The 461,373-nt window shown below is 69.0% G+C and carries 395 protein-coding genes, 3 tRNA genes and 13 pseudogenes (2 of these 411 cut by a window edge); 163 read left to right on the forward strand and 248 right to left on the reverse strand.

The genetic code is table 11. The annotated features are described in order from the left end of the window. The 3 genes and pseudogenes from J4H86_RS06585 to J4H86_RS27590 form a co-directional block, all read right to left on the reverse strand. Positions 1-376 carry the 5' portion of a transposase gene (locus tag J4H86_RS06585; protein ID WP_236542617.1) on the reverse strand. It extends 236 nt beyond the left edge of the window, so the window shows 376 of its 612 coding nt (coding positions 1-376); its start codon is at positions 374-376; the stop codon falls past the left edge of the window. A 63-nt stretch (positions 377-439) separates the two neighbouring features. After that, complete coding sequence (locus tag J4H86_RS06590; protein ID WP_236542618.1) at positions 440-640, reverse strand: transposase; 201 nt, start codon at positions 638-640, stop codon at positions 440-442. Then, positions 589-792 (reverse strand): annotated as a pseudogene (locus J4H86_RS27590) (transposase); the annotation flags it as partial. The gene J4H86_RS06590 and the pseudogene J4H86_RS27590, both read right to left, overlap by 52 nt. Before the next feature lie 296 nt (positions 793-1,088). Here J4H86_RS27590 and J4H86_RS06595 point away from each other — a divergent pair. Continuing rightward, complete coding sequence (locus J4H86_RS06595) at positions 1,089-1,535, forward strand: hypothetical protein (RefSeq protein WP_236542619.1); 447 nt, start codon at positions 1,089-1,091, stop codon at positions 1,533-1,535. A gap of 3 nt (positions 1,536-1,538) precedes the next feature. Further along, positions 1,539-2,030 carry a hypothetical protein gene (locus J4H86_RS06600; protein WP_236542620.1) on the forward strand — a complete coding sequence of 164 codons (492 nt, stop codon included), beginning with the start codon at positions 1,539-1,541 and terminating at the stop codon, positions 2,028-2,030. Between the two features lie 36 nt (positions 2,031-2,066). Here J4H86_RS06600 and J4H86_RS06605 read toward each other — a convergent pair whose 3' ends face one another. From J4H86_RS06605 to J4H86_RS06615, 3 genes are all read right to left on the reverse strand, one after another. Beyond that, entirely contained in the window at positions 2,067-2,360 is a 294-nt protein-coding gene (locus tag J4H86_RS06605; RefSeq protein ID WP_236542621.1) for a contact-dependent growth inhibition system immunity protein, read from the reverse strand. 141 nt (positions 2,361-2,501) lie between these two features. Further along, a complete protein-coding gene (locus tag J4H86_RS06610; RefSeq protein ID WP_236542622.1) occupies positions 2,502-2,828 on the reverse strand; it encodes a hypothetical protein in 327 nt (108 codons plus the stop codon). 309 nt (positions 2,829-3,137) lie between these two features. Beyond that, a complete protein-coding gene (locus J4H86_RS06615; protein ID WP_236542623.1) occupies positions 3,138-3,608 on the reverse strand; it encodes an SMI1/KNR4 family protein in 471 nt (156 codons plus the stop codon). 329 nt (positions 3,609-3,937) lie between these two features. On the opposite strand from J4H86_RS06615, the gene J4H86_RS06620 reads away from it, so the two are divergent. Beyond that, complete coding sequence (locus tag J4H86_RS06620; RefSeq protein WP_236542624.1) at positions 3,938-4,504, forward strand: glycerol-3-phosphate responsive antiterminator; 567 nt, start codon at positions 3,938-3,940, stop codon at positions 4,502-4,504. Between the two features lie 287 nt (positions 4,505-4,791). Then, complete coding sequence (locus tag J4H86_RS06625; protein ID WP_236542625.1) at positions 4,792-5,922, forward strand: MFS transporter; 1,131 nt, start codon at positions 4,792-4,794, stop codon at positions 5,920-5,922. Here J4H86_RS06625 and J4H86_RS06630 read toward each other — a convergent pair. After that, positions 5,905-6,782 (reverse strand): IS5 family transposase gene (locus tag J4H86_RS06630; RefSeq protein WP_394356457.1). Its coding sequence is split into 2 segments (ribosomal slippage): positions 5,905-6,411 and positions 6,414-6,782, totalling 876 coding nucleotides; the frame shifts between segments, so codons are not numbered across the junction. The two genes, J4H86_RS06625 and J4H86_RS06630, sit on opposite strands and share 18 nt — an antisense overlap. Positions 6,783-6,839: 57 nt before the next feature. Next, positions 6,840-8,051 carry an MFS transporter gene (locus J4H86_RS06635; RefSeq protein WP_236542626.1) on the reverse strand — a complete coding sequence of 404 codons (1,212 nt, stop codon included), beginning with the start codon at positions 8,049-8,051 and terminating at the stop codon, positions 6,840-6,842. A gap of 372 nt (positions 8,052-8,423) precedes the next feature. On the opposite strand from J4H86_RS06635, the gene J4H86_RS06640 reads away from it, so the two are divergent. Beyond that, a complete protein-coding gene (locus tag J4H86_RS06640) occupies positions 8,424-9,200 on the forward strand; it encodes an IclR family transcriptional regulator (RefSeq protein ID WP_236542627.1) in 777 nt (258 codons plus the stop codon). Between the two features lie 393 nt (positions 9,201-9,593). On the opposite strand, the gene J4H86_RS06645 is transcribed toward J4H86_RS06640, so the two are convergent. Together J4H86_RS06645 and J4H86_RS06650 are read right to left on the reverse strand one after the other, a co-directional pair. Continuing rightward, entirely contained in the window at positions 9,594-10,403 is an 810-nt protein-coding gene (locus tag J4H86_RS06645; RefSeq protein WP_236542628.1) for a class I SAM-dependent methyltransferase, read from the reverse strand. Between the two features lie 208 nt (positions 10,404-10,611). Continuing rightward, a complete protein-coding gene (locus tag J4H86_RS06650; RefSeq protein WP_236542629.1) occupies positions 10,612-11,748 on the reverse strand; it encodes a hypothetical protein in 1,137 nt (378 codons plus the stop codon). Between the two features lie 495 nt (positions 11,749-12,243). On the opposite strand from J4H86_RS06650, the gene J4H86_RS06655 reads away from it, so the two are divergent. Together J4H86_RS06655 and J4H86_RS06660 are read left to right on the forward strand one after the other, a co-directional pair. Next, the gene (locus J4H86_RS06655) at positions 12,244-13,194 is read left to right on the forward strand and encodes an aldo/keto reductase (RefSeq protein WP_236542630.1); all 951 of its coding nucleotides are present in this window, start codon (positions 12,244-12,246) and stop codon (positions 13,192-13,194) included. Between the two features lie 99 nt (positions 13,195-13,293). Beyond that, the gene (locus J4H86_RS06660; protein WP_236542631.1) at positions 13,294-14,103 is read left to right on the forward strand and encodes an MBL fold metallo-hydrolase; all 810 of its coding nucleotides are present in this window, start codon (positions 13,294-13,296) and stop codon (positions 14,101-14,103) included. 65 nt (positions 14,104-14,168) lie between these two features. On the opposite strand, the gene J4H86_RS06665 is transcribed toward J4H86_RS06660, so the two are convergent. Further along, positions 14,169-16,118: a multicopper oxidase family protein gene (locus J4H86_RS06665; RefSeq protein ID WP_236542632.1), complete on the reverse strand. Its 1,950-nt coding sequence runs from the start codon at positions 16,116-16,118 to the stop codon at positions 14,169-14,171. Positions 16,119-16,255: 137 nt separating this feature from the next. After that, positions 16,256-17,407 carry an acyltransferase family protein gene (locus tag J4H86_RS06670; protein WP_236542633.1) on the reverse strand — a complete coding sequence of 384 codons (1,152 nt, stop codon included), beginning with the start codon at positions 17,405-17,407 and terminating at the stop codon, positions 16,256-16,258. Positions 17,408-17,632: 225 nt separating this feature from the next. Between J4H86_RS06670 and J4H86_RS06675 the strand changes: the two genes are divergently transcribed. After that, complete coding sequence (locus J4H86_RS06675; RefSeq protein ID WP_236542634.1) at positions 17,633-18,277, forward strand: TetR/AcrR family transcriptional regulator; 645 nt, start codon at positions 17,633-17,635, stop codon at positions 18,275-18,277. A 133-nt stretch (positions 18,278-18,410) separates the two neighbouring features. On the opposite strand, the gene J4H86_RS06680 is transcribed toward J4H86_RS06675, so the two are convergent. Next, complete coding sequence (locus J4H86_RS06680) at positions 18,411-19,253, reverse strand: SAM-dependent methyltransferase (RefSeq protein ID WP_269134539.1); 843 nt, start codon at positions 19,251-19,253, stop codon at positions 18,411-18,413. Between the two features lie 294 nt (positions 19,254-19,547). Between J4H86_RS06680 and J4H86_RS06685 the strand changes: the two genes are divergently transcribed. Then, positions 19,548-21,086 carry a peroxidase family protein gene (locus J4H86_RS06685; protein ID WP_236542636.1) on the forward strand — a complete coding sequence of 513 codons (1,539 nt, stop codon included), beginning with the start codon at positions 19,548-19,550 and terminating at the stop codon, positions 21,084-21,086. An 87-nt stretch (positions 21,087-21,173) separates the two neighbouring features. Here the strand turns inward: J4H86_RS06685 and J4H86_RS06690 are convergent, their stop codons facing one another. The 15 genes from J4H86_RS06690 to J4H86_RS06760 all read right to left on the reverse strand — a co-directional run bounded on the left by J4H86_RS06690 (position 21,174) and on the right by J4H86_RS06760 (position 35,011). Then, entirely contained in the window at positions 21,174-21,584 is a 411-nt protein-coding gene (locus J4H86_RS06690; protein ID WP_236542637.1) for a hypothetical protein, read from the reverse strand. Positions 21,585-21,627: 43 nt separating this feature from the next. Further along, positions 21,628-22,530 carry a hypothetical protein gene (locus tag J4H86_RS06695; protein ID WP_236542638.1) on the reverse strand — a complete coding sequence of 301 codons (903 nt, stop codon included), beginning with the start codon at positions 22,528-22,530 and terminating at the stop codon, positions 21,628-21,630. Between the two features lie 42 nt (positions 22,531-22,572). Beyond that, complete coding sequence (locus J4H86_RS06700) at positions 22,573-23,013, reverse strand: hypothetical protein (RefSeq protein ID WP_236542639.1); 441 nt, start codon at positions 23,011-23,013, stop codon at positions 22,573-22,575. Positions 23,014-23,025: 12 nt separating this feature from the next. Then, on the reverse strand, positions 23,026-24,042 hold the full coding sequence (locus J4H86_RS06705) for a hypothetical protein (RefSeq protein WP_236542640.1): 1,017 nt from the start codon (positions 24,040-24,042) through the stop codon (positions 23,026-23,028). A 118-nt stretch (positions 24,043-24,160) separates the two neighbouring features. Further along, positions 24,161-24,631, reverse strand: a complete 471-nt coding sequence (locus J4H86_RS06710; protein WP_236542641.1) for a DUF4913 domain-containing protein — start codon at positions 24,629-24,631, stop codon at positions 24,161-24,163. Between the two features lie 17 nt (positions 24,632-24,648). Further along, positions 24,649-25,647, reverse strand: coding sequence for a hypothetical protein (locus J4H86_RS06715; protein ID WP_236542642.1), 999 nt, complete (start codon positions 25,645-25,647; stop codon positions 24,649-24,651). Positions 25,648-25,702: 55 nt separating this feature from the next. Then, a complete protein-coding gene (locus J4H86_RS06720; RefSeq protein ID WP_236542643.1) occupies positions 25,703-26,920 on the reverse strand; it encodes a hypothetical protein in 1,218 nt (405 codons plus the stop codon). A gap of 46 nt (positions 26,921-26,966) precedes the next feature. Then, positions 26,967-28,811, reverse strand: a complete 1,845-nt coding sequence (locus J4H86_RS06725) for a type IV secretory system conjugative DNA transfer family protein (protein ID WP_236542644.1) — start codon at positions 28,809-28,811, stop codon at positions 26,967-26,969. A gap of 14 nt (positions 28,812-28,825) precedes the next feature. Beyond that, a complete protein-coding gene (locus J4H86_RS06730) occupies positions 28,826-30,310 on the reverse strand; it encodes a hypothetical protein (RefSeq protein WP_236542645.1) in 1,485 nt (494 codons plus the stop codon). Between the two features lie 11 nt (positions 30,311-30,321). Next, on the reverse strand, positions 30,322-31,794 hold the full coding sequence (locus J4H86_RS06735) for an SCO6880 family protein (protein ID WP_236542646.1): 1,473 nt from the start codon (positions 31,792-31,794) through the stop codon (positions 30,322-30,324). 15 nt (positions 31,795-31,809) lie between these two features. Further along, positions 31,810-32,754, reverse strand: a complete 945-nt coding sequence (locus J4H86_RS27370) for a hypothetical protein (RefSeq protein ID WP_330932495.1) — start codon at positions 32,752-32,754, stop codon at positions 31,810-31,812. Continuing rightward, positions 32,748-33,485: a hypothetical protein gene (locus J4H86_RS06745; RefSeq protein WP_236542647.1), complete on the reverse strand. Its 738-nt coding sequence runs from the start codon at positions 33,483-33,485 to the stop codon at positions 32,748-32,750. Before J4H86_RS06745 ends, J4H86_RS27370 begins: the two co-directional genes overlap by 7 nt. 131 nt (positions 33,486-33,616) lie before the next feature. Continuing rightward, positions 33,617-34,000, reverse strand: coding sequence for a hypothetical protein (locus J4H86_RS06750; protein WP_236542648.1), 384 nt, complete (start codon positions 33,998-34,000; stop codon positions 33,617-33,619). Between the two features lie 112 nt (positions 34,001-34,112). After that, the gene (locus J4H86_RS06755; protein ID WP_236542649.1) at positions 34,113-34,454 is read right to left on the reverse strand and encodes a hypothetical protein; all 342 of its coding nucleotides are present in this window, start codon (positions 34,452-34,454) and stop codon (positions 34,113-34,115) included. Between the two features lie 2 nt (positions 34,455-34,456). Beyond that, the gene (locus tag J4H86_RS06760) at positions 34,457-35,011 is read right to left on the reverse strand and encodes a hypothetical protein (RefSeq protein WP_236542650.1); all 555 of its coding nucleotides are present in this window, start codon (positions 35,009-35,011) and stop codon (positions 34,457-34,459) included. Between the two features lie 758 nt (positions 35,012-35,769). Between J4H86_RS06760 and J4H86_RS06765 the strand changes: the two genes are divergently transcribed. The 4 genes from J4H86_RS06765 (at position 35,770) to J4H86_RS06780 (ending at position 38,862) form a co-directional block, all read left to right on the forward strand. Then, positions 35,770-36,948 (forward strand): C40 family peptidase, encoded by a 1,179-nt coding sequence (locus tag J4H86_RS06765; protein WP_236542651.1) that lies wholly within the window; start codon positions 35,770-35,772, stop codon positions 36,946-36,948. 67 nt (positions 36,949-37,015) lie between these two features. After that, on the forward strand, positions 37,016-37,567 hold the full coding sequence (locus J4H86_RS06770; protein WP_236542652.1) for a hypothetical protein: 552 nt from the start codon (positions 37,016-37,018) through the stop codon (positions 37,565-37,567). Further along, a complete protein-coding gene (locus J4H86_RS06775) occupies positions 37,564-38,301 on the forward strand; it encodes a hypothetical protein (protein ID WP_236542653.1) in 738 nt (245 codons plus the stop codon). The genes J4H86_RS06770 and J4H86_RS06775 overlap by 4 nt, the downstream gene beginning before the upstream one ends. A gap of 42 nt (positions 38,302-38,343) precedes the next feature. After that, entirely contained in the window at positions 38,344-38,862 is a 519-nt protein-coding gene (locus tag J4H86_RS06780; RefSeq protein WP_236542654.1) for a hypothetical protein, read from the forward strand. Between the two features lie 21 nt (positions 38,863-38,883). Here J4H86_RS06780 and J4H86_RS06785 read toward each other — a convergent pair whose 3' ends face one another. The 11 genes from J4H86_RS06785 to J4H86_RS06835 all read right to left on the reverse strand — a co-directional run bounded on the left by J4H86_RS06785 (position 38,884) and on the right by J4H86_RS06835 (position 50,169). Next, entirely contained in the window at positions 38,884-40,491 is a 1,608-nt protein-coding gene (locus J4H86_RS06785; protein WP_394356458.1) for a polyamine aminopropyltransferase, read from the reverse strand. A gap of 10 nt (positions 40,492-40,501) precedes the next feature. Next, the gene (locus J4H86_RS06790) at positions 40,502-40,930 is read right to left on the reverse strand and encodes a DUF350 domain-containing protein (protein ID WP_236542655.1); all 429 of its coding nucleotides are present in this window, start codon (positions 40,928-40,930) and stop codon (positions 40,502-40,504) included. Between the two features lie 97 nt (positions 40,931-41,027). After that, the gene (locus J4H86_RS06795; protein WP_236542656.1) at positions 41,028-41,282 is read right to left on the reverse strand and encodes a hypothetical protein; all 255 of its coding nucleotides are present in this window, start codon (positions 41,280-41,282) and stop codon (positions 41,028-41,030) included. Continuing rightward, positions 41,279-41,824 carry a DUF2617 family protein gene (locus J4H86_RS06800; RefSeq protein WP_236542657.1) on the reverse strand — a complete coding sequence of 182 codons (546 nt, stop codon included), beginning with the start codon at positions 41,822-41,824 and terminating at the stop codon, positions 41,279-41,281. Before J4H86_RS06800 ends, J4H86_RS06795 begins: the two co-directional genes overlap by 4 nt. A 2-nt stretch (positions 41,825-41,826) precedes the next feature. Then, complete coding sequence (locus J4H86_RS06805; protein WP_394356503.1) at positions 41,827-42,513, reverse strand: DUF4178 domain-containing protein; 687 nt, start codon at positions 42,511-42,513, stop codon at positions 41,827-41,829. A 172-nt stretch (positions 42,514-42,685) separates the two neighbouring features. After that, positions 42,686-43,561: an ATP-binding cassette domain-containing protein gene (locus tag J4H86_RS06810; protein ID WP_236542659.1), complete on the reverse strand. Its 876-nt coding sequence runs from the start codon at positions 43,559-43,561 to the stop codon at positions 42,686-42,688. Continuing rightward, positions 43,558-44,568 carry an ABC transporter ATP-binding protein gene (locus J4H86_RS06815; protein WP_236542660.1) on the reverse strand — a complete coding sequence of 337 codons (1,011 nt, stop codon included), beginning with the start codon at positions 44,566-44,568 and terminating at the stop codon, positions 43,558-43,560. Before J4H86_RS06815 ends, J4H86_RS06810 begins: the two co-directional genes overlap by 4 nt. A gap of 794 nt (positions 44,569-45,362) precedes the next feature. Continuing rightward, complete coding sequence (locus J4H86_RS06820) at positions 45,363-46,262, reverse strand: ABC transporter permease (RefSeq protein ID WP_236542661.1); 900 nt, start codon at positions 46,260-46,262, stop codon at positions 45,363-45,365. Next, positions 46,259-47,209: an ABC transporter permease gene (locus tag J4H86_RS06825; RefSeq protein ID WP_236542662.1), complete on the reverse strand. Its 951-nt coding sequence runs from the start codon at positions 47,207-47,209 to the stop codon at positions 46,259-46,261. The genes J4H86_RS06820 and J4H86_RS06825 overlap by 4 nt, the downstream gene beginning before the upstream one ends. A gap of 7 nt (positions 47,210-47,216) precedes the next feature. Then, a complete protein-coding gene (locus J4H86_RS06830) occupies positions 47,217-48,707 on the reverse strand; it encodes an ABC transporter substrate-binding protein (RefSeq protein ID WP_236542663.1) in 1,491 nt (496 codons plus the stop codon). Positions 48,708-48,975: 268 nt separating this feature from the next. Continuing rightward, positions 48,976-50,169 carry a M20 metallopeptidase family protein gene (locus J4H86_RS06835; RefSeq protein ID WP_236542664.1) on the reverse strand — a complete coding sequence of 398 codons (1,194 nt, stop codon included), beginning with the start codon at positions 50,167-50,169 and terminating at the stop codon, positions 48,976-48,978. Positions 50,170-50,531: 362 nt separating this feature from the next. On the opposite strand from J4H86_RS06835, the gene J4H86_RS06840 reads away from it, so the two are divergent. Together J4H86_RS06840 and J4H86_RS06845 are read left to right on the forward strand one after the other, a co-directional pair. Continuing rightward, positions 50,532-51,542, forward strand: a complete 1,011-nt coding sequence (locus tag J4H86_RS06840) for a hypothetical protein (RefSeq protein ID WP_236542665.1) — start codon at positions 50,532-50,534, stop codon at positions 51,540-51,542. A 70-nt stretch (positions 51,543-51,612) separates the two neighbouring features. Beyond that, entirely contained in the window at positions 51,613-52,323 is a 711-nt protein-coding gene (locus J4H86_RS06845; protein ID WP_236542666.1) for a class I SAM-dependent methyltransferase, read from the forward strand. A 138-nt stretch (positions 52,324-52,461) separates the two neighbouring features. Here J4H86_RS06845 and J4H86_RS06850 read toward each other — a convergent pair whose 3' ends face one another. Then, positions 52,462-53,463, reverse strand: coding sequence for a proline racemase family protein (locus tag J4H86_RS06850; protein WP_236542667.1), 1,002 nt, complete (start codon positions 53,461-53,463; stop codon positions 52,462-52,464). Position 53,464: 1 nt separating this feature from the next. Beyond that, positions 53,465-54,388, reverse strand: coding sequence for a dihydrodipicolinate synthase family protein (locus J4H86_RS06855; RefSeq protein WP_236542668.1), 924 nt, complete (start codon positions 54,386-54,388; stop codon positions 53,465-53,467). A gap of 476 nt (positions 54,389-54,864) precedes the next feature. Between J4H86_RS06855 and J4H86_RS06860 the strand changes: the two genes are divergently transcribed. Next, positions 54,865-55,593 (forward strand): aspartate/glutamate racemase family protein, encoded by a 729-nt coding sequence (locus tag J4H86_RS06860; protein WP_236542669.1) that lies wholly within the window; start codon positions 54,865-54,867, stop codon positions 55,591-55,593. A 28-nt stretch (positions 55,594-55,621) separates the two neighbouring features. Here J4H86_RS06860 and J4H86_RS06865 read toward each other — a convergent pair whose 3' ends face one another. Continuing rightward, positions 55,622-56,239, reverse strand: a complete 618-nt coding sequence (locus J4H86_RS06865; RefSeq protein ID WP_236542670.1) for a helix-turn-helix domain-containing protein — start codon at positions 56,237-56,239, stop codon at positions 55,622-55,624. 156 nt (positions 56,240-56,395) lie between these two features. Here J4H86_RS06865 and J4H86_RS06870 point away from each other — a divergent pair, with 156 nt between their 5' ends. Together J4H86_RS06870 and J4H86_RS06875 are read left to right on the forward strand one after the other, a co-directional pair. Further along, positions 56,396-56,755 carry a UBP-type zinc finger domain-containing protein gene (locus J4H86_RS06870; protein WP_236542671.1) on the forward strand — a complete coding sequence of 120 codons (360 nt, stop codon included), beginning with the start codon at positions 56,396-56,398 and terminating at the stop codon, positions 56,753-56,755. A 910-nt stretch (positions 56,756-57,665) separates the two neighbouring features. Continuing rightward, a complete protein-coding gene (locus J4H86_RS06875) occupies positions 57,666-58,682 on the forward strand; it encodes a saccharopine dehydrogenase family protein (RefSeq protein WP_236542672.1) in 1,017 nt (338 codons plus the stop codon). A 33-nt stretch (positions 58,683-58,715) separates the two neighbouring features. Here J4H86_RS06875 and J4H86_RS06880 read toward each other — a convergent pair whose 3' ends face one another. Next, entirely contained in the window at positions 58,716-60,614 is a 1,899-nt protein-coding gene (locus J4H86_RS06880) for a PhoX family protein (RefSeq protein WP_236542673.1), read from the reverse strand. A 229-nt stretch (positions 60,615-60,843) separates the two neighbouring features. Continuing rightward, positions 60,844-61,617: a sulfite exporter TauE/SafE family protein gene (locus tag J4H86_RS06885; protein ID WP_236542674.1), complete on the reverse strand. Its 774-nt coding sequence runs from the start codon at positions 61,615-61,617 to the stop codon at positions 60,844-60,846. A 169-nt stretch (positions 61,618-61,786) separates the two neighbouring features. On the opposite strand from J4H86_RS06885, the gene J4H86_RS06890 reads away from it, so the two are divergent. Beyond that, complete coding sequence (locus J4H86_RS06890) at positions 61,787-62,221, forward strand: VOC family protein (RefSeq protein WP_236542675.1); 435 nt, start codon at positions 61,787-61,789, stop codon at positions 62,219-62,221. A 36-nt stretch (positions 62,222-62,257) separates the two neighbouring features. On the opposite strand, the gene J4H86_RS06895 is transcribed toward J4H86_RS06890, so the two are convergent. Further along, positions 62,258-63,592: an MFS transporter gene (locus J4H86_RS06895; protein WP_236542676.1), complete on the reverse strand. Its 1,335-nt coding sequence runs from the start codon at positions 63,590-63,592 to the stop codon at positions 62,258-62,260. Positions 63,593-63,752: 160 nt separating this feature from the next. Here J4H86_RS06895 and J4H86_RS06900 point away from each other — a divergent pair, with 160 nt between their 5' ends. Next, the gene (locus J4H86_RS06900; RefSeq protein WP_236542677.1) at positions 63,753-64,634 is read left to right on the forward strand and encodes a LysR family transcriptional regulator; all 882 of its coding nucleotides are present in this window, start codon (positions 63,753-63,755) and stop codon (positions 64,632-64,634) included. Between the two features lie 60 nt (positions 64,635-64,694). On the opposite strand, the gene J4H86_RS06905 is transcribed toward J4H86_RS06900, so the two are convergent. Beyond that, a complete protein-coding gene (locus J4H86_RS06905; RefSeq protein ID WP_394356504.1) occupies positions 64,695-65,852 on the reverse strand; it encodes an MFS transporter in 1,158 nt (385 codons plus the stop codon). 260 nt (positions 65,853-66,112) lie between these two features. Here J4H86_RS06905 and J4H86_RS06910 point away from each other — a divergent pair, with 260 nt between their 5' ends. The 12 genes from J4H86_RS06910 (at position 66,113) to J4H86_RS06970 (ending at position 78,468) form a co-directional block, all read left to right on the forward strand. Continuing rightward, entirely contained in the window at positions 66,113-66,688 is a 576-nt protein-coding gene (locus J4H86_RS06910; RefSeq protein ID WP_236542679.1) for a CGNR zinc finger domain-containing protein, read from the forward strand. An 89-nt stretch (positions 66,689-66,777) separates the two neighbouring features. Continuing rightward, positions 66,778-67,176 carry a hypothetical protein gene (locus tag J4H86_RS06915; protein WP_236542680.1) on the forward strand — a complete coding sequence of 133 codons (399 nt, stop codon included), beginning with the start codon at positions 66,778-66,780 and terminating at the stop codon, positions 67,174-67,176. Positions 67,177-67,280: 104 nt separating this feature from the next. Then, entirely contained in the window at positions 67,281-67,928 is a 648-nt protein-coding gene (locus tag J4H86_RS06920; RefSeq protein ID WP_236542681.1) for a DUF305 domain-containing protein, read from the forward strand. Positions 67,929-68,184: 256 nt separating this feature from the next. Then, entirely contained in the window at positions 68,185-69,030 is an 846-nt protein-coding gene (locus J4H86_RS06925) for an SAM-dependent methyltransferase (protein WP_236542682.1), read from the forward strand. A 229-nt stretch (positions 69,031-69,259) separates the two neighbouring features. Next, positions 69,260-70,270: an Acg family FMN-binding oxidoreductase gene (locus J4H86_RS06930; RefSeq protein ID WP_236542683.1), complete on the forward strand. Its 1,011-nt coding sequence runs from the start codon at positions 69,260-69,262 to the stop codon at positions 70,268-70,270. Positions 70,271-70,324: 54 nt separating this feature from the next. Next, on the forward strand, positions 70,325-72,853 hold the full coding sequence (locus J4H86_RS06940; RefSeq protein WP_269134540.1) for an MMPL family transporter: 2,529 nt from the start codon (positions 70,325-70,327) through the stop codon (positions 72,851-72,853). A gap of 45 nt (positions 72,854-72,898) precedes the next feature. Further along, positions 72,899-73,153 (forward strand): DivIVA domain-containing protein, encoded by a 255-nt coding sequence (locus tag J4H86_RS06945; RefSeq protein ID WP_236542684.1) that lies wholly within the window; start codon positions 72,899-72,901, stop codon positions 73,151-73,153. A gap of 441 nt (positions 73,154-73,594) precedes the next feature. Next, complete coding sequence (locus tag J4H86_RS06950) at positions 73,595-73,972, forward strand: NIPSNAP family protein (protein ID WP_236542685.1); 378 nt, start codon at positions 73,595-73,597, stop codon at positions 73,970-73,972. Between the two features lie 85 nt (positions 73,973-74,057). Beyond that, positions 74,058-75,392 carry an NAD(P)H-dependent oxidoreductase gene (locus J4H86_RS06955; RefSeq protein WP_236542686.1) on the forward strand — a complete coding sequence of 445 codons (1,335 nt, stop codon included), beginning with the start codon at positions 74,058-74,060 and terminating at the stop codon, positions 75,390-75,392. A 273-nt stretch (positions 75,393-75,665) separates the two neighbouring features. Beyond that, entirely contained in the window at positions 75,666-76,772 is a 1,107-nt protein-coding gene (locus tag J4H86_RS06960; protein WP_236542687.1) for a 2-keto-3-deoxygluconate permease, read from the forward strand. After that, positions 76,769-77,548 carry an HpcH/HpaI aldolase family protein gene (locus J4H86_RS06965; protein WP_236542688.1) on the forward strand — a complete coding sequence of 260 codons (780 nt, stop codon included), beginning with the start codon at positions 76,769-76,771 and terminating at the stop codon, positions 77,546-77,548. Before J4H86_RS06960 ends, J4H86_RS06965 begins: the two co-directional genes overlap by 4 nt. A gap of 152 nt (positions 77,549-77,700) precedes the next feature. Further along, positions 77,701-78,468 (forward strand): FadR/GntR family transcriptional regulator, encoded by a 768-nt coding sequence (locus J4H86_RS06970; protein WP_236542689.1) that lies wholly within the window; start codon positions 77,701-77,703, stop codon positions 78,466-78,468. A gap of 5 nt (positions 78,469-78,473) precedes the next feature. On the opposite strand, the gene J4H86_RS06975 is transcribed toward J4H86_RS06970, so the two are convergent. From J4H86_RS06975 to J4H86_RS07005, 7 genes are all read right to left on the reverse strand, one after another. Continuing rightward, the gene (locus tag J4H86_RS06975) at positions 78,474-79,229 is read right to left on the reverse strand and encodes a GntR family transcriptional regulator (RefSeq protein WP_330932496.1); all 756 of its coding nucleotides are present in this window, start codon (positions 79,227-79,229) and stop codon (positions 78,474-78,476) included. Positions 79,230-79,445: 216 nt separating this feature from the next. Further along, on the reverse strand, positions 79,446-80,723 hold the full coding sequence (locus J4H86_RS06980; RefSeq protein ID WP_236542690.1) for a glycerophosphodiester phosphodiesterase family protein: 1,278 nt from the start codon (positions 80,721-80,723) through the stop codon (positions 79,446-79,448). A gap of 194 nt (positions 80,724-80,917) precedes the next feature. Further along, positions 80,918-81,748 carry an inositol monophosphatase family protein gene (locus tag J4H86_RS06985; RefSeq protein WP_236542691.1) on the reverse strand — a complete coding sequence of 277 codons (831 nt, stop codon included), beginning with the start codon at positions 81,746-81,748 and terminating at the stop codon, positions 80,918-80,920. A 12-nt stretch (positions 81,749-81,760) separates the two neighbouring features. Then, on the reverse strand, positions 81,761-83,452 hold the full coding sequence (locus J4H86_RS06990; protein ID WP_236542692.1) for an ABC transporter permease: 1,692 nt from the start codon (positions 83,450-83,452) through the stop codon (positions 81,761-81,763). Next, positions 83,449-84,702, reverse strand: coding sequence for an ABC transporter ATP-binding protein (locus tag J4H86_RS06995; RefSeq protein ID WP_236542693.1), 1,254 nt, complete (start codon positions 84,700-84,702; stop codon positions 83,449-83,451). The genes J4H86_RS06990 and J4H86_RS06995 overlap by 4 nt, the downstream gene beginning before the upstream one ends. 181 nt (positions 84,703-84,883) lie before the next feature. Beyond that, complete coding sequence (locus tag J4H86_RS07000) at positions 84,884-85,879, reverse strand: ABC transporter substrate-binding protein (protein WP_236542694.1); 996 nt, start codon at positions 85,877-85,879, stop codon at positions 84,884-84,886. A 620-nt stretch (positions 85,880-86,499) separates the two neighbouring features. Further along, positions 86,500-88,044, reverse strand: a complete 1,545-nt coding sequence (locus J4H86_RS07005) for a BCCT family transporter (protein WP_236542695.1) — start codon at positions 88,042-88,044, stop codon at positions 86,500-86,502. 253 nt (positions 88,045-88,297) lie between these two features. On the opposite strand from J4H86_RS07005, the gene J4H86_RS07010 reads away from it, so the two are divergent. Next, positions 88,298-89,182 carry a TetR/AcrR family transcriptional regulator gene (locus J4H86_RS07010; protein WP_236542696.1) on the forward strand — a complete coding sequence of 295 codons (885 nt, stop codon included), beginning with the start codon at positions 88,298-88,300 and terminating at the stop codon, positions 89,180-89,182. A gap of 187 nt (positions 89,183-89,369) precedes the next feature. Next, entirely contained in the window at positions 89,370-90,368 is a 999-nt protein-coding gene (locus J4H86_RS07015; RefSeq protein ID WP_236542697.1) for a 3-hydroxyacyl-CoA dehydrogenase NAD-binding domain-containing protein, read from the forward strand. Positions 90,369-90,713: 345 nt separating this feature from the next. Here the strand turns inward: J4H86_RS07015 and J4H86_RS07020 are convergent, their stop codons facing one another. The 5 genes from J4H86_RS07020 to J4H86_RS07040 all read right to left on the reverse strand — a co-directional run bounded on the left by J4H86_RS07020 (position 90,714) and on the right by J4H86_RS07040 (position 95,333). Continuing rightward, positions 90,714-91,949: an amidohydrolase gene (locus J4H86_RS07020; protein ID WP_236542698.1), complete on the reverse strand. Its 1,236-nt coding sequence runs from the start codon at positions 91,947-91,949 to the stop codon at positions 90,714-90,716. 82 nt (positions 91,950-92,031) lie between these two features. After that, a complete protein-coding gene (locus J4H86_RS07025) occupies positions 92,032-92,769 on the reverse strand; it encodes a hypothetical protein (RefSeq protein WP_236542699.1) in 738 nt (245 codons plus the stop codon). A gap of 10 nt (positions 92,770-92,779) precedes the next feature. After that, on the reverse strand, positions 92,780-93,481 hold the full coding sequence (locus J4H86_RS07030) for a DUF5058 family protein (protein WP_236542700.1): 702 nt from the start codon (positions 93,479-93,481) through the stop codon (positions 92,780-92,782). A 391-nt stretch (positions 93,482-93,872) separates the two neighbouring features. Further along, positions 93,873-94,706, reverse strand: a complete 834-nt coding sequence (locus J4H86_RS07035) for an alpha/beta fold hydrolase (RefSeq protein ID WP_236542701.1) — start codon at positions 94,704-94,706, stop codon at positions 93,873-93,875. Between the two features lie 30 nt (positions 94,707-94,736). After that, entirely contained in the window at positions 94,737-95,333 is a 597-nt protein-coding gene (locus J4H86_RS07040; protein ID WP_236542702.1) for a TetR/AcrR family transcriptional regulator, read from the reverse strand. Positions 95,334-95,421: 88 nt separating this feature from the next. Between J4H86_RS07040 and J4H86_RS07045 the strand changes: the two genes are divergently transcribed. Beyond that, on the forward strand, positions 95,422-97,053 hold the full coding sequence (locus J4H86_RS07045; protein ID WP_236542703.1) for an MFS transporter: 1,632 nt from the start codon (positions 95,422-95,424) through the stop codon (positions 97,051-97,053). A gap of 35 nt (positions 97,054-97,088) precedes the next feature. Here J4H86_RS07045 and J4H86_RS07050 read toward each other — a convergent pair whose 3' ends face one another. After that, entirely contained in the window at positions 97,089-97,970 is an 882-nt protein-coding gene (locus J4H86_RS07050) for a GDSL-type esterase/lipase family protein (RefSeq protein WP_236542704.1), read from the reverse strand. Positions 97,971-98,187: 217 nt separating this feature from the next. Here J4H86_RS07050 and J4H86_RS07055 point away from each other — a divergent pair, with 217 nt between their 5' ends. Both J4H86_RS07055 and J4H86_RS07060 read left to right on the forward strand, forming a co-directional pair. Continuing rightward, entirely contained in the window at positions 98,188-99,597 is a 1,410-nt protein-coding gene (locus J4H86_RS07055) for a polysaccharide pyruvyl transferase family protein (RefSeq protein ID WP_236542705.1), read from the forward strand. 317 nt (positions 99,598-99,914) lie between these two features. Then, positions 99,915-103,421: a bifunctional glycosyltransferase/CDP-glycerol:glycerophosphate glycerophosphotransferase gene (locus J4H86_RS07060; protein ID WP_236542706.1), complete on the forward strand. Its 3,507-nt coding sequence runs from the start codon at positions 99,915-99,917 to the stop codon at positions 103,419-103,421. A gap of 40 nt (positions 103,422-103,461) precedes the next feature. On the opposite strand, the gene J4H86_RS07065 is transcribed toward J4H86_RS07060, so the two are convergent. Continuing rightward, the gene (locus J4H86_RS07065; RefSeq protein WP_236542707.1) at positions 103,462-104,361 is read right to left on the reverse strand and encodes a LysR family transcriptional regulator; all 900 of its coding nucleotides are present in this window, start codon (positions 104,359-104,361) and stop codon (positions 103,462-103,464) included. 254 nt (positions 104,362-104,615) lie between these two features. On the opposite strand from J4H86_RS07065, the gene J4H86_RS07070 reads away from it, so the two are divergent. Further along, entirely contained in the window at positions 104,616-105,854 is a 1,239-nt protein-coding gene (locus tag J4H86_RS07070) for a histidine kinase (protein WP_236542708.1), read from the forward strand. Here the strand turns inward: J4H86_RS07070 and J4H86_RS07075 are convergent. The 3 genes from J4H86_RS07075 to J4H86_RS07085 form a co-directional block, all read right to left on the reverse strand. After that, positions 105,842-107,323, reverse strand: coding sequence for a serine hydrolase domain-containing protein (locus J4H86_RS07075; protein ID WP_236542709.1), 1,482 nt, complete (start codon positions 107,321-107,323; stop codon positions 105,842-105,844). The two genes, J4H86_RS07070 and J4H86_RS07075, sit on opposite strands and share 13 nt — an antisense overlap. Positions 107,324-107,435: 112 nt before the next feature. After that, positions 107,436-108,098 carry a response regulator gene (locus J4H86_RS07080; protein ID WP_236543932.1) on the reverse strand — a complete coding sequence of 221 codons (663 nt, stop codon included), beginning with the start codon at positions 108,096-108,098 and terminating at the stop codon, positions 107,436-107,438. A gap of 228 nt (positions 108,099-108,326) precedes the next feature. Further along, complete coding sequence (locus tag J4H86_RS07085; RefSeq protein ID WP_236542710.1) at positions 108,327-109,331, reverse strand: Lrp/AsnC family transcriptional regulator; 1,005 nt, start codon at positions 109,329-109,331, stop codon at positions 108,327-108,329. A gap of 98 nt (positions 109,332-109,429) precedes the next feature. Between J4H86_RS07085 and J4H86_RS07090 the strand changes: the two genes are divergently transcribed. Both J4H86_RS07090 and J4H86_RS07095 read left to right on the forward strand, forming a co-directional pair. After that, positions 109,430-110,653 carry a metal-dependent hydrolase family protein gene (locus J4H86_RS07090; protein ID WP_236542711.1) on the forward strand — a complete coding sequence of 408 codons (1,224 nt, stop codon included), beginning with the start codon at positions 109,430-109,432 and terminating at the stop codon, positions 110,651-110,653. A gap of 31 nt (positions 110,654-110,684) precedes the next feature. Beyond that, on the forward strand, positions 110,685-112,106 hold the full coding sequence (locus J4H86_RS07095; RefSeq protein WP_236542712.1) for a sodium:solute symporter family protein: 1,422 nt from the start codon (positions 110,685-110,687) through the stop codon (positions 112,104-112,106). Between the two features lie 71 nt (positions 112,107-112,177). Here the strand turns inward: J4H86_RS07095 and J4H86_RS07100 are convergent, their stop codons facing one another. The 11 genes and pseudogenes from J4H86_RS07100 to J4H86_RS07145 all read right to left on the reverse strand — a co-directional run bounded on the left by J4H86_RS07100 (position 112,178) and on the right by J4H86_RS07145 (position 122,616). Next, entirely contained in the window at positions 112,178-113,470 is a 1,293-nt protein-coding gene (locus tag J4H86_RS07100; protein ID WP_236542713.1) for a TRAP transporter large permease, read from the reverse strand. Position 113,471: 1 nt separating this feature from the next. After that, positions 113,472-114,293 (reverse strand): creatininase family protein, encoded by an 822-nt coding sequence (locus tag J4H86_RS07105; RefSeq protein ID WP_236542714.1) that lies wholly within the window; start codon positions 114,291-114,293, stop codon positions 113,472-113,474. After that, on the reverse strand, positions 114,290-114,838 hold the full coding sequence (locus J4H86_RS07110) for a TRAP transporter small permease (protein ID WP_236542715.1): 549 nt from the start codon (positions 114,836-114,838) through the stop codon (positions 114,290-114,292). The genes J4H86_RS07105 and J4H86_RS07110 overlap by 4 nt, the downstream gene beginning before the upstream one ends. Next, positions 114,838-115,893 (reverse strand): TRAP transporter substrate-binding protein, encoded by a 1,056-nt coding sequence (locus J4H86_RS07115; protein WP_236542716.1) that lies wholly within the window; start codon positions 115,891-115,893, stop codon positions 114,838-114,840. The genes J4H86_RS07110 and J4H86_RS07115 overlap by 1 nt, the downstream gene beginning before the upstream one ends. 26 nt (positions 115,894-115,919) lie before the next feature. Beyond that, positions 115,920-116,402 carry a RidA family protein gene (locus J4H86_RS07120; RefSeq protein WP_236542717.1) on the reverse strand — a complete coding sequence of 161 codons (483 nt, stop codon included), beginning with the start codon at positions 116,400-116,402 and terminating at the stop codon, positions 115,920-115,922. Beyond that, positions 116,399-117,337, reverse strand: a complete 939-nt coding sequence (locus J4H86_RS07125; protein ID WP_236542718.1) for an NAD-dependent epimerase/dehydratase family protein — start codon at positions 117,335-117,337, stop codon at positions 116,399-116,401. The genes J4H86_RS07120 and J4H86_RS07125 overlap by 4 nt, the downstream gene beginning before the upstream one ends. After that, the gene (locus J4H86_RS07130; RefSeq protein ID WP_236542719.1) at positions 117,334-118,464 is read right to left on the reverse strand and encodes a mandelate racemase/muconate lactonizing enzyme family protein; all 1,131 of its coding nucleotides are present in this window, start codon (positions 118,462-118,464) and stop codon (positions 117,334-117,336) included. Before J4H86_RS07130 ends, J4H86_RS07125 begins: the two co-directional genes overlap by 4 nt. After that, positions 118,461-119,237 carry a thiamine pyrophosphate-dependent enzyme gene (locus J4H86_RS27375; protein WP_330932497.1) on the reverse strand — a complete coding sequence of 259 codons (777 nt, stop codon included), beginning with the start codon at positions 119,235-119,237 and terminating at the stop codon, positions 118,461-118,463. The genes J4H86_RS07130 and J4H86_RS27375 overlap by 4 nt, the downstream gene beginning before the upstream one ends. A gap of 83 nt (positions 119,238-119,320) precedes the next feature. Further along, positions 119,321-120,106, reverse strand: a pseudogene (locus J4H86_RS27380) (thiamine pyrophosphate-binding protein); the annotation flags it as partial. Beyond that, the gene (locus tag J4H86_RS07140; RefSeq protein ID WP_236542720.1) at positions 120,103-120,801 is read right to left on the reverse strand and encodes a GntR family transcriptional regulator; all 699 of its coding nucleotides are present in this window, start codon (positions 120,799-120,801) and stop codon (positions 120,103-120,105) included. The gene J4H86_RS07140 and the pseudogene J4H86_RS27380, both read right to left, overlap by 4 nt. 246 nt (positions 120,802-121,047) lie before the next feature. After that, positions 121,048-122,616, reverse strand: coding sequence for an SLC13 family permease (locus J4H86_RS07145; RefSeq protein ID WP_236542721.1), 1,569 nt, complete (start codon positions 122,614-122,616; stop codon positions 121,048-121,050). A gap of 319 nt (positions 122,617-122,935) precedes the next feature. Between J4H86_RS07145 and J4H86_RS07150 the strand changes: the two genes are divergently transcribed. Further along, positions 122,936-123,877: a TAXI family TRAP transporter solute-binding subunit gene (locus J4H86_RS07150; protein ID WP_236542722.1), complete on the forward strand. Its 942-nt coding sequence runs from the start codon at positions 122,936-122,938 to the stop codon at positions 123,875-123,877. A gap of 9 nt (positions 123,878-123,886) precedes the next feature. Here the strand turns inward: J4H86_RS07150 and J4H86_RS07155 are convergent, their stop codons facing one another. Together J4H86_RS07155 and J4H86_RS07160 are read right to left on the reverse strand one after the other, a co-directional pair. Continuing rightward, positions 123,887-125,260, reverse strand: coding sequence for a sensor histidine kinase (locus J4H86_RS07155; RefSeq protein WP_236542723.1), 1,374 nt, complete (start codon positions 125,258-125,260; stop codon positions 123,887-123,889). Positions 125,261-125,263: 3 nt separating this feature from the next. Then, a complete protein-coding gene (locus J4H86_RS07160) occupies positions 125,264-125,932 on the reverse strand; it encodes a response regulator transcription factor (protein ID WP_236542724.1) in 669 nt (222 codons plus the stop codon). A 145-nt stretch (positions 125,933-126,077) separates the two neighbouring features. Between J4H86_RS07160 and J4H86_RS07165 the strand changes: the two genes are divergently transcribed. Beyond that, the gene (locus J4H86_RS07165; RefSeq protein WP_236542725.1) at positions 126,078-126,554 is read left to right on the forward strand and encodes an HIT family protein; all 477 of its coding nucleotides are present in this window, start codon (positions 126,078-126,080) and stop codon (positions 126,552-126,554) included. Between the two features lie 11 nt (positions 126,555-126,565). On the opposite strand, the gene J4H86_RS07170 is transcribed toward J4H86_RS07165, so the two are convergent. Together J4H86_RS07170 and phnA are read right to left on the reverse strand one after the other, a co-directional pair. Then, complete coding sequence (locus tag J4H86_RS07170; protein ID WP_236542726.1) at positions 126,566-128,044, reverse strand: aldehyde dehydrogenase family protein; 1,479 nt, start codon at positions 128,042-128,044, stop codon at positions 126,566-126,568. Between the two features lie 43 nt (positions 128,045-128,087). Beyond that, positions 128,088-129,335, reverse strand: coding sequence for a phosphonoacetate hydrolase (phnA, locus tag J4H86_RS07175; protein ID WP_236542727.1), 1,248 nt, complete (start codon positions 129,333-129,335; stop codon positions 128,088-128,090). Positions 129,336-129,796: 461 nt separating this feature from the next. On the opposite strand from phnA, the gene J4H86_RS07180 reads away from it, so the two are divergent. Then, positions 129,797-130,879: a zinc-binding dehydrogenase gene (locus J4H86_RS07180; RefSeq protein WP_236542728.1), complete on the forward strand. Its 1,083-nt coding sequence runs from the start codon at positions 129,797-129,799 to the stop codon at positions 130,877-130,879. Between the two features lie 95 nt (positions 130,880-130,974). After that, positions 130,975-131,700 carry a creatininase family protein gene (locus J4H86_RS07185; protein WP_236542729.1) on the forward strand — a complete coding sequence of 242 codons (726 nt, stop codon included), beginning with the start codon at positions 130,975-130,977 and terminating at the stop codon, positions 131,698-131,700. Between the two features lie 69 nt (positions 131,701-131,769). Here J4H86_RS07185 and J4H86_RS07190 read toward each other — a convergent pair. The 7 genes and pseudogenes from J4H86_RS07190 to J4H86_RS07220 all read right to left on the reverse strand — a co-directional run. After that, a pseudogene (locus tag J4H86_RS07190) lies at positions 131,770-132,603 on the reverse strand (lysylphosphatidylglycerol synthase transmembrane domain-containing protein); the annotation flags it as partial. Between the two features lie 1,293 nt (positions 132,604-133,896). Continuing rightward, entirely contained in the window at positions 133,897-134,739 is an 843-nt protein-coding gene (locus tag J4H86_RS07195) for a class I SAM-dependent methyltransferase (protein WP_236542730.1), read from the reverse strand. Then, positions 134,736-135,779 (reverse strand): glycosyltransferase family 4 protein, encoded by a 1,044-nt coding sequence (locus J4H86_RS07200; protein WP_236542731.1) that lies wholly within the window; start codon positions 135,777-135,779, stop codon positions 134,736-134,738. Before J4H86_RS07200 ends, J4H86_RS07195 begins: the two co-directional genes overlap by 4 nt. A gap of 36 nt (positions 135,780-135,815) precedes the next feature. Then, positions 135,816-136,214, reverse strand: coding sequence for a 6-pyruvoyl trahydropterin synthase family protein (locus tag J4H86_RS07205; RefSeq protein WP_236542732.1), 399 nt, complete (start codon positions 136,212-136,214; stop codon positions 135,816-135,818). A 15-nt stretch (positions 136,215-136,229) separates the two neighbouring features. Next, entirely contained in the window at positions 136,230-137,252 is a 1,023-nt protein-coding gene (locus J4H86_RS07210; protein ID WP_236542733.1) for a zinc-dependent alcohol dehydrogenase, read from the reverse strand. Between the two features lie 163 nt (positions 137,253-137,415). Further along, positions 137,416-138,063, reverse strand: a pseudogene (locus tag J4H86_RS27385) (CDP-alcohol phosphatidyltransferase family protein); the annotation flags it as partial. Then, entirely contained in the window at positions 138,056-138,736 is a 681-nt protein-coding gene (locus J4H86_RS07220) for a GTP cyclohydrolase II (protein WP_236542734.1), read from the reverse strand. The pseudogene J4H86_RS27385 and the gene J4H86_RS07220, both read right to left, overlap by 8 nt. Positions 138,737-138,985: 249 nt before the next feature. Between J4H86_RS07220 and J4H86_RS07225 the strand changes: the two genes are divergently transcribed. After that, the gene (locus tag J4H86_RS07225; RefSeq protein WP_236542735.1) at positions 138,986-139,849 is read left to right on the forward strand and encodes a TetR/AcrR family transcriptional regulator; all 864 of its coding nucleotides are present in this window, start codon (positions 138,986-138,988) and stop codon (positions 139,847-139,849) included. Between the two features lie 44 nt (positions 139,850-139,893). Here J4H86_RS07225 and J4H86_RS07230 read toward each other — a convergent pair whose 3' ends face one another. Next, positions 139,894-141,243 (reverse strand): short-chain fatty acid transporter, encoded by a 1,350-nt coding sequence (locus J4H86_RS07230; RefSeq protein WP_236542736.1) that lies wholly within the window; start codon positions 141,241-141,243, stop codon positions 139,894-139,896. Positions 141,244-141,359: 116 nt separating this feature from the next. Between J4H86_RS07230 and J4H86_RS07235 the strand changes: the two genes are divergently transcribed. Beyond that, positions 141,360-141,815, forward strand: a complete 456-nt coding sequence (locus J4H86_RS07235) for a GNAT family N-acetyltransferase (RefSeq protein ID WP_236542737.1) — start codon at positions 141,360-141,362, stop codon at positions 141,813-141,815. A 49-nt stretch (positions 141,816-141,864) separates the two neighbouring features. Here the strand turns inward: J4H86_RS07235 and J4H86_RS27390 are convergent, their stop codons facing one another. Further along, positions 141,865-142,755: an O-acetyl-ADP-ribose deacetylase gene (locus tag J4H86_RS27390; protein ID WP_330932498.1), complete on the reverse strand. Its 891-nt coding sequence runs from the start codon at positions 142,753-142,755 to the stop codon at positions 141,865-141,867. Between the two features lie 109 nt (positions 142,756-142,864). On the opposite strand from J4H86_RS27390, the gene J4H86_RS07250 reads away from it, so the two are divergent. From J4H86_RS07250 to J4H86_RS07260, 3 genes are all read left to right on the forward strand, one after another. Then, positions 142,865-143,404 (forward strand): YbhB/YbcL family Raf kinase inhibitor-like protein, encoded by a 540-nt coding sequence (locus J4H86_RS07250; RefSeq protein WP_236542738.1) that lies wholly within the window; start codon positions 142,865-142,867, stop codon positions 143,402-143,404. Positions 143,405-143,427: 23 nt separating this feature from the next. Beyond that, positions 143,428-144,114 carry an HAD family hydrolase gene (locus J4H86_RS07255; RefSeq protein WP_330932499.1) on the forward strand — a complete coding sequence of 229 codons (687 nt, stop codon included), beginning with the start codon at positions 143,428-143,430 and terminating at the stop codon, positions 144,112-144,114. Positions 144,115-144,286: 172 nt separating this feature from the next. Next, positions 144,287-144,805 (forward strand): DUF1707 SHOCT-like domain-containing protein, encoded by a 519-nt coding sequence (locus J4H86_RS07260; protein WP_236542740.1) that lies wholly within the window; start codon positions 144,287-144,289, stop codon positions 144,803-144,805. A 527-nt stretch (positions 144,806-145,332) separates the two neighbouring features. Here the strand turns inward: J4H86_RS07260 and J4H86_RS07265 are convergent. Beyond that, a complete protein-coding gene (locus tag J4H86_RS07265; protein WP_236542741.1) occupies positions 145,333-145,824 on the reverse strand; it encodes a DUF3145 domain-containing protein in 492 nt (163 codons plus the stop codon). 227 nt (positions 145,825-146,051) lie between these two features. On the opposite strand from J4H86_RS07265, the gene J4H86_RS07270 reads away from it, so the two are divergent. The 4 genes from J4H86_RS07270 (at position 146,052) to J4H86_RS07285 (ending at position 149,562) form a co-directional block, all read left to right on the forward strand. Next, the gene (locus tag J4H86_RS07270; RefSeq protein WP_236542742.1) at positions 146,052-146,621 is read left to right on the forward strand and encodes an RNA polymerase sigma factor; all 570 of its coding nucleotides are present in this window, start codon (positions 146,052-146,054) and stop codon (positions 146,619-146,621) included. Further along, positions 146,618-147,082: a hypothetical protein gene (locus J4H86_RS07275; RefSeq protein WP_236542743.1), complete on the forward strand. Its 465-nt coding sequence runs from the start codon at positions 146,618-146,620 to the stop codon at positions 147,080-147,082. Before J4H86_RS07270 ends, J4H86_RS07275 begins: the two co-directional genes overlap by 4 nt. Then, positions 147,079-149,094, forward strand: coding sequence for a CHAT domain-containing protein (locus J4H86_RS07280; protein ID WP_236542744.1), 2,016 nt, complete (start codon positions 147,079-147,081; stop codon positions 149,092-149,094). The genes J4H86_RS07275 and J4H86_RS07280 overlap by 4 nt, the downstream gene beginning before the upstream one ends. Positions 149,095-149,214: 120 nt before the next feature. Next, positions 149,215-149,562, forward strand: a complete 348-nt coding sequence (locus tag J4H86_RS07285) for a hypothetical protein (RefSeq protein ID WP_236542745.1) — start codon at positions 149,215-149,217, stop codon at positions 149,560-149,562. A 56-nt stretch (positions 149,563-149,618) separates the two neighbouring features. Here J4H86_RS07285 and J4H86_RS07290 read toward each other — a convergent pair whose 3' ends face one another. From J4H86_RS07290 to J4H86_RS07365, 16 genes are all read right to left on the reverse strand, one after another. After that, the gene (locus J4H86_RS07290) at positions 149,619-150,272 is read right to left on the reverse strand and encodes an MBL fold metallo-hydrolase (protein ID WP_236542746.1); all 654 of its coding nucleotides are present in this window, start codon (positions 150,270-150,272) and stop codon (positions 149,619-149,621) included. Between the two features lie 46 nt (positions 150,273-150,318). Then, positions 150,319-151,092, reverse strand: coding sequence for an enoyl-CoA hydratase-related protein (locus J4H86_RS07295; RefSeq protein ID WP_236542747.1), 774 nt, complete (start codon positions 151,090-151,092; stop codon positions 150,319-150,321). A 38-nt stretch (positions 151,093-151,130) separates the two neighbouring features. Then, positions 151,131-151,595, reverse strand: a complete 465-nt coding sequence (locus J4H86_RS07300; protein ID WP_236542748.1) for a peroxiredoxin — start codon at positions 151,593-151,595, stop codon at positions 151,131-151,133. Further along, positions 151,592-152,704, reverse strand: a complete 1,113-nt coding sequence (locus J4H86_RS07305; protein WP_330932500.1) for an alkaline phosphatase family protein — start codon at positions 152,702-152,704, stop codon at positions 151,592-151,594. The genes J4H86_RS07300 and J4H86_RS07305 overlap by 4 nt, the downstream gene beginning before the upstream one ends. A gap of 41 nt (positions 152,705-152,745) precedes the next feature. Beyond that, the gene (locus J4H86_RS07310; protein WP_236542750.1) at positions 152,746-153,336 is read right to left on the reverse strand and encodes a DUF5998 family protein; all 591 of its coding nucleotides are present in this window, start codon (positions 153,334-153,336) and stop codon (positions 152,746-152,748) included. Between the two features lie 169 nt (positions 153,337-153,505). Then, the gene (locus tag J4H86_RS07315) at positions 153,506-156,223 is read right to left on the reverse strand and encodes a bifunctional acetate--CoA ligase family protein/GNAT family N-acetyltransferase (RefSeq protein ID WP_236542751.1); all 2,718 of its coding nucleotides are present in this window, start codon (positions 156,221-156,223) and stop codon (positions 153,506-153,508) included. Positions 156,224-156,349: 126 nt separating this feature from the next. Then, complete coding sequence (mnhG, locus tag J4H86_RS07320) at positions 156,350-156,694, reverse strand: monovalent cation/H(+) antiporter subunit G (protein WP_236542752.1); 345 nt, start codon at positions 156,692-156,694, stop codon at positions 156,350-156,352. After that, positions 156,691-156,990: a monovalent cation/H+ antiporter complex subunit F gene (locus J4H86_RS07325; RefSeq protein ID WP_236542753.1), complete on the reverse strand. Its 300-nt coding sequence runs from the start codon at positions 156,988-156,990 to the stop codon at positions 156,691-156,693. The genes mnhG and J4H86_RS07325 overlap by 4 nt, the downstream gene beginning before the upstream one ends. Next, a complete protein-coding gene (locus J4H86_RS07330; protein WP_236542754.1) occupies positions 156,987-157,484 on the reverse strand; it encodes a Na+/H+ antiporter subunit E in 498 nt (165 codons plus the stop codon). The genes J4H86_RS07325 and J4H86_RS07330 overlap by 4 nt, the downstream gene beginning before the upstream one ends. Continuing rightward, complete coding sequence (locus J4H86_RS07335; RefSeq protein WP_236542755.1) at positions 157,481-159,049, reverse strand: Na+/H+ antiporter subunit D; 1,569 nt, start codon at positions 159,047-159,049, stop codon at positions 157,481-157,483. Before J4H86_RS07335 ends, J4H86_RS07330 begins: the two co-directional genes overlap by 4 nt. Then, a complete protein-coding gene (locus tag J4H86_RS07340; RefSeq protein WP_236542756.1) occupies positions 159,046-159,465 on the reverse strand; it encodes a Na(+)/H(+) antiporter subunit C in 420 nt (139 codons plus the stop codon). Before J4H86_RS07340 ends, J4H86_RS07335 begins: the two co-directional genes overlap by 4 nt. Continuing rightward, the gene (locus tag J4H86_RS07345; protein WP_236542757.1) at positions 159,462-162,287 is read right to left on the reverse strand and encodes a Na+/H+ antiporter subunit A; all 2,826 of its coding nucleotides are present in this window, start codon (positions 162,285-162,287) and stop codon (positions 159,462-159,464) included. Before J4H86_RS07345 ends, J4H86_RS07340 begins: the two co-directional genes overlap by 4 nt. A 146-nt stretch (positions 162,288-162,433) precedes the next feature. After that, positions 162,434-162,510, reverse strand: a tRNA-Ile gene (locus J4H86_RS07350). 78 nt (positions 162,511-162,588) lie between these two features. Beyond that, a complete protein-coding gene (locus J4H86_RS07355) occupies positions 162,589-163,047 on the reverse strand; it encodes a deaminase (protein ID WP_236542758.1) in 459 nt (152 codons plus the stop codon). Then, entirely contained in the window at positions 163,044-163,745 is a 702-nt protein-coding gene (locus J4H86_RS07360) for a RibD family protein (RefSeq protein WP_236542759.1), read from the reverse strand. The genes J4H86_RS07355 and J4H86_RS07360 overlap by 4 nt, the downstream gene beginning before the upstream one ends. Positions 163,746-164,126: 381 nt before the next feature. After that, a complete protein-coding gene (locus J4H86_RS07365; protein WP_236542760.1) occupies positions 164,127-165,158 on the reverse strand; it encodes a P1 family peptidase in 1,032 nt (343 codons plus the stop codon). A 303-nt stretch (positions 165,159-165,461) separates the two neighbouring features. On the opposite strand from J4H86_RS07365, the gene J4H86_RS07370 reads away from it, so the two are divergent. Then, positions 165,462-166,490 (forward strand): sugar phosphate isomerase/epimerase family protein, encoded by a 1,029-nt coding sequence (locus J4H86_RS07370; RefSeq protein ID WP_236542761.1) that lies wholly within the window; start codon positions 165,462-165,464, stop codon positions 166,488-166,490. A gap of 51 nt (positions 166,491-166,541) precedes the next feature. After that, positions 166,542-169,328, forward strand: coding sequence for a PQQ-dependent sugar dehydrogenase (locus J4H86_RS27230; protein WP_330932501.1), 2,787 nt, complete (start codon positions 166,542-166,544; stop codon positions 169,326-169,328). Between the two features lie 64 nt (positions 169,329-169,392). On the opposite strand, the gene J4H86_RS07385 is transcribed toward J4H86_RS27230, so the two are convergent. The 5 genes from J4H86_RS07385 to J4H86_RS07405 form a co-directional block, all read right to left on the reverse strand. Next, positions 169,393-171,015 carry a PH domain-containing protein gene (locus tag J4H86_RS07385; protein ID WP_236542762.1) on the reverse strand — a complete coding sequence of 541 codons (1,623 nt, stop codon included), beginning with the start codon at positions 171,013-171,015 and terminating at the stop codon, positions 169,393-169,395. Next, positions 171,012-171,572 (reverse strand): PH domain-containing protein, encoded by a 561-nt coding sequence (locus J4H86_RS07390; protein ID WP_236542763.1) that lies wholly within the window; start codon positions 171,570-171,572, stop codon positions 171,012-171,014. Before J4H86_RS07390 ends, J4H86_RS07385 begins: the two co-directional genes overlap by 4 nt. 154 nt (positions 171,573-171,726) lie before the next feature. Then, positions 171,727-172,824 (reverse strand): baeRF2 domain-containing protein, encoded by a 1,098-nt coding sequence (locus tag J4H86_RS07395; RefSeq protein WP_236542764.1) that lies wholly within the window; start codon positions 172,822-172,824, stop codon positions 171,727-171,729. Between the two features lie 295 nt (positions 172,825-173,119). Beyond that, complete coding sequence (locus J4H86_RS07400) at positions 173,120-173,311, reverse strand: DUF397 domain-containing protein (protein ID WP_236542765.1); 192 nt, start codon at positions 173,309-173,311, stop codon at positions 173,120-173,122. Next, positions 173,308-174,099: a helix-turn-helix domain-containing protein gene (locus tag J4H86_RS07405; RefSeq protein WP_236542766.1), complete on the reverse strand. Its 792-nt coding sequence runs from the start codon at positions 174,097-174,099 to the stop codon at positions 173,308-173,310. The genes J4H86_RS07400 and J4H86_RS07405 overlap by 4 nt, the downstream gene beginning before the upstream one ends. Positions 174,100-174,551: 452 nt before the next feature. Between J4H86_RS07405 and J4H86_RS07410 the strand changes: the two genes are divergently transcribed. Both J4H86_RS07410 and J4H86_RS07415 read left to right on the forward strand, forming a co-directional pair. Further along, a complete protein-coding gene (locus tag J4H86_RS07410) occupies positions 174,552-174,959 on the forward strand; it encodes an ATP-binding protein (protein WP_236542767.1) in 408 nt (135 codons plus the stop codon). Further along, entirely contained in the window at positions 174,959-175,297 is a 339-nt protein-coding gene (locus tag J4H86_RS07415; protein ID WP_236542768.1) for a hypothetical protein, read from the forward strand. Before J4H86_RS07410 ends, J4H86_RS07415 begins: the two co-directional genes overlap by 1 nt. Positions 175,298-175,475: 178 nt before the next feature. Here J4H86_RS07415 and J4H86_RS07420 read toward each other — a convergent pair whose 3' ends face one another. The 9 genes from J4H86_RS07420 to J4H86_RS07460 form a co-directional block, all read right to left on the reverse strand. Then, complete coding sequence (locus J4H86_RS07420) at positions 175,476-176,222, reverse strand: GntR family transcriptional regulator (protein WP_236542769.1); 747 nt, start codon at positions 176,220-176,222, stop codon at positions 175,476-175,478. Positions 176,223-176,356: 134 nt separating this feature from the next. Next, positions 176,357-177,481 carry a 5-methyltetrahydropteroyltriglutamate--homocysteine S-methyltransferase gene (locus J4H86_RS07425; RefSeq protein ID WP_236542770.1) on the reverse strand — a complete coding sequence of 375 codons (1,125 nt, stop codon included), beginning with the start codon at positions 177,479-177,481 and terminating at the stop codon, positions 176,357-176,359. 184 nt (positions 177,482-177,665) lie between these two features. After that, positions 177,666-179,123: a benzaldehyde dehydrogenase gene (locus J4H86_RS07430; RefSeq protein WP_236542771.1), complete on the reverse strand. Its 1,458-nt coding sequence runs from the start codon at positions 179,121-179,123 to the stop codon at positions 177,666-177,668. A gap of 105 nt (positions 179,124-179,228) precedes the next feature. Next, positions 179,229-180,863 carry a thiamine pyrophosphate-dependent enzyme gene (locus J4H86_RS07435; protein ID WP_236542772.1) on the reverse strand — a complete coding sequence of 545 codons (1,635 nt, stop codon included), beginning with the start codon at positions 180,861-180,863 and terminating at the stop codon, positions 179,229-179,231. Positions 180,864-180,897: 34 nt separating this feature from the next. Then, entirely contained in the window at positions 180,898-181,695 is a 798-nt protein-coding gene (locus tag J4H86_RS07440) for an ABC transporter ATP-binding protein (RefSeq protein WP_236542773.1), read from the reverse strand. 57 nt (positions 181,696-181,752) lie between these two features. Beyond that, positions 181,753-182,589, reverse strand: a complete 837-nt coding sequence (locus J4H86_RS07445; RefSeq protein ID WP_236542774.1) for an ABC transporter permease — start codon at positions 182,587-182,589, stop codon at positions 181,753-181,755. Next, entirely contained in the window at positions 182,586-183,443 is an 858-nt protein-coding gene (locus tag J4H86_RS07450) for an ABC transporter permease (protein ID WP_236542775.1), read from the reverse strand. The genes J4H86_RS07445 and J4H86_RS07450 overlap by 4 nt, the downstream gene beginning before the upstream one ends. After that, entirely contained in the window at positions 183,440-183,931 is a 492-nt protein-coding gene (locus tag J4H86_RS07455; protein WP_236542776.1) for an ABC transporter substrate-binding protein, read from the reverse strand. Before J4H86_RS07455 ends, J4H86_RS07450 begins: the two co-directional genes overlap by 4 nt. 43 nt (positions 183,932-183,974) lie before the next feature. Continuing rightward, entirely contained in the window at positions 183,975-184,922 is a 948-nt protein-coding gene (locus J4H86_RS07460; RefSeq protein WP_236542777.1) for an ABC transporter substrate-binding protein, read from the reverse strand. Between the two features lie 361 nt (positions 184,923-185,283). On the opposite strand from J4H86_RS07460, the gene J4H86_RS07465 reads away from it, so the two are divergent. From J4H86_RS07465 to J4H86_RS07515, 11 genes and pseudogenes are all read left to right on the forward strand, one after another. After that, positions 185,284-186,078, forward strand: coding sequence for an IclR family transcriptional regulator domain-containing protein (locus J4H86_RS07465; RefSeq protein WP_236542778.1), 795 nt, complete (start codon positions 185,284-185,286; stop codon positions 186,076-186,078). 361 nt (positions 186,079-186,439) lie between these two features. Further along, on the forward strand, positions 186,440-187,267 hold the full coding sequence (locus tag J4H86_RS07470; RefSeq protein ID WP_236542779.1) for a CoA transferase subunit A: 828 nt from the start codon (positions 186,440-186,442) through the stop codon (positions 187,265-187,267). Then, positions 187,264-188,019, forward strand: a complete 756-nt coding sequence (locus tag J4H86_RS07475; RefSeq protein WP_236542780.1) for a CoA-transferase subunit beta — start codon at positions 187,264-187,266, stop codon at positions 188,017-188,019. Before J4H86_RS07470 ends, J4H86_RS07475 begins: the two co-directional genes overlap by 4 nt. A 10-nt stretch (positions 188,020-188,029) precedes the next feature. Next, on the forward strand, positions 188,030-189,205 hold the full coding sequence (locus J4H86_RS07480) for a thiolase family protein (protein ID WP_236542781.1): 1,176 nt from the start codon (positions 188,030-188,032) through the stop codon (positions 189,203-189,205). A 17-nt stretch (positions 189,206-189,222) separates the two neighbouring features. Then, on the forward strand, positions 189,223-190,002 hold the full coding sequence (pcaH, locus tag J4H86_RS07485) for a protocatechuate 3,4-dioxygenase subunit beta (protein WP_236542782.1): 780 nt from the start codon (positions 189,223-189,225) through the stop codon (positions 190,000-190,002). Continuing rightward, the gene (gene pcaG, locus J4H86_RS07490; protein ID WP_236542783.1) at positions 189,999-190,574 is read left to right on the forward strand and encodes a protocatechuate 3,4-dioxygenase subunit alpha; all 576 of its coding nucleotides are present in this window, start codon (positions 189,999-190,001) and stop codon (positions 190,572-190,574) included. The genes pcaH and pcaG overlap by 4 nt, the downstream gene beginning before the upstream one ends. 93 nt (positions 190,575-190,667) lie before the next feature. Continuing rightward, on the forward strand, positions 190,668-192,017 hold the full coding sequence (gene pcaB, locus J4H86_RS07495; protein WP_236542784.1) for a 3-carboxy-cis,cis-muconate cycloisomerase: 1,350 nt from the start codon (positions 190,668-190,670) through the stop codon (positions 192,015-192,017). Positions 192,018-192,019: 2 nt separating this feature from the next. Then, positions 192,020-192,799, forward strand: a complete 780-nt coding sequence (pcaD, locus tag J4H86_RS07500) for a 3-oxoadipate enol-lactonase (protein WP_236542785.1) — start codon at positions 192,020-192,022, stop codon at positions 192,797-192,799. Positions 192,800-192,961: 162 nt separating this feature from the next. Then, a pseudogene (gene pcaC, locus J4H86_RS07505) lies at positions 192,962-193,330 on the forward strand (4-carboxymuconolactone decarboxylase); the annotation flags it as partial. A 44-nt stretch (positions 193,331-193,374) separates the two neighbouring features. Continuing rightward, positions 193,375-194,550, forward strand: a complete 1,176-nt coding sequence (locus J4H86_RS07510; RefSeq protein WP_236542786.1) for a 4-hydroxybenzoate 3-monooxygenase — start codon at positions 193,375-193,377, stop codon at positions 194,548-194,550. A 102-nt stretch (positions 194,551-194,652) separates the two neighbouring features. Continuing rightward, complete coding sequence (locus J4H86_RS07515; protein WP_236542787.1) at positions 194,653-195,357, forward strand: hypothetical protein; 705 nt, start codon at positions 194,653-194,655, stop codon at positions 195,355-195,357. A gap of 120 nt (positions 195,358-195,477) precedes the next feature. On the opposite strand, the gene J4H86_RS07520 is transcribed toward J4H86_RS07515, so the two are convergent. Beyond that, a tRNA-Asn gene (locus J4H86_RS07520) sits at positions 195,478-195,553 on the reverse strand. Positions 195,554-195,712: 159 nt separating this feature from the next. Here J4H86_RS07520 and J4H86_RS07525 point away from each other — a divergent pair. Both J4H86_RS07525 and J4H86_RS07530 read left to right on the forward strand, forming a co-directional pair. Then, positions 195,713-196,024, forward strand: a complete 312-nt coding sequence (locus J4H86_RS07525; RefSeq protein ID WP_236542788.1) for a hypothetical protein — start codon at positions 195,713-195,715, stop codon at positions 196,022-196,024. Positions 196,025-196,044: 20 nt separating this feature from the next. Next, positions 196,045-196,533 carry a hypothetical protein gene (locus tag J4H86_RS07530; protein ID WP_236542789.1) on the forward strand — a complete coding sequence of 163 codons (489 nt, stop codon included), beginning with the start codon at positions 196,045-196,047 and terminating at the stop codon, positions 196,531-196,533. 37 nt (positions 196,534-196,570) lie between these two features. Here the strand turns inward: J4H86_RS07530 and J4H86_RS07535 are convergent, their stop codons facing one another. The 3 genes from J4H86_RS07535 to dnaG all read right to left on the reverse strand — a co-directional run bounded on the left by J4H86_RS07535 (position 196,571) and on the right by dnaG (position 201,183). After that, positions 196,571-197,920, reverse strand: a complete 1,350-nt coding sequence (locus J4H86_RS07535) for a glycoside hydrolase family 18 protein (protein WP_236542790.1) — start codon at positions 197,918-197,920, stop codon at positions 196,571-196,573. Positions 197,921-198,097: 177 nt separating this feature from the next. Beyond that, complete coding sequence (rpoD, locus tag J4H86_RS07540) at positions 198,098-199,255, reverse strand: RNA polymerase sigma factor RpoD (RefSeq protein WP_236542791.1); 1,158 nt, start codon at positions 199,253-199,255, stop codon at positions 198,098-198,100. 59 nt (positions 199,256-199,314) lie between these two features. After that, entirely contained in the window at positions 199,315-201,183 is a 1,869-nt protein-coding gene (dnaG, locus tag J4H86_RS07545) for a DNA primase (RefSeq protein WP_236542792.1), read from the reverse strand. Positions 201,184-201,294: 111 nt separating this feature from the next. Between dnaG and J4H86_RS07550 the strand changes: the two genes are divergently transcribed. Then, positions 201,295-201,981, forward strand: a complete 687-nt coding sequence (locus J4H86_RS07550; protein WP_236542793.1) for an RICIN domain-containing protein — start codon at positions 201,295-201,297, stop codon at positions 201,979-201,981. A 25-nt stretch (positions 201,982-202,006) separates the two neighbouring features. Here the strand turns inward: J4H86_RS07550 and arfA are convergent, their stop codons facing one another. From arfA to J4H86_RS07630, 16 genes are all read right to left on the reverse strand, one after another. After that, positions 202,007-203,542: an arabinosylfuranosidase ArfA gene (arfA, locus tag J4H86_RS07555; protein ID WP_236542794.1), complete on the reverse strand. Its 1,536-nt coding sequence runs from the start codon at positions 203,540-203,542 to the stop codon at positions 202,007-202,009. Positions 203,543-203,657: 115 nt separating this feature from the next. Then, positions 203,658-204,566 carry a carbohydrate ABC transporter permease gene (locus J4H86_RS07560; RefSeq protein WP_394356461.1) on the reverse strand — a complete coding sequence of 303 codons (909 nt, stop codon included), beginning with the start codon at positions 204,564-204,566 and terminating at the stop codon, positions 203,658-203,660. Positions 204,567-204,568: 2 nt separating this feature from the next. Next, on the reverse strand, positions 204,569-205,507 hold the full coding sequence (locus J4H86_RS07565) for a carbohydrate ABC transporter permease (RefSeq protein ID WP_236542795.1): 939 nt from the start codon (positions 205,505-205,507) through the stop codon (positions 204,569-204,571). Positions 205,508-205,521: 14 nt separating this feature from the next. Further along, positions 205,522-206,850 (reverse strand): extracellular solute-binding protein, encoded by a 1,329-nt coding sequence (locus J4H86_RS07570; RefSeq protein WP_236542796.1) that lies wholly within the window; start codon positions 206,848-206,850, stop codon positions 205,522-205,524. Positions 206,851-207,013: 163 nt separating this feature from the next. Continuing rightward, positions 207,014-208,339, reverse strand: a complete 1,326-nt coding sequence (gene mmsB, locus J4H86_RS07575; protein WP_236542797.1) for a multiple monosaccharide ABC transporter permease — start codon at positions 208,337-208,339, stop codon at positions 207,014-207,016. Beyond that, the gene (locus J4H86_RS07580; RefSeq protein WP_236543936.1) at positions 208,339-209,856 is read right to left on the reverse strand and encodes a sugar ABC transporter ATP-binding protein; all 1,518 of its coding nucleotides are present in this window, start codon (positions 209,854-209,856) and stop codon (positions 208,339-208,341) included. The genes mmsB and J4H86_RS07580 overlap by 1 nt, the downstream gene beginning before the upstream one ends. Positions 209,857-209,908: 52 nt before the next feature. Further along, complete coding sequence (gene chvE / locus J4H86_RS07585; protein WP_236542798.1) at positions 209,909-210,982, reverse strand: multiple monosaccharide ABC transporter substrate-binding protein; 1,074 nt, start codon at positions 210,980-210,982, stop codon at positions 209,909-209,911. A gap of 37 nt (positions 210,983-211,019) precedes the next feature. Beyond that, entirely contained in the window at positions 211,020-212,378 is a 1,359-nt protein-coding gene (locus J4H86_RS07590; protein ID WP_236543937.1) for an L-fucose/L-arabinose isomerase family protein, read from the reverse strand. A 41-nt stretch (positions 212,379-212,419) separates the two neighbouring features. Beyond that, positions 212,420-213,118, reverse strand: coding sequence for an L-ribulose-5-phosphate 4-epimerase (locus J4H86_RS07595; RefSeq protein ID WP_236542799.1), 699 nt, complete (start codon positions 213,116-213,118; stop codon positions 212,420-212,422). Beyond that, positions 213,115-214,794 (reverse strand): ribulokinase, encoded by a 1,680-nt coding sequence (gene araB / locus J4H86_RS07600; protein WP_236542800.1) that lies wholly within the window; start codon positions 214,792-214,794, stop codon positions 213,115-213,117. Before araB ends, J4H86_RS07595 begins: the two co-directional genes overlap by 4 nt. Positions 214,795-214,854: 60 nt before the next feature. Beyond that, positions 214,855-215,892 (reverse strand): LacI family DNA-binding transcriptional regulator, encoded by a 1,038-nt coding sequence (locus tag J4H86_RS07605; RefSeq protein ID WP_236542801.1) that lies wholly within the window; start codon positions 215,890-215,892, stop codon positions 214,855-214,857. Positions 215,893-216,126: 234 nt separating this feature from the next. After that, the gene (locus tag J4H86_RS07610; protein ID WP_236543938.1) at positions 216,127-217,392 is read right to left on the reverse strand and encodes a deoxyguanosinetriphosphate triphosphohydrolase; all 1,266 of its coding nucleotides are present in this window, start codon (positions 217,390-217,392) and stop codon (positions 216,127-216,129) included. Then, the gene (locus J4H86_RS27395) at positions 217,385-217,960 is read right to left on the reverse strand and encodes a YdcF family protein (RefSeq protein WP_330932502.1); all 576 of its coding nucleotides are present in this window, start codon (positions 217,958-217,960) and stop codon (positions 217,385-217,387) included. The genes J4H86_RS07610 and J4H86_RS27395 overlap by 8 nt, the downstream gene beginning before the upstream one ends. A gap of 530 nt (positions 217,961-218,490) precedes the next feature. Continuing rightward, complete coding sequence (gene ppdK, locus J4H86_RS07620; RefSeq protein WP_236542803.1) at positions 218,491-221,178, reverse strand: pyruvate, phosphate dikinase; 2,688 nt, start codon at positions 221,176-221,178, stop codon at positions 218,491-218,493. Between the two features lie 598 nt (positions 221,179-221,776). Beyond that, a complete protein-coding gene (locus J4H86_RS07625) occupies positions 221,777-223,165 on the reverse strand; it encodes a glycine--tRNA ligase (RefSeq protein WP_236542804.1) in 1,389 nt (462 codons plus the stop codon). A 221-nt stretch (positions 223,166-223,386) separates the two neighbouring features. Beyond that, positions 223,387-227,100, reverse strand: a complete 3,714-nt coding sequence (locus J4H86_RS07630; protein ID WP_236542805.1) for a bifunctional glycosyltransferase/CDP-glycerol:glycerophosphate glycerophosphotransferase — start codon at positions 227,098-227,100, stop codon at positions 223,387-223,389. 155 nt (positions 227,101-227,255) lie between these two features. On the opposite strand from J4H86_RS07630, the gene J4H86_RS07635 reads away from it, so the two are divergent. The 4 genes from J4H86_RS07635 to J4H86_RS07650 are packed head-to-tail and all read left to right on the forward strand — an operon-like array spanning position 227,256 to position 229,743. Further along, entirely contained in the window at positions 227,256-227,576 is a 321-nt protein-coding gene (locus J4H86_RS07635) for a DUF6703 family protein (RefSeq protein ID WP_330932503.1), read from the forward strand. 31 nt (positions 227,577-227,607) lie between these two features. Continuing rightward, a complete protein-coding gene (locus J4H86_RS07640; protein ID WP_236542807.1) occupies positions 227,608-228,438 on the forward strand; it encodes a metal ABC transporter ATP-binding protein in 831 nt (276 codons plus the stop codon). Then, entirely contained in the window at positions 228,431-229,315 is an 885-nt protein-coding gene (locus J4H86_RS07645) for a metal ABC transporter permease (RefSeq protein ID WP_236542808.1), read from the forward strand. The genes J4H86_RS07640 and J4H86_RS07645 overlap by 8 nt, the downstream gene beginning before the upstream one ends. Beyond that, positions 229,312-229,743, forward strand: coding sequence for a Fur family transcriptional regulator (locus tag J4H86_RS07650; protein WP_236542809.1), 432 nt, complete (start codon positions 229,312-229,314; stop codon positions 229,741-229,743). Before J4H86_RS07645 ends, J4H86_RS07650 begins: the two co-directional genes overlap by 4 nt. A gap of 8 nt (positions 229,744-229,751) precedes the next feature. Here the strand turns inward: J4H86_RS07650 and J4H86_RS07655 are convergent, their stop codons facing one another. The 3 genes from J4H86_RS07655 to recO all read right to left on the reverse strand — a co-directional run bounded on the left by J4H86_RS07655 (position 229,752) and on the right by recO (position 232,225). After that, positions 229,752-230,540 (reverse strand): SGNH/GDSL hydrolase family protein, encoded by a 789-nt coding sequence (locus tag J4H86_RS07655; protein ID WP_236542810.1) that lies wholly within the window; start codon positions 230,538-230,540, stop codon positions 229,752-229,754. 129 nt (positions 230,541-230,669) lie between these two features. Further along, positions 230,670-231,497, reverse strand: a complete 828-nt coding sequence (locus J4H86_RS07660; RefSeq protein WP_236542811.1) for an isoprenyl transferase — start codon at positions 231,495-231,497, stop codon at positions 230,670-230,672. Further along, positions 231,494-232,225 (reverse strand): DNA repair protein RecO, encoded by a 732-nt coding sequence (recO, locus tag J4H86_RS07665; RefSeq protein ID WP_236542812.1) that lies wholly within the window; start codon positions 232,223-232,225, stop codon positions 231,494-231,496. Before recO ends, J4H86_RS07660 begins: the two co-directional genes overlap by 4 nt. Positions 232,226-232,561: 336 nt before the next feature. Between recO and J4H86_RS07670 the strand changes: the two genes are divergently transcribed. Beyond that, positions 232,562-233,233, forward strand: coding sequence for a CAP domain-containing protein (locus J4H86_RS07670; protein ID WP_236542813.1), 672 nt, complete (start codon positions 232,562-232,564; stop codon positions 233,231-233,233). A gap of 192 nt (positions 233,234-233,425) precedes the next feature. Here the strand turns inward: J4H86_RS07670 and leuA are convergent, their stop codons facing one another. Beyond that, entirely contained in the window at positions 233,426-235,120 is a 1,695-nt protein-coding gene (leuA, locus tag J4H86_RS07675) for a 2-isopropylmalate synthase (RefSeq protein ID WP_236542814.1), read from the reverse strand. 384 nt (positions 235,121-235,504) lie between these two features. Between leuA and J4H86_RS07680 the strand changes: the two genes are divergently transcribed. From J4H86_RS07680 to J4H86_RS07690, 3 genes are all read left to right on the forward strand, one after another. Continuing rightward, on the forward strand, positions 235,505-236,383 hold the full coding sequence (locus J4H86_RS07680) for an oxygenase MpaB family protein (RefSeq protein WP_236542815.1): 879 nt from the start codon (positions 235,505-235,507) through the stop codon (positions 236,381-236,383). 187 nt (positions 236,384-236,570) lie between these two features. Next, on the forward strand, positions 236,571-237,554 hold the full coding sequence (locus J4H86_RS07685) for a CDP-alcohol phosphatidyltransferase family protein (RefSeq protein ID WP_236542816.1): 984 nt from the start codon (positions 236,571-236,573) through the stop codon (positions 237,552-237,554). 338 nt (positions 237,555-237,892) lie between these two features. Then, complete coding sequence (locus tag J4H86_RS07690) at positions 237,893-238,693, forward strand: IclR family transcriptional regulator (protein WP_269134542.1); 801 nt, start codon at positions 237,893-237,895, stop codon at positions 238,691-238,693. Here J4H86_RS07690 and era read toward each other — a convergent pair. The 6 genes from era to J4H86_RS07720 all read right to left on the reverse strand — a co-directional run bounded on the left by era (position 238,690) and on the right by J4H86_RS07720 (position 243,297). After that, positions 238,690-239,625 carry a GTPase Era gene (gene era / locus J4H86_RS07695; protein WP_236542817.1) on the reverse strand — a complete coding sequence of 312 codons (936 nt, stop codon included), beginning with the start codon at positions 239,623-239,625 and terminating at the stop codon, positions 238,690-238,692. The genes J4H86_RS07690 and era overlap by 4 nt on opposite strands. Then, positions 239,622-239,993, reverse strand: a complete 372-nt coding sequence (locus tag J4H86_RS07700; protein WP_236542818.1) for a cytidine deaminase — start codon at positions 239,991-239,993, stop codon at positions 239,622-239,624. The genes era and J4H86_RS07700 overlap by 4 nt, the downstream gene beginning before the upstream one ends. Continuing rightward, complete coding sequence (locus tag J4H86_RS07705; protein ID WP_236542819.1) at positions 239,971-241,296, reverse strand: hemolysin family protein; 1,326 nt, start codon at positions 241,294-241,296, stop codon at positions 239,971-239,973. Before J4H86_RS07705 ends, J4H86_RS07700 begins: the two co-directional genes overlap by 23 nt. After that, on the reverse strand, positions 241,268-241,759 hold the full coding sequence (gene ybeY / locus J4H86_RS07710; protein ID WP_236542820.1) for an rRNA maturation RNase YbeY: 492 nt from the start codon (positions 241,757-241,759) through the stop codon (positions 241,268-241,270). Before ybeY ends, J4H86_RS07705 begins: the two co-directional genes overlap by 29 nt. A 35-nt stretch (positions 241,760-241,794) precedes the next feature. Beyond that, positions 241,795-242,838 (reverse strand): PhoH family protein, encoded by a 1,044-nt coding sequence (locus J4H86_RS07715; RefSeq protein ID WP_236542821.1) that lies wholly within the window; start codon positions 242,836-242,838, stop codon positions 241,795-241,797. Positions 242,839-242,940: 102 nt separating this feature from the next. Beyond that, the gene (locus tag J4H86_RS07720; protein ID WP_236542822.1) at positions 242,941-243,297 is read right to left on the reverse strand and encodes a histidine triad nucleotide-binding protein; all 357 of its coding nucleotides are present in this window, start codon (positions 243,295-243,297) and stop codon (positions 242,941-242,943) included. Positions 243,298-243,547: 250 nt separating this feature from the next. On the opposite strand from J4H86_RS07720, the gene J4H86_RS07725 reads away from it, so the two are divergent. Both J4H86_RS07725 and J4H86_RS07730 read left to right on the forward strand, forming a co-directional pair. Further along, positions 243,548-244,087, forward strand: coding sequence for a SigE family RNA polymerase sigma factor (locus J4H86_RS07725; RefSeq protein WP_394356505.1), 540 nt, complete (start codon positions 243,548-243,550; stop codon positions 244,085-244,087). Next, the gene (locus tag J4H86_RS07730; RefSeq protein WP_236542823.1) at positions 244,087-244,695 is read left to right on the forward strand and encodes a hypothetical protein; all 609 of its coding nucleotides are present in this window, start codon (positions 244,087-244,089) and stop codon (positions 244,693-244,695) included. The genes J4H86_RS07725 and J4H86_RS07730 overlap by 1 nt, the downstream gene beginning before the upstream one ends. Positions 244,696-244,972: 277 nt before the next feature. On the opposite strand, the gene J4H86_RS07735 is transcribed toward J4H86_RS07730, so the two are convergent. The 3 genes from J4H86_RS07735 to hrcA are packed head-to-tail and all read right to left on the reverse strand — an operon-like array spanning position 244,973 to position 247,909. Beyond that, on the reverse strand, positions 244,973-245,704 hold the full coding sequence (locus J4H86_RS07735) for a 16S rRNA (uracil(1498)-N(3))-methyltransferase (RefSeq protein ID WP_236542824.1): 732 nt from the start codon (positions 245,702-245,704) through the stop codon (positions 244,973-244,975). Positions 245,705-245,710: 6 nt separating this feature from the next. After that, on the reverse strand, positions 245,711-246,841 hold the full coding sequence (gene dnaJ / locus J4H86_RS07740; RefSeq protein WP_236542825.1) for a molecular chaperone DnaJ: 1,131 nt from the start codon (positions 246,839-246,841) through the stop codon (positions 245,711-245,713). Positions 246,842-246,895: 54 nt separating this feature from the next. Continuing rightward, entirely contained in the window at positions 246,896-247,909 is a 1,014-nt protein-coding gene (hrcA, locus tag J4H86_RS07745; protein ID WP_236542826.1) for a heat-inducible transcriptional repressor HrcA, read from the reverse strand. Between the two features lie 130 nt (positions 247,910-248,039). Between hrcA and J4H86_RS07750 the strand changes: the two genes are divergently transcribed. From J4H86_RS07750 to J4H86_RS07760, 3 genes are all read left to right on the forward strand, one after another. Then, a complete protein-coding gene (locus tag J4H86_RS07750; protein ID WP_236543941.1) occupies positions 248,040-248,867 on the forward strand; it encodes a DUF3097 domain-containing protein in 828 nt (275 codons plus the stop codon). 320 nt (positions 248,868-249,187) lie between these two features. Then, positions 249,188-250,864 carry a DUF4870 domain-containing protein gene (locus tag J4H86_RS07755; protein ID WP_236542827.1) on the forward strand — a complete coding sequence of 559 codons (1,677 nt, stop codon included), beginning with the start codon at positions 249,188-249,190 and terminating at the stop codon, positions 250,862-250,864. A 28-nt stretch (positions 250,865-250,892) separates the two neighbouring features. Next, positions 250,893-251,393: a DUF4870 domain-containing protein gene (locus J4H86_RS07760; protein WP_236542828.1), complete on the forward strand. Its 501-nt coding sequence runs from the start codon at positions 250,893-250,895 to the stop codon at positions 251,391-251,393. Here the strand turns inward: J4H86_RS07760 and hemW are convergent. Then, positions 251,386-252,624, reverse strand: a complete 1,239-nt coding sequence (gene hemW / locus J4H86_RS07765) for a radical SAM family heme chaperone HemW (protein WP_236542829.1) — start codon at positions 252,622-252,624, stop codon at positions 251,386-251,388. The two genes, J4H86_RS07760 and hemW, sit on opposite strands and share 8 nt — an antisense overlap. Positions 252,625-252,627: 3 nt before the next feature. Then, a complete protein-coding gene (gene lepA, locus J4H86_RS07770; RefSeq protein ID WP_236542830.1) occupies positions 252,628-254,472 on the reverse strand; it encodes a translation elongation factor 4 in 1,845 nt (614 codons plus the stop codon). A gap of 252 nt (positions 254,473-254,724) precedes the next feature. Here lepA and rpsT point away from each other — a divergent pair, with 252 nt between their 5' ends. From rpsT to J4H86_RS07805, 8 genes and pseudogenes are all read left to right on the forward strand, one after another. Then, positions 254,725-254,997: a 30S ribosomal protein S20 gene (rpsT, locus tag J4H86_RS07775; protein WP_236542831.1), complete on the forward strand. Its 273-nt coding sequence runs from the start codon at positions 254,725-254,727 to the stop codon at positions 254,995-254,997. A gap of 134 nt (positions 254,998-255,131) precedes the next feature. After that, complete coding sequence (locus J4H86_RS07780; RefSeq protein ID WP_236542832.1) at positions 255,132-255,689, forward strand: GrpB family protein; 558 nt, start codon at positions 255,132-255,134, stop codon at positions 255,687-255,689. Positions 255,690-255,725: 36 nt separating this feature from the next. Further along, the gene (locus J4H86_RS07785) at positions 255,726-256,382 is read left to right on the forward strand and encodes a maleylpyruvate isomerase N-terminal domain-containing protein (protein ID WP_236542833.1); all 657 of its coding nucleotides are present in this window, start codon (positions 255,726-255,728) and stop codon (positions 256,380-256,382) included. A 94-nt stretch (positions 256,383-256,476) separates the two neighbouring features. Continuing rightward, entirely contained in the window at positions 256,477-257,286 is an 810-nt protein-coding gene (locus tag J4H86_RS07790; RefSeq protein WP_236542834.1) for a ComEA family DNA-binding protein, read from the forward strand. A 423-nt stretch (positions 257,287-257,709) separates the two neighbouring features. Beyond that, positions 257,710-260,130 carry a ComEC/Rec2 family competence protein gene (locus J4H86_RS07795; RefSeq protein ID WP_236543942.1) on the forward strand — a complete coding sequence of 807 codons (2,421 nt, stop codon included), beginning with the start codon at positions 257,710-257,712 and terminating at the stop codon, positions 260,128-260,130. 118 nt (positions 260,131-260,248) lie between these two features. After that, positions 260,249-260,440, forward strand: a pseudogene (locus tag J4H86_RS27595) (RidA family protein); the annotation flags it as partial. A gap of 141 nt (positions 260,441-260,581) precedes the next feature. Continuing rightward, a complete protein-coding gene (gene holA / locus J4H86_RS07800) occupies positions 260,582-261,559 on the forward strand; it encodes a DNA polymerase III subunit delta (RefSeq protein ID WP_236542835.1) in 978 nt (325 codons plus the stop codon). Between the two features lie 29 nt (positions 261,560-261,588). Further along, on the forward strand, positions 261,589-261,987 hold the full coding sequence (locus J4H86_RS07805) for an NUDIX hydrolase (RefSeq protein WP_236542836.1): 399 nt from the start codon (positions 261,589-261,591) through the stop codon (positions 261,985-261,987). Between the two features lie 7 nt (positions 261,988-261,994). Here J4H86_RS07805 and J4H86_RS07810 read toward each other — a convergent pair whose 3' ends face one another. Together J4H86_RS07810 and hflX are read right to left on the reverse strand one after the other, a co-directional pair. Beyond that, positions 261,995-263,203: an amidohydrolase family protein gene (locus tag J4H86_RS07810; RefSeq protein ID WP_236542837.1), complete on the reverse strand. Its 1,209-nt coding sequence runs from the start codon at positions 263,201-263,203 to the stop codon at positions 261,995-261,997. A 464-nt stretch (positions 263,204-263,667) separates the two neighbouring features. Next, positions 263,668-265,101: a GTPase HflX gene (hflX, locus tag J4H86_RS07815; protein ID WP_236543943.1), complete on the reverse strand. Its 1,434-nt coding sequence runs from the start codon at positions 265,099-265,101 to the stop codon at positions 263,668-263,670. A 228-nt stretch (positions 265,102-265,329) separates the two neighbouring features. Here hflX and aceB point away from each other — a divergent pair, with 228 nt between their 5' ends. From aceB to J4H86_RS07835, 4 genes are all read left to right on the forward strand, one after another. After that, the gene (gene aceB, locus J4H86_RS07820; RefSeq protein WP_236542838.1) at positions 265,330-266,931 is read left to right on the forward strand and encodes a malate synthase A; all 1,602 of its coding nucleotides are present in this window, start codon (positions 265,330-265,332) and stop codon (positions 266,929-266,931) included. Positions 266,932-266,993: 62 nt separating this feature from the next. Then, entirely contained in the window at positions 266,994-268,457 is a 1,464-nt protein-coding gene (locus J4H86_RS07825) for an FAD-binding oxidoreductase (RefSeq protein WP_236542839.1), read from the forward strand. A gap of 373 nt (positions 268,458-268,830) precedes the next feature. Continuing rightward, positions 268,831-269,823 carry an FAD-binding oxidoreductase gene (locus J4H86_RS07830; protein ID WP_236542840.1) on the forward strand — a complete coding sequence of 331 codons (993 nt, stop codon included), beginning with the start codon at positions 268,831-268,833 and terminating at the stop codon, positions 269,821-269,823. Between the two features lie 40 nt (positions 269,824-269,863). Further along, the gene (locus J4H86_RS07835) at positions 269,864-271,198 is read left to right on the forward strand and encodes a (Fe-S)-binding protein (protein WP_236542841.1); all 1,335 of its coding nucleotides are present in this window, start codon (positions 269,864-269,866) and stop codon (positions 271,196-271,198) included. Positions 271,199-271,241: 43 nt separating this feature from the next. Here the strand turns inward: J4H86_RS07835 and J4H86_RS07840 are convergent, their stop codons facing one another. The 3 genes from J4H86_RS07840 to dapF all read right to left on the reverse strand — a co-directional run bounded on the left by J4H86_RS07840 (position 271,242) and on the right by dapF (position 275,121). Then, positions 271,242-272,885 carry an ABC transporter family substrate-binding protein gene (locus J4H86_RS07840; RefSeq protein WP_236542842.1) on the reverse strand — a complete coding sequence of 548 codons (1,644 nt, stop codon included), beginning with the start codon at positions 272,883-272,885 and terminating at the stop codon, positions 271,242-271,244. A gap of 150 nt (positions 272,886-273,035) precedes the next feature. Next, positions 273,036-274,013: an ABC transporter permease gene (locus tag J4H86_RS07845; protein WP_236542843.1), complete on the reverse strand. Its 978-nt coding sequence runs from the start codon at positions 274,011-274,013 to the stop codon at positions 273,036-273,038. A 304-nt stretch (positions 274,014-274,317) separates the two neighbouring features. Beyond that, positions 274,318-275,121 (reverse strand): diaminopimelate epimerase, encoded by an 804-nt coding sequence (dapF, locus tag J4H86_RS07850; RefSeq protein WP_236542844.1) that lies wholly within the window; start codon positions 275,119-275,121, stop codon positions 274,318-274,320. Positions 275,122-275,224: 103 nt separating this feature from the next. Between dapF and miaA the strand changes: the two genes are divergently transcribed. After that, complete coding sequence (gene miaA / locus J4H86_RS07855; protein WP_236542845.1) at positions 275,225-276,151, forward strand: tRNA (adenosine(37)-N6)-dimethylallyltransferase MiaA; 927 nt, start codon at positions 275,225-275,227, stop codon at positions 276,149-276,151. Positions 276,152-276,192: 41 nt separating this feature from the next. On the opposite strand, the gene J4H86_RS07860 is transcribed toward miaA, so the two are convergent. Both J4H86_RS07860 and J4H86_RS07865 read right to left on the reverse strand, forming a co-directional pair. After that, positions 276,193-277,047 carry an alpha/beta fold hydrolase gene (locus tag J4H86_RS07860; RefSeq protein ID WP_236542846.1) on the reverse strand — a complete coding sequence of 285 codons (855 nt, stop codon included), beginning with the start codon at positions 277,045-277,047 and terminating at the stop codon, positions 276,193-276,195. A gap of 94 nt (positions 277,048-277,141) precedes the next feature. Beyond that, positions 277,142-277,684 carry a GbsR/MarR family transcriptional regulator gene (locus J4H86_RS07865; protein WP_236542847.1) on the reverse strand — a complete coding sequence of 181 codons (543 nt, stop codon included), beginning with the start codon at positions 277,682-277,684 and terminating at the stop codon, positions 277,142-277,144. Positions 277,685-277,865: 181 nt separating this feature from the next. On the opposite strand from J4H86_RS07865, the gene J4H86_RS07870 reads away from it, so the two are divergent. Continuing rightward, on the forward strand, positions 277,866-278,222 hold the full coding sequence (locus J4H86_RS07870; protein ID WP_236542848.1) for a hypothetical protein: 357 nt from the start codon (positions 277,866-277,868) through the stop codon (positions 278,220-278,222). A gap of 21 nt (positions 278,223-278,243) precedes the next feature. Here the strand turns inward: J4H86_RS07870 and J4H86_RS07875 are convergent, their stop codons facing one another. Both J4H86_RS07875 and miaB read right to left on the reverse strand, forming a co-directional pair. Further along, positions 278,244-278,870 (reverse strand): class III extradiol ring-cleavage dioxygenase family protein, encoded by a 627-nt coding sequence (locus J4H86_RS07875; RefSeq protein ID WP_236542849.1) that lies wholly within the window; start codon positions 278,868-278,870, stop codon positions 278,244-278,246. Positions 278,871-278,890: 20 nt separating this feature from the next. Continuing rightward, positions 278,891-280,345: a tRNA (N6-isopentenyl adenosine(37)-C2)-methylthiotransferase MiaB gene (gene miaB, locus J4H86_RS07880; protein WP_269134577.1), complete on the reverse strand. Its 1,455-nt coding sequence runs from the start codon at positions 280,343-280,345 to the stop codon at positions 278,891-278,893. Between the two features lie 328 nt (positions 280,346-280,673). Between miaB and J4H86_RS07885 the strand changes: the two genes are divergently transcribed. From J4H86_RS07885 to J4H86_RS07895, 3 genes are all read left to right on the forward strand, one after another. Then, on the forward strand, positions 280,674-281,678 hold the full coding sequence (locus tag J4H86_RS07885; RefSeq protein ID WP_236542850.1) for a TAXI family TRAP transporter solute-binding subunit: 1,005 nt from the start codon (positions 280,674-280,676) through the stop codon (positions 281,676-281,678). A gap of 126 nt (positions 281,679-281,804) precedes the next feature. After that, positions 281,805-284,750, forward strand: a complete 2,946-nt coding sequence (locus J4H86_RS07890; protein WP_236542851.1) for a TRAP transporter permease — start codon at positions 281,805-281,807, stop codon at positions 284,748-284,750. A 237-nt stretch (positions 284,751-284,987) separates the two neighbouring features. Then, positions 284,988-287,066, forward strand: coding sequence for a S9 family peptidase (locus J4H86_RS07895; protein WP_394356462.1), 2,079 nt, complete (start codon positions 284,988-284,990; stop codon positions 287,064-287,066). Positions 287,067-287,122: 56 nt separating this feature from the next. Here the strand turns inward: J4H86_RS07895 and rny are convergent. The 5 genes and pseudogenes from rny to J4H86_RS07915 form a co-directional block, all read right to left on the reverse strand. Continuing rightward, a pseudogene (gene rny / locus J4H86_RS07900) lies at positions 287,123-288,436 on the reverse strand (ribonuclease Y); the annotation flags it as partial. 281 nt (positions 288,437-288,717) lie between these two features. Then, on the reverse strand, positions 288,718-289,230 hold the full coding sequence (locus J4H86_RS07905) for a regulatory protein RecX (RefSeq protein WP_236542852.1): 513 nt from the start codon (positions 289,228-289,230) through the stop codon (positions 288,718-288,720). 3 nt (positions 289,231-289,233) lie between these two features. Continuing rightward, a complete protein-coding gene (locus J4H86_RS07910; RefSeq protein WP_330932532.1) occupies positions 289,234-292,521 on the reverse strand; it encodes an LAGLIDADG family homing endonuclease in 3,288 nt (1,095 codons plus the stop codon). Continuing rightward, a pseudogene (locus tag J4H86_RS27400) lies at positions 292,516-292,743 on the reverse strand (recombinase RecA); the annotation flags it as partial. The gene J4H86_RS07910 and the pseudogene J4H86_RS27400, both read right to left, overlap by 6 nt. Positions 292,744-292,980: 237 nt before the next feature. Further along, positions 292,981-293,175 (reverse strand): DUF3046 domain-containing protein, encoded by a 195-nt coding sequence (locus J4H86_RS07915; protein WP_236542854.1) that lies wholly within the window; start codon positions 293,173-293,175, stop codon positions 292,981-292,983. An 89-nt stretch (positions 293,176-293,264) separates the two neighbouring features. Between J4H86_RS07915 and J4H86_RS07920 the strand changes: the two genes are divergently transcribed. Continuing rightward, the gene (locus J4H86_RS07920; protein WP_236542855.1) at positions 293,265-297,773 is read left to right on the forward strand and encodes a DEAD/DEAH box helicase; all 4,509 of its coding nucleotides are present in this window, start codon (positions 293,265-293,267) and stop codon (positions 297,771-297,773) included. 425 nt (positions 297,774-298,198) lie between these two features. On the opposite strand, the pseudogene thiD reads toward J4H86_RS07920, so the two are convergent. Next, positions 298,199-298,600 (reverse strand): annotated as a pseudogene (gene thiD / locus J4H86_RS07925) (bifunctional hydroxymethylpyrimidine kinase/phosphomethylpyrimidine kinase); the annotation flags it as partial. A gap of 201 nt (positions 298,601-298,801) precedes the next feature. Further along, the gene (locus J4H86_RS07930; protein ID WP_236542856.1) at positions 298,802-300,031 is read right to left on the reverse strand and encodes an ROK family transcriptional regulator; all 1,230 of its coding nucleotides are present in this window, start codon (positions 300,029-300,031) and stop codon (positions 298,802-298,804) included. Positions 300,032-300,255: 224 nt separating this feature from the next. Between J4H86_RS07930 and J4H86_RS07935 the strand changes: the two genes are divergently transcribed. The 5 genes from J4H86_RS07935 (at position 300,256) to J4H86_RS07955 (ending at position 305,575) form a co-directional block, all read left to right on the forward strand. After that, entirely contained in the window at positions 300,256-301,542 is a 1,287-nt protein-coding gene (locus J4H86_RS07935) for an extracellular solute-binding protein (protein ID WP_236542857.1), read from the forward strand. A 58-nt stretch (positions 301,543-301,600) separates the two neighbouring features. Then, positions 301,601-302,614, forward strand: a complete 1,014-nt coding sequence (locus J4H86_RS07940; RefSeq protein ID WP_394356506.1) for a carbohydrate ABC transporter permease — start codon at positions 301,601-301,603, stop codon at positions 302,612-302,614. Further along, positions 302,611-303,489, forward strand: a complete 879-nt coding sequence (locus tag J4H86_RS07945; RefSeq protein ID WP_236542859.1) for a carbohydrate ABC transporter permease — start codon at positions 302,611-302,613, stop codon at positions 303,487-303,489. The genes J4H86_RS07940 and J4H86_RS07945 overlap by 4 nt, the downstream gene beginning before the upstream one ends. 73 nt (positions 303,490-303,562) lie before the next feature. Continuing rightward, entirely contained in the window at positions 303,563-305,014 is a 1,452-nt protein-coding gene (locus J4H86_RS07950; protein ID WP_236542860.1) for a glycoside hydrolase family 3 N-terminal domain-containing protein, read from the forward strand. Positions 305,015-305,122: 108 nt separating this feature from the next. Next, positions 305,123-305,575 carry an RrF2 family transcriptional regulator gene (locus J4H86_RS07955; RefSeq protein ID WP_236542861.1) on the forward strand — a complete coding sequence of 151 codons (453 nt, stop codon included), beginning with the start codon at positions 305,123-305,125 and terminating at the stop codon, positions 305,573-305,575. Positions 305,576-306,191: 616 nt separating this feature from the next. Here J4H86_RS07955 and J4H86_RS07960 read toward each other — a convergent pair. From J4H86_RS07960 to J4H86_RS08000, 9 genes are all read right to left on the reverse strand, one after another. Beyond that, positions 306,192-306,554 carry a helix-turn-helix domain-containing protein gene (locus tag J4H86_RS07960; RefSeq protein WP_236542862.1) on the reverse strand — a complete coding sequence of 121 codons (363 nt, stop codon included), beginning with the start codon at positions 306,552-306,554 and terminating at the stop codon, positions 306,192-306,194. Positions 306,555-306,671: 117 nt separating this feature from the next. After that, on the reverse strand, positions 306,672-307,214 hold the full coding sequence (locus tag J4H86_RS07965) for a CinA family protein (protein ID WP_236542863.1): 543 nt from the start codon (positions 307,212-307,214) through the stop codon (positions 306,672-306,674). A gap of 19 nt (positions 307,215-307,233) precedes the next feature. Continuing rightward, positions 307,234-307,875, reverse strand: coding sequence for a CDP-diacylglycerol--glycerol-3-phosphate 3-phosphatidyltransferase (gene pgsA, locus J4H86_RS07970; RefSeq protein ID WP_236542864.1), 642 nt, complete (start codon positions 307,873-307,875; stop codon positions 307,234-307,236). After that, the gene (gene rimO / locus J4H86_RS07975; RefSeq protein WP_236542865.1) at positions 307,872-309,338 is read right to left on the reverse strand and encodes a 30S ribosomal protein S12 methylthiotransferase RimO; all 1,467 of its coding nucleotides are present in this window, start codon (positions 309,336-309,338) and stop codon (positions 307,872-307,874) included. Before rimO ends, pgsA begins: the two co-directional genes overlap by 4 nt. 58 nt (positions 309,339-309,396) lie before the next feature. Further along, positions 309,397-310,212: a helix-turn-helix domain-containing protein gene (locus J4H86_RS07980; RefSeq protein WP_236542866.1), complete on the reverse strand. Its 816-nt coding sequence runs from the start codon at positions 310,210-310,212 to the stop codon at positions 309,397-309,399. A gap of 212 nt (positions 310,213-310,424) precedes the next feature. After that, a complete protein-coding gene (locus J4H86_RS07985; RefSeq protein WP_236542867.1) occupies positions 310,425-312,857 on the reverse strand; it encodes a DNA translocase FtsK in 2,433 nt (810 codons plus the stop codon). A gap of 129 nt (positions 312,858-312,986) precedes the next feature. After that, positions 312,987-314,672 carry a ribonuclease J gene (locus tag J4H86_RS07990; RefSeq protein WP_236542868.1) on the reverse strand — a complete coding sequence of 562 codons (1,686 nt, stop codon included), beginning with the start codon at positions 314,670-314,672 and terminating at the stop codon, positions 312,987-312,989. After that, complete coding sequence (dapA, locus tag J4H86_RS07995; protein WP_236542869.1) at positions 314,669-315,646, reverse strand: 4-hydroxy-tetrahydrodipicolinate synthase; 978 nt, start codon at positions 315,644-315,646, stop codon at positions 314,669-314,671. Before dapA ends, J4H86_RS07990 begins: the two co-directional genes overlap by 4 nt. A gap of 84 nt (positions 315,647-315,730) precedes the next feature. Continuing rightward, positions 315,731-316,111 carry a phage holin family protein gene (locus J4H86_RS08000; protein ID WP_236542870.1) on the reverse strand — a complete coding sequence of 127 codons (381 nt, stop codon included), beginning with the start codon at positions 316,109-316,111 and terminating at the stop codon, positions 315,731-315,733. Between the two features lie 31 nt (positions 316,112-316,142). Between J4H86_RS08000 and J4H86_RS08005 the strand changes: the two genes are divergently transcribed. From J4H86_RS08005 to J4H86_RS08020, 4 genes are all read left to right on the forward strand, one after another. Further along, on the forward strand, positions 316,143-316,685 hold the full coding sequence (locus tag J4H86_RS08005) for a GNAT family N-acetyltransferase (RefSeq protein ID WP_236542871.1): 543 nt from the start codon (positions 316,143-316,145) through the stop codon (positions 316,683-316,685). 46 nt (positions 316,686-316,731) lie between these two features. Continuing rightward, a complete protein-coding gene (locus tag J4H86_RS08010) occupies positions 316,732-317,607 on the forward strand; it encodes a 1,4-dihydroxy-2-naphthoate polyprenyltransferase (RefSeq protein WP_236542872.1) in 876 nt (291 codons plus the stop codon). A gap of 77 nt (positions 317,608-317,684) precedes the next feature. After that, positions 317,685-318,125: an OmpA family protein gene (locus tag J4H86_RS08015; protein WP_236542873.1), complete on the forward strand. Its 441-nt coding sequence runs from the start codon at positions 317,685-317,687 to the stop codon at positions 318,123-318,125. A gap of 15 nt (positions 318,126-318,140) precedes the next feature. Further along, a complete protein-coding gene (locus J4H86_RS08020; protein WP_394356463.1) occupies positions 318,141-318,524 on the forward strand; it encodes a FitA-like ribbon-helix-helix domain-containing protein in 384 nt (127 codons plus the stop codon). A 48-nt stretch (positions 318,525-318,572) separates the two neighbouring features. On the opposite strand, the gene dapB is transcribed toward J4H86_RS08020, so the two are convergent. From dapB to rimP, 14 genes are all read right to left on the reverse strand, one after another. Next, positions 318,573-319,313 carry a 4-hydroxy-tetrahydrodipicolinate reductase gene (dapB, locus tag J4H86_RS08025; RefSeq protein ID WP_269134543.1) on the reverse strand — a complete coding sequence of 247 codons (741 nt, stop codon included), beginning with the start codon at positions 319,311-319,313 and terminating at the stop codon, positions 318,573-318,575. A gap of 48 nt (positions 319,314-319,361) precedes the next feature. Further along, a complete protein-coding gene (locus J4H86_RS08030) occupies positions 319,362-320,057 on the reverse strand; it encodes a hypothetical protein (protein ID WP_236542875.1) in 696 nt (231 codons plus the stop codon). A 278-nt stretch (positions 320,058-320,335) separates the two neighbouring features. Then, positions 320,336-321,394, reverse strand: coding sequence for a TRM11 family SAM-dependent methyltransferase (locus J4H86_RS08035; protein ID WP_236542876.1), 1,059 nt, complete (start codon positions 321,392-321,394; stop codon positions 320,336-320,338). Between the two features lie 2 nt (positions 321,395-321,396). Further along, positions 321,397-322,734 (reverse strand): M16 family metallopeptidase, encoded by a 1,338-nt coding sequence (locus J4H86_RS08040; RefSeq protein ID WP_236542877.1) that lies wholly within the window; start codon positions 322,732-322,734, stop codon positions 321,397-321,399. An 81-nt stretch (positions 322,735-322,815) separates the two neighbouring features. Then, positions 322,816-325,146: a polyribonucleotide nucleotidyltransferase gene (locus J4H86_RS08045; protein ID WP_236542878.1), complete on the reverse strand. Its 2,331-nt coding sequence runs from the start codon at positions 325,144-325,146 to the stop codon at positions 322,816-322,818. A gap of 321 nt (positions 325,147-325,467) precedes the next feature. Beyond that, positions 325,468-325,737, reverse strand: a complete 270-nt coding sequence (gene rpsO, locus J4H86_RS08050) for a 30S ribosomal protein S15 (protein ID WP_236542879.1) — start codon at positions 325,735-325,737, stop codon at positions 325,468-325,470. A gap of 184 nt (positions 325,738-325,921) precedes the next feature. Continuing rightward, the gene (locus tag J4H86_RS08055) at positions 325,922-326,869 is read right to left on the reverse strand and encodes a bifunctional riboflavin kinase/FAD synthetase (protein WP_236542880.1); all 948 of its coding nucleotides are present in this window, start codon (positions 326,867-326,869) and stop codon (positions 325,922-325,924) included. Positions 326,870-326,914: 45 nt separating this feature from the next. Then, positions 326,915-327,838: a tRNA pseudouridine(55) synthase TruB gene (gene truB, locus J4H86_RS08060; RefSeq protein ID WP_269134544.1), complete on the reverse strand. Its 924-nt coding sequence runs from the start codon at positions 327,836-327,838 to the stop codon at positions 326,915-326,917. A gap of 345 nt (positions 327,839-328,183) precedes the next feature. Then, a complete protein-coding gene (gene rbfA / locus J4H86_RS08065) occupies positions 328,184-328,630 on the reverse strand; it encodes a 30S ribosome-binding factor RbfA (RefSeq protein ID WP_236542881.1) in 447 nt (148 codons plus the stop codon). Between the two features lie 10 nt (positions 328,631-328,640). Next, entirely contained in the window at positions 328,641-328,937 is a 297-nt protein-coding gene (locus J4H86_RS08070) for a DUF503 domain-containing protein (protein WP_236542882.1), read from the reverse strand. A gap of 196 nt (positions 328,938-329,133) precedes the next feature. Next, positions 329,134-332,040: a translation initiation factor IF-2 gene (gene infB, locus J4H86_RS08075; RefSeq protein ID WP_236542883.1), complete on the reverse strand. Its 2,907-nt coding sequence runs from the start codon at positions 332,038-332,040 to the stop codon at positions 329,134-329,136. A 279-nt stretch (positions 332,041-332,319) separates the two neighbouring features. Then, positions 332,320-332,601, reverse strand: a complete 282-nt coding sequence (locus J4H86_RS08080; protein WP_236542884.1) for a YlxR family protein — start codon at positions 332,599-332,601, stop codon at positions 332,320-332,322. After that, the gene (gene nusA / locus J4H86_RS08085) at positions 332,585-333,601 is read right to left on the reverse strand and encodes a transcription termination factor NusA (RefSeq protein WP_236542885.1); all 1,017 of its coding nucleotides are present in this window, start codon (positions 333,599-333,601) and stop codon (positions 332,585-332,587) included. Before nusA ends, J4H86_RS08080 begins: the two co-directional genes overlap by 17 nt. A gap of 26 nt (positions 333,602-333,627) precedes the next feature. Beyond that, positions 333,628-334,155, reverse strand: a complete 528-nt coding sequence (rimP, locus tag J4H86_RS08090; protein WP_236542886.1) for a ribosome maturation factor RimP — start codon at positions 334,153-334,155, stop codon at positions 333,628-333,630. Between the two features lie 197 nt (positions 334,156-334,352). On the opposite strand from rimP, the gene J4H86_RS08095 reads away from it, so the two are divergent. Both J4H86_RS08095 and J4H86_RS08100 read left to right on the forward strand, forming a co-directional pair. After that, entirely contained in the window at positions 334,353-334,862 is a 510-nt protein-coding gene (locus J4H86_RS08095; protein ID WP_236542887.1) for a ferritin-like domain-containing protein, read from the forward strand. Between the two features lie 3 nt (positions 334,863-334,865). Further along, a complete protein-coding gene (locus J4H86_RS08100) occupies positions 334,866-335,306 on the forward strand; it encodes a ferritin-like domain-containing protein (RefSeq protein WP_236542888.1) in 441 nt (146 codons plus the stop codon). A gap of 127 nt (positions 335,307-335,433) precedes the next feature. On the opposite strand, the gene J4H86_RS08105 is transcribed toward J4H86_RS08100, so the two are convergent. The 3 genes from J4H86_RS08105 to J4H86_RS08115 all read right to left on the reverse strand — a co-directional run bounded on the left by J4H86_RS08105 (position 335,434) and on the right by J4H86_RS08115 (position 338,754). Beyond that, complete coding sequence (locus tag J4H86_RS08105) at positions 335,434-337,173, reverse strand: proline--tRNA ligase (RefSeq protein WP_236543948.1); 1,740 nt, start codon at positions 337,171-337,173, stop codon at positions 335,434-335,436. A gap of 94 nt (positions 337,174-337,267) precedes the next feature. Continuing rightward, positions 337,268-338,119 (reverse strand): spermidine synthase, encoded by an 852-nt coding sequence (locus tag J4H86_RS08110; protein WP_236542889.1) that lies wholly within the window; start codon positions 338,117-338,119, stop codon positions 337,268-337,270. Then, complete coding sequence (locus J4H86_RS08115) at positions 338,026-338,754, reverse strand: hypothetical protein (RefSeq protein WP_236542890.1); 729 nt, start codon at positions 338,752-338,754, stop codon at positions 338,026-338,028. Before J4H86_RS08115 ends, J4H86_RS08110 begins: the two co-directional genes overlap by 94 nt. Positions 338,755-339,350: 596 nt before the next feature. Here J4H86_RS08115 and J4H86_RS08120 point away from each other — a divergent pair. From J4H86_RS08120 to J4H86_RS08145, 6 genes are all read left to right on the forward strand, one after another. Continuing rightward, complete coding sequence (locus tag J4H86_RS08120; protein ID WP_236542891.1) at positions 339,351-340,220, forward strand: DMT family transporter; 870 nt, start codon at positions 339,351-339,353, stop codon at positions 340,218-340,220. A 303-nt stretch (positions 340,221-340,523) separates the two neighbouring features. After that, positions 340,524-341,765, forward strand: coding sequence for a cytochrome ubiquinol oxidase subunit I (locus J4H86_RS08125; protein WP_236543949.1), 1,242 nt, complete (start codon positions 340,524-340,526; stop codon positions 341,763-341,765). A 14-nt stretch (positions 341,766-341,779) separates the two neighbouring features. Continuing rightward, on the forward strand, positions 341,780-342,715 hold the full coding sequence (locus J4H86_RS08130) for a cytochrome d ubiquinol oxidase subunit II (protein ID WP_236542892.1): 936 nt from the start codon (positions 341,780-341,782) through the stop codon (positions 342,713-342,715). Then, positions 342,712-344,352, forward strand: a complete 1,641-nt coding sequence (cydD, locus tag J4H86_RS08135) for a thiol reductant ABC exporter subunit CydD (RefSeq protein ID WP_236542893.1) — start codon at positions 342,712-342,714, stop codon at positions 344,350-344,352. The genes J4H86_RS08130 and cydD overlap by 4 nt, the downstream gene beginning before the upstream one ends. A 245-nt stretch (positions 344,353-344,597) precedes the next feature. Next, entirely contained in the window at positions 344,598-346,349 is a 1,752-nt protein-coding gene (gene cydC, locus J4H86_RS08140) for a thiol reductant ABC exporter subunit CydC (RefSeq protein ID WP_236542894.1), read from the forward strand. 103 nt (positions 346,350-346,452) lie between these two features. After that, complete coding sequence (locus tag J4H86_RS08145) at positions 346,453-346,812, forward strand: hypothetical protein (RefSeq protein WP_236542895.1); 360 nt, start codon at positions 346,453-346,455, stop codon at positions 346,810-346,812. 390 nt (positions 346,813-347,202) lie between these two features. Here J4H86_RS08145 and J4H86_RS08150 read toward each other — a convergent pair whose 3' ends face one another. Then, positions 347,203-349,032: a bifunctional homocysteine S-methyltransferase/methylenetetrahydrofolate reductase gene (locus J4H86_RS08150; RefSeq protein WP_236542896.1), complete on the reverse strand. Its 1,830-nt coding sequence runs from the start codon at positions 349,030-349,032 to the stop codon at positions 347,203-347,205. Then, positions 349,029-350,366 (reverse strand): helix-turn-helix domain-containing protein, encoded by a 1,338-nt coding sequence (locus J4H86_RS08155; protein WP_236542897.1) that lies wholly within the window; start codon positions 350,364-350,366, stop codon positions 349,029-349,031. Before J4H86_RS08155 ends, J4H86_RS08150 begins: the two co-directional genes overlap by 4 nt. Before the next feature lie 391 nt (positions 350,367-350,757). Here J4H86_RS08155 and J4H86_RS08160 point away from each other — a divergent pair, with 391 nt between their 5' ends. Next, on the forward strand, positions 350,758-351,009 hold the full coding sequence (locus J4H86_RS08160) for a hypothetical protein (RefSeq protein ID WP_236542898.1): 252 nt from the start codon (positions 350,758-350,760) through the stop codon (positions 351,007-351,009). A gap of 403 nt (positions 351,010-351,412) precedes the next feature. Then, positions 351,413-351,901 carry a GNAT family N-acetyltransferase gene (locus J4H86_RS08165; protein WP_236542899.1) on the forward strand — a complete coding sequence of 163 codons (489 nt, stop codon included), beginning with the start codon at positions 351,413-351,415 and terminating at the stop codon, positions 351,899-351,901. A gap of 82 nt (positions 351,902-351,983) precedes the next feature. On the opposite strand, the gene J4H86_RS08170 is transcribed toward J4H86_RS08165, so the two are convergent. From J4H86_RS08170 to J4H86_RS08240, 15 genes are all read right to left on the reverse strand, one after another. Continuing rightward, entirely contained in the window at positions 351,984-353,096 is a 1,113-nt protein-coding gene (locus J4H86_RS08170) for a barbiturase (protein ID WP_236542900.1), read from the reverse strand. Positions 353,097-353,112: 16 nt separating this feature from the next. After that, a complete protein-coding gene (locus J4H86_RS08175) occupies positions 353,113-354,063 on the reverse strand; it encodes a carbamate kinase (RefSeq protein WP_236542901.1) in 951 nt (316 codons plus the stop codon). Positions 354,064-355,121: 1,058 nt separating this feature from the next. Next, entirely contained in the window at positions 355,122-355,988 is an 867-nt protein-coding gene (locus J4H86_RS08180; RefSeq protein ID WP_236542902.1) for an SDR family oxidoreductase, read from the reverse strand. Then, a complete protein-coding gene (locus J4H86_RS08185; RefSeq protein WP_236542903.1) occupies positions 355,985-357,847 on the reverse strand; it encodes a hydantoinase B/oxoprolinase family protein in 1,863 nt (620 codons plus the stop codon). The genes J4H86_RS08180 and J4H86_RS08185 overlap by 4 nt, the downstream gene beginning before the upstream one ends. Further along, positions 357,844-359,910: a hydantoinase/oxoprolinase family protein gene (locus tag J4H86_RS08190; protein WP_236542904.1), complete on the reverse strand. Its 2,067-nt coding sequence runs from the start codon at positions 359,908-359,910 to the stop codon at positions 357,844-357,846. The genes J4H86_RS08185 and J4H86_RS08190 overlap by 4 nt, the downstream gene beginning before the upstream one ends. Before the next feature lie 167 nt (positions 359,911-360,077). Further along, positions 360,078-360,404: a helix-turn-helix domain-containing protein gene (locus J4H86_RS08195; protein WP_236542905.1), complete on the reverse strand. Its 327-nt coding sequence runs from the start codon at positions 360,402-360,404 to the stop codon at positions 360,078-360,080. 89 nt (positions 360,405-360,493) lie between these two features. Beyond that, complete coding sequence (locus J4H86_RS08200) at positions 360,494-361,150, reverse strand: response regulator transcription factor (protein ID WP_236542906.1); 657 nt, start codon at positions 361,148-361,150, stop codon at positions 360,494-360,496. Continuing rightward, positions 361,129-362,244 carry a sensor histidine kinase gene (locus tag J4H86_RS08205; RefSeq protein ID WP_236542907.1) on the reverse strand — a complete coding sequence of 372 codons (1,116 nt, stop codon included), beginning with the start codon at positions 362,242-362,244 and terminating at the stop codon, positions 361,129-361,131. The genes J4H86_RS08200 and J4H86_RS08205 overlap by 22 nt, the downstream gene beginning before the upstream one ends. A 431-nt stretch (positions 362,245-362,675) precedes the next feature. Continuing rightward, positions 362,676-364,982 carry an accessory Sec system translocase SecA2 gene (secA2, locus tag J4H86_RS08210; RefSeq protein WP_236543950.1) on the reverse strand — a complete coding sequence of 769 codons (2,307 nt, stop codon included), beginning with the start codon at positions 364,980-364,982 and terminating at the stop codon, positions 362,676-362,678. A gap of 104 nt (positions 364,983-365,086) precedes the next feature. Further along, on the reverse strand, positions 365,087-365,671 hold the full coding sequence (locus tag J4H86_RS08215) for a GTP-binding protein (RefSeq protein ID WP_236542908.1): 585 nt from the start codon (positions 365,669-365,671) through the stop codon (positions 365,087-365,089). A 119-nt stretch (positions 365,672-365,790) separates the two neighbouring features. Beyond that, positions 365,791-366,471 (reverse strand): SRPBCC family protein, encoded by a 681-nt coding sequence (locus J4H86_RS08220; protein WP_236542909.1) that lies wholly within the window; start codon positions 366,469-366,471, stop codon positions 365,791-365,793. A 4-nt stretch (positions 366,472-366,475) separates the two neighbouring features. Further along, positions 366,476-368,911 carry an aerobic carbon-monoxide dehydrogenase large subunit gene (gene cutA, locus J4H86_RS08225; RefSeq protein ID WP_236542910.1) on the reverse strand — a complete coding sequence of 812 codons (2,436 nt, stop codon included), beginning with the start codon at positions 368,909-368,911 and terminating at the stop codon, positions 366,476-366,478. Beyond that, complete coding sequence (locus J4H86_RS08230) at positions 368,908-369,417, reverse strand: (2Fe-2S)-binding protein (protein ID WP_236542911.1); 510 nt, start codon at positions 369,415-369,417, stop codon at positions 368,908-368,910. The genes cutA and J4H86_RS08230 overlap by 4 nt, the downstream gene beginning before the upstream one ends. Beyond that, complete coding sequence (locus tag J4H86_RS08235; RefSeq protein ID WP_236542912.1) at positions 369,417-370,283, reverse strand: FAD binding domain-containing protein; 867 nt, start codon at positions 370,281-370,283, stop codon at positions 369,417-369,419. Before J4H86_RS08235 ends, J4H86_RS08230 begins: the two co-directional genes overlap by 1 nt. Before the next feature lie 89 nt (positions 370,284-370,372). Next, positions 370,373-371,845 (reverse strand): uracil-xanthine permease family protein, encoded by a 1,473-nt coding sequence (locus J4H86_RS08240; RefSeq protein ID WP_236542913.1) that lies wholly within the window; start codon positions 371,843-371,845, stop codon positions 370,373-370,375. A gap of 852 nt (positions 371,846-372,697) precedes the next feature. Here J4H86_RS08240 and J4H86_RS08245 point away from each other — a divergent pair. Together J4H86_RS08245 and J4H86_RS08250 are read left to right on the forward strand one after the other, a co-directional pair. Next, positions 372,698-373,090 (forward strand): annotated as a pseudogene (locus J4H86_RS08245) (VWA domain-containing protein); the annotation flags it as partial. Positions 373,091-373,309: 219 nt separating this feature from the next. Continuing rightward, the gene (locus tag J4H86_RS08250; RefSeq protein ID WP_236542914.1) at positions 373,310-375,184 is read left to right on the forward strand and encodes a hypothetical protein; all 1,875 of its coding nucleotides are present in this window, start codon (positions 373,310-373,312) and stop codon (positions 375,182-375,184) included. A gap of 19 nt (positions 375,185-375,203) precedes the next feature. Here J4H86_RS08250 and J4H86_RS08255 read toward each other — a convergent pair whose 3' ends face one another. After that, positions 375,204-375,614 carry a DUF2000 domain-containing protein gene (locus J4H86_RS08255; protein ID WP_236542915.1) on the reverse strand — a complete coding sequence of 137 codons (411 nt, stop codon included), beginning with the start codon at positions 375,612-375,614 and terminating at the stop codon, positions 375,204-375,206. Between the two features lie 64 nt (positions 375,615-375,678). Here J4H86_RS08255 and J4H86_RS08260 point away from each other — a divergent pair, with 64 nt between their 5' ends. Beyond that, a complete protein-coding gene (locus J4H86_RS08260) occupies positions 375,679-376,518 on the forward strand; it encodes an AraC family transcriptional regulator (protein WP_236542916.1) in 840 nt (279 codons plus the stop codon). A gap of 12 nt (positions 376,519-376,530) precedes the next feature. On the opposite strand, the gene J4H86_RS08265 is transcribed toward J4H86_RS08260, so the two are convergent. Beyond that, positions 376,531-376,851 carry a type II toxin-antitoxin system PemK/MazF family toxin gene (locus J4H86_RS08265; RefSeq protein WP_236542917.1) on the reverse strand — a complete coding sequence of 107 codons (321 nt, stop codon included), beginning with the start codon at positions 376,849-376,851 and terminating at the stop codon, positions 376,531-376,533. Beyond that, a complete protein-coding gene (locus J4H86_RS08270; RefSeq protein WP_236542918.1) occupies positions 376,841-377,071 on the reverse strand; it encodes a hypothetical protein in 231 nt (76 codons plus the stop codon). The genes J4H86_RS08265 and J4H86_RS08270 overlap by 11 nt, the downstream gene beginning before the upstream one ends. 612 nt (positions 377,072-377,683) lie before the next feature. Here J4H86_RS08270 and J4H86_RS08275 point away from each other — a divergent pair. The 6 genes and pseudogenes from J4H86_RS08275 to J4H86_RS08300 all read left to right on the forward strand — a co-directional run bounded on the left by J4H86_RS08275 (position 377,684) and on the right by J4H86_RS08300 (position 384,560). Continuing rightward, positions 377,684-378,510, forward strand: a pseudogene (locus J4H86_RS08275) (fatty acid desaturase family protein). A 57-nt stretch (positions 378,511-378,567) separates the two neighbouring features. Further along, positions 378,568-379,020 (forward strand): VOC family protein, encoded by a 453-nt coding sequence (locus tag J4H86_RS08280; protein WP_236542919.1) that lies wholly within the window; start codon positions 378,568-378,570, stop codon positions 379,018-379,020. 250 nt (positions 379,021-379,270) lie between these two features. Continuing rightward, positions 379,271-380,224 carry a hypothetical protein gene (locus tag J4H86_RS08285; protein WP_236542920.1) on the forward strand — a complete coding sequence of 318 codons (954 nt, stop codon included), beginning with the start codon at positions 379,271-379,273 and terminating at the stop codon, positions 380,222-380,224. Positions 380,225-380,275: 51 nt separating this feature from the next. Next, positions 380,276-381,013 carry a class I SAM-dependent methyltransferase gene (locus J4H86_RS08290; RefSeq protein ID WP_236542921.1) on the forward strand — a complete coding sequence of 246 codons (738 nt, stop codon included), beginning with the start codon at positions 380,276-380,278 and terminating at the stop codon, positions 381,011-381,013. Positions 381,014-381,168: 155 nt separating this feature from the next. Next, complete coding sequence (locus J4H86_RS08295) at positions 381,169-382,809, forward strand: DUF2207 domain-containing protein (RefSeq protein WP_236542922.1); 1,641 nt, start codon at positions 381,169-381,171, stop codon at positions 382,807-382,809. Between the two features lie 59 nt (positions 382,810-382,868). Next, positions 382,869-384,560 (forward strand): DUF2207 domain-containing protein, encoded by a 1,692-nt coding sequence (locus J4H86_RS08300; protein ID WP_236542923.1) that lies wholly within the window; start codon positions 382,869-382,871, stop codon positions 384,558-384,560. Positions 384,561-384,917: 357 nt separating this feature from the next. On the opposite strand, the gene J4H86_RS08305 is transcribed toward J4H86_RS08300, so the two are convergent. Beyond that, positions 384,918-386,663 carry a PucR family transcriptional regulator gene (locus J4H86_RS08305; RefSeq protein WP_236542924.1) on the reverse strand — a complete coding sequence of 582 codons (1,746 nt, stop codon included), beginning with the start codon at positions 386,661-386,663 and terminating at the stop codon, positions 384,918-384,920. A gap of 78 nt (positions 386,664-386,741) precedes the next feature. Between J4H86_RS08305 and J4H86_RS08310 the strand changes: the two genes are divergently transcribed. From J4H86_RS08310 to J4H86_RS08325, 4 genes are all read left to right on the forward strand, one after another. Beyond that, complete coding sequence (locus tag J4H86_RS08310; RefSeq protein ID WP_236542925.1) at positions 386,742-388,229, forward strand: FdrA family protein; 1,488 nt, start codon at positions 386,742-386,744, stop codon at positions 388,227-388,229. A 2-nt stretch (positions 388,230-388,231) separates the two neighbouring features. Further along, the gene (locus J4H86_RS08315) at positions 388,232-389,650 is read left to right on the forward strand and encodes a YlbE family protein (RefSeq protein ID WP_236542926.1); all 1,419 of its coding nucleotides are present in this window, start codon (positions 388,232-388,234) and stop codon (positions 389,648-389,650) included. A gap of 248 nt (positions 389,651-389,898) precedes the next feature. Continuing rightward, positions 389,899-390,453 carry a Dps family protein gene (locus J4H86_RS08320; RefSeq protein WP_236543951.1) on the forward strand — a complete coding sequence of 185 codons (555 nt, stop codon included), beginning with the start codon at positions 389,899-389,901 and terminating at the stop codon, positions 390,451-390,453. A gap of 164 nt (positions 390,454-390,617) precedes the next feature. Beyond that, on the forward strand, positions 390,618-391,592 hold the full coding sequence (locus J4H86_RS08325; RefSeq protein ID WP_236542927.1) for an ATP-binding protein: 975 nt from the start codon (positions 390,618-390,620) through the stop codon (positions 391,590-391,592). Between the two features lie 75 nt (positions 391,593-391,667). On the opposite strand, the gene J4H86_RS08330 is transcribed toward J4H86_RS08325, so the two are convergent. From J4H86_RS08330 to dxr, 4 genes are all read right to left on the reverse strand, one after another. Further along, positions 391,668-392,519 (reverse strand): GNAT family N-acetyltransferase, encoded by an 852-nt coding sequence (locus J4H86_RS08330; RefSeq protein ID WP_236542928.1) that lies wholly within the window; start codon positions 392,517-392,519, stop codon positions 391,668-391,670. 144 nt (positions 392,520-392,663) lie between these two features. Next, positions 392,664-393,812, reverse strand: a complete 1,149-nt coding sequence (gene ispG / locus J4H86_RS08335) for a flavodoxin-dependent (E)-4-hydroxy-3-methylbut-2-enyl-diphosphate synthase (RefSeq protein WP_236542929.1) — start codon at positions 393,810-393,812, stop codon at positions 392,664-392,666. A 119-nt stretch (positions 393,813-393,931) separates the two neighbouring features. Beyond that, the gene (locus J4H86_RS08340; protein ID WP_236542930.1) at positions 393,932-395,290 is read right to left on the reverse strand and encodes a M50 family metallopeptidase; all 1,359 of its coding nucleotides are present in this window, start codon (positions 395,288-395,290) and stop codon (positions 393,932-393,934) included. A 10-nt stretch (positions 395,291-395,300) separates the two neighbouring features. Then, positions 395,301-396,491: a 1-deoxy-D-xylulose-5-phosphate reductoisomerase gene (gene dxr / locus J4H86_RS08345; protein WP_236543952.1), complete on the reverse strand. Its 1,191-nt coding sequence runs from the start codon at positions 396,489-396,491 to the stop codon at positions 395,301-395,303. 238 nt (positions 396,492-396,729) lie between these two features. Between dxr and J4H86_RS08350 the strand changes: the two genes are divergently transcribed. Then, positions 396,730-397,734: a trypsin-like serine peptidase gene (locus tag J4H86_RS08350; RefSeq protein WP_236542931.1), complete on the forward strand. Its 1,005-nt coding sequence runs from the start codon at positions 396,730-396,732 to the stop codon at positions 397,732-397,734. Positions 397,735-398,646: 912 nt separating this feature from the next. Here the strand turns inward: J4H86_RS08350 and J4H86_RS08355 are convergent. The 4 genes from J4H86_RS08355 to J4H86_RS08370 form a co-directional block, all read right to left on the reverse strand. After that, complete coding sequence (locus J4H86_RS08355) at positions 398,647-399,546, reverse strand: hypothetical protein (protein WP_236542932.1); 900 nt, start codon at positions 399,544-399,546, stop codon at positions 398,647-398,649. Positions 399,547-400,086: 540 nt separating this feature from the next. Next, a complete protein-coding gene (locus J4H86_RS08360) occupies positions 400,087-401,079 on the reverse strand; it encodes an aldo/keto reductase (protein ID WP_236542933.1) in 993 nt (330 codons plus the stop codon). A 107-nt stretch (positions 401,080-401,186) separates the two neighbouring features. Next, the gene (locus J4H86_RS08365; RefSeq protein WP_236542934.1) at positions 401,187-402,146 is read right to left on the reverse strand and encodes a D-2-hydroxyacid dehydrogenase family protein; all 960 of its coding nucleotides are present in this window, start codon (positions 402,144-402,146) and stop codon (positions 401,187-401,189) included. 58 nt (positions 402,147-402,204) lie between these two features. Further along, entirely contained in the window at positions 402,205-402,972 is a 768-nt protein-coding gene (locus J4H86_RS08370) for a GntR family transcriptional regulator (RefSeq protein WP_236542935.1), read from the reverse strand. A 745-nt stretch (positions 402,973-403,717) separates the two neighbouring features. Between J4H86_RS08370 and J4H86_RS08375 the strand changes: the two genes are divergently transcribed. From J4H86_RS08375 to J4H86_RS08385, 3 genes are all read left to right on the forward strand, one after another. Then, complete coding sequence (locus J4H86_RS08375; protein ID WP_236542936.1) at positions 403,718-405,328, forward strand: BCCT family transporter; 1,611 nt, start codon at positions 403,718-403,720, stop codon at positions 405,326-405,328. Between the two features lie 40 nt (positions 405,329-405,368). Continuing rightward, positions 405,369-405,839 (forward strand): Hsp20/alpha crystallin family protein, encoded by a 471-nt coding sequence (locus J4H86_RS08380; protein ID WP_330932504.1) that lies wholly within the window; start codon positions 405,369-405,371, stop codon positions 405,837-405,839. A gap of 566 nt (positions 405,840-406,405) precedes the next feature. Next, positions 406,406-408,319 carry an acyl-CoA dehydrogenase family protein gene (locus tag J4H86_RS08385; RefSeq protein ID WP_236542938.1) on the forward strand — a complete coding sequence of 638 codons (1,914 nt, stop codon included), beginning with the start codon at positions 406,406-406,408 and terminating at the stop codon, positions 408,317-408,319. Positions 408,320-408,392: 73 nt separating this feature from the next. Here the strand turns inward: J4H86_RS08385 and J4H86_RS08390 are convergent, their stop codons facing one another. Next, positions 408,393-408,866 (reverse strand): hypothetical protein, encoded by a 474-nt coding sequence (locus J4H86_RS08390; RefSeq protein WP_236542939.1) that lies wholly within the window; start codon positions 408,864-408,866, stop codon positions 408,393-408,395. Between the two features lie 455 nt (positions 408,867-409,321). Between J4H86_RS08390 and J4H86_RS08395 the strand changes: the two genes are divergently transcribed. From J4H86_RS08395 to J4H86_RS08420, 6 genes and pseudogenes are all read left to right on the forward strand, one after another. After that, complete coding sequence (locus J4H86_RS08395) at positions 409,322-410,398, forward strand: BMP family lipoprotein (RefSeq protein WP_394356464.1); 1,077 nt, start codon at positions 409,322-409,324, stop codon at positions 410,396-410,398. 34 nt (positions 410,399-410,432) lie between these two features. Next, positions 410,433-412,055, forward strand: coding sequence for an ABC transporter ATP-binding protein (locus J4H86_RS08400; RefSeq protein ID WP_236542940.1), 1,623 nt, complete (start codon positions 410,433-410,435; stop codon positions 412,053-412,055). 20 nt (positions 412,056-412,075) lie between these two features. After that, positions 412,076-413,155, forward strand: a pseudogene (locus J4H86_RS08405) (ABC transporter permease); the annotation flags it as partial. Further along, the gene (locus tag J4H86_RS08410) at positions 413,152-414,417 is read left to right on the forward strand and encodes an ABC transporter permease (protein ID WP_236542941.1); all 1,266 of its coding nucleotides are present in this window, start codon (positions 413,152-413,154) and stop codon (positions 414,415-414,417) included. The pseudogene J4H86_RS08405 and the gene J4H86_RS08410, both read left to right, overlap by 4 nt. Continuing rightward, a complete protein-coding gene (locus tag J4H86_RS08415) occupies positions 414,414-414,848 on the forward strand; it encodes a cytidine deaminase (protein WP_269134545.1) in 435 nt (144 codons plus the stop codon). The genes J4H86_RS08410 and J4H86_RS08415 overlap by 4 nt, the downstream gene beginning before the upstream one ends. Before the next feature lie 33 nt (positions 414,849-414,881). Then, positions 414,882-416,153: a thymidine phosphorylase gene (locus J4H86_RS08420; protein WP_236542942.1), complete on the forward strand. Its 1,272-nt coding sequence runs from the start codon at positions 414,882-414,884 to the stop codon at positions 416,151-416,153. 479 nt (positions 416,154-416,632) lie between these two features. On the opposite strand, the gene J4H86_RS08425 is transcribed toward J4H86_RS08420, so the two are convergent. The 3 genes and pseudogenes from J4H86_RS08425 to J4H86_RS08435 form a co-directional block, all read right to left on the reverse strand. Then, the gene (locus J4H86_RS08425) at positions 416,633-416,830 is read right to left on the reverse strand and encodes a helix-turn-helix domain-containing protein (protein WP_236542943.1); all 198 of its coding nucleotides are present in this window, start codon (positions 416,828-416,830) and stop codon (positions 416,633-416,635) included. An 8-nt stretch (positions 416,831-416,838) separates the two neighbouring features. Then, a pseudogene (locus J4H86_RS08430) lies at positions 416,839-418,505 on the reverse strand (phospho-sugar mutase). A gap of 52 nt (positions 418,506-418,557) precedes the next feature. Next, positions 418,558-419,355: a purine-nucleoside phosphorylase gene (locus J4H86_RS08435; RefSeq protein ID WP_236542944.1), complete on the reverse strand. Its 798-nt coding sequence runs from the start codon at positions 419,353-419,355 to the stop codon at positions 418,558-418,560. Positions 419,356-419,516: 161 nt separating this feature from the next. On the opposite strand from J4H86_RS08435, the gene J4H86_RS08440 reads away from it, so the two are divergent. Together J4H86_RS08440 and J4H86_RS08445 are read left to right on the forward strand one after the other, a co-directional pair. Beyond that, entirely contained in the window at positions 419,517-420,203 is a 687-nt protein-coding gene (locus tag J4H86_RS08440; RefSeq protein ID WP_236542945.1) for a hypothetical protein, read from the forward strand. Between the two features lie 325 nt (positions 420,204-420,528). Further along, positions 420,529-421,506, forward strand: a complete 978-nt coding sequence (locus J4H86_RS08445) for a glutathione S-transferase family protein (RefSeq protein WP_236542946.1) — start codon at positions 420,529-420,531, stop codon at positions 421,504-421,506. A gap of 40 nt (positions 421,507-421,546) precedes the next feature. Here the strand turns inward: J4H86_RS08445 and J4H86_RS08450 are convergent, their stop codons facing one another. Genes J4H86_RS08450 through J4H86_RS08460 form a run of 3 tightly spaced genes read right to left on the reverse strand, consistent with a single transcriptional unit; the run spans position 421,547 to position 424,756 of the window. Then, positions 421,547-423,061, reverse strand: a complete 1,515-nt coding sequence (locus J4H86_RS08450) for a tripartite tricarboxylate transporter permease (RefSeq protein ID WP_236542947.1) — start codon at positions 423,059-423,061, stop codon at positions 421,547-421,549. Positions 423,062-423,066: 5 nt separating this feature from the next. Continuing rightward, positions 423,067-423,774 carry a tripartite tricarboxylate transporter TctB family protein gene (locus tag J4H86_RS08455; protein WP_236542948.1) on the reverse strand — a complete coding sequence of 236 codons (708 nt, stop codon included), beginning with the start codon at positions 423,772-423,774 and terminating at the stop codon, positions 423,067-423,069. Then, positions 423,764-424,756, reverse strand: coding sequence for a tripartite tricarboxylate transporter substrate-binding protein (locus tag J4H86_RS08460; protein WP_236542949.1), 993 nt, complete (start codon positions 424,754-424,756; stop codon positions 423,764-423,766). Before J4H86_RS08460 ends, J4H86_RS08455 begins: the two co-directional genes overlap by 11 nt. A 443-nt stretch (positions 424,757-425,199) precedes the next feature. Between J4H86_RS08460 and J4H86_RS08465 the strand changes: the two genes are divergently transcribed. Further along, positions 425,200-426,069, forward strand: coding sequence for an isocitrate lyase/PEP mutase family protein (locus J4H86_RS08465; RefSeq protein WP_236542950.1), 870 nt, complete (start codon positions 425,200-425,202; stop codon positions 426,067-426,069). 73 nt (positions 426,070-426,142) lie between these two features. Here the strand turns inward: J4H86_RS08465 and J4H86_RS08470 are convergent, their stop codons facing one another. Both J4H86_RS08470 and J4H86_RS08475 read right to left on the reverse strand, forming a co-directional pair. Next, positions 426,143-426,829 (reverse strand): GntR family transcriptional regulator, encoded by a 687-nt coding sequence (locus J4H86_RS08470; protein WP_236542951.1) that lies wholly within the window; start codon positions 426,827-426,829, stop codon positions 426,143-426,145. Between the two features lie 307 nt (positions 426,830-427,136). Then, positions 427,137-428,210 carry an SRPBCC family protein gene (locus J4H86_RS08475; RefSeq protein WP_236542952.1) on the reverse strand — a complete coding sequence of 358 codons (1,074 nt, stop codon included), beginning with the start codon at positions 428,208-428,210 and terminating at the stop codon, positions 427,137-427,139. 1,085 nt (positions 428,211-429,295) lie between these two features. On the opposite strand from J4H86_RS08475, the gene J4H86_RS08480 reads away from it, so the two are divergent. Together J4H86_RS08480 and J4H86_RS08485 are read left to right on the forward strand one after the other, a co-directional pair. After that, positions 429,296-429,691: an STAS domain-containing protein gene (locus J4H86_RS08480; RefSeq protein ID WP_236542953.1), complete on the forward strand. Its 396-nt coding sequence runs from the start codon at positions 429,296-429,298 to the stop codon at positions 429,689-429,691. Positions 429,692-429,852: 161 nt separating this feature from the next. Then, complete coding sequence (locus J4H86_RS08485; protein WP_236542954.1) at positions 429,853-431,682, forward strand: gamma-glutamyltransferase family protein; 1,830 nt, start codon at positions 429,853-429,855, stop codon at positions 431,680-431,682. Positions 431,683-432,229: 547 nt separating this feature from the next. Here J4H86_RS08485 and J4H86_RS08490 read toward each other — a convergent pair. Genes J4H86_RS08490 through J4H86_RS08505 form a run of 4 tightly spaced genes read right to left on the reverse strand, consistent with a single transcriptional unit; the run spans position 432,230 to position 437,062 of the window. Beyond that, positions 432,230-432,973 carry an ABC transporter ATP-binding protein gene (locus J4H86_RS08490; protein ID WP_236542955.1) on the reverse strand — a complete coding sequence of 248 codons (744 nt, stop codon included), beginning with the start codon at positions 432,971-432,973 and terminating at the stop codon, positions 432,230-432,232. Continuing rightward, entirely contained in the window at positions 432,957-434,975 is a 2,019-nt protein-coding gene (locus J4H86_RS08495; protein WP_236542956.1) for a branched-chain amino acid ABC transporter ATP-binding protein/permease, read from the reverse strand. Before J4H86_RS08495 ends, J4H86_RS08490 begins: the two co-directional genes overlap by 17 nt. Then, a complete protein-coding gene (locus J4H86_RS08500; RefSeq protein WP_236542957.1) occupies positions 434,972-435,841 on the reverse strand; it encodes a branched-chain amino acid ABC transporter permease in 870 nt (289 codons plus the stop codon). Before J4H86_RS08500 ends, J4H86_RS08495 begins: the two co-directional genes overlap by 4 nt. Positions 435,842-435,880: 39 nt before the next feature. Next, positions 435,881-437,062: an ABC transporter substrate-binding protein gene (locus J4H86_RS08505; RefSeq protein WP_236542958.1), complete on the reverse strand. Its 1,182-nt coding sequence runs from the start codon at positions 437,060-437,062 to the stop codon at positions 435,881-435,883. Between the two features lie 243 nt (positions 437,063-437,305). Here J4H86_RS08505 and J4H86_RS08510 point away from each other — a divergent pair, with 243 nt between their 5' ends. Then, entirely contained in the window at positions 437,306-437,998 is a 693-nt protein-coding gene (locus tag J4H86_RS08510; RefSeq protein ID WP_269134546.1) for an IclR family transcriptional regulator, read from the forward strand. A 457-nt stretch (positions 437,999-438,455) separates the two neighbouring features. On the opposite strand, the gene J4H86_RS08515 is transcribed toward J4H86_RS08510, so the two are convergent. Beyond that, entirely contained in the window at positions 438,456-439,022 is a 567-nt protein-coding gene (locus J4H86_RS08515) for a TetR/AcrR family transcriptional regulator (protein WP_236542960.1), read from the reverse strand. 132 nt (positions 439,023-439,154) lie between these two features. Here J4H86_RS08515 and J4H86_RS08520 point away from each other — a divergent pair, with 132 nt between their 5' ends. Continuing rightward, entirely contained in the window at positions 439,155-440,336 is a 1,182-nt protein-coding gene (locus J4H86_RS08520; RefSeq protein ID WP_236542961.1) for an MFS transporter, read from the forward strand. Positions 440,337-440,563: 227 nt separating this feature from the next. On the opposite strand, the gene J4H86_RS08525 is transcribed toward J4H86_RS08520, so the two are convergent. The 3 genes from J4H86_RS08525 to J4H86_RS08535 form a co-directional block, all read right to left on the reverse strand. Further along, positions 440,564-441,748, reverse strand: coding sequence for a C40 family peptidase (locus J4H86_RS08525; RefSeq protein WP_236542962.1), 1,185 nt, complete (start codon positions 441,746-441,748; stop codon positions 440,564-440,566). Between the two features lie 159 nt (positions 441,749-441,907). After that, positions 441,908-442,810, reverse strand: a complete 903-nt coding sequence (locus J4H86_RS08530; RefSeq protein ID WP_236542963.1) for a 2-hydroxyacid dehydrogenase — start codon at positions 442,808-442,810, stop codon at positions 441,908-441,910. A 220-nt stretch (positions 442,811-443,030) separates the two neighbouring features. Then, positions 443,031-443,486 (reverse strand): hypothetical protein, encoded by a 456-nt coding sequence (locus J4H86_RS08535; protein ID WP_236542964.1) that lies wholly within the window; start codon positions 443,484-443,486, stop codon positions 443,031-443,033. Between the two features lie 336 nt (positions 443,487-443,822). Between J4H86_RS08535 and J4H86_RS08540 the strand changes: the two genes are divergently transcribed. From J4H86_RS08540 to J4H86_RS08565, 6 genes are all read left to right on the forward strand, one after another. Continuing rightward, on the forward strand, positions 443,823-445,523 hold the full coding sequence (locus J4H86_RS08540; protein WP_330932505.1) for a substrate-binding and VWA domain-containing protein: 1,701 nt from the start codon (positions 443,823-443,825) through the stop codon (positions 445,521-445,523). Positions 445,524-445,828: 305 nt separating this feature from the next. Next, positions 445,829-447,625 (forward strand): substrate-binding and VWA domain-containing protein, encoded by a 1,797-nt coding sequence (locus J4H86_RS08545; protein ID WP_236542965.1) that lies wholly within the window; start codon positions 445,829-445,831, stop codon positions 447,623-447,625. Between the two features lie 678 nt (positions 447,626-448,303). Continuing rightward, positions 448,304-448,693 carry a hypothetical protein gene (locus J4H86_RS08550; protein WP_236542966.1) on the forward strand — a complete coding sequence of 130 codons (390 nt, stop codon included), beginning with the start codon at positions 448,304-448,306 and terminating at the stop codon, positions 448,691-448,693. A 524-nt stretch (positions 448,694-449,217) separates the two neighbouring features. Further along, on the forward strand, positions 449,218-451,209 hold the full coding sequence (locus tag J4H86_RS08555) for a DUF2510 domain-containing protein (protein ID WP_236542967.1): 1,992 nt from the start codon (positions 449,218-449,220) through the stop codon (positions 451,207-451,209). A gap of 426 nt (positions 451,210-451,635) precedes the next feature. Further along, a complete protein-coding gene (gene orn / locus J4H86_RS08560) occupies positions 451,636-452,250 on the forward strand; it encodes an oligoribonuclease (protein ID WP_236542968.1) in 615 nt (204 codons plus the stop codon). Between the two features lie 68 nt (positions 452,251-452,318). Beyond that, a tRNA-His gene (locus J4H86_RS08565) sits at positions 452,319-452,394 on the forward strand. A gap of 118 nt (positions 452,395-452,512) precedes the next feature. On the opposite strand, the gene J4H86_RS08570 is transcribed toward J4H86_RS08565, so the two are convergent. Beyond that, on the reverse strand, positions 452,513-453,034 hold the full coding sequence (locus tag J4H86_RS08570) for a MarR family winged helix-turn-helix transcriptional regulator (RefSeq protein WP_236542969.1): 522 nt from the start codon (positions 453,032-453,034) through the stop codon (positions 452,513-452,515). A gap of 72 nt (positions 453,035-453,106) precedes the next feature. Between J4H86_RS08570 and J4H86_RS08575 the strand changes: the two genes are divergently transcribed. Then, complete coding sequence (locus J4H86_RS08575) at positions 453,107-454,084, forward strand: quinone oxidoreductase family protein (RefSeq protein ID WP_236542970.1); 978 nt, start codon at positions 453,107-453,109, stop codon at positions 454,082-454,084. A gap of 134 nt (positions 454,085-454,218) precedes the next feature. On the opposite strand, the gene J4H86_RS08580 is transcribed toward J4H86_RS08575, so the two are convergent. Continuing rightward, positions 454,219-454,833 carry a TetR/AcrR family transcriptional regulator gene (locus tag J4H86_RS08580; protein WP_236542971.1) on the reverse strand — a complete coding sequence of 205 codons (615 nt, stop codon included), beginning with the start codon at positions 454,831-454,833 and terminating at the stop codon, positions 454,219-454,221. 129 nt (positions 454,834-454,962) lie between these two features. Between J4H86_RS08580 and J4H86_RS08585 the strand changes: the two genes are divergently transcribed. Further along, a complete protein-coding gene (locus tag J4H86_RS08585) occupies positions 454,963-455,538 on the forward strand; it encodes a hypothetical protein (RefSeq protein WP_236542972.1) in 576 nt (191 codons plus the stop codon). Between the two features lie 100 nt (positions 455,539-455,638). Beyond that, positions 455,639-456,064, forward strand: coding sequence for an SgcJ/EcaC family oxidoreductase (locus J4H86_RS08590; protein WP_236542973.1), 426 nt, complete (start codon positions 455,639-455,641; stop codon positions 456,062-456,064). 49 nt (positions 456,065-456,113) lie between these two features. On the opposite strand, the gene J4H86_RS08595 is transcribed toward J4H86_RS08590, so the two are convergent. After that, positions 456,114-457,100, reverse strand: a complete 987-nt coding sequence (locus J4H86_RS08595; RefSeq protein WP_236542974.1) for a pirin family protein — start codon at positions 457,098-457,100, stop codon at positions 456,114-456,116. Between the two features lie 165 nt (positions 457,101-457,265). On the opposite strand from J4H86_RS08595, the gene J4H86_RS08600 reads away from it, so the two are divergent. Continuing rightward, a complete protein-coding gene (locus J4H86_RS08600; RefSeq protein ID WP_236542975.1) occupies positions 457,266-457,853 on the forward strand; it encodes a glutaredoxin domain-containing protein in 588 nt (195 codons plus the stop codon). Between the two features lie 78 nt (positions 457,854-457,931). Here the strand turns inward: J4H86_RS08600 and J4H86_RS08605 are convergent, their stop codons facing one another. Continuing rightward, positions 457,932-458,399: a GNAT family N-acetyltransferase gene (locus J4H86_RS08605; RefSeq protein ID WP_236542976.1), complete on the reverse strand. Its 468-nt coding sequence runs from the start codon at positions 458,397-458,399 to the stop codon at positions 457,932-457,934. A 105-nt stretch (positions 458,400-458,504) separates the two neighbouring features. On the opposite strand from J4H86_RS08605, the gene J4H86_RS08610 reads away from it, so the two are divergent. Further along, a complete protein-coding gene (locus J4H86_RS08610) occupies positions 458,505-459,104 on the forward strand; it encodes a hypothetical protein (protein ID WP_236542977.1) in 600 nt (199 codons plus the stop codon). 15 nt (positions 459,105-459,119) lie between these two features. On the opposite strand, the gene J4H86_RS08615 is transcribed toward J4H86_RS08610, so the two are convergent. Both J4H86_RS08615 and J4H86_RS08620 read right to left on the reverse strand, forming a co-directional pair. Further along, positions 459,120-459,584: a GNAT family N-acetyltransferase gene (locus J4H86_RS08615; protein ID WP_236542978.1), complete on the reverse strand. Its 465-nt coding sequence runs from the start codon at positions 459,582-459,584 to the stop codon at positions 459,120-459,122. A gap of 49 nt (positions 459,585-459,633) precedes the next feature. Next, positions 459,634-460,068 (reverse strand): SAM-dependent methyltransferase, encoded by a 435-nt coding sequence (locus J4H86_RS08620; protein ID WP_236542979.1) that lies wholly within the window; start codon positions 460,066-460,068, stop codon positions 459,634-459,636. Between the two features lie 187 nt (positions 460,069-460,255). On the opposite strand from J4H86_RS08620, the gene J4H86_RS08625 reads away from it, so the two are divergent. Further along, entirely contained in the window at positions 460,256-461,158 is a 903-nt protein-coding gene (locus J4H86_RS08625; RefSeq protein ID WP_236542980.1) for an NAD(P)-dependent oxidoreductase, read from the forward strand. Here J4H86_RS08625 and J4H86_RS08630 read toward each other — a convergent pair. Next, positions 461,115-461,373: the final stretch of a TetR/AcrR family transcriptional regulator gene (locus J4H86_RS08630; RefSeq protein ID WP_236542981.1), read on the reverse strand. The gene runs 344 nt beyond the window's last position; only the last 259 of its 603 coding nucleotides appear in the window; the start codon falls outside the window, past its right edge; its stop codon occupies positions 461,115-461,117. The two genes, J4H86_RS08625 and J4H86_RS08630, sit on opposite strands and share 44 nt — an antisense overlap.

The following is a 461,373-nucleotide window of genomic DNA, read 5'->3' on the forward strand; positions in this document are numbered from 1 at the left end:
GCGAACGGCGGTGGGCGGCCTGGTCCGCGGGCTCGGCGATCGTGGCCTGGATCCCGCGCCGACGTAGCCGCTCCCGGTTGGCGCGGCTGCTGTAGGCCTTGTCGGCCAGCACCGGATCTGGGCGGTGACGGGCCCGTCCCGGCCCCGCCCGGCCGATGCGGATCTGCTCCAGCACCGCGCTGAACCGCGGTGAGTCTCCCCGCTTCCCGCCGGTGAGCAGCACTGACAGGACCTTCTGCCCCTGCTCGCCGGCCAAGTGCAGCGTGGTGGTCCATCCGCCACGGGAGCGGCCCAGGCCGTGATCGCCCGGCTCGCCCCGAGTGGCCCCGGGCGCGCCGGCGGCGTGCTGGTGGGCCCGCACGATAGTGGAGTCCACCGACACCTGCCAGCAGATCCGACCGGCGGTATGGGCCCGGGCCTGCACCAAGGCCAGGACGCGCTACCACACGCCCTTGCGCTCGAAGCAGCGGAACAGCCCGTAGGCGCTCTGCCAAGCCCCGTAGGCGGCGGGGATGTCGCGCCAGAGTGTGCGCCGACGCGGATCCGCCAGCGGATGGCGTTGACCAGGGTGCGGCGGCAGCGGTGTCGAGGGCGGCCCTTGCGGGCGGGTCCCGGAAGGAGCGGTCTCAGCGCCTTCCATTGCGTATCGGTCAGGTCATGGCGGTGCAAGGCCGATAGAGTCAACGCTGAAGCCTCCGCTGACTGGTCAACTTGGTCGTTGACCCCGTCCACCGGAGGTTTCGCTCGTCGCGCGCCATGGTCACCCAATCGATACCAACACCAGCCCACCACACACTCCCAAAACAGGCCCTAGACGTGGAACGGCACCGTCGAGACGATCGACACCCTTCTCCTCGCCACCGGTTACCGACCCGCCCCGGAGAAGCGGCGAGTCGTCCATAGGCAGATGGAATTCATCGAAGGGAAGAGATCCGGTTGGAACGCGATACACGATTGGTCCAGACGGCGGTCCTCGGAACCACGGACGCACATGATCCGGTGAGCATGCCCGTGACGAGCCTCGAAGCGAAGCGCTTCCTCGACGATCGTCCTGGGGCGTCCTTCAGGTGCGGTACCTGGCGGGGCGGGTGCGGAAGGCAGCTCATGACTCGTGTGGGCATGGAGCCGATTCTGCGAGCAAGCCATCGCCTGGCCGCCCAGGGGCTTGGCTCCGACGAGCCGGCTACTTTCCCATCACCGCCGGCTGGGAGGCGTTCGGCTACACCGACGAGCAGAACCGGGGCGGGGGCGCGAGTGGCTATGTCCGCGATGATCCGGGCTGGGTCCGCGCGATCGGTAGTCTCAGCTACGACTTGGAGGGCGAGGAGACGGTCCACCCGCCGGACGATCCGGACGGAGAGGGGACCTACGAGGTGGGCTTCGACGTGAACGTGCAGAGGCACTACTCCTGGGATCAGGAGGCGGCGGATCCGTTCGTCGGCGACCGATGGTTCTCCGGCGTGTTGGATCTCAGCGAAAGCGATCTGGCGGAGTCGCACGGTGACACGACTCAGCGGCGCGAAGGGGCGATCTGAAGCATGCGCGCGATTCTGGGTTTGCCCACACTGATGGGGGCCGCGCTGCTGGTGGCCGGCTGCGGTTCGTTCGCCCCGCCCGAGCCCTCACCACCGACCCCCGAGGAGCCGGTGGAGCTGCCGTCGGAGGACGCGGACATCCGCGCGGGGTTCGAGGAGCTCAGCGAGCTCACGATTCCCGACGACGCGGAGGATGTGGACATCACGGTGGAGCACAGCGGAGCAGGTACGCCGCTGTACCGGGTCGGTTTCATCACCGACGCCGAAGGGCTGGAAGAGTTCTGCAACGCGGACAACTTCAGCCCCTACACGCTGATTAGCGAGCCGGACGAGGAGGAACGGGAACGGTTCGAGATCACCGAGGAGACCGTCGACGGGATGGTGCACTGCCGGGGCAGCGGTGTGGAGAACCACACCGACCGCGAGGTGATCGCGGTCTGGCCCGAGGAGGACGTCGCCGCGGTGCACGGCATCGTCTGGGAACTTCCGGGCTGACAACGCCGCTGTAGGAGTCCCATGTCGTGTGGGTTACTAGGTCACGGCGTCCGCCAGGTGGTCGCGAACCGTACGCAACCAGGTGTGCCAACGGTCGGGGCCGTTCGGTGGGACGATGTTGGCGCCGGAGTCGCGGGTGATGTACCCGCGCAGACGTTTATCCGAGACGTCGACCGCGAGCAACTCGTCCAGCTCGGCGAGCACCGCCACACACCGCGACCGGGACATGGTAGCCACGAAGTGCCGCACGCTCGCCCGTTCGTCGGGAAAATCGTCCTTCCAGTCCTGGTGGAAGGAGACCCTCAGGAACTCGGACAACTGGTCATACATACAGCCACTGCTGATTTCTCGGGATCGGCTTGTGCCTGTCTCCGCCGTCTAGGTGGTGTGGCCAGCCACGACCCTGCGGATCTCGTCGTCGGAGCGCAAGCCCTCCAGCCACGCGCGGACCTCGTGGAGCTGTTTGGCCAGTCAGGAGATAGTCACCGCTCGCAGCTCACGACTGTCGAAATAGATCACCGACCACACTCCACCGACCTCGTTGGCCACCCGTTGGGCGAGTTCACGCCCGCGACGTGCGAAATCGTCCTCGGCCTCAGGCGTGGGGAACCCCGATTCCTTCGGATCCGCACGATTCAGCGTCGCGTCATACTCCTCAGCCCACCGATCCAGCTCCACAGCCAGCCCAGAACTCAGCCCCAATGCAGAAGCGTACGGCGAAAGATTGTCATAGAAACCCGGACCAACACCCCACAACGGGTAGCAATCGTAATCCGCCATGACCTTGATGGACTCCACGCCCTTCACCCTCCCGCAGAACCGCCAGAGAATAACCTCGTGATCTCGATACCAGCGTAGCCAGCAACCATTCTTGAACGTTCATTGGCCCATACCCCAGAAACCTTCGCCGCTCATCGACGTCCGTTCATGAAAGACCCAGGGAGATTCGGTGCGGCCAAGTGCGGATCCAGCGGCTGCCGCCCGCCGTGAAGGAGCCTCTGGGTCAGACCTCCCCCTGGGCGATGTCGATGCCCCGGGTAACGAACTTCAGCCGGATACGCCGACCCGACGCCGTCGGGTCGGCCACAGCAATCCTTCCACCGCCGGTCACACTCCGCGCCTGTTGCCTTTCTCGTCGTCTCGGAAGATGCGCCAGTAGCGTTCCGGGATGCCGATGTGCTGGGCGACGTGTTCCTGGAACGAGGACGCGGTCACCTGCTCCGGAGGGTCGTTCTCGATGTAGAGCCAGACGCGCTCGTCGTCGGGTTTGAAGAAGTACAGCACGTATCCCTGGTGGTGGCCGAAGAAGAATCGCCCCTCGATCGCGGGGATGCCCGGATCCTCGTGACGCCGCTCGAACACGACGTGATCCCGCATGCTCAGGCAGTCGGCGTACCCGTAGTTACTTCCCCGGAACAGGTTCCCCGCGTTCCGGCCGAGTTCGCGCATGAACACCAGATATGCCTCCGGCGGACGCACCTCGGGAAACTCGGCCAGGATATGGTCCAGCTCATCCGGACCGCACCCCACCATTTCCTCCGGACGCGCCGCGTCCAGACGCACCAATTCCGTCTTCACCCCGGCGATCCACGATTCAAGATCCCCCGTCAACGCAACCTCACTCCTCGTGGTTCACCGCGCTACATTCCACTACATCGCGGCGAGTGAAGGACGCCGCCGCGGGCTCGAACATCCCACTCTCCCGCGTCGAGTGGGATGGCCTCATCCAAGCGGCCGGCGACCGCGTGCCCTGAGCAGCTCCGGGTTGCTCCAATCCCACCGGGGCGAGCTGTGGAGCGAGGCGCTCCGCCTCCCCTGGCTGGGGCGGGCCGTGTGTGAACGCTTACGCTGGTCCGATGATCGGTGGCTGTGGTGGCCGCCCGTTCGTACCCGGATGAGGAGGCCCCGTGGCTGAACCGCTCGCTGACATTCTCGCCGACGAGCCCGTCGTGGCCAGTGTCAAGAACGCCGAGGACCTCGACGTGGTGCTGCGGTCCGAGTGCCGGGTGGTGTTCCTGCTGTACGGCACGCTGCTGGACCTGCCCGACCTGGTGCGGACGCTGAAGGATGCGGGGCGGATCGTATTGGTCAACGTGGACCTGCTGGACGGATTCGCGGCCAAGGACGTGACCGTCCGCTTCATCGCCGAGCGTACGGCGGCCGACGGCATCCTCAGCTCCAAGGCGTCCCTGGTCCGGGCCGCCCGTGAGTGTGGGCTCCTCTCCGTGCATCGGTTCTTCCTGATCGACTCAATCTCCTACCGCAACCTCGTCCCCCAACTGCGCTCCTCACAGGCCGAGTGCGTGGAGATCCTGCCGGGCTGCGTGCCGCGCGTCATCTCGTGGGTGGTGGACGACATCGACGTCCCACTCATCGCCGGCGGGCTGGTGTGCGACCGGGATGACGTCTACGCGGCGTTGAAGGCGGGAGCGGCCGCGGTGGCCTCCTCCAACCACGACATCTGGTCGATGTGACCGCGACCCTCGCGCCCCCCTTCACCTGGGACGCCATACGGAAGTCCTGGTTGACAGGGTGGTGGAGAGGGCTTAAAGTCCCTCCGACAACTCCATACCGGCCCCGCCTGTCACGGCGGCGGCAGTTACTAGAGACCAGAGAACAGTAACTCCTTGATTCATCGGGGAGGACTGTTCTTTTTTTATTGCATATTGAGGTGGCCATGAGCACGACTCGGAAGTGGACAGAATTCCTGATCCTAGCGATGTCGTGTGGCATCATTTTTCAAGTCGGCTATATCCGCTTCGTGTTCCTCGCGCCGACCGTGGCCGCTCTCGAAATCACGGCGCAGCAGTACGGCAACATCATTTCGATTTTCGGCGCGACGGCCATCGTGATGTATTTCCTCGGGGGCTGGTTCGCCGACCGGTTCTCGCCGAAGGTGCTCATCGCGGTGGGGCTCGCCGGTGTGGGCGTACTCGACCTCTACATCGCCCAGGCGCCCGGCTACGTAGGCACACTCGTCGCACACGTGCTCATGGCCGTACTCGGGATGGGCCTGTACTGGCCCGCGTTGATCAAGGCCATCAGTCTGTTGGGAGACTCCACCGAACAGGGGCGGCTCTTCGGGTTCCTCGAGGGCACCCGCGGCGTGACCTCGACGATCGTGGGCCTGATCGGCGCGGGACTCGTGGCCGTCGCGGTGACCGACGCCCTGGGCGTGCTCTGGCTGATCCGGATCTACGGGATCCTCAGCTTCGTCTTCGCCGCCCTGGTCCTGTTCTCCGTGAGCGTCGGCTCGCGTCGCCCGTCGGACGGCGAGTCGAGCGCCGTCTCCATTCGCCAGCTCTGGTTGGCGGCACGCAACAAGTACACGTTGTTGATCGGTATCACCGCGATGCTGATGTACACCTTCTACACCCTGCTCGGCTACTTCTCGCCCCTCCTGGAGACCCACTTCGGCGTCGCCGCGGGACTGATCGGTGTCATCGGCGTCATGCGCACCTACTTCTTCCAGCTCGCCGCACCGGTGGGTGGCCTCGTGGTGGACAAGGTGACTCGTTCCTCGCCCCGGTTCCTGCGGTGGATGTTCGCGGGTTGCCTGGCCGTCAGCGTGGCCTTCCTGGTCCTGCCGCGTTCGATGTCGTTCGCGTGGCTCGCGGTGGTCCTCATGTTCGTGCTCTCCTTGTTCGTCTTCGCGTCCCGGGGCGTGTACTTCGCGACCGTGGGCGAGGTGCGGATCCCGGTGAACGAACGTGGCGGGGTCATCGGCCTGGTGTCGGGCATCGCGTTCATCCCCGACGCCTTCCTGCCATCGGTGGCCGCGTGGTGGATCGGTGACCCCAACGCCAGCCCTCCCGTGGCCGAGGCCGGTGGCGGCTACACGACCATGTTCGCGGTGTTGATCGGGGCGTCACTGCTAGGTCGTGTTTTTTGAACGGGTGAGGTCGCGGAGCCAGATCCGGATGGAGGCGATTTGCGTGGTTCCGTCGTAGATCGCGGCGCGTTTGTCGTATCTGGTCGCGACTGCTCGGTTTTGTTTGAGTAGGTTGATGGATTGTTCGACGGTGTTGCGGTTTCGGTAGGTGTCCCGGTCGAAGGTCGGGGGTCTGCCGCCTTTGGCTCCTTTGCGTTTGCGGTTGGCGCTTTGGTCGTGGGGTTGGGCGATGGTCGCCCGGATGCCTCGTCTGCGCAGGTGGGCCCGGATCGCTGATGAGGAGTAGGCCTTGTCTGCCAGTAGACGGTCTGGGCGAGTCCGTGAGCGGCCGGCGCTGCGCGGTAGCCGTAGCGCGGCCATTAGCGGCTCGAACATGCGGGTGTCCCCGCGTTGGCCGGGGCTGGTGGCGATGGCCAAGGGGCGGCGACGGTTGTCGGCGATCAGGTGAATTTTGGTGGTCAGTCCTCCCCGGGAGCGTCCCAGTGCTTCGGATCCGTCCGGTTCGTTCCGGGCCGTTTCCCCTTTTTTGTGGCGCCGGCGGCGTGGTGGTGGGCGCGCACGGTGGTGGAGTCGATGCCGACCTCGAGGGCCTCGCCGGTGGCGGCGTCGATACGCAGCCGTTCGGCGATCCTGTCCCAGGTCCCGTCCAGTGACCAGCGGCGGTGCCGCCCGGCGGCGGTCTCCCAGGGCCCGTACCGCTCGGGCAGATCCCGCCAGGGGATCCCGGTGCGGGTTCTGAACAGGATCGCGTTGATGACCTTGCGGTGGTCGGCCCACCGCTTTCCTTTGTGGGGGTGGGCGGGCATGAGCGGGGCGAGCAAAGCCCACTCAGCATCGCTAAGTTCATGGCGTCGAACCATGCCACCCAACACTTCCAGACCACCCACCCACCCCGCAGACCCTCCACAAAACACGGCCTAGGGCGTGGAGGAGGTGCGTACCGGAGGCGGCGGATGAGTGGCGGGCGCTCGGCGGGACGCCGCCCACCACAGGAGTGTCAACAGCAGTGCGCAGAGATGTGCGAGCCCCACGCTGAGCCACCCCAGGGCGTAGGAGTCACCGATGTCCATGACCAGTCCCAGGGTGAGAGGGCCCGTGGCGAAGCCCAGGTAGAGACCGACGGACAGTCGAGCGGTCGCCGTACCCACACGTTCGGTGTGGACCGCGCCCATCAAGGCGAGCATGAGGACGACGTTGGCGGCCAACGCGCTGACTCCGTGTCCCACGACCCCACCCCAGAGGAGTAGGGCCTCGCCGGTGTGGGCGGCGCCCAGCAGCAGTCCGGTCGAGAGGGTGGAAAGAATCGCCAGCACGGTGAGCACGCCGTGGGGTCTCGCGGTCCGCGTGTTGACGGCGCGTCCCCACAGGACCCGTGCGACCATGCCGATCGTCCCCGCCGCCGCTCCCGTCAGTCCCGCGAGAACCACGCCGAGACCGATTTCCTGATGGGCGAAGAGGGGGAGGTAGACGTTGGTGGCCTGCAGGGCGGCGCCCGAGAACAGCGCGTATCCGGCGAGCCACCACACGCCGGCGGGTACGGCGCCCACGCCGTGGCTCGCACCGTGCGGGGGTTCGCCGCTGGGGGCGGTGTCCGTGCTGTCGGGCACGAGCCGCACCGCCAGCACGACCCCCAGGAGCGCGATGGTGATCGCGACGCCCACCGCGCCGCGCCAGCCCATCACAAGAGCGACCGAGGGCAACAGCAGGCCCGCGAACAACTGGCTCAGTTGCACCCCCGACTGCTTGACGCCCACTACCAGGCCTCGCCGCGTCGCGGGGATGTGCGCCGCGACGAGCCGGTTGGAAACGGGGTTGGACAAGGATTGGGCCAACCCCGAGAACGCGACGGCGAACAGCAGCCACAGGTAGGATCCAGCCAGCACTGCGGTGCCGAGTGCCAGGGCGCTCGCGGCGAAGATCCCCGCCACGGACCAGTGATCGCGCGCTCGGTCGACGAATCCCCCAAGGCCCGCCGCGCCGATCGCCGCGACGACGAACGCGACCGTCGCCAGGGCGCCGAACTCCGCGTTGCTCAACGCGAGGTCCTCGATGAGCAGGGGGCCCAAGGCGCTGATGGCGTACAACAGGAGCGGTCCGATCCCCATACACAGCACCAGAACCGCGGTCATTCCGCCGACGCGCGCCGCGGGCGGGGGCGACGAAGTGGATGGCGGTCGAGCGGCTCGTGGGTTCGCGCTCTCGGCCATGACCACACCTCCTGTTCGCTCTGCGCACGACTGTCCGCCTGGCGGACGACATGGGTCGGCCCTGGGCTTGCTGTCACGTGGTTCACAATCGGGTTCTTGGTACCCGCGGGGGTCGTTCTTGGGAGTGTTCCTGCGGTTCGTGGCGGCGATGGAAGGATCTCTCCCGGTGTCGCCTCGAACCTCTCGTCCTCGACTGGGTGGGCCCGACGGGTATGAAGTCCCCGGGCTCTCTCGGTTATGTAGGAGCGACGAGGGGGCTTCCTCCGTCCCGCCTACATGAAATAAGGTTCCGCTATGAAGAACGATGTTGTCAACAGTCCCGCCTACCGGATCGAATCCGTTGACAACGCTCTTCGCCTTCTCCTCGAGCTACGCGACCGACCGAGTCTGCGCGTGGCCGAAAGCGCCCGATTGTTGAACGTAGGGCGCTCGACCGCTCATCGACTGCTCTCGATGCTGCAGTACAGAGGGTTCGTCGACCAGGACCCCAATACTCGGGAATACGTTCCCGGGCGCGCGCTCATCGAAGTCGGCCTCACGGTGGTCGGTGGCCTCGACGTCCGCCGCAAAGCACGCCCCCACTTGGAACAGTTGTGCCAGGACCTCAACGAGACCGTTCATCTCGTGATACTGGAAGGAAACGGTGTCCGCTTCCTCGACGGCATCGAAGGCCATCAGAACCTCCGCACGAGCATCCGGACCGGAATGCTGCTCCCCGCCAACTGCACCTCCGGTGGCAAGGTGCTCTTGGCCGACCTCAGCAGCGAAGAGCTGCACGCGCTCTACCCACGTGGCATGTCCGGGGTCACGCAGCGCAGCATCACCACCATCGCCGACCTGCGCACGGAACTGGAACGCGTCCGACAGCGCGGCTACGCCACCAACTTCGGCGAGAGCGAGGACGGCATCGCCGCCGTCGCCGTCTGCGTCCGAGACGCTCTGGACCGCGCGGTCGCGGCTGTCGCGGTGACAGCACCGAACGCGCGGCTGACCGAGGACAACGCCTCGAAGTTCGCCGAGCTCATGACCAAGACATCCACCGCCATCTCCCACGACCTCGGGTCGACATAGAACCCCTCGTGCCGCAGGGAATCGGGGCCCTCACCTGGCGCTTGGCACTGAGGGCGACGACCTCCGAAAAAGCCCCCTCGGTCAGCCGGCGGTCGCGCGCCTACGCCGGATTCTCCGCCTGGGATTCGTGCGCACGCGCCCGTATGGTGCGGAGTGGAGGAGGCGACCGTGGTGACCCGGGAGTCCCACCTCCCCCGTGCCGTGCGGTTATGCCGGGCGGGCCGTATCAGAACCCCGGAGAGCCGACAGCACTGACTCCTGAGGGGAGATCTGGCGAAACCGTTCGCGAGGATGCGGTTTGACCAGGGCCTGATGCTCGGTTCATGTCAACGGTCGGAGTTCGCGGCGACGATCACCCTTCGGGAGGGACAGGAACGGCTGACCGAGTCCGACCTACCGCGGTACTTCACCGACGGCGATGTGGGACGACGCGTCCAAACGGTCCAGTCCGCGTTCGCGCATCAACGTGCCCAACCGTTCGCGAACCCGGTCACGTGTTGATCCGTCCAGTTTCTCTACCAGTCCACGCGCGGCGTTGCCCAAGACGAACTCCCACGCGGTAACAGGGTCGATGGGAATGGTGTGTTCGAATCGCCGAACCCGCACGCGTTCCAGGCCGAGCCGTTCCAGCCAGGCCCGAAGCAGGTTGGCGTCGGCGATGCGTTCCCGCGCCTGGCTGTAGCCGGGAATGGGCTTGGGCTCACCGGTCTCGATGGCGACGGCGTCGGAGAGCGCGGTCAGGAACGAGCCGAGAGCACCGTCGGCCCATACGGTTACCGCGAGGCGGCCCCCCGGCCGCAGTGCGCGAATCAGCGCGGAGGCTCCGGCGTCCATATCACCGAAGAACGCGACGCCGTGTACCACCTGGACGAGGTCAAAGCTCTCCGGCTCGGGCCACTCACAGACGTCGGCGGCCTCGAAGCGCAGATTGTCGACACCCGCGTCCCGGGCCCGGGCGCGCCCCTGCTCCAGGAGCGCAGTGGACAGATCGACGCCGACCACTCCCCCGTTCGGGGCGACCGCCCGCGCGGCGGGAAGCGCGGAGGCGCCAGATCCACAGCAGGCGTCGAGGACCCGCTCTCCCGACACTGGAGCGGACTCCCGCACCGTCGCCAACCCGATTGGGTCCCACAGCCGCGCTGACCACAAGGCGAATTCACGCGCACCCGCGTCAAAGATCGTCCCAACGTCGCTCGCGCTCATCAGCATCCAATCTTCCGGAAACGATAATCGTTATCGTATGTGCTCCTTGATCCCCGGTCGACCCCGACAACGTTCCCCACTCCCCTGCCGGATCCCCCTGCCAGTCACCGGAACGCCGGGGTCACGGCGCGAAGTGCGCAGACGATGAAGGCGGTGGGCGCCCCGGAGCGCCCACCGCCTGTTTCACTGGAATCGAGCCAGCGCGCGGTTAGTCAGAGATCTGCTCCTGCGCGGCTGCCTTGCGCTTGCGGGAGATGTAGATCGCCCCGGCACCGCTGCCCAGAGCGGCGACTCCGGCGCCGATCAGGCCGAACAGTGCGGCGCCGGTCACTGGCAGGCCCCCATCGGCGTCACCGGGCGTCTTGGCGTCGTCCCCGTCGTCCGATCCGCCCTCGTCTCCGTCGTCGTCGCCCTTGCCGTCGTCGCCGCCGTCACCATCGTCACCTCCATCTCCGTCATCGCCACCGTCGCCACCATCTCCGCCGTCACCGCCGTCACCGCCGTCGCCACCGTCACCGCCGTCACCACCGTCACCGCCATCTCCACCGTCGCCACCATCTCCGCCGTCACTGGCGGGCAGCACGCTGGCGGATCCGACGGTCAGGTGCATCAGGTCGCCGGAGTAGGCCTCCTCGCCGGAGGAGTCCTCAACGGTGCCCGCCATGGACACTTCGAGGCTCGCCTCGGCGCCTTCCTCGCTGGCCTCCTCCACCACGGAGGTGGAGATGGTGACCGTGGCCGAGGAGCCGTCGGCGCCGTCCACCTGGACCTCCGCCGACTCTCCGGGGGCAATGCTTTCGCCGAAGAAATGCCACGTGGTGGGGGCGGCGGTATTCGGCTCGACCGTAGCCGTGGCCGTACCGTTGGTGAGGTCGATCTCCGCGTTGTTGTGCGTCGTGATCGTGGCGATCTCTTGTCCGGAGAGATCCAGCGCGCCGGAGGCCACATCGTCCGAGACGACGATGTCCAAACCGGCGCGGGAGCGCGCCTCAAAATTCTCCCGGATGGAGTTTCCGGCATTGTTGTACGCCTGCGAGGTGGTGTCGGCCGAAATGGTGCCGAGGAATGCCAGCACGCCGTCCGGGTCGTCACCGGACCATTCCACCGCGTGATTATCACCTGAATCGGTGAAAACGTATCCCAGGGTGCCCTGGAACCCCTCGTCGACCAGGCCGCCTGCGGGCAGCGTCACCTCCAACACGGAGGACTCGACGATGTAGGGGCTGTCGGCGGAGGCGGGGGATGCACCGAGGGCGAAGAAGGCTCCGGTGGCGAAAACCGTGGTACAAGCCGCGGCCGCACGCTTGGTAAGGCCGGTCTGGGCCTTCCGAGTAACTGCGGTCATGGGAGTTCTCCAAGCACAAAAATGGGGAAAATGATCATTCAAACGGGCTGCTGGGCACGCCGAACCAGAAGATCCATGGTGTCGCCGGACGAATTCCAGGGTCGCTAGTGCAGGGCGTAATCCTGGTGCCGAAGGCATAGCGCTCTACCGCGGGGGACAAGGCGGTGGCGCGAGGTGTGCGGAGATCACTGGACGGCTGATGCCTAATTGCCAACTGCCGCAGTGTTCAGGGCGACGTGGGTGACGCTAGCACGTCCGGTAAGGCGCGTGTAAACCCTGTTGCCCGATTTTTTCGCTGAGGCGGATGCGACGGAACCGAACGCGTGGGGTCACTCCGGCGTCCCCGGAATTCCGTGCGCAGCGGAGATGCTTGGACAGACTCGGAGGTGTTTCGGTGGAAGTCGTTCGATTTGTTATCGAGACCCTGCTGCCGAAAGAATCAGATGGCGAGAGGCGCCACCTCAGGTATCCAACGATCATCCATGCAGGAGAATCATGCGCTCCGTGCCGTTCGGACCGACGGAAAGTCACGTTCCCAACATCGTCGCCGGGATGATGCGCATCGCCGACAAGACCGATGCGGAGATTCGCGCCCTCTACACCTCGGCCCGTGATGTCGGCATTGACTTCTTCGACCACGCTGACCTCTACGGATTCAACCACCCTGGGGGTGGCCTCCACCTGTGTGAACGCCGGTTCAGCTCGGCCCTGCGGCTCAGCACCGCCGAACGCGAGCAGATCACGCTCCAGACCAAGACCGGCATCGTGGCCGAGGAGTGGCACTACGACTCCTCCTACGACCACATCGTCGCCTCGGTCGAGCAATCTCTACGGGCCCTGGGCACCGACTACATCGACGTCCTGCTCATCCACCGCCCGGACGCGCTGGTCGAACCTCACGAGGTCGCACGTGCCTTCGACGACCTCGAAAGCGCCGGCAAGGTCCGCGCCTTCGGTGTCTCCAACCACACCCCCCGGCAGATCGAATTGCTCAAGAGCGCCGTTGGCCAACCGATCGTGGCGAACCAGCTTCAACTGTCCATCACCCACGCCCCGACCGTCGCCCAGGGGTTGGCCTCGAACATGGCCGCCGAACCCGACTCGGCCACCCTCGACGGCGGCGGCATCATCGACTACTGCCGCCTCAACACCATCACGGTCCAAGCCTGGTCACCATTCCAGAAAGGCTTCCAGGACGGCGTGTTCCTCGACTCCAACGACTACCCAAAACTCAACAACGCACTCGACCACCTCGCGGCCAAGTACGACGTCACCCCCACCGCCATCGCCACCGCATGGATCACCCGCCACCCCGCAGCCATGCAAGTCATTCTCGGCACCACCACACCACAGCGAATGAAAGACGCCGCCGAAGGCTCGAACATCCCCCTCTCCCGAGCCGAGTGGTACAGCCTCATCCAAGCAGCCGGCCACCCCGTCCCCTGAGCGGCGTCGGATCTACGGTGGAGGTCAGTACGGTCGACGGAGTTGTTGCCGTTCGCGGACGGAGGGACCCAGTCGGTGTTGACACAAGTGGCGGAGGGTGTGCTGACTCACCAGAGTGAGCTCCTCCAGAACAACACGGTGGTCGTCCGAGGACGAGACGGGGTGTTGCTGATCGACCCAGGGATCACGGGCGAGGAGATGACCTGTCTCACGAACGACCTCGGCGCGTTGGGCCAGCCTGTCGTCGCTGGTTTCGCGACGCATCCCGATTGGGACCACGTGCTCTGGCATCCCCGCCTCGGCGACGCGCCCCGCTACGGGACCGCCCGCTGCGCGGGTGTCCTGCGGGAGCTGCGATCCGAACCGGGTTGGCGGGCCCGCGCCACCGAGGGGTTACCGCCCGAGATCGCCGACGAGGTACCGCTGGACCTGTTCGGCCTCATCGCCGCTCTGCCGGCCGGGACCACGCTGTTTCCCTGGGACGGCCCGCGGGTGCGGATGATCGAGCATCCGGCACATGCCCCCGGGCACGCGGCACTGCTGATCGAGGGCAGCGGGGTCCTCGTCGCCGGGGACATGCTCTCCGACGTGTTCGTCCCGATGCTCGGCGACTTCACCGACACTGGTGATCCAGTCGAGGACTACCTCCTGGGGCTGCGGCGGCTCGAGGAGGTGGCTGGTGGTGTCGACATCGTGGTTCCAGGTCATGGATCGGTCGGCGGGGCCGAACAAGTGCACGCCCGGCTCGAGCAGGACCGCGCGTACGTCCACGCCCTACGCGATGGCAGCGATCCCGACGACCCACGGGTCACCTCGCCTCCACCGGGCTGGGAATGGGTCAGCGACATACACACGGGTCAGGCTCAGGCCCTCGCCCGATGGCGCGGTCAGGACGACACCCCCGGTTGAGAACTCCGCGTGGGGCTTCCCGCTCCCGACGCCAGAGAGCTGGAACCTCATTCACCCCCTGCGGGTCACTGACTGTCGAAGGGTGAGTAGATCCCGGTGTAGTCGAGACGCGGTTGCGCCCAGTCACCGCCGTGGGCGGGCTCAACACAGTCGTTCACCCAGAGCCCGGGGTTCATGGCCCGGAACGCGACCACCCATACCTCACCTGGCCGCACGTCGAAGGTGTCGCGTGCGATCGGGCTTCCCGTGGGCGCCTCCCCGTCGCGTCGCACGACATAGACGGAGTGGCCGTGCAGGTACCACGGGCGAAGTTCGAAGCTCCGGTTCACCACTGTCATCAGGACGAGGTCTCGCACGTCGACCAGCTGGGTGGGGATGTTCGGAGGCGTGTATCCGTTGACGGTCTTCGAGTAGGTGGGGGTGCCGCTGACGTGGACGAGCCGTCGATCCATGACGAGGTCGAACTCGCGGTCGAAAGCGCCCTCTGGGTCGAACGGCAGGTCGGTCGGCTCTCCGTAGCTGTGGAGATCGAGGTCGGGCCACGCCCGGGAATCATCGGTGGTGTCGGGGAGCGTGCGGCCGACCATGCCCTCTGGTCGCACGCGCAGCCCGGCGTCGAGGTCATGGTCGACGAGGAGGGAGACCCGGTCCTCCGGCATGGTGAAGGTGAGGTCGTAGCGACCACCAGCCGGAATTCGCAGGTTGAACTGCGCGCGCTCGCCGGGTTCGTTGATGTCACGGCCATCAACCGCCACCACGCGGAAGGATGCGCCCAGAAGGCTGAACCAGTGTGGCCGACTGTCGGTGTTGATCAGACGGAGCCGGACCGGTGTGTCCGGCCTGGCCATCTCTTCGCGCACATTGTCGCTGTCTCCGATGACCACCCGCCCGTCGAACGTGTGGACCGGCACGATGAAGTCCTGGTCCTCTGGTTCGTCCGGCTCTTGAAGGGTTGAGCCCCGGACCACGAAGCAGCCGTAGAGACCCCGACGCACCGCGGCGGCGTCGTGGGTGTGATACCAGTAGGTCCCCGGATTGTCGGCACGAAACCGATAGGTGAACTCCTCTCCCGGCATCACTGGTTCCTGGGTGACACCGGGAACGCCGTCCTCGCCACAGGCGATCTCGTAGCCGTGCCAATGCAGCGTCACCCCATTCTCGATGTTCCCGTTGCGCAGAGTGACCTCAAGAAGGTCCCCCTGGTGCACGTCGATGGTGGGGCCGGGGAGGGTTCCGTCGTATGTCCAGGCGTTCACCGAGTACCCCGAGGACAGGGGGACTGACCTGGCGGCCGCCGTGATGACGTGCTGGTGCGTCGACCCGCCTGGGATCGGGACGTCGGGGCCGCGTAGGTCCGTGACGGCCGTACCGTCCTCGGGGACGTGGTCTCCACCGTCTCCGCCTCCAAGATGCAGCCGCGGAACGGGAAGGAACGTCAGTCCCGATCCGGTGACACCCGAGACCATCGCGACCGCGCCCGTCACGCCCAACATCCGGCGTCGGGTCAACCCCTTAGGGGTTGTGTAAGGAGGCGGGTTGGGGTGGATGATGAGGCCCGTCAGGGCCACGGCCCCGACCACGGCGGACACCGCGATCACGACGGTTGATGTCCTCACCGGAGCGCCGGAGAGCACGGTCACTATGGGCCCTGCCGCGGAGGCGTAGCCGGCGGCGAAGAGCGTGAGGACCACACGGAACCGGCTGACCTTGTGCGTGGCCCCAAGCATGGCGCGAAGGAGGGCCTCCCCTGCGAGACAGAGCACCCCACACACGGCCGCGGCCAACAACGGAAGACTCAGAACCGCCGTCTCCTGGACCAGCCACCATCCCCCACGGGAGTAAAGCCACGCGGTGCTTCCCCCGCGCAGCAGGGTAAGTATCAGTGCCACCACGACGAGGACGCCGAAGGTCCGCCGTCTCCCACGGTGGAGCGTGACCGCTGCGACGAACCATGCGACGGCGGTCGTCGTGGCGATCCCCAGATCCGTCACCGCGGGCCATGACATCGTGTCCATTGGCAGTCTCAACTCCGATCCGCGACAGCGCTGTTCACATCGGGGAACGCGCTGGTGGAACGTCCAAACACCTGGCGGTCGCACCCGGGACGTCCCGGCCCGCTCGCGCTCGCGGGAGGGCCAGGACCGACCACGGGTCAGAAGACGCGCGTGGCACCGGGGATGGCGCGGATGAGGGCGGCGCCGATCCACGTTGTGGGGACCGCGAGCACGGCCAGGGCGGCGAACTTCGTGACCGCGGGCGCGTCCCACCCCGACAGCGCGACGCCGATCGCGACGAGCACCAGAGTGTGCAGGAAGTAGACGGCGTAGGCGTTGTCGGACAGGAAGCGGCCGAAGTGGCCCTGCCGGTTGACGAAGCGTTGGAAGAGCCACAGCAGGAAGAGGATCATCCCCACGGCGAAGACGCTCTCGAAGGTCGACATGACCAGCGACGCGAAACTCCCCCGCACCATGGCCTCCTCGAAGGAGGTTCCGGCGATCGGCGCGAGAAGGACGAGGGCCGCGATGACGGTCGCGAGACCGCCCAGGCCGGCGGCGCGGGGGATCGCGTCGAACCAGCCGCGCCGGTAGGCCAGCGCGCCGACGGTGAACAGCAGGGCGTACTGCGCGAGGTAGTCGGGGGTCGGCAGGCCCACGATCGGCCAGTAGCTGCCGATCGGGACGAGGAGACGCCACAGGTAGGTGGCGGCGATGAGCACCAGCGTGAAGCCGGCGATCGCCACGGGACCAGGCAGGCGTCCGGTCCGACGTTGGGCGATGAGTGTGTGCTCTGGCGGTCGGAAGCTCCGGATCATGACGTAGGCCAGTGAGAACACCAGTAGCGCTTCGACGAACCACATCGGGCCGGGAGTCCAGGTGATCAGGAGGTAGAGCCAGTAGGGGAGCTCGCCCGCCGCGTCGTCGAGGTAGCCGGAGACCGCGATGATCGGGCGCATCAGCAGGAGGAACAGCAGCAGTGGGACGCCCAGTCGGACCAATCTGCCGCGCAGGAACGACTTCGATCCTCTCCTGTCGACGGAGCCCGGAACGAAGATCCCGGAGACCATGAAGAAGAGCCCCATGAAGTACGTCTGGTTCAGGCCGACGAACACGTCCAGGAGTCCGCCACTGGCGTCGTTGGCCGGCTCGGCGTAGAACCACATCGGGATGTTGCCGTAGGTCAGGGCGGCGTGGTGCAGCACGACCAGCACGGTGAGCAGGACGCGCAGGTTGTCGATGTAGGCGAGTCGGGAGGCCGACGGGGTCTTCGCGGTCCGCGACCCCTCTCCCGGAGCGTGTGTGGTCAAGGTGAAGCCCTTCCAGGGTGACGAGAACGCCGTGGCCGAGTGGTCTATTTTTTGTCCGTGCGGACAGTTTTCCAGCCGAACGGTTCACGTGCGATCCGGCGTAACCCGGAGATCACCCTAGGGGAACCCCGGCGGACCCCTGTGTACGAACCCAGACCTCCCAGGGATTTCGGTCGAGCACCGGTGGGGACGCCGACCAGTCGGCGGCGTTGCTACCGTCTATCCATGCGGTCAGAAAACCAATACCCTGGCCAAGAGGTCGAGGACAGCAAGAAGCGCTCCTTCATCGAGGAGGCGCGGCGAACACAGATCATCGAGGCGGCGATCGAGACCCTCGCCGAGGTCGGTTACGCCGACGCCTCGCTGGCGCGCATCGCCCGGACCGCTGGCATCAGCAAAGGCGTCATCACCTACCACTTCGACGGCAAGGACGAGCTGATCCAGCAGGTCGTCGAGACGGTCTACCTCGATATCGCCGGCGCGGTGACCCCTCGGGTCCACGCCCAGCCCACCGCGCGGGAGGCGCTACGCACCCACCTCCTGGAGGTAGCGCGCTACATGCGACCGCACCGTTCCCGACTCCAAGCGCTCGGCGAGATCTTCGCCAGCGCCCACCGTCCCGACGCCGACGGCACGCGCCGCTACAACCTCACCGACAACGAGCCGATCTACCAGGGACTCGAGGAGTTGCTGCGGTGGGGACAGGAAACCGGCGAGTTCCGCGCTTTCGACCGGCGGGTACTCGCGGTGACCTTCCAAGGGGCGTTGGACACCATGTTCGCCTACTGGGTCGCCTACCCCGACCACGACCTGGAGGACCACGCCTGGCAACTCGCCGAGATCTTCGACCGCGCCACCCGCGCGCACTGAGGTCTTACCCCACGGCCGTGTTGTCTGTTCTCACCCTGACCGCGCCTCTGCCCGCCCAGCCCTCCGCTACGGTCCCGGCGACTACCCACCACGAGAACCGCCCTCCCTTGAACCCCCACCGCCTCCACAGCGGCTACGGCTTGCGCCCCATGCCGCCGAAGTGGTCGATCTCGACTCGGGTGCCGATGTCTGAGGGATCGGGGCGCCAGTAGGGCACGGAGACGACTCCGGGGTCGATGACGTCGAGGCCGTCGAAGAACCCCAGGAGCTCCTCGGGGGTGCGGTTGACGCGGGGGTTGGTGCCCACCTTGTTCCAGTGGTTCACCATGGCATCCATGGTGGCGCCGTCGATGACGTTGGTGTCGTCGCACAACGTTAGGTAGCTGCCGGACGGGAGGGCGTCCAGGAGCCGGTCGATGATGGCCTTCGCCTCGTCGTTGTCGGTCACGTGCCCGATGATGCCCATGAGCATGAGCCCGACCGGTTGACCGAAGTCGAGGGTCCGCGCGGCCTGGTGGAGGATCTCGTCAGGATCGCGCAGGTCGGCGTCAATATAGTCGGTCGCTCCCTCGGGTGACCCGACGAGGAGAGCACGCGCGTGCGTCAACACGAGCGGATCGTGGTCGACGTAGACCACGCGGCACTCCGGGGCCACCGCCTGCGCGACCTCGTGGGTGTTGTTGGCGGTCGGCATGCCGGTTCCGATGTCCAGGAACTGTCGGATCCCCACACCACGGGCGAGGTGGGTGACGGCACGGATGAGGAAGGCCCGGGAGCAGCGGGCGATGGCGTACATCTGGGGGTTGCTCTCGATGATCTGCTGCCCGACCTGGCGGTCGACCGGATAGTAGTCCTTGCCGCCGAGCCAGTAGTTCACGATCCGGGCGGAGTGGGGAACTGTCGTGTCGATCATGTGTCGCTGCTCCTGCTTCCGAGGTTCCGGAGAGGGGGACGAGGGGGACGCGTGGTTCGACATGGGGACTCGCCTTGGGTCGGGGGTCATCACCGTCAGCGTAGAAGGTTTCGCGCTCGTCGGCCCGGCGAAGCCGCGACACAGCCGGCATTTCACCCCGCCGACTCTTCCCGCGGTCTCGCGGTCACTCTCGGTCCACACGGCGAACGGCGCGCTGGCCAGGATACGACGCGCCCGTGTCTCGCGCCCTAGTCAAACTACCGTTCGCAATCGGTCAGATCCTTTTCGCGCCGGATCTCGAGGGCTATGAACCTAGGCGATGCGCCAGATCCCGACGCGCACCGACGGGGGTACGCCATGAGCGAGACAACGAACCGGATCACCGCCCTGCCCGAGCAGCGGGCCGCTGAGATGGCGGGTGTCGGCACCCAGTTAAGGCCGCCGCACCGCACGTCACGGTCGCATGCCAGCCTGCCGCGTGGTCTGAGCTACGTGGCGGAGTCGCGGACCCACCAGGGCCGCTTTGGCCGAATGTTCCCGCAGCTCCCGCCGTACCTGCCGAATGACGCGGTCATCAGGGCGGTCGCCCAGCGGATGCGGGAGGACGATCCCGGCGGCGTGGGGGGCGACAACCCCGACATCCCGTCCGGCTTCACCTACCTGGGACAGTTCCTCGACCACGACATCACGTTCGACCCGTCGCCGTTGCGGGAACGCACCGAGGATCCGGAAGCCTTGACGAACTTCCGCACGCCACGTTTCGACCTGGACTCGCTCTACGGCCGCGGACCGGCCGACGATCCCTACCTGTACGACCAGGACAACCCCGGTGGGTTCCTGGTGGACCGGCACGACGGACTTCTTGATCTCCCCCGCAACCGTCAGGGGCGGGCCCTGATCGGTGACCCGCGCAACGACGAGAACACCTTCGTGGCACACCTCCATCTGACCATGCTCCTGTTCCACAACCGGGTCCTGGAGGAGATCGACACCTGGTCCGATCGCCCGATCCCCCAAGGTGAGGACCCGTTCGACGCCACCCAACAGTTGGTGCGCTGGCACTACCAGTGGGTGGTGGTGAACGACTTCCTCCGCCGGATCGTGGGTTCTGACACCCTCGACGACGTCCTGGTGCGCGAACCTCTCTTCCCCGGCGGACATCCAGTGCTCCAGCCGCGGTTGAAGTTCTTTCACTGGCACGTCCGACCGTTCATCCCGGTCGAGTTCACCGCCGGCGCCTACCGGATGGGCCACTCCATGGTGCGGGCGCGGTACTTCCTGAACTCCATCGTCCCGCCCGAGCCGCCGCCCCTGCTGATCCTGCCGCCCGAGCCGATCAGTGAGGCGGACCCGTTGAGCCACTTCGGCGGATTCCGGCCGCTCCCCGCCCGCTGGCAGGTGGAGTGGCCCCGGATGTTCGACGTGCCCGGCCCAGGTCAGGAAAGCCGCCAGCCCAGCCGGCTCATGGACGAGCTCGTCGTTCCGCCGCTGCACACCCTGCCACCCGAGGTCGCGGAGGGCCTGGCCAGCCTGCCGGCCCGCAACCTCACCCGCGGCGCCCACCTGGGCCTGCCTTCGGGACAAGACGTGGCGCAGGCGATGGGGGTGACACCGCTGACGGACGCCGAACTGGACCTTCCGGAACCCGGCCCGGCTCCGCTCTGGTACTACATTCTCCGCGAGGCCAAGATCCAGACCGGGGGCCGCCATCTCGGGGCGGTCGGGGGGCGCATCGTCGCCGAGGTGTTCGTGGGGCTCCTCGCCGAGGACCCCTCCTCCTTCCTCGCCCGCGCCCCCGGCTGGGAGCCCACACTCCCCAGCGCCCACCCGGGAACCTTCACCATGAGCGACCTCATCACCTTCACCGGCTTCGGCCTCGAGGAGGTGACGGGCTAGCGTCCACAGAACGAGCCCCCTGTCCCGATGGACGTTGGCCGGGGGCTCGCCTCCCGATGGCACCGGCGGTCGTCGGTACCGACTCGATCAGAACGCGAGGGAGATGAGGCCTCCGATGGCCACGAGGATGCCGATGATGCCGGCGAGGGTCAGGGCGACGTCGAAACCGTAGGCGATGGAGCGGACCCGCTGTTCGTGGTGGGTCTCGCGCTGCAACATCGGTTCGTACTCGGCCTCGATCTCCCTGATGCGTTCGTCGATCGTGGCGAGTTCGGCGTCGTCGGCCGCGGTGTCGGTCTGTTCCCCCAGGGCCTTATCCCGCAGAAGGTCGGCCTTTCGGGACAGGACCTCGGCAAGTCGCAGTCCCCGGTGCCGCTCGGCACGGTTCTTGGCGGCGATCGGGGCGTCGGCACGCTGGTCGTCGATCAGTCCGCGCATTGAACGGGTCAGAAGCCATACCGATATGAACAGAATGCCAAGGCTGTAGTATAGCGTCATCGGATGTTCATCCTCTCGGGATTACTGTGACCGGAGAACTCACTCACTTCTGGCTCGGTCCCTGCTTCTTGGACGAACCCTCACCTTGGCTGATTCGTACTGTGGTTGTCGTGATGTCGGGCGGTCGCTGAACTGCCTGACTGACAGGCACGGCCGACATGCCCGCATTACTCTTGCCACTCGTCACTGCATTCCCTGATTGCTGGACGGTCGTAACCTCATCGGTCGAGGCTTGGGCACCTGCTGCCGTATCGACCCCTGGGACCGCATCGAGCGGTTTTGGTACGATGTCTTGATGCGGCTCGAGTTCCGCATAGCGACGTCTGAAGTCTGTAACGTCCGCGTCAAACCCTTGCTGAATCTGAGACTGTTCCTTCATGAATTCACTATTGACAACCCGGGAATACCCCGCGAGCAACGTCTCGATTTCCGCAATATCGTGTGGCGCCAATCCCGCCGCATCCACAACCTGACCGTGCTCGTTTATACGATCTGACAGCCTAAGACGCGCGGCAACTCCTTCAATCCGATCGGCATGCCCCTTAATCTCGTCACTTCTAATAAGAGCCTCTTCCTTGTGCGCGCCGATAGCATCCAAACTAGCGCGCGTCTCCTCCAATTCCGCCCACGGAGTTGCCTTCAGATCCTTCGTTTCTTTCATCCCGTTAGCGTGCTTTGTGAGCAACGCATCCCGCTTCGTCGCCAATTGACGTTGGGCATCACTCTTCCCATCTGTTTGTTGGAGATACTTGATCACATCACCACGAAGCTGTTCGTTGTCCACTGCCATCGAGTTCAACTTCATACCAAACGCGTCACCCGCCTCCTTTTCGGTACTATTGTGAGATTTTCCTCGCCAGTAAATCGCCATCGAGACCAATAGGCCGGACCCGGTGATCACAGCGGCTTCGAGCGCAAGAGGTATCTGCAAGAAAGCTTCGATCATCGCACCACTCCAGCGTCAAGTCGGGACTCGCCCCAGGCGAAATCAAAACGACCAAGGAACAAACGTTAACGCAACCACTACCGCCAGAACATCCAGACAGAACCCCCTAATGAGCCTGCGGCGCATTGCCCACGATTTCTCTGTTAAACTCCGACCGTCGGGGGAGATTCCGCCCAGCGACCGGCGGATTCCCACACACTCTTGAGTCGCTTTTTCATGCATATTCGCAATCATATCCGAACCAATCCCGGTGAATTGATCCCGGAATTGATCTGTCCCGCTGGAGTACCGTTCTATCGCACCAATCTCTCCTTCAGCGCGAACTATTGCCAACTTCACATCATCAACACGACCCGCGACAGAGAACAACAAATACTGAGATTTCCGTCCGACCCGCTGATGGACACAGGAGACCGTTACGACGAAATTGGCCGTTATACACACAAGAAGCAGAGCGAACATCATCCAGAAAAATACGGCCACACCAGTCACTCCTTAAGGGCCCGGCCGGTTCGATTTTCCACCGGCCCTCAACCTGCCGAGAAAGTCTTTCGTACGGCTTCCAAACGTCCTACCCTTCTCCGCTTGCTCCACGCTTTCCGAGGTGGCCGCACTCTCGCCTGTGGCCACCCCATTGCCAATTTGCTCCTTCAGTCGGCGATTCACAGCCTTTTTCACGCTGAACCCATTCAAGGCGAGCTCCTTGCTGCGCTTCGCGTATTCCCGGTCGACGGCCTGCACTCGCGGATCTCTATTCGCGAGTTCCTCCAGACGCCTGGCGGTACGCCGTAAATAGCGCGCACTGCTGGTAAGCCGTTCGGCGTTGGCCGCGACGAAGTTCTTCTTGTTATTAGCCTCCCATTTCAGATCAAAAAAGGGTTTGATTTGAGCCTTCAGGCTCGCGATACCCCGAAGAACTCGGGCCACCGCAACTTCCAGACCGTCATTATTTCGCTCTTCAAGTATCAAATCAATCTTACTCTTAGCGATCCTGCGTTTCACCTCCATCCGCGCATCCTCCGGAACAAAATACTGCGGCGCTGTTTCGAGTTTCGCTTTTTCTCCCTTCTTGGAGCTAGGCTTCACCTCCTTGCCATTCTCCGACTCGCCCTTTTCCTTGGTCTTCGCGTCACCCCCTTCTTTCGCCTCCGACTTGGCGCCTTCCTCGATCTTGACAGTGCCACGCTTGTCGACGACCACGGTGACGCCAAGCGACTCCCCGGAATTAACCCGCTCGATCACCTCATCTGCGGTCAGTGGAATCAAATCAGCGTAACGAATATGCGTCCCAGCGATCTTCTTGGCGTCCCATTTTATCCGAGTTAACGGTATTCTTCTCTTCGGTATTTCGCCGGTCTTCAGGAATCTCGCACGGTCTTTGTTGTTCCTGCTCCTGGTCGGCTCGAGGCGGGCCAACCACATAGTCCCGGCAGCGGCGAAACCCAGCGCGGTAAAAACTGCCCACGACTCGAGACCCCCAAAGGCGCTGAGAAGTTGGAAAATCGGCGGCAATGGACATTCCTCACCCTCATTACGTTATTCATTTTGTTCCCCGGCTTGGCTCCGAGGCTGATCCATCTTCGGTCACGCGCTACAACGGAAAATGCGCCGCGTGTCACGACCACTCAGATCACCACTCGTCTTCGAAGAAGCCCTCCGGTGCGGGTTCGTACGGGAGGGGGCGGGGGTCCTGATGGCGACGGGAGGTGCATTCGCGGAAGGGACCGGTGTCGCCGATGATGACGCTCATCTGGTAGTCGAGGTGGTCTCGGTACCAGATGGACATGCCCGTCCCGGGCTCCCAGCGCAGCACCTCCCAGGCGTGCCACACGGCGTGGAAGCGGGACACCGCCTCCGCGTGGCGCCACCACTCGCGGCACCAGCGGAACTGACCGCCTTCCGGGCGGCAGAACATGGGGATGAAGAGCTCGGTGACGAACTCCTCCACGTTGCGGTAGACCGGCGTCGGCGCGGGGGCTTCTTCCTCTTCCGGGACCAGCTCCTTGTCCTGGGAGCTCGCGTCCCCGGCCGGCTCAAAGGACTCCTCCCGCTCGGTCTCCTCCACCTGCTCGCGGTAGTCCTCGGGGGCGGTCTCGCTCATGCTCGTTTCCTCATCTGTCACAGTTTTCGGGGATTGGGACGCGTCATCGGGCGAGTCCACGGCACCTGACTCACATGTGGAACACGTGAGGTCGCGCCACGTCCCCGTCCCACCGCATCGCCCACGGGGAGGGCTGGGCGTGCGGGCGTGGGCGGCCGGTTCCGTGGTTGGGAAGTGCCCTGCCCCGTGTTGTTCCCCTGATTGCTGGTCTGAGAGCTTCCCTGGGAGTTCGTCTGGGTGTTGCTCCGGTTGTTGCTCTGGGTGTTGGTCCGCCCCGCGTTCTGAGTTCGCGTTCGCTCCGCCTGGTACGCGTCGTTCATCGCGTTCCACGGATCGGCGCCCTGTTTGCGGTTCAGGTCGTACTGTCGCATGACCCCGGGCGCGTGCTGACGCAGTGTCGCCTCCGCCTGCTCGCGTTTCTTGGTCGCCTCCGGGGAGTTGTTGGTAGCGGCGCTGGCCCAGACGATCAGCGCGTCCTCAGGCGTGCGGGGCGTCTGTTTCCACACGTTGTCCATGTTCGCGTCGGGCCCCCACCGACGCTTGATGTACTCCTCGTGGACCTGCCGCTCCTGACGCATCTTGTCGGCGCCGAAATCGCGGTAGGCCTGACGGAACTCCTCTTTGGAGACTTTCTCCTTGGTCTCTTGGGGAAGCAACTGGTAGAGCCAATCGAGCACCTTGTCCAGCAGACCCCTGGCACTGCTACGGTCCGACCGGCTCTCCTGCCGCGGGTCCGTTTGCCCTCGCCGTTGGGATTCCCCGTCCCTGGGCAGGCCCCTGCGCTCCTGCTTCTCTCCCTGGTTCCGCTCCTCGGGGAGCTCCATCCCCTGAAGCCGTCGCCTCTCATCGCTCACCCCCTGCCGCACCCTCCGCCATAGCTGCGGCAGGCGGTAGAGCAAGGTGTAGAGCAGCATCCGCACCACGTTCGCCGTCGCTCTGGCGGCGATCTCGATGCCTTGGGTGATGCCCTGCTCAGCGATCCGGCTGACCTCTTGCTGGTGTTGTCCATACATCACGACCACTCCCTTGTGGGTTCGGATCGGAGTTTGGTGACGTGACTAGTTTGCGCTGTCATCGAAGTTGGGGGATGACCGCGGACTCGGACTTGTCCTCGGGGTACACGCCGAGGATGTTCTCCCGATGCATCACTTCCGCGAGTTCCTCGCTTTCCTCGAGTTCGTCGAAACGATGGCGGGGCTCTTCGGTGCCTTCGAGCGGGCGAGCATAGAACGGTCGGTATTTCGTGCCGTACTCAACGACCAGGAGCTCGTTGTTCTCCAGGTCGGGATACGCGTCCGCGATATAGGTTTCCGGTTCGGTGAGTAGCTCGATATCGGTTATCTCGTGTTCGTCGGTCACGCGAAATGAGAGGAGTTGGGAATCCTCGTCGAACCCGCTGTCCGATCGCGCGATGTAGGTGTCCTCACTGGTCTGCCGGAACGACGCGTATCCATGCGCTCCTGTTCTCGAGCCAAGATCCTGCAGGGTCAACTGGGCGGGCACGATCGTGTCGCCCTCGGCATAGAAGTCGAACGAGTACCCGTCGCCACTGGTGGTGTCGCGCTCCAGAATCTGGAGTTCGTTATCCCAGGTGATGTCCCAGAAGGCATCCTCATCTCCTGGAACGGTCCCCGTTCCCTCGGGCGCCGCTCCCCAACTCTGCGGAGTCCCGTCCGCCGAATCGTCATCCAGGTCGACGAACAGGAGCTCGTGAGCGCCACCGTCCTCGGGCGCCGAGACGAACCAGAGCTGGGAGCCATCCGGGGACAGATTCACGCCGCTGTATCTGGGCTGGTCTCCCGAGATCGTCTCGCCGACATCGATCTCGACGGAGCGCAATAGCTGGTACTCAGCCGTCTGGTCATCCAGCTCGGCGACGTGCACGGCCCCGGTCTCAGCGTTCTCCCACACCATCCGACGGAAGTCAGCGGAGAAGTCGAGTTCCTCGGGGAGAGGGCCGCTGTGGGCCAGGATGTCGACCACATCACGCGAGGACATCCCCGTGTCTTCCTCCAGGCCGCGCATGGCGAGGCTCGTTCTCAGAGTCCCGTCCGCGGGATCGTAGAAGGCCAACGACATCCGGGGATTCTCCTCCGGGTCCACCGGAACGGATCCGACATGGAGGACCGCGAGACCGGACAGGTCGGCGTCGCTGATCTGTGGTTCCTCCTCCGCGGCCTCCTCCTCGCCTTCCTCCGGCTCAGGGTCGTCGGTCTGTTCCGAGACACACCCGGCGACCAGGATGAGCGAAAGCGCCCCGCCCACGAACGATCCAGTTCTCCAGCGCACAGACAGTCCTCACAGTTTCGGCGAACAGACGGGAGTTACCCCGACCTCAGGGCTTCGACTCCTGCTCGGAGTCCCCTTCGAGTGGGGCGTTCTCCAGCACCGGACCGTAGCGTTCGCGCGCCCCGGCGGTCACGAGCTCCTCCGAGGCGGCGATGGCCGCGCTCACCCGCTTCACGTGCTCTCCCTCGTACCAGGGGGCCATCTTCAACAGCATGGCGGGGGCGGCGGTCGCGAACAGGAGCGCGTCGCCCTTGGCGATGTTGCGGATGTCGGAGCCCTGCATGATCTCCTGGCGCCGTAGCTGGACGGAGTGGTTCCCCTTGCCGTCCCCGTAACTGAAAGAGCCGGTGGAGACGTCATGCTGTCCGATCAGCTTGGAGAGCGCTTCGACGATCTTGTGGTCGTCGAGGCCGGCACCGAACATCTTCACGGTGGCCGCGGACCACATGGCCTCCATCCCGTTCTCGGTCCACACGCGCACGCCCTGCCGGTAGCTCTGCAGGATGGTCACCGGGATGATGCCGCGCGAACCCAGGTGGGAGTACATGTCCGGCAGGTCGGCGATCTTGCAGATGTTCGCGGCCTCGTCGAGGACGGCGACCAGCGGCGGGTCGAGGCGTCCACCCTGCCCCTCCGACGCCTCCTCACCGGCGAGGAACACCGCGTCGGTCATGGCCGCGATCAGTGGCGCCGCGCTCGACCGGGACTTGCTGAGCAGGTGGAGCGTCTGGTTGGAGGTGACGAACGCGGTCACGTCGAACTGGTCGATCGCGGGTGTTCCGGGGGGATTCACCCAGGCCATGATCTCCGGGTCGTCCAGGCAGCGCGCCGCGGTCCGCGCGGTGGTGTAGATACCGTCCCGGGTCTCGCTGACGATGTTCTGGGTCTCGCGCAGCGACTCGGCGTACGCGTCGTATCCATGATCGAACAGGACCTCGACCGGGCGCGGCTGTTTGGCGTCGTGCAGCCACTCCCCGACCCGGTTGAGCGAGGCGTCGTCCAGGGCGGCCGCGAGGATCAACTGGGAGAGCAGGGCCTTGGCCGCCGGTCCCCACATGTCCTTCTTGGAGTCGTCATCGATGGTGAGGACGAAGTGGCCGGCCAGCCGGTTCGCGTCCTCGACCGACTTCACCCGGGCGAGTGGGTTCCACCAGAACAACTGGGGCTGGTGCGTGATGCGTTGTGGATCGAACAGCCACACCCGCTCGCCGGTCATCTGTTCCCGGATGCGTGCTGTGGCCGCCCACACGTCGCCCTTGTTACTGGTGGCGAGCGCCGGTCCGGGGGCGCTGAGCACGTAGGGGATCGCGAGGGCGGTGGTCTTGCCGGCGCGGGGCGCCATGTAGGCGAGGATGGTGTCCTCCCACGAGGCGAACAGCGACGGTCCGTTGGCGCCCCGGTACTGTTTCACCTTCCCCAATAGGAGCCCAGTGTCGTCGTCGCTGAGGGACTTGCCCTTGCGGCCGGCGAGGGTGCGCTTGCGCAGCCGTACCGCCTTGTCCGCGGCCTGGGGGCGGGAGAGCTCACCGATCGACTCGTTCTTCCCGTTCAACGAGGAAACGATGTCTCCGTCCGGCGGCCGGAAGGCGCCGAAGAGCCGCATGACGAAGCGGATCACGAAGAACAGCGCGACCAGCATCACCGAGGCCAGTGCGAAGACCAGCCATGTGGGCGCCCCGGACCAGGTCGCGTCGAAGTCGGCGGTGACGAGCGCGATGGCCCACTCCACCCCGAAGTCGCTGACCTCCCCGTCGGTGATCGCGGCCGCGAGCCAGCCCGCCGCCCACACGACGCCGAAGACGGCCACGACCCCCCACAGGGCGACCAGTAGCAGTAAGGGGGAGGCGGCGCCCGCGCTCGCACTCCCCCGCGGTTGGAACTTGCGGGCCATCCGTCCTCCTCCGCTCAGCGAACCGCCTGGTCCGTGTCGTACAGGCTCATCTCGTCCTGGGTAAGTGTCATAAGTACCGGGATTCCGAGTCGCTCGGCCCCGGTCTTGAGCAGGTATTTGCCGCGTCCGGGGTGGCGCACGCCGGGTTGCCAGGAGTCCGGCGACGACCAGGAGGCCACGAGCGACTGCTCGGGTCCTGTCAGCGGGGTGATCTGGTTGACGTGGTTGAGTTCCCGGGGCGGAAGACCGGCGAGGACCGTCACCGCGGAGCGGTCGACGAAGCCACGCGCCTTGGCCCGGTCCTCCTCGGTCGCCAGCGCCTCGAGGTCGCTCAGGGAGTGGGTCACCATCACCGACGCCATACCTTTGGCGCGGTTGAGGCGGGTCAACGCGTCGGCGAACTCGACCAGACCGGGGGCGCCGCGCAGCGCCCGCCAGAGCTCGTCCATGACGCCCATGTAGGAGCGTCTCTTGGCGAGTCCGAGCTCGGCGAGGGCGGCCACACCGTCGACCATGCCGAAGCCGTAGCTCCAGGTGCACAGCATCGCGGCGGTCAGCAGCTTGTCGCCCGCCGCGCCGACCGCGGAGATGTCGACGCTGATGGCGGGGGCCTCCAGGTCGAAGGGGCGGGTGGTCGGCCCGTCGAAGACCCCGGCGAGGGATCCAGTGCACAGCAGGCGCAGTGTGAAGACGAGTTCGTCGACCCGCTTGTCGTAGTCCTGCTCGTCGACGGAGCGCGCGAGCTCCCGGACCACGTCGGGCCCTTCCTCCACCACTTGGAGGACGTCGATCACGGTCGGCTGCCGCTCACCGCGCAGTCGCTCGTCGAGGAGGTCGATGGTGGCGCCGAGGATCACCTCTTCGGCGTTGGTGATGCGACTCTCGCGGATCAGGGTGCACAGGGCCATGAGCAGGGAGAGCCGTCGTGATCGGACCTCCCAGCGGAGTTTCTCCCGGTCCGCGTCCTGCATTCGGTCCAGTGCCTCGCCCAGTGGGCCGGCGTCCAGGGGGTTGATCCGGTCCAGTCCACGGCCGATCCGCACGACCTGCCCACCGAGGTGCTGGATGAGGTCGGAGTAGTCGGGCTTGGTGTCGCCGAGGATGATCGCCTGTGAGCCGAAGGCCACCGCGCCGGTGACGATCCTCTTGACGAACGTCGACTTGCCGGTGCCGGGCTGCCCGAGCACGAAGCAGCCCGGGTTGGTGATCAGCCCGGACCGCAGCCAGGTGAGCGGGTCCATGCACACGACCTCTCCGGAGAGGAGGTCGCGGCCGATGGGTGTACCGACCGTCGGCGGCTTGCTGCTGGTCACGAACGGGTACAGGCCACACGCCTGCGTGGTCGTCGCCTGGTACTCCGCGACGTGCGTGACGTTCGCGGCCCGTCCGCCCTCGGGGGTGGGCCAGCCGAGCAACGGGGCGAGCGGCTCGGCCTCGGGCCCGTCCTCCTTGGTGTCCCCGACGACCATCGGGTTCGCTGGCTTCTTCGTCTTGGCCATGTCTCTTTCCCTCAGCCCATACCGCGTTGCACGAGGAACGGCGGGCAGATCCCGAGCGGTAGTGTCGTCGCGAACGCGACGTCCTGACTGCCCCAGGCCCGTCGCAGGCGGATCCGCGACGTCTCCGCTGCGGACTCCGTGTGGGATTTGGCCTGGTCCAGCTCCTCGGGGTCCTCCACCGTCACCGAGGCGTACATGCTCATCTGTACGAGCCCGGCACCCATCGTCTCCTCGCGCGCCGCCTGCTGGGCGTAGGCCTCGTCCTGCCGGTCCCGGGCGCTGACCTGGTGGCGCACCCGGTAGGACAGTTCGCTCTTGTACTGGGCGGCCGAGCGTTGGTGTTCCAGAACCCGAGCGGCCGCGGCGGCGGGCCAGGGTCGGAACATGAGCGTCATCCGCTTGGTCCACCGGGTGGGCACGAGCAACTGGGCGAGGACCGTGCTGGTGACGTGGGTCCGGGGTGCTTCCTGCCACACCCAGGCGACGCTGGTCCCGCTGTCGTGGACGTAGCGGTCGTGCATCACCTCGGCCGAGATCGGTCCCGCGTCCGACCAGTCGTCGGACTTGATGTCGTCGGGGGCGACGAACCGGGCCCAGTTCATCTGGCCGCGGATCGCCGGGTCGTAGGCCGTGCGCACCATCGCGACAAGGTGCTCCGGGGTTGCACGCCCGTGCACGCTGACCCCGCATCCGGACAGGCTGTTCTCCACCTGGGAGAGGTGGTGGCCCACCTCCGCCACGGCTTCGAGCCGGGTCTTGGGGTGCGAGGGGAACTTGCGCGGGTCGAAGGTGATCGAGATCCGGGTCTCCACCCGGGCGCTGACCGAGGGGGCCAGCTCCACGAGCTCACCGATGATCCTTCGGGCGGCCTCCGGAGCGTCCGGGGAGACGGCCGACCCCACCTCGTCGGTCAGTGTGGATCCGGGGTCGGGGGCGGTCTCCACCGTGACCGCGACCCAGGAGACCCAGGGCATGAAGCCGAAGGAGGCGAGCCAGTTGTGCCAGTTCGCCACCCAGGTGTCGACGTCACCGGCCTCCGCCAGCCACACGGAGTTGGAGGAGACGTTGATGGTCGCCGTCATGTGGCCGAGGCGCCGGTTCCAAGTGATGCCATAGCGTCCGCCCTTGCCGTCCTCCGCCGAGAGCAGGACGATCGGCGCCAGGATGCCGGGCAACTGGAACGCGCGGGGGTGCTCCACCATCACACCGGCGCGGTACTTGGTACGTCCCCGCACCCGCGCCCACCACCAACGTGTCCGGATCAGCACGAACACGGCCAGGGAGTCCCCCTGCACCGGGATGAGCGCCATCGCCAGAAAGACGACGAACGGCGGCAACATGTACAGAACCACTGACGGGGCCAGGAAGGCGGTCAGCATCATGACGACCACGGATCCGAAGAGGAACATGGTCGCGCCGAAGCCCAAACCGAAGAGCCCAATACTGCGCTGACGGCGCCAGCCGCCATACATTCGCTGCGTCATCTCATCCTCGAATCGTCACGCGTTCGTCGCACCGTCTGGGGTGGTCGTGCCACCAGAGGACGGCCGAGGCGGTGGCCCGCTGGGGCTTCCCCCTGAGGCGCCGGAGGGCGTGTTTCCTCCGCCGCCGGGTGGTTGGGCCTGTGGCCCCGGGTCGGCCGCGCCGCTCGCCGTCGACACCTGGCCACCGCCTCCTGGCGAGGAGCTCGCGTTCTGCGTTCCACCGGGCGGGCCTGAAGGTGAGCCTCCGTTGCCGGCGCCCTCCGCGGTGTGCGTCTGCCCCCCACCACCAGACGGTTGTCCCTGGTTCTGTTGGGGACCCTGTCCGCCCCGTTGGTTTCCACGTCCGCCGTTGGGTCCGGTGCCGGAGCCACCCGGTGGGGACCCGTTCCCGGTGTCGGCTCCGGTCCCACCGCCGGATGACATCGAGGAGCCGATCATCGCGCCGGCCGCGCCGGCGGCCAACAGCTTCATACCGCCACCTCCACCGCCGCCCCCGCCGGGGTCGGGGAGTCCCCCGCCAACCGAGGCGACGCGGTTGCTGACCGCGTTGGGCGGTTGCTCGGTCGAGCCGGGACCAGCGGCCCCGCCGCCACCGCCGTCGCTTCCGCCGCCACCTCCTCCGCCACCACCCATTGACGTCTTCGCGGTCACGTCCCCGACCATGCGCATCATCATCGGCAACGCGAAGATCGCGAGGACCAGAATGCCCGCGCCGACGATGAAGGAGAAGAACTCGTCGTCCCCCGCGTCTCCGATGAACAGGAAGCCCATGGCGTAGATGAGCGCGGCGACCGGTTTGTAGAACACCATCGCCAGGATCCAACCCACGACTCGGGGGAACCAACTCGTGGAGGGGATCATCGTGCTCGTCGCCGCCAGCGGAAGAACCGCGGCGAGGATGTACAGTACGGCGTCGCTGAGGTACAGCAGGATGATCTGCACGATCCCGGCGATCAGCACGAAAAGACCGAGGATGATGGACAGGAAGAGCCCCGCGGACCGTTCGTGAACACACTCGCGAGTGTGGCGATGCCCAGGATCGCGCTCAGGCGGGTGCCCAGGTTGTCCACCGTGCCCTCGTTGTTGAGGTCCAGGATGTAGACGGTCATGGCGTCCGACAGGTCCACCAGCAGTGAGAGGAGGAAAAGCCCCGCGAAGGTGACCACGACCACGGTGAGCAGGCCGTTCACCATGTTCATCATGGGGTCGACCCGCCGGTACCACACGAGCTTGATCGCGGAGAAGAGCATCCCGATGATGGTCAGCAGTCCGACGATGGGCAGGGTCAGGTTCTGGAACGACCTGACGCCCAGCACCTGGTTGGGATCTCTGAGCGCATCGCCGCTCGCCGGAGTCTCGACCCGAAGCCAGAACGTGAAGAACTGCTCGAAGAACCCCTCGACCAGGTCGGCCCACCACTCCGCGACACCTTCGACGATGTTGTCGATGGCGTTCTTCACCATGTTCGCGGGCAGGGAGACGATCTCGTCGATGATGTCCTGGACACTGCACCCGGATACCAGCAACACGGCCAGGGAGCACACGGCGATCTGTGCGGACCTGCGCGCGACGACGAGTCTCGAGGCGTCAGGGGCCCTCCGACTCGCTCGCAGCCACATGGGGCCGCGGTCGCGATCGGATCGCTGACGGGCGCCGCGTCGGCGCCCGTGCGGACCGGAACCTTCGTTCATGAAATGTCCTCAGGTGATGCTGTTCTCTGCCTCGTGCGGGAAATGTGACACCCGTGTCCGCGCTGTTCGCGGCGGTGTGGATCAGACACGGCCCCAAACTCGATCGGTCGTGTCCGTCGGTAGGCGGGAGGTCAGTGGGGCGGCTGATGGCCCGGCTCACCCGGTGTCTCCGGGGTCTCCGGCGTCGCGGGCGCCTCCACCCCCAATTGTTCTTCGACCAGGGAATTCCACTCGGTGACCCCGCTCTGCGTGGCACCGCTCAGCAGGACGGTGACGATCGGGACGGTAAGGAGTAGCAGGCAGACGCCAAGGAGGACCCATGGGATTTCCTCCACTCCTCGTGACGCCCAACGCGTGTGTCGCTGAAAGTTGGCGCTGGCCATCTTGAGCGCGATCACGATAATCGAGAGGACCGCCAACACGATTCCGAAGCCAACGATGATGCCGATAACCGCGGATCCCGCGTTTTCAAGCTGGGACTGTGCGACGACCAGCGAATTCGGTTGAACTATCATTTTCGTACCTCCTCCCAAACGGTGTTCGCATTAAACCCCTCCGGCGTCTGACCAGCACCTTCTCCCGAGAGCCGCCGCGATGCGGTGAACCGACGCCGTCACGGGCACCCCCTTAGCCGACGCCACCGATCGCGAGAATCAGGGGGATCGCGATCAGCATCAACGAGATTCCGAACACCACCCAGACGAGCGACCCAACACCGTCCGCGGCGAGGTCGGAGCGACCGAACTTACCGATGGCCATCTTGCCCGCGGCGAACAGGACGCCGATGATCCCGATGATGACGACGACCCCCTGGCCCCAACTGAAGATCGTCTGCAACGGGTTGTCGGCCCCGTCGTCGAATTCTGGGAGCGATGGGTCGGTGTCGAAATCGAAAGCGTAGGACACCACGCCGGCCTGCGTGGTGATCGCGTCAGTCGATGAATTCACCAGTTCGAGAAGGATGCTCATCATTACTCCTGTGTGGTTGTCAGACCGAGAGCCGAAACAACGGACTTCTCGGCATGCTTCTTGATCTCCACGAGTGCCCGCTGGGCCTTTCTCGGTAGGGCGACGCTCAATGTGTCGTCGATGTCCACGTACCGCAGCCCGGAGACGAAGGGGAACCGGACAAGTCCGCCCACTCGCTCCTCGAGCATCCGGAACCGGGTGCTCGCCTCGGCGGGTTCATGGCCCGCGCCGTCGGCGACGACGACCAGCACGGCGACGGCGACACCGTTCGTCGTCAGGCTCGTGACGGCCTCGGTGGCCCGTGCGCTGGCGGAGGCGGTGTTGCGGGTCGCCAAGACGAGGGGGCGCCCGTAGGTCCCGATGTCGGACCGTTCTGGGGCGAAGGCACCCAAGTCCCAAGGCGTGTCGAGCATCGTCTTCAGGGTCGTCGTGCCCGCGCCGCCGTGACAGCCGAGCAGGACGACCTCCCGCGCCCAGGACGGAATAGGGAAGTCGCCCACGCTGTGATCAGCGGAGATGGGTATTTCCTCGGTCTCGTTGCGCCGCAAAATTCTCATTCTCAGTGACTCCGACCTTCTGCCGCCCCTAGGCTGCTACCGCGTGATGTTAAACAGCGGATGAATCACCAAGGGCCACTCGGGTGATAGCGAGAGACGTGCGTGCCGCATTACTCTCCCCGATATCACCACGCACACTCCTCGTTCGAGAGTCGATCCTATTTCGTTCGTACCAATACTGGGTTCGCACCAATACTGGCTGACAAGGCATCTAGTATGACCGGCCACAGAACGTGATGCACATCACATACACCCACAATCATTGCCCTCTGTGATCTCCTTCCTCCAGAGTTGCCCCCCGCGTACACAAGTGCGAATCACCAGCCCACCAATCCCAAAGCGTCATCACTCGAGGTCACAACCCGAATCACCGCACACCTATCTCAGGGATACCTATGCGTGAGATAACCCCTCAGTCAATCACGCTCGGTGATTACCCTAGGGTGGGAAGCCCGAAAGATACCGTCGGACGCGGGTTGCCCGGATTACTGTGAGTGTGCTTATGTAGCCGACATCGACCCCATTAGCGGGCTCGGCGATCTGACGCCTCGAGCGTCACTTCCCCATTGCCATGCCCTCGTGGCGTGTGAGATATTGCGCGGCCAGATAAACACGCCTATACGCCGGACCGTTCTGATGAATTCAGTGTTGGCCTGCCTCGTAAATGCGTGGAGGAGAAGGAGCGCCGGCATGGCTTCAGTCGTCCCGCTCACGAATTCGCCGTTTCTGGTCAGCGCGAGCTGCCCACGGGGAACGCGGTGGTGAAGACCCTCGGCGGGGCCGGCGGGTTATCGACGCTCGGTCTTAATCTGCCCCGTAGACCCCATGCCACCCTCTCCCGTGACGATGGTTACTGCGCGACCGTTCTCGCGTCGTTCGTCGTGATGGTCATGTTGGTGATGACGATCGTCGCCCTGATCTTCATGGCGGCGCTGATCGGCGTCGTCGGGTTGTCCTACGAGACCGACGAAGCCTTGAACACCGACCAGGCCGGCGACTGTGTCGCCGACGTCTGGGGCAACCAGCCCAGCTCCTACGGCGATCTCGACCTTCCCCGGGACTTCTACGACATTTACCGCAGCGCCGGCCAGGAGTACTCGATCGAGTGGTACTACCTCGCCGGAATCGGCTGGGAGGAGACCGACCACGGGCAGTGGGCGGGTGACGGTAGCCACGGTCCCACCGGATTGGAACGCGACACGACCAACGACTGGGGAGCCGCCGGCCCGATGCAGTTTGGCATCGACCCGGACATGCCGGCATCCGACGCGTGGAGTACGTACGGCGTGGACGGCAACGGCGATGGCCGTAAGGACGTATGGGACCCCCGGGACGCGATTCCCAGCGCCGCGAACATGATCACTAAGTACATCGACGAACGCGGCTCGATCGAGGCCGCCCTCTACCGCTACAACCAGAGCAACTCCTACGTGCAGGCCGTCATGGACACCGCCGCGAGGTACGAGAGCGGGGACTTCACGATCACCGCACCCATGGGGTTCCTTGACTGTGAGGTGCCGGATCCCAACGACAGCGTCGCCGACGGTGTGGTCGACTTCGTCGAGGATCAGGTCGGCGAGCCCTATGAGGCCGACGCGACCGGCCCGGACGCGTTCGGCCCAGCGGGGCTCGTGCACGCGGCCTACGACGACCAGGGCGTCGAGATCCCCGACGACTTCGACGAGCTCCATGACTTCCCCAACGGAGCCAGGGTGCCCATCGGAGACATCGAGCCCAGTGACGTGCTCTTCACCGCGTCCTGCGACACCGATAACGACGAGGACAGCCAGGCGGACCATGCCCTCGTGTACACCGGCGGCGACACCCTGGTCCATGCCAGCGAAGCCGACGACGAAGTGGTCGAGACAGACATGGACGACATCGAGGACTGCAGCGTCGTGAAGGTGCTGCGGATGAGCCACCTGGGTGACTCATGAGCCCCCCACCGCATTCGGTCCTGCCCCGCCCCTGCCCCTCGGACGACACTCAGCGAGCCACGATCCCATGGACCCAATCGTTCTCCGCAACCGCCTCATTCTGGGGATCCCCCTCGTCCTCATCATCGGCGGACTCCTCTCACTCATCTTCTGGACGCGCGACACCGCGACCACCGACGTCCCACCCGGCGCCTCCGCCGACGTCCCACCACTGACTGAGTTACTTCCGATCACCGAGGAGGCCTACGTGGAGGCCGCCACGCTGGCCATCGAGCACGCGGGCCAGTACGGGACCTACTCGCCCGGGCTCTCCGAGGACGAGTTCACCGATCAACTGCGGGAGGGGTCGGACGAGTACTACCAAGAGCTCCTGGAGAACAACGGGACCGTGGCGAGCGCCTACACGCGGCTCGCTGACGTCGACACCGCGACCTGGCCCGAGGTCCAGATCCTGGGGGTCGACGACCTCGCCGTCGATTCGATCGTCTTCGTCGTCAACGTGAAGGCGGTGCCGGAGTCCGATGACGAGGAGGTCATCGATCTCGGTGAGTTCGGCTTCTACCTGCTTCGCTCCGGCGACACCTGGCAGGTCCACCTCGTCACCCAGGCCATCCATTGATCACGCGGGGGACACACAGCAGAGCCACGACGTCCGGCGGTTCCGTCGTCCAGGACGACCGGGGCTCCCTGGGGAAGGACCTGTTCGGAGGATGCACGATCCTCATCATCGGCGTCGTCCTCTGCCTGGTCTTCGCGCTCGGTGGCGTGGGGGTCATCTTCTACCAGTCGGGACAGGACGGGGCCCCCGGCGGGATCGTCGCCGACACCGACTTCGACCCCGAGGACCTCGGAGGATCCGCCGCGAGGCAACCATGCGAGATCCCCGGCGCACCGTTCGGAGCCGGCAACGTCACCGCGCTGACATGCGCCTCACACCAGGTCATCCTCGCCGAGTTCTCCGACCTGGTTCGCGACGGGAACTGTCACCGGGCGGGAAGTGGCGGCTACGGTGACGAGCACCCCCTGGGACAGGCCTGCGACTACATGATCATCACGGGGGGGCAGATGCCCGGTAGCAACAGTCCTGAGAAGGCCAACGGCGATCAGATCGCCGCGTTCGCGCGCGACAACTATGAGGAACTCGGCGTCCTCTACGTGATCTGGTGGAACAAGATCTGGAACCCTCGGTCATACCAAAGCGACACACCCGACCTACCCTTGAATCAGTGGAGGTTGTACGCCGATGGCCAGTACACGAACAACCCCACGCTGGGCCACTACGACCACCCCCACATCTCCTTCTGCGGCGCGATCAGCCCCTCGGGGCAAGACTCCGCCCGTCCGTGCCCGTAGGTCTTTCCCATCCCCGTTGTGAACAGAGAGGCGTGAACCTTCATGGCAGCTCCCCTCATCCCGATCGGTATCGCGGTCGCCCGAGTCGCTGGCCCCAAAATCGCGAAGGTCGGTGTCCAGAAAGCGGCGCAACGCGGGGCCACGCAGGTGGCGACCCGCGGGGCCACGAACGCCGCGACACAGGGCGCGCGGACCACGACCCAACAGGGGGTCACGAACACCGCGTCTCGTGGGATCGGCTCACGGATCAAGAGCGAACTCACCGATGAGGCGATCTACCGAGGAACCGAATGGGGGATCGACCGTCTTCAACGCCGGGGCGGTGGCGCCCCGACGCAGCACGAGGCCGAACAGACCCAGTCCGTCGAAAACACGCTGTCCGGCCAGGACGAGCGGTTCACTATCCAGGGCGAACCCATGGCGCGCGATACGCCGATTCAGTCGAGCAGCGCGTTCTCCGTGTTCGACGCGTTCAACGCGGTTCAGGGCAACGACATCGCCCGGTCCGCCGATGCGATCTTCTCTCCGATCAAGGCCGTGCACCACGGGCTCGTCGCCTGACCCACCCCGCCCCCTCCGCGCTCAGTACCCCTGCCACGCCTGTCGGTGCCGTTCCATCACGCGGGGGTGCAGGAGCGTGGAGGGCTCCGTTCCCTCGGCGGCTTCGACGTCCGGCGGGAAGGTCCGCGCGGCGTCCAGTACGTCGGGCGTGAGGAACCGGCGCGGGGGCGCGTCCTCGGGGAGGCGCGGCACCTCGGCTTCCTCTCCGGGTACGGCGAGGTAGAAGCCCCAGTCCCCGAAGCTGGGCACGTCGACGTGGTACGGCGTCGTCGCCAGTCCGCCCTCCTCGATCGACGCGCCAACCGTCCAGAACGCGTCAGCGGCGAAGTACGGTGAACCACCCTGCACCACGGCGCGGGCGTCCTCCGCCATAGCGCCGCCCAGCAGGGTGTAGAACTCCGCGCTGTACAGCTTCGCGGTGTCCACGTCGGATCCGTCCGGCAGGTCGGCGATCACGACGTCGTAGGTCTCGGTGTTCTCCCGAAGCCACTGGAACGCGTCGTCGTGCACCGTGCTCACCCGGGGGTCGACGAACGCGTCCTCGTTGAGGTCCCGGAGCAGGGGTTCGGAGCTGGCGAGCTCCACCACCGCCGGATCCAAGTCCACCAACGTCACCTCGGCGACGTCGTCGTAGCGCAGCACCTCGCGTAGTGCGAACCCGTCGCCGCCGCCGAGAACCAGCACCCGGCCGCGCTCCCCCGTCATCGCCGGGTGCACCAGGCTCTCGTGGTACCGGTACTCGTCGCGGGTGGAGAACTGCAGGTCCCCGTTGAGATACATCCGGACGTCACCCTCACCGGGCGCGCTGGTCACGATGATCTCCTGGTACTCACTGCGTTCCGCGTGCACGATCGGATCCCGGTAGAGCGCCTGCCGGGCGTCCATCTCGAACTGGTCGGTGGCCCAGAACGCCGCGCCGAGGACGAGGACGACCACACCGAGGCCGCAGCCCAGCGCCACGCGTCCCGAACGGGTCAACGCGTCGCGGAACATCCACAACACGATCGCCACACCCACGGCGGCGTTCAGGATCCCGACGACCAGCGCGCCCTTGGGTAGTCCGAACACGGGCAGCAGCAGGAAGGGAAACGCCAGGCCGCCGAGTAGCCCGCCGACGTAGTCGGCGGCGAAAAGGTCGGCCACGGTCTCGGCGGGGTCCTGTGCGCGGATCCGCTGCAAGAGGGTCATCAGCAACGGGATCTCGGCGCCGATCAGGACCCCGATGACGAAGGCGATGGCGATCAGGGCGGGTTGGTTCATCGACCACCAGGCGAAGGCTCCGTAGAGCATCAGGACCGACAGTCCGCCCACCAGGGACAGGAGGCCCTCGACCACGGCGAAGCTCAGTGCCGGGCGCGCCTGCAGGCGCTTGGACAGCAGGGAGCCCACTCCCATGGCGAACACCATGACCGAGAGCACCACGGACGCCTGGGTGATGGTGTCCCCGAGCAGGTAGCTGCCGATGGCGACGAGCGCCAACTCGTAGACGAGCCCGCAGGCGGCACAGATGAACACCGCCAAGAGGACGAGGAAGCGCGCCGTGCGGGACCGCACGGGGAGGCGAAGGGCCGCCGTGCCGGTGTCGGCGGGCGTGGACGACGTGGTCGGGGCACCGTCGGACTGGCTCACCGGCCGCCGTTCAGGACAGTGCCGCGGCGACGACCAGCGCCACCGAAACGTGGGCGGCGGCGTTGACGAAGGTCGCGGGATGCAGTTCGGCCTTCTGCACCAGGGGTCCGATGCGGACCGGGGTGAGCAGGTCGACGAGGAGGAACGCGACGATCATCAGGACCAGCCCGGCCAGTCCGTAGATCGCCGTGGAGAGCAACCCGGTCAGCAGCGCCCCGCCCTCGCTGGCCCAGAAGATCGAGGCGAACACCACGATCCCCAGGGCGACGGTGTTCGCGGAGACCAGCAGCACGGCGTTCTGGTTGCGTTCCTCCCAGATCAGGACGTGCAGCTTTCCGGGGGTCAGGAGGTCGAGGGCGAGGTAGCCCAGCAGCATGATGATCATTCCCACGGCGCCGTAGGCCAGTACGGCACCCGCGTTGATCAGGATGTCGACCATGTTCGTTCCTCGTCTATGTGGGGGGTCGTCCGGGGTGGGGGTGTCTGTCGTGGTTGAGGACCTGGTCGGCCGGTCGGCCTGGGGACGACACGTGCGACTATTTGCCGGATCCGGGGCCGCCGCCGCGGTAGCTGCTTCCTCCGCCGCCGATGATGCCGCCGCCACCCGATCCGCCGCTGGAGGACTCCTCGCACTCCTCCCGCTCGGTCTCGGTGCGCGCGTCGCGGCAGTCGTCGGACGAGCCGCCCGACTCACTCCACGCGGCGCAGCCGTACAGCAGGAAGAGAATCACCAGGCCACCGACGGCGAGCATGACCATGCCGCCTCTGTTGGGCGGTCCGTTGTCACTCACCCGAACTCCTCCCTGCGTTCACCGCGCTCGGGGAGCGCGATGGTGGTCGCGGTGCTGACCAGTTCGCCGTGTTGGGGGTAGGTGTGCCAGGTACGCCATGAGAGTGTGCCGGGCGACGGTGCGTCCACGAGCAGCACGGTCAGGGCGAGGGGGTCACCGGGGAACGCGGCGGCCAGGCCGTGTTCGTTCGCGTCCGCCGCGCGGCGCAGAGCCGCGACCCGGTGGACGAGCTGGTCGCTGGGCACGGTCTCGACGTTCGCCGAGAACTGGTACCGGCCGGCGGCGGTGCCGCGCGAGACGGCGTGTGGCAGGTGTCCCACGTGGCCGGGAAGGCAGGCCACCGTCTCCACCAGCGGCGCGGCCGCGTCAGGCCGACCGGTGACGATGACTTGGTGGGAGGCGCCGAGGATACGAAGTTCGACTCGGGCTCCCCACCGCTCCAGGGTGTGCGCCACAAGGTGGGGAACCCGCGGGTGGTCCAGTGTCCACACCAGGTCGGAGGCGCGGGTGTCCACGAAGGGCACGCTGAGCGCGATGGACATGCTCAGCCTCCGGGGTAGATCGTGAGCTCGCCCGGACCCACCGCGGTACCCACGCTCGCCTCCCAGCGACCGTGGTCGAAGCGCTCGAACGCGAGGAACCGTCCGGCCGGACCCTCGTAGTCGGCGTAGTCGGCGCCGCCCTGTGCCCGTAGCCCGGTGGTGCCCTCGGAGCGGTAGGAGGCCGTACCGCGCTCCGTCATCCGGTACCGGACGCCGTCCAGCTCGATGGTGTCGGAGTGCGGCGTGAGTTCCAGCTCCGGGCGGCCCGTCCACATAACCAGCCGCAGGTCCGGGTCCTCTTCGACCGAGAGCCACCGTTTCGTGCCCTGGTCGCCTGCCGCGCTGGTGTCGGTCGCCGAACCGTTGTCCGTCTCAGGACCCGTGCCGTCCATCTGGAGGCTGGTGTCCATCTCAACGCTGGTGTCCATCTCAACGAAATGCTCAGCCCAGGTCGAGCCGCCTTCGGCGAAGCGCAGGGAGCCACGGACCCAGGTGCGCTGCCCACCGATGTCGATCATGTCCCCGGCCTTCAGGGACCGAGGGTCGCCGCCGGCGTCGTGGTCGGGGGCGAAGGGGTCACGGGGGGTCGTGGCCGGCGCGCCGGACCGCGTGCCGGATGTCGAACCGGTCCGTCCTTGTCGCCACAGCACGATGGCCACCGCGACAATCACGGCCAGGATGATCCACATCCACACGTTGCTCGACACAGGCGGCGCTCCAGCACTCTTCACGACTTGTCAGATTCAGGCCCTGAGGCTAACCGTCGCCCACGACAGACCGCGCCGCAACGTCCGGAGGCGGCTCGTCCGAATCCGGCCAGGGGCAGCGCTTCCAGCGGCTGGGCCGGAGATACGGCGGGTGTCAGCGGCTGTCGGACCCGCCCGCCGCCCCGCGTGCGAGGTCGGCCGCCGTCACGCCCGCGAGGGCTCGCCGCAGGGTGGGAACGGCGGCGACGAGCCGTTGGGTGTAGGGATGGCGCGGCGCGTCGTGGACCTCGGCGGTCGGCCCGACCTCCACGACCTCGCCGTCACGCATCACCGCGGTGGTGTCACACAGGTGTCGCACGACCGAGAGATCGTGCGACACGAAGACGAGGGTCAACGAGTAGCGTTTCACGAGGTCCTGGAGCAGGTTGAGGATCTGCGCCCGAACGGACACGTCCAGGGCGCTGACCGGCTCGTCGGCGACCACCATCTCCGGCCGGGGAGCGAGGGCGCGGGCGATCGCGATGCGCTGGCGCTGGCCGCCGGAGAACTGGTGGGGATAGCGGTCGGCCGCCTCGGGTGGAAGTCCGACGTCGTGGAGCAGCTCGGCGAGTCGAGTCGCGGGGGCACGGTGGCGCTGCGCGACGAGCGGTTCGGTGATGATGTCCCGGACGCGCATACGGGGGTCGAGGGAGCCCATCGGGTCCTGGAACACCACCTGGACGCGCTCCCGCAGGAAGCGCAGGTGCCGCTCGGGCCGGTGCGAGATCTGCTGGCCGTCGAAGCGGACGGAGCCTGAGGTGGGCTGGTCCAGGCCGCAGACCAGCCGGACCAGAGTGGACTTCCCCGAGCCCGACTCCCCCACCACACCGAAGCGTTCCCCCGCCGCCACCTGAAGGGAGACACCACGCAGGGCCCGCACCGGATCCGCCGGACGCAGCGGCGATCGTCGCGGGCTCGGGTACGCGCGGTGGACGTCGACCACCTCGAGCAGGGGTGGCGATCCCGTGGCCCGCTTGTCGGGCGTATTCATGCCGACTCGACAGGATGCCAGCAGGCGTAGCCCGTCCGATCCCCCGACCAAGGAGGTCGGGTGGAGCATTGGTCATCCGCGCGGGGGCATCGGTCGCGGAAAACGCAGCCACCCGGGAACCGTCCCGCCGCCGGGACGGAACCGGCGACGGTGCGCAGCCGTCCGTGCTCGTCGACGCTCTCCAGATCCGAGGCGTCCAGGAGGCCACGGGTGTAGGGGTGGCGGGGGTGGGCGAGGACGTCCCGCACGGGGCCCGCCTCCACGACACGCCCCCCGTACACGACGAGGACCCGTTCACAGACAGTGGCGACGACCGCGAGGTCGTGGGTGACGAACAGCAGGCCGGTCTGGAGGCGCGTCACGGAGGCCGAGATCAGGTCCAGGATGTGTGCCTGCACGGTCACGTCCAAGGCGGAGGTCGGCTCGTCACACAACAGCACCTCGGGGTCGTTCGCGAGCGCCATGGCCAGGAGAACGCGCTGGCGCTGCCCACCGGAGAGCTGGTGGGGATAGGCACGCGCCGCGCGTGCCGGTTCGGGAAGTCGGGCCGCGTCCAGCAGCTCCACCGACGCCCGCCGCGCCGCCCGGCGCCACGGAATCCGGCCGTGCGCCGTCAACGCCTCGGCCACTTGGTCACCGATCCGCTGCACCGGGTTGAGCGCGCTCATCGGTTCCTGGAACACCATCGCCATCCGCGCGCCCCGGATGGCCGACAGACGACGTTCAGGCGCGGTGAGCAAATTACCCGGGTTTCCGGCCAACCGAATCGCGCCTCGTGCCCGCACTCCCTCGGGCAGGAGACCCATGATCGCCAGCGCCGTCATCGACTTCCCGGACCCCGACTCCCCGATCAGACCGACGCGCTCCCCCGGGGCGAGCGTGAATGACACGTCGCTGACCAGTGTCACGTCCGATGTCGCGACGGAGAGGTTCTCCACGGTGAGGACGGGCTCGGAGGACCGGCTCGGAGGGTCCGGCACGGGAGGGTCGGAGGCGGCGACCGTCATGGGCAAACTCCGCTCGTCGTGGCCCCGAGGTGGGGAGAGAACCCATGATCGCAAGCACGTCCTCCGGTTCGCGCGTCCCGGCCCCTCCGACACGCTGCCCCGCGCACGGCGAAGACCGCCGTACGGCACACGCGCGGCCCCGACGCACGCACGCGTCGCCGGCGATGGGGCCGCGTTGGTGAAGGCGCTGTGAGGTCGACGGGCGCTCCATCCGAACGCCCGAATCGTACGCCGTCGCACGACCCGGGTTCGGGCGTCCCCATCGACGGCCCCGCGCGGTTCGCCGAGTGGCGCGATCTCGCTGTCGTCTGGGCGTCACGTCCTCCCGCACGTACACGCGCCGCGTGTCGACGCCCTTCCCACCTCCACCGGACAGTCAACGTTCTTTTCGCGGGCCGGGTGACCGGAACCGACGACGTCAGGCCCGCTCCGGCCACAGTGGACGCCCGACGCACCGAACCGGGGGCGCGCCCCACGCTGACCAACGGAGTGGGCCCACGGTGCGGTGCGGGAGACGAGAGCTCTCGACCACCTTGGGGAGCATCGACCCCAGACTCGTGTCCCCCTCGCCCCGCCTCGGCCCCCAGGTTCTGGGCCGGGGCCTCAGACGCGGGCGCGGTGGTGTGCGGCGCGGCGTCCCGGCTCGTCCGGTGATCGGCCCTCGCCCGGGTCGCGGGGCCGCATGGTCACGGTGGCATCGTTGTCGCCGCGCCGTTCCCCCGGGGTCACGACCGCACGCCCCCACCGCGACGAGCTCCACACCGGACGCGTCCGCGGTCGGAAGGGCGTTGCCGTCACGGACCGCGCTCGGTGAGTCGGGGGTCCAGGCGGTCGCGCAGTCCGTCGCCGAGAAGGTTGAAGCCGAGGACCGCCAGGGCGATGGCCAGGCCGGGCCACAGGACCAGGGCGGGGTCACTGAACAGGAACTCCTGGGACTCGCGGAGCATGCGTCCCCAGGAGGGGGTGGGGGGACGGGTGCCGAACCCCAGGAAGGACAGTGCGGCCTCCGCCAGGATGGCGATGGCGAACGAGACCGAGCACTGCACGATCAACAGGCTGGAGATGTTGGGGAGCACGTGACGCACCGCGATGCCGATGGGACGTCGGCCCGCGGCGCGGGCCGCCTGGACGTAGTCGTGACTCAGCACCTGCAGGGTGGCTCCGCGGGCGATCCGGGCGAAGCTGGGAACGGTGGCGACACCGATCGCGACCATCGCCGTGACCGTGCTCGCGCCGAACACCGCGCCGAACATGATCGCCATCAGCAGCGCGGGAAAGGCCAACACGAGGTCGTTGACGCGCATCAGGAACTCACCGACGCGTCGCCGGGTCATGCCCGCGAGGATCCCGACCGGGGTGCCGACGACGGCGGCGATGCCGACGGCCACCACTCCCACGAGCAGGGTGACGCGCGCACCGGCCATGAGCTGACTCACGACGTCGCGGCCGAACTTGTCGGTCCCCAACCAGTACTGGGGCGTCCCCGGGCCGAGGAGTCGCACCGCGGCGTCGTTGCGGACCGGGTTGTGCGGGGTCCAGACCACGGCCACCAACGCGACCAGGACGACGAGTCCGACCAAAACGGTGCCGACCGCGAGGCTGGCGTTGACCCGACGGCCGGGGCGCCGCGCCGGACCGCTCCGTGGATGGTCCGTTGGCCGGGTGTCCTCCGGTGGCCCCACTCCCGCGCTCATGGTGCGGCCGTCCGCACGCGTGGGTCCACGACCGTGTACAGCAGGTCGACCAAGAAGTTGATCAGGAGGACGGCGAGCGCGAGGACCATCACCACACCCTGCACCAGCAACAGGTCACGGTCACCGACTCCGTCCAACAACAGGCTCCCCAGACCGGGAATGACGAAGACGCGCTCGATGACGACCGCGCCGATGAGCAGGGTCGCCAACTGGAGCGCCAGTACGGTCACCACCGGGATGGCGGCGTTCCTCAGACCGTGACGGACGAGGGCCTGGTAGGGGCGGAGTCCCTTGGCGCGTGCGGTGCGCACGTAGTCCTCACGCAGGACGTCCACCACGGCGGATCGGACGTAGCGGGTCAGGATGGCCCCCTGGACCAGGCCGAGTGAGACCGCGGGCAGGACCAGTTTCCTCGCGAACGCCACGGGGTCCTCGGCGGGAGGGGTCCACCCGCCGGAGGGAAACCAGCCGAGGTGCACCGCGAACAGCATGATCAGGAGGATGCCCAGCAGGAAGTTGGGGATCGCGACGCCCACCTGGCTGAGCCCCGACAGCACGGTTCCGCCGAGGGTGCGGTGCCGCGCCGCGGCGAAGGCCCCCAGCGGTAGGGCGATCGCCAACGCCACCCCCATCGCCGTGACACACAGCCACAGCGTCACCTGGAACCGGTCCAGGATCTGCGGGCCGATCTCCGCGCCCGTGACGTAGGAGCGACCGAAGTCTCCCTGGACCAGCCCACCGACCCATTCCGCGTACTGGACGAGCAGCGGCCGATCGGTGCCGTACTCCGAGCGCATCTGTCGCACGGCCTCCGGCGTGGCGTTGGTGCCCAGGGCGACCTGGGCCGGGTCGCCCGGTAGCACCGCCATGAAGACGAACACCACGACCGAGGCGACGGCCAGGCTGACGACGAAGATCAGTCCTCTGCGCAGGATCCGCGTCACCACGGGTAGTTCAGCTCCGTGTCAGGGTGGTGACGTCGAACGACTCGCCGACCCGGTTGTCGGGCAGGCCCTCGACGGATTCGTCGGCGACGATGAGCATCGGTTGGACGTAGAGGAAGACGGCGGCGACGTCCTGTGCCAGGAGTTCCGCCGCCTCGCCCATACGGTCGGCCTGGGTGTCCGGATCGGAGCGGTCGGCCTCGGTGAGCAGGGTGCGTAGCTCGTCGTCGTCGTATCCCCAGTAGTACTCGGGGTCGGCGAACGTGGAGATGTCGCGGCCCTCGGTGTGCGCGATCACCGACAGGTCGAAGTCGTGGCCGGTGAACACGTCCTCGAGCCACACCGCCGGGAACTCCAGGGGTTCGATCTCGGCCGTGATGCCGACCTCCGCGAGGTCGGACTTCACCACCTGCGCGGTGTCGATCGCGTAGGGAAGGTTGGGCACGGGGAAGTCGAGCGTCAGGTCCCCCACTCCGGCCTCCTCTAGCAGTTCCTCGGCTCGTTCGGGGTCGTAGGGGTGGACGTCGGTGAGGTCCTCGTACCACGGATCCGTGGGGGGAACCATGCTGCCGATCGGTTCTCCGTGGCCCGCCCAGACGATGTCCAGCAGGGCGTCCCGGTCGATCGCCTGCGCGATCGCCTGGCGTACCCGCTCGTCGGCGAACACCTCTCGGTCGTTGTTCAGGGCGAGGACGACCTCGCCGTTGGTGGTGCCCTCGATCACCTGGTACTGGTCGTCCCGCGTGAACTGGTCCAGACTCTCCGGGGCCGCGATGTTGCTGACGACGTCGAGCGCTCCGGTCAACATCGCGTTGCTGAGGGCGTTCTCGTCGTCGAAGTACCGGAACTCGACCGTCTCGGTCGGGGGCTCCTCTCCCCAGTAGTCCGCACGCCGCTCCAGGGTGATGGAGTCGCCGCGCGTCCAGTCGGCGACCGTGTAGGGCCCGGTGCCGACGGGGTCGGTGTCGAGGTCCTCCATCCCTGTTGGGCTGAACATCGCACCGATTCGCGTGGTCATCGCGTACAGCCACCCGTTGCTGGGCTCGCTCAGCTCCACCGTCACCTCGGTCGGCGACTCGGCGGTCACCGACTCCACGACGTCCATCGCCGCGGCGACCGAGATCGTCCACTCTTGTCGCACCCGTTCGACGCTGAACACGACGTCGTCGGCCGTGAAGGGCTCGCCGTTGCTGAAGGTGACCTCCGGAGCCAGTGTGAACTCGTAGGTGCGCCGGTCGTCGCTGACGTCCCACGACTCCGCGAGCGCCGGCTGGATCTCACCATCGGCGTCGAGCTCGACCAGCCCCTCGTAGACATTGCCGAGCAGGACCTCCGGGATGGCAGCACCGTCGTTGGAGGTGAAGTCCAGACTCGCCGGTTCGGCGGTGAAGCCGACCGCCATCGCGGTGTCCTCGCCGCCACTCCCCGCACCCGCCGAACACCCCGACCCGACGAGGAGCACCCCCGCGACTACCACAGCGGACGCCTGACGCGATGCCACGACTGACACCCAGAACCTCCCAGGACACTGACCGCCTCGCGTCGGCTGCTCGGCGGGGGTCGTTCCCCCGCTCAAGGCGCTCGATCAACACGGTTGCACGCGGCAATCGCGTGGTCAACGTCGGTCCACGGTGACGTTGCGCCTGATTCCCCGCGTTTCACCGCACTTCCGGCGACCGGTTCGTGCCTCCTTCGGCGCGCGTGGTCCGGACGAACCGCCGAGGCGCCGCGTCCGGACCACGGGAGGTCCACCCGGTTCGTTCGGCTGATCAGCCGGGGCGGAGGTGGTCCAGCGCCACCGCCGCGTAGGTGGCGACTCCGGTGTCCATCGCGGACTCGTCGAAGACCACCAGGTTGGAGTGGTTCGCCGGCGCCTCGTCGGGGTGGCCGTACTCCGGCGGGCACGCGCCGAGGAACGCCATCGATCCCGGATGGCGGTGGAGGAGGTAGGAGAAGTCCTCCGCGCCCATGAGAGGGTTCGCCAGTTCGTGGACCCGCTCCGCCCCGACCGTGCGCGCCGCGACGTCACGCACCCGGTCGGTGAAGTCGGCGTCGTTGTCGGTCACCGGGTAGCCGAGGTGCAGGGTGACGTCGGCGGTCAGCCCGTGGGCGTCGGCCACTCCCTTGACCACCTGCCGGATCAGCGAGTGGACCAACTCGCGGTTCTCCTGGCTCAGGCATCGGATCGTGCCCTCGAGCTCCGCCGTGGCGGGAATGATGTTGTTGGTGGTACCGGCCGTGATCCGACTGACGGTCACGACCGACGGGTCGAAGGTGTCCAGGCGCCGGCTGAGAGCGACCTGCAAGGCTGTGACCATCTCGCAGGCAGCGGGGATCGGGTCCTGGGCCCGGTACGGCGCTGAGGCGTGACCACCCCTCCCGTGCACGGTGACCTCGAAGAAGTCCGCGGACGCGAGAATGGGGCCCCGACGCACGTTCACCGTGCCGCTGGGAAACTGGGTACTGATGTGCAGGGCGAAGGCGCCGGCGACGTCCGGTGCGTCGAGCAAGCCCTCCTCCAGGGCGTGCCACGCTCCGTGGTACCCCTCCTCACCCGGCTGGAAGAAGAAGAGCACACGTCCGGCGATCTCCTCGCGCCGACCGGCCAGCACACGGGCCGCGCTGGCCAACATGGCGGTGTGGGTGTCGTGACCGCACGCGTGCATCACGCCGGGGACCGCCGAAGCGTACGGGAGGCCAGTGTCCTCGGTCAGCGGCAGGGCGTCCATGTCGCCACGCAAGATGAGCGTCGGGCCATCGTTCGCACCATGGAGTTCGGCCACCACGGCAGACGTGGTCTCGGACAGACGGAGCGGAAGGTCGAGATCGGCGATCTCCTTCAGCACGGCCCGCCTGGTGTGCGGCAGGTCCAGTCCGATCTCCGGCTGGGCGTGCAGAGTACGGCGCAGTGCGCGGGTGCGGTCGTGGACGCGTGCGGCGTCGTCGAGAAGGCTGCGAGTCATGGGGCCGATTATGCGCGAACGTCGCTCGCCGCGGCCACGTCCACCACGGCAGCGGTGGGGTCGCCCCGGTCGCTTCCCCGACAGCGATCGCCGCCCGGATCACCGCCGTTGTCGATGGGTTCGCACCAACGAATTCCGCCGACGCGAGCGATCTCCCGCGCTAAACTCTTCCTTCCCCGCACACACATTCTGGCCATGTCGACCACTGGTGGGAAGACGCCACATTGAGTCCCAGAAAGATTCCCCGATCCACGCCCGACCCGGACGACCCGGACCTCCTCCGGGCGATGGACTGCCCCGTGTGCCACACCGCCGGGATCCACAATCATTCGCCCTCCCCACCGCCGGCGGACAATCCTGGCATGGAGGACGAAAGCACCCGCCGCGGACCACGCCGCCCTCTTCGGCTCACCGCCCCGCAGGCGAAGTTCCTTCGTCAGGTCTGGGAGTACCTCGCCACCACCCGGCCGGGGGCCGACGCCGACGCCCGACTCCTGGCCCTCGTCTGCCTCCTGCGGGCCGCCCGGACCGGCGTGGCCAACGTGACCTCGCAGGATGTGCGGTCCCTGCGTGTGGCGGATCCCGAGACGACCGTCAGCGCACTCACCGAGACCGGTTGGCTGAAGACCACCCCCTCGGCCGTGTTGAACTCCGACGCGCAAACCCCCGCGGTGTGCGGACTTCCGGAGTTCGTCGACAATCCGTGGGACGTCGGGGCGAAGGTGCGCACGCGTGTCTCGGGTTGGAGCACGGGGACCCTGGCCCACAAGGCGCTCCGCAAGAAGTCCAACGGGACGCGGCTCGCGGCGTTGTACCTCACGACCTACGCGGCGCCGGGCGGTGGGGTGGATTTCACCGCCAACCACCTGATCGCCGCCTGTGCGCTGGACGGTGTGGACGAGTTGGTGTCCTGCCTGGGCGAACTGGTGACGAAGGGCTGGCTCAGTGATCTGCCCACCGTCACCGCGACCGGAGTCAGCGCGCAGCTCGGGGAGGCGGTGGCGCCCATGGCCCCCGAGCCTCCGGAGGAGCCTTCGCGACCGACGGAGCCCCGCCCCGTCACCGCGGACTTGACCTGGCCCGAGCTCGACGCGGTGGAGTCCGTGGACGAGCGGGCCAAAATCCTGGTCGCCGGACGTGAATCCGCGGTGGCGGAGTGGGTCCAGGCCTTCCGCGCCGAACACCACCACGGTCCGAACTGGGCGGCGGTGATGGCGGCCCATGACTGGCCACCCCACAGTCACCCCCACGGCCGCGCCGCGGAAACCGCGTTCGTCCTCCTCGCGGAGGAGGGGTGGTTGGACGGCCTGGGCCGGCCTTACGGTCTGCGCCCCGGAGCCCGGTTCGCCGCGGGCTCCGGAACTGACGGCTGACCCAGGCGCTCCCTCGACCCCACGCGCGGCCGACGGTGCGGGCGCCGCCGGTGGTCGCCATACTGAGCGGATGCCAGAACCGTTGGGATCTCATCCTCAGTACGACGACTTCGCCGACGACTTCCTCGACCACGCCCAGGACAGCCTCTACAACGCCCACTACGACCGGCCCGCCTGCCTGGAGCTCCTGGGCGAGGTCACGGACCTCCATGTCCTCGACGTCGCCTGCGGACCCGGGCTGTACGCCGAGGAGTTGGTGGCGCGTGGGGCTCGGGTCACCGGGCTCGACAACAGCCCCCGCATGGTCGAACTCTCCCGACACCGCGTGCCGACGGGCGCGTTCCACGTCCACGACCTCGCCGAACCACTTGACTGGGTGCCCGACGGTTCGGTCGACCTCGTCCTCTTCGCTCTCGCCGTGGAGTACGTCGACGACCGGGTCGCGGCCCTGTCGGAGCTACGTCGCGTCCTACGGCCCGAAGGCGCCCTGGTGCTGTCCCGCATGCACCCCACGGGAGACTGGATGCGCCACGGCGGCGGCTATTTCGAGCCGCGCGTGGTCGAGGAGACGTGGAGCAGGGGCTGGCGGGTCCGCCACTGGGTGACCTCCCTGGAACAGACCTGCGAGGAACTGCGCGCGGCCGGATTCCTCATCGAGCGACTCCTCGAGCCCCGACCCACGGAGTCGGCGGCCGGCATCAACGCCGAGACCTACCAGCGTCTGCGCCGAGAGCCAACGGGCTTCCTCGCCCTCCGGGCGATACCCGATCCGCGCCGGTGACCGGGACCGGCACGGATCGGGCGGATCGCGATGGGGCCCGGAGCGCGGGTCACGCTGGGAGGGGTGGCGCCGACGCTGGGTACCGCCGCGGGGTCCGCGGCGGTACCCAGCGTCGATGGGACGCGGGGTGCGTCCGGTTCAGAGGGTGAAGCCGCGCGGGAACGGGTCGTCGGGGTCGAGTAGGTACTGGCCCATGGCGGTGATCCAGGCACGGCCGGTGACGGTCGGCACCACGGCGGGGAGCCCACCGACGTCGGTCTCCTCGAGCAGGCGGCCGGTGAAGCTGGTGCCCAGCAGCGATTGGTTGACGAAGTCCTGTCCCACCGCGAGCTCACCGCGGGAGTGGAGCTGGGCCATGCGCGCGCTGGTCCCGGTGCCGCAGGGTGACCGATCGAACCATCCGGGGTGGATGACCATCGCGTTGCGCGCGTCGGCGCCCGTCCCGCCGGAGGCGGTGAGCTGGACGTGCTTACAGCCGGCGATGGTGGGATCGATCGGGTGCACGGGCCGGTTCTGGGCGTTGATGGCGTCCATGATGGCCAGTCCAGCGGTCGCCATCCGATCCTTCTCCGCCTTGTCGAACGGGATCCCGAGGTCCTCGATCGGCACGATGGCGTAGAAGTTGCCTCCGTAGGCCATGTCGTAGCGGACGTCACCGATACCGGGAACGCGCACGGTGGCGTCGTGAGCCACCGAGAACGACGCCACGTTGCGGATGGTCACCGACTCGGCCCGCCCGTCGGTCACCGAGACGCGCGCGGTGACCAGTCCCGCCGGTGTGTCGAGCCGGACCTCGGTGACGGGTTCGGTCACCTCGACCATGCCCGTCTCGACCAGGACCGTGGCGACACCGATCGTGCCGTGGCCGCACATCGGCAGACAGCCCGAGACCTCGATGTAGATGACGCCCCAGTCGGCGTCCGGGCGGGAGGGCGGCTGCAGGATCGCGCCGCTCATCGCGGCGTGGCCGCGCGGCTCGTTGACCAGGAGTTCCCGGATATGGTCCAGGTGCTCCATGAAGTAGGTACGACGCTCCGCCATCGTGGCGCCGGGGACGGGTCCGACGCCGCCGGTCACGACTCGGGTTGGCATCCCCTCGGTGTGGGAGTCGACCGCGGAGAAGTAGCGCCCGGCACGCATGTCAGGAACCCGCCGGGTTCGCGGCGAGGTGGTCGATGGCGCGGCGCATGTCGGCTTCCAGCTCGGCGAGCTGGTGGGCCGGGAGGGGGCCGCGCGGGGGACGGCAGGGGCCGCCGAAACGACCGACCATCTCCATCCCGTGCTTGATGGCCTGGACGAATTCTGTCCTCGAGTCCCAGCGGAACGCGGCGACCAGCGGCTCGTAGAGGGCGCGGGCCTCGTCCAGCTTGCCGGACCGGGCGAGGTCGTACAGCCGAAGGGACTCGGCCGGGAAGACGTTGGGGAAACCGGCGAACCATCCGGTGGCGCCCATGAGGAGCGCTTCCAGGGCGACGTCGTCGGCGCCGGCGATGACGGCGAGTTCGGGGGCGCGTTCCCGCAGTTCCAGGACGCGGCGCACGTCCCCGGTGAATTCCTTGACGGACACGATGTTGTCGATCGCGGCGATCTCGGCCACGAGCCGGGGTGTGAGGTCGACCTTCGTGTCGAGGGGATTGTTGTAGATCATGACGGGGAGGCCGACCGCGGCGACCTGTTCGAAGTGGTGCACCACGTCGGCGTCGTTCGCCCGGTACATCGTGGGTGGGAGGCAGAGCACCCCGTCGGCGCCGTCCTCCGCGGCCTTCTCCGCCCACGCACGGGCCTGGTGGGCACCGGCGCCGTGTACTCCGACCACGACGACTCCGTCGTCGCCGACCGTGTCGATGGCGGTGCGCGCGACGGCGCGTCGCTCCTCGTCGGTCAGGGACGAGTACTCGCCGAGGGATCCGTTGGGTCCGACACCACGACAGCCGTTGTCGATGAGCCAGCGGCAGTGTTCCGCGTAGCGGTCCAGGTCGACGCGGAGTCCGGCGGGGGCCGAGTCGTCCTCGGCGTAGGGCAGCGCGGTGGCGACGACGACTCCCTCGAGTCTCTCTTTCGTCATGGGGCACTCTCCGTTCGTTGTTCTCCGATGGGGGCCGGTCGTGCGGTGTGGTGCTGTTCCGGGTCGCTATCGGTCCGAGAGCGGCAGGTGCGTCGCGCGGGCACCGCGCGGTGCCCCACAGCGATCATGAGTGTTCATTAAACTGAACTTCGAGAGGCTAGTCAGCGACCGTGACCCACGTCAATCCCCGCGCGCCGGCGATCGCGACGGACACGTTTCGTGGCCACGCGCGCACGTCGTCGGCGAGGGCCATCTCCCGCCGGCGGGAAACGCCCGACACACGCCCCTCGCCTCCCCTCTTCCCTGTTCACGAAAACGAACGGTCGGGTCTCACGAACGGAGGACGCGATGTGTCGGTGGTGGTCGGGATCCGACGCGGCCCGCCACGCCGGATCCCGCGACGCCCACCCCTCCCCCTTCGGGGAAGCGGGTACTACGCTCGTCGTGTCACCGGATTCCGGCTGTGAGGAGCGTCCGTGAAGCACGTAGGAATCCTGGCGCACAGCGTGCCCGGGGCCGCGATGTGTTTTCGTCACTACTGCGAGACGGCGATGGCGGAACTCGGGGACCACAACCACCCCGACGTCACCATGGACTGCGTCGCCATGGGCCAGAGCATGCCCGCCTGGGAGACGGGCGACTACGACACCGTGCGCGACATCCTGGCCCGCAGCGTGGACCGGCTGGCCGCGGCGGGAGCCGACTTCTTCCTCTGCCCGGACAACACCGCGCACCTCGCCCTGGAACGTCCCGGTGTGGACCTCGCGCTCCCCGGGCTGCACATCGCCGAGGTCGTGGCCCGCACCGCGAAGGCCGCCGGCTACAACCGTGTGGGCGTCCTGGGCACCCGGTGGACGATGGAGGCCGGCCTCTATCCGCGGGTTCTCACCGAGCACGGCATCTCGGCCGGGATCCCCGACGCCGAGAGCCGCGCCCTCATCCAGGAGCGGACGTTCGGCGAGCTGACCCACGGGGTGTTCACGGAGGAGACCCGTGCCGAGTTCGTGACGGTCATCCGACGGCTCGCCGCGGAGGGCTGCGACGCCGTCGCCCTCGTCTGCACGGAGTTCCCACTCCTGGTGCCGCCAGCCGAGTCCCCCATCCCGACCCTGGAGTCCACCACGCTGGTGGCCGAGGCCGCCGCCGACGTCGCGCTGGACCGGGAACCGTTGCCCACCTGGCGCGGGGGCCCACCCGATCGGTGATCGGACGTCGTCCCGCTCGCCTCTGTGTTCAGGGCACGACGGTCGGGGTGGTTCCTGTGGCGGGGCAGGAACCGCCGAGGGTCGGCGGTCCCGCGTCGGCCGGATACTCCAACATGAGCACCGAAGTGACCGGGCCACCGACAGTCTCGTAGATGTGCGGTGTGTCGGCCGGATAGCAGACGTAGTCGCCCGCCCGTAGCTCGTAGGGGGAGTCGGGCGGGCCGACGCGCAGGACCCCGTCGGTGACCACGACGTGCTCCCGTCCCGGGTGGCCGTCGGAGTACTGCCGCTCTCCTGGACGGACCCGCTGGTCGTAGAGCTCCAGGACCCGTTGGGTGACGTCCATGCGACGCAGCATGCGGAGGTCCACGGCGTTGCTGCTCAGGACCTCCACCTCGTCGGACCGGACCAGTATGACGTCGGGGTCCTCCCGCTCGCTCAGCAGGGACGACACCGGCACCTGGAGGGCGTTCGACAAACTGAACACGGTCTCGATCGTGGGGTTGCCCGATCCCGACTCCAACTGCGACAAGGTGCCCTTGGCGATACCGGATCTGCGTGCGACCTCGGACAGCGACATTCCCGACCTGTCCCGCAGTACCCGTAGGTTGGCGGCCAGGACTCGACCGCCCTGTCCTCTGACCACTGAGCCTCCTCCGCGTGTCCAGAAGGGAGGCTACACGGCGGGAACCGCGCCGATCGTGACGGCACGGTGCTCAGGCCTGAACCGGAGATCCGCGCCTGCGGCGACCTCTCGGCGTGGAGCCAGAGAAACCACAGGTCAGCGAGCTATCGTGGCATCATGAGCACTGGAAACGACATGCCGGAGTCGATCGACCCCGCGGCGCCGCCCAGTGGGGCCGGGTGCCAGGAGTGCCTCGCGGCCGACGGATGGTGGTTCCACCTCCGTCGGTGCGCCGCCTGTGGCCACGTGGGCTGCTGCGACTCGTCGCCATCCCAGCACGCCACTCGGCACCAGCGGGACACCGGGCATCCCGTCGTCCAGAGCTTCGAACCCGGCGAGGAGTGGTTCTTCGACTACCGCTCCGGCCAACTCAGTGACGGTCCGCCACTCGCGCCGCCCACCGCCCACCCGTCCGACCAGCCAGTCCCCGGCCCGGCCGGCCGGGTACCGCCCAACTGGATGAGCCTCATCCGCTAGTACGCCCCGCCCCTCACGCGGAGGGTGTGACTCCGTGCCGCTGGGTGACCGGTGTCCCGCACGGCCTTCGTGGTGGGCGCCCTGCTGGATCGGACCGTGTCCATGGGCCGAACAGTCCAGGGGCCGCACACCACGCGCGGTGTCCCCGACGCCCACGGGGGAACGAGCGCTCGCCCGATGTCCGACCTCGCGCGACAGCCGCGGAGTGGTGGATGTGAACACTGGCACCAGTCAGGTCCGCGTCCGGGTACCCATCGGTCGGCGGGGCGTCGACGGCTCCAGCACGCGGTCGTTGCTCCCCCTCCGTGGCCATCGGGCGACACGCGCCACGTCCCTCCCGTGCCCGGCCCGGCGGGCGCGTGTCCGAGAGCGGACACCCCTCGTCACCACCACGCGGGCGGTGGGGATGTTGGCACACAGCTCCCCGCCTCCACCGCCGGGCGCCCGTTGAACGACAGCACCGCGTGGGTACATCAGGTACGCCCGTGGGCGATCGGCCCGATGTCCGCACCCGGTCACGACGACCGGTCGGATCGACCGCGGCACGGGCACTCGCCAGGCCAGGTCTCGCCCCGCTGGGCTGGGGCTGTTCGTCAGGGACAGACGCCCATCCGTACACACGCGGTGGCGTGGAGACCCCGCGAGCAACGTCCCTCGCCATGGGTTTCGCCATCCGGGCGGGGTTCGGCGTGCGGCGCTCGAGTCGCGGTGACTGGCGGAGACTCGCGGTGGGCAGGTGTGTCGCGTGGGTACGCCGCACGCGATGTGGCGGCGTCGAGAGAACCCCCGCGCCAGGTGTCGGAGGTCCTACGAAGGGTGCGCGCGGGGCTTCCCCCTCGGCCCGCCACCGGAGAAGGCTCGCGGATCCGCCCACGAATCGGCGCCGGCGTCGGTGGCATAGCCTTACGGCATGTCGCGAATCGTGGTGGCTGGTGGTTCCGGTGTTCTCGGCGTGCTGGTCGGGCGCGAGGTGGGGCGGCGCCGTCCCGACTGGAAGCTCGTGGTCGGTGATCACCGCCCGGACCGGGGCGCTGCCACCGCGAAACTCCTGGACGCCGAGACCACCACACTGGACGCCACGGATCCGGCCAGTGTCCGCACCGCGATCACCGGTGCTGACGCGGTGATCGTCGCGCTGGGGCAGCGGGAGCCGCTCGTCCAGGACGTGTGTCTGGAGCTCGGCGTTCCCTGCGTGGACGTGACCGCGAGCGGCGCGATGACGACCGCGGTGGCCGCGTTGGACGAGCGGGCCCGCGCCGCGGCGGTCGCCTCCGTCTCCATGGCGGGTCTCTTCCCCGGCCTGTCAGGGTTACTCGCGGTCAAGACCGCCTCCCGACTCGACGAGGTCGACCACGTGGACGTGTCCCTACTCCAGAACACCAACGCGAACGTGGGCCGCTCCGGGGTCGTGGACATGCTCGGCATCATCTCTTCGCCGGTGGAGTCGCGGGGCCACACGGAGCCGGGTTTTCGACTCCGCTCGCCGGAGACGCGGCGGCTCCGCCTCATCGACCACGCCGAGCGGCGGGCACTCGCGGTCGAGGCCGACCTGGCGCGCACCTCCTACTGGACGGGCTGGAACAGCGCGCCGTTCACGGCGTTGGTCGCCACCATGGTGCGCGTCGGCGCCCTGCCGGCGCTCGCGCCGCGCCTGGCCGGCTTCGTGCGGCATGACCCCTCGCGGCCGGAAGAGGTTCGGCTCTCGGTCCGGGCGCACGGCACCCGGAGCGGCGCGGACACGAGGGTGCGGCTCGGGCTCACCGCCGAGTCCGACTACGGAGCCACGGCCGCCGTGGCCGTCGCTCTGGCCGATCTCACCCTCGGAGGCGGCCTCAAGGGCGCGGGAACACCGTTGTCCTTCACCACTTTCGACGCGCTGGTCGCCCGGATGGGCCCTAACACCGTCACCGTGTGGGACGAGGACTGAGACGACCAGGCTGCGGAGCCGAGTCCGGTCGGCTCAGGTGCCGATGACCCCTCCGTCATCCTTGCGGATGACGAGCGTCGCCGAACGAGGTCGCCCGTCGGGTGCGTGGTCAGGCCAGTTGCTCACGGCCCGCGGGTTCTCCGGCGTCGGCTCTCCCACCATGTCCACCGCCTCCCCTGGATGCTGGACGTTGACGAACATGGTGGTCTGGTCCGGTGTGGTGACGACCCCGGAGATCTCGGCACCGCGGGGCCCGGTGAGGAACCGGCGGACCTCGCCCGTCTCGGGGTCGGCGGCGAGCATCGCGTTGTTGGCGATGGTGTCGTAGCCACGGTCCGGATCGTGTTGGGCGGAGTTGGAGACGTCGGTCTGGATCCACAGACGACCCTGGGGATCGAACCAGAGGCCGTCCGGGGAGCCGAACATGTTGTCCTCGTCGAGGTCCACCGCGTCGTCGTGGGCGGGGTCACCCGCGAGTAGGAAGATGTCCCAGGTGAAGGCGGTCGCGGTGTTGTCGTGGCCGTCCTCACGCCACTTGATGATGTGGCCGTAGGGGTTGGGTGACCGCGGGTTGGCTTCCCCCTCCCCCGCCTTGCCGTTGGTGAGGCTGCAGTACACGTCCTGGGTCCCGGGCTGGACCGCGATCCACTCGGGTCGGTCCATCGGTGTGGCGCCGAGGGCGTCGGCCGCCATTCGTGCCCGCAGCAGCACGTCGGCCTGGTCCGTCCATCCGTTCTCGGTGGTGAGCGGTCCTTCGCCGAAGGTCAGCGGGAGCCAGGCGCCACTGCCGTCGTCGTCGAAGCGGGCCACGTGCAGGGTGCCGTGGTCGAGGGGACTCCTGCCGGTGGCGAGCAGCTCCGTCCACGGCCGGGACCCGACGAACTTGTAGATGTAGTCGCCGTCCTGGTCGTCCCCGGTGTAGACGACGACCCTCCCCCGGGCTTCTGTCACGATCGCGCCCTCGTGCTTCACCCGTCCCAGGGCGGTGCGCTTGACCGGTACGTGGTCGGGGTCGAACGGGTCGATCTCGACGACCCAGCCGAATCTGTTGGCTTCCTCGGAGTTGGTCGCGATGTCGAAACGTTGGTCGACCTCGAACCACTTGTAGCCGAACCCGGTGTCGTCGATGCCGTACCTGTCCTGCTCCGGGGTGGGCTCCCAGGAGTCGTCGGTGGTGCCGAAGTAGTTGTTGAAGTTCTCCTCGCAGGCGAGGTAGGTGTTCCAGGGCGTCACGCCGTGGGAGCAGTTGTTGATCGTGCCGCGGGGTTGGGGGTCGAGCGCGGCGAGGGCCGGGTGGTCGGCCGTGACCGGCCCGGAGAACTCGACCGGCGTGGTCGCGGTGACCCGGCGGTTGTAGTCGGAGTCGACGATCCGCCACTCACCGTCCACCAGCTCAACCTCGACAATGCTGACGCCGTGGGTGGCCGTGCCCTTGTCGACCTTCTCCTGGGTCATCTCCTCGTCCCCGTCACTGAGGAGGAGCGCCTGGTCGACGTACTCGTGGTTCAGGACCAGCAGGCCGTTGCGGCTTGCCTGGGGCCCCTGGCCGAGCGGGAAGAAGTGCATCCCGTCGTGGTGCGAGCCGAACTGTCGCGCGGCCTCCTCCGCGGTGTTGGAGGCGTCGGCCTTCCACTCCGGACCATCAGACCGGATCGGATGACCCCAGGGCACGAACACGGTCGCGGTGTAGCCGTCGGGTACGACCACCGTGTCCTCGGCACTGAGTGGAACGGCGGAGAAACCGAGCAGGGGCCCCGCTTCCCCACTCGCGGCCCGGGCCAGGTTCGGCGCCACGCCGCCCAACAGGAAACCGGCCGCGGCGAGGGTCCCACCGCGCAGCACCCCGCGCCGGGAGAACCGTTCCGCGAGAACGCGTTGGAAGGGCGGGTTCCCGGACCGGTTGGAACTGACGTCGTCGGAATCGGTTCGCACGGCCGCACCTCGTTGAAGTCTCCGAACAGGAACGCGGATCGCGGCTCGAGACACGGGGAGCCACAGATCTGGGACGTTACGTCACCGAGCGTGCGCACGCCGGGATTGCCCTCCCGGCGCGTCGTGCTGGAATCCCGGCCGCGAAGGAACATCCGTCTCCGCGCGTGGATCGACTGACGGATCACGTCCGGGCGAGGTCACCGCCGGACGTCAGCGTGAACCCACCCGATCACAGGGCGGTAATGCCCCTGATGGTGGTGACGACTCCGCCGAGGAGCGCGATCGTGATCAGGGCGGCGCGGGCCGCTCGGAGGGGGAGGCGGCGGGCCGCGAACTCGCCGACGACGATGCCGACCACGCACGCGGACGCGATCACCACCCACATGGGGATGCTCAGCGTGGGCACGCTGGCGGGGTCGAGCACGAGATAGGTGCCGATGGTGAACACCGCGAGCAGGAGGAAGAAGGGCTGCATCGTGGCGGCGAAGGCGCGCGGGTTCCAGCGGGTCGTCACGGCGAGCACGGAGAGGGCCGGTCCAGCCAGTCCGGCCGTGGATCCCATCAGTCCGCTGAAGTACCCAGAGGTCAGGACATAACGCAACCGCGGGCGCACGCGCAGTCGCGTGACGAGCACCGGAACCGACAGGGACACCACGACCAGAACTCCCACGGCCACTTGGAGTACCGGCACCGAGGTGACGCCAACGATGAGAGCCCCACAGACCGTTCCGACACACGCCGGCGCGAACAGCGCCAGGGCTCGAACCCAGTCGATGTCCCGACGAACCAGAATCAGGATCGTTCCGGCGGTTCCGAGCGAGCACAGGTGGACCAGGATCACACCGGACGCGGGCCCGACCATCAGGACGAGGAAGGGCGCGGAGACGAGGGCGAACCCCATCCCGGTGACCCGTTGCAGCAGTGCCCCGGCCAATACGGCGAATCCGACGACGGTCGCCTCGACGACGGCGGGTGATACGTCCAGCAGTGGAACGGACTCCATTCTCCTCGCGACGGCGAATCGGCACGTCATGGCGTTGAGGTGGCGTCGACTCCACCACGGCCCGGTGCCCTGGCAGGCTAGTCCACCGTGCCCCGCCCCCCGTCGACCGGGGCACGCCCAATCCCGTCGCTCCTCCGCGACGTCGACGCTGGTCCCTAGGCTTGGCGCCATGGAACAACGCGTCAGTCTGGTCACGCTCGGGGTCAGCGACCTCCCCCGCTCCCGCGCCTTCTACGAGGCGCTGGGCTGGCGGGGCCAAGAGGTGGAGGAGACCGTCTTCTTCCAGGCGGGAGGGATGGCGCTCGTCCTGTGGAGCCGGGAGAAGCTCGCCCGCGACGCCGGCCTCCCAAACACTCCGCCCTCCGGATTCGGCGGCGTCGTTCTCGCGCACAACGTGCGTTCGGACACGGAGGTCGACGAGCTGCTGGCCGCGGCGGCGGCCGCCGGCGGCACCGTCACCAGTCCGGCGGCCACCAACCCCATCGGCTTCTACGTCGGAACCTTCACCGACCCCGACGGGCACCCCTGGGAGATCGCGCACAACCCGGGCTTCCCGCTCGCGGCGGACGGCTCCGTCACCATTCCCGACTTCGGAGTCACCTAGGTTCCCGCCTCGGGACGCCCGATCGGAAGCCTGCCGTCAGAGTCGGGAGGGACGGTACAGCGCCAGGAATCCCAACGCACCCAGCAATGGAAACACCGCGAGCACGGCGATCGTCACTCCGAGCGGCGCGACCGCGTACACCGCGCCCGCCGTCGCGGACCCCACCGCGCCCCCGACGAAGAACGTCAGGTTGAGCAGCCCTAGCCCCCCGCCGCGCTGCTCGGGGGCCAGATACCCCGTCATGAGTCCCGTCACCACAACCTGCACCACCGAAAAGGCGGCGAATCCCAGCGAGGCGGCGAGGACGAGGCCAACGGCGACAGCGGACAGAGGTGCGACCACGAGCAGCGCCACGCCGTACGCTGTCGCGATCGTGACCGCCCACGTGCGGGCCCCACTACCGAGGGCGTATCGTCCAGCGGTCCGGGAGAGGGCCGCGCCCGCCGCGGCGCCCGGCAACAGCGCCAGTCCGACGGTGAGCACACTCCAGCCATGAACGTCGGTGAGGACCTGCGGCACGACGAACATGACCGAGAACAGGCCCGCGTAGGTGCCCGCGCCCACGAGGGCCGCGCCACGGTACTGACGGTCGCGTACGAGGTCCCGCGGCACGAACCCCGCCGAAGTTCGCCGAGTGCGGAACACGAGCAGGAGCAGCGCGGCGCCACCCACGGCGACCACGGCGACGATCGTGCTCACGCCCAGCCCCAGGGCGGGTTCCTGCAGCAGGATCACCACGCACGCGACGGCCGTGGTCAGGGTTGCCGCCCCGAGGAGATCGACCTGCCGGCCCGAGCCGTCACGTCGCAGCAGTCGCCAGCAACCGGGGACGGCCAGCAGGGCCAGTGCTGGCAGCACCACGGTCGCTCGCCACGAGGCGACGTCGGTGACCACTCCGCCGGCCAGGGTGGCACATGCGGCGAACAGGGCCATCGCGCCACCGAACACGCCGAGGACGGTCGCGCGGTCCTCTGGACGAACCGAACCGACGAGCGACAGGGCGGAGGCGGACATCGCGCCCGATCCAGCGCCGAGGCACAGGCGTCCGAGAACGAGGACGGAGAGGTCCGGCGCCCACAGACAGATCCCCGTCCCGACGAGCAGCAGCCCCGACCCGACGGTGAGCACGATCCGTCCTCCGGCCGCGTCGGACCAGCGCCCGAAGAGAGCGATTCCGATGCCCAACGCGAGCGCGTGGGCGGTGAGGACCCAGGTGACGGTCCCGGCGTCCACCCCGAGGTCCACCGTCGCCTCCGGCAGTGCGAGTCCGGCGGCGGTGACGCCGAACACCGACGGTCCGAAGAGGGCGCCGAGGCGTATTCCGAAGGAGACCGCACCGGGGGTTCGGGACACGTTCTGTGTGGTGTTCATGGGCGGCCGTCCCGGCCCGTTGGGAGTGAAGTCGTTCTGTCCGGGCACGCCCCGGGGGTCGACAGTGTGTTCATGTCGTGCATCCCACCGCGTGCACACCCACCGAACCAGGGGCGATTCCGACGTACAGTTATCACGAATCGTGATCGGAGGGGGTTCCGTGGAACTGCGACAGCTCCGTTACTTCGCGGCGGTCGCGGAGCGCGGTGGTTTCGCCCGGGCCGCGGAGTGGCTGCACGTGGGGCAGCCGGCAGTGAGCCAACAAGTTCGCCGCCTGGAACGGGAACTGGGTGTCGCGCTGTTCGATCGCTCTACGCGTCACGTCCGCCTGACGAGTGCGGGGACGCGTCTCCTCCCTGAGGCCCGTGCGGTCCTCGCCACCGCCGAACGCACCACGCAGGTGGCGGCCGAACTGGCGGGTATCTCCGCCTCCACTCTGCGCCTGGCAACGGGCGCCGGCCCCGGGGACCTGTTCTACGCCCTTCTCGAGCATGCGCGACGTCACGCCCCCGATGTCCAGGTGCGCCTGACCAAGACCTCGGTCGACGACCGCCTCACCGGCGTCCGTCACGGCTCCCTGGACGCGGCACTGGTTCGGGACCAGCATGAGCGACCCGACCTGGAGTTGATCCCCATTTGGTCGGACCCCCTCGTCGTCGCGCTGCCCTCCACCCACCCCCTCGCACACGCGGAGGCGGTCGACCTAGCCGATCTGGGCGGGCTTCCGCTGCGTCTGGCCCTACGGCGTAACAACGTCGCGTTCCACCGGCTCGTCCACGAGGCACTCGCCAGAGCCGGCGTCGCACCGCCCGCTGGTCCACTCTTCACCCGACTCCAGGACACGTTGTCGGACATCGCCCAGTCAGCTCCTTCGTGGACCCTCTTCTATCCGGTGGGCCCCCCACCGACCATCCCGGGGATCGCCTACTTCTCCCTTCCCGACGTGCACTCCACCGTCCAACTCGCCGTCCGACCGGGCCCGCCGGCCGCTCCGTTGCGCGGATTCGTGGCCGCCTGTGCCCTTTGGTCGCGGCCGGACTGAGGCACTGAGTGCCGGTCGGGCTCGAGGTGGCCGATCGACGCGGGCGGAGCGCGGGACTCCCTAGCGGGCGGCCGCCACCTCCGCGGATGCGTCCAACGCGGTGGGGGTGACGATCCGCAGGAACGGCACGACCGTGGTCGTGGCGGCGAGGGCGAAGAACGCGAAGGCCAGGGGGATACCGACGAACTCGGCGAGGACACCGACCAGGGCGGCGCCAATGGGCATGGCGCCCCAGCTGAAGAGGCGGGCGGCCGCGTTGTAGCGACCGAGCATCTCCCGGGGGACGACGCGTTGGCTGATGGTGCGGACGTTGACGGTCCACAGAGTTCCACCCATGCCGCCGAGGAACGCGGCGGTGCTGACGATGACCATGTTCGTCGTGAGCGCGGGGGCGGCCATCATGGCGACCGTCCCGAGGAGGTCGGCGAACATCGCCCACCGTCGGCCGAGGAACCGGTTGACCCAGCGGACCGAGAGGGCGCCCACGATGCCCCCGGCCCCCAGCGCGCTCATCAGGACGCCGTACTCCTGGGGAGACAGGTCCATGACCGCGGTGGCGAACAGCGGCATGAGCGCGAGCCAGGCGCCCCAGCACCCCGACAGCACGGTCAGCATGAGGGCGAGCCCGCGAAGGAGCCGGTTCCGCCACAGGTACGCCACCCCCTCTACGATCCGCGCGTGGACGGAGGTCACCGGGCGCTCGTCCCCCGTGCGGGGGGCGAACCGCCCGACGAGGAACAGCAGCACCAGCATTCCGACGGCGTAGGCCGCCCCGGTCGCCCCTAGGGCGAGGCCGACTCCGATGGCGGCCAGGACTCCACCAAGGAACGGTCCGGTGAACTCGCCACAGGCCGTCTCCGCTCCGGCCACCCACGCGTTCGCGCGTTCTCTCGCACGGGGCGCCACCGCGGAGGGGACGATCGCGGCCGCGGAGGTCATCGCGACGACCTCCGCGACTCCCAGCACGAGCCCCACCCCGTAGAGCAGGGGCAGCGGCACCGACCCGAACAGCATGACCGCGACGAACGCGGTCATCGTCACCACGCGGGTCAGGTTGGCCAGGAGCAGGAGTCGACGCCGATCGAACCGGTCGACCAGCACACCGACGTGGAGGGCGGTCAGTAGCCAGGGCAGCGAGAGCGTCAGGGCGACCGCCGCCACCAGCGCCGGCGAGTCGGTGATGCCGGTCGCGATGAGTGGCAGCACTACCTTCAGCACTCCGTCGGCCAGGTTGGTCACGGCCGTGAAGACGACCAGCACCGTGGTGTTGCGTGTGCTGGTCGCGTCGAGGCGTCGCTCCGTGTCGTCCGGGGTGTCCTTCGCGTCGGGGCCCGCGCCCACAGCGTCCATCTAACCTCCAAAATATGTTTGGTGGTTATCATGGCACAACTTGGGCGCCTCGAAAACAGGTAAATGCGCTACGTTGGTAACCACCGAAGCATGTTCATTGGTGGATCGCCCGGCGAGAGGAGACACGCGTGCATCAGCCGCCGGCGGCCCGGCGGGTCGAGGAGTTCGCCAACACCTTCGACCTGGAGTCCGGGCGGGACGACCTCAGCGACGCCGACGGCCTCGCCCGCTGGTTGACGGCCTCCGGACACGCCGAGGCGGCCCTCCGGGTCAGTGCGACCGACCACCAGATGTGCCTGGACCTGCGCGCGGGGATCCGGGAGGCGCTCTCCACCGATCGCCCCCCAGTCCCCCACCTGCTCGCCCGAGCCGACTCCGCGCTGACAGAGCTGCCGGTGCTGGTGAGCCTCGCCCAGTCCACCGCCACCGGCGGACACCCTCCCGACGCGCGCGCCCTCGTTCCGGCGCCGAGTCTTCCGCCGGTGCGTCGCGTCTACGCCTCGCTCGCCCTGGACTGGGCGGAGCTGGTCACCACCGGGCAGGTCACCCGCCTGAAGCTCTGCGCGGAGCACACCTGTCGCTGGGTCTTCTGGGACGGTTCGAAGAACCAGAGCCGCCGCTGGTGCTCGATGCGGGTCTGCGGAAACAGGACCAAGTCCCGGCGCCACTCCGAACGCGCTCGGGCACCAGAGAGCGAGAACTGACGCTCCAGTCGCCCGCCCTCCCGGACGGGAATCCCCACAGCGGAGAGTGAGGCCGACTCACCCAATGTCGTTTCCGTTAGTATCTGAGCGTGTTCGACCGGGCTCCCACGCACGTGCCACGCCACCTTCTTCCGCTGGCGTGGGCGGTCCTGCTGGTGGCCCTGGTTCTCGGGGTCGGCACAATGCACACTCTCGGCCACCCCGCCGAACACGGCGCCCCGGACCATGGGGCCGCGGCGGCGGAGCTCTCCCATTCGGCGCCCGTGTCCCCGGCGCCGGCCGCCGCCGAACTTCCCGCCCTGGACCCGTCGACGATGTGCCTGGCGATCATCGCGGTCGCGACACTGCTCCTCGGGCTGGGGTCACTGACTCGCGCTCCCTCCTTGGAGCTGCGACTCCCCCGATGGTCACGTGTCCAGGTGTCATGGTGGGCGCCCACGCCGCCCCGACCTCCTTCCCTCGCCCAGCTCCAAGCGTTGCGGATCTAGATGCGCCCCCGGGGCGGCTCCCCGGGTTCGGACCGTTGACCGAGTACTTCCCCCACGCGCGGCCTCCACGGACCACGCGTGGGCAGGCATGCGAAGGACACACCATGACGACCGTCAACCCCCGTACGTACGCACTCCTCTCGGCCGGACTGGCCACCACGCTGCTCCTCACCGCCTGTGGCGACAACGGAGAGCAGCCGGCGGAGAACGGGGAGAACACCGGCGCGCAGTTCAACGACACTGACGTCGAGTTCGCGACCATGATGATCCCGCACCACGAGCAGGCCATCGAGATGTCCCAGTTGGTCGAGGAACGCGCGGGCGAGGACGTCCGTGCGCTGGCGACGGAGATCGAGGACGCACAAGGGCCCGAGATCGAGGAGCTGACGGCGATGCTCAGCGAGTGGGGCGAGGAACCTCCGGCGGAGGGAGAGGACCACTCCAGCATGGCCGGAATGCTCTCCGAGGAGGAAATGACCCAGCTCGAAGAGGTCTCGGGCGATGCTTTCGACGCCCTGTTCCTCGGAATGATGATCGTTCACCATGAGGGGGCGATCGAGATGGCCGAGGACCAGATGGAAAACGGCGTCAACCCCCAGGCCGCGGAGATGGCACAGGAAATCGTCGATACCCAGGAGTCCGAGATCGCGCAAATGCGGGAGATGCTGGAGGACTATCCCGGACAGAAGGCACCATCGCCCGATGAGGACGGCGGCGAAGACGAGAACGAGGACGGGCACGGGGACCACTAGCCCATAACCGTGGGCCATCCGCGGCCGGGGTGCGATGGCGTCCATCGCACCCCGGCCGCATGGTGAGTCCTCCAGAATCCGCCTCAGCTCGACAATTCTGGGTACCCGGACTCTTGGGGGCGGGTCACCCCCGTGAAATCCGTTCTGGCATTCTGTGAGAATACGTTCGACGCCTGGTGTCCCGTCGCTCGGGATATCGACGGCGGTGACAATGATGCCCACTCCCTATTCGATCGATCGTGAACTCGGAGTAGCGATGACGGACCCCACCGACTTCATGAAGCACACCGCCCCCTCCGAGGGAGAGTCAACGCCCTGGGCGGAGACCCGGATCGACACCTCCCGTCCGTCCATCGCCCGGGTCTACGACGCGTTGCTCGACGGCAAGGACAACTTCGCCGCCGACCGCGTCATCGCTGATCACTACCGCCAGGTCCCTGGGGCGCCGCGCGTCCCGTGGGACAACCGTGCGTGGATCGGTCGAGTGGTGCGGTGGCTGGTGGCCGAAGCGGGCATCCGCCAGATCATCGACATCGGCAGCGGCCTTCCCACCGCGAGCAACGTGCATGACGTCGCGCAGGCCATCGCCCCGGAGACCCGGGTGGCCTACGTCGACAACGACCCCATCGTCCTCGCCCACGGCCGCGCCATCCTCGCCAGCAACGACCGAACCACCGTCATCACCGCCGACGCCCAGGAGCCTGAGGGGATCTTCGGGAACCCCGAACTCCGTGCCCTGATCGACCTCGACCAGCCCTACGCGGTCCTGCTCGCCGCGGTCCTCCACCATGTGCCCACCGGTGAGGACCAAAAGGTCGCGGCCGGCATCCGCGAACGCATCGCACCCGGGAGCTACCTGGCCATCGCCAACTTCCACGACCCCGGTGACCCACGGGCGCAGGGGATCGAGACCGCGCTGGTCGAGAAGGGGCTCGGCTCCGGCTGGGTCCGCCCCTACCCCCAACACCGGATGTACTTCGGCGACCTCGACCTCGTCCACCCCGGACTGTGCCCGGCCAACGAATGGCACCCCGACGACGAGACCCCCACCGACTCACCCGTCCACCACCTCTACCTCGGCGGAGTCGCGAAGCGACCCTAGGGACCTCCCGCCGGGCGGGGCGGTGGTGGGATACGCGATCCCCACCACCGCCCCGTTCGCGCGAACGACGCCAACACCTTGCACACACATTTGGACACGCTCCGAGATATCCACTGGTCACGTGTCGACCCTGACGGTTCGCGGGTAAGTGACCAGCACAGGATGTCCACCGTGAGCCGTCCGAAGCGCACCCGCGCCTCCGGGGCTCCCTCGCAGGAGAGTGGCCGCCGTGAGCAGAGTTGATTCCCGAGCGGACAGTGTCGACCCCATCCGCGCCGCGATCGAGGCGAGCGAGCGCGCTCCCTCCGTCCTGAACACCCGTCCATGGCAGTTGCGTCATCACGAGAACGGGATCAGCCTGACGACGGACGCCGACCTGCGGTTGGACGTCGCGGACCCCGCGGGCCGAGAACTCGTCATCAGCTGCGGCGCCGCGCTGTTCAACATCCGGGCGGCCATGCGCGCGGCCGGGGCACGGCCCCTGGTCACCTTGCTGCCCGACCGGGAGCGCCCCGGGCTCCTCGCCGACATCCAGGTCGGTCCCGCACTGCCACCCGAGGCCGAGGACACCGAACTGTCCAACGCGATCGGGGTCCGCCACACCCACCGGGGGCCCTTCGACGCCGGCCTCGACGACGCCGCCCTGGTCCGCCGCCTCGCCACCGCCGTCGCCGCGGAGCACGCGGTCCTCCAGCTCGTCACCGACACCCCGATGGTCATCGCTCTGGCGGGTCTGGTGTCGGCGGCCGAACACGTGCAACGCCGGGACGCGGACCGCGTCGACGAGGAGTCGCGTTGGGTCCGCCCCGAGGGAAACCCCGACCGGCGCGGGGTCCACGCGGAGGACTTCCCCGCGGTCGACCAGACCATCGGCCAACTCTTCCCTCCGCGTGACTACGGGCACGGTCAGGTGCACGGGCTCCTGGACGGGAACGGCACCGAGACCGGACTCGTCTCGATGATCGTCACGCGGGGGGACGACCGGCCGAGCTGGCTGGCCGCCGGACAGGCGCTGGAGCGCATGCTCCTGGTCGCGGCGGTGAACGGGGTGTCGGCCGCGTTCCACACCCAACCCCTCGAGGAGCCCATGTTGCGGAACTTCATCGCGCAACGGTTCTGCCGCGGCGAGCACCCACAAATGATCATGCGGCTGGGTCACGTCTCCTCCCGGGGTGACACCACCACCTCACCTCCGCAGTCGACCGTCACCGACCCTCCGTCGGCACCGCGCCCCCGTTGAGTTCGCACACGTTCGAGACGTCCGGACATCGCGGTGCCGTAGAGGGGCGACACGATGGCAAAGCTGCTGTATCGCTTGGGCAAGTTCTCCTTCCGGCACCGGTGGTGGATGGTCGGCCTCTGGGTCGTACTACTTGGTGTGGTGGGCGCCGCGGCGCTGGTCTTCCGCGTGCCGGTGAACGACTCCTTCACGATCCCGGGCACGGAGGCCCAGGCAACGGTCGACATGCTGGAGGAACGGTTCCCCGAGCACAGTGGCGGGGTGGCCACCGTCGTGTTCACCACACCGGACGACGATTCCGTCACCACCGATGACTACCCGGACGCCATCCAGGACACGACCGCGGAGATCGAGGGTCTCGACGGCATCGAGTCCGTCACCGACCCCATCGCCCTGTATGAGGAGGGCTACCAGCGGGCGCTGCGCAGTGACCAAGTGCGCGACCCAATGGTCGACGCCGGCATGGAGCAGGCCCGCCAGGAGTACGAGGAGCAGCGTGAGGAGGGTGTCGCCTCGGCCGTGGAGGAGGCGCGTCAGCGGGCCGAGGCCCAGATCCCGGCCGACGCGCCCGGACGTGACGCCCAACTCGAACAGGCGGAGGAACAGGCACGGACCCAGGCGGAGGCCCAGGCCCCCGCCTTTCCGGAGGACGAGGCCCGCGCGCAAGTGGAGTCCGAGGTCGACCAGAGAATCGCCGACGACGACCTCCCGGCGGATGTTCGGGACGAGGTTCGTGGCGAGGTGTTGGACCGTCTGCCGCTGATCTCCGACGACGGCACCACCGCGCTCGCACAGGTGCAGTTCACCGATCCCGACACCGACATCTCCCCCCACACCGTCGACACGCTGCTGGACAGTGGCGGGCCGGCGGAGGACGCGGGGCTCAGTGTGAACTTCAGCGGGCAGGCCATCACCGTCGCCGCGGTCGCCGGCATCCAGGGCGGCGAGGGGGTCGGGTTGGCAGTGGCCCTCGTCGTACTGATCGTCAATTTCGGCGTGCTGCTCGCGGCGGGGATCCCGATCCTCTCCGCCCTGGTCGGCACCGGAGTGGGCATCGCGCTGGTGTTCGCGCTGTCCCGGTTCGTGGAACTGAGTAGCACAGCGCCGCTGCTGGCAGTGATGCTCGGACTGGCGGTCGGCATCGACTACACCCTGTTCGTCCTGGCTCGCCACCGCCAACAACTTCTCACCGGCATGGATCCCGAGGAGTCGACCGGCCGCGCGATCGCCACGGCCGGCAGCGCGGTGGTGTTCGCGGGGACGACCGTCGTCATCGCCCTTCTCGGCCTGACGGTGGCGGGGATCCCCTTCCTGTCCGTGATGGGTGTCGCGGCGGCGATCACCGTGGCGTTCTCGGTCCTGGTGGCCACGTCCTTCCTTCCTGCCGTGCTCGGGATCGTCGGCCGCCACTTCGACGCCCTGCCCGTCCCCTGGTTGAGCGGTCGAGCCAGGCGTGCCCTTGACTCCGACCGGTCGGCGGGGAGCCGGTGGGCGCGCCTGGTCACCCGACGACCGTGGATCTTCGTCGTACTGGTCCTCGCGGTCGTCGCGGTCACCATCGTTCCGGTCAAGGATCTGCGGCTCGGGCTGCCCACCGACGCCTCGAGCGCCCCGGACAGCACGCAGCACCGCGCCTACGACCTGATCTCGGAGAAGTTCGGCGCTGGTTACACCACGTCGCTCATCGTGACGGTCGAGTACGACGACCCCGCCGCCCCCGCGGAGGTACGCGAAGACATCGCGGACATGTCCGGTGTCGAGGAGACCCAGCCTCCGGAGACCAACGACGCCAACGACACCGCGCTGATCGTGGTGATCCCCGAACACGGTGCGGAGTCCGTGGCGACCGAGGACCTGATCCACGAGATCCGGGACCAGCGCGACGCTTGGGAACGCGACACTGGCGCCACCATCTCCGTCACCGGCGCCACGGCCACGAGCATCGACACCTCAGAACGGCTCGCCGAGGTGATGCCGCTCTACCTCGCGGTCGTCGTCGGACTCGCGTTCCTGTTGCTGATGGTCGTGTTCCGGTCCCTGTTGGTACCGCTGAAGGCCGCGCTGGGGTTCGTGCTGAGCATGGGGTCGGCGCTCGGAGCGACGGTGGTCGTGTTCCAGTGGGGCGACGGGGCCGGTTTGCTCGGTGTCACCCCGGCCGAGACGCTGCTGGCGTTCCTGCCCATCGTGCTGATCGGGACCCTGTTCGGGCTCGCCATGGACTACGAGGTCTTTCTGGTGAGTCGGATGCGTGAGGACTACGTGCACGGTGGGAGCGCACCGCACGCCATCGTCAGCGGCTTCCGGTCCGGGGCGCGCGTGGTGACGGCGGCGGCTCTCATCATGACCTCCGTGTTCGCGTCCTTCGTGTTCAGTGACAACACCACGATCCAGCCCGTCGCGTTCGCCCTCGCCGTCGGGGTGCTCGTTGACGCGTTCCTCATTCGGATGACGCTGGTACCCGCGCTGATGCGGCTCTTCGGCACCGCGGCCTGGTGGCTGCCTTCATGGCTGGACCGGATCCTGCCCAACGTCGACATCGAAGGAGCACGTCTGCACCCCGACCGGCAGGACGGCCCCGGTTGACCGGATGGTCGGCGTTGGCCACGATTGGGCCGGAAAGGAGCGTGTATGCCGACACTCGAGCATTTCTTCTACGCCGATCAGCCGGTCACCTTCACGACCGTGCTCCGAGGCTACGACCAGAGACAGGTCACCGAGTTCCTGGACCGCGTCCGGCTGACCCGTGGCGCGCCACCCCCCGTGGCCGTCGCCGAACTGCGCCAGCAGAGCTTCGACGTCGTCCTGCGAGGGTTCGACCGACGCGAGGTCGACACCTACGTCTCGGACTTCGCCGACTACCTCACGGCGCTCGAGTCGCCCTAGCCCCCAGACGGTCCAGCGCCGAGCCCCCGCGCTGGCCGCAACAGGTCCCCCGCCCGCGTCCCGGCGGCTTCACCTCACGCGATCAGCCACTCCGCACCAGACCACCGTCTGCCCGAGGAGAACGTCCTCGGCCCCGCGGAACATGTGATCGACGCGGCGAACACGATCGCCGATCCCCGTGAGAGCACTGGCGGAACGAGCGCGGACGCCGACCGCGGACTGATCATTCCCAGCGCACCCTCCCCCAGGCCACGTCCCTGACCCACGCTCCGCAAACGCGGCCAACGTGGGGTTTCGTCACGCGCACACCACCCCACCCACCCTGACGTCGGGTTATCTCCACCCAACCGGAAACATCAACCGGTTGACCAATTTGCCGATTGTGACCTATGCTCGCCCGCCAGTGAGCCCAGTCACGCGAGCAGTGGAGGTGGACCGCGCATGGTGATCGAAGAACGCATCTACAACCTGGACCCAGGGGTTCCCACTCAGGACTTCCTGAAGGTCTACGCCGAGAAGGGCCTACCGAGCCAACGCCGCATCCTGGGCGGGTTCCTCGGGTACTTCACGACGGAGTTCGGTGTACAGAACCAGGTGACCCACATGTGGGCCTTCACCGACCTCGAGGAGCGACGCCGCCGCCGCGCCGCGCTGGCCGCGGACCCCGACTGGCAGGAGTGCGTCGCCATCGTTCGGCCGATGATCATCGCCTGGGAGAACAAGATCATGTACCCGACGGACTTCTCCCCCATTCGGAACCTCCCGGTGACCTGCGACGACCCGTACACGGCCTTCGACTTCTCCCCCGACGCCCAGTAGAAACCCGACCCGGTAGGCAGTCACCGTCACCCCACGCTCACCCGGGCGTTGGCCGCACGGTGCCGAGAGGACCAGAGGACCAATCGTGAACCTGTACTCGTTGCTGCAGTCGCGCACCGCCGCCGAGGGACCCGTGCGGGTCGGCGTCATCGGTGCCGGCAAGTTCGCCTCGATGTTCCTGACCCAGGCGCTGAACATGCCGGAGCTGCATGTCGTCGGCGTCGCGGATCTGGACGTTGACAAGGCGCGAGCCGCCCTCGACCGGACGGGGTGGCGTGCGGACCGCTACGCGGCACGTGACTGCGACGACGCCGCCCGCGCGGGAACCACGGTCGTCACCGACGACGCGATGGCCGTGATCACCCACCCGTCCGTCGAGGTCATCCTGGAGATCACCGGGAACCCCTACGCCGGGGTCGACCACGCGGTGGCCAGCATCGACAACGGCAAGCACGTGGTGATGGTCAACGTCGAGGCCGACTGTCTGGTCGGGCCCCTGCTCCTGCGGCGCGCCCAGCAGGCCGGAGTCGTCTACACCATGGCCTACGGCGACCAGCCATCCCTCATCGCCGAACAGGTCGACTGGTGCCGCACCGTCGGATACGAGGTCGTCGCCGCCGGCAAGGGAACCAAGTACCTGCCCGAGTACCAGTACTCCACACCCGACACCGTGTGGGACTACTACGGCTTCTCACCGGAGAAGGTCGCCACCGGGGACTTCAACCCGCAGATGTTCAACTCGTTCCTGGACGGCACCAAGTCCGCCATCGAGATGGCGGCCGTGGCGAACGCGACCGGGCTGGTCCCGCAGGACCGCGGGCTCGCGTTCCCGCCGGCCTCCGTCCTCGACCTGCCCACCGTGTTCCGCCCCAAGGATCGCGGCGGGCTCCTCGACCACTCCGGGACGGTGGAGGTCGCCTCGAGTCTCAACCGGGACGGGTCGGAGATCGAGCGCGACCTGCGCTGGGGCGTCTACGTCTCCTTCCGCGCCCGGACCCAGTACGCGGCCGACTGCTTCGCCGAGTACGGGGTGCCCACGGACTCCACCGGTGAGTACGGCTCCCTGTACCGCCCATATCACATGATCGGAATGGAGCTCGGGGTGAGCGTTACCTCGGCCGTGCTCCGCGGCGAGGCGACGGGCCAGCCCAACGACTTCGTCGGTGACGTCATGACGACGGCGAAGCGGGACCTCACTCCGGGCGAGCGGCTCGACGGCGAGGGCGGATACCGGGTGTACGGAACACTCGCGCCCGCGGCTCGCTCCCGTGAGGTCGGTGCCCTGCCGATCGGGCTGGCCCACGGAGTCACCCTCGTCCGTCCCGTTCCCAAGGGTGGCACCGTCACCTGGCAGGACGTCGAGATCGACACCTCCCGGTCCGCGGTGCGACTGCGCCGTGAACTGGAGTCCCAGCTCTGAGCCACACGTGTTCTCGAGTCGTTCGAGAACCCCGACTCCCAGGCCCGGGCCCGACGGATCCCTGCGTCCTCGCAGCGGGCCAGTGACGTTCGTCAGCCCCAGACCAACCCGTACGGCCTCGCATCGGGGCCGTACCGGGCCGGGTCCCACGCACCCGCCGGGCCAGGGCTCGGCGAACGGGCCGAAACCCACGCGGAGTCATCCCTGTCCCACTTTCCCGGTGACACCGGACCCCGCGACACAGCGCTCCGCATGTCACAGGAAGGCAGCGTCATGTCCCAATCCTCACCGCGCGCCGCGGGTCGTCCGCTCGCGGCGGTCGGCAGCATGGTGGCCCGGATCCCGGGCGGCCTAATGATCATCCCGCTCTTCCTCGCGGCGTTCATCAACACGTTCTTCCCCCAGATCCTCGACATCGGTGGCTTCACCACGGGGTTGTTCCGGGACGGCATCAGCGCGCTGCTGGGTCTGTTCTTCGTCTGCATGGGCGCCCAACTGCGGATCCGGACCACCGGGCCCACCCTGGAGAAGGGACTCGCCCTGCTGGTCGGCAAGGCCGCGGCCGGCGCCGCGGTCGGCCTCGCCGTGGCGTTCCTCATGCCGAGTGGGACCCTGTTCGGCCTGGTCCCCCTGGCCATCGTCGCCGCGATGACCAACTCCAACTCCGCGCTGTACGTGGCGCTGACCAAGCAGTTCGGCAACACCACCGACCGCGGCGCGGTGTCCGTGATCGCCGTCAACGACGGCCCGTTCATCACCATGGTGATCCTGGGAGTCGCGGGGCTCGCGTCGTTCCCGGTGGAGATGATCGTCGCGGTGATCATTCCGCTGCTGGTCGGTTTCATCATCGGCAACGTCAGCGACACCGCCCGCGACTTCCTGAAGTCCGGCGAGACACTGTTGATCCCGTTCATGGCGTTCGCGGTCGGCCAGGGCATCGACTTCGCCACGCTGGGCCAGGCCGGGATCCCCGGCATCGGCCTCGGGGTGATGACCGTGGTCCTCTCCGGCGGAGCCGCGATGCTCCTGGTGTGGCTCACCCATGTCATCCGGCGCCGGCCACGGGAACAGCGCAACCTGATCTCCGGCCCCAGTGAGGCCACGACCGCGGGCAACGCGGTCGCGACACCGGCCGCCATCGCCCTGGCCGACCCGGCCTACCGCGGCGTCGAGGCACTGGCCACCGCCCAGATCGCCGCCGCCACCATTACCACCGCCCTCATCGTGCCCTTCGTCGTGGCCTACGTGGCCCGATGGCAGAAGGCACGCGGTGTGTCGGTCGAAGCCGAGGAGCGGGCCGCCGCAGGTGAACCCGCGAACGACCGGACACCGGAACCGCACACAGAGAAGACCTCGGCCGTCGAAAGGGAGGAACAATGAACGAGGAACTGCGTCGCAAGCTCAAGGGGGAGGAGACCGCGTTCGGTCTCTGGGTGACGTCGGAGGCGCCCGCCGTCACCGAGGTCGCGGCCATTCTGGGCCTCGACTGGATCTGCATCGACATGGAGCACGGCTACCTGGACTACCGCGCCATCGCCGGCCACCTGACCGCGGCCCGGGGCACGGACATGTCCGTGATCGTTCGGCCTCCGTCACACGACCTGGAGCCGACCAAGCGCGCCCTGGACCTTGGGGCCCACGGGATCATCCTCCCCCTCGTGGAGAACGCCGACGAACTCCGCGCGGCGCACGACAACGTGTTCTACCCGCCGAAGGGTCGGCGGGGAATCGGTGGTGAGCGCAGTGTGACCTGGGGACTCGCCCTGGAGGAGTACGTCAAGACCGCGAACGACGACATCATGCTCATCCCGATGATCGAAACCCGGCAGGCCGCGGAGAACTTCGACGACATCCTCGCCGTGGAGGGAACCGAGACCATCTTCCTCGGCCCGGGCGACATGTCGGCGAGCTACGGTTACGTGGGCCAATGGGAGGGTCCGGGTATCGCGGAACTGAACCTGAACCTGCTGGCGCGCGCCCGGGAGGCCGGCGTGTCCACCGGTATCGTCGCTCGCCACACCGACGAAGCGATCCAGCGACGTGACCAGGGATTCGGCATGGTCTCGCTCGGTTCTGACATCGGCCTGATGATCCGTCAGATCCGGTCGATGGCCGAGGCCCTGGGCAAGTCCCCGGTCGGGCACCGCTGGTTCTGACCCTGGCCGGGGCCATCGCCTCCGATGTCCCAGCGCGATGCCACACCCGTTCCGGACGCTCGTCCGGAACGGGTGTGGCATCGTATTACCAGCGAACGTGACAAGGCCGGGCACGTCCGGCACGCGAGCAGAACAGTGGAAGGATCGACGCCGTGACGGCTGACAGATCGTCGACCGAGACCGGGTCCGAAGGGCTGCTCAAGCTGCAACCGTACCCCCGTGCCAGTGCGGTCTCCGAAATCGTGAGCCAACTCGTCTCGCGCATCCTCGCGGGGGACATCCCTCCCGGAGGCAAACTCCCCCCCGAGCGGCGACTGGCCGAGAACCTCGGGGTCGGACGTTCCGCCATCCGCGAGGCGCTCAAGGCTCTCGACCTCCTGGGCCTCATCGAGATCCGTCAGGGCGACGGGACCTACCTGTCCCAGGGCACCTCCAGCCTTCTCCCGCAGGTCGTGGAGTGGGGCATGCTGCTTGGCACTCCCCAGACCCTCGATCTCATCGAGACGCGTTCCCACCTGGAGGTCATCCTCGCCCGGCTCGCCGCCGAACGCATCACCGACGACGAGGCCTCGGCGCTGCGCACCTGTCTGACGCGGATGGGCTTCGCCGAGTCCGCGGCCGACTTCGCCCGCGCCGACACCGAGTTCCACCTCACCATCGCCGCCGCGGCGCGTAACCAGGTACTTTCCGACATCCTGTCCAGCATCAAGTCACTGCTGCACGTCTGGGTGCTGCGCGTCATCCGCCAGACCGGCGAGCGCGAGTCGGTCATCGAGCAGCACCAGGCGATCCTGGACGCCGTCGTCTCCCGCTCTCCCGACGGTGCCGCCGCCGCCATGGACCAACACATGCGGACCGTCACCGCGCGCCTACGTCAGTCGATCGACGAGGAGGGTGGGGCCCCCTCCTCGTCGACCTGACCCCGTCAGTTCACGAGCGTGGTCTCGAAGGAGTAGAGGTCGGGACGGTAGGCGTGCCGGCCGAACGCGACGGCCGTGCCCACACTGTTGAACGCCGTGCGCTGCGCGGTGAGCACCGGACCGTGGGTGTCGACCTCCAACAAGCCGCTCTCCTCCTTGGTCGCCGCCCGGGCGCCGATCCGCTGCCGGGCGACCTGGATCGTCACTCCCCTGGCCCGCAGCACCTGGTAGAGGCCGCGCGTCTCCAGTTCCGCGGGCGTCGGCGCGTCGACCGTCGACGGCAGGAAGTGCTCCAGCACGGCCAGAGGGACGTCCCCGGCCGAGCGCAGACGACGGATCCGCAGCACGGCACCCCTGGTCCCCAGCGTCGCGGCGACCTCCTCGCTGGGTGTGGTGATCTCGTGCGTGAGAACGGTGGTGCGCGGATCCCGCCCGGACGTCGCAAGGTCCTCGTACAGGCTGGTCAGCGCGACCTTCCGGGGAGTGAGCTGACCGGCCACCACCTGTGTGCCGATCCCCCGGCGGCGCACCAGGAGCCCCTTGTCCACGAGATCCTGGATGGCGCGACGCACCGTGGGCCGGGAGAACCCGAGCCGCTGGCACAGCGAGAGCTCGTTCTCCAACCGTGCCCCCGGCGGCAGCGTCCGGTCGTGGATCGCCTGCTCCAGCCGGCTGGCGATCTGGACGTACAGCGGCACGGGACTCGACCGGTCCACATCCGCGAACAGCGACATCGGAAGCGGGTGCTCCGCCTGCGGCATGTGGCGCACATCCTTTGCGGGCGATGACGATATTTATGTCCGGACATTGTATGGAGATCCGGGCATTGCCTGGAGGCATTCTCGACGAATTGGGCCCTCGTCAGCGGTGCGCCACACTAGTCATCCGAGTTGGGGCGAGCGCACCAGCCGCCCGATCTCGGACGACTGGTGCGCGAGTGTTGGTGCGCGGGGTGGGGGCGGACCTCCCCGCTTCGGTTACCGGGGAACGATGTAGGAGAAGGTGTCGACGATCTCGTGGTCGTCGTTGTAGTAGGTGATGGTGTCACCTCGGGTGTTGTTCAGCATCCCGGTGTCATAGCCGTTGTAGTAGGCGTCCGGTCGGTTGGTTCCGGGCCCGACGTAGACGCGGAAGAGGCTCCCGGCCTCGATGGTGCTGTCGTCACCCATGAAGAGCACGGTGTTCCCCGCCTGGTCGCGGAGGTAGTGTCCACTGATGTCGACCGGCTCGTCGGTGGTGTTGCGCAGGGTGACGTGCTCGCCGTTCTCGGGTTGGACGTCGTCGCCGGGCGGGTTCTCCAACACGTGGTCCACGAGGACGTCGTTGGGGTGCGGATCGTGTTGGGGCTTGTCGCGGGCCTGGAGCGCGGTCTCGGGCTGGTTGGTCAGGATCCAGGTGTAGCCCTGGTCGACGGCCATCCGGACCTGTTCCGGACTGTCGACCGGGTCAGCGTAGACCTGGAGACCGTGGTCGGTGGCGCGTTGGATGTCCGACGCCCGGGTGGCGCGAGGGTCGGCGAACACCCCCATCGTCCACTCGGAGAGCTCGGCCAGTTCCTCGTCCTCGAGCATGGGACCGCCGGTGAGGTACACCAGCGGAACGTCGGGAAGGACGTCCGCGAACTCGCGCAGCGCGTCCTGACCCCGTGAGTGCACCATGATCTCGTAGGCGCCGGTCCTGGTCCGGTCGTCGTCGGTGAGGTCGTACTCCTCCAGCAGGTTCGCCAACTCCGTCGCCACGCCGGGGCTGTTCTCTGGAGCCTTCAGCTCCAGCGTGATACCGACCTCGCCGTCGTTGAGCTCGAGCAGCTCCTCGACCGTGAGGATCCGCTCACCGGCGAACCGGTCGTCGAACCAGGACCCGGCGTCGAGCGACTTGATCTCCTCCAGGGTGAGGTCACCGACGTTCCAGGGATCCCGGTCCGGGAACTCCTCCTTCACGTTGGTGTTGCGGGTCAGACTGTCGTCGTGGACCAGGACCAACTCGCCGTCGGCGGTGAGCTGGACGTCGCCCTCGAGAACGTCCGCGCCCTCCTCAATGGCGGACGTGTAGGCCGGCTCGGTCTGCTCCGGAGCGACCCGCGGTGATCCGCGGTGTGCCACGATCCATGGGCCGGACCGTGGGCCGCCGCCGGGGTGGGACGCCGTGGAGGACTCCTCAGGCTCGTCCGGCCCCTCGTTGTTCATGGGGACCGCGAAAGCGAGGGTGGCGGCGGCGACCGCGACGTTGGACAGGATCACGTTTCTGAGTGCCATATTCACCTTTCATCGTGGTGACGACATGGTCGGTTCTGGATCTCTCGGTGCGGACGGGACCGTGTGGGCCCGACCATCGCGGCTCTCCCCCGATGTCGTGGCTCGACGAACGACGATGGGCTGGTCTGTGCACGTTGACCCGTTGTGGAGACTCCTTCCTGACGACGGGTGGACCGACGGCGGAACTCCCGGTGTCAGTCGGTGATCAGGCCCGCCTCGCGGTGCCACTCGACGATCCGGGGTCCGAGGGAGCGGGCCAGGGCCAGGTTGGTCGCGATGATCATCGCGGGGCTGGCGGCTTCACCGTCAAGCCCCAGGACCTTCGCTCCTGCCTCCTGCGCCACGAGGGTTCCCGCGGCGATGTCCCAGGCGTTGAGGCCACGCTCGTAGAACATGTCGAGGCGTCCGGCACCCACCGCGCACAGGTCGAGGGCCGCCGACCCCACCCGGCGCAGGTCCCGAACCACACCGACGAGGTTGCGGATGACCTCGGCCTGGCGCATGCGTTCCTCGGGGAAGTAGCCGAAACCGGTGGCGACCAGGGCGAGGGACGGGTTGTCGTTCGTCCCCACGCTGAGCGGACGTCCGTCGAGTTCCGCGCCGCGGCCTCGGGCCGCCGAGTACACCTCCCCCGAGTCGATGTTGACGACGCTCGCCGCCAGCGCCCGCCACGTGGTCGGTTCGGGCTCTCCCTCGACCACGGCGACACTCACGGAACAGGGTGACTGACCGTACAGATAGTTGACGGTCCCGTCGATGGGATCGACCAACCAGTGCAGTCCGCTGGTGCCGGTGACCGCCGGAGACTCCTCGCCACAGAACCCGTCGTCGGGTCGGGCCGCGGTGACCTCCGACCTGATCAGCTCCTCCACCTCGCGGTCGGCCTGCGTGACGATGTCCTCGGGGGACTTCTTGCTCGCGGCGACGGTCACGCCACGCCGCCGGAGTTCGGCGGCGCGGTTCGCTCCCGCGACCGCCACCTCCACAGCGATCTTCCTCAGCTCGTCGACATCCGTCATCGTCATTGCGTCCGCCTCTCAGACGAGGAAGTCCTCGTCCTTGCCCAACACCTTGAAGAGGATCACGATGGGCACGAGGCTCACCGCGATCAGCACCGTCCCCACCACCGACGCGTTGCCGAAGTTGCCCGCGATCACCTCACGGAAGACCTCCACCGACATGGTCTGGGTGCTGCTTCCGTAGAGGATGATCGTGGCGTTGAACTCCCGTGCGATGGTGGCCCACGTGATCAGCGCTCCGGAGACGACCGCGGGCATCATCATGGGGAACGTGATGCGCCAGAACGTCTGCCCCGGCGGAACACCGAGGTTGACCGACGCCTCCTCCGTCTGTCGGCCGATCTGGCTCAGCATCCCGGTGACCGAGCGGATCGAGTACGGGAGGCGCCGGATGAAGTAGGCCAACACGAGGATGGTCATGGTGCCCGCGAGGAAGTACGGCGAGCCACCGAAGGTCAGACTGAAGGCGAGCCCCAGGACCACGCCGGCGACCGCGTACGGAATCATCGAGAACACGTCGATGACGGGGCCGAGGCGGTTGGTGCGTCGGGCGATGACGTATCCGATGAGACAGCCCGCGAACACACACACCACGGTCGCCACCGTCGTGAACAGCAGGGTGTTCGTCAGGGACGACAGCAGACGCGGCGCGTTGAGGTACCCGTCGAGCGTGAACTCAGGCGTGATCACCGACTTCTCGGTCCGGAGGAACGACGTGACGATGACCGTGAGGATCGGTAGGCAGGCGAGCGCGATCACCAGGTAGACGAAGGCCGACGCCAGGAAACGGTGTGTCCCCGTCAGCCGCCGTACCCCGAGCGGGCGCACGGTCTCCTGGCCGTAGGAGCGGACCGTTGAGTACCAGCGCTGGATCAGGAGCGCTCCGACACACACCACGAGCAACACCACCGACAGGGCGCTCGCGGTCCTGTAGTCACCGGCGGACGTCTCGTTGATGAACTCCCCGTAGATCAGGCGAGGGAAGACCCGAATGTTCTGGCCGATGATGGCGGGCGTGCCGATGTCGGAGAAGGACGTCACGAAGACCAGCAGGGCTCCGGTCGAGACGCCGGGCGCGATGAGTGGCAGGATCGCCGTGGTCACGACCTGGAACGGGCGGCGGCCCAGGCTGATGGCCGCGTCCTCGATGCTCTGGTCGACCGTGCGCAGCGCGGAGCTCACCATGAGGAAGACGAACGGGAGGCCCTGGAGCGTCAGCACCAGGATGAGCCCGGGCCATCCGTACACCGTAGGCGGGGAGAACCCGATCGCGGCGAAGGGCACACGCAGGACCCCGCTCTCCCCCAGCAGCAGGACCCAGGAGTAGGCCCCGATGAAGGGCGGAGAGATGAACGTCAGGACGACCGCCGCCCGGATGAACAGCTTGCCCGGGATGTTGAACCGGGTGACGCAGTAGGCGAGGGGAACACCGACGAGCAGGGCGGCCACGGTCGCGCACGCCCCGAGCAGGAGACTGTTGAGCAGCGCCTCGTAGTAGTAGGGGACGGTGAACAACTCACGGTAGATGTCGAGCACGGTCTTGTCACTGACGGTGTCCGTCAGCATGCTCGATATCACCAGGTTGAGTAGCGGATACACCAGGAACGCGAGGAACAGCAGGATCGCGGCGACGGAGATGCCGCCCCAGAAGTTCGGCCGGGGCAACCATGGGAGTCGCGGTGGGGCGTCGGCGGGACGCTCGATGGTCAAAGTTCCCCCTCCTCCTCCACGCCGGGGAAGACCATGACCCGCGTCTCGTCGACACGAACGGCGAGAGGCGAACCGACCTCCACTCCTCGGGGGACCGCGCTGTGGTCGAGCTGCAGCGACACGGTGCGGTCCAGCCCGATGTCCAACTCGAACCGGACGTAGGGTCCGTAGTAGAAGCGCGAGACCACGTGGCCGCGCAGGACGTTTCCGCCGCCCCGCACCGCCACGTCGTCGCGTCGTTCCACCGCACCGGCCGGCACGGTCGCCTCATCCGGCCCATCCGACTCGTCCACGGTGTCCACGGTGTCGGTCCGGTCCGCGGCGCCGCGGGTGTCGGCCATGTCCGGTGTGGGGGGCGTGTCGACGGTGTCCGTGGTCTCGTCCGCGCGTACGTCCTGGGGACGGAACCCGAGCCACACGTCACCGGCGAGGCCGGCACCGGCGCCTCTCGCGCGTAACGTTCCGGCGTCCCCGAAGCTCACCGTTGAGGTGTCTCCGTCCGCCCGGGCGGACCCCCGCAGGAACGTGCCCTCACCGATGAACTCCGCGACGCGCAGGGACACGGGCGTCTCGTAGATCTCCTCCGGCGTTCCGACCTGCAGGATTCTGCCGGCGCTCATCACCGCGATCCGGTCGGAGAGGCTCAGCGCCTCGTCCTGGTCGTGCGTGACGTAGATCGTCGTGATACCCAGCTTCGCCTGGAGGTCCTTGAGGTCGTGGCGCAGCCGCACCCGCAGTTTCGCGTCGAGGTTGGCCAGGGGCTCGTCCATCAGGAGCACGCGCGGCCGGGCGACCAGGGCCCGGGCGATCACCACGCGCTGTTGCTGCCCGCCTGAGAGTTGTCGCGGGGAACGCTTCTCGTATCCCGCGAGGTCGACGAGCTCCAGTGCCTCGAGGATCCGGTCCTTCGCCTCCTGGCCTCGGATACCGCGGCTCTTCAGGGCGTAGGCGACGTTCCCCCAGACGCTGAGGTGGGGGAAGATCGCGTAGCTCTGGAAAACCATCCCGGTGTCACGTTTGTGTGCGGGAACCCGGTCGATGAGGGTGTCACCGATCCGGATGTGCCCGGACGTCTGCGTCGTGAAGCCGGCGACCGCCCGCAGCAACGTGGTCTTCCCGCACCCGCTGGGACCGAGCAGGGTGAAGAACTCCCCTGACTTGACTCGCAGGTCGGCCTGGTGGACGGCGGTCGTGTCGCCGAAGCGGACCTGCACCCGCTCCAGTTCGACGGTCGCGGTCTGTGCTTGCACCTTCGTTCCTCCGCGTGTGGAATCAGGCGGGGCCGTGGGGACGGACGTCTCCACGGATCACCTCGGGACGGTCGCCCTGATCGTGTGCCGAGTTCTCGGCTCGGGCCCGGACACGAGCGGTGTGGGCACCGTGCGCCCGCGGCTGGTGGGACAGGCCTTGGTGGTTCTGGCGTCGCGACTCTCACTCAACCGCGGTGATGATGTCGCGCCAGGTGTCGTTCCACTCCTCGCGGTTCTCGTTCGCCTCGTCGGGAACCTCGATGATGGTGAGCTCGTCCAGCGGAGGCACCACGTCCGACTGGGGCTCGTCGCTCAGCACCGAACGCATCCCGGGGAACTCTTCGACCATGACCTGCTGGTTCTCGGGGTCCAGCATGTAGTTCATGAAGTTCGCCCCGTTCGTGGGGCTCGGGGAGTTGGCGATCTGGTACCAGGTCTGGACGTGCATCACGATGCCGTCCGTGGGGTAGCCGGCGTGGATGGTGTCGTCGTTCGTCCACTGGTAGACCTGCTGCTCCACGCCGACACCGATCGCGGCCTCACCGTTGCCCACGGCACGCATCGGGTCGGTCGACCCCTCGGTGACGACGACGTTCTGCGCGATTCCCTCGACGAGGTCCCAGCCGCCGATGGACCACCAGGTGGCCATGGCTTTGTACGCGGCCTCTGAGGTGGTCGGGTTGCCCATGTAGATGCGCCCCTCCCACGTGGGGTCGGCCATCTCCTCCCAGGTTTCGGGCACGTCGTCCCCGTCGAGTACGTCGTCGTTGTAGATGAAGTTCACCGGGAAGACCACGATGGGGGTCGCGTATCCCTCCGGGTCGACGTAGTCGGGGTTGACGTCGGACAGGTCGACGTCGTCGTTCTCGAGGAAAAGGTCCGGATTCGTGGTCGCCGGATCGTTGCCCGCGACCACGATGTCGCCCTGGGGGCGGTCGCTCTCCGCCACGACGCGGGCGACGGATTCTCCCGAGCTGCCTTTCACGACGTCGATTCCGACCTCCGAGTTCTCGCCCTCGTACCGTTCGGCGAAGAAGTCCACGACCTCCTCCGCGGAGTAGATCACCAGACTGTCGGGGTCGTCACGGTTCTCGATGTCCTCACCGCAACCGACAAGTGGAAGAAGGAGCACGTGGGCACCGGCGAGTGCCACGAGGGGGCGAGTTCTCAACTTCACTCCTGGCAATGTAGGGGGAGGCGTGGGCCGGGAATACGACCATGGGAGTAGGGAGATGGGGTCGCGCGGCGAGGGCGAACGCACCGCGCCGCCTCGCTGGTCGTCGACCTCGCCGACGAATCCTCACAGGGGGCATCCGACCGATCAATGCCGCCCAGAATGACGCTGACCAGGCCTTTCAAGGCTCGCTGTTAATTGCATGTTAAGTTAACACCTCAAGCCATCGGCCTGCAAGATCCATAGCGGCCCGAAATGCAGCAAACCACTCAGACGGAACCGGCACCAGGCGCCGGACGGCATGCGGGTCGCGCCGCCACCACTCCCCCAACAGGAATAAGTGAACAGCTTCCACCAGGGAAGATGGTGAGGAAGCTGGGAACGAGTGGATTTCCGGCACCAACCGAGGAGCGCTTCGACCCTCCAAACAACTCGCTGTTATCTTAGCGATAAATGGCGTTAACAGTAACGCTATCGGTGTGGCGAAGCCGCGGCCAGGCCGCGAGCGGTGCGCCCGTCACGGGGGCACGAAGTCCCGTACGCACATGGCGCGCGAAAGAGCCCACCCGCACCACGGAGGGCGGATGGGCTCAGCGCGGTCAACGACGTGCGTGACCTCGTGGTCAGGGCAGACGTTCCAGCGCGTCGTCCGGGGCGGAGGGGATGGCCTTCTCCGACGGTGGACCCGACCCTTCGGGTTGGTCGTGTTCGCGAAGCCAGCGCACCAGGGAGATCGCGACCATCGTCAGGATGACGATCAGTGGGGCCGCGGTGACGACCGCCAATGTCTGCAGCGCGCCGACTCCTCCCGCGGACATCACGGCGACGGAGACCGCGGCGAGCACCACGGCCCACAGCACACGGTTGGCGCGCGCGGGCTCGACCTCGTTGGGAAGGTCGCGGGAGGTCGTGGCGCCCATGACGTAGGCCGCCGAGTCCAGGGTGGTGGACAGGAAGATCAGCAGCAGGACCAGGTAGAGCGTGGTGATCAGACCGCTGAGTGGGAAGGCGTCGAGGGTCGCGAAGATCGCCGCGACCGCTCCCTCGCTCTCGAGAGCGTCGGCGATACCCGCGCCTCGCTGCTCGTAGGCGAGCCCGGAGTTGCCGAGCAGGGTGAAGGACAGCCAGCAGCCGAGGCTGCCGAACCCACACATGCCGAGAATCATCTGGCGAACGGTGCGGCCCTTGGAGATCTTGGCGCAGAACAGGCCCACGAACGGCCCATAGGAGATCCACCACCCCCAGTAGAAGACGGTCCAGGTCTCCTCGAATCCCGACTCACCCACCGGGTCGGTGTAGAAGCTCATCTGGACGACGTTCTGCAGCAGCGTTCCAACGCTGTTGGTGAAGGTGTCGAGAATGAAGACGGTCGGTCCGACGACCAGGACGATCAGACCCAGGATGCCGGCCAGCCACAGGTTGATGTTGGCGAGACGCCGGAGGCCACGCTGGAGGCCGAGGAAGACACTACCGCCGAAGAGCAGCGTCCACAGGGCGATGACGCCGACGTCCAGCCACGTGCCCGAGGGGAGACCGAACAAACGGGCGAACCCGGCGGAGATGGTGGGAACGGCGAGCCCCAGGGATGTTCCCGCGGCTCCGAGCATTCCGAGGATGAAGATGACGTCGATGACGCGGCCGGCCCAGCCGTCCACACGGTCGCCGAGGACGCCGCGGCAGGCGTCGCTGAGACGCAGACTGCGAATCCTGCGCACGTGGTACAGGTAGGCCAGTGCCAACGCCGGCACGCAGAACACCGCCCAGGCGGTGAAACCCCAGTGGAAGAGCGGATAGGTCGCCGACCACTCCGCCGCCTCGACACTGCGCGGCTCCAGTTGGAACGGCGGTTCCACGTAGTAGTGGGCCCACTCGATGATGCCCCAGTACATGATTCCGCCGCCGATCGCGGCGGTGAAGATCATCGCGAGCCAGGCGGCGGTGGAGAACTCGGGGCGGTCCTCGTCGCGACCCATGCGGATACGGCCGTTCCGGCTGCAGGCCAGCCACCCCAGAAGGCCGGCGGCGCCAGCGACGAACCAGATGTAGAGCCAACCGAAGTCGGACTCCAGGACGGATAAGACAGAACCCAGGACGGCCTGCGCGGTGTCCGGCACGATCACGAACGGCGTCACGAAGCCGATGACCAGTACCAGCGCAGGCCAGAACACTCTTTTGTCGATGTTGATGGCAGAGCCTCCGACTAGGGGATGGGACCTCTAACTCATATCCCTGTTGCGCCTGACTGATCAACCAGCCAGTCACCGCATTCGCCCGAATGCCACCGCCACACCAGCCTCCCGAACACACGGGAAACCCCAGTGGACAAGGCCCTACGTGCCTCCACACCCATTCCGGGATAACGAATTGACAACACCTCGCCAATTGCGAATCCCGCGACTTCCCTGCTAGCGTCCCCGGGTGATGAGCGACAGGGCAACGAACGACGTACGGGACCGGGTGCGGGACATCATCCAACGCTCGGACGAGCTGCAACGCGTGTTCGCGACGCGGATCGGCATGGAGCCCTCCAAGCTCTCCAAATCACTGACCGGGACGCGACGCTTCAGCGCCGACGAACTGGTCAGCATCGCCGAAGCCGGTGGGGTGACCGTCAACTGGCTGGTCAACGGGGACGACACGGCGACGACGGTCACCGCCACGCCACGCCCCTCCGCGGAGGTCACCTCCACGCCGGTCGGCATCGCCGACGACACGGGTGCACTGCGGGAACACAACCGACGCCAGCAGATCATCGACGCCGCCTGGACGTTGATCGCCGAACGCGGTTACCACGCCGTCCGGGTCGCCGACATCGCCAAGGAGTGTGGAACGTCCGCGGCGACGGTGCACTATCACTTCCCGACCCTTCGTGACCTGCTGCTCGAGGCACTGCGACACTCCGTGCGTCTCGCGTTCGACCGTCAGGTCGCGGGGCTGCACACCATCGTCGACCCGCGGGAACGCCTGTACCAGTTGATCGAGCTCCAGCTCCCCCACCCTGGGCGTCTACGTCTGGAGTGGTCGATCTGGCTGCAGGTCTGGACCGCCGCCGCGCTGGACCCCACCATGCGGGACCTCCACGCCGACTCCTACTGGCGTTGGCACGAGACCATCGCCCGCACCCTGCGCGAGGGCCAGGACACCGGGGTGTTCGGCGCGTTCGATCCAGAGCAGATGACCAAGCGCATCACGGCGCTCGTCGACGGGATGGGCATCCAGGTCCTCGCCGGTATGCCCGGACGCACCGTGACGGACATGCGCCAGACCATGCGCGACGTCATCGAACGCGACATCGTCCAGGAGTGACCGCCGACCGCCCCCGGTCCCCCGGAACCCCGACACCCCCACGACCGCGCGTTCCCAGCCGACGCCCGGCGTAGTCCGCCGCGGCCGCCGGGCCGCGGCCCACGCAGCACCGCGATCACCGTGGGTGCACGCTCCCGTGGCACCCCCGTGCCCGAATCGACGGATCCGACCCCCTGACGAGGAGATCATGACTTCGACCGCACCATCGACCCTGCCCGCGCCGGACGCCGTTCGCACCGTCGCCTGCGTGGGAGCGGGCGTCATCGGAGGTGGCTGGGTCGCCCACTTCCTGGCCCGCGGCTACCACGTCGTCGCGTGGGACCCCGCTCCGGACGCGGAGGCCCGACTCCGGGAACTGGTCGCCGCTGCCTGGCCGGCCCTCACCCAACTGGGTCTGGCCACGGGTGCCAGCGTCGACAATCTCCAGGTCGCGGCCACACTCGCCGACGCGGTGTCGCGAGCGGACTTCGTGCAGGAGAGCGCCCCCGAGCGGCTGGATGTGAAGGTCGAGCTGTTGGCGGAGATCGATCGCGCGGCCCCCGAGCACGTGGTGGTCGGTTCCTCCACCTCCGGCTACGGGATGAGCGAGATGCAGACCGGAGCGACGCTGCACCCCGAACGGCTCGTGGTCGGCCACCCGTTCAACCCGCCCTATCTGGTACCGCTGGTCGAGGTCGTCGGCGGACGGGCCAGTGCGGACTGGGCGGTGCGCTGGGCGTCGGAGTTCTACCGAGCCGCGGGCAAGTCCGTCATCACCCTCGACTCCGAGCTGCCGGGGTTCATCGGCAATCGTATCCAGGAGGCGGCGTGGCGCGAAGCGCTGCACATGGTGGCCAACAAGGAGGCGACGGTCGCGCAGATCGACCAGGCCATGACCGACGGCCCCGGTCTGCGCTGGGCCTTCCACGGGCCGTGCCTCACCTTCCACCTCGCCGGCGGTGACGGGGGTATGGCACACATGCTCGACCACTTCGGTCCGGCCCTGCGCTACCCGTGGACCCGGTTGACGGCGCCCGAACTCACCGATGAGCTCCGCCAGGACATGGTGGAGGGCACCGAGCGGGTCGTGAACGGACGGACCACGGCCGAACTCATCGCCCAACGTGACCGCCGCATGATCGCGGTCATGCGCGCCCTGGCCGAGGTCGACCGCCAGGAGGTCGACGAGTCGACCCCTGGGCGGTAGAACGTCAGCACCGAGGGTGCGGCTCCTCGCTCCGCCCACTCGATCACACGCCCGGCGGAGCGCACGCGCCCGGGCGGCGGCGAGCCCCCAGGACGAGCGCGCCTCACTCACCCACTCGCCCTCGTACCCTCCACCGGTGGCCGACCGCCGTGCCGGAGCGGGGAGCCGGCCGGAGCGCGATGACGGTCCGGGGTGACGGAAGGACGCGGGCGCGTGCCCCTCGGGGACGCGCACCCGACGGCGCCTCGCGCGGCCCCGTGACGACGTCGCGGGGTCGCGCCCGCGACGCCAACGGCCAACTCCGTCATCGGACCAGGCGCGGGGCCACCCCCCGGGTACGACCCGTCACCGTGCCCCGCCCAGTCGGGACAGGATCGCGGCGAGGGCGGCCCGGACTCCGGTCGACAGGGTCGGTTCCAGTACCGGGGCGAAGTGGGGCGAGTGGTTGGTGGGGACTGGATCGCCGCCGTCGACCACCGCGTCCGGCATGCCACCGAAGAACCAGTAGACGCCGGGCACGCCGATCGCGTCGGGCAGGTGCCCGAAGTCCTCGCTGCCCATCTGGGCCGGACGGTCCATGACCTTGTCCTCCCCCAGCGCGGCCGCGAGAGCCGCCCGGACCGACGCCGTCTCCTCGGGGTCGTTGACGAGGAGCGGGAAACTGTACAGCTCCTCGATCTCCGGCTCGGGCGCCGCGGAGGCGGCCGCCTCCGCGGCGATGACCCGCCGTAGCGCCGCGAGGACGCGCTCACGAACGGCGGGGTCGAGACTGCGCACGTTGAGCGTGAACTCGGCCGTCGCGGGGATGATGTTCTCCTTCAGCCCGGCGTGGAAGGTCGCGACCGTCACCACCGTCGCCGCCTGCGCCGGAACCTCTCGGGAGGTGACGCTCTGGATCCGCACCACCATGTGGGCCGCGAGCACCACCGGGTCGATCGTGTCCTCCGGGCGGGACCCGTGTCCACCTCTGCCGTGCACCGTCACGCGCCAGGAGTCGGCCATCGCCATCGCGGGTCCCGTGGACAGTTCCACGCCGCCGCTGCGCCCGGCCCACACGTGCTGACCGTAGACGACCTCGGGGCGGGGCGCGCGGTCCCACAGGCCGTCCTCGACCATGGCCTTCGCACCGGCGGCCGTCTCCTCCCCCGGTTGGAACAGGAAGACGACCGTGCCCGCCCACGCCTCAGGAGTGGCGGCGAGCCGTGTCGCCGCTCCGATCGCGCAGGTCACGTGGGTGTCGTGCCCACAGGCGTGCATCACCGGAACGTCTGTGCCGTCGGGAAGCGTGCCTCGTGCCGTCGACGCGTAGTCCAGCCCCGTGTCCTCCTGAACCGGCAGCGCGTCGGTGTCGGCCCGGAAGCCGACGATCGGCCCGTCTCCGTTGCGCAGGACCGCGACCACCCCTGTCCCACCGCACCGGAAGGTCTCGCACCCCAGCGCCCGCATGCGCTCCTCGATGAGCTCCGCCGTGCGGTTCTCCTGCATCGACAGTTCCGGGTTGCGATGCAGGTGCACGTACAACTGGTGGAGTTGGTCCCGCAGCTCGTCGCCGAGGTGTGCGACCGATTCCAACGTCGTCAATGATCCTCCTTCGTGTGGTGCGGTGCTGACCAGCGATCCCGGGTTCTCCCGTCGAGTGCCGGTCACTGGCTGGGGGTCGGGGTCAGGCGTCCGGCTGGGGCGCTGTCTGTCCGCGCCGATCGCGCAGGAGCCACGACAGGACCACGGTGAACAGGACGACGAGGGCGGTCGCGAAGTTGGAGAACATCTGGCCCAGGTACGGGGCGAGCAGGACCTGGATCACCAGCGCGACGACGAGGGCGATCACCGTGATGCGTGGCTGTTTGGCGTAGGCGGCGAGTTGGACGACCACCGCCCCGATGATGGCGGGGAAGATGTAGTCGCGCGCCACGTCGACCACGGCGGTGGGCAGCAGGCTGATGAGCCAGGTGCCCAGTAGCCCCACGAACACCAGCAGGGAGACGATGTGGACGATGGCCGCACCACTGATGGCCATGACGGCGCTGAACTCGGCGCGGCGGGTTCCGGGCTTGGCTCCGATGGTCTGCTGCGCCACGATCGCCGACGGTACGAGTTTGTTGGCGATGTTGCCGATCATGAAGGCCTGGTACATCGCGGCCGGGCCGAGCACCGGATAGTAGGTGAGGGGCTCGATCACCCAGATCACGCCGTAGACGGCCGCCACGGCGAGGAACGCGATGAGCAGGCCGTTCGAGGTGAACTCCAGGTCCGTGCCGAACACGAGGTACAGCGGGCCCGCGACGGAGAACGCGAGCGCGACCAGCATGGTGATCCGGCCCCACCGCGAGGTGGTCCGGTCGTAGGTGGCGTAGGCGAGGTCGCCCGCTCCGGCCGAGAACGATTCGGTTCCGAGTGACACGATTCCTCCTTCAGGCCAGGCCGAGCGATGTCTCGTGCAGGAAGTAGGCGACGACCAAGCCGGTGATGATCGCGAATCCGAGTGCCCACTCCCTGAGCCAGTGCATATTGAGCTGCCGGGCGAGCAGGAGACACACCGCCATGACGAGTGCGGAGACCGCCACGATCAAGGCGTGCAAGTTGCTCTTGGGAAGCTCCGCCACCGCGAGTGAGGAGAACGCCCCGAGCAGCGCGGCCGAGGGCACGATCGACATCAGGACGGGGTTCACCCTGCGCAGTTTGGCGTCGCCGCGCTTCAGAATGGGGGTCAGGATCAATGTGGCGACCATCCACATGATTCCCGAGAAGGACATCGCGAAGAAGGCGACCGCGAAAACCTCGGCGGTCCAACTGGGCCCGCCGAGCTCCGCGTCCATCGTTCCCGCGGCCAACTGCGCCGAGGCCGTCTCGGTCGCCGCCGAGCCGACCAGCCCGATCCGGACCAGAACGGCCGGCGTTCCGAAGAGTGCCAGCAGGGCGACGGCGACGACCACGACCGCGAGGGACGGTCCGATCGCCGCCACAGCGCCGGAGCGAAAGGAGGCCCGCAGATCGGCGCGCGACACCCCGACCTCAGGTCCGGCCAGGCTGGCGGCGCGCATGTAGATGAGGCTCTGTACGGCGATCACGACGAACACCGCGATCGCGCAGATCCACAGAATCGGCGAGTTCATGTATTCCAACGCGGCTCCTGGTCGAGTGGGGGCGGGGATGGACCCACCGAAGGGACCGAACTCCGCGCGTTCGGACCGGCCCGGTGGCTACGGCGCCGACGTGGCTGCTCACGCCAGGGCGGCTCCGCCGTCACAGCCGACGCGAGGCGCAGGCGAACCCCGCGAGGCGAAGAGATCCGTCTACCGTAGACAAAAACTGCGTGATCATGCGCGAGATTCTAGGTCGCGCGACATTTCCACACAATGGACCCGGGGTTACCATCCGATTCATTGCCGCTTTTCCCGGCCACATCCACGAAATTGGTTCACGCCCCGCCAGCTCGCCGTTCGACCGGCCCCAGTGCCGTGACCAGGGACGCCGGTGCGCGACCACGCCGGCCTGAATCGTCGATCACGGCGTGTCGGTCGAGGCGAGAAGTCCACGCAGCACGTGGGTGAACTCCTCGGGCGCCACCCCGGAGCCACGCTCGTCGACGAATCCCGTGTGACCACCAGGGAAGGTGACGACCTCGGTGGCCAGTTCGTCCGCCAAGGCGAGGGTGGCACGGTGGGCGAGCGTTCCGACGGAGTCGGATCCCACCCCGAGGACCAGCCTCACCCCCGCGGCGCGAAGCGCGGGGAGGTCGGGGATATAGGTGGTGGTCGGGACGAGACTGTGTCCGATCATGCGCCGGGCGTTGGCCGTGGTTTGCTCGGCGTCACGGCCCGGCGGCGGGGAGGGGAGTGCCTCGTCCACGGTGAAGCCGGCGAAGGAGAGGAACGCCCCCAGCGCGATTTCCGGGTCGCCGGCGCGCAGGGTGGCGCGGATGTCGGTCGCCACCCCCTCGAGCTCCGCGGCGTCGGGGAGGACGTGGACGGTCGGTGGTTCGTGCACCACGGCGGTGAGCACCTGGTCGGGGTGCGTGGCGACGAGCTCGAGCGCTGTGACGCCTCCTCCGCTGCTGCCGAAGACACGCACCGGCCCGGGCCCCACGGTCGACAACACCCGGCCGACGTCGTCGGCGGCCAGCCGCGGCGTGGTGTCCTGGTCGGGATCCTCGATGGTGCTGCGGCCGTAGCCGCGTGGGTCGTAGGTGACCACGGTGTAGGTGTCGGCGAGCGCGTCGGCCAGAGGCGCGAACTCCGGCGCGGTCATCGGTAGCCCGATCAGCGCCAGTGCCGGGCCGGACCCCCGAACCTCGTAGCGCAGCCGGGCGCCGGGAACTTCCAGGAAGGACTCTCTCACGTCCTTCAGTCTTCCCCGTTGGCCACCGACTCACCAGCGCCTGGGCTCACCCGCTCGGCCGGTTACCCCCGGGGGTTCGCGCTCCGCGCGTGCCCGCGCGGCCCGGTCCACCAGGTCGTCGATGATCCTGCGGGTGATCACGGGGTCGGGCTGGGGCAGCTCGGCGATGGCGGTGAGATAGAGACCGTCTCCAACGAGGCGGATGGTCTCGGCCAGGACCGGGTCACCGACGTCCTCGCGCAGCATCGTGGCCCAACGGGTGAAGATATCGTTGATCAGCCCCATTGCCTCGGGCGAGGCCAGTTCCTGGCTGCGTAGCGCGGCGATGAGCGACCAGTACAGCGCCGCCTCCTCGCGCGAGCTCGGGAGCGAGTCCTCCAGGAACGCGCCGGTCACTCCGCCGCTGTGCTGGGGGGCGGCCGCGAAGAGCTCCTCCGCCTCCGCCGCCATCCGCTCGACCAACCCGTTGATCAGGGCGTTCTTGGACGGGAAGTGGTAGAGAAGTCCGCCCTTGGAGACCCCGGCCCGGTCGGCCACCGCCTCCAGGGTGACGGCGGAACTGCCCTGGTCGATCAGGATCTCGGCGAGAGAGTCGAGGATCCGGTCACGTGTTGTCGTTGAACTCACAATCACGAGTATACCGTCCAGACGGTACTGTACCGTCTGGACGGTTAACATAAACGTGTCACACCTTCACGAGGAAACAGAGGCAGGAATGAGCTCCGCGGTGACAACGCCCGGTGTCACGCACGACGACGCCCCCCGCGCCGGTGCGCGCGCGTGGGTCTCCCTCGGGGTCCTGGTGTTGCCCGTGTTGCTCATCTCGGTCGACATGACCGTCCTGGGCTTCGCGGTCCCGCACCTGAGCACCGACCTCGGCCCGAGCGGGACACAACTTCTGTGGATCGTCGACATCTACTCCTTCATGCTGGCCGGTCTCCTGGTCACCATGGGCACGTTGGGTGACCGGATCGGTCGGCGGCGCCTGCTGCTGGTCGGGGCGTTCGGATTCGGCGCCGCGTCCCTCGTCGCCGCCTTCTCCACCAGCCCGGAGATGTTGATCGCGGCCCGGGCCCTCCTGGGGATCGCCGGCGCGACCCTCATGCCGGCCACCCTTTCACTGTTGCGCAACATCTTCCTCAACCGTCGCCAACGCCTGCTCGCCATCGCCGTGTGGAGCTCCGCGTTCTCGGCCGGTGCCGCCCTCGGTCCTGTCCTCGGTGGTTGGCTCCTGGAGCACTTCTGGTGGGGGTCGGTGTTCCTGATCAACCTGCCGGTCATGGTGGTCACCCTTGTGCTGGGCCGCACGCTGCTCCCCGAGTCACGAGACCCGAACCCGGGGCGCTACGACCTGCCGAGCGTGGCGCTGTCGATGATGGCGCTCCTGGCCGTGGTTTTCGGCATCAAGAAGCTGGTCGCCGGGGACTCCGTGCTGTTGGCCGTGGTGGCGTTGGCCGTGGGGGTCGGCGCGGGCGCTCTCTTCGTACGCCGGCAGCTACGCTTGCCCAACCCGCTGTTGGACGTGCGACTGTTCGCGATCCGGCCGTTCAGTGTGGGCGTCGTCACCAACCTCATCCTGACCTTCGCCCTGGTCGGCACGCTGTTCTCCCTCACCCAGTTCCTCCAGTTGGTCCTGGGGTTGAGCCCGATGCGGGCCGGACTCGTGCTTGTTCCCGGCATGGCGCTGACGGTCGCCTTCGGCTTCGTCGCCGTACCGTTGGCCCGCCGCCTGCCGATGGGGCTGCTCCTGCTGGTGGGACTGTCTGTCGCGACCCTCGGACTCGTACTTCTGGGGTCGATGACCCCCGACACGGGGATCACCCTCGCCGTCTTCGCGTTCGTCTTGGTCGGCGTGGGAGTCGGATTCTCCGACACCATCACCAACGACGCGATCCTCGCCTCGGCCCCGCCGGAGAAGGCCGGGGCGGCGTCCGCGATCTCCGAGACCGCCTACGAGCTCGGCGCGGCCCTGGGGGTCGCGGTCCTGGGCAGCATCCTGACAGTGGTCTACAGCACTCGGATCGGAGTCGTCCCGGACGTCCCCGCGTCCGCGATGACGGAAGCCCGCGAGACCCTCGGCGGGGCGGTGGAGGCCGCGCGCGACCTCCCGGCCGACGTCGCGACCTCGCTGGTCGCCACGGCACAGGACGCGTTCACGCAGGGACTGCAGATCGCCAGCCTCGCCGGGGCGGTACTCGTCGCCTACGCCGGCGTCCAGGCGTTCCTGGCCCTGCGTCGGGTGCGGCCACAGGAGCTCACCACGTCGACCCGTGGCATGGGGTCACCCGACGGCACCAGTACCGGCGAGGCGGCCGTGTCCGTGGCGACCCCGAACGGGTCCGGGTGAGCGGCCGTGGGACCACGCTGGGCTCGGCGACGCGCTCAGAGAGCTGAGCAGCCCGGGCCCGGCGAGGACGGCGTGTCCTCGTCTCTCCCCTCCCCGACGTCCGCTCCGTCGTCCTCCCGCTCCTCGAGGTCGCCGTCCTGCGGATAGGGACCGGCGTAGGGCTCGCCCAGATCGAACTCCGCTGCGAGCACGTCGGCGAACGCCGCGGCGATGCGCATCTCGCCCTCGTCGTTCGGATGGGTTCCGTCATAGGTGTCGTTCTCGGCGGTGAACCCGTGCTCGCCGGCGATGTCGACCACGGCGATCGGCGACTCGGGCGTGCTCTCCTCACGCGCGACCTCGTTGATCACCTCGTTGTACTCCGCCAGCGTCCGTTCACGTTCACCGTCGATGCCCATGTACTCCATGGGCGGCACCTCCCCGATGGCGAAGTGCAGGTCGGGCACTTCGGCGCGGGCGTCGGCGATATAGGTGCGAAGGCTCTGTTCGTAGTCCTCCGGTGACGCACGGAACGCGAGATCGTTGGTGCCCAGCAGAACGAGCAACAGGTCCGGCTGGTACTCGGCCACGTCGGCACCGATGGTCCGCGCGGCCTGTTCCAGGGACCGTCCCCACGCGGAGTTGTGGTCCTGGTCGAAGTCCGGGTCACGGTATGAGGAGTCCTCGGACCCGAAAGGCCACCCGCCGAGAACATCGTCGTCGGGCCCCACGAAGTCCAGATCGTCCACGCTCGGTTCCAGGTGGTTCCACATGTGGAACCTCCACGTCCAGTCGTCGCTGGCCCCCTGGGTGAGCGAGTCGCCCGAGAACATGACGCGGGAGAGGTCGTCGTCCGCGGCCGAGGCCTCCGGACGCTCCAGCGTGGTCGCGAGAAGCCCCACGACACCCAGGACGACCGGCAGGGAGCGGCGTCCCATGTACGTCCTCCGTCCGTCACGCCAGTCCCGACGGGGCGTGACTCGAGTCCAGTCCCACGACAATTCGACCATCGACCCATCTGTTCGGGCAATCGCGGCACCCCGAGCGAGGATCTCGCGGCGCGGGCACCGACCCCCCGCGCCGAAGATCGCAACGAGCAACCAAAAGTGACAACATAACTACTTGACGCGATCGACCGAGGTGAGGACTGTCGACATGACGCGTGTACTGCTGCGCTCCAGCAAGAGCCCGTTCGAGCCCATCAGCGCGGAGATGGCGATGCGGCGCAGCGTCGGAGGCGCGAACCTGGGCAACCTGGTCTTCAGTGACTCGGTCCACAAGACGCTGTACACGCCAGGGCAGGAAATCACCGTCGGTGGGTTCCGCCCGGATCCGCTCGCCGCGGAACACATCAACGAGACCTACGACGTGCTGGTCCTCCCCTTCGCCAACGCCTTCCGGCCGGGGATGCGCCACGTGCTGGCGGCCTGGACCGAACTCATCCGCCAACTTCGCATCCCCGTGGTCGTGTTGGGCATCGGCGCACAGACCAGCCTGGACTACGACCTGGAACGACTACGCCCGCTGGACGACACCGTGCGGGCGTTCGTCGGCACCGTCCTGGACCACGGGCCCAGCATCGGCGTTCGGGGCCCGCTGACCGAGCGGTACCTCAACCGGCTCGGCTTCTCCGACGTCGACGTCATCGGCTGCCCCTCGCTGTTCCGCTACGGCGGCCGGCTGAACGTGGAGAAGTCCCCGGCGGAGCTCTCCCGGGACGCCGCGATCGCCGTGTCCATGACCTCCAGTTGTGCACAACCCATCGCGGCACTGGTCAACACGAACCTGAACCGCTACCCGCGCCTCCACTACGTCGCCCAGGACATCAAGGACCTGGAACTCCTCTACTGGGGCGACACCTCGGAGGCGGCCGGAACGGGCGCCGACTACCCACGGCATCGCTCCCATCCCCTCCTGCGCGAGAACCGGACGCGCCTCTACCTCGAGCCCGAGACGTGGATCAGGCACATGGCGACGTTCGACTTCGCCCTCGGGACACGCATCCACGGCACCATCACCGCGCTCCTCGGCGGCACACCGGGCATGGTCCTGTGCCACGACTCCCGGACGCGCGAACTCAGCGAGTACTTCGAGATCCCGCACTACTTCCTCAACGACCTTCCCTCCGACGCGGACCCGGCCAAGCTCTACGCCGAATCCGACTACACCCCACTGGTGTCCGGGCACGGCGACCGGTTCCAGCGCTTCGTGGGGTACCTGGATCGCCACGGCGTCGACCACGTGTACGCCCCGGGCGGCGACGCCGGCGCGGCGTTCGAGGCGCGGCTGGCCTCCGTGACGCTTGCGCCGCCGGTGGAGCCGTGGCTCGGTGACGACGGTGACCTGGCCTACCGGTTCGCGTGGCTGAAGGAGAACGCGACGCGGGTCGGCCGTCGACAGGACAAGGCCGACAAGCGGATCAGCGAGCTCCACGAGGAGATCGCCGCACTGCGGACCCAGCTCGAGCACCTCGCGGCCAGCCCGGAACCCCACACGTACGAGGACCGGCGCGGGGTCACCGAACGACTCACCGACGCGGTCAACGCCTTCCGCGGGCGCGGGTAGCCGAACACTCCGCCCCGCTCGCCCCGGCGCTGCGCCCTCGCCCCCGCCGGGGGTCGATCGACGCTGACCGCGTCCCGCCACACCGCGTCACCCGTCCGCGTCAAGCTCGCGGCGACCAACGGTGGCCGACCGAACGGCGAACGTCAAAGCGTCCTCAAGAATGCGCATGCACTGCCCCGTCCTCCTGTGTGCCGTCTGGCCGTGGACGGGTCTTCCTCGTGACACTCGTGCCCGACAGCCATATGCACCATTTGCACTGGTCATAGCCAATCGGCGGGAAATGCCTGTCTCCCGCCGCCGGCAGGAGGGACACACGTATGGTCGCCCTCAGCGTCGTTGTGCCGATATACAACGTCGAGCGATACCTGGAAGAGTGCCTGAGATCGCTCCAGCTGCAGTCGTGGCGGGACCTCGAGGTCATCATGGTCGACGACGGGTCAACCGACGGAAGCGCCACCATCGCCAAGCGGATGGCGAGCCAGGACAGTCGGTTCCATCTCGTCGAACAGGAGAACGGCGGCCTGGGTGCGGCGCGGAACACCGGCATCGACCACGCCGAGGGCGAGTTCCTCTCCTTCGTCGACTCCGATGACGTGATCCCTCCGCAGGCGTTCGGATGCCACCTGCACGGGCTTCGGGAGTCGGGGTCGGACTTCTCCACCGGGAACGTTCGTCGCCTGACGGAGCTGGGCACCCATCCCTCCCCCATGCACCGGCGCGTCTTTCGCGGTGACGCCCGTCGAGCGCACATCTCCACGCGGGAGTCGCTGCTCACCGACCGGTTGGTGACCAACAAGGTGTGGCGCCGTGACTTCTGGGACGGCGAGGGGCTGCGCTTCCCTGAGGGGGTCCTGTACGAGGACATCGCCGTCGCCATCCCGGCGCACTTCGCGGCGTCCGCGGTCGACGTCCACTCCGCCCCGGTGTACCTGTGGCGGGAACGGCCCAGCGACGACGCCACCTCGATCACCCAGGACCGCCTCCAACCGGGGGCGATGGAGGACCGGTTCCGGGCCGTGTGGGCCACCAGCCACTTCCTGTCGATCCGGGCACGTCCGGAGGACAAACGCGCGTGGGACACCACCGCGCTGCGCAGTGACCTGAAGCTGTTCATGCGGCTGCTGGACGAGGGCGACGACGACTACCGCGAACGTTTCCTCGACCTCGGCAACTCGTTCCTCGACACGGTGAGCAAGGACGCCCTCACCAAGCTGCCGGCGATGGAACGCCTCATGTGGCACCTGGTGCGCCGCCGCATGACGCCCGAGCTGGTGGAGATGGTCGCCTACTCCAAGAGCGCGGAGCAACGCCGCGCTCCCGCCGTCCGGCACGGGGCACGCTTCTACGCGTCCTATCCCTACAAGGACGACCGGACGAACCGGATCCCGCGCCACGTGTTCCGGCTCGACGACGAGCTGACACTCCGGCAGAAAACCGAGGAAGTGACCTGGGTCGACGACAAGCTCGTGATCTCCGGACGCGTGTGCCTGAAGTACCTACGGCCCACCCGACGGTGGCAACAGTTCGTGCGGGCCCACGCCGTCCACCCCGAGTCGGGACGCCGCGTGCGACTGGCCGTGTCCCAGCATCGTGCCAACGAGTTCAGCCTCCCGGCGGACGTCGAGACGGCACGGGAGGACTGGGGAGGCTACGAGGTCACCCTCGACCCCCAGCGGCTACGCACCGGCGGCTGGTGGAAACCCGGTGAATGGTTCGTCGAGCTGACCGTACTGAACCGGGGCCTGCGACGCACCGGACGTCTCACCAGCCCGGCCTCGGGTCAGCCGCAGCGCCCCTCCCCCATCGACGTCGCGCCAGGTGTGTCCGTTCGGCCGACGTGGCGGGGCTCCGACGGCCTGTGCCTCATCGTCGACAGCCAGCGCGCGGAGATCACCGAACACGCGCACGACGGCGACGACCTGGTGATCGCCGGTCAGGTGCACGCGACATGGACGCCCGCCACCGTGCGCCTTACCCGAATGCCGGGGGACGTCCGGTTGGAGTTCACGCCCGAGACGAAGGGGTCCCTGTTCCGGGCACGGGTCCCGATCGCCACCCTGGCGGAGGGCTTCGCGGACCGGCGTTCCGTTCCGGGGGGGCCGCTCGTCGCGGAACGCTGGCGGGCGGAGCTCGTGGACGACCAGGGCGAGACCAAGCCGCTCAGCCTGGCCCCGCTCCGTCGCGAGGGCCGCTACGAACTGGCCGGGTACCAGGTCACTGTGGAGCGCGACCACGCCGGATGGGCCGTCATGCGCGTCGGTGTTCCACGGCCCTACCTCACCGCGGTGAGCTGGAGCGGGGACGAACTCCGCCTCTCGGGTGAGCTCGCCGACGCCGACACCATGGCGCTGTCACTCGTGGTGCGGGCGCACGGACGGGCCGAGGAGCACCTCATACCGCTCGTCACCTCCGGAAACCTGTTCGAGGCCCGGCTGCGTCCGCTCGCCCTCCCCGACTACGGGTCGGGCATCCCGATGAAGCCGGGACGCTACAGCCTGTCCCTGCGGCGACACCTCGCGGGCAACGACCACGACGACCTGCACACACAGTTCGACCACAGTGTCATTCAAACGTTGCCGGCGCGCACCGAGGTGGAGGGACAGACACTCAGCGTGGACGCGATCCGGTTCGACGTACCGGTGCTGCGCGTCGGCTCCGTCCTGCCCGCCGCCGACCAGGGACGGTACGCACAGCAACTACTGCGCGAACGTACCTACCCCGCGCTGCGGCGCGGGGTCATCGAGGACTTCGCCTACTTCGAGAGCTACTCCGGGCGGCAGTACTCCGACAGCCCGCGGGACATCTACGAGGAACTGTCCCGACGTGGATCCACCACACCGACCGGCTGGCTGGTACGCGAAGGGCAGGCACGCGTGCCCGAGGACACCGACGCCGTCGTCCACGGGAGCCGTTCCTACTTCCACGCCCTCGCGCGGTCGTCCCACGTGGTGACCAACGCCCACCTGCCGATCTGGTACGAACGCCACCCGGACCAGACCGTGGTGCAGACCTGGCACGGATCGATGCTCAAGCGCATCGGGGTGGACATCGAGACGGTGCGATTCACCGACCAGAACTTCCACGACCGGGTTCGTCGCGACGCCCAGCAGTGGACGTACCTCGTCTCGCCCAGTCCCTGGGCGACGCCGATCCTCCGCGAGGCCTTCGAGTTCGACGGCGAGGTCCTGGAGACCGGCTACCCGCGCAACGACATCTTCTTCCGGCCGGAACGCGCGGAGACCGCCGCACGGGTCCGGGCCCGGCTGGGGGTACCGCCCGACAAGCAGGTGATCCTCTACGCCCCGACCTGGCGCGACGACAAGTTCTACACGCCGGGCAAGTACAAGCTGGACCTGCACCTGGACTTCGAGCGGATGCGCGACGCCCTCGGAGCGAACCACGTGCTGCTCGTTCGCCGGCACCCCAACATCGTCGACCGGGTGCCGACCGTTGACGGCGGGTTCGTCCACGACGTGTCCACCTACCCCGAGATCCAGGAACTCTTCCTGATCACCGACGTCCTGGTGACGGACTACTCGTCCCTCATGTTCGACTTCGCGAACACGCGGCGGCCGATGCTGTTCTTCACCTACGACCTCGAGGAGTACCGGGACAAGCTGCGTGGGTTCTACTTCGACTTCGACGCGATGGCACCGGGACCGCTGCTCCCGACGTCGCAGTCGGTGATCGAGGCGGTCCAGGACATCGACTCGGTGTACGCCGCGCACAAGGCCCGCTACGGCGCGTTCGTCGAGCAGTTCTGCCCGTTGGACGACGGTGGGGCGGCCGCGCGGGTCGTGGACCGGGTCTTCGGCGAGAGCTAGCCGCACGAGGAGGAAGACCGTGGCCCGCCTGACGCGTGCGTCAGGCGGGCCACTCGTCGATGGAGCGCAGACGGGTGAGGAAGGCGGACTCGGCGGGTGAGAGCAACCGGTCCCGGCGGTGGCAGGCGACGATGTCACGCCCCCGTACCGGCGGGTCGACCCCGATGACGGTGATGCGTCCGGCCGAGAGGTCGTCGCCCACGGCGTGCTCCGACATGAGGGTGATCCCCAGGCCCGACGTCACCGACCGTTTGATGGTCTCCGCGCCCCAGATGTCGGCGGTCGTGGCGTTGTCCAGACGCCACTGACGCAGCGCCGCGCACTGGTCGGCTCGGGTGGACGAGCCGGGTTCCCGCAGCAGGAAGCGCTCTTGGGCGAGTCGCCGTGGGTCGACTCCCGTGGCGCCGCCCAAGGGATGGCTCGGTGACGCGCACAGCACCAGGGTGTCGGTGAGGATCCGCTCCGCCACCAACTGCGGCGCCGTGGGGTTTCCGGCGAGCACCGCGAGCCCGATGTCCCCCGTCAGCAGGGCCTCCTCAACCTGTTCGCTGTTGCCCACCACGAGGTCGCTCTCGACCCCGGGATGTTCCGCGCAGAACGAGGAGATCAACGCGGGTAACAGGTACGTCCCCACGGTCGTCGTCCCACCCAACCGCAGTCGCCCCGCCCGCACCCCTTGCACCTGTTCCACGGCCGCGCCCGCCTCCTCCACCAACAACAGGATTCGGCGCGCGTACTGGGCCAGCACCTCCCCCGCCGCCGTCGGACGGACCCGACTCCCCGCGCGGTCCACCAACGTCGCCCGGACCGACGTCTCCAACTGTTTCACCTGGTTGGACACTGACGGCTGGCTCATGTGCAACTTCCGCGCCGCCGCCGAGAAACTCCCCGCGTCCACCACCCGAAGGAATATCCCCAACCGGTGCAAGTTCAGGTCCATACGCCCCCATCCCCCTCCGCCCCAGTGTCTCGCCCCAGGCCACGCGCGGGTGTGCCGGGGCACGGTGGTGGGTGGCCGCCCCGCCCCGCATGGCCTCACCTGACCGGCACGCGCTCCGTGCCGCCCCCGTGCCGGTAACGTCCGACCGACGGCCCGCGGCGGAACCAGCCGCGGGCGGGGCGCGGAGTCGGGAGTGAGGACACGTGTGGGCTCGTCGATGGTCCCCCACGACCGGACAGTTCAAGGCCCGGTGGGTGGATTCTCTCGTCGCCGTGGGACTGGTCGCCATGGTCCTGTTGGGCCAGTACGGATCAACACCGTGGTGGGTCCTGGGCATCGCACTGGTCCTGCTGGTCGGATCGATCGGCCTCGCCCGGCGGTGGCCGTGGGCCTCCTTGACGGCGTCGGTCGTCCTCACGATCTGGAGTCCGAACCTCGCCGTCGCGGCCGGGCTCGTCGCGTTCCGGATCGGACGGTGGGGACTGCGCCCTCCCCCCTTCGCCGTGGGCATGGGAGGTGTTCTGGCGGTCGGTGCGCTCACCCTGCCGTGGTTGACCGCGCGGGTCTCCCTGGAGCAGCTCGGAACCGTCCCGATGGTCGTCGTGGCGGCGTGGGCCACGGGGACCTACCTGTACCGGCGCGACGAGCTGGAACGACGGGCGCGTGCTGGCATCGCCGCGCGGGTCCGCTCTCGGGAACGCGCCCGCATCGCACAGGACATGCACGACTCGTTGGGACACGAGATCGGCCTGATCGCCGTACGGGCGGGCGTGTTGGAGCTCTCCCCGCACGGCGGCCCCCAGGAGGTACGGGACTCCGCCCGGTCCCTGCGGCTGGGGGCCGCGCGAGCCGCCGAGCGACTCCGTCAGGTGGTTGGTGTCCTGCACGCCAACGACACCGAGGGGGATGGCGCGACGGCCTCCACGCGACCACACCCGACCGAGGAACCGGAGAACGTCGATGGCCTGGTGGGACGGGCCCGGGAAGCCGGAATGACGGTACACCTCGAGGTACGGGGTGGCCCTCGGGAGGTTCCCGAGACGGTCAGACGCAGCGTGGACCGCGTGGTCCGGGAGGCACTCACCAACGCGGCCAAACACGCTCCGGGCGCACCGGTCGAGGTACGCGTGACACACGCGGACGAGGAGACCGTGATCGCCGTCGCCAACCCGGTGGCCGGCGACGGTGACGTCCGTGGCCCGGAGGCCGGCCACGGCACCGGCCTGGTCGGTCTGCGCGAACGGGTTCGGCTCACCCACGGCACGTTCTCCGCCGCGGTCACCGACGAGGGGTTCACGGTGCACGTCCGGCTCCCCCACGCGGTTCCAACCCACACACTCCCGGAGACTCCGTCAGACACGGCGGTCCCCCTCCATCCTGACCTCGTCGGTCGGGAACGAGGCCGTGTCCGTGGCGAGCTCGTGCGTCTCACCGTGGCGACCGCCGCCGTGTGTGTCGCTCTCACCTCGGTCGCCGCGCTCTACGGATGGTGAACGGGCGACGCAAGCCGGACACGGCGTAGGTGCACCGTCCGAACAACGAGAGTGGCCAGGTTGGCGACCGCGGCGGCGATGATCCAGATCGTGACCGCGGGCCACATGAACGCGAATCCGGCGACGACGCTCGGCTCGGCGCGGGCGAGGATCCCCAGCACCAGGTATCCGCAGATGGCGAGGAACGGGAGGGACCGAGCACCGTAACCGAGGAGCGGTCTCCACGTCGGTCGCGCACCATGACGACGTGCCCACTCCTCGGCACGTACGAGCCGGCGAACCCCCAGTGCCAGCGTGAGCAGAGTCAACGCGGCCACGGTGTAGTCCACGTAGTGGTGGTAGGGCGTGGGCGGGTCGGGCGTGCCACCGTCCACGATGTCGAGGATTCCCACCGCGATCGGCTGTGGCGTCTCGTACATGGTGAGGCTGTTGTTGAGGACGGCGACCCCCACCCCGTCCGCTGTCACCGTCTGGTAGGTGGTGTAGCCAAGCAGCGTCCCCGCGTGCGCGACCCGGTCCTCGCCGGGGACGTCACGCCATCCGAGGCCGTACTCCGCGTCCGGATCCGAGGGAGTGACGAGTTCCTGGACGGTCTCCGCGGACACGAACGGCTCGCCGTCGACGGTGCGGCCCTCGTTGGTGAAGGGGGCGAGCCACCGCGCCATGTCCTCCGCGCTGGCCACGACCCCGCCGGCGCCGGTCGCGAAGTCCGCGGGCTCGTCACGGGGAACCGAGAACCCGTAGGTCGAGACGTGGCCGTCGACGACTCCCTCGAGCTGTTCCACCCCGGTCGCACCGTCCCGCGCCGACGCGCTGTCCCGCATGCCCAGCGGATCGAGCACCTCGCCTTGGAGGACATCGGCGTACTCCTCGCCAGTGGTGGCCTCCACGACCCGCGCCGCCAGCCAGTAGTTCCCGTTGAAGTACTCGTGCTGGGCGCCCGGGTCGGTGGCCAGCTCCTTGGCGCCCAGGATCGACGCCATCTCCTCCAGTGACGCAACAGACCGCCGCTCCGGGCTGAGCACCCCATCGGAGGCCATGCCGGACGTCTGGTCCAGCAGGTGGCGCACGGTGATCTCCTCGGCGCGGGGGTCGACCGGGTCGAACTCGGGCACGTAGTCGACGACCGCGGTGTCCAGGTCGACCAGGCCGTCCTCCACCAGTCGGAGCACGGTCATCGCGGTGGTCGACTTCGACACCGACGCCAACATCATCGGGCTGCGCGAGGTCACGGCCTCGCCCGTGGAGTCGTGTCCGTATCCTTCGGTGAACAGGACGTCGCCGTCCCGAACCACCGCGACCGACACCCCCGCCAATCCCAGGCGGTCCGCCGACTCCCCCACATAGGCGTCGATCTCGGCGGCGAGGGAGGAACCGTCAGGGGCCGCGGAGGCGGGCGCCGGCGACGCGCACGCGGCGAGGAGTGCGACCAGAGCGGCCCCGCACGCGCGGGGCACAGTTGTGAACATGCGGCGAACCTACGGGCCGTCCCGGCGACACCACATCGGGTGATCGCCACCACCCCACCTGACTTTTGGGGGACCTCGGACGATCGAGACGGCCTGGGAGGCCGGAGGTGGGTCAGCCGTCGTCCGAGCCGACGATCCCGGCCTCGTAGGCGAGCACCGCCGCCTGTACTCGGTTCGTCGTCCCCAACCGGAGGCGGATCGAGTCCAGATGCGTCTTGACGGTGCTGTCCGCCAGCGCGAGGTGACGCGCGATCTCCCGGTTGGTCATCCCCGCCGCCACCAGGGAGAGAACCTCCCGCTCCCGCGCGCTCAGCGACGCCACGCGGTCCCGCGCCTCGGCGGCTCGGCCGGCGTGCGACCCGCCGAGCTGGTCGATCACCCACCGCGCCACCGGCGGTGAGAGGAAGACCGCCCCCTCCGCGGCCGCCCGCAGCCCGGCGAGCAACTCGAACGGGTCCCCCGTCTTCAGCACGAAGCCACTGACACCATGGTCGAGTGCCGACGCGATGTAGGACTCCTCGCCGAACAGCGTGAGCATGACGACCGCGGTGTCGGGGAAGTCCCGGCGCAGCTCCGCGGCGGCGGTCAGCCCGTCAGTCCCTGGCATACGGATGTCCAGCAGCACCACGTCGGGACTGTGCTCCGCCACCAACCCCACCGCCACCCGCCCGTCAGCGGCCTCCCCCACCACCGCCACGTCCCCATCCGCCGTGACCAACGCGCGCACCCCCGCCCGCATCATCGCCTCGTCGTCGGCCAACACCACCCGGATCATCCGCCCACCACTCACGACGCCTCCCGCATCCCAGGCCCGGCCCGCCACATCTGGACACTGTCCGTCGTTGGAGCGTGCTCCACCCGTCACCCCACAGTGTCCCTGACGAGGAGTCGTCGTGCGCGAACGATCGCGGGCTACCGACAGGGTTGCCCGCTGGCCCCCAGGGCCGGGCCTCGTCTCCTCGTTCGAGGTCACCGTTCGCACGCGGAGTCCGACCACTCCTCCCTAGCTCGTCCGACCTCTCGCCCAGTACCTCGTGACAACGCGAAGGATCACCGACAGGTCGGACGCCGAGACGCCAGGGAGAGCGCCGAGGTCATGGGTGAGGAACTGGGCGAGGGCGGTTTCGTGGGTGAAGAGACCGTGAAAGAGCACTGAGGCGCGCCCGCCCACGGTCGCGACATAGCGTGCGCTGGGGTGACGGGCGAGCGTGGTGGCGAGTTCCTCGGCTTGGCCAGGGACGGCGGTGAGCGAGACGACCACTTCCAGTGGGTAGCCGAGCAGGGTGGGCTCGATATCGACTCGGGGGACCACTACTCGTCGGGTGAGCAACGCTCGTATGAGGCGATACGCGGTCGATGGACTTGTCCCCACCTCGCGGGCGACATCGGCGGCCGAGGCACGTCCGTCGCGGCCGAGGACGCGGGCGACGCCCAACTCGTCCGTGGTGAGTCCCGACGCGCCGTCGGGTTTTCCTCCCGCGGGAGGAACCTCGGCGCGCAGCGCCTCTAACTGGCTGGGACTGAGGCGCTCCAGTCGCCACTGGGCGCCGGTCCGGTGCGCCGCCAGTCCGATCTCGGCCCGGGTCGCGACGATGCCGCCGACGGACGGCAGACGAACACGGAGCAGGTCGCTGAGTTGGTCCCGGCGTTCGGGGTGCAGGATGCAGAAGACGTCCGCTTCTCCGGTCGTGACCGCGACGAAGCGCGCCTCGGGCAGTTCGGCGATGTCCTCGGCGACGCGGTCCGCCGTTCCCGGGACCGTGGTGATCCACACGTGCTGTGGATGTGTCTCGGACAGCGCCGACCATGACACCTGTCCGAGAACCTTGAGCCCGCATTCCTCCGTGAGTCGCTGGTAACGGCGACTCACCGTACTCACCGACACCCCCAGGGCGTCGGCGATCACGCGCAGGCTCGCCCGAGGAGCGACCTGCAGCGCCGCGACCAGGTCGAGGTCACCCCCACCACGGAGAGCCACTCCCGGTGTTCCACTTGATCTGCCACTCATAACCGAAACAATCTATTCACTGGCCTGTATTGACTGAATCACTTCATCTGTACACACTATTTTGAACGAGAATTCGCACGATCGATGAGGTGTGGCCGATGGCCGGATCACTCTTGCTCGTCAATGCCCTCGTCCTCGACGTCGACTCCGGTGCGTACCAGGAGTCCGACCTGCTCATAGTGGACGGTCGCGTCGCCGAACGCGGCCGGATACGTTCAACGTCAGAAGACACCCGAACCGTCGACCTTCGGGGCGCCCCCGTCCTCCCCGGACTGATCGACTGCCATGTGCACGTCAACGCGGTCAACGCTCATCTCGGCGTGATCGGAACCTGGTCCCCGTCGTATGTCACAGCCGGCGCGATCCAGCGCATGGGCGCGATGCTCGACCGGGGGTTCACCTCGGTCCGTGACACTGGGGGCGCGGATCATGGCCTCGCCCGCGCCCAAGAGGAGGGTCTGGTCCGCGGACCCCGGCTCTTCCACGGGGGGCGGGCCCTCAGCCAGACGGGTGGCCACGGCGACAAACTACCCCGGGGGGTCCGCCGATTCGAGGAGGACGCCTGCTGCGCCGGGACGTCGCGAGTGGTGGACGGGGTCGACGGAGTCCGCCGCGCGGCCAGGGAGGAACTGCGCCTGGGGGCGCACCACATCAAAGTCCACGTTTCCGGGGGCGTGTCCTCGCCGAACGATCGCGTCTCCTCGACGCAGTACTCCATGGATGAGATCAGGGCCGTCGTGGCCGAGGCGGATGCGGCCGAACGCTACGTGACGGTCCACGCCTACCCCGCCCGTGCCGTGAACCGCGCACTGCGCGCCGGGGTCCGGTGCGTCGAACACGGCAACCAGATCGACTCCGAAAGTGTCGACCTGTTCCTCGACCACGGCGCCTTCCTGGTCCCGACCCTGGTCACCTACCGATACCTCAAAGAGGAAGGGCCACGGTACGGGCTTCCGGCGGACAACTGGGAGAAGGTCGGGGACCTGTTCGACCAGGGTCTGGCGGCCTTGGAACGGGCGGACCGCGCCGGGGTGCGCCTCGCCTACGGAACCGACCTTCTGTCCGGCATGAACGAGCACCAGACCGAGGAGTTTCGGATCCGCGGCGAAGTGCAACGCCCTCTGGGCGTCATCCGGTCGGCGACCACCGTGGCGGCCGACCTGTTGGGAATGTCCGGGCTGCTGGGAACACTCGCACCCGGCGCCCACGCCGACCTGGTGGTCCTCGACTCCGACCCACTCGACGACCTGAACGTCCTCGCCGACCACCATCGGCACCTTCGCATGGTCGTTCAGGAGGGCGAGGTCGTCGTGGAGCGGTAGCCGCTGTCCCCCTCCCCTCGAAGGAGTCGTTATGGACCGCCCCTTCATCCTGACCGCGGTGATCACATACCTGGCGGTCATGGTTCTTATCGGTTTCTGGTACGGGCGTCGGATCAAGAACAAGGACGATTTCCTGGTGGCGGGCCGCAGCCTGCCGCAGTGGATCCTCACGGGTACGCTCCTGGCGACCTGGACCGGCGCGGGAACCATCATCGGTCGGGCGAACTTCACCTACACCTATGGCCCTCTCGCCAGTGTCTTCTACAGCCTTGGCCCGCCCTTGGGCATTCTGATCATGTATCTGTTCCTGGCCCGACGGATCCGCGCCCTGGGCAAGTACACCGTCCCGGAGATCATCGAGCTGCGCTACGGCCGCACCGTGCGCATCGTCGCCGCGTGCGCGATCGTGCTCGCCTACATGTCGATCATCTCCGAGCAGATCACGGCGCTCGGCTACATTCTCAATCTCGCGGTGGGCGTACCCCCAGCCGTTGGCGAGGTGGTGGGGCTGTGTCTGATCCTGTTCACGGCGTTCGTCGGTGGAATCCTCGCGATGGCCTACATGGACGCCGTGAGCGCCATCGTCATCACGGGGGCCTTCTTCGGGGGCATCGTCTTCGTCCTCGTCGCCGTGAGCGGCTTCTCCGGGGCTCCCACTGACCTTCCCGCCGACCACCTCACCTGGACGGGCGGTCTGACCCCTTTCCAGCTTCTCGGGTTCGTCCTGCCAGGGCTGTTCCTTTTCCTCGGCGACCAGAACATGTACCAACGGTTCGGGGCCGCCCGCTCGCCCGACGTCGCCCGCCGTTCGGCGCTGGGGTTTCTGGCCGGGGACATCCTCTTCTACGGTGCGGTCATCGTCCTGGCCACGGGAGCGGTGCTGTTGTTGCCCGGGATCGCCCCTGACACCGCGATCCTGCGGCTGGCGACGGACGCGATGCCCCTGGCCCTGGGAGCCGCGGTGATGATGGCGGCCACGGCGTTCATCATCACCACGGGCAACTCCTTCGTTCTCTCGACCTCGACCAACCTCGTGCAGGACATCTACGCGAGCCTCTCCCGACGCGAACTGACGTCGAAACAGACTTTGTGGGCGACTCGGCTGACCCTGATCGCCGTGGGCTTGGCGGCGTATGGCACGTCGAAGCTGTTCCCCGACGTCCTGGCCATCCAAGTGTTCGCCTACACCATGTACGGGGCCGTCATCACGCCCTGCCTCCTCGCCGTCTTCCTCACGCGCCGGGTCACCCCCGCGGGCGCGATCGCCTCGATGACGACCGGCGCCCTGGCCACCATCGGGTGGGAGTTCGCGCTGGACAAACCGTTCGAGTGGAACAGCATCCTGGTGTCCCTCCCCCTGTCCGTCACCGCATTGGTCGTGGTGAGTCTGTGCACCTCGCCACGGCCGGACGTGCGCGATGAGCCCGCGAGTGCGACCGATCGGACCTCGTAGGCCACCTCCCCTCCCCCAACGACCACAGGTCGGCGGCCATGGCCGCCGACCTGTGGGTATCGCTGTTGTCTTTATCCGCCGGGGAACAGGAGGTCGGGGAGGAAGGTGACGACGGGTTCGATGAGGGCGCTGGTGAGGAGGGCGATGAGGAGGGCGGTGAGGAAGGGGAGGACCTCGCGGACGAGGGCTCCGAAGGGGACTTGGCCGATTTTGCTGAGGACGAAGAGGAGGGCGCCCATTGGTGGGGTGAGCAGGCCGATCATGAGGTTGACGACGGTGAGGACCCCGAAGTGGATGGGGTCGACGCCGATGTCGATGGCCACGGGCATGAGGATCGGCAGGAAGATCAGGATGGCGGGGACCGCGTCGAGGACCATGCCGATGATCAGGAAGAAGAGCATGGCGAGCAGCAGGAACGCGGTCGGGCCGAGCTCCCACTCGCCGATCACGTCGGCGACCTGGTCACCGACGCGTTGGACGGCGATGATGAAGGTGAATCCGCCGACCGCAGCGAACAGCATCATGATCGTCGAGGAGAACACGCTCGTGTCGCGGAACAACGCGGGCAGGACGCGTGGGGTGATGGTCCGGTAGGCGAACCCCAGGAGCAGGACGTAGAAGGCGGCGATGATCGCGACTTCGGTGATGGTCACGAAGCCGCCGATGATGCCCACGAGGATGAACACGGGGGCGCCCAGGGCCGGGGCCGCGCGGAGCAGGAGCGTGCCGAACGGTGCCGGCTTCTCGGCGGTCTCGGCGGTGGCGTCGGGGAGTTTGCCGCGCCGGGCCTGCCAGAAGACCGTTCCGAACAGGGCGAGACAGAGCAGGATTCCCGGCCCGATGCCTCCGATGAACAGTTGCCCGAGGGACAGGGCGGTGACCAGCGACACGAACACCATGGGGACGCTGGGTGGCATCACCGGGCCGAGGACCGCCGCGCTGGCGTTGACGGCGGAGGAGAACTCGCGACGGTAGCCGCCCTTGCTCATCGCCGGCAGCATCGCCGAGGAGACCATGGACGCGGAGGCGGGCGCGGAACCGCTGACGCTGGACGCGAAGGCGTTCACGCCGACGACCGCGTAGGCGAGCCCGCCCCGATAGCGTCCGAAGAAGTACATCATCAGATCGACGATGCGCTGTGTCAGTCCGGCCCGGGCCATCAGCTCGCCCATGAGGATGAAGAAGGGGATGGCGAGGAGCTGCGGGTTCGCCACTCCCGAGGCCATCTGGGTGGGCAGCACGGTTCCGCTGCCGATGCCGGCCACCGCGAGTGTCACGAGCGCGGAGCCGAGCATGGCGACGAAGATGGGGGCGCCGAGCAGCATCAGGGCGAAGAGGACGCCGAAGAGGATCAGGAGTTCCACGTCACTCCTCCGCTCGGGGCAGGTATGTCGGGTCGTCGGCCGGTGCGGTGCGGGGCTCCCGCGCGGCGAGGTCGCGGACGAAGGCCGCGGTCCGGTCGACCACCGTCCGCGCGATCTCCGCCCCGATCTCCGGGGTGGCGGCGCGCGCGTCGCCGAACACGCCGTTGCGGGTACGCGAGGCGAAGCCGCGCGCGGTCGTCAACGCGTGGGGCCGGTAGTTGTCCTCGTAGGCCCCGTAGTCCTCGATGTGGTCACCGGGTTCCAGGGTCTCCGCCACCAGGGACTCGTCCAGCGCCATCGCCAGGCTCGTCTCGATCTCGCACCCGTGTCCCCACCGCTCGGAGATCCGGTGGTGGGCGATCACGTCGGCGGCCTGCGTCATCCAGAAGGAGGACGCCGCCTCGACACCGAGGTCGTAGGTCAGCTCGCCGACCAGGACACCGAGGACGTTCTCGTTGCCCCGGTGTCCGTTGACGAACACGACCCGATCGACGCCGTGCCGGCGCAGGCTGGTGATGACGTCCTTGTACACGGCCATGAAGGTGGACGCCGAGACGTGAAGGGTTCCGGGGAAGTCCAGGTGGTGCCCGGAGAGCCCGAACGGGAGCGGAGGTACCACGACCGCGATCGGGGCCACCGCCTCCGCGATGCGCGACGCGAGTCGTTCGGCGATCCGCCAGTCGACCCCCGTCGCGAGGTTGGGACCGTGCTGCTCGGTCGCGCCGACGGGGAGGAGGGCCACCGTGGCGTCACGCAACGCCTGGCCGGCCCTTTCTGTGGTCATGTCGTCGAGTCGCCAGGAGTGCTGGTGCGACACCGTCATGGGGTCTCCTCTCGTCTGGACGCGGCGTCGGTTCGGGTACCCGATGTCGCGGCCGGCTGGTCCGGCGCTGTCGGTGGGGCGGGTATCCGGCTGAGGCCGAGCAGCAGCAGGAGCGCACCGAGGGCGGGGATGGCGAGGAAGGTCCACCCGGTCGGCACCCCGAGCTGGACGTAGGGGACGTCCATGCGGGTGGTGGCGACCTGGAGGCCCGCGACCAGGAGCACGAACCCGAGGACGAGCTCGATCCCGCGCACACCGAACGCGACGACGCGCTGTGCCAACGCGGGGAACCACTCGACGAGGAAGCCGGCCACGATGTGGTCGTTCCTGCCGTACGCCGCCGCCGCGCCCAGCATGATCATCCACGCGAACAGCAGCTCACTCAGGTCACTGACCCAGACCATGCCGCTGTTGAACTGGCGTCCGGTGATGTTGGCGAGGTTCAGCACGAAGATCGTGACGAACGCGGCGGCGGACACCCACCCCGCGGCGGCGATGACCCGACCGCGCCAGCGGACCACACCGGAGTGGAGGACCCCCCACATCAGGCGTTCTCCTCGGCGAGCTCCCGCGTCTCCTCCAGGAGCCCCTCCGGCCACATGTCGCCGTCGAACTGGTCGAACACGCCGTCGAGTTCGTCGCGGAAGGCCTCGACGTCCACCTCCACGACCTCCAGGTCGCTGTCGAGCGTCGCCATGGCCTCGTCCATCTGCGTCCCGACCTCGTCAGTGGTGACCTCACCGGCCGTCTCGGCCTGCTCGGTGATGACGTCCTGGTGCTCCGAGCACAATGTGCTCCACACCTGGTCACTGAAGTACCAGGCCTGCACGTCACGGATGTAGTCCGTCGGCATGAAGTGCGACTGGACCTCCATCAGGCTCTGGTTCACCATGCTGATCGCGCCGTTCTCCTGGGCGTCGACCACCCCCTGGTTCAGCGAGAGATAGAGGTCGGAGAGCGGCACGACCTGTGGTTGCGCGCCGAGTACGCGCGCGAACTCCTGCGGCATCGGAGCGTCGGCGATCCGCAGTTGGAGGCCGTCCATCTCCTCCGGGGTGGGAACCGCCCGGTTGGCGCTGAGGGCACGGGGTTCGGCGTCGCCGGCCGTGGCCACCACGCGCACCCCGGTCTCGTCCGCGGCCTCGTCGATCAGTTCCCGGTAGCGGTCGCTCTCCAGCACACCGCGCATCTGCTCGTAGCTGTCCCACAGGAAGGGCACGCTCAACACCGTGAACGCCTGGGCGCCGTCCAGCGTGGGGTAGAGGCTGATGCCGTTGTAGAAGATGTCGACTTCCTGGCCGGAGGCCATGGAGGCGAAGAGGTCGTCGGCGTCGCCGAGTTCACTGTTCGGGAACACCTGCACCGTGAGCTGGCCGTCGGTCGCCTCACTCACTCCGTCGGCGAACGCCTGGGCGCCCTGGGTGGTCGGGTCGTCGTTGGCGCGAATGGTGGCCAGGCGCAGCGTGCTCTCCTGACACTCCGAACCGTCAGCGTCCGAGGCGCTGTTCCCCGTGAGGAATCCGCAGCCGCTGAGGGTCAGGGCCGCGACGGCGACCAGGGCGATGTTCGATCGTGCGGGGAATGCGTTCTTCGTGTTCATGACTGTTCCTCCGACTGCCTCGGCGGTTAGATCCGCCGAGTGGTGAAGATGAACTCGATCTCGACCGGGGCCCGACGCGGCAGGGACTGCACCCCGACCGCTGAGCGGGCATGGCGACCGGCGTCGCCGAAGACCTCCCCGAGGAGGTGGCTGGCGGCGTCCAGGACCGCGGGTTGTTCGTGGAAGTCAGGGGTGGAGGCGACGAAGCCGGTCACGCGCAGGACACGGAGCACGTTGTCGATCCCGCCCGCGGCCTCCGCCGCGCAGGCGATGCCCTGGAGCGTGCAGACCCGCGCGGCCCGCTGCGCGAGCGCGACGTCGACGTCGTCTCCGCAGCGGCCCGTGATCCGGACCTCGCCATCCTCCTTCGGGAGTTGACCGGCGACGTAGATGACGTGGCCGTCGCGCACCGCAGGGCGGTAGTCGAACGAGGGCGCCGCGGGTTCCGGGAGCGTCAGCCCGGCCCGGGCGAGGCGATGGGACGGGAGGTCGGCGTAGGTGTCGCTCACTGGGAGTTCCTCCTGTTCGTCGCGTCGACGCCGTGCAGGTAGTCGGCCGCGCTGAGCGTGATGTCCGAGAGTTGGGGAGCCCATCCCGTGTCGTCACGGATCCGCGCGTCATCGGTGGCGGGCAGGTCGGGCGCGCCGTCCGGGGTGAAGGCCACCCGGACCCCGTCGGGACGACCTGCGGCCGCCAGCAGCGCGTCGGCGATGTCCGCGAGGGAACCGCGGTGACCGACCACGTGATAGGCAGCCGCGACGGTCTCGGCCCGGAGCAGGGCGACGACGGCCTCGGCCGCGTCGCGGACGTGGATCCAGTCGGCGTCGCCCTCCCACACCGTGACCTCCGCTGGGTCGCCGGCACGCAGAGCGCGTCGCAGCCTGACGAGTGGTTCCTGGCTCCCGCCGTACCACCGCCCCGGCCCGTAGACCATCGGCAGTCTGAGTGCGACGACGTCGACGCCCAGGCGGGCCGCCAGAAGCGGGCCGAGGAACTCACACGCGGCCTTGGTCGCCCCGTAGGTCATGGTGGGCCGCAGGGCGGCCGACTCGTCGACGACGGCCGGGTACTGGTCGGCCGTTCCGTAGACGGTCGTGGACGACGACCACACCACGCGGCGGGCGCCGTTGCGGGCCGCGGCCTCGACCACACGGACGAACCCCTCGACGTTGGTGCGTACCGCGGCGGCCGGGTCGAGGTCGGCTCCGGCGACGAGGCCACGGTCCCCGGACCCCGCCGCCGCCAGGTGTACGACCGCGTCAAGCGGCCCCGCCGCGGCGAAAGCGGCGTCCATCCCCTCGCTGTCGCCGACGTCCACCGCGGTGACGTCGGGGGCGGCGTGCAGGTCCGTGGCCAGGACGTCGATCCCGGCACCGCGGAGGGCGGTCCGTACGGCCGCTCCGAGGAATCCGGTCGCTCCGGTCACCGCCACGACGCGTGTCATGTGTCCTCCCGAAGGAACTCGACGGCTCGCTCGTCCACCTCGACACCAAGCCCCGGCCCCGTCGGCACGTCGATGCGGCCGTCCGTTGGGCGGAAGGGGCTGGTCAGCAGGCGCTCGCGGAGCGCGTTGTCGCCCCGGTCCAACTCCAGCCACAGCGGGTCCGGGGCGTGGTCGGTGTGCGGAGTGTCGGGAACCGACGCGAGGAGCTGCACTGTGGCGGCGAGCGCCACGCCCCCGCCCCACACGTGGGGGGAAACACGCACACCCCACGTCCGCGCCAGCTCACAGATCGCCTTCGCCTCGAACAGGCCACCGACCTTGGTGACGTCCGGTTGGACGAGGTCCACGAGTCGTTCGGCGACCAGGCGCCGGAACGGGGCGCGGGTGTACAGGGCCTCACCGGTCGCCAGTGGAACACCCAGCGCGCGGAGCAGTGGGAGACCGTCGACGTCGTCGGGCGCGAGTGGCTCCTCTAGCCAGGTCATGTCCGTCTCGGCCATGGCCTCGGCCGAGGCCCGCGCCTGGTCGGCGGTGTAGTTGCCGTTCAGGTCCACCATCAGGGCGCCGTCGCCCAGGACGGCGCGGGCCGCCCGCGCGCGTTCACGGTCCTCGACGACACCGAACCCGCACTTGATCTTCGCGCCGCGCATGCCGTCGACGGCGTCGGCGAGCTCCGCGGCGAAGAGGTCGAGGTCGCGGTCACGTCGGGCGTATCCGGCGGACGCGTAGGGAACGACGTGGTCCCGCGCCTGACCGCCGAGGAGTGTCGCGACTCCGACGCCGAGCTGACGGCCGAGCACGTCCCACAGGGCGATCTCGATCCCGGACACCGCGGCGGCGTGCAGTCCGCCGCCCCGGTGGTAGTGCTGCTGCAGTTGAGCGGTGACGAAGGGGACGGGTGCGGTCACGGCGACGCCGGGAAGCGGGGCGGCGATCTCCCTGACGAGGGGAACCATGGCGGTGGTCGGTCCGAAGGACTCCCCCCACCCGACGACGCCGTCGTCGGTCTCCACCCGCACGAGCGTGGTCTGTCGGGCCGGGACGAGTCCCCGCGCGGACCCGTAGGGCGCGTCGTGAAGGGGGTGGCTCAGGGGGATCGCCTCGACCGCACGGATCCGGGAGGTCATCGCGTCCCCCCGTCCATCGCACTGAGCGAACGGCCGGGAGCGATGACGTCGGGATCGGTCCGGACGACCAGGACCGCGGGCCCCTCCGCTCCCATCAGCTCGGCGGCGGCCGCCGGGAGGTCGGCCTCGTCGTCCACGGTGGCGGCCTTCGCGCCCAATGACCGGGACAGGCTCTCGATGTCGACCGGCTCGATGTCACAGGCGCTGACGGAGCGACCACTGGACGCCTGGTGCATGGCGATGGTTCCGTACAGGCCGTTCTGCAGGACGAGGATCTTCACGTCGGCCCCGACGCGGACGGCCGTCTCGATCTCCGTCGCCGTCATCAGGAACCCTCCGTCGCCGGCGACCCCGAGCACGGGGATGCCGGGCCGGGCGAGCGCGGCACCGATCGCGCCCGGTACGGCGTAGCCCATGGCGCCGGAGATCGGCGCGGCCTGGGTCCGTGGGTGGCGGAACATCCACTGTCGGTGCAGGAAGACCGAGAAGTTTCCGGCGTCGTTGGTGACGATGGTCTCCTCCGGCGCGACGGCGCGCACCGCCTCGATCGCCCGACCGGGGTGAAGTCGGCCGTCGCCGTCAGGAGCGGCCGACGCCCCGGCGACCCGCAGGTATCTGTCGTGTCCGTCCCGCCACCAGGGATCATCGGTGGAGGGGTTCGCCACGTCGACCAGTTCCAGGAGCTGTCGGGCCAGGACGAGGGGATCGGCGGTGAGTGCCAGGTCGGCACGCTGGTGGACGCCGAGCACGGCGGGATCCGGGTGGACGTGCACGACCCGCGCCGAGGCGGAGGGGAGCGTGAATCCCTGTGCCGTCGTCCGTCGAGCCGCTCCCCCAACACCAGCACCAGGTCGGCCTCGCGGAGAGAGGTCAGGGTCTCGGGCGGCGTTCCAAGGGTGAGGTGCCCGAGGAAGTGGGGGTCGTCGTTGGGAAAGCTGTCCTGCCGGCGGAACGCGGAGTAGACGCCGGTTCCGTACCGGTCGGCGAGCTCCCGCACGACGGCCGGGTCACCGCCTTGACCGGTGATGACGACCGGTCGGCGCGCCGCGGCGAGCCACTGGGCCAACTTCCGCGCGTCCTCGGGGCGTGCGGCGGGGCGTGGCGGGGTGAGCAGCGGGGACTGCCGGGGGCACTGCCCTTCGAGGGTGTCCGCGGGGAAGGCGACGACGGCGGGACCGCCGCGTCCGGTGGTCGCGCGGACGAGCGCCCGCGCCACGGTCTCCGCGGCGCGGTCACTGCGGTGGAGCGTCGTGCCCCACACGGTGACCTCGCGGAGGAAGGCGGGGAGGTCGACCTCCTGGAATCCCTCGTTGCCGAGGTGCGGTGTGTCGACCTGTCCGACGAAGGCAAGCAGAGGGGTGCTGTCCTGCCGCGCCGTGTGCAGCCCGATGGCGAGGTTCGCGGCCCCCACGCCACGGGTGGCCATGACGACGGCCGGGGCGTCGGACAGCTTGCCGTCGGCCTCGGCCATGAACGCCGCGCCTGACTCGTGGCGGGTGGAGATCACGCGCAGGTCGGGGTGTCGGTGGAAGGACTCGAGCAGCGGGAGGAAGCTCTCCCCGGGGACGGTGTACACGCGGCGGACACCCGACTCGACGAGCAGGTCCGCGATGGCGTCGGCGACGGGAACTGTGGTGCTCATCGGACCCCCGCGTCCTGGTCGGTCTCGAGGTCGCTGCGCAGTCGGGTCAGCACCCCGTCGATGTGGGACGTGACGTGCTCCGTCACCTCGGTGTCGTCGCCCCGCGTGATCGCGTCGAGGATCCGACGGTGTTCCTCGTTGGAACGACGGGCCTCCATCGGCGGTCGCCCCTGAAAGTGCCGGGCGATCTGGACGTGGGCGTGCAGGGAGTCGAAGGCGTGGACGAGGAACCGGTTTCCGGACGTTTCGACGATGCGCCGGTGGAACTCCGCGTCCGCGGCGTTGAACGCCTTGACGTCGAGGTTCTCCGCCCGCGCCAGCTCGTCCATGGTGTCGACCACCCGTCGGAGCGCGGAGAGGGTGTCGCGGGTGCCGGTCGTCACGGCCTGCTTCGCCGCGGCGCACTCGAGCACCTCGCGTGCCCGCAACAGTTGGGCGAGGTCGTCATAGCTGAGGAGTTCGCTGACTCTGAAGCCTCGGTAGGGCTCCACGGTGACGAGGCCTTCCGCGGAGAGGCGGTTGAGGGCCTCCCGCACCGGAGTCGGGCTCACGTCGAACTCCTTGCTGAGCCCGTGGATCTGCAGCGGGGCCTCTGGCTTGAGCTCAAGGTCCATGATCTGGGCGCGCAGCAGGCTCGCCACCCGGTCCGTCATGGCGTTGCGTACCGGCTGCGCCGTCCTTGCCGATCGAATCATGGAAAATATATAAACTACGATTTCCTGTGAGTCAATGCACAGACCGTGGTCAACCGGGTCACAACCGGAGTCGGCCGGAGCCGCCGACGCTCTGGAACCGCGACGGACACACGCTTCCAGGCCGCTGCGGGGCAGGGTGGAACCGCGGAAAATTCACCGGAAATCGGCACCGGCCACGACCAGGAAAAACACGAAGGCCGCCCCGCGGGATCACGGCGGGGCGGCCTTCGTCCTCGGCTCGGCTCGCTAGAACACGTCCACGCCGAGGGTCCAACTGAACAGCGCGTACATCGCGAACATGATCATGGCGAGCGCCGCGAAGTTGAACCACACGCCGGCTCGGAGCATCTCGGTGATCTTCACGTAGCCCGAGCCGAACGCGATGGCGTTCGGCGGGGTCGCCACGGGAAGCATGAACGACATGGAGGCGGCCAGCGTGGCCGGAATGACCAGGGCCAGGACGTCGACGTCCATGCCGACGGCGATACCGCCCATGATCGGGAGGAACGTCGCGGCGGTCGCGGTGTTGCTGGTCAGCTCGGTCAGACAGAGCACGAGCACCAGGACCGCCAGGATGAGCGCCCAGATGGGCACACCGTCGAGGATGGCGACCCGCCCGCCGATCCACTCGCTGAGCCCGGTGGCGGTGAACTGGCTGGAGATCGCGATCCCGCCGCCGAACAGCAGCAGGATCCCCCAGGGAAGCTTGAGCGCGGAGTCCCAGTCGAGGAGGCGTTCGGTCCGGCTCACCGGGATGATGAAGAGAAGGACGGCGACCATCATCGCGACCAGGGCGTCGGAGACGCTCTCCAGCCAGGGGGCCGCCGCGGCGATGGTGGCGTTCTTCGCGAGCATCGGAGCGACGATCCAGGAGAAGGCCGCGAAACCGAAGACCGCGAGGACCAGCTTCTCGCCACGCTTCATCGGCCCCATGGCGGCGAGCTCGGACCGAATGAGTTCCTGGGCGCCCTCGAGCCGCTTGGTCGCGGGCGGGAAGATCACCTTGGCGAGCAGGAACCAGGCGAGGACGAGGAAGATGATGGCGAGCGGAACGCCCGCCATCATCCACTCACCGAAGCCGATATGGATGTCGTGGGTCTCGGCGAGGTAGCCGGCCATCATGACGTTCGGTGGCGTGCCGATCAGGGTGGAGACGGAGCCGATGGACGCGGAATAGGCGATCGCCAGCATGAGGGCGGTCGCGAAGTTCGTGTCGGTCTTCCCGGCACGGAGCTGGGTGACGAGGCCGATCACCGACAGACCGACCGGCAGCATCATCACCGCGGTCGCCGTGTTGGACACCCACATGCCGATGACGAACGTCGCGGCCATGAAACCGGCGATGAGGCCGACGGTGTTGGACCCGACCCTCGAGACGATCACCAGCGCGATGCGACGGTGCAGGTCCCACTTCTGCATCGCGAGGGCGAGCATGAAACCGCCCATGAACAGGAAGGTGACGTCGGACCCGTAGGAGGGAGAGATGTCGGCGACGCCCACTCCGTCGATCAGCAGCGGGAAAAGCACCAACGGCAACAGTGATGTGGCCGGGATCGGGATGGGCTGGGTCGCCCACCAGATCGCGACCCACGCGGTGATTCCCGCGGCGATGCCACCGTTGACGGACATGACCTGCCCGGTCTCGCCCTCTTCGAGCGGGAGCGGCATCTCGGGCAGCACCAGGTAGAGCAGCAGACCGACGAGCGGGCCGGCGACGAAGCCGATCACGCGCGCCAGGGTGGTGTGCTCCGCGCCGGTCTCTTGGCTCCGCTCCGGTTCCTTGCCTGTCGTGGTGTCGGCGGTGCCCAACGCCATTGGTCTCCTCCTGGGGGTGGGAGCCGCCGGTGGGCGGCCCGTGCACCGCGCACGAGATCCCCTCGCCATGGAGCGGATCCGTCGTCACGGCACGTCTTTTCCGGGAACACGGCTCTCGGTCACACAGCTCTCGCGTTCCTCCCGCGGTGAAGCCTGCGACCGCCACAGAGATGGTGTGGATTACGGAGGGGTGTGTGCAACGCAATGCTCGAAGAGTTGGGATTCCTCGAAGGTTTCGCCACGTTCCGTGGAACGGGCGAGACGCAGCGTGCCGAAAGCCGCGCCGTGAGTCCTGACGGCGTGCGCCTAGGCTGCGGTTATGCAGTGGACACCGGGGCGGAGGACCGCCCTGCTCACCCTGGCGGGGGCGGCGACCGCCGCGATCACGGGCTGCGCGCGGGCCCCGGAGGGAGCGGTCGATCGGCTCGTCGTGGCGACGGGACCCCCCGGCGCGGTCTACCGGGAGATCGGTAGCGAACTCGCGGCGCTACTCGACGAGCACCTCGACGAGATCGAGGTGGTCACCATGGAGACCCGTGCCTCACACGACAACCTCTTCCTCCTCGCGGACGGTGAGGCTCACCTCGGACTGGCCAACCTCGACTCCATCCTGTCGGCGGGAGTCGCCGACGGCGACGACGTGTTCGCCGTCGGACGCCTCTACGACAGCTTCGTCCACCTCGTCGTGCCCGGGGACTCCCCCGTCCGGTCGCTGACGGACCTCGACGGCCGACGGGTTTCGGTGGGGGCGGTGAACTCGGGGACCGAGTTCACCGCCGCGCAGCTCATCGGGGAGATCGGTTTGGACGTCGAGGAGCGTCGGTTGGACCAGGCGGCCTCGGCCGCGGCCCTCACCTCAGGGGACATCGACGCGATGTTCTCCCTCACGGGTCTGCCGACGCCCGCCGTGGCCACCGCGGCGGAGGAAGGGCGGATCCGGCTGATCGACCTCTCCGCGGCGGCCGACGCCTTGGCCGACGTCTCCCCGGAGGCCTACTTTCCGGCGAGCATCCCCGCGACCACCTACGACGGTGTGCCCGCCTGTCCCACCGTGTCGGTACCCAATCTGCTGCTGTGCGGCGCCGCCCTGCCCGACTCGCTCGTGCGAGTCGTGACCGGCACCCTGTACGCGGGTGTGGACCGCCTGTCCGCCCAGCGGCCCGAGGCGGCGCAGATCAACGTCCGAACCGGGATCTCCACCGGGATCGTGCCGCTGCACCCGGGGGCGTCGCAGTGGTACCGGGACCAGAAGCCCGCGTGAGCGAACGCCCTACGTGGCGAGGGGGAGTTCGATGGAGACCCCGAACCCCGGCCGCCCGTCGTCCGCCAAACCCTCCCCCAGGGTGATCTGGCCGTTGGCTCCGCGAACCAGGTCCGCGGCGATCGCGAGGCCCATTCCGCTCCCCTCCGTGTTTTGGTGGTGGGCGGAACGCCAGAAGCGCTCCAGTGCGGCCTGCCGGTGTTCCGGCGCCAGTCCGGTGCCGTTGTCCAGCACCCGAATGTGGACGGGGTCGCCGACCTCGACCCGGACCTCCACCCGGTCGCCTCCGGACAGTCGGAGGGCGTTGCTGACCAGCTCGTCGAGGATGCTGCCCAGTCCTCCGGCGGGGGCGACGACGGAGACCCCGGTGGGAACGGTCGTGGACACGTCGACGCCGCGGGCCTCGCCCAGGGCGCGCCACCGGTCGGCCCTGGTCGCCACCACTTCGGCGACCTCGACCGTCTCGGTCCCGGTGAGGCTCTCCAGCCGCGTGGCGGCGAGCAACGAGTTCAGCATGCGGTGCATCGCCGTCGCCTCCTCGACCGCCACGGCGTGGGCGTCGCGCGACTCCCGTGTCGACAGGTAGGGGGCGAGGTTCTCCACCGCGAGGCGCAGGCTGGCCAGTGGGTTGCGTAGCTGGTGGGACGCCTCGGAGACGAACGCTCGTTGCCGTTCCAGGGCGGTGCGCACCACGTCCACCATCGTGTTGAAGGAGTTGGTGAGGCGCCGCAGTTCCGGCGGTCCCCGCTCCGCGTCCACCCGGACGTCCAGGTCCCCCGAGGCGACCGCCTCCGTGGCGGCGTCCAGGCCGCGGATGGGGTGGAGCACCCAACGCGACAGAGGGAGTCCGGCGAAGACCAGGAGCGCCAGCGGGATGAGGCTGGCCAGCGCCAGCCACCCCCAGGCCCTGAGCACGTCGCGGCCCAGGTCCTGTGTCGGTGCGATGAGGACGACCGCACCGACGACCTCACTGTCGCGCCCGATGGGGTCGGCGATGACCAGGGGAGCGTCCGACCACGGCCAGACCGTGGACGGCGGGGCGGGTCGCTCCCCCGCCAGGGCCGTGGTCACGTCGGTCGCGAGCAGGGCGCCGTCGACGTCGCCCCGACCGGAGCCGGCGACGACGTCACCGTCCGGCGCGACCACGACCGCGGGGATGTCGTACAAGTCCTCGTAGCGGCCCATCTCCTGGTCGAGCGCGTCCTGGCGGTCGGTCTCCAGCGCCGTTCGGGCCAGTGAGGCGAACCGGCCGGCGTCGCCGAGCCGGTCGACGTACATCTCCTGGGTCCGTTGCTGGGCCACCATCGCTCCCATCGGGACGAAGACCGCTGCGACCAGTACGAACGCGACCGGGATGAGGATGCCGAGGAGCCGACGCAGCATGGTCTACCCCCGGTCGAGGACGTAGCCGACACCGCGGACCGTTCGAAAGCGCACCGCGTCGCCGAGTTTGGCCCGCAGCGAGGCCACGTGTGTGTCCAGGGTGCGTGAGGACGCCTCCCAGGCCGCGCCCCACACCTGGTCCAGGATGTGGTCGCGGCCGACCACGGCCGGGGCGCGCTGCACGAGAAGTGCGAGCAGGTCGAACTCCTTGCGGGTGAGTTGGGTGGGCAGGCCGTTGACCCGCGCCTCGCGCGTCGTCGGGTCCAAGGTCAGCGCGCCGAGCCGTACCGAGGGTTCCGCGTCCGGCGTCTCCGCCCGGGCCGCTCGCGTCCGACGCAACACCGCGTCGATCCGGGCCAGCAGCTCCGCCACCCCGAACGGTTTCACCACGTAGTCGTCGGCGCCGGCGCGCAACCCCCGGACCCGCTCGCGTTCCTCCCCGCGCGCGGTCACCGCGATGATCGCGGTCTGTGGTCGCTCCCGGAGTCTGCGCAGCAGGTCGATCCCGTCGGCGTCCGGCAACCCGAGGTCGAGCAGCACCACGTCGGCCGGAGGGGCGTTCAGGGCACGCTCGGCCGTTGCGGCCCGCTGCACGTCGAACGACGCCGCCGTCAGAGCGGTGACCAGGCCCCGCGCCACCCGGTCGTCGTCCTCCACCACGAGAATGCGCATGTCATGCAATGGTAGGCGCCGCGCGTGCCGCACCGATGACGCGTGGACGATGGGCCGGCCGACCAGGATTCCTGGAGCGCCGGGCGGGAATCGGCACAAGTGAGCCCCAATCGTGAGAGGCCGAGGTGCGATGCGACGTCATCCCATGGATCTTCCGGCGTACGAGGCACGTGCTCGCCACGGGCCGTGCTTCGTCTGCTCCTTCGTGGCCGGTGACCCGGAGTACCGGCATGAGACCGTCCACGAGGACGAGTCGCACGTCGCCTTCCTCGATCGCTGGCCGACGGTTCCGGGGAAAGTCCTGGTCGCCCCCAAGGCACACGTCGAGCACGTCGTCCGCGACCTCGAGGAGTCGGCGTACCTGGAGTTGATGTCGTTCGTCCGGACGGTGGCTCTGGCCGTCGAACGGGTGATGGGCCCCGAACGCACCTACCTGCTCTCCCTCGGGAGTCAACAGGGCAACGCGCACCTGCATTGGCACGTCGCCGGTCTTCCGCCCGGTGTGCCCTACGCGGAGCAACAGTTCCACGCGCTCATGAGCGAGAACGGTGTGCTGTCCGTCCCTGCCGACCACGCCACCGCTCTGGCGGCGCGGCTGCGCGCCGAGGCCGGGGCGGGGTGAGCGCCGATCGATCAGTACGTGACGCAGACAGAGCGCCATTCCGTGTAGAAGTCCCACACCTGGGGCGAGCACTCAGGCGCACCGTGCTGGGACATCTTGGTGCCCCCGTGCGGCAGATGCGCGTAGGACCCGACACCAGGACGATTCACATGGAGCATCCCCGCCTCGAACCACTCAAGAGCCTCGAAAGCCCGACCAATATCGCTGGTGAACAAAGCGCCGGACATCCCGTAGCGCACCCCGTTGGCGACGCGAAGGGCGTCGTCGAAGCCATCGCAGTCGACCACTGACAGGACCGGCCCGAAGACCTCCTCCTGGGCGATCGCGCTCTCCTCGGGCACGTCGAACAGGACTGTGGGCTCGACGTAGTTCCCGGGCGGGTCGATCTCGGCCGCCACTCCGCCGCAGAGCACCCGGGCGCCGGCGGCGCGGGCGGTGTCGATGGCGGTGACGCACTCCTCGCGACGTTGGGCGGTGATCAGCGGGCCGACGTCGGTGGCGTCGTCGGAGCCCGGGCCCACGCGTAGGCGGGTCACACGGTCCCGAAGTCTGTCGAGGAACTCCTCACGCACCGTGGTGTCGACGATCGCGCGGCTGGTGGCACTGCATCGTTGTCCGGCCTGCCCGAACGCCCCGCGCACGATCGCGTCCACCGCCAGATCGAGGTCGGCGTCGGCGAGGACGATCGCCGCGTTCTTACCGCCAAGCTCGAGTTGTGTCCGCAGAAGGCGTCCGGCACCGGCACGCTGGATCGCGGTTCCGACGGCGAGGGACCCGGTGAAGGACACCCCGGCGACGGTGGGGTGTTCCACCAGGGCCTCGCCCGCGGCCCGGTCTCCCTGCACCAGGTTGAGCACGCCGGGGGGCAGGGTGGCCTCGTGGAAGAGGTCGACGAGTCGCGCGGCGGTGAGTGGGGTGAACGGAGACGGTTTGAGGACGGCCGTGCAGCCGGCGAGCAGTGCCGGGGCGACCTTCCACACGGGTATCGCGAGAGGGAAGTTCCATGGGGTGATGAGGGCCGTCACCCCGAGCGCGCGCCGGAACGTGAACGCCAGGGTGCGTGGGTCCTCGGCGGGGGTGGTCACCCCGTTCAGCCGGCGCGCCTCACCGGCGGTGAAGTCCAGGATGGCCAGCGCCCGATCCACCTCGCCCCGCGCCTCGTCTCGTCGTTTCCCCTGCTCTCGCGTGATCGTCTGGGCGAAGTCCTCGCGTCGTTCCCGTAGGGCGTTCTCGACTCGGCGCAGGTATCGGGCTCGCTCGATGGCGCCAAGAGCGCGCCACTCCTCCTGCGCCCGTGCCGCCGCCGTCACCGCGAGTTCGGCGTCCGCGCCACCGGACTCGGCGAACGCGCCGATGACGTCGGTCGGGTCGGCGGGGTTGGTGTTGGTGCGGGTCTGTCCGCTCTCGGGCCGTACCCATCGGCCGTCGAGGTAGTTGCCGTGGATAGGTGTGTGGCCTGGCCTCGTGGACGTCGGGTCCTGTGTCCCCACCGGTCGCTCCTCAGGTTTCAGGGGCTCGTCAGCGCCGTGCGGATCACGCGGGGGAACGCGCGACGTGGTTGAGCGCGAGCCAGTACGCGTCGTAGTTCCGCGGTTCGTGGGTCGGCGGCAGGCGCGTCATTGGCCGGTTCAGGATCAGCGGCACGCGCTGCTCGGTGCGGCCGCCGTGGGATCGCAGTGGTTCGCGGAGTTGGGAGAGGTCATGGCGATCCTCCGCGGTACCGATGACGGTGTCCCGCTCCGCGAGCGCCACGAGCTCCCCGATGCGGTCCGGGGGGAGCTCGAAGGCCGCGGCCGCCTCTGCCCGACCGAGGACCTCGGCGACCCCCGGCGTCGACGCCAGGACCGACCGCGCCGCCGCGACGTCACCCGGCTCGGGAAGATGGATGGTGGCGAACGAACCAAGCGCCCCGTGGTGCACGGTGTAGGGGTCGGTGATGGGGAGGACGACCCTGCTTCGCCCCTCCCCCAGGGCCTCGTCCAAGAGCCGTTGGGCGTAGACCACGTTGGGCCGCCCCTCCGCGTCGGACTTGCGGTTCATCCCGTGGTCCCCCGTCACCACCAACACCACGCCCAGGGCGTCGAGCTCCTGGAGGTAGCCGTCGAGCATGGCGTAGAAGTCGTTGGCGACCGGTGAGCCGGGGGCGTGCTTGTGCTGGATGTAGTCGGTCAACGACAGGTAGACGAGGTCGGGCCGGTCCCGCTCCATGAGCCGGACACCGGCCGCCAGCACGAACTCGCTGAGGTCCGCACTGTAGACCTCCGGCTGGGGCAGGCCGACAAGGTCGAGGACCCGCTCGACACCGTTCTCGGCGAGGCTGGCCCGGGAGGCGTGCTCGGCGGAGAAACACACGCCGTCGCGGAGCCCCGCCCCGAGGAGCCGGCGCAGCTTGTCCTTCGCGGTGACCACGGCCACCCTCGCCCCGACTCGGGAGAACGCGGCGAACAGCGTGGGGCTACGAAGCAGCTCCGGACTGTTCATCATCACCTCCTCTCCTCGCTCGGCGTCATAGAAATAGTTGCCGCAGATCCCGTGGACGGCGGGCGGAGCCCCGGTGGCAATGGAGATGTTGTTGGGGTTGGTGAAGGATGGCATCGCCGACGTGGCCGTCCCCACCGACCCTGCCTCGCTACCGGCGAGCCGCTCCAGATAGGGCATGCGGCCCGCCGCGATCGCTCGTTCGTGGTACGCGGGCTCGCTTCCGTCGACACACACCGCCACGACCGGCGTCTCGGGGAACGGGTACTCCCGTCCCGCGAGCGTCACTGGTTCGCCACCCATCTCCACACCTTCCTGCTCGGAGAGACTCCGTGACCGGACACCGTGTATCCGCGGCGCTCGGGTCACGTTTTCTGTTCTAACAGGACCACCACGAATTGAGCACCCATGGTCGGGCTATGACCGCGATAGCGAAACCCTATGGGCATCGGCGCACATAATCGTTCACTTATGGGCCGCATAGGATTTCGCGGAGTTCCACCATGAACACCTGGATGCTAGAACCGAAGAAGAGGACGAATCCCATGGAACAGGCTGGACACGTCGTGGACACACCGCGGCCATCGTGGCGCCACGCTACGGAAATCCCTCGACGAAATCCTGGACGCGGGCGCTGTCGACACGTTCGGACCCACGTGATCAATTCACGATCGCGCCGGACGTGTGAATGGCGCCACCAACCGGTGGTCGGGAATTCGAATTCCAGGAGCCATGTTTCCCGCTTTCGAGGGAGTTGATCGTTGTTGTCGGGTCGTCAGAACGCACACGCCGCCGTCTGGTACGGACACTCCGACGGTTTCCAGCAGCGCGAGGTCCCGATTCCCGTTCCGGAGTCCCGCGAGGCCGTGGTCCGGGTTCGGGCCGCGACCATCTGTGGCAGCGACCTGCACAGCCTCCGCGGCGACCGGGAGGTTCCCACACCCACGATCCTGGGTCACGAGGCGGTCGGTGAGATCGTCGCGGCGGGGGCGAACGCCACGGCGCACGACGGGCGATCGCTGACCCTTGGCACCCGGGTCACCTGGACCATCGGTACCGCCTGTGGCACCTGCCCCCGGTGTTCCCGTGGCATGGGCCAGAAGTGCGTCGGGGTGCGCAAGTACGGGCACGAGGCGGTCTCGCCGCGCTGGTTCCTCAATGGTGGCCTGGCCACCCACTGCCACCTGCTCCCGGACACCGGCGTCGTCGTGGTGCCGGCGGAGATCCCGGACCTGGTGGCGGCGCCCGCCAACTGCGCGACGAGCACCGTTGCCAACGCGCTGGCCGACGTCCGCAAGGGGGTGGTGCGCGCCGCGGTGGTCCAGGGATGCGGCATGCTCGGACTCACCGCCGTCGCCTGGCTGCACGAGCGCGGCGTGGAGACGATCGTGGCCTGCGACACCGACGAGGACCGCCGCGCGCACGCCGGGAGCTTCGGTGCGACCGCCGCCGTGTCGCCGGACGAGTTGTTCACGACCGTCGCCGACCACACCGGCGGCGAGGGCGCCGACCTCGTGATCGAGCTCTCGGGCAGCTCCGCGGCCGTGGCCGACTCGGTCGCCCTGTTGGCGATCGGAGGCACCCTGCGGCTGGTGGGATCCGTCTCCCCCAGCGCCCCCGTGGCGCTCCACGCGGAGGACATCGTGCGTCGGCTGCTCACCGTTCGCGGTACACACAACTACACGACACACGACCTCGTGCAGGCGGTTGCCTTCCTCGAACGTTCGCACGCCACTTACCCGTTCGCGTCGCTCGTCGGTCCACGGTTTCCCCTCACGGAGATCGACCGCGCGATCGGCCACGCCGAGACGCACCGTCCACCTCGCGTGGCGGTGCTCCCCGGCTGACGCATGTCGGACCCCAGGCGCGGCTGGGGTCGCTTCTCTCCCCACCGACAGCGCTCGCCCTCCGGCCGTCCGGACGCGGCCGCTAGATTGGATGGGTGAACGTGACGCGAGAACCGGGAAGCCGCCCGGCGGGGCCCGAGGTCGCGCTGTTGCCGGTGGGCAGCCAGGAACAACACGGTCCACACCTTCCGCTGGACACCGACACGCTGATCGCCACCACCGTCGCCGAGGAGCTCGCGCGGGCCTATTCCGTTCGTCTGCTGCCCCCGATCGCCTACTCCTGTTCGCACGAGCACGACGCCTGGCCCGGCACGGTGAGCATCTCCGCGACCACGCTGTCCGCGCTCGTCTCCGACATCGCCGCTTCCCTCCGCCGGGCGGGGACGTCACGACTGGTCCTCGTGAACGGCCACGGGGGAAACTACGTCCTGGGCAACGTGGTACAGGAGTCATCCGGCCGCATGGCGCTGTTCCCCGGTGTCGCCGAGTGGGAGGCCGCACGGCGCACGGCCGGGGTGGAGACCTCGGGCGAGGTCGACATGCACGCCGGGGAACTGGAGACGTCACTCCTCCTGCACGCACGCCCCGACGTGGTGGCGCGCGGGTTCGAGGCCCGCGACGAACTCACCGGGGACCGACCGCATCTGCTCACTCGTGGCCTCGCCGCCTACAGCGCCTCCGGAGTCGTCGGGCGTCCCTCACTCGCCTCGGCCAACAAGGGCCGCCTCGTGCTGGGAGACCTGGTCCGGTCCTTCTCCGGCCACCTCACCGCGCTGGGTGTCACATCCCCGGTTCCGGGTGAGCACGCGCCGGAACAGTAGGACACCCAGCCCGGGGAGACTCGCGACGAACGCCAAGGCGCCGTAGGTGACCGCGGTCGCGAACCCGAGCTCCGGGGCGAGACCGACCGCGCCGAAGGCGAGGACCGCCGCGGCCTCCCGCGGCCCCCAGCCGGCGACGTTCACCGGGATCGACATCGCCACCAACGCCAGGACCGCGATCGGCAGCACGAACGACGCCGGGGTCCGCGGGGTGGCCACCCCCGCCGCGACCAGGAACAGCGCGACGTGTCCCCCAATGGCCGCGACCGACAGGAAGAGCACGATGGGGCCGGTACGGCGCCCGAACAGCGCGACGCGCGCGTCGGCCAGGGCGACGCGCGTCTGGTGGCGTGCTCTCCCCCACCACTCCAGGTGGCGTACCGGCGAGCGCACGAGACTGAGAACGAGGAACGTCAGGACGGCGACCGCCGTCGCGCCGAGAGCGAGGGCGGGGAGAGCGCTCGAGGTGAGCTGGGCGAGGGAGAACGGCAGGACGAGCAGGACCGTCGCACCGACCACCAGTAGCACCGCCTGTCCGGCGACCCGCTCCAGCACCACCGCGCGGGCCGCCGGGCCGTACGCCCCGGACTCCCGGCCGTGACACGCCGCCCGGTGCACGTCACCGAGTACTCCGGCCGGCAGTACGGCGTTGAGGAACACGGCACGGTAGTAGTCCGCGACCGCGACCCGCATCGGGAGTGGCACCCCTACCGCGGCCGCGACGACGCGCCACCTCCACGCACACAACACGGTCGTGGCCAGCCCGATCCCCAACGCGGCCACCACGGCCCTCAGGTCCACCGCGGCCAAGGCGGCGACGGCGGCATGTGGTCGGACCTGCCACGCCAACGCCCCGAGTACGGCCAGACCGCCGCCGACCCGAATGACCCGCCGCCACGGCATCGTCACGACACCACCGGGGAAGCGGCTCGCCGCTTCCCGACGACATCCGGCCGGAAGGAGCCTCTCGATCCGCGGTGGAGCGAGCCCACAACACCCACGCCCCCGTCCGTTCCCCGTTCGTTGGGCGGCCACGACCCATCCACGTCCATCGCGCCGACCCGCGCGCCACGGTCCAACGACCGAACACACTCTCGACCCACCCCGCCGCCCGGGAACCCCGAGTACCCCAAGGCGGAGCTGGGCCAGGTCCGTAGCGCTCGGCACACCGCACGGCGCGCTCCACACCACCGTCGAGGCGACGCTCCGCGCCGCCTTCTTACTCGACGGCCGGCGGCGTCACGACTGGTCCACCGCCCTCGCTCGAATGGTGGCGCCGCGAACACCGTCCGGCCACCACTCCCCGGGACCGTCACGGCCTCGTAGTCGATCACAACCTGGTCGTGTTCCTTCCGTGCTGTGTCTCTCTGGAGGCGCTGTCGGGGGCGTTCGGAGCTCGTGACCGTCAGGACGGCGATCGCCGCGTCGATCCTCTCGAACAGCCGACCAGGACGCCCCGCACGGATCGTCCTGCGTGACGACGCCCGAGCCCCCGCTCGGGCGTCGTCACGGAGCCGCCCCCGTAGCGGCGACGCCCTCTCCCTCATCCGAAAACCCGCAAAAACACTTCCCAGCCCCACGGGCCAGGACCGGACGAACAACGTTGCCGCACCGTCGCGCGGCGACCGACTTCGGAGTGCACGAGCAATCCCCGACAGACCGACGCTGGAGAAGCGGATCTCCCTCATGCGTCTCCGATCGCGTCAACCAAGAGAACAGTCATCTTTACGTTGTAGATCAACAAAGGGTTGCCGGAGGACCGCCGCCGGATCGAGGGCTCGGTCCACCAGCGCGCCCCACGCGGTCCTCCTCGACCTGATCCTGGGTTTCGACACTGCTCCGGCCGTGCGGGTGCGGGACCGGTTGGGCGTTCCGGGTTCTCCGCGAGGAATCGGAACGCGTCACACGCCCACGTCCCAGGAGCCGTCCGTCGACCGGTTCCGGGCCTGGTCCCCCACGCGGCAGCGGTACTCCCGCACGAGAGAGGCGCCGTCAGCACGTCGACACCCATTCCGCGCTCGTTCGAGGAACGTCCGCCGACCGCGTCGGTCGGTGCTCTCGCCGACGCGGCGTGGGCTTCGGTCTCTCGGAAGCGGTGACGGTGCCCGGTTCCCCGTCCCGCCACGGGGAACCGCACCACGTCGCCCCGTGGGCCGATGGGGTAGGCCACGGGTATCCGCGTGGGCCGCCCCGGATTCACCCGCGCTCCGTGGGCAGAGCCAGCAGGTCCTCGTGGTCGATCACCGCCCGGAGGGTGCCCTGCCGGATGGCGTGCATTCTCTGGCTGAGGTAGTCGCGACTGGGCGGGATCAGGCGAGGACACTGGTCCAGGGCGGCTCCGACCCAGCCGTGGAGCCACTGCGACAGGAGTATGTGGTCACCGTTTCCCAGATTCCACGGGCTGGGACGGCGGAGGACGGTCAGGCCGTGACCCTGGAGGGCTCGTGCCGCGACGAGCGGCGCGTCAGGGCCAAGGAGGGTGCGTCCCGCGGTGGTGCGTCGTTGGTGGGCGTCGAACGCCGCCGCGAATGTGGAGTCCAGGGCGTGCGGCGGGGTGAGCTCGACCCGGCCGGTCACACTGAGGCTCCACAGCACCGCGCACCGCGCGGCGGCGCAGGCTCGGGCGAGGGCGGCCACCTCCCCGTGGGTCAGCAGGTCGAGCACCGCCGACCCGGTGACGAGAGCGGCGCCGGCGAAGTCCCCGGCCTCCAGCCGCGTGAGGTCGCCGCGCCAGGTCTCCACGGTGACGGGGCTGCCGTCGGCACAGACCGAGGACTCGTCGCCGGGGGCGTCCCGGCTCGCCTCCGCGAGGAGTCGGGGGTCGCTGTCGTGCAGCACCCAGTGCTGTGGTCCGGGCAACCTTCGGGCGAGCCAGCGCCGCATGGACCCCGTGCCAGCGCCGATGTCGTGGATCTCCAGCGGCCCCGAATGTTGGGCGAGGTGGGTGGCGAGGGGCTCCAGCAGGGAGCGGGCCCGCGCAGCGCCGTCGGCCACCTCCCGGGCCGCCAGCCAGTCGGGCGGGAACTCACCCGTACTCACCCCGCACGTGTCCGCTCCAACGCTGCCACCATGCATCGCGCGGTCTCCCCCCATCCGCTCAGCGTGGTCCGCCGCGACGTCGCCGCCCGACGCAGCCGCCGCCGCGTGTCCACTTCTGTCAACCACATCCGCAAGGCGCTGGTCAGCGCGCCGACCTCGCCCGGCGGCACTAGAATCCCCGGAACTCCGCCCTCGGTAACCTCGCCGAGGGTGTTCGGTAGCGCCCCTCCGGTCGTCGTGAGCACCGGAATCGCGCGGGCCAGCGCCTCGGTCACCACCATCGCGTAGGTCTCGGTGTGCGACGGAAGCACTGCGAGATCGGTGTGGTGGTAGATCTCGGCGAGCTCGGTGGCGGACCTCGGACCGAGGAGACGGACCCGATCGGTGAGCGCCGAGCGACGAATCGTGGACCGCAGCGCGTCGGCGAACCGGGCATCGCGCTCGTCCGGTCCGACCAGCAGGCACTCCCAGTCCAGGTCCCGCAGCCGCGCGAGGGCCGCGATCAGCGTGTCCTGCCCCTTTCGTGGGGTCAGCGCGGCGACGCAGACGAGCCGCGTCCCCGTGGTGGTTCCCGCGGCCACGGGGGCAGGATCGGTGCCGGGCGCGGCGACGTGGATCCGGGACTCGGGGAGGAGGTGGCGGGCACGCAGATGCTCCGCCGCCCACTGGCTCGTGGCGACGACCGTCGGCACGGCGCGCAGGACTCGACGCTCGCGAGCGTCACGCCGTCTCGCCTCCTCGGGAGCCAGTCCCGTCTCCTCCGCGAGTGGGAGATGCACCAGCACGGCGATCCGCAGCCGTCTCGTGTGGGGCAGCACGACCCCTGGGGTCCCGCAGGCCACGAGGCCGTCCATCAGGACCGTGGCACCGTCCGCGACGGAGCCGAGCGTCTCGTCGAGTCGGGCCCGCGCGTCGTCGTCCGGACACGGCCAGGGCCCCGCGACCGCCGCCTCCTGGACGCTGAGCCCGCGTCGCCGAAGCTCGTCGCACACCCGCCGGTCGTAGACGTTGCCGCCGCTGGGGAACGAAGGATCGTCCACGTCCAGGGAGGACCAGGACTGGCGGTGGCTGGGGTCTCACAGGGCCCGCTCGTAGCTCGCCCACGCGACGTGCGACTCGTGCAGGGTGACGGTGAGCCCGACGAGTCCGCGTGCCTCCTCGCCGAGGGCTCCGCTGTGGACCCGCTCGGCCATCCGGTCGGCGACGACGCGGGCGAGATACTCCGTGGTCGTGTTCACGCCCCTGAAGGCGGGATCCTCGTCCAGGTTGCGGTAGTTGAGCGCGGCGAGGATTTCGGTCAGGGCCGCGGACGCCCGACCGATGTCCACGACCAGGTTGTCCCGGTCGAGTTCCTCACGCCGAAAGGTCGCGTCCACGATGAAGGTCGCGCCGTGGAGCCCTCGCGCGGGGCCGAAGGTCTCGCCGTGGAAACTGTGGGCGACCATCATGTGGTCGCGAACGGTGAGCGCGAACATGGTGACTCCTGTGGGTTACGTCGAGGGATAGACGATGCGGTGGCAGAGCGTCGCCGCGGCGTCCACGTCGGGTGGTGCCGCCGAGGGGTGCCCGCCGGGTGGCGGTGTTGGGCCGGCGATCCGCGCCATGACCGCGGGCAACTCCGCGAACGCGCTCTCGCCGGAGAAGAGCGCGTCGAACGCCGGGTCGGCGAGCAGGCGGAGAGCCAGGGCACGGCGGTCGTTCGCGGTGCGGGTCGAACTCCGCGCGGGTGCGACGGTGCCCACCTGGCTGGCCCGGAGTCCCAGACGGCGGGAATGGAACTCCTCCCCCAGCGCCGCCTGGACACCCGCCGTCCCGTACCAGCTCAGCTCCAGGACCTCCCGGTCGGCGGCGAGGAGGCGCAAGGACGTCTCCAGTCCCGCGCCGGTGCCGCTGGTGTGCACCACCAGGTCACAGCCACGGGTCGCCTCGTCGGGGGGCGCGAATCGTGCTCCCATCGCCTCGGCCGTCGCGGCGCGGGACGGATCGACGTCGACCAGCTCGATGTCGACACCAGGGATCCGCGCGAGCAGGCGTGCGACACAGCAGCCCACCATGCCGGCGCCCACAACCGCGACGCGGTCGCCGAGCCGCGGCGCCCCGTCCCACAACGCGTTCACCGCGGTCTCCACCGTTCCCGCGAGCACGGCACGGTGGGCCGGCACGTTCTCGGGCACTGGGAGGACCGCGTGGCGGGGAACGGTGTAACGCGTCTGGTGAGGGTAGAGGCAGAAGACGTCGCGCCCCACGAGCGCGTCCGGCCCGCGCTCAACCACACCAACACTGAGGTAGCCGTACTTGACCGGGCCAGGGAACTCGCCCTCCTGGAACGGGCACCGCATCACCTCGCGCTGGCTCGCGGGGACCAGACCATGGAAGACCAGCGTCTCGGTGCCGCGGCTCACCGCGGAGAACCTCGTGCGCACCAGGACCTCGTCCGTGGTGGGCGGTGGGACCGACACCGGACGGATCTCGCACGTCCGAGGTGCCGTCAGCCAGAGTGCCTGCGCTCGCATCCGTCTCCCTCACGATGTTCCGCTCCGTGCCATCTCCCCGCACCTCTCGTGGCGCCCTGGACGCGGCGACGACCGGGTGCGGGGACACGTGTCGCGCGGCGTGACGGAGCCCATGGACGTCCCGAGCGAACGACCAGGTCAGCGCGCATAGCGCCACCGCCAGGACACCGACCGCGACGGGTCCGGGGAACAGCGTGGAGCTCACCACGACCAGGGCGACGCCCTGGGCGACGGCGACCGTCTTCCGGGCCTGGCTCGGGGGTAGGGCGCCCCCCAGCCACGGCCACCACGCCGACGCCGCCGCGAACACGTAGCGCATGCCGCCGATCGCGAGCACCCACCACCCGTACGCCTGCGCGACGTGCACGCTCAACACCAGGATCAGCAGCGCGTCGATCTCCATGTCGAACCGCGCGCCCCGTTCCGACACCGCCCCGGTCCGCCGGGCCAGCGCGCCGTCCACAGCGTCCAACGACAACGCGGTGGCCGCCAGGGCGACGAGGAGGGTCACGTCGACCACGCCCGCGGCGCCGTCCGCCACGAGGACCGCTATCCCCCCGACCAACACCGCGCGGGTGAGGGTCACTCGGTCCGCCCCGGTGGCGGGCCCGGGGTCGTACCGCCGCAGTACGGCCCACAGCAGTGGTGCGCCCACGAGCGCGTAGGTCAGACCGGTGAGCCATCCGGCCAGACCGACGCCGAGGGTCGCCCAGAACACGAGGACGAGGACGAGCGTCAGCCACGCCGCACCGGCGACGCTGTGCCACAGTGGTCGCCCGGTCACGACGGTCCGGGGCATCCGGTCACCCATGGCGTCGCCCCGCGTTCCGCGCCGACGCGCCGTCGCCCAGGTGCGGCACCGGAACACCGTTCAGGTGGGGCAGGTCGTGACCGAGCCGGTCCCGCTTGGCGGTCAGGTAGCCGATGTTGCGGTCGTGCACGGGCACCAACAGGGGCATTCGCCCGGCCACCCTGGTGCCGTACCGGGTGAGCGCGGCGACCTTGTCGGGGTTGTTGGACATCAGCCGCACGGACCTCACCCCCAGGTAACTGAGCGCACGGGCCGCCGGTCCGTAGTCACGAGTGTCGACCGGCAGGTCCAGCGCCGTCGCCGAGTCAACCGTGTCCAGGCCGAGCCCGTCCTGCAGCGTGTGCGTGCGCACCTTCGCCAGCAGACCGATGCCGCGCCCCTCGTGCCCACGCAGGTACACGACGACGCCCCGCCCCGCGTCGACGATGGCGTCCAGCGCGGCCCGCAACTGCTCCCCACACTCGCAGCGCAAGGCACCGAAGACGTCACCCGTGAGGCACTCCGAGTGCACACGGACCGCGACGTCCTCCACCCCGTCCACCTCCCCGAGGACGAGCGCGAGATGCTCCTGGCCGTCCAGCGGATCCCGAAACGCCACCGCGCGATACACGGCCTGCCGGGTCGCCAGTTCCGACTCGGCGACCTCGCGTGGATCGATCGCGTGCTCGTGCATCTCGTCCCCTGCCCCTCCGTGATCACGTTCCAGTACGAACGCTGGTCCCACTCCCCGATCGGCCCCCGACCCGGGGTGCGCCCTCGACGGGCGCCACCCCCTGCGTGCCCTCGGCCACACAGGGGTACTACCCGCAGACACAGGACACGGTTCCTCCTGGTCAGCGGTTCGTGATATCCTGTTTGAGACACGATATTCCAAGTTTTAGATCCTTGGTCCCAACTGTACATCCCTCAGGAAGGTCAGGAAATGCAGGGTGGCGAAGCCCCGGACAGTGGTCTGACGCGCGCACGACGCCGACTGTCGGACCAGGAGACGGAGCAGCGCATGCTGCGGTCCGCGATGGCGATGGTGCACGAGAACGGGCTCACGGTGAGCCTGGACCACATCAGCTTCGAGGACGTGATTCGCGTCGCGGGCGTCTCACGCAGCGCGGTCTACCGGCGCTGGCCACACAAGGAGTCGTTCTTCCGTGAACTCGTCAAGGAGCTCGCGCGCGGGGACACCCCGGACATCGGGGCGATGAACCCGGCGGCGACCGACGCGGTGCGTCGCACGATCCTGGACCACCTGGACTGGTTGCGGACCCCCGACGGACGCGTGTCGCTGATCGGCGAGATCCTCCGCAACGGAGCGCGCGACGAGTTCGGCACGTTCCTCGGATCGCCCCAGTGGCGCACCTACATCGCGCTGCACGCGACGTTCCTCAGCCTGCCAGCGGGTGACTTCCGAGAGGAGGTGCGTGGCGCACTCGGGCAGTCGCAGCGACGACTCATCGACGGCGTGGCGACGTTCCACGCCGCGGTCATGGACATCGTCGGCGTCAGACTCCGCCCCGAGACCGGTGCCACCTACACCACACTCGCCGAACTGGGCACCGCGTTGATGCGGGGGCTCGTGGTGATGGCCGCCTCGACGCCCCACATCGGCACCGACCGCGTGGACGCCGCGCCCTTCGGCGCACGCCGCACCGCCGAGTGGTCCAACCCCGGACTCGGACTCGCGGCTCTGGCGACGAGCCTGTTGGAGGCCGACCCCGAGGTCACCTTCGACGAGGAGCACCTCGCCCACACTCGGAAACGACTCGCGGTGGGCACCGGCCCTTTCTGGTGAGGTGGGCGCTCACACCCCGCCGGAACCGCGCCCACCCGGCCCCCTCAGCTCAGGAAGGTGATGGACAGGGACGCCACGATGATGGCGAAGACCATCACCACGGCGCTGTAGCCCAGGACCTTCCCGGCGCGCAGGCGGGTCAGGGCCAACAGGGGCAGGGCCCAGAAGGGTTGGATGCCGTTCGTGAGCTGGTCCCCCATACCCACCGCCATAACTCCCACCCCCGGATCGATGCCGAGAGCCTCCGTCGCGCCGATGACGATCGGCCCCTGCACGGCCCACTGCCCGCCACCGGAGGGCACCGCGAGGTTCACCAGGCACGCGCTGATCAACGCCCAGAAGGGATAGGTGAACTCGGTGGAGAACGAGACGAACCGCTCGGAGATGATCCCCAGCAGACCGGAGTGCTCCATGATGCCCATGATCCCGGCGTAGAAGGGGAACTGGACGATGACGGCGGCCGCGTTCTTCGCGCCCTCGGCCGCCGCGGTGGAGTAACCGGCGAGGGTCCCGTGCAGACCGAGGCCGGCCATGAGGAAGGTGAAGTTCAGGAGGTTGATGTCCATGCCCACCACTCCGTCGACCACCAACGACGGAACCAGATAGACCAACCCCGCCGCCACCACGACCCAAACGAGGATCCGACTGTGCATGAGTCGTTGTGCCGGTGAAAGCGCCGTGGTCACGACCCGAACGGCTCCCCCCGACGACGGCGCGTCGGCTTCTCCGTCCGACTCCCCGATCTCCTCGACCTCGTTGGCCTTGGGGTGCATGCTCATGAGCAGCAAGGGCGCGCCGATCAGCATGGCCGCGAGGAAGACGAGGTTGAACGGCTGGAAGATCGTCTCACTCAGGGAGACGACCCCGATCTGGTCCTCCAAGAAGTGTCCGGGCGTGTTGACCAACAACGGCGCCGATCCGGACAGTCCGCTGTGCCAGACCATCAATCCGGTGTAGCCGGCCGCGGCCAGCAACGGGAAGTGGACCCGAATACCGCGACTCCGGCAGGAGCGCGCGACCTCCACGGCCAGCAGCGCACCGGCGATCAGCCCGAGACCCCAGTGCACCATCCCCAGCAGCGCCGCACCGAGCGCGGTCAGCCCACACGCCGAGAGCGGACCGCGCGGCAGCGAGGCCACCCAGGAGATCGCCCGGTGCGCGGGCGGCGACGAGGCGAGCGCGTACCCGGTCACCAGCACCAGGGTCATCTGCATTCCGAACTCCAGCAGCCCCCAGAACCCCGTGTACCAATCGTCGATGAGCCGTAGCGGGCCGTGGTCGGTCAGGAAGAGACCGAGGAGGTACACCGCGATGGACAGGATCACTGCGAAGACGAAGGCGTCAGGGATCCACCGGGTGCTGAAGGAGGCGAGGAGATTTCCGAAGCGGCGCATGGTCCATCCTGAGGGGAGAATTGCCAGGCCCATGATCGGGCGGAATGACCTGGGTAATGTACGACTCCCGGCCGCCGGGGTCCAGGGGGAGGCGGCCGTCGAAATAGGCTCGGGGCGTGCCCTCGTCATCGCCGCTCATCCCCCGCACGGCCCGCTTCGCCGACCTCGACGCCCCCACGCTCTACGCCCTGCTGCGGCTACGCGTGGACGTGTTCGTGGTCGAACAGGAGTGTGCCTACCCCGAGCTCGACGGCCGTGACACCGACCCCACGACCCGCCACGTGTGGCTCGGCGACGCTGACGGGGCGCCGCTGGCCTATCTCCGGGTGCTGAGGGAGCCCGAGGGAGCGCGCATCGGGCGGGTGGTCACCGCTCCCGCCGCACGCGGCCGTGGCCTCGCGGCCCGTCTCCTCGTCGCCGCCCTCGACGAGCTTCCCGGAGAGGTCGTTCGGCTCGCGGCACAGACCCACGCGACGGGACTGTACGAGTGGCACGGATTCACCCCCGACGGCCCGGAGTTCCTCGAGGACGGCATCGCCCACCTCCCGATGATCCGACGCGTCCCCCGCTGACGTCGAACCCGCACACCCGGCGTTCCGCCGGCGGGACAACCGTCACGCCTCACCGCGCCGACGCGCCGCGTTCCCCCTCGAACCAGCGCCGCAGCCGCGTCACGATCGCCCGCAACGCCCCGCCGCGCACACACTCCCTCAACGCCGCGTCGTCGAACCGTCGCCTTTGGACGAACGCGACGGCGAGGCGGGCCGCGTCCGCCACGGGAGCGTCGTCGAGGTCGGGACCGGACGGGACCCACGGTGTCACGCGGATCCAGCTCCTCCAGTCGAACACCAGGTCCTTCACCAAGGCACCCACGAGCGCGAGGATCTCGTCGCCCCGTTCGAGGTCCTTGGGCTCGTCGTCACCCGCGACCTCGAACAGCCGGCGCCACCGATGAACCGGCTGGGCGGCCAGGCCAGCGGCGATCGTGGCGTCGTCGGGACCGGTTCCCCGCAGTGCGTCCCCGAACACCGCGAGCGCGTCCTCGTCGAACAGAACGAAACGTCGATCGGTGACACTTGCGGGGGTGAATCGCACCGCCGCGGTGGCCAGCCGCGCCGCGTCGTCCATCGGCCACCGATACACGCCGGTGGAGATGGCCGGGAAGGCGATACTGCCCGCACCGAGTTCGTCGGCGAGGCGGAGGGCAGACGTATAGCAGGACAGTAGCTGGCCGGACCGGTCCTCCGTCGGGGAGTGGACTGGGCCCACGGTGTGGATCACCCATCGGGCGTTGAGGTCACCCGCGGTCGTGACCGCCGCCTCTCCGGTCGGAAGTCCGGCCTGGAACCGCCGGTTCCGCAGGTCGCGGCACTCCGCCAGGATCCTGGGTCCCCCGGCCCGGTGGATCGCGCCGTCCACCCCTCCGCCACCCAGCAGCGTGGAGTTGGCGGCGTTCACGATTACGTCGGCGTACTGCCGGGTGATATCGCCGTGGTGCAGGGTGACGTTCATGGGCGCCAGTGTGCCAGAGCCTCCGCCACCGGGCGCGGTTCACCGCGACCACCCGGGCTGGCCCTCTATCGTGGGACGTCCTGTCCCATCGCTACTCCGGGAGGCGCTCATGGCCGTTCCGCCCTCACCGTACGACTTCCTGCCCAGCGTGGCCTCGTTCACCGTGTCCAGCGACTCCGTCGTCACTGGCCAGATCTTGCCCAATGCCCAGGTCAGCGGCATCATGGGCGCGGGGGGTGAGGACGTCTCCCCGCACCTGGCCTGGAGTGGGTTCCCCGAGGCGACCCGCGGTTTCGCCGTGACGTGTTTCGACCCGGACGCACCGACGGCCAGCGGCTTCTGGCACTGGGCGGTCTGCGACATCCCCATCGACACGACCGAGCTTCCGGCGGGTGCCGGCAGTGGAGAGCCGAACAGTGGGCTTCCCGCCGCCGCCATCACGCTGCGCAACGACGCGGGGAGCAAGCGGTTCATCGGCGCCGCGCCGCCGCCCGGGCACGGGCCCCATCGCTACATGTTCGTGGTGCACGCGTTGGACGTCGAGTCACTGGGTATCGACGACAGCGCGACGCCGGCCTTCCTGGGCTTCAACCTGTTCTTCCGCTCGATCGGCCGCGCACTGATCACCCCGATCTACGAACAGCTCTAACCTTTGCGTATCCTGGCGTGCCCGTGCCCTCACGCCGTGTCGGTACGGGCACGCTCTGCCGTTCCACCGGGGAGAGACCAATGAGTGTTGACCAGGACGCGCCCGCCGCCAGCACCACCATCATCTTCGACTACGGAGAGGTCCTCTCCCGACCGCAGTCCTCGACGACGAAGCGGCACATGGAGGACATAAGTGGTGTGGGCGCGGCGGATTTCTGGGCGGCCTACTGGTCGCTGCGCCGTCCCTACGACGAGGGACAACCGGCGACGGAGTACTGGCGCGCGGTGGCGGCGGAGGTCGGCACGGAGTGGACGCCGGCGCAACTACAGAGCCTTTGGGCCGCTGATCTCGGGGGTTGGCTGGACCTCGACCCTCGAGGCGTGGAACTGCTGGACACCCTGACCGCGCGCGAGACGCCGCTGGTGCTGCTCTCCAACGCGCCGCGGGACCTCGCGGCGGCGCTCCGGCACAGCCCGGCCCTCAGCGGATTCCACACCCTCTTCTTCAGCGGCGAGCTCGGTCTCGCCAAGCCCGATCCCCTTATCTACGACCACGTGATGAGGGAGCTCGCCATTCCGGCGGAACACGCGCTGTTCGTGGACGACCGGGAGGAGAACATCCTGGCGGCGGACCGCCGGGGTATCCGGACCCACCACTTCACCGGACTCGACGCACTCACCCAGGACCTCGCGACGCGTGGCCTCCTGTGATCCCCACCACCGGCCCGTAGCACACCACGAACCGGCTTCGTGGCGTTGACCGCCCGGAGGAGTGGGCATACCAGTCGAATACCACCAACCCACGGGATCCACGGCTGCGGCGGCCACGTCTAAGCTAGTGGACAGGGCCTGGGAACCGGCAACGAGTGACAGGGGGTGTGCCGTGGCCACGGATCCAGCACACAGACAGTCGCGCTCCGATGCTCTGCGTGCGTCCGACGCCGAACGGGACGCCACGGCGAAGCTCCTCGCCACCGCCCTCTCCGAAGGACGCCTCGGGCTGGAGGAGTACGAGCAACGCCTGACCGAGGCCATGAGCGCGCGCACCCGTGGCGAGCTCGTCCCCCTCACCGCCGACCTTCCGGTCGAGCGGTCCACCACCGAGAGCGCACCCGCGAAGAAGAAGGACGACTCCGGGTGGCGTGAGTACCTCAACGAGTGGCGCACCTGGGCCGGCGGCGCCGTCATCATGGTCGGCATCTGGGGCGTCACCAGCGTTCTCTCCGGCAGCTTCAACTATTTCTGGCCGGCGATACCTCTCGCCATCTGGGGCGTCATCCTCATCGCCGGCCTGTTCTGGCCGGACGAAGAGGGCAAGGACGACGAGGACGAGGAAGACGAGGACGAAGACGACACCGGCGACACCGGCGACACCAAGAAGGGCGACGGCTGGTGGGGGTGAGGTCGACCGTCATGCGCGGCGAGGTCTCCCCTGGGTCCACCGAACCGGACGCGATCGCGTGAACGTGGCGTCGGAGGCGACGTCAGGTCACCCCCTCGTGGCTGCCGCTCGTCGCCTCCCGGCCATACGAGGGTAGACTTCGCGGCCGTCACGCGAAAGCGCCCGCCGCTCGCCGACCCCATCGTCCGACAGCCGTACCGGAACGTGGACGGACACACCTGACGCCGGCGTCCGCCACGACCACGGTCAGTCCGCCCGGAGACTCCCCCGCGGATCCGGATCTCGGCGTGACGACCGACGTCCATCCAGCGGATGTCGCCCCCGGCCACGACGGCGTCTAGGACGGACTCCAGGTCGTCCCGTCTCCGGCGACGGGTCCAGCGCCCCGGCGAGGCACCGGGGCGGAGTATCGTCCCGTCGAGCAGGTCACGGGTCGAGGGCACACCGGGCAAATGGTGCCCTGGTGGCACGAACGGTGCCACCGATCGCACGTCATCCCGGCGCGGGAGACCGGTCACGCGACGGACTCATCCGACGGCGTTGAGCCACCGCACCGGTGCGCCGTCCCCGGCACGGCGGAAGGGCTCGAGTTCCTCGTCCCAGTCCCGCCCCAGAAGGTGCTCCAGTTGTTCCGCCAGGGGATGTTCGTCCCCGGAACGGCGCATCGCCGCGCGGAGGCGGGCCTCGGTGACGACGACATCTCCCGATGCCCCCGTCGTCGCCGAGTACATGCCGAGGGTCGGGGTGTAGCTGTACCGCACGCCGTCACAGCCGGGAGTCGCCTCCTCGGTCACCTCGAAGCGCAGTCGCTGCCACCCGTTGAGGGCGGATGCGACGCGACCCGAGGTTCCGGGCAGACCCTGCCAGTTGAGCTCGGCACGGTAAGCACCCGGCACTGCGGGCTGCGGGTCCCAGTCAAGTTTCACAGGGACGCCAACGACGCCCGTGACCGCCCACTCGACATGTGGGCACAGCGCCGCGGGCGCGGAGTGGACGTACAGGACGCCACGAGCGGACACCGAACCTCCCGTTACGGACGAGTGCGCTTCCCCGACGCCCTCGTAAGCATGGAGGTGCTGTCCCGTTGCCAGGTGGCTGGACACCTGGATACTGCCTTCACCATTGTGCCCCACCGGCACCAGACGCACCAGAGCGCGGAACGGCGAATTGCTCGGGATAGATCACAGAGAGCCGCGGGAACCGTTACTGTGCGGGGCAATCTGTGTGACGCGACGCGGAGGGCGCAGTGGGGAACACTGGGGACGTATCAGGCCTGGTCAACGCCGCGTCGACGGGGCGCGACGCCGCATGGCGCGAACTGACACGACGGTTCGGTGGACTGATCTGGACGATGGCCCGCGCCGAGGGACTCAACGCCCACGACGCGAGCGACGTCGAGCAGACCGTCTGGTTGAGGCTCGTGGAACACATCGACCATCTGCGCGAGCCGGACAGCGTTCGAGCCTGGTTGTTGACCACGGCGCGCCACGAGTGTCGCCGGCTGCGGCTCGCCAACCGTCGGGTGCGTCCGGTCGCCGAGCCAGCGCAGGACGGCTGGGTGCGGGCGGCCGACGAGGAGGCACACGAACGGGAACGGACCCGGCTGGTGCTGCGGGTGCTGCGCCGGCTGCCCGTGCCCTGCGGCCTGCTGCTGCGCCTCCAGGCCCACGACCCGGTCCCCGAACCCGAGACCCTCGCGGCGGTGACCGGAGTGCCTGTCGGCGACCTGCCCAAGGCCCGCCGCCGGTGCCTCCGATCATTTCGCAGACGCCTCGACGCCCTCTCCCGATCACCTCGAGGAAGGACCACACCATGAGCCAGCGGGACTCCGACCTGCTGCGTCTGCTCCGCGTGGCACTCCAGCGGGGTGACCCGGTACCGGAGCGGGTTCTCTCCGACGCTCAGGCCGCCTTCTCTCACCGCTCGCGGGAGGTCTCCGCCGTGGCGGACCTCACGTCGGACTCCGTCCTCGACACCGACGGTCGACACCGCGTCTCGCCGGGGGCCGACCTTGGCGCACGATTCCTGGAGTTCCACCACGAAGACCTCACCATCCGGCTCGAAGTCAGTCCGCACGACGGACTGCTGCGGCTCAACGGCCAGCTCTCCACCGGTGGGGTGGCCGAGCTACGCGTCGCCCGGCCTTCCGGGGACACCCCCGTATCCATCACCGCCCAACACACCTTCACGACGAAGGTCGCTCCAGGACCGCTACGCCTCCTCTGCCACTTCCCCCCACCGATGCCCCCGATAGCGACCACCTGGACGGTGCTGTGACGGCGGACGACCATCCGGGGACCCACGCCGTCGAACTCGTTGGACACGACCCGACGCGTGCTCGTTCCGTCGCCACGCGTGTCCTGGCGGAGCACGACCGGCCGGCGGTTCGCGCCGCCGCGTTACGGGCGCTCGCGCTCGTCCACCGTGAGTACGGCGACACCCGAAAGGCCCGCCTCCTGCTGCGGCGCGCGTGGTTCGAGGCGGACGGCGCCGGTGACCGGGGCGAAGCGGAGCTCGCCCGAGGAGGGATCGATGGGCTGATGGCCCTGCACCACCCTCGGGGATCCTCTCGCGCTTTCCGCGACGCCCTGGGCACGCACGGTCTGCTCCGACAGGGCGTGCGCCAGACCCAGCTCGGCGCGTTGGTCGACGCGAGGCACTCGTTCACCGCCGTCCTGCTGCGAAGCGCCGACCCCCAGGTTCAGGTGGCCGCGCTGCTCGGTCAGGGCGAAGCCCAGCTCACCGCGGGAGCCCTCGCGGACGCCTCCGACCAGCTCGAGCGCGCACTGGCCGTAGCCGAGGCCGGGGCACTGCACTATCTCGGCGCGTTGGTCCGTCAGTGCGCGGCACGACTGGCCGCCCGGACCGGGGATCCCGCCGCGGCGCTCACGGCGATGGACGCGGCGGTCCCGTGGCTGCGAGGCGAACGCGCGGCCGACCTCGCGTTCGAACGCGCGGGCGTGCTCTCCGATGCCGGCCTGTCCGCCGAAGCAGAGTCGGTCGTCGCGGGGCATCTGCCCCCAACCCCACACGGTCGTCGGGTCACCAGGCTGTGGGCGCGGGCACAGGACGCGGTGCGACGCCGGGACACGACGTCGGCGTTGGACTACGTCCGTCGGCTGCGCGCGCTTCCCGGTCCCGGCCCCTGGGTTGGCGCCCACGTCGAACGTCAGGCCCGGTCCGTCGCGCCGGGCGGTCGGCCGATCCTCCTCTCACCCAGCCGCGCCCCAGCGATGCGCCCGACGGTGCGCACCCTCCTCGCGCGCTTTCGTCGAACGTGGCTGCTCGCGCACGCGAACAACGGACAACGGTCGGCGTCGCCGACTCTTCGCTCCGAGCTCGCCGTGCTCGCCCGAAGGATCCATGACGGATACCGGGCCAGCGCCGAAGGTCACGTGTCCGTTCCCGCACCCCCGAACCGTGTCGTCCCGACGGTCCGGTTCCGAGAGGTCGGGGGCGATGTCGTCGCCGAGGTGACCGCGCACGGCACGTCGTCCACCCGCCGGATCGGGACGGTGACGCAGGTCCGAGCGACCGTCGCCGGCGTGCGTTCGGCCGTTTGGCGCGGCACCGAAGCGCGTACGGGTCCACGGGGTGAGGCCCTGTGGCCGCTCGCCGAGGCGGTCCTCCCCACGGCCCTCTCCCTACCGGAGCGCGGCCCGGTGACGATCGCACCGCATGGGGCCCTGTGGCAAGTCCCCTGGGGGATGCTGCCGCGACTGCGCGGTCGTGAGGTTCGGGTTCTCGGCCCGCCTCCCGTGACCCTCGCTCCTGGGGAGTCCGACCGTGGTCCCGTGTCGGTGACCTTGGTCGCCGGACCGTCGGCGACCAGCGCGTCGGAGATCCGGAAGCTCGGCGCGCTGCGCCCGGACGCCCGGACGCTGACGGGCCAGGACGCCGTGTGCTCCCAGGTGAGCGACGCCATGAGTCGCGGCGGCCTGGTCCATGTCGCGGGACACGGCGTGGCGGGGTACCACCGGATGGGCGGCGGGATCCTGCTCACGGACGGGCCCTACACCGGGTATGATCTCTGGCTCGCGGCACGGCCGCCCCGAGTTCTCGTCCTGTCGGCCTGCGGTCCCGCGGGAAGCACCCCGCTGGGGCTTCCGCTGGCGGCGATTCGGCACGGGGTGGCGGTCGTCATCGCCAGCGTCGTTCCGGTGCGGGACACGCTGCTTCCCGCCGCCATGCTGGCCACGCACCGTTCGCTTCTCGACGGTGTTCCGCCCGCCCGCGCTGTGGACCGCCACCTCGCCCATCTGGGGTTCGTGGTCTTCTCCCGCGAGTGACAGCGGCCCGTCAGCGTCGGCCCGGCTCACCTCTCGCGTCGGATCGAGGAAAACCGTTGGGATACGCCGACCACGAGCCGGTAGCCTCCGGGGGCGTCAGACAGATGAGGAGGACAGGCAGTGATACCCAACCACTGGATTCGGCACCTCCGGGAGGAGGACCTCGAACTGGTCGGATACATCATCCCGACCGGCGACGGTCGGTTCGTTCCGGCGACGTTGTTCGGCTACCCCCTGGCCGAGGCCGGGGATCGCGCCGACGCCGAATCGGTGCTCGACGCTGCCGGGCTGAGCTACCTCGCCGACACCTGGATGTTGCGCAACGAGGACGAGGAGCCGTTCCAGGTCGAGATCGTGGAGTCGAGTCCCGACCGGGTCGTGGTGCGCAACGTCGACTTCGGCCGCGAAGACGACTACGGCGCGCGCATCCCCCTGGACGTCCCCACGGACCAGTTGAGCCGACGGTGACACCGGTCCTCCTCTCCGTGTCCCTACCGACCCCGGGGAGAAGGACCGGACCGTGCCTACCAGCCGCGGGACCGCCATTCGGCCAGGTGGGGCCGTTCCACACCCAAGGTGGTGTCCTTCCCGTGCCCGGGATAGACCCACGTCGTGTCGTCCATCGTGGCGAAGAGACGCTCCTCCACGTCGTCGATGAGGGAGGTGAAGTCGGCGGGACTCCACGTCTTGCCCACACCCCCCGGGAACAACGAGTCCCCGGTGAAGAGGTGGGTGGCTCCCTCGGGGTCGTCGTAGCGCAGCGCGATCGAGCCGGGGGTGTGGCCCCGTAGGTGGATGACGTCCAGGCGACACTCGCCGACCCAGACCGCGTCGCCGTGTTCCACCGGGTCGTCCACCGTGACCGGGAGTTCCCCTCCGTCGACGGGATGGGCGGTGGTCTTGGCCCCGGTCGTGCCCACGACCTCCGCGAGTGCTCCCCAGTGGTCGGAGTGTCGGTGTGTGGTCACGACCCTCTTGAGACCGCGGTCCCGCAACAGCTCCAGGATCCGATCGGCCTCGCTGGCGGCGTCGATCAACAACGCCTCATCTGTGCCTCGGCACCGCAGGAGGTAGGCGTTGTTGTCCATCGACCCCACCGCGAGCTTCGTGATCGTGAGATGGGGCAGTTCGCGCACGTCGGCCGGTCCACCGACCTGTGTGTCTCCGGTATAGCTCACCCGGCCCATTGTGGCGGATGGGGTTGGTCGGGCGCCAGCGTCCGGGTCACATCGCCCAACGCGGCGCTCGCTTCTCCTGGAACGCGGCGCGCCCCTCGGCCGCGTCCTCGGAGGCGAAGAACTCGGTGGAGATCTTCCCCATCCGCTCGTATGCCGCCACCTCCGCCGCGGCATCAGCACCCAGCACGGCCGCCTTGGTCGCCATCAGCGCCGCGGGAGCGGCTTGGCGCAGCCCATCCACCACGCGTTCGGTCGCGGCGGTCAGCTCGCCGTCGGGCACGGTCTCGGTGACGAGCCCGGAGTCCGCCGCCTCGCGAGCGGAGAAGACCTCACCAGTGAGGAAGTACCGCTCGAAGGGACGCTGGTGCATCCTTCGCCCCACCGGCACGGAGATGACGGCGGGCACGACGCCGATCCGCACCTCGGTGAACGCGAAGGTGGCGCTGTCCACGGCGATCGCGATGTCACTCGCGGCGACGATGCCGACGCCGCCCGCCCGCGCCGGCCCCTGCACCGCGGTCACGACCGGTTTGGGTGCCTGGCCGATGCCGTGCAGCAGCTCGGAGAGCGTGGGCGCGTCGGGGTCGGCGGGTCGTCCCGCCCTCTCCGCCGCGACCTCCTTCAGGTCGACTCCCGCGCAGAAGGCCGGACCGGCGGCGGTGAGCACGACCGCGCGCACGGAGTCGTCGGCCATCGCGGCGGCCAGGGCGCGCGCGAGGCCGATCCGCACCGCGGCGGAGAGGGCGTTGCGCCGCTCCGGTGAGTTGAGGGTGATCGTGGCGATTCCCCGCGAGGTCTCGCTCAGGACCGGCTGCGACACCTTGATTCCCTTCGTCGGTCTGTCAACGCGCCATTGTCTCAGGAGGCCGGTTCGCGCAGGGCACGCAGGGCACCGTCCGCGTGCGCCGCCATGCGGACCTCGTTCCTGATCACGGCGCGTACCCGCGCGTTCGGGTCGATCACGAAGGTTCGGCGGCGGGTCGGCGCGACCGCGGACATCGGCCTTGACCTCCGTACCCCGAACGCGGTCGCGACGACGCCGTCGGGGTCGGAGAGCAACGGATAGTCGAAGCCGTGGGTGTCGGCGAACTCCCGCTGCCGGTCGACGGCGTCGGCACTGATACCGACGGGCCGCGCGCCCAGGGCGCGGAACTCGCCGGTCAGATCGCGGAAGTGGCAGCTCTCGGCGGTGCAGCCACGGGTGAGTGCGGCGGGATAGAAGAACAGGACCACGGCGCCGTCGGCCAGGAGGTCGTAGAGGCGAACCGGCTGTCCGTTGTGGTCACGCAGCTCGAAGTCGGCCACGTGGTCTCCGACCCTCATCGTGCGTCTCCCCTCACCCGTAACAGTGGTACCCGTGACTCGGCCGTGGTGAGCGAACCATGCATCCCCACCAGCGAGGACATCGTGGGCTCGGCCAGCGGGGCGACGAAGGCGGTCTCCCCCAGCGCGACCGCCAGCACGTCCCCGATCCGGGGGCGGACCTGGGACTCCACGGGACCGAACCAACCCGCGGCGATCGCCTCCTCCCGACCGAGCACCAGGGCACGATCCGCGAACCGCTCCCGCCACGCGGCGAGGACGTCGTCCGTGGCGCCCGGATGGGCGTAGACGTGACGCATTCGGGCCTCTCCGGCGAGGACACGGACACCCGCGGCGAGGTCCCGGTCGGACTCGACGTCGAACTTGAGCTCCCCGGGGACGTCGACCATGCCGTGGTCGGCGACGACGTACAGTACTCCGTCCCGGGGAAGGGAGTGCGCGAGCCGCTCGACGAGTCGGTCGACGAACGCCAGTTCGGTCCGCCAGTGCTGGGAGTCCACACCGAACAGGTGCCCGACGGCGTCGAGATGGCTGTGGTACACGAACGTGTAGGAGCGGTCCGCCGCCCGGGCGGACTCCCGCGCCGCGATGACCAGCTCGGTGAAGCCGTCGGCGGGACGGTAGTGCCCACCGCGCGCCGAGGCTTGGGTGAGATCCGAATCCCGGAAGGCGCTGGCCGCCACGTAGCTCGCGTGGACGCCAGCCGCCTCGGCACGTTGGAACGCGGTGCGGTGCGGCTGCCACCGCCGCGGGTCGACGTCCGCCTCCCACAGAAGCTGGTTGAGGATCTGGTCAGTGCCGGGAATCGCGACCTGGTAGCCCACGATCCCGTGGTGCCCCGGAGGCCGCCCCGTGCCCAACGAGGTCAAACTGGTGGCCGTCGTGGTGGGAAAGCCGGCGGTCAGCGACCGCCCGGAGTCCACGAGCTCACCCAGGAACGGCGCGTCGTCGGGATGGTCTCGCAGCAGGTCCCAGCCCAGCCCGTCGATGAGCAACACCCACGCGTGGCGCGTGGGTTCCAGCCCGAGGATGTTGGGTTCGCCCTCGACGCCCAGCGAGGCCAACACCGAGGGCGCGACGTCGGCGAGGGTGGAGTGACCATAGGTCACGGTCGGAATCCCGGTGTCCCCCGGCACCGCGCCGCCGTCCATCAGGTCGTGGCCCGGGACAGGGCCATCGCGAAGTCGATCAGGTTGGCGACGGACTCCGGGCCCTCGGCCGCGCCACTCACCCGCAGCGTGAGGGACTCGTTGGTGATGGTCCCGGTGTAGCCATGGTCGGCCTCGCAGGACTCGTCGGAGCAGGTCGCTGGTTCCAGGTCGATCTGGGCCGCCGTCCCCCAGTTCATGGGCAGATTCACGCTCAGCACCACTTCGGTGGCCTCGGTTCCCGGCGCGTAGCGCGCCGGGTCCGGAATGACACGTGTCAGTGCCACGGACCGGACGTTGTCGAGCTTCACGGCCTCGGTCGTGGTGGAGGCGTTGGGTTTGGCGTTGGCCTCGACGGCGGGATGTTCGTCGGTGTGGCAGATCAACAGCCGGCTGGGGGTCAGGATCAGGACGGTGATGTGCCGCCGCATCTCCATGTCCGGATCGAAGATGGTCTCGTGGTGGACCATCGACGCTTCGACGAGTTCGTCGCCGAGGTGGTCAGCCACGGCGTCGATCACCAGACCGGGGTAGTAGCCGCTCCGCTCGATCTGGGCTCGCCAGTCGGTGGCGGCCGCACGCGTTTTCCTCATACTCCCATCCTGCCCTGTCATGGGGACAGGGCGCGACACCGGCGTCACAACCGTGCCCCGCCCCCGACGTCCCGGCCCGCCCCCGGCCCAGCCGGCCGCCCGTGCCCACCGTGGCTCCCGTCACCGGGCCGCCGCGGGTGATGCCCGCCGGAGTGTCCCGGCGGGCAGGTCAGTACGGTTCCCGAAGCCGGCGCGGCCCGTAGTCCAGCCGCAGGTTGCGGGTCTCCCGCAGCCAGACCCGGGCCCCCAGGACGTGTGCCCCGTCGGAGTTCACGGTCACCGGGTCGAGTTCCACGTGCGCCACCTCCGGCACCGCGTCGACCAGGCGCGAGACCCGAACGAGGAGCTCCTCCAGGTCGTCGATGTCGGGCTGGTCAGCGAGGCTCGTCGCCCCCTCCGGGACTCCGAACAGCAGGGCGGAGGACCGCACCGCGCGTACCAGGTCCGCGGAGTCGGTGTCCGTCAGTGGCGCCAGGCGGTACGCACGATCGTCGAGCAGCTCCGCAGTGGGGTCGGCGAGGCCGAAACTCACCACGGATCCGAAGGAAGGGTTCTCCCCGGCGCGGACGAGAATCGGCACGCCCGGGGTCACCATCCGCTGGACGACCAGGGTCGCGACGTCGCCGAAGCGATCGTGCAGCGCGGTGAAGGCGCCGCGTACATCCTCCGGGGTGCGCAGCTCGTCACGATGTCCCGCCCCGCCGGCACGCATCCGCATGTCGGGTGAGTCCGCGCGAACGACGACCGGGCCGCCGAGGCTCTCCAGTGCCTCGACCGCCTCCTCGGTGGACGTCACCCGCACGCTCGGCAGTACGTTGACGCCGTAGCACGCGAGCAGCGCGTTGCCCAACGTCGTCTCCGCCGCGGTGCCCTCCTCGTATACCGGTTCGCTGCTGAACCACACCTCGTGGTCGGTCAGCCCGGTCTCCTCGGCCTTCGCGAGCGCCTCGTCGATGAGGGTCCGCGCCGCTGCCCCGTCGATACCGTCGAGCTCGAGGTGGCGGCCGGGGTCACGCCTGCGCCAGAGGGCGTAGTGCGTCGCGTGGGCGAGTGCGCGCACCGCGTCCTCCGGGGAGGGAAACGAGGGGACGGATCCGGGCGCGATGGTGCCGTCCTCCGAGCGAAGCCGCAGCTCCTCCGGCATTCCCTGATAGCCCAGGTAGGTGGTGACGATCGGCTTGGTCGCGTCCGCGGCGGCGTCGCGCAGCACGGCCGCCACGTCGTCGGATATGGGCGTGAGGGCCGGAATGAACACGACGACCACGGCGTCCACTCCGTCGTCGTCCAACGCGCGCGACATCGCCGTGGAGAAGTCCTCGGCGTTGGCGTTGGGGCCGAGGTCCACGGGGTCACGCGGGCGGAGCCCAGAGCGCACGCAGGCGTTCTTGACCAGCAGACCGAGGGAGTCGGAGTTCCCGAGGATCCCGACCCTGGGGCCACGGGGCAGTGGTTGGTGCGCGAAGAGCTGGGCGACATCGAACATCTGCGTGATGTCCTCCACCCGCACCATCCCGGCCTGGTGGAACAGTGAGGTGACCGCGTAGTCGGGCAGGGCGAGGGTGGAGGCGGCGTGCCCCGCCGGGATTCCCGACTCACCGCTGGCGACCACGACGATCGGCTTACTGCGGGCCAGGCGCCGCGCCAACCGGGTGAACTTGCGGGGGTTGCCCAGGGACTCCAGATACTGCAACACGACGTCGGTCGTGTCGTCCTCCTGCCAGTACTGCAGGAGGTCGTTACCGGAGACGTCGGCCCGGTTTCCGGCGGAGACGAAGGTGGACAGGCCCATCCCCCGTTCGGACACCCGGCGCAGGATCGCGCGCCCGAGGGCGCCGGACTGGGCGAACAGGCCGACCCGCCCCCGGGGCGGTAGGTCGGAGGCGAGGGTGGCGTTGAGCGAGACCGCGGGACTGGTGTTGGCCACCCCCAGTGCGTTGGGTCCCACGACGCGCATCCCCGCCGCCCGGGCGGTGAGCACCAACTCTTCCTGGCGCTCGCGGCCCAGGTCACCCGACTCACCGAACCCCGAGCTGAGCACCACCAACCCGTGCACGCCCTTCTGGGCGCACTGTTCCACCACCTCCGACACCCGTTCGGCGGCGACCGAGACCACGGCGAGATCCACCGGGTCGGGGATGTCGAGGATGGTGGGGTAGGCGCGCACACCCGCGACGGCACGCGCGTGTGGGTGGACCGGGAACACCGGACCACGGAAGTCACCGTCCAGCAGGTTGCGCAGGACGGTCTGGCCGATGCTGTGCGCGGTGCGACTCGCGCCGATGACGGCGACCGACTCGGGTGCCAGCAGGCGCGCGATGGACGCCGACTCGGCCCGCTGCTCGCGCGCACGCATCACGCTCACCGCGCTGTCGGTCGGTTCCAGGTCGAGCGTGAGCCGGATGACACCGTCGTCGAAGGACTGCTCGGCGGTGTAGCCGGCCTCGCGGAAGACGTTCACCATCCGCCGGTTCTCCGGCAGCACGTCGGCGATGAACCGGTGCACCCCCCGCTCCCTGGCGACCGCCCCGATGTGCTCCAACAGGACCGACGCCAGGCCCCGCCCCTGGTGGGCGTCCTCGACGACGAACGCGACCTCGGCCTCGTCGGCGTCGATCCGGTCGTAGCGGACCACCGCGACGAGTTCGCCGCCCAAGGTCGCCACCAGCGCGACGCGGTCGGTGTAGTCGACGGTCGTGAACCTGCTGACGTCGCGTTCCGACAGCTCCGGATACGGGGCGAAGAAGCGGTAGTAGATGGTCTCCGGTGAGAGCCGCGAATGGAACCGACGCAGCGCGTCGGCATCGTCCGGTGTGATGGGGCGCAGGTGGGCGGTCCCGCCGTCGCTCAGAACGACGTCGGCTTCCCAGTGCTCAGGGTATGGCTGCACGGTGTCGAGGTTAGACGAAAACCACCGGTTTGCGGTGACCACGCCCCGATCGTCACCACAGTCGGGCCCGAACACGACCTGACGGCACCGCCCCCGGGGGGGGTCACCCTGGGGCGGTGCGATCCGTCAGTGTTCCTTGCCCTGCTCCTTGCGAACCGCGAGTTCGTCCACGATGACCAGGTCCCGCTTGACCCTCCCGGTCCGGTAGGCGGTCCGACTCACGAAGTGGGCCGCGACCGGAACGGTGATGACCTGGAACAGCACGATCATCAGAATCGTGGTTCCCGCGTCCAGCGGGGCGCCCAACTCGATCGCCAGGGCGGCCATGATCAGGATGAGTCCGAGCACCTGGGGTTTGAGGGCGGCGTGCAGTCGCGCCAACACGTCCGGGAACCGGACCATGGCGATGCCGGCGATGAGCGAGAGCGACGCACCCGCGATGAGCAGGACCGAGATGATGACATCCTTCATCGCTGACCCCCTTTCCGCTTGGCCGACTCGGCCGTCCGGTTGTACAACGACGGCGCGAAGCGGGAGATGGCGACGGAACCGGTGAACCCGATGATCGCCAGGACGAGCAGGATCGGCAGGGTGGTGGTGCGCCCGTGGGCGACCGCCTCCGCTCCGATGCCACAGATCATGACGGCGATCAGGGTGTCCAGCGCGGTGGCCCGGTCGAGCGCCGACGGGCCCCGAACGAGCCGAACCATCGTCAGCGCGGCGGCCGTGCTCAGCAGCACCGCGACGATCACGTATACGACGGTCATTTCTTGGCCCCCAACGCGAGCAGCACTCGCTCGGTCAGCAGGTGTGCGGACTTGCGCGTCTTCTCGACGTCGGCTTTGTCCTTGACCCCGAGGACGTGCACGTAGATGCGCCCTGGGTGTCGCCACACCTCGATGGCGGAGCTTCCCGGGGTGACCGAGAAGGCGATCGCCAGGAAGGTCAACGCCAGGTCCGACCGAGACGGAACCGGGACCTCGATCACGGCGCTGCGTGGCGGGTCGCGACGGAGGACCATCGCGCCGACCCGGAAACTCCCCGCGACGAGCTCCCAGCCTAGGGAGACGATGACGACGAGGAGCCGGAATGGATGCGGCCGCACCCCGATGGCGATCGGCGGCATCGGGAAGAGCAGTACCACGATCGCCGACACCACGAGTCCGGAGAGGATCCGGCCGACGCCGAAGTCACCCCAGAGGAACAGCCAGATCAATACGAGCGCGATGAGCCACGGGGTTCGCCGAAGAGCCTGCTTCATTTTGCTTCCTCGTGGAACGGCACCGACTGGATGTAGTTGCTCTCTGGGTCCAACAGCTCCTCCGCGGTCCGGTCGGCCAGGTCGGCGAGCGGCCCGGCGACCACCGTGTAGCCGACCATCACCGCGATGAGGACACCGGTCGGCCACACCATCGTCCGGGGCAGGCTCTTGGTGACCACGATGTCCTTACCGCTGAGCCCGACGGCGTCCACCTGGCCGTCCCGGGCGACCTGTCCGCGCTCCCCCCAGAAGCTACGGTTCCAGACCAGGCACACCGCGTACAGCGTGAGCAGGCTGGTGGCCAGACTTGCGATGACCAGGGCCCAGGCCGTCGGTCCTCCGACGCCGATGCCCGCCTGCAGCAGACCGAGCTTCGCCATGAAGCCGGAGAACGGCGGGATCCCACCCAGACTCATCGCCGGGACGAAGAACAACACCCCCAGTAACGGTGAGACGCGGATCAGCCCGCCGAGGCGTTCCTTGGACGTCGTGCCGGTTCGACGTTCGATCAGTCCGACGGTGAGGAACAGGGCCGTCTGCACGGTGATGTGGTGGACGATGTAGAAGACGGCGCCGGCGATGGCGGCCTGAGTGGCCAACGCGATGCCGAAGACCATGAACCCAACGTGGCTGACCAGTGTGAACGACAACAGACGTTTGATGTCGTCCTGCGCGAGAGCACCCAGGATACCGACCACCATGGTGAGGATCGCGGCCACCGCGAGGATCACCGTGAGGGGGTTGTCCGGGAACAGCAGTGTCTGGGTCCGGATCATGGTGTAGACGCCCACCTTGGTGAGCAGTCCCGCGAAGACCGCGGTCACCGGGGCCGAAGCCGTCGGATAGCTGTCCGGCAGCCAGGCCGACAGTGGGAACACCGCGGCCTTGATCGCGAAGCCGAGCAACAGCATCAGTTGGAGGACCTGGGCCACGCCCGGGTCCAGCTCCGCCAAGCGGTGGCTGAGCTGCGCCAGGTTGATGGTTCCGGTCGCCGCGTAGACGAACGCGATCGCCACGAGGAACACCAAGGACGAGAACAGGTTGATGATGACGTAGGTGGTACCGGCGCGGATCCGCGCCGCCGTCCCGCCCAGGGTGATCAGTACATAGCTGGCCGTCAGCAGGATTTCGAAGCCGACGAACAGGTTGAACAGGTCACCGGCGAGGAACGCGCAGGCGACACCGGCCATCAACACCAGATAGGACGGGTGGAAGATCGCCAGAGGCGCGGTGTCGTCCTCGTCGGCCAGACCCTGCCCGAGCGCGTAGATCAACACGAACAGGGTGACGAGCGCGGACACCAACAGCACCAGGGCCGCGAACCGGTCCGCGACCAGGCTGATCCCCACCGGAGCGGGCCAGCCGCCCGCCTGGGCGACCTGGGGACCGTAGCGGTCCGCCTGGTACAGCAGGACTCCCGCGACCACGGCGATCGTCACGAGGACGGTCACGCTGATGGCCTCGCGCAGTCGCCGCTGGTGGGCGCCGATCAGGAACTTGATTCCCGCCGCGAGCAGGGGAAGGATCACCGGCACCGGCACCAGAACGTTGCCAATGCCAGTCACTGGACGTCTCCCATGGTCGAGTCGGTTCCGCGGTCGGCCTCTCCGGTGTCACCGCGTTCGGCGCGCTCCCGGATTCTCCGGTCTTCGGAGTCGTCGCGCAGTCGGTCACCGCGGGCGATGTGCCACGCGCGATAGGCCAGGGCGAGGAGGAACGACGTCGTTCCCAGCGTGATGACGATGGCGGTGAGCACCATCGCCTGGGGCAGGGGGTCCGCCATCGGGCCGGACCCCGTCAGGTTGAGGAAGGGGTCGCGTCCCGCGGCGCCCCCCGCGACGATGATCAGGATGTTGATGCCGTTGGCAAGGAGTACCGTGCCGACGATGATGCGGACGAGGCCGCGGTCGAGGATCAGGTAGATGCCGGTTCCCGCCAGCACTCCGGTCAGAACAAGCAGGGCCAGATTGCCCACGGTCATCCGCTCACCATCCTCTCTGGGCCTCGCGCCGATTCGATCTGGCGGTCGACCTCCGCCCCCAGCGCACGCAACAACTCGACAACTAGACCGATGACCAGTAAGTACACCCCGATATCGAAGACGACGACCGAACTGATGTGCACTTCACCGATGATGGGGAGGTGCCAATCGACCTCGCCGCTTCGGAGTACCTGGCCGGTCGCCAACAGACTCACGATCCCCGAGCCGGTGGCGAGGGTCAGCCCGGTCCCCAGCAACGGACCGGCCGCCTTGGGCACCGCCTCTCCCAGCTCGTAGCGGCCGCCGGCGAGGTAACGCACCGCGAGGGCGAGACCGGCGACGATCCCGCCCGCGAACCCTCCGCCGGTGTCGTTGTGCCCGGCGAACAGAAGGTACACCGACAGCAGCAGGATCGGATGGAAGATGATCCGGGCGAGGACCTCCAGCACGATGGAGCGCCGCTCGGGGGCGAGCGTCGCGCTGCCACGCAGCCACGCACCACCCTCGCCGTCGCGGGTCGTGCTCGCCCCCGAACGGGGACGCACACCCCAGACGTGCGCCGCGCTGTCGGCGTCGGAGACACGCGGCAGCGGCCGGTTGCCCCGGCGCACGAAGATCAGGCTGGTCACGCCCGCGGCCACGGCGAGCAGGACCGAGATCTCCCCCATGGTGTCCCAGGCGCGCAGATCGACCAGGGTCACGTTGACGATGTTGTAGCCCCCGGCCTCCTCCACCGCCGCGGGGTAGAGCTCCGACACCGGGTCGTGGACCCGAGCACCGAGCGCGAGGTACCCCACCGCGACGATCAGGACACCGGCCGCCGTGGCCACCGCGGCGCGGATGCGCCGGTTCAGGCGGGGCTGGTTCTCACTGAACCGGTCCGGCAACCTGCGCAGCACCAGGATGAAGACGAGGAGTAGGATCGTCTCGGCCAACACCTGCGTGAGAGCGACGTCCGGGGCGCCCTGTAGAGCGAAGGCGGCGGCCGTGCCGTAGCCGGTCACGCCGGCGAGGATGACCGCGCCGAGCCGGTCCCGCGCGGCCACGGTCGCGAAGGCGGCGAAGGCGACGAGGATCGCCAACGGCACCTGTACCGGTAGCTCCCACTCGGGCAGCCCACCGTTGCCGGGGAAGGCCATGATCACCGCCGTCCCGGGCAGGATCAGCAGGACCGCGAGGATCCAGCCCAGGTAGGCGGGTAGTGAGCCGCGCTGGGTGATGCTGGCGGCCCAGCCGGCGACCCGTCCCAGCTCCGCCATGAAGACCCGGTATCCGTGCTCCGCGTTCAGAGCCGAGATGCTGACCGTGGCCTGGAACTTCTCCACGCGATCGTGAATCAGGAACAGTCCGACTCCCCCGAGGATCGCGACGACGGACAGCATGAGAGCCAAGCCGATGTGCGGGATCAGGTCGTGGGCGATCGCGACGTACGGCGCGATGACGAGTCCGACGGTGGCGAGCAGGGCCGGCGGCCACACCAGGGACCAGCCGGGCGCGTGGTCGAGCGGGGCGGGTCCCCCCGGGACCGTGTAGCCCCGCCATTCGAAGAAAGCGCCCCAGACGTAGCGCACGCTGTAGGCCATGGTGAGCACCGAGCCCACGACCAGCCCGACCAAAACGAGCGTGTCGACGGGGCCGCCTCCGGAGAAGGCCTCGAACGCGGCCTCCTTCCCCACGAAGCCGACCAGCGGGGGGATTCCGGCCATGGAACCCGCCGCGAGGATCGCGGCGATGAAGGTGATCGGCATGGTGCGCCGGAGCCCACTGAGACGGCGCAGGTCGCGTGTCCCGGTCGAGTGGTCGATCGCGCCCGTGATGAGGAACAACGCCGCTTTGAACAGGGCGTGCGAGACCAGCACCACCATGCCGGCCAGTAGGGCCTTCTCCGTCCCGGCGCCCATGAGGACCGTGAGGAAGCCCAACTGGCTGACGGTGCTGAACGCGAGGAGGAGCTTGATGTCGTACTGCCGCAGCGCTCGATAAGCGCCGACGATCATGGTGGCCACGCCCAGTGTCAGGACGATGGCCCGCCAGGGGACCTCCGGGGCGAAAGCCGGGGAGAAACGGGCGACCAGATAGATCCCCGCCTTGACCATGGCCGCGGCGTGCAGGTAGGCACTGATCGGGGTCGGTGCGGCCATCGCGCCGGGGAGCCAGAAGTGCAGGGGAACGAGAGCCGACTTCGACAGGGCCCCCAACAGCACGAGCACCAGGGCGACACCGATGAACGGACCTTCCGGCGGATTGGCCAGAACGTCGGAAATACGGTAGGTTCCTGCGGTTATGCCGATCATGATGAAACCGGCGAGCATCGCGAGTCCACCAAGGGTGGTCACCACGATCGCGGTGAGCGCGGCTCGTCGGCTGTCACGGTCCTCGGCCTTGTGCCCGATGAGGAGGTAGGAGAAGACCGTCGTCAACTCCCAAAAAATGTAGAGCAGGATCAGGTCGTCGGCCAGTACCAGGCCGAGCATCGCACCGGAGAAGGCGACCAACGAGCCGCTGAGCAGCCCGAGGCCACGTTCCTTGGACGTGAAGTACCCGGAACAGTAGATCAGCACGAGCGCACCGATCGCCGTGATGATCACGGTCATCAGCAGCCCGAGGCCGTCCATCCGGAAGTCGAGGCTCAGCCCCAACGCCGGAACCCATTCGTGTCGCTCGGCTAACTCTCCTCCCGCCGAGGACGCGGTCGTTAGTGCCCACACCAACACGGCGGTGGGCGCCAGTGCCAGTAGAACGAAAGCCGTGACGCCTGTTCTACGAACCAGAGCCCCCGCGAACACCGCAGCGCCAAAGAGGGCGCACGTCGCAAGCAACATCGCGAACGATGATAACTGAGGGAAATCTGGGCTAATCGATGAACCCGCCGCGCCCACCCGCCGCCGGACCGCATCCGGGTGCGTTAACGAAATGTGACAAGAAGCGGGGAACTCTCGCTGTGAAGCCTTGCCAACGTGGGAAAACGTGGTGGGGCGGGTCGGGCTTGAACCGACGACCGACAGATTATGAGTCTGCTGCTCTGACCAGCTGAGCTACCGCCCCGGCACTTCAGAAGTGTGCCATACAACAGGAGATTCCTCGTCCCCCGGACCGCGATCCTACGCGGGGGCGACGACACTCTCACGCCTCGTGCAGGAGATGGGTGTTCGGTCGTCGCGCGGCCGCGGCGAGCTCTCCTCGTCGTACGGTCTCGACTCCGGCGGCGCGCAGCCGCTCCGCGCCGCTGGCGGGCACGAAGACCGGCGGCTCGGACCAGGCGTAGACGACACGGTGGACCCCGGCGGCGATGATCCGTTCCGCGCACGGACGCGGGCGGGAGGCGCGCGCGCCGCACGGCTCCAAGGAGCTGTAGAGGGTGGCGTCAGAGAGGTCCGCTCCAGGTGGGAGCCGCTCCAGCGCCACCTCCTCAGCATGGTCGTGGGGGTCACGTTGGCGCGAGTACCCCTCCGCCAGGACCTGGCCGTTCCCCGAGACGATGACACATCCCACAGAGAAAGCCGTGGTCGACGGAGGACACTCCCACGCGAGACCCACCGCGCGACGGAGCCACCGGTCGTCGGTGTCCGCCGACGGAGTCACCGTGACGCGCCCGAGAGAAGGTAGTGCAGCGCGATCACGCCGTCGAGGTCCTCCGAGCCGACCAGGGTCATCGGGGTGATGGCCGTGTGCGGGAAGAAACCTGGGTGTACGAACCGCGGCGCGTCGGCGTCACCGACGAAGAACGGGGCCACGGCCAACCGCAGCTCGTCGACCAGCCCGGCGGTGAGGAACCCGGTGTGCACCTTCCCGCCTCCCTCGACGATCAACCGGTAGAGGCCACGGCGTGCGAGGTCCGCGACCACGAATCCGAGATCCAGGGGATCGCCCGCGTCGATGACCGTGACGTCGTCGTTGCCCGCCAGACGCGCGCCGGTGTCGAAGAAGGCGGGTGAGGCGGCGTAGACGAGCTTGGGCGAGTCACCGGTAGTGAAGAACTCCGCGTTGGGGTCGACGTCACCGCTGGTGGTCAGCGTGACCTTGGTGAGGTCACCAGGCTTTCCCTCCTCTGTGCGGCGGTCACGGCGTTCGGTCGATCGCAACAGGAGGCGCGGATTGTCCCGACGTATGGTCTCCGCACCGACCAGGATCGCGTCGCATCCCGCCCGAATCTCGTCGACGCGATCGAAGTCGGCGTCGGATGACAGGCGAAGGCGATGATCCGTGGCGTCGTCTATGTATCCGTCCACGGACATCGCGCAGCTGAGAATGGTGTACGGCCGCTCCAGGGGTGCGCTCATGGTGAACCAGGCTAGGCCATTCCCGCCCCCTTCCCCCACCTGTCGCCCGTGTTCGGCCGATTGTGGCGACGAGGTTGGCACGCCCCGCTCGCCCCGGAGGGGCTCCGGTCGCCGTGACCGGGGAGCGCACGGCCGCCGACGTGGGTCGCTCCCCCGGGTGCCGGGGAAAGTGGTTCGGTCAGGGGCGCCGCTTCTCGGGTTTCGGATTGCCCGGATGTCGGTGACGCGGACGCGGACGGCTCGATCGTTCCACGCTCGGAGAACGCACCACGGGGCCGTTGGCGTCCGGACCGGCGTACCCCCTCCAATGTGTCGCGTCCGTGGCGGCGCCCGTCCCGGGGACGCGACACGCGCCGCACCGGCGTCCGAGCGTATGCCGGCCTATCTCCCGTGCAGGGAGTCCGAGTAGCTCGGCCAGTGGCCGACGGGAGTCCGCACCGTCTCGGCCGCGATCACCGCGCGCACGATGGCGCGCGTGACACACTCGGCCGCGGCCCACTGCAGTGTGTACAGCCCGACCGGGTCGGGTGCGGGTCGACCGGCGGTGGACAACGCGAACACGGTGTCCCCGTCGAACATCGTGTGCGCCGGAACGATGGCGCGGGCGATCCCGTCCTGGGCCACTCCGGCGAGCTTGGCGCACTCCGCCTTGGTGAGGGTGGCGTCGGTCGCGACCACGGCGAGGGTGGTGTTGAGGCCGACTCCGGGCCCACCTGGCGCCGCGACGGGACCCACGGGTCGGTCCGCCGCGAATGCGGGGAGCTCTCCCGGCAGCGTGTGCGGGGCGCCGTGGAGCCGACCGGTCGTCGGATCGACGAGGCGTCCGGCACTGTTGACGGCGGCGAGAGCTCCCAGGGTCGAGCCGTCGGGCAAGACGGAACTCGCCGTGCCGACGCCTCCCTTGAGCCCGCCAGCGACCGCGCCGGTCCCGGCCCCGACGTTGCCCTGCGCGGGCGGCGCGTCGGTCGCGTCGTCGAACGCCTGGGCTCCGAAGGAGGCGTCCGGTCGCGCCAGGGGGTCGCCTCCCCGGCCAAGGTCGAACAGGATCGCCGCCGGGACGATGGGGACCACGAGTCGGGCCGCGGCCGTTTCCACCACGACCCCCTCCCCCGCCTCCCCCAGTCGTCCCATGACGCCGTCGGCCGCCGACAGACCGAAGGCGCTTCCCCCTCCAAGGAGCAGGGCGTTGACCTTGTGGACCGAGTTACGGGGGTCCAGCAGATCCGTCTCGCGTGTCCCCGGTCCTCCCCCACGTACGTCGACACTGGCGACCGCGCCTCCCGGCGGTGGCAGCACGACCGTGGTGCCGGTCAACCAGCCGTCACCCCTCGCGCTGTGGTGACCCACCCTGATTCCGCGCACGTCCACGATGCTGTTGGTCGGCCCGGCCTGCGGGCGAGGCGGCTCGTTCATGGCACGAGACTAACGCAGAGCGTTGCCCCCCGCGCGGCCCGTGGGCCACCCTCCGCTGGTCACCGCCTCATGTCCCCCGACATACGGCCCCGAGAGGAGTCACTCAACCGGGAACTGGTCGATTCGCGGCTATTGACCAGATATTGACCAGCGTCTACTTTTGCTGATTAGACAACAGAACCATCGATATTTCCGGCACAAGTCAGCGTGGATATCACTGTCCACCGGCATTTCGCATGCCCCTGGCCGGGCTGAGGTCGGCCATGGGGCGACCTATGCCACCGGCCACGGAAGCGGGAAACGATGACGAAACGAGACTGGAGTCGGATCGACCGGCGCGGGTTCCTCACGGCACTGGGCGCCGGAACCGTCGCGGTCAGCGCCGGGACGCTCGGAGCCCTGGGGGCAACCCCGGCACACGCCCAGGCGACCGCGGGAGGCGGCAAGGGGCCACGAGCCTTCCCTCCCGGGCGCATCGGAATCCAGCTTTACAGCATTCGTACCGTGATCCCGGAGCTCGGGTTCGCCCGTGTCTTCGAGGCACTGTCGGACATGGGATACCGCGAGGTCGAGTTCTTCGGCTACGACCAGGGCGACGCCGGACCGATCACCGTCGAGGAGATTCGTCGCGCCCTGGACGACAACGGCCTGCGAGCGGTCGGCGCGCACCGCGGCATCGGGCTGTGGCGTTCGAACCTCGAGGAGGAGCTCGACAACGCCGAGATCCTCGGACTCCGCCACATCGGGACCGCGGATCCGCCCACGGGGTGGGGCGGTGGTGAGACCGTGGACGACTACCGCGCCGCCGCGGAGGAGTTCAACTTCTGGGGCGCCGCGGCGGCCGAGCGAGGGATCACCTTCTACCAGCACAACCACGCGGGGGAGTTCGGATTCGCCTCCGACGACCCAAGCCGGCGCCTCTATGACGTCTTCCTCGAGCACACCGATCCGGCGGCGGTCTCGCTGCAGATGGACATCTACTGGGCCTACGCGGGGCAGCACCGGTTCGGTGGCTTCGAACCGGCCGACTACGTGATCGACAATCCGGACCGTTTTCCCTTGTTCCACGTGAAGGACGGGGCACGGAACCCGGAGAATCCCGACGGCTACGACATGATCGAGTTCGGCGCGGGTGACATCGACTTCCGGTCTTTCTTCCATCGGCTACACACGCACGGCATCCGGTCCTACCGCCCCCAGTGGGAGCAGGACAACGCCCACGAGACGGCCGTACCGCCCCACCCGATCGACGCGCTGGGCAACGCCGAACGCAGCTACGACGCCATGCGGGAACTGCGCGTCGGCCCCCCAGGCCAGGGACGCGACGACTGACTCCCTCCCCTCCTCCACCGTCTCCCCTCCCCCGATCCGAGGAGCGTGTTCGTGACCTCACTGCGTGTACGACTGGCCGCGCTCACGGCCGCCGTCGTCTTACCCACCGGTTTCCTCATGACCATGCCGTCGACCGCCGCCGCCGAGCCAGTACCGGAACCCGACTGGGACGACTTCACGAAGGTGACGCTCACCGACGAGGTCGGTGAACCGATGTCCATGGCGGTCCTGCCGGATCGACGGGTCCTGCACACCAACCGGCAGGGACAGTTCCGGCTCTACGACTCCGACACGTCGATCACCCAGGAGATCGCGTCCCTGCCGGTGTACGACTTCTCCGAGGACGGGATGCAGGGCATCGCCCTGGACCCCGACTTCGAGGAGAACAACTGGGTCTACGTCTACTACTCGCCCCAACTCCCCGACCTTCCCACCGACGCGGCCCCCGACGAGGTGGAGCCCGACGGCGACACGAGCGTCTTCGACGACTACGTGGGCAAGAACCACCTGTCCCGCTTCCAGTTCGTCGACGACCCGGTCAATCCGACGATCGACCTGGCTTCCGAGCAGGTCATCCTCGAGATCCCGATCAACAGGGGCCAGTGTTGCCACAACGGCGGCGACATCGACTTCGACTCCGAGGGCAATCTGTACCTGTCGACGGGCGACGACACCAACCCCTTCCAATCCGACGGCTACACACCGATCGACGAACGCGAATACCGCAACCCGAGCTTCGACGCCCAGCGGACCTCGAGCAACACGGCCGATCCGCGCGGCAAGCTGTTACGCATCACGGTTCAGGAGGACGGCTCCTACACGGTCCCCGAGGACAACCTCTTCAACAGCGGAGAGTACGACCACCTCTTCCCGGAGGGCACCTACGACCCGGAACTGGCGCTCCCCGAGATCTACGCCATGGGGTTCCGCAACCCGTTCCGGTTCTCGGTCGACCCCAGAACCGACACGGTCTACCTCGGTGACTACGGCCCGGACGCCAACAACGACAGCGCCGACCGCGGACCGCGCGCGACGGTGGAGTGGGTCGTCATCGACGAGCCACGCAACCACGGATGGCCCTACTGCGTCGGCCCCGCCCGGCCGTTCGTCGACTTCGACTTCGAGACCGGGGAATCCGGCGAGGAGTTCGACTGTGCCGCCCCCCTCAACGACTCTCCGCGCAACACCGGCCTCGAGGAACTCCCACCAGTCACCCCCGCTGAGGTCTGGTACCACAACGACTACGTCGCTCCGGAGTTCCCCGAACTGGGTACGGGCGGCACCGGCCCGATGGGCGGCCCGGCCTACGTCTACGACGCGGACGTAGCCGAGGAGTGGCCGACCGCCTTCCCGGAGGAGCTCGACGGAATCCCGCTGCTGTACGAGTGGGCCCGCAACTACGTCATGATGATGCCCGTCGAGGACGGGGAGTTGGCGGGCATCCAGGACTTCCTGCCCGACGGCGACTGGAACGCGCCAATGGACATGGAATTCGGCCCCGACGGGTCGCTGTACGTCCTGGAATACGGGGGTGGGTTCTTCGTCGAGGACGAGAACGCACAGCTCTCGAGGGTGGACTACGTTCCCGACGGGCGTTCACCCATCGCGCGCGCCCAGGCCGACGTCCGCTCGGGACAGGCGCCGCTCACCGTGGAGTTCACCGGGGAGAACAGCGACCACCCCGAAGACGGCGAGGAGATCGTCTCCTACGAGTGGGACTTCGGGGACGGCGCCACGTCGACGGAGGTCAACCCGACCCACACCTACACCGAGAACGGTGTCCACGGGGCGACCCTGACGGTCACCGACGGCGACGGAAAGACCGGACGCGCGGGCGTCACGATCGTCGTGGGCAACACCGAGCCCAACGTCACCTTCCGGACTCCGCCGGACGGCGCCTTCTTCGACTGGGGCGACGAGGGTCCCTACCGCATCGAGGTCACCGACGCCGAGGACGAGACCATCGACTGTGACACGGTGGTGATGAACTCGGCGCTGGGCCACGACCAGCACGCCCATCCCATCGACGAGCAGAACGGGTGCGACGGGACCTTCGACACTCCCGCGGACTCCGGCCACGGTGACGATCTGGATCTGTACTGGGTACTGAACACCCGCTACACCGACCAAGGCGCGGACGGTCTCCCCACCCTGTCCGGCACCGACCAGGTCACCCTCAACCCGAAGCGCAAGCAGGCACAGTACTTCGAGGACTCCTCGGGAGTGGACACCGAGACCACGGACGACGACCAGGGCGGAATCGACCACGTCACCGGGATCGAACACGGGGACTGGACCGCCTACACCCCGGTCGACCTGCTCAACATCGACACCGTGGAGCTCCGGGTCCGATCGGAGTACGGCGGCGGCCAGATCGAACTACGCCAGGACGCGCCCGATGGCGAGGCCCTCGCGACGGTCGCGGTTCCCGACACCGGTGGTGAGTGGGCTGACGTGTCCGCCGACGTGACCGACCCCGGGCACCCGTTCACTCTCTACCTGGCGTTCACCGACACCGACGGCGACTCCGAAGTGTCGCTGTTCGACCTGAACTACTTCGAGGTCGTCGGTGACGGCATCACGGGCCCCGAACGAGAGGGCGAGTGCGAGGGCACCGTCACCTTCGGCGATGTCGACTCCGGCGTCGCCGACCGGATGACGGGCGACGGCTGCCTCGGTGAACTACTCGACGACGGGCGCGACTGGGCGAACCACGGCGCGTTCGTCCAACACGTGACCCAGACGACCCGCGACCTGATGGAACAGGAGGTCATCACCGGGCAGGAAAGGTCGGCACTGATCAGCTCCGCAGCCCGATCCGACGTCGGTCAGGTATAGCCCCCACGATCAGGAGCCGCCGGGCCCCCTCCCGGCGGCTCCCCCGCGTCGGGCACGGTCTCCCCTATCGACCGTCCGCGCCGTCCCTGGTTCGCTCCGGGGGCTCCGGGGGCTCCGCGGTCGCCACCGGCTCCAGGAACTGGGCGAGGAGCCCGGGGACCGCGGCGTCGGCGAGCGCGAGCCCGGCGGAGGTGTCGGCGTCGACCGCGCGGTGCGTCCCCTTGCCCGCCGCGACCATCGCCCCGACGGTCGTGAGATCGGACCGTCGCTGGAACGGGGTCTGGGAGAACGTCCACCCGATCACCGCGTCGCACTTGAGGACCGCGGTGGACCGCGCCGCCATCCCCCCACGCAGGTAGAGGAACCGTCCGGACAGGCCGTGTCCGAGCCCCCTGTAGCTGCCTCGGGCGTAGGGAAAGGCGAGAAGCGCGCTGACCAGGATGAGCGCGGGCACCAGCCACACCGGGAAACCAGGCACGAGCCACGCGACTCCGATGACGAGGACGGCGAACATCACCACGGCGGCGGTGGCCCGCACCATACGACGGCGCGACGCGGCACGCGGGTGCGCCACGAGTGTCGTGGCCTCGACTCCGGGCAGGGCGGCGGCCGCGACGCGCAACGCGTCGGCGCGCGGCATGTCCGGGGTCAGTGTCCGCTTGGGGACGATGCCCGTGTTCGCCCCGGAGTCCTTGAACCCGGACACGATCGCGGCGACACTCGCGGCGCCGAACCATCTCAGCGGTAGGTAGTCGCGAACCTGGACGCCTCGCATCCTCTTCTCCTCGATGGAGATCGAGGACAGGTTGAGGAGTCCGCGCCGGACGAGCAGTGTCCCGTCGGACTCCCTGGTCAGCCGGTAACCCCACCACGCTTCCGTGTGGAGAAGGAGCGCCAGCACCGCGCCGGTGACGAGCGCGCCCGCCGCCGCGACGACCCCAGCGAGGAGCACGACCCGAAACGGTGCGGCTCCGGCCGCGTCGATGACGTTGGCGGCCACGAAGTCGGCGGCCACGCCAAGGCCCGCCGCCAAGGCGCTGTACCCCGCGGTCGCGGAGAGCGGGGAGAACACGCCGTAACGGAACCATGCGGGGCGGATCGTGGCGAGCTCCACCGACTCCTCCTTCCCGCCGCCCCCGTTTGGCGTCTCCTCGCCGGCCGTGTCCTCCACGAGTTCGCGGCGCAGGAGTTCCGAACGCAGGCGTTCGCCCTCGACCTTCGCGATCGGCTCGACCTTCAGTTCGTCGGCGGAGCTCTCCCCCGAGCCGACGATCACCTGACAGAGCCCGAACGGCCGGACGAAGATCGTCGCCGAGACGTCCACGTTGCGTACCCGGTCCCGTCGCAGCGAACGATGGTGACGGGAGAACACCCCGGACCGGAACTCGAAGTGCGTGGAGGTCACCCGGTAGCTGGTGGTTCGGTAACGCAGGACCTCCGCGACGGTGATTCCGCCGAACAGCACCGCGCCGGCCCCCAAGGGAATGAGCGTCCAGGGCCACGCGGTCCCCACCACCGCGATGAAGACCGCGACGATGACCGCAGGCACCAGAACGACAGCGGCGAGCACCACGACGGTGCACTGCACCGTGCGCGGACTCAACCTGAGCCAGCGGTGAGCGTTGTCCTCCACCGTCGCGTCGACCGGGATGTCGCCCTGGCGACGGCTCTCCTGTGGGGGCGTCATGTCGCGTCTCCCGGGGTCGCCTGGGTCGCGGCGGTGAGTTGTGCGGCGACGTCCGCCGCACTGTCCGCGCCCAGACTCTCGATTCGCAGAGGCCCGGCCGCGGAGGCGGTGGTGACGATGACCGTGGAGAGTCCGAGCGGCCGCTGCAGCGGACCGCGGTGGGTGTCAACCGTCTGGATCCGTGACAACGGTGCGACGCGCCACTCCTGCCAGAACCAACCGGACAGGGTGTAGACGGCGTCGTTGGTCACCTCCCAGCGGTGGACGCGGAAGCGCCAACGCGGCATGACCACGGTGACCACCGCGGCCGCGAGAGCGGTGACACCGGTGACGCCCCACAGCAGCAGGGACAGCCAGGACACGTCGGTGAACGCCTGGATGATGACAGCGGCCACCAGCGGGGGTCCGACGAAGCACGCGGATCCGACCAACGCGCGCAGCGTCCAGTGGCTGACCGAACGCCGGTGGACCTCGTTTCGGGGTGGGCGCAGCCGTAGGGATCCAGGCGGAACCTCCTGTCGCGCGACGGAGAACCCGTCGTCTCGTTCTTCGGCCATCACGGGCTCCCTCAGCTACGGACAGATAATCTGATATCAGTTTAATAGCTGAATGAAATCATGCAAGTGTTCTCGTCGGATCCCCGCGACGACCGGTGGCCCCGCGCCCCGGAGGGACGCGGGGCCACCGGGACCACCACGGATCGAGTCGGCGTCAGAACCTCAGGAGCGCCCCGACCCCGTCCTGGAGCGCCAGTCGATCAGGAGCGACGAAGACGAGGTCGGCGGATGTGGCCACCGCGGCACGCAGCAGCGCGGCCTCCGCGGTCTCCCGTTCGGGGTGTTGGATCCCCAGGTCCCGCGCCTCGGTGTCGGAAACGGCGAGGTCCTGGCCACCGGGACCAATCCACAGATCATCGCGAGCGGCGAGATCCGCCGCCCACAGGAGCGTCCCAACCTGGCCCCGCCGCAGGGACCGCACGATCGCGCCCGTCCCCTCGGCGACGCGGTCGTCCGCCCCGCGACCGCGCTCGAACTCGGCGACCACCGCGGCCACGTGGCTCTCCTCCTGCTCGGCGAGCCGTCGATCGAGCTCCTCGTTCAACGGTGATTCTTCCGAGCCCGACGCTCGCGCGCCGGTGTCGACGTCGACCACGGCACCCCGCAGCCGGCGGGGCAGGAGATCGGCCAGTTCACCTCGGAGACCCACTTCACCGGCGATCGCCACGACCTCGGCGTCCGCACGATCGGCGTAGCGCGAGACCTCCTGGGCCACCTTCTTGAGGTTCTGCTTGACCCGCTCGTCCACCGCACGCTGCATCTGGTTGTGGTGGTATCCGCCTTCACGCACCTTGTGCGTCGGCTTGTCCTCGCCCACGACCTGCCGCCGCACGCGGTGTCCGCTCGGGTACTCCGCGGTGAGGTCGGCGCCACGGCTGTCAACGACGCCGAGTACGAAGGGCACATGACTCCTGGCGCCACGCAGGTAGAGCATGGGGTCAGCGAGGGGTCCGACACGCAGGTCATAGTCCGGCGGTGTCGAGGCGACGGGGAACTCGTCGAGCACGCGTCCGTCGGCGGCGAAGATCGCCTGACCGTGCGGACCCGCGATTCCCCGTGTCTGTCCGACGATCTCGTCGACGGCGGCGACGGTGTCCTCGCCCGCACCGTCGGCGCGGGCCGCCCGTCGGGCGTTCTCCCAACGAAGACCGATGGCGTGGTCCGCGTCCTCGGCGTCTCGGGAGACATTGATGTGCAGCGACAGGACCGGACCGCCCACACCGTAGAGAGTTTCCAGTTCGGAGAGATCCATGACCGCCTCCTCAGACGTCTCACGACTCTCTCCGTGCCTTCCCACCTGCGGGATTCGCATTCATGTGGGATGGTTCGGGTTTCGTCGTGGGGCGCCGCGGCCAACTCCGAGGCCCCCCTGACACAGCGGCGGAGTCCGACGACGCGTCGACGGCGTTCGTCACCCACCCGGGGGTGGGTGACGCGAAACCATCCACGGTCGGCGCGGCCCCACTGCTGTGCCAGGGGAACTTGTCCACCGGCACTCTCCACGTGCGGACAGCGCGGTGCACGCTTGGACGACGAAGAGGGGGATCCTAGCCGAGCTCCTCCTTCTGGGCCGCGGACAAGAACGCGTGCCACTCCGTGGCAGAGAACGAGAGGTGGGGGAGATCGGGGTTCATGGAGTCCCGCACGTCCACCGCGGACGTCGCCGCCAACCGCGCCTCCACGCAGTTAGCGTTTCCCCCCACGCTGTAGCTCGACTTCAGCCAACCGTCGTACCTCATTCGTACTCCTTCATGATTGTGCGGATGAGACCTCGCGAGCCATCCTCGGGTAGTGCGGCACCACGGAGCTCCCCGAACAAACGGGTGTAATCGCGCAACTGATCGGGATCTGTCGAGAAGTCCGCGCGATTCCGCGTCTCCGAGTAGACGTACTCGCCTTGACCCGGAACCCAGATGAGCTGGAACGAGCCGTCAATCCCGGCGAGGGTGGTCGTATCCATGGGTATTACCTGCACGGTCACCCTGGACCACTCGGACACGACAAGGAGGTACTCCAATTGCGCTCGCATAACACGTGCTCCACCGACTGGCCGATGAAGCCATGGCTCATCGAGAACGACAACGTACCAAGGGGGATCCTCCCCTTTCAGGATTTCCTGTCTTTTCATCCGCGCATCAAGAACACTCCTGAGGTGATCCCCCTCACGCACGACACGACCGAAGCGCAAGAGTTCTTCGGCGTACTTGGGCGTCTGCAGCAACCCGGGAATCAGGGAGATCTGGTACTCGTGGATCTGGTTGGCGCGCGCCTGGAGGTCCGCCTTGTCCGTGAACCAGGCCGGGAGCCCTCCGGCTCGGAAGATGGCGCGCCACCGTCCGACCAGTGATCCGCGAGCGTCCACAATTTCATCAAATTGGGCGATTTGCTCCTCGGTGGTGCCCCTGGTTCCGACCTCGATACTACTGACGTGTGATTGGCTGACGTTGGCCGCGCGGGCGAGTTGTTTCTGCGTAAACCGAGCGTGTGTGCGGAACCCCCGGAGCTCCTCACCGAATTTCGCTCGCATCGATCGAGTGGACCGGTCCATCTCATCACTCCGTACCACGCGCCAGCAATAGAGATGACACCCTACTCCGATAGCGACCCATTCGCGTAGTACTGGTGGCCTCATCGGGCGCGATACGGGACGGTATTGGCATGGCCCGGAGCGTCACCGCTCTGACGAGGCCACGCGTCTCGCGCGCCGTGCCATCAAGCGGCCCTGCTCAGTGCACCACCACGGAGCAGGGCCCGATCCCTCTACCTGAAAAAGGCAGGTGAAGGACCTTTGCGTCAGCCTAGTCCGCGGATGCCCGCAGGGGAGACGCGGGTCGGGTCGCCGTCGGTGGACCCCCTCCTCCCGCCGGTCCCGCCCTCGTCGCGGCACCGTGCTCGCGCCACACGGTGTCTCCGCCGCCCAGCCCTCGTCCCGGGCGCGGCGGCGATGAACCTGTCCACTCAGAGGTCGAAAGCGTCCGAATGACCACCACCATGCACGTGAGCCTTCCCGGGTCGGTGGAGAGCGTCGGCCGGGCCCGCGACTGGCTCCGCGAGATCCTGCCCACGATGGGCCTGACCACGTGCGTCGAAGACGCGCTCCTCGTCATCTCCGAGCTCGCCACCAACGCGGTGCGGCACTCCCGCAGTGGCGACCCCCTCGGTCGGTACCAGATTCGGGTCCACACGGAACCCCCTCGTGTGCTGCTGGCGGTGACCGACGCCGGTGGACCCCACGTACCAGCGACGACGGACAACGCGACGACGGATTTTTCCTCCGATTCCGGCCACGGCCTGCGGCTCGTGGAACACTTTGCTCAACGCTGGTGGTGCCGCGGTGATTCGCGCAGCCGAACCGTCACCGCCGAACTCGCTATGGGAGGTGCCTGATGGGCATCCATTACCAAGGTCCGCTCACCCCCGAGGAACGCGAGCTCCTCAAGCCGCGACCGCCCAAGCCGCCATGGACCGTGATCTCCTGTCGCAACCTCGCCCTGCGGTGCCCGTTGTTGCACCGGGACGACATCGAGACCGAACTCGACGAGGACGCGTGCACGGTGACCGTGCGCCGGGGAGAACTGCGGGTGGTCATGGCGGCGCGTGAGGGACGTTGGGTCTCCGACCCGCCCAACCCGGATCTCGACATGTCGCTGGAGAGCACGGTCCCGCTGGCCCGTCGACTCCACTCGATGCTCACCATGACCAGCACGGCCAGCGACGCCAACTGAGCGCCCCGCCCCCTCACCGTGTCCGGTCACTCCCCCGGCACCTCGCCACCCTGCCCGGAATCCCCTGTGTCCCCGGGCGGATCCAGCGTGCGCTGACACACCCTGCCTCCCCCGGCACCGTCCCCCCACCACGCGAAACGGCACCGAACCATCGGGATGTCCAGCCCCTGTCCCCGGGTCAGCTCCTTTGTTCGGCCCCGGACCCGATCAGGTTGGCTCCCGCCACCGCCCGCATGGCGTCGGCGTCCCGCAACGCGTAGTCCAGATTCCGCTTGGCCATCCGCGCGTGCTCCCGGCTCAGGTCCTCCGCCCGCTCCGCGTCCCCGGTCTCGATCGCCGCCAGGATGTCGTGGTGTTGGCGTTGCGCGAGCCGGACGACACCGAGGGTCTCGGGGAGGTGTGCCTGGGCCCGCACGAACGCGCTCGGCGAGGCGAAGGGGAGTGCGACCACGCGTTCCAGCGCGGCGCGCAGCATGCGATTGTCACTGGCCCGCACCAGGACGGCATGGAACCGCTCGTTGTGCTCCACGTAGCGCAGGAAGGGCTCGTCGGTCCCGTCGAGCACCTCGACGACCTCGTCCAGCGCCGCGACACAGTCCGCCAACTGGGCATGGACCCGTCGGGTGAGACCGTTCTCCGCGGCGAGGCGAGCCGCCATGCCCTCCAAGGTGCCGCGCACGTCGATGGCGTCGGCGACGTCGGCCGCGGTGAAGGACGCCACCGCGTAGCCTCCTCCGGGCCAGGCCACGAGCAGACCTTCGGACTCCAGTCGAGCCAGCGCCGCTCGGACCGGAGTACGGGAAACGCCGAGCCGACGCACGAGGTCCTGCTCGACGAGCCGGTCACCGGCGCGGAGCCGCCCCTGCAGGATCAGTTCCCGCAGACCGAGCTCCGCGGAGACCGTCTGCTTCTGTGCGGATTCCATCCGCGTCACCCTCGACCTCCCTCACTCGTCAATCCGCACGGTATCCCGCCCCTCCGGGCGTTCCGCGCACGCCACCGGGGTGGGGAGGGGACCGCGTCCACCGCGTTGTCCCCTCCCTGGAGGAAGTGGAGAGTCTAGCCCCACACCTCCTGGGCGACTTCGACGATGAGCTCCAACTTGGCGATCTGCTCGTCGCGCGAAAGGTCATTGCCTTCGAAGGTGGAGGAGAATCCGCACTGCGGCGACAGGCACAGTTGCTCCAACGGGGCGTACTTGCTCGCCTCCTCGATGCGCCGCTTCAGGAAGTCCTTGGTTTCCAAGGCCCCCTTCTTCGTGGTGACCAGGCCGAGGACCACGAACTTGTCCTTGGGCAGGTAGCGGAGCGGCTCGAAGGTCCCGGAACGCTCGTCGTCGAACTCCATGAAGAATCCGTCGACCTGAAGCTGGTTGAACAGCTCGTCGGCCACGTAGTCGTAGCCACCGGACGCGACCCACGAGGAGCGGAAGTTGCCGCGGCACATGTGCGTAGTGATCCGCATGTCCCGGGGTCGCCCCGCCAGGGCGGCGTTGATCTGGCGGATGTACTTGACGTGCAGGGCCTCGCCGTTGTCCCCGCGGTCGTCAATCATCTGCCGTTGGCTGGGGTCGTTCAGGTAGGCGAGACTGGTGTCGTCGAGCTGGAGGTAGGTACAACCGAGTTCGCCCAGCGCCTTGACCTGAGCGGCGTAGGCGGCCGAGAGGTCGGTCCAGAACTCCTCGATGTCCGGGTAGACGTCGGGGTCGATCGACGCCTGGCCGCCACGGTAGTGCACCATGCTCGGCGAGGGGATGGTCAGTTTGGGCGTCGCCGTGGTCGTCGTGTCCTTCAGGAAGCCGAACGCGTCGGCGAAGATCGGGTCCTGGAGGTGGATCTTGCCGTCCACCCGGAGACCGGAGGGCGTGAACTCCAGGTCTCCCTCGGCGTTGTGGAAGGTGACCTTCAGTTCGTCCTGGACCTTGCTCACGCCACCGAGCTGGTAGATGAAGTCCATGTGCCACGAGGAGCGACGGAACTCCCCGTCGGTCGCGGAGCGAAGCCCGATGTCCTCCTGCATGCGCACGACGTCACGGATGGAGGAGTCCTCGATCGCTCGGAGTTCGTCGGCACCGAGCTCGCCGGCGGCGTGGCGCGCCCGCGCGTCGAGCAGTTCCTTCGGACGCAGGAGACTGCCGACGTGGTCGGCCCGGTACGGCGGAAGCTGCGGATTCTGGGAGGTCATGAGAAAAATCGTATCCCTTCGTATACAACCGTATTCGCCATCGTGGCCCGGTTCGTGGACGGGAGGCAAGCTCCCGACCGCGAGGATTTCGCCGTCCGCGGTCCCCGCACCGTCATGGCGGGGTGCGGAGGCCGGCCCGAGACTGATGTCCCGGGCCGACGCGCCCACGGAGGTCCGTCTGTGTCTAGAACGGGTAGCGCGCGGGCTCGGCCTGCATGGTGACCCACTGCGTCTCGGTGAACGCCTCCAGGTTGGCGCGTCCGCCCACCCGTGACCCGTTACCCGACGCGGCCACGCCGCCGAACGGGGCGACCGCTTCGTCGTCGACTGTCTGGTCGTTGATGTGGACGATCCCGGAGGGGATGCGGTCGGCGATCTCCAGACCACGCATCGGGTTTCGGGTGAGGATTCCGAGGGACAGGCCGTACTCGCTGTTCGCGGCGATGGCGGCGAGCTCGTCCACCGAGGAGAACCGGATCACGGAGGCGACCGGCCCGAACACCTCGGTGTTGTAGGCGGGGGTCTCCTGCGTCACGTGGTCGAGAACCGTCGGCCGGTAGAACAGGTCGTCATAGGTGCCGCCCGCGGCGAGCGTCGCGCCGCCCGAGACGCTCGAGGTCACCAGTCCGTGGATCTTGTCGCGTTGGGCCGCGTCGATGATCGGGCCGAGGGCGACCTCCCTCTGGAGGGGATCGCCGACCGGGAGGCCCTTCGCCTTCTGGGAGAGCTTGGCGACGTACTCGTCGGCGACGGACTCGTGCACGATGTGGCGGCCGGCGATCATGCAGATCTGGCCCTGGTGCAGGAACGCCGACCACGCGCCGTTCTCGGCGGCGGCGTCGATATCGACATCGTCCAGGACGATGAGTGGTGAGTTGCCACCGAGCTCGAGGTGCGTGCGCTTGAGGTGGGTGCTCGCGGCCTCCGCGATCTTACGACCGGCGGCCGTGGAGCCGGTGAAGGCGATCACGGGAACGTTGGGGTCGGCGACGAGCTGTTGACCGGCCTCGACACCACCGGGGAGGACCTGCAGGACCCCCTCGGGGAGGCCCGCTTGGCGGAACGCCTCCGCGATCACCGCGCCGCCGCAGATGGCGGTACGCGGGTCAGGCTTGAGGATCACCGCGTTGCCCAGCGCCAGGGCCGGAGCCACCGACCGGATCCCCAGGATGAGCGGGGCGTTGAACGGTGAGATCACACCGACCACCCCGACCGGGATCTGGCGGGAGAAACTGAGCCGTGGCTTCTCCGAGCGCAGGATCTCGCCATAGGGCTGGGAGGCGAGAGCCGCCGCCTCGAAGCATTCCGCGCCCCCGACGTGCACGTTGAAGCCGGCCATACCCGCGGCGGCCCCGGCCTCCTGCTTGAACCAGTCGATGATCTCGGCACCGTTGTCCTCGATGACGCGTCCGGCCCGGTGCAGGATGGCGGCCCGTTCGACGAACGGCAGCGCGGCCCACCCCTTCTGTGCCTCGGCCGCCCGGGCCGCGGCCTCGGCGACGTCCTGTCCGTTGGAGCTGCCGGCACGGCCGACCTCCGCGCCCGAGGACGGGTTGACGATCGGGGCGTCTCCCCCGTGCGCCCTCGTCCACTGGCCGGTGAAGATCTTCCCGGTCAGTTCGTCGATGTTCAGAAAGCTCATGGGTTCTCTCCTGATCGCCTGTGTCGGTGGCTCGATCGGTGACCGTGTCCCCCCGTTGCCCCGCGCCACCTCAGCGGCGCGTACGCGGGACCGGGCCGGGCCGGTTCACGGCTGAAATGTCAGGTCGGGTGTGACCGCGACGTCCAACAGGAGGGGTTCGCTCCGGTCTGCGAGGCTCGGGAGGACCTCGTCGAGCGTCTCGAGGAGTGTGGTGTGGTCGGAGATCTCGCGGGTGGCGCAGCCCAACGACCGTGCGAGACCGCTCAACGAGACGTCCTCGAAGGCCGGCCAAGCCGGCTTGCCGCCATGATGGTCGGCGAGCCGGTCCATGACGGCGTAGCGCCCGTTGGCCAGGACGATGAAGAGCACACCGACCTGGTACCGGGCCGCGCTCCACAGCGCCTGCACCTGGTAGAGGGCCGAGCCGTCCCCGACCACGGCGATCACGGGGCGTCTCGGACTGGCCATGCGCACACCGGTGGCCGCGGGGAGCGCGAAGCCGAGGCCGCCCATCGCCGCGGAGAGGAAGCCCATCGGGCGACGCGCCGGCAGGAGTTGGTGCATATCGGGCCGGCTGGACGGCGTCTCCTCGACGAACACCGTGTCCTCGGCGGCGCGCTGGGCGAGGGCGCTCAACACGTGGGCGGCGCGCAACGGCTCGGTCGGCCCCGGGGCCTCGGGGTGCTCCGTGGCACGGGGGCCGGGGAGGTCCCGATCGGGTCGCGGGTCGACTTCGGTGACCAGGGCGTTGACGAAGGCGGCAATCGAGGCGTGCACCCCCAGCTCGGCGGGACTTCGGTGGACCTCCTCCGGGTCCTCCGACACCACGGCGATCCGGAGATCGCGGGGGAAGAGGAGTCCTTCGGTGAACGGGTACTGCCGGAACACCGGCGCCCCGACCGACAGCACCGCGTCGTAGGGCTCCAGTCGCGCGCGCAGCCGAGGACGGTCGGCGGGCAGGAACCCGGCGAACTGGGGATGGTCCTGGGGGAACCCGGCGCGCGCTCCGAAGCACTCCTGGAAGACGGGGCAGCGCAGTTTCTCGGCCAGGTCGACCAGTGCCCGCCATGACGGTTCGGAGTCCGCGCCCGAGCCCACGACCAGTGCGGGCGTCCGTGCACCCCGCAGCAGCTCGGCCACCGCGGCCACCGCGGCGGGGTCGGCGTCCCCGCCGCGGAGCACGCGACGAGCCGCCGCGTGGTTCGCGGGGTCGCCCGCGGGCTCCGACCAGTCGTCCATCGGGACGATGACCACCGCGGGACCCTTGCCGTGCGCGGCCTCATGCGAGGCGCGGGCGACGGCGCCCGGGACGTCCTGGGCACGGGCGGGATGGTTCACCCACACCGGGTAATCCCCGGCGAGCCCCTCGAGTCGTCCGGCGAGGAACGGCTCGAGCGCGAGGTGCCGACGGTCCTGCTGCCCGACGATGACGACGAGTGGGGCACGGTTGACCCGCGCGGTCGCCAGGGCGCTCACCGCGTTGCCGAGACCGGCCGTGGTGTGCAGGAGCACCAGCGCCGGTCGTTCGTTCGCCAGCGCCCACCCGGTGGCCATCCCCACGACGGAGCCCTCGTGCAGCCCAAGGACGAACTCCAGGTCGGAGGGAAGGTCCGTCAGGAACGGGACCTCGGTCGATCCGGGGTTGGAGAAGATCGTGTCCAATCCGTACTCACGGAAGACGTCCATCGTCGCGTCCCGAACCGTACGTCCGGGTGTGCCCTGGTCGGTCACTGTCACCATGCCTCGGCTTCCTCCACCCCTACCTCACTACACGTCAGTGCTCGGTAACAGCCATGTCGGTCGGACCACCGTTCTTGGCGCGCTGGATCTCCGCGTAGATCCGCGCTCGCAGCTCCGTGAACGTGGGATCCTGTCGGGTCGACAGTTGGTCACGCTCGTCCGGCAGGTCGACGGTGATGTCATCCTGGATCACCGTCGGAGACTTGGACAGCACAAGTACGCGCTGACCGAGGTAGACCGACTCGTCGATGTCGTGGGTCACGAACAGGATGGTCACGCCGAGCGTGCGCCAGATCGACCGGATCAGGTCCTCCAGGTCGGCACGGGTCTGCGCGTCGACCGCGGCGAAGGGTTCGTCCATCAACATGACGCGTGGCTGATAGGCGATCGCCCGGGCGATCGCCACGCGTTGCTGCATACCGCCGGAGAGCTGCCAGGGGTAGGACGTGGTGAAGTCGGAGAGTCCCACGGCGTCCAGCGCCTCGTTGACCAGGCGGTCGCGCTCGTCGCGCGACAGCTTCTTCTCCTTGAGGGGCAGCTCGACGTTGCCGCGCACCGTCATCCATGGGAAAAGGCTGCGTCCGTACTCCTGGAAGACGATGGCCATGTCCGGCGGCGGGCCGGCGACGTGCCGGTCGTTGACCCGGACCGTTCCGTCCGTGGGCGGGAGCAGCCCACCGATGCACTTCAGCAGCGTGGTCTTGCCACAGCCGGAGGGACCGACCAGGCACACCAGTTCTCCGTCGCCGATCCGGAAGGTGAGGTCGCGCACCGCCTCCACGGCGCGTCCCTCACCCTCGTAGACCTTCCTCAATCCCGTCACTTCAAGCATTGGCGCAGTTCCCGTCTCGATGCGTCCATGGGGAGTCCAGACGTCCCATGGGACTGTCTACTCTCCCCTGGTGGCGGCACGAAGCCCCGTGTACCAGCGCAGCGTTCGTCGTTCGATCATCATGAAGATCGCCGAGGCCGTGAAGCCGATGAGTCCCAGCAACACGATTCCGGACCACATCTCCGGTATCGCGAAACTGCGCTGGAACTGGACGATGGTGAAACCGAGTCCACTGGAACTGGCGAACATCTCGCTGATCACCATCAGGATGATGGCGATGGCCAGGGCCAGGCGAAGACCCGCCATGATCTGGGGACTCGCCGAACGAAGAACGAGCACACGCATGCGGGTCGTACCCCGGATGCCGTAGCTACGGCAGGTGTCCGACAGCACCTGGTCGATCGCCCGCACACCCTCAACGGTGTTCAGCAGGATCGGCCAGACGCATCCGGAGATGATGACCAGGATCTTCATTCCGTTGTCGATGCCCGCCAGGAGAATCATCAGCGGGACGAGCACCGGTGGGGGGATGGCGCGGAGAAACTCCAGGACGGGCTCGGCGAGGGCTCGGGCGGTCCGGTTCAGACCGAGCAGTACGCCCAACAGCACGCCGATGACCGCGGCGAGCCCGAAGCCCGCGAGCAGGCGCCCGAGGCTGGGCAGTACGTCGCGGAAGACGCGCTCGGAGAACCACGTGTCGGCGAAGGTCGTCGCGATGACGTCCGGCGTCGGCATGTAGTAGTTGTCGCTCGTGACGCTCGCCCACCACCACAACAGGATGAGAACGGCGGGCAGTCCGAGGAGCTCGACTAGACGGATCCCGAGCCGGGCCGGCCAGGGACGGGGTCCGCGCCGCGACCTCTTGGTGGTGGAATCGTGCGAGGACCGGGTCATTGGGCCGCCTCCCCACGGACTGAGGTGTGCCACCGCAACAGGTAGCGTTCCACGGCGCGCACCGCCAGGTTGACCAGGACGCCGATGGCCCCCGTGGCGACGACCAGCGCGTAGACGAGGGCGACCGCGCCGCTGGACTGCGCGACAGCGATCTCCGATCCCAGGCCCGGGCTACCGATGATCAGTTGGGCCGTGATGGCGAGGATGAGGGCGACGGCCGCGCCCAGCCGGACGCCGGTCATCAGGAACGGCAGGGTGGTCGGCCACACCACGTAGCGAAGGCGGGCGATCCTCCCCAGGCCGTAGGAGCGCGCGGTCTGCTCGGCCACGGGGTCGACGTCGGCCACGCCGTAGAGAACCTGGATGTAGATGAGCCAGAACGCGGCGTAGACCACGAGGAGCAGGGTGGAACGGATGTCGGTTCCGAACACCAGCACCGCGAGGGGGATCAGGGCCACGGACGGGATGGGCCGTAGGAAGTCGACGGTCGAGGTGGTGAGGCGTCGCAGCAGCGGAACCGACGCGACCACGAACCCCAGCGCCAGGGCGAGTACGAAGGCGATCGCCAGTCCGAGGCCCCAGCCGTAGAGCGTGTCGGCCACGGCCGCCCAGAACTCGGGGGTCGCGGCGCGTTCGACCAGTGTGGACAGGACCTCGGTCGCTGGGGGAAGGTATCGCGCCGAGACGATGTCAAGGCGCGGGACCGCCTCCCACAGGCCCAGGAACGCGACGGCCCCCACGACGCCCAACAGGCCACGTCGTGCCCCGGCGAAACGCCGTCGCACGGCGCCGGGACCATGGGGCAGGCGCCCCGTGGCCCCGGTCGTCGTGGAACTCTCCTTGAGTGTTGTCATCGAATCAGCTCGTCGAGATTTGGTTCGTCGTCGATGAGACCGTCCTCGGTGGCGAGACCCCCCACGTGCGCCAGGGCCTCCTCATCGATGTCGGTGAAGAAGTGAGGCAGCCGCATCGCCTCGACGACATCCTCGTCGATGTCGGTGTAGGTGCCAAGGATGCGCCGAACCTCGTCCGGGTTCTCCGCGGCGTAGTCCAGCCCCTCGTTCAGGGCCTCGGTGAACGCGTCGGCGGTCTCGGGGTTGTCGGCGGCGAAATCCTCGGTCGTGAAGTACCCGGCGATGGTGACGAAGGGTTCCACGTCCAGCCCGCGGTCCTCGAAGAAGCCTTGGTCCTCAGTCAGGTAGATCGGCGCGACCGCGGTGATCGACAGGACCCCGACACGCAGCTCGGTCCGCTCGCCGTCCTCGTCGGCGGCGTTTCCCCCGCAACCGGCGGACACCATCAGTGTCGCCGCCGCGGCGAGAGCGACTGACCGTCGACCCATTGTGAACTCCTCGTGGGGGATGGTTCCTGGGGAACACTGGGAGTTAACGGAACAACTCGTCGACGTTGACCTCGTCCTCGACGAGCCCGTCCTCGTGCATCAGGTCCGCGATCAGCTCGACGGACTCCATGTTGGTCTCGGCCGGCCACTTCGGCAGCCGCACCCGCTGCAGCAAGTTCTCGTCGATCTCGGTGTAGGAGGGCACGATCTCGCGCACCTCGTCCGGGTTCTCCTCGGCGTATTCGAGGGACTCCGCGAGGGCTGCGGACAGGTCGTCGTAGAGCTCGGGATCCTCGGCGATGGACTGTTCGTTGGCGAAGTACACGGCGATGGTGAGCTCCGGGTGGGTACCGGCGTAGTTGGAGCCGATCTCACGGAATCCCTCTTCCTCCGCCATGGTGGTGAAGGGCTCGACCACCCAGATCGCGTCGACCTGCTCGTTCTCCAGGCTCGCGTTCATGTCGCCCAGCGGCATCTCCACGAATTCGACCTCGGAGGGATCCCCACCGTCGTCGCGGACGATCTGGCGCACGGTCGTGTCGCCGATGTTGTTCAGCGTGTTGGCGGCGACCGTGGCCCCTTCCAAGTCGGAGAGGCTCTCGATGGGGCTGTCGTCGAGGACGAAGACGCCGCTGAAGTCCGCCCCGATCTCGCCGTTGCTTCCCACTCCGTTGGCGAACGCCTGGAGCGGCAGTTCCTCGTTGATCATGAGCGAGACGACGTTGCTGAACCCGAAGTCGAACTCCTGGCTGACAACGCTGGGAACGAGTGCCGCTCCACCCTGCGCTTGTTGGATTTCGAGGTCGAGGCCGCGTTCTTCGAAGAAACCCTGCTCCATTCCGAGATAAAGCGGCGCCACGTCCACAATGGGGATGACACCGGCGGTTACCTCACGAAGCTCTCCGTCGTCGTCGGACGCGTCACCTCCGCCGCAGGCCGAGGTTGCCGCCAGAGCGAGTGCGCTACCCAGTACGAGTATGCGTCGACGCATCGTGATTCTTCTCCAGGGGGGCGATGACAGGGAATCCGTCCGACAGGTCGCCGTTGGTCAGAAAGAACGGCGACAGTTCGCGGGTACGCAAACCGATCGGACCTTAAGTGCGATTTACGCACATCTGTTCTGGCACCGAACTTAAGTGACCGGGGTTACCCCGTCAAGAGGCCATGTCCAAGCTGTTACGGACGTTTGGGGCGTCGCGCCTGGACAGCCGAGCAGCGCACACTGAGGTGTACGCGTTCCGGACACCCGGGCTTTGCACCCCCGGACCCGACCGGCAACAATGACGGCAAACCGACGAGGCGAAGGAGCATCGCGCCATGCGCAACACCCCGAATCGCGGCCGGAGCGACGGATGACCGTGGAGGAACCGCGCGGTACGCACTTCGTCCAGTCACTGGAACGTGGACTCGCCGTCGTACGGGCGTTCTCCGCGGACGAGACGTCGATGACGCTCAGCGAAGTCGCGCGCAAGACCGGACTGACCCGCGCCGCCGCCCGCCGCTTCCTTCTCACTCTCGCCGACCTGGGATACGTGCGCAGCGACGGGCGGAACTTCGCCCTGACCCCCCGGGTTCTGGAGCTGGGCTACGCCTACCTCTCCTCCGCGGGACTGCCGGAGGTCGCCCAGCCCCATCTCGAGCGACTCGTCAGCGAGGTGCGCGAGTCGTCCTCGGTCTCCGTACTGGACGGAGACGAGGTCGTGTACATCGCACGAGTGCCCACCTCGCGCATCATGGCCGTCTCGATCAGCGTGGGGACGCGGTTCCCCGCGTACGCGACGTCGATGGGGCGGGTCCTGCTGGCCGGGAAGTCCGCCGCCCAACTGGACGCCTACCTGGAACGCGTGACCCTGCAGCGCCTCACCGCCCACACCATCACCACGCCCGGACGACTCCGCGCCGAGCTTGACCGCGTGCGCAGCCAGGGGTGGGCGATCGTCGACCAAGAACTGGAGGAGGGCCTGCGTTCGGTCGCGGCACCGATTAGGGACCGGGACGGCACCGTGGTCGCGGCGGCGAACGTCTCCGCCCACGCCAATCGGACCCCGGTGGAGGACATACGACGCGACCTCCTTCCCCCGCTACTCGCGATGACCGCCCGCCTCGAGGCCGACCTGGAGATCGCGAGCCGCGGTCGCACCCTGTGAGGGTGGGGTGACACGGGTCCGGGGGTGACCGACCGCGCGACGGCGTCGGCGCCCCCGACCCCGTAGCCGTCCGCCCACGGTCCGACGGCGCGGACCGTGCGGGTGACCGACACCGATCCGCGCCGGGCGCGGTCGCGACCTCGGTCTCCAACGACCGCGTTCGGAGCGCGGGAATCAAGCCCCGGTTGGCACGCCAACCGGGGCTTGCCTGTACCCGCCGGCCCTACGGCGGCCGAGCGGGAGTCTCCCGTGCCGGACCACACGGATTCTTGACCAGTGCGACGGGTCGGGTTAATGTCTGTGCATTGATGTTCGCTTTATGAACAACTATGCGGTATTCGAACGAAAGTTGAGGGCGCACATGATCGTGGCGCTGGACGAGGGGATCCGCGAGCTCGTCCATGACGGAGACACGGTCGCGCTTGAGGGGTTCACCCACCTCATTCCGGTCGCTGCGGGACACGAGATCATCCGCCAGCGCCGGCGCGACCTGACGCTGGTCCGGATGACCCCGGACATCGTCTACGACCAGCTCATCGGCGCCGGATGTGCCGCCAAGCTGGTGTTCTCCTGGGGTGGTAACCCCGGAGTCGGCTCCCTCCACCGCTTCCGGGACGCGATCCAGAACAACTGGCCCCGGCCGCTGGAGATCGAGGAACACAGCCACGCGGGTATGGCCAACCGCTACGTCGCCGGTGCGTCCGGGATTCCCTTCGCGGTCCTGCGCGGATACGTCGGCACCGACCTCGTCGGCCAGACCGCCAACATCAAGCCGATCACCTGCCCCTTCACCGGTGAGTCCCTCACCGCGGTACCGGCCCTGAACCCCGACGTCGCCATCGTGCACGCGCAACGCGCCGACCGTGCGGGCAACGTCCAGATGTGGGGCATCACCGGGGTACAGAAGGAGGTCGTGCTGGCGGCGCGGCGGGCGCTGGTGACGGTCGAGGAGGTCGTCGACGAGCTGGAGCCCGTTCCCGGCGCGACGATTCTCCCCCATCGGGTCATCTCCGCCGTCGCCGTCGCGCCCAACGGGGCCGCGCCGTCCTATGCTCACGGCTATTACGCCCGGGACAACCAGGCGTACCAGGCGTGGGATCCCATCGGACGGGACCGGGACTCCTTCACCGCGTGGCTCGACTCCGAGGTCCTCGGCTCCGCCGGCGAAAACGCGAAGGGAACGTCATGAGCACAGAGAACCAGTGGTCCTCCGACGAGATCATGACGGTCACCGCCTCCCGCGCGCTGGTCGGTGACGCCGCGTGCTTCGTGGGAATCGGGCTGCCGAGCACGGCCGCGAACCTGGCCCGTCGCACGCACGCGCCGGACCTGTGGCTGATCTACGAGTCGGGCACGCTGGGCGCCAAGCCCGAGACGCTCCCCCTGTCCATCGGGGACGGGATCCTCGCCGAGACCGCCGACACAGTCGTCCCGGTCCCGGAGGTCTTCAACTACTGGCTGCAGCCGGGCCGCATCGACGTCGGTTTCCTCGGCGCCGCACAACTGGACAGGTTCGGCAACATCAACACCACCGTGATCGGCGACTACGCCGATCCGAAGGTACGTCTCCCCGGAGCCGGCGGGGCACCCGAGATCGCCGCGAACTGCCGTGAGGTCATGGTCATCGTGCGCCAGAGCCGACGCACGTTCGTGGAGAAGGTGGACTTCGTGACGTCCGTCGGGTTCGGGAACGGAGCTGGCGACCGAGAGCGGCTCGGACTTCGTGGCGCGGGCCCCACACGCGTCATCACCGACCTCGGGGTCCTGGAACCCGACCCCGAAACCCGGGAGCTTACGCTGGTCACGGTGCACCCCGGCATCGATGTGGATGACGTACGCGCGGCCACCGGCTGGGAACTCGCCGTATCACCCGACCTGACGACGACCACACCGCCGTCCGACGAGGAGCTCGCCGTTCTGCGAGTCCTCACCGGCAAGTAGGGGCAGCCCCATGACAGAGACCTTCATCCTCGACGCGGTACGCACCCCGTTCGGCAAGTACGGCGGTGCCCTTTCCGGTGAACGCCCCGACGACCTCGCCGCGCACGTGGTCCGCGCGCTCGTCGACCGCTCTCCCGACCTGGACCCCGCGACGATCGACGACATCCTGCTCGGAGACGCGAACGCCGCGGGAGAGGACAACCGTGACGTCGCACGGATGGCCGGCCTGCTGGCGGGGCTGCCCACCAGCGTGCCGGGAGCCACGGTGAACCGGCTTTGCGGGTCCGGGATGGAGGCCGCCATCGCGGCCAACCGCGCGATCGCCGTCGGCGACGCCTCGCTCATGATCGCCGGTGGTGTGGAGTCGATGAGTCGCGCCCCCTGGGTCATGCCCAAGCCCCCCAAGGGCTTCCCCGCCGGGAACGCCACCATGTACTCCACCACCCTCGGCTGGCGAATGGTGAACCCGAGCATGCCCGAGCGGTGGACCATCTCCCTGGGGGAGAGCACCGAGCACCTCGCGGAGCTCAACGGCATCGGCCGCGCGGAGCAGGACGCCTTTGCCCTGGCCAGCCAGGAGAAGGCCGCCGCCGCGTGGGCGGCCAAGTCCTTCGACGCGGAGGTCGTCGCGATCCCCGGGGTGGACCTCGCCCGGGACGAGAGCATCCGGGACACCTCCATGGAGAAGTTGGCGACCCTGAAGCCGGCGTTCCGCGCCGAGGGCACGGTCACGGCCGGGAACGCGTCCCCCCTGACCGACGGTGCCGCCGCGCTCCTCCTGGGCGACGAGTCCGCCGTCAAGGCGACCGGGAGACAACCCCTCGCCCGGATCGTCAGCCGGGGCGTGGCAGGGGTAGACCCCGACGTCTTCGGGATCGGCCCCGTCGAGGCGGCGAACATGGCCCTGCGCCGCGCGGGAATCGGTTGGGACGACCTGGCGGTCGTCGAGCTCAACGAGGCGTTCGCCGCGCAGTCGTTGGCCTGCCTGAAGCACTGGCCGGACCTCGACCCCGCCATCGTGAACCCCAACGGGGGCGCGATCGCCATCGGTCATCCGCTCGGGGCGTCCGGGGCCCGGGTGCTGGGCACACTCGCCCACCAGTTGCACCGGCGTGGCGGCGGGTGGGGGCTCGCCGCGATCTGCATCGGTGTCGGCCAAGGACTCGCCGTCGTTCTGCACGTCTAACCTTCGAGGAGGCCCCCATGGCAGCGACACCGGAGCACCCACCGTCGCCGGCTGGTACGACCAGGACCCCGAACGGGCTCGTGGTACCGGGTTACCAGCGCGACGGCAGGTCACACCCCCCACTGGACTACCCCGGATACCGCAGCACGTCCCTGCGGCATCCCAAGCAGCCACTCGTCCTGCTCCCCCACATGTTGACCGAGGTCACCAATCCCGTGTACGGCGAGTCGGCCGTCCGGGAGCTGGACAACGACCTCACCCGGCAGCACGAGGGCGAACCACTCGGCCAGCGCATCATCGTGCACGGCCAGGTCCGCGACTCCGGCGGCTCGCCCGTTCCCCACACTCTGGTCGAAATCTGGCAGGCCAACGCCGGGGGACGCTATCGGCACGTCGGTGACCAGTGGCCCTCGCCGCTCGACCCGAACTTCAGCGGCTCGGGGAGGACCATCACCGACGCCGACGGCCGGTACCGGTTCACCACGATCCAGCCTGGTATCTACCCGTGGAAGAACCACGCCAACGCCTGGCGCCCCGCGCACATCCACTTCTCCTTGTTCGGGCAGGCGTTCACCCAGCGGCTCGTCACCCAGATGTACTTCCCGCAGGATCCGTTGTTCTTCCAGGATCCGATGTGGAACTCGATTCCCGACGCGGCCGCGCGGGAACGACTCGTCGCACGGTTCGACTACGAGAACACCGAGGAAGAGTGGGCGCTCGCCTACGAGTGGGACATCGTCCTGCGCGGTCGCGAGCAGACCCCGTTCGAGGACGAGGACGAGGACGACGAGGCATGAGCGCGACTTCGCAGACCACCCCCTCCCAGACCGTCGGCCCCTACCTGCACATCGGGCTTCCCTGGGACGGTGGGCCCTACGCCGCCGACGCGGACGCTCCGAACGCCTTCTGGATCCGTGGAACCGTCTACGACGGTGAGGGGACGCCGGTGCGGGACGCCCTCATCGAGACCTGGCAGGCCGACCCCGACGGCAGGTTCAACCATCCCGACGACCCACGCGGGGCCATGACCTATCCGGGCTTCCGTGGCTTCGCCCGCTCCGACACCCGTGACGGTGGTGCGTACGCGGTACGCACGCTCAAGCCGGGTGTGGTGCCCGGCCCGGCGGGCCCACAGGCACCACACATCGACGTCTCGGTGTTCGCCCGCGGCATGCTGCACCGCGTGGTGACGCGGATCTACTTCCCCGAGGAGGTCGAGGCGAACGCCAGCGACCCGGTACTGTCCGCGATCACCGAGGAGGACGCCCGCGCCACCCTCGTCGCGACGAAGGCCGACGACGGGTACACCTTCGATATCCGGATCCAGGGTGGACCAACGGGGCGTGAGACGGTGTTCTTCGACATCTAGCCCGGATGACCGGCACGTCGTCCTGCACCGCGCGAGCCGGAGTACACGGCAGTTTTCGAGGACCACGGCGAGAAGGGTACGGACACCGCGACGATGACCGAGGGACTGTTCGGCGGCGTGCTGGCTCGCGGCGACGTCGTCGCCGCCGTCACCGACGACGCCTGGGTACGGGCCATGCTGGACAGTGAGGCGGCCCTCGCTCGCGCGCTGTCCCGGCTCGGACTGATCGACGCCCCCGTGGCGCGTGTGATCGAGGCGGTGTGCGAGGTGGCCGAGGTCGACCCGGCGGCGATCGGCGTGGCCGCGGCGGGCGGTGGCAACCCCGTGATTCCTCTCGTCAAGGAGCTCACGACGGCGGTGGCCTCCCGGGACGCCGCGGCCGCCCGATACGTCCACTACGGTGCCACCAGCCAGGACATCATGGACACCGCGGCCATGTTGGTGACGTGCCGGGCGATCGACGCGATCCTGGGAGAGGCCCACACCCTCGCCATGGACCTCGCGCTCCTCGCCGCCCGCCACCGGGACACCCCGATGGCGGGCCGAACGCTGCTCCAGCAGGCCCTGCCGACGACGTTCGGCGTCGTGGTCGGCGGGTGGCTGGAAGCCATCGGCTCGGCCGCCGCGAACCTCCGAGCGACCAAGGACCGGTGTCGCGCGGCGCAGCTCGGCGGCGCGGCCGGCACGCTCGCGTCCCTCGGGACCGACGGCGTCGCCCTCTCCGCGGCGTTCGCCGAGGAGACCGGGCTCATCGAACCGGTACTGCCGTGGCACACCGACCGCGGGAGAGTCCTCGACATCGCTGGATCCCTGGCCACACTGGCGGGAGCGGTGGGCAAACCGGCCCGCGACATCACCCTCCTCGCCCAGACCGAGGTCGGTGAGCTGTCCGAGGTCGCCGGGGCGGGGGTCGGTGGCTCCTCCACCCTGCCGCACAAACGCAACCCGGTCGCAGCGGTGTCCACCCTCGCCAACACCAAACAGACCCCGGGACTCGTGGCGACGATTCTCGCCACCTCTGAGCAGGAGCACCAGCGGGCCGCCGGCGCCTGGCACAGCGAGTGGATCCCGTTGCGGGACCTGCTGCTGCGCACCGGGTCGGGCGTCGCGTGGCTTCGGACCAGCGTCGAGCGTCTCCACGTCGACGCCGCCCGGATGCGCGCCAACCTCGACGCCACCGGGGGCGCGCTCCTCGCCGAGCACGTAACCAGCGACCTGACGCCCGAACTCGGGCGGCTGGCGGCCCACGAGCTCGTCACCGAGGCCTGTTCCACCGCCCTGGACCGCGGCGCCGACCTGGCCGCGGTCCTGGCCGACCGTCTGCGCGGCCACCGTACGCACCAACAGATCACCGCGCTGCTCGCACCCGAGAGTTACCTGGGCAGCGCCGGCGCGTTCACCGACCGTGCCCTGGCTCGGCACCACCAGCGGACCGAGGAGTAGACATGTCCGACGCGACGGCCATCGATGTGGACTTCTCCGTCGAGGGACCGCCCAACGCCCCCGTGCTCGTCCTGAGCGGGTCGCTCGGCAGTACACGGGCGATGTGGCAACCACAGGTGGACGCCCTGTCCGCCGACCTGCGCGTCGTGACCTACGATGCTCGTGGCCACGGCGCCTCACCCGTCCCCGTCGGCCCCTACACCATCGCCGACTTCGGGGCCGACCTCCTGCGGCTGCTGGACCGTCTCGACGTGGAACGGGCCCACGTCGCCGGCCTCTCCCTGGGCGGGATGACCGGAATGTGGACCGCCGCACACGCCCCCGAACGTGTCGATCGGCTCGTGTTGCTGTGCACCTCCGCCCTCCTGGGGCCCCCGGAGGGCTGGGCGCAGCGGGCGGAGACGGTCACCGCCGCCGGATCGAGCGACGCCGTGGCGGGCGCCGTCGTCACCCGTTGGTTCACCGACGGTTACGCGAAGGCCCACCCCGAGGCCGTCGCACGGATGCGCGACATGATCGCCGCCACGCCGCCCGCCGGGTACGCCGCGTCCTGCCGCGCGATCGAGACGATGGACCTTCGGCCGGATCTCCCCAGGATCACGGCACCGACCCTCGTCCTCGCCGGTGCGCAGGATCCCGCCACCCCGCCCGCGCACCTGCGCGCCATCGCCGAGGCGATCCCCGGCTCCCGCCTGGAGACCGTCGACCCGGGTGCCCACCTGGCGAGTTGGGAGTCCGCCGGCACGGTGAACGCGCTGTTGCGGTCCCACCTGCTCGAGTGACCCTGCCGCGGTGGAGACCCCGGCCCGGTGAGCGCCCACCGCCACGGCAGCGACCAGCCATCACACCTGTCCACCGACGCGGTCGAACCCGTCAGTGCGTCAGCGCGCCCCTATGGAGAAACCATGAGTCACAGCCCCAACGACGGCCCCACCACAGGGGACGCGGACCGACACGCGGCGGGCATGCGGGTCCGCCGGGAGGTTCTCGGCTCCGACCACGTCGACCGTGCCGAGGCGAAGAAGACCGAGTTCACCGAGGACTTCCAGAACCTGATCACCCGGTACGCCTGGGGCGAGATCTGGACCAGCGACGGGCTCGACCGCCGCACCCGTAGCTGCATGGTGCTCACCGCCCTCACCGCCCTCGGGCACTGGGAGGAGCTCGCCATGCACGTCCGGGCCGCTGTGCGCAACGGGCTCAGTAGGGACGAGATCCGCGAGGTGTTCATGCAGGCCGCCATCTACTGCGGTGTCCCCGCGGCCAACCGCGCCTTCGCGGTGGCCCAGCCCATTCTGGACGAGACCGACTGACTAGTCGCCCCTCCCCCTGATCCTCGTCGTCGAAGGAGAACCGAGTGCGTACCCGTGTTGGAATCATTGGCGCCGGCCCCGCCGGTCTCCTGCTGTCCCACCTGCTCCATCGCGCTGGGGTGGAGTCGGTCGTCCTGGAGAGCCGGGACCGCGAGTACGTACAGAACCGCCAGCGTGCCGGTGTGGTCGAACACGGGGTCGCCGAGGTCCTGCGCGCGACCGGGCTCGGGGGGCGGATGGACGCCGAGGGGTTCGTCCACGACGGTATCGAGCTGCGCTTCGACGGTCACGGGTTCCGGGTCGACTTTCCCGCCTTGACCGGTCGTAACGTCGTCATCTGGCCGCAGACCGAGATCGTGAAGGACCTGATCGCCCAACGGTTGGCGGACGGCGGCGCGATCGAGTTCGGTGCCAAGGCGACCTCGATCGAGGGGGCGACCACGGACCGGCCGCGCGTCCGCTTCCTGCGGGGGGATACCGAGGAGGTCCTGGACTGCGACGTCGTCGTCGCCTGCGACGGGTTCCACGGCATCGGCCGGCAGGCCCTTCCCGAGGACGTCATCCAGACCTACGACCGCGTGTATCCCTTTAGCTGGCTGGGCATCCTCGCCGACGTCCCGCCGTCCTACGAGGAACTGATCTACGCCAACCACGAGCGCGGCTTCGCTCTGGGCAGCATGCGGTCCTCGGAGGTGAGCCGGCTCTACCTCCAGGTCCCCAACGACGACAGCGCGGACAACTGGAGCGACGAGCAGATCTGGGACGAACTCTCCGCCCGGTTCGCGCTGCGGGACAGCGACTGGTCCCTCGCCCGAGGGACCATCACCGACAAGTCCATCACCCCGATGCGGAGCTTCGTCACCGAGCCCATGCGGCACGGACGCCTGTTCCTCGCCGGCGACGCCGCCCACATCGTGCCGCCCACCGGGGCCAAGGGCCTGAACCTGGCGATGCGCGATGTCACCCTGCTCAGCGAGGCACTGACCGCGTACTTCGGCTCCGGCGACGAGACCGGCCTCAACTCATACTCCGCCGACGCCCTACGGCGCGTGTGGCGCGCGGAGCACTTCTCGTACTGGATGACGACCCTGCTGCACCGCGCCGGAGATCGGGACCCCTTCGACCACAAGCTGCAGTTGTCCCACCTGCACTTCATCGCGGGCTCCACCGCCGCCGCCACCCAACTCGCGGAGAACTACACCGGCCTGCCGAGCGTGTGAGCGTAGCGCCGAACCGACGACTATGCCACGACTCCGTGGGGGTGAGCTATCGGTCGGTTACAGTTTCGGTGACCGCAGGTGTTTCACCTCCACGGAGCTCCCATGCGCACGTGTCCCGTTTGTGGGTCCAACGACTCGCTCGTCAGCGTTCCCGGGGTCGTCGCCCAGGGGACACAGCACAGCCACGGCGGCGGAGTCTCCCACGGCCGTGCCTACGGCTGGAACGGCTATCAGTTCAGTACGCGGACCAACCACGCCTATCACTCCACGTCGTCGACGGAACTGGCGGCCGCACTGTCCTTCCCTCGCGTGCCCGCGCCTCTCCCCTACGGACGGGTGGGGATCGTGGTGTTCTTCGCCGGCTCCGCGGGCGCGGGGAGCGAGGGTGTCGGCATCGCGGTGTTCAACACCGTCGCTATCGGTGTCCCCTTCGCGCTCTCCCTGGGCTTCGCCGGGTTGGTCCTGTCCGGGCGCTGGGCGAGCTGGGGTCGGGCCATCGTCGCCTTCGTCGCCGCGATGGTCACCTTCGTGACGGGAGCGACCATGCTGTTGCGGGCCGTCGACGGAGTGCGGCCACCGGCGGGACTGATGACCACGGTCATGGCGCTCCTTTTCCTCCTCGGCATCGCGATCATGATCGTGGGCTGGCGGGAACGCCGGACCCACCGCCGTGCCCTCGCGCAGCAGCGACGCGCCTACCAACTGTGGCAGGGGCTCTACTACTGCGCCCGGGACCACGTGGTCCTCGAGCCCGAGAGCGGTCGCTACGGATCTCCCCAGGACGTGGGCGAGCTGATCTATCCGTAGTCCGGACGCACGCAACCATGCTCCGATGACTCAACCATGCTGGCTGACCGCGGTGTTCGGACGCGCCATCACCCGCGGCGTCCCGACAAAAAAGCCAGACCCGGAGGTCTGGCTTTGGGATGGCTCCTGCGACTGGACTCGAACCAGTAACCTGCCGGTTAACAGCCGGCTGCTCTGCCGATTGAGCTACGCAGGACCGCTGCCGTGATCGGGAGGCTCCCCGCTGCGGCTTTACCTAGGTTAGCGCATTCGCGGAGGTGGTTCTAACCGTTCGCCGGCCTGTCCGGACCGGGACCGCGGTCGCGTGGACTGTACTCTGGGCGCTGACGGACCCATCCGCAGGCTAGGGAGCACCATGCGCTACCGGATCACCTTCGTCGCCGGGCTCGCCGTCGGCTACGTCCTTGGGACGAAGGCCGGCCGGACCCGTTACGAACAGATCGTACGCGCCACCCAACGCGTCGCCGGGAGTCCCACCGCGCGGCAGGCGGCCAACCGGGTCAGTGCCGGGTTCTCCGCTGTGGGGGAACGCGTCGGGGAACACCTTCCCCTGACGTCGGTGCGGGACTTCCTTCGACGGCCCACCGCCGAGGAGGAGGCGGAGGTGGTCGCCACGTCCGCGGCCAACGGGGCGTCGGGGACACCGGGCGCGGGACCGTACCGGTGACGCGTTGGTTGCCTCGCTCGGTGAACAAACTCCCCCCGGCGACGCGGAACCGGTTGGCCCTGCGTTCCGGGGAGCGGGTACTGGCGCACGGCCCCACGGGCGACGACGTCGTGGTCGCGACGACGTGGGCGCTGCACGTCCCGGGCCCGGACGGCTACCTCCGCGTCGCCTGGGAACACGTCGACCAGGCGTCCTGGACCGAGGACGGCCTGCGCTTCACCGATGACACCGGCGCGGACCACACTGTGGCGATGGACCACCCCGGCCGCCTGCCCGAGGTGGTCCAGGAACGGGTGACCGCCACGATCGCCGCCTCACGCCACGTCGCTCTCCCCGCGGGAGAGGGCACTCTCGGTGTTCGACTGTCCGCCCGGCGCCCACCCGGTGCCGGCTCGGAGAGCGTGACGTGGCGGATGCGCTTCGACTCCGGCTTGGACCCACACGACGCCGAGACGCGGACCCAAGCCGAGCGGGCGCTCACCCGCCTCCGCGAACAGACCGGGCTCTGACCGGGTCACCCAGGCGCCACCCACCAAGCCAACGCGGTCAGCCGCCCAAGGAGTCGTCCATCGCCCGGACCAGCTCGGCGTCGGGGTCCTGATCCAGGTTCCACTGCATCAGCCCCCCGAGGCCCTCGTCGATGACGTAGGCGCCCTTCTGGTGAATGACCTCGGGACTGTCGTAGGCCCACCACTCGTAGCCGTTGTAGATCCACGAGGCACCGCTCGCCTCGTCGTGGAATCGTTCGCCCTCGAACCGGCTCAGGTCGGCGTAGCTCCGGGTGTGCTCGCCGTACGTACCGGGGGCCCCACCCGAGGCGGGCTGGAAGCGGCCGTCGTTCTCGGAGCCGACGCCCTCCCAGCCGCGGCCGAACGCGGGGAACCCGAGGACCAGTTTCTCCGGGTCCAGACCATGGTCAAGGTAGCGGCGCACGGCGGCGTCGGCACTGGCCGCGCTGCGATCGTCCGGGGCGTCCCGTGGGGTGTGTAGCTGGGAGTGCGGCGCCGCGCGCGAACTCCACGCGCCGTTCATGTCGTAGCCCTGGATCATGGCGAAGTCGAGGGTGTCGAAGACCTCCTCCTCCACCCCGTCGCGCATGAGTCCCTCGTCCTGCGGGAGAGAGGCGCTCAGGAAGACCTCTCGTCCCGTCTCTCGGGCGTAGTCGTCGAGCTGGCGGCGGAACTCCTGGGCGAGGAGGGTGAAGTTCTCCTTGTCGTCCTCGCTGGTGATGTTGTCACTGCGCCCGTTGCCGGCGGGCCACTCCCAGTCCAGGTCGATACCGGTGAACACGCCCTCAGCGACACCGTCGCCGCCCTGGGGCTCACCGGGAAGCTTGGGCAGGTCGCCACGGATCCACAGGTCGATACAGGAAGAGACGAACGCCTGCCGCGACTCCTCGGTCGCCGCCGCGGTCGAGAAGTTCTGGGAGAGGTTCCACCCGCCCAGTGAGATCCCCGCGCGTAGGTCCGGGTACTTCTCGCGCAGGAGACGGAGTTGGTTCACGCTCCCGGCGAGGGGTTGCTCGTAGGTGTCGGACCGGCCGATGACACTGTTGTCCGAATCGTAGCGACGCTGGTACAGCTCCCACGCCTGGTGGTCCATCACGTGGCACTCGCCGTCGGTGTTGACGTCACCGAACGCCCACAGCAGTGTGGACAGCCGTTCCGCCGCTCCGGACTCGTCCATTTCGCGAATCGTGTAGCCGCGGTTCGCCACGTTCCAGTCGGCGAAGTACGCGACCCGTTCCCGGTCGTGATCCTGGGACGAGGCCCGCATGTCGATAACGACGAACGTGGTGAAGAACAGAGCGCCCAGAACGACGGCGACGATGATGGCGATCGGTAGTCGCGTGCCACGGAGTTTCGGCAGCCGGGGCCGGGAACGTGTCTCGGACATCAGTTACGACCCTAGCCCTTCGAACACCGATCCCGGGTAACACGACACGGTTGGCGAAATCCGACTGTTCGCCCCAGCTCGTCGAAACACGTCATCTGTCACGGCTCACCCCGTCAGGGGAAGTTCCCGCAGTTCACGCAGCCGGAACATGGGCTCTGGGAAAAACCCACCGGCGCGTCAGGTGAGATAATCGCGCAGAATCTTCGTACGCGCGGGATTTCGAAGTTTCGCGAGCGTCTTCGCCTCGATCTGGCGAATCCGTTCCCGGGTGACGCCGAATTCCTGACCGACCTCTTCCAGGGTGCGGGGATGCCCGTCCTGCAGCCCGAAACGAAGTTGGATGATGCGCTGCTCCCGCGCCGAGAGGCCGCGCAACAGTCCGTCGAGCTGGTCCTGCAACATGATGAACGACGCGGCCTCGATAGGGAGCACGGCGTCGGTGTCCTCGATGAAGTCGCCGAGGTCGGACTCCTCGTCACCGATCCGCGCGTGCAACGAGACGGGCTCCTGGGCGATTCGTTGGATCTCCTCGACCCGCGAACGGTCCATCCCCAACTCCGCCGAGAGTTCGTCCGGGTCCGGTTCGCGCCCGAGATCCTGGTGCAGTTGGCGACGCACGCGCATCAGGCGGTTGATGCTCTCCACCATGTGCACCGGAACCCGGATCGTTCGCGCCTGGTCGGCGATCGCGCGGGTGATGGCCTGGCGAATCCACCACGTCGCGTAGGTGGAGAACTTGAATCCCCGCGCGTAGTCGAACTTCTCCACGGCACGGATCAACCCGATGTTCCCCTCCTGGATCAGGTCCAGGAACAACAGTCCGCGCCCCGTGTAGCGCTTGGCGATCGAGACGACCAGGCGAAGGTTCGCCTCGATCACCGTGCGTTTGGCGGTCTCGCCCTGGCGTACGAGGGTCTCCAACTCCTGCCGGGTGGCCGATCGGCCGTCGGCCGGCTCCGGCACGGCGCCGGCGAGGCGTCGGCCGGCGTACAGGCCCGCCTCGATCGCCTTCGCCAGGTCGACCTCGTCCTGGGCGGACAGCAACCGTACCTGGCCGATCTCACGAAGGTAGATGCGGACGGGGTCGGAGACACCGCCGCGCGCGGGGCTGACCCGTTCCGGCGCGGCCGGCTCCGCCACCTCGATGCCCAAGGCCGCCAGGTCGCGCACGACGTCGTCCAGGGAGTCCGGCGCCACGTCGAGGCTCTCCAGGGCCTCGGCCACGTCCGCGGGCGAGACGGTGGTGCTCTCCCCCGCTCCGGCCCCCGTGCCAGCAAGCCGCTGAGCCACCCGCTGTGCTGGTGGCTGCTGGCTGAGCGGCGCAGGGAGTGCCACACTCATAGTGTGCCCGCTCGGGACGTGTTTTACAGAGTCCTACTTTTGTCACCCTCGTGTCAGGTGCTCCCGAGCGTTCCTTCGCGTAGCATCCGCCTTCGCCGCTGCAGGTCCATGATCTCGCGCTGGGTCTGGTCGTACGGCTCCGCGTCCTTCTCGGGGTCGAGTCGGCCCAGGCGGGTCCGCAGTGTGTTGATCTGTCGATTCAGGGCGTGGATCCGCACCGAGCCCAGGATCTCTCTGGCCGTGGCCTCGTCGAGCTCGCCGGCGATTTCCAGCTCTTCGGTTCCGAGCGCAGTGATGAACTTGGCTCGCGCCTCGGTGGGAGAGTTCTCGCGCAGCCGCGTCGCCCACGCCATCGGATCCGGCGCGTTGGCCACCCCGCCCTGCTCGCGGATGAACCTGCGCACCGTCTCGTGGCGGGGGTCGGTGAACACCCCGTCCTCGAAGTCGTCGAAGCCCACCGCCAGGGCGGGATGTTGCACCGCGATCTTCAGCACCTGCCGTTCCCGCTGCACCGAGGGATCGCGCGGGTTGTAGGGCGCGGGAGAACGGGAGGTGGGCTCCGCCAGTGTCGGCACGGATTCGGTGGTCGGGGCCTTGGCGGCCGCTTGGCTGATCCGCCGCTCAATGAACACGGTGTCGGCCACACCGATCCGCTTCGCGAGGTAATCGATGGTCAGTTTCCGTTGGTCGGGGTCACGCGTCCCAGTCACCACAGATGCGACGGCGTCGATGGCGGCCAGTTGCCCCTCGCTGGATTCCAAGTCGTAGGCGTCACTTCTGGCGTTAATGACGAAGTCGCTGAGCTGGCCGTGGTTCTCCATCTGAGTGCGAACCGCCGCGTCGCCGCGCTTCAGCCGGAGGTCACAGGGATCCAACCCGTCTGGTTGGACGGCGATCCGGATCTGCTTGAACGCGCCCTGAGCGGCCTCGAACGACCGGACGGCCGCGCGTTGGCCGGCCGCGTCGCCGTCGAAGGCGAAGACGATGGTGCCGCCCTCCCCCGACCCCGAGTGCAACAACCGGCGCAGCACCTTCACGTGGTCGTCACCGAAGGAGGTCCCGCAGGTGGCCACCGCGGTGACGACGCCCGACAGGTGACATGCCATGACGTCGGTGTAGCCCTCGACCACGACGACGTTCCGCTCGCGCGCGATGTCGCGGCGGGCCCGGTCGATTCCGTAGAGGAGTCGACTCTTCTTGAAGATCGGTGTTTCCGGGGTGTTGAGGTACTTCGGACCGTCCTCGGAGTCGTCGAGTTTCCGGGCCCCGAACCCGACCACGTCGCCCGACGCCTCACGGATCGGCCACACCAGGCGGTTGCGGAACTTGTCGTAGGGACCGCGTCTGCCCTGGCTGGCGAGGCCACCGAGAATGATCTCCTCGTCGGAGAACCCCTGCTGGCGTAGGTGCGTGGTGAGGGCCTCCCAGCCCGCGGGCGCGTAGCCAACCCCGAAGTCCTGGTACTGCTCGGCCGCGAACCCGCGCTGTTCCAGAAAGGCCCGCCCGATCCGGGCCTGGGGTGACCGGATCTGTTGCTGGTAGAACGCCGCCGCGGCCTCGTGGGCCTGGAGCAGTCGCTGCCGCTGGCTCGTCTCGTTGCGGGGGACGTAGCCACCCTCGGTGTAGCGCAGTTGGATCCCGGCGCGGTGCGCCAGCGTCTCCACGGCCTCCACGAAGCTGAGCTGGTCGATCTTCTGCAGGAAGGTGAAGACGTCCCCACCCTCCTGACAGCCGAAGCAGTGCCAGAGGCCACGCGCCGGCGACACGTTGAGGGAGGGGGACTTCTCGTCGTGGAACGGGCACAGCCCCTTCAGGGAACCGCCGCCCGCGTTGCGTAGTTGGATGAAGTCACCCAGCACGTCGGCGACGGGCGTCTGCTCTCGGACGAGCGCGATGTCCTCGTCCCGGATTCGACCTGCCACGGCAACCAAGTCTAGGTCCAGTGGGCGACACCCGGGATTCGTGCCCTCTGTCCCCTACGTCCGCGACAGTGCACAATGGGGGCGCCCCCGATCTTCGTCCGTTGGAGAGTCATGCCCCGCCTCACCCCACGCCCGGCCTGGCTACCGCCGCTGTGGGTTACCGCCGTTGTCGTCGCCCTGCTGGTCCTGGTCACCGCCGGTTCCTATCTCGCCGGCACGCAGTGGGGGTCCTCGCACGCCGCCGAGTCCCGCGACCAGGCGGCTCCGCCCAGCCCACCGGACGACACCGACGAACCCGATGACGAGGACGACTCCGAGGACGACGACGAGGAGCCGGAGGACGAAGAGCCCGAGGAGCTGCCCGCCGGGATCGACCCGGAGGTCTTCTACGTCCTGCGCAACACCGAGGTCGACCGGGCGATGGACGTGTCCGGGGTGTCCACCGACAACAACGCGCATCTGGTGTTGTGGGACACCCACGGTGAGCCCAACCAGCAGTTCCGTTTCGAGCCGATCGATGACGGAACCGTCGAGGTCGCCGCTCGCCACTCCGGGAAGGTGCTGCAGGTGGGGGGACAGTCCGGCGCCGACAACGCCGACCTCGTTACCCAGCTCACCTCCACGGGCGACGCCAACCAGCGCTGGACCGTCGAAGAGGTGAGCGACGGTGTGATCCGCCTGACCAACGACGCCACCGGGCGACCGCTGGTCGCCACGGGGACGGAGAACGGCGACTCGCTCGTCCAGGGCGGTGGGGACGACGACCTCCAGGAGTGGGCCCTCGTCCCCGCGGAGTAGTGCCCCGCCGATCACCCAGGTCCTCTCACGAGCCGTCCGTCGCGAGCGTCACCATGCTCCAGGACACGGGAGGCAGGACGACGCTGAGCAGTCCCTCGCGCAACCGAACGCGTGGGTTGTCCCGCGGCCTCACTCGCTCGGGCTCCTCCGCGGTGTTGGTCGCGTACACGTCCTCGTCGGCGAGGGTGAGGCACCGTTGGACACGGCCAGCCCCCACGGCCCTGGCGTCGGCCTCGAAGGTCACCGGCTCCGCGGTCGAGCGATTGACGACGAAAACCACCGCCTGTCCCCCGTCCGGGTCATGGGTGGCCACCGCGTCCACCACCGGAACCTCGCCGTACGTCGCGGTCTCGACGTCGGGTGCCCGTGTCTCGCACCAAAGGACCTCACCAGCGGCCGCCGCGGAGGTCAACGCGAAGGGGTGGAAGATGCTCTGCTTCCAGGCACGGCCTCCGGGCTCGGTGAAGATCGGCGCGATGACGTTGACCAATTGGGCCTGGCAGGCGGCCGTGACCCGGTCGGAGTGGCGCAGGAGGGAGATCAGGAGGTTGCCCACGACCACGGCGTCGGCCACGGTGTAGATGTTCTCCAGCTGTCGCGGGGCCTGGGGCCACCGCTGCCCGGCCCGTAGTCCGGGCGGGTACTGCCACGGTTCGGGGTTGGGTGCCTGGTACCAGACGTTCCATTCGTCGAACGAGATCTGGATTCGCTTGTCCCGTTTGAGTTCCGCGCGGACGCTGTCCGCGGTGGCGACCGCCGCGCGAATGTAGTCATCCATGTTCCGGGCGGACGCCAGGAAGCTCGCGAGGTCGCCGTCCCGCTCTTGGTAGTAGGCGTGCAGGGAGATGTGGTCCACCAGGTCGTAGGTCTCCTCCAGCACCGTTCGCTCCCAGGTCCCGAACGTGGGCATGCCGTAGTGGGAACTACCGCAGGCGACGAGTTCGAGGTCGGGCTGGACGAACCGCATCGCGCGGGCGGTCTCCGCCGCGATCCTCCCGTACTCGTGCGCCGTCCGATGCCCGATCTGCCAGGGGCCGTCCAGCTCGTTTCCGAGACACCACATCGTGACCCCGTACGGTTCGGTACGCCCGTGGGCGACGCGTTGGTCGGACGTCGTGGTTCCTCCGGGATAGTTGCAGTACTCCAGCAGGTCCATGGCCTCGAGCACGCCACGGGTTCCCAGGTTCACCGCCATCATCGGTTCGACGCCGGCCTTCTCGGCCCAGCGCATGAACTCGTCGAGCCCGAACTGGTTGGTCTCCACGGCGCGCCACGCGAGGTCCAGGCGCGTGGGGCGTTGATCCTTGGGACCGACGCCGTCCTCCCAGCGGTAGGCCGACACGAAGTTGCCACCGGGGTAACGCACCGTGCTCACTCCCAGCTCCCGGACGAGGTCCAGGACGTCCGTTCGCAGACCGTCGGCGTCGGCGGTGGGGTGGTGGGGCTCGTAGATTCCGGTGTATACGCCGCGGCCGAGGTGCTCGACGAAACTACCGAAGGTGCGACGGCGCACCGGGGCGACGCGAAACGCGGGATCGATGGTGGTCGAGGCGTGGAGCATGGATGACCTCAACTTTCGAAGCGAGGGCGGACACCGCCTGTGTCAGGAACGGGACACACGGGGACGGGTATCGGGGCGGAGGGCTTGTCGGGACGAGTCGGATGGCGCGAGGGTCCTAACCTTTGATGCCGGCTCCGGCGACACCGGTGACGATCTGACGCTGGAAGAGCAGGAAGACGATGAGCAGCGGTAGTGCGCCGATCACCGCCGCCGCCATGCTGGGGGCGTACTGCAGGCCATGGTCGCTGGAGACCGTGGCCAGGCCCACGGGAACGGTCATGACGTCGGGGTCCTGGATGACGATCAGCGGCCAGAGGAAGTTGTTCCAGGCTCCGATGAAGGCGAAGATTCCCACCGCGGCCATGATCGGCCGCGAGAGCGGCAGGACCACGTTGAGCAGAATCCTGATGTGGCCGGCCCCGTCCATCCGTGCCGCGTCTTCGTAGTCCCGCGGAATGGCGTCGAAGAACCGCTTGAAGATCAGTACGAACATCGGCATGACGACCTGTGGCAGCGCGACTCCCCAATAGGTGTTCACCAGGTTGAGCTGGGTCATCAACACGAACTGGGGCACGACGACGACCTGAGGCGGAATGAGAATCCCGCCGATCACCAAGGCGAACGCCCACCCGCGGCCCGGGAACTCACACTTGGAGAAGCCGTAGGCCGCCAACACACACAGCACCAGTGTCAGTACGGTCACGAGTGTCGACACGACCAGCGAGTTCAGAATCCACCGCAACAGTTCACCGCGTTGGATCACCGCGACGTAGTGCTCAACCGTGGGTGACGCCGTGAGCCACCGCAACGGCATCAGTGTGGTCTCGGCCTCCGGCTTGATCGAGGTGGCGATCGCCCACAGCAGCGGGACCAACCACACGAGCGCCGCGGCGATGGCCACGACGTAGAGGATCGTGATGCCGGGGTTGACCCGCCCCAGTCGGGTACGTGGCCGCGGGGCAGGGCCGTGCCGCCGCCCGCTCTGTGCGTGGGTCGTCCGTGGTGGAGTGGATGTCGTGGCCACGGCTACCTCCCATCCCGGGTGAAGAAGCGGAAGAGCAGGACGGAAACGAGGACCATGGTGATGGTGAGAACCCACGCCATCGCCGACCCGAGGCCCAGGCGGAAGTTCACGAAGCCGGTCTCGTAGATGTAGTGGATGAATGTGCGGGAGGCGAAGTTGGGTCCGCCGAAGTCTCCGCCCATCAGATACGCCTGGTCGAAGATGCGCAGTGACGCGATGACCTGCAGCACCGTCACCAGGCCGGTGGTCCGCTTGAGCTGTGGAATGGTGATGTGGCGGATCTTCCGCCAGGCGCCCGCTCCGTCGATGCCCGCCGCTTCGTAGGTCTCGCGGGGGATCCCCTGGAGCGCGGCGAGATAGAGCACGAAGTTGAACCCGACGGTCCACCACACGGTGGCGATGACGATGGCGATCAGGACCGTGCCCTCATTGCCCAACCATTCGACTTCCTGGAGTCCCATCATCTGGAGGTACTGGTTGATGAGCCCGAAGCCGGGTTGGTACAGCCAGGTCCAGATCATGGTCATGACCGCGACCGGCAGCACGAACGGCGCGAAGAAGGCCATCCGCAGGAACCAGCCGAGACGCCGGGCGTGGTCGGTGAGGATCGCGAGAGCCGCCCCCAGGGCCACGAGAGGGGGCACGCTGAGCAGGGTGAACAGCAGCGTGATCCAGAGGGACCGCCACATGTATGGATCGCCCAGGGCCTCGACCCAGTTCTCGATCCCCACCCACGACACCGGCCCACCGGCGAGGCTCCGGTCGGTGAAGCTGTAGCCGAGCATCGCGAGGGACGGCCAGATCAAGAACAGGACGTAGAAGGCGACGAAGGGCAGGATGAACCACGGTCCCGCCCAGCGTCCGGACTCCCGAACGTCTCCGGCTGACGCGCGCCCACGGTGTTTGTTCGACCTGTTGGAAAGTTTGGAAAGTGTGGTCATCACGGCGCACCTCCTCAGACCGGGGATGGAGTCGTGACGAGTGTGCGCAGGCTGGCCTTGAACTGTTCCAGGGCCTGTTCGGGATTCGAACTCCCCGTGTGCAGCCCGTTGAGCGCGGCCGCCGCCTCCGACTGCAGGCGGCTCGACGAACCGCTGAACCACACGTCCGGCTCGAACTCCGCGTTCTCCGCGGCGCCGGCATAGTGGACGTGGGGCTCCAGCGCCTGGTACTCGTCGCTCTCGACCACCGGCTGGTACGCGGGAATGTGTCCGCCGCCCTCGCTCCAGATGAGGCTGTTCCTCAGCATCCAGGCCATGTACGCGAGTGACGCACGTGTCCTCTCCGGGTCACGGTCGTCCTGATGGGGCAGCACGAAACAGTGTGCGTCGGCACGGGTACGGCGGTTACCGAACAGGTCCGGCGCCTCGCCCGCGGAGTACGGAAGACCGGAGTCCTCGAAGCTGGGGATCTCCCAGTTGCCTTGGAAGAGGAGCCCGGCCTGTCCGTTGTCGAGGACCGCGGTCGCGCCGGGATTGTTGGTGAATCGAGGAGTCAAACCCTCTTCGGTGAGTTGATGGATCACCGCGAAGGCGTTGAGGGCGGCCTCGTCGTCGATCTGGAAATCATCCTCGAAGAACGTGAGCTCGGCGTCCTGCTGGCGGTACATCGTCCAGAAGAACGGCCAGGAGTACGTGGTGTCCAGAGACAGGGCGAGGTCCCCGGTGACTTCCTGAACCGCACGACACATGTCGAGGTACTCCTCCACACCGTGGGTCTCGACCAACCGGCCGTCGGAGTCGAGCAGACCCGCCTCCTCACAGATCTCCGGGTTGAAGTAGTGAATGTGGGGGTGGGTGTCGAACGCGAGTCCGTAGAGTTCGCCGTCGTGGAATCCCTGATTCCAGACATGCGGCAGGAGGACGTTCTCGTCGATCCCGAAATCGGCGAGGGTGTCCGTGTCGATGGGGTCCAGGAGCCGTCCCGGGGCCATGCTCGCCAGTCGGGACATGTGGAGAACGGCCACGTCGGCCGCGCGGCCACCGGCCGCGCTCATCGCGACCTTGGTGTAGAAGGGTGGCCCCCACTCGAACGTCACGGCCCGGAAGTCGATGTCCGGATGCTCGTCCTGGTAACGCTGGTGCATCTGGATGATCCGATCCCCGTCTCCGGCGGAGAACGGATTCCACTGCCGCAACGGGATTCGGTCATCCAACACCGCGTCCGCGGGACCGCATCCGGTGATTCCGAGTGCCGCGCCGGTGAGGCCGAGGCCGCTGGCCGCGATGAATCCCCGGCGGGGGAGCCATCGCTCCGATCGGTGGGTGTACTTCGCGTCCCTCATGCGAACGCGCCTCCTCTGAGTCGGTGGTGCGCCTGGGAGTAACTGTCGGGACGGACGGACCGGGCCGCTCCCGTCCTGGAGATGTCGGTGGTGGCGTCGCCGCGACAGCGCGAACTCCACCACTGGCTCGGTCGGATGTGGTGGGGATGGAGGGGTGCGGGTCCTACGGCGGGGACTCACGCACCCTTCCCACGGCGGAGCCGCCCGCCGCCAACGCCGTTGACTCGGCGGGCTCGGGAGGCCGGTCCGCGGTCGACTCGGCGTGGACGCGGCGGGGGGCCACGCGGGTCTTGTTGTAGATGTCGAAGGCCACGGCCGCGAGCAGGACGAGTCCCTTGATGAGCTGTTGCCAGTCGACCCCGAGACCGATGATGGACATGCCGTTGTTCATGACGCCCATGACCAGGGCACCGATGACGGCTCCGACCACCGTGCCGACGCCCCCGTACGCTGAGGCGCCGCCGATGAAGGCGGCCGCGATCGCCTCCAGCTCGAACATGGTGCCCGCGCGGGGGGTCGCCGCGTTGAGTCGCGCGACGAACACCAGACCCGCCAGCGCCGAGAGCGCTCCCATGTTGACGAAGACCCAGAATGTGGTGGCCTGGGTTCGCACGCCGGAGAGCATCGCGGCCTTCTCGTTCCCGCCCACCGCGTAGATTCTCCGGCCGACCGTCATGTTGCCCATGACGAACGCGTAGCCGACGATCAGCACGAGGAGGAGGACTCCCACGATGGGGATGCCCCGGTGAATCGCCAGCATGTAGCAGAACGCGGTGATGGCGCCGACGGTCATGATGACCCGGGCGAGGAACACCGACCGGGCGCCGACGCGGAGGCCGTGGCGCGCGAGCCGGTCACGGTTGCGCACCGCGCTCCACACCAGGGCCACGGACGCGAGGAGCCCGAGTGCGAGGGTGAGTGTGTGCGCCTCGACGAAGGTGATGCCGACTCCGTCGCCGAACCGCACACGCGGGAGCGTCACCGCGACGTTCTCCATCGCGGGAAGGTAGCCGGATCCGAGCGCGCGCAGCCCCGGGGGGAGTTGACTGATCGACTCTCCGCCCAGCGTCACCATCGTCGCACCGCGGAATATCAGCATCCCGGCGAGCGTGACGATGAACGCCGGTATGCGCACGTAGGCGACCCAGAACCCGTGCCACGCCCCGATCAGCGCCCCGACCGTGATGGCGAGCACCACCACGAGTGGCACCGGAAGGTCCCACGCGGTGAGCATGACCGCGGACAGGGCGCCCACGAACGCCACCACCGAGCCTACGGAGAGGTCGATGTGCCCGGTGATGATCACCAGCATCATCCCGATCGCCAGGATCAGGATGTAGCTGTTCTGCAGGATGAGGTTCGTGACGTTCTGGGGCTGCAGAAGCAGACCACCGGTCAGGATCTGGAACAGAACGACGATCAGGGCGAGAGCGATCACCATTCCGTACTGACGCGCGTTGTTGCGGACCAGGTCGAGGAGGGTGGCCATCAGTCGGCCCCCCGGGGGTCGGTGCTCGTCATGAGTCGCATCAGGGTCTCTTGGTTCGCTTCGGGGCCACTCAGCTCGCCGGTGATGCGACCTTCACACATCGTGTAGACGCGGTCGGCCATACCGATGAGTTCGGGCAGTTCCGAGGAGATGAGAAGCACGGCGCGGCCGTCGTCGGCCAGCGAGTGGATGATCTGATAGATCTCGTACTTGGCCCCGACGTCGATCCCGCGGGTGGGCTCGTCGAGGATGAGGACGTCGGGTTCGGTGAACAGCCACTTGCCCAGCACGACCTTCTGCTGGTTCCCACCGCTCAACGTGTCCATGTTCTGGTGGATGTCGCGGCTGCGGACGCCCATTCGGGTGCGAATCCGTTCCGCGTGCACGACCTGCGATCCGGGGTCCACCACACCGTGTTCGCTGACGCGCTCCAGCGCCGCCAGGGTGACGTTGGTCCTGATGTCGTTGTCGAGAATGAGGCCGAGCTGTTTCCGATCCTCCGGCACGTAGGCGATCCCCGCGTCGATCGCGTCACCGACGGAGCGCAGCGCGACCTCCTGCCCGTCCCGTCGGACGGTTCCACCGACGTAGCGGCCGTAGGACCGCCCGAACAGGCTCATGGCGAACTCGGTACGACCGGCCCCCATCAGCCCGGCGATGCCGACGATCTCCCCACCGCGAACGGTGAGGCTGACGTCGTCGAGTACGCGCCGATCGGGTTGGGTGGGGTGGTCCACGGTCCACCCCGACACCTCCAGGCGCACGTCGGAGATGTGTGGGGTGTGGACGGGGAACCGTTGGTCGAGGTCCCGTCCCACCATTCCGCGGATGACGCGTTCCTCGGTCGCGTTCGCGTCGACGGCCAGGGTCTCCACCGTGCTGCCGTCGCGGATCACGGTGATGGTGTCGGCGACCCGGGTGATCTCGTCCAGTTTGTGCGAGATCATGATGCTGGTGATGCCGTGGCGCCGTAGTTCACCCAGCAGCCGCAGCAACGTGTCGGAGTCGGTCTCGTTCAGGGCAGAGGTCGGTTCGTCCAGGATCAGGATCCGCACGTCCTTGGCGAGCGCCTTCGCGATCTCCACGAGCTGTTGTTGGCCGACTCCCAGCGTGGCGACCTGGACATTGGGATCGAGTGGGAGCCCCACGCGATCCAGCAGCTCCCTGGCGCTCCCCACGGTTCGCCCCCAGTCCACGATCCCTCGGCTCGCGCGCTCGTTGCCGAGGAAGATGTTCTCCGCGATGGACAACTGGGGGACGAGGGCCAACTCCTGGTGAATGATGACGATTCCCGCACGTTCCGAGTCCCGAACCCCGCGGAACCGACGCACCGTGCCGTCGACTTCGATGTCCCCGCCGTAGGTGCCGTGGGGATGAACGCCGCTCAGCACCTTCACGAGGGTGGACTTGCCCGCTCCGTTCTCGCCCACCAGGGCGTGGACGTCTCCGCGACGTACCGCCAGGTCGACGTGCTCCAAGGCCGTCACGCCGGGGAAACGCTTGCTGATTCCTCGCATGCGCAGGATGGTGTCGCTCGTCACGCCGTTCGCCTCCTTCCGGCGCGGGCCGCTAGGACAGGTCGTCCTCGCTGTAGTAACCGGACTCGATGAGCACCTCGTCGTAGTTGTCGATGTCCACCGACACCGGTTCCAGCAGGAAGGAGGGCACGACCTTGACGTCGTTGTCGTAGCTCTCGGTGTCGTTGACCTCTGGTTCCTCGCCCTCCAGCACCGAGACCGTCATGTCCACGGCGACGTCGGCGAGTTCACGGGTGTCCTTGAACACGGTCTGTGACTGCTCGCCGTCGACGATGGAGCGAACCGAGGCGGCCTCGGCGTCCTGTCCGGTGATCACCGGCATCCCGTCGCTGTCGTAACCCGCCCCTTGCAGCGAGGAGATGACGCCGATACTGATCCCGTCATAGGGGGAGAGCACCGCGTCGACTTCCTCATCGGCGTAGTAGCTGCTGAGCAGGTCGTCCATCCGTGACTGTGCCTGTTCGCCGTCCCAACGCAGTGTCGAGATCTGCTCCATCGTCGTCTGGTCACTCCGCACGACGAGGGTGCCGTCGTCGATGTAGGGCTCCAGGACCGACATCGCGCCGTCGTAGAAGAAATAGGCGTTGTTGTCGTCCGGTGAGCCACCGAAGAGTTCGATGTTGTGCGGACCGTCGTCGTCCGCGAGGGACAGGGCCTCTTCGATGTAGGTGCCCTGCAACACTCCCACCTCGAAGTTGTCGAACGTCGCGTAGTAGTCGACGTGTTCGCTGCCCATGATCAGCCGGTCGTAGGAGACGACGGGGATCCCGGCGTCCGCCGCCTGCTGGAGTACATCGGTCAGTGCCTCGCCGTCGATCGCGGCGATGACCAGCGCGTCGGCCCCGCGCGTGATCATGTTCTCGATCTGAGAGATCTGGTCCTCGATCACGTCCTCGGCGTACTGGAGGTCGGTGTCGTACCCGAGTTCCTCGAACTCCTCCGCCATGTTGCCGCCGTCGTGGACCCAGCGTTCGGAGGACTGTGTGGGCATGGCGAGGCCGACCAGGGCCTCACCGTCACGGGCGGCGTCGCCCACGCCTCCACAGGCGGTCAGGGACAGTGCTGGCACGGCGAACGCGGCGAGGCCACGTGTGGTCGCTTTCATGGAAGCTCACTCCTCGTGCGGTGGGGGGATCGGGTCGTCAGACCCGGACGAACTCGATGCCGGCGAGTTCGCAGAACACTCTCCAGTCCTCGGCGGTGCGGCCGAGGGTCATGGCCATGTGGTGGGTGCCGCCGGCGCGCAGCCAGGCGTCCATGCAGCGGCGGATACCGGAGTCGGGCGCGAACTGTCCGTAGGGCATCTCCAGCGCGGGGAGGGTGGGAGAGTCCAGTACCTCGCCCTCGGCGACGACCAGGCGGAACCGTTCGCCGTCGAGCGCGACGAGTGAGGCGAGTGTCGCCTTCCCCGGCCGGTAACGGAACATCACGGTGGGAGGGTCATCGAGTCCGCCGATGCCCAACGGGCGGGAGATGAGGCGTACCGGCTCGTCCTCCCGCGCGAAACGCCAGTTCCCTTCCCCCATGTGACTCATGAGGATGGAGTCCGTGGGGAAGTCCATCGCGTACATCTCGGTGAAGTGACCGAGACCGGTGAGCGAGTGCGCGGCGCTGACGAGTGACGCGGCCAGCACGTCTCCCTCTCCGGCGAAACCGTAACCGTCGGCCATCAGACTGGACGCCGCGGCCATCGGTAGTCGGGCGAACCGACCGTCCTCCCCGATCGCGTCGAAGTGCGTGGAGTAGGCACGACAACCGTGGTCGCGCAACAGACGATCGATACCGAGCTGCATCCGGGCGTGGTCGTCCCGCTGTTCGTCGGTCAGTTGGGGGTCGACGTCGAACTGGGTGTCCTCCCTCGCGCGCAGCGCGGCGACCTCGTCCGGGGACGTGGCGCGCATTGCGCGGTACAGGTTCCCCGGCGCGATCACGTGCGCCTCGGGCCCGAGTTTTCGCAGTAGCGCGGTCTCGTCGAAGCGGGCGTCGCCCATGCCGTTCATGGGATAACCGAACACGCCGACCCGCAACCGTTTCCAGGCGGTCACCGCGTGGGCCGCCCGTGCCCAACGTCCGACGCGATCCCGGAAGGTCCCCGAGGGCCACTCGTCGGTGATGACGTCGAAGCGCACGCCGCCTCGCACCATGGCGTTGGCGGTGTCCTGGGCGCCGTGGATTCCCTGGTTGTAGGTCATGTCAGCCATGTCCCACCGGGGACTCACCGTGGGCTCCGGCTGGATGTTCGCCAATGCGATGGGCAGCCGGGCGGTGGTGAGCGCCCGCGTGACGCGCAGGCTCGGTCCGTAGGTGAGCATGACGACGAGGACACCGTCCAGGTCCTCGTTCTCGAACCGCCGCACGACCCGTTCGGCGTCCGCCCTACCACGAACCGGATCCCCGACGTGGACATCGGCGACCGGCGCGAGATCCTCGGCGACGCGGCGAGCGTAGTGCGCCTGGCGTTCGGTGATGCCGGGAATCATGTCGTCGTACAGCTCCTGCATCACCCCGATCAGGCCGATCCGGGGCTTGGTGTGGTGCGCTGTCACGGATTCCTCCCGTTCCCCGCCTGCTGGGGGCGTTGGCCGTAGACGTGTTGGTACCTCTGGTGGAGGGCGTCGACGTGCTCGTCTTCGAGTGACGTGACGGGGCTGTGCTCCCGCGCGATGTGCACCGTCCGCGCCACGTCCTCACACATCACCGCCGCCTTCACCGCGGCCCGCGCGTCCTCGCCGATGGTGAACGGGCCGTGACGGTCCATCAGCACGGCCGGTGACCGGTGGGCGCGCAGTGTGGTGACGATTCCTCTGCCGATGTCGTCCCCGCCGATGAGGGCGAACGGGCCCACCGGGATCTCCCCGCCGAACTCGTCGGCCATCGCCGTGATGACGCAGGGAATGGGCTCACCGCGAGCCGCCCACGCGGTCGCGTAAGGACTGTGGGTGTGGACGACTCCGCCGACCTCCGGCATCTCGCGGTAGACGTACGCGTGCGCCGCGGTGTCACTGGAGGGGCGGTGATCGCCGTGGACGGGCTCACCGTGGAGGTCGGTGACGACCATCGACTCCGGGACCAGGTCCGCGTAGGAGACCCCACTGGGTTTGATGACCATCAGGTCGGCGTCGGGTACGCGAGCCGAGATGTTCCCGCTGGTCCAGGTGACCAGACCCCAGCGGGTGAGCTCGGAGTGCAGGGCGCAGACCTCGGCGCGGAGTCGGGATACCTCCGGGGGAAGGTCGTTCATGTCGTGGCCACCGCCTCGTTTCGAATCGTGCGTAGCGCGTGGAGGACGGAGCTCCCCCCACGGCCGAAGTGGTCGTGGAGTTCGGTGTAGATGTCGTACAGGGCGTCGTAGGATCGCACGCGCCCGGGATCGGGCCGGTAGACGTCGGCCTCCCGTGACCCCATGGCGTCGGCCGCCGCGTGGATGTCGGGGTAGGCGCCGGCGGCGACCGCGGCGTGGATGGCCGATCCCAGGGCCGGTGCCTCCGCCGAACCGACGAGACTGATGGGCCGCCCAAGTACGTCGGCGTAGACCTGCATGACGAACCCGTTGCGGATGAGTCCCCCCGCCGCGATCAGTTCTCGGACCTCCACCCCCGCATTCTCGAAGGACTCAACGATGGTGCGGGTACCGAAGGCCGTCGCCTCCACGAGCGCTCGGTAGATCTCCTCCGGCCGCGTGGCGAGGGTGAGTCCGGCGACAACGCCGGAGAGGTCATGGTCGACCAGCACGGAACGGTTTCCGCTGTGCCAGTCCAGCGCGACGAGGCCGTGCGCCCCCACGGCCTGCTCGGAGGCGAGCTCCGACAGCAGCACGTGTGCGCTGACGCCGCGCTCCCGCGCACGGCGCGTGTACTCGTCGGGAAGGCAGCGATCGACGAACCAGCCGAAGATGTCCCCCACTCCACTCTGGCCCGCCTCGTAGCCCCAGAGTCCTGGGACTATTCCGTCGCGGACGACTCCGCACATCCCCGGTACGGGGACGAGCGTGTCGGCGTTCATCACATGGCACGTACTGGTGCCCATGACGGCGAGCAACTGGCCGGGGCGGGTCGCGCCCGCGGCGGCGGCCGTCACGTGGGCGTCCACGTTGCCCACCGCGACCGTCGTCCCTTCCCGCAGGCCGGTCCACCGCGCGGCGCGGTCGGTGAGTCGACCCGCCGGCTGACCAAGATGCGACAGGGGGCCGCGCATCTTGTCGTCCACGACGCCCTCGAACCCCGGCGCGACGCTGGCGAGGTACTCGCGCGACGGCCAGTCCCCGTCCTGGTGGAGGCCCTTGTAACCGGCGCTGCAGACATTGCGGGTCTCGCGTCCGGACAGTTCCCAGACGATCCAGTCCGCCGCCTCGATCCATCGGTCGGACCGCGCGAACACGTCCGGGTCCTCTCGCAGGACCTGTAGTGCCTTGGCGAACTGCCACTCCGCGGAGACCCGACCTCCGTAGCGGTCCAACCACTTCTCCGCCCTTCGGCGCGCCGCGGCGTTCACCATGTCGGCCTCCGCCTGGGCGGCGTGGTGCTTCCACAGCTTCGGATAGGCGTGCGACCGGTCCGTGAGGCCGTCGATCTCGCACAGAGGCGTGCCGTCGATTCGGGTGGGCAGCACGGTGCACGCGGTGAAGTCGGTTCCGATTCCGATCACCTGGTCGGGGGTGACGCCGGCACGGGTCAACGCCTCGGGCACGGCGCGACGCAGTACCTGTCGCCAGTCCTCCGGGATCTGCAGACAGGTCTCCGGGGGGAGTTCCGTGGCTTCACCGGGGAGGCGTCGCGTGACCACTCCGTGCTCGTAGTCGTGAACGGCGCTGCCCAGTTCCGTGCCGTCGCGGACCCGTACCACGACGGCGCGCCCCGAAAGAGTCCCGAAGTCGACGCCGACGACGACTGTGTTGTTAGCGCTAACATTATCCGCCACCGTGCACGGTCCTCTCGCTGTCGCCCATGCTCGCGTCTCCTCTCCTGCGAATCCGTGTCGTCAATCGCGCGTGGCCGGGACGCGCGAGGTACTCCCCCTTTCGATCAACCGAGCCGGGACCACGATCCTGCGGGGCTCCCCGGAGAACCGTCGGTCACCGTCGATCCGGTCGAGGAGGAGCTGAATGCTGGACTTCCCGACCGAGGCGAAGTCCTGCCACACGGTCGTCAACGGGGGGCTGAAGAAGGCCGCCTCGGGGATGTCGTCGAATCCGACCACGCTGACGTCCTCCGGGACACGGATGCCGGACTCGCCGAACGCCCGCAACACCCCCAGGGCCATTTGGTCGTTCGCCACGAAGACCGCACTGGCGCCCCGCTGATGGCGTACCACGCTGAGGCCGGCCTCGTATCCCGAGCTCGGACTCCAGTCCCCCCTGATCACGTCGGGGGCGTCGATCCCCGCGTCGGTCAGGGCCGCCCTCCATCCCGCGACCCGATGTTCGGCCTCCAGCCAGTCCGGCGGCCCCGCGACATGCAGTACCCGCCGATGACCGAGGGCCAGGAGATGCTCGGTGGCCATATACGCACCGCCGTACTGGTCCACACACGCCACGGGCATCCTCGGCGCCTCACCTCCCTCCACCGCGACAAGCGGTAGGTCGTCGGGGAGCTCGCCGAGGGAGTCGACCGCGGCCCGCTGCGGTGCGATCACGATGAATCCGTCCACCGACTGCTCGCTCAGATAGTCCACCGCCTCACGGACGGTGCCCGGGGTGATCGTCTTGAGGCTGACGATGCTGACGAAGTAACCGGCGTCCCGAGCCGCCTGCTCGATACTGAACAGAGTGCTGGCCGGTCCGTAGTGCGTGGTCTCGAAGGCGACCACGCCCAGGACGTTGGTGCGGCGCGTCACCAACGCGCGCGCCGAGGAGTTGCGGTGGTATCCGAGCTCCTCGATCGCCGAGCGGACCCGCTCCCGCGTTTCCGGACGCACGTTGGGATGGTCGTTGAGCACCCGAGACACGGTCTGGTGGGACACTCCGGCCCGGTGCGCGACGTCCGCCATCACAGGGGGGCGGGGGCTCGGATTCGCCATCGGTCGGTGACTCCCCATCAGACGTGTCTTGGGCCACGCACGCATCCCCGGACGGCCGGTCGCGGGCATCCACCGACACGAAGGGGATCATGTGACGCACGCTACATTGTTAGCGCTAACATCATCGTCGTCAAGAGGGTGGGCGAAACGACCCCCGATCGTTCCGAGGTCTCTCGTCACGCCTCCCCAGAGGACCCGTCGCCCACTCAGCGTCGTGGGTGGCGATCTTGGAGGTCAGGACCGCGGGGCTCCGCCGAGGAGATCGCGGTGGCGGGCCAGCGCGGAGGTGTCGGTGAAGGAGGCGGCCTGGTCGATGACAGCGCGCAACGCGTCCCCCTCCGACCGAGCGCGGAGGAAAGCGTCCCGGAACGTGGGCTCCAACGTCGCCGGGGCGCCACGCCGCAGTTCGGTGACGAGCTCGTACATCACCTCGCGCTCGCGTTCCCGGTGGGCGCTGGCACCGTCCCGCCCCATCACGTAGCACCGCGCGACCGCCTTCAGCAGCGCACACTCCAACAGCTCCCGCCGGGGGACGACGAGCTCCGCACCGTAGCGCGCCAGGGGCGTCCGGCCGTAACGCCGCTGGGTCGCCGCCTGGGCCGCGCGACAAAACCGTCCGATCAGGCCGCTGGTCAGGTCCTTCAACGCCGCGAGAGACCGTACTCCGCCGTCGAACTCCTCAGGCCAGCAATCCTCGCCCATGAGGTCGGCGAAGACCTCCTCCAATTCAGCGGGGTCCGCCACGAGGTCGTGGGCGTACTCCCGCGCCGCGACCTCCGCGACACGGGCGCGTTCCACGGGATCCCGCAGCGCCCCCATCGGCACGAGCCCGGCGTACAGACCGTCCTCCAGGTCGTGGACGGAGTAGGCGACGTCATCGGACCAGTCCATGACCTGCGCCTCGACGCAGCGGCGAGTCGACTCCGCGCCGTCGCGGATCCAGTCGAACACTGGTTGGTCGTCGGCGTAGACGTTGAACTTCGCGCTGTCGCCACGCCGGGGCCATGGATACTTCACCGTCGCGTCCAGCGTCGCCCGGGTCAGGTTGAGCCCCGCGCTCTCCCCCGCCTCGTCCAACACCTTGCACTCCAGCCGGGTCAGCAACCGCAGGCTCTGCGCGTTCCCCTCGAACCCGCCACAGGGCGCGGCCATCGCGTCCAGCACCGCCTCACCGTTGTGTCCGAACGGCGGGTGGCCGAGATCATGGGCGAGACACGCCGCCTCCACGAGATCGGGGTCGCAGCCCAGGACCCGTCCCAGCTCCCGACCGATCTGGGCGCACTCCAACGAGTGGGTCAGGCGGGTCCGGGGGAAGTCACTGGATCCGGGGCGCACCACCTGCGTCTTGGCGGCCAGACGTCGCAGGGCGAAACTGTGCAGGACGCGTGCCCGGTCACGTTCGAACGGGCCCCGTTCCCGGTTCTTCGGTGGCTCGACGACCCACCGGTGTCGGTCGGTGTCGGTGTAGACGGACCCCGGCTCCGGTCCCGCCTCAGACAGCCTCAATCTTGACTCCCGCGCTCTCCCCGAACGTCCAGTAGTACAGCAGGGAGGCGGCTTCACGCGTGATGTACCAGAGCTGTGTCTCGCGGGTGAGGACCGCGGGACCCGACCGGGCGGGCGAGGTCCCCGCGTCGATTCCCGTGTCGGAGGCGATCACCTTCGAACGCAGCGCGTGCCAGGGGTCGGAGACGATGATGGCGCTGGACCAGCCCCGTTCGTCGAAGCTCTCGGCGACGGCCTCCAGCGAGTCCAGGGAGTCGCTGCCCTCGCCGACGCCGACCACGTTCTCCGAGGGCACGCCTTGCTCGACCAACCAGTTACGTCCGGCCTCGCCCTCGGTGTAGTTGTCCCCCGGCAGGCCACCACCGACGGTGACGATGGCGGGGGCAACGCCTTCGTCGTAAAGGTTCATCGCGTGGGTGAGACGTGCCTCGAAGACGGGCGACGGTCGGCCGTTGTACTGGCTCGCCCCCATGACCACGATCGCGTCCGAGGGAGTGCGATCGTCCTGGCGTGCGGTGAACCACACACTGGCCCACGTGAGCACGGGAACGAGAACGGCCACGAGGAGGAGGGTGGCCACGACCCAGCGGAAGCGGAACCGACGGCGCGGCCGGCGCGGCGGCGGGCGGCGCCGTGGTGGCTCAGGCGGCTCCGGCGGTTCTGGCGGGTCGAGCGGCGGCTCATTCCAACCGGGGGCCGGCTCGGGCCGAGGGCGCACTTCGTCGCGGACGAACGGGCGGGTCACGTCGGCGGCGCCGGGCGGGCCGACCGTGCTGTCGGACGTGGGTCGGGGGCCGGTCCCGGTCGACGCGGACGGACCAGCGCCGATGACGGTGGTCTCGTCGCGGGAGGGTGGCGACGGCCGGACGAGGGCCTGTGTCGCGTCCGGATCCGGTCCCGGGCGACGTGCCCCGGAACCGTCGGGCGCGTCACCGCGCTCCCCGCTCGGAACCCTCAACCCGGCCCCCCTCGACGACGTGACCTCAGGTCCTACCCTGCCGACGTCATCGACAATAGCCAACGCGGGCAACATCCCGAGACAAACCGTGCCGGGGGCCCAGGTCCCCCGACACACAGGTTCCGGACGGCCCGTCAGGTCGCGCGGCGGGCGGCACGCCCCGCCTCGAGGCGCGCGACCGGAACCCGGAACGGCGAGCAGGAGACGTAGTCGAGCCCGGCGTCGTGGAAGAAGTGAACCGACGCCGGATCCCCTCCGTGTTCGCCGCAGACACCCAGCTTGATGTCGGGACGACGCGCCCGTCCCTCTGTCGCGGCGATCTGGACGAGACGGCCGACTCCGTCGATGTCCAGGGTCTCGAAGGGGGACGCCCCGAACACGCCCTTCTCCAGGTAGGCGGAGAAGAACGACGCCTCCACGTCGTCCCGCGAGAAGCCCCACACGGTCTGGGTCAGGTCGTTGGTGCCGAAGGAGAAGAACTCGGCGTGCTCGGCGAGTGGCCCGGCCGTCAGGGCGGCGCGGGGCAGCTCGATCATGGTGCCCACGGGGAAGTCCAGCTCCACGCCGTACTCCTCGGAGACCTCCCGGAGTACCGCGAGGGACTCGTCACGAATGATCTCCAGCTCCTGCACCGTGCCCACCAGCGGGATCATGACCTCCGGACGAGGGTGGCCACCGGCACGGCGTCGCTCGGCCGCGGCCTGGGCGATCGCGCGCACCTGCATGGTGAACAGCCCAGGCACCACGAGACCGAGGCGGACGCCGCGCAGACCCAGCATCGGATTCTGTTCGTGGAGGCGGTGGACGGCCTGCAGGAGGCGCAGGTCGTTCTCCACACTCTCCCCGCGGGCCTCCGCGACGGCGACCCGCACCGACAGCTCGGTGATGTCGGGCAGGAACTCGTGCAGCGGAGGGTCGAGTAGTCGTACCGTGACCGGGAGGCCGTCCATGGCCGCGAGGATCTCCACGAAGTCCGCGCACTGCAACGGGAGGAGGGCGTCCAGCGCGTCCGCGCGTTCCCCGTCGGTGTGCGCGAGGATCAGTGCCTCCACCAGCTCCCGGCGGCTCCCGAGGAACATGTGCTCGGTACGGCACAGACCGATTCCCTGCGCGCCCATCCGGCGCGCCCGGGCCGCGTCCTCGGCCGTGTCGGCGTTGGCCCGGACGTACATGCGGCGCGCCGCGTCCACGTAGTTCATGATGCGGTGCACCGCGCGCACCAGGTCGTCCGCCTGGTCGGAGGCCGGGTCGATCTCGCCCTCGAAGTACCGAACGACCGGCGAGGACACCACGGGTACCGAGCCGCGGAACACCTCTCCCGTCGTACCGTCGACGGAGATCACCTCTCCCTCCTCCACAATCTCCCCGCCGGGGGCGGTGAACCGCCGGTTCTTGGTGTCCACGTCGAGGTCCTCCGCGCCGCACACGCAGGTCTTCCCCATCCCCCGAGCCACGACGGCGGCGTGCGAGGTCTTGCCTCCACGGCTGGTGAGGATGCCGCGAGCGGCGATCATGCCGTCCAGGTCGTCGGGGTTGGTCTCCCGGCGCACCAGGATGACGTCCTCGCCGCTGCGCGACCACTTGACCGCGGTGTAGGAGTCGAAGACGGCCCTTCCCACGGCCGCCCCGGGGGAGGCGTTCATTCCGCGCCCGAGCAGGTCCCGGGGAACGTCGGGGTCCTCGGTGAATCGGGGGAACATGAGCTGGGCGAGTTGGTCGCCGTTGACGCGGTCAGCCGCTTCCTCAAGTGTGATCACCTGCTGGTCGAGGAGCTGGTTGGCGATCCGGAACGCGGCCGCGGCGGTCCGCTTGCCCACCCGCGTCTGCAGCATCCACAGTGTGCCGCGTTCGATGGTGAACTCGATGTCACAGAGGTCGCGGTAGTGGTTCTCCAACCGTTCCATGATGTCCAGCAGGCTCCGGTAGCAGTCCGGCGCGAGGGTCTCGAGGTCGGCGAGGGGCATGGTGTTACGGATCCCGGCGACGACGTCCTCGCCCTGTGCGTTCGCGAGATAGTCGCCGTACACGCCTTGGGCCCCGGTCGCCGGGTCCCGGGTGAAGGCCACGCCCGTGCCGGAGTCCGGCCCGAGGTTGCCGAACACCATCGCGCAGACGTTCACCGCCGTGCCCAGGTCGCCGGGGATACGTTCCTGACGGCGGTAGAGCACCGCGCGTGGCGCGGTCCAGGAGTCGAAGACGGCACGGATCGCGCGCCTCATCTGCTCGCGGGGGTCGTCGGGGAACGGGTGTCCGGTGTGTTCCGCGACGGCGTCCTTGAACTCACCGACGAGCCCCTTCAGGGCGTCGACGCCGAGTCCCGTGTCCTCGACGACACCCCTGGAGGACTTGGCGGCCTCGACGGCCTCCTCGAATAGGTCACCGTCCAGTCCCAGCACGGTACGTCCGAACATCTGGATCAGGCGACGGTAGGAGTCCCACGCGAACCGCTCGTCTCCGGACTGGGCCGCGAGTCCCGCGACCGACTCCTCGTTCAGCCCGATGTTGAGGACCGTCTCCATCATGCCTGGCATGGAGTGCTTGGCTCCGGACCGTACGCTCACCAGGAGGGGATCGTCCGGCTGTCCCAGTCGCTTGCCCATGGCGCGCTCGAGCGCCGCGAGGTGGGTGTCGATCTGGGCGTCGAGGTCCTCGGGCGGGGATCCGTTGCTGAGATAGTGACGGCAGGCTTCGGTGGTGATGGTGAACCCCGGAGGAACCGGCAGTCCCAGACGCGTCATCTCGGCGAGGTTGGCTCCCTTGCCGCCGAGGAGGTCCTTGAGTTCCTTGCTTCCTTCGGTGAAGTCATAGACAAACTTGGGCACCACAGGCTCCTAGCAGTGTCTCCAGGACGCTTCCCGTGCCGCGTCACCCCCTCGAGCCCCCCGTGGGGGCGCCGCGCCATCGTGTGCGTCCTGTAGTCCGCGTCCGCGGCGTCGACCACGGACGGCGTGACTCTACTCAGCCGGCGTCGCCGCACCGCCCACCTCCCGACCATACCCACGTTTTCGCTGGTCAATAGGACGGAGAGGCATAGCCCAAAGGTCTAGGCCGTTGACGGCATCATCTGCGGTATTCCCGATCTCCACCGGTGCGACGCGGTCCGAATCCCCCCGGCGTTCGACGGCGGGGGCCGTCCACGGTGCGCATCCTGTGTGTGCTCCAGCGTGGGCATCGCAACCCAATCGTCTTTGTTGCCCAGCCGAAACCAACGAAACGTCGCGGATTACCGGGACGTTCCGGACACACTACGCAAACCGCCCGGAGGCTGGAAGTGGAGCAAGATAAGTTCTACCGAGAGTTCCGCCGGTTGTGTGCGGCCGCGGAACACGAGAAGCGGCCGGGGACCACATCCCCCCGGGCCCCCGGCCGCTGTTTCGTTCCCGCGCGTCATTCGGCACGACGCGCCCGGCCCGTACGTCCTCAGACGCCGGGCAGCCGCTCCAACAGGTAGGTCTCCACCTGGTCGAGTCCGATGCGCTCCTGCGTCATCGTGTCGCGCTCACGGATGGTCACGGCGTCGTCTTCCAGAGTGTCGAAGTCGACGGTGACACAGAACGGGGTGCCGATCTCGTCCTGGCGTCGGTAGCGGCGGCCGATGGCACCGGCGTCGTCGAACTCCACGTTCCAGCGGCGACGCAGCCGGGCCGCCAGGTCCCGCGCCTTCGGCGAGAGGTCCGCGTTGCGCGACAGCGGCAGAACCGCCATCTTCACGGGGGCCAGACGGGGGTCCAGACGTAGGAGGGTGCGCTTCTCCATCTTGCCCTTGGCGTTGGGGGCCTCGTCCACGCTGTAGGCGTCGAGGAGGAACGTCAACATCGCCCGGTCGACACCCGCCGCGGGTTCGATCACGTAGGGGATGTAGCGCTCCTCGGAGTCCTGGTCGAAGAAGGACAGGTCGGTCCCCGACCGCTCGGAGTGGGTGCGCAGGTCGTAGTCGGTCCGGTTAGCGATGCCCTCCAGCTCGCCCCACTCGGTTCCCACGAAGTTGAACCGGTACTCGATGTCCACCGTGCGCTTGGCGTAGTGCGCGAGTTTCTCCTCGGGGTGCTCGAAGAGACGCAGATTCTCCTTGGTGATCCCCAGATCCAGGTACCACTGCATCCGGGTGTCGATCCAGTACTGGTGCCACTCCTCGTCACTGCCGGGCACGCAGAAGAACTCCATCTCCATCTGCTCGAACTCCCGCGTACGGAAGATGAAGTTGCCCGGAGTGATCTCGTTGCGGAAGGACTTGCCGATCTGCCCGATCCCGAAGGGGACCTTGCGACGGGCCGACTGCTGGACGTTCAGGTAGTTGATGAAGATGCCCTGCGCGGTCTCCGGACGCAGGTAGCTCAACCCCGACTCGTCCTGCACCGGACCGAGGTAGGTCCTCAGGAGCGCGTTGAACATCCGGGACTCGGTGAAGGAGTGCTTGGCGCCGCAGTTGGGGCAGGCGATGGCGTCCAGGCCACCCTCCGGCTCCCGTCCGTGCTTGGCCTCGTAGGCCTCGATGAGTTGGTCGGCGCGGTAGCGCTTGTGGCAGGACATGCACTCGGTCAGCGGGTCCACGAAGGCGTCCACGTGGCCCGACGCCTCCCAGACCTCGCGGGCGAGGATCACGCTGGAGTCCAGTCCAACGACGTCCTCGCGCTCACGGACCATGGAGCGCCACCACTGCTGCTTCACATTGTTCTTGAGTTCCACGCCCAGCGGCCCGTAGTCCCACGCGGCCCGGAGTCCCCCGTAGATCTCACTGGAGGGGAAGACAAGCCCTCGACGTTTGGCGAGGTTGACGAGGGCGTCGACGGTCTCTGACTTGATGGCCATGGTTAGTTGACTTTCCATCCAACTGGCGGTCGGCGGATCGCGGTCAGGCGCGATACTCGATGACACGGATACGGACACGACGGCTAACGGTGCGCGGCCCGCGACCCACGGCTCGTGAGCGCGACCGTTCACACTGGTGGGAACGCTCTCTGGGCGGCAGCGCCCAGCCTAGGGGAACCACGGGAATCCTCGCACCGAGACGCGTGGACCGCCCGGGCCCCTCATGGTGCGAAAACCCGGTCGACGACACGCGCGGTGGCCCCTCCGTCGTCCAGCGGACAGAACTGGCGCGTGAACGACGTGTACCGCTCCTGGTAGGCCGACGCGACTCCGTCGACCTCCGCGAGCGCCTCGATGACCTCGTCCGAAGTACGCAGCAACGGGCCGGGGGCGACCTCCTCGAAGTCGAAGTAGAACCCACGGAGCTCGTCACGGTAACTGTCCAGGTCGTAGGTGAAGAAGAGCATGGGGCGCCCCGTGTTGGCGAAGTCGAACATCACCGAGGAATAGTCGCTGACCAGGACATCGGTCACCAGGAGAAGGTCCATGATGTCCGGATAGCGCGACACGTCCCGCACGAACCCTCCGACCTCCGGAACCGAGTCGACCACCCGGGGGTGACGTCGGACCAGCAGCACGTGGTCCTCGCCCAGGACCGACCGCATGCGCTCCAAGTCCAGCCTCAGGTCCAGGGTGTGCTGTCCACGCGTGTGGTACTTGTCATCGCGCCAGGTCGGGGCGTACAGCACGACCCGCCTGTCCTCCGGGAGCCCCAGCGCGGCACGGATGTCAGCGGCACGCCGCTCCCTGTCCGCCGCGAAGAAGACGTCGTTGCGCGGGTAGCCCGTCTCCAGGATCTCACCCTCGAACCGGAAGGCCCGCCGAAGCAACGGAGTCGCCCACGGGCTCGGCGACACCAGGTAGTCCCACTGCGCGGTCTCCCAGGCGAGCTTCTCGTGATAGTCCCGGGCCTTACCCCGCAGATTCTCCACGTCGAACCCGATGCGTTTCAGCATGGACCCGTGCCACGTCTGCACCACGGTCTGACCGTCCCGTCGGGCGAACCAGGCCGGCAGTCGGGAGTTGGTCACCACGTAGCGGGACCGTGCCAGTGCCTCGTAGTACTCAACGCCACGCAGACGGATCGACGACGCGTCCCGGGGCGGTCGGGCCTGGCCGTCGCCCACGATCCACCCCATGGGGTAGTCCGTCCACCGGCCCGCGCGACGACGCAGCTCGTCGTACACCTGTAGGGGCGAGTCCGAACACTGCCGGCCGGTGTAGCTGTCGAAGGTGATCTCCTCGCGGACCGGCTCCGCGCGCATTCGGGGGTACTCCTCCTCCCGGAGGCGTCGCTGCGCGTAGCGGCCACGCTCCTTGGGTCGGAGGTCGCTGCCGACGCGCAGCACGGGACTGTACTCGTTCAGCGCCGTGAACTCGTAGTGGCGGCCCGCCGCGTCGACCCCGGTCGGCAGACGCGTGAGCAACGAGGGCGCGACGATCGCCCGCACGTCGACCGAGCGGCCCGTCACCGGACCGCCCAGACACCGTCCCCAGACCGCGTAGCGCCCGGCGGGCATGGACAGCGGCCCCGACAGGGTCTCGGTCGCCGCCGGATGGAACGTGGCGCGGAACCGGGAACCGTTGCGCTCACTGGAGGCGACGTACTCCTCCCGCCGCTCCATGGACTTGAGGACGAGGTCAAGATCTCCCTGACCGAGGTGTCGCCCCGAGAGGACCAGACTGTTGCCGTCCCAGCGTGCCTCCTCCACCGCGGGTTGGGCCCACCCGGCTCGCAGTCGCAGGTGCCCCGTGGTCGTGCGCTCCACGGCGATCTCCTGGTCGGGTGAGCCGGGAATCGCGCGGCGCCGGGACTCCACCTCCTCCGGGACGACGATGCGGGCGATCTCGGTGTCGTCCGAGGTGACGAGCGCCGCCGACCATCGTTCCTGGCGGAGCTTTCCCTCCCCCTCCACCAACGCCTCACGCAGGAGGCGATCGACAGGGACGTCCGCGCTGAACCGGGTACCGTCCAGCGTGATCGGAACGCGGAGGGTGGCGGTCCCCGGCAGTCGGCACAGGCGCAGCGCGACGCCCTGTCCCATCGGCGCGCTGAGCTCGCCACGGAGCTCGACCGCGGCGTCACCCCCACTTTCCGCGTAGCCGTAGCTGGTGAGCCGGGCCTGGACCGGCTCCACACCGATCAGCAGTTCCCGGTCCTCGTCCCACTCGGGTCGTGCCCACAGCGCACCACGGTCGGTGTCGGTGATCCGATGGGGTTCCGGACGTCGCGGCGCACCCGGAACCGGGTTCGTCAACCACCGCTTGCGGGTGATGCCGCGGTTGAACACCGACAGCTCGATCTTCCACCGCGCCGTGCCACCGGCCGTGTTCGGCCCGACGAGGCGACTGGGGTCGAGGCGGATCTCGAAGCCGCCGAAGTCGGTTCTCGCCGCGTCCGGCACGTCGGGGAGCCGGTACTCCGCCGCCTCCCGCATCGTCACGAGCACTCGACGTCGGATCCCCGTGTCGAGGTCCACGAGGGACGCGCGCACGTGTTGCTGCCAACCGCGCCGTACCGGGAGCCGCGTCACACCGAGGCGGCCGGACACCACCAGCGTCCCGTCCTGCCACTCCACACGCTCGGTCTTCTGTCGTAACCGCAGTTCTGGCCCAGCCTGGTAGACGGACCGGGGTACGCCCGCGTCCGGGTCCTCGAAGAACGGATAGCGCAGGTAGTAGCGGACGCCACGTCGCGCGACCTGCGCACGGGAGGGTTCGGTGCTCTGGGCGAAGGTCACGGTCTCCAACAACCGGGCGGTGTCGCGCCGCCGCGCCAGGTGGTACCCGAGCCGGCGCAGCGCCGACTGTTGGGTGAGAAGACGCGGATCGGCGGACTCGATCATGGGGGCGGCCAGGTCCAGGAACCGTGCCCTGGTGTCGTCATCGGCGTCGTCGAGTCCCAGCAGGATCCGCCACAGGTCCCGCCGGAGCAGTGTCGTTCGCCAGGCGTGTCGGGCGTCACCGTCAAGACGTCGGTCGAGCGCGGCCAGTGACTCCATACGTTCTTCGAGGTCCTGGCGCTGGGACAGCCGGCGACGGGCCGGGCGGGCACGGCGCAGCGACACGGGGGCCGGCAACGTGTCCACGGCGCCGGCGTGGAGGTACGCGGCGACGATGGCGAGGTCGTCGTCGGCATCGGGCAGATGGGTGTGGAACTCCGCGACGGCGTCCCACAGGTCGCGCCGCCAGACCTTGTTGCCCCAGAACCGGTCGCCCAGCAGTTCGGGCCGCGCCGTCGCGCGGACACCGTGGCGTTCCCGGACGAATCCCCCGCCCTTGACCGCGGAAGTGCCCACGCCGTGGGCGTTCAGACGGTAGGTGGTGCCCGTCGCGAGGTCGGAGGTGGACCGGTCCAGGGCGTCGGTGAGGTAGCGCAGAGCGTAGGAGGGCAGCGCGTCGTCGGCGGGAACGAAGGCGAGGTAGCGCCCGGACGCCTTGGCCGCGCCGGAGAACCTAGCCGCGGCCGTCGTCTCGGCGACGTCCTCGACCAGCCAGGCATTGGAGTGACTGTCGCCGCGGAGCCACTCCCCGGCGATGTCCAGGGCCCGCGGCCGGTTCAGCACCGGGTCCTCGTGCTCGTCCCCCTCCGACCACGCCTCCTCCGCGGTGGACGGTTCGGGGGTGTCCGCGTCATTGGCGTCCTCGCCCCCGTCGGATCGGTTCTCCGCCGCGGGCTCGTCGAGGACCTCCTGCCCGTCCTCCGCCGCCGCCTCGGGGTCGCCCGCGCCGTCTCCGATCGCGGCCGGGGCGGCGCGCACGGGCGCGAGGATCAGCTCGGTGTCACCGATGTCCTGGGCGCCCAGCGAGGAGAGACATCGTTCGAGGTGCGGCTCGGTGACATCGAAGGGGACAATGACGCTGAGTTTGGGCACGGAGCCTCGCTTCGTGGATAGCATCCGGTGGCATGTCTCTGGCGGAGTCGGTGTCGGCGCCCCGGAGGTCAGTGCGCCCGACATCCCGGATCGTCCGTCGACCGGTCGACGGACGACGGGCTAGGCTGACGTTTGTCGGCGGGTGAGGAGGACCAGTGTCCGCGAATGGTGGTGGCTCTCCCGCGAACGGAGGAGCCGGGCTGCGACGCGTGGTCGAGGAGCACAGCGCCCCGGTCCTGTTCTGGTTGCATCACGCACCGCGGTGGCTACTCCCGGTCGCGATGGCGGGCGTCCTCATCGGAGGGCTGTACTTCTCCGGGCTACCGGGCGCCGCGTTGCTCGGTCTGCTTGCCCTCTTCATCCTGTGGCTCGCCTTCATCGCATGGCCGACACTGCGGACCCCACAACGGACGTTGCGCTGTGTAGTCATTTCCATACTACTTGTTCTCGCCGTCGCACAGATCAGTCCGTTTTGACAATCATTTTCGTTTTCGGCACACTGTTGAGATGGTTGCCAGGAGCCTGTCTCCGGACGTGCCCGCCGCCACGTCCGAGCCACCGGTGTTCGCCGTACACGACGCGTCCATCGGGTACGACGGCGCTCCCGTCGTCTCCAACGTGAGTTTCACCGTACGTCGCGGCGAGACCGTCGCGATCATGGGCGCCAACGGTTCCGGAAAGTCCACGCTCCTGCGCGCCCTCCTGCGCGTCGTTCCCGTGACCTCCGGGTCCATCGAGGTCTTCGGCACCCCCCTGCGGGAGTTCCGCGACTGGGGCCGGATCGGTTATGTCCCCCAACGACTGGCGGTGGGAGGTGGGGTGCCCGCGACGGTCCGGGAGACGGTCTCCGCGGGTCGGGTGGCCCGCCGACGCGGCCTCTTGCCCTTCCCCGGAGCGGCCGACCGCGCGGCGGTCACCGAGGCCCTGACCACAACCGGTCTCCTGGACCGGTCCGGGGACGCCGTCCAGGAGCTCTCCGGCGGACAACAACAGCGGGTCCTGATCGCACGCGCCCTCGCGGGCGAACCGGACGTGCTGGTCATGGACGAACCGATGGCCGGTGTCGACGCCGCCAACCAGCGGGCGCTCGCCCACACCCTCGACGAACTGGCCCACCGTGGCCACACCATCGTGCTCGTACTCCACGAACTCGGCCCGCTGACCCCGCTCATCCAGCGCAGTGTCGTCCTGTCCCACGGCCAGCTCGTCCACGACGGCGCCCCTCCGCAGCCCGTCGGGGAGTGCGCCCTACCCGACCACGACCACGTCCACCCACACGCCGACGACACGACCGGATCGATCGCCGTCCCCGCGCCCGAGGGGCTGCGTCTTGATTGAGCTCCTCGACGCCGCGTTCATGCGGCGTGCTTTGCTGGCCGCCGCCCTCGTGGGCATCACGGCACCCGCCATCGGCACCTTCATCGTGCAGCGCCGCCTCGCCCTCCTGGGTGACGGCATGGGCCACGTCGCGCTGACCGGCGTCGCGCTCGGATTCCTCACCTCCACCTCTCCTCTGTTCAGCGCCGTTGTGGTGACCGTCCTCGGCGCCATCGCGATCGAGGTCATGCGGGTTCGCGCCCGCACCGCCGGGGACGTCGCGCTCGCGTTGCTGTTCTACGGCGGGATCGCCGGCGGCGTGTTCTTGATCGGACTCGCACCCGGAGCCAACAACGCGACCCTCACGGCGTTCCTCTTCGGGTCTGTCAGCAGCGTCACCAGCCAGGACGTCGCGACCGTGGCCGTTCTCGCCGCCGTCGTCCTTGGCGTCGTCGCGTTCTTCGGCCGGCAGTTGTTCCTGTTGTGTCAGGACGAGGAGGTGGCGCGCGCCTCTGGTCTGCCCGTGCGCTTCCTGAGCCTGCTCATCGGCGTCATGGCGGCGTTGACCGTCGTGCTCGCCATGCGCGTCGTCGGGGTTCTGCTGGTGAGCGCGCTCATGGTCATTCCCGTGGCGGCCGCGCAACAGCTCTCCCGTAGTTTTCGGGGCACCATGTCCGTCGCGGTGCTCCTGGGCGTCGTCTGCGCCCTCGCCGGCCTCTCCACCGCCTATTATGTCGACGTCGCGCCCGGTGCCACGATCGTGCTGATCGCACTCGCGGCGTTCGTCGGGGCCGTCGGCGTCGGTGGGATCCTGCGGCGCCGGCGCGGGCGCGCCCGCGCCGGCTCAGATAGCGTCAGTACCGTGCCCCAGAACGACCCCGGGAGCGTGCCGAGTTGACCTCACGCCGCGAAACGGTCCGCCGCGCCCTCAACGAGAGCACGGCGTTCCGCAGCGCCCAAGACCTCTACGCCGACCTTCGTGCCGGCGGGTCCAAGATCGGCCTGACCACCGTCTACCGTGCCCTGCAGTCACTCAGTGAGTCCGGCGAGATCGACGTCCTGCGCAACGACGACGGTGAGGCGGTGTACCGCCTGTGCGACACCGACCGGCACCATCACCACCTCGTCTGCCGCACGTGCGGCAGAACCGTGGAGGTCGAGGGACCGGCGGTGGAGACCTGGGCCGACACGATCGGGCGGCAGCACGGATTCGTGAACATCACGCACACGGTCGAGGTGTTCGGGACGTGTCCGACGTGTGCCGCGGCCCAGGCGCAGGGCCCCGACCCGGACAGCACGGGTCGGGCTCAGCGCACCAGCGCCTGAGGCGGACCTCAGCGCAGGGGTCCCAACGTCGGACGCTTGGCGGCCCGACCGTCACCCGACGACACACCCTGGATCCGACGTCTCACCCAGGGAACGAGATACTCCCGAGCCCACCTCAGGTCCTCCTGCCGGGCGGCGCTCCAGGCCACGGGCTCGTCGGGGGGCAGCGGGGCGCGCCAGTCCTCCTCCGGAGTCACGCCCAGCACCTCCAACGCACGCAACGCGACCCGGCGGTGCCCGTCGGCGGACAAGTGCAACCGGTCACCACTCCAGGCACGGCCGTCCTGCAGAACCCGCATCCACCACAGGTCCACCACCGAACAGTCATACTTCTGCGCGATGCCCCACAGATGCATGTTGTAGGTGGCCACCCGGCCACGCAGGTGCCGCATCACCGGCTGCCAGCCGAGGTCACCACCGGTACAGATGAGGACCCGCGCTCCGGCGGCCCGTAGCCGGGCGACCCCGGACTCGAAGACGCGCGCCACGCGGTCAGGGTCACCGCCGGGCCGGATGATGTCGTTACCGCCGGCCGAGAGCGCCACCAGGTCCGGGTTCAGCGCGATGGCCTCCGGGACCTGTTCGCCCACGATCTGGCGCACGAGCTTTCCCCGGACCGCGAGGTTGGCGTAGCGGAGGTCGGTGACGTGTCCGGCCAGCCCCTCCGCGACGCGATCCGCCCACCCACGGAACGCGCCGTCCACGCCGGGGTCGCTCAGGCCCTCGGTGAAGCTGTCACCGATCGCGACGAAGGCCAGGCTGTCGGGGAGTTGGGGGGCAAACGAAGAAGCATTCATGTGTCCCAGAATGCCGCGCGGACCGGAGGTTACGCTACAGTAAGTAACCGCCGACAAGGGGGATTGTCGCCGAGGTCACACGCACGTTCCCAAAAGTGATCCGCACCTCGGGACGCCCCTCGGGCTTCGCTACGTCTTCGGCAACGGGTTCGGCTCGGCTCCCCCGTATCGCCGGTCGCGACTCGCGTAGATCTCGCACGCGTGCCACAGGTGGCGGCGATCGAAATCCGGCCACAGGGTGTCCAGGAAGACGAGTTCGGAATAGGCGAGCTGCCACAGGAGGAAGTTGGAGATCCGCTGTTCCCCGGACGAGCGAACGAAGAGGTCCACGTCGGGGATGTCGGGCTCGTCGAGGTGGCGGGCCAACGTGTCCTCGTTGACCTTGTCGGGAGCGAGGCGACCGGCCGCGACCTCGCGAGCCACGGCGGCGGCGGCGTCGGCGATCTCGGCCCGCCCCCCGTAGTTCACACAGAACTGCAGTGTGAGCGCGCTGTTGCCCTGGGTCAGTCGCTCGCTCTCCTCCAGTTCCTTGATGACGCTCTTCCACAGGCGGGGCCGACGTCCCGCCCAGCGCACCCGGATTCCCCGCTCGTGCATCTCCTGGCGGCGGCGCCGCACCACGTCGCGGTTGAAGCCCATGAGGAACTTGACCTCGTCGGGGGAACGACGCCAGTTCTCGGTCGAGAACGCGTAAGCCGACACGTAGGGGATACCCAGTTCCAGAGCGCCCTCGATCACGTCGAACAGTGCGCCCTCTCCGGCCTTGTGTCCCTCCGTGCGGGGAAGTCCACGCTCCTTCGCCCAACGGCCGTTCCCGTCCATGATGATGGCGACGTGCCGTGGAACGAGCTCTCGTGGCAGTGCTGGGGGACGCGCTCCACTGGGGTGGGGATCCGGCGGCCGGACCGGGGTGTGGGGTGGGGCGGACTGGCCGGCGGCCGGGTCACTTGCACTCAACTGGGCTCCACGAGGCGAAGGGATCGGATTCCGTTCTCAACGTGCCACTGTAGATAGGCCGCGACCAGACCGCTGCATTCCCGGCGGTGACGCTGCTCGCTTGTGTCGGCCGTGGACCAGTCTCCGCTGATCAGGGCCGCCATCAGTGCGAGTGTCTCCCGCGCGGGGGTCGCGGCTCCGGGAGGCCGGCAGTCACGGCACACCGTGCCACCCGACTGCACCGAGAACACACCGTGCGGACCGGGGACGCCACACTGCGCGCACTCGTCCACCGCCAGGGCGAACCCCGCGGTCACCAGGGACCGCAACAGGTAGGCGTCCAGGACCAAGCGCGGGTCGTGTTCCCCCTCGCCCAGGGCACGCAGACCACCGATCAGCAGGAGGAACTGGCGTGGGGCCGGTTCCCTCTCCACGTGTACGACCTGCTGCGCGCCTTCCAACATGGCGATACCCGCGGTGTATCGCGGGTAGTGGTTCACCAGCGCGGCCCCGTAGGCACGCCTGGTCTCCGCCTGGGTGATGACGTCCAGTGTGCGGCCGGTGTGGAACTGGAGGTCGACGTGCGTGAACGGCTCCAGTCGAGCCCCGAAGCGGGACCGCGTGCGTCGCACCCCTTTGCCCACGGCACGCACGAGCCCGGCTCCACGAGTGAGCACGGTGATGATGCGGTCGGCCTCGCCCAACTTCTGGGTACGCAGGACGACGCCCTCATCCCGATAAAGCCCCATTGACCCCGTCTCCGCTCCGGCACACGTCGTTCCACTCATTCTCACCCATAGGCGCGGCCCAGACGCCGACGCGCCGCCCCCTTCCACTACGATGTCCCGACATCACCGGCGACACGGGCCATACCGACACAGCAGTCACATCCCCGACATCCGGCATCGGAATCGACCGACCCGTCGGTGCGTGATCGAGACCGACAGAACTCTCCTCCACTCCCCCAGCACTGAAGGCGGTCCGCCCCAATGTCCGAGAGAAGCCGTTCGCGTCACCGCCACGCCGGCGGATTTCCTTCCGCGCGTCGTCGCGGCCCCGGGTCCACCGCCGCGCGGGTGTGCCTGGTGTCCCTGCTGCCGCTGGGCGCCGTGGCTCTCGCCGCGCTCGGACTGACCGTCCCGGAGGTCGACCCGGACGCCGCCTCGCAGGGAACACCGGGAGGTCCGCACGAAGCCAGCCAGTCCCGAGAGGAGTTCTTCGCCCAGTCCAGCTACGACGACACGCCCGAGGCCGCGATGGAACGCGCGGACCCCGTACGAGAGCCGGCGCCGGTACCAACCGTCCAGACCGAGATCGCCGTCGAGGAGGAGGAGATCCCCGACGAGGTCGACGAGGAGGACGACGACGAGGAGGAGACCGGGTCGGCCGGCGGAGCCACGGTCGACGAGGTCGTGCGACTCACCAACTCCGAGCGCGCCGCCGCCGGCTGTGACGCGCTGCGGGTGGACGACAGGCTGACCCAGGCCGCCCAGGACCACAGCGAAGACATGGCACGTCGTGAGTACATGGATCACGAGACACCCGAGGGTCTGGACCCGTCCGACCGGGCCGAGGCGGCGGGCTACGACGCGCTCTCCGGAGAGAACGTCGCGGCTGGGCAGCGAAGCGCCCAGGAGGTCGTGGACGCCTGGATGAACAGTGAGGGCCACCGTAGGAACATCGTCGACTGTGACAACGTCGCCATCGGTGTCGGTGAGCGGGACTTCTACTGGACGCAGAAGTTCGGAGCGGAGTGACCGGCGTTCCGGTGGTGGGTTCGAACCTCGTCCCGAACATCCGGCCGGTATGGGAGAGGGCGATCCAATCCGGTGGGCGTCGGGTCCAAGGGCCTGACACCGCTGAGCGGGGCCGCGCCGTCGGGCCGACCCCACCAGCGGTCACGGACACCCCAAGCGCCCGTGACCGCTCACGACAGACCGGACCTCGGCTCAGTCCTCCGCGGCCCGACGGCGGGCGTGGTTGACGGCGCTGCAGACCGCCCTGAGGGACGCGGTCGTGGTGTTGGCGTTGATGCCGGCTCCCCAGTAGGTGCGACCGTCCACGCTCGCCTCCACGTAGGCCGCCGCTCGCGCGTCGCCCCCCTCACTGAGCGCGTGCTCGACGTAGTCCATCACGCGCACCGACACCCCGACGGTGCCCAGCGCGTCCACGAACGCGGAGATGGGGCCGTTTCCGGTGCCCGTGACCTCCCGAATCTCCCCCTCCGTCCGGACGTCCGCCGCGATGGTGACCTGGCCCTCGGCGTCCGTGGAGGAGCGGTGGGCCAGCACGCTCATGCCGCCCGCCTCCTGGAGATAGCTCTCGGTGAAGATCTCCCAGATGCGGTCGCCCGTGAACTCCCCGCCCTCGCTGTCGGTCTGGCGCTGGACCGCGCGGGAGAACTCGATCTGCATCCGTCGCGGCAGCTCCAGTGAGTGGTCGCGCTGGAGGATGTAGGAGACGCCGCCCTTCCCGGACTGGCTGTTCACCCGAATCACGGCCTCGTAGTTACGGCCCACGTCCCGTGGGTCGATCGGCAGGTACGGAGCCTGCCAGGGGTACTCGTCCACGGGGACGCCCGCGCGCGCGGCGTCGGCCTTGATCGCGCTCAGGCCCTTCTTGATCGCGTCCTGGTGGGAGCCGGAGAACGCGGTGTACACCAGGTCACCGCCGTAGGGGTGGCGGGGTGCCACGGGCAACTGGGTGCAGTGCTCCACGATCCGGCGGATCTCGTCGATGTCGGAGAAGTCGACCTCCGGGTCCACCCCCTGGCTGAACAGGTTGAGGCCCAGGGTCACCAGACAGACGTTGCCGGTGCGCTCACCGTGGCCGAACAGGCAGCCCTCCACTCGGTCGGCTCCCGCCATCACGGCGAGTTCCGCCGAGGCGACGCCCGTGCCACGGTCGTTGTGCGGATGGACCGACAGGCACACGTGCTCGCGGCGGGACAGGTTCCGACTCATCCACTCGATCTGGTCGGCGTAGACGTTCGGCGTGGTCCGCTCGACCGTCGCCGGCAGGTTGAGGATGATCTCCCGGCCGGGGCCCGGCTGCCAGACGTCCATGACGGCCTCGCAGACCTCCAGCGCGAAGTCCAGCTCAGTGTCGATGAAGATCTCGGGCGAGTACTCGTAACCGAAGTACTCCGTGTCGCCCAGGTACTGCTCGGCGAACTTCATGATGTGACGGGTGCCGTCCACCGCGAGGGCCTTGCACTCCTCGCGCTCCACCCCGAAGACCACCCGGCGGAACAGCGGAGCCGTCGCGTTGTACAGGTGAACGGTCGCGTTCTTCGCCCCGACCAGGCTCTGCACCGTCCGCTCGATCAGGTCCTCACGCGCCTGGGTCAGCACGGAGATCTGCACACCGTCGGGGATCGCGTCCCCGTCGATCAGCGACCGAACGAAGTCGAAGTCGGTCTGGCTCGCGGCCGGGAACCCCACCTCGATCTCGGTGTATCCCATCCGCACCAGCAGGTCGAACATCTCCCGCTTGCGTTCGGGGTCCATCGGCTCGATCAGCGACTGGTTTCCGTCCCGCAGGTCGGTCGACAGCCAACGCGGCGCCCGCTCGATGCGTTTGGACGGCCAGGTACGGTCCGGCAGATCGACCGTCGGGAACGCGGAGTAGCGCTGGAACGGCATAGAACTGGGCCGCTGTCGGCCGTGGCGCTGAAAACCGTGCCGCTGAAAAGAGTGCGATTCGTTCGACATCTCATGCTCCCCAAGGATTTCGCCGTGGATTCCGCGGCCGACAAAAACGCAACACGAATCTCCGCGGCGAGGGAGCCAGCCTGGTTAACGGCCCCCGCCGCGGCGGCTAAGGAGGAGCAGCGCACGCGACATACTCCGACGAGCGTACCAGGCCGACCGATCTCTTGGTCCCGGACAAGTCGGCCACCCCCGAACCACGCCGATTCGGCACGGTCACCGCGGGAGCGCTCGCGCGTCAGCCGCGGCGGTCCACCCCGCCCGGACGGGACCCGACGGTGCGTGACCCCCAGGCGCTCGCCGCCTAGTCTGGGACACGTGAAGGACTCACAAACCACCACGGTGAGCCAGCGCGTCATCCGTGAGGCGTGGATCCTGCTCGGCCCGCTTCCGTGTTCCATCGTGATGCAGGTCGCCCACTCCCGGGTGGCCCAGGGAGTCGACGAACACAGTGACTTCCGCGAGCACCCGGCCCGACGGGCGCGCGGAACGGCCCAGTTCGTCTACGCGCTCGCGTTCGGGACCGCGGAGGAGACCGACGCGGTGACGCGGGAGGTACGGGCGGCGCACCGCCGCGTACGAGGCCGCGGATACTCCGCGAACGACCCCGACCTGCAGACCTGGGTCGCCGCGACCGGTTACTTCTGTTACGTCGACGGACACGAGCGTCTCTTCGGTCCGTTGACCGAGGCCGAACGGGACGAGGCGCATCGCCAGTTCGCCGGTTGGGCCACCGTGTTGGGGTGTCCGGCGGACCGCTGGCCGGCCACGCGCGAGGAGTTCGACGCCTACTGGCGGGCCATGGTGTCCACACTCGAGGTCGGGCCCACCTCTCGCGCGGTCGTGGCGAGCCTGTTCCGTCCCGCGCAGTGGTGGTTGCGACCCCTCACGACCACACAGCGCTTCTTCACGAGCGGGCTGCTCCCCCCGGAGATCCGACGGCGATACGGACTCCCCTGGAGCCCGGGGCACCAACGCGCCTTCGACCTCACCATGCACACCCTGCGCCTCGTCTACCCGAGGATTCCCCTCGTCGTCCGGGAACTGCCCATGACCTACTACCTGTGGGACCTTCGGCACCGTCTCGCCAGGGAGCGGCGGGGAGCTCGGCCGGTCAGCGAGACCACGCCCCACGGGTCCGCCTTCGCGCGACCGGGACGGGCCGACGCGGCACACGTCCGGGGGTACGGACGGTAAGGTCGCAATCATAACGAGGTACGGGTGTGTCCTCCTCGCGCCGTGGGGCCGGGCGGACCGCGTGTCCCCCGGAGGGAAGAACCAGACCACTGGTGTCCGCCCCTGACGGGTGACCGGTTCGGTGGCCCCGAGCGCATCGTCCATGTGCCCACGCCTCGATGTCTCACTTCGACCGGAGCTGCCGTACATGTCACGAACCGAGTTCTCGCTGGCGGATGTTCGCGAGCTGACCTACAAGTCACGAGACTCCTGGTGGACCGTCTTCCTCGTTGACCCCTTCGCCTCTCGTCTGGTGCGGTGGACCGCCAACCACACCAACCTCACCCCCAACCAGCTCACCCTCGGCTCATTCGTGCTGGGTGTGGGCGCGGCGGTGTGCTTCGCACAGGTGACCTGGCCATGGCTCCTCGCCGGCGCGGTGTTGTTCCACCTCAGCTTCGTCCTGGACTGCATGGACGGGAAGATCGCCCGGTTGAAGGGCACCGGCACGGTGTTCGGTGGATGGTTGGACTACATCTTCGACCGGCTGCGGGTGCTGGTGTGTGCGGTCGCCCTGTTGGGCGGCTACTTCGCCGTGACCGGAATGTCCTTCTTCCTGTGGGTGACGCTGCTGGTCGTCGTCACCGACATGTTCCGCTACCTCAACGCACCGCAGATGGCGAAGGTGCGCGAACAGACGCGGACCGGCATCCACATCCGGGTGGCCGCCGCCCTTCCCGTGCTGGGAGAGGACGAACTCGCGCGTCTACTGGGCCGACGCCGGCTCGACGAGGTCCGCCCCGCGGAGGAACCCACGGCCGACGACGAGGCCGAAGCGAACACCAACGAGCTTCCCAAGCCCGGAGTCGGCAGTCTCTCCGACCGCTTCCCCGCCTACGCCCGGTTCCGCGCCTTCCTGGACCGACACCGGGTGCGCTCCCACCTGTTCAGCGGCATCGAGTTCCACATGGGGACGTTCATCGTCGCCCCCGTGGTGGGAACCGTGACCCCGGTGGGCATGCTCGCCGTCATCGTGCTCTCCTCCGTGGGGATGCTGGCGGCGGAGTGTCTCCTGATCATTCGGATGTGGCAGCTCACCCGTCGCTACGAGCGTGAGGCGGCCCGACTGGACTCCGCGATGGCGGCGGCCTCGGCTCCGGACGCGGGGCTGCGCACTCCCTCCCAGACCTAGAGACTCGGCCGAAGGCGTCCACACGCAGGCAGGTGCGGGGGCAGGGCGTGTGTCCAGCCGACACCTGCCCTACGGCACCGCGCGCGTCGGCGGGCGGCGCCCACGCCGCATCCGCCCTGGTCCCCGCTCGGGAGCCGAGCCATCGGTCATGACGACGAATTCCCCGGACACGAATCGGCGGATCTTCTGTATCCTGGACAAACATTTCTACAGTCCGAAAGAGCCAGGGTCAGCCAACGGAATTCCGTCCTCGCGTCACCCACGAGTGATCCGAGGCCCCAGCCGTCGCACACACCTCACGCGGCGGTGCCCGCACTGACTGGGAGAGGGAGATACCCGTGCCGCGGTCAACCACCAACCCTGACGACGCGTCCGTGGATCCGGCACGCGGCCGAACGGGTGGCGTCCAATCACTCGATCGGGCCTTCCAACTACTCGAGATCATGGCCGACGCGGGCGGCGAGGTGTCGCTCAGCTATCTCGCCGACTCCTCAGGCCTGCCACTGCCCACCATCCATCGGATCATCCGAAGCCTGCTGACCAACGGATACGTCCGTCAGCTCCCGTCCCGACGCTACGCGCTCGGGCCCCGTCTCATCGGGTTGGGCGAACGCGCCTCCCAGATGCTGGGCGCCTGGGCGCGTCCTCACCTGGCCCACCTGGTCGAGCAGCTCGGTGAGACCGCGAACCTCGCCATGTTGGACGGCGACACGGTGGTGTATGTGGCCCAGGTCCCCTCACCCCACGCGATGCGGATGTTCACCGAGGTCGGTCGGCGGGTGCTCCCGCACTCGACTGGGGTGGGCAAGGCCCTGTTGGCCCAGGTTCCCGCCACCTCGACCCAGGCGATCCTCGCCCGGGCGGGCATGCCCGCGCACACCGAGCGCACCATCACCACTCCCGGGGACTTCCTCACCGAACTGGCCCTGGTACGGGACCAGGGCTACGCCACCGACGACGGCGAACAGGAGATCGGCGTCCGTTGCATCGCGGTGCCCGTCCTCGGCGGGCCGTCCAAGACGGCACTGTCCATCTCGGGCCCCGAATCGCGAGTCACCTGGGAGGTGGTGCGTCGAGCGGCGCCCATTCTGCAACAGACCGCCCGGCACCTCGCCGAGGATCTCAATCACCGGTCCTAGGTCTGTTGGTCGAAGCCGAGCTTACGTAGCTGGGCGGGATCCCGCTGCCAGTCCTTGGCCACACGCACGCGAAGGTCCAGGAACACGCGGCGCCCCATCAGCGCCTCGATCTGTTGACGCGCCCGCGTCCCGACGTCACGCAGCCGGGTCCCGCGCGCGCCCAACACGATCGCCTTCTGGCTCGGTCGCTCCACGTACAGTCCCGCGTAGATGTCGAGCAGGCTGTCGGGGTCCTCCGGATCCCGCAGCGTCATCTCGTCGACCGTCACCGCGATGGAGTGCGGAAGCTCGTCGCGGACCCCGTCCAGCGCCGCCTCCCGAACCAGCTCCGCGACGAGCTGCTCCTCCGGCTCGTCGGTGACGTCACCCTCGGGGTAAAGGGCCGGCCCCTCCGGCAACTGCCCGCAGAGCACGTCGGACACCGTGTCCACCTGGAACCCCGACCGTGCCGAGACCGGGACGATGTCCGCCCACTCCCCGAGCTGGGACACCGCGAGTAGCTGCGCGGCGATCCCGGCCGAGTCGGTGGAGTCGGTCTTCGTCACCAGTGCGACGACCGGAGTGTCACGTTGCCGCGCCAGCTCCTTGGCGATGTAGGTGTCCCCGCGGCCGATCGGCTCGTTGGCGGGTACGCAGAACCCGATCACGTCCACTTCGACGAGGGTGGAACGCACCAGACTGTCCAGGCGCTCACCAAGGAGGGTACGTGGCTTGTGCAGACCGGGCGTGTCCACGACGACGAGCTGGGCGTCCGAACGGTGAACGACCCCGCGTACGGTACGGCGCGTGGTCTGCGGCTGGTCACTGGTGATCGCGACCTTCTCGCCGACCAGCGCGTTCATCAACGTCGACTTGCCCACGTTGGGCCGCCCCACGAAGCAGGCGAAACCACTACGGAATCCCGGTGCGGTGTGTCCGAGGGGGATCGTCATGAGCGTGACACGCGCCGAAGCGTCCCGTCGGGGGAGGCCAACAGGACCACCGACGCCCCCATGTCACGGACGGCGGCGAGGTCCTCCGCGGACAGCTCCGTCTCATCTTCCGGGCCACCGACGACGGCCACGGCCTGCAGCCCCTCCGCCCCGCTGGAGGCCGCCGCGGCGACGGCGGCGCGCACGGCCGAGAGCCGCAGGGAGGGCAGGTCCACGGTGGTCGCGACGTAGGTCCGTCGGGTGACGTCACGTACGGCCGCGCCCTGGGCGGCGCTGTTGCGTGCCCGGGAGGAGCGCGCGAGGGTGATCAGCTTCTCGTCCTCGGGGTCGAGGTCGTGAACCGGCTCAGTCGGCACTGTCTTGCTCACCCTTCAGCTTCTCCACCTGGATCGTGGCGGTGCGGTTGCGGCGTCCGGTCGGGGTCTCCGCGCGAAGCAGCAGCCCCGCGTAGGACGCGGTCGATCCCATGACGGGAACCCGCCCCAAAGCATAGGCCAGCAGTCCGCCGACCGTGCCCACGTCGAGTTCGTCGACGTCGATGTCGACGTCGAACAGGTCAGCGAGATCACCGATGGGGGTTCGTGCCGACACTCGGGCCCGACCCGCGCCCAGCCACCGCACCGTCTCCGGCGCGTCGTCGTACTCGTCGATGATCTCCCCGACGATCTCCTCGACGATGTCCTCCATCGTGATCAGGCCGGCCGTTCCACCGTACTCGTCGATGACGATCGCCATGTGTATCCGCTGTTGGCGCATCTCCCGCAGCAGCTCGTCCACGGGTTTGCTGTCCGGGACGAACGTGGCGTCGCGCATCAGCTCCGAGACCCGGACCGTGGACTCGGCCGAGACGTCGTCGCGCAGATGCTCGATCATGTCCTTGAGGTTGATGATCCCGGTCACGTCGTCGACGCTCTCCCCTGTCACCGGAATCCGGGAGTAGCCGGTGCTCATCGCGAGATCCACGGCCTCGGCAACGCTCGCGTCCGCGGGGATGACGTCCATGTCGGTCCGGGGCACCATCACGTTGCGCGCGGGGGTGTCGTCGAGCTGGAACACCGAGTGGATCATCTCCCGTTCCTCGGTGTCGATCAACTGGCCCTGTTCCGCGAGGTCCACGAGGTGACGCAGTTCGTCCTCGTTCACCGTGGAGTCCGACGCGGAGCGGCTACCCGGCGTCAGCGCCCGTCCCACCCGCACCGACAGGTTGGTGAGCGGGGCGAGGACCACCGTCAGCGGGTAGAGAGCCCGGGCCGCGAGCAGGGCCACGGCCTCGGGAGCGCGCTGGCCCAGCGCTCGGGGCAGCGTCCCACCGAGCAGGGCCACCGCACCGATCATGACGACGACCGCGAGCGGCGGTACCCACCAGCTCCACCCCAGCCACGCGACGAACGCGACCGTGACCGCGACGATGGCCACCACCTCGAAAGCCAACCGTGCGAGCTGCACACTGCTGGTGAAGCGGGTGGGGTCCGCCGTGATGGACGTCAGGCGCTGGGCTCCTGGCCGTCCCTCCTTCTGGAGGGCCTCCGCGGCGGTGTGGGTCACCCGTGCGAACGCGACCTGGACCGTGGCGAGTGTCCCCGCGAGCAGGAGGCAGACGACAGCCGTGACGATCTCCGGCAGAACGGAGAGTAAGCCGGCGTTATCGGTCACCGCTTTGGCCGTCTCCATCTCCGGACGATTCGCCCTCGGCGCGGAAGCCGTCGAGCAGGCGGGCCTGAAGTCCGAACATCTCCTGGTGCTCCTCCGGCTCGGCGTGATCGTAGCCGAGGAGGTGCAGGATGCCGTGGGTACACAGCAGGTCCAGCTCCGCCTGGACCGAGTGGCCGGCCTCGGAGGCCTGCCGTTCGGCGACCTGCGGGCAGATGATCACGTCGCCCAGGACACCAGGGTCGGACGGAGCCGTGAGACTGCCCGGACGGAGTTCGTCCATCGGGAAGGAGAGCACGTCGGTGGGACCGGACTCGTCCATCCACCGCACGTGCAGCTCCGCCATCGGCTCCTCGTCCATGAGGATCACCGACAGTTCCGCCAAGGGGTGGATCCGCAGCTCGTCCAGTACGTACCGCGCGAGTTGGGAGAGGCGTGCCTCGTCCGTGTCGACCGCGGACTCGTTGGCGACCTCGATACTCATTTCCACGTGCTCCATCGTGACTCGTTCCCCACGACTCACCGGGCTCCGGAGTCGCGGGGCCGCCCGCGCCCACGCCGGCTGTCCCCGTCGGCCGTGTTGCGCTGGTCGTAACGACCGTAGGCGTCCACGATGGCGCTCACCAGCTTGTGCCGCACGACGTCGTGGCTGGTGAGGCGGCAGAAGGCGATGTCGTCCAGCCCCTCGAGGATATTCTCGATCGTCCGCAGTCCGCTCGCCTGGCCACCCGGAAGGTCGACCTGGGTGACGTCACCGGTCACCACGATCTTGGAGTCGAACCCGAGACGGGTGAGGAACATCTTCATCTGTTCCGGGGAGGTGTTCTGTGCCTCGTCCAGGATGATGAAGGAGTCGTTCAGCGTACGACCACGCATGTACGCCAACGGCGCGACCTCGATCGTTCCGGACTCCATCAACTTGGGGATGGAACCGGGGTCGAGCATGTCGTGCAGGGCGTCGTAGAGGGGCCGCAGGTACGGGTCGATCTTCTCGTAGAGGGTGCCGGGCAGGAAACCGAGCCGCTCCCCCGCCTCGACCGCCGGGCGGGTCAGGATGATCCGGTTGACCTGTTTGGCCTGCAGGGCCTTCACGGCCTTGGCCATCGCCAGGTAGGTCTTCCCCGTTCCGGCCGGCCCGATGCCGAAGACGATGGTGTGGGCGTCGATCGCGTCCACGTACCGCTTCTGGTTCAGTGTCTTCGGGCGGATGGTGCGGCCACGCGCGGACAGGATGTTCTGTGTGAGCACGTCCACCGGACGCGTGGTGGCACCGCTCTCGGCGTCGGGTTCCAGCATCCGCAGCGAACGCTCCACCACGTCCGGGGTGACGTGCGTCCCGTTCTTGACCAGCTCCAACAACTCCTCGATGAGACGGGTGATCCGCGACGTCTCCTCGGGTGGTCCACTGAGGGTGATCTCGTTTCCGCGGACGTGAATGTCACCGGAGAAGGACTGTTCGACCGTCCGCAGCAACTCGTCGCCCGAACCAAGGAGCGCGACCATCATGTGCTCCTCCGGAACGACCACCTTGACCTGGGTTCCGGCTTGCGTTGACTCGCTCATAGTCCGACCACGGGGGTCGTCCATCCCTTCTCCACGCGTTGGGTACGCGCCCCGCGCCCCTCGACTCTAACAACGCCTACGGCCCACACGATTATGCCGCGCTCACCCGGGCGGCCAGGTCAGGGAACGGCCTCCCAGCACGTGGCCGTGCACGTGGAAGACCTCCTGTCCCGCCGCCGGCCCCGTGTTGAAGACCAGCCGGTAGCCGTCGTCGGCGACGCCGTCGATCCGCGCCACCTCTCCGGCCACTCGAGCGATCGCGTCCATCAGCCCTCGGTCGGCCGAGCCCGCGGCCGCGGCCGTCGGAAAATGCTCCCTCGGAATGACCAGAACGTGGGTCGGAGCCTGCGGATTGATGTCCCGGAACGCGACGATCTCGTCGTCCTTGGTGACAATGTCCGCCGGAATCTCCCCAGCGACGATCTTGCAGAACAGACAGTCCGCGTCCCGCTGTGCCACGGGCACCCCCTCCCACCGGAAACCAGCGAGACCATCATGCCGGATCGACGGCGGAGTCCGCGACGTGAAATCCGAGGTGACCCGACCGACCGGATACGGTCGCACAGAGTTTTCAACGCGTCGCCCGCGAGCTACGGTGGCTGAGCTGCCCTGTCCGCTCGCGCGGCCATACGGTCGCCACCGTGAGTGAGTGAGTCGTTATCTGATGCCCTTTCGTAAACCGAACGACAAGGGCCCGCGTCAACAAGACGTGACTGAAACCATCGTTGCGGACGTTCCTGCGGCTACGGTGTCGGTCGTGTGGGATGCCGATCAAGCCGTCACCCAGCTATACAGCCAGCACTATCGACCGCTGGTACGGCTGGCGGCCCTGCTTGTCCGGGACTTCGCCACGGCCGAGGAAGTCGTGCAGGACGCGTTCGTCGCCATGCACGGGGCGTGGCGCCGCCTCCGCGACCCGAACAAGGCCCTGTCCTATCTGCGCCAATCCGTCGTGAACCGGGCTCGTTCCGTCCTCCGCCACCGGGCGGTGGTCGAGAAGTACGCGCCCAAGAGCATGCCCGACGCGCCGAGCGCGGAGTACGGGGCACTCGGGGAGCTCGAACGCACCGCCGTCATCGACGCCTTGCGCACGCTACCCACACGACAACGCGAAGCCATCGTCCTGCGATACTACGGGGACTTCTCTGAAGCCCAGATCGCCGACGCGATGGGCATCAGCCGCGGTGCGGTGAAAAGCCACACCGCGCGTGGCATCGCCGCGCTACGCGGGGTTCTGGAGCAAACCTGATGAGTGGACACTTGGACGACAACGAGGAGCGCCGGCTCCGGGAGATCCTCCGAGCCGAGGTGGATCACGTCCAACCCGCCGGGGACGGACTCCAGAAGATCCAGGAACGCACCGCCCGACGCGGGTTCTCCTGGCTGACATGGCTGCGTCCGGCCGCCGCGGTCGCGGGCGCGTTGGCGATCGTGGGCTCCGTGCTCTTCGGAGCGCCGGCCCTCCGCGAGCAGGTCGCCCCGGCGAACAACGACGAGGCCGGCCCCGTGGCGACGCAGAGCGAGACGACGACCGACGACGAGGAGGCGACGGCACCGACCGACGCCCCCGAGAGCGATCCCGCCGACCCGACCCCCGAGGGCGGGGACACGACACCGGCCGAGGAGGAGCCCACCACCACCCCCGAGGAAGGGGAGGAGGGCGACACCGACCCGACCGTCCTGGAGGACTGCCCCGCACCCGAGGACGACCCGACACTCGTCGCGTCCCCGTCCGACCGGCCCAACGCCGACGGTGACATCCCGGATCACTGCTTCGACGACTCCGACGACGGCACCCCGGACCAGGACACCGAGCCGACGCAGAACACGCCCGTCCCCCTGCCCGGCCGGGAGTAGCCGCCGGACCGTCGGCGTCGCGCGGAGGTCCGGCCCGGTGTCGACCACGGGGCGCTCAGTTCGCGGGACACACGTGGACGTGGGACGGGCCGTGAACGCGCTGGTCCTGGGGGCTCGGGGCGAGACCACGTCGGCCCGACGACTGGGTGTTCCCCGCCGCGGAACTCCACGGTCCGTGTGGTCCGTGTGGTCCGTCCCGTCACTGGCGCCGCGCGGGAAACACCGCGGGCACCGTGCGGAGGTTCACCCCTGTCCCCCGAGCACCGAGCCTTCGGTGTCACCACCGGCCGCAGCGGGCCTGCAGCACCGAGAGGGCGGCGACACCGGCGGTGGAGGTGCGCAGGACCGAGGTCCCCAGGGCGACGCGTTGCGCACCGGCGTCGGTGAACGCTGCGAGTTCGGTGTCGGTGAACCCACCCTCCGGACCCACCACGAGCACGACCTCGCCACTGGTCGGCGGGGTCACCTCCGTCAGGCGCCGTGACGCGTCCTCGTGCAGCACGAGCGCGAGCGTGGCCGACCGCAGCGAGTCCACCACCGACTCCATGCGATACAGGTCCTCGACGACGGGCAGGTGTGACCGCCGTGACTGCTTGGCGGCCTCGCGGGCGGTGGCGCGCCACTTCGCGGTCCCCTTGGCCGCGCGCTCGCCCTGCCACTTGGCGATGGAACGTTGCGCCTGCCACGGAACGAGTCGGTCCACCCCCGCCTCCGTCATCAGCTCCACGGCCAGTTCACCGCGGTCGCCCTTGGGCAGGGCCTGCACCACGGTGAGTCGGGGCTCGGGAGGGATCTCGTTCCATCGGTCACGGACCGCGAAGACGACGGTATCGCGGCCGACCTCGATGACCTCGCAGCGCGCTCTGGCGCCCTCGCCGTCGGTGAGGTCGACCGTCTCGCCCACGGCGATCCGCCGGACGGTGGCCGCGTGCCGTCCCTCCTTACCGGCCAGTGTCACCCGGTCGTGGGACAGCGTTTCGGTGTCGGTCAGGAAGAGTGGCGCGGTCACGTGCCCCTACCGTGTGGGATTGAAGGCTTCACGCAGCCGCGAGAACAGCCCCGAACCGCCCGGGCTGAGCTTGCCGGGCACGTGCTCCTCGCCCCGCATCTCCGCGAGCGAGCGCAACAGCTTCTCCTGCTCGTCGTCGAGCTTGGTCGGGGTCTCCACCGTGACCTGGATCAGGAGGTCGCCGCGGCCCGGAGCGTTCAGGTGCCGGATGCCCAGACCCTTCTTGCGGATCACGTGACCGGACTGCGTCCCGGGACGCAGGTCGATCTCCTCTTCGCCGTCCAGTGTCTCGATGGGAACGATCGTGCCCAACGCGGCGGCCGTCATGGGGATCTCGATGGCACAGTGCAGGTCGTCACCGTGGCGTTCGAACACCGCGTGTGGGCGCTGCACGATCTCCAGGAAGATGTCCCCGCGTGGACCGCCGTTGGGTCCGACCTCACCCTCACCGGCGAGCTGGATCTGGGTACCGTCCTCGACCCCGGCGGGAATCTGCACGGTACGGGTCACCCGGTCACGGACGCGACCCTCCCCGGAGCAGTCCGCGCAGGGGTCGGTGACGACCGTGCCCATACCGGAGCACTGGGGGCAGGGGCGGGTCGTCATCACCTGGCCGAGGAAGGAACGCGCGACCTGCGACACCTCGCCCCGCCCCGCGCACATCCCACAGGTCTCCCGGTGGGTCCCGGGCGCGGCACCCTCACCGGAACAGGTCTCGCACCGTACCGCGATCGGGAAGGTGACCTCCTTGGTCACCCCGAACGCGGTCTCGGCGAGGTCCAGCTCGACGCGAACCCGGATGTTGCGGCCGCGGCGGCGGTCCCGCGCGGTCCGGCCGCCGTTGCCCCCACGACCGAAGAAGGCGTTCATGATGTCGTCGAAGGGGAATCCGCCCGCGGCGCCGAAGCCGCCGCCGCTGGGGGCGAACGGGTCGACACCAGCGTCGTGCATCTGGCGCTTCTCCGGGTCGGACAGGACTTCGTAGGCCTGCGTGACCTGCTTGAAGCGCTCCTGCACGGCCGGATCGGGGTTCACGTCCGGGTGCAGTTCACGTGCCAGCCGACGGTAGGCCTTCTTGATCTCCTCCTTGCTCGCGTCGCGACGCACACCGAGGATCTCGTAATAGTCTCTGGACACTAAAGGCTCCGACGCTTCCCGCTGGTTGACTCTGACTGTCGCTGAGGCATCGACTCACTGCTGGGCAAGGATCTGCCCCACGTACCGTGCCACCGCACGCACCGCTCCCATCGTGCCGGGATAGTCCATCCTGGTCGGACCGACGACACCCAGCCGGGCCAGGGAACTGTCCCCCACGCCGTAACCGGCCGACACGATGGACGTCGTCTGGAATCCCTCGTGGGGGTTCTCCGCCCCGATACGCACCGTCAGCATAGACGGGTCGCCCGCCTCACCCAGTAAACGAATCAGGACGACGTGTTCTTCCAAGGCCTCCAACAGATCCCGCAGATTGCTGGAGAAATCGTCGGCCGCGAGGTTGGCCGTGCCACCGAGAACGATCTTCTCCTCGTTGCGTTCGACGAGGGTCTCCAGCAGAACGCTGAGCACCGCGCTCAGGAGGGGACGTTCGCTCGGCTCCACCTGCGCGGGAAGCTGGTCCACGGCCTCGGGCACGTCGTTGAGCCACCGGCCCACCACCGCGGTGTTCAGCATCGTGCGTACGTGGTCGACCGCGGACTCCTCGGCCTCCTCCGGTACCTCGATGACGCGCTGTTCGACCCGACCGGTGTTGGTGATCACGACCATCATGACGCGGCGCGGCGCGAGCGGGACCAATTCGACGTGCTTGACCGAGGACTTCGTCAGCGATGGGTACTGCACGACCGCGACCTGCTGTGTCAGCAGGGAAAGCAGCCGTACCGTACGCATCACGATCTCGTCGAGGTCGATCGCCCCGGAGAGGAAGGTCTCGATCGCCCGTCGTTCGGCTCCGGAGAGTGGTTTCACCGCCGAGAGCCGGTCCACGAAAAGCCGGTAGCCCTTGTCGGTGGGCACGCGTCCAGCACTGGTGTGCGGCTGCGCGAGGTAGCCCTCCTCCTCCAACGACATCATGTCGTTGCGGATGGTCGCCGAGGACACACCGAGAGCGTGCCTGTCGGCCAACGCCTTGGACCCGACGGGCTCGTTGGTGGAAACGAACTCCTCAACGATTGCACGCAGCACCGTGAGTTTCCTGTCGTCGAGCACGCTCACCCCCTCCTGGGCACCCGTTGGCACTCACTGCCCCTAAGTGCTAATCCTACGCGGCGCGGCCGATCAGTTCCCAATCGGTCCGACGGCGGATCGCCGACGACGGGTAAAATCCGGCGATGTGCGGATGAACGACCGGTACGGCGACGACGTCCTGGCTGGCAACTGGCGCCGGCCTCGGGCCGGACAGATACCCCAGGTGCCATTGGAGCACGAGCTGGTCGTGGAGTCGGCCATCGACGGATTCTGTGGAGCCGTCACCGGATGGGACCGCGGCAGCGTGACCTTGGAGGACCGACACCGTCGCGAGCGTGTGTTCACACTCGATCCGGCGGCGTTCCTCATCGACGGCCGCCCCGTGACACTCGTCCAGCCGGTCCACGCCCCCAGCGCCCCCGTCCGCACCGCGTCGGGGTCGCTCGCCGTCCCCGACGCTCCGGCCCGGGTGGCGCGGGAGAGCCGGATCTACGTGGAGGGAACCCACGACGCGGAGCTCCTGGAACACATCTGGGGCCACGACCTCCGCGTGGAGGGTGTGGTCGTGGAGCCGCTCGGCGGCGTCGACGACCTACCGCGCCTGGTCACCGAGTTCGGTCCCGGCCCGGGACGACGGCTGGGTGTCCTGGTCGACCACCTGGTCCCGGGCTCCAAGGAGGCGCGCATCGCCGCTCAGGTCGCCCACCCCCACGTGCTGATCACCGGTCACCCGTTCGTCGACGTGTGGGCCGCGGTGCGCCCCTCGGCGGTGGGGATCCAGGCGTGGCCCGACGTTCCCCGCGGCCTGGACTGGAAGACCGGGGTTCTGCGCGCGCTGAAGTGGCCGATGGAGCAACACGAGGCGTGGCGTCATATCCTGGGTAGCGTTCGTGGCTACGGGGACCTTGAGCCCCAGCTTCTCGGACGCGTCGAGGAGCTGATCGACTTCGTCACCGACCTCGACGGCTCGGGGTCCTAGGACGACCCGACACCCCGGGCCTGGCCGGCCCCACGCCACGCCGCGGGCGGCCACGCGGCACAGCCGCGCCGAACACACCAAACGCCATAGGCCGCGCAGCGCAGGACGATGTCACGTCGTGTTCGCCAACGGCGGATCGCCGAGTGACACCGCCACCGCCGGACTCCCGCTATTCGCGAGGGATTCGCCATAGGGTGGGACGGTCGTGGCGCGGCTGAGAATCCGCGTCCGAAGGGGCATCATGATCACCGTGGTTCCGCGCAACCACGCGGCAGCAGAGGCCAGAGCAGGGATCCGTCGACCACGCCCGAGGATGACCGTTGACTGAAACACCAGCCGACAGACCAGGAGAACGGCCGGAGGACGAGGGCGGTCACCACCAGCCCAACGGGGACCATCCGCCCCCGACGGGTCCCGGTGCCTACCAGCCGCAACCGCCGTACCCCGGCCAGCCGCCCTACGGCCAGCCGCCGCAGTGGAACCAGCCCGCGGGCGACCCCGGGTACGGACAACACCCTCCCCAACAGCCCGTGTGGGACACCCCCGCGGGACCCGGGGGTCACGGGGACCAGGGTCACCCGGGGGCCGGCTATCCGCAGGGGTACGGGCCGGCCGCACAGCCGCCACCCGGACCTCCCGGAGGTCCCGGCCAGCCCCAGCAACCGGGACAGCCCGGTCAGCCGGGATACCCGGGGCAGCAGCCCGGTTGGGGGCAGACCCCGCCGAACCCGCCGACCGGTGAGCAGCCGTCCTACGGCCAACCACCGCGGTATCCCACGGGTGGGCAACCCGCGCACCCCGCGCCGTACCCGACCGGTGGTCAGCCCGCCCACCCGGCACCCCCGCCTCCACCACCGCAGTACGGCGGCTATCCGCAGGAGCCGGGGCACCCGAGCGCGCCTCCACCCGGACAGCCCTACTCGCCCTACGATCGGCAGCCCCAGTGGGAACAGCCCGCCGGGCCTCCTGGCGGTCAGCAGTACCCCTCACCACCCCACGGTCAGCCCAGCTACCCCGGACACCCTGGTCCCCCCGGGTGGCCGAGCGGGTCGCCCGGACAGGTGGACCCTCGGACCCCCCAGGCGTCCCCGGGCAACGCGGGAGCGTGGGACCCGGCGAGCGGTTCCCCCAGTGGTGGGTACGCGGGGTGGCAGAGCGGCGGACACAGCGGTGGGCAGCCCCCCTGGGGTGAGCCGTCACAGGCGTCCGGACAGCCCCCGCAGTCCCACCCACCGGAGGAGCCGGCACGGCCGGACGTGCCCGGGTCCCAGGGACAGCCCGGGCCCTTCGACGACCGACCCACGTCGGCGCCGTGGGACCAGCCCGCCGGCCAGTCCGGACCGTTCGGCGTCTCGGCCGAGTCCGGTATGCCTGACGACACCGGACAGTCGGGCCAGCCCGACCAGCCGGGGGCCGACGGTCCACAGGGGGAACCGGGACAGCCGGCGCCGACCGGTCCACCGACGGGCGAACAGCCTTCGTACGGGATACCACCACACGCCGCGTCCCCCTACGGTGGGGAGCAGGAACCGCCTCCGGGCCAGGGTGCGGTACCCGACGTCCCCGGTTACATGCCGGCGCCGGGCTACCCGTCGCACGGAGCTCCCGGTCCCTACGGGGCCGCGGAGGACACGCACGCGCACAGTTCCCAGGACCGGACCCTGTCGATGGTCGCGCACCTCGGCGGTGTCATCCTGTCGTGCTTCGGCTGGCTGCCCGCCCTGATCGTCTTCCTGGTCGGGCGGAGCGGGTCGCCCTTCCTGCGCGGTCACGCCACGGAGGCGCTGAACTTCCAGATCACACTGCTCATCGCCTACATCCCGATGTGGCTCTTGTACCTCGGGCTCGGGGTGTTCGCTCCGGCGCAGTCGCCGATCGGCTCCGTGCTCATCGCCGTGGTGTGGGCGGTCGGCATCGTCTTCGGCATCCTTGGCGCCATTCGGGCCGCGCGGGGCCAGCTCTATCGCTATCCTGTCGCGGTGCGTATCGTGAAGTAACCGAGAGTCGCGTACCCGAGGAGGGGTCATGGGGGGTCATGACGAGGAGTGGGAGGACGACACTCCCCCTGATTCGAACGGCCGTCCCGGCCCCTCCTCGCGGGAACCGGGTCCTTCCGACCGGGCGGGCGGCGATCCGGGTGACGGCGGTACCGACGAGTCCCCGGACGGTTCGGACGAGTCCGCGCCCGGCGCTCCGGAACGACGGACACGGGTCGACGAGCAGTTCCTCGCCGTCGTGTGCCATGTGGGCGGGCTTCTGCTCAGCGTCGTGGTTCCGTTGGTGGCCTACCTGCTGAAGCGGGAGGAGTCCGCGTTCGTACGGCACCACGCGACCGAGGCCCTCAACTTCCAGATCACGGTCCTGGTCGCCGGCGCGGTGGCCATGGCCCTGACCGTCTTCCCCGTCGGGATCCCGCTGCTGGTGGTCGTGGTTCTCGTGGACTTGGTGCTCTGTGTCCTGGCGGCGCTTGCGGGCAACCGAGGCGAGTGGTACCGCTATCCCGTCAGTCTGCGGCTGGTCACGTAAGGGATCGGACGACGGCGTCGCCGAAGAGCCGCCCACGTCGCGTCAGTACGGCACGTCCCGCCACGAGCGCGTCGGCCTCGAGCAGACCGTCGGCGACGGCGGTGCGCGCGGACCGTAGGCCCTCGTCTGTCAGGAGCTCGGTCGGGCACCCCTCGGCCAGGCGCAACCGCAGCATGACGTGCTCGAATCGCCGCTCCGCCTCGGTCAACACCTCCCGCGCCTCGGCCGGGCTGACGCCCTCGGCCAGTCGACCGGCGTAGGTGGCGGGGTGTTTCACGTTCCACCACCGAGTGCCCCCGACATGACTGTGCGCGCCTGGACCGACCCCCCACCAGTTGCCGTTGGTCCAGTACAGCGCGTTGTGGCGGCAACGCGCCTGGGGGCGGGAAGCCCAGTTCGACACCTCGTACCACGTGTATCCCGCCTCGGTGAGGATGGCGTCGGCGGCGAGGTAGCGCTCGGCTTGGGCGTCCTCGTCCGGTGCGGGCAGCACGCCCCGTCTCACCTGGGTGGCCATGCGGGTCCCGGGTTCGACGATCAACGAGTAGGCGGAGATGTGGTCCGGACCCGCGTCCACGGCGGCGCGGACCGACTCCTCCCAGTCGGCGTCGGTCTCACCTGGCGTGCCATAGATGAGGTCCAGGCTGACGTGCTCGAACCCGGCCTCCGTCGCCCACCGCACACTGTCGAGCGCGCGGCCCGGCGTGTGGTGCCGGTCCAGCGTGGCCAGGACACGACTCTTGGCGCTCTGCATGCCGAAGGAGACACGGGTGAAGCCGTGGTCGCGCAGCCGCTTCAGCGAGTCGGCGTCCACGCTCTCCGGGTTGGCCTCCGTCGTCACCTCCGCGTCGGGGGCCAACCCGAACGCGGAGTCGATGCCGACGAGGATCCGCCCCAGATCCTCCGGGGGGAGCAGAGTGGGGGTCCCGCCTCCGAAGAAAACGGTGGACACGGGGGGCGCGGCGTCGCCCAGTGCCCGCCGGGCGAGAGCGATCTCGCCGCGCGCGGTGTCGGCGTAGCTCTCCCGGGTCGCCGTCACGGCGTCGGGTCCCCGCCCCGTTCGCAGCTCCTCGGCGGTGTAGGTGTTGAAGTCGCAGTACCCGCACCGGGTGGCGCAGAACGGCACGTGGACATAGACACCGAAGTCGTCCCGCTCCAGGTCCGTGTACGCGTCCGCCGGCAGCGCTCCGTCCGGAGGTACGGGTTCCCCACCCAGGGGCACCGATGGCACCGGCTACCCCTTCGACTTCTCCGCGCCGCTGTCGGTCGCCAGGGCGGAGATGAAGGCTTCCTGGGGGACCTCGACCCGGCCCACCATCTTCATCTTCTTCTTGCCCTCCTTCTGGCGTTCCAGCAGCTTGCGCTTACGAGAGATGTCACCGCCGTAGCACTTGGACAGCACGTCCTTGCGCATGGCGCGAATGTTCTCCCGCGCGATGATGCGGGAGCCGACGGCGGCCTGGATCGGGACCTCGAACTGCTGCCGGGGGATCAGTTCCCGCAGCTTCTTGGTCAGTTCGACACCGTAGGAGTAGGCCTTGTCCTTGTGGACGATCGCCGAGAACGCGTCGACGGTCTCGCCCTGCAGCAGGATGTCCACCTTGACGAGGTCCGCGGACTGGGTGCCGGCGGCGTCGTAGTCGAGGGAGCCGTACCCCCGGGTTCGGGACTTGAGCTGGTCGAAGAAGTCGAAGACGATCTCGGCGAGGGGCAGGGTGTAGCGCATCTCCACCCGGTCCTCGGAGAGGTAGTCCATACCGTCCAATGTGCCGCGCCGGCTCTGGCACAGCTCCATGATGGCGCCCACGAACTCGGCCGGCGTGAGCAGTGTCGCCTTCACGATGGGTTCCTGGATGTCGGCGATCTTCCCCGTGGGGAAGTCGGCCGGGCTGGTGACGTGGAACTCCTCGCCGTCCTCCAGGGTGACGTCGTAGCTCACGTTGGGGGCCGTGGACACCAGGTCCAGGTTGAACTCCCGCTCCAGGCGGCTCCGGGTGATCTCCAGGTGCAGCAGCCCGAGGAACCCGCACCGGAACCCGAAGCCGAGCGCGGCGGACGTCTCGGACTCGAAGCCGAGGGCCGCGTCGTTCAGCTGCAACTTCTCCAGGGCGTCGCGCAGTACCGGATAGTCCGAACCCTCGATGGGGAACAGCCCGGAGAACACCATGGGCTTGGGCTCCTGGTAGCCAGGGAGCATCTCCGGACGGTTCTTGGACATCGCGGCCGCGGTGGTGACCGTGTCACCGACGCGGGACTGTCGGACGTCCTTCACACCGGTGATGAGGTAGCCGACCTCACCGACGCCGAGACGGTCCACGGGTGTGGGCTCCGGTGAGATGACACCGACCTCCAACAGTTCGTGGGAGGCGTTGGTGGACATCATCGCGATGCGTTCACGGCTGTTGAGCTGGCCGTCCACCATCCGGACGTAGGTGACCACGCCGCGGTAGGTGTCGTAGACCGAATCGAAGATCATGGCCCGGGCGGGGGCATCCGCGTCTCCGGTCGGAGCGGGGACCCGCCGCACGATCTCGTTGAGCAGTTCGTCGACACCCTCGCCGGTCTTGGCGCTCACCCGCAGGACCTCCGAGGGGTCACAGCCGATGATCCCGGAGAGCTCCGCGGCGTACTTGTCGGGCTGCGCGGCGGGGAGGTCGATCTTGTTCAGGACCGGAATGATCGCGAGGTCTCCCGCGAGCGCGAGGTAGAGGTTGGCGAGGGTCTGCGCCTCGATGCCCTGGGCCGCGTCCACGAGCAGGACCGCGCCCTCGCACGCGGCCAACGAGCGCGACACCTCGTAGCTGAAGTCCACGTGACCGGGGGTGTCGATCAGGTTAAGGAGGTACCTCTCGTCGTCCACCGCCTGGAAGGGGAGGCGCACCGCCTGCGACTTGATGGTGATGCCGCGTTCGCGCTCGATGTCCATCCGGTCGAGGTACTGTGCCCGCATCTGCCGGTCCTCGACAACGCCGGTGAGCTGCAGCATGCGGTCAGCCAGCGTCGACTTGCCGTGGTCGATGTGCGCGATGATGCTGAAGTTCCGGGTCAGCGCGGGGTCGGTCCGGTTGTGCTGTGGCACCGTTGTCCGTTCGGGTTCGGGGAGTCAAGTAACCACGACCAGGTTATTCCACCCGCCCCGCGCTACGGGCCACGGCGCGAGCACTCTCCCCTGACAGGCATAATGGGATCCTGTGTCTCAGGCGTTCGGCGCCACCGTGGGGACGGTGGTCGCACCCAACGACGTCGGCACCAGTACCCGCGTGTGGATCGGCTGCCCACATCGTGGCCCGGTGCCCATACCCGATCCAAACCGAGTGGAGCATCTCTTTCCATGGCGAACATCAAGCAGCAGAAGAAGCGGATCCGGCAGAACGAGAAGCGCCGGATGCGTAACCGGGCCGTGAAGTCCTCCCTGAAGACCGCCGTGCGCAAGTTCCGCGAGGCCGTCGACGCGGGAAACGTGGACGAGGCCACGGAGCTGCAGCGCGCCGCGGCCCGCCAGCTCGACAAGGCGGCGAGCAAGGGCATCATCCACAAGAACCAGGCGGCCAACCGCAAGTCGGCTCTCGCGAGCCGCCTGGGCAAGCTGACGACGGCGGCCTGAGCCGACGCGACGGCGTGACCGTCGGGTCACGACGCCGACGCCACACGGCCCACGCCTGACGCGACCCGCCCCGGACCAGCTTCGCTGTCCGGGGCGTCGGTCGTCGTCGGCCACCAACGAGTGAGGGTCAAGTGATGGATCCGGACCGGGTGCGAGAACTGCGGGGCGTCCTCATCGGCGGACTCGAACGCAGCGAGTTCGTGGTCGTGGACTACGACACCGGATGGCCGACACTCGCGGCCGAGTGGATGGGACGCGTGCGCGAACGGCTCGGCGACACGGCACTGTCGATCGAGCACATCGGGTCCACGTCGGTACCCGGCCTCGCCGCCAAGCCCATCATCGATCTCCTCCTCGTCGTCGCCGACCTGGAGACCGAGGACGCCTACGTCGAGCCCTTGACCGCCGCGGGACTGCACCTCCGGGTACGCGAGCCCGGGCACCGGATGCTCCGCACGGCTGAACGCGACGTCCACCTCCACGTCCTGCCACCGGACGCCCAGCAAGAGCGCGACTACCTGGCGCTGCGGGACTGGCTTCGGGTGTCGCCCGAGGACCGGAAGCTCTACGCGTCCACCAAACGCCGCCTGGCCGAACGATCATGGACTGACATGAACTTCTACGCCGACGCCAAGACCGACACGGTGCTCGCCATCCTCGGCCGAGCCCACGCCTGGCGCGCGCGCCAATGACCGCTGATCCGGCACCCGTCCTCTAGCCTGCGGGTCATGGACGTCTTCTCCCGGTCCTGGGACTCCCTCCGGACGACCGTCCGGGAACTCTCCGACGAGGACTTCGGCCAGCCGTCCGGCTGCGCCGGATGGCTGGTCCGGGACGTGGTGTGCCACCTGGTTCTGGACGCCCAGGACGTCCTGATCACTCTCGCCACACCCACCACGGGCGCCGCGTCAGCGGACGCGGCGAGTTACTGGGACGTCGTCGACACCCCGCCCACGGGTGAGGCGCCACTCGACGCGCTGGTCGTCCGTCTCGCGGCCGCCTACCAGGATCCACGACTCCTCATCTTTCACCTGGACGACGTGGGGGCCGCCGCCGGGCGGGCCGCCCGACGCGCCGACCCGGATCTCCGTATCGCCACCAAGGACCGCACGCTGACCGTGCGTGACTACCTCTCCGCGTACGTCCTGGAGTGGACCCTGCATCATCTGGACCTGGTCGCGTTCCTCCCTGACCGGCCGCGTCCGCACGCGGACGCGCTCGCTCGGTCCCGCGCCCTGCTCGAACTCATCGCCGGGACGCCGTTCCCCCCGGCACTCACCGACACCGACGCGCTCCTCGTCGGCACGGGACGGCGCAGCCCCACCCCGGCCGAACGGTCCGCGTTGGGCGACCTGGTCACACGCCTTCCCCTCATCCTCACCTGACCGGTTCCGGGGCGGACGGGACGCGGATGATGGTCCGTCCACAGACGCGCCGCGTCGATGGCCGACCTCGCCCAACGTCTCTACCGTGATCGACATGGCAGAGCGCCCGCACTCCTCCGAAACCGATCCGGCACCGACGGGGCGGGACGACGTGAGCCCACCCGAGGACCAGGCGCCGGACACGTTCCCCCCGCCGGGCTACGAAACCGTCGCCGACCCCGAACCCACCTCCCTGCGTGCGTATCTCGGCCGCCTGCGCGACCAGGGCGAGGAGAACACGCTCACCCCAGCCGGCCTGCGGGCGGGCGTCGTGATCTGTGCCCTCGCCGTCTTCGTCGCCGGCGGGATCGTCCTGTGGGCCCGCTCCGGCGGGGACCCCTCCCCCTCGGAGACAGCGACGGCCGAAGCCACATCGAGCGGCACCCCCGCCTCCGACGACGCCTCCGACGACGTCGAGGAGTCCGACGGCACCGTGGTCGTCCACGTCGGGGGCGACGTCGAGGATCCGGGGTTGGTCGAGCTCCCCGCGGGGGCGCGCGTCGCCGACGCGGTGGAGTCAGCGGGCGGGCTCGCCGAGGACGCGGACTCCGACGCGGTGGACGGGCTCAACCTCGCCCGACGCGTCACTGACGGCGAACAGATACTCGTGGGCGACGACGTCCCTCAGCAGGGGGCCGGCGGTAGCGGCGCCGCCCCTGACGACGTCCCCCTCGACCTGAACACGGCGACCGAGGACCAGCTCCAGGACCTCCCGGGCGTCGGCCCGGTCCTCGCCGAGACCATCGTCGCCTACCGGGAGGACAACGGCGGCTTCAGCTCGGTCGACGAACTCCAGGAGGTCAGCGGCATCGGAGAGAAACGGATGGAGGACCTTCGCGACCGCGTGCTCGTCCATGGCGACTAGGTCGTGTTTTCGCACCGCTGTGCCTCTTGGGGGTGCTGTTGGAGGGTGCGGGGGGCTCGCGACCGCGTGGACGACGTTCGCCTGTGTCGATCCTTTCCAACAGCCAACCACGATGCCCAGCACGGATCGCCGTGCGACCCGAACCCCGGGCCCCCGCCGGGGCACAACCCGCGAAGCGACCCCAGCAGGGGCGACGACCGCCCCTCACCCGAGAGCCCTCAAAAAAACTCCCGAGGCGGGGCCCCGTGAGTCGTCGCGCCTGACCGGCACCAGTTCGCCGAATGGAAGTCCGTTGGTCACACAGCCCACCCACACGCGCGCCCCGCACACCGCGCACCGGGTGTGTGCCGCCACGCTGATGCCTGGAGGCGCCGGGCAGGCCGTTGGCCGCCCACAACGCCGACGCGAGGAGCCACCGTGGTGATGCTCGGGACCGACCGGCCGGGGGGCGGGCGGGGCGACGCTCGGTTGGTGCCGGCGGGCGTCGGGGTGTGGGCCGTGGCGTGGATCCTCCTGGGTGCCGGGGTGAGGACGTCGGTGTGGGTCGGGGTCGGTCTGGTGGTCGGCGCCATTGGGGTGGGCGTGCTTCGGGGGCTCCTCCCGCTGGAGCGGGGACGGGGGATCGCGGGGTTGGCCGTCCTCACCTTGACGTGCTGCGCGGCCACCGCGTTCGCCGTCGCCGGGCGCCACGTCGCGGTGGCGTCGAGTCCGGTCACCCACGCGGCGGACGCGGAGAGCCACTCCCGTGTGGAGCTCGGCCTCGTCATCTCCGGGGATCCGCGCCCCCGTGCCGGGCCGACGCTCCCGGGCCGTCCCGAGTACATCGTTCCCGCGCGCACCGAGTGGATCGAGACCGACACGGATCGGGTTCCCACCCGCGTCGCGGTCGTGGTGTTGGCGAGCGGGCCGGAGTGGTGGGAATTGGTACCGAGCCAACGGGTGACGGCGACGGCGCGGGTCGTGCCCGCGGACTCGACCGACTTCACGGCCGCCCTCGCCCTGGCACGTGATCCACCGAGGGACGTTTCGGCCGCACGGTGGCACCAGCACGCGGCGGGGGTGGTCCGGGAGCGGTTGCGCGAGTCCAGCGCGGTCCTCCCCCAACCGGAGCGGGCCCTGGTTCCCGCGCTGGTGACCGGAGACGTGTCCGAGCTCCCCGAGGAAACCGCGGAGGACTTCCGCGTCACCGGGCTCACCCACGTGATGGTGCCGTCGGGCGCGAAGCTCGCGATCATGACGGGCTGTGTGCTGGGGATCGCCCGCGCGGTGCGCGCTCCGGTGTGGGTGACGGTCGTCGGCGGCGCGGTGATGATCGCGGTCTTCGTCGTGGTCTGCCGTCCCGAACCCAGCGTTCTCCGTGCCGCGGTGACCGGGGGGATCGCACTCCTCGCTCTGGCACTCGGGAGGCCCGGCCTCGGCCTGGCCGCGTTGAACGCGGCCGTGGTGGGGCTGCTGATGTTCAGCCCGGACCTCGCCCGCTCCTTCGGTTTCGCCCTGTCCGTGCTCGCCACCGCCGGACTCCTGGTCTTGTCGCCCCGCTGGCGGAACCGGTGGACTCCCGTGCTGGGGCCGGCCGTCGCGGAGGCGGCGGCGGTCGCCCTGGCGGCGCAGATCGCGGTGTACCCCCTGCTGGTCGTGCTCTCCGGCGAGGTGAGCCTGGTCGCCGTCCCGGTGAACGTCCTCGCTGGGGTGATGGTCCCCGTGGCCACCATCACCGGTTTCGTCGTCGCCGGGCTGGCGGTCGTCTGGATGTCCGTGGCCGAACTCGCTGTCTGGGTCCCCGGAGCGGCCGTCGCGTGGATCAACATCACCGCGGAGTACGGGGCACGGGTCCCGCACGCGGCCGTCCCCTGGCCCGACACCATGGCCGGGATCCTGTTGCTGACGTTCCTGCTCGTGTGTGCCGTCGTCGCGCGGGGCCGGATCGGACGCGTCGTGGCGATCGCCGCCGTCCTGGCCCTCGTCACCACCGTCGGGATCCAAGCGGTCGCGCCCGGCTGGCCACCTCGAGGCTGGGCACTGGTGACCTGCGACGTGGGGCAAGGGGACGGACTCGTGCTCTCGGCCGGAAGGTCCCGCGCGGTGGTGGTCGACGCGGGGCCAGACCCTATGCGGATGCACCGCTGCCTGCGCGACCTCTCGGTCAACGAGGTCACGCTGCTGGTGCTGACGCACGACCACGAGGACCATGTCGGAGGGACGAGCGGTGTCCTCCGGCATCGTTCGGTGGAGGCGATCCTCACCACGGCCAGAGTCGCCACGGGAAGCCGGGCGGACGTCCTGGCCGGCACCGACGCTCCACTGCACGTCGCCACGCCCGGCCAGGTGTTCCGGGCCGGAGATTGGGAGCTTCGAGTCCTGTGGCCGGAGCCGGACGCGACACACGACGACAACGACGACAGCGTGGTGCTGCGTGCCGACTACGCCGCCGATCGCCACCCGGGCTTCTCTGTCCTGCTCACGGGGGACATCGAGGAGCCCGCGCAACGCTCCCTGATGGACGCCCCCGACCTGGACGCGGACGTCCTCAAGACGCCACACCACGGGGGCGGAACCACGGACCCGGGCTTCGTCAACGCCGTCGCCCCACGGATCAGCGTCACGTCCTTGGGACTGGACAATCCGCACGGGCATCCCCACCCAGACACCTGGGACGCGCTCGTCGAGTCCGGCGGCGAGAACCTACGCACGGACCTGGACGGTGACATCGCCGTCCGTCCCGGCCCCGAGGGCCCCGTCGCGGTCACCCGAGGACCGGAGCAGCACCGCTACCGTTGTCGGTCACCACGGCTACGATGCCGGTCACGGCTACGATGCCGGTCACCCCACCCACACCACGCGTAGAGAGGCGACAGGGTGCGCCACATCATCCGTCCCCCGGCACACCACCGGTCAACGGCTACAGCAACGCAGTGGTGTTCACCGGTCCGATGATCGCCGTGTCCGGACAGGTTCCGGTGGACGAACGCGCGAACCCGTGGGCGACGGCGCCCCGGAGGCCCAAATCCGCCAGGTGTACGCCAACCTCACGGCCGTCCTCGAGGCAGCGGATTCGAACCTGCGCCACGCGGTCCGGCCGACGATCTACCTGACGGACACCGCCGACCCGCTGGTCTTCCGACGGGTCCGCGACCGTCGCCACAACCCTGCCCAACCGCCGGCTCGTCGCTGGTCCAGGTGGCGGGACTCGTGTACCCCGACTTCCGGGGCGAGGTCGACGCCCTCGCCGTCCCCCGCACCAGCACTTGACGTCCGACGACGTCTCCCGCCCCGCGAGACATGGCATGCTGGAACCATGCCCGCCACCGCGCTCGCTCCGCTGTACCTGGTCGTCGGCGACGAGGAGCTCCTCATCGACCGTGCCGTCGCCGAGCTCGTGGCGCTCGCGCGCGGGGAGGATCCTCAGGTGGACGTGCACGACCTCCTCCCCGCCCAGGTCACCGCTGGTTCGCTGTCCGAGGTTCTCTCCCCGTCATTGTTCGGTGAGCGACGCGTCGTGGTGTTGCGCTCCGCCCAGGACCTGACGAAGGACCCCGCGGCCGCGGTGACCGGCATCCTGACCACGCCCGTCGACGACGTGACACTGGTGCTCGTCCACGCCGGAGGCAACAAGGGCAAGGCCCTCCTCCAAGCCGCGGCCAGCGCCGGCGCCAAGCGCGTCAACTGCCCCAAGCCGACGAAGAACCAGGAGAAGCTGGCCTTCGTCAAGGGTGAGTTCGACCGTGCGGGTCGTGCGGTCACTCGGGACGGCGCGCAGGCGATCCTGGACGCACGAGGCACCGACCTCCGGGAGATCGCCGCGGCGTGCGCGCAGCTCAGCGCCGACGCCGAGGGCACCATCAACGCCGAGACCGTGGCCCGCTACTACACGGGCCGCGCGGAGGCCTCGGGGTTCACCGTGGCGGATCACGCCGTCGAGGGCAAACTGGGGGACGCGCTGGAGACCCTACGGTGGTCCCTCGCCATCGGCACCGCCCCGGTTCTGATCAACAGTGCGCTGGCCAGTGCGATCCGCGGTCTCGCCGTGGTCTCACAGCCGCAGCGCGGGCTGGGCGACGCCGAGCTCGCCAAGCGTGCCCGCGTCCCTCCGTGGAAACTACGGACCCTGCGTCAGCAGGCCCGTGGCTGGACCCCTGCCGGAATCACGCGCGCGCTGGAACTGGTCGCGGAAACCGACGCCCAGGTCAAGGGGGCCGGCGCCGACCCCAGTTACGCGCTCGAGCGGGCCGTCAGCGGCATCGTGACCGCCCGGCGCGACCCAGCGGCGGTCTGACCCACTCCCATCCCTCTCCGGAGTACGACGTGACCACCATCGACAAGATCGCCTGGATCCACCTGCGCGACGGACGTGTCCTGGCCGTACGTTCGCGCGGCAAGGACGTCTTCTACCTTCCCGGTGGCAAACGCGAACCCGGGGAGTCAGACCTGGAGACACTGGTACGGGAGATCCGCGAGGAGCTCGGCGTCGCGATCCTTCCCGCGACCGCCGAACACCTGGGCACCTTTCACGCCCAGGCGCACGGGCACGCCGACGACGTCACGGTCCGGGTGACCTGCTACACCGCCGAATGCCAGGGCACACCGACGCCCAACGCCGAGATCGCGGAGACGGCATGGCTCGATCGCCGTCACCGCGAGCGCGTGTCTCCGGTGAATCGGGTCGTCCTCGACCACCTGTGGGAACGCGGGCGACTCGCGTGACGGGCGATCACCGGATCTCCGCGCCACCACGCCAGATCTTGGAGGGCTTGAGCGGGTAGGACCAGGCGAACGCGCCCTCATGGTCGGCGTCCCACAGCACGAGGTCGGCGTAACAGCCGGGCGCCAGCACCCCACGATCCGCACACCCGAGCGCCTGCGCGCCGCTCGCCGTGGCGGCGCGCAGCGCCTCCACCACGGTCATGTCGAACATCGCCACGGCCAGGCCGATCGCGAGGGCGACGGAGTTGGCACCGCTCACACCGGGGTTGTGGTCGGTTCCCAGCGCCACCGGGACGCCATGGTCCAACAGAGCCCGGACGGGTGGGGTCCTGCCGCTGGCCAGGATCGACGGCGGGCACACCACCCCGGGCGTCCTGCTGTCGGCCAGCGCCCGGATGTCGTCCTCACCGCAGTCGTGCTGAAGATCCACAGAGGAGCAGCGAAGCTGGGCGGCCATCCGGACCGTACCGAAGCGGGGTTTGGCACAGGCGTGCATCCGCGTCCGCAGGCCGGCCGCCTGCCCGCTGGACAGCAGCCATTGGGTGTCCTCGGCGGTGAACTGGTGATTGTCGCAGTACACGTCGACACTGTCCGCGCCGGCCGCGCCCGCGTCGTCCAGCCACGAGCCCACGGCCTTGACGTAGTCCGCCGGTCGACCGAAGTACTCCGGCGGGACGCTGTGCGCCGCGAAGAACGTGACGTGCAGCCGTGGCATCCCCGGCTCCTGCTCCAGCGAACGCAACAGACGCACGTCGGCGAGCTCGCCGTCCCGCGTGAGGTGGTAGCCGGTCTTGGCCTCGACCGTGGTGGTGCCGGCCAGCAGCCAGTGCCGCAGCCGTTCCCGCACCGCGTTGCAGAGGGTCCAGGGGTCGGTCCCACGGGTGACGGTGACAGTGGAGGACACTCCCCCGCCCGCCGCGGTGATCTCCGACTCCGACGCGCCGCTGGCGCGCAACGCGAGTTCGGCGTAGCGGTTCCCGGCGTAGACGGGGTGGGTGTGGGCGTCGATCAATCCGGGCGTCACCAGTCCGCCGCTGAGGTTCTCCACCTGGTCGACGTCGACGATGTCGCTGAGGACACCGGGAAGATGCGCGGGAAGGTTGGCTCCGGACCCCACCCAGGCCACCCGATCACCGTCGAGAATCACCGCCGCGTTGCTCACCATGTCGGTCCCGGTCCAGAGCCGGCCGATATTCGTCAGCAACGTGACCGTCATCGCATCCCCACACCCGAGTCAGAACAACGGGCAGCTATCCCCGTTCGCGGTAACAGCGGCACTCCACGCCCACATCGGGCCCGCCGCCCGTCTCCGCGGGCGGCTCCCGCGAAGCCCCAATCGTCCGAACTGTCCGAGACGCTCCCACCGGACGGGCCACTGTTGGGTTGTGCTGCGCAACGGTCTCACGGGACACGTGGACAACGAGTGGGTCACCAACGGTAGTTCATGCCACAGGCCATGTACAGCTCGCTATCCGAAACACGGGCGAGTGTCGTCGCGACCTCGTGGGCGGCGTTCGCCGTCACCGGCGGAAACCCACACCCATCCGATCGTGGTCGGGGGAAAACACCAACCGGTACCTCGGCCGGGGTCGGCGTCGCCGCGGCGCCGAAACCACGAGGGGCGTCGAGGGCCGGGTGGCCCTCGACGCCCCTCGTCGATCGTTGTCGCGGTGGCGACCGTCAGACGCCCACGGCGGCCGGTGCGACCGCGACCGACTCGAGCTTGCCGGCGAGCGACTCCGGCACCTCGGCCCGCAACGCGGTACCGGCGCTGGTGTGTTCCTGGGAGAGGATCCGCCCCTCCTCGTACACCCGGGAGAGCAGATCGCCCCGCGCGTAGGGAACCACGAGGTCGACCTCGCGCATCAGGCGGGGCAGCGTTTCCGCCACCACCCGAGCCAGGTCCTCGACGCCGACCCCGGTGCGGGCGGACACCTCCACGGCCCCGGGCTCCTGCACCCGCAACGCCTTGAGAACCGTCTCCTCGGCGGCGTCGGCCTTGTTCAGGGCGACGACCTCGGGGATCTTGTCCGCGCCGATCTCGGCCAGGACCTCACGCACCGCCGCCAGTTGTCCGGCGGGGTCGGGGTCGGAGGCGTCGACGACGTGCAGGACGACGTCGGCGTCGGAGACCTCCTCCAGGGTGGAGCGGAACGCCTCCACCAACTGGTGTGGGAGGTGCCGCACGAAGCCGACGGTGTCACTGAGCGTGTAGGCGCGACCGTCCTCGGTCTTGGCTTGGCGCACGGTGGGATCAAGCGTCGCGAACAGCGCGTCCTCGACGAGAACTCCGGCGTCGGTGAGACTGTTCAGCAGGCTCGACTTGCCGGCGTTGGTGTATCCAGCGATGGCCACCGCCGGCACCTCGCGGGTTTGGCGACGGTCCCGCCGCACGTCCCGAGCGGTCGCCATACGTGCGAGCTCTCGGCGTAGTTTCGCCACTCTCGACGTGATGCGCCGCCGGTCGGTCTCCAGTTTCGTCTCACCGGGACCGCGCAGGCCCACGCCGCCGTTCGCACCGCCGGCCTGACCACCGGCCTGCCGGGACAGGGCGGAGCCCCAGCCACGCAGCCGGGGCAGGAGGTAGTTGAGCTGAGCCAGCTCGACCTGCGCCTTGCCCTCACGGCTGCTCGCGTGTTGGGCGAAGATGTCGAGAATGAGCGCGGTCCTGTCGATGACCTTGACCTTGACCAGTTCCTCGAGCTGGCGGAGCTGGCCCGGGGCCAACTCACCGTCGACGACGACGGTGTCCGCGCCGGTGGCCGCGACCACCTCGGTGAGTTCCTCGACCTTGCCACGCCCGATGTAGGTCGCCGGGTCGGGCTTGGCGCGTCGCTGGGTCAGCCCCTCGAGCACCATCGCGCCGGCGGTCTCGGCCAGAGCCTTCAGCTCCAACAGGGAGTTGTCGGCGTCGACCTGGGTTCCCGAGGTCCACACGCCGACGAGCACGACCCGTTCCAGCCGCAGCGACCGGTACTCGACCTCGGTGACGTCGGTCAGTTCGGTGGAGATCCCCACCACGCGACGCAGCGCGTGCCGCTCCGCGAGCTGAAGTTCGCCCCGATCCGGCTCGGCGTCCGGGAAACGGATGTCGTTCGTATCAGTCTGATTCAGTGCCTTGTCCCCTTTCAACACTGCCAATCGTTCGAACACGGCCCGCACCGGGATTGTTCCCTGTGATCGTGCCACGCCCACACCGATAAGAACACCGTTTTTTTCTGGAAGCGCACATCGCGTCGTCGAGTCCGGCCCGACGCGTTGACCCGTCGCACATTCCCGGTCTAGCGTATTCCATATAACAGAACCTACTTCCGGATTACGAAAATTGGAAGGTCAACTGGTATGAGCGGCAGCACTGGGGTCGAGGTCACCGGCCCACTCAACGACCGGTTCGACGAGATCCTCACCGAGGACGCCCTGCGACTGGTCGCGGATCTCCACCGCACCTTCGACGAACGGCGCCGTGAACTCCTCGGTCACCGCGAACGCCGCCAGGCCGCCGTGGCCGCCGGCTCCGATCTGGACTTTCTTCCCGAGACGGCGTGGATCCGGGACGACCCGACCTGGCGGGTCGCCGAGCCCGCCCCCGGCATCACCGACCGCCGGGTCGAGATCACCGGGCCCACGGACAAGAAGATGACCATCAACGCGCTGAACTCGGGCGCGAAGGTGTGGTTGGCCGATTTCGAGGACGCCAACACGCCGCTCTGGGAGAACATGATCGGCGGCCAGCTCAACCTCCGGGACGCACTGGACCGCGCCATCGACTTCACGACCGGCGCGAAGTCCTACACCCTCGGCGACGACGACACACTGGCCACCATCGTGGTCCGTCCCCGGGGCTGGCATCTGGACGAGAAGCACATCCTCGTTGACGGACAACGTGTCTCCGGCGGCATCGTCGACTTCGCGCTGTACTTCCACCACTGCGCCCGGCGCCAGCTCGACAAGGGCCGCGGCCCCTACTTCTACCTGCCGAAGATGGAGAGCCACCTCGAGGCCCGCCTGTGGAACGACGTCTTCGTGCGGGCCCAGGAGAGCGAGGGCATCCCCCGCGGCACCATCCGCGCCACCTGCCTGATCGAGACCATCCCGGCCGCGTTCGAGATGGAGGAGATCCTGTACGAGCTGCGGGAGCACTCCGCCGGCCTCAACGCGGGGCGGTGGGACTACCTCTTCAGCATCATCAAGACGTTCCGCGACCGCGGCGACGACTATCTCCTGCCCGAGCGCAACGCCGTCACCATGACCGCTCCGTTCATGCGGTCCTACACCGAGCTCCTCGTGCGGACCTGCCATAAGAGGGGCGCCCACGCCATCGGTGGGATGGCGGCCTTCATCCCCAGCCGTCGTGACCCGGGGGTGAACGAGGTCGCGATGGCCAAGGTCCGCGACGACAAGACCCGCGAGTCCACCGACGGGTTCGACGGTTCCTGGGTCGCCCACCCCGACCTCGTGCCCCTGTGCCGGGAGATCTTCGACGGGGTGTTGGGTGAACGGCCGAACCAGATCGAACGCACCCGCGACGACGTCGTGGTGTCCCCACGCGACCTCGTCGCGATCGCCGGGACCCCGGGGGGGATCTCCGAGGCCGGGCTCCGGAACAACATCAGTGTCGGCCTTCAGTATCTGGCGGCGTGGCTCGGTGGCAACGGAGCCGTCGCGATCTTCAACCTGATGGAGGACGCGGCGACCGCGGAGATCTCCCGGTCCCAGATCTGGCAGTGGCTGCGCAACGGGGTCACCCTGGACGACGGCCCCGAGGTCACCCCGGACCTGGTCGAGCGCCTCATCGAGGAAGAACTGGACCGCGTTCGGACCGACGCCGGCGAGACGTTCGACGAGCGACGCTTCGCCCAGGCGGTCGAACTCTTCAAGGAGGTCGCGCTCGCGAAGGACTACGTCGACTTCCTCACCCTGCCCGCGTATGAGTCAATGCCGTAGTGAGGGCGCCGTGGAGTAGCGTCGCGGGAGTGCCTTCGCACCGACCCGAGAGGAGCGGACCGATGGGTGACGATGTCAGCGGACTCCTTCCGCGACTGCGTGAGATCTGCGGGGAGGAACACGTCATCACCGACGAGTCCCGACGCCGCACCTACGACCGCGACGGACTCACGTACCATTCGGCCGTCCCCGGTGTCGTCGTACTGCCGGACACCACGGCACAGGTCGCCTCGGTCGTACGCCTGTGCGCCGACCACGGCGTTCCGTTCGTGCCACGTGGGTCGGGCACCGGACTGTCCGCCGGGGCCCTGCCCGTACCGGACGGCGTGCTCATCGTCACCTCGCGGATGCGCCGCATCCGCGAGGTCGACATCGTCAACGAGCGCGCCGTCGTCGAGCCCGGGGTCTTCAACCTGGACATCACCCGGGCCGCCGAACCGGACGGCTACTACTTCGCGCCCGACCCCTCGAGTCAGCAGGTCTGTTCCATCGGCGGCAACGTCGCGGAGAACTCGGGCGGCGCCCACTGCCTCAAGTACGGGTTCACCGTCAACCACGTCACCGGGCTGGAGATCGTCACGCCCGAAGGCGACGTCGTCCAGCTCGGGGGCAAGGCGCCCGACGCTCCCGGCTACGACCTGCTGGGGGCGTTCATCGGCTCCGAGGGGACTCTCGGCATCGCCACCGCCGTCACCGTTCGGCTGGTGCGCGCCCCCGAGCGGGTCAGCACGCTGTTGGCCGCGTTCACCACGATGGACGCCGGCGGCGCGGCGGTATCCGCCATCATCGCCTCAGGGATGCTACCGGCCGCGATCGAGATGATGGACGAACTCGCCATCTCCGCCGCGGAGTCGGCGGTCGCCTGCGGCTACCCCGACGGGGCGGGAGCCGTTCTCATCGTCGAGCTCGACGGCTCCGGCGCCGACGTGGACGCCATGTTCGACACCGTCAGCGAACTGTGTCGCGACGCCGGCGCCTTCGAGATCCGCACCGCCAGCGACGCCGACGAACGCACCCGGATCTGGAAGGGCCGCAAGTCGGCGTTCGCGGCGATGGGACGCATCAGTCCCGCCTACATCGTGCAGGACGGGGTGGTTCCCCGCTCCTCCCTGTCGGAGGTTCTCGCCCGGATATCCGACCTCTCGGCCGAGACCGGCATCGCGGTCGCGAACGTGTTCCACGCGGGGGACGGCAACCTGCACCCCCTGGTCCTGTTCGACGACGCCGACGAGACCGCGACCGAACTCGCCGCCGAGGTCTCCGGAGCCATCCTCGACCTGTGTGTGGACCACGGGGGATCCATCACCGGGGAACACGGTGTGGGAGTCGACAAGGCGTGCCGGATGCCCAAGATGTTCTCGCCGGACGATCTGGAGACCATGGACCTCTTCCGGCACGCGTTCGACCCCCAGGGCATCGCCAACCCCGACAAACTGCTCCCGACGCCCCGGCTCTGCGGGGAGGCACCCGGTGTACGCAAGGGAGTCCATCCGCTCGTCAGCGAAGGCAAGGCCGAACAGTTCTAGGGGACGCCCGAACGTCGCGTTGGGTGGACCGCCCCCGGCGCGCCCTCCCGTGCGACAGTGAGAGACGTCCCCCACTCCGACCCACACAGTCGTCCAGCCCAGTCGAAACACCCGACCAGACCGTCACCCGGTCGGGACGTCCCAGAGAGGCGAGCATCGATGGCCCCACGACCCAGCGCGATCCCCCGCGGTCCCGACTGGCTCGCCGGCGCCGAAGCGGTCACGCCGGACAGCACCGACGCGGTCAGCGAGATCCTCGCCGCGTCGGCGTCCGACGGGCGCGCCGTCGTCACCCGCGGCAACGGAACGAAGATCGACTGGGGCGACCCCCGATCGATGCGACCTCGTCCTGGACACCACCCGCCTCACCGCGGTGGACCACGCCGCCAGCGACCTCGTCGTAGAGGTGGACGCCGGGGTGACACTCGAGCACCTCCAGGACACCCTGGCGCGTCGTGGACAACGGCTCACCGCGGATCCGCCGGTTCCGGGCGGAACGGTCGGGGGAATGGTCGCGACCGGACTCAGTGGCCCCACGCGACTCGCCCACGGGGCGGTCCGGGACCTGATCATCGGGATGACCGTGGTGCGTGCCGACGGCGTGGTGGCCCGGACCGGCGGCCGTGTGGTGAAGAACGTGGCGGGCTACGACCTCGGCAAGCTCCACACCGGCGCACTGGGCACCCTGGGCGTCGTCACCTCGGTCACGTTCCGCCTGCACCCGCTGCCAGAAGCACGGCGTGTGGTCACCGCGACCGCCACCGCGCACTCCACCGTCGGGCGATGGCTCCGCGGGATCCGTCGCTCGCAGGCCGTTCCCGCCGCGGTGGAGATCGACACCGACCTGGCGACTCCCACCTCCGTCGCGGTACAGGTCCTCGTCGAGGGCGCCGAGGGGGGCATCGACGCGCGGGCCGAGGCCCTGGCCCTAGAGATGACCGACGCGCGCGTCACCGACACGCTGCCCGATGGCTGGGCTCGGCTCCCCGGGGAGGAGTCCGACACACTCCTGCGGCTGACGGTTCCGCCCGACGAGACCACCGCGGCGGCGCAGACTCTGGCGGACCTGTGCCGCTCCGTGGGGGCCACCGCCCGGCTGCGGGGGTCGGCCGGGGCCGGCACGCTGCACGCCGCGCTGGCCAACGACACACCGCACGACCATGTGCGATGGCTCGTGGACCGTCTCCGTCAGGAGCTGGACGCGCGTGGCGGCCACGTCACCGTACTCCGCCCCAGCGCCTCGGCCCGCGCTGGTGGCCTCGACCTGTGGGGGGAGATCCCCGGTCTGGACCTGATGCGATCCGTCAAGCGACGGTTCGACCCCGAACGTCGTCTCGCCCCCGGCCGTTTCGCCGGGGGGATCTGATTCCGGCCCGTCCATCACCGCGTCGAACAGCGAGCACACCATGAACGAGAGCCAGCCAGCCGACAGTCCGATCGACGCCGCAGCCACACGTCCCTTCGCCGACCTGCTCAACGACTGTGTCCACTGTGGATTCTGTCTGTCGACCTGTCCCACCTACGTGCTGTGGGGCGAGGAGATGGACTCCCCTCGGGGCCGTATCCAGCTCATGGGGCAGGCGGAGGAGGCCTCCGAGGTTCCCGCCGCCGCGGTTCCGCACTTCGACAACTGTCTGGGGTGTCTCGCGTGTGTCACGTCGTGCCCGTCCGGGGTGCGCTACGACGCGCTCCTGGAGAACACGCGGGCACGGGTGGAACGGGAGCATCCCCGTGGCGTGTCGGAACGCCTCCTACGCTCGATGATCTTCGCGCTGTTTCCCCACCGGGCGCGGCTCAACGCGATGCGTGGCCCGCTGCGCGCCTACCAGAGGTCCGGCCTCTCCCGGGTGCTGCGCCGCAGTGGGCTCCTGGACCGTGTCTCCCCCGCGCTGTCGGCGATGGAACGCATCAACCCGCCGATCCGCGGCGCCGCCCGCCTTCCCGAGCGCGTGTCCTCGGTCGGCCGACGCCGCGCCGTGGTCGGCATGTTGACCGGTTGCGTCCAGGGCGCGTTCTTCCCACAGGTCAACAACGCCACCGCACGGGTACTGGCGATGGAGGGCTGTGATGTCGTCATCCCACGCTCCCAGGGCTGCTGCGGGGCTCTGTCCGCCCACGCGGGCCGCGCCGAGGAGGCCGCGCGGCTCGCCCGCTCCACCCTGGAGACGTTCACGCGGGCCGGAGTCGACACGGTGATCGTGAACTCCGCGGGCTGTGGCAGCAGCATGAAGCACTACGCCGAGGTGCTGAACAACGCCGCCGGGGGCGCGAGCGCTCGGGAGCTCCGCCGCGTCGCCGAGTTCAGTGGGAAGGTGCGTGACGTGACCGAGTTCCTCGCCGACCTCGGCCCGAGCGCCGCCCGTCGTCCTCTGCCCGTCAACGCGGCCTACCACGACGCGTGCCACCTGGCCCACGGTCAGGGGGTGACCTCCGCTCCCCGTGCGCTGCTTCGCGGCATTCCGGAACTGCGGTTGTCCGACCTCCCCAACAAGGACGTGTGCTGTGGGTCGGCCGGCATCTACAACCTGCTGCGGCCCGAGCCAGCACGGGAACTCGGTGACCGGAAGGCCGACGACGTCACCGCGACCGGGGCCGAACTGTTGATCGCCGGCAACCCGGGCTGCTCCATGCAGATCGCCGCGTCGCTCTCGGACAAGGGACGAACGATTCAGGTCGCGCACACGATCCAGGTTCTCGACGCCTCGCTGCGGGGTCTCCCGCCGAGCTCCCTTCGGGGGTGAGGCCGTCCACCATGAACGGCGGCGCGTTCCCGGGCGATAGGGGTCACGTGTCGTCTGGCGCGGCCACGTAGCCGATGTCGGCGTGCCGCAGGCTTCCCAGACCCGTCGCCCCGAGGTTGGCGACGTCGTCGCGGACCGCCACGAGCTGTGGTCGTTGGTAAAGCGGCAGCGTGTGGCCGTTCTCCCAGAGCAACCGGTCCGCTTCGTTGATGAGCTCGGTGGACTGGTCAGGGTCGAGCGTGGCCAACGCGGCGTCGAGGTTCTCGTCGATCGCCGGGTCACCGATCTTGCTCACGTTGCCCGCCCAGTCGCCGTCCCACTGCTCGGCCCACTGGTAGCGCGTCGCCGTCACCGGGAATGCCCCCGGGGCGTAGTTGAACGCGACGAGGTCGTAGTTCCCTGGGAACACGTAGGTGGAGAAAAGCTCGTCCCCCGAGACCTCCTCCACCAGCACCTCGACCCCGATCTCCTCGAGCATGTCGCGGATCAGGGCCGCCTCGTCGCGCCCGGCCGCGTGACCACGCGGCACGACCATGCGCAGCGTCAGCGTCTCACCGTCGCGCACCCGCACGCCCTCACCGGACTCCGGCCGCGGCCACCCCGCGTCGTCCAGGAGCGCGGACGCGGCGTCCGGATCGTACTCACTCAGGTCGCCGGAGTTGTCGGCGTAACCGGGACGATTGGGGAGGAGCAGCCGGTTGTTGAGCATCTCCACTGGCCAGCCGATCCCCCCGAGCGCGGCGTCGGCCAGCGCGCGTCGGTCGACGCCGTGGAAGATCGCCTGGCGGACACGGACGTCGGAGAGCGCCGGTGCCGCGCCGTTGAGGGTGAGGTGGCGGTAGGCCTGGCCCGGGGCCGCGCGTACCTCACCGTCGGCCGCGCCGTGGGTCCGAAGGAACGAGCTGGTCTCGGTGGGGACGGTGAAGACGTCGATGCCGCCCTCCAGGAACGCTCCCTCGAACGCGCCGGTCTCCAGGGCCCGATAGGTGATCCCGTCCAACATCGCCGGCTCGCCCCACCAGTCGTCGTCGCGGGTCACCGTGACCGTCCGCGCGGTGGGGTCGATATTGTCCAACGTGAACGGGCCCGCCGTCACCGGGATGGTCTCCCGGAAGTCCTCGTTGAACGCGTCGGGGTCCGACGTCGTCTCCGCCGGGAGCAACGGATAGAACAGCGAAGCGTACTCGGAGTACGGCTCGTCGAACACGACCACGACTTCGAACTGGTTCTCCCCCGGCGCCACCTCGGCGATCCGGTCGTAGCCGACGGGGCTCACCATGTGAAACCGTTGGTCGTCCCCGCCGAGCGCCGTCGCCAGCGCCGCGTAGTCACGCCAGGTGATCGGGTCCCCGGTCGACCAGCGCGCCTCCGGGTTCAGGCTCAGGCGCAACGTCTGGCGCTCGTCCACGGACACCGAGTAGTCCACCACGTAGTCGGGGTCCGGGTGGGGCGTGCCACCGGAGTCGAGGACGAAGGGGCTGGGCATCAGGCCCTCCAGCACGGTGGTGACCGTCTCCACGTTGCCCTGCGGATGGTAGGGGTTCCACTGCGTCGGCAGCTCGGTGATGCCCCACCGGAGGGTGCCCCCCTGCCGCAGGTCCTCGCGGGGCATCGGGTTGAGGTCGGACTCGACGGACGCGGCTCGCGAATCCAGGAGGGGGACGTCCTGGCAGGCGACGAGCGTCACCAACGTCAATAAGACCGCCGCGCACGTAACGGAGCTCCGCCCCCGCTGTCCCACCACGACCTGCCCCCACCGTGTCCACAGCGAACCGACGTGGGTGTCACCCTAGTGCAGCGATACCCGACATCGCAGCTAAACCGGGAAGAAACGGAATCAGTTCTCCCTGATCCGGGGATCCAGGGCGCCGTGCGCCATGTCGCCCGCGAACGACACCAAGACCACCGCCGCCGCGGTCAGACACCCCACGGCCGCCACGGAGTTCACGTCCCCGCTGCTGATGGAGTCGATGAGATAGGCACCCACGCCGTGCCAACCGAAAACAGTCTCCGCGAAAACCACGCCGGTGAACAGACCCGCCAGGGTCAGCCCCGCGAAGGTGAACAGCGGAAGCAACGCGACCCGTAGGGCGTGCCGGACCAGCGCTCGCCGGTGTGTCAGGCCTCGGCCCCGTGCGCCGCGCACGTACTCCGACTCTGCCGCGTCGGCCAACAGTCCGCGCTGGTAGCGCGCCAACAACGCCGCCACCGGCAGCGCGACCGTGAGGGTGGGCAGCACGAGATGCTGGACCCGGTCGAGGAACCGCGCGGCACCCTCCAGGTCGGGTCGGAACTCACCCGTGAACCGGAAGACCTCGGCTCCGGTCGTGGCGTTGAACCACAACGCGACGTTCTCCAACGACAGTGCGACCACCACGGCCGGGACGGACAACAGCACCATCGCCCCCACCCCGGACAGTCGGTCGAACCAGCCGTCGGGCCGCAACGTCGCGGCGATCGCCGTCAGTGCCCCGCTGGCGACCCCGACCACGAACCCCAGGGTGAGGAGGCGCAGGCTCACGCCGACCCGACGCATGACCTCCTCGGTCACCTCCGCGCCGTCCCAGCTCTGTCCCAGGTCCCCCCGAAGTACGCCACTGATCCACACGGCGTAACGCTGGGCCAGGGGATCCTTGTCGTTGAGGTTGTACTCCTGCAACGTCGCGTCGACGACGTCCTCGGGCGGGGCGGGCTGTTGCGCCGCGTAGTTGCCGCGAGGGTCCAACGCCAGGCAGGCGAGCAGGTAGACCAGGCTCGCGGCGACCAGCCATAGCACCGCGTGCCCCAGTGCCTTGCGCAACAGGAACCGCCACACGTGGCCCTCCGTTCCGCGTCGACACCGAAGGGAGGGATGCCCGGGGCGGGCGACCTTCGGCGTGGGTCAGTGCTGTGCCGGGATCATGCCGTGGCGGACCGACGTCGCGCCAGGTCGGTCGCGCGTCAGATCGGCGCGGATCCCCGCAAAGGCTGATTCCCGCCGCCTCGGCCCCGTCCCGCACGACGGCGCCCGAACGGACCGAGCCTAGCGCTCATCCTCGCGCATTGGCGGGCAATTCGGGTGAATGGGGGCCGGCACGGTCCTCGGCGGGGGACTCCCACGGCTCAGGGCGGAGCGGAGGTCACAGTCGCACGTCGCCCGAGGCGACGATGACCGCCGGCCCCGTGAGGTGGGTGCCGGCCTCGGTGTCGACGTCGACCTGGCACTCCCCGCCGGGGACCCTGACTCGCCACCGCCCCGGCTCGCCGGCCGCCGCGGTCACGGCGGAGGCGACGATTCCGGTACCGCAGGACCGGGTCTCCCCCGAGCCCCGCTCGAATACGCGCATCTCCAGCAGGCCGGGCTCGAGCACGCGAAAGAACTCCACGTTCGCGCCGTCGGGGAACTGCTCGGCGTCGAGCGTGGGGGCCTGGGTCAGATCCAACCGCTCCACGGGGGCGGACGTCGCACACGCCAGGTGCGGGTTGCCCACCCACACACGCTCCCCCACCACGGGCTCCCCGGCGAGCGTGGCCGTGCCGGAACCCAACGTCCTGGCGGTGCCCATGGCGACCCGGACGGTACCGTCGTCGCGGATCTCCACCGCCCGGTCACCGGCCCGCGTGCCGACGACGAACGCGGAAGAACGCACCAGTCCCTCCTCCAGGAGGTACCTGGCGAAGACCCGCACTCCGTTTCCGCACATCTCCGCGACACTGCCGTCGGCGTTGCGGTAGTCCATGAACCACTCCGCCGCGCTGGCGGGGACGTCACTGTTTCCGGCGATGGCCTCGGTGCGCACGACGCGCAGCACACCGTCCGCGCCCAGGCCGGCCCTGCGGTCACACAACGCGACGACTCGGGACTCCGGAAGGTCGAGTTCTCCCGACGGGTCGGGGAGCACGACGAAGTCGTTCTCGGTGCCGTGGCCCTTGGCGAATCGCATGCTGATCATGGTAGGCCCTGATTCCGGTCACCGGACCGCCGCCGCGCGCCCTACGGGACGGGGCCAGCGCCGGCACGTCGCCGGGGCTGGCACACTGGTGAACGTGCGGAGAGTAGTGGGTGTCGTCGGGGCCACCACCGCGGGCAAGTCCGACCTCGCGGTGGAGTTGGCGCTGCGGCTGCGCGCCGAGGGGCAGCCCGCGGAGATCGTCAACGCCGACTCCATGCAGCTCTACCGCGGGATGGACATCGGCACGGCCAAGGTGACCCACGCCGAACGTCGCGGCGTCGCACACCACCTGCTGGGCGTCCTCGACGTCACCGAGGCCGCCGACGTCGCCACCTACCAGCGTCAGTCACGCGCCGTCATCGACCGGTTGACCAGCACCGGCACAGTCGCCATCCTGGTCGGTGGGTCCGGGCTCTACGTCCGCGCGGCGTTGGACCAACTGGAGTTCCCCGGCACCGACCCCGACCTCCGCGCCACGCTGGAGGACGAACTGGCGCGCGAGGGCTCCCAGACCTTGTACGACCGGCTCCGGCTCCAGGACCCGGAGGCCGCCGAACGCATCCTCCCGAGCAACGGCCGACGCCTCGTCCGCGCCTTGGAGGTCATCCAGCTCACCGGCCGCCCCTTCAGCGCCTCCCTGCCCCAGTACGTGTACGAGATTCCCGCCGTCCAGATCGGCGTCGACATTCCCCGCGACGCCCTGGACGACCGAGTGGAACGACGGGTCCATCGCATGTGGGAGTCCGGCCTCGTCGACGAGGTGCGTGCCCTGGAACGCGCGGGGCTGCGTCAGGGCCGCACCGCCTCCCGCGCCCTCGGCTACGCGCAGGTACTGCGACACCTGGCTGGCGAGTGCTCCGAGGATGCCGCGGTCGAGGACACCATCCTGGCCACGCGGCGTTTCGCCCGCCGCCAGGAGTCCTGGTTCCGACGCGACCCACGAATCCAGTGGGTCACCCACGACCGTCCCGACCGCGTCGAGGCCGCGCTCGAACACCTCGCGAGCCCGGCCCACGTCTGACCGAGCCGAGGGGCGGGCGCGGCGGCGACCGACCGGCGAACTCACCGCTCGGCCGCGGCGGATCCGGTGTCACGGTCGAGAAACGCGCGCACCACGTGCGAGTACTCCCGGGGGCGCTCGACCGGAACGAAGTGTCCGGCGCCCTCGATCACCTCCAACCGCCCCTGGGGGGCGATGTCGGCCGCCTCGCGTGGGTAGCGTAGGGGCACCGCCTCGTCGAGTTCCCCGTGGACGAGGAGTACGGGGCACGTGATCTCGGACAGGCGGCCGCGAAAGTCCACGCGCATGCGCCGCGGTCCGATCTCGTAGCGGTTCCAGTCGCTGAACATGTGCCCGCCGTGTGACCTCTTCCGTTCGAGCTCCTCTCCGGCGAGGTCGGCGAGCGCGTCGATGTCCTCCTCAGGCACGTAGTCGGCGAACCTCACCTCGCGGCGCACCCAACGTCGCAGGGCCTCGGGGCTCATCGCCCTGCTCACCGACCAGGAAAGCGGAGTACGGAGCGCGAGGTAGGAGAGTCCGTGCCTCGGGACCCGGTCCTGGATCCCTCCACAGGACGTGAGGACGAGAGAACGGACCCGATCCGGATGACGCAGGGTATAGCCGATGGCCGTCGTCGACCCGAGGGAGAGCCCGACGAGCGTGGCCCTCTCCAGCTCCCAGTGGTCGAGCAGTCGAGCGAGGACCTCCTCCTGCCCCCGTTGGTCGGCACGGGCGCGCCACGGCCAGCTCTGCCCGTGCTTCGGATGGTCGGGAACATAGACCCGGTGAGTGGCCGCGAGCTCCGGAGCGAGCCACCGCCAGATCCACGCCCCGTTGTCGATCCCGGCACCGTGCAACAGCACCACGGGTGATCCCGACTCTCCCTGGATCCGGTAGTGGATACGTCCCTCTGACATCTCGACGGATCCCTGGTGGGTCACCATGTCCATTCATCCCTTCACGGCGTCATGCGCGTCGGCGAAGTGAAACGCCCGTGGCCGGCGCCTCCGCTCACCTCTGGTCACCAGATCGCGGGGGGTGCGCTCGGAGGCCCCCCTGGCTCGCGACGGTGTCGTCGCCCCCGGTTCGCGCCACGTTCCCGCGGGTGGCCTCCCACCGCGCCCAGAGGGCGGGGAGCTCGGACTCGAGGAACCGGTACAGCTCGTGCACCGCCTCGAGACGGTCCCGGCGTGGGGCGGGTTGGTCGGCGAGGACGTCGAGCCCGTGCTCGATCACCTCACGGAACGCCGTTGTGCGCCCGTACCGTTCGGCGAGCATCCGGCTCCAGGCGTCCGGGTCGATTCGGAAGGACTCCTGTCGCTCCCCCCGACGACGGACTCCCCGCACGATGCCGCTCGTGGTCAGCATGCGCGTGGCGTTGCCGATCGAGCTACGGCTCGCGCCGAGGGTCTCCGCGAGCTCTGCGGCGCTCTGCTCACGTGGTTCACAGATCAGGAGCCAGCCGACGACGCGCCCCGCGATCGGGGGGAACCCCTCGTGTTCGAAGAACGTCGCGACGCGATCGGCGAAGTCGAGTTCGGATTCGGATGACATGACGCGATCATACAGTCGTTGCAGTTATGACTGCAATGACTGTGAACTGTGCGAGAACGGACACCCGGTACCGGACAATCCGGAGATCACCGGGAACCCGCCCTCCCCAGGCCGCGTCTGAGAGCTCGACCCGCTCCTCCGCCCGAGCCCGCGACGCGGCACCTGTGAAACGAGCCCCCACATGACAGACGACACCCTGATCCTGCTCACGACGCTCGGTGGACTCGCGTTGGTCGCGACGGTGTTCCTCCCCGGGCAGAGCGCGGGGTGGCGGGTGCTGTGCGGTGTGGTGGGCGCCGCGGCGCTCGTCTGGATGGGATGGGTGTACGTCGTCGGTGGGACCTACGTTCTGAGCCCCTACTTCACGTTCGTCCCGCTCCTGCTCATCGGACAGAGCCTGCGCACCATGCTGCGCGCACGCCGCGAGGATCGCCCGACGCCCGGACCCACACCCCACCACCCGGCCGCGGGAGGATCCCACCTTGGCGAAGACCAGGAACAGCGCCGCCGGCCGGGGTCGGAACACGGCCAACAGTGACGCCCGAGCGTCACGCTCCGGTCAGGGCGACGCGGCACCGTCGGCGCCCCGGCACCACGACGCGACGAAGTAGCCGACCCCGTACGGGGCCTCGTTCGCGAGGAGGGACGCGGTGTACTCCCCGCCCGCCGCGGCTCCGGCCGCCACCTGCCAGGCGGGGCGGCCCGCCACCCACAGGTCCGAGCACAGTTCGGGGTCCAACCCCGCGAGTGTCTCGACGTCCGCGCTGCCCAGGGCCTCGGCGACCCTGGCGTCGAACGCGGGGGCCCGAGTGTCCACGTAGCCGGGGGCGGACTCGCCCCGCCGGGCGCTGCCGTCGCCCAGCGCCAGGATCGCGACGCGTGGCGCCGCGCCGGCCAGGGACCGTCCCCACCGGGCGCAAGAGTCCGGTGCCTCGTCCGCTGCGACCTCCAGGTACCCGCCCACGGCGACGCCCGCCTGGCGGAGGAGCCACGCGCCGAGGGTGAGCGCGAGGGGAAGGCGCGCCGGTCCCTCATCCCCGACCCGGACGTCGACGCCGAACCCGCGCAGCGTACCCGCGGCTCGTGGTGGGTGCTCCCGCGTGTGGGCACCAGCGCCCACCACGTACACGACGTCCGGATCGGACGCGCCGAGGTCCGCGGTGACGCGGAGGCTCGCCGCACGCACGCGGGGACGCGCCGGGTGGGTCAGGCCTCGCAGCACCCTCCGGTGGGAGCGACCGGCGGTGCCCCCACGGTGGGCATGCCCAACAGGGTGCTGGCGGGCCGCGGCGTCAGGCCGTTGCGTTCCGCCCAGGCGTCACCCGCTCGGGACCGCCGCACGCCGCGGATCCCCGAGTCCGCGACCAGGTGGTGGGGTGCCGCGCGGGTGACCTCCACGGTGGCGAAGTCACCGGGTCGGGGTGCGTCCGAACCGTGGGTGGCGAAGTGCACCAGTCGGTTGTCCGGTCCTCGACCCGACATCCGCTGGGTGTCGCCATCCTTGCGGCCCTCGTTCTCCGCGACCAACACCTCGACCTCGCGCCCCAGGAGTTTCTCGTTCTCCGCCCAGGAGATGCCGTTCTGCAGCTCCACGAGCCGCTCGTAGCGTTCCTGAACGACCTCCTTGGGCACCTGCTCCTCCATCGTGGCGGCGGGGGTGCCCGGCCGCGGCGAGTACTGGAAGGTGAAGGCACCGGAGAACCGGGCCCGCTCCACCACGTGCAGGGTCTCGGCGAAGTCCTCCTCGGTCTCGCCGGGGAAACCCACGATGATGTCGGTGGTGATGGCGGCCTCGGGCATGGCCTCACGTACCCGCTCCACGATGCCGAGGAACCGCTCCTGGCGGTAGGAGCGCCGCATGGACTTGAGGATCCGACTCGATCCGGACTGCAGGGGCATGTGGAGCTGCGGCATCACGTTCGGGGTCTCGGCCATCGCCGCGATCACGTCGTCGGTGAAGTCCCGCGGGTGCGGCGAGGTGAACCGGACCCGTTCCAACCCCTCGATCTCGCCGCACGCGCGCAGCAACGACGAGAACGCCGTCCTGTCACCGAACTCGCTGCCGTAGGCGTTCACGTTCTGCCCCAGCAGTGTGACCTCGACCGCTCCCTCGTCGACTACCGCGCGGACCTCGGCCAGGACGTCGCCGGGCCGGCGGTCCTTCTCCTTGCCACGCAGTGCGGGCACGATACAGAACGTGCAGGTGTTGTTGCAGCCCACCGAAACCGAGACCCACGCCGCGTAGGCCGACTCGCGCCGGGTGGGCAGGGTGGAGGGGAACGTCTCCAGGGACTCCACGATCTCCACCTGGGCCTCGCGCCGCACCCGGGCGCGTTCCAGCAGGGTGGGCAGGGAACCGATGTTGTGCGTCCCGAACACCACGTCGACCCAGGGCGCGCGACGGGAGATCTCCCCGCGGTCCTTCTGGGCCAGGCATCCGCCCACCGCGATCTGCATCCCCGGGTGGGCGTCCTTCGTCGGACGCAGGTGCCCCAGGTTGCCGTACAGGCGGTTGTCGGCGTTCTCGCGAACGGCACAGGTGTTGAAGACGACGACGTCAGGGGTGGCATCCTCGGCCGCGGGTGCGTAGCCCGCGTCTTCGAGCAGCCCGGCGAGCCGCTCGGAGTCGTGGACGTTCATCTGGCAGCCGTAGGTGCGCACTTCGTAGGTACGACTCGGACTCACCCCACCAGGCTACGGCGTTCCCACGGTCCTGCCGCACGCTCGAGCGATTTCGGACCTGCCCGAGCCCGCGAGGCACCGAAGTCCCGCCCCACCGGACCCACCAGGCGTCATAACCATGGGTAAAAGCCCGCTTTCCCAACAGGTTCATCGTTTCCCAGTTGTAACCGACCCGGAACGCGCGATTGGCGCCACATTGCCTACTGTTTGGGCCACTGTACGGAGTCAGGTGTGATGCTGCCTGCGCGTATGTGCACATCGGGAGCGGAAGCGTTCGGTGGGCAATACGAACTTGATGGAGGAACGCATGAGGACCACTGGACAAGCCCGGGTACTGGCGGCCATGGGACTGGCTGGGGCCGTCGCGCTCACCGCCTGCCAGGCCCCCGAGGACGCCGAGGCTCCGGATGACAACGGCGAGGAGGTGACCGACCTCCGCCTCGGCACCGGATCCGTGGGCGGCACCTACTATCCGCTCGGTGGCGAGATCGCCCAGATCTGGTCGGACAACATCGACGGTGTCTCGGTCGACACCCAGGAGACGGGCGCGTCGGTCGAGAACCTGCGCAACCTCGACAACGGTGACAACGAGCTCATCATGTCCGTGAACGGCACCGCGGAGCAGGGCTTCGCTGGCACGGTGGACTTCGAGGACGAGCCACTGGAGAACCCCGACGAGATCGTCTTCCTCGGCAACATCTACCCCGAGGTCATGCAGCTCGTGGTGCGGGCGGACTCCGGCATCGAGTCGGTGGCCGACCTCGAGGACGCCGCGGTCGAGATCGGACCGGTCGGCAGCGGCACCGAGGGCCTGTCGACCCGGATCCTCGAGGCGTACGGCATCGACCCCGACTCGGGTATCGACCCCTACGACAGTGACTTCGGCGAAGCGGCCACCGCCCTCGGCGACGGCACGGTGGACGCCGCGTTCGGGATCCTCTCCGTCCCCGCGTCCGGCATCGAGGAGGCGGGCGCCAGCACCGACATCGACCTCGTCAACATCGACGGCCCCGAGGCCGACGCGCTGATGGAGGACGACCCCACGCTGAGCTCCTACGTCATCGACGGCGGAACCTACAGCGGGATCGACGACGACGTGACCGTCCTGACCAACTGGGCGTCGCTGTACGCGCGGGCCGACCTGGACGAGGACCTCGCCTACGACCTGGTGCAGGTGATGTACGAGAACCAGGGCGACATCGGCCACGCGGTCGGCGAGCAGGTCCAGCTCGACACCTCCATCGACGGGCTCGCCGAGATCCCGCTGCACCCGGGCGCGGAGCGCTACTACGAGGAACAGGGCCTTCTCTAGGCGTAGGCCAACTGTGAGGATTCTGGTGGGGCCGTCCGCGTTCGGGCGGCCCCACCAGTGCGGAGCGCCCGAACGAACGCGGCGCTCCCCCGTGCGGGCGTGCCCGCTGATGACAAGGATCGGGCGATGACAAGCGACAAGCAGGTGCGGGCCCCTGAGCCCGGTGATGGTACCCCCCAGGCCGTCACCGACCAGCCGGGGCAGCTCGACAAGGAATCCCTCAAGAGCATCGAGCAGGACCTCAAGGCGATGGAGGAGCACGAGTCGATCACCGACGACGGTGCTCCCACCGCCCCTGGTGGCGAGCTGGGAATTTGGCGCTGGGTGGTCCTGTTCGGCGGGCTCAGCCTCGCGGTCTTCCATCTCTGGACGGGCATGACGCAGGTCCTGCCCGGTCTGCAGCAACGCTCGGTCCACCTCGCCCTGGGCCTCGGACTGATCTTCCTGCTGTATCCCGCGCGCCCTCGGTCCACCCACAGCAACCACGGCGTTCCCTACGGGGCGACCATGGCCGTCTGTGCGCTGCTCGTGGGCTACATCGCCTCGGGAGCCATGGGCGACGCCTACGTATTCCTCCCGATCCCCCTCATCGGTGGGGCCGTGGCGCTACTCATCGGGCTTCTGGTGTTCGCGGTCCGTCGGTCCGACGCCGCACCGTCCCGTGCGCAGAAGGGCGCCGGATGGGCCCTGGTCGCGGGTGCCGCGCTCATCACCCTGGATCTGGTCACCAGCAACACCTACGGAATGTTCTTCTTCCTGCCGTGGCCGAGCATGCTCCTGGTCGTGGCGGCGCTGGCCGTGGCGCTGGTACTCCTGCGCACGCCGAGCCTGCTTCCCTCGTCGCTGTGGGGCAACATCACCCGGTGGGGCCCCCTGGCCACCTCGGTCCTCGTGCTGGTCTACCTCCTGGTGTCCGGCGAGGCGGGATGGGCGGTCATCGCCCCCGCCGCCGCCATCCTCGCCCTAGTCCAGGCCTCCCAGCTCGTGCCGTTCACCATCTTCGGGGTGAAGCCCGCCGACATCGTCCTCTCGGGACTCGGCCTGCTCGCCGGGCTGTACATGTTCTTCAACTACGAGGACATCGCCCGGAACCCAGGCGGCGCCACCGACCCCGGATACGTCGCCGTCGGCACTATCGGCATCCTGCTGATCCTCGTCGCCACCTACCGAGTCCTCGGTGGGGCCCTGGTCGTCCTCGCCAGCGTGATGCTGTTCTACTCCTACGCCGGACCGTCGATGCCGGGCTTCCTGCGCCACGGCGGGTTCTCCGTTGAGGGAACCATCGACAACCTCTACGTGGGCACGACCGGTGTGTTCGGCATCCCGCTGGGGATCTCCGCGACGTTCATCTTCGTGTTCATGATCTTCGCGGCCATGCTGCAGCGCACCGGGATGGAACGCTTCTTCACCGATCTCGCGCTCGGCAGCACCGGGTGGGCGACCGGCGGCACCGGCAAGGTGTCGGTCATCACCAGCGCCTTCGCGGGAACCATCACCGGTAGCTCGGTCGCCAACACCGTCAGCAACGGCGCCTTCACCATCCCGATGATGATGAAGTCCGGCTACTCCAAGGAGTACTCCGGCGGTGTCGAGGCGTCCTCGTCCACAGGTGGCCAGATCGCGCCGCCGATCATGGGCGCCGGCGCGTTCATCATGATCGAGTTCACGCAGGCCACCTACCAACAGATCCTCCAGGCCGCGATCATCCCCGCGATCTTCTTCTTCCTGTCGCAGTTCGTCGTCATCCACTACGACTCCAAACGGCTGGGCATCGGCGGCCTGCCGAAGAACATGCTGCCCAACGTGCGCAGGCTCATGGCAACCCGCGGATACCTGCTCATCCCCGTGATCGCCATCTTCGTCCTGCTCTCGATGGGCTACTCGCCGCTGCCCGCGGCCATGGGCGCGGTCGTCACCACCGTGGCGCTGAACTTCGTCGCCCAGCTCGTGGCGATGCCCTGGAGCGTCATCGACGGCCGGCTCCGGCTACGCGCCGTCGGCGAGATCGCCCGCGACTCGGTGGCCTTCGCCCTCCCCATCATCGTCGCCGGTGGTGGCGCCGTCCTCGTCGTGCAACTGATCCAGGTGTTCCTCGGTACCGCGCACCGTGGCGTGCAGGCCCTGTTCATCGCACTGCTCGTCGCGGCTCTCACGATCCTCGTCGCCGCCCTGTTCCGCAACTGGAAGCGTGACGGCGCCGACCAGCTCGACCTGCACAAGCTCCTCGACGGTCTCGTCGCCGCGTCCCGGATCGCGCTGCCGATCATCCTGGCCTGTGCCGCCGCGGGTCTCATCTCCGGCGTGATCACCACGACCGACCTCGGGCTGAAGCTCTCCTCCGGACTGCTGGGCATCGCCACGTCGATCAGCGACGTCATCGTCAGCGCCATCGGATTCCTGCCCGTCGTGGGCGGTGACCTCGCCGCGATGGCGGCCGAGGGCTCGGTCGAGCTGGTCCCACTGCTGTTCATGTCGATGCTCGCCTGTCTGATCCTGGGCATCGGCCTGCCGACGACGGCGAACTACGTCATCACCGCGACCCTCGCCGCGCCCGCCATCGTCGCGGTGCTCCAGGCCGACCTGGACTCCCCGACGCTGTCCATGCTGCTGATGGCGCACATGTTCGTGTACTACTTCGGCATCATGGCCGACATCACGCCCCCGGTCTGCCTCGCCTGCTACGCCGCGTGCGGCATCTCCGGCGGTCACCCGATCCGCACGGGGGTCCAGGCGGTACGGATCGCGGTCGCCGGGTTCGTCGTTCCGTTCATGTTCGTGATCTCGCCGCAGCTCCTGCTACAGAACGTCACCATCGCCACCGGCATCCTCGCCGGAGTGACCGGAGCGTTGGGCGTCAGCCTGGTGAGCGTGGCCGTCGCCGGCTTCATCAACCGGCCGTTGAACGTGAGCACCCGACTGTTGATCGCGGTCTCCGGACTCCTCCTGCTGCACTTCGGCTGGCTCACCGACGTCATCGGCTTCGCCATGGCCACGGTCATCTTCGCCGCGCACTACTGGAACACGCGCGGCACCCCCAAGACGGCCCACGACATGAGTAACGCCACCACATAGCTCCAGCGCACGGCCGTGGTTCCGCCTCACGACGGCGGGACCACGGCCGTCGGCCGTCCCGGCCCGGGCAATTCGACGATTCGGTCCTCTTTGCGCCACTATGGCCACGGTGGTGTGCCACCCTCACTCGGTCGTCATCGACCGCGGGTGCATCCGCACCGTCCACAGGAAGCCACGTCGTCGCACGCCGTGACGACGACGTCGCGTCACACCGCGGGAGAGGAGGAGGGCGTCCCCGTGGAGTCGCCGCAGGGACCGTCCAACAGTCACATGATCGCCCCCTATGGATCTTGGCCGTCCCCACTGGTCGCAGCGGACATCGCCGCCGGAGGCCGCCGACCGGACTTCCCCTCGATTCATGGGGAGACCGTGTGGTGGCAGGAAGTCCGTGCTCTGGAGGACGGCCGTGGCACGATCATGCGCCGCGACGTGGACGGCTCCGTCACCGAGGTCCTGCCTCCTCCCTGGTCCGCCCGCACCCGGGTACAGGAGTACGGCGGACGCTCCTACCTGCCCGTACAGCGCGACGGCGCATGGCATGTCGTCTTCAGTGAGGCAAGCGACCAGCGCCTCTACCTCCTACCGGCCGGCTCCACCCGGCCCGAGCCCCTCACCCCCGAACCGCCGAGCCCCGGCGGTGTTCGTTTCGCCGACCTCCAGGTGATGGGCGAGGACCTCGTGTGCGTACGCGAGGAGCACACGCCCGCCGTCCGCCGGTCCATCGTCACCGTCCCTCTCTCCGGTGCCGCCGCGACGGACCCCGCGCTCGTCCGAGAACTCCACTCCGGCGCCGACTTCTTCGCCAGCCCCACCCCCTCTCCCGACGGCGCCCGGCTGGCCTGGATCGCGTGGAGCCACCCCCGGATGCCATGGGACGGAACCGAGCTGCGCGTGGGCACGGTCCCCGAGACGGGCCCCCTCACCGGCGTGCGCACCCTCAAGGGCGGCATATCCGAGAGCGTCCTCGCCCCACAGTGGCGGGACTCCTCCACCCTCTACTGCCTGTCCGACTGGCCCGGATGGTGGAACCTCTACCAGGTGGGCCTCACCATGCCGGCGATGTCCCTGCACCCCGCTGAGGAGGAGTTCGCCGCTCCCCCCTGGCGGCTGGGCACCAGCCCCTACCAGGTCCTGTCCGACGGACGGATCGCGCTGCTGCACGGCGACGCCGACCTCGCCGCGGCGATCCTCGATCCGGATTCCGGTGAGCTCACGCCGATCGCGGAAGAGTACACCTCCTGGAGCACCCTCGCCAGCGACGGCACGTCCGTCGTGGGGGTCGCCGGCTCCCCCACCGTCGAGCCCAGCATCGTCCGACTGAGCCCCGAGACGGGCACCGCGGAGATCCTGCGCGGGGAGGCCGCCACCACGGATCCCAGCTACCTCCCCACTCCCGAACCGGTCGAGCTCAGCGGACGCTACGGCACCACCATCCACGCCACCATCTACCCGCCCACCAACCCCAACCACGTGGACACGGGCCCCGCACCATACGTGGTGTGGGTCCACGGCGGCCCCACCACCGCATCCACCACGGCGCTGCGGACCGAGCGCGCCTACTTCACCAGTCGCGGCATCGGCGTCGCCGAGGTCAACTACGGGGGCTCCTCAGGGTTTGGCCGTTCCTACCGCCAACGACTCAAGGGCCAGTGGGGCGTCGTCGACGTCGAGGACGCCGTGGCCGCGGCGCGGTCCCTCATCGACCGGGGAGTCGCGGACGCCGACCGCATCGCGGTCCGAGGTGGTAGCGCCGGCGGTTTCACCGCGCTCCTCGCCCTGACCGACTCCGTCTTCGCCTGCGGTGTCTCCCAGTACGGAGTGACCGACCTGCTGCGGCTCGCCCGGGAGACCCACGACTTCGAGTCGCGTTACCCCGACTCCCTGGTCGGCCCGCTGCCGGGGTACGCGGCCACCTACACCGAGCGCTCCCCCATCACCCGCGCCGGGGAGGTCTCCGTCCCCGTACTGCTGCTCCAGGGCTCGGAGGACCCCGTCGTGCCGCCGTCCCAGGCGACGGAGTTCGCCGAGGCGCTCGCCGCGAACTCCGTCCGCTACGCCTACATCGAGTTCGAGGGCGAACCCCACGGGTTCCTGCGGGCCGACAACCGCGCCCGCGCCCTGGAGGCGGAACTCGCGTTCTACGGTGAGGTCTTCGGCTTCGACCCCCCTGAGGTTCCGCCGATCACTCTCACCACGGACCCCCCACCGGCGCGCGAGCAGGAGCCGGCGGCCCCCTCCGAGCCCGAGGACTCTCCCTCCACCGGGAGTGAGCCCTTCGACGTGGAAGGCGAACGCGAGGAGGAACCCACCTCCTGACACACGCACGCCGGCACCACACCCGCGTTCGGCACGGGACGCCCGCACCGGAGGGTCTACCGCACGATCTCGATCGCGCGGGACTCACGGACCACCGTGATCCGGACCTGGCCGGTGTGGTTGTTCTCCTCCTCGACCCGCTTGGCGATGTCCCGGGCGATCACCTGGGCCTGGACATCGTCAACCTCGTCCGGGGTGACGAGGACCCGCACCTCCCGACCGGCGCGCATCGCGAACGCCTCAGTCGTCCCCGGGCTGGACAACGCCAACTCCTCCAGGCGCCGCAGCCGGCGAACGTAGACCTCGGCGCTGTCGCGGCGAGCCCCCGGCCGGCCTCCACTCATCGCGTCGGCCGCCTGCACCAACAACGCCTCGGGGCTGCGCACCTCGACCTCGTTGTGGTGCGCCTCGATCGCGTGCACCACCGCCTCGTCCTCACCCAGGCGGCGCACGACCGCCGCCCCGGCGAGCGCGTGACTGCCCGCCGCGTCATGGGGCAGCGCCTTCCCGATGTCGTGCAGCAGGGCGGCCCGCACCGACACGCGCCGGGAGACCCCCAGCTCGTCGGCCATCAACCCCGCGGCGTGGGCGGACTCCACCAGGTGAGCGAGCACGTTCTGCCCGAAGGACGTTCGATACCGGAGCCGGCCCAACAGCGACGCCAACTCCGGTGCGACGTCGTCCACCCCGGTCTCCACCAGGGCGTCGCGCCCCGCCAGCGCGCAGGACTCCTCCACCTCGCGGCCACTGGCCTCGAACAGTTCCTCGATCCGACTGGGGTGGATCCGACCGTCGACGATCAGACCCTCCAGCGTACGGCGCGCCACCTCACGTCGTACCGGATCGAAGCACGAGAGCCGCACCTCCTCCGGTGTCTCGTCGACGATGACGTTCACCCCGGTGACGGCCTCGAAGGACCGAATGTTGCGCCCCTCACGGCCGATGATCCGCCCCTTCATGTCGTCGTGCGGCAGACGCACCGTCGTCACCACCGACTCCGTGGTCTGTTCCACCGCCATTCGCTGGGCAGCCACCGCCACGATGTGCCGCGCACGCCGCTCGGCCTCGGTCCGCGCCTCCCCCTCGATTCGGCGCGCCACCACAGCCGCCTCGCGCGTCGCCTCAGTCCTGGCCTCGGCGAGCAGCCGCTCCCGGGCCTCGTCGCGGCGGAGACCCGCCACCGACTCAAGAGCGCCGCGGTGCTCCTCCGTCAGACGGGAGAGCTCCTCCTCCCGCGCCCGCAGCCGCGTCGACCGATCCTCGATCAGGCGCCCCTCCGCCGCCAGGCGCCGCATGCCCTCCTCGAGGACGGCCTCCCGCTCCGCCACCCGCTCCTCCCGGCCCGTCAACTCCGCTGTCGCAGGGGCAGACAGCCCGGACGACTGCCGGGACATGACATGAAACAGCGAACGCAGGACCGCGAGGACGCCCAGCAGGAGCGCGAGGCCGACCAGCACTCCGAGAGGGAGGGCAGTGGTGATGTGGTCCAACCCCGCCCCCTCCCGGTATCAAACCCGTGACCGCATCCTGCCGTGCGTAAGCGACGGCGAGGACACGTCGGGGTGTCACCTCGATAGGGAATTACCCAGGTGGTGTGGCTTGAAGCGTCACAGAGAGTCCGTTGGGGCGGGATTTCCGTTACCCCGTGGAGTTACTCCACGTCAGGATCGCCAAGCTCGAATTCGATTCCTTCGGAATCCAATTCCTCCCGCACAACACGATAGGCGAGAGCGGAGGAGTATCCCTTCCGGGCCAGAACCCCCATCAGCCGGCGCACCCGGGTCGCGGGCTCCTTCCCCCGCGTCGCGGCCAGCTTCCGCCGCACGAGGTGGCGCGCCATCTCCTCCTCGTCAGCGGGGTCGACGTCGGACACCGCCTCCCGCACCATGTCCTCGGCGACGCCACGACGCCGCAGCTCCACCGCGAGGGCCTTCCGGGCCAGTCCGCGCCCGGTGTGCCGGGACTCCACCCACGCCGCGGCGAAGGCGGCGTCGTCGATCAGGCCGACCTCACCGAACCGGCCGAGCACCGCCTCCGCGGTGTCGTCGTCGACCTCGCGACGACGCAGGGCCTCGGCCAGTTGCGCCCGGGTCCGGGGGGCCGACGCCAGCAGACGCAGACAGATGTTCCGCGCCTTGGCCTCGGCCCCCTGGTCCTCCGACACGGACTAGCTCCGCGCGCCGCGCTTGCCGCCAGACGGCGTGGCCGGCGCGGCCTCCTTCACCTTGTCCTTGTCCTTCTCACCCGCCGTGGCGGCGCCATCCGCGGCCGCCCCCGCCGCATCGGCGTCGGTCCCCATCGGGATACCGAGCTTGTCCTTGATCTTCTTCTCGATCTCGTAGGCGATGTCGGTGTGCTCCCGCAGGAAGTTCCGGGCGTTCTCCTTGCCCTGCCCCAACTGATGACTCTCGTAGGTGAACCAGGCACCCGCCTTACGCACGACCCCGTGCTCGACCCCGAGGTCGATCAGCCCACCCTCACGGGAGATCCCCACCCCGTACAGGATGTCGAACTCCGCCTGCTTGAACGGCGGAGCCACCTTGTTCTTCACCACCTTGACCCGCGTGCGGTTCCCCACCGCGTCCGTCCCGTCCTTCAACGTCTCGATCCGCCGCACGTCCAACCGAACCGAGGAGTAGAACTTCAACGCCCGCCCACCGGTCGTGGTCTCGGGGCTGTTGTGGACCATCACCCCGTCCACGAAGTAGTTGTGGTTCCCCTCCACCTCGATGTCGAAGCGGTGCGTGCTCCGTGTCTGCGGCTTGTCGTGGATGTCGAGGATGGGCGCGGCGGCCAGGCGGTTGACCGGCTCGGAGAGTTCGGGCTCGATCTCGCACTGGTTCTGGAACCGGGGCAGGAGCTTGTAGGCCATGGACTCATGCACGTACGGCGCGATCATCTCCTGGAACCGGGCGGTGGCCGCGGTGGAGAAGATCAGGGTCGCGATGTCCCGGGTGCCACGCTCGGTCAGCTTCACGTCCAGTCCGTGGGTGTCGCGCAGATAGGCGAGGAGTCGTTCGCGTGACCCCGGGCTCATCGCCTCCACACAGATCTCGATCCGGCCTGATCCACCAGCGGTGCGCTGCTGGACCCCCTTGGAGCGCGGAACGAAGCAGCCGTCGTCCATGTACCACACCGCCAGGGCGAGCGGGGTGAGGGACTTCAGGTACTCCCAGGTGAGGTGCTTCTTGCCGTCACCGAAGTAGACGACCTCGCGCAGTTCGTGCAGCTCTGGCAGCGGGGTGAAGTCGGCGAACACCGCGCCCTTGTCGCTGGTGGTCCGGGAGTGGCCGATGTTGCCCAGAAGGGAGACCTTCCAGTCCAGGTAGTCGGCCTGCTGTCCGCCGTGTCCCATCCGGAATCGGACTCCGGTCCGACCACGGGTGTTGGGCGACAGGGAACCGTCCCCCATGACCGCGCCAAGGACGACCTGTCGCTGCTGGTCGTTCAACTGGTGCTGCGTACGGACGAGGAGCCGGTCGCCGGGGAGAAGCTCCCCCGCCTCTCGCCAACCTCCGGGTGTGCGTACGAGGTGATTCGGAGTCGCCGCGAACTGCGACCGCCCGTTGCCGCCGGAGGTACCCACCGTGAACTGGAGGAAGAGGTCGGTCGGACCGTTGTCGAACCAGTTGACGACGCGCCGCGGAACGACCTCGTCCCGCTCTGGGTCATAGGAAAGGACCTCGACATCCATTTTCTGGTTGACGATCTTCCCAATTTTCTCCTGCGAACCATCGGCCAGCGTAACCCGCGTGTTGTAATGCATACAGCCGAACATCACGCCGACTTTTTCGCGGAGTTGGTTAATGAAAATGGCCGTGGTGTTCGTCTGCCGCAACGCACCCGCGATTTTGCGTAGCGCTTGGGACATCAATCGCGCCTGGAGACCGACGTGACTGTCGCCCATCTCGCCCTCGATCTCCGCACGGGGGACCAGGGCCGCGACGGAGTCGATGACGATGATGGAGACCGCACCGGACCTGATCAGCATGTCCGCGATCTCGAGCGCCTGCTCACCGGTGTCCGGCTGGGAGAGCAGCAGGTCATCCACGTTGACGCCGATCTTCTTGGCGTACTCCGGGTCCAACGCGTGCTCGGCGTCAATAAACGCGGCGATTCCACCGGCGTTTTGCACTCCAGCGACAGAATGCAATGCGACGGTGGTGTTGTGCGAGACAATTCCTTCGGCCAGGAAACTGTGGGTCTCCGGCATCATGAGATCGAATGTGGGCTGGCGGCCAGCGTCCTCGACAGAGATGACTTCCTCATAAGTATAGGGAGCACCAGCCAGGAACCGAAGATGGTTGAGCAAAGAGCCTGCGGGAGAATCTTGACGCGGAATCCGCGCCTCAGCCCACTGGATGATCCGATGGAGGCGGTCCGGGCTACATGACAAGTTGATGTTCTTACGAAAGAGATCGCCGGCGATTTCGTCGAACTCGCGATCTCCACCGATACTGTCGCGAATGTCGCGGATCAGATCCCGCATAAATGGGATATTCTCAACCTGTGGACTGTGCTTTGGGTGATGAAAGTTCTTCTCAACCTGGGCCGCCCGACGCTGCGAGCGGAAGCCGATCTCACTGAGGAAACGATGCGCGGCCGACGGGTTGATGATCACGCTCCAGTAGTGCCGCTCATAGATCTTGTTGAACTTTGAGTAGACCGAAGCGGGGATCCCTAGGCCGTAGAGCAGCAGTTGAACGTCGCGCGCCAGCTTCTGTGACGCGGTGCCCAATCCGACCGTGGATTTGGTGTCAATCCAGCCGTCACCCTCGAACAAGGCAGACAGAAATGCGCGCTGAGCCTTGTCGCCAGCCGTGCGCACGCAGTAAGGGACGGACTTTCCAGCAGCCTTGACGACATCGAGTCCGTATTGAGTCTGCAGCGTCTCACGAATACCGCGGCTATACACCTTGTAGTCAATAGCCGCACCCCTGTCTCGACGCTTCACCTCATAATCGAACAAGTAGCGAACAAGACTCGCGTATTCCTCGCCAACCACGGAGTCACAATTTGTGAATGTAAATTGATTCGGAATACTCAAGCAACCCTCAGCTACCAGGTAGCCAAGGAAGACCGCCTCATCCTCACTGAGCCACCCTCCTGCGGACTCCTGAGAACCAAACTTGGCAGAAACAATCTTGTCCCCAACATTGATGTCTTGCGCCTCGCGCCAGACGATGCTCCCCGAATGGGAAACAACTCTCAAGGGATGATTTTTAGTAATTGAGACCGATCGCCCAGACTCCAAGGAGATCTTCTTTACATCCCGCATCCCGTTGCGAGTCAACGCGGCAACCTGTTCGAGGTTTCCGAATTCGTTAACCGCCCTGATTCCAAGATCGCGAATGTCGATGACTGACTCTTCGCCATCCAAGTCCACATGCGCGCGAGCGAAGAGTTCACCAACGGTTTCCAAGCCAGCATCGGACCAAACACGAGTGTCCGACAATGTACACTTCCCCGAACTCTCCGGTCCGAAGACCTCCACAATTCGTCCGCGGGGAATTCCGCCGATGCCGAGGGCGACGTCCAGGGCGATCGCGCCGGTCGGGACGGACTCGATCGCGGGGCGGTTGTCGTCGCCCAGGCGCATGATCGAGCCTTTGCCGAACTGGCGCTCGATCTGCGCGAGGGCGGTTTCCAGTGCCTTGTCTCGGTCAGCAGCAGCCACGGGGAACCCCTGTCGGGTCGATGTCGTCTTCTTCATGTGTCGTGCGACGCTACGCGGAGGCGCTGACACTGCGCGAGCTGTCCGCGTCAGGTGTGGACGGCCGGCGGGGGCCGTCGAGGGACGCCACCCAGGGCGCCGATCGCTCGCACAGCATACCCGAACTTCTGTTCGATGGGGTGTTCGATGTCAGGCCGCCTGTGGTCGCGGGCGGTCGGAGCCTCCAGGGGTCGGGGGAGATCAGCGCACGGTGCTGGGCAGGCCGAATGTGTCACACACCGCGCGCCATACCTCCTTCGCGGCCACGCCGTCGGCGAGGGCCTGGTTCACGGTGCGCGAGCCGAGTGACTCGATCACGTAGTCCTTGGCGAGGCTCTCGGCGTAGGCCTCGCCGAACTGCTCGTACATCCGTTGCCACAGTTGGGAGAGTCGCATGATCCTCCCAGGATCACACCTGGTCGGGCACCTGTCACATCGGGGAGTCGCGCGCCCGTTGTCACGCCGGCCGGCCACACTGGATCGACATGAGCACCCAGTCTGACTCCGCCGACGATGCCCTTGCCCCGTTCTCCGAGGTGACGCGCGCCTGGTTCACGGGCGCGTTTCCCGGGGGTGCCACCCCTGCCCAGGCCGAGGCCTGGCGGGCCATCAGCACGGGTGACGACGCTCTGGTCGTGGCGCCCACGGGTTCGGGCAAGACGCTCGCGGCGTTCCTGTGGGGCTTGGACCAGCTCACCCACCGACCGGAACCGGAGGAGCCCGCGCGCCGCTGCCGTGTGCTGTACGTGTCGCCGCTGAAGGCGCTCGCGACGGACGTGGAGCGTAACCTGCGCCTACCGCTGGCCGGGCTCCAGGCGACGGCGCGGGAGCGGGGCGTGGAGATGTCCGACGTGCGTACGGCCGTACGGACCGGCGACACCCCGGCCAACGAACGCAGGACCCTCGCCCGCCACCCGCCCGACGTGCTGATCACCACGCCGGAGTCGCTGTTCCTGGTGCTGACGTCACAGGCACGGTCCGGCCTCGCGGGCGTGGAGACCGTGATCGTGGACGAGGTGCACGCGTTGGCGGGCACGAAGCGCGGCGTGCATCTCAGCGTCAGCCTGGAGCGGTTGGACGCGCTGCTGGGGCGACCGGCGCAGCGCATCGGCCTGTCGGCGACGGTCCGCCCGATCGGGGAGGTCGCCAGGTTCCTGAGTGGCCGCGGCGCGGACGGGCGTCGCCGGACGACCGTGGTCGCGCCGCCGCACCGGCCCAACCTCGACCTGCGGATCGAGGTGCCCGTTCCGGATCTGTCGCGTCCGGAGGAGGCGGTCGATCCGTCGCGCCGGGACGACACGGCGACGAAGGCGCGGCGATCGGTGTGGCCGCACGTGGAGAAGCGCGTGCTGGACCTGGTGGACGCGCACACGTCGTCGATCGTGTTCGTCAACGCGCGGATGGTCGCCGAACGCCTGTGTGGGCGGTTGAACGAGTTGGCGACCGAGGCCGCGGACACGCGGGCGGTCCCGGCCCAGGTGATGGGTATGTCCGGGCAGGCCGCCGGCGCGGAGCGCGTGGTGGCCCGGGCGCACCACGGTTCGGTGTCGAAGTCGGAACGGGCCGGGATCGAGGCGGAGCTGAAGGAGGGGCGCCTGCCGGCGGTGGTGGCGACGTCCAGCCTGGAGTTGGGCATCGACATGGGCGCGGTCGATCTGGTGGTCCAGGTGGCGAGCCCGCCGTCGGTGGCGAGTGGGCTGCAGCGGGTGGGGCGGGCCGGGCACCAGGTGGGCACGGCCTCGCGCGGGGTCCTGTTTCCCACGTCGCGCGGTGACCTGCTGACGACGATGGTGGTCGCCGAACGGATGGTCGCTGGGGCGATCGAGGAGCTGAGGGTCCCGCGTAACGCGTTGGACGTGCTCGCGCAGCAGATCGTGGCGATGGTCGCGATGGACACGTGGCGGGTCGATGACGTGGCGGCGCTGGTCCGGCGCGCGTACCCCTACGCGGAGCTGCCGGAAAGCGCCCTGGAGTCGGTTCTGGACATGCTGGCGGGGCGGGACACCTCCGGCGACTTCGGTCGGCTGCGCCCGCGTCTGGTGTGGGACCGCGAACAGGACCTGCTGCGGGGGCGTCCCGGGTCGCAACGGGTCGCGGTCACCAGTGGCGGCACGATCCCCGACCGCGGGCTGTACGGCGTGTATCTCTCCGGTGGGGGTGCGGGGCCGACGCGCGTGGGCGAGCTGGACGAGGAGATGGTGCACGAGTCGCGGGTCGGCGACGTGTTCGTGCTGGGGGCGAGTTCGTGGCGGATCGAGGAGATCACGCCGGACCGGGTGGTCGTGTCGCCAGCGCCCGGCCGTCCGGGACGGCTGCCGTTCTGGCGGGCGGACGCGATGGGGCGGCCGGCCGAGCTGGGACGCGCGCTGGGTGGGCTGGTGCGGGAGCTGGGCGGGTTGGAGGAGGACGCCTTGCTGCGCCGCGCTGAGGACGGCGGGTTGGGCGAATGGGCCGCGCGGAACCTGGCCGACTACGTGGCGGCGCAGCGTGCGGCGACCGGGGCGCTGCCCGACGACCAGACGATCGTGGTGGAGCGCTTCCGTGACGAGATGGGTGACTGGCGGGTGGTGGTCCATTCGCCGTTGGGGGCGCGGGTGCACGCGCCATGGGCATTGGCGCTCTCCGAACGGATGCGCAGCCGCTACGGGATGGACGCTCAGGTCGTGCACGGTGACGACGGCCTGATCCTGCGCCTGCCCGACCTGGGGGACTCGTCCGCCTCGTTGCGTGGGCTGGTGGACGAGCTGGTGGTGGCGCCCGAGGACGTGGAGTCGGTGGTGACGCGCGCCCTGGAGGGGTCGGCGCTGTTGGCGTCACGGTTCCGGGAGTGTGCCGCGCGGGCCTTGCTGTTGGAGCCGCGCCAGCCGGGCAAACGGATGCCGCTGTGGCAGCAACGGTTGAGTTCGGGGCAGTTGTTGGCCGCGGCCGCGGCGCGGGAGTCGTTCCCGATCCTGGTGGAGGCCGTACGGGAGTGCCTGGCGGACGACTTCGACGTGGCGACGCTGGTGGGGCTGATGCGCGATTTCCAGACCCGTCGGGCGCGCCTGGTGGAGGTGGAGACCCCGCGGGCGTCTCCGTTCGCGCAGTCGCTGCTGCTGGAGTACACGGCGAGTTTCCTGTACGAGGATGACGCGCCGGTGGCCGAACGTCGGGCCAGGGCCCTCACCCTGGACACCGAGCTGCTGAGTGAGCTGCTGGGGCACGTGGAGCTGCGGGAGTTGCTGGACGCGGACGTGGTGGCGGAGGTGGACGCCGAGTTGCGGCGGACCGCGCCGGGGTGGGGCGTGCGTGGTGTTGAGGAGACGGCCGACCTGCTGCGCGAGGTGGGGCCGTTGACGGTCGCGGAGGTGGTCGAGCGGGGTGGTGGCGCGGAGTGGTTGGCGGAGCTGGAGCGGGAACGGCGCGCGGTGCGGGTGGGGGTCGCGGGGGTGGAGATGTGGGCCTTCGCCGATGACGCGCCGCGCCTGCGCTCGGCGTTCGACGCGGATGTGCCGGACGTCGTGGGTGCGCCCGCGGCTCCGCCGGACGCGTTGGAGGTGGAGTTGGCGCGGTTCGCCCGCACGCGCGGCCCGTTCACGGTCGGGGAGGTGGCGGGCCGGTTCGGCGTGGACTCGGCGGACGTGGAGGCCGCACTGCGTCGGCTCTCGGGTGAGGGGCGGACAACGGAGGGTGAGTTCCGGCCCGGTGGACGTGGCGTGGAGTGGTGCGACACCGACGTCCTGCGGATGCTGCGGCGTCGGTCCATCGCTCGGCTGCGGCGCGAGGTGGAACCGGTGAGCCAGCGAGCGTTGGCGCGGTTCACGACGCGGTGGCAGCACGTGGGTCCCTCCCGGTTGGAGGGTCCGGACGCGGTACTGCGGGCCGTGGAGTCCCTGGGTGGCCAGCCCGTCCCGGCGTCGAGTTTGGAGTCCCTGGTCCTCCCGTCGCGGGTGCGCGACTACGTTCCGGCGATGCTCGACGAGCTGACGTCGGCGGGCGAGGTGCTGTGGACCGGTGCGGGAGCGCTGCCGGGCAGCGACGGGTGGGTGTGCCTGGTGCCGGTGGGCTCGGCGGCCGAGCTCCTTCCGGATCCGGGGCGGTTGCCGAGTACGCCCCTGCACGGCGCGGTGTTGGGGGCGTTGGCCGATGGTGGCGCGCGGTTCTTCCGCGACGTGGTGGATCGGGTGACCTCGGAGCTGGGCAGTCGCGCGGTGACCGACGTCGAGGTGGTCAGGGCGCTGTGGGACGCGGTGTGGGCGGGATTGGTCGGCAACGACACGCTGGCGCCGTTGCGGGCGTCCTTGCACGCCACTCCCAGGGGTCGCGCGGTTCGCGGCCGTCCACGGATGCCGACGCGCTCCGGACCGGCGACGGCGGCGGGCCGGTGGTGGGCGGTCCCCCAGCGGGAGGCCGACCCGACGCGACGTGCCCATGCCCAGGTCTCCGCGTTGCTGGACCGTTTCGGTGTCCTCACCCGTGCCAGCACCGGAGGCACACCAGGGACGTTCCTGCCCGACTATCGGATCCTGCGGGAGATGGAGGAGGCGGGCCGGATCCGTCGGGGATACTTCGTCTCCGGGCTGGGCGCGGCGCAGTTCGCCCTTCCTGGGGCGGTGGAGCGGCTGCGCGCGAACGCGGAGGCGACGGCGGAGAGCCCCCTCGTGCTCGGCGCGGCGGATCCGGCGAACGCCTACGGGGCGGCGGTGCCGTGGCCCCAGCGCGAGGCCCCGGGCGGGCGTCCGGCCCGTAAGGCGGGCGCGATGGTGGTGCTCGACGATGGTGACCTGCTGCTGTACCTGGAACCCGGCGGACGGAGCGTCCTCACGTTCACCGATGATCCTGACCGGCTGGAACGCGCCGCCCGGGCCCTGGCAGCCCTCCCCACGGCCGGTCAGGTCGAGTCCATCGCCATCGAACGCGCCGACGGCGGCCCGGTGTTCGACACGCTGCTCGCCACCGCCCTCACGGCGGCCGGTTTCCATGCCACGCCCAAGGCGATGCGGGTGCGCGTGTGAGGATTCGTGGCGACCGCCGTCGTCGCCACGGGGCCCAAGCTCCAGCTCCGGTCCACTCCCAAGGTCTTGCCCGGTGGACCCCGATCCCCGATACGGTCGCGTCCCGGGGCGTCACACCGGTGGCGCCAGGAGAGTCCGAACGGTGCCCCCCCAGCGGGACGAGGCAGTCCCCGACCGCGTCCGCGAGCACCAGACACGTGGGTTCCGCCGGTCCATATCCCACGATGAACGCACCGTTGGCGCCACCGACGCCACGGAGCGAACGGAGGATTTGGTGTCCCGTCGCGGCCGGGTCCGCGCGTCGCCGGCAGGTTCACGTCCTCAACCTGGGCGGCGCCGAAGCCGCGGACGGGGCAGTCGTCGGCTCCGGAGTGCCTTGGAGGAGTCAGACCCTGCGGGAGCCCACCATCGGGGCAGTCGGTTCCGTGGGTGTTTTTGGTGGAGATGCGTTCGGCGGAGAGGGCGATGGGTTCGGTGTTGGGGCGGATCCATAGGTCGGTGCTGGATTGGCCGCCGAGGTGGCCGCCTTTGACGAGGACTTGTTTCGCGCCTTGTTGGAGGAGGCGTTGTCCTTGTTCCGCGGCGGTGGTGAGGTCTTGGCCGGGTCGTTCTCCGAGTAGTTCGCCTGTCTCGGGAAGGTTGGGGGTGAGGAGGTCGACCCGTGGGAGGAGCAGTTCACGGACGTCGGTGAACAGGGTGTCCAACTGCTCGGCCACGAACGACGCGGGAACCTGATGGATCCCGGTGACACCCGTGGTCGACTGGGCGGCCAGCCCCGTGATCACGGCCATGCCATACGTGCGCAGAGCAGAGAAAGCCTTCAAATCCGCCTGGACACCTTGGGGTGATTCGCCCGGCCCCGTACACCGGCGGGACGCGGGCGATGACCGCCCTCACCTTGTGTCGTCGGTCTCGCCGGTGGAACCTGGGGGTCACCGAGATCCGGAGCTCGTGATCGCACCGCTCCCCATTGGGCCGGTGGCGTACCGATCCGTGGTCGTGTGGAAACGCGGCCGGTGGCCGTCGTCTCACCCGTCGGCGAAGAGGTCCTCGCGGGCGGTGTCCAGGGCGGCCAGGAGGGCTCCTCTGAGGGCGGGGTTGCCGTGGACTTCGCTGATGCGGACGTCTGGGGTGTTCAGGCCGAGGCGGCCGGCCTCACGGCGGACGCGGTGGGCGAGGTCGTCGCCTCCAGCGTGGGAGAGGTCGCCGCCGAGAACGACGAGCCCGGGGTCGAGTATGACGCTGACTGAGGTCACGGCGCGGGCGATACGGCGGGCGATCTCGTTGAGGAAGGCGTCACCGTTCTCGGGGTCGCCCTGTGCGGCGGCGACGGCGTTCTCGACGCTGCTGGCGTCCAGGCCGTGGTCACGTGCGAGGTCGAGGACGGCCGGATGGCCGATGAGTGACTGCAGACCGAAGCGCAGTGTCTCCGCACTACCGGGTTCCCGGTGGGTGCGGTAGCCGTCGGGAAGCCCGACGTCCTCGGGCATGGGGGCTCCCGGAATCGGGAGCCAGCCGATCTCACCGGCGCCGCCGGAGTGGCCGCGGTGCAGCCTCCCCCCGAGCGTGATCGCCATGCCGACTCCGCCGGCGATCCAGATCAGGACGAAGTCCTCACTGTTCCGGGCGACGCCCTCGGAACGCTCGGCGTAGGCGGCGAGGTTCACGTCGTTCTCGATGAACACCGATCGGTTCAAGTCCGCACGGAGCCGTTCCAGGATTCCCTCGTGCCAGGACGGCAGGTTGAACGAGAAGCGCAGGTCGCCGGTTCGCGGATCCACCACGCCGGGGGTGGCGATGGCGAACGACAACAGGCGGTCGAGCGGGATGGACGCGCCCTCGACCAATCGCATCACCGCCGTGTGCACCACGGCCACCGGGTTCTCGGCCCCCGCCAGGTCGACCCGTCGCTCGGTGACCACTTCGCCGGTGATGTCGGCGATGGCGGCGGTGACCTGTCCCGGGCCGCTGGTCGTGACCTCCGTCGGTCCGACGTCCAACGCCGCGACGTAGGCGCTGGACGGGACGACGGCGTACAGCGCGGCGTTGGGTCCGCGGCTGCCCGCTCTGGCCCCGACGACGTGGACGAGGTTGCGCTCCTGGAGCCGGGTCAGGAGCTGCGCCGCGGTCACCTTGGACAGACCGGTCGCCGCACCCACCTGGGTACGGGTCATCGGTCCCGACGCCAGCAGTAGCTCCAGGGCGGCCCGGTCGTTGAGTTGCCGCAGGAGGCTCGGTGTGCCCGGGCGTCGAGACATATCTGTGACTCCCCCATCCCTATTTATTAGGAAAGTTTCTTGTTACTTTATCCGCACGCCACAGCAGCCTGAGAGCCGGGTCCCGACATATCGGACGCCCCCCACCTCTCGCTTACACCGTGCACACGCACGGAGACCCTGATCGAAGCACCCGCACCCTCGCCGGCCAACCACATCGGGAACCGCCGTCGAGCCATCGGGTTCAGGCAGATGGAGGTCATGGCATGAGACCCCTGAAGGTCGGCGCGACAGCGACAGCAGCTCTGCTCCTGCTGAGCGCGTGCGGCTCCGACGATAACGGCGGAGAGCAGTCCGGCGAGGCCCCGGACACCCTGGAAGTCTGGCGGATGGGTGACTCCACCGACGAGTACCTGGAGTACCACGACGACATCGCGGCGGAGTTCCAGGAACAGTACCCGGACACCGAGATCGACGTGGTGTGGATTCCCTGGGACGACTTCGAGAACCGCTTCACCACCGCGATGGTCGACGGTGGACCGGACCTCGTGGAGATCGGCAACGACCAGGTCGCCCGCTGGGCGGAGGCCGGGGCGCTCTACGACATCACCGACATGGCCGAGGAGTGGGAACTGCGCGACGCGGTCCTGGAAGACGCCTTCGCCAACGGAACGGTCGACGGCGTGCAGTACAGCCTTCCGTGGTTCAGTGGCGTCCGAGCGCTGTGGTACCGCAGCGACTGGCTGGACGAACTCGACGCCGACCCCCCGGAGAACTGGGACGAGCTCGTCGACGTGGCTGAGGCCATCGACGACGAGTACGGGGCGAACGGCTTCGCCGCGCCCACCGACTTCGTCAACGGCATCGCCAGCTTCATCTGGAGTGCCGGCGGCGAGATCGCGGTCCAGGAGGGTGAGGAGTGGAGCGGGCGGCTTAGCTCTCCGGAGACCACTGAGGCACTCGAGTTCTACGCGAGCCTCACCGTCGACGGCATCTCCCCCTCGGCGTGCGCCGGAGCCAACGAGGTCGACTGTGCCCACGCCGACTTCGTCAACGGTGACCTCGGCATGTTCATCGACGGCCCCTGGGCTCGGGCCCAGCTCGCGGAGCTGAGCGACGGGTCGACGGACGACTCCTGGGCCACCGCGCCCATTCCGGGTCGGGACGGGATCGCTCCCGCGTTCGCCGGCGGGTCCGACCTGGCGGTGTGGGCGACCACCGAGTACCCCCATGCCGCCTTCGACTACCTCACCCTGCTGAACAACGAGGACAACAGTCTGGCCTACGCCCAGCTCGCGGACTTCTTCCCGCCGTACGAGGAACTGCTCGACAGCGCCGAGTTCCAGGACGACCCCATCCAGGGCGGCGCCGCCACCCAGGCCATGGGTGAACTCCGCGCACTCCCCGAGACCCCCAACTGGGGCCACGTGCAGTGGGAACTGGCCACGCTGCAGAACGCGGCACTGCGCCTCGCCGAGGGCGAGGACTCCGACACTGTTCTCGCCGAGGCGGACGAGGAGCTGGACGAAGCCCTCAACCGCCCCGTCGACTGACCAGCGAGGAAGGTGTCCCGTGGATCAGCCGGACAAGCACCGCGCCTGGCGCGGCGGGGTGCGGAAGGGACGCGTCACGGGGGATCGCGCACCAGCCGCGGATCCACGGGACCGTGCCTCCGGGGGACGGGCGAAACCCGCCCCCGGGGGCCGCGGGCTCGCCCGTCGGCGCCGCCTCACCCCCTACGCCCTTCTCGCTCCCTCGTTCACGCTGCTCGTCGTCGTCCTGGTGTGGCCGATCGTCCACATGGTCTGGATGTCGCTGCACCGTTACAGCCTCCCCGAGGTCACCGGCGCGCGTGAGCCCGAGTGGAACAACTTCCAGCACTACCTCTTCATCCTCACCGACGAACGTTTCTGGACGATCTTCCGTAACACCGTCCTGGTGTGCCTGCTCATGGTGTTCATCACCATGGTGCTCGGCACTCTCGTCGGCCTACTGATGAACCGACTCCCCAACTGGCTGCAGGCCACCGTCGGTACCACCTTGATGCTGGCCTGGGCCACCCCGATCATCAGCGCGGCGATCGTGCACCGCTGGATGTTCGACAGCCGCTACGGCCTGGTGAACCCGGTACTCGACGCGTTGCCGAACTGGCTGGTCGGATCGAACTGGTCCGACTTCAACTGGCTCAACGACCCGGTGCCGTTCTTCTCGGTGCTGATCCTGACCGTTGTCTGGCAGGCCTTCCCGTTCGTCGCCGTGACGGTCCTCGCGGGGCTCAAGAGTGTCCCCAACGAGCTGTACGAAGCGGCACGTGTCGACGGCGCGAGCCGCTGGCAGACCTTCTGGCGCGTCACGGTTCCCATCCTGCGGCCGCTGTTCGCGCTGCTGATCGTCCTGCAGGTGATCTGGGACTTCCGCATCTTCACCCAGCTCTTCATCCTGGCCGGCGGCTTCAGCAACCGCGAGATCTTCCTCCTGCCGTACTACGCCTACCAGCTCGGCTTCGCCTCCACCCCACAGAACTACGGGATGGGGTCGGCGATCTCCGTGGTGATGACGGTGCTCGTACTCGGGATCACGGCGTACTACATCCGCATCATGGTCCGGCAGGGGGAGGTTCGATGAACGTCTATCGCCTCAGGCACATCCTCGGCCAGGTCGGTGCCTACACCGGCGCCGTCGCGGTGATGATCTTCGCGTTGTTCCCCGTGTACTGGATCCTGTCCACGGCCCTCAAGCCCAACAGCGAGATCTTCACCAGGGAACCCTCGCTCATCCCCCGGGAGCTCACCCTGGAGCACTTCCAGCGTGTCCTGTCCGGGGTGCTGATTCCCGAGACCACCTTCTGGTCGTTCCTCGGCAACAGCCTGATCGTGACGCTGGGTTCGGTCGCGGTGGCCGCGCTGTTCGCCATGTTGGCCGCGATGGCCGTCGCACGGTTCAAGTTCAAGCTGCGCACAGCGTTCATCCTCCTGCTGCTCCTCATCCAGATGGTGCCGGTGGAGGCGTTGATCATCACGCTCTTCGTCAACTTCCACTCCGTGGGCCAGGCACTGGACATCTCGCTTCTCGGCAACCTGAGCAGCGTCATCATCGTCTACACCACGGTCGCGCTTCCGATCACCATCCTGATGATGCGCAGTTTCGTCGCGGCGGTCCCTCCGGAACTCGAGGAGGCCGCGGCGATCGACGGGGCCAGTCGGTGGACCATCTTCTGGCGCGTGATGATGCCGCTCGTCGCCCCGGGGCTGGTGGCGGCCAGCATCTTCGCGTTCATCACCGCGTGGAACGAGTTCCTCGTCGCCTACACGTTCCTGCAGAACTCGTCCGGCAGCTACACCCTCCCGGTCTCACTACGGTTCTACTTCGGCCGCGTCACCACGGAGTGGGGTGCCATCATGGCGGCGTCGACGCTCCTCACGGTCCCGGTGATGCTGTTCTTCCTCTTCGTCCAAAGACGCCTCGTCGCCGGCCTCACCCTTGGCGCCGTCAAGGGGTGAGGCCAGGCCATCCCCCCGCCTGCACCACTCATGACAGCCTCAACGATCCACCACCTGCGGAACGGGAGTTACCGTGCACACGGACCCATCTCTGGAGCGTCTCGTCAACGCCACCCTGCTGCCGTCGTTCGCGAACGCGACGCCGCCCCGGTGGCTGTTGGACGCGCTGGACAGCGGAGTCGGCGGCGTCTGCCTGTTCTCCAACAACATCACCGGACCGGAACAGCTCACGGCGCTGACGCGGCAACTGCGCGACGCTGGCGCCGCGACGATCACCCTCGACGAGGAGGGAGGCGACGTCACGCGCATCGCCCACGACACGGGCAGCAACTACCCCGGCAACTGCGCGTTGGGGGCCATCGACGACCCGGACCTCACCCGAAGCGTGATGCGGTCGATGGGACTGGAACTGCGCGGCCTCGGCGTCACGCTGGATCTCGCCCCCTCGGTCGACGTCAACGTCGCCGACGACAACCCCACGATCGGGACCCGCTCCTTCGGCTCCGACCCGGAGGTCGTCGCTCGACAGGCCGCGGCGGCGATCGCCGGACTCCAGGAGGCCGGTGTGGCCGCCTGCGCGAAGCACTTCCCGGGCCACGGCGCCACCCGCACCGACTCCCACACCGAACTCCCCATCGTCGACGGTGACGCCGACCTGCTCGCCCGCCGCGACCTGCTCCCCTTCGTCGCCGCGATCGACGCCGGTGTCCGTGCCGTGCTCACCGCCCACATCCAGTTCCCCGGACTGGGCGTGACCGGACCGGCGACCCATGCACCGGCCATCGTCACCGGGCTCCTCCGAGACCAGCTCGGTTTCGCCGGGACGGTCATCACCGACGCACTGGAGATGAAGGGGGCGTCCGGCGAGATCGGGGTTCCCGAGGCAGCCGTTCGCGCGATCGCCGCGGGTTGTGACCTGCTGTGCCTGGGGCGGTGGGTCTTCGACGACGACGTCGCCGCCGTCCGCCACGCCATCGTCGAGGCGGTGAGGGAGGGGCGGATCCCCGGGGAACGTCTCGAGAGCGCCGCGCGGCGCTCGACCGAGCTCGGCACCGAACTCCCGAGCCCCGCCACCGGAGGGCCGGACACTGAGGTCAGCCTCGTGAGCGCCCGCCGCGCCATTCGCGTCGACGGGGAACTGCCCGCTCTCGACGACCCGTACGTGGTCGAGCTCGACGCCCCACCGATGGCCGCCGTCGGCCAGGTGCCGTGGGGGCTGGGGAGCCACTTCCCCGCGAGCGTGCGCCGGGACGCCGCCCGCACCACCGCGGAGGAGATCGCCACCGGTGCGGGCGAACGGACCTTGGTGCTCGTCCTTCGGGACGCCCACCGGTTTCCGCGCACCCGTGACCTGGTCCAGGAGGTGTGCGCGCTGCGGTCGGACGTCGTGGTGGTGGAGATGGGGTTCCCCGTGTGGCGGCCCGACGCCCGTGCCTACGTCCGCACCTACGGCGCTTCGCGGGTCAACGCGCGCGGGGCCGCGGAGGTGCTGCGAGCCGGCGGCGACTCGAGCCGGGTAGGCTGACAGGCACCCGACCAAAGGAGTGTTCAGGTGACCGCTCGCGCCGTCCCGCTGTCCCCGGTGCCCACGGTGGGTCGCACCGGCTCCACCATGGTGGCCGGGTAGGTCCGCATGCGTCTGTCGGCACGAGTGGACTACGCGCTGCGCGCCGCCGCCGAGTTGGCGGCCGGCGGTGAGGGGCCGGTCACGGCCGAGCAGCTTGCCCGGGCCCAGGAGATCCCCGGCAAGTTCCTGGAGAACATCCTGACCCAACTGCGACGGGCCGGGCTGGTGCGCAGCCAGCGCGGCCCGGTCGGTGGTTACTGGCTCGCCCGTCCCGCCACCGAGATCTCGATGGCGGACGTGATGCGGGCGGTGGACGGCCCCCTGGCCAACGTTCGAGGCGAACGCCCCGAACACGTGGACTACGGCGGGGCCGCCCGAGCGTTGCAGCAGGTGTGGATCGCGCTGCGCGCGAGCGAACGCGCCATCCTGGAGAGCGTCACACTCGCCGATATCGCCTCGGGCCACCTTCCGGAGACCGTGAGCGCGTTCACCGCGAACCCGGAGTCCTGGACGAGCTGATCGGCGGGCGAACGAACCCGTGGCGCACGTGGCTCGGGGGCGTCGGCCGTTCGGCGCGTCGTACCGCACGCCCGTGCGCAACGGAGGACGTCGCGGCCGCGGCGCCTCCGCGCTCACCCCGCGCGGCCACCGCCAACGGCGGGCCGCGTCTCATGGCGGCTCTGGTCGTGAGGATCAGCGAACCACGGTGGGACCTCCTCGTGGCGCCATCGCGTCGCGTCGCCCCGAGGGATGTGTACCGCGGCGTGCCGGCGAGCGGCGTTCGACCCGGCCATGTCGTGCCCCTGTTCCTCGAGAGGAAACAGATCCGCTGCCCGCGCTCACCAGCCCCGCTGGGGAGCGGCGTCCCGCGCGTCGTCGATCGCGCCGCCGTGGGACGGGTCCGCTCGCCGTCGACGGTGGACGGGTGTCGGTCGGGAGAGTGGCGTGTGCCGTCCGCGGACGACACGACACGCGCTGTGCTCGTGGGAATCGTGATGGGCGGCGAGCTGGGACGAGGCCCCGCGGAATCTGGGCCACCGCGCACGCCACGCGCCACCGTCCGAAGTTCACGTCCGGCCCGAAAAGGACTCCTCCTGGTGGGGGCCAGGAGCGGGTCAGACCGCCGGGGCCAGTGTCAGACGCCCACCATGTCCGCGCACTCCTCGGGAACCCGGTCGGGCACCGCGTCGATGCCCAGTCCGCCCGCCGGTTCCACCGGACGTGCGGGGACACTGGAGCTCATGAGCGGCGCCGCCTGGAGCTCGGCCAGGGCGAGCTGGTCCGCGACGTCCCGCAGCACCTGGGACAGGGGAACGCCCAAGGCGGAACAGATGGAGGCCAGCAGCTCCGAGGACGCTTCCTTCTGGCCGCGCTCCACTTCGGACAGGTACCCGAGGGACACCCGTGCCTCGGCCGAAACCTCGCGGAGCGTGCGGCCCTGCCGCTGACGCAGATGCCGTAGCACGTCACCGAGCAGGTGACGAAGCAGGACCATCATTCGCGCTCCCTCCCAGATTCAGCGAGCAACCTTACTGACACCGTACCTGTCCTGACTCCGATCGTCGCACCTCGATCTCGACTGTTCGCTGGAGGGATAACGCCTACCACCGTGGTTTTAGTCCCGTCCATCTCTGACGTGCATTGATTTCTGAGCGTAGTTTCCCGGTGACCAGTCCAGCGCCTCCAGGAGCGACGCGAGCGCGTTATGTACGGTCTGTTCCCTGATCTCCCGACGGTTACCCGTCAGATCGAGCTCACGCGACCACTCTCGGCCATCGGGCGCCGCGAACCCGACGAACACCGTGCCCACGGACCGACCGTCCTGTGGTTCAGGGCCGGCGACACCGGTCACCGCGACGGCCCAGTCGGCCTCCAGCGCGGCACGTGCCCCGCGGGCCATGGCGACCGCCACCTGGGGGTCAACCGCGCCGCGGTCCGCCAACAGGTCGGCGTCCACACCCAGCAGCAGGTGTTTGCTGTGGGTGGAGTAGCTGACGATCCCCCCGAGAAACGACGCGGACGCTCCCGGGACGGAGGTCAACGTCGCGCTGATCCGGCCGCCGGTGAGGGACTCGGCCACGCTGAGCGTGGCCCGGCGCTCCGTCAGCTCGCGCAGTAGGCGGGCCGCCAGGTCCGGTGTCGGCTCGGCGTGCGTCACGGTTCCCCCTGTCCGAGTGTCACGAGGCGGTCGGTGGTTGCGCCTCCGGCCGGTTGAAGGGTGCTCCCACGGCCTTCCCGCCGCCGCGTGAACCGCGCCAGAGCCGGAACGCCTGCACGACGTAGTCCAGTCCCGTGATCAGCGTGACCGCCAGTGCGGCGCCCATCGTGACGTGGGCGACGATGGCAAACGGTTCGGGGAGGGGGAACAGGTAGACGCTGATCGCGACCACCTGGAGCACCGTCTTGAGCTTGCCGCCTCGGCTCGCGGGAATGACCCCGTACCTGATGACCGCGAACCGCAGCGCCGTGATGCCCCACTCGCGCACCAGGATCGCGATGGTGACGGCCCACCACAGTTCGCCCAGCACCGACAGCACCACCAGCGCGGCGCCGGTGAGGGCCTTGTCGGCGATGGGGTCGGCGACCTTACCGAAGTCGGTGACGAGGTTGCGTCGACGGGCGAGCTCCCCGTCGATCCTGTCGGTGATCGAGGCCACCACGAAGACCGCGAAGGCCACGAACCGCCAGATCGGGTCGTCCAGGAACATGCAGACGACGAACAGCGGTACCAGCACCAACCTGGCCAGCGTCAGCAGGTTGGCGATGTTGAGAATCGGAACGGGTCGGGGGGCTGTCGCTCCGAAGCCCGGAGTATTCACGCGCGCTCCGCGACGTCGTCGATGGTGTCAACGGGGTGACCGGCGCCGTCGGGCTCGGCCGTGAGATCCACTCCGTCGGAGCCCACCACGGTCGCGGACACGATGTCCCCGGGCGCGTAGGGCGTGGAGGCGTACAGGAGGGTCGCTCCGTCGACCTCCGGCGCCTGGTGTTCGGCCCGCGCCTCGAACCATCCCTCGCCGCGCTCCGCCTCGACGAGGACGGAGACGGGGGTGCCGATCCGTTCCTCCGCACGTTGCGCCATGAGCTCCTCCGCGAGTTGGTTGAGCTGGTTGGCCCGTTCGGCAATGATCTCGTCTGAGAGCTTGTCGTCAAGTCCCGCCGCTTCGGTCCCCTCCTCATCGGAGTACCCGAAGATCCCGATCGCGTCCAGTCGCGCCTCGCGCAGGAAGTCGGCGAGCTCCGCCACGTCGCGCTCGGTCTCGCCGGGGAAACCGACGATGAAGTTCGCGCGCGCCCCGGCGTGGGGGGCACGGGCACGAATGGTCGAGAGCAGCTCCAGGAACCGCTCGCTGCCACCGAAACGCCGCATGCGGCGCAGTACGGGCTCCGCCGCGTGCTGGAAGGACAGGTCGAAGTACGGGGTCACGCCCGGGGTGGAGGTGAGGACGTCGATCAGGCCCGGCCGAATCTCGGCGGGCTGCAGGTAGCTCGGGCGGACGCGCTCGATCCCGGGGACCTCGGCCAGTCGGGGCAGGAGCTTCTCCAACGCCCGCAGGTCCCCCAGGTCCTTGCCGTAGGAGGTGGAGTTCTCACTCACCAGGTACAGCTCCCGAACCCCCTGGCCGGCGAGCCACTCGGCCTCGGCCAGCACGTCCTCGGGCGGACGGGAGACGTAGGCCCCGCGGAACGCGGGGATCGCGCAGAAGGAGCAACGGCGGTCGCACCCCGAGGCGATCTTCAGGTTCGCCACCGGGCCGTCACCGAAGCGCAGTCGAGGGATCCGCGGGCCCGACGCGGGGCCGGGGACCGAGGGCTCGGGGCTGGTGAAGGAGCCGTGGCCGGGCACGTGCACGTCGTCGGCGGCGGCACGGTCCACCGGTGTGATCGGGAGCAGGGTCCTGCGGTCACGTGGAGCGTGTGCCGGTCGGCTCCGCCCGGCCCGTGCGTCGTCCAGACGCTCGGAGATCTGGGCGTAGTCGTCGAAGCTCAGCACCGTCGCCTCGGGCAGGGCCTCGGCGAGTTCGGAGCCGTAGCGTTCGGCCATGCAGCCAGCCGCCACGACGGTCGCGGCATCGTCGGACGCGTCGAGCAGGGTGTCGATGGACTCCCGTTTCGCGGCGTCGATGAATCCACAGGTATTCACCATGACCACGTCGGCTCGCTCACCGGGGTCGACGACGTTCCAGCCGTCCGCGCTCAGGCGGCCGGCGAGTTCTTCGGAGTCGACCTCGTTGCGCGCGCATCCGAGAGTGACCAGCGAAACGGTACGGGAAGGCGCCATAGACTACAAGGGTAGTCCCACGTCGGACCCCGTGCGGCACCGCGGCACCGATTGGGGACTACTCGACGCCTTCCGGGGTGAGCGTGAGGTGGGCGACATCTCCCGATCCGCCGACGGATTCGTGCTCGGTGTCGTTGACTTCCATGGTGACACCGTTGGTGTTGCCGACCACGAGTTTCAGCTCCTCGTCGTCCGCCCAATCCCGCTCGTCGCCGTTCAGCATGATGCCGGTGAACAGGTCGGCACCCGAACTGTCGGTCACGCTGAGCCAGGTCCGCTCCTCCGCCCGGATGCGCAGTGTGACGTCCTCTTCCTCGTCCGCGTCCTTGTTCCCACTGTCGTCGGTCTCGCCGTCGTCCGCGGTCTCCGCCTGGTCCGGAGGCTGGTCCCCACTGGTGTGCTCGCGCGGCTCCGCCGCGGGACTGTCCTTGCCGGCGGTGTCCGCGTCGTCCGCAGGGCGGATCACCGCACTGGCGGTGTGCGCCTCGGAGGAGTCGTCGTTGAGGTAGCCGTAACCGGCGACGGCTCCCGCGGCGATGACACAGGCGCCCGCCATCAGCAGCGTCCACCGCACCCGTGGGCGTTCCGCCGCGGCCCCGCGGCGTCGGGTGGCGAAGATCTCCTCGACAGAGTGTCCGACCCGCTCCGCGTGCGTGGCGTTGAACTCCTCGATCAGCGGATCCTCGTCGACCAGGAGAAACCGGGAGAGGGACCGGATGTGGCCGCGCGCGTAGAAGGCACCGCCGCACTCGGAGAACTCGTCCCGCTCGATCGCCTCGATGATGTGGTCGCGGACCCGGATCCGCTCGCTCAACTCCTCGACGCTCAGGCCCATCTGACGCCGCGCCGCGCCGAGAGTTTCCCCGATCGTCACCTGAATGCCCCCTTCGCACCTCCCCAGCAACTTCACTCAATGTAACTAAAAAGTCACTCTTCGCCGGGTTCCGCCGTGCCCAATTCCGTGGTTTCCTCCGTACCTCGTCCCGTTCGCGCACGCGTCCAGGGCACGTCAGATCGCCACCAGGCGGGGTTCTCTGGCCTGTCGAGGCCCGAGGCCGGGGATCGGCCCCCGGCCGACGCGAGAGATCAGTTCAGGGAGGAGAGCACGTCGGCGAGGTCGTCGGGGGTGACGAGCACCTCTCTCGCCTTGGAGCCCTCGCTGGGACCAACGACGCCGCGGCTCTCCATGAGGTCCATGAGACGCCCGGCCTTCGCGAACCCGACCCGCAGTTTGCGCTGCAGCATCGACGTGGAGCCGAACTGGCTGGTGACGACCAGTTCCACCGCCTGCATGAGCAGGTCAAGGTCGTCGCCGATGTCCTCGTCGATCTCCTTCTTGGCGGCCTCGCCGGTGGCCACGTCATCCCGGTAGACGGGGTCGGCCTGCTGTTTGCAGTGCTCGACGATCGCCCGGATCTCCTTCTCCGACACCCAAGCGTTCTGCAGCCGCATCGGCTTCCCGGCGCCCATGGGCAGGAAGAGGGCGTCGCCCTTGCCCACCAGTTTCTCCGCGCCCGGTTGGTCGAGGATGACCCGACTGTCGGACAGGCTGGAGGTCGCGAAGGCGAGCCGGGACGGGACGTTGGCCTTGATGAGCCCGGTGACGACGTCCACGCTCGGACGTTGGGTGGCGAGCACCAGGTGGATCCCCGCCGCCCGCGCGAGCTGAGTGATCCGCACGACCGAGTCCTCGACATCGCGCGGCGCGACCATCATGAGGTCGGCGAGTTCGTCGACGATCACCACGAGGTAGGGGTAGGGCTCGTATTCCCGTTCGCTGCCCGGCGGGGCGGTCAGCTCCTTGGAGCGGACCGCGGCGTTGAAGTCGTTGATGTGACGGTAGCCGGAGGCCGCCAGGTCGTCGTAACGGCGGTCCATCTCACCCACGACCCACTGCAGCGCCTCGGCCGCCTTCTTGGGGCTGGTGATGATCGGCGTGATCAGGTGCGGGATGCCCTCGTACATCGTGAGCTCGACGCGTTTGGGGTCGATGAGGACGAGCCGCACCTCTTCGGGTGTGGACCGCATCATGATCGAGGTGACCAGACCGTTGATGCACGTCGACTTACCGGCTCCGGTGGCACCGGCGACCAGGACGTGCGGCATCTTGGCAAGGTTGGCGACGACGTTGCTGCCCTCGACGTCCTTGCCGAGCCCCACCAGCAGCGGATGCTCCTCGGAGGTCGCGGCCGGCGAGGACAGGATGTCGCCCAGACTGACGATGTCCTTGTCGGTGTTGGGGATCTCGATCCCGATGGCCGACTTCCCGGGGATCGGGGACAGGATCCGCACCTCGGCGCTCTTCACGGCCAGCGCGATGTTCTTCGCCAGCGCCGTGACCTTCTCGACCTTCACCGCGGGACCGAGCTCGACCTCGTAGCGCGTCACGGTCGGGCCTCGGGTGAACCCGGTGACCTCCGCGTCGATCTTGAACTCGTCGAAGACTCCGCTCAACGCCTGCACGACGGTGTCGTTGGCCTTCGTGCGGGCCTTCACCGGCGAGCCCGGTTTGAGCATGCTCTGCGCCGGGAGCTCGTAGTCGCCCTCGACGACGCGGGCGGGGATGGCGAGCTGCTGCATCTCCTTGGGGGCCGGTGTGGGGTCCGGCGCCGTGGGGGCGGCCTCCGCCTCGGACACGACCGGGGTGTCGTAGGGGCGCTCGTCGGCGCCAGCGACCGTCTCCGCCTCGGCCTGCGCTTCCTCGACGGGTGGCTTGCGGCGACGGCGCTTCTTCTCGCCGGTTCCCTCGCCCGGCAGCAGGTCGGCACCGGAGTCCGGACTCTCGTCCCGTGCCATCAGTGGGCCGAGGAGGTCACGTACCCGCTCGGGGATGCGGTAGATGGGCGTCGCCGTGACGACGAGGATCCCGAAGAGAACCAGCAGCACGAGCAGGACCGCGGTCACGCGGGGGGTGACCAGCGCCGAGAGGGGGCCCGAGGCGACGAAACCGATCAGTCCACCAGCGCGTTCCATCTTCTCGGGGCCGTCCGCCGGCCACGGGACGCCGTGGCCGATGTGGCGCAGGCCGAGCAGACCCATGAGCAGGGCGGTGCAGCCGATGGCGAGGCGACCGATGTCCGCCTGTCCCCGGCCGGGGGTGCGCATCAGTTGCCAGGCGGCGGGGAGGAACAGCAACGGCAGGATGGGGGCGAACCATCCGAATCCGCCGTACACCACGGCGCGGGTGAACTCCAGCAGCGGGCTGTCCTGGGCCTCCCACCACACAGCGCCGGCGATCAGGATCCCCAGCGCCAACAGGACGAGGCCCACGCCGTCCCGACGTAGGTCGGGGTCCAGGTCGCGGGCGCCACGGCCGACAGAGCGGGCGAGGCCGCCGACGGTGTGGGCGAGGAGGCGCCACACGACGAGCAGCGCTTGGGCGAACCAGTACAGGAGAGCCGCCAGCGGACCCTTGGCGGGAGGCTTGCGAGCGGACTGTTTCGTGCCTGAGGACTGCGACTTCTTCCGCCCAGAGCCGCCGCCGGATCGCTGGGGGGTCTTAGGCGCGCGGGTGGCCATGCCAGGCAGCATAGCGGTCCGACAACCGGTCCACGCCGCGACACGCCGACACGTTTCGGGCGTCACACGCCCCGGACGTTCCGCGTTGGGTCCCGTGGTGCGGGACGGACCAGCCCCGCACCACGGGCGTCACACTTCGACGACGACCGGCACGATCATGGGACGGCGGCGGTAGGTCTCGTTCACCCACCGGCCCACCGAGCGACGCACCAGTTGCCGGATCTGCGTCACGTCGGTGACGCCGTCGGCGGCGGCGATCGCCAGGGTGTCCTGGATTCGTGGCAGCACCTCGTCGTAGGCCTGGGAGTCGATGCCCGACCCGCGAGTGTGGATCTCGGGCTCGCTCACGATCTTCCCCGAGGTGGAGTCGACCGCGATGATGACCGAGATGAACCCCTCCTCACCGAGGATCCTGCGGTCCTTCAGCGCCGACTCGGTCACGTCGCCCACGGACAGCCCGTCGACGTACACGTACCCGCACCGGACCGCGCCGGTGATCCGCGCCCGTCCCCTGGCGAGGTCGACGACGACGCCGTCCTCGGCGATCACGACCTGGTCGTCGCCCATCCCGGTGAGCCGGGCCAGGTCGGCGTGCGCGCGCAGGTGGCGCCACTCGCCGTGCACCGGCATGAGGTGCTTGGGTCGCACCATGTTCAGGACGTAGAGGAGTTCGCCCGCGGGCGCGTGCCCCGAGACGTGTACCAAGGCGTTGCCCTTGTGGACCACCTTGGCTCCCCAGCGGGTGAGGCCGTTGATCACCCGGTTGACCGAGTTCTCGTTGCCCGGGATCAGGGAGGAGGCCAGGATCACCGTGTCGCCGCGTTCGATGCGGATCTGGTGGTCACGGTTGGCCATCCGGCTCAGCGCCGACATCGGTTCGCCCTGGGACCCGGTGGAGATCAGGACGACCTCCTCGGGCGGCAGGTCGTCCAGCGACCGGACGTCGACCAGGAGGTCGGCCGGGACGGTGAGATACCCGAGGTCGCGCGCGATGCCCATGTTGCGCACCATGGAGCGGCCCACGAACGCGACCTTGCGTCCGTGCTCGTGCGCGGCGTCGAGCACCTGCTGTACACGATGCACGTGCGACGCGAAGCACGCCACGATGACGCGCTTGTCGGCGTTGGTGAAGACCCGGTCGATGACCCCGGAGATGTCCCGCTCGCTCGTGACGAACCCCGGGACCTCCGCGTTGGTGGAGTCCGAGAGCAGCAGGTCGACGCCCTCGTCGCCGAACCGGGCGAACCCGGCGAGGTCGGTGAGGCGACCGTCCAGCGGCAACTGGTCCATCTTGAAGTCGCCGGTGTGCAGGACGCTGCCCGCGGGGGTGCGCAACGCCACGGCCAGGGCGTCGGGGATGGAGTGGTTGACGCTCAGGAACTCGACGTCGAAGTCACCGAACTCCAGTCGGTCACCCTCGGCGACCCGCACCAGCTCTGGCTTGATCTTGTGCTCGGAGAGCTTGGCCTCCAGCAGCGCCAGTGTGAGTCGGGAGCCCACCAACGGGATGTCGGGCCGTTGGCGCAGCAGGAACGGCACCGCGCCGATGTGGTCCTCGTGGCCGTGGGTCAACACCAGGGCCTCGACGTCGTCGAGGCGGTCGGCGATGTGGTCGAAGTCGGGGAGGATCAGGTCGACGCCGGGCTGTTCCTCCTCGGGGAACAGCACACCACAGTCGATGATCAGCAGTTTCCCGCCGTACTCGAAGACCGTCATGTTGCGGCCGATCTCCCCCAGACCACCGAGGGCGACGACGCGCAGGGTCTCGTCCGCCAGCGGCGGAGGTGTCCCGAGATCGGGATGCGGATGGCTCATGTGGTGCGCTCCGGCGGCGACTCGACGTGGACGGCACTTGCGGGAACGGCCTGATGCGGGGCCAGACCGATCGGTCCCTTGACCCCGGCCGCGGCGAGGTCCTCCCGCAGGAGAGTCCGCAGTTCCGTCGAGGCGTCCGCCAGCGGGGTCCGCACCGAACCACCGGGCAGCCCGAACATGTCCAGCACCGCCTTGGTGGTGATGACCCCCTGGGTACGGAAGATCCCGGTGTACACCGGCGTGAGTCGCCGGTGGATCGCCAGGCTCAGCGTGGTGTCGCCCTCGGTGTAGGCCTCGATCATGTCGTGCAGGTCGGCGCCGACGATGTGGCCCACGACGCTGACGAACCCGGCGGCACCGATCGACAACAGCGGCAGGTTCATCATGTCCGTGCCGCAGTAGTAGGCCAGGTCGGTCCGGGAGAGCACCCAGGAGCTGGCCCCGATGTCGTCCTTGGCGTCCTTGTTGGCGACGATCCGCGGATGGTCGGCCAACCGGACCAGCGTCTCCGACGCGATCGGGACCCCCGTACGTCCGGGGATGTCATAGAGCATCACCGGCAGCTCGGTGGCGTCGGCGATGGCGGTGAAGTGCCGAATCAGCCCTTCCTGCGGCGGCTTGTTGTAGTAGGGGGTCACGGCGAGGAGCCCGTGGGCGCCGGCGCGCTCGGCGGCGTGCGCGAGTTCCAGACTGTGCCGGGTGTCGTTGGTGCCGACACCCGCCAGGACGGTGGCGCGGTCGCCCACCGCCTCCAGCACCGCGCGCAGCAGTCGGTCCTTCTCCGCGTCCGACGTGGTCGGCGACTCACCCGTGGTCCCGCTCACCACGAGCCCGTCGTTGCGCTGCTCGTCCACCAGGTAGGTGGCGAGGCGTGCCGCGCCCTCGTAGTCGATCTCCCCTTCGGCGTCCATCGGAGTGACCATCGCGGTCAGCATCCGCCCAAACGGCGCCGTGGGTGTGCTGCTTCCTGCCATACCTAAAAAGCTACCTCTCCATCGGCCGCATCAACCACGCGCAGCGCCCACGATCTCCGTGGTCGGCGCTGCTCAGGGACTCTCTCAGTCGTTGTCCCTGCCACCAACGAAGATGCTGAGCAGCCAGCTAACGATCGCGATGATGATGGCGCCGAAGAACGCGGGCCAGAAACTGGTGACCTCGAAGGGGATGCCGACGGCGCTGGCGATCCAGGCTGTCAGCATCAGCAGCAGCGCGTTCACCACGAGCGCGACCAGCCCGAGAGTGACGACGTAGAGCGCACACCCCACCGTCTTGACAATCGGTTTGATCACGGCGTTGACCACGCCGAAGATCGCACCCACGATGACGTAGAAGAGGATCTCCTCGCCGACCGATGCGGAGTGCACCTCGATGCCCTGGACGAAGTAGACGGCGACCCAGAGCGCGATCGCGTTGACGATGACTCGGATAATGACGCTCACGCCCTCGATCTTGCCAGATAAGGTGGGCGGGATGTCCACCTCCGCATTCGTCCGTTCCGCGCGCCTGGACGATGTCGACCGAATTGTCGATATTCAGGTCGCCGCGTGGCTCGAGTCCTACGCGTCCGTTCTCCCCCGCCCCGCGCTGACCGAAATGGCGAGCGCGGAGGCGATCCAGCAGTTCCGGGACCAGTGGCGGAAGGCGATTTCCGCCCCGCCGTCGTCGCGGCACCGCGTTCTCGTGGCCACGAGCGACCGGGCGACTGTGGGGTTCGCGGCATCGGGCCCGAGCCAGGATCCGGACGCGTGGCCGGGAACGGACGGCGAGATTTACGCGTTGCACGTGGACCCCACCCGCACCAGGGAGGGACACGGGAGTCGTCTGTTGAACGCCGTGGTGGACCATCTGATCGAGGACCGGTTCCGCACGGCCCAGGCATGGGTGTTGGAAGAGGACAACGCCCTGTCGCGGTTCCTGCGGGCCAGCGGATGGCTGCCCAGCGGGGCGCGGCGTGAGGTGGACATGGGCGCACCGGTGGCGATGGTCCGGCTGCACGCCCAGGTCGGTGAGTGACCCGCGCGGTCGGGTGTGGTGAACGGAACGTAGGAGAGTTCTCAGCGTGGCAACAGTGACGCAGTGGGTCGCGGGCGCGCGTCCGCGCACGCTGCCCAGTTCCGTCGTACCGGTGGTGGTGGGGACCGCCGCGGCGTTCGGGGTGGGCGCGCTCGTGTGGTGGAAGGCGGGTCTGGCCATGCTCGTGGCCCTCGCCCTCCAGGTCGGCGTCAACTACGCCAACGACTACTCCGACGGTGTCCGCGGTACCGACGACGACCGAGTCGGTCCGTTCCGGATGACCGGATCGGGCGCGGCACCGCCGCGTCAGGTTCTGACCGCGGCGTGGGCGACGTTCGCCGTGGGGGCCGCGGCCGGGATCGTCCTCGTGGTCACCAGCGCCTGGTGGCTGCTGCTCGTCGGTGCGGCGGCGATCCTCGCCGCGTGGTATTACACCGGTGGTAAGAGCCCGTACGGGTATCGGGCGCTGGGCGAGGCGTCGGTGTTCGTGTTCTTCGGTCCGGTGGCCGTCGTGGGCACGGTGTTCGTCCAGACCGCACCGGACGGGGTGCCGGGGCGGGCGTGGTTGGCCGGCGCGGCCGTGGGCCTGTTGATCTGCGCCATGCTGGTGATCAACAACCTGCGCGACATTCCCACCGACGCGGAGTCCGGGAAGCGGACCCTCGCCGTCGTGCTGGGCGACACGCGGACCCGGGCCCTGTACGTCGGCACGATCGTGGGGGCCGTGCTCCTGGCGATGGTCAGCCTGCTCCCCAGTTGGTGGTCCCTCTCCCTGCTGTTGGTGGTTCCCTTCGCCCTGGCTCCGGTCTCCGTCATCTGGCGTGGGGAGACAGGGCGCGCGCTCATCCCCGCGCTCGGGCAGACCGGGCGGCTGCAGTTGGTCTTCGGAGTCCTCTACTCGGTGGGCCTGGCGCTCGCCTAGGTTGTGGTCGACCCGAAGTCGCGGCGTACGGGGTGTTCCAGTTCTCTTCGGGCGTCGGTCGCGGTACGCTCATCGCCGTGGCTGGCCCCAACCGTTCCACCGTCGCCATCGCGCTCATCATCGGTGCTCTCCTCGCGCTCGCTCCCCGCAACGCTGACAGCGCGGAGGACGCCGACGTGCTGTTCGAGTTCGACGAGGCGCAGCTCACACCCGAGGGCGAGGAGATCCTCCGGGACCGAGCGGGCGAGCTCGAGGAGGAGGGCGTGGACGGGATGACCATCAACATCGACGGACACACCGACGACAAGGGCGCGGCGGACTACAACCTGACCCTCTCCGAGGAACGCGCGGCCGCCGTCGAGACCTTCCTCGCGGAGGTGCTGTCCGACGCGGACGTCACCTTCGAGTCCCAGGGGCACGGCGAGGAGCAACCAGTCGCCAAGAACGAACGTGGCGGGTGGGACAACCCCCTGGGCCGGGCCAAGAACCGGCGGGTGGAGATCGCTGTCTCTGAGTAGTTCCAGCTCGGCCCCGTGGTTTGTTGGTCAGACGTCAAGGACCGTCCGCACACCCGAGCGGCGCGGCGTGGCCGATCGATGGAGGCCGAAGTCCGAGCGATCCGGGAGGAAGCCGTCAGCGAGACAGAGGGATCGGGCGACCTGTTCACTAATCTGCTGGAGCGCTTCGGTGAACTCGGAGGGGTCGAATTGGAGCTCCCGCCCCGGTCCACCGTTCGACGCGACGTCGCGCATTACTCGAGAATCGTGAATGCCCGCGAGCGGATCGGATCGCCGATCGATGGATTCGATGCCCAGATCGCCGCGATTCGCCGCACGCATCGTACGCCGCTGGCCACGCGGAACCTCAAGGACTTCGTGGACACCGGGGTGGATCTCATCGACCCTTGGGCACACTGAACTGAACGCTCCCGGGCTCCTCCGCCCCACGGGCCCACTGGGGTGGATTCACAATCCCAGCAACGGCTCCAGGCCGATGGTGAGCGGCTCTGGCAGGCGGTCCACCTCTCGCACTCCCAGAAGGACCCCCGGCATGAAGGACTCGCGGCTCATGGAGTCGTGGCGGATCCGCAACGTCTCTCCGTGCCCGCCGAACACGACCTCCTGATGTGCGATGTGGCCGGCCATCCGCAGTGCGTGGACACGGATCCCGTCGACGTCGGCCCCCCGAGCGCCCGGAAGCTCGTCGGTCGTGGCGTCGGGCATGGGCGGCGACCCCGCGCGGTCACGGGCCTCGGCCATGAGTTGCGCGGTGCGGACAGCGGTCCCACTGGGCGCGTCCACCTTGCGCGGGTGGTGGGTCTCCACCACCTCGGCGGAGTCGAAGTAGGGGGCGGCCTTCGCGGCGAAGTGCATCATCAGCACGGCGCCGATCCCGAAGTTGGGGGCGATCAGAACGCGCGATCCGGGCGTACGCTCCAGCAGCTCACGCAGTTCGGCGATCCGTGCCTCGTCGAACCCGGTGGTACCGACGACGGCGTGGATGCCGTTGTCGATCAGCCAGCGCAGGTTGTCCATCACACCGTCCGGGAGCGTGAAGTCGACGACCACGTCCGCCGACGACAGCGCCGACCGGTCACCCCCGGTGTCGACCCCCGCGACGAAGGTCATGTCCTCCGCCTCGGACACCGCGCGAACGACCTCGGACCCCATGCGCCCCTTGGCGCCCAGCACACCCACTCTGATCACGAGGGCCACCGTATCGGATCGTCTCCCCTGTCGCCGCCGACAGGCCGGTCAGACGATGACGGTCATGTCCATCACCGTGAGCCACACGGAGAACGCCGCCAGCCCCACGACCACGACCACGCACCCCAGGGCGAGGCGCCGGAGCAGCGCGTCTGACGCTCCGTGGTCACGCAGGTAGCGCCAGGCGCTCAGCAGCAGACAAACGCCCATGGCGAGGAACCACGGCTCGTAGAGGAAGATGTCCCACAACGCGACGCTGGTTCGGTCCAGGTTCGCCCACACGTCGGGATAGTTCACCGTTCCGGGATTCACCAGATCCATGCCCTTGGTGATGGTCCCCGAGATCGCGTGGGACACCGCGTACGCCCCTCCCGCGACCACTGGTGCGAGACACAGCGGTCCGAGGATCCAGGGCGACACCGCGCCGCCGGCGGCCACGGGCGACCGCCGGGGCACGCGACGCAGCGCGGGACGGGTCAGGACCAGGCAGGCCAGCCCCGCGAGGAGGATCAGGAGTCCCGCGGCGTAGCTCGCCATCCCGAATCCCGCGGCGAACTCCTCCTTCATCGTGCCCGACAGCCCAATCTCCCCGCCCGCCGCCTGGTAGAACCGCACCAGAACCGCGTACCCCGCGGCGAGCCCCGCCCCCCAGAGCCCGGCGGCCCGCCACCGGTCGTCTTCCCTCGGCCCCGTCGCGGCGACGGCGTCCCGTCGGTTCTCTCGTACCGCCCCTGACTTGTTCATGGCGCCTCCTGTGGTGTCGACGCCAGTCTGCGACGGGTCGGAGCCACCCTCTTCCCCCGTGGGAGGGAACTCCGGCCCCCGCAGGGGCCGATCCCCGTCCGCCAGCGGACACCGGCCCGTGGCGTCACGGCACGGACGGCCCCACCCTGCGCCTCCACACGCCACGGACGAATCGTCCACCGGGTGGGCGCCCTGGAGAGACGCGCCGACGAGGGACGCGGACGGTCCTCGGGCCTCGGACGCCCGCTCCGCTCCCCCGCGGGGAAGGCGGAGCACGGCTAACGCGGCTTGCGGGCGACGATCAGGTCCCGGGAGATGGCCTGGTCCACACGGTGCTCGAACGCGCGGTAGGCGTCGTCGAGGATCACCTCGAGTCCGGCCTCGGTCAGTTCCACCGCGAGGTCGTCCCAGGAAGCCACGTGTGTGTTGAACGACAGACCCAACGCACCGCCGGGCCGCAGGGTCTCCACCCAGGCGGGGGCCGCGGCAGCGACGAGCTCCACCGGATCCCGACGCAGTCCACGCTGTGCCGTCCTACTGCCGTGCTGCACCCCGTAGGGCGCGTCGGCGACGATCACGTCGAAGGACCGGGGACGGAAGAACTCGCCGACGGTGGTGGTGTCGGCGTTCACCATGGCGACGAGTTGGGTCTCGCCCGCCTTGTACTGCTCCTTGCTGGGCGCGACCTCGATATCCAGGCGCCGGCCGAGCGTCTGCTTGCTCCTGCGTACCGTGACACGTTCCGCGGTGTGCTTGAGACGCTTGCGCTTCATCCACGTCTTGATGAACGCCTCGTAGGCCTCGAAGTCCCGCTTGTCCAGGTCCACGCCAGAGGCGTCGTAGCCGTACATCATGGCCTGGTTCAGCGTCGTACCGCGACCACACAGCGGGTCGAGGACGTGCAGTTTCCTACGCGTCATCTCCGCGGCGCAGTCGGACCCCAGCACGGTGACGTTGAGCAGCAGCTTCGTGAAGTGCTCGTTGGTCTTGCCCGTGTATTTGGGGATCGTGAGCAGGTCGTCGTCGAACCGGTCCATGCGGCGCAGTCGCACGGGTGTCAACATCGGCGCCCCGTCCGTCGCACCGGTGCCGTCGACGCGGAACATCGCGTACACCGACGACACGTTGGCCAGGAGGTCGAGGTCCTCCCGGGTGAGGTCGTCGGCGTCGAACGCGACGTAGGGCACCCCGGCGATCTCGGTGGGGCGGATGTTGGTCAGTCGGCCGGCGAGGACCGCGCCGCCGAACACGGCGAGCTCGGCCGCCATGAGCGCGGGCGCGCTGTCGGCGTAGACGCGGTTCGCCGCGGGCAGGACGAGCATCGCGTATGAGGGCACGCTCAGAACTCCCGGTCGCTGGCGAAGGGACCGATCACGGCGAGCGTCTCGGGGCCACCGAGGAGGTCCGCAGCGACGGAGGTGACGTCGGCGTCGGTGACGGCGTCGAACAGGGCCAGGTCCTCGTCCAGCGAGAAGTGGTGTGGATAGCTGAGCTCGTGGACGGTCAGCCGGCCCATGCGGGCGTTGGTGCTCTCCGCGCCGAGCACCCACGAACCCGCGATCTGCCCCTTGGCGCGGACCAGTTCCTCCTCGGTGACGCCGTCGACCGCGGCCCGGGCGAGCTCTCCACGAATGACCGCGAGGGCCTCGTCGGCCTTCTCCGGCAGGCAGCCGGCGTACACCTGGAACACACCGGTCTCGGCGTAGCTGGGAGCGAAGCTGTAGACGGAGTAGGCCAGGCCGCGCTTCTCCCGCACCTCCTGGAAGAGCCGGGAGGACATTCCGGCGCCCAGCACCGTGGAGAGGACGCGCATGGCGTACCAGCGCTCATCGTTGCGGGCGACACCGGGGACACCCAGCAGGAGGTGTGCCTGCTCCGTCTCCCGGCGCACCACGACGGTCCCGGGGTGGGTCGGGGCCGCCTCTCCCCCGATACGGGGCGCGGCCGCACGGGTCTCGGGACGCGCGGCGGCGAGCGGTCCGGCGAAGGCGTCGCCGACGAGCCGCACCACGTGGTCGTGGTCCAGGTTGCCCGCGGCCGTCACCACGAGCCGGTCCGGGGTGTAGCACTCCCGGTACTGCTCGAGGATCCGCTCGCGGGGCAACGCCTTGATGGTGTCGTTGGTGCCGAGCTCCGAACGCCCCAGGTCGGAGTCACCGAAGTAGTGGGCGGCGAAGACGTCGTGCACGAGATCCCCGGGCTCGTCCTCGTACATCGCGATCTCCTCGAGGATCACTCCTCGTTCGGTCTCGACCTCGTCGGGTGGCAGGGTCGAGTTCGCGACCATGTCGCTCACGACGTCGACCGCGAGGGGAAGGTCGCGGTCCAGCACCTTGGCGTGGTAGGTCGTCTGTTCCTTGGTGGTGTAGGCGTTGTGGTTGGCGCCGACACCGTCCAGTTCCGCGGAGATGGCCAGGGCGTCGCGGGTCGCGGTCCCCTTGAACAGCAGGTGCTCCAGGAAGTGGGCCGAGCCGGCGTGCTCGCCATCCTCGTCCCGGGACCCGGTGGTGGCCGAGATACCAAACGCGGTCGAGCGCACCCCGGGCACCGCCTCGGTGACGATTCGCAGGCCTCCGGGCAGCACTGTCCTGCGCACCGCACCGGATCCGGCGCCGGGCTCCAGGATCGTGACGGTGGTTCCGGGCTCCTGCTCCGCGGCGATGGGGATGTCGCTCATTCGTTCCTCAACTCGGGCTAGAAATGGGGGCGGCCGTACCCTCAAGAGGGTACGGCCGCAGAGACCACGATGTGGCGTGGATCAGGTGTTCTCGTCGCGGCCGCGGCTCCGGGTGCGGCTACGGCGCCGACGGCGCTCCCCGCCCGAGGAGTCGCCGTCCTTGTCCCCAGCGTCACCGGACTCCGACGCGGCGCCCTCGGCGTCCTCGTCGTCCTGCTCGGCTCCCTCGTTCGCGGCGGCCTCCGCCTCCACGACCTCGACCGGGACCAGGGACAGCTTGCCTCGGTCGTCGATCTCCTTGATCTCGACCTGGACCTTCTCCCCGATGGACATGACGTCCTCGAGGTTCTCGATCCGCTTCCCACCGTGGAGCTTGCGGATCTGCGAGATGTGCAGGAGTCCGTCCTTGCCGGGAAGCAGGGAGATGAACGTTCCGAAGGACGCGATCTTGACGACGGTGCCGAGGTAGCGGTCCCCCACCTCCGGCATGGTCGGGTTGGCGATCCCGTTGATGGTGTCGCGCGCGGCCTCCGCCGAGGGCCCGTCCGTCGCACCGATGTAGATGGTGCCGTCGTCCTCGATGGTGATGTCGGCGCCGGTGTCCTCCTGGATCTGGTTGATCATCTTGCCCTTGGGGCCGATGACCTCACCGATCTTGTCCACCGGGATCTTCACCGTCAGCACGCGCGGGGCGGTCGCGTTCATCTCGCTCGGGGTCGAGATGGCCTCCTGCATCACGTCCAGGATCGCCAGGCGCGCGCCCCGGGCCTGCTGCAGGGCACTCGCGAGCACCGAGGCCGGAATACCGTCCAGCTTGGTGTCGAGCTGCAGCGCGGTGATCAGGTCCCGCGTGCCAGCGACCTTGAAGTCCATGTCGCCGAACGCGTCCTCGGTGCCGAGGATGTCGGTCAGGGTGACGAACTCCTCGCCCTCCTTGATGAGGCCCATGGCGATGCCCGCCACCATGTCCTTCAGCGGAACGCCGGAGTGCATGAGCGACATCGTTGAGGCACACACCGACGCCATCGACGTGGAGCCGTTGGAGGCGATGGCCTCGGAGACCTGGCGGATCGCGTAGGGGAACTCCTCGCGCCCCGGCAGCACGGGCACCAGGGCCCGCTCAGCGAGGGCGCCGTGCCCGATCTCGCGCCGCTTGGGCGAGCCGACCCGACCGGTCTCCCCGGTGGAGTACGGCGGCATGTTGTAGTTGTGCATGTAGCGCTTGGTCTTGTCGGGGTTGAGCGTGTCGACCATCTGCTCCATGCGCAGCATGTTCAGAGTGGTCACCCCGAGGACCTGGGTCTCCCCACGCTCGAACAGCGCGGAACCGTGCACGCGGGGAAGCACCCCGACCTCGGCGACGAGGCGGCGGATGTCCTTGGTGCCGCGGCCGTCGATGCGCACGCCCTCGCTGGTGATGCGCTGGCGCATCAGCTTCTTCTGCAGCGAGCGGAACGCGGCGCTGATCTCCTTGTCCCGACCCTCGAAGTCCTCGGCGAGCTTCTGGGCGGTGTTGGTCTTGATCCGCTCCAGTTCGTCCTCGCGGTTGGCCTTGTCGGCGATGGTGAGCGCCGCGGACAGCTCGTCCTTGCAGGCCGCCTCGACGGCCTCGAAGGCGTCGTCGTTGTAGTCGAGGAAACGGGGGAACTCCCCGGTCTCCTTGGCGGCCTGGTTCGCCAGCTCCATCTGCGCGTCACACAGGACCTTGATGAACGGCTTCGCCGCCTCGAGGCCCTCGGCCACGGTCTGCTCGTTGGGGCCGACGGCCCCGTCGGCGACCAGGCCGAGCGTGTTGGCGGTGGACTCGGCCTCGACCATCATGATCGCGACGTCGCCGTCCTCCAGGACGCGACCGGCGATCACCATGTCGAAGGTGGCGTCGGCGAGTTCGGAGTGCGTGGGGAACGCGACCCACTGCCCCTGGATCAGCGCGACCCGGACACCACCGATCGGGCCGGAGAACGGCAGCCCGGCGAGCTGGGTGGACAGCGACGCGGCGTTGATCGCGACCACGTCGTACAGGTGCTCGGGGTGCAACGCCATGACCGTCTCGACGATCTGGATCTCGTTGCGCAGACCGTCGGCGAACGAGGGACGCATCGGCCGGTCGATGAGCCGACAGGTGAGGATGGCGTCCTCGGAGGGACGTCCCTCCCGCCGGAAGAAGGAGCCGGGGATACGCCCCGCGGCGTACATCCGCTCCTCGACGTCGACGGTGAGCGGGAAGAAGTCGAGCTGGTCCTTCGGCCGCTTGGACGCCGTCGTCGCCGACAGGACCATGGTCTCGTCGTCGAGGTAGGCGGCGGCGGAGCCCGCGGCGAGCTGCGCCAGCCGTCCGGTCTCGAACCGGATCGTGCGGGTACCGAAACTGCCGTTGTCAATCACGGCTCGGGATGAATACGCGCCCTCCATGGGCGACCTCCTGATATGTCATCATCCCGCGTCCGCGCCGCCAGGCTGCCCGGCTCACGGCCGCGGCGGCCGGCCATCGATCGAAGTCCCCGGCTACTCCGTTGGAGTGGCCGGGCACCACTACCGAGGACCGGCCCTCGCGCTGGTCCGGCAGGGATGCGGGATGCCCTCAACTGTTGTGTTGTCCTGGTGGCGCGTTCAGCCCCACCAAAGACTGTTTCCGCTGGTTAGCAGACTGAAAACACCGCAACGAAGGAAGGCAGCGGCCGGGGTCCCGCGGAGTCGAATCCGCGGGACCCTCTGCCGCTGCCTTCCGGTGCTCTATCGACGCAGCCCCAGCCGTGCGATCAGCTCGCGGTAGCGGTTGATGTCCTTCTTCGCGATGTACTGGAGCAGACGGCGGCGACGGCCGACCATCAGCAGCAGCCCGCGGCGGCTGTGGTGGTCGTGCTTGTGCGACTTGAGGTGCTCGGTCAGCTCCGTGATGCGGTGGGTCAGCAGCGCCACCTGCACGTCGGGAGACCCGGTGTCCCCCTCCTCGGTGGCGTAGTCAGCGATGATCTTCTGCTTGGTGGCGGTGTCGATCGACACGTCGCTCCTTCTCTAGAACGTGGTGTGCGTGGTGAGCTCCCCATGGGGTCGGTGACCGTGCACACCCACAGTCACCCAATTCGAGGCAGCGGTCCGGCGGCGCGGATCAACTCCCGTCGGCCGGGCTTCGGACCGTCCTGATCAGCGTACTACCACGCCGACACTGCCCAGGCCTGTGCCGAGCTCAGGCGCCCAACAGCGCCCGTGACCGCTCCACGTCGCGCGCCATCTCGGCGACCAACTCCTCGACCCCGGAGAAGCGCAGCATGGGACGGATCCGCGCGACGAAGTCGACCGCCATGTGCTCGCCGTACAAGTCGAGGTCCTCTCGATCCAACGCGTAGGCCTCGACGGTGCGCGCCTGTCCGCCGAAGGTGGGGTTGTCTCCCACGGACACCGCCGCGGGCCACCGAGCCTCCCCTGTGGCGGGAGGCTCTCCCGCCCGCGGGGTCCGCAGCAGCCAACCGGCGTATACACCGTCGGCGGGAACGGCGGTGTGCGCGGGAAGTTCCAGGTTGGCCGTGGGAAACCCGAGGTCCCGACCTCGGCGAGCCCCCCGGACGACGACCCCCTGCACGCGGTGCGGACGTCCCAGTTCGGCGGCGGCCTGCACCACGTCGCCCTCGTCGACGAAGCGGCGAATCAGGGTGGAGGTGATCGTGTCGGCGTCCGCGACCAGACGAACGCCCTCGGCCGTGAAGTCGTACTTCTCCCCGAGCCGGTGCAGAGTGTCGAGGTCACCCGCCGCCTTGTGGCCGAAGCGGAAGTTCTCCCCCACCACGACCGCCGTGGCGTGCAGCTCCTCGACCAGGACCTGACGGACGAAGTCCTCCGCCGTCAACTGGGAGAGCTCACGGGTGAACGCCAGGACGCAGACGGCGTCCGCACCACACTCCGTGAGGAGCTGCGCCTTGCGTTCCGACGGGGTCAACACCATCGGGTGCGGCTGGTCCCGCACCACCGAGTCGGGGTGGGGTTCGAAGGTGACCACCACGACGGGCAGCCCGAGTTCCCGACCGGTGTCCACGGCACGTCGCATGATCGTCTGTCCGCGGTGAACCCCGTCGAAGACCCCGATCGTGACGACGCTCCGCCCGCCGGGGGGCACGTCGCCCACTCCCCACAGCCGCACAGTTCTCACCTTCCTCGACGTCGACAGATCCCGCTCCCGGACCGGTCAGGCGAAGACCACCACTGGTTGGGTTCCCCCCGGACGTTGCTCCGCCAAGGCGAGAACCTCGCCGTCCGGGGAGAACAGACCGATCATCCCATGCCCGTCGCCCTCGGCGGGGGGCGAGACTCCCACCGACGCGGGGATCCGGTTGCCGTGCGCGACCTTGCGCACCTGGTCCGGCTCCACCGTGCGTACCGGGAAGGCGTCGGCGACGGCCTGAGCGAGGGGGGTGTGGTGGAAGACCTCCTCCAGCTCCTCCAGACGGCGCGCGCCGTCGAGGGTGTAGGGCCCCACTCGGGTCCGGCGCAACGCGGTGAGGTGCCCACCCACCTCCAGCGCCGCGCCGAGGTCACGGGCGAGAGAACGGACGTAGGTGCCGCTCGAACAACGCACGCGAGCGTCCACGTCGACGAACCCCGTGTCGGGGTGACGGTGCACGCCGTCGACGACGAAGTCCGCCACCGTGACGGTGCGCGCGGAGAGTTCGAGGTCCTCACCGGCGCGCGCGGCGGCGTAGGAACGCTTGCCGCCCACCTTGATCGCGCTGACCCGGGGTGGTACCTGCTGGATCTCCCCGGTGAGGGAGGCGACGGCGGCGTGGATCGCGTCGTCGGGCACACCGACGGCGGGGGCACCGTCCAGGGGCTCCCCCTCCGCGTCCTCCGTGGAGGTGTTCTGGCCCAACCGAACGGTGGTGGTGTACTCCTTCTCGGTCAGGGTCAGGTGCCCGAGCAGGCGGGTCGCCTTGCCCAGTCCGAGGACGAGCACGCCTGTGGCCATGGGGTCCAGAGTGCCGGCGTGGCCCACCTTGCGTGTCCGCGCGATGCGACGTACCCGCGCGACCACGTCGTGGGATGTCATGCCGGCGGGCTTGTCGACGACGACCACGCCGTGGGGACCGGACTGGGCGCCCGAGGCAGCGCTCACCGGGTCCTACCGGAGGAGGTCGCGGCCTTCGGGCCGGGGAGGAATCCGGTGTGTGGCTTGCACATACGTTGCTTTCCTGTAGCTCTTAGCGCACGCGTTCGATTGTCCGCGCGCGGCGAGACCGTGGTGTGCACGCGGCGAAGAACGTCGTCGCGGTTGGTCCAGTCGCAACCCGCGGACATTCGGATGACGCAGGGCCCCGGCTGACCGATTCTGGCGACGCCAGCACAGTAGAGGCGGGAGCTGCCGTCGGGCGGCGGGGCTCCTCCCTTCCGGGGTCAGCGACGAAGCGGGAAACCCACCCCGCCAGGGATGGAGTCATCTCCCATTGGGGAGGGGCGGAAGTCACTCGTCTTCCTCGTCGTCCTCGGGCTCGCGCGGTGTCCGGTACGGGTTGGGGTCGCCGGCCGGTTCCGCCGTGCTGGCGTTGCGCGCGACCTCGGCGTCGGAGGCCCGGGCCTTGGCCAGCAGGTCCTCGATGTGTTCGGCGTCGCGCTGCACGACGTCTTCCACGAAGGTGATCGACGGGGTGTGCCGTACCCCGATCTGGCGTCCGACCTCGCCGCGGATGACCCCCGTGGCGCTCTCCAGCGCCGCGGCCGTCGCCGCCTGGTCCTCCTGGGAGCCGTACACCGTGTAGTACACGGTGGCCTCACGCAGGTCGTTGGTGATCCGCGCGTCGGTCACGGTGACGAACCCCAGGCGCGGGTCCTTGATCCGGCGCTTCAACAACTCTGCCACGACCTCGTGGATCCGCTCCGCGAGCCGTCGGGCGCGTGCCGCGTCCGTCATGGCTGTCCCCCTACTCGTCCTCGTCACCGATGAGCCGGTGTCTCGCCGACAGCAGCTCGATCTCCGGTCTGGCCGCGACGACGCGTTCGCACCGGTTCAGTACGTCCACACAGTGCGCGGCGTCCGCGGCCACCACCGCGACACCGATCTCGGCGCGGCGGTGGAGGTCCTGGTCCCCCGTCTCGGCCACCGCGACCGAGAAGGAGCGTTGCAGCTCCGCCACGATCGGTCGAACGACAGAGCGTTTCTGCTTCAACGACCGGACGTCGCCCAACAGGATGTCCAATGTCAGTGTGCCGACGTACACGCTATGGCCAACCCCGTGTGGTGTTCGGTGCGTCCCTGCGACGCACGTCAGTTCGCTGGTTCCCCGCGGGCGCGCGGCGGGAGTGGGGCCGCCACCGAGGCGGCGAACCCCGTGGGTCCTCGCTCGGACGTCGGCCCACGCCGTGTCAAGCGTCGGCCGCGTCGCGCCGAGGGCGCGACGCGGCCGCACGAGACCGTCAGTCCCGGGGCTTCTCCCGCATCTCGAACGTCTCGATCGTGTCACCGAGCTGGATGTTGTTGTATCCAACCCCGATACCACACTCGAAGCCGTCCCGGACCTCGGTCGCGTCGTCCTTGAAGCGACGCAGCGAGGACACGGTGAGGTTGTCGGCGACAACCACGCCGTCCCGAATGAGCCGGGCGCTGGCGTTGCGGCGGATGATGCCGTCGCGGACGATCGAGCCGGCCACGTTGCCGATCCGAGGCACCTTGAAGACCTCGCGGATCTCCGCGCTGCCCAGCTTGACCTCTTCGTAGATCGGCTTGAGCATCCCCTTGAGCGCGGCCTCCACCTCGTCGATCGCCTGGTAGATGACCGAGTAGTAGCGGATGTCGACACCCATGCGGTCCGCGAGCTCGCTGTTCTTGCCCTCGGTACGGACGTTGAACCCGATGATGATCGCGTCGGCGGAGGAGGCGAGGTTGATGTCGTTCTGCGTGATCGCGCCGACACCGCGACCGATCACCCGGATCCGAACCTCGTCGCCACCGGCGTCGATCTTCATCAGCGACTCTTCGAGCGCCTCGACCGAACCCGACATGTCACCCTTGATCAGCAGCAGCAGCTCCTGGCGCTGCCCCTCTTCCAGGGTCCGCTGCCAGTTGTCGAGGGTCACCCGGCGGCTGGCCTTGGCCTGCTCCGCGAACCGTTCCCGCGCCTCGCGCTGCTGCGCGATCTGTCGGCCCACCCGGTCGTCCTTGACGACCAGGAAGTTGTCACCCGCGCTGGGAACGTTGGTGAGTCCCAACACCTGGACGGGACGCGACGGAGTCGCCTCGTCGACGTTCTTGCCGTGCTCGTCGAGCATGGCGCGAACGCGGCCGTAGGCGTCGCCACAGACGATGGAGTCCCCGACCTTCAGGGTTCCGCGCTGCACCAGCACCGTCGCCATGGAGCCACGGCCACGGTCGAGGTAGGCCTCGATCGCGATACCCTGCGCGTCCTGCGTGGGGTTCGCCTTCAGCTCCAGCTCGGCGTCGGACGTCAGGACGACCGACTCCAGCAGGTTGTCGATGCCCATTCGCTGCAGTGCGGAAATGTCCACGAACTGGGTTTCGCCACCGTACTCCTCGGCGACGAGACCGTACTCGGTGAGCTGCGCCCGCACCTTCTGCGGATCCGCGCCCTCCTTGTCGATCTTGTTCACCGCGACCACGATCGGGACCTCGGCCGCCTTCGCGTGGTCGATGGCCTCCGCGGTCTGCGGCTTGACACCGTCGTCCGCGGCGACCACCAGCACGGCGATGTCGGTGGCCTGGGCACCACGGGCACGCATGGCGGTGAACGCCTCGTGACCAGGGGTGTCGATGAAGGTGATCCGACGCTCTTCGCCGTCGACCTCCGTCGCCACCTGGTAGGCACCGATGTGCTGGGTGATGCCACCGGCCTCGCCGCTGACCACGTTGGACTGTCGGATCGCGTCCAACAGCTTGGTCTTACCGTGGTCGACGTGACCCATGACCGTCACGACTGGCGGACGGGGCATGAGCTCCGCGTCCGTGCCCTCGTCCTCACCGAACTCGATGTGGAAGGACTCCAGCAGCTCGCGGTCCTCGTCCTCCGGGCTCACGACCTGGATGTCGTAGTTGAGCTCCTGACCCAACAGGGCCAGGGTCTCACCCGGAAGCGACTGGGTCGCGGTCACCATCTCGCCCAGGTGCATCATGACCTGGACCAGCGACGCCGGGTTGACCCCGATCTTGTCACCGAAGTCGGCGAGCGAGGCGCCCTGGGACAACCGGATGACCTGACCGTTGCCGCCGGGGATCTTCACCCCGCCGAACGACGGCGCCTGCATCTCGTTGAACTCTTGACGGCGCTGCTTCTTGGACTTGCGCGCACGACCCGGACGACCGCCGGGGCGACCGAACGCTCCGGCCGTGCCACCACCGCGGCCGCGACCACCCGGGCCCGGACGGCCGGGAGGGCCACCAGGGCCACGGCCAGGGCCGCCCCCGCTACCGGGGCGCGGACCGGCACCCGCCGGGGCACCGCCGCCACCGCGGCCGGGCGCACCCGCGCCACCGCCACGGCCGGGACCGCCCCGACCGCCGCCGCCGCGACCGCCGCCACCACCCTGGGTGGGACGGGACGAGGGCATGTTCATCGGGCTCGGCCGCGGGCCACCCGGGCGGGGCGGCATGTTGGCCGGGCTGGGACGGGCGCCGCCACCGGGACGCGGGGTCTCGGGACGGGCCGTTCCGGAACGGTCCTTGTCACCACGCGGGGCACCGCCCCGCTCGCCGCCGCTGGGCCGTGCTCCGGCGCCGCCGCCCTGCTGCTGGCCGGGCGGGGCGGGACGCGGGCCGTTACGCGGGCTCGGCTTGGCCATGCCTTGGCTACTGGTGAACGGGTTGTTGCCGGGACGCGGGCCGGACGGCCGTGGGCCCGGACGTGGGGCACGACCGCCCCGGTCGCCCGAACCGGACGACGGGCGTCCACCGGGAGCTCCGGGCTTGGGACGCGGGCCGGGACGCGGCGCCGGCTTGGACGCCTGCTCCTCGGGCTCGGCCACCGGTTCCGGCGCCTCCGCGACGGGCTGCGCCTCAGGCTCGGCCGCCGGCTGCGGCGCCTCGGGCACCGACTGTTCCGACTGCTCCGCGGGCTTGGGAGCCGGCGCGGGAGCCTTGGGCTTGGGGCCCGGCTTCGGCGCTGGCTTCGCCTCGGACTTGGACTTGGTGGGCGCGGACTTGGCTTCGCCCGCACCGTTGTTGAACGCTTCCTTCAGACGACGGACGACCGGTGCCTCTATCGTCGAGGACGCCGAACGAACGAATTCGCCCATCTCGTTGAGCTTCGCCAGGACGGCTTTGCTCTCCACGCCAAATTCCTTGGCGAGTTCGTATACCCGGACCTTCGCCACTACTCTCCTCTACTCAAGGCCCGGGCATGGGTGTGTGCCGGACCCCGCTAGCTTGACGTACTCATCGCAGCGTGCTCATCGAGTGCTCATCAGCTTCTCGACCCGCTTCCGACTGGTGTCGTGACTGTCATGCGTGCGACCCTTCTGCTGTCAGGCGACACACCAAACCCCACCGGGGCTCAGTAGATTCAACGCACTGTGTTGGTCTAACGCGAGAACCGGCGCGGTACTTCCCACCCTATCTCGGTTCTACCGGCGTGTTGTACGCCTCCCCGCCCGTTATGCCTCTGAGACCACGGCGTCCCGCACCGCGCCCGCGTCCACGCAGCCCCGCGACCGCAGGGCGCGTTGCCAGGCGCGGCGCTTGCTCGCCCGATCGACGCACGCCGCGTCGGGATGGACGTAGGCCCCGCGACCCGGCAACACGCGCCCGGGGTCCGGGAGCGCCCGCCCGTCGACCAGCGCCACGCGCAGCAGCACGTCCTGTGCCTCACGCCGACGACACCCGACACAGGTCCGTACCGGGCCGACCGTCGTACCGGCCTCAGTACGCGGGGGCATCCGGGGACCCCGAGGACTCGGCGACCTCCGCGGCGACCCCCTCGTCCTCGCCGGTGTCGGAACGGATGTCGATCCGCCAACCGGTGAGCCGGGCGGCCAGACGGGCGTTCTGGCCCTCCTTGCCGATGGCGAGGGACTGCTGGTAGTCCGGCACGGTCACACGGGCCACCCGAGCGTCCGCGTCGAGGACCTCGACGTGGCTGACCCGGGCCGGAGACAGGGCGTTGCCCACGAATTCGGCCGGGTCCTCAGAGTAGTCGATGATGTCGATCTTCTCGCCGGCCAGTTCGGCCATCACGTTGCGCACCCGACCGCCCATGGGGCCGATGCACGCGCCCTTGGCGTTGACGCCGGGACGCCGCGACCGCACCGCGAGCTTCGTCCGGTGCCCCGCCTCCCGCGCGATGGCGGCGATCTCGACGGTCCCGTCGGCGATCTCGGGGACCTCGAGGGTGAATAGCTTGCGCACGAGGTTGGGGTGCGTACGGGACAACGTCACCTGCGGGCCCTTCTGGCCCTTGCGCACCTGCACCACGTAGCAACGGATCCGCTCGCCGTGGAGGTAGCTCTCCGAGGGGACCTGCTCCTGGAGGGGGAGCACGGCCTCGATCTTGCCGAGGTCGACGAGGATGTTCTTCGGGTCGTTGCCCTGCTGGATGATGCCGGCGACGATGTCGGACTCGCGTCCGGCGAACTCGCCCAGGGTCAGTTCGTCCTCGGCGTCGCGCAGACGCTGCAGGATCACCTGCTTCGCCGTCGACGTGGCGATGCGCCCGAAGCCGCTGGGGGTGGCGTCGTACTCGCGGACCACCTCGCCCTCGTCGTCGGTTTCCCCGGCCCAGACGATGACGTGGCCGGTGTCACGGTTCAGCTCGACGCGCGCCTTGTTCGCCGTCCCCTCCTGGCGGTTGTAGGCGATCAGCAGCGCGTCCTCGATGGCCTTGACGACGAGGTCCACCGAGATGTCCTTCTCGCGTTCCAGGCTGCGAAGGACGGTCATGTCGATATCCACGGGGCTCCCCCTCGTTACGCGCCGGTGGTCGGGCCATCGGCGCGGTTGAACTCCACCTGCACCTTGCCACGCCCCAGGTCAGAATAGCCGCACACTCGGGAGTGGCCGTCGGTGTCCAGCGTCACGCCCTCGGAGTCGGCGGCCGTGACGCGTGCGAGGATCTCCTCTTCGTTGCCTGACGCCTGGGTGGGGGCCACGTCAGCGGACGTTGCTTCGCGGGGAACGGTCACCCGAACCAACCGACCGACCGACCTGCGCCAGTGTCGCGGCTCCACCAGTGGACGGTCGACGCCCGGAGAGGTCACCTCCAGGACGTAGGGGCCGTTGCCCATGACGTCGGAGTCGTCCAGCAGCCGGGACACGTCCTGGGAGACGTCGGCGACGGTGTCCAGGTCGACCCCGTCGTCACTGTCGACGACGAGTCGCAGGAGACGCCGTTTGCCGGCCGGAACGATCTCGATGTCCTCCAGGTCGACCCCGGCGGCGGTGAGCGCCGGATCGATCACGCGCGCCAGTCGCTCGTGGCGTGCCTGCGCACTCATGTGGCCTCCCTGGTCTTTTGTCGAAGCGGTCCACCGCACCCATTCCTGGCGACTACGTGCGGTGTTTCCGTTGACCGCCGGTCCCGGGATGAACGGGTGGATCTCCCTAGACTAGCGAGTCTGAACACCCAACAAGCGGGGTGGAGCATTTCGACCTCAATGCACGAGCCACCGCCGAGGCGTGGAAGGATTACCCTGTGCGTCCGCCCGAGCCCACTCCTTCGCCGTCACGTCGACAGGTCTTCGCCTCCGCTGGCCTCGTCGCCGCTGCGGGGGTCGCGCTCGCCGGCTGCCGAGGATCGGACTGGTACGACCAACCCGTGAGCGTGGACGAGAGTGTGCTGCGCTCCGCCATCACCGCGAAGCGGCGGCTCCTCGCCCGATACGACGTGACCCAGACACAGGGTGGCGCGGACGGCCCCGACGACCCGGAGACGCTGGACTCCCTGGTACAGCGCCACCACGAGCACGTGGACCTGTTGGAGGGTCGACTGCCGGAGCGGACCGACACCGAGCCGTTGCCCGAGCCCACGCTCGGCCCCGAACCGGAGGCGCCTCTGTCGGCCGCGGCCCTGGCCGTGGCGGAGCGCGGCGCGGCGGCGCGGCATGCCCAGCTCGCCTCCGAGGCGGAGGACCCGTCGCTGGCCCAACTGTTGAGCAGCATCAGCGCCAGTGAGGTCGGCCACGCGTGGATCTTGGAGAGGTGAGGAGTGGCAGCGGAACCCGCAGAGCCTCCGGAGCGTGAGGCGGCCCTGCAGCAGGCCCTGGCCGCGGAGCACGCGGCGGTGCACGGGTACGGATTCGTGGGCGCGCACTCCGTCGAGGGGGACCGGACGCGGTCGCGGTGGCACCGGGACGCCCATCGACGTCAACGTGACGAACTGCGCGACGCGCTGCTCGCCCTGGACGCGACCCCGGTGCCGTCGGAGAGTGCCTACCCGCCGCCGGAGAGCACCGACGCGACGGCACTGTCGGATTTCGCGATGGGTATGGAGGAGCGCTGCTCCCAGGCCTATTTGGAGCTGTCCGGGGTCGCCGACCCCTGGTTGCGGGAACTCGCGGCGCGCAACCTGGCCGAGGCCACCATCCGTGCCCTCGCCTGGGGGGCCGAACTCCCCACCTACCCCGGTTTCGCCGACGACTCCCCCTGACCCCCGATCGGGCCAACCCCCACCAACGTTGCTCCACCCCCATCGGAGTCAGAGCGCGTCCAACAGGTGGGGGTGCGGTTCACCCTGCCCGAACGGGGGCGTGTGACCCACCCCCGTTCGGGGTGGGTCACCGGACCAGAGCCGTGATGCGTTCCACGGCCGATTCCGGACTCAGTTCCTCGCGCTCGCCGGAGACCCGGTCACGGAGCTCCACGAGCCCGTTGGCCCAACCCTTGCCGACGATGAGGATGGTGGGCACACCCAGCAGTTCGGAGTCGGTGAACTTCACGCCGGGCGATACACCGTTGCGGTCGTCGACCAGCACCCGCACCCCACGCTCCTCCAACTGTTCGCCGAGGCGCAGGGCGGCCTCCACCTGCTCCCCCTTGCCGGTGCCCACGATGTGCACGTCGGCGGGGGCGATGACGCGGGGCCAGATGATGCCCCTGTCGTCGTGGGACTGTTCGATGACGGCGGCGAGCACGCGGGACACGCCGAGACCGTAGGAGCCCATGGTGATGCGTCGGGGCTTTCCGTCAGGGCCCAGGGCGTCGAGCTGGGCCGCGTCGGCGTACTTGCGTCCGAGCTGGAAGACGTGCCCCACCTCGATCCCGCGCGCGGTGTAGAGGGTCCCGGTGCCGTCGGGCGAGGGGTCTCCGTCGCGCACGTCGGCGACGTCCAGCACGCCCGTGGGTACGAAGTCCCGACCGGCCACGAGGTCGACGATGTGGTGGTCCACCTTGTCCGCACCGGTCACCCAGCGGGTGCCCTCGACGATCCGCGGGTCGGCGTAGAACTCCAGCTCGTTGCCGAGCAGCGCGTTCGGGCCGACGTAGCCCTTGGTGAGGAACGGGTTCGCGGCGAAGTCCTCGTCCTCCAGCAGCGCGATCTCGGCCGGGTGCAGTGCCGCCTCCAGGCGGGTCATGTCCACCTCACGGTCGCCGGGTACACCGACGCCGAGGATCCGCCAGTCCTTCTCTCCCGGCTCCTGCACCTTGACCAGGACGTTCTTGAGGGTGTCACCAGCGGTGAAGGTACGTCCCCCGCCGACCTCGTGGTCGTTGAGGTAGTCGACCAGCGAGTCGATCGTGGGGGTGTCCGGCGTGTGGTGGACCTCGGCCGCGGGCAACCCGTCCAACGGCCGGGCGGCGGGGGCCGGAACGCGTACGGCCTCCACGTTGGCCGCGAAGTCCGACCCGGTGCTGCGGACGAAGGTGTCCTCACCGTTGGGCGTCTCCGCGAGGAACTCCTCCGACGCCGATCCGCCCATGGCCCCGGACATCGCCGAGACGATCACGTAGCGCAGGCCAAGGCGGTCGAAGATACGGATGTAGGCGTCGCGGTGCTTGGTGTAGGCGACCTCGAGGCCCTCGTCGTCGATGTCGAAGGAATAGGAGTCCTTCATGTGGAACTCCCGTCCCCGCAGCACCCCCGCCCGCGGCCGCGCCTCGTCACGGAACTTCTCCTGGATCTGGTACAGGATCGCGGGGAAGTCCTTGTAGGAGGAGTACATGCCCTTCACGAGGTCGGCGAAGACCTCCTCGTGGGTGGGGCCGAGCATGTACTCGGCGCCCTTGCGGTCGTTGAGCCGGAACGCGGTGTCCCCGTACTCGGTCCAGCGGTTGCTGGCCTCGTAGTACTCCCGGGGCACCAGCGCGGGCAGGAGCAGCTCCTGGCCGCCGATGGCGTTCATCTCCTCGCGCACGACCTGGCTCAGGTTGTCCAGGACGACCTTGCCGAGGGGCAACCAGGAATACACGCCGGGCGCGGTGCGCCGAACGTATCCGCCGCGCACCATGAGCTTGTGGCTCGGCAGCTCGGCGTCCGCCGGATCCTCACGCAGGGTGCGTAGGAACAGGGTCGACATCCGCAGCACGGCCACTCCTCAGCTCAGGGGAAAGGATCCCCCAAGGCTAGCGCCCCGTGAGGGCACCCGCGGCCGGGACGCGAGCCGACGGACCTCACCGGCTGAAGACGTCCCGGGGAGGCAGGGGCGAGTCCTCGGCCGTGGCGTCGCGCGCGGGACGGGCGACGGCCGCGAAACGGTGGAGTTTGCGCCCGGAGACCAGGCGCGCCATGTCGGGGTCCCGGTGGGCGCGACGGCTGAGCTCGTCGATCGGGAGCGGGCGGTGGCTGGCGAGCAGTACGAAGTTCCCGAACCGTCGACCGCGCCACACCGCGGGTTCGGCGATCGCCGCGAGGTTGTCGGGGTCGAACACCTCGCGCAGGGTGGCGATCTGGCGGCGTACGTGCGCGAGCGATCCACCGTCGCCCACGTTCACGGCGTAGATCCCGTCGGGGCGCAGCACGTTCGACGCGACCGCGACGAACTCCACGGTGGTCACGTTCGCCGGGGCGCGGGCTCCGGCGTAGACGTCGGTGACCACGAGGTCCGCGCTCGCCTCCCGCCGCTGTTCCAGCCACGCGCGGGCCTCACCGACGCCCACGCGGATCCGTGCCCGTGGATCCCAGGGCAACCGGGCGCGGACCTGGTCGACGAGATCTCCGTCGATGTCCACCGCCCGCTGCCGAGACGCCGGCCGCGTCGCCGCGACGTAGCGCGCCAGCGTGAGGGCCCCCGCCCCCAGGTGAAAGGCGTCCACCGGCTCCCCCGCCGGGGCCAGGAGGTCGACGACGTGAGCGAGGCGCCGAACGTACTCGAAGTCGATCCGCGTCGGGTCGTCAAGATCGACGTGTGACTGGGGAACTCCCTCGACCATCAGCAGCCAGGAATTGGCACCCCCGTCAAGGTCACGCAAGACCTCCACGCGCGGCGTCTGGTCAGCGGTCGAACCCGCGGCGGAGGACGGCATACCCCCAGTATCCCCGACACGTCGCACTGGACGACGCGCACGCGCGGGCAGGTCGCGCTGCGCACCGCGATGCGCCCGATGGGGGGCGCCCCGCCGTACCAGCGAGCGTCGGGGCCGCGCACGCGTTCGAGGAGGGACGCCTCATCGCCGACCGGTGTGTTCTCGGCCGGCCCTCCATTGGTCGCGGGCGGGAGACCGAGTCCGGTGACGAGTGCGTCTTCGCGTGTCTGGCGCGTCCGAGACGCCCGCTCAGGAGCGTTCGTCGCGGAGGTCTGGGCGCGCGGATACGCGGATCCGGTGAGCGATGCACCGATGCCGCACCGAAGCGGCCAGCACTCGATGCCCTGTGCGGCCAGCGCGCAGGCCTCGTCGCCCTCGGCACTCGCCGGTGCGAGAAGGAAACGCTCACAGCCGACGTCGTTGTGGCCGAAGGCGATCGCCTCGTTGACTGACCGCCGGAAGACGTCCGACGTGGGTGAGCTGAACGGCTCGCGCGTCCCCGCTGCGTCGGTCGCGTTCATACCGGCGAGGTCCTCGACGAGCCGGTCGATGTCGACATCGGCCGATCGCGGCACGGGAAAGGCCAGGCGGGAGTCGTCCTCCACGATCACCATACGCACTTCGCTCGTGGTCACCAGGGGCGTCGCCAACCTGGGCACACTCGACGGCACGCGCGAGTACACCGTGCGCTCGCTAGGTGAACTCGGTGAGCCGTTCCAGCGCGGCGATACCGGCATGGTCGGGTTGGCGATCCCGTTGATGGTGTCGCGCGCGGCCTCCGCCAAAAGCCCGTCCGTCGCACCGAGAGCGGGTCGCGCGCGAGCGCCGCGCGCACCTCCAGAGCCTGCTGAGCCTCTCCTTCCCCGTATGGTCGCACGCGGAGGGACCAACAGCGCGGACCCCGGCCACACGGCCATGGCGCACCACGACTGGTGGCCCATAGGCCCAGTGGTACGCACGTCACACCGTGAGCTCGAGGGCCGCCCGCGCTGGGCGGTCGACCACCATCTACAGTGGTCACGTGGAACATCGCCGAACCCTGTTCGCCACGCCCCCGCCGCGGAGCTGAGCCGGGGCGTCGCTTCGCCCATCCCACAGGTGGGGTGGGGTGTGATTCGCCCCGAGCCGACGTTTCCCTTGATCCGCGTCGCCTCTGGGGGGCTTTCACGTGTCCGCAGGTTCTTCTTCCACATCCGACTCTCACGCCACGGGCGCGTCCCGGGGGTTTCTGTTGCTGGTCACGGCCGGTGTCCTGTGGGGCACTGGCGGTCCGGTCGGGCATCTGATCCAGGCGGCCGGGGTGGACGCCTTCACGGTCGCCACGTATCGGCTGCTGAGCGCCGGACTCACGATCACCGGGTTGTTGTTGGTCACCGGGGCGTTGCGTCGGTTGCCGCGGTCCCGCGCGTTGACGGTCCGTCTCCTCGTGAACGGTGTCCTGCACGCGCTGTTCCAACTGTTGTACTTCGCCTCGTTGGCGCTGATCCCGGTGGGGCTGGCGACCCTGGTGAAGATCGGCAGTGTCCCGGTCTTCGTGTCGTTGGGGGTCTGTGTCCTCGCCAGGTCGCGGCCTGGTGTGCGACTCCTCGTTCCGGTAGTGCTCGCGGTGTCCGGTCTGTCGCTGCTGGCCGGCTTTCCCAGCACGGACGCGGACCCGGGGCAACTCGCCGCGGGCCTGGCCTGCTCGCTGGGAGCGGGACTGACGTTCTCGGTGATGACGCTGGTGAACCGTCGCCCGGTACCCGGCCTGGACCCGATGGTCAACGTGGGGCTCGGCATGCTGGTCGGAGCTGTCCTGTTGCTGCCGGCGGCACTGTTCGTGGGGTTGGCCGTGCCCCTCACGGGCGCCGTGCTCGGCATGCTGGCGTTCATGGCGCTGGTGCCCACGGTCTTCGCCTACCTGACCTACTTCCGTGGCCTGCGGACCTCCTCCGACGCCGCGACGGCGGTCGCCATCATGGCTGAGCCCCTCACCGCGACCGTGATCTCCGTGGCGTTCCTGGGCGAACACATCCCGCCGCTCGGCGTCCTGGGGGCGGCACTCCTATTCGTGGCGATGGCCGCGGAACCGCTGATGCGTCGCGTACCGCGCCGCTCGTAGACGCGCGTAGACGGGAGCGCGCCGACCTCCGCGTGGGGTCCCCACCAAGGGGCCCACGGCCAGCCCCCCGGGGGTCCGCGCGAACAGGACGACGTGGTGGGCGGGCTCTCACGAGCCGACATCCCTGGGAACGGCGTGGGGGTCCCCTACGGGATCCCCTTACGTCCAGCGACGTAGGAACCCGAGGGCACGTGGGTCGGGGGACGTAGCCCGGAAGCAACCGTGGGACCGATGTCGCGGCCCGGGCTTCGGGAGCAGGATCGGGAATCGTCGCTGATCCACGAATTCCCGAAGGAGATCGCCGTGCTTCCCGATCCGCTCGACCTGGCGCGACTCCAGTTCGCGCTCACCGCGGCGACGCATTACCTCTTCGTGGCGCTGACCTTGGGGATGGCCGCGATCATCCTCTTCTCCCAGCTTCGTGCGACGGTGACGCGGGACGAGGCCCGGCTGCGCGCGGTGCGCTTCTGGGGTGGGCTTTACGTCATCAACTACGGCATGGGGATCCTCTCCGGGCTCGTCATGGAGCTCCAGTTGGCGGTGAACTGGGCGGGGCTCCACCACACCTTCGGCAACGTCTTCGGGGCTCCGATCGCGGTGGAGACGCTCGTCGCGTTCTTCCTGGAGTCCACCTTCCTCGCCCTCTGGATCTTCGGCTGGGACCGGATGAACCGCTGGGCCCACCTCGGCGTGTTCGCGGTCGTGACGGTCACCGCCTACGCCTCCGCGTACTGGGTGCTGGTCGCCAACGGCTTCCTCAAGTACCCGGTGGGGTTCGAGATGGTGGACGGCGTCGCCGTCCTGACCGATACCGCGGCGCTGCTCACCAACCCGCTGACGCTGACCGCGTTCTTCCACATCGGTTTCTCCGCGCTCATGGTGGGCGGCGTCTTCGTCGCCGGGGTGAGTGCCTACCACCTGCGTCGTGGCAACGACCCGGACGGGATGTTCCGTCGCGGGATCCGTGTGGGCCTCGTCCTCACCGTCCTCGCCAGCTTCCCCACCCTCACCTTCGGCGGAATGCAGTTCCCGCTGGTCTTCGGTGATCCGTCCCCCACGAGCGGCACGACTCTCTCCCCGGCGGAGATCGCCGCCATCGAGGGAGCCTCATCCGACAGCGCTCTCGGCGCCGTCGCCCGCGAACAGATGATGACGGTGTGGATGATCGTGTCCCTGGTGGCGATGATCGGTCTGGTGCAGTGGCTGCTCCGCCGTCTGGACCGAGCCCGCTGGTTTCACGTCGTCGTCATCTGGACGATCCCGTTCGTCCTGCTGGCCGGTGTCCTCGGTTGGACCGCACGCGAGCTGGGGCGTCAGCCGTGGGTGGTGGTGCATCACCTGACGACCGCCGACGCTGTCACCGACATGCCCACGGCCGGGCTCGTCGTCTCCTTCACGCTGTTCACGGTCGCGTTCGCCGTCCTGGCCACTGTCACCTACCGGCTCATCGCGCACTACGCGCGGCTCGGCCCGGAGGGCGGCCCGCTCGCCCCCCGCTCCGCCGCGGACGATCACCCGCACGAGCCCGCCGCCCCGGTCTACTGAACTCGGAGTCCGTCGTGAACACTCTCGCCATCACCGTTCTGGCCGTGCTCCTGCTCGGCTATTTCACCCTCGCGGCCCGCGACGTCGGCCTGGGGATGCTGTTGCCGGTGGTCGCCCGGCACCCCGCCGACCGGCGCCGCGCGTTCGCCGCGATGGCTCCCTACTTCCTGGGGACGGAGGTCTGGCTCGTGGCCGCGATCGGGGTCGTGGCCGGAGTCTTCCCGATCCTCAAGGGCGAACTCCTGGCGTGGTCCTGGCCACTGCTGATCGCTCTTGCCGTGAGTTGGCTGGTTCGTGACGCGGGACTGTGGTTCTGGGCGCTGACCCAGCATCCGCGTCCTCGTGGCGCGTGGGCGGGCGCGGTGGCCCTGGGGAGTTGGGGCCTCGCCGGCACGTGGGGGTTGGTCCTCGGCGGGATCCTCACCGGGGGCACGACGGTGTCGGTGGCGGGAGCTCTGGTGGCCGGCTGCGTCGTGGTCCTGTTCGCGCTCAGCGGGGCCGCGTTCGGGGCGGAGCGGTTGGTGGCCTCCGGCGCGGACGCCGCGCACTCCCCCGCGGCGGATCTCGCGGGCGAGGCGACCCGATGGCTGTCACGCGGGGGCGTGGCACTGGTGGCGCTCGCCGCGGTCGGGACGGCACTGCTGTCGCGGGAGACGGTGGAGCGCCCGTTGGTGGCGACGGTGCTTCTCGCGGTCGTCGTGGTGTGCCTCGCCATGACGGCCGGAACCAACGGCCCGCGCTGGTCCGCTCACTCCTCGGCGTTGGCGATGGCCGCCGCCATCGCCCTGGTCGTCACCGCGGTGAACCTGCCGGGTCTGGTGGCGGATCCCGCCTCAATGCGTCTGGTCGGCTTCGCGGTCGCCCCCGTGGTGCCGCTGATGGTCGTGGGGCAGTTGTGGCTGTATCGGGCTCTGCGCCGCCCGGTCACGACCGGGGGGTACTTCGCGTGAGTGCGGCCACCTCCGACGGTGTGCGGGGGCTCGCGGCGCGGCTGCCGATCCCGCGTGGCTTCTCGCTGGCCCTCCACGCGCTGGCGCTCGCGGGCGCGGGAGCGGTCGTCCTGCAGGCGGAGTCGCTCGCGACCGCCATCACCGACCTGCGGCCCGCCGCGCTCGTGTGGCTCGCGGTCGCCGTCGCGGGGCGGGCGACGGTCGCCGGTGCGAGCCGCTGGGTGTCGGGACGGACGTCGGTCGTGGTGCGTACCCGGTTGCGCGCGGGGCTCCTGCGCTCGACGGAGACCGGGGACCACGGGGCGAGGCTGTCCCTCGTCACCCGGGGACTGGACGGGATCGACCCCTACGTGGCCGACTATCTCCCCCGTCGAGCGGCGGCGATGGTCGTGCCGCTGACGCTGGTCGGGTGGCTCGCGTTCACGGATCTGACGTCTGCCCTCATCGTGGTGGCGACGCTGCCGTTGATCCCTATTCTCGGCGCGCTCGTCGGCATGCACACCGAGGCCGCGACCCGGCGACGGTGGCGGCAGCTCGACCGCCTGGGTGGCCACTTCCTGGACGCGGTCGCGGGCCTACGCACCCTGCGCGCGTTCGGCCGCGACGTCCATCAGATCTCGGAGGTGCGACGCAGTGCGGAGGAGCACCGGCGGGGCACGATGTCGGTGTTGCGTATCGCCTTCCTCTCCGCCTTGGTACTGGAGCTCGTCGCCGCGCTGTCCGTGGCGTTGGTCGCGGTACCGCTGGGTATGCGGCTGCTGGAGGGCACCGCGGATCTACGTACCGCGTTGGTCGTACTGCTGGTGGCGCCGGAGGTGTACCTCCCCCTCCGCGCCCTGGGCTCCGCCTTCCACAGCGCCGCCGACGCGGCGTCCGCCACGGACCGCGCTTTGGGCCACGCGTCCACCTCGGCGCCCCGGCCGACGGTGACGTCCCCACACGTGGCCACCCCGGACCCCGCCTCCGCGCGGATCGAGCTCCGCGACGTCACCGTGCGCTATCCCGACCGGGAGGAACCCGCTCTCGACCGGATCTCCTGCGTCTTCGAAGCGGGGGAACGCGTGGCGCTGGTCGGGGCCAGCGGTTCGGGAAAGTCCACCCTGCTTCGGGTGATCGTGGGCCTCGAGCGGCCGGCCGAGGGCCAGGTGCTGGTGGACGGCGTGGACCTACGCTCCCTGGATCTGGAGGAGTGGCGACGGCGGCTGGCCTGGGTTCCGCAACGTCCCCACGTGTTCACCGACACCGTGGCGGCGAACATCACCCTCGGATCGCAGGATCACGTGCCTGACCCGGGACGGCTCCGCGCCGCGGCCGCCGCGGCCCACGCCGAAGAGTTCTGTTCGACCCGCGGTTGGGACACCGTGCTGCGGCCCGACCACCTCTCCGCCGGGCAGCGCCAACGGTTGGCCCTGGCCCGAGCCGCCTACCGAAACCCCGGGTTGCTCCTGCTCGACGAACCGACGTCCCGCCTCGACCTCGCCACCGAGGCGGAGCTTCTCTCGTCCACCCGCGGACTGATGGATCAGCGTCGCGCCATCGTCGTCGCCCACAGCCCCGCGCTCGTGGACCAGGCCGACCGAGTCGTCCGCCTGACCCACGGCGCCGTGACACGCACGGAGGCCGTTCATGTCCGCTGATCGCCGGACCGCCACCCACACGCCCGTGTCGGCGTTCGCCACGGGCCACACCCCGGCACTCCCGCCCACCGGGCCACGCGAACGGGGTACCACCGACCGTGCGCGCGACCGTGCGCGCTCCACGGACGAGTGCCGAGCCCGACCGACGATCCCAGCCGGGTCCGCTGCCTCGCCGCGTCCGTGCCATCACGGGCGGGACGTCGAGCGTCGCGGTGTCGGCGTCGACGACGCGCTGGAGCCCGCCCATGTTCGGTGACACTCCGGCCGCCCTGGCCAGGTACCTACCGGTCCTGCGACCGCACCTCGGGTCCTTGACACGCGCCGCGCTGGCGGGGGTCTGCGCGCAGGTGGCGGCGACGGCGCTCATCGCCACGGCGGCGTGGTTGCTCGCCACGGCGGCGCAGCGTCCCAACATCGAGGCGTTGATGCTGGCGATCGTCGCGGTCCGTGGTCTGGCGCTGGCGCGGGGTGGGCTGCGCTACCTCGAACGGCTCACCGGGCACGACGCGGCGCTTCGGCTGTCGAGTGAGCTTCGGGCGTCGGTGTTCGGCGAGCTCGTCCGGGCGGGGCGGGTGGGGAAGCCCGACGACGCGTCCACGCGCGACGCCGATCTCATGGGTCGACTCGTCGCGGATGTGGAGGCGGTTCAGGACGCCCTGCTGCGGGTGGTGCTGCCCGCGCTCGCCACCGTCGTCGTCGGCGCGGTGGCTGTCGCCCTCGGCTGGGTCATCGACCCCGTGGTGGGGCTTACGCTGCTGGGCTTCCTCGTGGTGACCGGCCTCGTACTGCCCGCGTCGGCCGCTTCGGCCGAGCGGAGAATGACGCGGCGGGTGACCGCGGCCGAGGCCGAGCTGGGGTCGCGGGCTCTTGACCTGATGCGTGGGACGGACGATCTGGCGGCCAGCGGTGCGCGCGCCGACTACGAGGAGCGCGCCCTGCGTGCCTCCACTCGGCTCGCGCGAGAGGGGCGGCGGGCGGCGGTCGGCGCCGCGCTACTACACGCCGCGGCCACCGCCACCGCAGGGGTCGGTGTGCTCGCGGTGTTGTGGGTGGCCTTGGGGACTCCGGCCGCCAGCGGCAGCGTCCTGCCCGCGGTGGCGGCGCTGGCCGCTCTGGCGAGTCTGGACGTGGCCGCCGGGCTCGTGGACACGGCACGCACGTGGACCCGGTGCCGTCCCGCCCTGCTGCGGGTCGCCCGGTCCCTTCCCTCCCTGGACACCGACGTCAGCGTTCCCGCGGTCACCGAGGGGGCGCCCCCCACGGACACGGGAGTGGAAACCGGCACGCTCCACGTCCAGGCATGCGGGGTTCGGTTCGGGCCCCTGTGGGCCCTGCGGGATGTCACCGCCGCCTTTCCACCGGGGGCGTCGGTCGCCGTGATCGGGGCCAGCGGCTCCGGAAAGAGCACACTGCTGCGTCTCATGTCGGGCGACGTGCCACCGGTCGTCGGGCGGGTGCGCGTGGATGACGTGCCCGCTTCCGCGCGACGGCTCGAGGGTCACTGTCGAGGTCTCGTCGACGGTGCTCACGTGTTTCGGGGCAGTGTCCGGGCGAACGTGCTGCTTGCGCGGCCCTCCGCCCGTCGGGACGAAGTGGAGGACGCGGCGCGGCGCGCCCGGTTCCTGGGCTTCGTGGACTCGCTTCCCGACGGCTGGGAGACCGAGGTCGGCGAAGGCGGGCGATCCCTGTCCGGAGGGGAACGGCGCCGACTACTGCTGACCAGAGCGCTCTTGGCGCGCCCTCCGCTGCTGGTGCTGGACGAACCCACGACCGGACTGGATCCGCGGCTGTCCGACGAGATCGTCGCCGAGCTCCTTGGCCGCGGCGACGTGGTACTGGCGACGCATCGCCTCGCCCCCCTGCGCCACGCGACCCAGGTGCTGGTCATGGACGCGGGGACGATCGTTCAGCGGGGTACGGCGGCGGAGTTGGCAGCCGTACCCGGCCCCTTCGCCGATCTCCTCGGCCGGGAGACACTCGTGTCGGACGCGGGGTGAGGGCGGGAGGGGACGCCGCGACACCACCGCCAAATAAATCACAAAGTGTAATCTCTCACATACTCTCAGTGATAGACCTGGGGTCTGACGAGGGAGATCCACGATGTCACTTCATCTACGTCCGTCCGGCGCGGATGACGAACACGAACAGCTCCGCCTTCTCGTCGAGGGCATCCGCGAGCGGGCGGAGGAAGCCACCCCCTGGGAGCCCGACACCGTCGGGGTCCCCTCCATCGACGACAACGCGCTGACCCACGCCACCGACGTGGCCTTCTACGCCAACGCCCGCACGGAGGTGGCGACCTTCACCACCGTGTGCCTGAACCTGCTCGCCCTCCACCGCCCCCGGGACGGCGGCGGCATCAGCAGCGCCCCCCACCACCAACCCCAACGCTGCGGCTGCTGCATGGCCCGCTGGCCCTGTCCCACCATCAGCGAAATGCGCGAGCTCCTCCTGCGATAACCAGCCCGTCGTACACATTCGGTGGGGATCGCACATCTTCCGCGACGGTCCACGCGAAGACCGACCGGCGTCCGATCCGGAACGGCGTCCACCACTGTGGTCCCGACACAAGAGAGGCCAGCTATCCCCTGTTGGGGAAGACGTCCCCTGGACTTCTTTCGCTGGCACCCCCAGGACACCGCGAATCGCGGCGCGGGTCAAGGCGCGACCCACCCAACTTCGACCGGGCACCGAGCCCGCGGGCGCTCACCGGAGGCGGGGCGCGAATCCAACTCCGGTGAGCGACCCAACGCAACCGAGTCCGGATCAGCCACAGGGGCACGACCTCGGGCGGTGGCGTTCGGTGACAGTAATACTGGAACGCGTTCTACCGCAAGGGCCCCGTGGGGGTCAGGCGCTCAGGACACGGTGGAGGGTGGTCACCGGGTCCTTCGACTGCGTCACCACCACACCGTCGGCCATCTTCTTGATCTCCGCGGCGAGTTCCGCCATCAGGTCGAGACCGACCTGGGGCGCCGACTCCTTGGCCTCGCCGAGCAGATCCAACGTGCGGCGGGGGACGACGACGTCGGGGACCTCGTGGGCGAAGAACTCCGCCTCCTCGAAGCTGACGAGTGGGCGCAGCGCCACGAACACGGGGACGCGGCCGTCCACCGTCCGAAGGAGCCGACCCAGCCCCTCCAGCTCGTAGACCGGGCGGGTGATGAGGAACTGAGCGCCGGCACCGATCTTCTCGAGAGTGCGCCGGTGCTCCTCCTCGGGTTCGCGACTGCCGGGATTGGTCCGCGCGCCGATCTCGAACTCGGTCTTGGCCGGTAGCCGCAGGTCGTAGAAGTCGACGCCCCTGTTCAGTCCGGCGAGGAGTTCGATGAGTCCCACGGAGTCCACGTCCCAGATGCCGTCCACGTGCGGGTAGTCGCCCAGTAGCGGGGGTGTGCCGGTCTCACAGACGATTCGACGGAGCCCCAGGGCGTGCGCCCCCAACAGGTCGGCCTGCAACGCCATGATGGTGCGGTCCCAGGTGGCGACGCTCGCCGCGGTGTCCACGCCCAGGTGTTGGCTCAGGTGCAGGGCGAGGTCCGCGCTGTTGACGTGGGCCCGGTTGCTGCGGGCGGCGGCGACGGTCACCAGGTGCGCCCCGGCGTCGCTCAGGTCCCGCGCCACCGTGAGGGCCGCGTCGACCTCCCCGATGTGCTCTGGCCGCAACTCCACCCCCACCACCGGGCCGGCCGCGGCGAAGGGAGCGGGGGTCGCGGTCTCGGTTGGTCGCTCCGTCACCACGGGGTCGGTCAGTGGGGCGGTCGGCGGCAGGGCGGTCGTCTCGTCGTGGCCGGCCCCGCCGTGGTCGAGGTCCCCGACGATCGCCGCCAGGTGGGCGGGGGTCGTACCGCAGCACCCGCCCACGACGGAGACCCCGAGCTCCATCGCGCTGGCGGCGTACCGGTTGAAGTACTCGTAGTCGACGTCGTACTCGAACCGTCCCGAGGCGGCGACCCGTCGCGGCAGCCCGGCGTTCGCCTGAACGGTGAGCGGGAGGTCGGTGTGCTCCCGCAGTTCGCGGACGACGGCGAGGGAACGTTGCGGGCCGAGCGTGCAGTTGGTGCCGAACGCGGTGACCGGCAGGTCGGCCATCGCGGCGGCGACCTCCCGCGGGGTGTGTCCGCTGAGCATGGTGAGGTTGGCGTTGAAGGTGGCCTGCGCGACGAGCGGCAGGTCGGTGCCCTCGGCCGCGGCGTGGACGGCTTCGACCAGCTCGTCGAGGTAGCCGAAGGTCTCCAGCAGCACGAAGTCGACACCGGCGTCGGAGAGGACCTCGATCTGCTCGCGCACGGACGCGGCCCGGTCCGCCGGCGACACCCGGCGACGTTGGTGGACGGTGACCGCTGGGGAGACGGCCCCGGCGACGAGCACTTTCCTCGCCTCGCCCACGGTCGCGGCCGCGTCCCTGGCGATCACCACGGCCGCCCGGTTGATCTCCTCGACCTGGTGGCCCAGTCCGTACTGGTCGAGGCGCAGCCGTCCCCCGGCGAAGGTGTTGGTCTGGATGATGTCGACGTTCGCCTCGACGTAGCGAGCGTGGATGGTGCGCACGAGGTCGGGGCGGGTCAGGTTGAGCGCCGGGAGCGCCTGGTCGAGAGTGTTCCCGGCGGCGTGCAGCATCGTGCCCATCGCGCCGTCACACAGCAGTCCCCCCGCGCGCAGTGTCTCCCGCACGTTCATCGTCGACTCCCCAGGCAGTCGTGGATCCCAATGGCGACCTCGGCCATCAGCCGGTCCCGATGCACGTTCAGGTCCAAACCAGTGATCTCCTCGATGCGCCGGATCCGGTAGCTCACCGTGTTGGGATGCAGGTGGAGATGCTGCGCGACCCGGCGCGGGCTGTGATTCTCCTGGAAGTAGACCGACAACGTTCTGAGATAGGCGACTCCGTGTGACCGTTCCTCGGCCATCAGCCTACCGAGGACTTCCTCGGCGAAGTCGCGCAGATGGTTGTCGTCGGGGATCCGGAGCAGGAGCCGATGGATACCCAGGTCGGCGAACGCGGTGACCTCCGCGGTGCGGCCCATGCGCCGTCCCGCCGCCAGCGCTCGCCGCGCCTCGGCGTAGGAGCGCGGAATGGACGCGGGCCCAGAGCAGGGGTTGCCGACGCCGATCCCGGCGACCTGGGGGCCCTTCGCCGAGTCGGACGCGGTGTCGGTGGCGAGGAACTGTTCCAGTCGCTGACCGGAACCGTGCGGCACCGGCGCGATCACCACCACCTCGTCGGTGCGGGTGATCACCACGCTGTCCGGAGAACGACGTGCCAGCAGCGTCTCCACCGGCGAGTGATCGCTCTCGCCACGCGCCCCCGGAACGGCGACGCTGATGACGTAGTACTCCCTCTCCTCGCCCAGACCGAGATGGCGTGCCCACCGGGTCACCTCGTGCTGGTTCCCCTCGCGACTGGCCAGCAGCCCCTCCACCAGGTTCTGCCGCGCGCGACGGGAGGCCGCCGTGGCGACCAGGTCACGGCCCAACACCACTCCGCACACCATCGCCGCGTGCTCGCTGGCGAGGAGGCGCATGTCGTCGCCGAGGCCGTCCCCGCGACTGCTCAGTGTGAGGAGGTAGCCGGCGATGTCCTCGCCGACCACGACGGGCGCGACGATGATGCACTCCGCGTCACCGCCCAGGGACGACACGGTGAGGGCGCGACGGTTGCGCGCCACCGCGGACAGGACGCTACTGAGCCCCGGTGAGCGTGCGTGGTCGCGGAGTTTCGCGAGGAGCTCCGTGCCGTCCGCTCCGGCGCGCGCGAGCGTCTCCAGGCCACGGTCGAGGACGGCCACACCGCGTCCCACGGTGGTAGCGAGGATACGGACGACGGAGTCCAGGTCCGTGTTCTGCGACGCGAGGGTCGAGAGGTGGCCACACATGGCGACGATCCCGCGCAGCATGGTGGTCTCGTCGGTGTCGGTCCCACCGGCGCCCGGGATCGGCGACGGTTCGGACTCGGAGAACGCCGGGACGGACAGGTTCGTGTGCGGTGAGGGGCGGCCGCCCGGAGGGGGCATGGTCCCCATCCCCTTTCGGTCCTGACGGAGCCATTCGTACGCACGGAATGGCGGTGGACGTGGGAGCCGTGGGAGCGACGCGGCGCCCGAAGGGACGGCTCGCGCTGCCGCTGGTCACCTACATTGTGACATAACACAATGCAAGCGGCCCCGATCTTGGCGAACCTCACAGGACTCCGTGGACCCCACGGAACCCACTCCGCCCGAACATGCGCTGAACAGCCAAAACACCCGGGCTGTGTGGTGACACAATCGGCCCGCCCTCCGAGCGGCCGCGACGCCCGCTGTGCCGGAACCCGAAATCGGGGACGATCTGTTGAGTTCCGGCACATATCTCCGGGTCACGCGGACTAATAGCGTTCTTCTTGAGCCGGACCGGAGAGGTGATGTCGTGAACAGCGTGACAACTCCAGTGCCGCGTGAACGGTCCCGCGTCACCGCGACCGGCGGGTCCGTCCGGGACTCCGCCGCCCAACGCGAGATCGACGCGCTGCGCGCGGAACTCACCGCGCTGCGCGCCACGGTCGCGCACCTCCGCGCCTCCAACGCGCGGGTCCCGGCTCAGCTACGCCCGGTCGTGGACCGGGCGGTCGCACACCACACGCCCCACATCGGTGCGGAAGCCACCACAGGGGCGGCCTAGCGCCCAGACTCCGCGCGGCAGCCACCGCACGGAGTCGATCCTCTCCCATGGGTGCGAACCAAGGGCCAGCGGCGGTTCAGGGGATGGTCCCGCCGCTGGCCCTTTTTTCTTTTTGTTCCCGGGTGCCGGGCCGGGCGCCATCCGACGGCCGCGTCGACGCCGCCCCTCCCCCTCCCCCTCCCAGACCCAGCGACCGGGCATGACCAACCGCGTCCGCCGGCCTGCTAGCGTCGAGACGTGAACTGCTTCGCCGCGGTGCGTACCCGCGACTGATCCGGCTCCCCCACTGGGAGCGACGGAGCCTCGCCCCAAAGGCGCGGCTCGTCCGATCATGTTCGCGACAACACCCGCCGATTGGTCGCCGCCCAACGGGCGCGCACGGCGACAGAGGAGCACCCAGTTCATGCGAATCCGCACCTATGAAGCGTCGGACTTCCAGCCACTGCTGGATCTGACCATCGCGACGTTCGACCCGTTCTACGAGGGCTCGTACCGCCCCCTGGTCGGCGAGACCGTGTTCGCCAACCTGCACGGGGCGTGGCGGCGGGACTACCACGACCTGATGCGGAGCGTCCACGACCCCCAGCGGGGCAGGCACGCCGCCGTCGCTCTACTGGACGACACGATCGTCGGGTACGCCCGCTGGGTGATACGGACCGACCGATCCCACGGCGAGCTCGACATGCTCGCCGTGGCGCCGTCCTACCGCGGGCACGGGGCCGGACGAGCCTTGGCACAGCACGCGATCGACCACATGCGGGCCGCGGGGCTTGACGTTGCGTCGATCAACACGGGCGGGGACGCCTTCCACGCGCCCGCCCGAGCGCTCTACGAGGAGCTGGGATTCACCCCACTCCCGGTCGTCAACTACACGATGCCGCTGCGGCCCTGACTCGCCCCGACGTCCACACATGAACGAGGGCCGAGCGGGGACATCGCCTCCGCTCGGCCCTCCTGGGGGCTGACTAGTCCAATCAGGCGCCGTGGTCCACGATCGCGGCCGTGATGCCGCCACCGCTCGGGCCCTGGTGGACGGCCGCCACGGAGACGAACACCGCCGGGTCACCGGTGACGGCGGCGGTGACGCCACCGACGGTCGCCTTGATCTGGCGGTGCCAGTGCACGTCGGAGTCGTCCAGCATGATGTTGCGCCGGTCGCGCACCCGGCCGCTCGGGTCGGCCTCACACTTCAGGAAGACGTTCACGAGCTTGTCGCCGAGGTCGGAGGTGTGCGGACGCTCCGGCAGATCCAGGCCGGCGGAACGGATGGCCCGCCAGATGCCGTCGGAGTCCAACGCGTCCTTCATGACGTCGTGCCCGGCCTGGAACCGGCCACCGACGCCGCGGGCGTTGCCGACGACGACGATCTGGGCCCGGTCCAGCTCCACACCGGAGGAGCAGGACGCGACCGAGGAGTACAGGGAGAGGTCGGCGTGGATCTGCTCCGCCGTCGGCTCGTCGATCTCGCCCAGCGCCACGGCGATGCCCAGCGCGGTGGTCGAGTTGGAGATGTCCATCGACTTCAGCGTGTCCTCGGTGACCACGTCGTGGCCCCGCTTCTTCGCGTCGGTGATGGTGTCCAGCGTGAGCAGAGGGGTCTTCGTCTGCACGTAGTGGACGTCCGCCGGGTCGGTGATCCCGACCGAGGCCATCGCCTCGCGCACACCGGCCGCGACGGTCTTCACCATGGCGGGACGGCCCACGTCCTCGGGGTTGATGACGTCACTCATGGTGACGCCGACCACGACCCGCGGCTCGTCGGTGGGCTCGTAGCGGCCCTCCGGGGCGTGGGCGAAGACGGTGGCGTGCGGCGAGATGACACCGTCCGTACCGCCCGACCACACCAGCGGGACCTGCTTGACCTCGTCTTCGCTGCGCTTCCCGCGCTCCATCAGGACCTCACGGAACGCCCGGTCGGCGAGGATGCGGGTGTAGTCGTTGACCCCACCGTTGCCCTCGGTCTTGCCCACGACGGCGAGGACGTCGTCGGCGGCGAACACACCTTCGTCGATCAACCGCGCGAGGCCGGAGGCGTCGGTGACGCTCTCGATCGCGACCTTGTGCACCTCTACTGGCCGGTTAGACATGTGGCTCTCTTTCCTCTCACGGTTCTCTGGTCAGGACGGTGCCGGCCTGCCCGGCGATTCCCTCGGGCAGCCGCTCCAGAGCGGTGATGACGGCGCGGGTGCCGCCACCTTCGACGAAATCCAGGGCGGCCTCCACCTTCGGACCCATGCTGCCCGCCGCGAACTGCCCGTCGTCGACGTGGCGGCGCAGCTCGGTGGTGGTGACCTCGTGCAGTTCCCGGGCGTCGGGGGTACCGAAGTTGACGACAGCGGCGGGCACGTCGGTCGCGATGACCAACGTGTCGGCCTTCACCGTGCGCGCGAGCAGGGCCGCGGTACGGTCCTTGTCCAGGACCGCCTGCACCCCGTTCACCCGCGCGTCCGGGCCCACCGTCACCGGGATCCCACCGCCCCCCGCGGCCACGGGGGTGACTCCCGCGGCCAGTAGGATCCGCACCGACTCGGCGTCCAGCACCTCACGGGGACGGGGTGAGGGCACCACGCGGCGCCACCCCTTCGCGCCGAAGTCGACGAAGTGCTGTCCGTGCTCACGCAGCTTCGACGCCTCGGCCTCCGAGACGTAGCGGCCGACCGGCTTGTCCGGGGCCCCGAAGGCGGGATCGTCGGGATCCACCCGGACCCGCGTCACCATGGCCGTCGCGTGGCCGTCGAGACCCCGGCGCCACAGAGCGGCCTCCAAGGCGCTCACCATGATGTAGCCGATCGATCCCTGTGTCTGGGCACCGCACCAGTCCAGGCCCACGGGCGGCACCACGTCCGCCGCGAGCTCGTTCTTCACCAGCAGGTTGCCGACCTGGGGGCCGTTGCCGTGCGTGAGCACGACCTCGATGCCCCGCTCGAGGAGAACGGCGACCGGTTCCATCGCCACCTCGACGGCGGCCCGCTGGTCCTCCGGACGGGCGTTCCCGTCCGACGAGGTCATGGCGTTCCCACCCAAGGCGACCAACACCCGACGCGCTTCGGCCATCAGGATCCCTTCGTTCCCAGTGCGCTGCAATCCTGGTACGCCGAGCCTAGAGACACCGGTCACCATCGGGCGCTAGCGACAGTCGCCGAAGAACCCAAGGTCAATCGGCACGACTCCATAACCACGGAGTGGGCGACCCCCGCCGGCCCGAACGCCTAGCGCCGAGGCGCCAGACAGACCGTGCGCATCGTACCGCCGCCCCCAAGGCGCCCACGTCGACGCCCATCCGCGCCGGTCTCCCACCAAAGCGCCCGTCCCGACGGGCCCGCCGGAGACCACGGCCTCTCCCCCGCGTGCGCGGGGCTCGCTCTATAGGTGGTGGTTGTGGTTGAGCGAGGGATGGTGGGTGTTGTCGACCTCGGTATAGCGGGTCGATGTGCACCTCCACCGGTTGGATGTGGCGAAATCCCGGTGGAGGAATCCTGATGGCGGCAGTCATCATCGCGGGCGGGCAGGGACCACTGCCCGCCGGTACGACATGACGCCGAACCATCAGACCGAAGGTTCCAAAGAACCAGCCCGCCCCTCGGCCCACTCACGAAACACGACCCAGGGGCCGAGCGTCGGGTCGCCGGGCCGCGGCCCATCCATCCCCGCGTGCGCGGGGCTCACCTCTTCGTCCAGTACGCCGCGGATCTGGGAAACGGTCCATCCGCGCTTGCGCGGAGCTCACATCCTCGTTGACGAGCGGGGGGCGGGCAAGACGGGCGACAAACCCCCGCCCGCGGGGCTCACAGGAGACGACCTGGGCTTCTTTGGTCCCGTTACCGTTCCGCGACTTCTGGGGCCTTCTTCAGGCTCTCACACAGCCACAGAGCGCGTTGATGTGGACGCTTCCTGTCTGCTTCCGGCGGGGCGGATGCTGAGGCACCGCGCGAACGCGGACCGGCTCGGTCCTCGATTCCCGGTCCGTGGCGCGCGCCGGAGAGTCGCACACCAACTCGGACGGCCTGCCGGGCCGGGCCGGCCACGGCCCCGCGAACCGAGTACGCCCGCGGATGGGGGCGTTTCGCGTCCCCATCCGCGGGCGTGGGCCGCTCAGGATCTCCGGATCGGCGTCACGGCTTCGTGAGTTCCCGGGCGAACACATCCGAGACCGACGTTCCCGCGTGTCCCAGGAGAGCGGTCAGGACACGGCCGTTGCCGGGCAGGCCGTACGCGTCGTAGTAGGAGAACATGGCGGCGAGCGCCGTCACGACATGCTCGGGGACCGCGCGGGACCGCGCGGTGGCGGCCCAGTCGGCGGGGTCGATCCGCACGGCGCGCACGTCCCGGCCCAGGGTCGCCCCCAGGTCACGGGCGACGGACTCGGCGGTCACCGCCTCCGGCCCCACCAGTTCGTAGGTGCCGCCTCGGTAGCGCTCCTCCGCCAGGCACCGAGCCGCGACCTCCGCGACGTCCCTGAGGTCGACCATCCCGAACGGGGCGTCGACCCGGTAGGGAACCCGCAACTCGCCGTGCTCCCGCACCCTGTCCAGGCCCTCCAGCAGGTTCTGCGTGTAGGGGCCCGGCTGGAGGACGGTGACGTCCATCCCCGTCTCGAACAACGCCGCCTCCACCAGGAGTTTGTCCCAGTGGTGGGGCATCGCTCGGATCTGGGGGCGCAGCACCGAGTGGTAGACCACCCGACGCACACCCGTCGCCTGGGCCGCGCCGATCAACGCCTCGCCGATCGCGACCTCGGCGCCGCTCATGTTCGGCGCGATGTGGTAGACGCCCGTCGTGCCGCGCAACGCCTCGGCGACGTCGTCGCGGTCACGCATGTCGCCGACGCGCACTTCGGTGGCGCCGGCCGCGCGGGCGGCGTCCGCCTGCTCGGGTCGGCGGACGAGGGCCCGCGTCGGCAGATCCCGGGCGCGCAACGCCTCGATGACGGCGCGGCCGGTCTTGCCGGCCGCACCTGTGACCAGTACCGGCGACGTCACAGCCGGTCCACCTCCGCGAAGTTCGCGCCTCCGGCGAGAGTGGCGAACCCCGCGCCACGGTCGAAGAACGGGGCGTCGGAGGGCCGCTTCGCGCGAAGCTCGGCCCGAAGCTCGGTCGTCGCCGTCTCGTCGGCGACCGGCTCGCCGTCGACCCAGGTGAACACGACGCCGTAGTCGTCCTTCGCGGCGTCCGCTGAGACCTTGCCCCAGCGAACGTCCCGCGCCACGCGCCACACCTCGCGGTCGAGGGGGTCGCCCCAGCCGCCTCCGCCGGTGGTGCGGATGCGGATGACCTCGCCCGCCTGGACCGGTTCGTCGTCCACGAGACCGTCCATCTCGCGTTCGTTGGGACCGCCCGGGTCGATGGTCACCTGGAAGGGCCGCCCGGCGTGGCCGCCCCGAACGCCCCAGCACGACAGGATGGTGCGGTCCGCGATGGACATGAACGAGGCCTCACGCAGCATCCGGATGTGCTTCTCGTAGCCGAGCCCGCCACGGAACTCCCCCGGCCCGCCGGAGTCGACGGCGAGCCCCAGCCGCTCCACCCGGAACGGGAAACGGGACTCCGTGAACTCGGTGGGGAGGTTGCGCGAGTCCGGAACGACGTGGATGGTGTCCTCGCCGTCGGAGTAGTAGCGGCCTCCGGAGCCACCGCCGAGCACCTCGCGCATCAGGTAGTGCTTGCCGTCGGCGTCGCGCCCGTGCACCCCGGTGTAGCGGATCGTCTCCTGGTCCGCGGGCATACGTCCGTCGACCGCCTTGGCGAGCACGCCGGCGAAGACGCCGAGCAGCCGCAGGATGACGAACGTCCGGGCGTTGGTCGGCGCCGGGAACTCGGGCGTGAGCAGGGTCCCCTTGGGGGGGAACGTCATGTCGATGAGGGGGACGATGCCCTCGTTGACGTCCAGCTCGGCCATCCGCTCGGGGGTGTCGGCGAGGTTACGCAGGATGGGCGCCAGCCACTTCTTCAGGAAGTTGCCGTCGGCGTAGTCACCGCAGTGGTTGATCGGGCCCTTGGCCTGCGGCGAGGTACCGGTGAAGTCGATGTGCAGCTTGTCCGGCGTCTTCGTCAGGGTGATGCGCTGGGTGTGGAGCTTGGGTTCGTCCACTCCGTCGTGCTCCGCGTAGTCCTCCCACACGTAGGTCCCGTCGGGGATCTTGGTGAGGATCTCGCGGCGGTAGGTCTCGGTCGTGCGCTGGAGCAGGCCCTCGAAGCAGCTCTCGACGGCGGAGCGGCCGTAGCGCTCGAAGAGCTCGCTCAGTCGCCGAGCGCCCATGAGGCAGGCGGAGCATTCGGCGTCGAGGTCGGCGGCGAGGGAGTCGGGCATACGCGAGTTGCGCGTCATGATCCGCAGCGCCGCCTCATTCGGCACTCCCTGGTCCCAGAGCTTGATCGGAGGCACCATCAGGCCCTCCTCGTAGACCGAGGTCGCTCCGGAGGGCATGGACCCGGGGCAGGCACCACCGATGTCGTCGTGGTGGCCGAAGGCCTGGACGAAGGCGACGACCTCGCCGTCGTGGAACACCGGCACGGTGACGCACAGGTCGGGCAGGTGGCCGATGCCGCCTTCGGACTCGTAGACGTCGTTGTGGAAGAAGACGTCCCCCGGGCGCATGGTCTCCAGGGGGAAGTCCCGGGCGACCGGCTGCACCAGCGCGGAGTAGGAACGTCCGGTGAGCTTGCGCAGTCGCCGGTCGTGGATGCCCGCGCGGAAGTCGTGGGCGTCGCGGATCATGGGTGACCGGGACGTCCGGGCGATCGCGGTCTCGACTTCCTGTTCGATCGAGGCGAGTGTGCCCTGAACGATCTCCAACAGGACCGGGTCGACGGTGTCGCGGATGGTGTCGGCGGCACTCATGCGTCCTCCCCCTGGGTAATCACGATGTTGCCGAATCGGTCGATGGTTGCGGAGAAGCCGGGGTGGAGCGGGATCGTGGATCCGAACTCCTCCACGACGGCGGGGCCGACGATGGTGTCGCCCGGGCTCAACAGTCCGCGCGCGTAGATCGGCGTGTCCTGGTAGCCGTACTTCTCGTCGAAGTACACCGGTCGTGTCGCCGTGTGGGCGCGTTCCAGCCCACCGGGGTGTCCCTCCAGGGGACGCGCCTGGGGCCGCTCGATCGGCCCCACCCCGGTCACGCGCAGGTTCACCCACTCCACGGGCTGGTTCTTGGCGTCCCGCAGGTCGTAGCCGTAGAGCTGGTGGTGGGCGTCGTGGAACGCGGCGGCCACGGTGGCCGCCAACTCGGCGTCGATCGGGCCGTCGGGAACGGGAACCCGCACCTCGAAGGCCTGTCCCTCGTACCGCAGGTCCGCGGAACGCAGGAACTGGTGCTCGTCAGCCGCGAACCCCTCGGTTTCCAGGGCGGCCGCGGCCCGCTCGGTGAGGCCGTCGAGGATGTCGGCGACAGCGGCGTGGTCGAGGTTCTCGTGCGGCATCACCGCGGTGCGCACGTAGTCGTTGCGCACGTCCACGGTGAGAAGGCCGTAGGCGGAGACGTTGCCCGGGTCCGGCGGAACGAGCGCGCCGGCGGCGCCGAGGATGTCGATGAGGCGACAGATGAGCAGCGCCCCCGAGCCACCGAACGAGGTGATGTGGAAGTCGCGGATGTCCAGACCGCGCTTCACCGTGATCTGCCGCAGCGCGTTCGCCTGGTTCCAGGCCGAGATCTCCAGGACACCGGTCGCGGTCCGCTCGGGGTTCAGTCCGAGGGCCTCACCCAGTTTCACGACGCCGTCCCGAGCCGCCTCGGTGTCCAGCGGGAACTCGCCGCCCAGGAGGTGCGGTGGGATCCTGCCCAGCATGGCGTGGGCGTCGGTGATGGTGGGCTCGGTGCCGTCGGTGCCGTAGCACAGCGGGCCGGGTGAGGCACCGGCCGACTGTGGGCCGACCTTGAGCGTGCCCTCGGGGCTGATCCAGGCGATCGAACCGCCGCCCGCGCCGACGGTGACGATGTCGATCATCGGGGTCTTGACGGGGTAGCGGCCGATGGAGCCCTCGGTCGTGACGGTCGGCTCCCCGTCCAACACGACGGAGACGTCGGTGGAGGTGCCGCCACCGTCCAGGGTGACCACCTTGTTGAAGCCCGCCCTGCGCGAGATGAGGGCCGCGCCGAGCGCGCCGGCGGCGGGACCGGACAGCACGGTGGAGATCGGCTGGTGCACGACCTCTCCCGCGGAGATGATGCCGCCGTTGGACTTCATGATGTGGAACGAGCCGTCGAGGCGTTCCCGGATCTGGGCGACGTACCGCGTCACCCGCGGCTTCACCGCCGCGTCCACGAGGGTGGTCATGGCCCGTTCGTACTCGCGGTACTCGCGGAGCACTCGCGAGCTCAGGGAGACGACCGCGTCGGGGTGCTCCGCCCGCAGGATCCGCAGCACCCGCTCCTCGTGGTCGGGGTTGGCGTAGGCGTGCAGCAGGTTCACCCCGATGGTGGTGATGCCCTTGTCCCGGAACCACCGGGCCGCGCGCGCCACGTCCTCCTCGACGAGGGGGCGCACCTCCGCGCCGGTGTAGTCCAGCCGACCACCGACGGTGTGCACCATGTCGGGGGGCACGATCCGGTCCGGCTTGACCCAGAAGTAGGAGTTGCCGTACCCGTCCGGAACCGCCTGCCGGGCGATCTCCAGGACGAACTCGTACCCCTCGGTGGTGATGAAGCCCAGCCCGTCGATCTTGTCTTCGAGTAGCTGGTTGGTGGCGACGGTGGTCCCGTGCGAGACGGAGGTGACGGTGACGTCCTCGCCACACAGCCGGCGGATCTTCTCGATCCCCGCCATGAATCCCTCGGCTGGGTCGGCGGGAGTCGACGGCGTCTTGGTGGTCACCAGCTCGCCGGTGTCCTCGTCCACCGCCACGACATCGGTGAAGGTCCCTCCGGTGTCGATCCCGACCCGCACCCGACGGTGCCCTGTCATCAGCACAGCTCCCTGCTTCGAGTCCGAACAACGTGTGTTACGGATTCAAGCTCGCCGCGCCCACCTCGGGAATCGGCAGGTTGTGCCAAGTCTCTCGGCAATAGTTGGTGTGGTGTCTCGTGGAGATGGGTTCGTGTGCCGGGTGGAGCCACTCATGGGGCAGGCCGTCAGGCCGCGGCGGGAGGCTCCCCCACGGGAATCCGCACCGTACGATCCCCGAAGTCGGCGACGAGGTCGAGATGGCCGCCCAGGGCCGCAACGTAACGGGCGATGACATCGATCGAGATGGTTTCCCCGTGCTCGATCTGGGAGATCCGAGCGGTACTCACGGCCATCGCTTCCGCCACATCCCGTTGCGTCATACCCAACTGCCTACGGGTCTCCGCCAAGCGGTGCCCACGCGACTCCGCCAGGAACCGACGCGCGTTCTCAGCCACCGTCGTTGGATCAGCGCCGGCCGCGTAGAGCTGTTCCTCCAGAACTTCCCAGTCCACTGGCTCCCGCCTAGGCACACTTGGCGTTCGCGAAGCCTTGAACCTATCGCCGTTACCGGCCCCACGGGGAGGAATCGGAGAATCTCCGCTCACCCCCGCAGGTAGGCGAGGACGGCCATCACGCGACGGTTGATGTCGGAGTCGTCCGGTGGGAGGTCGAGCTTGGCGAGGATGTTGCCGATGTGTTTTCCGACCGCGGCCTCGCTCAGGAAGAGGATTCCGGCGATGCGGGCGTTGGAGTGGCCGGCGGCCATGAGGGCCAGGACCTCACGTTCGCGTTCGGACAGTCGTTCCAGGGGGTCGCCACGGCGGCGGACGAGTTGGCGGACGACGGTCGGGTCGACGATGGTGCCTCCGGCGACTACCGCGCGCAGGGCCTCGGCGAACTCCTCCACGTCGACGATGCGCTCCTTGAGCAGGTAACCCACGCCGCGCCCGTCGTCGGAGTCCAGCAGGTCGGCCGCGTAGCTCTGCTCCACGTACTGGCTCAGGGCGACGACGGGGAGACCGGAGCGCCGGCGACGGAGTTCCACCGCGGCGCGAAGTCCCTCGTCGGTGAACCCTGGCGGCATCCGGATGTCGGTGACGACGAGGTCCGGCTCGTGCTCGGCCACCGCGCTCATCAAACTCGGCGCGTCCTCCACCGCGGCGACCACGGTGAAGCCGAACCGCCCCAGCAGACTCGCCAGCCCCTCTCGCAGCAGCACGCCGTCCTCGGCGATGACTACACGGACGGTTCCTGACATGGCAGCTCCACGGTGAGTCGGGTCGGTCCCCCAACGGGACTCGTCAGTGTCATTCTCCCGCCCACGACCGACACCCGGTCCTCCATGCCGGTCAGCCCGGTGCCGAAGTTCGCGTCGGCGCCGCCTTCACCGTTGTCGGTGATCTCCAGCTCGAGCGAACTGTCGTGCGGCCTGGTCGTCAGTCGCGCCCTCACCCAGGCCTGAGTCGCTCCACTGTGCTTGGCGATGTTGGTGAAAGCCTCGGCGACGACGAAGTAGGCCGTGCTCTCCACATGGCTGGGCAACCGATCATCCAACAGGATCGTCACCTCGACCGGAATGGTGGTGCGGTCGGTGAGCTCGGCGACCGCCGCGGGGAGTCCCAGGTCGGTGAGGACCTTCGGGTGGATTCCCCGCACCAGTTCCCGCATTTCCTCGATCAGGTCCTTGGCCTGTTCGTGCGCCGACGCCAGGGTGTCCCGCGCCGGGGAGTCGGCGGGTACGTCCATCCGGGCGAGCCCGAGCTGCATGGCGAGCGCGACGAGGCGCTGCTGGGCGCCGTCGTGGAGGTCGCGCTCTATTCGCCGGCGCTCGGCCTCGAAGGCGTCCACGATGCGGGCACGGGACCGACTGACCTCGGAGAGCTCCGCGCGCAGCCGTTCCTCCCCCCACGGGGACAGCAAGGCGCGCGCGACCAGCCCGTGCAGACCGGCGAGGAGTCCGAGGGCGTAGAGGAACACCGGGATCATCAACACGCCGACCAGCACCAGGGGCAGGCTGTCGGAGACCGCTTCGGCACGGTAGAAGAAGACGTCGATCGTGCCGTCACCCCGCAGCAGAAACGGAGAGAGCAGGAACACGCTGATCCCAGCCACCGCGGCGGAGACCACAACGAAGGAGAGAGGGAAGAACACTCCGCTGATCAGCCACATGTAGGCGAGTTCGCGCCACGTCGCCGACTCGGTGTATCGCTGGCGAATCCAGTGCCACAGCCCCGGACCTGGTGGGGTGCGATGTGGATCGGCGGTGGCCATGCCGATCATGCGTAGACGCACCCGTTCCACGTTGGCCAACGGCAGCGAGAGCAGAGGGCCGAACAGGACCAGCGCGGTCACACCGACAGCGGTGAAGATCAGTGTCGCGGTCGGGAAGGAGCTGGCTCCCCGTCTCCCGTCCCTCGAGGTAGGTGACGATCGCGATGAGGAGTGGCGACAACAACAACCACAGGGGCGCGGCGAGGATGGTGACGGTGAGGCCCGTTGTCACCACGTACCCCGCCGAGCGCCACGGCCAGCTCGAGACCAGGTACGACGGGTGGCGCAGGGCACGCAGGGGTGTCCACTGCGTCGTGACGGCTCGGTTCATGCACTACACGCTAGGCAACGCGGGCACTGCCAGTAATGACTCCAGCTCCACGCTCGCGGTGGGCCTAGCCCTACCTCGGGCGTGGAGCTGGCAATGTCCCTGGCCGCCACCGGCGCCTCCGTGACGTCGATCACGGACACACTGGGGCGACGAACGACGCGCCGTCGGCCGCCACCTCGTCTCAGGAGCCCCCACGCAGCCGCGTCCGTGCCCTGCCGACCAGCCGGTCCATCTCCGAACCGAAGGGCCGGTCGTGCACCATGTAGGTCCACGTGGACGAGGGCCGTTTCACCCCGACCGACTCGGCGTCGATCGAGCCGTCGACCACGGGCACCTCCTCGAAGGTCTCCGCGGCACGCGTGCGTGCCCCGTCCAGGAAGCCCTTGAAGACGGGGACGGCGTCGGCGTTGAACTCGTCGAGCGGGTCACGACGCCCCAGGACGCGAAGGTGGATCCCCTCGCGCAGCTCCTCGAGGAACGCCAGATGGTCCGTCCAGCCACGGTCGAGGTGGTAGAGGGTGATGTGTCGCGCGGCACGCTCCACCTCCTCCGTACCGACCTCCTCCACGAGCTGCTCGTAGCGCTTGGGGCAGTCGGCGGCGAGGTGGCGGGCACCCAGTCCGTCGTTGAGGACGTGGCCGCGTTGTTCGAGTACGGTGGCCCGCTGGACGTCGATGAGCTGGCTGTAGCGCCAGGTGTTGCGATGCAGGTCAAGCAACTGCCCCTCGGCGATGCGCTGGGCACGGTCGACGCTCTCGCGCCACGCGGCGTCGGTGACCTCGCCCTCGGCGCTGACCTCGAGCTCCGCGTTGCTGAGCTCGGGAAGGTTCGCGGTGATCAGGTCGTCATCGACGCTGACGTAGAACCGGGTGCTTCCGGGGTCGCCCTGTCGGCCCGCGCGGCCACGGAGTTGGTCGTCGAGCCGGCTCGAGGGGTAGCGGCCGAAGCCCATAACGTACAGACCACCGACGTCGGCGACGCGCTCGCGGTCGGACATGTCGCTGCCACCGAGCCGGATGTCGGTCCCCCGCCCCGCCATCTGTGTGGAGACGGTGATCCGCTCGTAGGTGCCGGCCTCGGCGATGATGGACGCCTCGTTGGCGTCGTTCTTGGCGTTGAGTACCACGCAGTCGAGGTTCTCCCGCCGCAGCCGGGTGGCGATGCGTTCGGACTCGGCGACGTCCTGGGTCCCGATGAGGATGGGTCGGCCGGTGGCGTGGATCTCCGCCACCTCCTCGACCAGGGCGTCCTCCTTCTCCTCCCGGGTCGCGTACAGCCGGGTGGGGTAGTCGACCCGGATCACCTCGGCGTTGCGCGGGATGTCGGCGACCTCGAGGTCGTAGAACTCGCGGAGCTGGTCGCCGACGGCGATCGCGGTGCCGGTCATTCCGGACAGGGTGGGGTAGCGCAGCATGAGCGCCTGCACCGTGATGGAGTCCAGGACGACTCCGGTGTCGCTGGTCTCCAGCTTCTCCTTGACCTCGACCGCGGCCTGGAGACCGTCCGGCCACCGCTGCAACAGGGCGATGCGGCCCCGCGACTCGTCGATGAGTTTGACCGCGCCGTCACGCACGACGTAGTCCACGTCCCGGCGTAGGAGCACCCGAGCGTGCAGGGCGAGGTTGACCTGGGTGAGGAGCTCGGAGTTCTCCTCGTCGTAGAGGTCGATCTCGCCGAGGTGCTCCTCGGCGAAGGTGAGGCCCTCGTCGGTGAGCTGAACGTTGCGCCCCTCGTCGTCGACCTCGTAGTGGGTGCGGGCCCGCATGCCCGCGACGATCTGGGCGACCTCGTGGTTGGCCTCGGTCGCCTCCGCGGCTCCGGCCAGCACCAGCGGAACACGCGCCTCGTCCACCAGCACGGAGTCGGCCTCGTCGATGAGGGCGACCTCGGGGGCGGGGAGAACGAGCTCCTCGGGGTCCAGCCGCATCCGGTCCCGCAGGACGTCGAAGCCGAGTTCGTTGACCGAGGCGTAGGTGACGTCGCCGGCGTAGGCGCCGCGTCGCTCCTCCGGGGTCGACTCCTGGCCGATCCAGCCCACGGCGAGGCCGAGCAGCTCGTACAGCGGACGCATCCACTCGGCGTCCCGTCGGGCCAGGTAGTCGTTGACCCCGAGAACGTGGACGCGCTTGCCGCGCAGCGAGAAACCGGCCGCGGCGATGGCACCGGCGAGGGTCTTTCCCTCACCGGTGGCCATCTGGGCGACGTGCCCGTCCAGGAGCGCCATCACGCCCAGGAGCTGCACGTCGTAGGGCCGCTCGTCCACGGTGCGGCGCGCGGCCTCCCGCGCCAGCGCGAGGAACTCCACGAGGTCGTCGCGCTCGTAGGGAAGTTCCGCTTCGGCGAGCCTGGTGGCGGCCTCGGTGATCTCCGTGTCGGAGAAGTCGCGTACCTCCGACTCCCGTGCCTCGATCGGCCCGAGGAGCTTTCGGTAGGGCCGCAGGTCCACCGAGCCGGGCCGGCCCAGGGCCCGCCGGACATTCTTCGTCAGCGTTGCGAACACCACAGCAGCCTAACGCGCGTGACCCCCTCGACGGTTCCACGAGGGGGTCAATATCGAACAGCGCGCCGTACGGAGGAATCCGCGGGGTGGCGTCACACGGTGCGGGCCACCGGCCGACTGCGAACGGCGGTGCCCATCGTGTGGGTCACCAGTGAGATCAGCACCTGCCGCACCGATTCCCGATCCCGCGCGTCACAGCGCACGATCGGCACCTCCGGCGCGACGCCGAGCGCGTCGCGCAGCGTGGACTCCGGGTACTGGTAGGCGTTGGGGAACACGTTGTCGGCGATCACGAACGGCAGCTTGTACGTCCGCTCGAAGTAGTCGATCGCCGGGAAACTGTCCGGCAGCCGCCGGGTGTCGATCAGGACGACGGCGCCGAGCGCTCCGCGCACCAGCTCGTCCCACATGAACATGAAGCGGGACTGCCCGGGCGTACCGAACAGGTACAACGCCAGGTCGGTGTCCAGCGTGATCCGGCCGAAGTCCATCGCGACCGTGGTGCTGGCCTTGTCGGGTGTGTTGGACAGATCGTCAACGCCGGAACTCGCCGAGGTCATCGCCGCTTCGGTGCGGACCGGATCCACCTCGGAGATGGAGCCGATGAAGCTCGTCTTGCCCGCACCGAAGCCGCCGGCAACGATGATCTTGGTTGACAGCCTGGGGGAACCGTTCAATGCTCGTTCCTCATCGCGCACGGGTACCACGGGTGTGAAAAGTCCCTGGGGACCCGACCCACAGTACCCCGCCCGGGCCCGGTTGTTGGTGCAAACCCCCCGAGATTAGGCGGAAATCGTTAGGATTCGCGTCCGCGTGAGTCCGGGCGTGGGAAGGCGCGCCGGGCCGCACGGGCGCCGATCACGACGCCCAGGAGCGCGATGGCCGCACCCACGAGGATCCCGCGAACGAAGGAGTCGCCCGACCAACCGCCTGCGGCCGGTACCCCGGCGACGGCGCCCGCGGACGGTACGACGGTGGTGGCCTGCCCCTCGGTGGTCGACGCGCCCGCGGCGGCCTTCGGCTCGCCCCGCGTGGACGTCCCGAGGATCTCCGCCTCCAACGCGGCGAAGAACTGGCCGGCCATCTTCTTGGAGACCGCGGAGAGGACCCGCTGCCCCACACCACTGATGGTGCCGCCCACGATCGCCTCTGCGTCGTAACTCACACCGCAGGTGCCGTCGGCGTTGTCGGTGAGTCGAACTGAGACGTCCGCCTGTACGGTTCCGGGAGCGCCGGAGCCGGACGCGCGCAGCACCAGCGAGCTCGGCTCGACCAGGTCGGTGAGCGACACGTTGCCGTCGAAGGTGCCCTTGATGGAGGCGACTCCGGCGGTGATCGCACCCCGGTACTGGTGCGGGCCGACCTCCTCCAGTTCCTGGGCGCCGGGAATGGTGCGCGCCAGGACCTTGGGGTCGAGCAGGGCCCGCCACACATCGGCGGCCGGTGCCTTCACGTTTGCTGTTCCGGTGACACGCATGGGTTCAGCGTTCTCCTGTCTTCGCAGGGTGGGAGGAGGGACGAAGCGGGGGGATCTCGCCGGCCTTGAATCGGCGCCGGAGGGTGTACAGCTCCGACGGGGAGATGGGCATCCGCGTGACGGCGAATCCCTCGGCGTCGGAGATCGCCGACGCCAGAACGGCGGCGCCCGGGATGACGCCGGCCTCACCCGCGCCCTTGATCCCGAGCGAGTTCAACGGGCTCGGAGTCTCCAGGTGGTCGATCTCCACCTTGGGGATCTCCGAGGCGTAGGGAATGAGGAAGTCCATGAAGGAGGCGTTCTGTAGCTGCCCGTGATCGTCGTAGGCCATGCGCTCGAAGAGCGCCCCCGCAACGCCCTGGGCGACACCGCCGTGCACCTGCCCCTGCACGATCGTGGGGTTCACGAGCGTGCCGCAGTCGTGCACCACGCAGTACCGCAGAATGTTGACCTCCGCGGTCTCCGGGTCGGTCTCCACGATCACCGCGTGCATGCCGTTGGCGAACGTCGCCCGGATCGGCGAGTAGAAGCCACTGCCTTCCAGACCGGGCTCGTCCCCCTCTGCGACCGGCGGCTTGTTGTAGTCGGTCGCGCCACCGAACTGGGTGGCGGCCTTCGACGCCTCGTCGAAGGCGTAGCGCAGCGGATTGGCGAGGACCGCGATCGTCCCCAGCCGGATCGACGACGACGGGTCGCCCTTGACGCGGACCTCACCGTCGACGAGCTCCAGGTCCTCCGGTGACGCCTCCAACGCGTCCGCCGCGACCCGCAGCGCCTTCTCCTTGACGTCCAACGCCGCCGCGGCGACGGCGTTGCCACTCATGACCGCGCCACGAGAGGCGAACGTGCCGACCGAGTAGGCGATCAGGCGTGTGTCGCCCGTGGTGACGGTGACGTCGTCCATCGGGACGCCGAGCTGGTCGGCGACGATCTGGGCGAAGGCGGTCTCGTGGCCCTGGCCCTGGCTGGTGAGCCCGGTGGCGACCCTGACCTTGCCGGACGTCTCGACGATGATGCGACCGCCCTCGTAGGGGCCGACACCGGTTCCCTCCACGTAGCAGGCGAGTCCGATGCCCACGGTGCGGCCCTCGGCTCGGGCCTTCTCGCGGTAGTCCTCGAAGTCGTCCCAGCCGACGAGCTTCTTGATCTTCTCCATGGACGCCGGGAAGTCCCCGGAGTCGTAGATCAGCGGGCGCCCGTCCTGGAACATGAGCCCATGGTCGTAGGGCATCTCGTCGGGCTGGATGAAGTTGGCCTCCCGCACGACCGTCCGGTCCTTGCCGAGGTAGTCGGCGATGGCGTCCAGGGTGCGTTCCATGGCGAACACGCCCTGTGGGCGTCCAGCGCCGCGGTAGGGCGTCACCAGCACCGTGTTGGTGTAGAGGCTGGTGAACTCCACCCGGTAGTTGGCCGGCTTGTACGGGCCGAGCAACTGGGTGGAGGTCACGATCGGGATGATGATGCCGTAGGGCAGGTACGCCCCGTTGTCGTGCCAGAACTCCACGTCCAGCCCGAGCAGGCGCCCCTCGTCGTCGAAGCCGACGCGTACTCGCTGTAGCTGGCCCCGCTCGTGGGCGGAGGCGATGAAGTGCTCCCGGCGGTCCTCGGCCCAGCGCACGTCGCGGCCGAGCGTCCGCGCGGCCCACGACACCATGAGCTCCTCCGGCCACGGGTGCACGATCTTCGTCCCGAAGCCACCGCCCACGTCCGGGATCACGGCCTGCACCTTGGACAGGGGAAGCTCGAGCTTGGCGGCGACGGCCGCGCGCAGACCCGCGGAGGTCTGACTCGAACTGTAGATCCGCAGGGTCTCCTCCCGGCCGTCCCACTGCGCGTAGACGGCCTTGCCCTCCATCGGCATACCCGCGGAGCGCTCGATGTCGAGGTCGAGTTCCAGGGTGTGCGGCGCGGCCTCGACCGCGGCACGCGCGTCCCCGGATTCCTGGACCAGGTGCGCCGCGACGTTGTCCGCCATGTCGGCGTGGGCGTAGGTCGACCCGTCGCGGGACTCGGCGATGCCCACGACCGGGTCCAGCATGTCGTACTGGACCCGGATCCGCTCGACCGCGTCCTCGGCGACGTAGCGGTCCCGCGCCACCACCATCGCGATCGCCTCACCGACGTGGCAGACCTCGTCCTTGGCCAGGGCGTGCGGTGTACGGCCGTCGACGATGCCCGGGTGGGGGATCAACAACGGCAGGGGCTCCGCCATCGCCCCGGTGAGGTCGTCGTGGGTGTAGATCGCGACCAGGCCCTCGACCTCGAGCGCGTCCGACACGTCGATGTCCCGGATGCGGGCGTGGGCGTGCGGACTGCGCAGGAAGGCGCTGGCCAGGGCGTCGGTGTTCGCGGCGAGGTCGTCGGTGTAACGGCCCTTGCCACGGATGAGACGGTCGTCCTCGACGCGCGCCACTGGCTCACCGAACATCTGGGTGGTCACTGGGTCGGCTCTCCTTCCCGCCGCAGTTCCGCCGCACGCATCACCGCGGCGACGATGTTCTGGTACCCCGTACAGCGGCAGAGGTTGCCACCGATGGCCTCGCGCGCCTCGTCCTCGGTGGGCTCGGGGTTCTCCCGCAGGAAGGCGGTGGCAACGGTCAGGAATCCGGGCGTACAGAAACCGCACTGGAGCCCGTGGCAATCCTTGAACCCCTGCTGCTCCGGGCTCAGCTTCTCCCCGTCGCTCAGCCCCTCGACCGTAGTGATCTCGTGCTTCGCCGCGGTGAGGGCGAAGGTGAGGCAGGAACGGGCGGGTTCCCCGTCCAGCAGCACCGTGCAGGCGCCGCAGACACCGTGCTCACATCCCACGTGGGTCCCGGTGAGGCCGACGTCCTCACGCAGACAGTCCGACAGCAGGCGTCGCGCGGGCACGGTCACCGGGTAGGCGACTCCGTTGACGCGTAGGACTGCCTCGTGCCTCTCCTCGCGGGCTTCGCTGTCACTCATCAGGCTCCTGGGGTCGGTTCGGTCGCGTTGTGGATCGCGCGGCGGAGGACCCGCGCGGTGAGTACCTGGGCGAGGTGCCCCCGGTACTCGGCCGTGACGTGGATGTCGCCCTCCGGCTCGAGGTCGGCCACGGCGCGTTCCGCCACGGCGGCCACGTCAACGGCGTCGGGCGCGGTGCCGCCCAGGCCCAGGTCCACCACGACGGGGACCGGGCCCATCGACAGGTAGACGACGCGGGCCTCCGCGATGGCCTCGGGGCCACTCAGGGTGACGAGGCACGCGGCTCCGCAGGTCGCATAGTCGCCGTGCCGGCGGGCGATCTCCTCGAACGCGGTTCCGTGACGTCCACGGGGGCGGGGGAACACCGCGGCGAGCGCGAGTTCGTCGGGTCGGGCGTCGCTCTCCATGGGGCCGACGAAGAAGTCCTCGGCGGCCACGGTGCGGGTTCCGGAGACGCTCGCCAGCTCCATGTGGCCGCGGAGGAGCGCGAGGACCGCGGTCATCTCGGAGGCGGGGTCGGCGTGCACGAGACTGCCGACAGTCGTCCCTCGGTTGCGGATCACGGGGTGGGCGACGTTGTGCAGGGCGTCGCTGAGGAGCGGGAAGGTGGCCGCGGTCTCACGTTCCACTCGGCGGTGGCGGGCGAGCGCGCCGACCCGGACCTGGGTCTCGTCAATGGTGACGGTGTCGAGGTCGGCGAGCCCGTTGATGTCGACGAGGTGAGTGGGCGCCGCGAGACGCATGTTCAACGCCGGGATCAGACTCTGGCCACCCGCCAACACTTTGCACTCCTCGAGGTCGGCCTGCAGCCGCAGCGCCTCCTCGACGGTTGCTGGCTGGTGATAAGTGAAGGCGGGTGGTTTCAAAGCGTTGCCCTTCCGGCTGGTTGTGTGGCTGTCGCTCCAACGGGCGAGACCCGGTCCGCGGGGCGCGAACCGGGTCACCGGGTCGCCGCTCAGTCGCGGGAATCTGGCTCCTTGTCGGGCGCCGCACTCCCCCGGTCGGCCGTGCGCACGGCTCCGGAGGTCTCCTCGCCGGCCTCACCGGGCGCGTGGGAGGCGGACACCGGGTCGTCGAGAGTGACGGTGTCGCGGAGGTACGCGGGCGCCAGTCGGCGCATGAGGTGGTAGCCGAGGAGCAGGATGATCGTGCCCAGGGCGATGCCCTCGATCTCGAAGGTCTCGGTGATGTGCAACGAGACACCTCCGATACCGGCGATGAGACCGGCGGCGACCGGGACGATGACCACCGGGTTGGCGAAGTTGACTCGGTTCTCCACCCAGATCTTGGCACCGAGCAAGCCGATCATCCCGTACAGGACCACCGTGATGCCACCGAGCACGCCCTCGGGGATCGACGCCACGAGAGCGCCGAACTTGGGGGACAGCCCGAAGAGGATCGCGACGAGAGCCGCCACGTAGTACGCGGCCGTGGAGTACACACGCGTGGTCGCCATGACACCGATGTTCTCGGCGTAGGTGGTCGTCGGGGAACCACCGACACCCGCGGCCAGTGTGGTCGCGACGCCGTCGGCGAAGAGGGCCCGACCCATGTAAGGGTCAAGGTCGTCCTTGGTCATCTCCTGCACGGCCTTGACGTGGCCGGCGTTCTCCGCGATCAACGCGATCACGGCGGGAAGGGCGACCAGGATGGCCTGGGTCTGGAAGTCGGGCGCGTGCATCGTGGGCAGTCCGAACCACGCGGCCTCGCCGACTCCGGACAGGTCAACACGGAAGGCGTCGACGAAGGTTCCCTCCTCCGCTCCGGGAACCTGGTGCATGCCGAAGACGAGGTCGAAGATCCAGGAGACGACGAAGCCGAAGACCAGGCCGAGGAGGATGGTGATGCGACCGAGGAAACCGCGCAGCAGCACCGTCGACACGATGACGAAGCCCATCGTCAGCAGGCCCACCCACTGGTCGAACGGCCAGTAGTTCTGCGCGACGACCGGGGCGAGGTTGAACCCGATCAACAGCACCACGCCGCCGGTCACCACGGAGGGGAACGCCCGGAGTACGGCGTTCGGTCCCAGGAGGTGGACCAGGATGCCCGAGACGGCGAGGACGGCACCCGCGACCATGATCGAACCGGTCACGGTGGCGCTGTCACCGCCCCCGTCGCGGATCACGACGACGGCGCCGACGAACGCGGCGCTCGTTCCGAGATAACTGGGCACCTTCCCCTGCACGATGAGCAGGAAGATGATCGTGCCGATCCCCGACATCATGATGGCGAGGTTGGGGTCCAGCCCCATGATCAGGGGGAAGACGAAGGTGGCACCGAACATCGCGATGACGTGCTGGGCCCCGAGTCCGGTCGTACGCCCCCACGACAGGCGCTGTCCTGGACGTACGGCCTGTCCTGGGGGTGGCGCGCTTCCGTCGCCATAGAGTTCCCAGCTCAGGCCGAGTTTGCGCCGAAGGTTCATAAACGGCTCCATTTCAGAAGTAGGCCCCGGTACGTCCCCCGATTGCCCCGGCCTGCGGTGATCCCGCTCAAGGGTGACCCAGTTCACTGGATTGCGCCAACCCTAGGGATCCTTGACCAGGCGGCTCATGAGCAACAGGTGCCAAACGACAAGTCCGGCGTTGTGGACTGTTGGACTCAGACCGGTCCCAGGTACGCTGGCGTTCGACGGGGTAACGCTCCGTCGTTTCCCGTGCGTCGCTGGCAGTCCACGGTGCGACACATGTGTGACGGACAGGTCTGCGGCGGGTTACGACTGTGTTCCCTCCGCTGTCAGCGCGCCTCGAATGCCACGATTTCCGGCCGCGTGGGCTGGGATTTTGGCGACATTTCACAGATCCCCTCGCCCGGTTTGTGGGGGTTCGTCACCACCTGTCCGACTATCGCCGTCACGGATACGGATTGTCAGCGCCTAGCCCTAGGGTTCCCGGCGTGACTGAGCGATGGACTCCCGACAAGATCTGGGAACTCGCGCCGGACCCTTCCTCCACACCGGGATTGACGTAGCCCGTGGGAGAGCGATCACTTCGGGTATCCGCGATGACGTAGGCGACGCGATGTCGGTACGGGATGCGGGATACGGAGCCTCGGGACGCCTCCCCGTCCATCCCGATGGTGCGGCGCACAGCGCGACCTGACCCGACAACAGAGCCAACTCCGTCTCAAACCAGAGGCAGAGCGCCGAACAGCCACGCTGGACCGGCGCACGGAGGCGCACCGCGCCCGGAGGTCGCTGGTCTCGCCCGAAGGTGCCCAGACGCGGATCTCACCGAGATCCTTCCACGCTGTGCTGTGTTGCCCCCCGCCGCCGGCCCAACCGTCGGATCCGGTGCAGGCGTTGTTCGGTGTCCAGTTGGGCGGGGGCACCGACATCAACCGTGCCGTGGCGCACAGCCAACGGCTGATCACTCGGCCTACGGACTCGGTGTTCGTGTTGGTCAGCGACCTCTTCGAGGGAGGGGTGGAGGAGGAGCTCCTACGGCGAGTGGGCGCGATGACCGCCGACGGTGTGCGGGTGGTGGTGCTGCTCTCCCTCTCCGACAGTGGGGCGCCCCACTACGACCGGCGGATCGCCGCGGCGCTGGCCGCCATGGGAGTGCCAGCCTTCGCCTGCACACCGGACGCTTTCCCGGAGTTGATGGCGGCGGCGCTTCAGGGCCGGTCGTTGCCGTCGTGGGTCGACGCCCACCAGGCGGAGCGGGACTGAGGTGGGCCCGCGACACGCGGGCCCACCTCCTGGATATCCCCAGTGTGCCGGTAAGCGGCCGCCGGCTCCGCTAGGCTGGACGTGCCCGGGATTCGGGACGCTGGCGCACTCTCCGATCCGGCGGTGCGGCGATCCGCTTCCGTCGGTGTGGGAGCGCTGTTGGCGCGGACTCGCGGCCGCTGCCCGTTTTCCCACCCGACGTCACGCAGGTCACCCCCCATGCAGACCCAGTTCCCCCCTGAGGAAACCGACAGGTTCGAAGAGACGGTCCGTGCTCTGGTGCGGTTGTGCACGGAATGGGCCGCGTCCCGACGCCGGCCGCTCCCCGACGAGGCGACGATCCACAACGCCTGCGATCAACGCCAGCACTTCACCGACGGACGGTACGCGCATTGGACTCCGTCACTGCTGCGGGAACTGCTGCTGGAGTGGTTTCCCCGGCACGCCGTCACGGCCGAAGGGCAGTGGCCGCTGGTGGTTCCCAGCCTGCGCACGTGGTTCGACTTCCTCGAGGACCAGGGTCTGCTCGATCCACGTGGGGCGTCGGTGGACGAGCTCACGGCCGAACTCGACGCGCTCGCCGAGCCGTTCCTCAAGGCGATGGCCATGAGCGGCCCGGACAGCGCTCCCCGACTGCTGGCCGGCACCATGCTGGACCGCGGGGTCGACCCAACGGACGCCGACTCCGCCCAGCGCTACCTCGACAACGTGCGGGACACGCGTGGCGGCCTGGACGAACTACGGCTGACCCTGGCCTCCACCCGGGGACTCGACCAGCAGGACGGTGGCCGCTATCTCACCCAACCACCGGTGTGGCTGCCAGCCCGGGAGGAACTCGAGGCCGAGGCGGCGCGTTCACCGGTGGTACGTCAGCTACTCCTCCTCCACCGGTGGCTCGGCAGGGACGGGCGGGCCCTCACGCGCACCGGGCGGATTCGTCCCGTCGACGCCATGGAGGTCGCGCACCGTCTGCGGCTGCGCGAGCCGGCGCTCGCCGAGGGCCAACTGCGTACCTCCGCCCGGCTCCCTCGCCTGAACCGCTTGGTGGACTGGGCGCGCCGCGTACGGGTGGCGCGGACGCGGCACAACCGCCTCATGCCGGTTCGAGCGGCGCGGCGCCTGCACGGGGACCCGTTCGAACTGTTCGCGCGGGCCCTGTGCGCGCTCCCCCGCATGCAGGAGTCGATCTGTGGGCCGGACCTGCCCAAGCCGCGTCAGGCGTTCTTCCCTGACCTGGTGTGGCTGGCGCTGTCGCTGATGTACGGTCACCCGCACGCCGGCGTCTCCCGCGAGGTGATGGAGGAGTCGATCTGGGCCTCCTACGCCGACCGGCACGGTGTGGACGAACTCGATGACGACCCGACACACGTCGCGTTCTCTCGTGCCGGCCTGCTCGGTGACCTGCATTTCCTGGTGGACGCCCTGTTCCTCATGGGTGCGGTCGAACGCGTCCGCCCGGAGGAGGGGAACCAACGGCTGCGCCTCACCGCTCCCGCCGTCGCGGTGGTGCGCGAACTCCTCATCGCCGAGGGCCGGCGCGCCCCGTTGGTCGGCGACCTCGCCAGCGCCGACGCCCATGTGCTTCTCTACTCCCTGGTGGAGGAGTACGGCCCCGCCGAGGCGCGGGAGGAACTGGAGCTCTGGTTACGCGAACGTGGCGCCGTGACGGACCTCCAGGCGACCGTCGTGACCGACACACCGGCCGCCCTGGTCGCGCGCAACGAGCTGGTGCAGGCGTTGCGCCGCACCACACTGCGGACCCGCAAGGCGGGCTTGTTGCGGATGTTGACCCAGTGTCTCCCCGAACGGGCCGACTTCCCCGAGAGCCTCCTGGACGACCGAGACCTGGGTCCGACGGCCCTGCAGGCACTCGTCGAGGTCAAGCACCGCACGATGCAGAGCCTCGACAACAACCAGCGCTCGCTGATGATCGCGGAGTCTCTCGCCCAGGTCCTCGAACTCGGCGGACCCACCATGCTCGTGCGCCAGTTCGACGGCCAGGACGAGACGATGGTGCAACAGGTTCTCACGGTGATCGCCCGCTCCGGCCACCCTCACGCCGAACGCATCCGACGCTCCCTTGAACGCGCCTGACCGGCCCCGTCCACCCTGGTCATCCGTGCAACGCCAACCCCTTCAACGCCGCTGACACCTGGTTGCGCGGACCATACACGCTCACTCCCACGAGTTGGAGTTTCTCCGTGTCCACCGCCACGACCGCGGCACGGTTGTCGATGTCGTTGTTGGTCGCGAACAGCTCCTCGGTGTAGATCCCGACCGTCAGGGACCGGGCGGTGGCCCGGTCCCTGACCCTGGTCAGCGCGCCTCCTTCGCCGGTGTAGACGAGAACGGGCTGGGAGATCATCGGTGTGTACTCCGTCCCGCCGCCGTCCACGTAGGGCTGTCCGGTCAGCCCCTCGACACCGCCCGCCAGACCACCGGCGAGGAAAGCGGTCACGTTGAGCTTCTGCCAGGTCGCGAGGTCCTCACGGACCACGATCCCGATCTTCGTCTCGGTTCTCATGGCGACAGTGTCGGCGTTCGTCCGTGGGGGTGTCTTGAACGCTGGAGCGGAGCACAATGGTGGGGTGGACCAAAGGGAATGGGTGCGGTACCGGCGTTCCGCGGACGTGTCCCTCGAGGCGATGCACGCCCACCTGGAACGGCACAGCTACCACGTGCACAGCCACGACGCCTACTCCTTCGGCCTGACCGAGTTCGGTGCGCAGGACTTCAAGTGCCGCGGCGAGAGCCGGCGCAGTTCGGCCGGCATGGTCATGGCCTTCAACCCCGACGACCCGCACGACGGCCACGCCGCCGACGACTCGGGATTCACCTACCGCATCGTGCACATCGCGCCGTCGGTCGTCGCCGACGTGCTCGACCAGTCGACGGGCGACTCCTCGCTTCCCCTGTTCACCACACCGGTGATCCAGGACCGTGGTCTCTTCACGGCCCTCCACCGCCTGCACCGGAGACTGATGGGTGGCCACGATCAGGGACTGAGCGGGGACGAGGCGCTGCTCGGGGCGATTCACTCGATGGCGCGCACCGCGTCCCACGCACCGCGGGCGGCTCGTCCCGTTCCGGACGCGGCTCGGTTGGCGGCGCGGGCCACGTCACTCATTCGCGATCGGTGGAACGAGCCGATCACCCCCGCGGACCTGTCAGGGACCTTGGGGCGCAGCCGGTTCGCGATCTACCGGGCGTTCCAGCTGGCCCACGGGATGGCGCCCAGTGACTACCAACGCCAGCTGCGCCTGCGCGCCGCCCGTCGCCAACTGGTCGAAGGAACGCCGATCGCGACTGTGGCGCTCTCCTGCGGCTTCGCCGACCAAAGCCACCTGACGCGCTGGTTCACGCGGTACTACGGCGTGCCCCCCGGCTTGTTCGTCACCGCGACGGACGGCCGCCCCGTTCGAGCTTGATCGACTCCCCGATCAGCCGTCCAGTGACAGCACATCCCGCAGCGCCATCTCGACGGCGGCGAGTTCGCCTCCGTCCAAGCGTCCGGCGAACTCTCCAAGCCGACGTTCCGGGTCCACCGCGGTGAGCTGCTCGACCATCACCCGCGTCTTCATCCCATCGATCTCGATCTCGGGACGGAAGGATGCCGCGCGTCGCCCGGTCGAGGTCGGCGCGACGACCCAGGTCGAGAGCGGCAGATCGTCTGACTGCACCACGACGGCGTATCGAGTGCCGGTCCGCTCCCGCCCTTGGGCGTCCCTTGGCGCCCGCAGGCGGTAAATGTCACCACGCACCGTGACGCTCCATCTCCGATGCGAGTTCCTTGGCCGCCGCGACGTCCTCTGGATCATCGCGAAGCGCCTCGGCCTCCGCTCGAAGCCTGGCGCGACGTTGTTGTCGCTCCGCGGCGAGGATCGCGGCACGTGCCGCTTCGGAGCGTGACCTGCCGTCAGCGGTCAGAGACCGTAGTGCCCGCTCCACGTCGGGGTCGGTCCGGATCGTCACTGTACTCATATCTGAGGATCCTGTGCGTGCACGTCACGGCGGCACACCCCAAGAGTGGTCACGACACCACACGGTCCCTGGGCAGCCATCCACGCCAACGCGCGGCGCCACCATCCTCGTTCGCCTCGATCGATGATCCCCCATCTTCCCCGCCGCCAGATTTCTTTACCTTCGTCGACGTTTTTCGAGGAATTTCGTCCGACTCTCTGGCCTTCCACCGGACAGGGGTAGGGTCTGCACCACAGGGGATTCGCCTGTACGCGTGATCGGCCCCGGCGGGGCGGATTCCTAGATTGGGACCACTGCTCGCGATGGCGGTCAACCGGGCCGCCTTCTTCCCTCTGCCGATTTTCTCTGTGGGGCTTTGCCCGCCTGCCGCGGAATTCGGTTGTGATGAAAGGGTCCTGCATGTCGACCGCTTCGACCGAAACCGCGCGCCAAGGCAGCGACTTCGCGCGTCTCTCCCGCCGTATCACAGAGGCGGGCCTCCTGGAACGGCGGCCCGGGTACTACGCCGTCCGACTCAGTCTCGTGGGCGCAGCGTTCGCCGGTGGCTGGGTCATGTTCGGAGTGCTGGGCGACTCCTGGTGGCAGTTGGTCACGGCCGCCGTCCTGGCGGTGGTGTTCGGTCAGGTCGCGCTGGTCGCACACGACCTCGCGCACCGTCAGATCTTCCGGACTCGGGTGCCCAGCGAGGCCTTCGGACGTGTGATGGGCAACCTGGGGATCGGGATGGGCTACGGGTGGTGGCACGACAAGCACACCCGACACCACGCGAACCCCAACCACGAGGACCACGACCCGGACGTGGGGACGGAGATCTTCGTCTGGTCCACCGAACAGGCGAAGACCGTCACCGGCCCCGCCCGCGTGATCGGTCGCTGGCAGGCCTTCCTGTTCTACCCGCTCCTGCTTCTGGAGGGTCTCAACCTCCACGTGCAGAGCGTCCGCTCGCTGTTCCGGCCGCGCATGCAGCACCGGGCGATGGAGGCGACCCTCCTCTTCCTGCACTTCGGGCTCTACCTGCTCGCCGTCTTCACCGTGCTGTCCCCGGGGAAGGCTCTGCTCTTCATCGCCGTCCACCAGGGGCTCTTCGGTGTCTACCTTGGGTTGATCTTCGCGCCCAACCACAAGGGCATGCCCACCCTGCGCAAGGGCGAGAAGCTCGACTTCCTGCGCAAGCAGGTGCTGACCTCGCGCAACGTCGTGGGTGGGCGTTCACCGACATCGCGCTCGGCGGACTCAACTACCAGATCGAGCACCACCTGTTCCCGAGCATGCCCTCGCCCCACCTCGGCGCGGCCCGCGACATCGTGCGCGCCTACTGCGCGGAGATCGACGTCCCGTACCACGAGACCAGCTTCCTCGCCTCCCATGCCGAGGCCCTGCGCCACCTCCACGCGGCCGGCGCGCCACTCCGCGAGAAGGCGGGAACGATCACCGACTAGACCACCCGTCGATCACTCTTCGGAGTTTTCGCAGGCCATGTCGGGTAAGTGCACAACATGATCACTCGCATCGGTGTGGTGGGTATTTTCGTCCTCGATCTCGACGAAGCCAAGAGCTTCTTCATCGACAAGCTGGGCTTCGAGGAACGGTTCGACATCACCATGGGCGAGGGGTTCCGGTGGCTCACCGTGGGACCGCCCGGCGATCCGAGGTTCCAGCTCAACCTCTCGGTTCCCGGGCCACCGGCCCAGGACCCCGAGACCGCGGCGCGGCTCCGGGAACTGTTGGCCAAGGGTGTGCTCAGTGGCGGAGCCTGGCTGACCGACGACTGCTGGGCGACCTACCGGGAGTACTCCGGCCGGGGGGTTGAGTTCCTTCAGGAGCCACAGGAACGCCCCTACGGTATCGAGGCCGTGTTCCGCGACAACTCCGGAAACTGGTTCAGCCTCAACCAGCAGACTTTCACGTCGTTTGACTCGACGACCATGACGAGGCGGTTCGAAGGCTAGGCCGGCGATGCGACGGGATCGCACGGTCCCCCCGGTGGTCCGAGTCCCACGGCCGACGACCTTCCCACCAGGCGGGGTCGGCGACGGGAGCGTGGCGAGCGGCACGCCGAGGGGCGACGAACTCCGACGCCCTCGCCGGAGCGGGCCAGATGAACCGACATGGGCGAGGGAGCACCTCGCGTGGCCGGACCGGGCGCGGATTGCCGGGCGGTCATGGCGACGGGCCCGTACGGCGGCGGCCTCAGCGGGTGTGCTCGCCATCGTCTACGGGTTCTGCCGCACGGTCCTGCTTCTCGCTCCGCCGGACACGCCGCTGTCCGTCCGGGGCCCCGACCTGGTCGTGGTGTCGGGGTGGTGGTCCGTCGGGCTCTGTGCCCTCGCGGCGACACTCGCCCTCGCCATGCTCGCCCACACCGAGTGGCCCGGGCCGCGACGCATGGTCGCGGCGGCGGCCGTCGCGACGAGCGGCCTCCTGCTCCTCGCCGCGGCGCTGATCTGGTGGGACGTGATCGCCGTACTCCACCCCAGCCCGAGCGTCCCCGTGTTCCCCCTCGGTGCGGTGAGTCGCGTCTGCTGCCTGGCTCTCGCGGGAACACTGCTGGCCGCCGCCCGGTTCTGGCTCGTCGCGACCTGCCCGGGGTGCCGTCGGCGCGGCCGGGCGTCGTCAACGGCCCCTCCGCGCCGCCCCGAGGCCCCGGCGGCAGACCGGGACCGCGACACCGCTCCTTCCTGGGCCTTCGCCATGGTCTCCCTCGCGGTGGCCGGCTACCTGACCCGGGTCCTGGCCGAGTCGGCCGTCGGCTTCGATGGCGGGCCGATCCGCCCCGGAGCCCCGTCCGCCGCCATGGAGTTCCTCCTGGCCGGTGCCGGAGTGCTCCTGCCCCTCGCCCTCGTCTACGAGTGGGGGCGCCGCTGGCCGTCCTGGGTCCCGGGAGTGGCGGGGCGTCCGGTGGCACGGTGGCTCGTGCTGGCCCCCGCCGTCACGGCCTCGCTGGGCCTCCTGACGTACTACGGTCAGTTACTTCTCGGCTTGATGGTCGATCAGGTCACCGACCTCCGGCCCATCGCCGGGGCTCCTGACCTCCCCGCGACCTTCCTCTGGGTGACCGTTCTCGCCTCCCTCGCGTGGGGTGCGGGACTGGGGGCGGCCACGTACTCCTACCACCGCCGAACCCGCCCGCCCTGTCCCGGCTGCGGCTCCTGAGCGGCACTCCGTCGGTTGCGGAGGGCGACGACATCGGTTTGACTGTCCGTCATGGCCGACCCTTCCGCGCTCTACCGTCATGATCTCAGTCGGGTTCACCACGAGGGGTTCGGCTTCCACGCGGACAACTGCGCCCCCGGAATCCTGGGTCTGTTGCAACCAGTCCTGACCCGCCGCGGCACGGTGCTGGAGATCGGATGCGGCAGTGGGCAACTGACCCGCCATCTGGTCGACGCGGGACACCATGTCATCGCCACCGACCCCGCCCCCGCCTTCCTCGACCTCGTTCGCGACATGGTTCCCGACGTCCACGAGGTCCGACGGCTCGCCGTCCCCGACGCGCCGCTGCCCACGAACGACGCGGTCGTGTGTACCGGCCACCCACTCAACTATCTCCCGGACGAGGCGACGGTCCTGCGCGCCCTCGACCAGATGGTGGCGAGCCTGCGCCCCGGCGGGATCCTCGCCATCGACATCTGCGGCCTCGACTACGGCGAGCGTCGGCGCCACGCCCCGAACTACTCCCGCGTCGCCGACGACTGGGCCATCGTGACTCGGTTCTCGCTGCCCAGCCCCGACCACCTCGTTCGGGACATCACCACGTTCGTCCGCGCGGAGGACGGCGCCTGGCGGCGCGACGACGAGGTCCACGACAGCGTGCTGATCGACGTGGACGTCCTGCCCGGCTTCCTGGCGGACCGAGGTGTGGACGCGGTGGTCGGAACCTCGTTCGGCGGGGAGGAGCTTCCCCCCGGACTCAGCACCGTGGTCGGGCGCAAGCACGGCTGAGGGCCTTGTACCGGAGGTGACGGTCCGGGCACACCTCGCGACGCCTGGCGCCCTGACGATCGGTCCCGTCCCGGACTCCGACATCCCGATGGAACTTCGTCAGAGTTTCGGCAGTCATAGAACGCGACTGCCACCGACGGATCGGAACGCCCGCCTTGTCTACCTCCCCCTTCCGCCTCGGCCCACCGCACTGGGGAAGACCCCTGGCCGTGATCGCCACGGCGGCGGCCGCGACGCTGCTCACCGGATGCGGCGCAGGGTGGGAACACGAGGATCGGATCACCTCCTTCTCTGTCGAGGCCGACCTCGCGGAGTCGGGAACGCTCACGATGACCGAAGCGATCACCTACGACTTCGGCGTCGAGCCCAGCGCCGGACTCGCGCGGGAGATTCCCACCACCGCCGGCGACGGTTGGCTCCTACGCCGCACGCTGGACGTCGACGTGGTCGACGTGGAGAGCCCCAGTGGTGCGCCGGCGGAGATCGAGGAACGGTCGGAGTCGCACGGCCACCTGAACCTCGGGATCGGGGACTCCGCGAACGAGGTCACGGGTGAGCACACCTACGTCCTCACCTACACCGTCGACGGCGCGGTGACCACCGAGGACGCTCACGAGGAGCTCTACTGGGACTTCGTGGGCACGCAGTGGGGCATCCCGATCAACGATCCCGATGTCGTCCTCACCGCACCCGCGATCGACGACGTTGTCTGCGTCTCCGGTGAGGAGGGTGAGTCGGCGCGTTCCTGCCACTCCGTGACGGTCGACGCGGACTCGGTGACGATGACCGAGCCTCGGCTTCCCGCCGGCCAGGGAATCACGGCACGGGTCAACCTGCCGGCGGGGTCCGTGGACGTCACCGAACCCTCCTACCGGATGCGGCCCTTGCCCCTGTGGGTGACCCCGTCCGGGATCGCGAGCCTCCTCGCGGCGTTGGTGTTCGTCCCCCTGTGGCTGCGTGCCGCCAGCGCCGTCGGTACGCGGCTGGACCGACTCGGTCGAAGTGTCGACCCCACGGCCGTGTCGCCGGCGGCGGCCGGTCTCCTCACCACCAATGAGAAGATCCGCCCGGAGCACCTGATGGGGATGCTCGTCGACCTTGAGGAGCGGGGGGCTCTCGTCTCTCGGCCGCATCCCGACGATGCCAACGACTGGGTGTTCGAGCCCGTCCCCGCACACGGTGTCCCGCTGTCTCGTGCCGAGGAACTGTTCGTCGCCGCGATGTTCCGCGACGGTGCCTGCGACCTGGCCTCGATCCAGGAGACGCTGACCGCGGCTCGGATCCGCCAGATCCGTGAGGCCTTGGTGCGGGAACTCCAACACGCCGGATTCGCCCATCGGAGCCTGGTGCGCTACCTCGCGGCGGGACTGGCGTTGGTCATGTTGTTCGCGGTGGTGATCCCGCTCCCGATCATCGGCGAGTTCGCGGACGGCGCGTTGACGGGCCTGCACATGGCCGCGTTGTTCATCGTGAACTTCACACTGTTCATCTCACTCATCTCCTTCGTACCCATCGGGGCGACCAGGAAGGGCCGAAAGGCGAAACTCTCGCTGTCGGCGGCCACCAACGATCCTGACCTTCCTGCCAGCTATCTCCTGTCGGCCGGGGACGCCGAACGGTTGTCCGGAATCGGGGGCGCACTCCGATTCGCCTCCGACCCGGACTTCCACCGTCGATGGAACTCCACGCTCCAGGTACCCATCCGGTCCGCGAATCCCTCAGCGAGCTCGGGGGGCTCTGGCGGCGGAACGAGTGTGGGCGGTGGTGGAGGGGGCGGCGGAGGCGGACGCCGCTGAGCTTCCCGAACTCCCGATCCGACAGACTCCCACCATGCCCCGATCTGGAGAGGAACCACGTGCGCGTTCCCTGGCCCCCGTCTCCCCCTCCCCGTCTACTCCCCCTTGCCTGCGTCGCGGTCTCCGCTCTGCTGCTGACAGGTTGTGACATCGAGTCCGGAGCCGAGGACCAGGTCACGTCTCTTGACATCGACGCCGACCTCGCCCCGTCAGGAACACTGACGGTCACCGAATCCATCACCTACGACTTCGGGGAGGAGCCAAGTCCCGGGCTCCGGCGCGAGATTCCAACAGTGGCCGGCGACGGTACGTTCACACGTGAGTCGCTCGACGTCGACGTGGTGTCCGTGGAGAGCCCCAGTGGCGCCCCGGCGGAGATCGAGAACGAGGAGGAGTTCCGTGGCTGGCTGACGCTGGAGATCGGTGACTCCGACAACGAGGTGACTGGCGAGCAGACGTACACGATCACCTACACGGTCGACGGTGCGGTCACCGACGAGGGCACGCACGACGAACTGTACTGGGACTTCATCGGCACCGGCTGGGGCGTCCCCATCCGGGAACCCGAGATCAGGCTGAGCGCTCCCGAGATCGACCATGTCGAATGCGTGGCCGGCGAACTGGATTCCACCGATCCGTGCGATTCCCTGACCGTGGACGACCGTGACGTCACGGTCGTGGAGCCCCGTCTGGACTCCGGCGAGGCTCTCACCACTCGGGTCGAGATGCCCTCGGCAACGATCGACGTCCCCGCGGCGACCACCCAGCTGCGCCCCCTGCCCACCTGGCTGACCTGGTCCGGCGTACTGAGTGTGCTCGGCGCTCTCGCGTTCGTCGCGCTCACTCTCTGGCTGTCGATGGCTACGCGCAAAGGAGGAAACGCCCGAGCGAAGAAGCTCGACGTCTCCCGGCTCTCCCCCGCAGCGGCCGGGCTCCTTACCACGAACCGGACGATCCACCCTCGTCATTTGATGTCGATGCTGGTCGATCTCGAAGAACGCGGGTTCATCACCTCACGCAAAAACCGAAAGAAATCGCACGAATGGGTGTTCGAACAGGCCGCGCCCGTTCCACGGCTGCTCCCCTTCCCCGTGGACTATCTCGTGGGTGGGATCAGGGACTGGATCAACGCCCGGTCCGTCCCTGTCCAGAACGAACTCTCTCCCGCCGAGGCCCGGTTCCTCGGCGCTGTGTTCGCCCAAAAGCCGAAGGCTGGAATGGGAACGCTGTATCGGAACATCACGACTTATCAGGTCAGGCGGATTCGCGTCGCACTTCGACGGGAGCTGGGAAAGAACCGATACGTTCACGGGCCGGTCGCCAGCACACTGGGCGGAATCATCGCGATAGCGGCGCTGCTCGGTCCGACCGTCGGGGCGATCGCCCTAGACGAGCGGGTCGCCCTCGTCTCGCTGAACGAGATGCATAACGTCGCGTCCCTGATCGCGGGTTTCGGGGTCTTGCTGCTCGTCCATCCGCTGATCACGATCGGGGAAACCCGCGCCGGGCAACGCGCCAAAGCGGCCCTTAAAGGCATGCCCGACGCCGACCTGTCGTCGGCCCACCTCGTCGCGATCGGCCGGTCCAGTGCCGTTTCCGAGGACGACGGGTTCTTCGCCGACGCCGCGTTCCGCGGTGACTGGGACCGCAGGATGCGCGACCGGATCCGACGCTCCAACCGATCCCGCGGAGGAGGGGGAAGCACCCGCAGCGGACGCGGAAGTGGCGGCGGTGGTGGGGGGCGGCGGTGACACCCCACCGTCAGCTCGCATTCCCCGACCGAAAGGACTCTGCATTGCACACATCCACCCCGCGGTGTTCGCCGCATGGTGGCCCCACGCCGCCGCCCCGCGTCCGACAACTGGCGGTGATCGCTGGTGCCGTCGTCCCACTCACCGCGTGTGACGCCTCGATTCTGTGTGCCCGGGCTGACCTTCGCGAGCAGATGCTGAAGGAACGGACACCAAAACTGTTCCGCGACGAAAGGTGACCCCCTGCGTGAACCCGCGCCGCACGAGGGTCGCGCTGCGTTCATGGGCCGTACTCACGTGCCGACCCCACGGGTCGCCGCCCTGGCCGCCGACCTCGGTCGTGCCGCCATATCCGTTCTAGCCGCGCACCCCCCTCATGTGCACGACGCGCAGCGCGACCATCAGGTTGAGGCGCAGGTTGGGGTCGCGGGTGAACGGCCCCAACATGCGTTCCAGTTTCCCGATGCGGTAGCGCAGGGTGTTGTAGTGGAAGTGCAGCACCCGGGCGGTTTCGGCGACGTTGAGGTTGTTGTCGAGCAGGACCTCCAGTGTGGTGCGCAGGTCCGTGGTCTCCGCGTCGTCGTTGGTGGCCAACGTGCCGAGGGTCTCGACCATGAAGGTCCACAGTTCCCCCGAGTCGGGGACCTGGCTGATCAGGCGGTACACGCCGAGTTCGTCGAACTCGGCCACGGCGCCCCGGCCCCGGACCTGGCGTCCGACCCGGGCCGCCTGCTTGGCCTGCTCGTAGGCGGCCGGAATGTCGGTGGGGTCGTCGACGACCCGACTGATCCCGGTGCAGAACGACCGTCGGCCTCCGCCGCCGTCCCCGGCGACCTGACCCACCATGGTGCGGATCTGCCGCCCGGGCACCCGCGGCGGTTCGGGCTCCTCGCCGCGGACGTCGTGGTCCGCTCCGAGGATGACCACGACCTCCTGGCTGTAGCCGGCGACGGCCGCACGGGGGTCGCGTTCCCGGGCGACCAGGGACCACGCCTTGGCGAAGCGTTCGTGTGTCGGCCGCAGCTCGCCCTGTGCGGGGAGGGACGGCGCGGCGGTCGGGTCGAGTTCGGCCACCACGACGACGACGGGGCGCTGGATGTCCCATCCCAAGGAGGTGCACTGCTGGATCGCCGCGGTGGTGTCGGTGATCCGACCGGTGATCAGGTCCCGGAGGAAGTCTCCCTGGTACTTGTCCTCGACCGCGGCGATCGCCAGGTCGCGGGTGATCACCAGCGCGGCGGTGGCGGCGACGCGTTCCAACACCTGCACGTCGTCGGCCTGAACGCCCCGTCCGGACGTGATCAGCACGACGCGCCCGTGGTCCTGCGAGCCGGCCATGACCGGCGCCTGGGCGACGCGGGCGGTGGGGTCGGCGAGAACGTGCCGACCGTGTTTGAACTCCTCGACCCGGAAGCGGCCACTGGTCGGTTCGAAGTAGATCGGGTCGTCGAGGAGGTCCTCGATGATCCCGGAGTAGGCCAACACGCGCCCGTCGGGGGTCGTCACCATGACCCCGCCGTCGATCAGCGCGGGCAACTCGGCGGTGATCGCGTCGAGGTCGCCACCGGCGAGAATCACGTTGACCAGGATCCGGTGGATCTCCTCGGAGCGGGCGAGCATCGACGCCTGCCGGTGAAGGACCTCGGTGAGGACCTGGTTGAGAATGTCGTCGAAGGCGACGGTGTCGGTGAGGCGCACCAACGGCAGCCCCGCCTCGTCCGCGGCGCGGAGGACCTCGGCGGGAACGGAATCGACGTAGCGGCCGAGCTTGATACCCACGGCCGCCAGCCCGGCGTCGGCGAAGTCGCGAACCAGGCGTTCCAGTCCGCGCGGGTCCTCCCGGAGCGGGTAGCCGGTGGTGAGCAGCAGCTCGTGCGCCTTCACCCATGGCAGGATGTCAGGGACTTCCATCACGTTGAGGCGCCGCACGACACGGTCGAGGCCCGAGGCCCCGGCCAGCACCTCACTGCCGGCGAGCGAGGACAGGCGGAGCACCTCGGCGACGGTGAGTCCCGGAGCGATCCCGCTCGCCGCACCCAGGGCCGGATCGACGCTCGGCAGATCCTGTCCAGAGGTGGGCACATCGTTGGCAAGGTTCTCCATGGGGTGACTTTACCGGCCACGGCTAGCGTCAATGGCCGTGAAGCCTCAGCGCGCGAACCAGAGAAAGGCGGAACGCCCGTGACGACGGACACGGCGAACGGCGACATCGCGGTGCGGGTCTATCCCGGGACCTACCGCGACTCCGTGAGCCTCATGCTTCTCAGCCGCGAGGTCGCGACGATGGACGGTGTCGCCGACGCTCTGGTCGGAATGGGGACGGCGGTCAACCTGCAGTCCTTCACTGAGATGGGGGCCCCGGTTCCCAGCGATGTCGCTGAGAATGACCTGATCGTGGCGGTGCAGGCCGCCGATCCCGCTGTGCGTGAGGCCGCGTTCGCCCGCGCGGAGGCCGGCGACGCCACGCGGCCGACGGGCGCGACGGGCGGCGGTGAGCGACGCGCGCGCAGTGTCCGCACCGCGGCGCGGGTGCCGGGTCAGGCCCCGGCGAGCCTCGCCCTGGTGTCGGTGCCCGGGCCGCACGCCGCCGGAGTCGCCCTCGAGGCCCTCAACGAAGGTCTCGACGTCATGGTGTTCAGCGACAACGTGCCGCTGAAGCACGAGATCGCGCTCAAGCGCACCGCCGAACGCCTGGGACGCCTGGTGATGGGGCCGGACTGTGGTACGGCGGTCCTCCAGGGGGCGTGTCTCGGATTCGCCAATGTCACCCGTCCCGGCACGGTCGGCGTGGTCGCCGCCTCCGGGACCGGCGCTCAGCACCTGATGAGTCTGCTGGACGCCGCGCATGTCGGTGTGAGCCACTGCCTTGGGGTGGGCGGCCGTGACCTCTCGGAGGAGGTTGGCGCGAGCTCCGCCGTACGCGCGCTGGACATCCTCGACGCCGATCCACAGACGGACCGGATCGTCGTCATCTCCAAACCGCCGGCGCCCGCCGCGGCCGAGCGGCTCACGGCGCACGCGGCGACGCTCAGCAAGCCGGTGCACACGATCCTGCTGGGCACCCAGGGCCAGGACATCACCAGCGCCGTGGAGGAGGTCCTTCACGCTCAGGGCGTGGCCGTACCGGAGTGGCCCCAGTGGGCCCCCGGTTCTCCCGGCGGTCGCTCCGCCAGGTCCGGAGCCCTGCGCGGCCTGTACTGCGGTGGCACCCTCGCCGAGGAGGCGCTGTTGGTCGTCGAGGCGGAGCTGGGCGCCGTCTCCTCCAACCTGGGCAAGCGCGCGGCCGAGTCGGAGACGCCGCACCGTGTGGTGGACTTCGGGGCCGACGAGTTCACCCAGGGACGCCCCCACCCGATGATCGACCCGATGCCACGGGAGGAGCAGCTCCGCGCCGAGCTGCTGGACGAGGACTGCGCCGTCGTCCTGCTGGACGTCGTGCTGGGCCACGGCGCGCACCCCGACCCCGCGTCCGGTGTCGCCGCCGTGGTGCGTGACGGGCGCGCACTGGGCAGCACGACCCCGGTGATCGTTTCCTTGTGCGGGACGCAGGACGACCCGCAGGACCTGACCCGTCAGGCGGAAACCCTTCAGGCCGCGGGTGCCGAGGTCTACGTCTCCAACGCCGCCGCGGCCCGCCGCGCCGCGCGTCTCGCCGCCGGGAAGGACTAACGATGCCGTCTACAGAGTCGCGACTCACCTCCGAGGCCCCCTCGGTCGTCACCGTTGGCGCCGAACTGCTCACCGACACCCTGACTGCGCAGGGTGCTCCCGTGCACCCGGTGGACTTCCGTCCCCCGCTCGCCGGCGACGGTGTCGACGACGCCCTGGTCGACGTCCTCGCCGACCCGAGGCGCGCCGAAGCGAACGAGACCGCCCTCAACCGTGTGCTCGGAGTTCGTCCCCGCCTGGTGGACGTGCGGCCGGCGAGTGAGTTCCTGGGACTGAGGCCCGGTACCTTCTACCACGCGGGCCCACCCATCGCCTGGAAGGACGCGTCCGGTCCGCTGCGCGGCGCCCTGATCGGGGCCATGCTGTTCGAGGGCCTGGCGCAGTCCCCCGAGGAGGCCGAGAAGGCGCTCGCCGAGGGTGCCGCGACGCTGGAACCGTGCCACCACCACGGTGGGGTCGGCCCCATGGCGGGGGTCGTCAGCCCGTCGATGTGGGTGTTCGTTCTGCGGGACGAGGCGGACCCCGAGCGCTACTCCTGGTGCTCGCTCAACGAGGGTCTGGGCAAGGTGCTGCGCTACGGAGCGTACGGGCCCGAGGTCGTCGAACGCCTGCGGTGGATGTCGTCCGTGCTGGGCCCCGTGCTGCGGGACGCCGTGCGGGCACGCGGACCGATCGATCTCGGGACGATCCTCGCCCAGATGCTGCACATGGGCGACGAGGCGCACAACCGCAACCGTGCGGGCACCCTCATGTTGCTCCGAGACCTGCTGCCCAACCTGGTCGCGGGCGACCACCCGGCCGAGGACCTGGCCGAGGTGATGCGTTTCGTCGGGGGCAACGACCACTTCTTCCTCAACCTGGCCATGCCGGCGCTGAAGTTGATGCTCGACGCCGGACGGGACGTCCCGGGGTCCTCTCTCGTCGTGGCGATGGCGCGTAATGGCACGGAGTTCGGGATCCAGGTGTCGGGAACGGGGGACCAGTGGTTCACCGGACCGGCACAGTACCCGGAGGGCCTGTTCCTCGGTAGCTACGGCCCCGACGACGCCAACCCCGACATCGGAGACTCCGCGATCACCGAGACCGGCGGGATGGGCGGGTTCGTCATGGCGGCGGCCCCCGCCATCGTGCGTCTGGTGGGCGGTGACGCGGCGTTCGCGATGGACGCGACCCAGAACATGTACGAGATCACCAACGACGACCACCCCTTGTTCCAGCTTCCGATTCTGGACTTCCGGGGGTCACCGACCGGGATCGACGTCGCCAAGGTGGTGTCCACCGGGATCCTGCCGCAGATCAACACCGGAATGGCCGGACGGGTCCCCGGTACCGGTCAGGTCGGCGCCGGCCTGGTCACTCCGCCGGCGGAGTGCTTCACCAAGGCGATTCGCGCCCTCGGGGAGGCCGCCGAGGCGCCGTGACGCGCCGCCGAACACCGCGGTCTCTACTGGACACCGAGCCCACGTCGCACCGGGACAGGAAATTGCCCGGTGATGACGTGGGCTTGGTGCCGTCAGGAGGTAGCCGCACCGAGACTGGGGAACGTGTCCCAAGGAATGGGTCACAATTCGGTCTGGGGGGACACATCGTGGCAACCGGCACGAAATCGAAGTCCAGCGGCACCAAGAGCGGCGGCGCGAAGACGTCGAACAGCGCAACGAACGGCCGGTTGTCGAGTCAACCGTCGCTGCACCAGAAGGGCAAGATCGTCCAGGAGTTCGGCACCGTACGGCAGTTCCCGCTGGGCCTGTCCTACGACGCCCGCATGTACTCCTGTGAGCGCCTGAACCGGGTGCTGGCAGACACGCGGATCCTGCGCGACATGTACAAGAAGCATCACTGGGTGATGCGCGGGGAGACCTTCTACCAGCTTCATCTCCTGATGGACAAACACGCCTCGGAGCAGACCGAGCTCATCGACACGATGGCGGAACGCATCCAGACGCTCGGCGGTGTCGCCGTCGGCGACCCACGCCACGTCGCGGAGCTCACGCAGATTCCCCGCACCCCCGACGGTGTGGAGGAGGTCCCCGCGATGCTCTCCCGGTTGCTCGAGGCGCACGAGACCATCCTCATCGAGAGTCACGACGCCGCCGCGCGGGTGCAGGAGTTGGGCGACGACGGCACCAACGACGTCCTCGTCTCCGACGTCATTCGCACCGGTGAGCTCGAAGCCTGGTTCGTGGCGGAGCACCTGGTCGACACCCCGCTGGTCAAGGCCTGACCCGACAACTCGGCCTTCGACGTCGCCACCCGGACGCCGCGGTACCCGCCGCGGCGTCCGTCTGTGTCCCAGGCATCGTTTCCCGTGTTCCGCCACCCCGCGTGTGCACTCCCCGCTACAGTAATGAAAATCATTGTCGTTCATTCATCGTGTGGGGAGTACCTTTGAAGATCGCGTTCGTGGGCAAGGGAGGAAGCGGCAAGACCACCATTGCCGCGCTGTTCACGCGGTACCTCGCGGAGACCGGTCACCCGGTGGTCGCGATCGACGCCGACATCAACCAACACCTCGCCGCCGCGCTCGGCGTCAGCGACGCCACCGCCGCCCAGATCCCACCGCTCGGGCTCCACGTCGGCGACATCAAGGAGATCCTGCGGGGCACCAACCCCCGGATCACCACGCCGTCGGCGATGGCCAAGACCACGCCACCGGGCTCCGGCTCGCGTCTCCTCGACCTCGGTCCCGGTAACCCCGTCCACGACAGGTTCGGGCACCAGGTCGAGGGGGCGACCCTCATGCTGACGGGCCCCTTCAGCGAGGAGGACCTCGGTACGTCCTGCTACCACTCCAAGGTCGGCGCGGTCGAGCTGTACCTCAACCACCTCGTGGACGGTCACGACGAGTACGTCGTGGTGGACATGACGGCGGGCGCGGACTCCTTCGCCTCCGGCCTGTTCACCCGCTTCGACATGACGTTCCTGGTCGCCGAGCCCACGGTTCGCGGTGTGAGTGTGCACCGGCAGTACGCCGAGTACGCGCGGGACCACGATGTCACGATCCAGGTCGTGGGCAACAAGGTGCGCGGAGCCGACGACGTGGAGTTCCTGACCGATCACGTGGGCGACGCGCTACTCACCCACCTCGGGCAGTCGGAGTTCGTCCGGGCGATGGAGAAGGGCCGCCACCCGAGCCTGACCAGCCTCGAACCCGAGAACCTCAAGGCGTTGGGCATCCTGCGTGACACGGTCGACGCCACACCCAAGGACTGGCAGCGGTTCACACGCCAGGGCATCGAGTTCCACATCCGCAACGCCCGCCGCTGGGGCGGTGCCGCCGAGGCCGAACTGGTGGCCCAGGTCGACCCGGACTTCACACTCGGCCCGGACGCGCTCGCGACGTTGGACGGCCAGCGGTCATGACCGTGTGGGGCGGTGCCCACCGCACCGCCCCACGTCCTAATCGGGCGGCCGTCGGCCGTCCGGGCTCGGGGCGGCTCAGAACAGGATGGACATCGCGGCGTCGACCTCGCGAAAGCCGACGTGATCGTAGGCCGCGCGGGCGGGGAGGTTGAAGTCGTTGACGTAGAGGGTGACCCGCGGCGCGAAGTCGGCCAGCGCGGCCCGCACGACGGCGGCCATTCCGGGGACCGAACGACCCTGGCCGCGCAGTTCCGGGTGGACCCACACGCCCTGCACCTGACAGGCCTGCGGCGTCACCGCCCCGATCTCGGCCTTGAAGACGACGCGACCATCCTCGATGTGGGCGAAGGAACGTCCGCTGCGGACCAGCTCCTCGGTGCGCGACCGGTAGAGCGCGTCCCCGTCGCGACTGTCCCCGCTGGGCGAGACACCGACCTCTTCGGTGAACATCGCGACACAGGCCGGGTACAGCAGCGGAAAGTTCTCCATGGTCACCCGCCGCACCCCGGGGTCCGGCCGCACGTGTGCCGGCAGAGCCGTGATCTCCAGGACGGGTTGCCGGGCGCGGATCGCCCGGGGTGGCCCCCAGTGCGGCTCCAGATGACGCCACAGGTCGGTGACCTCATCGACGGGGCCCACGATCGAGGAGCACCGACGACCGCGCCATCGTGCCTGCTCGGCGAAGTGCCACGCGGCGCGGGACCCCGCGTTCACCGGCACCAGGTTCGCCCCGGAGTAGCACAGGGCCTGAAGTTCACCGTCTTCGACGTATCCCCACAGCTCGGCCCCGAGCCGCCCGGGGTCGAAACCGTTCGACCTCAGCCGTGAGTTCACGAACACGTGTCGCACGGGGTCGGCGTCCAACAGACGCCGCACATCGGCGTGATCACGATCCCCGAGAACACGCACGGATGCGGTCCGAAGCATGCGCTGTACCCCCCGCCGCCCGAGACTCCTGTCCACAAGCGTAGGCGACCGGCCCGGCACGGCCCGCGCTACGACACCCACTCGGGACGGTGAGTTCCGAGCCGCTCCACGGAGGGTTGGCGGGTCAGGGTGCGGCGTCGAGTGTCAGCTCACCGAGACACTGGGCTGGCCGGAAGCGGACTCGCCGATCTCCTCCGCCAGGCGGGTGGCCTCGGCGATCAGGGTCTCCACGATCTGGTCCTCCGGGACGGTCTTGACGACCTCACCCTTGACGAAGATCTGCCCCTTGCCGTTGCCCGAGGCCACGCCCAGGTCCGCGTCCCGCGCCTCACCGGGACCGTTCACCACGCACCCCATGACGGCCACGCGCAGCGGGACGTCCATGCCCTCGAGCCCCGCGGTGACGTCGTCGGCCAACTGGTAGACGTCGACCTGCGCCCGGCCACAACTCGGGCAGGAGACGATCTCCAGGCCACGCTCGCGCATCCCCAGTGACTCCAGGATCTGCGCACCGACCTTGACCTCCTCGGCCGGGGGCGCGGACAGGGACACGCGGATGGTGTCGCCGATCCCCTCGGCGAGGAGGGCGCCGAACGCGGCGGCGGACTTCACGGTGCCCTGGAACGCCGGGCCCGCCTCGGTCACCCCGAGATGCAGCGGGTAGTCGCACTGCTGGGAGAGCTGCCGGTAGGCCTGGATCATGACGACCGGGTCGTGGTGCTTGACCGAGATCTTGATGTCGCGGAAGTCGTGCTCCTCGAACAGCGAGCACTCCCACAGCGCCGACTCGACCAGCGCCTCGGGAGTGGCCTTCCCGTACTTGTCCAACAGCCGCTTGTCCAGGGAGCCGGCGTTGACACCGATCCGGATCGGCACGCCGGCGTCCCGCGCGGCGCGTGAGATCTCACCGACCTTGTCGTCGAACTTCTTGATGTTTCCCGGGTTGACGCGAACCGCGGCGCAACCGGCCTCGATCGCGGCGAAGACGTAACGCGGCTGGAAGTGAATGTCGGCGATGACGGGGATCTGCGACTTCTTCGCGATGATCGGAAGCGCCTCGGCGTCGTCGGCGCTCGGCACGGCGACGCGGACGATCTGGCAGCCCGACGCGGTGAGCTCCGCGATCTGCTGCAGGGTCGCGTTGATGTCAGCGGTGACCGTGGTGGTCATGGACTGCACCGAGACGGGCGCTCCCCCACCGACGGGGACGTCGCCCACCATGATCCGCCGGGTGGGGCGACGCTCCGCGAGCGGACGCATCGGAGTATCCGGCATTCCCAGATCGACAGCCATCAGGGCTCAACACCTCACGAGAGAGGGAACGGAAGGACGCCGGCAGCCGTCACGGGCCCAGCGAGCACGTTCCAAGGCTACCGGCTCAGCGAAGAGGACGTCCCAGTTCCCGTCACGGATCACTGGATGAGACGCACCGGGTTGACGACGTCGGCGACGAGCAGCAGGACGCTGAAGCCGATGAAGCAGGCCACGACCACGTAGGCCACCGGCATGAGCTTCGCGACGTCGAACGGACCGGGGTCCGGGCGGGTGAACATTCGCGCCCACCAGCGCCGCACCGACTCCCAGACGGCTCCGAGGATGTGCCCGCCGTCCAGCGGCAGGATCGGCAGCATGTTGAACGCGAACAGGAAGAAGTTCACCGTGGCGAGCAGCATCAACATCATGACGGTGCGGTCCACGGCCGGAATCTCCATGGCGACGATCTCACCGCCCAACCGCGAGGCTCCGACGACACCCACGGGTGAGTCGGCCTCGCGTTCTCCGCCGAGGAACGCCGCCTCCCACAGTCCGGGGATCTTGGTCGGTAGGGCGACCAGGTGGACCACGACGTCCTTGGAGATGGTCCCGATCTCCACGACGGTCTCGCCCGCGGTGAGCGGTTGGCGTTCCTGGAGCGGAGTGAATCCCAGGAACCCGGCCGGCTCCGTCTCCGGAATGTAGCGTCCCTGTTCGTCGACGATCGGCTCCCCGTCGGCGTCGGTGCGCACGATGGGTTCACCGTTCTCGTCCAGCGACGCCACCTCGGACTCGATCACGTCGGCCTGCACGGTGAGGGTCTCGCCGTCGCGCTCGAGCACGATGGTGGTGGCTCCGCCGCTCTCACGGATGGTGCTCTGCAGGGCGCCCCAGTCGGGCGTCTCCTGGCCGTCCACGGACAGGATCCGGTCGCCCTCCTGGATCCCGGCCTCCAGCGCCGGTGTCGGCGGCGCGTTGTCCGGGCAGCCCTCGACGTCCTCGCCGGCGGCCACGACGCACTCGTTGACCCGTCCGACCGTGGTCGTGCTCTCGAAGAACCCGAAGCCCATCATCACCACGGCGAAGATCACGATGGCCAGGACCAGGTTCATGACCGGGCCGGCGAACATCACGATCAACCGCTTCCACGGCGCGCGCTGGTAGAACTGACGGTCCTCGTCGCCGGGCTCGAGATCGACCCGCGCGGCGTCCCGCGCGTCCTCGATCATCGCCCGCCAGCGCGACATCGGCTTGCCGGACGCCTCCGGGTCGTGTCGCGACGGCGGGATCATCCCCACCATGCGCACGAACCCTCCCAGCGGGAAGGCCTTGATGCCGTACTCGGTCTCACCCCAGGTGCGGGACCACAGTGTCTTGCCGAACCCGACGAAGAACTGGGTGCAGCGAATGCCGAACATCTTGGCGGCTGCCATGTGTCCCAGCTCGTGCCACGCGACCGACAGCACGAGCGCCAGGACGAACGCGAGGATGCCAAGCGTTGTCAGCACAGCGGTCATCCGCTACCCCTCAGGACCGATCGATGAGTTCCCATGAGCGGGCTCGGGCCCAGGCGTCGGCGGCGTAGACGGCGTCCAGCGTCGGCGCGTGACGCTCCCCCGCGTCCGCATGTTCCGAGACTACCTGCGCCACGATGTCCACAATCGCCGGGAATGGCAAACGCGTGCCCAGGAACGCCGCCACGGCCTCCTCGTTGGCCGCGTTGTACACCGCGGGCGCCGTGCCGCCCGCGCGTCCCACCTGTGCCGCGAGGGCGACGGCCGGGAACACATCCGAGTCCAGTGGCTCGAAGGTCCACGAGCTGGCGCGGGTCCAGTCGAGGGGCTGTGCCACCTCGGACAGACGTTCCGGCCAGGCGAGACCGTTGGCGATCGGGATCCGCATGTCCGGCGGGCTGGCCTTGGCCAGAGTGGTGCCGTCGACGTACTCGACCATGGAGTGCACCACGGACTGGGGGTGGACGACGACCTCGATCTGGTCGAAGGGGACGTCGAACAGCAGGTGCGCCTCGATCACCTCCAGCCCCTTGTTCACGAGCGTGGCGCTGTTGACGGTGATGACCGGACCCATGTTCCAGGTCGGGTGCGCGAGGGCCTGCTCCGGGGTGACCGCCTCGAGGTCAGACCGGGACCACCCGCGGAACGGCCCACCGCTGGCGGTGACCACCACACGACTCACGTCCCCGGGGCGCCCCTCCACCCTCCCCTGCGCGAGGCTGGAGAGTTGGTCGTCGGGGACGTGGGGGAAGCACTGAGCGATCGCGTAGTGCTCGGAGTCGACCGGAACGATCTGCCCGGGACGCGCCGCGTCGCGCACCAGGGGTCCGCCGATGATGAGCGACTCCTTGTTGGCCAGGGCCAACAGGCGCCCCGACCGCAGCGCGGCCAGGGTCGACTCCAGGCCGAGGGCTCCGGTGATGCCGTTGAGCACGACGTCGCTCGGCCACTGGGCGGCCTCGACGACACCGGCGGAACCGGTGAGGACCTTGGCCGGCGAACCGTGCTGAGCGAGGCCCGAACGTACCACGTCGGCAGCGGACTCCTGGGCGACGGCCACGGCCTCCACGTCGAGCTCGACCGCCTGGCGCACCAGGTCGTCCGGGCGCCCTCCGCCGCCGGCGAGAGCCACGACCCGCAGACGGTCGGGGTGGCGGCGGACGATGTCGATCGCCTGGGTCCCGATGGATCCGGTACTGCCCAGGAGGACGACGTCGCGCCGAGGAGTACCCTGATCCCGACGGTGTGAGCTCGATGGTTCGCTGAGTGGCACATCGCCATCATAGGAGTTCCCCCGCGGGCCGCTGACTTCTCGTGCCGCGACCCACCAGCCCGTCCGCCGGTTTCGGCATGACCGGTGATCGCGTCGCGTGCGACCCAAACGACACTCAGATACGAAGAGTGCTCTTATTGTCACTGTTCGTGTGGCAATATGGCGTGTCATGGCACGTACACTCGCCGCGTCCCTCGTTGGGACCGCCGCCTCCGCCGTCCTGTTCGCCAGCGCGGGCCCCGCCATCGCCGCACCGGCCGCCCCCGCGGATCCGGAGGAGCGCGGCACCGACACCCCGGAGATCGTCCACCACGAGGCCGCCGCCACCGACAACGAACGCAACTCCGTCCTGAGCTACTGGACCGACGCCCGCATGTCCGCGGCCGAACCGCTGGCTCGCCTGTTGGAGCAGACCGGGGGGCTCACCATCACCGGCGACCCCACACAGAGCGCGGGCTCCGACGCACAGGCCGCCCAGGGCGTCAACCCCAACAGCACCGGTGAGCCCTGGCCGGGCGGCGGAACGGTGGTCGAGGCCACCGGGCGCGTCTTCCTCACCATGGGCGGCAACGACTACACGTGTTCTGCCGCGCTGGTCAACGCCGAGAACCGCTCCACCGTGGTGACGGCCGGCCACTGCGTCGCCGACGGTGAGGGCGGCTGGGCCGACAACTGGGTCTTCGTCCCCGGCTACGACAACGGCGACGAGCCGTACGGCCGTTTCGCCGCCCGGGACATGCTCGCCACCGACGCCTGGGCCGAGAACGGCGACGACGAGTACGACTACGCCATGGTGGCCCTCCACGACAACGACGCCGGCACCGCGCCACAGGACGCCGCCGCGGCGCTGGGGATCGAGTTCAACGCCCCCGTCGGCGAACAGGTGTACACCTTCGGTTACCCGGCCGCCGGCCGGTTCGACGGCAACGAGCTGCACTACTGCTCCGGCACCACGGTCGAGGACCCGTGGGGGACGGACGCCTACGGGGTGCCCTGTGAGATGACCCAGGGATCCAGCGGTGGCCCTTTTCTCAGCGACTTCGACACGAGCACCGGCGAGGGCACCGTGACCTCGGTGATCAGCTTCAAGTACTCCGACGACGACTCCACCCAGTACGGCCCCCGCCTCGGCGACGAGGCCCGGAATCTGTACGAACAAGCCGCGTCGAAATGACGGTCCGGGGAGCACCGTCACCCGTAACGGTGCTCCCCCCGCGTCACCTCGCGCCACGACGCGGCCATGGTTACCCCTCGGGCGGAGCCATCACCGTCCCCGAAGCCCGTGCCCCATGGGGCGCCACGGACGGCTCCGGGTGCGTTGTGGACGACGGTCCCCGGCGGACTCGCACGAACGTGGTCCCATCCACTGGGCCCGTAGAGCCCCATACCGATCGCCGCAGCGACCGGACCACGGCAGCACGCGGATCGCACGCCCACACGCCCCGTGGGACGAGGTCACAGAGATCAGGGCACCGTGTGACACCGCCGCCGGGTGTCCCGTGCCCCTGTCGCTTGGCCCCTCGCCCACGCCACACCACGGCCCGTGGTCGCACGGTCGGCGGATCCGCTCCGGGAGTCCCGCGACGCAGCGCGTGGTGGCACGCGCTGCCCAGACGAGGAACGATCGCTGCGGCCCTAGCGGGGTGGCGGAGCCTACGCACCGTGCCCACCGTCGAGGGCGCACGATCGACGAACGGCGACGTTGAACGGCTCATTCGCGGCGGCGTCCCCGAATCCCCGGAACGACGCCCGCGGGTCCCCGATCGGGGGCGAAGGATCGAGCCGAGCGCCATCCTCGGTCCACCATTAGTCACGCCGCTAGTCACGCCGTGTATGGCAGGTTCTCCCGCCGTGACACCCGCGTCGCCCTCACCAGGACAGGGCCGCCGTACGCCAAGCGACTCTCGCGAGGCGCGCGGCGTGTCCACGGGGCGTGGAACGCGCGTCGCGACGTGGCGTCGGTGTGCTCGGCCCGTCGGGCGCGCGACGCGCTGGCCCCGTCCGGGCGGGCGTTCCCCATCGCCACGCGGGCGGCCAACCACATGGTGGAACGACTGGACCACTCCCGGGAAGCGCTCCCGAACGATCAGAGGACCTCGAGGGTCCACTCCGGGGTGAGGTCGAGGTCGTCCTCCCGGGCGTCGGAGCTGATGGCCGCGTTCACCTCGATGACGGACGGCGTGCTTTCGAAGGTGAACGTCTCGTCGAGCGGGGACTCGTTGGTGACGTCGAAGAGCGGGTTCTCGTACGGGTACGCCTCGACGTAGATCGGGCCGACGTAGTCGGCGGCGACGCGTACGTCGACTGGGGCCTCGGGACCGGTGTACTGGTAGACCGCGTCGAACTCGCCGTCGATCGGGGATCCGTCCCACTCGGGGGCGTTGGTCAGGGGGTGCAGTTCGACGCTCCAGTCGCCGTCGGCCTGGACGGAGAGTCCCTGGATCGCCGCTTCGTCCTCGTTGATCACCGTCGCGCCGGAGTACGGGAGCCACTGATGGAAGGTGTCGATCTCGGAGTCCTCCGTGCCGTTGCCGGTGTCGAACGAGACGAGGATGGTCTCCCCCGTGTGCTCGACCGCGAGGTAGCCGATGTCGATGAACGGTTCGAACGACTCCTCGGCGTCTCCGGTTCCCTCCAGCACGACGGGTTCGGACTCGGCGGCGGCTTCCTCGTCGTCTCCCTGTTCGACGGGGGCGGGGGCCTCACGCGCGTCGGCGTCGCCCGCTCCGGGGCGCACCATCACCACGTTGCCGGCGATCAGCGCCAGTAGCACGAGGACCATCGCGGTGATGACCAGTCCCTGCACCGTACGACGTTCGGTCAGGTCGTCGGTGGGGGTGTCGGCACCGGAGGGACCGTTCTCCCGCGCCGGTCCCGCCGGCGTGGCTCCGCCGGGGGGTGGCCCCTGCGGGGTGAACGCCGCGCCGTGGGCGTCCGGCCGTGGCTGAGGCGGCTGGCGATGGTTACCCGGTGGCGGGGGCGGCATCGGGCCCGCCGCTCCGGGAGGTGGGCCGTGTCCCGGTGGTGGGGGTGGTGTCGCCCCACCCTGCCAGGTCGGCTGGGCGCCGGTCGGGGTGCCGGGGTACCCGTGGGCTCCGGGCCGCTGCGGGTGTGGGGGCATCGGCCCGGTGCCCCCGTGGGGCGGCGGGCCGACGGGCGGCCTCCCGCCGGGCTGAGATGGGTGGGGTGGCGGGCCGGGGTGGGGACGGCCGGGGTGGGGACGGCCGGGGGGTGGAGCCGGGTTGGCCGCCGGAGGATACGGGGACTGTCCCGGCGGAGGCCCATAGGGCGCCCCCGGAGGGACGGGGCCCTGGGGAGGACCTGCCTGGTGGCGGGCGTCGGGCTGGCCCGGGCCCGGTGGTCCCGGAGCCCATCCGGGCGCACCGGGAGGCGCGGGCGGCGTGGCTCCCGGTGGGATGGGGCGTTGGTCCGGTCTCGGTCCGGGGTCGTGGTGGCCCGGGTCCCGCGGTTGCTCCCCAGGGGACGGACTCCCGTGAGTTGGCACCTTGCGTCCTCCTCGGTCAGCTCACACGCGCACGCGGCGCATCCCCGTGGGGGGATACCGGTCACCGTGGGCCGCGCCCGGTGGCGCCACCTCATCGATGGCGGCGAGGTCCGCGGGAGTCAGGGCGAGCTCGCGGGCGGCCAGGTTCTCCTCAAGATAGCGCTGCCGTTTCGTCCCGGGAATCGTCACGACGTCCTCGCCCTGGGCCAGGACCCACGCGATGGCCAACTGTCCGGGTGTGGCTCCCTTGCTCGCCGCCAGTTCCTCCAGCCGACGCACGAGGGCGACGTTGGCGGTCAGGTTGTCGCCGGCGAAGCGGGGGAAGTTCGGGCGGGCGTCGCCCGAGGTCAGGTCGTCCTCGGCCTGGATCGCCCCGGTGAGGATCCCACGGCCCAGGGGGCTGTAGGCCACGACGCCGATGCCGAGCTCTCGGGCCAGGGAGAGGATGCCGTCACTCTCGATGTCCCGGGTGAACAGCGAGTACTCGTACTGCAGCGCGGTCACCGGATGCGTGGCGTGCGCCCGGCGCACGGTTTCGGGTGCGGCCTCGGAGATCCCGAGGAAGCCGACCTTTCCCGAGGTGACGAGCTCGGCCATGGCGCCCCATGTCTCCTCCACGGGGACGTCCGGATCGACGCGGTGCTGGTAGTAGAGGTCGATGTGGTCGACACCGAGCCGGTGCAGCGATCCGTCCACCGCGGCGCGCACGTACTCGGGGCGACCGTTGACACGACCGGTCGGCCGCCCCTCGGGGTCGACTTCCTGACCGAACTTGGTGGCGAGCACCACGTCGTCGCGGTGTGGGCGAAGAGCGGCACCGACCAGGCGCTCGTTCGTCCAGGGCCCGTACATGTCGGCGGTGTCGAAGAAGTCGACCCCCAGCTCCACCGCCCGCTGGAGGGTGCGCAGGGACTCCGCCTCGTCCTGGCCGGCGTAGCTGTGGGTCATCCCCATGCAGCCCAGCCCCAGCTCGGTCACGGTCATGCCCTGACCGCCCAGTTCCCGCCGCCGCACGCAAGCCCCCTCACCCAACGCCCGAGCTCGTTCTCGACCCGGCTCTCACAGCGCTTGATCCTAGTTCACCGGGAACGGACGCAAGATCACCCGTGGGGGCGTTGTGGTCAAGTGACCACGCGGATCGGCTCGCCGTCGAGGAAGGCCTCGATGTCCGCCACGGTCTCGGTGAAGAACGTTCGATAGGTGCCGGCGGTGCCGTAGCCGATGTGCGGTGTCAACACGGTGTTCGGGGTCGAGCGCAGCGGGTGCTCGACGGGGAGTGGTTCGACGTCGTAGACGTCCAGGGCCGCGCCCGCGATCGTTCCGTCGTGCAACGCCGTGACGAGTGGCCGCTCCTGCACGATGGGGCCACGGGAGGTGTTCACGAGGTAGCCCCCGGACCCGATCAGGTCGAGTTCCCGAGCGCCGATCAGACCCCGGGTTCCGTCGTTCAACCGCAGGTGGATCGTCGCGACGTCCGACTCCGCGAGGAGCTCGGGGAACGTCACGCGGCGCGCACCGTGCTCGGCGGCCCGCTCGTCGGTCAGGTTCGCGCTCCAGGCCAACACCCGCATGCCGAACGCCTCGCCGATCCGCGCCACTCGGGAGCCGAGCCGGCCGAGTCCGAGCACTCCCAGTGTCCGGCCGTGCAGGTCCGCGCCCACCGTGTGCTGCCATCCGCCGCCACGGATCGAGGCGTCCTCCGCGGGAACACGGCGCAGCAGGGACAGGATCAGCGCCCAGGTGAGCTCCACGGTGTGCGTGGGCGGCGACGCGGTCCCGCACACGGTCACACCCAGCTCCCGGGCGGCGTCCATGTCGATCGCGGGGTTCCTCATCCCTGTGGTCACCAGGAGCCGCAGCCTGGGCAGACGTCGAAGGAGATCCGCGTCGAAGGTGGTGCGTTCCCGCATGGCACACACGACCTCGAAGGGCTCCAGCCGGTCCGCGAGCGCGTCCACGTCACTCAGATGGTCGTTGAAGACGGTGAGTCGGACCCGATCCCCCAATCGGGTCCAGTCGCCGAACTCGCGGGAGATGTCCTGGTAGTCGTCCAGAACCGCCACGGAGGTGATGTGAGCCATTCAGGTAGCCTACGACGCTCGTCCCGGCCCCTCACCGGCGGCGTCACGACGATTGGGCTCAGGAGGGTGTGCGGCCAACCGCGGCGACGTCCGCGACACCGTCGGGAGTGTGGTGGATGTGCCGCAGGATCGCCGCCGCGGCGGCTTCCGCGTCCCGCTCCCGGACCGTCGCCAGGATCTCGCGGTGCTGCTGGTTGGCCTGCCGCGTGTCGCGACCACCCTGCATCATGTCCGCCAGGATGTAGACAGCGGCGGAACTCTGCAGTGACTCGACAATAGCGGCGAGCCGCGGCGAGTGTGCGGCTTCGGTGAACACGGCGTGGAACTGACGGTTGCGCTCGACCCAACGGGTGAGGTCGACCTCGGCTTCGGCCAGATCCTGGATCTCCTGGGCACGCTGGATGTCGTCGTCGGTGATCCGCACCACCGCGCGACGCATGATCTCCGGTTCCAACAGGCAGCGGACGCGGTAGATCTCCTCGGCCTCCTCCGCGTTCAGGGCACGGACGACCGCACCACGGTGGGCGTCCACCCGCACGAGTCCCTCGGCCGCGAGGTCCCGCAGCGCCTCCCGCACCGGTGTGGTACTGACGCGAAGCTTCTTGGCCACCTCCGCCTGGATGAGCCGGTCTCCGGCCTGCAGCCGCCCGGTGAGGATGGCCTGGGAGATGGTGTCGCGAACGAACTGGTAGGCGGTGCGCCGTTCCCCCAGTCGCGCCAGCTCCACGACTACCCCCGTACCCCTCGACGCGCTGTCGGCGGTGACCCCGACATCAGCGAGCCAGCTTACCTGCGGCGAAGCCTCTTCACGCCTCGGGTTGACCATTGAGCGACAATGATCCACGCTGTGGGACTTCCCCCCATTGGCTCGTCATAACGACGCGCCCACTGTCGAGCGGAAGGACGGCCGCGGATAGGAAGAACATCGGGAGGAACGTGGGATCTGTGCTATGGGATCGATACCCGTGCTGTTCAACGGCGCGCGCATGCCCCCTTCGGATCACGGCAAAACATACGCTCCCGCAAAATCTTCATATCGAATTCCCCATTCGCGGGCGCGAATACGCCAGCAAATGGCCGCCCGTCAACTCAGTGGCGTGACCGGAAGAGGTCACAATAGTCGGCCGCGTCGATAGTGATCAGGAACACGATCACGCACGGGCCGGGCCCACGTAGCAGGCATCTGGGGGCAGACACGGACAGAACACGTGGGTACGGTTCCCGCCAAATCCGGGCAAACCACCCCCGTGTTGCACGCGGCATTTCCATCTTCTAGTAATTTACTCAGGGTTAGTACACAGCGCCAGCTAACAAAGGAAGAACGGCTGGGCATTTCGACTATGCGATGGACGTGATTGCCACTTAGGGTTTGCGTATCCATTGGCGCGCCACCGACACACCCCACGCGGTCGGGGCGCGCCCAAGCGGCATGAAAAACGTCACTGAACAGGCTCACGACCGGTCCGCGTCCCCCCGGTCCGGCAGGAGAGCCGCCACACTCCCGAAAATGGAGAAGGAGGAGGCGAGGAGTCATCCTAGCTAACTACATCAGAACTCATATGAACCCGCCGGTGTTCTTCACTTCCGGCATCGTCATCCTGGCCTTCGTGATCGCTGGCATCACGGCCGGCATCGTGGTGGACGAGGACGTACTCGACGCTCGCTCGTGGGGCTGGATCACGGGGATCGGCGAGTACTTCGGCTGGCTGTACGTGATCGCCGCCACCTTCTACGTCATTTTCGTCCTCTTCCTACTGTTCAGCCGGTACGGGCTGATCAAGCTGGGGCCGGACGACTCGAAGCCGGAGTTCGGCACGATGGCGTGGTTCGCCATGCTGTTCACCGCCGGCATGGGAATCGGCCTGGTCTTCTTCGGTGTCGCCGAGCCCACGGGGTACCTGGAGTCGGTGATCGTCGAGGGGGCGAACAACCCCGACGAGCAGGCGGCGCTCGCGATGAGCGCGACCCTGTTCCACTGGGGCTTCCACCCCTGGTCGATCTACATCATCCTGGGTCTCGCCCTCGGGTACTTCTCCTACCGCAAGGGGCTGCCACTGCGCCCCGCGTCGGCGTTCTACCCGCTGATCGGTGACCGCATCTACAAGTGGCCCGGCCACATGGTGGACATCCTCGCCGTGTTCGGCACCATGTTCGGTCTCGCCACGTCACTGGGTCTGGGCTCCGGCCAGATCAACGCCGGCCTGAACGCCGTGTTCGGCGTCCCGTCCAGCATGCCCCTGCAGATCGGCATCATCGCCGTGATCACCGTGGTCGCGCTCTACAGTGTGCTCGCCGGGATCGACAAGGGCATTCGGCGCCTGTCAGTGCTGAACATGTGGTTGGCGATCGCGCTGCTCATCATCGTGTTCATCTTCGGCCCCAAGCTGTTCATGGTGAACGGCATGGCCGACTGGACCGGCGCGTTCCTGCAGTCCCTGCCCGAACGCAGTCTGTCCGTCGTCACCCCCTCAATGAACCCCGACCTCGCCGAGTGGCAGGCGAACTGGACGTTCTTCTACTGGGGCTGGTGGATTTCCTGGGCGCCGTTCGTGGGGATGTTCATCGCCCGTATCTCCTACGGTCGCACCATCCGTCAGTTCATCACGGGTGTGCTCTTCGCCCCGATCGGCGTCACCATCGTGTGGTTCGCCGTCTTCGGCGGGTCGGGCATGTTCTACGACCTGACGGAGGACGCGGGCATCGGTTCAGCCGACTCGGACCGTGCGATGTACCAGCTCCTCGAGTCGCTGCCGATGCACGATGTCGTGTTCCTGGCCACCGCGGTACTCACCATTCTGGTCGTCGCGTTCTTCTTCATCACCTCCTCGGACTCTGGTTCACTGGTCATCGACATCCTGACCAACGGGGGCGACCCGAACCCGAGCAAGGTACAGCGGGCGTTCTGGGCCATCCTGGAAGGTGTCGTCGCCGCGGTCCTGGTGGCGGCGGGTGGAGCGGCGGCACTGCAAACACTGCAGGCGGCGTCTCTCACCACGGGTGTGCCGTTCGCTATCGTGCTCGTACTCGTCGCGTTCGGCCTCCTCAAGGCGCTCCGCCAGGAGAACGTGGGAGCCCTGCAGCTCCGTGCCGCGGGCCTGCCCGCACCGTCGACCGGCCACGAGACCGGACCCGGTGGACCCGACAAGGAGAACCTGGAGAGCGGCAAGGGAGTAGCCACGTGACGTTCTCCCAGCCGACACATCGAGAGGAGGGATGGCACGCATGAGGAACCCGTTCCGCGGAGTGGTCGACTACATCAGCGAGATGCAGCGCATGGCGGACGCCATGGCGACCATGGACAGCTCGTCAACGACCCAGGACCGCGGCTTCTCCGACGCCTGGACCCCGACCACGGACATCTACGCCCATGGCACGGACCTGGTGATCCAGTGTGAGGTGCCGGGCGTCCAGCCGGACGAGCTGGAGGTGGCGCTTTCTCACGGCCACCTGTCCATCACGGGTGAACGGCACCGCGCTGAGGAAGGCCTGCAGTACTACGCCAACGAGCGGTACTACGGAGCCTTCCGTCGGGAGATCTCGCTCCCGGAGGACGTGACCGAGGACCGCATCAGCGCCGACTTCGAGGAGGGACTCCTGACCGTCACCGTACGCGGAGGCGCTGAGTCGCAGGGTCCCAAGCAGATCTCGGTACGCAGCAGGAAGCGCGCGAAGCAGGCCGGCCAGGGACGCTAGTCCACGGACCGAGCCTTCGCTCGCGGAAGTGACTGTGCCCCCGAGGGGATGATCCCCTCGGGGGCACAGTCATGCGGTCCGGCTCTGCGTCGAGTGTTTGTCCGCGCGGCCCGCCCGTGGCATGGGGAACCACTGAGCGCCGCAGTTGGTGCAGCAGTAGATCAGACGATCCCCACAGACCTGGCACGGCGGGCCGACCAGTACGTCCTGCTCCGACGTCCGGTGTCGATCCTCGAACCTCCGGACTTGCTGACACGCGTTGCATCGGATGGGGATGCGAGGCGCCTTGGGCCAAGGCTCCTCGGGCTGTGGCTTGTGGCCCATTTTGGCCCACCCCTTGTTGATTCGTGCCGTTCGATGACGGGACTGTGCACGGAGACTACGCCGATCCCCCCACGATCGCGGGCGAACCGACGGAGTGTTAGTCAGACCACACCCGGGCCGGTTCGCCATCCGTCCGAACGATAATCCCTCGCGCCAACGCGAGCCACCGACGCGTGGCGCGCTCTGGGCGGCGATAGAGTGTTACTCGCAAGTAACTTGTTCTTTCGTCGAGGGGGACTCCCATGACACGCCACGAGACACCGGAGAAGATCGACGTCGACGCGTTGCGGACCCTCCTGGACGGTCGGTGGGGGCACGCTCGCGACGTGGTGCGGACGTCGATGCGGGGGGACCTGTTCACTCCCGTGTACGGCCTCGACACCGAAGGCCACCGGGACCGCGTGGCCGAACAGATGCGCGTGCTCGCCGCCACTCCCCTCCCCGGGTTCGGCTTCCCGGTGGAGTACGGCGGCACCGACGATCCCGGTGCGGCCACCGTGGCGTTCGAGATGACCGTCATGGACCAGTCACTGATGGTGAAGCTCGGCGTACAGTGGGGGCTGTTCGGGGGCGCGATCCTCTCCTTGGGGACGCGGAGGCACCACGAGCGCTACCTTCGTCCGCTCATCGCCCTCGACCTCCCCGGATGCTTCGCGATGACAGAGTCAGGACACGGCTCCGACGTCCAGTCGCTGCGGACGACCGCGACCTACGATCCCGACACCGAGGAGTTCGTGGTCCACACCCCCGACGACGACGCCCGCAAGGACTACATCGGCAACGCGGCCCGTGACGGGCGACTCGCCGTCGTCTTCGCCCAGCTCATCACGGGCGGAACCAACCACGGGGTGCACGCGTTGGTGGTTCCGATCCGCCACCCCGACGGCACCACCGCCACGGGGGTTCGCATCGAGGATTGCGGGCGTAAGGCCGGGCTGAACGGGGTGGACAACGGAAGGATCTGGTTCGACCGGGTGCGTGTTCCACGCGAGGCCCTGCTCAACCGGTACGGCGACGTCGCGGCCGACGGTACGTACACCAGCCCGGTGGAGAAGAAGAGCAAGCGGTTCTTCACGATGTTGGGAACCCTCGTCCGTGGTCGGGTGAGTGTCGCGGGCGGCGCCGGGGCGGCCGCACGGGCCGCGCTCACTATCGCCCTGCGCTACGCCGACAGGCGGCGCCAGTTCCCCAACCCCGAGACCGGCGAGGAGACGCGTCTCCTCGACTACCGTACCCACCAGCGCCGACTGCTGATCCCCCTGGCCCGGACCTACGCCCTCGCGTTCGCCCAGGAGGAACTGACGCGCACCATGCACGAGATCGCCACCGGAGCGCGGGAGGGTGAGCACGCCCAGCGGGAGTTGGAGTCCCGCGCCGCCGGTCTGAAGGCGGTCGCCACGTGGCACGCCATGGACACGATCCAGACGGCGCGTGAGTCCTGCGGTGGCGTCGGCTACCTCGCCGAGAACCGGTTCGCGGGCCTGCGGGAGGACACCGACGTCTTCACCACCTTCGAGGGAGACAACACCGTTCTGCTGCAGTTGGTCGCCAAGGGGCTGCTCACGAACTACAAACAGGAGTTCGAGAGCCTGGAGACGATGGACGCCGCGCGTTTCGTCGCGGGACAGTTCCTCGGCGCGGTCATCGAACGCACGACGGCGCGCAGCACCATCGAACGACTCGTCACCGTCGCTCCCGGCAGGGAGGACAACGACGCACTGTTCAACCGGGGCTGGCAGGTGACGATGTTCGAGGACCGCGAGCGGCACATCGTCGAGGGCTTGGCCCGACGCATGCGCAAGGCCGGGCGCTCCGGCTCGGCTGAGGCGGTCAACGACTGTCAGGACCACATGGTCTCCGCCGCGCGCGCCCACATCGACCGTGTGGTGCTGGAGGCGTTCGTCGGCGCCCTGGAACGATGTGAGGACCCGGGTGTCCGTTCTGTGCTGGAGAAGGTGTGTGACCTCTACGTTCTCTCCACTATCGAGGAGGACCGTGGGTGGTTCCTCGAGCACGACCGGCTACGCCCGACCCGGGCCAAGGCCGTGACGGACGCGGTGAACACGCTGTGCGCGCGGCTCCGTCCCCACGCCGGGGAGTTGGTCGACGCCTTCGCCCTGCCCGACGAGTGGCTGGGGGCGCCGATCGCGCGCTGAACCCGACCATGAGGAGATCGGACGGAGGGACCACGCCAACCGCGCCGGTGGCGTGATCGCCCGTGCGGTCTCCTCATCCAGTGAAACCGTCCCAGATCGCCGTCACCAACTGCCACGGCGGCATCAGGGTCCACATCGCGGCGAGGCTCACGGCCGTGAGGCCTCCGAACATCCACGCGGCGATCTTGCGCCGCGACCAGAGCGCGGCTCCCAGCCCTCCGAGGGGCACGACAACCGCGCACACCAGGAGCCCGAGCAGGTATCCGGCGAGCCGACGCCGTGCCTCGTCGGTGACCTCCTCCGCCTGCAGGGCGAAGCCCTCGGCGAGGAAGAACAGCAGGAACATCGGCACGCCGACGACCCACACCAAGGCGAGGGCCGTCCACACCAGCACCGGCCACCGCGACGGGCCGTCGACCACGTAGGGCGTGCGCCGGGACGACGGTTCGGCGCGCCCCGGCAACGGCGAGGGCGCACGCGTCATCTCCTCCGTGGCCGCCCCCTGGGGACGCCTCGAGGAGCCCTTGCGCTTCTTCTTCGGTGACACGTCCGCCACGCTACCCGCGCTCCTGGCCTCGACTCCCCAGGTCTGGGGGCGCCGCGCCACCGACCGGCTCTCGCGCGCCACCGAAACTCAATCCGGACATTAATTCCCATACACCCCACAAGCCCCGAAATCACGTTCCGGTACATTCGCACTCCGGACTCATGATGATCATGAACCGTGTTGATTCCGACAAATTGGACATTGGGTTCGGAGTGCAACAACGGTGTACTCTTTCGTCAGCCATTGCCCTAGACATCCATGATCACGGCACCCCCGTACGCCTTGTGACCACGTGACACCAGATACCCGGGTAACGGCCGTTTCGTGGCGCTCTCGCATTGATAACGAAGAGTCGCGAGTGGTTGGTAACCCCCTTCCCGCACGTTAGTGTCCCGCTGAATGAGTGGGCTGACTTTCACCGGGACCGCGTTCCGCGGCACCGAAGGGATACAACCGTGAACAACAACAAGAACGCGATGTTCGGCATCGCCGCGACCGCGAGTGCGCTCGCGCTCACCATGACGGCCTGTTCCAACGGTGACGACTCCGGTGACGACGGAGGAGGTGGCGAGGCCGGTGATATTCGCGTCGGCCTCGCCTACGACATCGGCGGTCGTGGCGACCTTTCGTTCAACGACGCGGCCTACGCCGGGCTGGAACTCGTCGAATCCGAAATGGACGTCGAGATCAACGACGTCGACGCGGCGGAGGAAGAGACCGACTCCGACAAGATGAACCGGCTCGAACTCATGGCCGACGAGGGCTACAACCCCGTCATCGCGGTCGGGTTCGCCTACGCGGACGCGATCGCGGAGGTCGCGCCGAACTACCCCGACGTGAGCTTCGCGATCGTCGACGAGAACATGGAGGAGCACGAGGCCGCGGAGACCGAGGACCTGAGCAACATCTCCAGCCTCATGTTCGCCGAGAACGAGGGCTCCTTCCTCGCCGGTGCCGCGGCGGCCCTGTCCTCGGAGGCCGACCACATCGGCTACGTCGGCGGGGTCCAGGTGCCGATGATCGAGTCCTTCGAGGCGGGGTTCGTCGCGGGCGCCCAAGAGGTGAACCCGGACATCGAGGTCGAGAGCGCCTACGTCAGCCAGCCTCCGGACTTCAGCGGATTCCAGGACCCGGCACGTGGCGGATCCATCGCCGACGGCCAGATCGACGCCGGCGCCGACGTGATCTACCACGCCGCCGGTGGCTCGGGAATCGGCGTGCTCGACTCGGCGGCGGAGAACGAGATCAGCTTCATCGGTGTCGATTCCGACCAGTACCTCACCGCCGAGGACGAACAGCAGGAATTCGTGATCACCTCGATGATCAAGCGGGTGGACACCGCGGTGTTCGATTTCGTCGCGTCGGTGGCCGACGGCACGGTCGAGGGCGGCGTGACGCGTTTCAACCTGGAGAACGACGGCGTCGACCTCGCGGACACCAACGAAGAGGCGTACGCCGAGTTCGCCGACGAGATCGAAGAACTGCGCCAGCGGGTTATCGACGGCGACATCGAGGTCCCCACCGAACCCTGAGGGAATCACCGAACCCCAAGGAAATCCCCACCGGATGAATGACAACACCTCAGGCGGGGCCGACGAAACGTCGGCACCCGCCGTGGAAGTTCGGGGCATCGGTAAACGGTTCCCCGGTGTCGTCGCGAACGACGACGTGACCTTTTCGGTGACCCGCGGAACCGTACACGCCCTGATCGGCGAAAACGGCGCCGGTAAGTCGACGTTGATGAAAATCCTCTACGGGATGCAACGCCCCGACACCGGAAGCATCGCGGTCGATGGCGAGGCGGTGAGTTTCTCCTCCCCCGCCGACGCGATCACCCACGGAATCGGAATGGTCCACCAGCACTTCATGCTGGCCGACAACCTGACGGTGCTGGAGAACGTGGTCCTGGGCGCCGAACGGCTGCACGGCATCGGCGCACGGGCCCGCGCCCGGATTCGGGAGCTCTCGGATTCCTACGGGCTGGGTGTCCAGCCTGACGAGCTCATGGCCAACCTCGGTGTGGGCGCCCGGCAGCGGATCGAGATCCTCAAGGTTCTCTATCGGGGCGCCAGGATCATCATCCTGGACGAACCCACCGCGGTCCTGGTCCCCCAGGAGGTCGACGAGCTGTTCGACAACCTGCGGGAGCTGCGGCGGGAGGGCCTGACCGTCCTCTTCATCTCGCACAAGTTGGACGAGGTGCTCACCGTCGCCGACCGCATCACCGTGATCCGGCGGGGCACCACCGTGGACACCGTGGTGCCGGAAAACACCTCCGCTCGGGAACTCGCCGCCCTCATGGTGGGTGGTCAACTGCCCGTCCCCGAGCTCCGCGAGTCCACTGTGACCGACGAGGTCGCCCTGGACGTCCGTGACCTACGCGTCGCCGCTCCGGACGGACGCCCGGTGGTCGACGACGTCACCCTGCGAATCCACAAGGGCGAGATCGTGGGCATCGCGGGGGTGGAAGGCAACGGCCAGGGTGAGCTCGTCGAGGCCATCATGGGCATGCGCGCCATCGCCGGCGGTACCATCCGGTTGGGGGACCGAGAGGTCACCCACTGGTCCACCCGCGACCTACGGTCCGCGGGCATCGGGTTCATCCCCGAGGACCGGCACAGGCACGGTCTCCTGCTGGAGTCGCCACTGTGGGAGAACCGGCTGCTCGGTCATCAGGTCGAGCCGCGGTTCAGCGCGGGCCCGTTCCTGCGTCGATCGGCCGCCCGGGACGACGCCAACCGGATCGCCTCCGAGTACGACGTTCGAACTCCGAACGTCGACGTCCTCGCCGACACACTCTCCGGCGGGAACCAGCAGAAGTTCATCGTCGGTCGGGAGATGAGCGGCGAGCCCCTTGTGCTCCTCGCCGCCCATCCCACCCGTGGCGTCGACGTCGGTGCCCAGGCCGCCATCTGGGACCAGCTTCGACAGGCACGCCACCAGGGCCTCGCTGTGCTACTGGTGTCCGCTGACCTGGACGAGCTCATCGGCATGTCCGACACCCTGCACGTGATCCTGCGCGGCCGCCTCGTCGCCCAGGTCGACCAGCGGACCGTGACTCCGGAGGAGCTGGGGTCGGCCATGAGCGGCGCCCGGGTGTCATCGGACGCCGCCGACGAAGCCACCGCCAGCGACGCTCGCGGCGATGTCACCGCGGTCGACGACGATGACGACGAGGAGCGGTCATGAAGCGGTACCTGGTTCATCCCGCGGTCCTGACCGGCGGGGCGGTCGCCTTCGGCCTCCTGATCGCTCTCTGCGTCACCTCGCTCGTCTTCCTCGCCAGCGGCGTCAATCCGGGGGTCGCGTTCGGCCGCATGCTGGAACACGGCACGAAACCGAACGTCGTCGTCACCGTGATCAACGGCGGGACCACGCTGTACCTGGCGGGGGTCGCGGTCGCGATCGGATTCAAGATGCGGCTGTTCAACATCGGCGTGGACGGTCAGTACCGGCTCGCCGCCATGCTGGCCGCGGTGATCGGCGGCTACCTGACCCTCCCCCCGGTTCTGCACCAGATCGTCATCGTCCTCGCCGCCATGGCGGTCGGAGCGTTCTGGGCCGGGCTCGCCGGGCTGTTGAAGGTCACGCGCGGCGTGCACGAGGTGATCTCGACGATCATGCTCAACTTCATCGCCACCGGCATCGTCGCCTACCTGTTGCACGCCGACCGGCTCGCCGAACGGGCCGGCAACAACGTCCGCACCCCCATCATTCCGGAGTCGGGCCAGGTCGCCGGGTTCCCCGGGGAGATGTTCGGGTTGGCGACGCCGCGCCCCGTCTTCGGGCTGGTGCTGCTCGCCGCCGCCGTGGGCGTGGGCTACTGGCTCCTGCTCAACCGGACCCGGTTCGGCTTCGACCTCCGGGCCACCGGGCAGTCCGCCACCGCCGCTGAGGCCAGTGGAGTCCCCGTCCGACGCATGGTGTTCATCTCCATGCTCATCTCGGGAGCGATCGCCGGGCTGGTGGGCATCCCGCAGCTTCTCGGCGAGTCCCACACCTACTCGCTGGACTTCCCGGCGGGGCTGGGCTTCACCGGGATCGCCATCGCCCTGCTCGGCCGCAACCATCCCGTGGGCATCGCGGCCGCAGCGTTGTTCTGGTCGTTCCTGGACCAGTCCGCGTCGGTCCTCACCATCGACGGCATCCCCCGCGAGATCGCGGTCATCACCCAGGCCGCGATGGTGCTCAGCGTCGTCATCGTGTACGAGGTTGTCCATCGGTGGGCCCGCAGGTTCCAGCAGGAACAGGTGAGCTCCCAGCTCGACCGCTCGGAGGCGCAGGCATGAGCCAGTGGATGGGCGACGTCACCGCACGCTCCCAACCGGCCACCACCTCGCGGACCTGGACGTGGTGGCGGATCGCCGTACTGGTCTTGGCGGGGTTCATCGCGGTCGCCGGGGTGCGAGCGATCACGGGCGAGCACGCGCTGACGTCCAGCGGCACGATCCGGGCCCTGATCCAGGGGGCGGTGCCGATCGCGCTGTGCGCGCTCGGGGGGTTGTACGCCGAGCGCGCCGGGATCATCAACATCGGCCTCGAGGGCATGATGATCGTGGGGACCTGGACCGCCGCCTACGCGACCGTGGTCACCGGCAGCCCCTGGCTCGGGCTGGTCGGCGGGGTGGTCGGCGGGATGCTCGGTGGCCTGCTGCACGCGGTCGCCACCGTCACCTTCGGCGTCGACCACATCGTGTCCGGGGTCGCGATCAACATCCTGGCCCTGTCGGCCATGCGCTATTTGGCGATCCAGTTCTTCCTGGACATGGAGGGCGGCGGCGCGGGCCAGTCCCCGCAGCTTCCCGGTTTCCCTCGCATCACCATCCCAGGAGTCGACCTGATCCTCGGCCCGGTGGAGGCCACGCGATGGTTCCTGGTCTCCGACTTCGCGGCGCTGGTCATCGGGCTCACGACGTCGATGTCGGTCGTGACCCTGCTGGCGATCCTGCTCCTCCCGGGCAGCTTCTTCCTGTTGTGGCGCACCAGTTTCGGTCTGCGCCTACGCTCCATCGGGGAGAACCCCGACGCCGCGGAGTCCCTGGGCGTCCCCGTGTACACCTACAAGTACATCGCCCTGCTGATCTCCGGGGGCATGGCCGGGCTGGGTGGCGTCTTCCTCGCCATGGTGGCCGCCTCCGGGTATCAGGAGGGCCAGACCGGGGGCCGCGGATACATCGGCCTCGCGGCGATGATCTTCGGTAACTGGCGGCCCACCGGCATCGCCATGGGCGCCGGCCTGTTCGGCTACACCGAGGCCCTGGCCGACCGTGGCGCCGGGGAAACCGTCAACGCGCTCCTCCTCGTCATCGGGATCGCGTTGCTGGCCGTGGCGGTCTTCCAGGTACGCCGAGGAAAACCGGTCGCCGCCGCTGTCGCCGTCCTCGTGGCGGCCGGCGCGCTCACCTGGTTCTTCACCTCCGACACGGTGCCGCAACAGTTGGTGACATCGACGCCGTACATCGCGACAATGCTGGTGCTCGCCCTGGCGGCACAGCACCTACGGCCGCCGGCGCGGGTCGGGCGTCCGTGGCGACGGGAGAAGAGCTCTTGACCACCGACAAGGTCGACTGGCCGGCGCTGCGCGAAACCGCCGCCGAGGTCATGGCACGAGCGTACGCCCCCTACTCGGGTTTCCGGGTGGGGGCCGCCGCGGTGGTACACGACGGCCGGGTCGTGACGGGGTGCAACGTGGAGAACGCCTCCTACGGCGTGGGCCTGTGCGCGGAGTGCGGTCTGGTCTCCCACCTCCACGCCTCCGGAGGTGGACGTCTGGTGGCGCTGGCGTGCGTGGACTCCGCCGGATCGGCCCTGCTTCCCTGCGGCCGTTGCCGACAGGTGCTGTTCGAACACGGCGGGACCACCCTCCTCATCGACACGCCGGAGGGACCGCGCCCGCTGGGCGAGCTGCTGCCGATGGCGTTCGGCCCGCAGGACCTGGACCGTCCCCACCCCGACACGGTGTCCCCCGACACCGCGTCCTGACCCTGAACCCGCGGACCCAACGGTCGGAGAAGCATGGACGTCATCGACATCATCGCGACCAAGCGGGACGGCGCGGAACTGTCCCCGGCACAGATCGACTGGGTTCTCGACGCCTACAACCGTGGTGTCGTCGCCGACGAACAGATGGCGGCCCTGGCGATGGCGATCGTGTGGCGCGGGATGAGCCGCGCCGAAGTGGGTCGGTGGACCGCGGCGATGCTGTCCTCCGGCGACCGGCTCGACTTCACCGACCTGGACCGACCCACGACGGACAAGCACTCAACGGGCGGTGTCGGCGACAAGATCACCCTGCCGCTGACCCCCACCGTCGCGGCGTGCGGGGGCGCGGTTCCGCAACTCTCCGGGCGCGGACTGGGCCACACGGGAGGCACCCTCGACAAGTTCGAGTCCATCCCCGGCTGGCGTGCCGATCTCTCTCCCGAGCGGATGCGCCGGGTCCTCACGGAGGTCGGTGGGGTCGTGTGCGCGGCCGGGTCAGGTCTCGCGCCGGCCGATCGCAAGCTGTACGCGCTGCGGGACGTCACCGGGACCGTGGAGTCGATCCCGCTCATCGCGAGCTCCATCATGTCGAAGAAGCTGGCGGAGGGCACGCGGGCCCTGGTCCTGGACGTGAAGGTGGGCAGCGGCGCGTTCCTGCCGGACGTGGAGTCGGCGCGCGCACTGGCCCGCACCATGGTGGACATCGGTACCGACGGTGGAGTCACCACCGTGGCGCTGTTGACGGCGATGGACACCCCGCTGGGTCTTCAGGTCGGCAACGCCCTGGAGGTCGCGGAGGCCGTGGAGGTACTCGACGGTGGCGGACCGAGTGACGTGGTCGATCTGACGGTGCGCCTGGCCCGAGAGATGCTCGCGGCGGCCGGACTGGCCGCTGCGAAGGACCCGGCCGAGGCCCTCCGTGACGGCTCGGCCATGGACGTGTGGCGTTCCATGGTCGCCGCCCAGGGTGGTGACCCGGACGCACCCCTGCCCGAGGCCCCGGAGCGGTCCCAGGTCCTCGCCGAACGGTCGGGAGTGGTCACCCGCGTCGACGCCCGTGCCGTCGGCGCCGCCGCCTGGCGTCTGGGAGCGGGCCGGGCTCGCAAGGAGGACCCCGTCGCCCACTCCGCGGGCGTCACCCTGCACGCCAAACCCGGCGACACCGTCCGCCAAGGCCAACCCCTCCTCACCCTCCACGCGGAGTCCCCGGAGCTCATCCCCCACGCCGCGACGGCGCTGGACCAGGCCGTCGAGATCGACGGCCCCACCGAGCCTCTCCCGCTCGTCATCGACCGCCTGGACTGACGGCCTCTCCCGTCAGGGAGCGCTTTGCGGGCACTCCGGCGAGGTGGTGGCGGTCGCCCCCGCTGGGGCGGCTTCGCGATGATGGCCCGGCGGAGGACTCGAGCTTAGGCTCGCACGGCCATCCGTGACGGGCATGGTTGGCTGTTCGAAAGGATCGACGCGGGCGAAAACCCATCCCCGCTGTCGCGAGCCCCACGCGCCCCCAAAACTGAGCGGTTCGAGAAACACGACTCGGGTGGCGGGAGACACGATCCCGGGCGCTGGGGTGGGGATCGTCTCGAGTCACGTCGCTGTTCCCTGGGGCCCGCCCGTGTCAGACGGGAGCGGAGCCCGATCCCTCGCGGGGGGTTGGACCCCCTGTGGAGCGCCCGGCTCCCGAGGGGCACCGGGGGCGAGTGCCGCGCGCTGGCTCCCGGTGGAGCTCGGTGCGGGGCGGGGCGTGTCCACTGGGTGGGAGTTGCGGGCGGGCCCGGGGCGCCTCATCCGTCGTGCCGCGGCGCGCCGCGCTGGGCCTCCAACCACGCGTCCAAGTCGCCACGGGCGATCCGGATCCTCCCACCCGGTGTGCGCAGGACGCGCGGCCCCTCGCCCAGCCTGATCCACCGGTAAACCGACGAGTCGTGGACGTCGAGTAGCGACGCGACGTAGCCGACGGTGAGGAACTCCTTGTCATCCACCGGAGACTTCACTCTCCCCGATCCAACAGCTCAACGACCGCGTCGCGCAGGGCGGTGAGGTGCCGGGCCCCCTCCTCGCGGGCCGCGGGAACGTCGTCCGGGGCGTGGATGACGACCTCGAGGTAGACCTTGAGCTTGGGTTCGGTTCCGGAGGGGCGGACGAGCACCCGAGCCGTGACCGGGCCGGAGAGGCGGTAGCGCAGGACGTCGGAGGGCGGCAGGCCCCCGAGGCCGTGGGTGAAGTCGTCGACCGCGTCGACGTCGAAGTCACCGATGGTGGAGGGTGGGGCGGCCCGCAGCCCGCGCATGAGGGCCCCGACGCTCGACAGGTCCTCGCCCCGTCGGGAGACCTGGTCGGTGAGGTGGAGCCCGAAGCGGCGCGCCTGGTCGTCCAGGAGGTCGATCAGAGTACGACCGGACTTCTTGGCCTCGGCGGCGATGGAGGCGACGGCGAGTGCCGCGCTGATGCCGTCCTTGTCGGCCACCGGACGATCGGTGTCCGACCCGATGCAGTAGCCCAGCGCCTCCTCGTAGCAGAAGACGTTGCGCTCCCGCTCGTCCCCGGCACGAACGAGCCACTTGAAACCGGTGAGGGTCTCCACGGCTCGCGCACCGTAGGCGTGCGCGATGGTGGGGAGCTGGCTCGCGGAGACGATCGTGGTGGCCACGACCCGAGGGCCGGTGGTGTGTCGCAGCACGTGTTCGGCGAGGAGTGATCCCACCTCGTCGCCGGTGAGGCGTCGGTGCCCCGGGACGGCGACGGCGAGCCGGTCGGCGTCCGGATCGTTCGCGAGTACGAGGTCACAGCCCTCGGCCTCGCCGAGCTCCGTCACGAGGTCCATCACGCCCGGTTCCTCGGGGTTGGGCATCGGAGCCGTGGGGAAGTCGGGATCGGGCCGGAACTGTTGGGCGACCACGACCGGGGCGGGGAACCCAGCTCGCTCGAAGGCTCGAGGAACGTTCGTCCGCCCACACCGTGGAGTGGCGTGTAGGCGACCCGGACCTCTCGCTCGCCGGTCAGCGGCAGGGCGACGACGGCGTCGACGTAGCGGTCGACGACGCGGTCGCTGACGACCTTGCTGTCGCGCAGCGGCAGCTCGTCGACCGAGTCCACCTCGACCGCGTCGATCGCCGCGGAGATCTCCCGGTCCGCCGGCGGCACGAGCTGGCTTCCCGCGTCGGGACCGGTTCCCCCGACATACACCTTGTAGCCGCTGTCCTGAGCCGGGTTGTGGCTCGCCGTGATCATCACGCCCGCTTGGGCCCGCAGCGCGCGAACCGCGAAGGCGAGCACCGGGGTGGGGAGGGGGCGCGGCAGGAGCAGAGCGGTGACCTCCGCCCCGTTGAGAACGTGCCCGACGTCACGGGCGAAGTCCGCGGAGCGGTGGCGGGCGTCGAAACCCACCACGGCGTAGGTCTCCGGGCCCATCCACCACGCGAGTGCGGCGGTGACGCGGCGCACCATGAGCCGGTTCATCCGGGTGGGGCCGGCACCCAGCTCTCCCCTGAGTCCCGCGGTTCCGAACTCCAACCGGCCCGCGAAGCGCTCCGTCAGCTCCGCCCGCGCGGCGGGATCATGCGCCGCTGCCGCGACGAGGTGTTCGAGTTCACCCCTGGTCCGCGGATCCGGGTCCTGTTCCAGCCATTCCTGTGCCTGCTCAACGGGGTCGTGCACCGTGCCAAACCTCCATCGCGCCCGGTGTTGCGTGGACGGTGTCGGGAGCCGACTAGATCCGGTCGACGATCGCGGTCAAGAGCTCCCCGACGTCGACCGCCGCGTCCCTCCCGGCCGCGAGAACCTCGGCATGGTCCAGTGGCCCGTCGGCCAGTCCCGCGGCGACGTTGGTCACCAGGGACAGGGCCGCGACGTCGGCCCCCGCCTCCCGGGCCGCGATGGCCTCCAGCACGGTGGACATGCCCACGACGTCGGCGCCGAGGCCGCGGAGCATCCGGATCTCGGCGGGGGTCTCGAAGTGGGGGCCGGGCATGGCCGCGTAGACCCCCTCCACCAGCTCGGGGCGGGCCTCCTTCGCCCGTGCGCGCAGGATGGGGCTGTACAGGTCGGTGAGGTCCACGAACTTCGCGCCGACGATCGGGGACCGGCCGGTCATGTTGAGGTGGTCACTCACCAGGACCGGTTGCCCGATCCGCAGATCGTCACGGAGTCCACCGGCGGCGTTGGTCAGCAGCACCGTGGTGGCGCCCGCCGCGACCGCGGTCCGTACCCCGTGCACCACCGGGTCCACGCCGTGTCCCTCGTACAGGTGGGTGCGTCCCAGCAGCAGGAGCAGGTTCTTGTCACCGCGCCGAACACTGCGCACGGTACCGGCATGGCCCTCAACCGACGGGGGCAAGAAGCCCGGCAACTCCGCGTTGGGCAGCTCGACTCCCGCCGCACCGAGCGCGTCGGCCGCCAGAGACCAACCGGAGCCCATCACGAGCGCGACGTCGTACCGCTCGACGCCTGTCCGGTCACACAGCACCTCTGCCGCGGCGCGGGCGGCCTGGTAGGGGTCGTGGCTCACGCGTGCCTCTCCTCGGGATGGTGGTGTCGCCGCGCCGCCCAGGGGCTGACCCGGAGAACGGTCGGACTCAGTCTTAGCAGATTCTCCGCCCGAGGGCCTGGGCCCATACCGGACATCGTGCTGTCAGGATAGGGAGTGGGTGGAGAGACGAAGGGGGCGACGTGGCCGAGTTCCGGATCACGACCGAGGACACGGACAGTCTCGACGCACGACAGCTCGCGACTGCCCTCGCTGAGGCTCAGGGGTGGCCTCGGGACCAATTGCGTGTCTGGCACAACGGTGCGCGCGAGGTCATCGTCACGGTCGACGAGACACTACTGCACACCTCCCGGGCCGATCCGCTGCACGAGCCCGCGCATACCGGCAGTGCCCGCCACGACGCGTGCGAGTTGATCAAGATGCATCCGGCGGCGGCGAGCTCCTTGCGGCGGGTACCCTTCGAACTCCTCCGTGCGCAGGTCGACGGGTTCCTCCTCGCCGGCTGGACTCCCGCCGATGTCCTGCACGCCCTCAGCTACACCCGGGCGGGGGTGCCGTGGGAACAACCCGCCGGCAGCACCGATGTGGAGTGGCTCCGCCACCGGCTGGCCGACTGGCGTCTCCCCGAGGGCGACATCGGTCCCTCACCCTCCCAGGAGGAGGCCGCGCTACGTGTGATCCACCGATCGGGGTTGCCCACCGGGATCGGACGTCCCCCAGAGGAACACCAACGCACCGGACGCGTGGCACGAGCGGACACGGTGCGCGCCGCGGCCGACGACGCCCGCCGCCTGATCCGGCTCAACACGCGCACGACCAGCGACACCCTGCAGCACCAGATGAGAACAGGGGACAACATCCGCCGGTAGGAACATTCCCCGACGCGATTCCCCAACGACGTTTCCCCGCCCGGCCAATCCTGGAGCCGATGCGGCCCCGCCGGTTGCCGCTGTTGGTGGTGGGCCACCCCAGGGTCAGTGGCTCGTGGGAGGCCCACCGGCGAAGTCCTGGATTCCGCCGCTCCGCACCGCCCGGGCGGCCCTCCGCCACCGTCGCGCCGACGTCCCGGGGCCGGTGTCGGACGGCGGGCGACGCAGCACGTCCGCCGTGCTCGGCGGCGGGGGCGGACCGATCCGTACACGGCACCGGGAAAACACGAACTGACCACCCGTGCCCGGGTGACAGGATGGGCCCATGAGTCCCGACACCGCTGACACGGAACCCAGGTCCTCGGGAGAATTCGTACGCTCCCCCAACCACTTCGCGAGCCGGATCACCGCCGACGGCTCGTCCGGCTGGCCGGTGGAAGCGGGTCGCTACCGCCTCGTCGTCTCACACGCCTGCCCCTGGGCCAATCGATCGGTCATCGTCCGCCGCCTACTCGGCCTGGAGGACGCGATCTCCCTGGCGGTCGCCGACCCGATCCAGGACGAGCGGAGCTGGCGGTTCACCCTGGACCCGGGAAACGTCGATCCGGTCCTCGGGATTCGGTTCCTCTCCGAGGCCTACTACGCCGCCAACCCCGACTACACCGGTGGGATCAGCGTCCCGGCGATCGTCGACGTCCCCAGCGGGAAACTGGTCACCAACGACTATCCGCGGATCAGTCTGGACCTGAGCACCGAGTGGAAGGCGTTCCAGCGGCCAGGTGCCCCCGACCTCTACCCCGAGGCACTGCGTTCCGAGATCGACGCGGTGAACGAGGGCGTCTTCACCGACGTGAACAACGGCGTCTACTTGGCGGGCCTGTCCCGCGGTCAGGAGGCGCACTCACGGGCCTACAGGCGCCTGTTCGACCGTCTGGACGCGTTGTCGGAACGCCTGGCCGACCAGCGTTACCTCGTGGGTGACACCATCACCGAGGCCGACGTCCGGTTGTTCACCACGTTGGTCCGGTTCGACGCGGTGTACCACGGTCACTTCAAGTGCAACCGCTCCAAGCTCACCGAGATGCCGGTGTTGTGGGCCTACGCTCGGGACCTCTACCAGACACCCGGTTTCGGCGACACGGTCCACTTCGACCACATCAAGCGGCACTACTACCAGGTACACACGCACATCAACCCCACCGGGGTCGTGCCGGAGGGGCCGGACCTCTCGGGTTGGGCCACGCCGCACGGGCGGGACTCGCTGGGGGGTCGCCCCTTCGGAGACGGAACTCCGCCGTCCTGAGGGGCGACCACTCCCTGCGGCCCAGCCAACCGCGCGTCGACTAGTGCGCCGACGGGGCGGTCGTCCTCTGGCGCTTCTTTCGCGCGTTGCCGATCGCCCCGAGCGCGACGATCGCGACTCCCAACACGAGGAATGTCAGCGTGAGTGGGTCGACGAGCATCGATCCGAGTTCGCCGTTGTGCAACAGCAGCCCGCGACGGAAGTTGCGCTCCATCATGCTGCCGAGCACCAGGGCGATCACGAACAGCGTGGGTGACATCCCCACGAGTCTCATCACGTAGCCGATCGCGCCGAAGACCAGCACCATTCCCGCGTCCGCGATCGAGCTGTGCAGCGAGAACGCCGACAGGACCGCGATCGCGAGGATGAGTGGGTAGAGGAACCGGGTCGGCACGTCCAGGATCTTCACGAACAACGAGATGAACGGCAGGTTGATCGCGACGAGCAGGACCGTGCTCAGGTAGAGGGACGCGATCACGATCCAGGCCAGGTCAGCGTTCTCGGTGAAGAACCCCGGACCGGGCTGCAGGCCGTAGGAGACCAGGAACGCCAGGAGCACGGCCGCGGTGCCGGAGCCCGGGATCCCCAACGACAGCAAGGGAACCATTGACCCGGTGGCGCCGGCGTTGTTCCCGGCCTCGGGAGCGGCGACCCCCTCGACCGCGCCCCTGCCGAACCGTTCTGGCGTCTTGGACAGCCGCTTCTCCATGGAGTAGGAGAAGAAGGACGCCAGTGTCGTACCCGGCCCGGGAAGCACACCGGCGAAGAATCCGGCCAGTGACCCGCGCAAGATGGGGCCGCGAATCCGTCGACGGTCCTCCTTGTTCGGCCAGAAGCCGCCGGTCGCCGCGACTCGGTCCTTGGTCCCACTGCTCCCGGGACGCATGTTCCAGAGAATCTCGCCAACGCCGTACAGACCGAGGATGGCGACGATCAGGTCGACACCCTCCAACAGGAAGTCCTGCCCGAAGGTGAACCGCTGCACCCCTGTCTGCAGGTCGATGCCGATGGTGCCGACGATGAGGCCCAGCCCCATCGCGAGCAACCCCTTGAGCGGCGAGTCACCGACGAGGGTCGAACTGAGCAACAGTGCGAAGACGATGACGCCGAAGAACGCACCGGGGCTGAAGGCCAGCGCCGCGCTCGCGAGGGGCATCGCCAGGAACGTGAGGCCGATGATGGCGATCGAGCTGCCACAGAACGACGCGATCGCGGTCACCACCAGTGCGGTGCGGCCACGTCCCTGCCGTGCCATGGGATAACCGTCGACCGTGGTCATGATCGCGCCCGCGTCACCGGGGATGTTCAGCAGGATCGCGGCGACGCGCCCTCCGAACTCGGCCCCCAGGTAGATCGCGACCATCATGACCAACGTCTGCTCCGCCGGCAGGATGAACGCCAGCGGGATCAGTAGCGCGATTGTGGTCGACGGACCGAGGCCCGGAATCACCCCGACCAGGGTCCCCGCCAGACACCCGATGGCGATGGCGAGGAGGATCGCGGGGTCGCTGAAGATGTCGGCGAAGCCCGACATCAGGAAGGAGAGTGAGTCCATGTCCCCTACAGACCTCCGATCCCGAGCACGCCCGGTGGAAGGATCACGTTGAGCACCTCGCTGAAGAAGAGGTAGAAGACGAGGGCGGAGGCCAGGCCGAATCCGAGTGGGACGAGCAGCCGCACGCCGCGGTACTGCCCGGGCTTACCGACGACGAACACCCCCACGGCGACGAACAGCGCCATGGCGGGCAGGAAGCCCAGGATCGTCATCATGACCACGTAGGCGACGCAGAGGACCAGCATGATGACGTGCCGGTAGCGGCGCCAGCCGGCGTCGTCCTCGGTGGTGTCGGGGTCGGTGGACGCGCCGTCCGGTTCGGCGGTCTCCCGCGCGACAGCCACCGTCCCAGCCGGTGGCTCCCCCTCGAGCGTGGGTTCCCCGGCGTGCACCGACTCGGTCGACTCCCCGGTGCCCGTGCCCGCGGGTACGTCACCTTCGGGCCCGGGCGCGACGTCGTCGTCTCCGACGGAGGTGCCGTCATCCACCGGCGCGCGCCAGATGGCGACCGCCTGCTGGATCGAGTAGGCGACGCCGAGCACGAGCAACGCCACACCCAGGAAGTAGGGAAACGTCCTGAGCGCGCCGTCGTCCGGCCCACCGCTCATGGGGCTCTCGATCATGGAGGTGGCCAGCAGGTAGCCACCGGAGAGAACGATCGCGAAGAGTCCCAGCGCGAGGTTCTTCTTCTCCTGCGGCCACTCAGTCCTCATCGCCGTCCAACACCGCCTCGGCCTCGGCCCGTTGCGTCGCGATGGTCTCGGCGAACTCGTCGGGTCCCTCGAAGTCGGTCGTCAGCTCGTACTGGGTGACGAGTTCATCCCACTTGTCGGTCTGGGTCACGCTCTCCAGGGTTTCCACCCACCAGTCCAGGGTGTCCTCGGGCATGTCGGCCGGACCGAACACGCCGCGCCAGTGGTCGACGCTGTAGTCGAGCTCCATGTCGTTCCAGGTGGGGATATCCGCCAACTCGTCGGGAACGGTCTCGTCCGCGCTCGCGCTCAGCGCGAGCAACCGCACCTCGCCCGCCTCCACCTGGTCGGCGACCTCGGAGTAGCCGGTGGACGCGATGTCCACGTGCCCCCCAACGAGGTTCGCGGTGAGGTCACCGCCCTCCTCGAAGACCACGATGTTGAGGTCGTCAGGGTCCTCGACGCCGGCTTCCTCGGCCGGACGCACGATGTTGAACTGGTCGTTCGAAGGGAGTGTCCCCACCCCGAACGACACACTGCCCGGTTCCTCCGCGAGCTCGTCCAGCACGTCCTCGGCCGACTCCCACTCCGAGTCCGCGGGGACCGCCCACACCAGGTACTCGGTGGTCAGCTTCGCGATCGCGGTGAAGCTCTCCTCGTCCATGTCGGTGGTTCCGGTCAGGTGACTGAGGAACACCCGGTTGGACTCGACCACCACGCTGCGTCCGTCGTTGGGCCGGTTCAGCACCGCCGTTCGCGCCGGGTTCCCGCCGCCACCGCCGATGTTCTCGATCCGCGGCGTCACGGGCGAGAGGTCCTCCTCGTCCATCAAGGACTGTTCGACCATCCGTGCCTGGATGTCGAGACCTCCGCCCGACTCTCCCGCGGCGATCAGGGTGAGGTCGCCGCCGGCGGGGAAGTCGCTGTCGGCACCGCCGACACCCTCCGAACACGCGGTCAGGCCCGTGAGCGCGAACGCCGAAACGGTCGCGCCGGCTGACATGAGGATCCTTCTGTTCATCTGGGCTCCGATCATCAGTGCGGGGACACGCGGATCCACACCGTGGTGCTGGGGTGTGCGCACGGAGCTGAGGTCGCTGGGGGCAACCCGCGTGCATACAAGTAGACATCAGAATCAACCCAAGGTCGTGGCCGTGTCAAGAGTCACGTCTGAATCGAACACATCTCCCGACGCACGGACCATCGCGAACACCGTGCGGCAGAACACCCCTGACCGGCGCCAACGAAAGCCCCTCACGACACCGGACCACCGACGCATCAGGGACTCCCGCCCACGTGCAGCCGAGTCCCAACACGTACGGAACCAGCGACGACACTCCACGTCGCATTTGTGTATACATGTATGGTCAGGATGACGGTTGGTGCGCACCAGGCTGTCGACGAGTCCCCCGCTGATCGCGACGAGGAACCGAAAGGTCATCACCGATGCCAGAAACCGAGGCCCCCACACCGACGCGTCTCCTGCGGGAACGGCTCGAGCACGGGCCGCTCCTGGTCGTCCCCGGGGCGGCGAACGCCCTGGCCGCGCGGGTCATCCAGGACACGGGATTCGAGGCGGTTTACGTGACCGGCGCGGGCGTGGCCAACACCTTCCTCGGCGCGCCCGACGTCGGTCTGGTGACACTCACCGAGGTCGCCATGCACGTCGAGGCGATCCGGGACGCGGTCGACCTCCCCCTGATCGTCGACGCCGACACCGGGTTCGGCAACCCGCTGAACGTCCGGCGCACGATGCGGGTCCTCGAACGGGCGGGCGCCAGCGCCATCCAGCTCGAGGACCAGACGAGTCCCAAACGCTGTGGACACTTCGAGGGCAAGGAGGTGATCAGTGTCGCGGAGATGGAGCACAAGATCACCGCCGCCGCCGAGGCTCGCGACCGAGGAACGCTCATCATCGCCCGCACCGACGCCTACCCCATCGAGGGCTTCGACGGTGCCGTGGAGCGATGCCAACGCTACGCGGGGGCGGGGGCGGACGTCACCTTCCTGGAGGCTCCCCGCACCAAGGAGGAAGTCCTGGCCGTCCCCGCACGGGTGAACGTTCCCCAGGTCGTCAACTTCGTCGAGGGCGGAAAGACGCCCTACGTACCCCTCGAGGAACTGGAGTCCTTCGGTATCGCGCTGTTCGCCAACGTGGCCCTCCAGGGCGCCATTCTGGGCATGCAGAACGCGCTGAGCACTCTGCGCACCGCAGGACTGGGTGAGGAGATCCGGCCGACCCTCGCCCCCTGGACGGAGAGGCAGCGCATCGTCGCCAAACCGGAGTTCGACGCGCTCGAGCGACGCTACTCCTAGGCGACCCGAGCGGCCTGCCGCGTCGACGCATAATCTCCGCGGTGACCATAAGGGGTGGGCCTCGGCCCGCCCCTTACTCGTCTGTCGCCCCGTCAGACGACGGGGCGAGCCGCTCACCCGCCGACGTCAGCGCTTCGGCACAGGCGCTCTCGACGTGGAGACGCATCTGGTACTCGGCGCTGGCGCCGGACCGCGCCGCGATGGCCTCGAAGATGGCCCGGTGCTCCACGATCGCGGCCCGCCGCCGCCCCTGGCTCTGTGTGGTCAGGTTCCGGTAACGCTGGATATGGCCACGGATCTGTTGGAGCAGTTGTGAGACGCGGCGGTTCCCGGCGATGCGCGCGAGCGCGGCGTGGAACTCCGAGCCCAGGCGCACGACCTCACCCGCGTGTTCGATGAGTAGGGACATCTTCTCCATCAGGTCCCGGAGTTCGGTGATGTCCCGCTCGGTCGCGTTCTCGGCGGCCTCCCGAGCGATGACCCCCTCCAGCACGGAGCGCACGGTGTAGAGCTCACGCAGGTCGTCGGGGTCCAGGCTCCGGACGAACATCCCACCGGTGGGTCCCTGTTCGATAAGGTCCTCGCTGAGGACCCGGTTGAGCCCTTCCCGGACGGGGGTCCTGCTCACACCGAGGTCCGCGGCGAGCTCCACCTCACTTAGCCTGGTTCCCGGCGCCAGCGCGAGGGAGATGATCTGATCTCGGAGATGCTGGTAGACGAACTGTGCTCCAGAGATGCGCCGTGCCCCAGCTCCCGCCATGGATGTTCGCCCTTCGATCCGTGCCGCTCATCACGCGAACCGTCCGGAATCCCGAGCCCGGGCCGGTGGGGTCCTCGGACCGCAGGGACCTCGACTTCCGTAGTGGCCGCGTCCCAAGTCAGCGTGTGCCTCGCACTGGTGTCGACTTGTATACACCCCCCACTGTAGTCGCCCGTCCCACCCGGCGCGCGACTTTGGCCGCGACCGGACGCCCCGACCTCACCCGAACGACGACGTGAGTGTGGCGCCCGGCCCGTGGCCACGCGGAACTCCGGACATCGTCGACCAAGACGACGGCACTTCTGACTCAGATGATCACCAGAACGATCACGATGACGATGAGGACCGCGATGATGGCGATCGGCACCAGGGAACGTGTGACCGACTCCCCCGCGGTGTGCACCAGGTCGATCGGTTCGGGCTCCGGTGAGTCGATCTTGCGCCTCCGCGTCGCGTCGTCGGTGTCCGTGCCCTCACCACGTGGAGGCTCCGTACCCGACTGATCGGACCCGGTGGAGGACTCCTCCTCCAGCTCCTCCGGCGTTGGCTCTCGCTCCGACTCGGTCGCCCCGTCTGGTTCGGCCTCCGCACCGGAGGGGGGCGTCTCACCGGACGCCGCGTCTCCCCGCTCCTGGTCCGTCTCGCCACGCTCCGCGGCCGATTCCGTCGGGCCGATCGTCTCCCCGCTGGTCGGGGACTCCGGAGTCTTCGCCGCGGCCGACGCGGCGCTCTCCTCGCCCGGGTCCCCCGGTTCCGCGGGTTCCGTCGGCCGTCCGGGGGGCGAAGTCGCGGTGGGGGGCACGGTGGTGTCGGCCGTGGTGTCCACCGACCGGTCAGGCTCGTCGGGCCCAGTTGCGTCCTCCACCGGCGCTCCTGCCGCCGGAGCGCTCGCGGCGGCCACGGCGTCTCCCGCACCGGCGTTTGGAGGTCCCGACTCCTGGAGTCGGGACTCCAGGCACTCCGCGAACTGGGTCAACAGCTTCGTGCTCACGTCGGCCACCGCGCTTCGGCCGAACTGGGCGATCTTTCCCGAGATCGTGAGGTCCGTGGAGACCGAGACAGCCGTCGATCCCGGCGTCTCGCCCGGCGTGAGCCGCGCGGTGATGGTCGCGGACGCGATCCCCTTGCCACCGGTGTCCTTTCCGCGCGCGTTGATCACCGCACGGTGGTCCTCGGCGTCACGTTCCTGGAACGACGCCTCACCACGGAACCGGGTTTGGATCGGACCGAGCCGCACGCGGACCTCCCCATAGTAGGTCTCGTCCTCGACCTCCGTGAGCCGCGCCCCGGGCATGCACGGTGCGATCCTCTCCAGATCGGTCAGCAGGTCCCACGCTTGGTCGATGGGGCGACTGACACTGAACGTGTTCTCAATGATCATCGTGCTCAGTCCTCGGCTCCCTGTCCGCGGCCCTGTGTCCTCAGCTCCCCGAGAAAGGGCCTCTGCGTGATCCGTGCCCCGTAATCCCCCCGATGCCACATCCAGCACCAGACGGTCGGGCAAAGGGCATCCGAGCGACGACTCCCCGCGCCCGATCGACACGGCCGCCGTCCCGCGAAGACCGCCCCAGCGGCGACGAACGTCGGTACCGCGCCGGAGGCACGCTGGGGACGGAACCCCGGCGGTCGACACCGGGACACATGCCCCGCCGCGTCGGGAACCCACCGCGTGGGACCCACGGGTGAGGGCGGGGAGACGCGCCAGAGAAGGCGATGAACGTTATCGGTCCCGAGGGCACCTCCGGTAAAACTTTTCGCCAAAAGATCGTATTGATCATGTACGCCTTCCTCCGACCCCCGAAGGTGTTCCAGCGTCGATTCTGGGAATGTGAACGACCGATGGCCCCTGGGGCCGAGAGACGTTCTCTCTCCCCCACGCCCAACGACCCAAGGTCCGGCGTGACCGGACCCCGTTCCGCGATGGCTATATCGGTCAGTCATACATCGCACGCTAGCGCCGACCTAAACTGGGTACACGTGACAATCGGCGCCGGAGTCCGCGCCGACGACCAATGATCATCCGACTCGGTGGCCACGGTCGGCCGTTCCACGATCCGACGTCCATCGGTGATGCTCCGAAGACACGGGCCGGTCGCCAACCGATCAATGGGGCACGCGGCCCTCAAGGGGCCAACCAACACCACTCTGACCAGGGAAGAAGCTGTGGAAACCACGGGCGACGTCGGTGAAGGGACACGCGGGTGGGCCCCGCGACGCGCCGATGCGGACACCTGTGGCGAATAGGCCCTCGAGGGGAATGGGCCCCCGCTGTGGTGGCATATCCCAATCCGCCACGGCCCGCATTGAGTAACAGGATTCGGACCCAAAAGCGTTAGAGTATCTCCGGCCGACGGCGCGATGGCCGGAAGTTTAAGGATTTCATACATTCCACCCCTGTCGCTTCGTTTCGCTGTTGACTAGCATGCCGGTACGCCAAACCCCGAGTCCTTGTGGGAGAGGGAGAACGTGGGTAGCCCAGACACGGAGCGGGAGGGCTTCGCGTGTCGTGGCGCGACTGTCGTCGCACTACACGGAGAGATTGACATCGCCTCCGCCGATTCCGCTTACCACGCCGTATCCGACTGCGCCGTCACTGACTGCGCGGTCGTGGATCTGTCCGACGTCCAATTCATCGATGCCAGTGGGGTGGGAGCGCTGATGCGACTGCTGCGCGACGCGACACTGGCCCGGCGCCACCTGTACCTGGCGGCGCCAACACCCCCGGTGGCGCGCGTTTTCGCCGCCCTCGACCTCGCTGACACCTTCGAGATTCACCCCAGTGTCGAGTCCGCCGCGACGGCACACCCGGTGCGCCACGTCTCCAGTGCCACCGGGCCACAACGCTTCCGGTGGAACTCATAGCCCCAGCGCACCGCGGACCGCCCGCGGATCCACCACACCACGTTCTTCCGTACCCACGTCGTGTCGCCGCAGCTCACTGAGCTGGGGACGTCGCTGCGTGACGCGGGGACGACATAACGGGATATCGTCGGGGATGACGCGACTCAAGCCTGGGAGTGAGTATGCCCGCGCCATCCCCTCAGCCCGAGCTCACGACCCGTCCGGAACTGCGTGGCCAGTTCGGCATGGTCAGCTCCACCCACTGGATCGCGACCGCGGTCGGGATGGCGATGCTGGAGCGCGGTGGCAACGCCTTCGACGCTGCCGTCGCCGTGGGTTTCACGCTGCAGGTCGTCGAGCCGCACCTCAACGGTCCCGGCGGCGAGGTGCCCATCATCATGCAGCGCGCGGACGGTCCGCCGACGGTGGTGTGTGGGCAGGGCACGGCGCCCACCGCGGCGGATCCGGCGGCCTTCGGCGACCTGGGACTCGTCCCGGGGACCGGGGTGTTGTCCGCGTGCGTTCCGGGGGCGTTCGACGCGTGGATGCTGCTGTTGCGGGACCACGGAACCCTGCCCCTGCGGGAGGTCCTCTCCCCGGCCATCGGGTACGCGCGCCGTGGCTACCCGGTGCTCCCACAGATCGCGGGGACGATCGCGAGCGTCTCCGACGTCTTCACCGAGTGGTGGCCGTCTTCGGCCCAGCTCTGGCTGCCCGGCGGCCACCCTCCGGCGCCCGGGTCCCAGCACCGCAATCCCGCGCTCGCGGACACCTATCAGCGGATCGTCGAGGACGCTGAGTACACGTCGCGGGCTCGGGAGGGCCAGATCCAGGCGGCGCGTGCGCTCTGGCGCGAAGGTTTCGTGGCGGAGTCGATCCTCCGCTTCCTCGCCGAACCCCAGACCGACGCCGCGGGCGTACCACAGCGCGGTCTCCTCTCCCGGGACGACCTCGCACGGTGGGAGGCCACCTACGAACGCCCCGTGAGCGTCGACTACGGCGACCACACCGTGCACAAGACCGGACCCTGGGGACAGGGCCCGGTCTTCCTGCAACAACTACGGCTGCTGCACGAGTTGGGAGTGGACACCCTCGACCAGACGTCCGCCGACTTCGTACACACGGTCACCGAGGCGGCCAAACTCGCCTTCGCCGACCGGGAGGCCTGGTACGCCGACCCCGCGTTCGCGGCGGTCCCCCTGGAGACGTTGCTGTCACAGCGGTACGCCGCCACCCGGGCGAAACTGGTCGGCGCGCGGGCCTCGGACGAGTTGCGCCCCGGAAGCCCCGACGATCAGGCCCCGTTCGTCATCCCACCGCGTCTACTCGGCGAGACCGACGTCGCCGCCGGAGCGACCGGAGAACCCATCACCGGTACGGTTCCGCTCCCGAGCGGAGGCCTGCCGGGAGTAGGCGGACGACGGGACGGCGACACCTGCCACTTCGACGTGGTGGACGCGCGCGGCAACATGGTGTCGGCCACTCCCAGCGGGGGGTGGCTGTCCAGCTCCCCCACCATCCCGGACCTCGGCTTCGCCTTGGGCAACCGGGCCCAGATGTTCTGGCTGGACCACAGAGCCCCGGCTGTCATCGCCCCGGGCAAGCGCCCTCGTACCACCCTGAGCCCCACCCTGGTCACCCGCGCGGGCGAGGGGGTGTTGGCCTTCGGCACGCCTGGTGGCGACCAGCAGGACCAGTGGAGCCTGACCTTCCTGCTCCGGGTCCTCCACGGCGGCATGAACCTGCAGCGGGCGATCGACGCTCCCATGTTCCACACCAACTCGTTCCCGAGCTCCTTCTATCCGCGCGAGATGTCCCCGGGAGAGCTCGTCGTCGAGTCCCGCTTCGGCCCGTCGGTCGTGCGCGACCTGGAGCGACGCGGCCATCGGATCACTGACGCCGGCCCGTGGGCCCTCGGCCGCCTCGCCGCTGTTGCACGCGACCCCGAGACCGGCGTCCTGCGAGCCGGCGCCAACCCCCGGGGCAACCAGGGCTACGCCGCCGGGCGTTAGGTCGTGTCTTGTTGGTGCCGTACCCGCCCGTCGCCCGCCACGACCCTTGTGGGGACGTGCTTCGCACGGCTGCCCCCTATGGAAAGCGGTCAACTGGGGGCCGCGCGGTAGAACTACGCGCCCGCACAACACGGCCCAGGTGTCGACCGATGGGGTGGGGCCACGCGGTCGGCCAACCGAGTCGCGCGGCTCCAACCTCCGAGCCGACCGTCGGGCCGTGGATACACCGCGTCCTCGACCACCACAACCAGCACCTCGGCCCTCGGACACGGGGCACGTCACGTCGCCACGGCAGTCACCCGATGGGGACGGCGGCGGCATCACGGGCGCGCGTTCTCCCCGGTGGGGCGACACACGGCCAGGCCCACGTTGAGCTCGGTGCCCGCGTCGATCCATGTCTCACACCGTGCGCGAGATGGAACGCCAGCGTGGTTCCCCGCACTCCCGGGCACGGGAGCGGACGCGCCCGAGAATGGAGTGTGTCCGTCCATCGCCACGCCCATCCGCTCGCGGGCGGTGGGATGCCGCAACGCCATCTGCCGCGTTCTCACCCGTGGCCGGACTCGGCGTCGGCGTGGTAGCCGCCGCCCAGATACGCGGACTGGACCCGCGGGTCGTTGACCAGGGTGTCCGGGGCACCGTTCATGACGACTCGCCCCCGGTCCATCACGAAGACCTCGTCGGCGACCCGGAACGCCGCGCGGGCGTTCTGCTCCACGAGGAGGATCGTGAGACCGTGCTCGTCCCGGAGCAGCGCCAAGGCCGCGAAGATCTCGGCGACGATCCGTGGGGCGAGACCGAGGCTCGGCTCGTCCAGGACGATCGCGCGGGGACGTGCCATGAGCCCCCGCGCCACCGCCAGCATCTGTTGCTCGCCACCGGAGAGGGTGCCGGCTTCCTGGTTGAGTCGCTCCGCGAGCTTGGGAAACAGTCCCAGGACGAAATCCCGCGACTCCGCGACACGCGCCGCGCTGCGCCGGCGCACCCACGCCCCCAGCCGCAGGTTGTCGCGCACGGTGAGACTTGGGAACACCAGCCGGTTCTCCGGCACGTGCACCAGGCCCGCGGCCGCGACCCGCTCAGCCGGCCACCCGGTGATCGGTAGCTCTTCGAAGGTGACGGTACCGGAGTCCGGCTCCAGCAGGCCCGACGCTGCACGGAGCAGGGTCGTCTTTCCCGCGCCGTTGGCGCCGATCACCGCACCGACCTTCCCCTCAGGGACACGGAGGTCGACCCCGTGCAGCACGCGCAGCCGGTCGTAGGAGACGTGCAGGTCAGCGATCCGAATCATGCTCCACCTCTCCCCCGGTGACAGTGTCCTCCGCGGTGGCCAGGTGTCCGGAGGAGGCCATCTCCGAGGCGAGTTCCGCGGCCTCCGTGTCGTCGTCCACGCCCAGGTAGGCGGCGATGACAGCGGGATCCTCCCGGACCTCCGCTGGGGAGTCCAGGGCGATCAACGCTCCGTCGTCGAGCACGGCGACCCGGTCCGCGAGGGCCAACACCGCCTCGACGTCGTGTTCCACCAGGACGATGGACATCCCCGTGGCGCGCAGGGCGCGCAACAGTGCGGCCAGTTGGCGCCGCTCCGCTCCCGACAGGCCCGCCATCGGCTCGTCCAGCATGAGGAGGTCGGGTTCGCTGGCCAGCGCCCGGGCCACCTCCATCAGGCGCTGCCGTCCGAACGGAAGGTCACCGGCGCGTACGTCGGCGGACTCGCCGAGCCCCACCAGGTCCACGAACCGCCGGGCGTCCGCCTCGATCCGGCGTTCCTCCGCCAGCGCGGGGATCACCGTCGCCGCGGACAGGAGGCCGCGGGATCCCCGCAGGTACCGCCCGACCATGACGTTTCCGAGGACGGTCATGGACGCGAAGACCTGCAGGTTCTGGAACGTGCGCGTGGCCCGCATCCGGGCGAACACGTGGGGTTTGCGCCCGTCGATGCGGCGTCCTCGCAGTGTGACCGATCCCGAGGTGGGCTGGAGGACGCCGCTGATCATGTTGAACATGGTGGTCTTACCCGCACCGTTGGGTCCGATGAGACCGAGGATCTCCCCGGCGTTCACGTCCAGGGAGACGCCGTGCACCGCCGTGACCCCGCCGAAGGTACGGGTGAGGTCGCGGACCTCGAGCAGCCGTGACCCTCTCTCGGGGTATGCGACGTCGCGGTCCGGAATCACCGACACCGCGGGGGCGTTCTCCCGCCCGGAGCGGTCGTCGTTCACCGCGGACTCACCGTCATCGGCTGCGGAAGCTGGCAACGCGCGCGCCGCGCCACCCGACCCCTCACCACCCGAGCGGCGGGAACGGAGCCAACCGATCCCCGACTGCCAGGCCTGATGTAGTCCGCCAGGCAGGAAGATCATCACCAGGGTGAGCACGATGCCGAAGCCGATGAGCTGCACCTCGCCCTCGGCTCCCGAGATGAGTCGGGGGATGACCGACCGTAGGCTCTCGTCGATCGCCTCGACCGCGAAGCCACCCACGATCGCGCCCCACATCGTGCCGAGGCCACCGAGGACCGCGACGAGCAGGAACTTCACTGACAGCTCGAAGTTCGCGGCGCTGGGATTGACGACAGCGAGCCAATGGGCGTAGAAGACGCCCGCCAGTCCCGCGTAGCCGGCGGCGACGACGAGGACCTGCAGACGAAGCCGGTAGGTGTCCACGCCGAGGGTCTCGGCCGCGATCCAGGAGTCGTTGACCCCACGCAGTGCCCGACCGACGCGACTTTCCACGATGTTGCGCGCCATCAGCACGCCGAGGGTGAGCACCGGGGCGAGCAGCCAGAAGTAGTCGACGGCCGAGGCGAAGCGGTAGCCGAAGAGCTCCATCTTTGGCACGCCGTAGATACCTGTTGTGGCACCGAGCCATGGCGTCTCGTTGGCGACCACGGCCACGATGATCCCGAGACCGAGAGTCGCCAGGGCGAGGTAATGCCCCCGCAGTCGCAGCAACGGCAACCCGATGAGCAGGGCCGCCGTCATCGCGAGACACACCGAGATCACGGCTGCGGGAATCACGGAGAAGTCGTAGCGAACGACGAGGATCGCCTGGGTGTAGGCCCCCATCGCGAAGAACGCCGCCTGGCCCAGGCTCACCTGGCCGGCGAGGCCCATCAACAGGCTGAGGCCGAGCGCTCCCAACGCGAAGATCGCGGCGTAGACGGCGACATTGACGACGCCGCCCGTGGCGACGAACGGCAGCCCGCCCATCGCGGCGAGGAGGAGCACTGCCCCGATCAGGTCGGAACGGCGCCGGCGCAGGAGACCGACACCGGAGGGTGGCTGGGTCATACTCGCTCCTCCGTCTCCCGCGCGAACACACCGGAGGGCCGTGCCACCAACACCACGACCAGAACGATGAAGGCGACCGCGTCCCGGAGTCCGGAGTCGACGTAGCCGGCGGTCAGGTTCTCCAGCACGCCCAGGACCAGGCCACCGATCATCGCGCCGCGCACGGAGATGAGTCCGGCGAGCACTGCGGCCACGAAGCCCTTCAGCCCGAGGACCAGCCCCGCCTCCCAGGACGTGAAGTAGATGGGGCTGGCGAGGACGCCGGCGACTCCTCCCACGACACCGGCGATGAGGAAGGCGTTGCGGCGGGCCCGGCCTGGGGCGATCCCGACGAGGCGGGCCGCGACCGGCTGCTCCGAACACGCCAGGAGCGCCTTGCCGGCGAGTGTGCGTTCGTAGAACCAGATGACGGCTCCGGCCAGCAGCGCACCCACCGCGAAGATCCACACCTCCTGGGCACGGATCGTGACGCCGGCGATGTGCAGGTGGGATCCGGGCAGGGCCGGCAGGCTCTGTGCCTCCGGTCCCCAGTAGAGGAGCATCGCTCCCTTGAGAGCGGTCGATATCCCCAGGGTGAGAATGATGGAGGTCAGGACCGTCATCCGCCGGACCGGCGCGATGGCGAGCCGTTGCATCCCCATGGAGAACCCCCCGACCACCGCCACTCCGATCACCATGGCGAGGACCAGGGGGACCCCCATTCCCAGCAGGCTGATGGCGGTGAACCCGGCGAGGATCGCGAACTCCCCCTGGACCAGGTTCACCACACCGCTGACCGTGAAGATCACAACGAAACCGATGGCCACAAGGCCGTAGATGGTCCCCTGGCCCAAGCCGGAGATCACGAGCTGCAGGAAGTCGCTCATCGGGCGGTTCCCGCCGAACTGTCTGGATGCGGCATCGGGTCAGTCCTGCTCGTCCATGAGCACGAACTCCTCGTCCTCAACCGTCACGTACACCAGCGCGTCAGTGCCGAGACCTGAGTGGTCCTCCGGTGACATGTTGAAGGTGCCGGTGATGCCGACGAAGCCCTCGACACTCTCCAGGTAGTCACGGACCTCGTGCGGGTCGGTCCCGACCTCCTCGAAGGCGTCCACGGACAGGTGGAAGGCGTCCCAGGCGTGCCCTGCGAAGGTGGAGGGGTTGGAGCCGAACTCCTCGACGTAGTCGGCGTGGAAGCTCTGGATGACCTCGGCCTGGGGGTCGTCGTCCGGGAGCTGGTCGGCGACGAGGATGCGCCCGATCGGGAAGACGATGCCGTTCGCCGCCGCCCCGGCGGTCTCCAGGAACTCGTCCTCGCCGATGCCGTGGCTCTGCACCAGCGGGGTCTCGATGTCGAGGTCGTCGTAGGCGACCTGGGCCAGGGAGGCCGAGGGAGGGATGCCCCAGATGAAGTTGACGTCGGCGTCGAGGTCACGGATGTTCACCGTCTGCGCGGTGAAGTCGGTGGCGTCGGGGGTGAACCGTTCCGTGCCGATGAGCTCGACTCCGCGCTCCGCGCCGAGCTCCTCGATGGTCTCCTCAACCCCCTCGCCGAATCCGGAGGAGTCACGCATGAGACCGGCCGTCTCCCAGCCCTGCCCCTCGACGTAATCGAGCATTCGCTCCAGCACGATGGAGTCGTTCTGCGCCGTCTTGAAGATCCACTCGGCGTCGTCGATGATGGCGATGTTCGCGGCGAGAGAAATCATGGGGATTTCGTTCTCCTCCGCGATCTCCCGCATCGCGAGACTGGGGCCGGTCCGGCTGGCCCCGAACACGATGTCGACGTTCTCCTCGTTGACGAGACTGTTCATCTCGCGGGCGGCGACATCCTCCTCGGACTGGTTGTCCCGGATGATCACCTCGACCTCGCGACCGTCGACACCTCCATCCTCGTTGAGTTGGTCAACGAGCATTTCCAGGGCGTTCTTCTGCGGGGCGGCGAGCTGCGCCCCCGCTCCGGTGATGTCGAGAACCGCGCCGATTCGAATGGGGCCCTCGTCGTCTCCTCCCGAATCCACGGCGGATCCGGCGCAGCCGGCCGCGGTGAGAGCGAGTGCGGCTCCGACGGGCACGGCCATCCGGGAAATCCGCGTCTTCGACATACTTCTCTTCCTTCTGTTCACTTGGGAACGTGTTGGGGGATACCGCAGCAAGCCGTGCGATAATAGAGCTACGTGCTCGAATTTGGATTACAGTAGCGGCATGAACCGTGTCCCACAAGACCCAGAATTGGGATCAATCCGGCGTCGGAGAAACCGGCGAGTACCGCGACCTCGGTGGGAAGTCGGAGGTCGCGGGTGAACACCCACCCTTCGTCCGACGAATTGGGGTCCCCCTCTCCCAGGGTGAAACGGGCCGAGACGGGCACCCGCTCCCAGACACTCGACCGGGGCCTGTGCGTGCTACGGGAATTGAACACCGCGCAGCACCCTATGCCGGTCACGGCCATCGCGCGGAAACTCGGATTACACCGGTCGATCGTGTACCGGATGCTGCGGACCCTCGAGGACCATCGCCTGGTCACCCGAACCGCCGACGGCTGTTTCGAACTCGGCCTCGGACTGGCCGTCCTGTCCAGGGGGGTACGCCGCGACCTGCAGACCGTCTCCGTGCCGGTCCTGTCGGCCCTGGCCAACGAGGTCCGCATGACCGCGTTCCTCACCGTTGCGAGCGACGACGAGGCCGTGACCCTGGTGAGCGTGGAGCCGCACCAATCCGTCGGCCACATCGCCTACGCCCCGGGGAATCGGCACTCCCTGCACGTCGGCGCGCCGGGCATCGCCACCCTCTCGGCCCTGCCACCGCACCCCGACGAACGCCCCGAGGTCACCGAGGCACGTCGACGCGGCTGGGCCCACTCCTACGCCGAGGTCCTTCCCGGCATGTCCGCGATCGCCGCGCCCGTGGCCGCCGGGCAGAGCGTCGGGGCGATCGCGGTGGTGTTCGTGGACAGCGGGGAGCCGTGGATTCCTCCCCGCGCGCGTCTCGGAGAACGGCTCGTCGCCGCCGCGCGGGAAGTCACCGCCGACATGGTGTGAGCGCGGTCGCGACGCGAACCCGATCAATTATCGGACATACACGACACACAATCACACTCAACAACAAACTACTCAATTCCGAAAAACAACAGACCTTGCGGAATTCACGCCGCCGTCATATCTTGACGCCAAGATGGCGTGATTCCGACAAATCACCACTGGTCGCACAACACTTTTGGTCCACTGCAGGGACGTCCCGCAGGCGAACCCCCTCCTCTGCCGGGAAGTGGTCCTTGCTCCGTCTCCTGAAAGGCCCAGCCCCTCCCCTCCCGGCTGGTGACGCCACAGGGGGCACGGTGGGGGGCGAAAGCCCGCTTTCGCCCCCCACCCCACCATTGACGTCCGCCGTGGACACCTCGCGGGGCCCGATCACGGACACGCCGACGTCTCGAGCCTCGAGGCCTCCCCAGCTCCTCGCTCGCGCCGCCCCATAATCGGGCTCACTGCTTCACGTTCATCAGGCTTCACACGAGGCCCGCATCCGCCCTACCAGGAGTGAGGCCGCCCCGCTCAGCTGCTGGGGGGCGACACCGTCGCGGACCTGCGTAGACACTCCGAGGAGGAAGGTGTGGATCACCGCTGAGGCTGCCAGGGGATCTAGTCCCCCGCCGAGACTCCCGTCTGCGATACCGGCGTGGACGCAGGCAGTAATCCGTTCGCGGTCGGCCCGCCGGCGGAGCTGAACCGCCTCCCGGGCTGAGCCACTGTCCTCCGAGGCAGCTCCCACCACAGCCGATAAGGCGATCAGGCAACCCGCCGGGTGCGAGGGATCTGACTGCATGCGGATGGATTCCAACAACATGGCTTCGAGTGCGTCGGCGGCGGGCTGCCTGTCCGCAGAGACCTCGGTGACCTTCCCGGGACCTTCAATGTAGTGCTCCACCGCGCGAGCGAAGAGCCCGGCCTTCGAACCGAAGGCTCCGTAGAGGCTCGCCGAGGAGAGGCCGGTCGCCTCCCGGAGCTGAGCCAGGCTCGTGGCCTCGTACCCGTGCTCCCAGAACACCTCGATGACAGCGTCAAGCACACGGTGCTCGTCAAACTCCCGAGGTCGGCCGGCAGGGGACATGACACTCCTTTCGGATCGTTCGATCCAGTTTGACACACGAACCCCCTCCACTCAATATTGGATCGTTCGTTCCATTATTAAAGGAGCTCCATGGCATCGCCCACCCTGCCCTCCGTCGAAGCGCCTTCGCGCCTGCCCGTGTTCGCGCTCGTCCTCATGGCGATGACCAGTTTCATCGTGATCATGACCGAGACCCTCCCCGCCGGTCTTCTCCCCCAGCTCGTCGCCAGCTTCGAAGTTTCTGAGGGGACCGCGGGCCAGCTCGTCTCGGCCTACGCCCTCGGCACCGTACTGGCCGCGATCCCCGCGATCGCGATAACCCAGGGGATGCCTCGCAAACCGCTGCTGGCCATCGGCCTGCTGGGCTTCATCGTCGCGAACACCCTGACCGCACTGGCGCCCACTCTCGCCGTCGCCCTGATCGCAAGGTTCATAGGCGGCGCGTTCTCCGGCCTCCTGTGGGGCATGCTCGCAGGATACGCCCGCCGAATCTCGGACCCCCGCTCCGCGGGCAAAGCCCTGGCCATCGCCATGACCGGTACCCCGGTGGCACTGTCAGTGGGCACGCCGCTGGGCACCATGGTCGGCTCGATGATCGGGTGGCGCTGGACCTTCGCCGCAATCTCCGCGGTCACCCTCCTGGTGGTCGTCCTCGTCCTGGTCGTGGTCCCGAACGCGCCTGGCAGCAGCTCCGAGAAGCGCCTCCCGCTCCACCGCGTGGCGGCCATCCCAGGCGTGGCGGCCATCCTCGGCGTCGTCTTCACCTGGATGCTGGCGCACAACTTCCTCTACACCTACATCGCCCCATACCTGTCGCAGACCGACGTGGGCATGCGGCCAGACACGGCACTCTTCATCTTTGGGGTCGCCGCCCTGGTGGGCATCTGGATCACCGGCGCTCTGATCGATCGTGCCCTCCGTGGGCTGGTGCTCGCCGGCACGTCCCTGTTCATCGTCTCGGGGCTGGTCCTGCTCTTTGCCGGGGGCGCCCTTATCACAACCTCGCTCGCCCTGGTGATCTGGGGCCTCGCCTTCGGCGGCGCTGCCACCCAGCTGCAGACCGCGATGGGCAACGCTTCGAAAGACAGCATGGATGTGGCCAACGCGATGCTGACCACCGTCTTCAACCTGGCCATCTTTGGGGGCGGGGCTGTCGGAGCCTTGCTGGTGGACAACCTCGGTGCCATAGCACTGCCGGTCAGTATGGTCGCGCTCTCCGCCGTCGCCCTCGCTCTGGCTGCCTCGAGCAGGCGACACGCCTTCCCAAGCTAGGGGTCGGGCCTCCACGGCGACGCCGGCATAACGCTGATGACAATCGAGGAGGTGGGCGGTTTGCTGCGCCCACCTCTCACACCACCGTACGGGCGGGCGCTACGCTCGGCAGCGCGGCCACCGCTGGCGATTCGTTTGTACACACACCAACCGATGATCAGGCGGTGGCCGTTGACGTGTCCGGCGAACGCCACAAAATCCCCCCACCAGGGTCTACGGCTGGAGTACTAGGCGGTCACCCGGACGACACCCGCCATATTGGCGAAGCGGACGTCGGAGTACTTGACGACCGAACCGGTGCGCGGGGCCTCCAACATCTGGTCGTCGCCGAGGTAGATGGCGACGTGGGAGATCCGGTTGGGCGCGGTGGGGTCACTACGCCAGAAAAGCAGGTCGCCCCGCTCCGCGTCCTCGTACTCGATTCGTTCCCCCGCGCCCCACTGGTCGGCCGCGACGCGGGGAACGGTGACATCGTTCTGGGCGAAGGCCCACTGCACCAGTCCGGAGCAGTCGAACCCGCTCGGATCGTCCCCGCCCCACACGTAGGGAACCCCGAGGTACTTCTCCGCCTCCTCGATCATGTCCTCCAGCGTCCCCCGGTCCACGGGGTCGCCCGCGGCGGTCGCCGGGCGTGGATCCGGGTCCTCGGCGAGGAGCTGCACCCCCGCGTCCGACCCGAGCGCCTTCTCCAGGGCCTCGCGCAGCTCGTCGAGGTCGGCCTCGGGTGCGCTCACGATGAGCCCGTTGCCGTCGGGGAATCCGAGCTCCTGGGTCACCTCACGGGAGGCGAGGATGTCGATCCCGGTGATCCCGGACGTGGCGTGGGTCCACACCCTTTTGGTGACCGCCGAATACGCGCCCTCGATCGTGACCTCGGTGTCGACCTCGAGGTCGCTGTCCTGGCCGAGGTCGTGGGACAGGGCGAGATTACCCTCGGCGATGCCCTGCCAGATCTCGTCGGACTCGGCGGACGGCTCGGGCGCGAATGCCCGGAACTCCGAGGGGTCCACGCCGAGAACCGAAGCCGCGGCACCGTCGATCGTGACCTGTGCGGCATCCACGACCTCCGTCGCCTCGACGCCGTCCAGCTCCCCGATCTCCGAGACGACGTCGGCGGGCAGGGACTCCGGGGTGACGACGAAGAACTCCGCGCTGCGGGTCTCCTCCAGTGGGGCGACCTCGACATCACCTGTCAGGTGCGCGACGTCGGCCACCGACGGAGTGGCCCCCACGGAATCCCCCGGACGGGCGACCGGGCTGGGGGTCGAGGGAACCGGCGCGGGCGCGGCGCTCGACCTCTGTTCGATGGGCGGGCCGGGCCGAGGGTCGGGAACGTCGTCCGCCCATACCGGGCCCACGCCGAAGGCGGTGAAGGCGACGGCCACGACCGCTGTGGTGCCCACCCCCGACATCCATCGCTGTCGCGTCCTTGGTGCGCGGCCCATACCCCACCCCTCAATCGGCCCGGGTGGGATCGTGGTGTCCCGAGGGGGCCCCGGCCCGATTCGCTTCACACATTGTCCTCAACCACCGCGTCGCGGGCAATGCCCGAGTTTTCCGGCGCAGCGCGGTCAGCCTTCCCGCACGACGTTGGCCAGGGGTTCGCCCCGAGCCCACCGCGCGAGTTGGTCGTCGACGAATCGCCGTGCCCGCGGGTAGAAGGACGCGGCGCCGCCGGCGATGTGTGGGGTGATGGTGACGCCGGGGGCGTCCCACAGGGGGTGCTCAGCGGGGAGCGGTTCGGGGTCGGTGACATCGAGTGCGGCGCGCACCCGGCCGTTCTCCGCGAGCAGGGCCGCCGTGTCCAGAACCGGCCCCCGGCCAACATTGACCACGAGAGTGTCGTCGCGCAACAACGCCAGTTCCGGGGCGCCCATCAGGCCCTCGGTCTGGGGTGTGTGCGGGGTGACCAGGACGACGATGTCCACGGTGGGCAGCAACGAGTGCAGGTCGGCGATCCCGTACACGTCCTGTTCCGGTCGTGGACGGCTCGCGACGCGGACGACCTCGGCCTCACAGGCGAGCACCCGCTTCTCGATGGCCTGTCCGATGCTGCCGTAGCCGAGGATGAGGACCCGCGAGTCGGCCAGCGACCGGTCCCGGTCCGGCGCCCATCGGTGCTCCCGCTGGTCGTAGGCCCAGCGGGGCAGGTCGCGCTGGGCGGAGAGCATGAGCGCCAGGGCGAGCTCGGCGGTGCTGGAGTCGTGTAGTCCCCGCCCCGAGCACAGTGTGACGCCGGACGGCAGAAGGTCCAGGACATGTTCGTAGCCGGCGGTGAGCGTCTGGGCGACCTTCAGCTTGGGCATGCGTTCCAGGAGCTCGGGTCCGCGCGAACGCCAGTACGGCAGGACGTAGAACGTGACCTCGTCCAGATTCCCGGGGTCGCCCTCGTCCGCGGAGTAGACCTCCACCCGCAGGCCCTCCGGGGCGTTCTGGCGGTTCTGCTCCCACGGCACAAGTACCAGGTCGTCCACAGGCTCTCCCGATCAACGGAATTGGTTCGCGCCCATCCTACGAGCGGTGCCACCTCCGCTGCGGAGCGCGGTGGCCGTTGCTGAAGGAACGCCCGCCGACGTCAGGATCCGGGCTCCGCGTGGTGTGGGCGGGTGAGGCCGGTCGGTGCGGCCCCGCCGCGTCCCGGCTGGCACGGACGATCGGGAGGACGCGACCCGGTTTCGCGGGCGGGCCGGGCCCTCAGCCGGCGAGTTCGGTGAGGAAGCTCAGCCGCTGCCAGCGGGCCTCCTCGCAGGATCCGTCCCGCGTGAGCTCGGTGAGGACCTCGTCGCCGTCCCAGTTACCGCTGATCAGCGCGGCCTCGGGACCGTAGAGCGTGTCGGTGCAGATGGTGTCCTCCGCGACCTCGTCCAGGGCGTCGACACGCTCGTCCAGGACCGCACAGGCCTCCGGGTCGGCGTCAGGATCGCCGGTACAGGCGAGGAACTGGCTGGAGTCCTCTTCGTCAGCGCCGCTGACCCGGATGTAGAGCTCGCCAACCGGTCCGGACTCGGCGCTGATCGGTGCCATCGCCTCGAGGTCGCCGGGCTGGGGGTAGTTCGGGGTGCTGGTGAGCGCGCTCGCCACCACCAGGCCGTAGGTTCCCGCGATCAGCGCACACACCGCGCCCAGTACTCCGCTGAGAGAGCGTGACATACCTTGGCTGGATTTGCGCATGGCTCCGGGAAACATCGACGACGGGGCAGGGACACGCGGGCGCACGCCGAATGCGTCGGTCTACGGTTCGGGTCGGGACTCCGCGACTCGCCCATCTTGCCATGAACCCCATCGGGAGTCAGCCGCGGCTCGCCATTTCGCGTAACCCGCTACTCCCAGTATCGGACGAAATCCCGGGACTTCCCCGAAACATTACTTACCAGTAGGCTCATCGTGCGATGTAGATCACTGACCTGTGTCGCGCCGCGCACTGGCCACATACCGTCAACCTCCGTTCGCGGCTCGCACGGCACCGGAGATGATTCGGAGCGCTCGTTGGTTGAGGGACGGCATCGACGACTCAGGCCGTCGAACCGGACGCTCCGGCACCCCCTCACCATCGCGGGAATCCTCGCCACCCTGGTCATGCTGTTGGTGCTGGCGGTTCCTCTCGGCATCCGCGTGTTCGGGTGCTCCGAGCCCCAGTACCTGCGGGTCGCCGCGGCGCTGAGCGTCGCCCCCGTGGCGCAGGAGGCCGCGGCGGAGTTCAACGACCATGCCGACGGGTGCCTCTACGCCCAGGTCACCGAAACCCCGCCGCACGCCGTCATGACCGACCTCGCCGGCGGCCGCACCCTGGACTCCACCGTGACGCCCGACGTGTGGATACCGGAGTCCTCCGCGTGGGTGGAACTCGCCCGCGTCTCGGAGTCCGGCGCGCAGACCCTGGAACCGGACCCACGTTCACTCGCGAGCTCCCCCGTCGTTCTCGCGGTTCCCGAGGACGCCGACGGCGTCGCACCCGCCGACGAACACACGGCGAGTTGGGACCTCCTGCTGCCCGACGCCCGTGATCCAGATCGTCCGGTGGTACTCGTGGACCCCAACCGGGGCGCGGACGGCATGGCGGCGATGTACGCGATCCGGCAGTCCCTGGGAACCGGCGACCAGGCCGACGCGGAGATGACCGAGTTCGTCCACGACGTCCAGCTCGACAGCGCCTTCGGACACATCGAACTCAGCGGCGTCTACCCGGGAGCCGATCCGCTCACCGTCGTTCCGGAACAGTCTGTGCGCGACTACAACGCCTCCGGTCCCCCGACGCGCCTACGCGCACTGCACCCCGAGGAAGGGACCGTCACCCTCGACTACCCCTTCACGCTGGTCACCGACGACGCGGACCGACGAAGCGGGGCCGAGTCGCTGTACGAGCTGCTGTCCGCCCAGTCCTACCAGGACCGGCTCGGCGAACTCGGGTTCCGGGAACCGTCCGGTGCCGAGCCCCGAACACCGCCGGACGTTCCCGGAGTCGAACCAGACCCACCGGAGACGCACGAGGACCTGACCGGCGACGCGCTGCTCACCGCGATCGAGGACTGGAACCGGCTGTCCATGCCGAGTCGCGCTCTGGTCCTCGCCGACGTCTCCGACACCGCGGGCGAGCCACTTTCGGGGGACCTCTCCCGACTCGACGTGGCCGTCGAGGCGGCGGAGCTGGGCCTCGCGCTCTTCCCCGACCAGACCGACATGGGGTTGTGGCTCCTGTCCACGGAACTGGATTCGTCCGGACACGAGGAGACACACCAGCTCGCGCGACTGGAGGACTCCGACGAGGGGCAAACCGTGCGCGAGCGACTGCGGGACACCGCTTCCGCCATCGAGCTGGAGGGCGGCGACGCCCGGCTCTACGACAGCATCGGTGCCGCCTACGACGAGATGACCGACGCCTACCACGAGGACAAGATCAACAGCGTGATCGTCCTGACGTCGGGCGACGACGAAGGGCGCAGCGAACTGTCCGAAGAACAGCTCGTCGCCCAGCTCGAGGACAGCTTCGACCCCGAGCGTCCGGTCACCATGTTCATCATCGCCTTCGGCGACTTCGAGGACGAGCGGCCGCTGACGGAGATCGCCAACGCGACCAGCGGAACCGCGTACTTCACCGAGGACGCGGACGAGATCGGCGACATCTTCCTCAGCTCCATCTCCCGGCGGTTGTGCGTGCCGGACTGCGACAGCCGGGAGGACTCCCCCTGACCCAGAACCATCACGATCCGGTCACAAGCGGGGCGATCGGGTGGCCCGGGCTCTGACCTCGATCCACTGCCCCACCGCACTCGCTGACCTCGAACGACGGTGACGCGCCAGCGCAACGCCGCGAGCCTGTGACCTTGCCCATTTGTCCTGGTTCGCCGCTTGAGTACCGTTCTTCGCATCCACTCGACTGGAGTAAGGACCTCAGAACCGTGGGACGACATCGAAACGCTGACTTTGTCGAAGGGACCGGCGACCACTCGCTGCCCGGACCACACCGACCGCGCCGCCGCGGACGAGGCGTCGCCGTGGCCGCCTTCTCCGCCGCTCTGGTGGTTCTCCTCGGACTGGGGGCGACGGGGTGGTTCTTCTGGCAGTCCGACGTGACGTGCCTCGGCCGGACCCAGGAACTACGCGTGGCCGCGGCGCCGGAGATCGCTCCCGTACTCACGGAGCTCGGAGCCGAGTTCGCGGCCGACCGCGACTGCCAGGAAGTCACGGTGGAGAGCGTCGAGTCCTCCGACGTCGCCTACGACATCACGGGCGAAGGGCCAACCACGGGCGGCGCCGACAACCCCTCGGTCTGGATTCCCGACTCCTCCCTCTGGGAGGACCACGTGGTCGACACGGCCGGGCCGAACGCGCTCGAAAGCACCAGCACAATGATCGCCAACTCCCCGATCGTGCTCGCCTCTCCACCGGGATCCGACCACGAGGAAAGCTCCTGGGCGTCCCTGGTTCCCGACACCGCGCCCCGGGACGACGACCAACGCGCGGTACACCTCGTCGAACCGACCCTGAGTTCCTCCGGCCTGACCACCCTCGCCCTGATCTACGGTGCGATCGAGGAACGACGTGACACCGAGGACGGCGAGGCGGCCGATGACGCCCCGGCCCCCGAGGACCAGGAGGAGGGAGACGACGAACAGGAGGGCGAGGACGAATCCGGCGACAGCGCCGACGAGGACGCGCCCGAGGAACCCGAGGAGGGAGACGAGTCGGATTCCGCGGCGCGGACCAGCCCGGAGTTCATCGCCGCGCTACAGACTCTCCAGCGCGACGTCGCGATCAACCCCAGAGACGCGCTCGAGCGCATCGCGGCGGAGGACGCCGACAGCGGCGCGGTGCTGGCCGTCTCCGAACAGGCCGTGTGGGCGCACAACGCCGAGGAACCGGACCAGGCGGTCCAGGTCCTCTACCCCACCGAAGGCACCTACACCCTGGACTACCCCTACCTCCTGCTGGACGTCGCCGACGAGACCGCCGCACTCGCCGAGGACTTCCGCGGCTTCCTGCGCGACGAGGCCACGCAGAGCCAGATCCGGGACCGCGGCTTCCGCTCCACGGACGGGACCGCCAACGAGGGCCTGGTGTCGTCGGATGGGGGCTTCGCCGAGGAAGCGCCCACTCCACTGGCCTCTCCCCGCGACGGGGCCGCGGAGGACCTGATCGCCGCCTGGAACCAGCTACAGCTCGGCACACGCATGCTGGCGGTGTACGACGTCTCCGGATCGATGCTCGCCGAGGTACCGGAGGTCGAGGCCACCCGGATGGAGGTGGTCCTCGCGGCCTCCTCCGAGGGACTCCAGCTCTTCGAGGACGACGCGGAGATCGGGGTCTGGGAGTTCTCCACCGACCTCGAAGAGGACATACACCACCGGGAGGTCGTTCCCCTCCGCGAACTGGGCTCCGACGGCGACGACGGCACCCACCGTGAGGGACTGATGGAAGAGCTGGGGGACATCACCCCGAACCCACGCGGCGACACCGCGCTCTACGAGACCGTACTCGCCGCCCACCGGGAGATGCGGGAGAGCTACGCGCCGGACCGCAACAACGTGGTCCTGCTCTTCACCGATGGCGAGCAGGACAACCCGGACGGCGACCTCGAGCTGGAGGAACTACTGGCGACCCTGGAGGAGGAGTCCGACCCGGACCGGCCCATACCCTTCATCATCCTCAACTACGGCGCCAGCATCGACACCGAACCCATGGAACAGGTGGCGGAGCTGACGGGCGGCGAGTCGTTCGTGACCTCCGATCCGGAGGAGATCGGTGAAATCTTCCTCCGGGGGTTCGCACTACGCCTCGGATCGGACGAGTAGACCACCGCGCACCGAGACGAGGCACGCGCCACCCCCTCCGGACGTCGCCGGGGACTCGTCGCCGCGTCTCGTGTCCGGGGCCCGCGCCACGGAGGCTGACGAGTCGGTCGGCTCACTGGTTACCGAGTGTTTCGGTTGTGCCGTTGGGGCGATTCCCGGTCCCTTCTTCGCTGGGCATGACGCAACCCATTGCAACCCCCGAAACAAATCCGCCATGGCCGGATGTGGCCATGCGGGTTCGTCCCTGTTCGCACAGGCGGGGAATCGCCCCAGAAATCCCGTCAACAACAGGCACAATCGCGCTTTCGGCGCACTATGGACTATTCCCCCAACTTGGCGTAGCTAGAGGGCAGAACACGTTGGCGCTTCGGGAGGGGTGGCTCCGCCGTGGTTTACGCATGGATGCCAGGAGTAAATCGAGTATCGGGCACCGTCAGTGAGGGAAGCCTCACGGGGGGCGCGCCTCGCGTCGTCTGGGGGACAACGGAAAGCGATCCGCACGTCATCAGCGCGACCGCCGCCGCGCGGGATCTTCAAGCAGCCAACATTCCCGCCCACCTGGTGTGGAATCCGCTTCGCGGCGAGTTCGCCCAACTATTGCCGGCCACGTCGCCCGCTCCTCGGACGGGTCGCGGGGAACATCGTCTGGATCGAGGGCACGAGGGCCGGGTCTGTGTCGTGATCCAGGTCGTCGGGTTCTCCCTCGATCCCTTCACCGAGGGAGAGCTGAACGGACTGCGTCAGGTCCTCGCCTGGCTCGACTCGTGGGGGATTCCCCGTCGGTGGCCAGCCGGCCAACCGGAACCATCCGCACCGCACCTCGCCGAACTGGACGAACGCCTCTGGGCCCAGGGAGGTCACTTCGGACTTTCCCAGGTCCCGGGATCGCAGAGCGGGATGCCAGGAAAGATCAGCCCGGAGCGCCTCCTCGGCGGCCCCGCGATGACACACGCGACTCCACCGTCAACCGCCACCGTCCGCGGACGCTTCCGCGAACCCGACGAGCTCCTCGCTCCCCCACCGGCCCCGTCCGAGACCGCCGAATGTCGAGCCTTCGCCCACACCTAGGTGGTGTTTCTCGAGTGGGCCGGGGCGGGCTGGTTCTTGGGAACCTTCGGTCCGATGGTTCGGCGTCTTCACGCACCGACGCGCAGTGCTCCCTGCTCCCCCGCCCCCACCCCGGCCCCGCGCCGCCCACGATGATGACTCCCCCACCAGGACTACGCCACATCCAACCGGTAGAGGTGCGCATCGACCCGCTCCAGCGGGGTCGACAACACTCACCACCACTGCGCGAGCCCCCATCCCTCGCTCAACCACAACCACCACCTAGTCGCATCGCCCCGCGACGACGCCGGTCACGCGCCCGCGTGGCCGGCGTCGTGTGTCCGGTTCCGCTCGCGACAGTGACGTCCGCTGCCGAGGGCCACGCCCGCCCGGCGCACACCTTCCCTTCTTCGACGTGTGCGACGGGCCATCCGCTCCATCCGGTTCCGCCTTCGCGTCGATCGGGCGCCGCCGGTCGGCGGTGTCCGATACCGGCGACAAGCCCACTTTCATCAACTCCCGCGAGACGGTTTAGTCTGGCGCCCATGGGTGGAACGATCGAGCCGGGTTGGTATGAGGATCCCCACGGGACACCGGACCAGGTGCGTTGGTGGGACGGCGGCCGTTGGACCGAGCACGTCCGCGCGCTGTCCGAACTGAGCGGACGCACCGCTCCCCCCACGGCGCGGGACGATGATGAGGCCACGACGGACCTCAGCTCCGTGCTCGACAACGACGACGAACCCGCGACGACGTATGTCCCTCCGCCGTCGCAGGACCCGAGTCCGACCTCGGCCGCCCCCGGTCTCTCCCGGTCAACGCCCGACCCGAGCGCCGACGAGCCGGCGACCATGTTCGTCCCGCCGCCCGTGCAGGATCCGCCCGCACCAGCCGCTCCGTCCAACGACGAGCCGGCGACCATGTTCGTGCCGCCCCCGGACGACCGGCCGGCCAGCGCACCACCGTCCGACACCGCGTCGTCGAGTAGCTCGGCCTCTCCAGTGGACGACGAACCTGCGACCGCGGTGTTCAACCCCGGGCGTCCACCCAGCGCCCCGGTGAACGACGCTCCGGCCACAGCCGTGTTCCAGCCCGGGGGTCCGACCACTCCCGCGGACGGGGACCCCAGCTCCGAGGCCACCGCTGACGTCTCCTCGGCCCTGCCCGCGCCCCCGCCCAGTGACGAACCCGCGACGGCCGTGTTCAATCCGGGTGCGCCACCTCCACCCGAGAACCGCGCCACCTTCGATCCCAACGCTCGGCCGACCGAACAGGACGACGAGCCGACCGCCGACATGACTCCGGGCCCGCCTCAGGCCCCGTCCGCCCCGGCGACCGCCGTGTTCAAACCAGACACGCCCGCGACCCCGGACGAGCCGCGCACCGCGGTGTTCCAACCGGACACGCCCGCCGCCTCCGACGAGCCGGGCACCGCCGTCTTCCACCCCGACTCGGCGTCGTCCATGTCGTCGGCGGCCTCCGCCCCCGCCGACGGGGGCGACAAGGGGGGCCTCTTCGGCAAGTTCTTCGGCAACCTGCGGGAGGGCCTTCAGGACTACCGCTCCGATCTCGCCAGCGACCGCGACCGACGCCAGGAGGAGCAGCGTCGCCAGGAGGAGATGAAGCGGCAGGAGGAAGAGCTCCACCGCAAGAACCAGGAGCTGGAGCGCAAGCAGCGCGAGTTCGAGGCGCGCCAGTCCGGCGGCCACCCCCCGGCCGTTCCCCCCGAGGAGTCGGCCCCAGCCAAGCCCGAGGGCGCGCAGCCCGTGTGGAACGCGCCCAACCCGCCCTCTGGGCCGAATCCGCGGGAAACCAGCGGTCAGCCGCCGGTCGCGGAACCGCCGGCGTGGGGGCGGCAAGAGCCCTCAAGCGCGCAACCCGCATGGGGGCAGCCATCCGGTCCCAGTGACGCGCCGCCCTGGGGGCAGCCCCCAGCCCCGGACGACGGCCCGCCACCGTGGGCCCAGCAGGCGCAGCAACCGCCGTCGGGTGGTCAGCCCGCGTGGTCGCCGCAGCCTCCGTCCGGCCCTCAGCAGGGGTGGGGGCGACCGCCGTCGGGGCCGCAGCAAGGCACCGGCGGGTTCCCGGCACAGAGTCCACCGCCACCTCCGCCACCCGAGCCTCCGATGCCTCCCGGCCCCGGAGGACCTGGCGGGCCTGGGGGGCCTGCGGGGATGGGCGGTCCGCCTCCAGGCCAGGGAGGTGCGTATCCCCCCGGTATGCCCAACCGAGCGCCGCAGCCCCCTCAGGGTCCAGGGCCGTTCGGACAGGCCGGTGGCCGCGGACCCTACCCACCCCCCGGACCGCACATGGGCGGGCAACCACCCATGCCCGGGCACGGCCCCGGACCGAACATGCCGCACGGGGACTGGGGCCACGGGCCGAACCCCTACCACCAGCACCAGCCGCGCAAGCGCAGCGGATGCATGGGCTGCCTCTTCGCCCTGGCCATCACGGTGTTCATTCTCGTGGTCGTGGGCGTCATCCTGCACGTGACGGGGACCGTCGACATGTGGTGGCTCATCTTCGGCAACTAGGTGTGATGTTTGAGGGCTTTCGGATAACGGAGCGGCCGTCGCCCCTCCTGGGACCGCTTCGCGGATGGTGCCCCAGCGGTGCCCCGGGCTTCGGCTCGTACGGCGATCCGTGCTGGGCCTCCCGGTGGGCTGTTCGAAAGGGCCGACACAGGCGAACGTGGTCCGGGCGGTCGCGAGCCCTCAGCCCCCCAACAGCGCCCCCAAATGGGCACAGCGGTTCAAGAGACACGCCCCGGGTCGTGGCCAAGCTTCCACGGCCGCCCAACCCGACAGGGTGGGCGGCCGTCGCGGTCACTGCCGGAGCGATCCCGATCGGTCTCGCGCCGGGCGCGCTCCCAGGTGAGGAACTCGGTGGCCCACTGCGGCCGACACAATGCGGGGCCGGGGACGCGCCTACGCCTCCACAGAGGTTCTAGGCTGTGCGTTATGAACGACGCCCTGGTGTGGATCGACTGCGAGATGACCGGCCTCGACCTGCGCGAGGACGCCCTGATCGAGGTCGCGTGTCTGGTGACGGACGGCGAGCTCAACCGGCTCGGGGACGGTGTTGACGTCGTCGTCAAGCCGCCTCAGGCCGCGCTGGACCAAATGGGCGACTTCGTGACGGAGATGCACACCAGCTCCGGGCTGCTCGCCGCGCTGGACACCGGCGTCACGCTGGACGAGGCCCAGGAACGCGTCCTGGAGCACATCCGCGAGTTCGTCCCCGAACCCAAGAAGGCCCCGCTGTGCGGGAACTCCATCGCCACCGACCGCGCCTTCATCGCACGCGACCTGCCGGAGCTCGACGACTACCTGCACTACCGGATGGTGGACGTGTCCAGCATCAAGGAGCTCCTGCGCCGCTGGTACCCGCGTATCTACTTCCAGGCCCCGGAGAAGCAGGGCGGGCACCGCGCGCTGGCCGACATCACCGAGAGCATCCAGGAACTGCGCTACTACCGCGCCGCGGCCTTCGTCGCCGAACCCGGACCGGACTCGGCGACCAGCCGAGCGATCGCGGCCGAGATCGTCGCGGAGAGCGCGGCGCAGCAGAAATAGGTGGGCGAAGCACTCCCGACCCGCGTTAGACTAAGGGACGTCGCACCGACCTCCGGGCCGGCGACATGGTGGGCGTAGCTCAGTCGGCAGAGCACTTGGTTGTGGTCCAAGGGGCCGGGGGTTCAAGTCCCCTCGTCCACCCCAGACAATCGCAGGCCACACAGTGAGCCTCCTCCGGGAACGGAGGGGGCTCACTCGCGTCTGGGTGGCTGTGGGAGAGCGGTCCCGAGATCACCCACGGGGGGCGGTTCCCAATTCCTCCTCACAGGAGGTCGGGCCGGAACCGGAGGCCTTCGCGCGGCACACGGGCCAGGTCCTCCAGGACCCGAGCGATGACCTCCAGGTCCTCCGCGCTGTAGCGGCCGAGGAACTCCGACGCACCGAGGCCCATCCGCTCGTGCAGGCCACGGTGCGCCTCCTGGATCTCCCGGCCCAACTGGGTGAGCCTCAGATGCACTTCCTTACGGTTGTCCGGCACGCGGTGCCGGGCCACGGCGCCACCGTTCTCGAGGCGGCGGACGATCTTCGACACCGTGCCCTTCGGGATCCCGGTGGCGTGGGCGAGGCCCACGATGTTCGTCGACTCGTCCCCGTCCTCGGCGGCGGGGACGTGGTCGAGCAGGTGCAGCGCCTGGACGTTCATCCGGCCGAGGACGTGCCTGGCCTCGACCGAGACCTGCTCGGACATCCACTTCCACTCGGCCTCGTCCTCATCGCCCAGTCTGGCCGCGACCTGTCCGATCAGATCCTGGATCCGAGTGACGAGCTCCTCATTGGTTTCCACAGAAACAATTTTGCCATCCAACCCTGAGCGGAATATCGTTTCCATGGAAACAAAATTCTTGGAGGGAGATCCGTGAAGGCAGCGGTGGTGGAACGACTGGGACAGACACCCGTGTGTGCCGAGATCCCCGAACCGGCCCCGGAAGGCGATCTGGTGGTCGCGACCCTGCGCGCGGCGGCCGTCAAGAACGTCGAACGCATGCTGGCGGCGGGCACGCACTACGGCAGCGGGCGGATGGCGCTGCCCCTGACTATGGGAACCGACGCCGTCGTCGAGACCCCAGATGGCCGTCGGCTGTACACCGGAGCGGTGCCACCCGGTGGCACCATGGCGGAGCGGGTCCTCGTGGATCCAGGCAACGCCGTGGAGCTTCCGGACGGAGTCGACGACGCCCCCGCGGCGGCTCTGCCGAACGCGGGCGTCTCCGCGATGTTCGCCCTCGAACACTCCGGCCGGGTGCGCCACGGCCAGAACATCCTCGTCCTCGGAGCCACCGGGGTGACCGGCGCGCTTGCGGTGCGGCTGGCAAAACGCCGGTTCGGCGCCGGAACGGTCACCGCCGTCGGTCGGGACGCCGCCCGGCTCGACTGGCTGACGACCGTCGGCGCCGACGAGACCATCACGCTCGGAGACCCGCCGAACCTCCTGCGGGCGGTGCGTCGGTCGCACCACGAGCGACCGTTCGACCTGGTGTTGGACTACCTCTGGGGCGAACCGGCGGAACAGACCCTGCGAGCGTTGGGAGGCGACGACCTCGCGGCCGGGTTCCATCGGACCCGATTCGTACAGATCGGTGAGATGGCCGGCCCAACGGTCACCCTGCCCGCTGGGGTACTGCGCGGGGCCGGAATCGAGCTGGTGGGTCAGGGTGGCGGCAGCGTCCCGAGGGAGGCGTTCGCCCGCCTGACCCGGGAGACCCTACCTGAGCTCTTCTCCCTGCTCGCGTCGGGTGACCTGCGCCTGGAAACGGTGAACAGGCCCCTGGACCAGGTGTCGACGGCGTGGGCCGAAACCCCGCCCTCAGGCACTCGGCTGGTCCTGACGCCCTGACTCCCACCCCCGCACGATTCCCGGTCAGGCGTCGCGGCGCGTCAGCGTGGTCGTGTAGGCGGCGAGAGCGACGACGCTCCAGGCCGGCCATTGACGCGACCGCGTTCCTCGCCTGGAAGGGCCTGGCCTCGGGCTCACCCGCCGGAACTCGGGGCTTCGGACGAACCGGGCGGCTCCAGGAGCTGCTGGGCGAGCGCGTCGGCCAACCACGACGCGTAGGCCTCGGGCGACCAGCCGCACGTGGTGGTGGCGTTGAGGTAGATGTCCAGGCTGGTGAGGAGCCACGCTCGGTCCACCGCATCGGCCGTGGAGAGGTCACGGCGGATGGCCCCCTCGCCAACGAGTCGGTCGATCAGCGGGACCAGACCCGCGCGACGCCGTGCGTCGCCCTCGGCCGCCATCTCCCTCATCTCCGCGGTTACCTCCCGAGCCACGAGGAGCTGGGGCATGCTGGCCGAGTAGAACGCCCGAACCCACTCCGCGCACGCCCGAAGCACCGCCCGGGGGTCGCTCTCCTCCGCGACGCGTCCGCGCCACATCTCCGCGTCCGCCGATTCCTCCATCTGCTCGACGATGGCGCGCAGGACCTCGGCCTTCGACCCGAAGGCCGCGTACACGGTCTGGGCGGACACTCCGGCCTTCTCCGCGATCGCCGCGATGGTGGTCTTCGCGAACCCCCCAGACTCGAACAGCTCGCGCGCGGCGGCCGTGATCTCGGCCCGGGTCTGGGCCGCCCGCGTCTCGCGCAACGGCGAACGGTAGCGGCGCGGTGATGATGGCGGCACTGGCGACATCCCTTGGTCCACGGCTCGTACTTGACGAAACCTTATTCATTAGAGTTGACTAACGTCAATATGAGCCACCCCGGGAGGAAGACCATGACGACGCGGCTCACGGAATCACACCGCGCGGCCCCCGCTCCCGGACGAGAGATCGGGTCTCTGATCAGTGCCGGGTTCGGGCTCACCTTCGTGTGGATCAACTCGGGCGAACTACCGTCGACCGCGCGGATCCCACTGCTCGTCGCCGCAGTCGCCGCTGCCGTCGCCATCGTGATGCTCAGCCTCCGCGACTATCGGCGACGGACCCTGGCCACCACGCCCCCCGAGGCCGGCGCGGTGTTCGGGTGGAAGTACTGGGCGATCGTCGGCGTGGAGGTCGCCGCGCTGATGGCGGGCAGCCAGATCCTCAGCCGGCTCGGCTACCCGGAGCTCGGCGTCGCCTGGGTGGCTTTCGTCGTCGGTACGCACTTCTTCCCGCTCGGGATCATCTTCCGGCTCCGTGTCTTCCATCTCCTGGGAGCCGTCATCACCGGTTTGGGCCTCGCCGGATTCGTGGTCCGCATGCTGGGACACGTGGATCCGATCGCGGTGGTCAGCGGTGTGCTCAGCGGGATCGCGCTACTCGGCTTCGGCCTGTGTGCGTTCCTGTCGTCCTCCACAGAGAAGGAGTGAGCGGGCGGAGATCGGGCGGTCGACCATCCGGGGGCCCAGTTCGGGCTCGGACTGGGCGTCCTAAGGTGAGGGCGATCGCACGTCACGGAAGGACGCACCGATGGACACCGCACCCGATCGGGAAGCCGACATCGTGGAGCTGGACGAGCTGCTTCGGCGGCAGATCACGGCGTGGGCGAAGGACGGTGCCGCGTTCGCGGCGACCTTCACCGAGGACGCCGACTTCATCGCGGTCGATGGCAGTCACCTGCGCGGTCGCGCCGAAATCACCGAGAGCCTGCGGGAGGGATTCGAGGGATTCATGGCGAACACCCGCATGTCCGCACCCCGTTCCCGTACCGTCCGCTTCCCCACTCCGGACATGGCCGTGATGATCACGAGTGGAGTCTGCATCCTCCAGCCCGGTGAAGAGGAGTGCCGGCCCGAAACACTGTCGATCCAGACGCGCACCGCGCTACGACTCGCCGACGGCTGGCGGTTCACCACATTCCACAACAGCAGAATGTGGAATTCCCACACGCCCTGACTGGTCAGGCTCCGCGTCCCGTCCCTCTGACGGCGCCGCTCCCGTCGCCCTATCCGCCCGTGCCGCTCGCCCTGCGGCGTGGGCGGATCGTGCCGTTGGGCAGCGGTGGCGCCGGTAGCCGGTCGCCGGGGTATCCGGTGACTTCACCGAAACGCTCCGACTCCTTCTGCCAGTCCTCGCGCGCCCGCACGATGTCGTCGTGCTCGCGACCGACGAAGTTCCACCACATCACGATCTCCTCCTCGAAAGGGGTTCCTCCGAGCAGGAGGAGTCGGGTGGGGCGGTCGGACTCGTTGACCAGGGTGAGGGTGTCGTGTCCGGGGGCGACATAGCCGAGTTCCCCCGGGCGCAGCACCGTGTCCCCGAGGCGGAGGTCCCCTTCGTCGACGAGCGCCCCATGCTCGAAAGCGGCGTCCACCGGCAGGTGGGAAGCCGTGTGCGGGGCGAGGACGAGCTCGGCGCCGAGCAACGGCGTGAAGGTGCGGATCGGGGAGGTCTCCCCGGCGATCGACCCCAGGAACACCCGCATCTCCGCCCCGTCCAGTCGGACCGACTGGGGCACGTAGTGCTGGAAGTCGCGCCGCGCGTCCCGGCTGTCCTGTGGCAGCGCCACCCAGAGCTGGGCGCCGTGCAACGTGGTGGTCCGCTCCGTGGAAACCTCCGAGTGGCAGATGCCGTGCCCACCGGTCATCAGGTTGAGCTCACCCGGTCGCACGAACGCGTGGCTGCCCACGCTGTCTCGATGCTCGATCTCACCACTGAACAGCCAGGACACCGTCTGCAGCCCGGTGTGTGGGTGCGGTGGAACCCGCATCCCACCCGTTTCGGCCACGTTGTCCGGCCCGTAGTGGTCGGCGAAGCACCACGCACCGATCAGGCTCCGCGCCCGCTGCGGAAGCGTCCGTCGAACCCGCATCGCCCGTGGCCCGCCCAGGGGCACGTCCCGGGGTGTCAGCACCTCCACCAGCGGACCGTCGGCGTCACTCGCCATGGCCACACAGCGAATCTCCTCGGGCCTGGCCTCATTGTTACTCACGTCGTTCCCCCCGGCCAGCGGTCGCGGATCCAGTGCTCTTCGATGGTGGGCCTCGGTCACACCGTCCCCGGATCATAGGCGACGGGCCCGGTCGAACGTGCCCGCACGCGTCGGGTGTAGACGTCGCGCACCGCGCCCCCGCCTGGTGGCCGGGGCAGACGGAGCGTGGAACGCGACGGAACGCGGCTGGCCGGAACGGTCTCCCCGCACACCGATGTCCCGGGTACGACCTGGGTCGTGCGACCGGCCCGCATCGGTTCCAGGTTCCCTCTCTCCATCGCCCGGCACGTGGCGGGCCGTTCGCGGATCCTCTACGTTGATCTCGTGGAGCGCTTCGAACGAGTCGCCTGGATCCCCGTCGGCCTCGGGGGCCTGTTGATGGGTGGACTACTGTTCGCCGAGTCGGTCGCCGCCGCGGGGGCTGTCACGGGTGCGCTGCTCCTGTTGGCGTGGTGGATGGCTCCCTGGCGGGGTGGTCGCGGCGTCCGGCACGACGACATCGCGGCGCTGCCGGCCGAGCGGAGACGGGTGATCGCCTACTGGCGTCCCGGGTGCGCGTACTGCACCCGCCTGCGACGGGCCCTCGGCACGCGGGGAACCGCCGTCACCTGGATCAACATCTGGCAGGACCAGGCGGCCGAGGACTTCGTCCGTAGTGTCAACGACGGCAACGCGACCGTTCCCACCGTCGTCATCGGTGGCGGAGCCCTGACGAACCCGGACCCGCGAACCGTGCTCCGACACCTGTCCTAGCCGCACGCGAACGTCACTGCCCGGTCTGACCGAAGGGTCCCCGGCCCGCCCCCTCCTCCACATAGGGAACCCCGATCGCTACAGTTCCCGCACGTAGCACAGCATTCGGTAGTCGGTCCCGGGCTCGACGTTCAGGAATCCGTGACGTTCGTAGAACCGCCTCGCCCCCGCGTCGACCTCGTCGACGTTGATGTGCATCTCGCCGCCGCCCCGCTCCTGGACCTCGGTGACGGCGCGACGGAGCAGGGCGGAGCCGATCCCCCCGTCCCGCAGGGGTGGGCGCACGTAGAGTTCGTCGAGGACGGCGAGAGGGCCGTCGCAGTACACGGTGGGACGGAGCGTCACGACGGCGTATCCGGTCGGCTCGGCTAGGGGGCCGGCGAACAGGACGAAGGCCGCGGGGTCGGCGAGCAGGGCCCGGAACCGCGCGAGCAGGACGTCGAACGATGGGCTCGGGGTGTCGAACTCGTCCGCGAAGTCGATCTGGAGCTGTGTCGCGATGGTGGCCTCGTGCACGCCGGCCAGGCTGATCTCGGGATCTCCCATTGATCCAGTGTGGGCGATCTTGATCAATCTCGCTGGGATCCCTCGTGAACGTGGCGTGGGACCCGCCGGCCCAGGACGTGCCATGACCGAACTAGGGTTGCGCCTGTGCTCGATCCCAACTGGGTTTTCCTCGGCGCGGCTCTCGGCCTAGTCGGTAGCCTCCGCTACGCGTGGGCGACGTTGCGGGGGCACGCGCGACCCAACCGGGTCACGTGGTTTCTCTGGGCGGCGGCTCCGTTGATCGGTTTCCTCGCCCAGCTCGACGACGGCATCGGCCCACCCGCGATCCTGACCCTCGGCGCGGGTGTGGGCCCCCTCGTGGTCTTGGCGGCGTCCTTTCTCAGCCGACACGGCGCCGTCGCCGTGACCGGGTTCGACCTCGCCTGCGGTGCGATCGCCGCCGCCGCGCTCGTGGTGTGGCTGGGGCTGGGCAGCGCGCCGTTAGGAGTGCTGTTCGCGGTCGGCGCCGACGCGGCCGGCGCGATACCGACGGTGCGCAAGGCCTGGCGAGATCCCCACTCCGAGAACGCGCTGTTCTTCGTCTTCATCGCCGCCGGAGCGGGCCTGACCCTGCTGACCATCACCGAGTGGGAGCCGGCCGCGTGGGCCTTCGCCGCCTACATGCTGACGCTCAGCCTCCTGCTGACGACCGCCATCGTCCTCCGTCGCCGGACCCGTGTGGTCGGAACGACGGAACTGGCCTAGGCACCGGGGCCGGCCTCACAGGTCCCGACGGAACACGACGCGGTCCAGTCCGGGGCCGTCGTAGTCGGGTACTGGGTCCGACACCGTGAACCCGACCGCCTCGTGGAACGCGATGGAGCGGGTGTTCAACGGCGAGGTGACCGCCTTCGCCTTCGTACGCCCGGCGGCGCGCGCCACGGTGAAGAACCTGTCGTAGAGGTCCCTGGCGAGCCCCGTCCGGCGCGCCTCGGGAGCCACCCCGGTGAAGTGGATGTAGGCGCAGTCCGGATCCGCGGGTGAGAGGAACCCGATGACGAAGCCGACGATCCGCCCGTCGTCGGTCTCCGCGACGAGACTGGTGTCATGGAAGTGGTCGAGGAACAACCGACTCACGTTGACGGACACGGGGCGTCCCCACCAGTCGTCCACGACGGCGATGATGGGCTCGAAGTCGTTGGGGCGCGCGGCGCGCACCGTGGGCTTCCCGGTGGGTCCAGTCATGGTCGGCGACACTAACAGCCCCCGTGCACGGCGGCCACGGCGCGGTCCTTCACCACCCCCGCCCCAGGGGGACCTCCCGCAGCGGGTCGCCGCCGTCGATGAGAAGGCGACCCCCGGGAACGAGCGCCCCCGCGATCCGGGGCAGCGCCAACGCGCCGGCCGTGGGGTGACGTCCGTCGAGGGCACCGACGCGGACCGCGAAAGCGAGGTCGTAGGGGGCTTCGTCAGGCAGGAGCTCGAACTCGGTGACGTCCACCTGTCGGATGCTCAGGAGTCCCGCTTCGATCTCCGGGGCGGCGTTGCGCCGAGTCTGTGCGACACCCTGCGCGGACCGGTCGATGACCAGGATGTGGCCGGGCGCGATCCGACGGGCCACCTCCCGCGCCGCCGCCCCGGGTGCCCCGCCGACCTCCAGCACCCGAAGCCCGGGACGCAGCGGAAGCGCGTCGACAACGGCGGCCAGCCGTGCCGAGAGTCGTGTCATGGCCGCCTCCCCCACTCTCACTGTTTCACTTTCACCGACGCCCCGATGGCGTTGCCCTCACAGCGCTCCATCAGCAGCGCGCACCCAACGGTTAGTACCCCAGAGAAAGGTCGGTACTTCCGCGCGTCGAAGATCTCGCCCACCATGAACGCGCGTCTTCAATCACCAGAGAAGGGATGGCGCACCCATGCGTTCCAGCGCCTCTGCGGTAACAGTGATCGGCTTGGGGCCGATGGGGCAGGCGATCACTCGACGCCTCCTGGACGGGGAGTATCGGGTCACGCTGTGGAACCGGAGTCCGCGTCGCGCTGACCCGTTCGTCGCCGACGGCGCGGTCCTCGCGGCGACGCCGGCCGAGGCGCTGGCGGCCAGTGAGCTGGTCATCCTGAGCTTGACCGACTATCGGGCGATGTATGACATCCTCGCGGGGTCGGAGAGCTCTCTCGACGGTCGCGCTGTCGTGAACCTGAGCTCGGACACGCCCGACCGCACTCGCGAGGCGGCTCGCTGGGCGACGCACCACGGGGCTACGTTCCTGACCGGTGGGGTGATGGCGAGCGCGCCCACGGTCGGGACCGACGAGGCCTTTGTCTACTACAGCGGGCCGCGTCACGTCCTGGATCAGCACCGCGTCGCGCTGGCACGGATCGGAACTCCGCGCTATCTCGGTGCGGACCCCGGTCTCGCCCAGCTCATGTACCAGGCACATCTCGACGTGTTCCTGTCCACCATCGCGGCGCTCACACACGCCACGGCATTGATGGGCACCGCTGGTTTCTCCGCCACCGACGCGCTCGCGGAGCTGGTCGAGACGGTTCGAGGGGTTCCCTTCGTGTTCGGCGACGGGACCGGATCGCCGGGTGCCATGTTCGATTCCGGAGAGCACCCGGGCGACCTGAGCACCGTGACCATGATGGCGGCCTCCGCCGATCACGTCCTCGCCGCGAGCGAGTCCGCCGGAATCGACACCGTGCTCCCGAAGGCGATCCATACGCACTACCGGAACACGATCGCCGACGGATTCGGCGCCGACAACTGGACGAGGATCATCGACCGGATCCGCTCTCCCGGGGGCGTAGGACGTCAGTGATGGCGCTGGACAGTTGTGCGGCCTCGTGGCCGGACATGGGTGCGCCGGACACGAGCCACCGGTAGACGAGAGGGCCGATCAGGAGGTCCCGGACGAGGGCAGGAGAGAGGTCGGCCCGCACCGAGCCGGAGCGGGTGCCCGCTTCGACCATGTCCATGATCGCGCCCAGTCGGGGGGCGAGATAGCGCTCCCGCAGCATCGAGGCGAGCGTGGGA

The organism is Spiractinospora alimapuensis (assembly GCF_018437505.1).
GTDB lineage: Bacteria > Actinomycetota > Actinomycetes > Streptosporangiales > Streptosporangiaceae > Spiractinospora > Spiractinospora alimapuensis.

Coding starts and splice junctions, on each gene's coding strand:
- J4H86_RS06590 (WP_236542618.1), bottom strand. CDS start 640: ATGGAAGGCGCTGAGACCGCTCCTTCCGGGACCCGCCCGCAAGGGCCG.
- J4H86_RS06600 (WP_236542620.1), top strand. CDS start 1,539: ATGCGCGCGATTCTGGGTTTGCCCACACTGATGGGGGCCGCGCTGCTG.
- J4H86_RS06605 (WP_236542621.1), bottom strand. CDS start 2,360: ATGTATGACCAGTTGTCCGAGTTCCTGAGGGTCTCCTTCCACCAGGAC.
- J4H86_RS06635 (WP_236542626.1), bottom strand. CDS start 8,051: ATGACCGCGGTTCTGGTGCTGTGTATGGGGATCGGACCGCTCCTGTTG.
- J4H86_RS06640 (WP_236542627.1), top strand. CDS start 8,424: ATGAAGAACGATGTTGTCAACAGTCCCGCCTACCGGATCGAATCCGTT.
- J4H86_RS06645 (WP_236542628.1), bottom strand. CDS start 10,403: ATGAGCGCGAGCGACGTTGGGACGATCTTTGACGCGGGTGCGCGTGAA.
- J4H86_RS06650 (WP_236542629.1), bottom strand. CDS start 11,748: ATGACCGCAGTTACTCGGAAGGCCCAGACCGGCCTTACCAAGCGTGCG.
- J4H86_RS06655 (WP_236542630.1), top strand. CDS start 12,244: ATGCGCTCCGTGCCGTTCGGACCGACGGAAAGTCACGTTCCCAACATC.
- J4H86_RS06665 (WP_236542632.1), bottom strand. CDS start 16,118: ATGGACACGATGTCATGGCCCGCGGTGACGGATCTGGGGATCGCCACG.
- J4H86_RS06675 (WP_236542634.1), top strand. CDS start 17,633: ATGCGGTCAGAAAACCAATACCCTGGCCAAGAGGTCGAGGACAGCAAG.
- J4H86_RS06680 (WP_269134539.1), bottom strand. CDS start 19,253: ATGTCGAACCACGCGTCCCCCTCGTCCCCCTCTCCGGAACCTCGGAAG.
- J4H86_RS06685 (WP_236542636.1), top strand. CDS start 19,548: ATGAGCGAGACAACGAACCGGATCACCGCCCTGCCCGAGCAGCGGGCC.
- J4H86_RS06690 (WP_236542637.1), bottom strand. CDS start 21,584: ATGACGCTATACTACAGCCTTGGCATTCTGTTCATATCGGTATGGCTT.
- J4H86_RS06695 (WP_236542638.1), bottom strand. CDS start 22,530: ATGATCGAAGCTTTCTTGCAGATACCTCTTGCGCTCGAAGCCGCTGTG.
- J4H86_RS06710 (WP_236542641.1), bottom strand. CDS start 24,631: ATGAGCGAGACCGCCCCCGAGGACTACCGCGAGCAGGTGGAGGAGACC.
- J4H86_RS06725 (WP_236542644.1), bottom strand. CDS start 28,811: ATGGCCCGCAAGTTCCAACCGCGGGGGAGTGCGAGCGCGGGCGCCGCC.
- J4H86_RS06730 (WP_236542645.1), bottom strand. CDS start 30,310: ATGGCCAAGACGAAGAAGCCAGCGAACCCGATGGTCGTCGGGGACACC.
- J4H86_RS06735 (WP_236542646.1), bottom strand. CDS start 31,794: ATGACGCAGCGAATGTATGGCGGCTGGCGCCGTCAGCGCAGTATTGGG.
- J4H86_RS06745 (WP_236542647.1), bottom strand. CDS start 33,485: ATGAACGAAGGTTCCGGTCCGCACGGGCGCCGACGCGGCGCCCGTCAG.
- J4H86_RS06750 (WP_236542648.1), bottom strand. CDS start 34,000: ATGATAGTTCAACCGAATTCGCTGGTCGTCGCACAGTCCCAGCTTGAA.
- J4H86_RS06755 (WP_236542649.1), bottom strand. CDS start 34,454: ATGAGCATCCTTCTCGAACTGGTGAATTCATCGACTGACGCGATCACC.
- J4H86_RS06760 (WP_236542650.1), bottom strand. CDS start 35,011: ATGAGAATTTTGCGGCGCAACGAGACCGAGGAAATACCCATCTCCGCT.
- J4H86_RS06770 (WP_236542652.1), top strand. CDS start 37,016: ATGGACCCAATCGTTCTCCGCAACCGCCTCATTCTGGGGATCCCCCTC.
- J4H86_RS06780 (WP_236542654.1), top strand. CDS start 38,344: ATGGCAGCTCCCCTCATCCCGATCGGTATCGCGGTCGCCCGAGTCGCT.
- J4H86_RS06790 (WP_236542655.1), bottom strand. CDS start 40,930: ATGGTCGACATCCTGATCAACGCGGGTGCCGTACTGGCCTACGGCGCC.
- J4H86_RS06800 (WP_236542657.1), bottom strand. CDS start 41,824: ATGTCCATCGCGCTCAGCGTGCCCTTCGTGGACACCCGCGCCTCCGAC.
- J4H86_RS06805 (WP_394356503.1), bottom strand. CDS start 42,513: ATGTGGATCATCCTGGCCGTGATTGTCGCGGTGGCCATCGTGCTGTGG.
- J4H86_RS06810 (WP_236542659.1), bottom strand. CDS start 43,561: ATGAATACGCCCGACAAGCGGGCCACGGGATCGCCACCCCTGCTCGAG.
- J4H86_RS06815 (WP_236542660.1), bottom strand. CDS start 44,568: ATGACGGTCGCCGCCTCCGACCCTCCCGTGCCGGACCCTCCGAGCCGG.
- J4H86_RS06820 (WP_236542661.1), bottom strand. CDS start 46,262: ATGAGCGCGGGAGTGGGGCCACCGGAGGACACCCGGCCAACGGACCAT.
- J4H86_RS06835 (WP_236542664.1), bottom strand. CDS start 50,169: ATGACTCGCAGCCTTCTCGACGACGCCGCACGCGTCCACGACCGCACC.
- J4H86_RS06840 (WP_236542665.1), top strand. CDS start 50,532: ATGGAGGACGAAAGCACCCGCCGCGGACCACGCCGCCCTCTTCGGCTC.
- J4H86_RS06845 (WP_236542666.1), top strand. CDS start 51,613: ATGCCAGAACCGTTGGGATCTCATCCTCAGTACGACGACTTCGCCGAC.
- J4H86_RS06850 (WP_236542667.1), bottom strand. CDS start 53,463: ATGCGTGCCGGGCGCTACTTCTCCGCGGTCGACTCCCACACCGAGGGG.
- J4H86_RS06855 (WP_236542668.1), bottom strand. CDS start 54,388: ATGACGAAAGAGAGACTCGAGGGAGTCGTCGTCGCCACCGCGCTGCCC.
- J4H86_RS06870 (WP_236542671.1), top strand. CDS start 56,396: ATGAGCACTGGAAACGACATGCCGGAGTCGATCGACCCCGCGGCGCCG.
- J4H86_RS06875 (WP_236542672.1), top strand. CDS start 57,666: ATGTCGCGAATCGTGGTGGCTGGTGGTTCCGGTGTTCTCGGCGTGCTG.
- J4H86_RS06885 (WP_236542674.1), bottom strand. CDS start 61,617: ATGGAGTCCGTTCCACTGCTGGACGTATCACCCGCCGTCGTCGAGGCG.
- J4H86_RS06890 (WP_236542675.1), top strand. CDS start 61,787: ATGGAACAACGCGTCAGTCTGGTCACGCTCGGGGTCAGCGACCTCCCC.
- J4H86_RS06895 (WP_236542676.1), bottom strand. CDS start 63,592: ATGAACACCACACAGAACGTGTCCCGAACCCCCGGTGCGGTCTCCTTC.
- J4H86_RS06920 (WP_236542681.1), top strand. CDS start 67,281: ATGACGACCGTCAACCCCCGTACGTACGCACTCCTCTCGGCCGGACTG.
- J4H86_RS06925 (WP_236542682.1), top strand. CDS start 68,185: ATGACGGACCCCACCGACTTCATGAAGCACACCGCCCCCTCCGAGGGA.
- J4H86_RS06940 (WP_269134540.1), top strand. CDS start 70,325: ATGGCAAAGCTGCTGTATCGCTTGGGCAAGTTCTCCTTCCGGCACCGG.
- J4H86_RS06945 (WP_236542684.1), top strand. CDS start 72,899: ATGCCGACACTCGAGCATTTCTTCTACGCCGATCAGCCGGTCACCTTC.
- J4H86_RS06950 (WP_236542685.1), top strand. CDS start 73,595: ATGGTGATCGAAGAACGCATCTACAACCTGGACCCAGGGGTTCCCACT.
- J4H86_RS06960 (WP_236542687.1), top strand. CDS start 75,666: ATGTCCCAATCCTCACCGCGCGCCGCGGGTCGTCCGCTCGCGGCGGTC.
- J4H86_RS06965 (WP_236542688.1), top strand. CDS start 76,769: ATGAACGAGGAACTGCGTCGCAAGCTCAAGGGGGAGGAGACCGCGTTC.
- J4H86_RS06975 (WP_330932496.1), bottom strand. CDS start 79,229: ATGCCGCAGGCGGAGCACCCGCTTCCGATGTCGCTGTTCGCGGATGTG.
- J4H86_RS06980 (WP_236542690.1), bottom strand. CDS start 80,723: ATGGCACTCAGAAACGTGATCCTGTCCAACGTCGCGGTCGCCGCCGCC.
- J4H86_RS06985 (WP_236542691.1), bottom strand. CDS start 81,748: ATGACGATGACGGATGTCGACGAGCTGAGGAAGATCGCTGTGGAGGTG.
- J4H86_RS07010 (WP_236542696.1), top strand. CDS start 88,298: ATGAGCGACAGGGCAACGAACGACGTACGGGACCGGGTGCGGGACATC.
- J4H86_RS07015 (WP_236542697.1), top strand. CDS start 89,370: ATGACTTCGACCGCACCATCGACCCTGCCCGCGCCGGACGCCGTTCGC.
- J4H86_RS07030 (WP_236542700.1), bottom strand. CDS start 93,481: ATGAACTCGCCGATTCTGTGGATCTGCGCGATCGCGGTGTTCGTCGTG.
- J4H86_RS07045 (WP_236542703.1), top strand. CDS start 95,422: ATGAGCTCCGCGGTGACAACGCCCGGTGTCACGCACGACGACGCCCCC.
- J4H86_RS07050 (WP_236542704.1), bottom strand. CDS start 97,970: ATGGGACGCCGCTCCCTGCCGGTCGTCCTGGGTGTCGTGGGGCTTCTC.
- J4H86_RS07055 (WP_236542705.1), top strand. CDS start 98,188: ATGACGCGTGTACTGCTGCGCTCCAGCAAGAGCCCGTTCGAGCCCATC.
- J4H86_RS07060 (WP_236542706.1), top strand. CDS start 99,915: ATGGTCGCCCTCAGCGTCGTTGTGCCGATATACAACGTCGAGCGATAC.
- J4H86_RS07065 (WP_236542707.1), bottom strand. CDS start 104,361: ATGGACCTGAACTTGCACCGGTTGGGGATATTCCTTCGGGTGGTGGAC.
- J4H86_RS07075 (WP_236542709.1), bottom strand. CDS start 107,323: ATGTTCACAACTGTGCCCCGCGCGTGCGGGGCCGCTCTGGTCGCACTC.
- J4H86_RS07080 (WP_236543932.1), bottom strand. CDS start 108,098: ATGATCCGGGTGGTGTTGGCCGACGACGAGGCGATGATGCGGGCGGGG.
- J4H86_RS07085 (WP_236542710.1), bottom strand. CDS start 109,331: ATGAGTGGCAGATCAAGTGGAACACCGGGAGTGGCTCTCCGTGGTGGG.
- J4H86_RS07090 (WP_236542711.1), top strand. CDS start 109,430: ATGGCCGGATCACTCTTGCTCGTCAATGCCCTCGTCCTCGACGTCGAC.
- J4H86_RS07095 (WP_236542712.1), top strand. CDS start 110,685: ATGGACCGCCCCTTCATCCTGACCGCGGTGATCACATACCTGGCGGTC.
- J4H86_RS07105 (WP_236542714.1), bottom strand. CDS start 114,293: ATGACGGTGTCGCACCAGCACTCCTGGCGACTCGACGACATGACCACA.
- J4H86_RS07110 (WP_236542715.1), bottom strand. CDS start 114,838: ATGTGGGGGGTCCTCCACTCCGGTGTGGTCCGCTGGCGCGGTCGGGTC.
- J4H86_RS07115 (WP_236542716.1), bottom strand. CDS start 115,893: ATGAACACGAAGAACGCATTCCCCGCACGATCGAACATCGCCCTGGTC.
- J4H86_RS07125 (WP_236542718.1), bottom strand. CDS start 117,337: ATGACACGCGTCGTGGCGGTGACCGGAGCGACCGGATTCCTCGGAGCG.
- J4H86_RS07130 (WP_236542719.1), bottom strand. CDS start 118,464: ATGACCTCCCGGATCCGTGCGGTCGAGGCGATCCCCCTGAGCCACCCC.
- J4H86_RS07140 (WP_236542720.1), bottom strand. CDS start 120,801: ATGATTCGATCGGCAAGGACGGCGCAGCCGGTACGCAACGCCATGACG.
- J4H86_RS07145 (WP_236542721.1), bottom strand. CDS start 122,616: ATGGCGTTGGGCACCGCCGACACCACGACAGGCAAGGAACCGGAGCGG.
- J4H86_RS07150 (WP_236542722.1), top strand. CDS start 122,936: ATGCAGTGGACACCGGGGCGGAGGACCGCCCTGCTCACCCTGGCGGGG.
- J4H86_RS07155 (WP_236542723.1), bottom strand. CDS start 125,260: ATGCTGCGTCGGCTCCTCGGCATCCTCATCCCGGTCGCGTTCGTACTG.
- J4H86_RS07160 (WP_236542724.1), bottom strand. CDS start 125,932: ATGCGCATTCTCGTGGTGGAGGACGACGACCGGGTGGCGCGGGGCCTG.
- J4H86_RS07165 (WP_236542725.1), top strand. CDS start 126,078: ATGGATCTTCCGGCGTACGAGGCACGTGCTCGCCACGGGCCGTGCTTC.
- phnA (WP_236542727.1), bottom strand. CDS start 129,335: ATGGGTGGCGAACCAGTGACGCTCGCGGGACGGGAGTACCCGTTCCCC.
- J4H86_RS07205 (WP_236542732.1), bottom strand. CDS start 136,214: ATGTTCGCGCTCACCGTTCGCGACCACATGATGGTCGCCCACAGTTTC.
- J4H86_RS07210 (WP_236542733.1), bottom strand. CDS start 137,252: ATGCGAGCGCAGGCACTCTGGCTGACGGCACCTCGGACGTGCGAGATC.
- J4H86_RS07220 (WP_236542734.1), bottom strand. CDS start 138,736: ATGCACGAGCACGCGATCGATCCACGCGAGGTCGCCGAGTCGGAACTG.
- J4H86_RS07225 (WP_236542735.1), top strand. CDS start 138,986: ATGCAGGGTGGCGAAGCCCCGGACAGTGGTCTGACGCGCGCACGACGC.
- J4H86_RS07230 (WP_236542736.1), bottom strand. CDS start 141,243: ATGCGCCGCTTCGGAAATCTCCTCGCCTCCTTCAGCACCCGGTGGATC.
- J4H86_RS27390 (WP_330932498.1), bottom strand. CDS start 142,755: ATGAACGTCACCCTGCACCACGGCGATATCACCCGGCAGTACGCCGAC.
- J4H86_RS07250 (WP_236542738.1), top strand. CDS start 142,865: ATGGCCGTTCCGCCCTCACCGTACGACTTCCTGCCCAGCGTGGCCTCG.
- J4H86_RS07275 (WP_236542743.1), top strand. CDS start 146,618: ATGAGCCAGCGGGACTCCGACCTGCTGCGTCTGCTCCGCGTGGCACTC.
- J4H86_RS07300 (WP_236542748.1), bottom strand. CDS start 151,595: ATGAGGGTCGGAGACCACGTGGCCGACTTCGAGCTGCGTGACCACAAC.
- J4H86_RS07310 (WP_236542750.1), bottom strand. CDS start 153,336: ATGAGGAAAACGCGTGCGGCCGCCACCGACTGGCGAGCCCAGATCGAG.
- mnhG (WP_236542752.1), bottom strand. CDS start 156,694: ATGAAGGATGTCATCATCTCGGTCCTGCTCATCGCGGGTGCGTCGCTC.
- J4H86_RS07325 (WP_236542753.1), bottom strand. CDS start 156,990: ATGACCGTCGTATACGTGATCGTCGCGGTGCTGCTGAGCACGGCCGCC.
- J4H86_RS07330 (WP_236542754.1), bottom strand. CDS start 157,484: ATGAAGCAGGCTCTTCGGCGAACCCCGTGGCTCATCGCGCTCGTATTG.
- J4H86_RS07340 (WP_236542756.1), bottom strand. CDS start 159,465: ATGACCGTGGGCAATCTGGCCCTGCTTGTTCTGACCGGAGTGCTGGCG.
- J4H86_RS07345 (WP_236542757.1), bottom strand. CDS start 162,287: ATGTTGCTTGCGACGTGCGCCCTCTTTGGCGCTGCGGTGTTCGCGGGG.
- J4H86_RS07360 (WP_236542759.1), bottom strand. CDS start 163,745: ATGAGCGCACCCCTGGAGCGGCCGTACACCATTCTCAGCTGCGCGATG.
- J4H86_RS07365 (WP_236542760.1), bottom strand. CDS start 165,158: ATGAACGAGCCGCCTCGCCCGCAGGCCGGGCCGACCAACAGCATCGTG.
- J4H86_RS07370 (WP_236542761.1), top strand. CDS start 165,462: ATGACGAAACGAGACTGGAGTCGGATCGACCGGCGCGGGTTCCTCACG.
- J4H86_RS07385 (WP_236542762.1), bottom strand. CDS start 171,015: ATGACGCCCCCACAGGAGAGCCGTCGCCAGGGCGACATCCCGGTCGAC.
- J4H86_RS07390 (WP_236542763.1), bottom strand. CDS start 171,572: ATGGCCGAAGAACGAGACGACGGGTTCTCCGTCGCGCGACAGGAGGTT.
- J4H86_RS07395 (WP_236542764.1), bottom strand. CDS start 172,824: ATGGATCTCTCCGAACTGGAAACTCTCTACGGTGTGGGCGGTCCGGTC.
- J4H86_RS07400 (WP_236542765.1), bottom strand. CDS start 173,311: ATGAGGTACGACGGTTGGCTGAAGTCGAGCTACAGCGTGGGGGGAAAC.
- J4H86_RS07405 (WP_236542766.1), bottom strand. CDS start 174,099: ATGCGAGCGAAATTCGGTGAGGAGCTCCGGGGGTTCCGCACACACGCT.
- J4H86_RS07410 (WP_236542767.1), top strand. CDS start 174,552: ATGACCACCACCATGCACGTGAGCCTTCCCGGGTCGGTGGAGAGCGTC.
- J4H86_RS07415 (WP_236542768.1), top strand. CDS start 174,959: ATGGGCATCCATTACCAAGGTCCGCTCACCCCCGAGGAACGCGAGCTC.
- J4H86_RS07420 (WP_236542769.1), bottom strand. CDS start 176,222: ATGGAATCCGCACAGAAGCAGACGGTCTCCGCGGAGCTCGGTCTGCGG.
- J4H86_RS07425 (WP_236542770.1), bottom strand. CDS start 177,481: ATGACCTCCCAGAATCCGCAGCTTCCGCCGTACCGGGCCGACCACGTC.
- J4H86_RS07430 (WP_236542771.1), bottom strand. CDS start 179,123: ATGAGCTTTCTGAACATCGACGAACTGACCGGGAAGATCTTCACCGGC.
- J4H86_RS07435 (WP_236542772.1), bottom strand. CDS start 180,863: ATGGTGACAGTGACCGACCAGGGCACACCCGGACGTACGGTTCGGGAC.
- J4H86_RS07440 (WP_236542773.1), bottom strand. CDS start 181,695: ATGCTTGAAGTGACGGGATTGAGGAAGGTCTACGAGGGTGAGGGACGC.
- J4H86_RS07445 (WP_236542774.1), bottom strand. CDS start 182,589: ATGACCCGGTCCTCGCACGATTCCACCACCAAGAGGTCGCGGCGCGGA.
- J4H86_RS07450 (WP_236542775.1), bottom strand. CDS start 183,443: ATGACAACACTCAAGGAGAGTTCCACGACGACCGGGGCCACGGGGCGC.
- J4H86_RS07455 (WP_236542776.1), bottom strand. CDS start 183,931: ATGGGTCGACGGTCAGTCGCTCTCGCCGCGGCGGCGACACTGATGGTG.
- J4H86_RS07460 (WP_236542777.1), bottom strand. CDS start 184,922: ATGCGTCGACGCATACTCGTACTGGGTAGCGCACTCGCTCTGGCGGCA.
- J4H86_RS07465 (WP_236542778.1), top strand. CDS start 185,284: ATGACCGTGGAGGAACCGCGCGGTACGCACTTCGTCCAGTCACTGGAA.
- J4H86_RS07470 (WP_236542779.1), top strand. CDS start 186,440: ATGATCGTGGCGCTGGACGAGGGGATCCGCGAGCTCGTCCATGACGGA.
- J4H86_RS07475 (WP_236542780.1), top strand. CDS start 187,264: ATGAGCACAGAGAACCAGTGGTCCTCCGACGAGATCATGACGGTCACC.
- J4H86_RS07480 (WP_236542781.1), top strand. CDS start 188,030: ATGACAGAGACCTTCATCCTCGACGCGGTACGCACCCCGTTCGGCAAG.
- pcaH (WP_236542782.1), top strand. CDS start 189,223: ATGGCAGCGACACCGGAGCACCCACCGTCGCCGGCTGGTACGACCAGG.
- pcaG (WP_236542783.1), top strand. CDS start 189,999: ATGAGCGCGACTTCGCAGACCACCCCCTCCCAGACCGTCGGCCCCTAC.
- pcaB (WP_236542784.1), top strand. CDS start 190,668: ATGACCGAGGGACTGTTCGGCGGCGTGCTGGCTCGCGGCGACGTCGTC.
- pcaD (WP_236542785.1), top strand. CDS start 192,020: ATGTCCGACGCGACGGCCATCGATGTGGACTTCTCCGTCGAGGGACCG.
- J4H86_RS07515 (WP_236542787.1), top strand. CDS start 194,653: ATGCGCACGTGTCCCGTTTGTGGGTCCAACGACTCGCTCGTCAGCGTT.
- J4H86_RS07525 (WP_236542788.1), top strand. CDS start 195,713: ATGCGCTACCGGATCACCTTCGTCGCCGGGCTCGCCGTCGGCTACGTC.
- J4H86_RS07535 (WP_236542790.1), bottom strand. CDS start 197,920: ATGTCCGAGACACGTTCCCGGCCCCGGCTGCCGAAACTCCGTGGCACG.
- J4H86_RS07550 (WP_236542793.1), top strand. CDS start 201,295: ATGCCCCGCCTCACCCCACGCCCGGCCTGGCTACCGCCGCTGTGGGTT.
- arfA (WP_236542794.1), bottom strand. CDS start 203,542: ATGCTCCACGCCTCGACCACCATCGATCCCGCGTTTCGCGTCGCCCCG.
- J4H86_RS07565 (WP_236542795.1), bottom strand. CDS start 205,507: ATGACCACACTTTCCAAACTTTCCAACAGGTCGAACAAACACCGTGGG.
- J4H86_RS07570 (WP_236542796.1), bottom strand. CDS start 206,850: ATGAGGGACGCGAAGTACACCCACCGATCGGAGCGATGGCTCCCCCGC.
- mmsB (WP_236542797.1), bottom strand. CDS start 208,339: ATGGCCACCCTCCTCGACCTGGTCCGCAACAACGCGCGTCAGTACGGA.
- J4H86_RS07580 (WP_236543936.1), bottom strand. CDS start 209,856: ATGCGAGGAATCAGCAAGCGTTTCCCCGGCGTGACGGCCTTGGAGCAC.
- chvE (WP_236542798.1), bottom strand. CDS start 210,982: ATGAAAGCGACCACACGTGGCCTCGCCGCGTTCGCCGTGCCAGCACTG.
- J4H86_RS07590 (WP_236543937.1), bottom strand. CDS start 212,378: ATGCAGGAGCTGTACGACGACATGATTCCCGGCATCACCGAACGCCAG.
- J4H86_RS07595 (WP_236542799.1), bottom strand. CDS start 213,118: ATGAACGACCTTCCCCCGGAGGTATCCCGACTCCGCGCCGAGGTCTGC.
- J4H86_RS07605 (WP_236542801.1), bottom strand. CDS start 215,892: ATGGCGAATCCGAGCCCCCGCCCCCCTGTGATGGCGGACGTCGCGCAC.
- J4H86_RS07625 (WP_236542804.1), bottom strand. CDS start 223,165: ATGGCCATCAAGTCAGAGACCGTCGACGCCCTCGTCAACCTCGCCAAA.
- J4H86_RS07640 (WP_236542807.1), top strand. CDS start 227,608: ATGGTTGCCAGGAGCCTGTCTCCGGACGTGCCCGCCGCCACGTCCGAG.
- J4H86_RS07655 (WP_236542810.1), bottom strand. CDS start 230,540: ATGAATGCTTCTTCGTTTGCCCCCCAACTCCCCGACAGCCTGGCCTTC.
- recO (WP_236542812.1), bottom strand. CDS start 232,225: ATGGGGCTTTATCGGGATGAGGGCGTCGTCCTGCGTACCCAGAAGTTG.
- leuA (WP_236542814.1), bottom strand. CDS start 235,120: ATGCCGTTCCAGCGCTACTCCGCGTTCCCGACGGTCGATCTGCCGGAC.
- J4H86_RS07685 (WP_236542816.1), top strand. CDS start 236,571: ATGTCACGAACCGAGTTCTCGCTGGCGGATGTTCGCGAGCTGACCTAC.
- era (WP_236542817.1), bottom strand. CDS start 239,625: ATGACGATCCCCCTCGGACACACCGCACCGGGATTCCGTAGTGGTTTC.
- J4H86_RS07705 (WP_236542819.1), bottom strand. CDS start 241,296: ATGGAGACGGCCAAAGCGGTGACCGATAACGCCGGCTTACTCTCCGTT.
- ybeY (WP_236542820.1), bottom strand. CDS start 241,759: ATGAGTATCGAGGTCGCCAACGAGTCCGCGGTCGACACGGACGAGGCA.
- J4H86_RS07715 (WP_236542821.1), bottom strand. CDS start 242,838: ATGAGCGAGTCAACGCAAGCCGGAACCCAGGTCAAGGTGGTCGTTCCG.
- J4H86_RS07730 (WP_236542823.1), top strand. CDS start 244,087: ATGAGTGGACACTTGGACGACAACGAGGAGCGCCGGCTCCGGGAGATC.
- J4H86_RS07750 (WP_236543941.1), top strand. CDS start 248,040: ATGAACGACCGGTACGGCGACGACGTCCTGGCTGGCAACTGGCGCCGG.
- J4H86_RS07760 (WP_236542828.1), top strand. CDS start 250,893: ATGGGGGGTCATGACGAGGAGTGGGAGGACGACACTCCCCCTGATTCG.
- rpsT (WP_236542831.1), top strand. CDS start 254,725: ATGGCGAACATCAAGCAGCAGAAGAAGCGGATCCGGCAGAACGAGAAG.
- J4H86_RS07780 (WP_236542832.1), top strand. CDS start 255,132: ATGGATCCGGACCGGGTGCGAGAACTGCGGGGCGTCCTCATCGGCGGA.
- J4H86_RS07785 (WP_236542833.1), top strand. CDS start 255,726: ATGGACGTCTTCTCCCGGTCCTGGGACTCCCTCCGGACGACCGTCCGG.
- J4H86_RS07790 (WP_236542834.1), top strand. CDS start 256,477: ATGGCAGAGCGCCCGCACTCCTCCGAAACCGATCCGGCACCGACGGGG.
- J4H86_RS07795 (WP_236543942.1), top strand. CDS start 257,710: ATGCTCGGGACCGACCGGCCGGGGGGCGGGCGGGGCGACGCTCGGTTG.
- holA (WP_236542835.1), top strand. CDS start 260,582: ATGCCCGCCACCGCGCTCGCTCCGCTGTACCTGGTCGTCGGCGACGAG.
- J4H86_RS07810 (WP_236542837.1), bottom strand. CDS start 263,203: ATGACGGTCACGTTGCTGACGAATATCGGCCGGCTCTGGACCGGGACC.
- aceB (WP_236542838.1), top strand. CDS start 265,330: ATGAGCGGCAGCACTGGGGTCGAGGTCACCGGCCCACTCAACGACCGG.
- J4H86_RS07825 (WP_236542839.1), top strand. CDS start 266,994: ATGGGTGACGATGTCAGCGGACTCCTTCCGCGACTGCGTGAGATCTGC.
- J4H86_RS07835 (WP_236542841.1), top strand. CDS start 269,864: ATGAACGAGAGCCAGCCAGCCGACAGTCCGATCGACGCCGCAGCCACA.
- dapF (WP_236542844.1), bottom strand. CDS start 275,121: ATGCGATTCGCCAAGGGCCACGGCACCGAGAACGACTTCGTCGTGCTC.
- J4H86_RS07860 (WP_236542846.1), bottom strand. CDS start 277,047: ATGTCAGAGGGACGTATCCACTACCGGATCCAGGGAGAGTCGGGATCA.
- J4H86_RS07865 (WP_236542847.1), bottom strand. CDS start 277,684: ATGTCATCCGAATCCGAACTCGACTTCGCCGATCGCGTCGCGACGTTC.
- J4H86_RS07870 (WP_236542848.1), top strand. CDS start 277,866: ATGACAGACGACACCCTGATCCTGCTCACGACGCTCGGTGGACTCGCG.
- J4H86_RS07885 (WP_236542850.1), top strand. CDS start 280,674: ATGAGGACCACTGGACAAGCCCGGGTACTGGCGGCCATGGGACTGGCT.
- J4H86_RS07890 (WP_236542851.1), top strand. CDS start 281,805: ATGACAAGCGACAAGCAGGTGCGGGCCCCTGAGCCCGGTGATGGTACC.
- J4H86_RS07915 (WP_236542854.1), bottom strand. CDS start 293,175: ATGCGACTCTCCCAACTGTGGCAACGGATGTACGAGCAGTTCGGCGAG.
- J4H86_RS07920 (WP_236542855.1), top strand. CDS start 293,265: ATGAGCACCCAGTCTGACTCCGCCGACGATGCCCTTGCCCCGTTCTCC.
- J4H86_RS07930 (WP_236542856.1), bottom strand. CDS start 300,031: ATGTCTCGACGCCCGGGCACACCGAGCCTCCTGCGGCAACTCAACGAC.
- J4H86_RS07935 (WP_236542857.1), top strand. CDS start 300,256: ATGAGACCCCTGAAGGTCGGCGCGACAGCGACAGCAGCTCTGCTCCTG.
- J4H86_RS07945 (WP_236542859.1), top strand. CDS start 302,611: ATGAACGTCTATCGCCTCAGGCACATCCTCGGCCAGGTCGGTGCCTAC.
- J4H86_RS07955 (WP_236542861.1), top strand. CDS start 305,123: ATGCGTCTGTCGGCACGAGTGGACTACGCGCTGCGCGCCGCCGCCGAG.
- J4H86_RS07960 (WP_236542862.1), bottom strand. CDS start 306,554: ATGATGGTCCTGCTTCGTCACCTGCTCGGTGACGTGCTACGGCATCTG.
- rimO (WP_236542865.1), bottom strand. CDS start 309,338: ATGGCGCCTTCCCGTACCGTTTCGCTGGTCACTCTCGGATGCGCGCGC.
- J4H86_RS07985 (WP_236542867.1), bottom strand. CDS start 312,857: ATGGCCACCCGCGCGCCTAAGACCCCCCAGCGATCCGGCGGCGGCTCT.
- J4H86_RS07990 (WP_236542868.1), bottom strand. CDS start 314,672: ATGAGCCATCCGCATCCCGATCTCGGGACACCTCCGCCGCTGGCGGAC.
- dapA (WP_236542869.1), bottom strand. CDS start 315,646: ATGGCAGGAAGCAGCACACCCACGGCGCCGTTTGGGCGGATGCTGACC.
- J4H86_RS08005 (WP_236542871.1), top strand. CDS start 316,143: ATGTCCACCTCCGCATTCGTCCGTTCCGCGCGCCTGGACGATGTCGAC.
- J4H86_RS08030 (WP_236542875.1), bottom strand. CDS start 320,057: ATGAACAAGTCAGGGGCGGTACGAGAGAACCGACGGGACGCCGTCGCC.
- J4H86_RS08040 (WP_236542877.1), bottom strand. CDS start 322,734: ATGAGCGACATCCCCATCGCCGCGGAGCAGGAGCCCGGAACCACCGTC.
- J4H86_RS08045 (WP_236542878.1), bottom strand. CDS start 325,146: ATGGAGGGCGCGTATTCATCCCGAGCCGTGATTGACAACGGCAGTTTC.
- rbfA (WP_236542881.1), bottom strand. CDS start 328,630: ATGACGGACGCGGCACGCGCCCGACGGCTCGCGGAGCGGATCCACGAG.
- J4H86_RS08080 (WP_236542884.1), bottom strand. CDS start 332,601: ATGCCCCCGCGTACTGAGGCCGGTACGACGGTCGGCCCGGTACGGACC.
- nusA (WP_236542885.1), bottom strand. CDS start 333,601: ATGACCGTCCTTCGCAGCCTGGAACGCGAGAAGGACATCTCGGTGGAC.
- rimP (WP_236542886.1), bottom strand. CDS start 334,155: ATGAGTGCGCAGGCACGCCACGAGCGACTGGCGCGCGTGATCGATCCG.
- J4H86_RS08105 (WP_236543948.1), bottom strand. CDS start 337,173: ATGTCGACCCTGTTCCTACGCACCCTGCGTGAGGATCCGGCGGACGCC.
- J4H86_RS08110 (WP_236542889.1), bottom strand. CDS start 338,119: ATGCCGTCCTCCGCCGCGGGTTCGACCGCTGACCAGACGCCGCGCGTG.
- cydC (WP_236542894.1), top strand. CDS start 344,598: ATGTTCGGTGACACTCCGGCCGCCCTGGCCAGGTACCTACCGGTCCTG.
- J4H86_RS08145 (WP_236542895.1), top strand. CDS start 346,453: ATGTCACTTCATCTACGTCCGTCCGGCGCGGATGACGAACACGAACAG.
- J4H86_RS08150 (WP_236542896.1), bottom strand. CDS start 349,032: ATGAACGTGCGGGAGACACTGCGCGCGGGGGGACTGCTGTGTGACGGC.
- J4H86_RS08155 (WP_236542897.1), bottom strand. CDS start 350,366: ATGCCCCCTCCGGGCGGCCGCCCCTCACCGCACACGAACCTGTCCGTC.
- J4H86_RS08165 (WP_236542899.1), top strand. CDS start 351,413: ATGCGAATCCGCACCTATGAAGCGTCGGACTTCCAGCCACTGCTGGAT.
- J4H86_RS08170 (WP_236542900.1), bottom strand. CDS start 353,096: ATGTCTAACCGGCCAGTAGAGGTGCACAAGGTCGCGATCGAGAGCGTC.
- J4H86_RS08175 (WP_236542901.1), bottom strand. CDS start 354,063: ATGGCCGAAGCGCGTCGGGTGTTGGTCGCCTTGGGTGGGAACGCCATG.
- J4H86_RS08185 (WP_236542903.1), bottom strand. CDS start 357,847: ATGAGTGCCGCCGACACCATCCGCGACACCGTCGACCCGGTCCTGTTG.
- J4H86_RS08190 (WP_236542904.1), bottom strand. CDS start 359,910: ATGACAGGGCACCGTCGGGTGCGGGTCGGGATCGACACCGGAGGGACC.
- J4H86_RS08200 (WP_236542906.1), bottom strand. CDS start 361,150: ATGTCAGGAACCGTCCGTGTAGTCATCGCCGAGGACGGCGTGCTGCTG.
- J4H86_RS08220 (WP_236542909.1), bottom strand. CDS start 366,471: ATGCGTGTCACCGGAACAGCAAACGTGAAGGCACCGGCCGCCGATGTG.
- J4H86_RS08230 (WP_236542911.1), bottom strand. CDS start 369,417: ATGAGTGACAGCGAAGCCCGCGAGGAGAGGCACGAGGCAGTCCTACGC.
- J4H86_RS08240 (WP_236542913.1), bottom strand. CDS start 371,845: ATGAACCTTCGGCGCAAACTCGGCCTGAGCTGGGAACTCTATGGCGAC.
- J4H86_RS08250 (WP_236542914.1), top strand. CDS start 373,310: ATGCAGACCCAGTTCCCCCCTGAGGAAACCGACAGGTTCGAAGAGACG.
- J4H86_RS08255 (WP_236542915.1), bottom strand. CDS start 375,614: ATGAGAACCGAGACGAAGATCGGGATCGTGGTCCGTGAGGACCTCGCG.
- J4H86_RS08270 (WP_236542918.1), bottom strand. CDS start 377,071: ATGAGTACAGTGACGATCCGGACCGACCCCGACGTGGAGCGGGCACTA.
- J4H86_RS08280 (WP_236542919.1), top strand. CDS start 378,568: ATGATCACTCGCATCGGTGTGGTGGGTATTTTCGTCCTCGATCTCGAC.
- J4H86_RS08290 (WP_236542921.1), top strand. CDS start 380,276: ATGGCCGACCCTTCCGCGCTCTACCGTCATGATCTCAGTCGGGTTCAC.
- J4H86_RS08305 (WP_236542924.1), bottom strand. CDS start 386,663: ATGGAGAACCTTGCCAACGATGTGCCCACCTCTGGACAGGATCTGCCG.
- J4H86_RS08315 (WP_236542926.1), top strand. CDS start 388,232: ATGCCGTCTACAGAGTCGCGACTCACCTCCGAGGCCCCCTCGGTCGTC.
- J4H86_RS08330 (WP_236542928.1), bottom strand. CDS start 392,519: ATGCTTCGGACCGCATCCGTGCGTGTTCTCGGGGATCGTGATCACGCC.
- ispG (WP_236542929.1), bottom strand. CDS start 393,812: ATGGCTGTCGATCTGGGAATGCCGGATACTCCGATGCGTCCGCTCGCG.
- J4H86_RS08340 (WP_236542930.1), bottom strand. CDS start 395,290: ATGACCGCTGTGCTGACAACGCTTGGCATCCTCGCGTTCGTCCTGGCG.
- J4H86_RS08350 (WP_236542931.1), top strand. CDS start 396,730: ATGGCACGTACACTCGCCGCGTCCCTCGTTGGGACCGCCGCCTCCGCC.
- J4H86_RS08355 (WP_236542932.1), bottom strand. CDS start 399,546: ATGCCGCCCCCGCCACCGGGTAACCATCGCCAGCCGCCTCAGCCACGG.
- J4H86_RS08365 (WP_236542934.1), bottom strand. CDS start 402,146: ATGGCTCACATCACCTCCGTGGCGGTTCTGGACGACTACCAGGACATC.
- J4H86_RS08370 (WP_236542935.1), bottom strand. CDS start 402,972: ATGGTCAACCCGAGGCGTGAAGAGGCTTCGCCGCAGGTAAGCTGGCTC.
- J4H86_RS08380 (WP_330932504.1), top strand. CDS start 405,369: ATGAGGAACCCGTTCCGCGGAGTGGTCGACTACATCAGCGAGATGCAG.
- J4H86_RS08385 (WP_236542938.1), top strand. CDS start 406,406: ATGACACGCCACGAGACACCGGAGAAGATCGACGTCGACGCGTTGCGG.
- J4H86_RS08400 (WP_236542940.1), top strand. CDS start 410,433: ATGAATGACAACACCTCAGGCGGGGCCGACGAAACGTCGGCACCCGCC.
- J4H86_RS08410 (WP_236542941.1), top strand. CDS start 413,152: ATGAGCCAGTGGATGGGCGACGTCACCGCACGCTCCCAACCGGCCACC.
- J4H86_RS08420 (WP_236542942.1), top strand. CDS start 414,882: ATGGACGTCATCGACATCATCGCGACCAAGCGGGACGGCGCGGAACTG.
- J4H86_RS08445 (WP_236542946.1), top strand. CDS start 420,529: ATGAGTCCCGACACCGCTGACACGGAACCCAGGTCCTCGGGAGAATTC.
- J4H86_RS08450 (WP_236542947.1), bottom strand. CDS start 423,061: ATGGACTCACTCTCCTTCCTGATGTCGGGCTTCGCCGACATCTTCAGC.
- J4H86_RS08455 (WP_236542948.1), bottom strand. CDS start 423,774: ATGAGGACTGAGTGGCCGCAGGAGAAGAAGAACCTCGCGCTGGGACTC.
- J4H86_RS08460 (WP_236542949.1), bottom strand. CDS start 424,756: ATGTCAGCCGGCGCGACCGTTTCGGCGTTCGCGCTCACGGGCCTGACC.
- J4H86_RS08465 (WP_236542950.1), top strand. CDS start 425,200: ATGCCAGAAACCGAGGCCCCCACACCGACGCGTCTCCTGCGGGAACGG.
- J4H86_RS08470 (WP_236542951.1), bottom strand. CDS start 426,829: ATGGCGGGAGCTGGGGCACGGCGCATCTCTGGAGCACAGTTCGTCTAC.
- J4H86_RS08475 (WP_236542952.1), bottom strand. CDS start 428,210: ATGATCATTGAGAACACGTTCAGTGTCAGTCGCCCCATCGACCAAGCG.
- J4H86_RS08485 (WP_236542954.1), top strand. CDS start 429,853: ATGCCCGCGCCATCCCCTCAGCCCGAGCTCACGACCCGTCCGGAACTG.
- J4H86_RS08490 (WP_236542955.1), bottom strand. CDS start 432,973: ATGATTCGGATCGCTGACCTGCACGTCTCCTACGACCGGCTGCGCGTG.
- J4H86_RS08495 (WP_236542956.1), bottom strand. CDS start 434,975: ATGACCCAGCCACCCTCCGGTGTCGGTCTCCTGCGCCGGCGCCGTTCC.
- J4H86_RS08500 (WP_236542957.1), bottom strand. CDS start 435,841: ATGAGCGACTTCCTGCAGCTCGTGATCTCCGGCTTGGGCCAGGGGACC.
- J4H86_RS08505 (WP_236542958.1), bottom strand. CDS start 437,062: ATGTCGAAGACGCGGATTTCCCGGATGGCCGTGCCCGTCGGAGCCGCA.
- J4H86_RS08520 (WP_236542961.1), top strand. CDS start 439,155: ATGGCATCGCCCACCCTGCCCTCCGTCGAAGCGCCTTCGCGCCTGCCC.
- J4H86_RS08525 (WP_236542962.1), bottom strand. CDS start 441,748: ATGTCGGGGGTGGGCACCACAGCGGTCGTGGCCGTCGCCTTCACCGCC.
- J4H86_RS08535 (WP_236542964.1), bottom strand. CDS start 443,486: ATGTCACGCTCTCTCAGCGGAGTACTGGGCGCGGTGTGTGCGCTGATC.
- J4H86_RS08555 (WP_236542967.1), top strand. CDS start 449,218: ATGGGTGGAACGATCGAGCCGGGTTGGTATGAGGATCCCCACGGGACA.
- orn (WP_236542968.1), top strand. CDS start 451,636: ATGAACGACGCCCTGGTGTGGATCGACTGCGAGATGACCGGCCTCGAC.
- J4H86_RS08585 (WP_236542972.1), top strand. CDS start 454,963: ATGACGACGCGGCTCACGGAATCACACCGCGCGGCCCCCGCTCCCGGA.
- J4H86_RS08590 (WP_236542973.1), top strand. CDS start 455,639: ATGGACACCGCACCCGATCGGGAAGCCGACATCGTGGAGCTGGACGAG.
- J4H86_RS08605 (WP_236542976.1), bottom strand. CDS start 458,399: ATGGGAGATCCCGAGATCAGCCTGGCCGGCGTGCACGAGGCCACCATC.
- J4H86_RS08615 (WP_236542978.1), bottom strand. CDS start 459,584: ATGACTGGACCCACCGGGAAGCCCACGGTGCGCGCCGCGCGCCCCAAC.
- J4H86_RS08620 (WP_236542979.1), bottom strand. CDS start 460,068: ATGACACGACTCTCGGCACGGCTGGCCGCCGTTGTCGACGCGCTTCCG.
- J4H86_RS08625 (WP_236542980.1), top strand. CDS start 460,256: ATGCGTTCCAGCGCCTCTGCGGTAACAGTGATCGGCTTGGGGCCGATG.